Origin of the sequence: Vibrio sp. SCSIO 43136, assembly GCF_023716565.1 — a bacterium.
Taxonomy (GTDB): domain Bacteria; phylum Pseudomonadota; class Gammaproteobacteria; order Enterobacterales; family Vibrionaceae; genus Vibrio.
Genome location: NZ_CP071849.1, coordinates 1,038,089 through 1,499,461, shown reverse-complemented (window position 1 = coordinate 1,499,461; position 461,373 = coordinate 1,038,089). Strand labels below are relative to the sequence as shown.

Genomic DNA, 461,373 nt, shown 5'->3' with positions numbered 1-461,373 from the left:
CTGAAAGCCGCCACGACTCATCTCAGGCGTCACATTGCAAAATGTAAAGAGTTCCGGTGATGCTATCTTTTCATTAAGAAACTGGTTGACATAAAAGAGGTAAAACCGAGTCAGATATTCCTCTCGAACTCTTACAACAACCTCTTGCACACTTAACTAATTGCAAATTTGGCAACAGCTTGTCGCCAATATTCATTTCTGGTCGTGCAAACTGTCCAGCTGTTGGACAAATTAATCTAATTAAAGCCCACTCCTATCGAAACACGTTTCGGGGCACTTTCTTGTTAGACAGTGCCCACTGTGAAGGTTCTGGACAACTAATATTTGAAGTCTGGAGTTTTGAATTATCTCACTGAAAGGGAAGTGAAATACTGTGACAATGGGGATAGATAAATTGTTTGGAACAATTAGATGGAACGACTGAAAGAGTCTCCTTTAGAGTCAATAGACGATATGGAGAACGTCATTAAGAAAGCAGAAAACCGTGAAACGGTAAAGCTTTCTTCGGATGCCATATCAAAAAGTCACGGAGCCTTAAGAGATGCAGCGCGATTGCAGGCGCTCGTCTCTCTTGCTCGTAATTCCGCTGAAAAAACCTTGGTGTTGGAGAATTCATCTAATGCTAAAAAAGTGTTGGAGAAGCTGTGTTGTTACGCCCCGGGCGTGACTTCTGCGCGACTAAATCAATCAATCAGTATAAACAATGAACTATTCTCTAGACGAAAAGCACTTTTTGAAGCAAGAAACTACATTATCAGCGCCGATAATCAGCAATACCAAAATATAGTCCGTGGACGTTCGGTTGGTTTATGTTGTATCAGCGGTGCTGAAAGACAGTATTTGTCTCCCCTATTTTCAAGCAAAAATAGCCAAGCGGTCAAAGATAGCTCACTTATGAAAAAAACTATGGAGGATATTTTTAGACAAATTAATCAGAAAGAGTTCGAGCTTTTAGAGGTCGACCTAATTGAAGCCTTTGGAATTTTTGCTTGCGAGCTTTTCAAAAACACGCAAGAACATGCCCTTAGAGACCAGCACGGTAAGCCTTATATTGAGCATGTAGAAGGGATGATTGCTTCATGGAAAGACCAATCAAGCGAGACATATGAAAAAGACTTTATTGGGCATCCAAGACTGAGCCAATATTGGAACGACAATGTTGTAACGAGCGCTGACGGGACGAAGAAAACGCTGCGTTGTATGGAGGTAAGCTTTTTTGATACCGGCCCGGGGTTGGTAGGAAGGGCCTTTGGAACAAGCATTGACGCAGCCTCCGAGAAAGACGCTCTGATAAAGTGTATTGGAAAAAATTTCTCTACTAAATCTGAAAGTGGCGCAGGCAACGGCTACCCCACGATTTTAAATCAGCTAAGTAAAGTAGGAGGATTGATAAGAATTCGGTCTGGGAACCAGTGTTTATTCAATTGCTTTGACAGAGACAAGCATGGATTTTGGACGCAAGAGCAATCTGTAGAAGCCGCGAAACAGCAGCAAAACCAATATTTAATGAATTTTGACAACTGGACGAACAAAAGTCTTGGGTTCACTTCAGGAACAGTGGTATCGATTTTGGTTCCCTTAAGGAAAGATCGTGGATAATGTACTTTGCTTTAACGCAGAAAAAGATCTTAATGGTCAAAAGTTTGACATTCTATGCGCTTATCTTGGAGATGGAGCTTGGCAAGATCCATCTAGCTTTTACCCAGCTTTGGAAAAAGCGTTAAAAAGTAGTGATACCCTTCCTGACTGCATCGTTATTTACGTACCTTCCGGCAGAATCAATGACTGCCTTCAACATTGGAAAAACGAAGATTTACAAGATAGTTTTTTGGATCGTTTGTCGAAAAACAACGTGTGCTTCACCAAAGCCCTATACTTTATTGATATTAGTGATGGCATTTTTAAAATACATGAAGGTTTTAATAGCTCATCCAACTCTTTGCTACTTCAGGCAAAAGATGTGACGGATTTTTACTCAACAGGCCTGTGTAAGCTTGCTGAGCGCAATAATGTTCTGCATATTGCGCCCGCAGGACACACATTCAAACACCCCTCTGGCCGCATCAGTAAAATGTTTATACAGTCGAGAGATTTAGCCGCCACTGAAACTGAACTACAATTCGTCGCCAACGGATTACGAACCTTAGTTGAAAATATAGATTGGCTCAAAATTAAATCAATCTATATAGATACCATGGGTATTTACTCTATTGTAAAAGAAGCTGCTTTAACCGCTGGCTGTAGTGCTAATATCGAAAGCTATCATTCCTACGATTTTTTAAAGGAGCTGAATTTACCCGTTGACGACTACCTTGTTGTGATTTCTGCATCGACTTCAGGGGGAATGGCTAGAGATCTAGTCAACAGAAACTTCTGTAAAGACAAAATCGTTACCTTGATTGACGTAGAAGTAAGATCCTCCATATCACATGTGCTTATCAACCTGTCTTCAACATCCTTGTTACAAGGAGTAAGTAATGTCGATGGTAATGAAACTGATATAGAGTTGGTAGGTGAACATTTCTCATATAAGGCTAAACCCCCTAAACAAGTTACCGTGGGTATCCCACACAAGCCTAAACATCTTCCGGATATCCTCGAAGACTTCTGCATATCAGGCATCAACCCAATTAATCAACGAATTGATGTAATTGGAAACAGTCCATTGCTAAGCCTCAAGCCAGCAAATCTTCACTGCAGTAAAAAGTTTGAACACTGGTTGGAGGCAGAGTTAAATTGGTCTCTATCCTCGTCTATTGATACCGTGATATTCAGTGATGACGGCGCGTCTGAAGTTTTGGCTCAAAAAGCCTTGGACTTTATTAAAAATGCAAGCGGCAATGGAAAAGCTCCATTGTTATTGAAATGGCCGGATATAAACAAAGAAAAATTACAAGATGCAACTGGAATTATAGTCGTCACGGCATTTGCAGGTGACGGAGGGAAATTGAGACAAATTAGTCGAGACCTTAGGGAATATGAAAGCAAAACCATTCCAAGACACTTTTTAATAGGCGTTGGTCTACCCCAAAGCATGGAATCTTGGAAAAAGCTTGAGCAATTCCTCGTACGCAATGCAACACCAAGATTTTATAACTTTTCAGTTTGGAAAGTATTGCCATTGGGACCAGATAACATTCAAAAATCATGGGGCGAGTTAGCACAATTAGCTGCAAAAGCGGATAATGAAAGCACATCACCATTGGACACAATTACGCCCGATGATGCAGAGAAATGTTACGAAGCACTATCTCATTGTATTGGTCAAGCTAGTGCTAGCCTGCTACCCAATGCTAATGGCGAATCACTAAAACTGACCGAAGGTTTCGTATTTTTTGATGACAAGTTTGATGACAAAATTGACCGTATTACTCAGAGTGCTACGCTGCTAACCATTGCAGCTGTATTACAAACAGCACGAGAACACGCAGATCCTGAAAAGTGTTTAAGGCCAACAAACTATCAATCCGTAATTATTTCCCCAGAGAACTTCTTGAGATTTAATGATGATATTTTGCAAGCCTGCATCCTTCGCGCGAGCCTACCATCAGAGTTGGATTATTCGTCCGATCACCACTTAAGTGGACTGATGAAAGAATTTCTTTACAAGGTTTTTACTAGACACAAGTATCCGTTTGGTTATGCAGCCCTTGAGTTCGCGGGCGCACTTGCAGTTGGCAAGCTAAAACTGAAAAAGGAACACTGTAGGGAGTTAGTGGAGAAATCGGTCGAATCCATTGGTTCGGAAAGTCGCGTTTTAACAGGTTTCTTGCTGATGGCAATGCCTAAAAGCTGATTCAACGACATTAAAAAAGTAGTGGGGCAAGACTTGCGTTTTGCCCTAATTACCTAACCATATTTATTGAAAATACATAACTGATTGGTAAGAATCGTAGCTACTTTCAGATTAGAACAGCTAGTGCAAACTTGGGCTGTCGTTCCAGCGACTGCAACTAAGCGAAACTCATAGTGGGGCATAAACGAGTTAAAACACCCATACAGATTGTACGCAGACTAACCATTTGAGGTAACGAAGGATTCTACAGAAAGCGAGAAACATCCCACTGGTAGGTACGATGTTTCCAAGCCTATGGCACCAACATCTTTCCAGCAATCAAAGCGAATCTTGTTTGATTTTTAAGTAAGCTGCCAGTATTTGTTTAGCGCTGTCGCTTCGCCCCTTGCCATAATGCTCTAACGTTCGGTCGAGATAGCGCTGGGCGACGGAATCGCTACCTTGAGCAAGAGATTGCCAAATCTTCTCTCCAGTTGCGCTGATTTCATGCCCGGTAGCTTGCTGACTGACGTGAATCACTTCGTAGATGCGTCCATGGTCTTCGACTAAGGATTCATCGAGCAGCGATAAGCCGCTTTCAATCAGTGTTTGCCTGACCAGATACTGTCTATTGACTGGGCACAGCAAAAACTCGAGTTGCTGTGCTGGGTAACTTGCGTTGAGAGACTTCACGAACTCGGCCATCAAATCGCCACCAACACCTGCAATAATCACTAGCTGTTTGATAGGTGTTGGTTTAAGAGGTAGCTTGGCAACATCGTTACACATCACTTGCCAGTGACCATCGGGAAAAAAGCGTTCGAGCTTACCTTTCAAGGCGTCAATCAGCTCTGGCAAAATATCGACAAAAATCACCTCATCTGCGGCCTTTCTAGCCAGCAGGGTTGACCCCAAATGGCCGTGGTCACAGCAGCAATCCCAAATCACGTCGTAGTGTTTTGAAACCGAGGCTTCGATATGGGCGAGTCTTGGATGCAATTTCATTTTGTTCCTAATGAATAACTAAAACCCTAATTGAGGCGACAAACATTAGCAACTCTATCGTGTTAATAGTTCAGCGTTTCATCTAGGGGGACTGTAGACATGCCTAAAGTTTATAGGATAGTGGTTAGTAAACAAAACTATTGAGTGGGATTTTTTTGAAGAGCAGCGTAATGTATTTAATAACCAATAATTTTAACTTTTCTTGATATCTTTTTATAACCCCCCCCCCTTGGAGAATAGAGCACCTATTAAAGGTAGTAAGTCACAGCCTGCTCCCTTTTTTTGTGAACTATGCCGAATATATATTTGTTGCAGGTTAATGTTTATCTGGAGTCTGGTATATATGTCTGATATTGCTCAAGATAATATTTATGCATTATTAATTTGATACTAAGATATTTTATTTTACTACTTTTATCTCTACCTTTCACTGTCCAATCACACAGTAAGACCTTGGAATACCTTGATAGTATAGATTTTGGTCACATAAGTTCTGAACCAGTATGGCTGAAACTACTACATATCAATGAATATGATAATTTAGAAAGTAGTGATATAGACAATGGTGACTTTTTTATCTCTAGTTATGGTGATTTTTCAGCAGAAAATGAATTAAAAGAAACTATCTACAAATTTGTTACTGACCCTAGTTATCAGTGTGAATTTCCTGCAAGGCTTCTATGGGTTAAACAACAGTTACCGCAGATAACCTTCCCTGATTGGGAGTGTGCTGATTACTCTAACTATGTAGACGGGCTTTCAGTTTCGTCAATAAGCGTGGTCTATGCAAGCGGTTACTTGGGTAACCCTGCTTCGATGTATGGACACGTTTTATTGAAACTTAATTCGCCATCATCTGGAAGTGAACTGTTAGATAATACTTATAGCTATGGGGCAGTTGTTCCAGAAGGAGACAATAAATTTGAGTATATCTTGAAAGGGATATTTGGCGGGTACAAAGGCCATTTCTCGAATCAAAAATATCACCACCAAAGTTTGGTATATAACCAATCTGAGCTAAGAGATCTTTGGGAGTACCAGTTAAACCTAACTCAAGAACATGTGGACTTATTGGTAGCTCATTTATGGGAGTTGAGAAATACTGATATAACATACTATTTTTTCGAGAAAAATTGTGCGTATCAACTGGCAAAATTGCTTGAGTTGGTTATTGATGAACCTCTTGTACCTGATTACAAGGTTTGGGTTATGCCTTATGACATAATTATGATGTTAAATAATGAAGAAACTCAGCGGTATGTTAGATATGTAAAATACCACCCATCACGCCAAGAAAGCTTATACAATAAATATGAACAATTAACTAAGGCTGAACAGCGCATTGTAGAAAAATTAATAAATTCAAGTCTAGGTGATATGGATGAGATTTTTTCGCAACTGAATAATAGAGAGTCGAAAAGGGTTATTGATGTACTTTATGACTATTACGCATTTTTGTCTGTGAAGAATTCTGGTCTAACTGATATTGAAATAGAAAAAAGAAAGAAATTGTTAGTGATTAGGTTTTCTTTAGATGGTCAAACTGTCCCTTGGAAAGATAAGGACGTCAGTCCACCGCACACATCCCAGAGAACTGCAATGTTGCAAGGGATACTATCGGCAAATGATGAGTTCGGGAGTGGGTACAGCCTTCGGTTTAGAGCAAATTATTATGACCTTTTGAATATAAACTCGGCGCGAATACCAAATTCAGAGTTAGCAACATTTGACATGACAATGTTTTATTCTAACGCTTCGAATAGTTGGTCAGTCAGGGAGTTGACGTTGTTCAACATTGTTAACCTCAATGCATCTCAAACAGGATTGCCGGGTGACCACTCAAATGCGTGGTCTTTTAATGCAGGCTACAAACCCACAAGCTTGTCCTGCTTAGACTGCTCGGATATGTATCTAGGCGGATTTCTTGGGAAAAGTAAACAGTATAAAGAGGCGGTTGCTTATTTAGCGCTGGCTGGAGAGCTTCAATTTTCGGACTTAACTAAAGGAACCCTAGAAAGTGGTCCGGAATTAGGAGGGGTGCTAAAAATAGCACCTAACTGGGTAATGTCTATAAAAATGGGCAGTTTGTATAACTTAAAGGACTTAGCGAGTCATAGGAATTATCTTAAGTTGGAACAACGCTTCTTTGAAAATCAAAGGTTTGATATGAGGGCTTCGGTTCAATACCAAGGTTCCTATGAGTACGCTATAAGTTTATCAACGTATTGGTGATATAAATGAAAAAGATGGTTTTGTGCTCGCTAGTTGCAACAGTGCTATGTGCAGGAAACGTGCTTGCGGAAGAAAAAAAGGCGTCTATTAATCCTTGGACTCAATGTGGTATCGGCGCGATGATTTTTAATGACACTGGTGCAGCTGCGGCTATTTCGAACGTTATTTGGGACTTAGGTACTACCGCCGTATCTTCAAACATTAGCTCACAAAATACATGTGAAGGTTCCCAGGTAAAAGCGGCAATGTTTATTCAAGATAATTATGATCAAATGATTGAACAAACATCACAAGGCTCAGGGGAGCATCTAACTGCAATGTTACATATCCTTGAAGTAGATGCTAGTGAGCATTCTAAAGTCACTCAGTCAATTCGTAGCCAAATGGCTTCAAAGATTGTCGCTAATGAGTCGACACCTGAAACTTACTACCAAGTCGTTATGGCTAGCTTGTAATTGGGATGAGCATTTCTTAGAGGGATCTTTATAAAGGTGTTCTTGTCCTTAGATTGATGTAGATATCATCATGTCCTCCTCTAAAAGTCGTATAAAGTTGAACTAGATTCCTACTGGTTCAACTTTTTTACATTTTGTCTGGTACTAGAGCTTGAGTAAGGCTTGCACCGCAGGAATATCAGCAGCCGCCCAATCCACGTCGAGCAATGAATTAGAATCTAGCCAACGAGTATCAATGTGCTCAGTCAAAGTGAGTGAATCGCTGACCAAGTCGCATAAGAAACAGTGCATCGTTAAACAGAAGTCAGGGTATTCGTGCTCAACGGTGGTGAGCAAAGATAAGTTCTCGACTTGTATCACCAACTCTTCATCCAACTCTCTGGTAATGGCAGTTTCTAATGCTTCGCCACTTTCGACTTTGCCACCAGGAAACTCCCATTTGTAAGAGACATAATCAAACTTCGCCTTGCCTCGTTGGGCGGCTAGGTACTTGCCATCTTTTTGAATGATAGCAGCAACAACTTCTATGTGTTTTTTCATTGGAATGCGAACAGCTTGGAAAGTTGCCGCCGATTGTAAGGCATCATAAGGCATATAAGAACCTTAACAGGTGCTGTTCTACATTAAATTATGCCCCTAACGGGTGTTAGTTAGCTTATCGAGGGTAACTGACAATATTTTGAAAACAGGTGCTCGAAGATTTTGCTCGATAACCATGGGGTTGATCGCTGTAAAAGCGAACACTTTCACCTGTCGCCACGCTATGCCATTCACCATCAAATAGAACGTCGAGCTCGCCTGACAGCACGTGAATATGTTCAATAACTCCCGCGCTGTGCGGTGTGGAGAGTTGGCAGTGGTGCTCCGTTAAGGTGATTTCAAACATTTCAAAACTAACGTCTGACTGAAAAGGGAAGAGGGTTTTAACCTGCATTTTAGGGTCGTCAGGAAATGTTCTATCGCTTTGTAATAGATCTGGGGTCGTGGCAAAGAATGCAGAAAAGGAAGTATCGAGGCCACTGGCGATTTTCCATAAGGTGGTAATGGTTGGGCTCGATTCTTCTCGCTCGATTTGTCCGAGCATGGCTTTAGATACCCCAGTTAGCTTTGCAGTAGCGTCTAGGCTGAGATCTTGCGCTTTGCGCTGCGCTTTTAAGTGGGCTGCGATTTGAGATTTAAATTTTTCGTGGCTCATTTTGTCACCGTTGTTGTGCGTTATAGCGCACAGTGCTATTCTTTTTTGTGCGTTATTACGCACAAATGGGATTTTAGCAATCTAGTAGGCAGAAAAGAATATGAAAGCATTCAATTTGAGCCATATGTCGGCAGGTTTTGCTGCTGTATTCGTCGGATATACCAGTTCGGTTGCGATCGTGATTCATGCGGCAACGCAATTAGGAGCGAGCAGTGAGCTGATCGAAAGTTGGTTGATGATGTTAGGGCTGGTATTGGGTGTGACTTCCATTGGGTATTCTTGGCACTACAAAAGACCGATGTTGATGGCTTGGTCAACACCGGGTGCGGTGTTACTTGCGCTTGCGAGCGAAAGCTATGCGCTTCCTGTAGTGGTGGGGGCATTTGCGATATCTGGCATCATGATAGCGCTAACGGGGCTGATTAAACCTATTTCTAACGTAATGAGCCGAATACCTTCTTCTTTGGGCACTGCAATGCTTGCTGCTATCCTACTGCCCTTCTGCTTACAAGCGTTTGAGCCGCTAGATAGCTATCCTGCGGTTTTCATGTTGATGTTCATAAGTTACATGGGTGCGAAGTTCTTAGTGCCAAAATACACCATGTTGGTTCTGCTTATCCTTGGTTTGCTGTGCGCTCAGTGGATTGGCACAGACTCAAAAGACATTAGCTTCACCTTGTCATCACCGGTTTGGATAACACCTCAAGCTGAGCTTGGCGCAATGGTCTCATTGGCTTTGCCGCTTTACGTGGTCACTATGCTGTCACAAAATCTTCCGGGCATCGCGATGATGAAGGGCTATGGCTATCAAACGCCTATTCAGTCTACTTTGGTAGGTACTGGTGCATTTAACGCACTCACAGCGCCAATGGGGGTGTTTAGCATTAACCTAGCCGCTATCTCAGCGGCGATGTGCATGAATGAAGACGTCGATAAAGACGCTTCACAGCGGTTTAAAGCCGTCATCTGGGCGGGAGTGTTCTATATATTTGCGGGTCTGTTTGCCAGTTCCGTCGTTGCGCTGTTTTTGTTATTGCCCGTAGAGATCATCAAGATGCTCGCAGGTTTCGCCTTGCTCGGAACCTTGTTGATGTGTTTGAGTTCAGCATTTTCCGATGCCAAGTATCGAGAGTCGGCGTTGCTAACGTTTTTATTCACTTTATCAGGGGCAACCGTGTTGGGGATAAGCGCAACACTGGTCGGTTTGCTGGTTGGCATCGTTCATTTACGCTTAACACAAAGGTAAATGATGCATGAGCCAGCTAACACAAATTGTTTAAAAATTAATACTTCTCTTGCGGCATGCGTATGCGAGGCGTAATATCTCCCCATCACTTCTCTAGGAGACTACGCCAATATGAACAACTAAGTCCTGTATTCCATTTTCTTACATTTTATTTGGATTCACAGGGTTAGTAGGCGTAGCTTATCTCGTGCTGTCGCACACCTTTTCTATATTGATTGAAACGCAACTGGCGTTTATCTATCTATGCGTGGCTGCGTCTATGCCCCTGTAGCACAGGAGGCATCATGCCAATTATTCAAGCGAAATCTATCGGGCAGCAATTTGACAACGGTGAAACGATTTTCTCTGATCTCAGTTTTGCCCTAACTGCCAAGCGCACAGGTTTAGTCGGCCGTAATGGTTGTGGTAAGTCGTTGCTTTTATCACTGATGACCCAGGAGAAAAGCCCTAGCTCTGGCACATTGACGGTGCATGGCTCGATAGCCAGCTACAGTCAACTTCCTTCTAGCTTACTTAATAGCGGTATGACTATTGCCGAGTATCTCGGCGTCGATTTAGTGCTTAAAGCGCTGGTTGAGGTTGAGTCAGGCTCAAGCGATCCTCAATGGTTTGAGCTAGCGGAAGGGAACTGGACACTCAGAGAAGAGCTTAGTGATCTGCTATCGACGCTCGGTTTACCCAGCGAACTGAATTTTCCCTGCGCTTCACTTAGTGGGGGTCAACTGGCCAAGCTTCAGCTTCATCAACTATTTAATCTTGAGGTTGATGTTTTTCTGCTCGATGAACCCTCTAACCATTTGGATGCGCAGGGCAAACAGTGGCTGATTGAAAAAATGCGCACTTATGATGGGCAGATTTTACTGGTCAGTCATGACCGATCATTACTGCGAGAGATGGAGCAGATATGGGAGCTAAACACGCTTGGGTTGACGCAGTATGGCGGCAATTATGACTTCTATGCCGAGCAGAAACAGCAGGAGGTTTTAGCGGTTGAGCGCCAAGTAAATAGCGTTGTGAAGCAGCAGAAGCAATTGGAAGTTCAAGCACAAAAGAATCGTGAAAAAGCCGAGCAGCGTGCCAGTCAGGGCAAAGCGATGAGGAGAAGTGGTGATCAACCGAAGATCTTACTCGATGGAATGCGTGATAGCGCCGAGTTATCGGCATCCAATCGCAAGAAAAACGAGCAAGGTCGGCGAGAGTTACTACAAAATAAAGCGAGTGCTTTGAAAGCTCGCCAAGAGCAGTTGAAGTCGCAGTCTATTTACCTCGCAGGTGAGCAAGGTCGTTCAAAACGTTTGGTTACTATGCTTGAGGCAGTATTGCCTTATGGAAGTGACTTGCCAATCAATCTCATGGTCAAGGGTGGCGAAAAACTCCATTTGCGAGCAAGTAACGGGCAAGGAAAGTCGACGCTACTCAAAGTTTTGTTGGGTGAACTCGAGCTGAAATCAGGGCAATGCCGAATTAACACACCAGTGTGTTATTTGGATCAGCATTTTGGCTTGTTAGATCTGAAGATGAGTTTGTTAGAGACGCTTAGTTTACAGTGTAAAAGCTTGAACCTTAGTGAAGCGAGGACCTTGCTCGCAGGGATTGGGTTTCGTCGTGACAGTGTGCACCGTAGTGTGGCTCAGTTGAGTGGAGGGGAGAAAATGAAGCTTGCAATGTTAGTGGTCAGTCACCAACCCACCAAACCTTTATTGCTACTGGATGAGCCTGACAATCATCTCGATCTCAGCTCGAAGCAGCAGCTGGCAGAAGCGTTAAAACAGTATGCAGGAAGCTTTATTTTGGTCAGTCATGACCAAGATTTTGTACAAGAGTCTGGGGTCAGTAAATACGTTGATCTTATCTAGGAACCAAAACAGTCAGGAAGTAAACGGCGGTGAAACCACTGCCGTTTTCCACTTATTTCGAGTGGTCGATATCTGGACGGTTACTGGCGTTCAACAGCTTGATGGTTGCTTGTAAGGGTATGTGTTTTGCCACGACCATTTGGTCAAGCATAGTCAGTGCCCAGTCTGGTAAGGTTTTAGATATCGAGTAAAACACCCACAAGCCTTGGCGTCTATCATTCAAGATACCTACATTTCGCAGGTAGGCTAAAGCGCGTGAAATCTTAGGCTGTGATTGTTGTAGCGCATCACACAATTCACCAACGCTCAGCTCCTTTTCAATGTGCAGCATGGCTGAAATCATCAAACGAGTGTTATCGGACATGCATTTGTTAAAGATGGTCACGTCCAAACGATCTTGTGGTTCAGGGCTATGAACGAGTGAGAACAGACGAATGCGCTTCTCTAGCTCTTTGAGAGTAAAAGCAAAGCTATCGTCAATTTCTTTGAACTTTGGAGGGGATATATCCCAAGAAAGCGCCTGTTTGGTGTTTTCTAGCAAGCCGCACTCGGATTTGGCTGAGGAGCACAAGGTGATCATGAAATCAAATTCTTGGTCATCAAACTCAGATAGAGACTTGCTATAGATGCCTTCTGTTGAGTAACCATGTGCGCTTAGTGTTTCTAGTGTGCGTGGGTCAACATCTTTTGGGGAGCTACCTGCGCTGAAGGCTTCAAAGTCTTTACCATAGTGGCGATTGACTACGGCCTGAGCTAACTGCGAGCGTGCCGAGTTGCCAGTACAGATAAATAAAATGCGCTTTTTCATAAATTTCCCCTAGATTGCGCTGCGATAGTACAAGATGCGCTGGGGGGATTCAATTGGATGTCGTATTAATCTCGCCTTCAAAGCAAAAGGCTCGCAAAGGCCAATATTCACTAGCTTTTGTAGCTTGTTGCTTGGCGTCAATCTTTTACTCTAGGTTTTTGACTATTATATAAATTGTCTTTCTATTGATATGAGTAATGCATGCCAAACGTGAATATTCCTGCCTCTTATTTTGGCATTGTTTTAGGGTTGTCTGGATTAGGGCAAGCATGGCGTGTAGCGGTATCACTGTGGCAAATGCCCGTATGGATTGGTGAGAGCTTGCTTGCGGTTGCGACTCTGGTTTGGCTCATGTTGTTGGTGGGCTACATGGTACAAGCCATTAAACGGCCTGCTTTGGTTGTGGAGGAATTTCGTCATCCAGTGCAAGGCAGTACCCCGGCGCTGCTTGGGGTATCAACGCTACTGATTGTGCTGGCCGTAGTACCATATTCGACAAAGCTCGCTTGGTTGTTAACCATCTCAGGCATTGTTTGGCACCTGTGTTTCTCTTTGTGGCATAACGGATCGATGTGGAAAGGAGGGCGCAGTAACCTAGATTCCGTGCCGACGCTTTATTTGCCGACCGTGGCTGGTAATTTTACCAGTGCTGCTGCGCTGGGATCTTTAGGGCAACCCGATTGGGCATGGCTGTTTTTAGGCGCAGGCTTTTTCTCGTGGTTAGCGCTGGAGTCACTTATCATCAAGCGACTGTGGATGTCGCAGGAGTTGCCAGCCATGCAGCGACCTTTGCTAGGAATACAGTTTGCTCCACCTGTAGTATGCGCAATGGCTTGGTTATCGATTAATCCGGGTAGCGGTGATCACTGGGTGCTTATCTTGTGGGGATATGGGCTTTATCAGCTTTTACTCGGTATTCGTTTAGGTAAATGGTTGGGCTCACAGCCATTCTCACCTTCTTACTGGGCCTATACTTTCGGTATTGCTGCTGCAACAGTGAGTGGACTAAAACTCGCTCTGGCAGGCGTTCAGTCTGCCCAAGTGCTAGCGATCCCGGTATTCATCGCTGCGAACGTGTTTATTGGCTATTTGAGCGTGCGCACGTTGAAGATGTTTGTCGCCCGCAATCGCTAAACTTCACTAAATATCATCAGGTGAGAGCGTTAGTTGAACGCTCTCGCAAACACGCCTTCACCACGAAACTGATAACATCGAGTGTCTTGAGTGATAAAGACTGAGTCACCTTTTGATAGCTCAAGGGTCTGGTGTTTCGTGGTCAAGGTGGTATGCCCATCAACACAAAACAAGATCTCAGCGCTTCTTGGGTAATGGCTCTCATCGACATCTGCCACGCTTACAATCTCAAACCCAAAATCGTCCACAGGCACTGGATAACAGCGTCGCCCGGATTTGTGGACCGGTGCGAGTCGAAGCTCTGTGGGCGCAATCGATACAAACTTGGTGTTGGCAAGTAAATCATCAATATCTATGTGTTTATTGGTTAATCCTGCTCGTAGAACATTGTCTGAGCTAGCCATGATTTCTAAGCCAGTACCTGACAAATAGGCGTGGGGTGTTTGTGCGTGCAAAAACATCGCCTCGCCGGGAGCTAATTCGACAGTGTTGAGTATCAGCGGAGCAAAAACACCAATGTCTTCAGGGTAACGAGCCAGTAACTGTTGAGCGCATGAAAAGGCCTCTCTGGAGAGATGATTTCTGGCAGGCGTGTTAATTGCACGTCTAAACGAGGTGAGTGCGTCGGCTTTGTCGTTATCTTCTAATCGTAAAATGGTCTCAAAGAGCTGTTTGAGACCGACTTCATTGGGATGCTGGCGTAGGTAATCGACATGCGCTTTGAGCTGTTCGATATTCGCTTCCTCAAATAGCGCAAGGATTTGCTCGATTGGTCGAAAGCCGTTTAACGCTTGATAGAAAGTTAGCGCATACACCAGCTCGGGTTTGTGGTTAGGGTCTTTGTAGTTGCGATGGGCTGCATTAAGGGCGATACCCGCCCTATTTTCTCTATCAAATCCCTCTCTTGCCTGCTTTTTATTCGGGTGTACTTGGATTGATAGCGGAGCACTCGCCGCAAGAACCTTCATCAAATAAGGCAACTCTCCATACCTTAGCTCGGTATATTGACCCAATACGTCACTTTTGTGCTCCGCAACTAGGCTATCCAAGCTCTCGCCGCCCACAGCTGTTTTGGAGCATCCATTTGGGTGCGCCCCCATCCAAATCTCAGCTTGAGGCTCTTGATTTGGATTGGCGATACCGAATAGCTGATTCAGAGAAGTGGTACTTCCCCAAGGGTAATTTTGAATGACGTTTTCAAGCTTGTAGATGGTCATGGGAAGCCTCTTAGTTAGATAGAAGCCTCCCAAGGAAGGCTTGGATAAGCCTTAATTACTGCACTTCTAAAAGCCACTTTTGTGCGGGTGTTAAGCGACTTGCGGTGTGCTGCGTAATCCACTTCTGTTGGTCTTGCTGCGCTTGGTCTTCACGAGCGATATACAAACCGTGCAGGACGCGGCGGCGAGTGCCAAGGTAGTTGGTGGTTCCACCGTGCCAAGTGTGTGCATTAAACAGCATGATGCTTCCTGCGGGGCACTCTAGGTAAATCTCGTCTGGGTGCGGGCCTTCTACGTCATCCAACACTTCTTCAGGAAGTTCTGGACGCAGGTGTGTAGTAGGAATAATACGTGGTGCACCATTTTCTCGGGTCAGGTCATCAATTGCCCAAATGGAGTTGACCAAATGTACCTTGGGGAAGTCTGGGCGAGGCTTTTTCCAGTCAGCGTGCAGCGGCTGGTGACCACCGTCTGGGTGCGCTTCACGTCCATTTAGGCTTGAGATCTTAAACTCGCCTCCAAAAATGTGTTTGCAGGCCGCAAGTGCCAGCGGATGGGCCCACACTTTTTCCCATACTGTGCCTTTGTTGATCAAGTTAGCGATGCGTGTCACGGTCTCTTCTTGATGGTGTTCGATGGCAAGGTTGTCACCTTCACGCTCGACAAGCATGTCGAATGTGCGACGCATTTCTTCAAGCCAGTCAGGGTCAATTACATTGTGAACAACGGTAAAACCAAGCGTATCGAGCTCGTGCTTCATCTTGTCCGGGAGGGGAATATCAGCGCCGAGCGCATTCAAATAGAATTGGCTATCTTGTTGGGTGTGTTGAGACATAGGGTTACCTTTTGGGCTGTTATAGTTTTGTTAATCACAACTACAAACTTACCCAACCAAGGCCAGAGTTTAAGTAGGGGAAATGTTCGAAATACTGGATTTTTGTTGAGTGATGAGCAAAGTGTGACTTGGTCTATATTCTACGAATGTTCTGTTGTTATTTATCGCCTAAGTCCTATAAAGGATAAAGTTGTACAACAACACTGCTAATCTTTGCACGCTTAACATCGGGTTTTTCCATCATGCTAGACAAGTCTTACCTTCTTGACGCCCTAGAACACTACGCTAAGGAAACATCTGTAATTAGCGATGTTTATTTTGCGGGCAACCTGCCCAAACCGCCTCCCTTGGCGTATCAAGTCCATTTCCCACGCTTAGAAATGGTGTTGATTGGCGAGCAAGAGATGGAAATAGGTAATAGCACAGGTGTTGACACTCGCCATACGCTCAAACAAGGGGGAGTGCTTTACTTGCCCGCAGAAAGTTGGAACAAACCAATATGGGATAAACCCGTAGTGACATTGAGTGTGATGGCGGGTAAACAGAGCTTTGGTATGAGTTTGCTGAGTTGGGATGGGGAAAAATATGACGCAGCGATTAAGGAAAGCGTGCTTCGTCGAGGACCTCGTACCGGAACCTTTATTCTGAATGCCATTGAAGAGCTGTTGAAACAACCTGATGCTCACGATACCAAGCAACTTTTGGTGAGCTCGTTACTAAGCCACATCATAGATTTGATGGAACGTCCGGTAGAAACGCCATCTAAAAGCCACGCACTGTTTGAGGCGGTGCGGGAACATTTAGAGCAAAACTATCAAGAGCCTTTGACTCGGGAGTCGGTTGCCGAGCATTTTTATGTTTCACCGAACTATTTGTCACAACTGTTCCAAAAAGAAGGCAAGCTTAAGTTCAATGAATACTTGAATCATGTGCGTTTGGAGCGAGCGAAATACCTTTTAATTGAATACGATATGAAGGTGAAAGAGGTTGCCCATCGTTGTGGCTTTAAAGACAGTAACTATTTTTGTCGGGTGTTTAGAAACCAAACCGCACGATCCCCATCGGAGTATCGTGCGCAGTATTTAAGTTCGAGTGTGGCAAGCAGTGAGAGGGATTAGGTTAAAGTACAATCTCTGAGTTAGGAGGGGAGAAACGAGCTTTTTCGATGGCCTGCATCACTTCACTATCATTACGCAGAAAATGGGCAATCGAGCAACGGACGACACGTGTGTGCTCGAAGCGCTGTTCACCTTCAATATTGATGTCAGCAATAATTACTGCGACATCGGCTTGGTCTATTTCGTTAGGGTCAAGCTGATTCTCACTACCTAAAGCGCCTTGGGTTTCAACGGATATTTTATGTCCTGCTTTCTTGCACATCTTTTCTAGTGCTTCAGCAGCCATGTAGGTGTGTGCTACACCGCTAATACAGGCGGTGACTCCAACGATATTCATATACAGCTCTATTATTTTCAACGTCTAAGGGCGCGTTAACCTAACAGTCAACACGCCCTGAATTGTAAACGTATTACGATATTTGTTGGCTCATCTCAGGTAGAAACCCAAGCGAGATCACATTACAAGACATCTAAAACGTTCGTGTCTTTGCCGTAAACACTTTCCCAGTCGCTGACAAATCCAGCCACGCCAGAATCTGTCAGTGGGTGCATGAGTAATTGGTCGAAGACATCCGGTGCAATAGTGACAGAATGTGCGCCAGCCAACGCCAGTTGATGCACTTGTTGAACATTCTTAAATGAAGCGCCTAGAACTTTGGCATCCAGATTATAGGTATCAATCAATGCCGCCATTTCTGCTGCCACGTTGACACCGTCGCTGCAAATATTGTCTAAACGGTTTACATATGGTGCAAGGAACTCAGCACCTGCAACAGCAGCCATCAGTGCTTGTTGTGGGGTTAGAATGGCCGTGGCAGTGATACGAATACCTTCGGCACTGATCAACTTCATGGCTTTAATGCCTTGAGGCGTTGCGGGGACTTTAACGATGATGTTGTTATCGAAAGCCTTCAGCGCTTTGGCTTCTTCGAGCATGGTTTCAGCATCTTTACCCATCACTTGAGCGTGCAGCATACGCTCTTCGCCAATGCACTCACGAATATCTAAAAGGATTTCTTTTAGCGGGCGATTTTCTTTAGCAATGATCGATGGGTTCGTGGTTACGCCCGCAAGTGGGTACAGGTCTACCGCTTTACGAATAGCGTTGCGATCTGCAGTGTCTAGCATGTAAATCATGGTGTTGCTCCTAAATTAGCGGAGTCCGCGCCGTGGCGAAGACGAATCTTAAATAAAGTGGAATTCTTTTAAGCACTTGGTGATGGCATCTTTACTCTCGGTAAACTCCACCCCTTGGTTGGCAAGTTTGCTGGTATCGAGGCGCACATCACGTGTTTTTGGTGCGTCAGCAGCAACCAATATTTCCTTGAGGCGGTCTTGCTGGCCTAGCTCAGTCAAGATGTGTTCGGCAATCTCATAGCGGCTCGCTGGGTTATGCGCACCAGTGTGGTAAGTGCCATAAGGAATCGTGAAGATTTTCGGGAACTGCTCAATCAATTCATGCACATAGGTTAAGCCACGAAATTCGTTGCGGCGCTCGTTCATGACTTGGCCGTTGATCAGGGCTTGTTGAGCATTCCACACCACATTTGGGTTAATCGTGGTATTACGCTCAGGAAGACCGAATAACCAAGTGAAGCGCAATACCCACATTTCTTCGATGATAGAGGCCAGTTCTTTCTCAGCTTCTAGCTTGTTTTGACCATAGACAGTGTCTGGTACGGGTTGGTCTAGCTCGCTGTAAGGGCCTTTTTCTGGGTTACCGTTAAACACTTGCTCGGTAGAGATAAAGACCAACTTGGTGCCGTGAGATTTACACGCTTTGGCGACATTGATAGCGCCTTGCACATTGACCTTGTGTGCGACATCGGGATGCTGATTACAAAAATCAGTCACAGCAATGGCGGCGGCATGGATGACATAGTCCGGTTTAAACTGATCAAACGTCTCAACCACGGCTTGATTATCAGTGATATCTAGCTGCTCAACATCCAGCCCAAGAATCTCAAACTCGCCTTGGTAGCGGTTGATAAAACGTGTGCCGAAGAATCCTTTTGCTCCAGTGATAAGTATTTTTTTCGCCATGATTATCCTCCTATGATGACCTTGTAACCATGAGCGGCTACGTGGTTTTTGATCGCTTCGATTTCGGTTTTGCTTGGCACTTTGACGTCCTTTAACAAGTATTCCATTCCCAAGCTTTGGTATTTGTTTGCGCCGAATTGATGAAATGGCAATAGATGAATTTCTTCAATTTCAAACTGGCTCAAAAATCCCAGCACTTTGTCTGTGTTGAGTAGATCCAGCGTGTAGCCAGGGATGAGTGGCAACCTTGGCAGTACTTTGGTGCCTTGCGCCATTAATTGGCGAAAGTTCTCTAGCACCAAGGGCAAGTTGATGCCAATTACCTGCTTGGCTCGTTCGGTATCCATCATCTTGAAGTCAAACAGCACTTCGTCACACAACTCGCCAATGCGCATTAAGTGTTTAGTATTGCCATGCCCTGAGGTTTCAATCGCGGTACGAAACCCAAGCGCCTTAAGCCTAGTTAACAGCTCGATTGCAAATTTAGGCTGGGTAAGCACTTCGCCTCCTGACAAGGTGATACCGCCATTAGATGTGTTAAAGAACACATCGTCTTTAGTCACTTCATTGATCACTTCTTCAAGCGTCATGTCGTGGCCCACTTGCTCCCATGCACCGCTTGGGCACTCTTCGCTATCCATTTCACACACATCACACTGAATGCATTTTGCTTCTCTGCGCAAAAAAGTCGTGCGGTGAGAGCGAGACTCTGGGTTCGCACACCAAGGGCAGCTTAGTGGGCAGCCTTTGAAGAACACGACGGTACGAATACCTGTGCCGTCGTGCAGCGAGTAGCGCTGGATATTAAATATCCGGCCGCTACTGCTTTGCTCTATCGGCGCTGAGTTACAGCTCATGTGCGGTTCTGCGAATGATGTCATCTTGGATCTCTTTGGATAACTCAACGAAGAATGCACTGTAGCCTGCCACTCGAACCACCAAACCGGCGTAATCTTCAGGCTTTTGCTGCGCTTTTTTGAGTGTTTCTGCATTCAGTACGTTGAACTGAACGTGCTGAAGTTTCAGCTTCATGAAAGCGCGTAGGAAGTCAGATAGTTTGCTGAGTCCAGATTGTCCTTCTAGCGTTGCTGGTGTGAACTTCACATTAAGCAGACTGCCGTTGGAAAGCAGGTAATTATCGAGCTTACTAACAGACTTGAGCACTGCTGTTGGACCAATCTGATCCTTACCCAACATTGGTGATAAGCCACCATCAGCAAGTTGTTCACCCGCCAAACGGCCGTCAGCAGTAGCGCCAACCACAGCGCCCAATGGCACGTGAGCCGATACGGTGTAAGAGCCTGGGGTAAATTTGCCGCCACGTGGGTTGTCGTACTGTTCTACTTCCTTACAGAACAGACGCAGTAAATCTGAACCAAGGTGATCGACTTCATCGATATCGTTACCGTACTTCTCGTACTTATTGAGTAGACGAGTGCGGATTTTTTCGCCCTCTGGTACATCAAAGTTGGCATTTAAGGTATCGATAAGCTCTGAAAAACTTAGGCGTTGCTCTTCAAATACAAAGCGTTTAAGCGCATGCAGTGAATCAGACAGGTTGGCTATTCCTATGCCTTGCACGCCAGAGAAGTTGTAGCGAGCACCGCCGTAGGTGATGTCTTTACCGTTCTCAACACAATCACTGATAAAGGAAGAGAGTAGTGGCACGGGAGCCCAGTCACGGTGGCCAACATCACAGATGTTTGAGCCTTCCACCATCAACTTAACGTAGTGCTTAATATCACTGCGAATTTGTTCAACCAAGTTATCGAAATCGATATCTGGGTTGTTTTGATTACGCTGCATGGTCAACTCCATTACCTTGAGGAGGTTGAACATGGCGATATCATGTAGGCCGTAAGTTTTCCCTGGAATTGATAGTTCAACACAGCCCACCACTGAGTAATCACGTGAGTCCTCAAGCGATACGCCACGGTTTAGGAAGGCAGGTACAACGACTTCATCATTAAAGATTTGCGGAATACCGGTACCAAGGCGGATAGTTTCAGCAGTTTTCATCAGGAAGCTGCGGTCGATAAATTCATTGACACGCACACCTAAGTTCGGCTGCGGGAGTTGCACGCTTTGGTAAGCGTCAAGGCACAGACTCGACAGTGGGTTGACGGCACTCTTGCCTGTTTCAGATAGGCCACCAAGTAAGATGGTGTAACCGGTAGGGAACCCCGCAAAGAACTTGGCGCTGCTTGATGAGCGCAGCAATACGATGTCGTTGGTTTTAATCCATAAGCTCTCAAGCAGCTCTTGCAAAAATGCCGGAGATTCACCTGCTTCAAGTGAACGTTGGTAGAACGGCATCATGTATTGGTCAAAGCGACCAAGAGAGAGGGAACTGGCATTGGACTCGTATTGCAATACGATGTTCATGTACCAAAATAGCTGGCTTGCTTCGTAGAAGTCTTGGGGTTTGCTGGTGGCTATCTTGGTCGAAATATTCGCAATCTTGATCAATTCTGCTTTGCGCTCAGTGTCGTCACATTGCTCAGCCATAGCTTGTGCAAGGTCGGCATAGCGATAGATGTGACGGATAGATGCTTCGAGCAACAGCACCACCGACTGGAAAAACTCGTTGTCTGGTTGGCTAAGCGACAGGCTTTGCATTTCATCAAGCAGTGTACCTAAACCGTTATCTAGTAAACGGTCGAAGTCGATAATGATATGCCCTTGACCTTTATCGGTTTGGTTAACGCTGAAAATCTTCTGCGCTACCGCTTCTTTAACTTGTTGCGGGATCTGGGCATTGATGAAGTCTTTCATTGAGCGCTCAGACCAGTAGCTTAAAAGCTCATTGCGATAGATCTCTTTGTCTTGCTCTGAGATGAAAAACTTATCTTGCGGGCGAGTCGCAAAGATATCGAGCTCTTTTTCAATCCAGTATGGGTCCATCTCTGGGGAGGCGATACCTGCTCGAGCCTTGACGGTGCGGTTACCTGCAATCAATTCGTCTGGTCGAATCGAAATTTCAACATTATCTAGCACATACGCCGTGGCTTTGGCGCGACGGATTAGGGTGTGCTCTCCTTCAGTGGTCTTGTGACTTTCGGTATATAGTAGCGCTCGCTCTAACGAGATCTCTCGCTCGGCTTCAAAGAGGGCTGTTTTCAGGCGCTGAATTCTTGGGGTGCTCATTGGGGGCTCCTTGCAGGCTTAATGCTAAATAGTTGAGCTTTGTTGTTTTCAATACTTATAACGAAGCAACCGAGTGTGCTGGTCACAACCAGTCGGTGGCTTGGGTATAGGTATTGGGGAAATAGTTTTTGGGTGGTTTTCTTATTAAGAGCGCCGCCTGTCCTCCCCCTTGAAAAGAGGGAGGCGCTAAAGAGATTACGCAGTCGCTTTTGCTAAATGCGCTTCAATCTTATCCATCACCGCTGCTGCGCGTTTTACTGCATCACTTACACCGATACGAACTACGGTTTTACCTTCAAAACGTTCGCTGTTTTTGATGTCGATGTCTTTGGTCAGGATGACCACGTCAGCCGCATCAATTACGCTTTTGGATAGTTCATTTTCGATACCGATAGAACCTTGGGTTTCTACTTCACATTCCCAGCCTTTTGCTTTGGCTGCTGCGTCAATCGCTTCTGCTGCCATGTAAGTGTGTGCTACACCTGATGGGCATGCGGTTACTGCTACGATACTAGTCATAATATATTTCCTTTAATGTTCAGTCTGATGAGCAAGGCGATAGGGTGAGACACGATATGCGCCTTGCTAATTGGGATGAGATGAGCGGTTAACCGATTTCGATATCTAAATCTAACTCGTCAGATTCTTGTTTAGGCTCTTCCAGCACCGGGCGTCGTGCCTTTAGGAAGTTAACCAACAGTGCTGTCACTAGTGAACCCACCGCAAGTGCAACAATGAATCCGATACGGCCTTCAACAACAGGTAGTACAATCAGGCCGCCCCAAGCTGCGTAGCTTTCTACGCCGATGAGTGCTGCGGTAACTGCGCCAGCTGCGGTACCAACCATGATGGATGGGATAACACGTAGCGGGTCACCTGCTGCGAATGGAATCGCACCTTCAGTAATGCCCATAGTGCCCATCAAGACAGAAGCGCGACCCGCTTCTTGCTCGCTTGAGTCGTAAAGCTTTTTGTTAAGGAAGGTGGCAAGGCCCATACCGATAGATGGCACAGCAACAGCAACCGATGAGATACCCGCCACATTGTAGATGCCTTCACCAACACATAAGATGACGAACGCATAAGCTACTTTGTTCACCGGACCACCCATATCAAATGCGATCATACAACCCATGATGATAGCTAGAACCACGATGCTTTCGTTTTGCATGCTCTTCAGGAAGTCAGTCAGCGCTTCAGTTGCAGCACCAATTGGCTCACCAATACCCCATACGATTGCACCAGCGGTAATGAAAGTACCTATGATAGGGATAACGAAGATTGGCATGATTGAACGAGCAAACGCTGGTACCTTGATTTTCTTAAGGTAGAACACCACGATACCACCCAGCAGGCCGGCGAAAATAGCACCGAAGAAGCCAGTGTTATACATGTTTGCCCCAATAAAGGCGGCAATAGCGGACGGTGCAAGTGCAGAGCGGTCAGCGATAGAATACCCGATGTAAGCGGCCAAAATTGGAACCATAAGTTGGAAGCCAGCCACACCGATGAAGAACAGGTCATGAAGCCAGGTTCCCTCTTCTGGTACCGCACCTTCACCGTAAAGCATGACGGACATAGCAAGTAGGATACCGCCCGCTACTACGAATGGGATCATATGCGATACACCCGTCATTAGGTGTCGTCTGGTGTCCTTTAAGATTGAGATTAAGTCGTTCATAGACCTCTCCTTGGATTGAGTCGTTTTAATTTAAGAATCTTGTTAAGTTTCACGTTGTGTAGCTGCCCGGGCTTTGAATCTAATATAGTGAGCAAATGTGCAGTTGGGTTAGAGGACATTTATGCTATTTACTGGATAAATGTTAGAACGGAGATAAAACATGATCTTGGTCTCTCTTTGTGAAGGAATAATGCTGTGACTTCTTGTATTTCTAGATAGTTGTTATTTTTCATGGATTTATAGCCTTACCCTCAAGTGTTAAGTTTATAAGTTATTGCTTGCTATCACATTTATCATAGTAAATTTGATGGTGTTCACACTTATTGTTCGATATTACAAATGTCCAGTGTTTCGTGTTTTTGTCCAATGGTTGAAGCTGTTCAGTTTGCTATTGTGACTACATCAACTCTGGCATCCTGCTTAGAAGTACAAGGACATGACAAAATGAAAACATTCTCTTTCTCTTGCGAATTACCCAATGGTGTCCATGCTCGACCTGCGAGTCATGTAGAAGCCTTATGTAATCAATTTGATTCGGATATTACCTGGCAAAACCAACGCACAGGAATGAGTGGCAGTGCTAAAAGCGTATTGTCGCTAATTGGTACTGATACTTTGCTTGGTGATGAGTGTTTAATCACTATTGATGGGCAAGATGAAGAGTCTGCATTGAACCAAATCAAGCAGTTTATCGTTAACGAGTTTCCTCACTGTGATGCACCGTTAAAAACCGACGAAGGTGATGATGATTCTGAGTTAGCGCCACTGCCGCGTAACTTTTCTAACCTTAAAACCGACCATGTTCGAGGCCGAGCTGTCAGCGAAGGCATTGGCCGAGGCAGCCTAACCGTCATGGGAGCGGTCAATTTTGATGCTTTGGACAACTTGCCTGACGCAGAATCGCTCAACGTTGAACAGCAAAAACTTGAGATTGGTGTCGAGTCGGTGATTAAGTCCATCACTATCCAACTGAAAGCGGCCGCACATACCGAAGGTGAAGTACTAAATGCTCACTTATCTATCGCTCGTGACGATGAGTTTCAGCAAACATTGAATAGCAATCTTGTTGAAGGCCGAAGCTGCGCCGATGCAGTTATTGCTACCGCAAAGTACTTTGGTGAGATGATGAAAAACTCATCGAGCAACTACATGCGTGAGCGAGAGCTAGATATTCGAGATGTTTGCTATCAGTTATTACAGAGCATTTACGGTAATGAGCGCTTTGCGAGTCAAACCAAGCTTACTGAGCCAACGGTGTGCTTGGCTGATGACCTGACTCCAAGTCAATTCCTTGAGTTGGATAAACCACTACTTAAAGGCCTGATCCTTTCTCATGGTGGCAGCACTTCGCACACGGTAATTTTGGCACGTTCTTTTGCTATCCCAACCATTGTTGGCCTTGATGCAGCCAAGCTAGGGCAACATATTGGCAATCAAGTGATTGTCGATGGTCATCTAGGTGCGGTCGTGACTGAGATAACCGAACCTGCTGAGCGTTATTATGCTCAAGAGCAAAAAGTGAAAGAGATTGTCGCTACTCGCCAAGCCAAATTCCGTAATTTGGCTGCAACGTCAGCGGACGGCAAAGTGCTGGAAGTGGCGGCTAATATCGCTCACTCGGTTGAAGCGCCTCAAGCGTTTGCTCACGGTGCGGAAGCTGTGGGGCTATTTAGAACCGAAATGCTCTACATGGACAGAACCTCGGCACCAGATGAAGATGAACTATACAACATTTTCTGCCAAGCATGCGAAGCGGCAAACGGTAAAACTATCATCGTGCGTACCATCGATATCGGTGGTGATAAACCAGTAGATTACCTAAATATCCCTGCGGAGAATAACCCATTCTTGGGCTACCGAGCAGTGCGTATTTACCCTGAATTTATTGAGATGTTTAAGACTCAGCTGCGCGCTATCTTGCGAGCTTCTGCACATGGCAACTTAAAGATCATGATCCCGATGATTTCATCACTCGAAGAGATCTTATGGGTTAAAGACATACTAGCTGAAGTTCGTCAGGAGCTGCGAAAAAATGGTTTGCCGTTTGCTGAGAAAGTGCCACTAGGCATCATGCTAGAAGTACCATCAGTTGCCTTCATCATTGATCAGTTCTGTGAAGAAGTGGATTTCTTCTCTATCGGTTCAAATGACCTGACCCAGTACTTGATGGCTGTCGACCGTGATAACGCTAAAGTAGCGGCAAGTTACAACAGCTTAAACCCAGCTTTCCTTCGTACATTGGATCACGTCGTACGTGAAGTTCACCGTCATGGTAAGTGGGTTGGGCTTTGTGGCGAATTAGGTGCAAAAGGCTCGGTGCTACCGCTTTTGGTTGGTCTTGGACTTGATGAAATCAGTATGAGCGCACCAAGTATTGCTGCGACAAAAGAGCGTATATCTAAGCTAGATAGCCGTGAATGTCGCCAATTGCTTAACAAAGCGATGGACTGCCGAACCATTCAAGAAGTTGAACACGTGCTGGCTCAGTTCCGCATGACTCAGACTGAAGCCCCTATGGTCGCTAAAGACTGTATTACGCTCGACCGAGACTTGCGTAGCAAAGAAGAGGTGATCAAGACCCTTGCTGATAATCTATTTATCACAGGCCGTTGCCGCTACCCGAATAAGTTGGCTGATGATCTGTGGGCTCGTGAGGACGTGTTCTCTACCGGGTTAGGGTTTGGGTTCGCCATTCCTCATACTAAGAGTGAACACATTGAGCAGTCTGCAATCAGTGTTTGCCGCCTTGCTAAGCCAATTGCATGGGGTGATGAAGAAGCACAATTCATCATTATGCTGACGTTGAACAAGCATGCTGCAGGGGATCAGCACATGAAGATCTTCTCTAAATTGGCGCGCAAGATCATGCATGCAGACTTTAGAGAGCAGTTAATGAGTGCCGAAACCGATCTCCAAGTAGAAGAGCTGCTCAAGCAAGAGCTTGAATTAAGTTAAGAGGTTTACCCTCGATGGCTGTGTCGTCTCTCCGGGCGCACAGCCCTTTTTTTACCCAAATTTTGAGATGGAGAAGTGGATGGTAGAGCAAAAACAACCGATCAAAGTTGCCTTGGTAGGGTTCGGTATTTCTGGGCAGTGTTTTCAAGCGCCAATTATCACCAAGTGCCCACAATTTGAATTGATGGCGGTGGTGTCGAGCGATGAGGAGAAAGTCAAAGCTCAGTTGCCTTGGGCAAAGGTGTACTCCGAGTTTGAACAAATGCTACAAAATTCTGATATTGAGCTGGTTGTGATTGCTACACCTAACCATCTGCACGTACCTCAAGCCAAAGCAGCACTGCTGGCAGGTAAACACGTTGTGGTTGAGAAACCGTTTTCAATTTCCGTTGAAGAAGGCCAAACCCTGTTAGACGTGCAAAAGCAAACAGGAAAAGTACTGACGGTATATCAAAGCCGTCGCTTTGATGGGGATTTTATCACCATCAAAAAGCTCATTGATGATAAGCGATTGGCAGGGGTTCACACCTTTTACTCTAGCTACAACCGCTACCGCCCTGAGGTTAAGGTGAGATGGCGTGAACAGGATGTTCCAGGCGCTGGGATCTTATATGATCTTGGAGCGCATCTAATCGACCAAGCACTCGCACTATTCGGCCTACCAGATAAAGTTACTGCCGTGTTGAAAAACCAACGAAAAGGCGCTCAGGCGGTCGATCACTTTCATTTGATACTGCACTACCCAGACAAAGAAGCTATCTTGCACGCCAACTGTCAAAGCACGGCGGAAGGCCCTCGATTTCAAGTATTCTCCGAGCGAGGAACGTTCATTAAATATGGCATGGATGTGCAAGAAGACTTTCTGCGTGAACGCAAGAGTTTTGATTCCCAAGGTTGGGGAGAAGACCCTCAAGCAATGTTTGGCATCTATACCGACGCCGACCAAAACCAAACCACAGTGCCTACGGAGTTAGGCGGGTATCAGGGTTTCTACTTTCAGTTAGCGGATGCCATCCAACACGGTGCTCCTGTCCCAGTCTGCGCACAAGAAGCCCTCAATGTTATTCAAGTGATAGAAGCGGCTTACCTGAGTGCGAAACAAGAGCGAACTATCAAGATTAAGGAGTTGTCATGATTACTGACCTAGAGCAGTTATTAAACCAAGAACGAGAATTACAGTTTAGTCAGTTTGACAATGATGATGCATGGCTGCTTGGTTGCTTGCTCAAAGCTAACGCAGAAGCGGTGGATGCTCATGTTGCTATTGATATCACTCGTAACGGGCACTGTTTGTTTAGTTTCGCAATGCCGCAGACGTCGATCGACAATCAAAAGTGGATCGAACGTAAACGCAATGTCGTCGACCGATACCAGCACAGTTCTTGGTACATGGCGCAGTACTATAAAGCCAAAGGCAAAACCATCGAACAAGCCTCGCTGGTGGATGCAAAGCAATTTGCCCCGTTTGGAGGCAGCTTTCCGTTGATTGTAAAAGGGGTTGGAGTGATTGGTTCCGTCACCGTTTCGGGGCTTCCACAATACGAAGATCATAAGCTTGTCGTGGATACCATTACCCAATTTTTAGCCCAGCAGTAAAGCGAATTATTGTGCAGAGCATGATGAAGCTAAGGAAAGTAAAATGACTAAACTAAATTGGGTAACAGTCACACTTAATCCAGCCATTGATTTGACTGGTCAAGTGGAAGCATTGTCGATTGGCGATGTAAACCACGCTCACAGGCTAGGTTCCTCCCCAGGTGGTAAAGGCATCAACGTGGCTAAAGTGCTAACAGATTTGGGAAGCAGAGTCACAGTCACTGGTTTTTTAGGTGAAGAGAACGCCGATATTTTTAAGCACTACTTCAATCAAAATAACCTCGAAGACAGATTTATACTCGTTCCTGGTAGCACTCGCACCAATATCAAACTGCAAGATAAAGCCGGAGCGACAACCGACATCAATTTTGATGGCTTCAGTGTGTCGCATGAAGATATTGGACGGCTAGAAAGTACGCTCTATGAATTAGCTCGTAGTCATGATGGTTTTATTTTTGGTGGGAGCTTGGCTAAGTCACTGCCAGAGAGTGTTGTTGTTGAATGGATCACTAACCTAAAAGCGTTGGGTAAAAAAGTTGTTCTCGATAGCAGTAAATCGATGCTCAAATTAGGAATTGAAGCCAAACCTTGGATGATAAAGCCGAACGAACACGAGGCTTCAGAGCTTTTGGGCCGTAAAATTTACAATGTCGCCCAAGGCATAGAAGCGGCTCAGTGTCTCTATAAGCAAGGTATCGCCAACGTGCTGTTATCGATGGGAGAAAAAGGGCTCATCTGGGCAAGTGATGCTGGTTGTCACTATGTACATCCATTGGACTTGACCATAGTGAGCACGGTGGGAGCTGGAGACTCAGTGGTTGCAGGGTTCTGTCATGCCAGTGAAGAACTATGCGAAAGCCAAATCGCCTTAGCCGCTGCCTGTGGCTCACTGGCGGTGCAGCAGGTCAATGTGGGGATAGCGAATGTGGAATCTGTACTATCAATTAAAGAACAGTTGGCGGTAGAAGCTATTCATTAGAAGTGAGACAAAATGGCGCTTAGAGAAGTACTTCAAGCGCCATTTTCGATGGGATGAGAGATTAGAAAGATAACCCCAAAGCTTTCAATTCAGCTTCTGCTTGTGCAGCGCTAGCAAACTGAATGGCGGCAATGCCACATGCTTTTGCTCCTTCGACGTTGTAGGGCATGTCATCTAAGAAGATGGTTTGTGCTGGATCGAGTTGATACTGCTCTAGCAATGCACGGTAAATCTCTGCTTGAGGCTTGAGTAGCCCCAGTTCAGCCGAAACAATAGCGCCATCAAACAGAGGCCAAAAATCATAACGCTGCTTTAGATGAGCGACGATTTCATGCACATTGTCGGTCAAGGCGTAAGTGGCGTAATCTGCGGCTTTTAAACGCCTTAGCAAGTCGGTCGTCTGGTAAATCAAGATCTGAGTTTGCTTAACATAGTAGAACAAAGCATCGCACTCTTGAGCAGTCAGGCCAAGCGACGCTTGGTAGCGCTCTTTTGCTTGCTGCTCGCTGAAAAGCCCCTTGTTGAGGTCTCGCCATATCTCACTGTGAAAGATGGACTCTGTAAGCGCCTCAGTGCGTTCAGTATCCCCAAAGGTCAGTCGGATGATTTCACTAGGAGACCATCGAACTAAAACATTCCCAACATCAAAAACAACGTTCTTGTACATACCAAACCTCTAGCTAACTCACAGATTAGATGGGCTTATTCAGTAGCCTCGTGTATTGCTTCTTTGGTGTCATTGTAGATCTTGGAAGAGTCTTCCTTAACACCATCCCAAGTTTTAGCACAGCCAACCATGAATAGCGCCAATGTGATAGTAAATAGTACTTTTTTCATCTTTCGTTCCTTCGTTTACAACTGCGCTCCATCTTAACAGCGCCAAATTATCGATTGCTAGGATTTGTTGTGAGCTTTGCTCAAAGTCACATTTCTGATGTGTAGTTTCTTGGTCGAATAGCCATTAAATGAACAAAAAAGCCTACTGGTATCGGGGGAGCTTGTCCGGCTTATTTATAAAAGTGATATTTTTAAACATTGATATACCTGAAAATTCTATGAGAAGTGCAACCTGTAAGATCTTACAGTTGGCAAATATACGCCTGTCGTATACTTTTTACTAAGGCTTAGTGAACAGCCGAATACAGAATATATACAACGTCAGTTAGCTATAAAAAATAAATGGGCTCATGGAAGAAATTCCTGAGCCCAAACTATTTTTGGGAAGACAAAATCTTGTCTTAGCGAATCGTGATGTGCTTTTAATCTAGCAAGTTACTTTAGTAAGCCACATAGCACGGCTCGTACAACCGCAGATGTCTTGTTGGTCGCATTTAGCTTTCGCATTGCATTACCGATATGGAAAGTTGCAGTACGCTCGGTAATGTTCAAGATGATGGCGATCTCTCCGGTAGTTTTTCCTTCCGCCGTCCATTTTAGAATTTCTAGCTCTCTAGGCGTCAAGTTTTCATTGATCGGAGTAGGGTTGTGCAGGGAAAGCAATCGTTCGAAGGATTGTTCAGCGACATTATTTACCCAAAGGAGTAATGGGGTTTTGGCAGCAATTTCACTTTCACTCATGATTTCTTGGCTGCGTACCAAAGAAAATAGGGAAGCAATACCACTCGGTCGAAAAGTGGACTTTGACCAACCTGAGCTCACGCCATACTCTTTGGCGAGGTCCCACATTTCAGGTTGCTGTTTTGAATAGTCTTGCCAGACCAGCGGTGCGGTGTTGGAACTGGCAGCAGCGATCACAGGATCAATGGCCACAAAACCTTGGCTATGATAGAGATCATTCCACTCATCGGTGTAGCTGTTGATCAACTCGACTTCAAGTTTAGGAAAGCTATCAAAGCTCTTCACACCATATGCAAAGTCTTCAAATTCCAGTTTGTGGGCCACACTGAGCAAGCCAGACTTTAGTTCGTCTATATCCGCACTGTGGCCGATTCTTTCAATATATTCATGGAAGTCATCCAGCATATTTGATTTCCAGCCGCTACGCTTTTTGTAGTCTAATAAAAATAATTCGAGTTAGGAGTTTTTCACGATTATGTCAGGAAGTAAATATAGAACTATCAGTTGTAGTGACTCAAATGATAGATTTTGTGTCATTGATGGCGTATTAACACTTAAGCCAGATACACTGTTTGAACTGGCCTTCGAAGTGTATATGGTAGGGGTTGACGACACGTTAGCGGCAGGTTCAATGCAAGATGGCGCCAATTTGACTGAATTCACGGGTTATATCGAATGGGTGACTAGAGGCCAACCAGCAATTTCGATTGGATGGGACTGGGAGTTTCAAAATGGGTATTTTCGACTCGATGGAAAACCGAGCATTAACTTTAATTTGCAAGATCAGCAGGGGAGTATTTTACCACCTCAAGAGTCAGACTTAATGTTGGAAAAAAGAATCGAGCAATTAAATTGGGCTCATCATCTATTAAAACGAAACTGGCAAGAAGAAATGATCTGTAAGTGACAAAGTTGTCACCTAAGGTTGGTTATATTATCTAACCTGTAAGATCCTACAGCTATTCTTTTTTGTACTCCCTATTAACTTAGTAAAGATAACAAAGCTTTGCTGAGGTTTGATTTGGAACTAATTTCAAGAATCGCATGTGAAATGCCGACAACTCTCGCCGACGATCTATTTCGATTTCGTCACGCCATTTTCATTGAACAGCTTGGTTGGGAGCTTCCCCTGACCGAAGAACAACAAGCCAAATCCCACGAACTCGACCAATTTGACGCAGACAACACAGTTTATGTGATGGGTAAAGAGAGCGATGGTCAGGTATTTGGCTGCGCCAGACTGCTACCAACGACGGAACCTTACCTGTTAGAGCAAGTTTTCCCTGAGCTTCTTAATGGTCTAGCACCACCGAAATCGGCAGATATCTGGGAGCTTTCGCGTTTTGCCTGTATCGATACTCAAACAGGCCACACCGGAGTGACTGGATTTGATGATAGAAAAGCGGTTGAACTGCTTCGCTACACAATGGGGGTTGCTAGAACTCATGGCGCTAAGAAAATGATCTCTGTGTCTCCTTATGGCGTAGAGCGATTGCTACGTAAAGAAGGCTTTTCCATGAAGCGCTTAGGGCCTCCTGTGAAATATGATGGGTATGTATTGATTGCGTGCTTGATTGATATTCTCTAAATGTGCGCCAAATATTAGGCTGAATTGATATACAGTCCTTACTGAGATTAAACATCTTTTAGCAAGGACTGTATCTATATCCCAATGTTCTTCTTCTTATATTAGCGCTCACTCATGTGAAAGCGCTAATATTAAATGGCTGATAATATGGGTTGTTTAAAGCTCCATATTATTGTCGTACCGAACTCACCTCATCTACCAAATACAAAATCGATTGATATGGCACACCAGAGTGGTGGGATAAGCCAATTTCACAGGTTCTTGAATTACTAAATCCACGAGTACACTCGCTTGGTACTTGCTGTTTGAGTGGTGCAAGGGCGTTTTCATTCAATTCAGGGGTGGTAAACCCTTTGTCTCCTGCCCAACCACAACACTCGATGTGCTCTGGCAATACTACGGATTTCGCGCACTGCTTGGCGAGGTTGAGCATGTCGCCGGCTAAGCCCATCTTGCGAGCACTACAAGTGACGTGGAGCATCACGGTTTCATCGGCTGGGGTTAGATCCAAGTGATCGAGTAAGTACTTGGAGGTAAAGCCAACAGGTTCATAGATGTCTAGTGGCTGGGTGAACGACTCTTTAGAGCGTTTCGAGCAAGGACTGGTATCCATCAAAATTGGGTATTTGCCTTGTTCGCTGGCTTGCCACAGAGATTGCTCTAACTGTTCTGACTTGGTTTTCGCTATGTCATTCATACCTTTACTGTCATATGGCATGCCACAACATAAATCATCAAGTGTTTTCGGCACGATGACTCGATAGCCTGCTTTTTCCAGAAGTGACAGTGTAACTTCGGTCAATGGCCTTTGGTCAGCAGCATCGCTTTGTTGTCCCATATTACGACTAGCACAAGAGGGCAGGTAAACCACGGCTTTGTCTTGATTGCCGCCAGATGAAGGTTTAAGTGCATGTTTGTTCGGTTGCGGCATCTCCTTCATCCAGAACGGAGAACGGTTGCCAGATACTTTGCGTAAGCCGTTAACCGCATTCGCCATGTTCTTTTCGCCGATCAAGCGGGCACTGATGTTACTGATGGCAAGTCCCGCCTTCGCCATTTTAGTTGTGGCGGTAAAGTGACTGGCTGTCCAGCTCGCAATAGGGGTGAATTTTTTGTACTTCGCCGTGCGAAGTTTTTTGACCAAATCTCCAGTGTTGATACCCACTGGGCAGCGATCAGCACACAAGCCAGTCGCGGCACAGGTGTCCAAACCTTGGTAGGTGAAGGTCTCGGCCATTTGGCCACTCTCTTCATTGGCTCGGTCACGTCTCGATAGCTCTCGATACATGACGATGCGCTGGCGTGGTGTGAGAGTTAAGCCACGTGATGGACATACTGGCTCACAGAAACCACATTCGATACAGCGATCAACCAGATCGTCCGCTTTTGGCATCGGTTTGAGGTTTTTGAGGTGCGCTTGGTGATCGGGGTTAATGATGACCCCTGGATTGAGCAAGCCATTTGGGTCAAAGATCTGTTTGATCCGCTGCATGAGTGCGTAGCCATCTTGCCCCCACTCAAGCTCGACATAAGGTGACATATTGCGCCCTGTACCGTGCTCCGCTTTTAGTGAACCTTGGTATTTGCCGGCGACCAGCTCGGCAATATCATCCATGAATGCACCGTAACGTTCGACTTCTTTAGGGTCTTCAAATCCTTGAGTGAAAACGAAGTGCAGGTTGCCCTCAAGGGCATGGCCGAAGATGATCGCTTCACTGTAGTGATATTTGTCGAAAAGTGCTTGCAGGTCTAACACCCCTTGGGCTAAGTGCTCAACGGGGAATGCCACATCTTCAATGATTACTGTGGTTCCCGCTTCGCGAACAGCACCCACCGCAGGGAACATGCCTTTACGAATACCCCATAGAGTAGCGACGGTTTTAGCATCTTGAGTGAAAGGGACTGACTCAATCACGTCGAAATTTTCTAGAGCTTGGTTTACCTCAGCGGTTTTCTCGGACAGTTCAGAGCAACTGCTTGCGTGTACCTCAATTAGCAGCGCTGCGGCATCTAGGGTCAGACTTGGCATAAAGTCAGGCATACCTGGTTTATCTGCCACCGACCTGAGTGCTCGACCATCCATCATTTCGACGGCTGCTACTGGTGTGTTTGCCAGTTGACTCACGGCTTGTGATGCCGGCTCTATATCGCCAAACACAACAAGGCAACTCGCTTTGTGGCTGTGTTCAATCACGGTGTTGTAGGTGATGTCGGCGATAAAGCCAAGGGTGCCTTCCGAGCCAATCATCAGGTGAGTCAGAATATCGATAGGATCGGAGTAATCGACCAAGGCGTTAAGCGCATAACCTGTGGTGTTTTTGAGACGGTATTTGTGTTCAATGAGTGCTTTAAGCACTTGGTTTTCTTCGACTTGGTTGTGAAGTTCACTAAGTGCATCAAGTAGGGCGCTATGGGTTATTTTGAATTCTGCGACACTGCTGGCATCGCTCGTATCGAGCACTGTTCCATCGTGCAGTACCAGCTTGATCGCTTCTACGGTGTGATAAGAGTTTTGTGCGGTACCACAGCACATTCCGCTGGCGTTGTTGGCTGCAATACCACCAATCTTACAGGTATTGATAGAAGCGGGGTCAGGGCCGATTTTACGTTTAAATGGTGCTAGGTATTTGTTGGCATCTGCACCGATCACACCCGGTTGCAATCGGATCTGGTCACCATCTTTGAGGATTTCGTGATTGCGCCAATCATCGGTGAGAGTGATCAACACCGAGTCAGATACTGCTTGGCCAGACAAACTGGTGCCAGCGGCACGGAAAGTATAAGCGATTTCCAGTTCTCGGCAGCTTTGAATGGCGAAAACCACCTCTTCCAAGGTGGCAAGGCGCAACACGACTTGTGGTATTAGGCGGTAAAAACTGGCATCTGTACCGTAGGCCAGGCGCAGATCTTCATCGGTAATGATTCTTTGCTTATCGATGCGAGTTGCTAACAAGTCGCACAAGGTTTGATATGTCGCTTGAGTCATTATTGTGCTCCTTGCATGAGGTCATCGATGATTAATACGATCAGCTTCTTCGGTCCGTGAGCGCCGTAAGCGAGTGTTTGCTGTATATCGGCTGTCTTAGAAGGGCCAGATACCAGTACTATGTTGGTTGGCATCTGGCTGCGCCAGTTTTGCGCCGCCATTAGGCCCGCAAAGTTGGCGTGCAGCGACGAGCGTTTGACCAATACGATATGACACGGTGGCACTAATGACAGAGAGCGAGGCTCGTTTTGTGACGGCCATAAAGCGATAGCACCTGTATCTACGATCCCGCCCACAGAGTGGGTGATACCCGCATCGATTTCAAAAAATAGCTGTGATTTGAACTCTTCAAGTGTTTGATTAAACAAGTGATGATTGCAGTGTAGTAACGCTTGTTCGAACTGCGATTGGTACTCACCGTGCGTTCCTGTGATCACCTGTTTTAGCTCGTGACGCTCGACAAGGTTATCTATGGTGCTAGTGATAGATTCGGGGGTAATGACCAGCACTTCTGCGTGGTTTGCAGTGAGTTTGGTTTTAAAGCTCTCAAGTGCTTCATCACTGAGCTGCGTTTCGGTGTTAGGAATCGTGCCGATGCCACTTTCAACCGGTTTTGCCAACGCTTGGGCTTGTTTGAGACGCTTTAAAATATTGTTGCGGCTGTAGAAAATATCATTCATCACTTATCCTCCGCACGTTTGGCTTTTAGTCGAGCATGTAAACTTTTTGCCGCAGGTTTAGGGGCGGTACGGCATTGAGTCCAAGCGCCTAATTTATTTGGGGTGAGCGCTCTTAAGTGCCCAGCTAATGTTGTGCTAGCACGGTAGGCTTTGGGGTGAGTAGCTAGCCAAGCAAAGCCTTTCATCGCTAGTTGCTCGGTTTTGCTTTCGGCAGCCCCTTGGCCGTCGAGCGCTTGTTGCCCTTCTTGAGCTGGGTTTTTGGCTTCTTTACGCAGTTTTTGCAGCAAGTCTGGGATAGGGATCCTGACAGGGCAAACTTCACCACATGCGCCGCATAAGCTCGATGCGGTAACCAAATCTTTGGTTGCTTCTAAGCCCATTAGGTGTGGCGAGATGATTTTTCCGATTGGGCCTGGGTAGACTGTCCCATAAGCGTGGCCGCCAATTTTGGTGTAGACAGGGCAATGGTTCATACAAGCGCCACAGCGAATGCACTGCAATGTTTGGCGCATTTCATCGTCGATATACGCTTGAGAGCGGCCATTGTCGAGCAGCACTAAGTGCACTTCTTCTGGGCCGTCTTTTTCACCTTCCTTGCGAGGTGAGCTGATCATATTGAAGTAAGTGGTGATCGGTTGTCCCGTGGCGCTGCGGGTCAAAACGCTGAACAGAGGCGGCACGTCAGACAAGAACTCAACCACTTTTTCGATACCAGTAATAGCGACGTGCACTTTGGGCACTGTGGTGGTCATTCGACCATTGCCTTCATTTTCAACCAGACACAAGGTACCGGTTTCTGCCACCGCAAAGTTAACGCCGGATAAACCAATATCTGCTTCATAGAATTTACGACGCAGGCGCTCTCGCCCAGTTTGGATTAGAGTGTCTACATCCAGCGTTGGTGCAAAATCGTCTAGATTCTCATCGAAGGTGTCACTTACTTGCTGGGTGTTTTTATGAATCGCTGGCATGATGATGTGCGACGGTTTATCTCCGTCGAGCTGCACTATGTATTCACCCATGTCACTTTCTAAACACTCAACACCTCGGTCACCGAGGTAGTGATTGAGCTCGATCTCTTCACTTACCATCGATTTGCCTTTGATCATCAGCTTAGCTTGATGCTTGTGGCTGATCTCAGCGATGATCTGATTCGCTTGCTCGGCATCTTCCGCCCAATGAACTTGGATGCCATTTTGTTGGCAGTTTGATTCCAGTTGTTCGAGTAGCTGGGGCAGCTTACTTAAACAACGTTGGCGGATTTGTTGGGCCAGATCTCTGCTGTACTGTTCTTCTTTAACGTCAGGAAATGCGCCTTTACGTTTATCTCGCAAGTAGTCCATCGCACCGCGAAAGTTTGCTCTGATTTGCTTATCATCCAACGCATTTTTAGCTTGTTGGTGGAACTTTTCTGGGCTTTGCATGATTAAGCGCCTCCCGTACGTTCAAGTAAGAAGCTCGCAATGTGACGGCCTTTCCAAGTGTGACCTTGGTAATCAAGCGCACCATTGATGTTGAGCAAACAGCCCCAATCAGCGCTGACTAAATACTCGGCCTGAGTTGCAACTAAGTGTTTGGTTTTGTCTTCGACCATGGCTTGACTGATGTTCGGGTGGCGCACAGAGAAAGTGCCGCCAAAGCCACAACATTCACTTTCATAATCTTGAATCTTGAGTGAAACATTATCGAGCTGAGACAGTAGCTCGGTCGCCGTAATATTTACGCCCATCTCACGACGTGCAGTACAAGAGGTGTGCATAGCGACTGTTGTTGGCTCGCCTTGGTCGTTGAGTTTTACTCGGCATACTTTGACCAGAAACTCGGTCAGCTCAAACACGCGATCACAAAAAGCTTCCACTTGGGTTTGATTTGGCTCGCCGCTAAACAGTCGGCGATAGTGGTGGTGCATCATGCCGCCACAAGAACCTGACAGCACGATCACCGGATAATCTTGGTCGAATAACGCCATTTGGCTCAAGGCAACTTGCTTGGCTTCATCGTCATAACCCGAAGTGTAGGCTGGCTGTCCACAGCAGGTCTGTTTCTCTTTATAGATAACTTCGATCCCTTGCTGCTCCAGTAGCGTGATGGCATCGAGACCCGCTTCAGGGTCGAACATATCAACCACGCAGGTGGCGTAGAAATACACTTTCTCAGGCTTTGAAGGATAGATACGCATACTACTTCCTTGCTCGCAGCCTAGAGTCTAGGCTGCGATTTATCGGTTAAACGGTCAAAATGGAGTTATTTTTGCAGGGCGTCGGTAATGCCCAACCCGTAGATGACGGCGAGTCCGATGAGACCTGTCATCAAAAGGTAGTAGATTGTTGGCAATACGGTTTTGCGCAATGTCGCACCTTCGCGACCAAGTAAGCCTACCGTGGCTGAAGCAGCGACTACGTTGTGAATCGCAATCATGTTGCCAGCAGCAGCGCCTACGGCTTGAAGGGCAACCACAACGGCGCTTGAGATAGACAGTGTTTGCGCTACTTCAAATTGGAATTGGCTGAACATCATGTTGGATACGGTGTTAGAGCCTGCGATAAATGCACCTAGCGCACCAATGGTGGCACTGAGCATTGGGAAGGCTTGACCCACTAGCTCCGCTGCGAAATTCGCCGTTGCAACAGGCATACTGGCAAGGTCTGCAGCATTAACACCTGAGTTGATGAAGATACGTACCATAGGGATGGTGAACACCAATACAAAGCCTGCGCCAATCAGAGTTTTGCTAGATTCGCCAAATGCATCTTTAAGTGGTTTTGCGCTACCAGATTGGATAATCGCAGCAATTATAGCCACAGCCACTAAGATACCGCCTGGTAGGTACAGTGGTTGGATCGCCGTGGATACGCCAGTTTCACCCAAGATGTTGCTAAAGGTGAGGCTCACTTGTTTCAAAAGACCTTTGAACTCTGGGCTCACACGGCTAGCAACAAGGATGGCTGCCAGCAGTACGTATGGGGTCCAAGCCAGTGCCATGCTCATTGGGCGTTTATTGCTGTTGCCGCTATCTAAATCAATTTTGAGCGAGCCCAGCCATTCACTTGGCCACTTATCTTCTGATTCAAAGTCCCACTGGCTTTTTGGCAGCAAGAAGCCTTTCTTCGCAGCGGTAACCACAATCGCAAGACCTGTTAGTCCGCCAATCAGTGATGGGAATTCTGCACCAAGAAAAACACCCGTTAACGCATAAGGGACAGTGAAAGCAATGCCAGCAAACAGAGCAAATGGCAGAATGTCTAGCCCTTCAGTCCAGCTACGGTTTTTGCCAAAAAAGCGAGTTAACATCATTGCCATTAGGACAGGCATTAATGTACCTACACTTGCGTGGATCAGTGCGACACTTGAGGTAATTTGCTGTAGGTAAGCCTCCCAGTTAGAGCCTTGCTCAATCAGTACGTTGCCAATGTTGTGGGTATCCAATCCTTTGTTTACCCCCACGATGATTGGTGTGCCCACCGCACCAAAGGATACTGGAGTGGATTGGATCATCATGCCCATAAGCACGGCTGCTAGCGCAGGGAAACCAATCGCCACCAAAAGTGGGGCAGCAATCGCCGCTGGCGTACCAAAACCTGAAGCGCCTTCAATAAATGAGCCAAAACACCATGCAATGATGATGGCTTGTACGCGGCGGTCGGGTGAAATATGGGTGAACCCATTACGGATTGTGGTGATAGCACCAGTTTGTTTTAAAGTGTTTAGCAAAAATATGGCACCGAACACTATCCACAATACCGAAACGGTAATGCCTAACCCTTGCAGGCTAGAAGCGATAACGCGAGTGATTGACATGTCCCAGAACAGTAGGGCAATGGCAACAGTTAAAGCGAAAGCGACAGGCATCGCTTTTTTTGCTGGCCAATTCAGGCCAACCAGTAAAATGGCAGCCACTACGATCGGCGAAAAGGCGATCAGGGCAAGTAGGGTCTCGTTCATTAGTACATCCTCGTACATGGCTTACAGAGTGTTTCGTCGAAATTGTTATTTTTATGCTGCGTTATGTGGATGCTTGATTGGGCATCTCTTTATAAAATTGTTAACGCAACGTGACAATACTCCTTTCCTTTTGCTTGATATATGGAAATAATGAAAAAGATTAGTTCCAAAAGTGGATAAATAGATGCGAGCAGATGATCTGATACTGTTTTCCCAAGTAGTTGAATTGGGGTCATTCAGTAAGGCGGCGGAAGAAAATAGCCTGACAAACTCTGTGGTTAGTAAACGAATTGCGAAGTTAGAGACCGATCTGGGGGTGCAACTCTTGTATCGCACCACTCGTAAGTTGAGTCTGACGGAAGCAGGTACCGCTCTCTATCAAGGGGCGAAAAATGTGAAGCAGGCCGCCGATGCAGCGCAAGAAGCGGTGTCGGATTTAGGGCAATCCATGACAGGTCACATCAAGATGTCGGTACCAACCATCTCTGGAGACTTGGTACTCGCTGATGCGGTCGCAGAATTTTGTTCCATGCATCCCGGTTTGACCGTGGATATGTCACTTGAAAACCGCTTTGTTGATTTGATTGATGGAGGCTTTGATTTGGTCATCAGGACAGGCTACCTCGAAGACTCGACCTTGATTGCTCGCCATATCATCGACTCGCAATGGGTAGTATGTGCTTCACCAAGCTATATTGCCAAAAAAGGCCGTCCTCGAACTCCCCAAGACCTGCTATCCCATAACTGTCTGCAATACGCTTATCAAACCACTGGCGCGTCGGAGTGGCAATTTAAGCGCCAAGATGAGCACTACATCCTTAAAGTTGCAGGCAACTTCTCAACCGATAACGCTGGTGCCCTGCGTAAAGCCGCACTAGGGGGATACGGCATTGCTTATGTGCCCCGTTGCTTGGTTTATCATGATATCAATAATGGCTCGCTTATCGACTTACTGCCTGATCAGGTAGGCAAAAAGTTAGGTATTTATGCAGTGTACCCATACACCCGACAGCCACTTAATAAAGTGACTTTACTGGCGGAGCATATCAAGCAACGTTATTTGGAGATTGGTCACTATTTTTAGGGTGTTTGACCTGATGTCGTCACGTTTTCTCATACACATAATCGGACTATGTGCTGGTATCGGAGCGCTTAATATTTATGTAGTATGAAACTTAGTGCTCATAAGTTGATTGTATTTATTGTCCATTTGCTCCGTAACTATAAGTGTATGAAACCTAAAAATATTAGTGAAACTATCAATACGATATCATCAGATCGCCTCAACAGTTATCGCAATTATTTTAACCTAGCATCGGATGAGGAGTGCTTAGGTGTTTATTTGTGGAATGATGCTCTATCAGCGTCATTCTTTAAGCTAATTAGTATATTTGAAGTAGCCTTGCGAAATACCATTCATAGAGAGCTGTCGCGTCAATTCGAAATACATCGACAGCAAGGGCATGTATTTGACAATGATTGGTATGAGTACTTAATTGAGCAAAATCATATTCACCCAAAAACGGTAGATCTGATTAGAAAAGTGACTCACTTAAGGTCGAGAAGACGACGGTTAGTAGCCAAACAGCCACTCCCTACTCCTGGAAAAGTAATTGCGGCACAAAGTTTTGGTTTTTGGAGCTTTTTGATTTATCACACGGTAAGAAACAATACGGTAGACTGGAAAAGTACTTTCTTTAATGGGCTAAAGGGGCACTTTGCAGTACACCCAACTTATTGGACTCGAGATGCAATAGACGATTTGCTTAACCGTTTAAGCCAAGTAAATGAATTGAGGAACCGCATTGCTCACCATGAACCTATATGGAAGTTTACAGAAGTTAAGCATCATCGGACAAACACCGTAATTTATCCTGCCGCATCAACACCAGAAGAAAGTATGCGACGCATGAGAACACTTAATGACAGAATATGCAGATTGTTAGGTTGGATCTCTGAAGATAGGAAGAGTGATTACCTCGAATCTCATTACAAAGCTCATTTTGATTGGCTAACTAGTTTAGAAGCGTTGAATGTATATAAATCAATTTATTACAGTAATATGCTAACGCCAACTCAAGCGAAAAGGCAGTTTAACTCCATCATGAAGAGTTCAAAAGTATACGAGGTCATAGGCAAACGTGGTGTCGTTACAATTCTACCTGGAGTTGTATAGTTGACACTAGAGCCACCCTGTACCATAATTCAGACACTAGCTCGTCAGGCTTAAGTTTTGGTAATAAAATTCTCGCCAATGACTCTGACTTGAGCACTCTAGAAAGCATCCTGCGGGGTGCTTTTCGCTTTTCTGGTGCGAGATAAATTTAGTTAATATGCTATCTACTGCACTACGGTCAAACAGGCCCTTGCACTATCCTCATGACCTCGTCAATAAACGGGCAAAGCAAGAGCAAATTCTACACAATAACATGACACTGGTAACCCGTTCTAAGGCGTTTGCCCTGTTGAATTAAACAGCACGCTATTGGTCTGCTTAGGCGAGAAGTCAAACAAGCTTGGTTTTTGGATGTAAAGCTGTTTGGCATTTTCACGCTTTTTCGCATTGAGTTTAAACCCTCGGCTGCTGTCGATACTTTTATCGCCACTGTATAGAGATTGGTGGATCTCGGGTACTCGACTTTGGGCATAGGTTAAGAACTCGTTGACCGATACTCGGCTATTTTTAGGCGCTCGGTCAGCGTGACTATCGAGCAAACCTTCTTGGATTAGCGCATAGGTCAATAGGCCGTGTTTAAGACTAGCACTCTCCAGTGCCACAGCTTCGGCTTCACTGGCGGTCAATACTTTCATGCCTTTGTTATAGGCAAGTTGTCCTAACCCTCGGCTACCCATCGGTCCGGGTTTAAAGCCTGCGCCTTGCACACTGGCTGCGGAATTACAGGCGTCGATGACTAAGACAAACTCTCCTGCATCGATACTTTGCATCCATTCATCGAGCTGCACACTGCTGATGGCTCGGCTCAGCATATCGGGGGTAACACTGCGCTTATCTGCTTGTCCAATATCGTATGGGAATAGGTAGAAATCCCCATTATCTGATAATCCATGCCCGGCAAAGAAGAAAAACAGCATGTCATCTGGCGTTAATGCTTCAATTTGATCTGCGTTAGGAATTTGGGCCTTGAGCTTTGCATCGATTTCATGACCAGACAAAAGCGCTAGCGTTGCGTGGATCAGGGCTTTTGTCGGTTGTAGCGTATTACCTTGGTTGTCTGTCATGCTGGAAAGTAGCGGCACGGAGATCACTTGATCGTAGTTTTGATCGGCGATTAGACCCTGTTCAATGGTGGTTGCGATAGCACTGGCATCCGCCGCGGCATAGGTTAGGTTCCAAATCGGGGCTTGATATTCGTTGACGCCAATGCTTACCACATAGGCGCGATTTGGGCGTTTAGGTAGAGGAAGCTTTGGAACAAACTGCGACTTAGCCGTTAGGCTTTTCACGCCATCTCGGTTAAAGGCATAGGCGCTAAACTGGGTGCCAGTGTCGGCACTGTTTTGAGCTAGGTTTATCTTCTTGAAGGTATAGCTTAATGAACCTTGTTCAATCAGTGTTTCGACTTCAGCTTTGGTGAGTGCCCCTACCTGTTGATGACCCCGAAATAGTCTCACACCACTAATTCCTGATGAGGTTCCACCGATACCATTTTTCCCTTCTGTGGCTTGTTCGACTACGGAAACGGTAATGTCCACCTGACTTGGTGAATCGGCGGAATGAGATAAAGCGTCGATAGTCACCAGTGGTTGAATGCGATTGATTTGAGCAAGGCTTTCAATCGGTGCAAACGGCTGATTGTTCAATAGTCGAGTTAACAGCCGAGGTTCATAGTACTGGTTAAGAAATAGCTCGATTGGCATGGCGCTAAATGGCGCATCATCAGCAATCCAAGCTGAAAATGGTAGGTCGCCGGGACTGTTACTGTCATAGCGACCTTGCGGATCGACGATCACCCAAGTGTTGTCTGGATACACCTGAGATTGTGCCAAAGGTGTCTGTGTTGCGAGGTCGACCAGAGTGAGTTTTAAAGATTGGTCAATGAGCAGCAGCTTGTCTAGCTGCTCATAGATGACCACGTGCTTGATGTAATCTTCAATTTTAGGTGATGAGATTTGGTGAACATAGCTGCGATCAGAATTGAGGTCGAGAATGGTCACTTGGCTGCTGCCAATACCAGACACCCACCAATGATCATCCATGATGTAGTCATGATCTTTGAGATACCAAGCGAAGGCGTCAAAATCACTTGGCTTAGTGAGCGGAAGATTTTCTTCATCGTTTAGCTGTTTCACCGTGATCTGTTGTGCATTCGACAGCGAGGCGAGCAATTCTATGTTGTGAGGTTTGCCCTCTTCAATAGTGATACTGAGTTGCTTAGGCTCTAACACAGCAAAAGTTTGAGTGGCTCTTTCAACCGAATGAACTGTAGTGATGCAGCCTGGTGAGCAGTTTTCTTCGACGTCTTTGTCTTGAGTAGTCACTAAATTAAGTTGCAGTTCACCTTGAGTTCGAGTGAAGGAGATACTCTCTGCTTGACTAAACTGAGCTTCAAACTGCGCCACTTGAGTGAGCAAATTGGTATTAAATACTCGCACTTGGGTATCGTTATGCATGGTGGCGATGAAAGTGCCATCGGTAGAAATGGCTAGCGCATAAACTGCGGTGTCTGTCCAGATTGGCTCGATAAATGCGCCTGCAGCGACATCGAGCAGTTGAATACGGTTATCGTTGGCAAAAGCCATCTTCAGCTTATCTTGGCTAACGACAGACAAACTTGCTTTGGTTGAATCGACTTTCCAAGGATTGTTGCGTTCGGCGATTTGGAAGCTGTCACCAGAATCTGGCAGTGTAGTTTGGTTGTGTGCTAACTCTAGCGGCTGACACGTGGTCGCAGCAGTTGCTAGCGGTTCAAAGTGGATTTGATGAGCACCGAGGGTGCTGTCGGTTAAGTGTAAACTGCGCAGCTCTGGCTGATAGTGATAGCTTTCGATTGCGCCCAGTGGCGCACTGAAACAGCCGATTTGTTGGTTGTTAGTGGTGTCAAATAAGCCAAAATGATTGTCGGTTCTAACCAAGGTCCATCGGCGATTGTGACTATAAAGCACTTGGTGCAGGTTAGACTCACCATCAACATCGCTGACGGGTAGTCGGTCTTTAAAATGTACTATTTCAGTCCCATCTGTGCGCAGTAAGGCATTTGGGGTTCCGATAGTGATGTTCTGCCCATCCAACAAGTAGTGCCCATCTTGTTGAAGGCGGGCGGGGTGATTGGTGAGCTTGCCATCTGAGTCAAGAGTGAGTAGCTGCTCACCAAAGCCAAGTAGGCTTTGTCTGTCATCACTGGCGAGCAGCTTATGCTGGTCAAATTGCTGGGTGATTTTTTGCTTTGTCACATCCCACATTAGGGTGTAATAACTGTCTGAACGCGAGCTTTGCTGCAATCGATAGCCAACGACCAGCTGGTCGTTGCTCATGACAGCGAGTTTATCTACCCAACCTGCCGGTGTTGGCAGTTCATCAAGTTGCTGCCAAGTGCTGGTGTCCCAAATAGATACACTGTTTGCTCCGACAAACAGGCGCTCTCCCGTGGCATCATATGAAACTGCGGTTACCCAGAGTTTTTGTGCAGCTAAAACGGAGACTCTTTGGTTAGTCTTGATGTCCCAAATTTCCACTGAACCGTCGGACAACCCGATAGCTGCATGAGACGCATCTGGGCTGATAGCCGCTGAGACTATGGTATATGCAGGATCTCGATGCTTATAACGGCTCAAGAAGTTGGTTGTGGAGAGCTCCCATAAGTCTACCCCGTTGTGGCTATCCCAACTGATCATTCGATCGGCTTGGCTTGCAATCGCCACCCCTGTGACCTGTTTGGAAAACTCTGGGTGGTCAAATTTACCGAGGACTTTCTGGCTGGACTTATCCCACAAGCTGGTTGTCTCATTGCTTTCAGAACCTGTGACTAGGTAATTGCCTTGCTGTGCGAGGCTATTGATATTGAGTCGGTTGTCGAAGCGATAATAGTCTTCATGGATTGAGGACAAATCAGGCAAATTTAAACTGTGTAACGAGTAGTCACTGGAGGCTATCAGAGCTTTGCTATGGTGCAGGTCAACGGCAATTGCATCTAAGCGAGTATTGAATTTTTTGCGATTGTGACTTCTAAGTAAACTGGCTTCATTGTTAGCTAAGGACCAATGGGCAACCCCAGTCTCCCAGCAGCTGAGTAACACTGAATCACTAGCCAAGACTTCTAAATCGTATAGACACGACGAGTTAGTGAGGCGACGAAGCAGAGTTTCGTTTTTGATGTCATCAAGCTTGGCAACAGGCGTTAAATTGAGCTCATCATCGAGCTTCATCAGTTTTACGTTGTGTACTTTGTTTTCCGCGCTCAGCTGATAAGTCAGAGCATAAGCGCCATAGTGGGGATGGACATCAATGTCGTGAAATCGCAACGGCTTTGAGTGAGTCAGGCGCTTTTCTACTTTGCCTGAACGCCAGTTGACTCGTTGTATCGCTTGGTTATCAGCTAACAATACAGTTTGTGGGCCAACGGATTTGACTGTTGGTGCGTCGCCCACCCCATTGGTGCGAAAACTGGTAATCGGTTTTGAAGAATCGAGGCCATACACCACAATATTTTGATCACCTGGTACAGCGAACAGGTGGCCTTCGTTGGTGAAGTGCAACTTAGGTGAGTGAAAGGAAGCCGTGTCGATGCTTGCGTTCCATAGCTCCTGACTGGTACTTAGTGACCACATCACTAGTTGGTAGGTTTCATCGGTGCGCTGGTGGATGGTCGCAAAGTGCTCACCATCTGGGTGAAACTCTAGGTCGGTGATGGCGCCACGCTGGGTATCTATGGTTTTGAGTAGCTCACCGTTGGCACTATTCCAAACATGGACAATTTCCCCCTTAACTTTAACACTGTCCCCCTGACTAGAGATAGCGATGCCGCTGCGGTTAATTGAGAGGTGCTCAATGGCGAGCACTTGGGATTTCGAGGCAAAATCAAACACCTGTGGGCTAGGCTGAGTAGGTCTCTCTTCTTCATGGTCTAGGATCGGCAATCGGTAATGGTCTTGGAACACAAACCCAGACAGTAGGGTGTCATTTTCAATGAACTCGATGTCGTAGAGTGCGATATCATGCCAGCGATGTTGCAGGCTCCACTCTTGTGTATTGATGACACTGGTACCGTATTCATCAGAGATGGCGAGCAGCTTAGATTGAGCGCTGTATCGGGCGCTTTTTACATTGGCTTTGAACGCTTGATACTGTTCGAGTTTGGGTTTGATGGATTTAATCACCTCACCGCTGTAGAGATCGAGCATGGTCACAGCTTCGTCTCCACGATAGGCAAACAGCAAGGTGGTATCGTCATAGAAGTCGACAAAAACGATCGACTCATACCAGTTACGACTGTCGTCAATTAAGCGTAGCGCTCGCTGACTATTTTCGTCCCAAAGCTCCATGACATTATTGGCATTTCGAATCGAAAGTTTACCATTGGGTGAACGAGCGAGTGGTGCATCGTCTAGTGAAGACAATCGGCTGACATACAGTTCAACATTGGCTTGATTCACGACCGCATAATCACGAAGTAGGTTCTCTAAATCCTGCTTAGAAGGGGAGTTTGCCGCAATATAATAAAAAGCATCATTGCCTTGGTTATCGACTTTGCCTACTACTGCGCCACGTTCTAGCAGCAACTTAACCATCTCTGGTTGTTCGGCCTGCAATGCTAATGATAATGCACTTGCCCCGTTGGACGTTCTTGCTTTCCCTTCAAGTTGCGCACCTGCTTCAATCACTAGTTCAGCAACTTCAACTGAGCCGCTTTGCACCGCAAGGTGTAGCGTTCGAAGCCCTGTGGATTCATCAATGGCGTTGACGTCTGCTTTCGCTTCGATGAGCGGTTTGATAAGTGCATACTGCTTGGTTTGAATAGCTCGATTGAGTGGTGATAAGTCGACCGCTTGAGTGCTGGATGCCAAGATGCCACTTTGCAACAGCAGTAACGCATGAGCGCTATTGGCATGTTTTATTAAATGGTCTAGCAAAGGTACGTAGTTGCCTTGTTTTGGCTCAGGCACGAATTGCCCTGACTCGATAAGCTCAATGGCTGGCATCGATAAGGCTTGAATATATTGATTGGTTTGCGTTTGTTGTAGCCAAAGTGACAGAGCGGTTTGGCCTTTTTGGTTCTCGGTGCTTGGGTCGATACCTAGTTCAAGTAGTGCATTTTGGATCTCGGCAAGGTTTTTTTCATCAGCGAGCCAATGGGTAGCGCTAGCAAAGCTGGTTAGCAGGGTGTTACCAAACGCATCAAGCGTTAAAGGGTCTGCTCCCTGATTCACCATGTACTCCACCAGTTCGATATTCTTAAACCACATGGCGTCATGCATTAGGTTAGCAGGAGGCGTGAGGTTAGCTTCAATTAAAACAGGATAGAGGTGGTTGTGTTTTTCAATGGCTAAAGATTTGAAGGCTTGGTCTACTAAGTGTTGTGGGTGCTCTAGTGTTAATAGGTAGTCGATGAGTGCTCGGTCATTGTTCTCGACAGCAATGGAAAGTGCCGACTCATGCTTATACGATCCGGAATCCAGCGGCGCACCTCGGGCTATCAACTGTTTTACTGTGTCTAAGTCTTTTCGCTCAGCGGCGGATAATAGCGCTGGGCCAATGTAATTACTGATATCGTCGATGAGCTGCTTATCGTGGCAAACGGAAAGCACGTACCAGTTACCGCTCTCTTTTGCATCTTCACACTGTTTGGGTAGCGCTATTTCTAGCGTGGCTCCTTTAGCAATTAAGGCGTTATAAACCTCGGTTTGACCATGTTGTAGCGCCGAATCAGTAGCGTGGATAGTTTTATAGTCGCCATAAAGGCTTGTTGGTGCTCCGAGCTCAATCAGCCGCAATGCAATCTCAGGCGATAGACTTTTGATGGCATCATTGACTAGGAGTTGGTCTGAGTATTCCTTTTTAGAATCTGCGCCTAGGGCAAGCAGTTGTTCCATCATCCAAATGTCGTTGGATTCCACTGAAAAACTTAACGCATCTTTTTTCCAAGAGATTGGATCGTTAATGTCAAAAACTCCTGACCAAAAAGCCTGATAAAGTTCGGGGTTGCGACTTGCCAGAACCGTTTGAACATTATTTTGGTAAGCGGTTTCTTGATAGACCCTCGGGACACAGTGAGCAGTGATAGCCGCGAGCGACTCGGTATGTTGTCCAGTGATCGCAAGCTCTATTGGCGTAAAAAACTCTTGGTAACCAGACTGGCATATTTTGGTCACCAGCTCTTCATCGTCAGATTTAACGGCGTTTTCGAGCATTGGCGCCGCATCAGAGTTCCATTTGAGTGATAGACCGTTGTCGAGCAGCAAATGGATGGTTTTGGTATCGCCACGCTGAAAAACATGGGTTAAGGCCGCTGTGATGGAGTAATCAATGCTCTCCCCAAGGTTGATTTGGTAGCGGTTGATGATTTTGGACACCAACGTAGGGTTATCTTGTTCAAGTGCAGCGGCGAGTAAAGAGGGCGCTTGCTCTGGCTGATAACCGTGCTTGATCAACACATCGACCAGTTCAGTGTGATCATTGTTTAGTGGTTCAACGCCAAGGTGGCCAAAGCTAAACGCAAGCGAGTTAGCTGCATTGTGTTGGATAAGCTTATCAACCGCCCATGGGTTATTTTGTTCAAGCGCCCAATCGAACAGGGTTTGACCAAATTTAACCGGTTGTGACAAGTCGATATTAGCGTCAATGAGGCTTTGCCATATCGGGTCTGATTGGGTTTGAAGTGCTAGCTGCGCCCACTCAAGAGAGTTGCTGGAGATAAGGCTTGGATTGGAACAGTTTTCGAGTAGCCACTGAGTCTCACTTGCCTTGTCGGCAGCAATGGCCTGTCGTATGTCTTTCGCTTGATCTAGGGAACCCCTTTTACACTCTTGAGCCGCCAAAGCGTTGGGGGAAGCTAGCATGGAGGTGGCGAACAGGGCGTAAAACGTGCCAAGAGAAAGTCGTTTTGCTAGCTTCACAGTGGTTCCTCAGTTGAAGTTACTCTTCGTCAATCATTCGCCAGTAATTGCCTTGAGCATTACTGGCTTTAAGTAGGTTACGTTGGTCAGGATCAATGCCCTTCAAATGAGCAATCAAATCTTCAATCACTGGCAGCTTGTTAGCGTAATAAGAGTGAGATTCAGGAATACTCCATGGTGCAGCATTCAAGCCGCTGGTATCTATCACATCTACCCCTTCAACCAGGCTGACTGGCATGCCAAGGCGTCGAGCTTGGTTAACCTTTTCTGAGGCTATAAGCGCTCCATCATTTTCAGAAGTATAGATCGCCCAGTTGTGCGCAAGATTTTGAATTCTTGGAGCAAGTTGATATTCAAACCACTGGCTATCCACATCAGGTGCAGCCAAAATCACGCTGCTAAAGCGAGTGCTTTGATCCTGTAGCGCCATTTCATTGAGCGCATTGAGCAGTACTTGGTTACCCATACTATGTGCAACGATATGAACGTTGCTATCAGGGTATTTATCATCCAAAGAGTCAAGGAATGAAGTTAAGTAGGTCGCACTCCACATAGCATCTTCTCGGTCAGATGCATAATCAAGCAGGGAACCGTTTGACGGCCAAGAAAACAGCAAAGGCACACCTGAAAAATTAAAGTCGTAGGCCATTTGGGCGGTGCGTTTAAGCGCCGATCTGAACGCCACGTTATAGCCGTGGATGTAGACAATTACACTGTTGTCCCAAGCTCCTTGGCCTTGCTTGATGGGTAGCGATTGCCAAAAGCTATCAGGTTTCATTTCAGTGACAGACTGGATCAGCACATGCTTATTGGGCTGCTTTAACCACTTAAGCGATAGCCAAGGCTGTTCTATCGCTCCGCGCTCATGGTTTTTGGGTATAGATATGTCTGCTTGTCCCAAGCGAAGTGGCGTTTGTACGTCGCGCTCACCTCCATAATAAACGTCATCGTCTTGCTCTGGAGCTCGGGTGGTAGCGTAATAGACGGTTTGAATAAAGTACTCGTCCTCTAAACTACGAGATTTGGCGCGCACTTGTGAATTGTCAATGTGGTAGGCCAGTTCGGCGATGGTTTCATAGAGCTCAGGCGGCTGCTCTTTGTTGGCGCTGAGAAAGGCTTCGCCTTGCAGCTGCACAATTTGGTCAAACGAAAGGCCGAGATCGCCCATGTAGTGAGTATCCAGTGCCAATGTTTGATTGGGGCTGACCATTTTTCGTGTCGCAATTAGAGCTTGTTCTAGCCCTGGGGTCAGCTGCTCACACGCCACGCCTACCGCCACAAGATCCGCCCCTGCAAACGGAGATTGAATGCGGTAACTGCCGTGGTAATTGGTTTGGTCCGTTAACCAAATCAAATACATCTCTTGAGTTTCATAGCTTGATTTATTGAGCAGGTAGTTGAGTGGGTCTAGGCGAGATGTGCCAAAGGATTTTTCTTGACCGAAAAACAGCTCGCCGAACTCTGCGCTTGGACAAGGCTTTTCGAGTACCTTGCCATCTTTGGTTTTAATACCTGCGAAAGTGTTTGAGCTGGCCAGTAAACTTCCACCAAGAAAACATAGTGAAGCGATGAGCTTGGTACTCAAGCGACGATTAGCCAAAAACGAAATAGCCATGCACTCCTCCATGAATGCCAATTCTTCTGTTCTCAAAACTCTGAATCTTATCGATTTGGAGTTATTAATTTATTGGGTAAATGTAGCATGATTGCTACAATTGGGTTGGCTTTATTTGTACTTTTGGCACCGAATAGTGTGCTGTAACTATTGAAATGAGTTAGGGAAAACTTCATTACTGCTGTTCAGTTTAGACAAGGGTTCATCATAGGTTTGATGGCACAATTTGCGTTGAACAGTGTAGGAAAAGGATCATTTATATGCGTGCTTTGCTGGCTATCTTCACTCTCCTGTTTACGCTCACGACTCAAGCGACAACTTACCATGCGCTAGTGGTTGGGGTATCTGAATACCCAAGTTTGGACCCGTCACTCAATCTTGAAGGTCCAAAGTATGATGCCTTGAGAGTAAAAACTATGTTGCAGCAACAAGGGGTATCTTCTGACAATATCACCTTGCTTGCTGATGGTGTAGAAGGTGCACCTTTGCCCACTCGTAGTAATATTTTGGCCGCATTTGAAAGCATCACAGCCAAGGTTAACCGAGGCGATTTTGTTTACTTACACTTCTCCGGTCACGGCAGTCAGCAACCGAACTTGAGCGGGGGGAAAGAAGAAGGTGCCGATGGACTCGATGAAATCTTCTTACCGCGCGATATCGGTCAATGGTCTAAAAAACTGGGTACGGTGAGCAACAGCCTTACCGACAACCAAGTGAATGTTCTTACCACGCGTCTGCGTAATAAGGGCGCAAATGTGTGGGTGGTGTTCGACTCATGCCACTCCGGCACTATGACGCGCAGTTTGACTGGACAAGAGTTTCGCTCGCGTAATGTGGGTCTTCAGGCGTTGCGTTCTTCAAAACCTGCTAAGAGCAAAGCCCTTCCCGTGGCAGATACTTTAGCACCCGTTGAGCTGGCTTCTGATGCAGGGGCTTTGGTGAGCTTTGGCGCTGCGCAAAGCAATGAAGAAGCCCCAGAAATGCTGCTGCCGAATGGTGAAGTTAGCTCGCCTCAGGGGCTGTTCACTTACACCATGACCAACCTTATCAGCCAAAACCCTAATATTACTTATCGTCAGCTCGCTCAAGGGATCTTATCGAGTTACAACAGCATGCCGTGGTATCGCACCATGCCTTTGTTTGAAGGCGGGGCCCAATTGGATCAACCTATTTTCCATCGAGAAGGGGAGATCTCAGAGCGATTTGCCCTCACTGAGAAAAAAGGCCGATATACGATTCAAGCAGGTCAGCTCAATGGGCTTGGTGTCGGTGCTGTGGTAGAAGTGTTTGCCGATATTGGCAGTGATGAGCCTGTTGCAGTGATGGAGGTGACTCAGTCTGGGCTAACTACTAGCCAAGCTGAGCTTCGTGATGGCGCTCTTAGCCACCAAGCTGACGGAAATAAAGCGCATTACGTCTCGCTACTTAGCCCTGCCGTACCGGAAAAAATCCGCTTTAAATGGCAAAAAATGCCAAATGAGAAGTGGGTAACGGCGATGACGCAATTGCTCTCCGACAATGAGCACCTTGCTCGCACGGTTGAATGGGTGGCAAGTGATGATGTTGCGGATATCTCTTTGTATGTAACGCCACAGAGGCTTTACTTTTTCACCTTAACCAACCAATTCTTGCCTTGTGACTTGGTAGCTAGCACCTCCAATGAGGTGTGTGATGATAAGCAGCAAGAGAAGTATTTGTCACTCAGTTTGGAACGAGTACCTAATGCGGATAAGACGCTTCACAACGGAGTTTCACGAGTCGTTCGTGCCTATAACCTCAGACGTTTAGCGGCTAGCATGCAAGGTAAATCTAGTATTGAGTCAGATGTATCATTAAACAACGAGTCTCGTGGGCTAGAGCAGGTGATCACAGCTCAAGATGGCGATCTGCTCAAGGTATCGTTTACCAACCGAGGTCGCAATCCAGTGGATCTAGCTGTGATGTTCATCGACAGCGGTATGGGGATCACTCAGATCTTCCCAGACCCTGGCTTTAGTGGACGCTTGTCTGCTGGTGAATCGGAAGATTTTGAAGGAGAAATGAGCAGTGCCAGTACTCAAGGGGAAGAGCAATTTGTGGTGATTGCCGTGCCTGCCAGCAAAACTGCACCGCAAATGTCTCTCAGTCATTTGCAACAGGAGTCACTTGAAAGCAGTACCTTTATTCGAGTTGGCGAAGAGATAGCCACTCGTGGCGATGGCAGCTATGAGGATGTCTTTGCACAATCGCTGGGTGATGTAGCGGCGACTCGGGCGTTCAAGAAAAAAGAGAAATCAAATGGTCGAGCAGCGATCAGTGTGATCAGATTGCAAACGCAGTAAGAGGGAGCACGCACGGATGCAGGTTTCACTCATCTCACAAGTTAAACGGGGTTTAAAAGCCTTCTATTTGCGGTTTACTTTTTCAGCTCAATGGCTGTTTATGTTTGTGCTCGGCGCATGGCTGATTTATGGCGACCCTTATGGATTAGGTAGCGCCAGTGAGCGTGCAGGGGAGAAAGCCATATACCGATTGGTTTCTGGGCAATATGACGCAACAGCCAGTCACGATAAGTTGCTGGTGGTGCTGTTTAACGACAAAGCGATAGCCAACCTGTACCCCAATATCTGGCAATCCAATGATTGGCCACTGTCCTACCTTGATCAAGCGAACTTAATTTCTACCTTGATGGCACAATCTCCAAGCGCGTTATTTTACGATGTGATGTGGATGAAAAAGCGCTCGCTGGACCCAACCTACGACCGAGCTGTTGCCAAGTTGTCTGCCATGCATCAGTTGACGCAAGTACCACTGTTTTTCGCCCGTGGTACCGCTAATTCCTCATTTGACTCAACCGTTGCCACAGATCTTTCCGAGTTTGCCACTTTGGTGGCGAATGGATGGGAAGGAGAAGGCGACCTGTACCCTGTGTTTGTTGATGACTCCACACCAACCACTGCAACAGCGTTATATAACCACTACTGCCAAAGCCACGATTGTGACGGCTTGGCGCCCGATGACAGTGCTTCAATGAGTGTGCGCTGGAACTCCAATGCCGCGGATATCTTGCTGCCACATAGGATTGGAGAATGCCGAGAACGAGGCAACTTAATACAAGTACTAGGAAGGGCCGCATGGTCGGTGGTACAAAATATTGTGCCCATTTTTGAAGAGCCTCAAACACTGCAAATCTGCCCGCCACAACGACTGTTGTATGCCGATGAGCTAATGGCGATGGTTCGCTCACCGATTGAGAGCGAACGAGAGCAAGTGAGAGCGTGGGTTAAAGACGCTATCGTTTTGGTCGGTGGACAAATAGAAGGGGTGCATGACTACGTAGTATCTCCTGTGCACGGCGCATTGCCGGGCGTCTTCTTCCACGCAATGGCTCTGGATAACTTGCTGGTTTATCAAGACAGCTATACTCGTGAAGACGATAACGTCGATCATGTTAATTTCGCCATTTGGATGATTTACATCAGCTTACTTATCGCAGTACGTACTTGGGTGCTGGAAGTGCCTCTATTCGCTTGGCTCAACGAACGTTTGTGGGTGTTGAGCGGGGTATTTATCTTGCTGGTGCTCGGTATAGTGTTTGGCTGGTTTCATTATGCGCCATCGAGCTGGATATCCATACTCGCACTGGGCTGGGCAGGTATCCAACTGATAGAGAAAATCGAGTCAGAATATGGTCTATCACCTGAAGAGGAGCAACCAAATGATGAAAAGTAAACTTCTTCTCGGGCTTGCCTGCATTAGCGCTTCATCGGGTTTTGCCAATGAGCCAGCTCCACTTGTTGTCGAGGCTTGGTTGGAGCCAGCAGTTGATGTAGAAATGCACGATGGAAGCTGGAATATCTATGCGGCCAGTGATTTGCCTAAACCGCCGCTCACTGTATTGGATCGCCAAGGCTCCAAAGTTTTGCTCAACATCAAAGGGCTTGGTGTTGTCTGGGTACAATTGAGTTCTGTTCGACTGAGTGAAGAGTCTCTGCGCTTACTTTGCCAAGATAATCAAACCGCTCGCTCTAGCGACTATCAAAATTTCGGTATGCGTGGTGACGATGAAGTGGTGTTTAGCTGTGTGAGTGAACGTAAGTAGCATTCGATATTTTGCTACCCACCTCTTGACCTAATATCATGCATAGCAATATCTCTTATATTTATGAACCTCTAAGATATGTTATAACATATCAATGGTTGAGCGCTGCTGCGATCAAACCGTGGCATGAAAGGAGAGAAGAGATGATGTTAGCGAGCGAGTCGAATTCTGAAGTTACCACTAAAGTTCGTTGTTCTGCGCAAGGTGGAAGCCCGATGGTCTTAACGGATATCTACCAGCAAGAGGTAAATATCGCGATCTGGCAACGTACCCTTTCTCAATCACTTCAGCGAGAAGTTGATGAGTTTCTTCGAGTTTATCCAAATTTTCAAAAATCCCTAGTGCTATCTCCCCACCAAGCGTCGGCAGAACTTTACAAGGTCATTGACGAGGTGAAGTGTGATGAGCTGATTGAAAACATCACCGAACTTATCGATATGTTTTGCTGCCTGTTTGAACTGGAGCAAGCTGGGGTTCGAATTACCGTCCTTAATAAAGCGATGTGTCCACGTTTTCATGTAGATCAAGTGCCATGCCGACTAGTGAGCACCTACAGTGGGGTGTGTACAGAATGGCTTGAACATCGAGATGTCAATTATGATGTGCTTGGTCACCGCAGTGCAGGTGTGCCTGATGTATCCTCTGGACTCTATGGCGATGAAAGCTGTATCCAACAGCTCGGTAGTGGTGATGTTGCCTTATTGAAAGGAGAGCGATGGATGGATAACGAAGGCGCAGGCTTGGTACATCGTTCTCCTCAAGTGGCAGGGGAGCAAGCAAGGCTGTTGATTACGCTAGATTTTCACTAATTGAAAAGTCAGGTAAAGCCTGAATTTTATGCAATGTCCCTTATGTTTCCTCAATCCGATGGTAATATAATTATCAATTATGTAGGTGGTAAGGATACACAATGAGGTCAAACCTTAAGTTTTTTAGCTATGACTCCAAACAGCCCTCCCGTTGCGGTGACGTACTTGATATCTCCCTCTCTAGCCAAGGTTTAGATTGGAACGGGGTGATATTGGAACAAGGAAGCTCGCCCCATTTTTACCCAAAGAATGTATTCACACCTTATTTCTATTTCGCAGTGGCTCAAGACAAAGAGTTGAGCTGGGAGGTTGGCAGTGGCGAAGAGCGGACGGCAGTAAAAGCGGTCGCAGATGATATCTGGGTGAACCCACCAAATACGCCTTTCACTCATGACATTTCCGAGCCGTGTCATTTTGTAATTTTGGCTATTGAAGAACAGACCTTTTTGAATAGTTGCCCGCTCAATATCGACAAAATGGCGCTGCAGTTTCTTAATAACTACAACCTATCGGATCCAGTGCTTAATCGCATTATCGATCTGTTTATCTTTGAGGTTGAGGGCAAAGGACGCAATGGGGCCAATTACTTATCAAACTTGTTGGCACTGTTGTCTCAACACTATATCCAACATTATTCAAACTATGTTGATCTTCTCAATGAGAAACAGTCGGGTTCAAAATTTGACCGACGCCAAGTTGAGAAAATTGACCTCTACATCCAACAAAACATTTCAGAGCCAATATCTATTGATGATCTTGCCGAGTTGCTTCACTGCAGTAAATTCTATTTCTTGCGAGAGTTTAAGAAGCTGATGGATGTGACACCCTACCAATACATCATGGGTAAACGTCTTGAGCAGGCTAAGTCAAAGCTCAATGCACCAGAAGTAAATATTGCTGAAATCAGCCATCAGTTTGGCTTTAATGACCAGTCGCATTTTACCCGAGCATTTAAAGGGCACTATGGACAGACCCCGGGGCAGTTTTTGAAGCAGCTTCGTTGATGGAATCGAGCTACAGCGAAACCCCTGCGATTTCTCGCAGGGGTTTTAACTTAGTTATTGGATTGTCTATTGAGATTTAGCCGCTTCTATCGCTTGTGGCAGCACTTCGCGAGAGCCTAGCTCGTCACCTGCCAGCAGTGTTAGTGCAGCAATCTGCCACTCTGTCCCTGCTTTTTTCATTTCAAACAGGTAGCGTCCTGAGATTTGCCAAAAACCATTATCTCCAATGTAGTGGCTCGCTGTCACATCTGCGTAAACTTCAGCACGATCGCCTTCTTGGTCGATTATGATCTTGCTTAGGTCATGGTAAGTGCCATCAAAACCGGGCAGTAATGCAGACCAACTTGCCATCAAGTCTTCACGTTTTACGTTGTTCACTTCACCACCAAACGCTGAGGTGTAGTCGACCACGACAATTGGGGCGAAAATCTGCTCTAACTGTGGGTAAAGGTTACGGTCAGCGAGGGTGGCCATGCTCTGCGCTGTGAGTGAAATTTTGGCCTCATCCAAGGTCAACGGTTTAGCGTGAGTTGTCATGGTGGCTACCCCTAAAACTAATGCAAATACAATTCTTAACATAGCGAGACCTATAGGTTACGTGCAAAGTGAGCGACAACGGCATCTGTGGCTGCTTGTACGTCTTTTTCTACATCGTAAAAATCGAACTGAGATACGTTTTCTAGCCAAACTGCTTCAACGTTGTCGCCGGCTTTCTCTAAGTAGCCATGAGTACCCGCAGGAATCGCCATAGATTCAGAAGCGACAAGCAGTACCGGTTTGTCTTGCTTAGCAGCAGTAGCGTGTGCATCGTAGGTTAACCAACCTGCCCATGAACCTAGATTGAAGGCATTGTCCCACTCAGGAATTAGACCGCGGTCCTCTTCTGTGTAGTAAGGAACGTTGTACATCAGTGCGCCTTGGTTAGTTAGGCTCGCACCCTCGATGATTTGAGGCTCATCACTAGAAAGCGCTGCAATACCCGTTTGAATCAAATTACCTACTGATTCTGCGCCACCATATACCGCATTAACGATGCTGCGGTCGTGCAACCAAGGAGCAACAGCAGCGGCCGCAACGACATTATCGTTACCTAAAACCGCATCAAGCATGTAACCAGAAGAAGCACAAACCCCTAGACCGTAAGCATGTGAAGCGTCGATACCTGGTACCTGATCCAGCGAAGCAAATACCGCTTTGATGTCTTCAATTTTACGTTGCGGATCTTCAAGTTGAGTCAATCGGTCCTGTGACTCTCCCCAGCCACGAAAATCAAAAGTGACAGCGGCGTAACCTTGGTCAGCTAAGTGCTCGGCGTAAGTGGCTGGCATCTGCTCTTTTACCGTGGTCCATGCACCTGTCACTACCACCACCGGTGGGTTTTCCACGTTATCTGGTAGGTAAACATTCGCCGCTAGATCGCCCACTGATGTTTTGAGCGTAGTGTGTTTAACGATGGTATCTGCGTGAACGTTTGCCGCTAGAATGGCTGTTGCTACTGCGGTAACTAGTGCTTTCTTGTTCATGGTAAATCTCACTCTGTTGTGTTTTGGTTCCGTAAAAACAGAGCGCCGATACAGCTAGGCACTCCTTGGTTGCCTATTAAGTTATCCAAAATGTTGAGTGGGTTATTGAAGATAATTGAGTTTTGTTTGGTAGAAAATTGCCAACGGTTTTGCGCAGACTTGTGTCAGTTAATCTGCCGTGTGACCAACTAGAATGCAGCCACACAGGTCAGATTAGAGTTAACTTGTCGCGCGCACCGCAGTCACGGTGACTTCAATCAGCACATCGCCTTCTAAATCTACTCCTAGGCAGGCTCGTTGCGGCCAGTCATTTGGGTTTGCTCCAATCCAGTCACACCAGACCTTATCCATCGAAGCTTTGTCGGCCATATTGGCGATATAGACCTGCGCAGATACGATTTGGTGTTTGTTACTCCCAAGCTCGATGAGGTTGGTTTCGATGACCTCAAGAGTGGAACGTGTTTGTTCCGCAATGCCAACACTGGTGTCTTTGGCAGTTGCGACAGTCCATACTAGATCCCTATAGGCGCTGGCCTTACTTCTTCCTTGATAGATCCCCGCTTTTCTTTCGATCACATCCAGTTTCCTTATGTCTATTTTTAATACACTTTGGGGTGTCATCTCTTAAATACCCGTCTAATTGTGCTTGTTCCTTAAACATTATTGCCAAAACTAATAATCACTATAAACCCTCTCATCGGGGCTTTTCGATATATTGGTCGAAATTCTAGTCAGTGGCGCTGGATTGCTAATTCCAATAATTGATGTGATTGAAATGAAAATGAATAAACGAGGTTTTTGCTGGCTGAGTACTGCGCTTGTAGTGACGTCCGTGCATGCCCAAGAGCAAGAAAAAGAAGTTCAGGATATGTCTGACCCATTAGCCATCTATACACAAGTTGGCGCAGGGGTCACTAATGCGGGTTTGAACTTGAAAATAGGCAAAACCTATGACTCTGGCAAGGAAGGAGTTGCCGCTATGAACTTCATCGAAGTGAAGGGATTTGGTGGTGAGACATTAGGCCTTCAAGAAGGGCATAGCGACAGTGTTGACTCGATTCGATTTAGAAACTTTACCGCTAACATGACCAATGGTCGCGGCGCACAAATCGACGTCCAATATGACCTACAAAATGAAATGGGCCTTGCCTCTTACAGCTTGATCCAAGCGCTACCAACTATGGGGCCGTTGACCATGTTCCCGCTTGCGGGAGCTGGTGTCGCTTTTGGCAATAATGTGATGGGTGATGATGGGCAAAAAATCAGCGGTTACTCCGTTCCGGGCACATTTGCGGTGGCGGGTATGTACACCAAGATAGATGTGACCGACAAGCTTTGGATCAACTACAACCCGATGTGGATGAAAACCTTATCAGGTTCTGAAATGTACATGCAGCACGGCTTCGAAAATCACAGTGAAGTGTTAGCTCACGAGGTCGCCCTTTCTTATCAGGTCAACCCAAGATTTAACGTTCGCTACTTCGCTAACTGGAGTAACCATACCGAATTGTCAGAAGGCAATCACAGGGTCGAATTTAACTACCAACTTTAACTGAATTTCTAAAGGCGTAAGTTATGAAAAAATTACTTTTACCCATGGTAATTTCGAGCCTTTTTGTGTGTGGTTCTTCGATGGCTCAATCCGAATTGCTAACCAAACCTGACCGTCGCTTGAAAGGCGGTATGTTCATGCCGTAGAAGGTAGGGAAAGTGAAATCCCAGATAGCGTAGATGCAATTATCTGCGCTATCTGGTGAAAATGATGAGCGTATCTCCAAATCTTAGAGTCTTTAAAACCGAGGGTGGTTTTCATTTGCGATCCTGAGCAACTAGAAATACTTATCGACCAAAGCATCGTATTTGCCGCTAGACTTTACCTTCTCTAAACTAGTTTGGAGTTTCTCGATGACAGATTGGTCGAAACCTTTGTTAAAGGCATAAGCAAATAAATATTGGTCGCTAAGGATGATGCTTTGTTCTACATCTGGCCATTTGTGCCCATCTTGTTTTAGAAGGTGGGAGAGTACCATGTCATTGGACACCAAGAAGTCAATTCGTTTGGCAAATAGTTTTTGAACATTTTGGGAGTCTATCGCCACCTCTTTAATATGTTCTTTGCTTACCCCAGCATCGAGTAAATCATCAATAGCGGCGTAGCCTCTTCCTACGCCAATGTTATGCCCTTGAATATCGGACAGTGTTTCGATATCTAAATCCGTTCGTTCACTGAGTTGGTAAACTGCAAATATTCGAGGGTATATCGGACCTACCCAGTGGAACTTAGGTTCCAGAACTTCATTTTTTGCAATGCCTAGAGAGAATACGTTTTTGTCGGTGGTAAGTACGTTGAGTAACCTCGGAACCGGATAGAAGACATAATTAACTTCTATGCCATCCACTTCTTCAAGCATCAGCTCAAGAAGATCGACGTAAAACCCTTTTGCTTCACCATTTTCCTCATACATCCAAGGTGGAAAGTGAGCGCCAACGACGTTGTATGTTTTTGCACTGGTAGCCAAGCTCGCTAGTACGAACATGGCTAAAAAAGCTAGACGAATTACTTTCATAATTTTGGCCATTTGCCTACTGACGGTTTAGTCAGTGTAGTTGTATTCTGGCAATTAAAAAGTAACTAATCGTACATCATACCCTTACTAAATTTATGGCTATGGTCTTTGTTTTCAATAATTTATACGTGAGTCAGTATCTTAGCTATTTGGGCTATCTTGCTATCAATTTCACTAAGGGCAACATTTCCGTAGCCCAGTACTATCCCCTTTTTCTTGTTCTTGCCATTGTAGTAAACACTTAACGGTCGAATGATGATTCCTAAATTATCGGCATCTAAAACTAGTTGTTGCTCGTTAATGTCGTGGTTAGCTACAACAGTGACATGTAACCCCGCAAATTGACTGACAATAGTGACTTTTGAGCTCAGATGCTTCCGAATGGAAGATTGCATCTGCTGGTTTTTCTGTTCATACAACTTACGCATTTTTCGAATGTGCCTGAGTAGGTGTCCTTGTTGGATAAACTCGGCAAGCGCTGCTTGGGTATGGGCAGGGGTGTCGCCGCTTAGTGCATCTTTCACCGAGACGACTTCGGAAACAAACTTTTCTGGCACCACGAGGTAGCCCAACCTCAAGCTGTTAAACATCACTTTGCTGAGTGAGCCAACGTAAGCAATATCGACATCAGGACAAGTCTGAGCCGCTAAGCCTTGCAAGCTTGGGATCGGTTTGTGAGCGAATTGAAACTCACTGTCGTAGTCATCTTCGATGATCAGACTTCCATTTTTGCGTGCCCAATCGAGTATCGCTAGGCGTTTTTCAAGGCTTATCGAACTGCCTAAAGGATATTGGTTGCTTGGGGTAATATAGACCGAATCTCGCCTGCCGTTTTCTAAATTTTCCAGTTGCACTCCTTGTTTAATATCCACTCGGAGCGATCTTCTAGCGATGCCCAAACATTGCAACACTTTGGCCATTTGTCGGTATCCCGGTTCTTCTAAATAGATACTTTGTCCTTTGGGATGCACCGCAAGGGCTGCGAGTGTTAGCGCTTGCTGTGCTCCACTGGTAATGATGAGTTGTTCTGGTTTACATACCACGCTGCGACTTGATGCAAGGTAGTCGGCGATGGCTTGACGCAATTTAGGATCGCCTTGCAGATCTTGACTGCCCATCAAGGATGCTCGGTCGAGGTGATGGTTTAGGATCCTTCGCCACAGCTTATAAGGAAATACCTCAAAATCGGCCACGCCAGGAGCAAAGCCATGGCTTAAAGATAGTGGTTTCTCTTGATATGGTGCACTCGAGCTCTTTTCTTGCTGGTAGGGATCATGTCGATCGATTGCTACGTAATAGCCCGCTCCTGGCTGTGATCGAATGTATCCCTCAGATTGGAGCTGTTCATATGCGCTGATGACGGTATTACGACTGATTCCTAACTGAGAGGCTAGGGCTCGTGTAGAAGGAAGCTTGCCATTGATAGCCCACAATCCAGTGACAATTTTCTTGCGAATGGCTTGGTAAAGCGCCACTTGGCGAGTTGGGTAGCTATCTTCAAGGTGTAAGTCATCAGTCATTATCGGTTGCAACTGGATCTATCCTTTTATCTAAACTGGTTCTAAACACGGTACCACTTGGTCGCTAATCTGGCTAATAAATCGCTATCAGAGGGAGTGAGACATGTTAGGACGGACCAAAAGAACCGAGATAAACAAAGGGGCACACAAAGCCAGTTTTGAACCCGAGCAATTACATCGAATCATTGATGAGAGTTTGTTGGGCCATATCGCTTTTGCAGACCAAGAGCAACCTATGGTAATCCCAATGCTGGTATGGCGTGTGGCAGATCATATTTATGTGCATGGTGCCAACAATAGCCGTTTGATGCGAGTGCTAAAATCAGGCCAAGCAACCTGTGTCACTTTCACCCTGTTTGATGGTTGGGTGCTAGCGCGATCTGCTTTTCATCACAGCGCCCACTACCGCAGTGCGGTGGTTTTAGGACACTTTGAAGAGGTATCTAGCAACCAAATTAAAGATCAGTTGCTCAATCACTTTATTGACCAAATTGCACCGGGCCGCAGCGAGCAAGTGAGAGCCTCTGAAAAGCGTGAGCTTGCTGCGACGACATTGCTGAAAATGCCACTCACCGAGGCTTCGGTCAAGATTAGCAATAACAACGTCAATGATGAGCCGAGAGATATGAACCATCCTGTTTGGGCTGGCATCCTGCCGTACCGTACCAAAGTGGGCCCTTTGATTGATGACCCAGACTTGCTACCGACACAAAGTGCACCGGACTACTCCTCCGCTTATGGCGAGCGTTGGAAAGATAGCTAGCTAAGGATTTTAACCAGTCGATTAGGGAGATAAAATTAAGCTGTAAGTTCAAGGCTTTGGTACACTTACACAAGAACCACAATGAGTAAGTGAATATGAAGTTTCAAAAAATTGCCGTGGGTCTGATGGTACTGTGTGCTCATCAGGCTCAGGCGTTTCATCTAGAGTGGATGTCTTCGCTCATCGATGAGCCATTTCAACCGCTGAATGTCAACCAACTCGACAATGCCCCAGAGCTGTTCGATTGCGGTGACAATGCCCCTATGGTGGAATTTTGCAGCTCGGCAGAAGTACCCTACTACAAAACCCCCTTTTTTGCTGAAGTGAGCAGCCGAGAAGGCTTGCAAAGCAATCTTTACCTTTACCGTGAATACAGCTTGATTGCCTATTCAGATGTGATGATTAACCTGCGCAAAGATGGCTTTACCTTAGTAGAAGCCCACATCAATGACAAAGTTTTTGATGTCCGTGAAGCATTGAAAAACACCCCATCGAATATTGTTAATAGAGATTTAGTGCGCTTTCTAAACCAACAAGCCAAAGAAAACCAACGAAAACTGATTTGGCAAAAACTTCAAACTAGCCAAGCGGTGGTATCGACTGATCGATACGGTTTAAGTGTGACGTTTGAGTATATGTTGCCTGATAATGATATGTGATAACATAACAAAAGATAGGAAAATTAGGCATTTAGCCAAATTTATTGTTCATAGCATCTCAAAAATGACGCTATTTCTGGGGCCTGACTTTATAAGCTAAGTTATAATTTCGTTGGAATATATCGATTATTGTTATTTAGCCTCAGAAAAGGATGTTATATGCAGATTAAATCTTTATTGACCGCTACGGCATTAGCGGTCATTGCCTCTCAGGCGCATGCAGTCGATACCGTTTACTACAACGCAGAGGTTTACACTGTTGATTCAAACCTTCCTTGGGCAAGCGCTTTTGCGGTAGAAGATGGCAAGTTTGTTGCTGTGGGAAGTGATAGCGAAATTAAAGATCTTGCTAACAAAGATACCGATCTTATCGACCTAAAAAGTCAATTTGTCATGCCCGGAATGATTGATAGCCATACTCACCCTGTGCGAGTGATTATGATGGAAGATATTTTATTCCGTAATGACAACTTTACCCCACGTACTCCGCAAGAGTTCGCTGAAGTGCTAAGAGCTTATGCTGAAAAGAATCCAAACAAGGAATGGATTTACGGCGCAGCATTTTCTTGGAGTTACTTCCTAAACTCTGACGTTAAAATGGATCGCCATTTTATTGATAAGATTGTCTCCGACCGACCTGTGGTACTTGAAGATGACGGCGGCCACGTTGTTGTCACCAATACTAAGGCACTGGAAGTTGCAGGAGTCACCAAAGACACTCCAGACCCTGTTGGTGGTAGCATTGAGCGAGATGAAAACGGCATCCCTACGGGTCGATTAAACGCTGCACCCGCCATCAAGCTAGTTCTTAAGCATCACCCTCGATTTGAGTTCGATGATGTCTATTATGCAGCCAAAAAAGCGACCGACATCATTACTTCGTTTGGTTTTACCGGGATCAAAGTGCTGGAAGGGGATGAAGTTCAGATGAAAGCCTTCCAGAAACTTGATTTGGAAGGCAAACTCAAGATGGATGTTCGCCATTACCCATACCAAGAAGATTTCTATTTTGGCTACCGCAACGACGATGCGATCTTAAAACGCGATCAGTATGAGACAGAGCACTACAAAGTCGATGGTGTAAAATTGTTCATAGACTCAACCCCATTTGGCCGAGCGATTGCCGTCAAAGAGCCTTTTACAGGCGATGGCACTGACTTTGGTAAAGCGTTTACCACCTACGAACAATATCGTGATGACATGGTGCGTTGGAATGGTCTAGGTCTGTCAGTGGCAACACATACCATGGGTGACCGCGGGTTAGAGATGGAAATTCGCGCCATGGAAGAGTCGGCAAAAGTGAATGGCCTCGAAGAAGTTCGATCGCTGCGTAACCAAGTTGCCCATGCGATGATGGTTGATCCCAAAGATCTGCCGCGCCTTCGCCATGTGAATGGCTTTTTAGAGTTTTCGCCAAATGTGTTCTTGGGCATTCAGCTCCTTGATGCGGTGAAGCCTGAGATGAAAATGAGCGTGATTCGTCGATTCTGGCCAATTGCCGATGCAGTGAACTATGGCGTGAACTACACCATCGCCAGTGACTGGATTCAAGCGCCAATGAACCCATTCCTTCACATCGAGCAAGCGATGACTCGAAGCCCAGCGGGTTCTAGCGAAATACAAGATGAGTTTGCATACTCGCAGACTATCTCGTTGCCACAAGCTATCAAAGGTTACACCATAAATGCAGCGCGCCTACTTCATATAGAGGATAAGGTGGGTTCAATTGAGGCGGATAAGAACGCAAACTTTGTGGTGATTGACCAAAACCCGTTCAACGTACCTGTCCCAGAAATCCACAAGCGATTTGCTAAAGAAGTGTACTTTGAAGGTGAGTTAGTTCACACCAATGAGAAGCAGGTAGAGCGAGATTAACCTCTATTAGCTCCAATAAGGGCCAGCAAGATTTGCTGGCCCTTATTGTTATGACGGGGTGATCACCGGATGACGCTTCTTTCGACGCGGCTGGCCAATCTTTATTGTTGGAACAATCAAGTATAAAGCGACAGCACTCACCAAGGAGATTAACACATCGGTGTCGTAGTGCATTCCAAGCCAAACTCGGCTGTAGGCGACGCCGAACCCCCAGCCGATAATAGCGAGGGTAATTGCGATGCATTGCCTACGCATCCAGAACCCCGCCCAAAACATAACGCACACGGCGGCAAATATCGTGTGGCCTGATGGCATGGAGTAGTTAGTCTCGCCTTTCCATTGTTTCATGCGTAAAGGGTCGACCTTAGTTTCAGCGATCGACAGTAACGATTCTCGATCTTCGCTGCCAATTTGATAAAACTCACTTGGCGTGTCGATAAGTTTCAACTCTACCAAGCTCTGGGTGTAGGGTCTTGGAATTTCAGTGATCGCTTTCAACCCGGTTTTTAAACCAAAGGCCAGAATCAAAAGCAACCCAAATTGTATGTAATAGCCCAGCATGTAGCGTACAGGGAACTTACGCAGCAAAGGCAAAATACACAGCACAGCCGTAGTGATAACAAACCCTGTCTTGCCTGCAGATTGCGTCACGATATCTAGAAAGACACCAATATTGGGGTCCATGTCGATGAGCAAATCAGGCGAGGGTGCAAAAAACATGGCGACGCTGACAATCAATGTAAATAAGGCAATAGCGATAAACTCAAATCGCTTATTCCCAATAGTCCAACTCAGCATAGATGCGCCTCTCAAAATAGTGCTCGCTATGGTAAGTGGGCAATATCAGGATTTCGTCAGAAAATAGTAAGATTTCAAACCAAATTGATAAGATTGAGTCAGAAAACTGCAAACAAATGTGTACAGAGCCCGCAAGATCAGACTTTTTCGTCAAAGTTAGCGCTAGTCTGGCGGTGAAATATCCTATGCTATTACTCTGAACACACACTTGGCTAGGAGTGAAGGAGTCTCTATGAATAAGTCACGTTTGGATGCGGCGGAAAGGCAGTTTTTGACCCGTTACCCCGGCGGTTTTATGCACCCGGAAATGGTCGACCTTGGTAAAAAACACAAAATGGATAAGATGGTCGAGATGGCGCAAAATGCATTTTCACCAGATAAATTTGTGCAAGCGCAGACGGTTGCGGAAGAAATGACTAAAGTCGTCAGCCGATCATCTATGGTCTCATTGTTTGAAAAGCCAAAGTTTCGTGACTATGTTCGAGCGATGACTCATGATGAGAAAGAAGCGCTAGCGTACTCCCTTAAAGACATCTTACACGGCGATCAAGAGTATGGGTTTAACATCATGCTCGACCTGTTAAAGCCTGCCAAACTCGCCAAATGGTCCTTGATGACCATCGTTCCCAACTATTACAAACCACTCGATGAAGTATTTGTGAAGCCCACCACAGCTAAGGGGGTAATCAAGTATTTCGAATTGCCTGACCTAATTTATAAGCCAACACCAAGCTATGAGTTTTATGTGGAATATAGAAGGCAGATCTTAGAGATGCGAGAGTGTGTCGATGAAGGTTTACGGGTCAATAACGCCGCATTCTGCGGGTTTTTGATGATGTCACTGCAAGAGCCGCAGTGACATCAAGAACGATAGATTAACGGCGTACTGTCGCGATCATCTCGTCAATGATCGGATGATGGCAATCTAAAACACCGGCTAGGTTGCCATACTTAGGTTTTGCTCGGTCATTTTCTAATGGGAACTCCCAACCAATGGTGTGATCGACAAAATGCTTGGCAAAGGCTTCTGAAACTTCCAAGCAACCTGCAATCACTGTGTCTAAGTAAGTCTGCATGATAGGAGCGTTTTGACATGGGTTGAGCGCTTTATCGCTGACGTATACCCAAATAACAGCGTCGTTGGCAAGCTGAGCATCGGTATCTACTTGGTCGACAGTGAGTTGGATGCGTTCATAGCCGTGCTCGCGAGCGTCAAAGTCGTTTAGTGCTTCATCATCGACTTCTAGCAGCATACCATTGACCTGACCGTCACCCTGAGACACCACCAATGGTGATAAGGTGTAGTCTTCATTTAGCTTGCCCCATTGACGAACCAACCCATGAGCGATAGCAGGAAAAGCACGACCGGTATTACCGGTACGCTGGCGAGAAGCGGAATTCATTAGACTGCCATAGCCAAAAATATACATAGGGTGGGTTCCTCACATTTCACTTCGTCGGTGGCGCATTTATCGTCACTCTTATTAATAGTGACGATATTGAACCAAATTTATAACGACAAGGGAAGGGCAAGCCGCAATCTATCATCAGCCTATAGAGGTCAATTCCCCTCTATAGTTGGTATTGTTTAACCAAGTTAAGCTTACCTTGGTAGTCGTATATCAACTCCTCTTGGGACTTGCCTTGATTGTGATAGAAAAGTGCGCCGTGCTGATTGAGATCTTGGTAGTTGAGTTCAATCATGGAGAGCACTTTCTCAACTCGCTTGATGGTTGTTAAGGTACAGCTTTTTCCATCGAGGTCATCTTCGATATCGAGTACATGCGATCGAAACATCTCAACGGTGTATAGCTGAGCCAAGGCTTTTTCATCGTCGAGAGCGTGTTGATACTTGCTTAGCAGGGCTTGCGTTTGTTCTATGACACTATGCGAAGATCTGTTTTTTACAAGCCAAGTAAGCTTTTGTTCAAGTGCCATTGATGCAGCTTGTTTGACCTGTCGAAAACACTCCAATGATTGGGCTTCAGTGTATTCTTGTTCTAGCAACCAGCCAGAGAAAAAGCGAGTTTCAAATCGCTCGCAAAAGTGAAACAGAGGATCTTCCATGCCGTTACTATTTAGCTCTGTTAGCGGTTCAAAAGGATACATGTAGCCAAAATCAAACAGTTTCAGTTGGTCATGGTTATCAATAAGCAGGTTACCTGCACAGAGATCCCATTCAAATAAGCCTGATTTTTCAGTTTCAATGAGCGTCGTAAACAACTGCGATAACAAGCTAGGTGTGATTTCGCTAATGGGCTCACCTTCAATCCACTCGGACAAAATAATCCCCAAACGGTAGTCGGCGTAGATGGTATTAACGATAGAACGAAGTTTGTCGGCGGTGTCAGGCGTGTCTTTCAGTACTTGAAAGTCTCGGCGGCGCTGCACTTCATTTAGAAAGGAGTACTGTCCATCGAGGTTTTGCACACGGGCGACAGTGCGCCTTTTCTTTAGCGTGTAGTCTTTTTCACCTAGCCGGATATGGAAAACTTCTGCAGTCAGGCCGCTGGTAAATGTATCTACGACATAGGCAGATTGGCTGGTCGTTGCCGCAAGTTGCTCAGGTGTAATAGGGCAGTTGGCTGCTTGGCCAACAATCAAGTTTTCTCCACTCAGGTCAAATCGCTGCTGCTTTTCTTGGCGTTCGTTCATTTCCAACCCTCATCCGGTGTGATTGAACCGAGCTTATCAACTTAGTGTGGAGAAATTATCATCCTTGATTTTATAGATAGAGGTTTAGGTGAGGGGCGTATGCGCCTTTCAATCCACCTTCATGCACTTAATGAAGATAAAATTAGGGTTCTTCGATAAGAATTCATAACGGTCCGCATCGATGGCCTTAACCTCTTCTGCGATTTTGCCTTCATTCATTTCAGTGATAACAAGACCGTTTTGGGTGATGGCATTGGTGATCTCAGTAAGTGAGCGTCGGTAAAAGGTGACAGGCACTGGCTCGCCAACGGTGTTCCACTCTTCAGAAATTAACTCTTGCTCAAAGTAATTACCTGATAGTGAGCACTCAAAGTCCGCAAAAGGGTGGTGAGTAGAGAATGCCATATAACCGCCGGGCTTTAATACTCGGGCTATTTCACCAAATAGTGCTTCTAAGTCTTGAACGTAGTGTAAAACCAACGGACTAATGATTACATCCGCACTTTTGTCCGCTTGTTGAGGCAGTCCTTTGGCTAGATCTTGAACGTAAGCAGTGGCTTGGTTGCCCAACTTCTGTTTTACGATGTCGACCATCTCAGCGGAAGCGTCCAAACAGGTCATTGAAGCAGCGCCTTGAGCGAGAAGAAGCTGAGCGTAAACCCCTGAGCCACACCCCAAATCCAATACATCTTTACCTTGCACGCCTTCTAGCAGGGCAAGAAGACTAGGTCTGTCTAAATGAGCGTTGTAAATGTTGTCTTGAATGACCTCATCGTATTGAGAAGCAAACGTGGTGTACATTGTTGATTTCATAACAAACCTTATCGTCAAAAATGGGGTCGGCGATTATGGAGTAAAATTTAGGCTAAAGATAGCCCCCCATCGACTACTAAAGTGTGTCCAACGATGTAATTTGCTTTATTTGAGAGCAGAAACTCGATAGCGTCGACGATTTCTTCAATTTCAGCAAAGCGCTGAATCGGCACTACGTCAGAGACCTCTTGGCGAATATTTTCTGATTCTTGCTGGCGCTCTTCCCAGCGCGGTGTCCAAGTGACTCCCGGTGCAACTGAGTTGATGCGTACCCCTTTAGCGATATTTTCAAGTGCAAGGGAGCGAGTTAAGCCTTCGATTGCATGCTTGGCTGCGCTATACATGGCGGCATTGGGTGTTGGCCGCAGTCCATTGACTGAGCTTACGTTGACGATAGCTGCGCCTTTGGACATCAGTTGCAGTTGGTGTTGAATGCATAAGGCTTGCGCCCAAAAGTCATGTTGCAGTGTTTGCTGTAGCGCCTCTGACGCTACTTGGGAGAACTCCCCGCGCGAAGCGATGGATGGAGAGGCATTATTGACGGCGATGTCCAAGTGACCAAACTCAGCTTTAATGGCTGAGAACATGGATTTAAGCGCCGCTTCATCGGTGATATCAAGATTAAAGTAAAGCACTTCTTCAAGTGATGAATGGCGTTCTTTGACCGCTTGCCAATGGGCCTGATTTCGAGAGCAGGTGATGACCTGATAGCCAAGCTTTTGAAGCCTTATAACTGTGCCTAAACCAATGCCTTTTGAACCGCCAGTGACTAACGCTGTTTTCATTGTATTTCCTTATATTTATGACTAACTGATTGAGTTTAGACGATAAAGAAGTAACAGGTTAGTACAACACTTAAAGCAATAACAAAACGCCTTACGACAACTTGCGGTAAGGTGCGAGTGAGTTTAGCTGCAACGTAACCTCCGATCAGTGTGCCCACCATCACCAGTGCGCCATTGAACCAGTCAATGGTGCCATTAACAATAAAGATGCCAATGGCTACGATTGAGACCGCCGTAGAGATCAGCAGCTTGATGCCATTCATTAAATGAATATTGGTGTAGCCCGCCAGTGAAAGAAAGCTCAACGAAATGATGCCAAGACCTGCATTAAAGAAGCCTCCATAGGTGGCGACCAAAAGTAGTACGCCTAGAGTGAGCATTTTTGGCGCTGGTTTGGAAGACATAAGTCTCTTATTCAGACTCGGCCCGAAGGTGAACATTAAGGTTGCCAGTAGCATCAAATAAGGAATGATTCGATCGAACTGGGAGTCTGGAGTGTGTAGCAGCAAAATAGCGCCAATGACACCACCGACAATACTAACGACGGCAACTGGCGTAAGGGTTTCTCGTACTTGTTTCAGTTCACTGCGATATCCATACACGCCACTAATGTAACCAGCGCAGGACGCAAATGTGTTGGTGGCATTGGCCATTATCGGGGGAACACCTACAAAGAGCAGTGCAGGGAAGGTGATAAAGCTACCCCCTCCAGCGATGGCGTTGAGCATGCCACCAAATAAACCAGCAATAAGAAGTACGATTGCGTCGAGCATGAATGCGCCTCACATTATTATAGTTAGGCGCGTGTAGAGATTAAATCCAACTGCCTTGTGGGTATTCAGTATGACTTAGTTCCTGTGTTTTCATCAACATATGGCTTGAAATCCATGCGGTGAGTGGTGCCACAATCACAAGAGCAAGGCTGCCGATGAGCGTACGGGCAATTTCGCTGGCGACCAATTTCATGTTGACGATCTGGATCAGGCTGGTGTCACGAGTCACGAATAGCATCAGTAGAGTTAAAAAACCGCCTGAATAGGCAAGCAGCAGAGTTGTTGTCATGGTCCCTATAACGGCGTTCCCGACGCGAAAGCCTGAACGAATAAGTGCTTTGCGAGAAATATTTGGGTTAGCCAGTTTAAGCTCTTCCATTGTCGCCGCCATTTCCATTGCGACATCCATCGCAGCACCGCTTGCACCAATCAAAACCGCAGCATAAAGCACGTCTAGCATATTGAGGTGCATACCGGTTTCAAATAACAGTGATTGTGCCATGGGTTGAGACATACCATCGAGGTTCAAAACCTTTCCGGTTAAAACGCACAAAGCAGATGTGACGAGTAGACCAACCATGGTACCAGCCAGTGCGGCTTTGCCTTTGTAGGTCCAGCCTGCGACAGAGAGGATGATTAGCGCACTAAGTGCTGCGAGTGTTACCGTAGTAATTAAAAGCGGTGGGTAGCCCGCTAACAATCCTGGGATCAACACTTGCCAAAGAATCACGATTGAACCGGTAAAAGAGAGTAGAGCTCTAAGGCCGACTTTCTTCGCGTAAATCACTAAAGCAAAGGAAAAAACGCTAAATAACATCACCAAGTAAGGCAGTCGGTAATGAGAGAGCGCTTTGACGTGGGTCACTTGGCCGTAGTCTCCAATTTGGAGTGCCACTAAAATTCGGTCTCCGCTGCGGTAAAACTCGTCATACTCTAAAGTGCCTGTCAGCATGTTAAACGCTTTGAAGCGAGTTTCGCCGCCCATAGGGTCTTCGAGTTCAACGATCAGCGACTGTTCACCAATACGATTGCTGCCAATCACCGTCAGCTTACTGTTATCTGTGCCAACGACGTTTGCGACGGCTTCTCGTTGGGTGTGTTTGGGTTGTGCTTCGGTAAGGGCGTACGCGCCAAAACAGATCACGAATAGCAGCACAAGATAGATCCCACGCATGGAAAAGACTCCGAGGTTAAAAAGGCGGAAGCGTATCGCTCCCGCCTATGGGGTTACTTTACAGGGAGGAGATTAGCCTTGGTGGCCGATGGTCACTTTCATGATATCTGCGATAGTGTGAGCAACCTCGGTGTTGTCTTTAAAGCCACCAAGTTTATCCGCTTGAACACCGATTGCTGATAGTGGTAGCTGAGTGCCAGTGTGAGCGTAAGAGGTCCAGTAAACACCCGCACGTTTTGAAGTTACATGAGCCACTGCGATAGCCACAGGGTCGTAGCCACCGTAGTTTGTGCCTGCTAGTGGATCCGCATCATCAACCGCTGTCATCGCACGCTCGATGGTCTCTTTTTCTTCGGCATTGAGGTTATTAAGGTTGAACGCTTGAGCGATGTGTTTGTAAAACGCTTTACGATCGCCAGAGTAAACGCCTTGCAGTTTGTCTTCGATAGACTCTTTGGTGTTTGAGATTTGGTCGAGTGAAATAAAGTAGTTCTTGCCAAAGCCCATGCCCATGCCACCAGTTTCGTGGTCGCCAGCAACGATCACTAAGGTGTCGTTAGGGTTTTTATGGTAGAAATCCAGCGCTTTTTGCACCGCTTGGTCGAACGCCAAAGTGTCATAGACCGTGCCTGCAATGTCGTTTGCGTGTGCAGCGTGGTCGATACGACCGCCTTCGATCATCATGAAGAAACCGTCTTTGTTTTTCGACAATAGTTCAATTCCTTTTTCAGTCATTTCAGCAAGTGACGGCGTTGCGTCATCTTTCATGCGATCCAGCTCGTATGGAGTGTGAGACTTGGTAAAGGCCGCAAATACTTTATCGCCTGCTTTTGGCGTGTACCCACGGAAGCTGTTGACTGACTCGGTGCCAACGAACGTGCGGTAATCGTCTTTTTCCATGCTTGCTACCAAGTCTCGACCGTCGGTGCGCTTAGAGTCTTTACCCGCAACGAAATGACGGTAACCACCACCAGCAACGTACGTCACATTGGCTGTTGCGTAGTCGTCCGCAATCTCATTCTCGTTGTCACGACTAACATTTTTTGCCACGAAAGCCGCAGGTGTTGCGTGGGTTAGACGAGTAGTGGTGACTAAGCCTGTGGATTTGCCTTGTGCTTGTGCGCCTTCGAGTAGTGTTGATACTTTAGTGCCATCCGGCAGCATGCCAATCATGCCGTTATTAGTTTTTACTCCAGAAGCCAGCGAGGTGCCCGAAGCGGCTGAGTCTGTAACTAGAGAATCTGCCGAGTGAGTGGTGTTGATGCCAGCTATCGGTAGAGAGTTCATCGCTAGGCGAAGGCTTTTGTCGCTATGTTTTTCTTGCAAGTAGTATTCTGCCACTTGGCGGTGTGCGGTCGCCATTCCATCACCGATCAGGTAGATAACGTTTTTAGGTGCGTCAGCCGCCGTTGCAGTAGCGCTAGCTAGAATAGATGCGGCTAGAACAGTGCGAGTAAAAATAGACATTTGATTGATTCCATATTGGGTTATTTGTTTTCTGGCGACAAAACTAGCCGCCCAATATGAACAATTTCTTTCAATATGATGGCAATTTGATTTAACGTAATACTACATTTGATTTAGATCAAAAGTTACCTATCCCTCTGATATATTTAATGAATATAAAGTATTGCTGGTAAAACTTTTTTGCATATCACTACTCATTGAGAGTTTTAGCTAATCGAGATGAACCATCTATTAACCTGCCGTTAACCCATGATGATTTACGCTTCTTTACATTCCTGCTGATTGCTAAAACCTTATGAAAATTAGTAGTATATTCACGTTTATTTAACCACTTGCTAACTTGCTGAGGATGACATGGGAAAAGAAGTTAAGAGGCTATCGATTCCGACGATAGCGGCGCACTGGATTGTGGCCTCATTTATGATTGGCCTGCTTGGTCTAGGTCTTTATATGGAAGATTTGGAGCGAAGCCCGTTTAAATTTGAACTATATGGCATTCATAAATCTTTGGGCACTATCGCACTGCTATTCATTTCATTACGTTTGTTATGGCGCTTAAAAGAGGGCGCTTTGCCGTCGGTAGGAAATATGCCTCGCTGGCAAGAAGTGTCAGCCAAAGCTATGCACCATCTATTACTTCTTATGACCTTCGTGATGCCAATTTCTGGAATTATCATGAACCGAGGTGGCGGCCGAGCTTTAGAGGTGTTTGGCGTCGAGGTGATTGCTGGTGGAGAAAAAATTGAGTGGATGCAACAAGTGGGTGGTGCTGCACATGAGTTTGGAACCAACGCATTGATCGCACTTTTGGTTTTACATGTATTAGCGGCGATTAAGCACGAGTTCGTCGACAAAGATGGCACCATCAAACGTATGGTCGGAAAAAGCCAGTAAGTCATAAATTCTAATATGGCCACCATATTTAAGGTGGCCATTTTTATTGCGCAGGCTTAATAGTTATGGCTGCTGTTTCGTTGGCGCTAAGGCGATTTCACGAATACATACATTCTGTGGCTGCTGATAAGCAAAGGTGATTGCTCGTGCGACGTCTTGAGCTGCCAAAACCCCGCCCATATCTTGCTTCCAGCTGTCGTAACCTTGTTTTATTTCATCGCTGGTGGTGTGAGAGAGCAATTCCGTTTCAACTGCACCAGGAGCGATCGTAGTTACACGAACGTTCGCATCGGCCACTTCTTCTCTGACATTCTCGGAAATAGCGTGAACCGCAAACTTAGTGCCGCAGTAAGCCGCGTGGTTAGGGAATGTTTTACGTCCAGCAATCGAGCTGATGTTGATGATAGTGCCAGTGTTGGCCGCTTTCATGGAAGATAGGACGGCATTCATGCCATTAAGTAAACCCAACACATTGACGTCAAACATGGTTTTCCATTCGCTAGGGTTTTGTGTGTCGATTTGGCCTAATAGCATGGTCCCCGCATTATTCACTAGGCAATCTACTGGGCCATACTGTGCTTCTGCCTTAGTGATCGCAGTTTCAAACTCTCCTTGCTTGGTGACATCAACTTGAGCACAAATCGTATTTGGTAGCGAAAGTGCTTCAAGTTTTTCGATGCGGCGAGCAATCAACAATAGTGGATGGCCTAATTCGCTGAAGTGTTTTGCGGTCTCAGCACCAATACCTGAACTTGCACCTGTGATGACAACGAGCTTTTTCATTGGGACTCCTGATAATGTGGTAGTAGCAATACGCTGTTTTTGTTTCGTTGGTCGCTATTCTATGCAGAGATTGATTGTTGATATATGCGCCATAGAGTGAAACACTGTTGTTATATGATTACTAATTGAGGCAGGTATGGCCTATCAACTCACGGACATTAAAGCACTAGTGACGGTGGCAAAATTGGGCAGTTTTACTCAAGCGGCTGAAGTGCTTGGTGTATCACGCTCGCATATCTCTCGGCAGGTATCTCAGTTGGAGAAATCGATTGGCGTCACTTTGTTGGTGCGCACCACTCGGTCGCTTAAATTGACCCAAGCGGGTGAAGCGTTTTGTTCTCACTGCGATAAAGCCCTAATGCAAATCGACGATGCAGTGCTGTTAGCAAAAGAAGAAACAGAGCAGCTGCAAGGTTCAATTCGAATCAACTGTGTAGGCGGGCCTATTGGCGAGGAAGTGATTGCGCCTTTGGTGAGTCAATTTATGGTCGAGAATCCCAATATCGATGTTTCGCTTGATTTTTCCAGCCATCGCATTGACCTAATTCAAGATGAATTTGATATTGCCCTACGTATGGGGGAGCTCGAAGACGCCAGTTTTATTGCTAGAAAGGTCACTTCGATACAGATGTCTACATTGGCCTCTCCCGATTACATCGCCAGTCTGCCAAGTCCCATCTCATCGCCTAGCGAATTGACCTCGGTAAATTGCTTAGTGGGTACGGTACGCAAATGGCGATATGTGCATAAAGATACCCAAGCAGAGCAAGAAGCCAGAGTATTCGCCAAACTGGTATGCAAAAACGGCAGAGTGCTGGTACAGGGCGCTAAAGCCGGTCTTGGAGTGATTCGAGTGCCTAATCTCTACTGCCAAGCCGCAATCGATAGGGGCGAGTTGGTGGAAGTGTTTCGCGACTGGCAGATCCCAGCGGTTCCTTTTTCGGTGATTTATCATAAAGACAGGTATCAACCCAAGCGCTTACAAATTTTCATTCAATATCTGTTGAATTACTTCGTATAGAGCTCCGTGGTGGGGTAGAACGCTTGCCACGCAAACCAGTAAACCTTAACGATAGGATGCGGTTGATTGTTCACTTTTAGAGAGAACTCTTGGGTTGATGCATTGAGGTCGAGCTCCAATGATTGTCCAGCAAATGTGTCTGAAAGTTGCGCTTTTTTTGGTAACTCAGTGAGTGGATAGGCTTTAGCTTGACCATCAATAATCACACCCAAAACCCACGCTTTAGCTTCCAGTTCATTGCGATTGTAGTCGACGGGAAACATCACATTGGGGGAGTTGAAGTAGCTTTGATAGGCGCTGCTAGCGTAATTCCTTGAATACCCTGTTTGGGTAGATAATACCTCGCCTTGAGGGAATTTGGCCTGCCAAGCCGACCATGTCAGATGTTGGCTAGGTAACCAAGTTAAGCGCTGACCAACTTTGTCACCGCTAACGGCTTTCAAGCCCAGTTGAGACCATAGTGACTCACTATTACGGTCGTACATCAATACATCGCTTTGATACAGTAACCCGGACACACCGAAAGTGTGTCGCTCGCCATCGATGTTGGCATCAAACACCATGGCTGTCCCGCATAAAGGGCAGTAGGTGATGGTCAGGTTCTGGCCTTGAAACTGATCATTGACGATTTCGTGCCAAACTAAGATTCTCAATGGATATGCGCGAGATTTGCCATTGATGGTCACTGCCAACACTACATCGTCCGGTTTTAGGAAATCGACCTTCGCAGCAGGTATGAACGTTGGCTGGTCGATGGCTGGAATGCCATCTTTTGGTGGGCCACCACGAAAGATTTGCGAACGCTCAATATTGAGCTTATCGAGGCTGAAGCCATTTAACTCATAAGCCAAGCTGGTTGCTGAAAAGATGGCGACCATGAATACAATCAAGACTTTCATATTGGCTAACCTCGCTCTAAAGGTGATCACTGATGATCGTTACGCATTAGAGTAGACAGAATTTATATGAGGATTCTTTCAATGGCGCTTTTCCAATATGGACTTTGCCACCTTTTTAAGCCAAATGATCTTAGGGTTGTCTCGCTGGCTTCGTCGATAACTGACGACAAAATTGAGCTCCAATGCGAGGTTGTTCGGGATTGGAATCATTTTTAGTCCTTCAGGGACATGATTAGATGGTGCCATTGAACAGTGATCACCGTTTAAAAGAATCTTGTTTCTCAACGAGTGTTGTTCAATCACTAGGTTGATGTGGTAATCAAGGCCAATAGATTGCAGCCTCTCCAACATGTGATAGCGCTTGTCGTTCCAACCTGGAGTGTGCAGTACCATGACAGGGTAGTTGACCAAGTCTTTGATATCTTGCGCCGGATGATCTTGGCGAACCAGAAAGCCCAGCTCTCTTTTGGCTACAGTGGTCTGTTGAATGGCCTGCGGTAGCTCATCTTCTTGCACATGAATAGCGATGTCACCTTCCCCTTCTTGCAGCTTATTGCGGCTTGCGTTGCTCCAGCTATTGAACCGAATTGTCGCATTTGGCGCTTGGGCATGCAGTGCTTGATAGAGTTCATCACCATACACCTCATAAAAATGAGACTGTGCGTAGATAACAATGGGGCCAAAACACTCCGAAGGTTCAAAGGATTGCTCACCAACTTTGTCGAAGCTTGCGAGTATGTCTCGAAAATGGCTGATGTTTTGTTGTAGGAAGTTGGTTGGCTCAAATCTTTGCTGATTGAGTACAAACAGCGGGTCGTTGAGCTGCTGTTTAAGCTTGGTGATGGTTTTACTGACAGAACTGGAGGTCTTGCCTTCAGACTGTGCAACGTCTTTTACGCTACCTAAGTCGTAGAGCTTGACCAAGGTTTGAATGCTTTTAAGGTCCATAGGGTGGTCCCAGATGAAAGGTTTAGTGTCCCAAGTTTGAGATTTGGAAAGCTTGGTAAAGTTCAGTTCCAATTTGGAAATTCTGCATTTCCTCGTAGAGAGTGGGTGGGATGAGTAGCATGAAATGGTCATCCAGAAGAGGAAATTAAAATGAAAAAATCCATCGTATTTGGCTTTGCTTGTTCACTAGTTTTGTCGCTGCCAGTGTCAGCAAATATGATCGCTACACCTGAGTGTGGTTCAGATACCAATGCTGACGAATACTGCCGTGTTGTTGGCGAAAACCAGATTTCTTCGCAGCAAGTGTTTAAAGAGGAGTCAGTGAGAAGCTCTGCGGACACAGTATCAACGATCTTCATACATAGTTCTGAGCCAGTTAGCTTTGATGAAATGATCCAATCTTCGAACAATTAAGTGTCCGCATTGTAGCTATATTGATCATTACTCTATGGATGGTTTATATGTTGGTCAATATGGCTATATAAATATAGATTTATAGAATAAAAGTCTTGTTGATGGGTGTGAGGTGAATTAACATTCCGCACCCTGTTTCGTTGCAACGACTTTTCCATGATTGATCTATCCATTCTACCTGTTTACCTCACTGCAGTTGTCGCACTGCTCTTGTTACCTGGCCCAGATATGCTTCTTATAGCGTCATCAAGTATCAGCTATGGACGCAAGGTAGGGGTTTTTGCCAGTTTAGGTAATGCAACATCTGGGATCATTTTAACGCTATTGGCAGCTCTTGGTGTTTCAGCATTGATTGCGATGAGCCCTATTGCCCTTAAAGCCCTTCACTTACTTGGTGGCGCTTACCTACTCAAAATGGGTTGGGATTGCCTGCGTACTACCAGCTCTCACTTGCCGACGTTGGGGAGTGACAAACAGATGGCGACCACGTTTTATCAGCGTGCTTTAGTGAGCAATCTGCTTAATCCCAAAGCCCTGGTTTTCTTTGTGATGTTTTTGCCGCAGTTTGTGTCCGCCAACATTGAAGCAAGCTCCGGAGAGCAAATGCTAGCGTTGGGGCTGCTGCTTAATGTGCTCGGCCTATCTTTTAACTTATTGTTGGTCGGGCTGGTTGGCTCGGTAGGCAAGAAACTTCTCGCCAGTGAGCGTTTTCGTACTTATCAGCACAAATTCATGGGGGCGGTGTTTATCTTGCTGGCCTTGTGGATGCTTGCCTAATTAGACCGCCTTTTGAAACTCATCAGTCATCAAGCCGCCCTTAAATCGGGCGGTTTTTGTTTTTAATCGAGACAGAGACACAATTTCTCAATGTGGCGCTGCTATATTTAATAGAGAGCTTTCTTGCGGGGGTATCGAATGGAAATTGTAGAGCTTGATTGGAAGCAGACTCTTCCAGTACGCCATGAGGTGTTATGGCCGGGAATGCCAGAAGATTTTTGCTATGTTGTGGGAGACGAGTCAGCCACTCATTTTGGTGCAAAAGTTGATGGAGAGTTAGTGTCCGTAATGTCCGTGTTCATGGATGAAGAGGACAGTATTGCCCGCTTAAGAAAGTTTGCGACTTTAGCTCCTCATCGCCATCAAGGTCATGGCTCTGCATTGATGCAACACGCAATGGAATATCTAGACAGCCATAAGATTACCCATCGTTGGTGCATTTGTCGGCAGAGCACTTTACCTTTCTACCTCCAGCACGATTTTAAGCTAGAAGATGATCCTTATGTACGTGGGGGGATCACCTTTCATCGGGTCGATATGCGCTTGCAGTTTTAATTCGATATTGTTCTATTTATAAAATTCTTCTCCTGTCCCTAACTTTAACTTTGCCCTCCACAGCAAGGTTTTTCACCTTCATTACCTATTTACTAGCCAATTTTCTTACCTTCGATAAATTCAAATGATGGGTTTAACTGGTCGGACTGCGCCATTCAATATGATGTTGAGTGAGAAAAAAGTGAATTTCAGTAAAATTAGTGATTGAAGTTATGATTTTTAGCAGTTACGTTAAGGGAATGCTATGCGCCGAAACACTAATAAATCACTATCGGCGCTTTAAAGGAATAAACAGGAAGAAGTAGCTATGTACCAAACTGATGACGTTCGTATTAATAAAGTAAAAGAGTTGTTGCCACCAGTTGCGGTGTTGGAAAAGTTCCCAACCACCGAAGTTGCGTCGTCTACCACATTTGAAGCTCGCCAAGCGATCCACAACATTCTAGAAGACAAAGATGACCGCTTATTGGTTATCGTTGGCCCATGTTCTATCCATGATTCTGAAGCGGCGTTAGAGTACGGTAAGAAGCTTAAAGTGTTGCGTGATGAACTAGGTGACCGCCTTGAAATCGTTATGCGTGTTTACTTTGAAAAGCCACGTACCACAGTGGGTTGGAAAGGTTTAATCAACGACCCTTACCTAAACGACACTTTTAAACTTAATGATGGTCTACGTATTGGTCGTAAGCTTTTGTTAGACCTTACCGATCTTGGTCTGCCAACGGCGAGTGAGTTCCTTGATATGATCACACCTCAGTACGTTGCAGATTTGATCAGTTGGGGTGCTATCGGCGCACGTACCACAGAATCTCAGGTACACCGTGAGCTGGCGTCAGGTATTTCTTGCCCTGTAGGCTTCAAGAACGGTACTGATGGCAATATCAAGATTGCAACCGATGCAATCCGCAGTGCAAGCTCATCGCACCACTTCCTTTCGGTAACTAAGTATGGTCATTCAGCTATCGTTGAGACAGCGGGTAACCCAGATTGTCATATCATTCTACGTGGTGGTAAAGAGCCAAACTACAGTGCAGAACACGTAGCTCGTATCAAGGATGAGTTAGCAGCCTCTGGTTTGCCACAGAAAGTGATGATTGATTTCAGCCACGCAAACAGCTCGAAACAGTTCAAGCGTCAAATGGTCGTTTCAGAAGATGTTTCAGCACAAATTGCAGGCGGTGAAGATGCTATCTTTGGTGTCATGATCGAGTCGCATCTGGTTGAAGGTCGTCAAGATCTGGTTGATGGCAAGGCGGCGACTTACGGTCAGTCAATCACAGATGCATGTATCAACTTTGAAGATACTGAGACGACTCTTCGTCAACTAGCTGATGCAGTAACAGCGCGTCGTGCGGCGAAATAATTGCTGACATAAAAACACAAAGAGGGCGACCGATGGTCGCCCTCTTTTTTATACTCTTAAGCGAACAGGCTCTTAGAAGTAGTAAGACACACCTGCTTTAAGAGTGCCTTCTTCTTTAGTACGAACGCCCATTACGTGTTCATTCTCGTAACCCGCTTTGATGTCACCCCACCATAGGCCGTCAGCTGATAGAGGTTGACCGTAAGAAACTTCAAACTTCTTGATGGTCATCTTGTCTGCTACGTTAGTGTACTGAGGTTGAAGCATTAGGTACTTGCCAGCGTCATCTAGGTAGATAGATGCAAACATGTTTGCTTGGTAACCCGTTTCAGAGTAACCATCACCTTTTGCGGTAACGTGCGCTAGGTTAGGGAAAATTGCTAGCCAATCAAGACCCGTCTCAACTTTAGCAATCGCACCAACAGCAATTAGTTCAGTTTTAGAGGTGTGATTGTAGATGTAGTCAAGAGAAGCACCAACTTTAGAAATTACATTCCACTCCACGTCTTGTGTACCAAATAGGCGCGCACGAGTGCTGTTGCTTTTGTCTTTGTGGCCGTCACGTTGCTCGTAAGAGCGAGTGTGCTCTAGAAGACCAAGGTAAGAGAAAGTTGGAGTCACGCTACCTGCAATACCACCAGTTAGAGTGTAATCTTTGTTGCCAGCTTGCGCCCAAGCGAAAGTGTTGGTTGCTGTTAGGTCTGCTGGATCTGGTTCAGTCGTTTCAGCCATAGCAAAAGTCGGTAGTGCTGCAGCAACGGCTAGGCCCAATACAAATTTATTCATGGTTTTTCTCTCAGTATGTATGAGTATGTTTAATGCGGGCAATATACTTTTGCAAATGATACGCCGTCAAACCTTTTGAGTGTGAATTTAAAAAAAACCTCCCAAAAATTGAGAGGCATCATGTTTTTACAACATTATCAGCAAGGTTAAACGTCAGAAGTACGGTGTTTGCTTACCACTTCTTTAACTAATTGCTTGTACTCATCGAATGAGGTCACACGTTTTGGCACGACTTGGTATTTATTGCCGACAATCACTACCGGCACTGCATTAATGTTCATCGCTGTCGAGTCAGCTAGGTATTCGTCGACCATGGTTTTGGTTTGAGTAGAGAAAAAGTTACGCTGAAAAACTAGCGGCTCGATGTCTAACTTGTCTGCGGCAAACTCAGTCATAGTATTCATGCACATAGGTGCATCACCACTTCTTAATGCAGTAAACATTTCATGAGTAAAATCAAGCGCTTTTCCATTTTGTTCGGCTACGGCCAGTGTCTTAGCATAAAGCAGGTCTAGCTTGTCATTTGGGTTAAAAACAGGAACTTTCTTTAGACATACGCCCTCAGGTAGCTGCTGAGATACCTCTGCATAGGTGCTATCCAAAGTCGCACAATGACCACAACGGAAACTAAAATAGACTCGAACGTCTTGATCTTCAGAGACCTGACTGTCGATAACTTGGTAATCCATACCTTCTTCAATATCCATCGCCAACGCCATAGGCGATACGGCTAAAAATAGGGATGCGAGAGTCGCAGATACTAGAGGTTTTATACTTTGGATCATAATTCGCCATCATTCTATTAAGTGGTTAAGAGCTGAGCGCAGTATAAGTTCACCATTGTATTATGTCAAACTTTTATTGGTGTCATGAATGTGGTTGGTCGTGGTATTTGTTTGGTCATTAAAAAAAGCCACCTCGATGAGGTGGCTTCCAAAATTGTCTCAGTTTTTAGCCTTGGCAGGATAGCTTTATTGCCAAGTTACAGGCTTACCCGAATGCGATTAGTAATCGTAGAATGTCGGGTTGTAGTGCATCACCATGCCAACCATTGCTTCTTTAATGATGGCTTGGTGTTCTTTGCTGATATGAGATACTGCGTTCTCTAGCTCTTGGTTTAGGATTTGAGAAAGCTCATCATGAATCTTCTTACCCTTAAGCGTAAGGAAGATCTTCTTAGCATTTTTATGCGTTGGATCTGGAGTAGACGCGATGTACTCGTTCTTTTCAGCGTGACGGATAAGGCTCGTCATGGTGCCTTTACTGCGTTGAAGACGCTCTGCAAGCACACTTGGTCGTAGACCATCTTCATAATCAAGTTCCATAAGAACAAGTAGCTGCTCTACATTGATCTCTTTATGGCGTTTTTGGATTTCCAACTGAATACGGTTTTGCATTTGGCGTGTAGCGATCCAGCTAACACCGGCAGTTGTTTGATATGGCTTTAGATTTTCGTTGTCTGCCACGATAGTTCCCTCAGATATTCACAAAGATTATGCAGTCATAATATACATGACATAGTTCGAAGTGGAAGTAGTTTTAAGGGTTTTTTGAAGTATATCCAAGACTTAACCTAGGTTGTTTGACGATGAATAATATCCAGTTCTTGCAAGGTTAAGCTCAATAATCAAACTGAGAGGGTAATTATTTCTATAGATTATCAATACTTAACTTGCGTCCATAAATGGACATAAAATTTCAACATAAAAGGTAAGGTGTAGTGTCTTCACTTAAAAATAGGTAGTGTTTATCATCTAACTTTAATGAAAATTTTAATGTTCAAGAACTATTGCAGTTTAGTGAAATGGAATGATTGTTGCATTTTTGTTCTTATATCTTATTAATTTGCTCTTTTTGACCCAATTTAGTGCAAGGTAAACGTGAATAGAATCAGAAACTTTTATTGATGTAATCATCGCCAAGCTGGTCATATTTGTAACAATATTGATTTAGGCTAGGATTTGAGGTGAACAAAATGCGAGTTGGATCGCTTAAACTTGCGTTATGCAAATAGTTGAGTTAAAAAAAGAACCGTTATGAGTACTTACCAAAGTGGAGTTGGCTGTGATTAATAAACGTTTTTTCAAAACAAAGGATGAAGTAGAGGTGACTTTTTCGCTGGATGCAGATCAAGCGAAGTCAGTATCATTGGTAGCAGATTTTCTAGACTGGGAAGCGCAACCGATGAAGATCAATAAAAAAGACAAGGTGTTTAAATACAAAACTCGCCTGCCAAAGGGCCAAGAGTTTGAATTCCGCTACCTTGTCGATGACCAAGAGTGGGTTAACGATGCGCAAGCTGATCGTTATGTTCCAAATGTACACGGGCAAGACAACTGCTTGATATCTACCGTTGAGTAAGTGTCTGTTGGGCCGACCATTATGGTCGGCTTTCCTGACTCATCCTGAGCTTGATGTAGTCCAAAAATAGGTGGGTACGAGTGTGTTCGTAGTCCAGTTTTGGGTAGTAGGCGATGACTGGGATAGGTTCAGTGGAGTGTTGTGGCAAAATCTGCACTAGGTCACCATTGTCGAGCATGTCTCTGATCATCATCGTATCTGTGACTAATACACCCATTCCTGCCTTCGCACCGTAAAACAGTGCTTCAGGGTTAGTTGTCACAAAGTTTCCACCAACGGTGATGCGTCTGCCATCATCGAGCACTATATCTCTTTCAAGTTCTTCCCCCCAGATCAAAACATTGTGTCGTTTTAAGTCCTCTATACCCCTTGGTGCGCCTTCTCGTGCTAAGTAGTCTGGTGATGCAAAAAAATGGGCACGATGAGTAAACAGTGATGTCGCTTTGTAACTGAGCGAGTTCATTTGCTCCAACTCTCGGCTGATCAATACATCCATGTTTTGTTCGGGTAGTTGACCTGCTACCGTGGTAATTATTTGCACCTTAATATCTGGGTAAAGCTGCAAAAAATCGTTCATGTAGCGAACCAAAAACTTCGAGCCTACGGCTAACGTTGCCCCGATCCGTAAGATGCCTGCTGGGGTTTGATTGACTGAGCGAGTTTCATCGAGTACAGACTGCCACTGTTGCATCTGTACTTTGGAGCGTTCGTAAAACAGTGCGCCTGCCTCAGTCAAAGTAATGGAACGGGTGGTTCGTTTGAGCAATTGAGTGCCGATGCGCTCTTCTAACCAGTGAACCCTTTTGCTGATGGCAGAACTGGTGGTGTTAAGACGCCTAGCTGCACTAGCAAAACTTCCTTCTTCTACAACTCGGATATAACTTCTTACACTGTCGATAAAGTCCATATAATCTCGTCTTTATTAGTTCCTATAAGGAATTAATGTATTTCCTATGTAGTAGATTATCAATCACTAAGACTTAAATTATACTGCTTGCATGAATAAAGAACGCTTTAATAAACTCCCAGTCATGCTAGCTATGCTCGTTGTCGCAACGGGTCAGGTAGGTGTGAGCATTTACTTACCATCACTGCCATTAATGAGTGAAGCGCTTGGTATCGACTTTGCGACGGCTCAGTGGGTAGTGACTGGTTATCTAGTTAGTCTTGGATTCTCTCAGCTTATCTATGGTCCGTTGGCAGATGCCATTGGTCGACGCCCGGTATTTATCGCAGGCCAAGGCATATATCTTATCGGTACATTGGTATGTGTTGCTTTCGATCACAGCTTTACCATGATCGTATTGGGCCGTGTTTTGCAAGGGTTAGGGGCGGGAAGTGCATCCGTCATTAGCAACAGCATCATTCGTGATTCTTATGGTGGCAAGAATTTAGCCAAGGCGCTCTCCTACGTCGCTATTATGGCCTCGATCATGCCGATGGTTGCACCTGTGTTAGGCGGGTGGCTGACATGGCAATTTGGTTGGCATTCAGTTTTTGTATTCGTGCTCGTATACATTGCAGCAATTTATCTAGTAGGGCTATTGATTCTGCCTGAAACCCTGCCGTATCAGCGACGTTGGCTTGATGTTCGAGCGGTGGTGAAAGACTATTCGAGTTTGATTGCCAACCCACAAGTTGTGACCAGTGCGGCTTATGGATGGATCAATTTCTTGATGATCATGTTAGCGCTATCAATACTGCCTTATCTACTGCAACAAGAACTTGGCATGAGCGCTGCTGATTACGGTGTGATTATGATTTTGCCCTCTCTTGGCTTGATGCTGGGCAGCTTGATGCAAAACGTAGTAAGTAAGTATCTACACGCTTACCAGATTTTGGCTGGCGCATTGTGCATGTCGATGGTTTCAGGTACGTGGCTTGCGTTAGGTGAGTTTAATATCACCAATTTGATAGGCGCAGTTGGTTTGTTGGCTATGGCGCAAGGCTTTATCTTTCCTGTTGCTACAAGTCTCCTATTGGGGCCACATAAAAAGCGAGCAGGCACGGTCACCGCGTTATCGGGTGCTATTCAAATGTTCCTAACGGGTTTTGGAGGCGGATGGTTGGCGACACTTGTGACTGACCAGCATGCATTGGGGTGGTTCTTTATCGCAATGACGTCGGTGATGTTTGGTTTACTGTTATTGCGGATTATGTACCGAGCACGCTTTGCTCACTTTGAAGCCGAGCTTAGTGACACCACACAAGCCTAGCTAATTAGCATAGTGTTCTAAAAAAGTGCAGTGTCCCTAGTAATTTGGGCCATATTGACAAATTTTGCGGCTCACTTATCACTCGATTGTCCACTTTGTTGCATAGAAGATCTGCAAGTCTTACCGTAGTAAAAAAAGAGATCTTGAGCCAAAAATGCGCTCGATACTACGAGGAGTCTGGTTAGGTGGATAAGCAGCAACTTTTGGCGAAAGTTTCTTCTGCACGCGATGTTAAAGTCATAGCAGAGACGGTGTTTGATTACTTAAAAGTTAAACTCAACCCCAAAGCCGCATACTTCATCGCTGACCCCAGAGAAGTGCCTGATGCGAAACCACAGTATTGTTATGGTACCCCGACTTCTACGAGCTTATTTCCAGCATCCTTTTGGACCTGGGCCTCGCAGTTTGATACCGCTGACAACTTGCTTCCATTAGAGATCAATACCTGTTCTTGGGACTATCGCACCACTTTAGGTGGAGAGTCTTACATCATGATGTTTGATAATCACCCGAGTTTTCGTACCTACCTGTTTTTGGAATGCGTTGATCCGACACTTGGGCAAGAGTGGTTATACCATCAAGAGTTGGATGTGATGCACTTTGTTGCTTCACGTTGGCAGTGTTTGCGCGCTGAGCGTAATGCTGCGATTGAATTTAAAAATCGAGATGTGCGGGAAGCTAAGTATCTCGACCAAATTCGCCAGCGAGAGACCTTCATCGATAAACTCAAGCTGATTCAACAAGTCGCAGTTGAGCTTTCCAACCCACCTTCCTTAGATGAACTTTACTTAAAAATTGTCGAGGTGATGCGAGATAAGCTCGGTTTCGATCGCAGTGTATTTATGTTGCTTGATTTCAAAAAACGCTGCTTTACGGGGACTTACGGCACTGATGAGGATGGTAATACCATTGCTGAGCATCACACCGTCTATGACATCCACCAACTCGAAAGTCGATATATCGACGCCTTGTATGATCAAGATAAAAGCTTGGTGATCATCGAAGATGCTCCACTGTATACAGCGGGAAGTGTCGTTGGGCAGGGGTGGAATGGCATGTTGATTCTGCGTGACGAGAAAGAGCCTATCGGTTGGGTGGCGTTTGATAACTTTATCAATCGCCGACCGATTACCGATTATGAATGTGAAATTCTTAAATCCTTTTCATCTCTATTGTCTCAAATCTATATTCGTAAACGCCAAGAGCAAAACATGCGATTGCTTCACTCTAGCATGATGGAACTGTCGCGTTGCAGTACAGTGCATGATGTCTGTCGTTCCGCCGTTAATTTCGCCATCAATAACCTCGGTGTTGACCGTTTGGCCGTTTTTCTTACCGATTCTGAACTGTCTCATTGGCGAGGTACATGGGGGACAGATATCCAAGGTAACGTAGTCGATGAAAGTTACTTCCGTGCCAGTGTCGACGATGATACACCTTTAGTCGCTAATGCTATCGCACACCCTAACGAGCTCTCTTTTGAAGAGTCGGTGCCTATTTATCATGACCAGCGCATCGTCGGATTTGGCTGGTCTGGCATGATTATGCTCAAGAGCAACGAAGGCGCAATAGCATTCTTGGCAGCAGATAACCTGTTGTCTCGTCGGCCGATGACATCATTGCTACAAGAGTTGATTCTGATGTTTGCTTCCAACTTAGCTGAGGTTTTGCAAAGAACCATGGCGCAAGAAGGGCTAAGAAATCTCAATGAAACGCTCGAAATCCAAGTGAAAAATCGTACTGCTGAGTTGCAGCTAGCCAACCGTAAGTTAGAGTTGCTCTCAGTCACGGACCCATTGACTCGATTAGGTAATCGCCGTCAGTTGGATCAGCGTATAGAACTTCTTAAACAACTGCCCAAGCAAGTCACAGGCTTTGGCCTGATTTTGCTCGATATCGATCATTTTGGTTTATTTAACAATCACTATGGGCATTTAGAAGGTGATATCGTATTAATGCGTATTGGTGATATGTTAGACAAGTTCTGTAGCTCTGATGATGAGATGTTTTGTCGTATTGGTGGTGAAGAGTTTGCTTTAGTGTTGTCGCACACTTGTGTGTCTAAAACACGCCAGTTAGCCAAACAGTTATGCTCCGCAATAGAGGCGGAGAAAATTGCGCACTCAACCAGTGACGCCTCAAATTACTTAACCGTTTCTATTGGTTATGTCGTGGTAGAGGTCTGCCCTGATGAGCTTTGTTTTGAGTCACTTTATCGTCAAGCCGATCAGGCTTTGTATCAAGCTAAGCGAGCGGGAAGAAACCAAGCGATCGCTTTTCAGCAGCCGTTAGAGGCGACTGAAGAAACCAGTGTAAATTAAAGGATGAATATGCAAAAAGTGTTTGCCCGAGCCACTATGATGTGGCTTTTCGTGATTTCATTTATCTTAGTTGGCTGTCAGACAACGCCTTCTAATCAAGGAGAATTCTCCGTTGACACTCGTTGGCAACAAGGTGAGCTTGCCAACGGTCTTAAATACCATACATACAAAAAATCAGGCCAGAACGTTGAGCTGCGCTTGATCGTTCATGCTGGTGCGCTTAATGAAACCTCAGAGCAATACGGGTACGCTCACTTTTTAGAGCATATGGCATTCAATGGCAGTACCAACTTTGCTGGCGATGAAGTTGTCTCTATCTTTGAGCAGCAAGGCATGAGTTTTGGGGCGGATTTAAATGCCTTTACCAACCATGAAGTGACCGTGTATACACTCTCCATTCCAGCCAATGAAAGCCTCGAAACTGCAATGACTTGGCTGCGTGATGTCGGTGACGGCCTGTTGTTGACTAAAGAAGAGATAGAAAAAGAAAAGGGTGTGGTACTAGGGGAAATCCGAGCCTACGATACCAATGAGCCAGACGCTTATTCTCAGGTTTTCGATTTAGCCTTGGGTGATTCGCCTTATCTAACCCACAAAATTCTTGGTGATCGCAACAGCATCAAGAAAATGGATCAGAAACAGCTAAAAGCCTTCTATCAAACTTGGTACGCCGCAAATAATGCGGAACTGATTGTGGTAGGAGAAATCGACGAGAACATCTCAGGGTTAATTGACCTCTATTTTGGCTCATGGCAACGCCGAGAGCTTCCAGAAGTTCAAGAGCCGCCGATTCCAGCGATTTGGGATACTCAGTCGGTCGCACTAAAAGCACCTCAAGGGGACCAATCGTCCATCGGGTTATTTCATCACCTAGACACTTATACCACGGCTAACCTGTCGACTCAGCAGCAGAATTTGACCCATAAGCTGATTAATCAATTGATCAGTACACGCCTTGCTGAACGCAGCTATCAGCTAGATATTCAAGCCAATTATTTAGGTGCTGAACTGTTTAGCGTGTATGAGCAAGAATACGGTTTGATTTTTGCGGATTTTAACGAAGCTGAGCGTGAAAGTGTGCAGACCTTCTTAGCCAAAGAACTTGCGAATATCCGAGACTTTGGCTTTAGCCAAGCTGAATTTGATTTGGTGATGGCCGAGCAAGAAAGTAACCGTGATAGCTTAGACTTAGATGAAACTTACGTGACCTCTAGTTGGATTGCAAATTACCGGCTGGATAGCTTGTTGGCTGACAATCCCTATCAGTCGGTAGAAGACTACCACCAGAATCTTAGTCACTTCATCAAACACACCGACTTAAAGCAGGTAAACAAACAGGTTGCCGCTTGGCTTTCGCAGCAGCCACATAAAATGGTGTTCGCAACGCCAGATGCCAAATATGTGGATGGCGATAGTCAATGGCTAATGAAACAAGAACAAATGTTTGCTGCGACATTGGCAACAGCAGGTGTTCAGGTGGAAGTGACGGCACAAGTCGATGGCTTGAAATCCCCGCAAAGCAGTGGTGCCATTGTCGAGTCTAATACTCTGAAATCTGGTGTTCACTATTGGCTGCTAGATAATGGCGTGAAGGTTTGGTTCTATCCGTTTGAGCAGGCGGAAAATAGCTTATACGGTGGTTATGTCGCTAAAGGCGGGCTGGTCGGTATGAACATCGAGGATAACCCTGCCAGCCAACTTATTTCTGGTGTGTATCAACGCAGTGGGATAGGTGAGTTGGATGCCATTGCGGCCAATCGATTCTTAACCGGTAAGCAAATATCGATTCAGCCTATATTGGGTAGTGGTATCCACGGTGTGGAACTGATGGCCAGCGATCGCTCGTTAAGCGAAGCATTCTTGGCGCTTTACAACGTGGCGAGTGGTCAGAAGGTCGATCGTAAGCAGTTTGACCTAGAAAAAGAACTTGCGGTAGATAATGCCAAGCGAGAACTGCTCTCTCCTCGTACTCAGTTTTTTGATCAAAGCCGTCAAACGATGTATACCCCGAACAGTTATTACCAGTGGGCGAGTATTGAACAGTTAGAGGCGGTGACCTATGAGCAAGTCACTGACTTGTATCAGCGGATGTTTAGAGAGCAAAATGATTTTGGTTTGGTGCTGGTGGCGGATATGTCTCCATCAGAAATTGAACCTTATTTGCTCGATTACATTGCAACCATTGAGTACTTGCCTAAAACGTCCCACAGTGGACAAGTGGCTGGTCTGTCTCCAACGATAAAAGATGTAAAGTCAGAGGCATCTTCAGAGGACCATGTCGAGCTGTACCAATACAGCTTTACTTACCAGCAGCCACGAAATGCTCAGCAGTTGGTAGAAGTGAACGTGTTGCAACACATCTTGGAAAGCCGCTATCGCCAAGCGTTGCGAGAAGATGCTGGGTTAGATTACACACCAATGTTAGGTTTTGGTATTGAAGATGGCACCCATTTAGCTGCACTTTCAATCAGCTTGACCTTAGATATTGATGACGTAGCGAGAGCAAAACAGGTGTTGAAAACAACTCAAGATAAAGCCAAGCAGGGCTTTAGTTATCAAGAGTTTGACCAAGCGAAAAAGCAGGTGTTAAGAGACCTAACCGAGGCAAGAAAGTCGCCGTGGGAGCAAGTTATTTGGTTGGCTCGCTCGATGCACTATGGCTACGAAACAGGAGCTTTGAATGATCCTCAACCAGTTTTGGACAATCTGACGTTGCAAGACATCAATGATCGCTACCTGTGGTTTGTAGGAGATGAAGGCACCACGGTGACCACTGAATTGTGGCCAAGTAACTAGGTCAACACGCCCTAGATTGGATTTGTTCACCCCTTAATATTGTCTATCCTTTAGCCGAGACGTCCGTCTCGGCTCTTGCATTTGTTAAAACTGTGATTGCTAAGACGTATCAAGGTCTCTGTAAGCGTTACCATCACTCACTCAATTCGCTTGTTAGGGATATATCATGAAGTTTAACTATTCCAATCCGACTCAACTCTTCTTTGGTCAAGGACAGATCGCTGCAATAACTCAAGCACTGCCTAAAGATGGAAAAATTATGGTGTTGTATGGAGGCGGCTCCATAAAGAAAAATGGTGTTTACGAGCAGGTAGCTAAAGCGCTCGAAGGACGTGATTGGCTAGAGTTCAGTGGTATTGAACCTAATCCAACGGTCGAAACGCTGGATAAGGCGGTTGCACTGGCAAAACAAGAGCAAGTTACCTTCTTACTGGCTGTCGGTGGCGGTTCAGTCATCGATGGTACGAAGTATGTCGCTGGTGCCGCCTGTTATGACGGTGATGGCTGGGATATTTTGATTGGCAAACATCGAGTGACTAATGCGCTGCCGATTGGTGCTGTGCTTACTCTTCCAGCGACTGGTTCTGAGTCAAATTCAGGCGCAGTTATTACTAAAGCAGCGACGCAAGACAAACTGGCCTTCTTGTCGCCAGCGGTACATCCAAAGTTTGCCGTACTTGACCCTGATACGATGAAAAGCTTACCAGAGCGTCAGTTGCTCAATGGTCTTGTGGATGCTTGGGTTCACGTGTGTGAACAGTATTTAACTTACCCTGTTGGAGCTATGGTTCAAGACGGCTATGCAGAGACTCTGCTGCGCAACTTGCTTGATCTAGGCGAGCGATACGCAAGCCGCGACAGTGATGAATGGCGTGCTAATTTGATGTGGACGGCAAACCAAGCGCTTAACGGCTTGATTGGAAGTGGCGTTCCTCATGACTGGGCAACGCATGGCATTGGGCATGAGCTGACGGCGCTGTATGGCGTGGACCATGCACGTTCTCTTGCGATAATCCAACCTTCGCTACTTCGAGATCAAATCGATACTAAGCGTGACAAGCTTGAACAGATGGGTGCAAACGTATTTGGTTTAGATGAGTCTTCAGAACTTGCAGAAAATACCATCGATGCGATTGAAGATTTCTACAACGTACTGGGTGTTGATACTCAGTTGATAGATTACCAAGGTACAAAAGAACAGGCGGTTCGCGATGTTCTTGCTCAGTTAGAAAATCATGGGCAGGTGCAAATGGGTGAGCGTCAGGCGATAACGTTGGAATCGGCTAAGCGGATATTGAATGAGGCGATAGGGTAGTTCGTCGGGAAAAGGGCAATCGGAAAAGGGCAATCGGTAAACGGTAAAGGGGGAGGAGCTGGGCTTCGCCCCCTTTTTTATTGTTATAGCTTAGGCAGGGTGGGTGGTGAGTTTTTGGTTTTTGCTTGTTTGTCTATTGCCTTTAGCTTGTGAATTAATGGTAGAGGGTCGTAATTGGACTTTGTGCTTTGATATAGGCTGGCCATGAAGTGCTCTACTAGTTTTTCCAGTTCTGTGTCTTGTTTTATGCCTTGAGATTGGAGTCGCCAGATTTGGTAGTGATGGTTGAAGCGCACGCCATCTTTGTTATTGATTGCTTCGATAAGCGTCTCAACACTGCCGTTAGATTCTGCGTTATTTTTGACTGGTGAATGTTCTTGTACAGGCTTATTGCGAGCTTTCAGCCATGCAAAGGTGCTGATTAGCCAAGCCATAGCAAATAACGCAGTCAAATAAGGCCAAGCCCCCGGATCATTAGTCGTGATTACTTGTGGTGGCGTGGTAGGCGCATCATTGTTTTCGCTTAGCGGTAGTGAAGTTGGCTCGCCTTGCTTTACGGTGACGTTAAGTGGTGCAACTTGAGCACTTTGTCTTTGCTCATTGACCGTATCCCACCAAGGGATAGAGGCTGATGGTAATGTCCACTCTCCCGCTTGGTTGGCGATGACCACTGTTTTGATGGTCATGACTGTTTTGCCACTATCGTTATGAAACTGAGGTGCTTCAGGATACAGACGAAAAGCTGCTGGATACTCGATATTTACAGCGGGCATTTGTTCTTGAGCAATATTATTAGCAGTGACTTGAATGGTACGAGTGAGTACCGCCCCAACGTCAACGGTTACCGCATCGCTGGAGATTTGGTGGCCAGACTCATCTTGCCAAAGCTGGGTCATCGTTAGCGAATCGGTGGGTAGCCAAACATCGGTATAGTCAGCGGGTTTGTCCTTAACTGTAACGGTCACTGGGCTTGCCGCTTTGTCAATTTGGATCAGTCGGGTACTGCCGTAGCGGTTGCGTTCGACTATCGCCCCTGTCAATTGCGGAGGGTAAAGTAAGTGGTCACCAACACTATCGGCTCTAACCGTAAAGACTTGCTCGACTACCGTCGCCTCCATGCCATCGATCACTGTTTGGTATTGGTTGGCTTCAGACTCTGGGTGCACGGTAAGCCCTTGGGCGTGAGGTGCTTTCAGTTCACTATTTTGCAGCCGGCGAGGATCGGTTTTGATAATAAGCTTAGTGGTCAGTTCGGTTTGCTCACCTAGATATAAGGATGGCTTAGTCACCTCTGCATAATACTCAACTAAGTCATCTTGTGTGATGGCATTAGCCTCTTGGGATACTTGCAATGCAATGGCTTTGGTTTTCGCTCCACCGATATCAAATTCAGGGATAGTGATTACGCCTAAACGTTTCGGGGCGAGAGCGATGCTCCATTCACTGCGGATAGAAGTACGGCCATTAATGCTGTTTTGATAGCTGCCAAAGCTCGGCCTTGTTAAAGCAAAATCCTCTTCCAAGGCTGTTAAGTCTAGCGCAGCGCTATCGACACGAGTATTCACCGTGACTTTAAGCTGAAAGATCTCATCTTTATTTAGTTTGGTCTTAGAAACACTCGCTGTGGCCACTGGGGTTGCCATCGCTTGAGTGATATTCAACAGACCAAGGGCGAAAATGAGCGCCGTAAAGAGAAGGTGTAAGGTTCGATTCTTTACCATGATTTGTTCGCTTTATTCGGTTGTTGTTTTTGCTGAGCTTGCAGCAACATTTGTGCTTTGAGCAGGTAAGCAGGGTCACCTTGCGCTTGGATTTGTTCAAGCTTGCGCATTTCAGGATCTGCTTCGGTGGCATTGGTTTGGGTGCTAGCCATAACACCATCAGCGTTATCAGAACCCTCAGGCTTTGCAGCCTCTGACTCCGTTGCTTTGGCTGAGGTCTGCTGGGATGCAGGTGAATCGGCTTGTTCGGTCTGATTTTTGTCTTGCGCTAACTGTGCAGATTCGGCATCGTCTTGCTGACCTTGCTGACCTTGCTGACCTTGCTGACCTTGCTGACCTTGCTGACCTTGCTGATTTTCTTCCGATGAATTTTCTGAGTTTTGTTGTTGCTCAGAGTCAGAAGCAGCATCATCCTGCTGTTGCTGTTGCTGTTGCTGTTGCTGTTGCTGTTGCTGTTGCTGTTGCTGTTGCTGTTGCTTGAGCGCATCTTCTACGATAGCAAGATTGTGCTGAGCATCTTTGTGCGCTGGGTTATCTGCTAGCAGGCTTTCATAGCCCTGCTTGGCTTGTTCTAACTTACCAGCTTGTGCAAGTGCGTTGGCTCGATTGTAACGTGATTGCTCATCGTCAAAACCTTGTAGCAATTGGGCTGCGCTGTCGTAATCTCCCGCTTGATAAAGCGCCGCCGCTTGCCAGCGTTTGTCTTTAAATTGCTCCGCTGCCTGTTGGTACTGCTGTATTTGATAGTGCTGGTGCGCCTGTTGATCAGCATTTTCAAACGGGTTTGCAACCGCTTGTTTTGGAGTAAGCATTGGCATTGCGAGTACGAAGGCAAAAATCCATCCCTTGCGAAACAGTGGTAGGGCAGATAGCACCAACAGTGGCAGCAACCAATAACCATGGTTTAAACGCTGTTCTACGCTTTCTTGATTCGTTGATTGCGCTTGTTTAGCGAGTAACCCCTGACGCTGACTCAAACGTTCAATGTCTTGGTTATCTTTAGTCAGTGCCGTATAGGTTCCACCAGATTGCTGAGCTATTTGTTTGAGTCCTTGGAAGTTAGTTTTGGCTACGACAGTGACACCTGCATTGTTCTTAAGCAGACTACCATCAGGCAGTTTCACTGGTGAGCCGTGGGTGCTTCCAAGCGCCAAAACGGATATTTGCCACTGAGAGCCCAGCGATTGCAACGCTTCGACATCTTGCTCAGAAACGTCGTCAGCAAAAATGATGATTTCCCCTTGTTGATAGTCAGCATCTTGCATCAGCTGGATAGCTTCGGTGACACCAGCCAACAGGTTACCACCTTGAAATGGCATGATCTCTGGGCTCAGGTTTTTAATTAGATTCGCCAAGGTTTCGCTATCAGACGTTAATGGGCTCAATGTGTAGGCGTCACCAGCATAGGCCACAAGTCCAGTGCTGCCTTCACTCAGACTTGGCAGAAGGTCTAACGCCTTGAACTTTAATTGACTGAGTCGGTTTGGCTTAACATCTTGCGCATACAGTGATCGTGACATATCCATCACCAACACACGGGCTTGTTCGACTTTAAAAGCAGGACGTTGCACATGGCCAAAACTTGGTCCAGCCAGTCCAATAACGCCGATAATCCAGCCGAGCATTAATAAGTAACGATGGTGCATTTTAGTCGGGGTGACTTTGTCTAAATGCACTCGAATGTGCGCAGCAATTAAGCCCGATTGAGCGGGCTTATGTCGCCATAACAAGAACATGGCAATCACCGGTATTAGGCCCAGTAAAGCCATTGGATAAATGAACTCAAAATCAGCCATTTTGTCTCCTCAACCAAACCAACACTAGGCTCGAAACCAGATAGAGCGCCAATGGCACGCCAAACCATTCCGTTTGCGGTCGCCATGTTTGAGTCGCCCCTGTCACGGGTTCTAACTCATCAATGGTTTGGTAGATATTTTGTAATTCCTTGGCATCACGGGCTCGGAAATATTGACCACCCGTAATGGAGGCGATTTGTTTCAGGGTCTCTTCATCTAGGTCGTGAGCGGTATTGACTTTGCGCTCGAACAGAAAATCACTGACCACCATTTCGCCTGCGCCCACTCCCACGGTGTAAATCGTGGCGTTATATTTTTTGGCAATTTGCGCCGCTTCAATTGGGTCAATGACCCCAGCGGTATTACTGCCGTCGCTCAGCAATACCATCACTCTTTGCGGTGCATCACTATCAACGAAAGTCTTGGTCGCCAGGCCAATGCCTTCACCTATAGCGGTATTGGTGCCTATAAGTTTTAGTACCGTTCTTTGCAGTTGGGCGATGACGGTTGAGCGATCAAGTGTTAGAGGCGTTTGCAAATAGGCATGGTCTGCAAAAAGCACCAAGCCAACTCGGTCACCTTGGCGCAGCTCAATAAAATCGCTTAGTACTTGCTTTACCGCAGTTAGCCTATCGATATAGTCACCATTGAGCTTCATATCCTCTTGGCTCATGGAATAAGACAAATCGACCACGAGCATCAGGTCACGATGTTTCGGGTGGTAACTGACGGGATCACCCAGCCATACAGGCCTTGCTAATGCGGTGACGGCGCAAAGCCACGCAAATAAAGCGAGTGCCTTCACGCTGGTTTGGCTAACTTGAATATTGCCTGCACCTTTTGGGATAAAAGGAAGACGCACCACCTGGTGACTTTCGTGAGCAGGCGTAAAGCGCAAAATGATAAACGGCAGTGGAAGGAAGACAAATGCCCACCACCAAACAAAACTAAACATCGCTCGCCCTCTTGTTCGTTTCAGCTTTCAACGGCAAAGCTTGAGTGAGCCACTGTTGGGCATCTTGCTTTAATTGAGCATCGAAGGCCTCACCTTGATAAAGCATGCGGTTCCACTTTTCAGCATTGGGTGCGAAAAGCGGTGTCTTTATCTGGGCATCTAGCCATTGATACCAATTGTCACCACTTAGCCCGGCGATCGTTTGTCTTTCAACGTAACCAAACGCCGCTTGTTTGAGGAGTTGCATTACCTGTTCGGCGCTAGTGGCACCATTTAAATGCTCTAATGCCAACTTTTTGGTGGCGTTGATACGTTGACGTTTTTTAAACATCCATAGTAGGAATGTGAGTACCACAACCACGAACAACAAAGCGGCCCACCAGCCCCACGCTAGAGGCCAAAAGCCCGGCTCTGGTGGCAGATGTAACGGTGCGAGATCTAAGTTTGGATTAGCCACGATAGATCTCCTGTTTATGAAGTTCAGCCAGTTGGTCCAGTAGCGGTTGGCCACTTGATACCAAATGCAAAGGGATACCTAGCTCGCGAGTGATTTGGCGAATAGCATGGGTGGATTGATTCCAATGCTGGTCAAAAAGCTGCTTGGATTTTTTATTGCCAAATGAGAACCATTGGCTGCTTCGACCATCTGTCACCTGTGCTTGCCCTTTGAACTGGGTGTGGCCTTTTTCAAGCGGGTCAAACAGCTGTACTGCTCGCATTCGATTGTGCTGGTTAAGCTGACGAATAATTGGCTGATGATGAGTTTCAAGACGTTGAAAATCACTGACCAGAATAATGTCGCTCCCTTTGGGGCACAAACGTTGTAGGGTCGATAAGCTGCGATCAAACGGCTGGCTCTGTTGATCATCAAGCAGGGCTTGGTTGTGCGTCTGTACCAGTTGTTCCAGCAGGTAGAGCGTACCTTTGGCACGTGCGGTAGGCTTGAGCTCGATCTGGTGATGACCAGTATCAATCAGTGCGCCGATACGATCTTGGCTATCGGTCGTGATCCAAGCGATCAAGGCTGCAAGGTGTGCAGTTTGAACCGATTTGAGTAGCAACGTCGAGCCGAAGCGCATACTGCTGCTAAGATCAAGATACAAAAATACGGGCTGTTCACGCTCTTCGGTAAACAGCTTTGTATGAGTTTTCCCAGTGCGGGCGGTCACTCGCCAGTCGATACTGCGGACATCATCCCCAGCCTGATATTGGCGAACTTCAGAGAAATTCATACCTCGACCAAGCTGAGCACTGAAATGACTGCCATTTAATTGAGACCAAAGACTTTTCTTTGGCGGCAGCCATTTTTGGGTGTGATTTTTGTATTCCAACAGTTCCGCAAGGCTAAGTTCCACACCATTACTGGCGTATGGAAGTTGGTTAGCCATAACAGTTCCTTATGCGCTTCCTACTAGACTGAGCAGTTTATCGATGACTTGGTTAGCTTGGATGCCTTGCGCTTGTGCTGGGTAACTAAGTAACAAGCGGTGGCGAAGCACAGGGTAGGCCATGGCGTGCACATCTTCTGGCGAGACAAAATCACGACCCGATAACCAAGCATGAGCACGAGCTGCTCTGTCCAGGGCAATCGTAGCGCGAGGACTTACGCCCATGTCTAACCATTGGGCAAGTTCTTGGTCATATTGCTCAGGTTCTCGTGTCGCCATAATCAGTCGTACGATGTAAGCCTCAACACTGCCTGCCATATGAGTTGCAAGCGCAGCTTGGCGAGCTTCAAATACTTGCGATTGACTGAGAGTCACGTTGGTCACTTGCTCCGTACCCATCGCCTCGCCACGATTGAGTCGTAAGATGGCAAGTTCACTGTCGGCATCCGGATAATCTACTTCCAAGTGCAGCAAGAAACGGTCGAGCTGTGCTTCAGGTAGTGGATAGGTGCCTTCTTGCTCAATTGGGTTTTGAGTGGCCATCACTAAGAAGAGTTCAGGCAACTTATAGGTTTCACGGCCAGCGGTGATCTGCTTCTCAGCCATGGCTTCGAGCATGGCCGCTTGCACCTTAGCGGGTGCTCGGTTGATCTCATCGGCAAGAATTAATGAGTTGAATATTGGGCCAGCTTGAAAGGTGAACCCGCCAGTTTCTGGGCGAAAAATATCCGTTCCGGTGAGATCAGCCGGCAGAAGATCTGGCGTGAATTGAATACGGTGAAAGTCGCCTTCAATGCAGTCTGCCAATGATTTTACGGCGCGAGTCTTCGCGAGCCCAGGAGGCCCTTCTACAAGAATATGTCCGTCCGCCAGCAAGGCAACCAGTAACTGTTTTACTAATTCCTGTTGCCCAATAATTTGTGAGTTTAGGTAGGCTTGTAATTGCTGAAATGAGCTTGAATGCATCTTGATTGCTCCATCGCCATGAATGTCAAAACTGTCTGAGTAGCCTATAAGTTGGGTCGTTACAGGCCAAATCCAACAGTTTTCGATTGAAAACAGGGGAAAAAGTTCCGTTTTATCCATCATTTAACCCACTGATCATTGGGAGTATTTTTAAATCGTAACTAATAATTAATTTGGTTAATCGTTTGCTTTGTGGGGGCTATCTAAAATTATTGTTAAAGCTCGTTTATAATTAGTCGATAACAAGTAACCATTTGTTTCAAATCTTTTCTTTGGCGTACAGCCACCACCTTTTTGAAGGCGAATATATGTTTGGAAACCTTTCAATAAAACGCAAAATTGTCGTTGGGATTACCGTTGCGGTATTAGCTTCGACTTGTCTGGTTGGCTTCATGGCCAACAGTCAGTCTCGTGATCTGCTTGAACATCGATTGGTTGATATCGAGCTACCATCGATGATGAACTTGATCAAAGAGCAGGTGGATAAGGAAGTGTCCCAAATGCTGTCTGCTGCAGAGCAGTTGGCGAGCAACAAGTTTATTCATGAAGTCATCCGTACCACTGACCGTGAGCCAGCGGCTGAAAAGATGCTTGTTGAACAACTTAATATTGTTCGTGACCAATACAAATTGAATGACGCATCAGTCGCCAACCGTCAAACGGCCTATTACTGGAACCAGAAAGGTTTCCTTCGTGAGCTGAATCAGCAGCAAGACGGCTGGTTCTTTGGCTTCACTGCATCTGGTCAACCAACCAGTGTCAGTGTATTCCAAGAAGAGAATGGTGAAGCCAAGATGTTTGCCAACTACCAGCAAGTCAGTGGAATGGCGATGTCTGGTTTGTCTAAAACTTTGGATGATATGGTTTCATTGCTAAACGGTTTCCAAATTGAGAAAACGGGTTACATCTACCTAGCCAATGCGCAGGGTGATGTGCAAATCCATAAACACGCCGACAAGCGCAAGCTAAGTCTAAACCAGATTTACACGGGTGATACCTCACCACTAACTAATAAAAATCAATTCAACTTAGTGCGCTTAGAATCAAACGGCCAAGAGCTGTTTGTTGCCAGCCAATACGTTCCATCGATGGATTGGTTTATCGTGGCACAGGTTCCAGTGAGTGAAGTCTTTGCTGATCTGAACGCTTCTGCACGCACCATGTTAATTACCACAGTCGTGATTGCAGGCTTATTCATTATGTTTGGCCTGTTCTTGGCATCAAGTATTACTAAGCCGATCCAAGCGATTTCTGAGCGCTTCCTTCAACTTGGTGAAGGAGATGGCGACTTGTCACAACGTATCGAAGTGACGGGTAAAGATGAGCTCGCAACGCTTTCCCAAGGTTTCAACGGATTTATCGAAAAGATCCATCACTCGGTTAAAGAAGTTGCTGAAACTAGCCAAGCACTGCAAACCGCAGCGCAAGGCGTGGCAGATAAGTCGAATACGACTCACAACAACAGCCAAAACCAGCGTGACCAAACCATCCAAGTGGTGACGGCGATTAATGAAATGGGGGCAACCATCAGCGAAATTGCAACTAATGCGGCTACTGCTGCCGAAACGGCAGGTGGCGCTGAGTCAAGCACGGGTGAAGGTCGTGATGTGGTCTTTAAAGCCAAAGACGCAATCAGTCGATTGGCCTCTGATATCGAACACATTGGCGGCGTGGTTCAGAAGTTGGCGGGCACGACCCAAGAAATTGGCTCTATCCTCGACGTGATCCGTGATATCTCTGACCAAACTAACCTGCTGGCACTAAATGCAGCGATTGAAGCGGCACGTGCGGGTGAGCAAGGTCGTGGTTTTGCCGTGGTTGCCGATGAGGTGCGTAACCTAGCGAGCCGCACGGCAGACTCGACGGAAGAGATCCAGAAGATGATCAATCAGCTTCAAGGCGATGCACAAAATGCAGTATCTGCAATGGAAGCGGGTCAAGAAGTTACCAACGAAGGTGTGATCTCAACCGACCAAGCAGTGAATGTTTTAGGGCAGATCTCTGAGCAAATTGCCGATATCTCTGATCGCAATACCCAAGTCGCCACCGCGACCGAAGAGCAGTCGACAGTGGTACACACCATCAATGAGAACATTGAAGAGATCAACAGCATTAACGAACTGACCACTAACACAGCTCAAGAGCTGGCAGAAGCAAGTGCTGAGCTACAAGAGTTGTCTCGTCGCCTTGATGCTATGGTAGGTGGCTTTAAACTCTAGCCTAGATTAGGTAGAATTTGCCCAGCTACAAAAATGGAAATTCGTTATGAGTGATTTTGAAAAAGAGCTGGAGCAAATGAGCCAGCAAATGGGCGAGGAGCCTGAAGTTAAGTTGCCTTCACTTGAAGAGCAAAAAGCGGTGGTTGCAAAACTGAAGCAACTGGAAGCTGAAGGTAAGCTAACACCTGAAGTGCTTGAAGAGCATTTCGGCCAGTTCTATGCAAAGACCGAAACACCTGTTCACTAAGGTCTTGATGGTTTAGTTAAACCATTAGAAACAATAATTTAAAGCCGCCTTGTGCGGCTTTTTTTGTGGCGATACTTGGTTAGTGGCGATGAAGTGGCTGGCGAACGTGTGGCGTAGAATATGAGAGGCTTGGCCTGTTGGTATTTCCATCTTCAGCTTGCGCTTTACTTGGTAAACGAAGTTCTTATAGCAAGGCTTGAACAGTGGGCCTGACGTTGGTTTGTAGATCTGCTCATACAGCTCTTGGTCGATAGGAACTGAACGGTCCTTACCTGTCTTGGTATTGATGTACGCTACCTTGCACTTTGAAAGCTGCGCACCGCAAAGTGTTTCGGCTTCACTCCAACGGGCGCCAGTGGCAAGGCAAAGCTTTACAATGTTGATCATGTCAAGGTGACGTTTATTGTCTCCTAGATGGGTGAGTAGTTCTTCCACTTGCTCTAATGTGAGAAAGCCCATCTCGGTCTCACTTTTCTTCAACTGCTTTAAAGAGTCCAATGGATTTAGGTGCGTCCACTCTCCAAGTTCAATCAGCTTGTTGAACATCCCTTTCATGCGGCTTAGTTCAAAGTTCACTGCGGCTAGTCCAGCGGCTCTGTCACCTCTGCCGATATTTCGGTTGAAATTAATCTCGCCAGATTAAGCGTTTTGCTCGGAACGTTGCCCATTGGTTGGCGGTTAAGTGGGTGGCAATTGGGTTGCCTAGTGCTTCAACGACGTGAGTAAAACGCCCCTTACATCCTCACCATTGATCGACGTGCTTCTGTAGAGGTTAAACCACAGCTCAATAATCTGGCTGAGCCTACGGTGATCCGGTTTTTCGCGTAACCTTGGCTTGTCATCCACCTCTTTCATCACATAGCGTTCGTAAGCCGTTGCCTCGCTTTTGGTAGCGAAGCGCTTGCGAACTCGTTTACCTGTTAGGCCTTGCGGGTAGCACTCGCAAAGCTAAGGTTTTTTTGCTGCCGTCTTTGGTGTTTCTTACTGACATGTTAAGAGAAGAAGAAGCTCATGATTTCGATAAAGAAATATACAATAGCAAAGCCACAAATCACCCCACCTATGGTGTGACGTTCAAGCCAGAAATTGAATGGCTTTCTCGACAGAACTTGATCAAAGTAGTTTTTGTCGATTAGTTCGATGAGGTTGCTACACTTCTCTTGTAACTTGAAGCGGAGGGTGCACCAGTCATTACACTTGTGGTCTAAAGCTGTTAACTCGTCTATTTCAAATGAATAGAGCATATTTAGTTCAGCTTCTGCTAGTAACTCACAGTGTGCTAATTCATTGAGCTGGCGAGTTTTCCACAAGATTCTGTTAAGCAGCGAATTGTATCGCTCTTCATTGAATAGTGCGTGGTCATCGGGATCCAACCAATCGAAGCTGTTTAAGTCAGATATGAGCTCTTTCAACTCGTCTACGTTGTCAGAGATCGCTCCTCTTTTTATGTTTCGATGGTGGATAAAGAGCGTGATGAGCCAGCTGACAAATACCCATTCAAAAGTAAACCAACTAGCCATTATTTTTTACGTCTGGCCTCTGCAGAAGTGATACGCTCTTCAATGACCAAAACTACAGCATCTAGGTCATCATGTTTCACAGTTAGCTTCTGATCCAATTGTTTTTTGGTAAAACCGTTTCTAGAGATCAGCCCTCCGAAGGCTTCATCTAGAAATGATCGTCCGTATCTGTTGTAACCTGTTAGGTCTACAACTACAGAATCATGTTTCTTTAGTTCCTTCACCAACATGTTTCTAAAGGCTTCGCCGGATGTAAGATCACAACCAGGTGCGTCCTGTATGTACCGGCCTTTGGGTCTGGGGTGGAAGTCTTTTGTAACTACTATAGTTTTAGTCGAAGTCATGTAATTTAATACTCCATTGGATAAATGTGCCTGGCATAGAGTTCGCTAGTTCTCTTAGCGAATGTTCGTCATCCATTCCATCTTCGTTCTTTGCACCTTTATCGTATTGATACCAGCCTTTGTCACTTGTGATGATCAAATGACTACCTGGATCATCTGTTACTACATCCTTGATTGATATACTACCTTGTCCGTGGTTCTGATCATCAATTCTAGTAACTTCATGCATCATTGAGGCGTAAATCATACCAGAATCGCCAATGGTTTCCCTTAGTGGTTTAAAAATAGATTTTGCTGTTCGCAGTAATGCTCGAACCACATTTTTTTTGTTATCTGTCGCTTCACTACCTTGAATCAGGCGGTTGTACTCTTCAGGGTAGTGCGATTTAACCCTGTGTTGGAACACATGGCTGTCCTCAAATGACATTGGAATACCACGGCCTGTATCGTAGATAGCCAAAAACATATGTTTGCCATCATCATAGTCAGTATCACCTATCGAACATATGAGCCACCATTTCTTATCGTGATTGTCATTTACATGAGGGTAGGCGTGGCGACCCACATTTTCTACCGTTTCGATAATTGCCTGTGAAATCTTAAACTCTACTTCTGATGGCATACTGCCATCGTAGTATTTATCACTAATCGCATCTACTAGGTCATCAGCTAGATCACCAAACTCTTGATTACTACCACTAATCACGGGAATCTGACCAATATTGCTATTACGCATCATCTCTCGTCGCTTGTGAGAGGCGAGATAAAAACCTGTCGTGCTGATCTGGTAGTTAATGCCAGGTGAATCTGACCACATGACAGATATTTTGGTCCCATACTTCTCTTGAATCGCAACTATGATTAAGTACATAGGGTATCGAGCTACTTCCGTTTTCTTGAAAGTTAGGTAGATACGATCGAACTTCTCGCACAGTTCTTCTAAGCCATCAAAGAAGGTTTTGAGTTCATTGGTCAATTGACCACCAGAAATATCCAGTATACGAGGTACTTCATAGATTGGCTTGTTAAAAAGTGTTTGCAGTGTTTTGCCATTTACTACGATTGAACTTTTGCCGTCGAATATTGAGCGCTTCTTGCGTATTCTATTTCTTTTCGAGGCAGTGCGTCGTTTAGCCCACTCTCTATCGTAGATTGGCAAATATTTCTTCATTCGTTTTTGTTTCCTCGTTACTTCCAGATACCAGTGACTATTGTCGCCAGTATCATAAATCTCGGTGGTTTACTCATTGGGGTTCATTACTTCTTACTACTTTCCATTCTTTGCACATCGCCGTGCATTTCGAATAAAACAATGCTGGTGAGCTTTGCGAGTAGCACTCGCAAAACCAAGGTTTATTGCTGCCGTCTTTGGTGTTGCGGACTGACATTAGCTAATGAACTCTGCCCAAGTTTCTTCGGTCAAGATACTGGTAGCGACGCCATTTTGCTTGTTGCGGATCGCAGCTTCAATCTTGCGGCCATGGCTGCTGAACTTCCAATCACGGCTAGCGAGTGAACCGATGACCAAGTAGTCCAGAGCTTTCACCACGTCACTGCGAACAATCGCACCTTTCTCTTTAGCTGCAGCTTCCACTGATTTGCGGTTGCCAGACAGGAATTTGCCAGTGAAGCAAATTGCCTTACCTTCGATACCGTCTAAGTCGATTTGTTCACCAAAGAAGTCAGTGGCGAAACACTCAGCGCTGCCAGTATCAAGGAAGCCTTGGCCGCAGATAGATTTCAGCATGGATAGCAGTTCGGCTCGTTCTTCATCATCCACGATGCCATCTTCCAAGATTGCTTCCAAACGAGAGATGATCACATTAGCAGGCCAGACTTGGCAAAGTTCTTCCGACTCACCAAGCAGATCGATAAGCGCTTGGATTTCTTTATCGTTGATTACGTCATCGGAAGTGATGCCCTGTAGGAATCCAAGCAGCTTGTTAGTGAGTGCATCCACATCACCAGATTGCTCTCGATACTCAACCACATCCGATAATACTGATTGGATTTCTGCTAGTTCGTGTTGTTCTATGATGCCGTCTTCCAGTGCTTCCTCGATAATGTCCATTACATCAAGGAAATCACCATCATCTTTGTATTCTTCGCCTGACTTTAGCCAAGCATCCAAGAATAAAACCTCAACTTCATTTAGTTTTTGGTCAGCCGTGACCCCTTGCAAAATGCCAGCTAGGGATTGAAGTGCTTTGTCTTGATTACGCTTACGGCTGAAATTGGAAATGACAGGTTGGCCGTGATCGTCTAGTGTAGAATTCATAGTATTGATTCCTTCCTAACCGTCTGATTATTTGAGTTTTGATCCAGAGGTATAATATCAAACGCACGCTATGCGAATAAACTGAGTATTCATCCAGTTACTTATCGTTTGCTCATCTCTATAGCCACACGGCCATAGACTTTAATGTCACTCTCAAGTGCTTCGAAAGTGTGGTTCTCTGTCACGACTACCAGCTTCTTACCCGGTAGTCGTCTGATCTCTACTAGGTACAACACGTCATCCATATCGAATAGGTAAGTGCCTGTTATTACCTTGATATCTTCTTCGTCGATTAGAGTTCTTGTCTTACTATCAATTAGCTCTATGACCTTTGGTGGATGTAGGCAAAAACTGAGACTCCAGTTCACTGATCGTACCAATTAGTGAGACATCTATTCCAAGGGGTGCAATGCGCCCCTTTTCTTATCCTTAAGAATTGCACCATAAGAGTGAAATTCTCATTTCTAAGAAAGCCTAGTTAAGCGATTGATAACTTATAAAATTATCATTTACAGAGTGGTTTGGCGAAAATGCAATCGATTTCACCCGGTTGACCTTCTTAATTAACGAGGCAATGCTATCTAGGTCTTCAGTTGGACGACAAGGAGTTTGCAATGAATCTGGATACCTCATCCAATGTTCGTGCTGTACTTTTAGCTGATAATAGTCTTCAGTCTATGCTGCTAAAAGAGTCGATTGAAAAGGAAACACACTTAACGATTAAACTCGTTTCACCCGATAAATTGGTGGAGTCTCGCTACTACTCGGCGGATGCGCTGCCTGAGATAGTGCTTATTGATTTATCCTCCTGCAAAGGAGAAACCATCGACACTTATTATGAATTTCGTTCACAGTTTTTCCCTGATGTGAAAGAAGTTCTTCTCAACTGCCAAAGTGAGGTTCACTGCAAGGAAGTGCTCAAATGGCGTAATTTAGTGGGCGTATTTTATGCCACGGATTCGTTAGAGACGCTTATTCAAGGGATAGACGCTATTTTAGAGGGCGAGCTGTGGCTGAGCCGCAAGCTGACTCATGAATACATTAAGTTTTACCGTAACCGACAAGGTTCGAGCACCACTTCAGATTACGCCGTCTTGACCAAGCGTGAGCAACAGATCATTAAAATGCTTGGTGAGGGCGCATCAAATATAGAAATTGCCGACGCACTGTTTGTGAGTGAAAACACCGTAAAAACTCATCTACATAATGCGTTTAAGAAGATCAAAGTGAAAAATCGCCTGCAAGCACTACTGTGGGTGAAAGAGAATATTGGCAGCGAAGAGTTTATTGAGCGCGCCTAAGTTGATAGCAAGTACCATCCTAGTAGAGGGCGCATGATGCGCCCTCTGTTTTTATGTCCTCTACTTTTAATTTAACCCTTATCAAACTTGTTTTAAGGGCACTTAAAGGCACAAAAATGCCAGCTATCGTTAGCTGGCATTTTCTGAACAAACTATCTTGAAAGAACAATACCTGGGGCGTTGCATCTATAAGATCTGCTGCTTTTGCTGTGAGTAACGCTGGAAAATTGGATTGCTCAGATAATCTTTAAGTTGTGGACGCCACAAGCCGACTTCAATCCCTTTGACCACCAAGTGAATCACAGCAGCATCGATGGCGGACATCATTGCGATATTCACGGGCTCGTTATGGGTGTATCCCAATTCAGCTTCAAGCAATTCTTTATATTCTATAAATCGGAACGCACCTGCGGTTAACTCGTGGGAGTAGATGGTTTTGCTGGTGGTTATGCTAAGCAGTATCTTACCGCTTCGGACATCGACCGCCCTTAGGTTTACCGTGACTTGGTCGGTACGATACTGCCCAGATGTACCTACGCCCAAATATCTTGCTCCTACGCCTCCCGTACGTATATTTGAGTCGTAGGCCACGATACCGCCTTCAATCACTATATTGGCAGAACTTAGTGACGACAAATCATCCCCATGGTTGGTTGTATGCTTATCTTTCTTTTGGGCGGCGCGGATGATTTTGCGCTCTGTCAGTAAGTTTTGTAACCCTTCACGTTCTAACGGAACAAACCAATTTGAATCAAGTAACGAATTGGTTAACAACGCTGTTCCGCCTTGAGGTACGGCAGTAGAGAAATTACTGTTGGGTGATGGCTTGTATTGCCCCGTTTGATCTCTAAAGTCATAAACCGAGACTAAAATTCTACCTTTAGGCCGAGGTAAAGCGACCAAATCGAGATAGGTTGCGCCCCGAGGCATCAACGTTGGATTTCTGTCGGGTTCTGGAATAGCTAAGCTGGTAGTGCATCCAGATAAGACCATTAGGCTCAAGCTCAATAGTAGTGCTTTCATTACTTGCTCCTTATAGGTCAGGGTTGAGCCCGGAGACTTGTATCTCTGTCGATTCACCGGAAATCTTATCGACGATCTGCACAGTTAGCACACCGTCGGTATCGATGATATTCAAGAAAAAGTCGTCGGTTTCTAGTTGCCCGGTATTCCCGTTCCCCACGTCTGCGAGTAACTGGCTTATTAAGCGTGATTCTAAGCTTGAAGCGAGGCGATCTAACGCACTTTCTTGTTCAAATGGAGAACTATTGTCTGGCCCCTTAAAGTCGTTAATCGCATTGGCAACGCCAAAGAGATGAGTTGAGTTTAGGGCATTACCACCAAAGCTTGGGTTGACCGGTTTGTAGGTGAGCTCGGTTGCGGAGACGCTTCCAACCATAAGAATCAACCCGATACTTGCTGTTATGTAAGGTTTAACAGTTTTCATCCTTGCCTCTTTATATTTCATCGTGGTCGAGGTCGAACGTGTCTTGGAATAGGCGTTCGGCTTCCCAACGGATTATATGGGCGCTAACACTTCTAAGCGCTTGGTCTGCTTTTTCTTCCGCTTGACGTCTGCCCGGCGAAAGTGCGGTTCTATAGATGATCTTGTTGCGGTGGGTGACCGAAATGATGCTGCCCGAGAGTGCTGTTGCTCTCTCTTTGACGGTTAGGTTTTCGCTCAAGCTGTCGTATTTCTCATTCATTTTGAGTGTAAATGCATCGTAGAAATCTTCGCCGAGACGAGTCATTGTTCTATCAATGATCAAACCACCAACTTCAGTAAAGTCGTGAAAGGCTGGAGCACTTTTATCTTCCAATGCTGGACCGTTTTCGAGTGGCTTACTCTCCTCGACACCCGTACTTTTGGTTGCCGCAAAGCTTGCCTCGGTAAAAGCGACAACTGCGCAGACGGCGACTGCGAAAAACCTTGCTCTCAACCCCATGAACACCATCTTCCTTCCTTTAGTTCACCCTTATCTACTGCTATTGATTTTGGCTCAATATCCATACTTTGTTTATAGGCTCAAATGGAGGTTCTATGTTGATTCTCAATTGTGAGAGAGAGTTGGGAGTGCGAGGTTGTAATCGTTAATAATTGTTTTTATTGTATTTAAATTTATTTTCTGGTTCTTTGGTTTAGTAGGGTTAAATAAAAATCATAGTATTGAATTAGGTTGGGGTGAGCTTTTAATTAAAAAATATTGTAAAAGTTTAGTTTCATTTCTTATTAAAGTTTATTGAGGCAAATGGAGCGCTCATCGATACTTTTTACAGGTTCAAACGAGAAGAGACAGCAGGTCAGGACGATGAAATTACACTCAGGTAAATACATGACAACCTCTGCTTTAACGTTTGCAGTCACTATGGTGAGTTTCGGAGTAGGTGCTGCTCATCAACCACGTTTTGATGTTGGTGATTTGGGGCTAGGGGAGTTTGGCGACTCAGGTGAATCCATCATTGCTGACGTAGAGGCGCTTAAATCTCTCGCTGGAGAATTGGATTCAGGCAACTACAGCGACGTGCAACTTAATGGGGCTCGTTATGGTTCGGTTATCGTCCGTCAGGTGGGCAGTGGGAACGCAGCGCAGGTGTCGCAAACCAATACCATCGCCAATCGAGCTTATATTCGCCAAAAAGGGGTGGAAAACACCGCCATAGTGAATCAAGGCAGTAGCAATCAGGCCTCGACCAATAACCTAGCTTATATCGAGCAGTGGGGCGAAGGGCACACTGGGTACGTGAGTCAAGAAGGCAACAACAATGTTGCCATCCTAAAACAGTGTGAACTCCATAGAACTCGCTGTGTTGGCGAAGCGAATGGCTCAAGTGAGTGGAGCATCTCCCAAACGGGCGATGGCAATGTGGCAGCGATTTATGACTCTGCCAATGCCTCTTTCGACGTCAATCAGACAGGAGGAGAGGGCATAGTGATCATCAATCACATGAACAGAGACTTTAACGTCAATTGACCCAAATTTGGTTTGTCTGGCATCCCAGGCATTAGAAACACATACGCAGCGGTAAACGTATGAAGCAGTATAACGAAGCTTGTAGCAGCGAGTTATACCTAGATAGTAATTGTTCAATGGATACAAATTGAAGGAAACAAATTATGAACAAGTTAGCGATAAGTGTTGCGATTACTTCAGTACTATTCTCGGGTGGTGCGCTCGCAAATGGTCTTCTTGACCTAGAGAATGCAGATGGTGTTCAACTAGATACGCTTCAACCAGACAATGTGACTGACATTCAGTTGGGAACAGGTGATGACTCGTACATTTCGGTATATCAATACTCAACGGGTGATGCGGGGGCAAACGAAGCACAAGTGAAAACTAACCGAGCTGATGACAACTCCGTTATGATAATCAGCCAATTTGGTGAGGCAAATGAGGCATTGATCGATTCAGATGGTGCGACTGAGTACTCAAACATCTATCAATCAGGTACTGGAAACGAAGCTCAAATCATCTCTGCTGAAAATAGCTCTCGACTTAACAATATGACGGTTTGGCAGGTGGGTAACGATAACGACTCGTCCGTTTTTGCTAACGGTGGCTCAGACAGAAACTACGCCTTTACTAGTGTTTCTGGTAATGACAACACCACCTCGTCAACGTTTGCTAATGGCGGTAGTGATGGCAACCAAGCGATCATCGTTGTATCTAACGGTGATGGAAACACAGTACATACATTGATGAACGATGCGAGTACGGTAGGTCTATACGATAGTAATGTGTCTAATACCTTCATTAGTAACAGTGATGATAACACCGTATACACCAATCAATGGGGTGAAGAAGGCAGCGTAGATGTTGATATCACCGACGGCAGTGATGGTAACTTCATTATGGCGAATCAATACCAAGATAGCTCTGAAGCCATCGTGAATTTAACTGACAACAGTAGCAACAACAATGTGTACTTGAGCCAGTGGCAGGATGACTATGTTTCAGTTACAGGTGATGGTGCAAATAACAACTTTGTAGTTGTAACCCAGCAATAACTTTCAGCTTATGAAAAATATTGTCAAACTATTAGCGGTGCTCTGCACCGCTAATTTATCGGTGTACACAAATGCCGATAACCTTACTCCAACGGTTGATCCAGAATTGGTGTGTGAAAAGAGCGCCACGTCGCTTGCACTAACGATTGCTAGCTATGAATTCCAAGGCACAGTCGAAGTGCTTGATGGTGGCAATAATACGGTTCGTTTGACTGCAAGGCCAAGCGCATCGCTCAACTACCGTGTGAGTAGTGTTAACGCCCCAGTTAAGGTGACATTCATTTCTACGCAGTCACAAGAGTCTAGTTCGTTTTATGTTGACCACGACTGTATGGTGTTACCTAGCCCTTAATCAGTGAGAAAAACTCACTTCAAATTATTCAGCGTTATCTCTGTTTCACGACTATGCTTACTTTGTGGTATTGCCGCACAAAGCGCAGCCATTGTAAGGAGGAGACGGTGGATAAAAATAAGCGCTCGGCCGCAGAAGCGAGTCACTCAACGTCCAGTCAGGCACACAAACCGAATCCCGTTAGTGCTTGGATATCTGATTTCTATTGGCATATAGAGTCATCGAATCAGGCGCTTCACAGCCAAGTGCTAGAGCGAATTAAGTGGAGCAACTTCATCGAATGATGAACAAAAAAAAGCCCTCGCAATGAGGGCTTTGTGATCCTTAGGGGTATAAATGCCAATGCCGTACAGTCACCTTGGCACAAGGATAAATTAAACGCCGCTTTCTTTGTAAAGGCGCTTACAAGCACGGCCGTCGCTGTGGAACAAGTGACAACGGTGTGCAGGAATACCAATCTTGTATTTTTCACCCGGCTCTACTTCTAGAGTATCTGGAGCGCGGTAAATAACGTCTGCGTCAGCATCTTCAAGGTTTAGGTAGATTTGAGTTTCGTTACCCAGTTTTTCTACAACTTGAATTTCACCTTCAATCATGCCGTCTGCGTCGTCAACGTGAATGATATGCTCAGGGCGAATGCCTAGCGACATACGGTCGCCTTTAGTCACTGTTGAACCGTCTACAGGGATCCAGAATGCTTCGCCGTTCGACATCTGAACCATTACGCGCTCATCTTCAACCGCTTCAATGAATACGCTGATGAAGTTCATCTTTGGTGAACCGATGAAGCCTGCAACAAAACGGTTTTCTGGGTAGTGGTAAAGCTCTAGCGGTTTGCCCACTTGCGATACGAAACCAGCGTCTAGTACCACAATCTTGTCAGCCATCGTCATTGCTTCTACCTGATCGTGCGTTACGTAGATCATGGTACAACCAAGTTGACGTTGAAGTTTGGTGATTTGGCTACGCATTTGTACACGTAGTGCCGCATCTAGGTTAGATAGAGGCTCATCTAAAAGGAATACGTCTGGTTGTGACACTAGCGTACGACCGATAGCAACACGCTGACGCTGACCACCAGAAAGTGCCTTAGGTTGGCGCTCTAGTAGGTGCGTTAGCTGAAGGATGTCAGCGGCTTTCGATACACGCTTGTCGATTTCGCCTTTGTCAGCTTTCGCTAGCTTAAGGCCAAATGACATGTTGTCATATAGGTTTAGGTGAGGGTAAAGAGCGTAAGACTGGAATACCATGCCTACACCACGTTTAGAAGGCTCAACGTCGTTCATACGTTCGTCGCCGATGTACAAGTCACCAGAAGTAATGTCTTCTAGACCTGCAATACAACGAAGTAGGGTTGATTTACCACAGCCTGATGGGCCAACGAATACTACAAACTCACCTTGTTTGATATCTAAATCAACGTTTTTAGAAATCAGTACGTCACCGTAAGCTTTAGAAACGTTCTTTAAAGTGACACTCGCCATTTAGCTCGTCCTCGATTGATTTTTTTAAGCAGTTATCGTCCACATTATAAGAGTGTTTTATGAGAACAATAACCGTAGGAAACAGTAAAAGTAAGAAAAATAGGGTGGCGTTTAATAGATTGAGTTGTTCGCCACCCACATTAGCCAATTGCAATAGATACATATTCCCTCGCCGTCATTTAAACGTACTCCCCCGTACAGATATACCACTCACGTTTAAATGACACCTATGTATCCGCTCGGCTAGGAAAAAGGGCTGGTGCCCATCCAATTTCGGATAGGCTCAGTTTGCGAGATCTCAAACATCAAAACATCCTCCTGTTGAAAAAAGTTGTAGGGGGAGTAGGGGGGGAGGAGGGGGAATAGCCACTATTGGGCACAGTTCAAAAAAATATGCCCAATAATTGTGCGTCCAGTCACATTGTTGGGTTGCTTTGTGATCTCACTCCAGTGCTGCACCGACTTAGATCACGAAAATGCGTCATAATGGGGAGGGCGTAGTGTTTAGGAGGATGAGCTAGCAACCCACATTTAAGATGATTATTGTCGAAATTCGGCTTTGACCTAGTATCTCAGACTGAATATCTGAAGAGCTCAGAGGCACTGGTAATAACTGAATGCCCTACACAACAAATGAAAAGGATTAGAAAATGAAAAAAGCTCTAAGCACTATTGCAGTATGTACTCTAACTGCACTTGGTTCTTTTGGCGCTCACGCTGCTATCGAAGAAGGTCAACTAACCATCTGGATCAACGGTGATAAAGGCTACAACGGACTTGCAGAGGTAGGTAAGAAGTTCGAAGAAGATACAGGCGTTAAGGTGACAGTTGCTCACCCAGATGGCCTACAAGACAAATTCCCTCAAACTGCGGCGACTGGCGACGGTCCAGACATCGTATTTTGGGCTCACGACCGTTTCGGTGGCTACGCTGAATCTGGTCTACTAGCAGAAGTTAAACCTTCAGCAGATACTAAAGCAGGCATCGTTGATTTTGCGTGGGACGCAGTAACTTACAACGGTAAGCTAATCGGTTACCCAGTAGCTGTTGAGTCTCTATCTCTAATCTACAACAAAGACCTAGTGCCAAACCCACCTAAAAACTGGGAAGAAGTTGAAGCGCTACACGCTAAGCTTCAAAAAGACGGCAAGTCTGCAATTATGTGGAACCTAAAAGAACCGTACTTCACTTGGCCTCTAATGGCTGCTGATGGCGGTTACGCATTCAAATACACTTCATCTGGCTACGACATCAAAGACGCTGGTATCAACAAGCCAGGTGTTAAAGCTTCAATGAACTTCGTTAAGTCTCTAGTTGAGAAAGGCGTTATCTCTGCAGACATGGACTACTCTGTATCTGAGTCTGAGTTCAACAAAGGTAACACTGCGATGACTATCAACGGCCCATGGGCTTGGGGTAACATCGAGAAGTCTGGCATCAACTACGGTGTAACAACTCTACCTAAGTTCAACGGTCAAGCTTCTAAGCCTTTCGTTGGCGTACTAACAGCAGGTATCAGCACTGCTTCTCCAAACAAAGATCTAGCAGTTGAGTTCATCGAGAACTACCTACTAACTAACGACGGTCTACGTGAAGTAAACAATGACAAGCCACTAGGCGCAGTAGCTCTTAACTCTTTCCAAGACGAGCTAGGTGCTGACAAGCGTATCGCTGCAACAATGGATAACGCACTAAACGGCGAAATCATGCCTAACATTCCTCAAATGAACGCTTTCTGGGGTTCTGCGAAGAATGCAGTAGTAAACGTTGTTGACGGTCGTCAAACAGTTGATGCAGCGCTTGCTGATGCTGAAAAACAAATGACTAAATAATCATTTGTCTAAATTGTAAGTCCTAAGTTCTACCTTTTAGGAGGGGGTAACCCCTCCTACTTTTAATCTTCATTTTTTTATCGCTAGCAGGTTTCTTATGCAGTCAGTTCAAGGCACAGACGCTATTGATGTAGCGGCACCTAAGACCAGTAAGCAGGTATTTATTAAGTGGTCGCTTTTGGCGACAGTCGGTATCGTGAATGGTTACGCAAGTATCCTAATGTATTCACGCGGCGAAATTGCGTTTGCAATGCTCACTATCCTGCTCACCTCTTTGGCACTATATATTTTCGGAAGCAAGAAGACATACGCACACCGTTATATCTATCCGGGTATTGCGGGTATGATCCTTTTCATCCTATTCCCTCTTGCTTACACTGTCGGGCTGGCATTCACTAACTACAGTGCGAAAAACCAATTATCGTTTGAGCGAGCTCAATCTGTATTGCTCGGTCAAACTTTCCAAAGTGGTGAAAGCTACGGATTTGATCTGTACAAAACCGATTCAGGCCACCGTATTGTCGTTAAAGACGGTGACCAACTGCTTTCCACCAAAGACATCAATCTTGCTAACGCAACCGACCTAACACTTGAGCTTACGCCAGTGGCATCGGTTGAAGGTGAGAAAGAGAAAATCAAAACTATCGTTCAAAATCGTTCTACGATCAGTGGTTTTGACTTACGCAAGCCAGACGGCAAAGACATTCGCATGAGTGGTCTGCGTAAGTTTGCGGCAATCTCTCCGCTCTACACTCTGCAAGACGATGGCGAGTCGCTTCTCAACAACAAATCAGGCGAATTGTTCAAACCAAACATGGAAATCGGTTTCTACCAACCGTATGAAAATGGCGAGTTTGTCGGTAACCAAGTATCACCAGGTTTCATCGTAAACATCGGTGCAGACAACTTTAAGCGTGTTTACGAAGATGATGGCATTAAAGAGCCGTTCGTGAGCATCTTCATCTGGACAGTCGTATTCTCGGCGCTATCTGTTGGCCTAACGCTTGTGATTGGTCTGGTGCTGGCGAGTGTTGTTCAGTGGGAAGAGCTTAAAGGTCGTGCGGTTTACCGTGTCCTTCTAATCCTGCCATATGCGGTTCCATCGTTTATCTCTATCTTGATCTTTAAAGGTCTTTTCAACCAGAGTTTTGGTGAGATCAACATGGTACTTGAAGCAATCTTTGGTATTAGCCCGAGCTGGTTCTCAGACCCGTTCCTAGCGAAGACCATGGTGCTTATCGTTAACTGCTGGCTTGGTTTCCCTTACATGATGATTCTATGTATGGGTCTACTAAAAGCGATTCCTGATGACCTTTACGAAGCGTCTGCAATTGATGGTGCTGGCCCGTTCAAAAACTTCATGAACATCACTGTACCACTGATGATCAAGCCGCTAACGCCGCTACTGATTGCAAGTTTCGCATTTAACTTCAACAACTTCGTAATGATCATGCTATTGACTAATGGTGGTCCGAACATGATTGGTACTTCAGAGCCTGCTGGTTACACCGACCTTCTAGTAAGCTACACCTACCGAATCGCATTCGAAGGTAGTGGTGGTCAAGACTTCGGTCTAGCAAGTGCGATTGCAACTCTGATCTTCCTATTGGTTGGTGGTCTAGCACTACTGAACCTACGATTCACCAAGCTGTCTGAGCGATAAGGAGACCTGACTATGCCAATGGTTCAAGGTAAATCATTAAAATACCGTGTGGCAGCGACACACGTGGCTCTATGGGTATTCCTAGCCCTAATCATCTTCCCGCTGCTAATGGTTGTTGCTATCTCATTCCGTGAAGGTAACTTCGCAACAGGCGAGTTAATTCCATCTAACCCTTCGTTAGAGCACTGGAAACTGGCGTTAGGTATTGCGGTTGAAAATGCAGATGGCAGCGTAACACCGCCGCCATTCCCAGTCCTACTATGGCTATGGAACTCGGTAAAAGTTGCGGGTGTGACAGCGGTACTTATCGTAGCACTATCAACAACATCAGCTTACGCATTTGCTCGTCTACGCTTTAGCGGTAAAGAGCCAATCCTAAAAGCGATGATGATCTTCCAGATGTTCCCAGCAGTACTTGCGCTAGTAGCTATGTATGCCCTATTTGATAAGTTAGGTCAGTACATTCCGTTCCTTGGTCTAAACACCCACGGCGGTCTGATCTTCTCTTACCTAGGTGGTATCGCACTACACGTATGGACGATTAAAGGTTACTTCGAGACTATCGACTCTTCACTAGAAGAAGCGGCAGCGCTGGATGGTGCGACTCCATGGCAGGCATTTAAGCTAGTACTACTACCGCTTTCTGTGCCAATCCTAGCGGTAGTGTTCATCCTTGCCTTTATCGGTGCGGTAACAGAAGTACCAGTGGCGTCGCTACTACTTTCTGACGTGAACAACTATACTCTAGCAGTTGGTATGCAACAGTACCTATACCCTCAGAACTACCTATGGGGTGACTTTGCGGCAGCAGCTGTACTATCTGCTCTACCGATCACAATTGTGTTCCTTCTGGCACAACGTTGGTTAGTTGGTGGATTGACAGCAGGTGGCGTTAAGGGATAATGGAGAGTGCGGTGGCAACACCGCACTTAAACTAGAAAGTGCTGACTTAGCATATTGGTTTGGCCGCTGACAAGCTAAGTTAAAGCACAAAATATTATTGGTTACGCATAGCTGGCTGTTAGCCTTGTGAATTGCATGCTGCCTAACGGTTCTTGTAACAATGACCCAAGCTTTTGCTTGGGTTTTTTTCGTTTGAAGCCTAGGCAAAGCACCAAAAAACAGTGCCAACAATATTGGCCCGTTTTAAGGTGGAATTAGAATACTAGTAATAAAACTAAGGTGTTATCTAGGACTTGATCCTATGCGGCTCAGTTCAAAGTTTTATCTTAGAGGTTTTCGAGACTGGAAGGGGCGCAGCCCATATGCTGCATTAGGACGTATAAGCTTTCACGATCGAGAGCGACTTTGCGAAATAGGTTTGCAAACACTTCATCCCCTCCAAAACAGGTTTGAATGTAGTGGTTGATCTCGTCATCTTGATAGCCTTCCACATACATCGAACGGACCCACTGATACTCGACAGACTTTAAGTCTCGGATGGTTGCTTCGCTCAATTTAACTGTGGTGCTCATATCTTCCCATATAACAAATAGATCTTACGAGAGCGTATTAGAGCAAAATTAGATGAAAGAAAGATGACAGATAAGCTTAAAGGGTCACTGTGTGCGAGCACCAAGAACGAGGTGGAGGCCACGTGGTTTGAAGCCTCCTACCAGCGCTAGATTCAACCAAACCTATTGATGGGTAGCGTTGCGACTCAATGTGTCTATGAGTAGTTGAAGAGGCTCAGAGAGCGGTTTTGAAGCCAGCCAGATAGCATCTACCGACCAGCGCAAAATCGACTCCCTTTCGACTTTAAAGCTCACTAACTCACCGCTGTCGATCAGATTTTGTGTTAATGCATGCGGTACAATACCCCAACCTACCCCATTGACGATAAGATCAAGAGCGCAAGAAAAATTGCTCACACTGTGGCAGTGATGGCTGCATTTCAATACTTCATGATGCCATATATCTTGGAAGGATTTTAGGATCACTTGGCGCATTTTTCGCTGCTTTAGCTGGCTAATCGTGTCAAACGGCTTGATGCCGAACTTCTTAGCATAGCTGGCACTGGTGACTGCAGAGGCAGTAAATGCCTGCAATTTTGCTACGGCGATATCGAGGTTGTACTGCTCAGCAGATAACACCACTGCAAGATCTGCTTCGCCACGTTCAACACTATCGATGCACTCTTGGGTCGTGCCATCAATAAAACGCAAATCCAACGTCGGAAACTTTTCAGTCACCTCCACTAAGGCAGTCGGGATGTTCATTCCTAGCGTCGAACTGTCCAATGCGAGTGTCAATTTTGTTGGATGCATTTGTAGAACGTTTAATGCCCTACGATTAAATTGATCGAGCTCAAACTTTACCGCTTTTGCATACTCATATAATTCATCAGCATGGTGGTTTGGTGTCAATGCACTGGCATGTCTTTCGAACAATTCGTAACCAAGTTCAGTTTCTAAGTTACTTATTTGTCTGCTCAATGTTGATGCGTGCTTGCCAATCTTGTGAGACGCAAGTGCAAAGCTTCCAGTATCATAAACTGCAATAAAGGCAGTGACTTGGGATATATTTACATCCATTATAATCGGTGCTCATGTTTGTAGTCTGTTGATCATAAACCCATGTTTGGCATGTATATACTGCATGCTGAGCGTGTGCATACCCTGCATACGGAGCAATTTTGCCTTTCATAGGGATTATGGATAATGAATTTTGCTTTGACGTAAAACTAAATTCATTAATCCACTGGAGTCTACGGTGAAATCAAAATCACTTTTCGTGTCTTCAATCGCAATGTGCGTTGCGATGAACACAAGTTCAGTATTTGCTGGTGAGAATGCAGATACTGTTTTTATCAACGGCCAAGTATACACGGTTAACGAAAGCCAAGCATGGGCAGAAGCTTTTGCAGTTAAAAATGGTGAAATCGTTAAGTTAGGTAATACCAAAGAAATTACAGAATTTAAAGATGCCGATACAGAAGTGATCGATCTGAAGGGCCAATTTGTCTTACCTGGTTTCATTGACGCGCACACCCACCCAATACGTGTTGCTATGATGGAAAATACCTTTTTCAATCACAGTGCGTTTGACAAAGTCACGCCAGACGAGTTTGGTAAAAAGCTTCAAGAGTACGCGGCAGGCAAGGGCAAGAACTTAGAGTGGGTTTACGGTAAGTCATTCTCTTGGGAGTTTTTCCTAAATACTGGCGTTGAGATGGACCGTCACTTCCTAGATAAGTACGTACCTGATCGTCCTGTGGCAATCGAAGATGATGGCGGCCACGTTGTTGTGGTTAACTCGAAAGCGCTTGAAATTGCGGGTATTACCAAAGATTCAGTTGCTCCAGAAGGCGGTAAATATGGTCTTGATGACAAAGGCGAGCTAAATGGCCATCTGATCGCTGGTCCTGCTATCCAATCGGTACTTTCCTACCATCCGCCTCATCGTCAAGAAGACGTGACCAAAGCAGCACTGGACTCACTAAAAACCAATAACCATTTTGGTATCACAGGCATGAAAGTGGTAGAGGGTGACCGTGAACAGATGCAAGCTTATCACGATCTAGACCAGCAAGGTTTATTGACCGCTGATGTCAATATGCACCCTTACTTAAAAGAGTTCTTCTTTGGCACGGATATTACTCCAGCGCTAAAAGAGAAAGCTAAGTATGAAACTGAGCACTTCCGTGTAAACGGGGTTAAAGCTTTTATAGATTCCTCCTTTTTTGGACGCGCGGCGGCGGTTTCGAAGCCTTACAAAAACTCTGATGACCTAGGCAAACTCTACACACCTTACGAAGAGTTTAAAGACATCATGATTAAGTACAACGGCATGGGTCTTGCGGTGACAACTCACTCAGTAGGTGACCGTGGTACAGCTTTGGTACTGAAAGCGATGGAAGAGTCGGCTAAAGTGAACGGAATCGAAAACGTTCGTAAGCTTCGCAACCATATAGCACACTGCTTTATGGTTCAAGACGAAGACTTTGGCCGAGCGAAAAACCTTAACGCAATGTTGGAATTCTCACCTGCAGTTTGGTTCCCACACCCGCTTTGGAAAGTGCTAGAGCAAGACATGGATATCGACGATATCATGGGCTTCTTCCCTATCAAGCAAGCGGCGCAAGAAGGCAATGTTTACATTGCTTCTCCGGACTGGAGCCAAACACCGCTAGATCCAATGATGCATATCGAGACATTAACGACTCGTCGATTGCCTGGTATGCCGATGACAGCTGAAACCTTAAACGAAGATATGCAGATTGATCTAGAAACAGCGCTACGCGCATACACCATCAACCCTGCGTATGCGATGCACCTTGAAGACAAAGTTGGCTCGTTGGAAGAAGGCAAGAAAGCAAACTTCCAAATCATGACGGCAAACTTGTTTGAAGTGCCTAAAAACGAACTGATGCAACAGTACGCAACCAAGGTTTACTTCGAAGGTAAACTGGTCGCTGAAAACAGCGCTAAACCTGTTGAAAACTCAGAAAAGTAATTTTTAACAAGCTGCTTTAATGAGTATGGGCTGCCACGGACTTGGCAACAACAAGTCTGTGGCAGCCCTTTGTTTTTTATCTTTCGGTGGTGGCGGATTATGGCGTCATTGAGGGATGAACCATCACTATTATCAGGTATCACGATGTTTACCGATCGACGAATTAGAACCTCGACTACGGCATTGGTCTTTGACTTGGCATTGACAGGATTTCGTATTGGGCTGGCTTGGCTAACCGCCAGTATGGCGCTTACGGCGGACGCTTTGCACTCAATTACCGATGCGCTGGTCTCCTTTGCGTTACTACTGAGTATGATTTATCGCTTCAAGCAGGAGCAAACAGGTTGTGAAGTGCGTATCCATCGCGCCAAGAAAGCTGAAGCTATTGCCGTTGTTTTTGTTGCACTTATGATTCTTGCAGTGCCTTTTGAGATTTATCAGCAAACTCAATCCATGCAATCAATGCAGATCAACAATGCTTGGTGGGGCATTGCTGGTATAGGTGTAGTGATGTTGGTCTTACTGTTTATTGCCAAGCTAAAGATGTTGGTGGGAATCGAAACCGACTCAGAGGCACTTAAAGCAGACAGCCAACATACTAAGGTTGACCTGTTGACATCCGCAGCGGTGTTATTGTCGCTGGTGGGCTCTCTGGTTGGCTTCAATATCGACCAATACGTGGCACTGTTGATTGCTGTGATGATCTTCTATGCGGGCATAGAGTTGTTAAACGGTGGTGTTCGTACCTTTTTGGGCCACGGTACGGATCAGCAGTCGATAGTTTCCATCTGTTATCAAGGTCTAGTCACATATATACCCCATATTCCACTTCAGATGATCGCGAGTCGTGTGAGAGCGATCTTTCGTAAGGGCTGGAAACCGGTCACTTTGGCGTTTGTGGTTGGCTATATGTTTTCTGGCATCACTATAGTGCCTCATGGCTATGTTGGGGTTCAAAGTCGGTTTGGTGAAATCATCGATAAAAATATTGATTCAGGTTTGCTTTTGGCTTGGCCTGCACCTATCGATGAGGTGACGCTATTGGCCAAAGGTAAGCTCTATTCCATTTCGATTGGCAGCAAAAATTCTTTTATGCGTCCATCGTATGGTTCCAAGCTTTGGTATTCGATCAAGCAAAGTGAAATGAGTCGAGAGAACGCTGATTACCTGCTCACCGGGGATGAAAAACTGATGTTCTTTACTGCTGATGTTCAGTATCGAATCCGTGAGCCGAGTACCGAGCTTACCCAATTCAGTAGCGTGGAAAAACTGCTCACCAGCTTAGCGAATGCAGTGTTAGTGAAAAGCAGTACTAAGCAGGATTTTGATCGTCTTCAGCAGCAGGGATTTAATGATTACGCCGATGGCTTAGCGAACAGTATTTCGCAGGAAGTGGCTCTATTTGAACTGCCCGTTGATATTGTATCGGTTAAGGTGCAACAGATCGAACCTCCTGCATACTTGGTGGCCAAGTATCGCGACGCCCTCGATGCCTATCAGGAGAGCCATACCTTGGTCAATCAAGCGAATGCATGGAGCCTGACCGAAATCCCAGCGGCACGTGCTGAATTCTACAAGGTTAAATCGAACGCTACTGCTGAGGCGAATCAACGCATCTATTCCGTTGAAGGGGAGACCGAGCGCTTCAAACATTTAGCTGGGGTTTATCGCCAATCACCTTTGGCCTATCGATTTAATCAACAGGTTGATATTGCTGAGGAGACGCTGAAGCATAAGCCATTTACTGTCATCGATCCGGCATTTAGTAGTTTGGATTTTCGGATTTGGGGTACTGCTGGGGCAAGCAATGACCATGTTTCTCACCGCAAAACGGCAAACACTCAAGGGGAGCAATCTGACAGTTTATTAGCTGGTTTTGACCCCTCTATAACTCCTACAACTGCCAACCAAAGTACCACCAAACCTTCGAATGGCTCGCCTTATTATCAAGGGTTAAGCGAGCGAGAACGTCAGTTAGATGCAGAGCAGCGAGAGCTGTTAAACAAACTTCGAGTATTCAGTACAGGTCGATCTTCATGAAAATAGAATCTAAAAAACAGGCCCTTTGGTGGTTCATTGGTGCAGTATTCTGCCTCTATATCGCTTCGACCTGTTTCGTTGCGGTCAAAGAGTCAGAGTTCGTTGTGATCACGCAATTTGGTAAACCCGTAAAAACCGTGGTTCAAGCGGGGGCTGAGTTCAAGCTGCCAGACCCTGTGCAGTCAGTAACTCGTTTGGAAAAGCGAGTGCAAATGCTCAGTTTAGAGCCAAGTGAGTACAGCACTCGCGACCGTCGTAATGTGGTGGTAGATAATTATGTGGTTTGGCGGATCATAGAACCCGTTAATTATCTTACGAGTGTAAGAACGACAGACATCGCTGAGCAGCGCCTAAATACCATCACAAATTCGGAGGTGGGCAGTATGTTGGCTACTTATCCACTTGATATGATATTGAATGTGTCTGACGAGGAAAATCATCTTGATACCCTGTTCAAGCAAATCACGGCTAAGGTCAATCACGTAAGCCAGCAGGAGCTGGGTATCGAAGTGTTGGCGGTGCGTGCGGTTAAATTTGGGTACTCCCCCCGCAACCTCAAATCGATTTATGATCGAATGAGTTCAGAATGGGAGCGTCTATCAAAGAAGTATCGCGCCGAAGGTCACGAGCAAGCTGAAAAAATCCGTGCTCAGACCGAGCAAGAGATCACCGAGCTTAAGTCGTCAGCGTACAGAGACAGCCAGATCATCAAAGGACAAAGTGAAGCCAAAGCGGCAGAGCTATATAGCCAAGCCTTTGAATCCAATCAGGAGTTCTTTGAATTTGTTCGAACTATGGAAGCGTACAAATCCGTCTTTGGGAGTAATAGCCAATTGATCTTACCGTCAGATTCCGAGCTGTTCAAACAATTGGTGAACCCTAAACTGGTCGGTGAGAGTTTAGAGCAAGAGAGGCCTCAATGAGCTGGAGACAAGATGTAAGCCGAGTCGCCACGCAGATCTTTTATCGCCTCCGTTGGGTATTTGTGGTGACAACCTTGGTTCTCTATGCCGTGAGTGGTCTGTATTCTCTTGATGCGGACCAGCGCGCTGTTGTGAGTCGTTTTGGTCGAGTGATAGAGCATAATGTCTTACCTGGAATGCACTATCGCCTCCCATGGCCTATCGATAGTGTTGAGACTTTGTCTGCGGTAGAGCTGCGCTCAGTGAATATCGACTTTAGAAAAGAGTTAGATAGCGCTGTGGTTGGGGCTGAGCTCACCACTGGTCGAGGTGACTTAATAGATTTGGCGCTGCAAGTGCAATATAGCATCCCCAACCCTGGGCTGTTTCTAACCAGGGCTATCGATGGTGAGACCATATTGCGACATGCTGCCAAGGCGCAAGCGGTGATTTATGTCAGCCAGAGAGAGCTCGATAGCCTGCTTACCACCGGAAGAAATGACTTTCAGATTTGGATGAAACATGCCGTTCAGTCAGAGTTGGAAAGTTTTGGCTCGGGAATCCAAGTGACCAATGTGATGATCAATCGGTTAGAAACGCCAAAAGTGATTAAGCAAGCGTATGATGAAGTGCAAATGGCTCCGGCGGCCAAGGAAAAACTCATCCAAGACGCTCTTGGCGAACGGGAAATAAAGTTGGCACAAGCTCGAAGTGCGGTAGTAAAAAGCACTAAGCAGGCGCAAGCTCAAGCGGATGCTCGTATTACTCAAGCTCATGGGGAGGTGGAGCGGCTTAGTACCCTAATCGTGAGTTTGGAAAAAGATCCGCAACTGGCGCAAAAACGGATCTATCTCGAGACGTTGAAAGAGATCTTAGACAAAGCGCAAGTACGCTTCATTAACCGAGATCGTTGAGTGTTCTATTCAAGTAACAACAGAAGGCTGCTTATTGGTTGAAGCAGCCTTCTCTTATTCTAACGGTTAATTATTTACTTGGACGCTGAATTATTTGGCGACTGAACGGCTTTAAAACTTACTTATAAACTCTTCTACATACCGATCGAGGTTTGGCAGGATCTCTTTTATTGGCTGTAACTGCTTGGTGAGCGATTCAAGATCCTCAAAATAGACCTTACCTCGCGCTAGGCTTATCTTGTTTTCACCTTCAAGCTTTTTGAGCACTTCATTGAGTCGAGGGCGGGATATCCCAGTAATCGTGCTTAGCTGTTTTTGCGAGATATTGATATGAGGCACCGCACCTCGGATGCTTTGACTTTTATCCAAAATGCTTAGGAGAGTCGCAATGATCCGAGTCTCTTTGTCATGTAATGAAGCCACCTGAGACTGGAGCCAAGACTGCTGAACTTGACCTGCGGAAAAATATAACCACTTGTAAATGAAAGGGTTAGTTTCAGCAAGCTTTTCGATTTTCTCTTTAGGGAAGTAGAGCAGTTCAGTCGGTTTGACTTCTTCGATGTTGGCGTTAATTAGCATTTGGGTCATCATCAAGCTGCCCCCAAGCCAAAGTCCTTCACCCAACAGGCCGCCAGACATACTCTGCGGTCCATCGGCGGCAAAACTCACACTGATAAGGCCTTTGGCTACATAAAACACCCCACGGCCTTTGCGGGTCGGTGGCGCTGAATGCTTTATTTGACTTAATCCAGAGATAGGAATAGCGATATCCGTCAGCTGCTGCTGTGTGTTTTTGTCTAGGTCACAAGGCCACTGAATATCAAAATTCGCTATCATAAACCACTCATCTATTTATCAATAAAATACGAGCGAAGTTTAGTGGATCTTGATTAAGATTAAAACTCTAGGCTAAGGTTCGCTGCGAAAAATATTGACGACAGAGTTTTTCAAAATCTTGTGCGGCCATCGGATACCCGAGGGCAAACCCTTGAAGCGTATCACAGCCCATTCGAGCCAAACACTCCGCTTGTGCTTGTGATTCGACGCCTTCCGCCACGATATTTAGTCCAAGGTTGTTGCCTAAATCGATGACGCTGCGAATCGCTGCTAGGTGTTTTCGGCTAGTTAGCATTTGCGATACAAACATCTGATCGATTTTGAGTTCAGTAAAAGGGCTAGAGATAAGTTGTAATAGTGAAGAGTGTCCAGTGCCGAAATCATCAATTGAGACTTGTACCCCGTGCATTCTTAGGCGGCTTGAGGACTCTAGTGATTTAACCACGTCTGGGCTAAGTTCGACCTCAGTTACTTCAAGCGTAAGCTTCGCTGCGGGGAATCTCGCTTGGTCGAGGATTTCTAATACTCGGTCTGAAAAATCCGGTTGGGCCATATCTGAGGGAGTGACATTAACGGCAATTTGCAATGGCCAGCCCATTTGATGCCAGCGGCTGGCTTGATGGATGGCTTGGCGCAAGATATGGATACAGGTGCGATAAGCGTATTTACCCGCTAACAGTTGTGGCAAAAAGTGATTTGGGGTTAACAGACCATATTCCGGGTGCTCCCAGCGCATTAAGGCCTCAGCACCCACCAGAGATTGGCTGGCAGCATTATAATGAGGCTGAAAGTGAGGAAGAATTTGCAGTTGGTTGATGGCTTTGTGTAAGTCATCAAAATCCAGGTTGAACTCAGGTTGTCGTTGTGGCTTTTTCTCGGTCTTCGGAGCTCTCGTAGCCCAAGCTAACACTCGACACAAAGATTCCTTGTGGATTGGTTTGGCTAGGTTGGTGACGTGGGTAAGCCCAGAGCGACTTGCCATATCAACCACCGCTTGTTGGATGTCGTTTTCGGCACTACTGATAAACACCAAAGCGCAGTTGGGCGCTAGTGATGCAAGACGTTTGGCGAACTCAACTCCGTCCATCTCTGGCATCATAAGGTCACAGAAAATGACGTCAGGCACGCTTTCATTAACTATCTGACAAGCTTCAAGCCCATTGCTCGCCAGTAAGATCTCTGCGTCGGTCAAGGCATTGAGCATCGCCTGAGTGACGTTGCGTTGAAAGTTGTCGTCTTCCACAATCAGTATTGTTGTCATAAGGCCTTCCTATGCCACCGCAACGCTTTTGAGTTCTTTAAGGTTAAGTTGCTTGGCGAGTTTTTCACTGGCGGCCAAATAAGCTTGACTGCTTTCATAATGAGTATTGTGGATTTGCGCTTGGCATTGAAAAATCAATTGCGATACCTGACGTTTGCTCCACCCATGCGGCCATGCGTGGCTGAGTGTAATGAATAGGCTATTGGCAATGTCTGGGTCATTGACTCCAGATTGAAACAGCTCTTGTAGTAAGTTGACGGCCTGTTCATACTGCTGCTCTTGGACGTGCAATTGCGCCCTTTTTTTAATGGTTTGCTGCTCTTGACGTAACAGTTCAAATTGACTGCGCCATACTGAAAAAATCTGCTCGAACAACCACTCTCGTTCGGTATTGATGTCATGAGCGGGCAGTTGGGCTTTGTGCTCCTGATATAGCTCCTGTTTTCCCATAACCAAGAACACTTTAAGGCGCTCGATAATTTCAAGCTGAGTGGGGGCTTGAGAGCGCTCGGTTGGGGTGATGCTTAAATATTCTGTTAAGTATTTCTCAGCTTCTAAAACTTTGCCACGAATCGCACATGCTCTCGCAAAAATCAACAACTCAAAAGGTTTGTACTCATTGCGCACAAAGCGAGATCGCCATGCCTCACACCATTTTGAAAGGCCGGTTAAGATTTGGCTGGACGCATCACGTTGATGAAGCAAAGCATTGTCAAGCGTTAGGCTGGCCCCGAGCAGGTACATGTCGGTGGATTCATAAAAGGAGTGTTTAGCGCTTTGCACCATGGATTTAAGCGACAAAGCGGCATGGTCGTAGCGTTTTAGACCGAGCTCAAGGGCGATTTTTATCCAGTGACGTTCGACAGCCATCAATGAAAAATCCGACGCTTGTTTGGCAAATCGCCATGCACTGGCAAAATCTCGACTGGCGATAAATAGCCTGGCTCGCAAATAGGCCACTCGCCCTTTGAGGGCGTTGTGTGTTTTTATGCCATCCAGCAAAAAGTGGGCTTGTTTGTACTGACGTTGTTTTAGAGCGATCTCAGCCAGCATGAGCGCAACCGTTGGGTTATGCTCAATGTCCATGGTAATTAGGCTGTTTCGCGCTTGTTCGAGTTTGTCTAGCGCCATATATGCTTGTGCGGCGATCATCTGTGCTTGCAGCTTCGCACTGGCATCTTTGAAGGTTGTGTTCTCTGCCAAAGTGACCACTTGCTGATAATTATGAGCGCTATAGGCTGAGCTTATCTCTGACAGTTGCCGCTTCTTTTGCATTAATTGTGGTAGGCGAGATTGCAAGGTGACATAGTTGAGAGGTTTGAGCAGGTAGCCCTCTGGCTCGAGCTCTGAAAAGCCACGCACAACGTCAGGTGTACCATCCCCAGTGACAACGACTAAAGTACAATCAAGGGGCAGCAACTGCTGCTGTTGTAAATAAGCTAATAGTTGGTAACCGTTGGCTTTGTCACCAAGGTTGTAATCACACAAAAGCAGTTGAAACGCCACTTCACGACATAGCCCAATCGCTTCCTTGGCATCTTGAGCGAAATGGATTGAGTCGGTTTGAAAACCAAGCTTTTGCAGCATTCCTTTCGCAGCAGTTCGATACATTGGACTGTCATCGACAATCAGGACAGACAAGTTAGCGTAGCTCATGTGTGATATCACCAGATAAAGAGGTGTGCGTATTTTGGTCTATTTGGATGCTGAATGTCTGTTCCCTAAAGAACAGAGATTTTATATTTCCTCTTATACAATCCGCCCGTTGATTATTTCGGTTTATCGAGTGAGGGTGGATGATGATGTGGCGTCAGTGGTTACAGTGGGTGATAGTTTGTGTATTCATCCCACTCTCGATGCAGGTGCACTCCGTCCCTTTGCCTGAGCCAGAACTGGTTCGCATAGGCATCCCAAACGCTTCCGAAACGTCAAACAGTTTGCGAATAGAAGACGCCAAACGGCTGCGAGAATTTGCGGTAAACTACTGGCAGGCTTGGGGAGAAGTAAAAAACAAGCAGGTCACCTTTGTTGAGTCGGACTATCTTGATTTGTTGGATGAGCTAGCAGACGGCAACATCGATATGATGGCTTTTTCGCCGACCGATTCCATCCAGGGTAAAGGACTGGCGAGTATTCCCTATTTAGCTCTCTCCATGACGCTGTACCGACGCAATGTAGAGCTAAGACACGAGCAAACCGTGGCTTTTCATATGCCGAACACGGTTTTCCCAGCGTATTTCAACCCAGCGATTGATGTGATTGCTCATACTGAAGACGTCGATAAGGTCTTAGCCAAAACAGAACAGTTGGACTATGTGCTTACATGGGACCCGCTGAAATTCCAGCGCCAAGTGATGCTTCAGGGCTTAAGTGGCAATTTTATTGAAGTTGAAACCAACATTCCGCCGATCCCTGCTAGGGCCGTCATATCCTTTCATAAGCCCTACCTTCAAGCGGAAGTGAACACCTGGCTACGAGAGGCAAGCCAAGAAATTGCAGGTCAGTTATGGCGTCAAGCCTTTCCCGCTGGCACCAATCATTATCAAGTCTATCAAGGGTTATTGCCTTACCTAAGTCAAGCTCAGCAGGTATTTATAGAGCGAAATCCAAAACTCAGTTTTGCTTTTATCACCTCAGGGGAAGAGCCTTATTTCATTCCACAATCTGTGTTTGTTGATGGCTACATCCCAGACGTGTTAAAGCGTATCGCAATGATTACTGGTGTTGAGATGCAGCCGGCCTTTTACCCGTCATTTAAATCTGCGTTGGCAGGGCTTCAGCGTCAAGAGGTGGATCTGTTTGCTGGGGTGCTTGAAAGCCAAGAGCGCACAGAACATTTTGACTTTTCAGTGGCAGTCGATCATACCGATTTAGCCATCATCAGTGAACAAGACCGCTACGAAACCGGGCAACTAGAAGGGCTTCGTTTATCTATGGTCAGAGGTCTACTCGAAAACGATTTGGTCAAAGAAAAACTGCCAAATAATGCCATCTTCTATGTTGATAACACTCGTCAAGCGATAGAGGCGGTTAGTGATGGTAAAGCCGATGCTCACGTAGGCAAGTTGCTTAACAGTGCTTATGTGATGACGGAGCAAAAGCTGCATAACTTAACTATCCACAAAGCCCAAGATCTCAAGTTGGATTTGTCTCCTCGAATCGCTGTGCATAAACAAAATGAGGAGATGACCCGACTCATCAACTTGGCCATCAACAGTTTCGGTCAGGATTTTCAAACTCAGGTACAAAAGAAATGGCATCAGTATTTGGTGTTGAGTCGAGAAGCAGAAAAAGTCAGCCAGATGTACCGTCAGGCACTGATTTTTATCGGCGTGATGTGTGTGTTTATCTCACTTGCAGTGTTGGTTAATCGCAATAAGGCGCGTAAAGAAGCTGAAATCAGACGAACCTTAAAACAGGCGCTTGATGAGGCTAATGAATCTAAACGACGAGCGGAAAGCATGACTCAGGCTAAGTCGGATTTTCTTGCTCGCATGAGCCACGAGATCCGTACACCGATGAACGGGGTGTTAGGCATGGCTGAAGCGCTTTCATACACTGATCTCGATGCAGAGCAAGATGACTTACTGCAAACCCTTAATGGCTCTGCTCGCAATCTTATGGCATTGCTCAATGACGTGCTTGATTTCTCCAAAATGGATGCAGGGAAATTGGTGCTAGAGTCAACATCGTGCGATTTGCGTATGGTGGCGCAGAACGTGGTCAATAACTTTAAACATAAGGCGGCCTCTCGCTCGCTTAAGTTAAACTATTATGTCGACCCTGCACTGACGACTCATTACCAATGTGACAGCACCCGCTTAATGCAAGTGGTGAATAATCTGGTCTCCAATTCAATCAAATTTACCGAATCAGGCTTCATTGAACTCAACTTCCATTTGATTAAGCCTGATGCTGGAGAAGGTGTTGAGCGTGCGGATTTGGTCCGAATCCACGTTCGAGATAGCGGCATTGGCATTGAGCAGGATAAGCTCAAAGATCTGTTTGACCCGTTTGTTCAAGCCGATGGTGATATAACTCGTCGTTTTGGTGGTACAGGGCTGGGGCTGAGTATTTGTCAGGAGATCATTGCGGAGATGGGGGGAGAGATCCACGTTTCTTCAGTGGTTGGTTATGGCAGCTTGTTCAGCATTACGTTGCTTTTACCTCGTGACGAGCAACATGTTCAAAGTGATAAAAATGAACCAGATACAGTGGAAGATTTTAAATCGCTCAGCGGCTTAAGGGTATTGTTTGCAGAAGACAATCCCGTCAATCAAAAGGTGATCGGTGGTCAGTTAAGCCGTTTAGGGGTTAGCTTTGACATGGTCGATAATGGTCAACAAGCGCTAGAGAGATTACACCGCAAACAATATGACCTGGTGTTGTCGGATTGTCATATGCCTATTATGGATGGCTTTGCTTTGGCAAAAGCGGTGAGAGAGCAGTTCTATGACCGTCCGTACCTCATTGCCATTACCGCCGATGCTTTGAGTGGAGCTGCTAGCACTTGTTTAGCAGCTGGCTTTGATGACTATATCGCCAAACCATGCCCGATGGATGTTCTCGCCCAAAAGCTTGCAAAAATTGAACTGAGTGAAACAGAACGTGATATAGAAGAGGACAACACTCTGGAAGAGTTGGCTCCCTTACCATTCGATGAAGTTCAAGCGGATGAAGAGGTTGATTTTTCGTGGATGGAGGCTTTAGAAGTCCCAGAGCCATCATTGAGCGTTGATGAGGAGAAAAAGCAACAAACTCCAGTCGATGAGCCTATTAACACGCTTATGCCTGCCGACTACCGATTCGATTCGCAGCATATCGTGATGATGTGCGGTGGTGATGAAGAGATTGCAGAGGAAATCTTACGTTCGTTTACCGAGAACTATCATGCTGATATTGCTGAATTAAAACGTTTTGCCGGTCTCGGGGATGAGGAGGGCGTAAAAGACACCGCACATCGTATTAAAGGCTCACTACTTTACCTCGGTGCAACTGATATTGCCGAGCAAGCGAAATTGATCGAGCAGGGAGCATTAACCACTGAGTTAGATCAATTAAATGGACAAATCTTGACGCTTTGTGAGGCGATGGAACTCTTAGGTCAAGGGGTAGAAGTCTATGTGTTGGCTAGGGTGGAGGCGTGTGATGGCGTTGAGTAGTCCAAGCCTTGCGCAATCACTCCAGCAGCGTGTTTTGATGTTGACGCTGTGTTTGGTCTTTTTAGCGTCGGGAATTTCAGGTTTAGCGGTTTGGCAGATCCAGCATCAGCACCTTCAAACCAGGGTAGAGCACTTAAAGGTTCGAGGCTATAACGCCATTGAGCAACAATTTGCGCCGCTATACCGAGCGAAAAACTACCTTGAGCAACAGCTGACAATAATTCCATTGACGTCGAGCAACTGGAGTCAGGTCGAACGTAAACTCGATGTGCTATTGGATAGCAAAACCTTGCCTGTCGACGTTGCCATGTTGCTCGATGACAAAGGTGAGATATGTTACTTGAGAAATAATTCACCACTCAGTGAACTAAACAAGCTGCCGACCTTGTTTACACCTATTACTGGAAAACCTCATATGATGGTCAAAGATAGTGGCATCATTGTGGTTGAAGATGAAGTTCTTATCTACTTGACTGACGTGGTTTACCATCCTCTCTCACCAAGCCGAGCCATTGGTACTATCACTTTGTTTCGTGAAGCGACGGATGAGTTGATCGAAAGTGTCAGCCGAATCATTGGCCATGAGTTCGGCTTACAGTTTTTTCAAGCTTCCAGCAACTTAAGTCGAGTGAGTTACTCTTCGGGTGTGGTTATTGATATTGCTGAGCAGCGCCGTATTGATGACAGCCATATCGTCGAGTTTGCCATCAGGACCAACGCAGGGATCAGGCAGCCAGTGAGCTTCACCCTGACGTTTCCTACTGAACGAACTTGGTATACCCACCCTATGACAGTAGCGCTCGCTGTAGCCATCGTGAACCTTATTTTGATGTTCTTATTCTGGCGCTGCTTGAATCAAAAGGTTGCAGTACCGATGACACATCTACTTGATTCGATGAGAAATTACAATGGCAGTGATCCATTTGACAACCGCTATTTTTGTGGGCAACCCACCACGGATTTCGAGCATATTTTTGCAACGTTTCGTCGGGTGTACCACGAGTTTCAGGAGCAACATCAGTTTTCCTTGTCACTGCTCGATACCATAGGAGACCTGATCATCACTTTGGATAGCCAAGGCCGAGTGACCTATGGCAATCCAGCCGCGTTGAACTGGCTGCGTTTGACTGAACAACAGATCCTTGGTCAACCTTATGAACTGTTAATTGGTTCTGGAGAGTCACACTTTGTTCAGCGTGTTGTAAATCATACCCAGCGCTCCGGCCAACGAATGGTGGCAAAAGGTAAGTTGTTTTCCATTAACCGAACCACCCAAGTGGATGTTGAGCTTATTGGACAGGCCATGGAACAAAGGGAGCAAGGATTATCCTCCATCATTTTAATTATTCGCTTACAAGCTGACGAGGAGTTCAACCATGGCATCGGTTAAGTTACCCACTAAGTTAATGCCATTGCTAGCAATATTATGGGGGGGAACCAACTTTATCCTTTTAGTTGCGGCACACGGGCAAGTTGGCTTACAGGTGTGCGTATTAGTGTTTGCCATCATGCAGTTGATTTTTTTGGTCTACGTATACTCGCAAGTCGTGATTCGCCCCCTTAACGCATTGGATGAATGGCTAGACAGTGCTGAATCAGGGCAGAGAGAGTTAACAGTACGAGAGCACGCTCCAGAGTGTATATTTGGACCGATTGGCAAAAAGTTTCATCAAACCTATGATGCACTACATCAGCAGCAATTATTTAGTCAAGTGCTGCTCTATTCGATCAGCGACATGATCATTACGGTTGATAAGGAAGGGCGGATAGATTATGCCAACCCAGCGGCGTTAGAGTGGCTTGGCATGGAGTTATCGATGGTTAATGGGCAATTCTTGGAGCTAATTTTTGATACTCGTCCGAGTAAGGAGCACTTATCACAATGGGTGCATTTGGCGTTAGAGGAGACTCGAGAGTTTCAGCAAGATTGTCGATTGTCACGGATATCTGAGCGAGATGATTTTATCGAAGTGAATATTCAAGTTAACCCGCTTCACTTTCTTTCGGAAGGCAATCGCGGTGCAATGGTGATCATACGCTTGCTGTAGCAAGCGTATGCTTTACTTGATTACTCTTTCAACCCTTTCACATGGGCTTCCATTTCATCACCAATCTGCTTACGCATTTCAATTAGGCGCAGCGCCGACTGTTCTAACTCTTTATCTTCATCACTTTCAGGAATCCACTTAGGCACCGAAGTCGGCTTACCGTTTTCATCCACTGCCACCATGATCACAATGCAGTGGGTGGTGAGCTTGCGCTCTAAGTTTTTAGGGTCACTGGCTTGCACATCGATGGCAATGTGCATTGAGCTGTTGCCGGTATAGATCACCTTAGCGGTCACTTCTACTAAGTTGCCGACTAAGATTGGGGAGACAAAACGAATCCCCCCAGCATAGGCGGTGATGCAGTATTTACTGCTCCACGCTGCGCTACAGGCATAAGCGGCTAAATCGATCCATTTCATCACAGCGCCGCCGTGTACTTTTCCACCAAAATTCACATCACTTGGTTCAGCAAGAAAACGTAATGTTATGTCGCGTTGAGGCTTACTCATTATTTACTTCTTCCTTGAGTTTTCATTGTTATAACAATAGACAAGGTATAACGAAAAGCGGTAACGTTGCCAGCATAATTATTCAGGGATCACTCCATGCGCATACTTCACACCTCAGATTGGCATCTCGGGCAAAGCTTCTTTAGTAAAAATCGCAAATCAGAGCATCAAGCCTTTATAGATTGGCTATTGAACCAAGTCGATGAACAGCAGGTTGATGCTGTGATCATTGCGGGGGATGTGTTTGATACAGGAACCCCACCTTCTTACGCTCGTGAGCTTTACAACCAATTTGTCGTCGCACTTCAACAACACAACTGTGCTTTGGTGGTGCTTGCGGGTAACCATGATTCGGTCTCGATGCTTAATGAATCTAAGCAAGTGTTGGCCTGTTTAAACACCGATGTGATTGCTGGGGTAGAGGAGGATTTATCTAAGCAAGTGATCGTGCTTAACAACAACGAAGGCCAGCCGGGGGCGTTGGTTTGCGCTATCCCATTCTTACGTCCACGGGATCTGATTGTTAGTGAAGCTGGTGAAAGTGGTGTGGATAAGCAAGTGGCTATCGCCCAAGCAATCAAAACGCATTACAGCAAGGTGTATCAGCTTGCGCTGGAAAAGCGCAAAGATCTGGACATAGAGACGCTGCCAATCATTGCAACAGGTCACCTGACAGCACTCGGTGTCAGTCAATCTGAATCCGTGCGTGATATCTACATAGGTTCGCTAGATGGGTTTTCTGCCGACGGGTTTCCACCGGCAGATTACATTGCGCTTGGTCATATCCACCGCCCGCAAAAAGTCACCAAGCATGACACTATTCGCTACAGCGGCTCGCCAATCCCGCTTAGCTTTGACGAGCTAAGCAGTCAAAAACAGGTGGTGCTGGTGGACTTTGGCCAACAAACTGAGGTGACTACCTTGGATGTGCCGATGTCGCAGCCAATGGAGCTTCTGAAAACGAACCTTGAACAGTTAGAAGTGCAAGTGGAAGCGGTGCAAGCCAAGTACCCAGATCAAACCGTTTGGCTGGCATTAGAAATTGAGTCACAAGATTATCTCTCAGACCTTCAGCAGCGAGTAGCAAACATTATTGAACCATTTCCCGTTGAAGTGCTGCAACTCAAGCGCAGCCGCAAACAAGACCGCAGCGCACTGGCACAGCAAGCGAAAGAGACCCTGTCTGAACTTACTCCATCACAAGTGTTTGAGAAACGTCTAGATCAAGAGGTTTTCGAAGGCGATGAGCAAACCGCCCGCAAGCAGCGTATCGAACAAAAATTTGCCACCATCCTCAATGAACTTAAGGAGGGTGAAGCATGAAAATCTTATCACTGCGCTTTGAAAACCTTAATTCGTTAAAAGGGGAATGGAAGATAGACTTTACCCAATCACCTTTTGTCGATAACGGCCTATTTGCAATCACAGGGGCGACAGGTGCAGGTAAGTCTACTTTGCTCGATGCGATATGTGCTGCCCTATATCACGAGACACCGCGTCTAGACCAGCTAACCACCTCAAGCAATGAGTTGATGACTCGCGGTGAAGCGCAGTGTTGCTCCGAGGTTGAGTTTGAAGTGAAAGGCAAAGCATACCGAGCTTTTTGGTCGATGCGTCGCTCTCGTGGGCAAGCGGATGGCAACCTACAACAGGCAGTGGTTGAACTTGCAGAAGTTGAATCAGGTAAAGTGCTAGCGAATCAGGTGAAGAAAAAAATCGAACTGGTGAAGAAGATCACTGGACTTGATTTTGGCCGTTTCACCAAATCGATGATGTTGTCACAAGGTCAGTTTGCCGCGTTTCTGAATGCCAAAGAAGCTGAAAGGGCGGAATTGCTTGAAGAGCTGACTGGTACGGAGATTTACGGTCAGATCTCCGAGCGAGTACACCAGCACTTTAGTGAAGCCAAGCAACATCTTTCTGGACTTAATGGCAAGGCAGAAGGCATTAACTTGCTGACTAATGAAGAGACAGAAAGTCTTCAGCAAGAGCTTGAAAACCTGAGTAAAGCACAAACCGAGCGAAAAGCTCAGATAGCGGCATTGCTTCAACAGCAAAATTGGTGGCGCGATCAAATCAAACTCGAACGAGAGCTGGTCAACAGCAAGCAGCAACTTACACAAGCCGACAAAGCATTGGCTGATGCTCGCCCAGAGTTGGAGAAGCTTGAACTAAATACGCCTGCTCAGCAGTTAAAAGCGCCTTATGAGCTATGGCAACAGAGCGAGAAGCAGCTTAAAACACATCAAGATGATTGTGTTCAATGTCGCCAGCGCTTAGAGAACCAAGAGCAGGCTCACAAGCAGATAGAAATTGATGCAAAGACAGCCAAGCAAGAGTTAGACGCGTCATCAAAATCACACAATGAGCTTCAGCAGGTTGTAGAGCAGGTTAAGCCGCTAGATACCGAACTTTTGCGTTTAGCTAAAGAGATCACTCAGTTTGAACATCAGCTAGTCACTCAAAACCAAAACCAGCAAGCTAAGCAAGCAGAACTGGCGAGTTTAGTTGAGCAGTCAGATGCATTGCAGCGACAACTAGATCAGGCAAGCCACTATTTGGATACTCACCAAGAGTTTGCCAACCTTGCGCCGCTTATTGAGCGTTGGAAAGCGCTCTTTAACCAATACCAGACGAGCTTGAATAAGTCTTCAGCTGTTCAAGCAGAATTGACAGAAGTCACCAAGCAACAAGATCAGCAGCAGCTGCAATTGACAGAACTAAGCAGTGCGCAAACGGCGAGTAATCTTGCACTCGCTACTGCACAGCAGTTGCAATCTTCTGGACAAAACGCCTTGGATGCCTTGCTAAAGAACGGCTCCATTCAAGATCTAGAACAGCAGCTACAAACACTCAACAAACAGATGCATCAAGCGCATCACTGGGTGGCTATACAAAAACAGTGGCACCAAAGCACAGCAGAATTAACCCACTGGCAAGCGGAGCACAAGCGACTGGGTGAGGAGTTTACTCAGCGAGAAGCCAGCTATCAGCGCTTGCGTGAAGAGTACAAACTCAATGGCGAACTGCTCAAAGCCAAGCAGACGCTGGTGGATCAAGAAGCGCAACTAGCAAAGTATCGTTCACAGCTTGAAGAAGGGGTTTCTTGCCCGCTTTGTGGTTCAACCGAGCATCAATTACCGGACGTGGATGTGCCAGAAATTGTGCTCGAGATCCAAGCGCTTGAGCAAAAACTGGCATTAATCAAACCACAAGGTGAGCAAGCCAAGGTCGAGCTAGACAGTTGCCAGCGCGCCTTGAATGAGGCCCAAAACAAGTTAGTTCAGATCGAGCAAGTGCGAGCAGAACTTAAATCTCAATGGACAACGGAGCTTGGCTTAGATGAAGTTGACAGTGCAGGGCATGCTCAGCAGCAGTTAGAACAGTCGATTGCGTCACTAACTGGTCAATTGGCTGAGGTTCGTAAAGCCGAAGTCGAGCTTACTATGGCCGATAAACAGCTCCAGCAAACCCGATTGGCTGCAGAACAATTATCATCTAAGTATCAGTTGATTGAAGGCACGCTAAAGCATCTTCAGCGGCAATTGGAAAATCTCGACAAGCAAAACCAGAGTTTGACTTTAGAGCAACAAGCGCAGCTGGAGACGTTAAATAAAGAGCTTGAGCAGCACGGACAGTCACAACCTCAAGATTACGCACCTTGGTTTGAGCAAATCGAGCAACAAGTCAAAGAGCACCTATCGCAAGCAGCAAGAAAAGGCGAACTTGATAAACAGTTACAAGCAATCACACCTGCTCTACAAGGCGTGAAAGTTGAAGTTGAGAACATAGTGTTGCGAATTAACGAGCTTTCAAGCCAGCTCGCAGACGTTCAAACGAAACAGAAACAGACGGCCGAGCAGCGTCATACCCTGTTTGGCGACAAGGATGTGTCAGAACAAATCAATACATCTAGCCAGCAGCTAACTTCAAATGAAAGTAAAGCACAGGCGGCGCAAACTGCTCTGGCGGAAAGCCAAAAGGCGCTCAGTGGGTTACAAGCCACCTTATCTTCTGCCGACAAAGCGGTGGAGTCTTCAACCAGCCAATTAGAACGTCACTATTCTGAATGGCAAGTTGTCTTAAAAACTAGTCCATTTAGCGAGTTAGAAAGCTTTAAATCGGCATTGTTACCTGAGCAACAAGTGCGAGTATTGGAAACACAAAAACAGCGTTTGGTTGCGGATATCGAGCGTCAGCAAGGCTTGATTGAGAGCTGTGAGCAAAAGCTAAAAGCACTTAAGCAGCACCCAAATGCCGAGGAGTGGCAAGATATTTCGGAAGAGGTGGTGTCGGCTCAATATAGCGAACTAAACACTATTTACGAGCAAGCATCGCAGCGCCAAGGTGAGCTCAGTAATCAGCTAACTAGCAACGAAGAGCGTCGTCAAAGCCAGCAGTCTCTTCTTCAAGAGATCACGGCTTATCAGCAAGAGTACGATGATATTGCTTACCTGCATGGACTTATCGGTTCGCAAAAAGGTGACAAGTTCCGTAAGTTTGCTCAGGGCCTGACGTTAGATAACCTTATCTATCTTGCAAATCAACAGCTTGATCGCCTTCATGGACGCTATCAACTTAAGCGAAAAGCGGGTGAAGGCTTAGAAATGACGGTGTTAGATACTTGGCAAGGGGACAGTGAACGCGACACCAAAACCTTATCGGGGGGTGAAAGCTTCTTGGTTAGCTTGTCTTTAGCGTTAGCACTATCTGATCTGGTCAGCCACAAAACCAGCATTGATTCGCTGTTTTTGGATGAAGGCTTTGGCACCTTGGATGCAGAAACACTAGATTTAGCACTGGATGCTCTAGATAACCTCAATGCGTCAGGAAAAACCATCGGTGTGATCAGTCATGTCGATGCGATGAAAGAACGTATTCCTGCTCAGCTAAAAGTTCACAAAAAGAGTGGCTTAGGTATTAGTGAGCTGGATGCACGCTATCGGGTACGGGCGTAATTTACACTGTAAACACCCAATTGGTGAGCAAGATAGCAATTTCGCTGTTTTTATCACCAATTGGGTGCTCCTGTCGCCATAATAATTGATGGATTTATGACTTAACAATAAGGAATGGTTGAATGCAAACAGTGAGCGTTGAAGGTCACGAGTACACCCCAAGTAAAATCGTGTGTGTGGGAAGAAACTATGTCGAGCATATTCAAGAACTTGGTAATGCTATGCCCGATAGTATGGTGCTTTTCCACAAACCCAACAGCGCAATTACCAGTGAGTTATTTGCTTATCATCAACAAGAGCAGTTGCACTATGAAGCAGAACTTTGCTTTGCAATAAAAGACAGCCAGTTGAGCGCAGTAGCCATTGGTTTGGACTTAACTAAACGAGCGCTGCAATCTCAACTTAAACAAAAACAATTGCCGTGGGAGCGCGCGAAAGCCTTTGATGGTTCAGCCATTTTTAGCCGCTTTATCTCCTTAGAAGGGTTGGATATAGCGTCGCTTGAAATAGAGCTATACATCAATTGCGTACGAGTGCAGAAAGGCGATACCTCGCAAATGCTCTATCCACCATGCGCTATTTTGCAGGAAGTTTGCTCCTACACCAGTTTACAAGATGGCGATATCTTGATGACGGGAACCCCGAAAGGGGTGGGCACGGTCGAGCGAGATGATCTGTTCTTGGCACGTATCCGCCATGCAGGAGAGATACTTTTAGAGGTAGAATGGGTTGCTAAATAATGATTTGGTGAATGTGTTTTTTAAATACATTCATCAGTAAATTATTGTTAATTATAGAGATAGTGAGTTTGGGAGCTATCTCGCAATACCGTTGGGTAAGTTCTGAGACACTGAAATTCACACCTTAAATCAGAACAGACCAAGATGAAGAAACGGATTTCTTTGATTCTGGTTGCAACGGCGCTGCATGGTGGTTGTACTCGAGTAGTACAAGACGATGTCAGTTTGTTTGCAACCAGCACCGCAACACTCACTCAAAATGTGGACGAACTTATCCTAGAACATGAGATGGCCACCACTGAGCGAAATTTGGTAATGCTTGCTGCCGAAGTCAACGGCAGTACTCCGACATTACTAACTAGCGAGTCACTTTCACAACTTCCCGCAAAAACAAATCTTTACCCACTGCGCCAAGCTAGTGTACTGTTGAACAAGTACAGTGAAGCATTGTTAGCGCTGAGTTTGTCTGAGCAGCCTCAAGAATCCAAGTTGGCGACGCTACAACTGGCGCAAGCCATCAACCAGTTTGATGCCTATAGCACCAGTGACGATAGCTCCAGCGGATTGTTCTCTGCGTTGGCGGTGGAACTGTCGCAAAGCATCACTGCAGAAATGCAGCAGCAAGCAGTAAAGTCTTTGGTTTTTGCCGCCGAAGCACCATTAAACACCTTGTGCGATGAGATAGTGTTAGCCATTGAGCATTCTGATCTGAGTCGATCTTTGATAGCTTCAAGACAGTATGTATTGTCAGAGCAGATACGAGACTTCAATCAAAGAGCGCAAATTCGCTCAATGCCACTGACAAAGAGCCATAAAGAAGTCGAAAGGCTTTATGAGTTGTGGCAACGCACAGCGTCAACAGAGCTCGCAGTACAGCACGCCATTAAATCGATACGGGCGGTACAAAAGAACCATCAGGTATTGGTTGCTCAGTTGAAGCAAAACAAGTTCTCAAGCCAGGCTATTAGCAATGCTGTGTTGGAAATGCAGCAGTTAGCCAAAGGGTTTGAAGACACCCAAACACTGCTACAGAGCTGTGATGGAACAATAGAGAATAAAAATAATCAATTTGTTTGCAGTCGGTAAGGAGAGCCTATGCAGAAACACTTAGTTGAACAATTAAATAAAACCATTTCCCAACACAACAGCTTGCTGGAACAGACCCTAGATACTGATCAAGCGGCGCAACTTCGCCATCAACTCCGAACCCTGTTCGAGCAATATGATCACCTATTAAAGCACCAGCTAGAACGTCATGAATCTCAGTGGGATGAAGCCACTAAAGCGCTTGAAGCGCACATTGCCTCTGCTGTAAAAGCTCAGAAAAACCTTAAGAAAATGGCCGATGTAACTAAAGACACCGGCAAAGTCATAGAAAAGCTTGATAAGCTTTTAGATATCGCTATTTAATCCCATTGAATTTTAAACAAAAAAGCAGGTGATGGTTCACCTGCTTTTTTGTTTTTTGATTGAAAGTAGTGACGATTCGGGAGAGGAAGTAACTCATCAGAACGTTATTTCCATAGCTCTTTACTTGAATGAACCTCTTCAACTTCAACTAATATCCCAAGTATTCTTAGATGGGTGATTAATTGGTAAAGCTGTTTAGGCTCGATGTAGGTGTCATCGCGGGAGGAGTACCAGAACCATTCTCTGCCATTGAGCGGAAAATCATCGGTAGGTAAGGTGGCTACTTTCATACCTTTACGGTAGTACCTCAAAATGCACCTATTCGGCAAAACAAAGCACTCATGATTTACTATCCTTTGAACGGTTGCCATTTTAGGTGCGTACAGCGCATAAGCGCCGACGCCTACGAAGGCAAGGGGACCGATCACGAAGAAAGCGACAATACATACTAGGATACCGACTGCACCCCCACCTCGAAGTACTCTATAGTAACCTTCAGAGACATTGCATATTTCTTTAAATCTGACTCCTTTGTTTGATAGCTCATATTCGTAGGTCATTGGTTTGAAAACTGTATTATGAAAGTAACTGGTAACAAGGAAACCTAATACAAATACAAATACGGAGAAATAGGGGGATTTCTCTAGCAAAAATAAAGTAATGGTAACGAGAGCTAGTACACCTTCAAGTATCCACCCATATAGTTCTCGTTTTGGAGTTGTACTCCATCTAAATACTGGAACACTTCCTTCTAATATGTTGGTTTTAAATAAGTCATAATCAATGTTATCTTCTTTTGCTGCGCTCTCTTCCTCCACGGTTACTCCTAGTTTAATATGATAATATTATTGTCGCATTTTAGTGCTGATCTTGAGCGGGTAGTATGAGTGTTCATGATTGATTCCCGTGGGCTATTTCCATAATTCTTTGTTTGAATGAACCTCTTCAACCTCAACTAATATTCCAAGTATTCTCAGATGAGTGATCAATTGGTAAAACTGTTTAGGCTCAATGTAGGTGTCATCGAGGGAGGAGTACCAGAACCAATCTCTGCCATTGAGCGGAAAATCATCAGTAGGGAAAATAGCTACTTTCATACGTTTACGGTAGTACCTTAAAATGCACCTATTAGGCAAAACAAAGCATTTGTGATTAACTATTCTTTGAACGGTTGCCATTTTAGGGGCGTATAACGCATAAGCGCCAGCTCCAACAAAGGCGAGGGGACCAATAACGAAGAAAGCAATAATACATACTAGGATACCGACTGCTCCCCCACCTCGAAGTACCTTGTAGTACCCTTCAGATACATTGCATATTTCTTTAAATCTAACTCCTTTGTTTGATAGCTCATATTCATAAGTCATTGGTTTAAAGACAGTGTTATGGAAGTAGCTAGTTATAAATGACCAAATAACAAGGTTTAAAGTGGCTAAGTAATATTCATCTTCTTCGAGAGCGATCAAGCCCCAAAAAAATATGGAAATTGAAATTAAAACTAAAGCTCCGGTCATAATAAGACTATACAACTCTCTTGTAGGAGTTGCACTCCATTTAAAAATAACTGTACATCCTTCTAGCTCTTTTTCCTTGAATAGTCTATAGCTGAAAAATTCATCGTTTACTGTGCTATTGATTTCCACGTATGCTCCTAATTTAGAACAATAAGATCATTGTTACGAATCAATGGTAATGTTGAATGGGTAATGTGAGAACTCACGTTTGATTTCATTGTTATTTCCATAGCTCCTTGTTTGAATGAACCTCTTTAACGTCAACCAATATTCCCAGTATTCTTAGATGAGTAATTAGTTGGTAAAGTTTTCTTGGTTCAATATAGGTGTTATCAAGGGCTGAGTACCAATAACCTGGCCTTCCGTTGAGAGGGAAATCATCGGTTGGGTCGGTAACCAATTTCATGTGCTTACGGTAGTATTTCAACCTACATCGATTTGGTAACACAAAATACTTGTGATTGACTATTCTTTGAACGGTTGCCATTTTAGGTGCGTACAACGCATAAGCACCAGCTCCGACGAAGGCGAGGGGACCGATCACCAAGAAAGCGGCAATACATACTAGGATACCGACTGCACCGCCACCTCGAAGCACCTTATAGTATCCTTCAGAGACATTGCATATTTCTTTAAAATATACCCCTTTGTTTGATAACTCATATTCGTAGGTCATTGGTTTTGAGACGGTATTGTGCCAGTAGCTAACGAAAAGTAACCAAATGGAAAATAATAGAGATGCGATTAATGGAGTGTTTTCGAAGTGAATTATAAATAAAGTTGTAGATAACACTACCATTATCCCTTCTAGTATCCAGTCATATAACTCGCGTTTTGGTGTGGTTCTCCAACGAAATATAGTCCTACTATTTTCTAGCTCTTTTTTTTTGAATAAGTCATAGTTAAGGTATTCGTCATTTAAAGAGCTACTGGTTTCCATTGTTACTCCTAGCTTAGAACAATAAGATCATTGTCATTAGTTAATGGCGATGTTGAGTGGGTAGTATGAGTGCTCATGATTGATTCACTTGGGCTATTTCCACAGTTCTTTACTCGAGTGTACCTCTTCAACCTCAACTAATATCCCAAGTATTCTTAGATGAGTGATTAATTGGTAAAGCTGTTTAGGCTCAATGTAGGTGTCGTCCAGAGAGGAGTACCAGAACCAATCTCTGCCATTGAGAGGAAAGTCATCGGTAGGTAAGGTGGCTACTTTCATACGTTTACGGTAGTATCTCAACATGCACCTATTCGGCAAAACAAAGCACTCATGATTTACTATTCTTTGAACAGTTGCCATTTTAGGTGCGTACAATGCATAAGCACCAGCTCCTACGAAGGCTAGGGGACCGACTACTAAGAAAGCAACAATACATACCAGTATACCGACTGCACCACTACCTCGAAGCACCTTATAGTACCCTTCAGATACATTGCATATTTCTTTAAACCTGATGCCTTTGTTTGATAGTTCGTATTCGTAAGTCATTGGTTTGAAAACTGTATTGTGAAAGTATATGGCGCCAAACCCTAACATTGTTAAATTCATTGTGGCGAGGAAGTACCGGTCTTCTTCTGGAGCGCTTAACCCCCATAAGAATACGGAAATAGCAATTAAAGCTAGAGCACCAGTTATTAACTTGCCATACAACTCTCTCTTAGGAGTTACGCTCCAGCTATATAAAAACTTCTCGCCTTCTAGTTCTTTTTCTTTGAAGAGGTCATAGTTGAAGTATTCGTCATTTACAGAGCTACTGGTTTCCATTGTTACTCCTAGCTTAGAACAATAAGATCATTGTCATTAGTTAATGGCGATGTTGAGTGGGTAGTATGAGTGCTCATGATTGATTCACTTGGGCTATTTCCACAGTTCTTTACTCGAATGAACCTCTTCAACCTCAACTAGTATCCCAAGTATTCTTAGATGAGTGATTAATTGGTAAAGCTGTTTAGGCTCAATGTAGGTGTCGTCCAGAGAGGAGTACCAGAACCAATCTCTGCCATTGAGAGGAAAGTCATCGGTAGGTAAGGTGGCTACTTTCATACGTTTACGGTAGTACCTCAACATGCACTTATTCGGTAAAACGAAGCATTTGTGATTAACTATTCTTTGAACGGTTGCCATTTTAGGTGCGTATAACGCATAAGCGCCAGCACCGACGAAGGCGAGGGGACCGATCACGAAGAAAGCGGCAATACATACTAGGATACCGACTGCCCCACCACCTCGAAGTACTTTATAGTAACCTTCAGAGACATTACAAATTTCCTTAAATCTCACTCCTTTATTTGACAACTCATACTCGTAGGTCATTGGTTTAGATACGGTGTTGTGGAAGTAGCTAACCACAAGAAACCCTACTGTTAATACGAGCAATGAGAGAGAGGGGGATTTTTCTAAATAAGCTACGGTAATAATTATAAGTGAGAAAACTCCTTCAAGTATCCGGCCATATAGTTCACGTTTGGGGGTTGAGCACCAAATGAGTACAACCACACTTCCTTCTAGTTCCTTTTCTTTGAAGAGGTCATAGTTAAGGTATTCGCCATTTACAGAGCTACTATTTTCCATTTTTACACCTAGTTTAGAACAATAAGATCATTGTCAATAGTCAATGGTGATGTTGAGTGGGTAGTATGAGTGTTCATGATTGATTCCCGTGGGCTATTTCCATAATTCTTTGTTTGAATGAACCTCTTTAACGTCAACCAATATTCCCAGTATTCTTAGATGAGTAATTAGTTGGTAAAGTTTTCTTGGTTCAATATAGGTGTTATCAAGGGCTGAGTACCAATAACCTGGCCTGCCGTTGAGAGGGAAATCATCGGTTGGGTCGGTAACCAATTTCATATGCTTACGGTAGTATTTCAACCTACATCGACTTGGTAACACAAAACATTTGTGATTAACTATTCTTTGAACCGTTGCCATTTTAGGTGCGTACAACGCGTAAGCACCAGCTCCGACGAAGGCGAGGGGACCGATCACCAAGAAAGCGGCAATACATACTAGGATACCGACTGCCCCCCCACCTCGAAGTACCCTATAGTATCCTTCAGAGACATTGCATATTTCTTTAAATCTGATGCCTTTGTTTGATAGTTCGTATTCGTAGGTCATTGGTTTAGCAATGGTGTTATGCCAGTAGCTAACTAAAAGTACACCTGCTGAAAAAAATAATGGTACTAGGAAGGGTTCATTTAAAAATGAAAGTATAGTCAACACAGTAAATAAAATTACTAATACAACTTCTATTATCCAATTGTATAATTCACGTTTTGGAGTTGCGCTCCATAGAAATATAGTCGTACTGTTTTCTAGCTTTTTTTCTTTGAAGAAGTCATAGTCAAGGTATTCGTCATTTAAAGAGCTACTGGTATCCATTGTTAATCCTAGCTTAGAACAATAAGATTATTGTCATTAGTTAATGGCGATGTTGAGTGGGTAGTATGAGTGCTCATGATTGATTCACTTGGGCTATTTCCACATTTCTTTACTCGAATGAACCTCTTCAACCTCAACTAATATTCCAAGTATTCTAAGATGAGTGATTAATTGGTAAAGCTGTCTAGGCTCAATGTAGGTGTCATCAAGGGAGGAGTACCAGAACCAATCTCTGCCATTGAGCGGAAAGTCATCGGTAGGTAAGGTGGCTACTTTCATACGTTTACGGTAGTACCTTAAAATGCACCTATTCGGCAAAACAAAGCACTCATGATTTACTATTCTTTGAACGGTTGCCATTTTAGGGGCGTATAACGCATAAGCGCCAGCTCCGACGAAGGCGAGGGGACCGATCACGAAGAAAGCGGCAATACATACTAGGATACCGACTGCCCCACCACCTCGAAGTACCTTATAGTATCCTTCAGAGACATTGCATATTTCCTTAAATCTGACGCCCTTGTTTGATAGCTCATATTCGTAGGTCATTGGTTTTGAAACTGTATTATGCCAATAAGTTACGAAAAGAAAACCTAATGAAAAAATTAATGGTGCTAGGAAAGGTCTGTTTATATAGAAAAATATCGTTAAGCCTATAAATATAATTGCTATTGTACCGTCAAATATCCATTCATATAACTTAATTTTTGGAGTTGCACTCCAACTAAATATAGCCTTACTGTTTCCTAGTTCTTCCTCTTTGAAGAGGTCATAATTAAGGTGTTCGTCATTTAATCTGCTACTGCTTTCCATGATTATTCCTGGTTTATTACAATAAGATCACTGTCATTAGTTATTGGCGATATTGAGTGCTCATGTTAGATTTCAATATTACTGTATAGTAATTGTTAGCCTTACCTTCGCTCTCTTCATATCCAATCTGAAGAATAACTTTATCAAGGTTGCTAGTTACCTCAAATTTGTACGTTTCTTTTCCGCTGTTATTGGTTTGGAGAACCAATCTAGTTTGAGATTTAGCGTCATTTAATATTGATATAGATAGTGGGTAGATAGCTGGTTAGTTGCTACTTCCATAGCTCCTTGTTTGAATGAACCTCTTTAACGTCAACCAATATTCCCAGTATTCTTAGATGAGTAATTAGTTGGTAAAGTTTTCTTGGTTCAATATAGGTGTTATCAAGGGCTGAGTACCAATAACCTGGCCTGCCGTTGAGAGGAAAATCATCGGTTGGGTCGGTAACCAATTTCATGTGCTTACGGTAGTATTTCAACCTACATCGGTTTGGTAAAACAAAGCACTCATGATTAACTATTCTTTGAACGGTTGCCATTTTAGGTGCATACAACGCATAAGCGCCAGCTCCGACGAAGGCCAGGGGACCGATGACTAAGAAGGCAACAATACATACAAGTATACCGACTGCACCACTACCTCGAAGCACCTTATAGTATCCTTCAGAGACATTACATATTTCTTTAAACCTGATGCCTTTGTTTGAAAGTTCGTATTCGTAAGTCATTGGTTTGAAAACTGTATTGTGAAAGTATATGGTGCCAAACCCTAACATTGTTAAATTCATTGTGGCGAGGAAGTACCGGTCTTCTTCTGGAGCGCTTAACCCCCATAAGAATACTGAAATAGCAATTAAAGCTAGAGCACCAGTTATTAACTTGCCATACAACTCTCTCTTAGGAGTTACGCTCCAGCTATATAAAAACTTCTCGCCTTCTAGTTCTTTTTCTTTGAAGAGGTCATAGTTGAAGTATTCGTCATTTACAAAGCTACTGGTTTCCATTCTTACTCCTGGTTTATAATAATAAGATCATTGAAATCGGTTATTGGCGCTGTTGAGTGGGTAGTTTGAGTGCTCTTGTTCGATTTCAATGTAACTGTATAGTAATTGCTAGTTTTACCTTTACGCTCTTCGTATCCAATCTGGATAAGAACTCTATCAAGGTTGCTAACTATCTCAAATTTGTATGTTTCTTTGTCACTGTTATTGGTTTGGTGAACTAAATTAGTTTGAGATTTTGCATCATTTAACACTGATATAGATAGTGGGTAACTTGTGTGGTTAGTTGTCACTTCTACTATGTAGCTATTGGTTACTATATTTACCATAGGGTAGTTTCTACCACTTGGTAGAATGGATTTGCTCACATCTCGTATTTCTACATGTGGCATCATGATTATTTTTGATAGCTCATTAATTTCTTGTTGATTACGCCAATTCAATGGCTTATTACCCCACTGACAATTATATATCCATTGTTCCAATGGTGTTTTTTCCAACAACGTTATTAGTGTTGAAATTACTACTATTAGAATACCCCCCCAGAAAAAAGTGGCGGCCATCCAAGGCAGCATAACTTTTGATACAGCTATACCTGATAGAATTCGAATAAAGCCAGTCGTAAATGCAGCACTTGTTAGTGCATAAGCAGTTCCCCGTATGCCAAGTAGTACATTCATAAAAGAGGAGTAACCTCCATCCTTTATCCTCGAAAAATCTTTCCAAGCATCAATTCCTGCTGCGATTGCACCTGTAATCGATGCAATAGCCATTGCTCGACGTAACAACAAGAAAACCTGTGCGGACTGCTTTCCCTTTGTATTTTCTAAGGCTTTATCAACAGTGAGTTCCAATAAGCCTTTGTTGCTGGATTTTGCCAGTGAATTCTTGGCAACACTCTCAACAACACTACTCACTGCTGAAATAGTCCATAATGTTGTGACAGCCACCTCTTTCATTGATTTATTAAACTCAGAACTCTGGGTCGGCAGCATACGCAAGTCATCAATTGCGATCAGTAAGTTCGCAATATTGAGCCCAGCGATTGGTGCGTTAAAACCACCTATAGCATTAAATGCATTGTTTACCTTTGCTTGTGCCTGTTTGCCATAGTTAGCGACTTCATTTTTAATAGCGTCTTTAAAGGCGTCCGCTCGATCATTATTGACTATTTTAATTAGGTTCTGTTTCGATAGTTTAGCGGCAAATGCCCCTCTTTTTTTGAAAAATTCGTAATACTTCTGTTCATACGGTCCTCTCATTAATACTTTTTTATCGTATAGCTTTTTCTCTAGCTCAATGACTTCTCTCATTGCTCGACGAGTATCTTGACTCGCATTGATATATTCTTTGTTAATCTCAAGCGTAAATCGATTGACCGTTGTGCCGTATAAAGACAGCAACAAAATGCGCTTTGATGCAGGACCATTGATAGGAGTATGTGGAGCAATGGTTGATAATATTCTGTCAAACGCTTCAGTCGTTTTGTTGATGACTAGGTTTGCTAGAGTCCCAAATACCTTTTGGCTACCTTGTTCTAGCAGTTGTACCCAGAGCTTTTCTTTCATCTCGGGTATTTCTATCAGCTGCTGATAGTTGGAAAAACTGCTAATGCAATCAGACAATCTTGATATGGGGGCAAAAGCAGGGTGGGTGTTAAAGCTGTCATAGACAGAGTTCGCTATGTTTTGATCCCCACCAAAGATCGCAGTGCTGATCAGGTTTTGCTGCTCTAAAAGGGCATCAACGGGCTGCTTGCAAAGCTCTGAAACTTCACGGGCGGCGGCAATGCTGGCTACGACAGTGTCGCACAACTCAAGGTAATGAAGCATCGATGCCTCATCTTGATTGTCTATGCCTAAGATGAGTACGTTATTGCCTAAGGAATAAACCAGTGAATGAAGCAGTCTACATTGGAGATTGAGTAATGAATCAAGCCTCTTTAGCTTTGATTCTACCTCAATGTTAAACTTGTTGAGCTTATCCCAATCTACCTCATTGGCAAGATGTACCTTTCGTTCATAGTCTATTTCTAGGTGGTAATCGGGAACGAATCCCCATTTAGACTTAAGGTCAAATGAAGAAGTAACCATAGACTTGGCGAAAGATTGCCCAGTTGCTGTTGCACCGAGCGTACCTGTTTTAGTCAGAATATGTTTAAGTGCAATATAGTTATGCACGTCTGCACGAAATTCTGGATAGTTTTCATGATCGACACCGTCCGGCCAATCTTTTTCAGGGATCTGGACTTGGGCGTGACTTGTAACGATGTGAGACATCGCAAGTTTGTGTTGCAGATCTTCATCGTCTACAAAGTGAGATGTTGTCTCGATAATTGGCAAAGTAAGATCGAGGATATCCCCATGTGGATCATCGAGCCGGACAACAAGCTTGATATCATTCGGCGCATTCGCAATCCATTCTCCAACACTGGATGCTGGCTTAGCTTTAAGTTGTTTGTGTTCCGACTCTCTTTTGAGCGGTGTCGAAGTATAATCAAATGGTTGGCAGTCTGGCTGCATGTCAGGAATAGAGTCTAGAATCGTCGCTGGCCCCACATGAGGCTGAGTATTCTCTCGGCAATTTACACGCCGCATGAACAAATAGCGCCACTGATGGCTTTTGCTGAACTCCTTTTTTAGACGTTCCGTCCATTGAAATCCAGAGAAGGCAATGCGCAACACAGTATATTGAGGATATTGAATACCGCCGTTGCTGATGGTTGCACCAGATACTTCAAACTCTTTAAGTTCTTGCTTATTCTCATCGTATACGTACACCCAGCCGTCACGCAGTTGGCGAACAATTTTGGGTAATACACCATTGAGCTTTGATGTGCTGTTTAGCTCAGTAGGGGGATCGGTACGAAACTCGGTATCATAGGCATAGCGAACAGGGATGATAGAGACTAGTGTTTCTTGATCGGGTTTTTCTGCGTTGAGCAGAGGTTTGTTTGGGGAATTAGCGATGGTCTGAAGGTCTTGCGGTAATGCCTGCTCAGAAGAGAGTGGGTTAGATGGCGCTCTAGTGCTTGGATTTGAATTAGACTTTGAGTTTTGTCTTGGAGAGGACAACGAGTTAGTGCTTTCAGCGGTTGAAGATTGCTTCGCGGTTGGACGACTAGGTGTAATACCCGCATTGCCAATTGTTACGTTACCGCTGCCTGAAGTAATTACCCCTCCATGCGAAGTGCCATCGCCACGGCGAGCAGCAGGTTTGCCACCGATAAAAACAGAGCTAGAACCTTCTTTGATGTAGTCCATCTCCCCTGTGCCTGCACAGAGTGATTTGTCTCCTTTTCTCGCCGACGGCAAAGCATTAATGGTTACGCTTGCTTCGCCTTCGATTATTGGCCCACCATGATGCGGTATCTTGCCCGTTTTTTTGGGACAAGTATGCTGATCCCCTTTCCTTGCTGCAGACTTTCCCATGACTCTTTCTTTACACCGCTCAAAAAACAGACACAACGTACCATGCTGCGTTTGAAGGAGTAAAGTTTCAAAAAATCAGTAATTTACTGATTGAATTCACATTAAAGGGGAGTGACGTCTTGAGTCGTTGCTACGATCAAGATTTATTTTTTGGGCCAGAACAACACAAGACTAGGTTATCTAGTAAACTCAATGAAGCTCATTTTTCTTGAATTGCAGAACGTCGGTTTAAGAAGATGAGGCAATAGATCCAGCACTGCTTTTTTGATAAACGACATAACCATCTCGCCCCTGAGTTTTAGCTTGATAAAGCGCTTCATCTGCCCGCTGGAAAAGCTTTTGGTAATCGTGAAGTTTCGGGTGATGGATTTGTGTTGCACCAATACTCACAGAAACTGTCGCTTTGGTCGGTGAGAAATGGTGTGGGATAGCGAGTGAGTCGATGAGCTTAAGTATTCGCTTACATTCGAAATCTAAATTAATGAACTGATGTGAAAAAATGCACACACAGAACTCTTCACCACCGAAACGGGCCACTAACTGCTCTTGACGTGGTGCGGCTTTGATAAGAACTTGCGCCACTCTTTGTAGCGCAGCATCGCCATCTAGGTGACTATAGTTGTCATTAAAACGCTTAAAGTGGTCGATATCGAGCAAGATAAGCCCCAAAAATGGGTGCTTTTGGGTAGCAATATTCAGTTTCACCACACGTTCTAGCTCGCGTCGATTGGCTGCTTTGGTCAACGGATCGTGAGCAGACTGCCAAGCGAGCTTTTTACGGTTCGACTCTAGCTCGTATACTAAGTTATTAATATTTCTGGTGAATGTTTGCATTTCTTGAGAAAAGAACTCTTGTTCGTCGGGCATACTACCAGTCTCGCTAAACCGTTTTAAGCGAAGATTCGCATTCTTTAGCGGGCGAACCAACATGCTGGCACCAAGCTGATTAACAAAAAACATTGAGGTAGCAAACAAAGCCAGCGCAATTAGTTCGCTGCTGGTCAGAAACTCTGGTGTTTGAGTTTTATGATGGATAGTGAATTGCACACCATGACGGTTGTCTAGGTCGTATTTGACCATTTGGCTAGTGTCTTCTTGCTGACTCTGGAAGTCTAGTTCATCGATCGGGATAACGTTGACGTCTACTTTCAGACCTATGGAAGAGGATATATCGGCCATGATTTGATTGCTGATTTTTATCAGCATCATCATGTAGCCGTATTGGCATTCTGAACCACTGCTTTTACAGATGCGGCTAGTAGCAAGTATGTAAGGCTGCTCGCCAACTACCACATATCGCACTTTTGGTGCTTGTTTATCCTGAGGAGAGCGCAAGCTCTCTGCCAATAGGCTCCCGTATCGAAAGCGGATGCTAGACATTGAGGTGAACTGGTTGGTCGCCACATCATAATATTTGCCAGTTAACAGCTGTACGTCCGAATCAAAAATAAACACACCATCAATGGCAGTGTTTTCAAAAAAGTGGCTAGTTAGAATACTGCTTTCAAATGTGGTTTTATCAATGCGGTGTTGGACAAACTCGACCATATCGTCCCACGCAGCATATCCGCTTAACGTGGTACCAAACTGTTTTTCGTGAATCTCTAAGATGGACTTGAAACGCTCAACCTCTTGTTGTTGTGCCGCTCTAACACTGGCAAGTGTTTGATCATAAGACCAAAAATACTTGAAAATGAGAAACCCGCATAGGAAGAGCGAAGCAACTGCTACCGATAGTACGACAGAAAGTTGTCGCAAGCTGAAGTGTGAAATTCTCATGAGCTGCCGTCATACCTATTGATTCAACGCTATTAGACTGACAAACCGTACGAGAGTCCATTTGAGATTAGCAACTGAGTGCATAAATGTGATCTTGATAGGTTTGTGATCAAAAAAATCGGCGTAGAGAAATGTCGAAATACGATAAGAGACTAGCATGGCTGTATCTTTTGTCTTTTTTGATCCGTTTAATAGGTGATACATATCAAGTAATTAGATGAGATTTCTATAAATTAGGAACAGTGTCGACCTAACGAATTACTAATAATTGATGCGTTATCGAACAGTGTTTGTAAAGAATGTAAACTAACTGCTAATGATAACAATTACCATTTAATATCCCCGCCTCTTTCGTTGTCGTGTTCTAAGAAGTGGGTGTTCCAAAGTTATGTTGAAGAATAGATCGGTGCAGACTTGGGCACGTAGACTCCATATCTATATCTCAATGGCGCTTTTACTGGTGGTGCTGTTTTTTACGCTTACCGGGATAACACTTAACCGCCCTGAGTTATTTGTCAGCAAAACACCGAGTATCGAAGAGCAAACGCTCGAAATACCTTCGGAGATCTTATTTATGCCGTCGTCAAATGGTATTGATAAGCAAGCCCTCAAAGAGTACCTAAGTAGCAACACCAATTTGAAAGGTTTTCCATCTGAGATGGATGTTTATACCGAGCTAGATGATGGCGAGTTGGTATTTGGTGAGCTAACCATGAGTTATAAAGGCCCGGGATATAACGCCTCTGTTTATCTTGACCTGCTTTCCCATCAAGCCACCATCGAACAGTCTGATTACGGGGTGATCGCTTGGCTAAATGATCTCCACAAAGGGCGTAATAGCGGCGTGATTTGGCAGGTATTTATCGATGTTACCGCCGTGTTGATGACACTTTTTATTCTGACTGGGATCTGTTTGATCCTTCCTAAACGAAAGACATTGAATTTATCTATCAAATGGATGGCATTTGGTAGCGCAGCAACAGCGATTCTGTATTGGGTTGCTATTCCATAATCGAACTCTAAGGGCTTTTCTATGCTCCATAAACTTACTGCTCTTAGCGCAGTTTTAGTCTCAAGTGTTGCTTTTGCTGCACCTATTCCAGAAACGGCTCAGCTTGATGTGAAGTTTCAATTGCCAAAGATTGAAACCTCTATGTATGCACGTCCTTATGTGGCGGTATGGATTGAAGATTCGCAGCGTAAGCCAGTAAAAACTGTTGAACTTTGGGTAGGGCAGGACGAGTGGCTTAAAGACCTTCGTAGCTGGTGGCGTAAGGTGGGTCGATATGACCGTGAATTGGTGGATGCAGTGACCTCTGCGACACGCCCTGCGGGTCAGTACCGTTTCGTTTGGGATGGCAAAGACGACAAAGGTCAGACTTTGGAGCAAGGTGAATATACCTTCTACGCTGAAGTCGTTCGTGAGCATGGCGGTCGAAACCTGCTTCGCCAGAAAATGACTCTTGGCGAAAAAGCAGTTTCCTTCGAAATCGCTCCAACAGAAGAAACTGGGAATGTTTCCTTAAATTATAAAGTTAAATAAAGAGAAAATTATGCGTCATAAATCAAGCATCAAAGCCATTGGATTGGCATGTACACTTTTGGCAGGTGGAATGGTTTCAACCGTGGTAGAAGCTCACCCACGCTGGATTCTTCCTTCTCACTTCCAAGTATCAAAGCAAGACGGAGATTGGCTAACGTTTGATGTGACTGCCTCTCACGGTACGTTTGTCTTCGACAAGCCAGCAAGCGCTGATTCGGCACGTATCAAGCTACCGAACGGTGAAACGACTCGTCCGGACTACGTAATGAAAGGCAAGCGCCGTTCAGTATTTGACTTTAACTTTGTTGAACAAGGTACTCATAAAGTCACGGTTAACGGTGAGCCAGGTTTTCGCACTCAGTACAAAGCTGGTCGTCGCAACACAGTAAAATGGGCTCGTGCGTCTAAAGCGGATCGTGCATCTATGTTGCCAGAGCAAGCTCGCGACATCACGACCACTATGTACTACACTCGCGTCGAGTCTTACATCACGTTTGGTCAGCCAACGGATAAAGCGCTAGAGCTTGAGAAAAAGTACCTAGAAATTAAGCCAATTACTCACCCAGCAGACATTGTTGAAGGGGAAGAGGTGACTTTCCAAATGTTCTTCAACGGTCAAGCAGCGGCAGGCGTTAAAGTTGATGTGACTCGCGATGGCACTATGTACCGTAACGCACAAGAGCAGATCGATGTGGTTTCTGACAAGCAAGGTTTTGTGCGCTTCACGCCAGAGCAAGCTGGTGTTTACTTGTTGCGTGCAAGTCACAAGCAAGATTTAGATAACCACCCACTGGCAGACAAAGCCGTATCAGGTGTTCACCTAACTTTCGAAGCTGTATTGCAATAATAACAAAAAGGGCTTCGGCCCTTTTTTTAGTTTGAGATTTCTACCATGAACAAAATGTCTTTTGTGGCACTTTTCGCCGCTTTTCTATCTCCTATCGCCGTCGCTCATTACCCAGTGATGGAATGTTCTCTAAGCGACACTCACATCGATTGCCAAACAGGCTTTAGTGATGGCAGCACTGCGCCAAAATATAAAATCGAGTTGTTTGATTATGATGACAACTTGATCGCCAGAGAAGTTACCAACGAATACTCAAAAGCTCGCTTTGAGCGCCCAGAAGGTGAGTTTTATCTGGTCTTTGATGCGGGACATGAAGCCCCAGTAGAAATAGATGTAGTGGAGCTTCAATGAGCGTTCAATGGGTAAAGCCTGATGATGGTGCCCGTGAAGGGCGTTGGGTCGCCATCGCAATCGTAAGTTTACTAACGGTCACAGCAGTGCTTCTACCATTTCATCAAAAAGCGCAAAAGATAAGTGTTGATAGCCAGCATCAAGTGAGTGTGCAGATGTTGTCAGAAGTTACTCGGGCATTGGTTGCTGATTTGAAGCTTGCCCATGAGGAAATTCGAGATATCTACAGTGACGGATCCTATCAAGATGATCATGGCTGGCCCACTCCCGAAGCATTGGCGCAAGAGTGGTTAGCCCCGTTTACTCAAGATAAGAGTTGGCAGCACTATGGAGAGCATCAGTGGTCTCTGATTGAATCAGGGTTCTATTTGGGGAAGGCTGGTCTTGAAGGTCAAGCCCCGGATATCTTACTTAATGCTAATGGCGAGGTAAGCATAATATGGATTGCCACGCAGACCAATATGCTACCTAGCCGTGATGACCTAACCGCACATGGATTAGAGAATCTTGCTTGGAAACAAGTGGTATTCACCAGCACTCACAATTAGTACACCCTTTGGTACACTTATGAACAAAAAGATTTTTCAAGCGTTGGCGTTGACGTCTATGCTTTTTTCTTCCCTAGCAGTGAGCGCTGAAAAGCTGACTGTGGGTATCACTCTTCACCCTTACTATAGTTACGTTAAAGCGGTCGTCGGCGACAAGATGTCAGTGATCCCGTTACTCGATGCCGGTTTTAACGCCCACAACTATTTGCCTCAGCCAAATGACTTAATGCGCCTTAACCAGATGGATGCCATTGTGGTGAATGGTATTGGACATGATGAATTTGCCCTTGAGGTTATTAATGCCGCTCAGAAAAAAGATCTGGTTGTGATTGAAGCCAACAAAGATGTGCCACTGCTGCCTGCAATGGGACAATCTGTCGGCAGTGATGCGGTGAATCCGCACACCTTCGTAGGGTTATCTACCACAATTCAAAAGGTTTACACCATTGCCGCAGAGTTAGGCAAAATCGACCCAGAAAATGCCAAACTTTACCGCTCAAATGCTCGCAAATACGCAAAGACCTTCCGTCGTATGAAACACGAAGCGATGAATAAACTGGTGGACCTTGATACCGCAGGTATGCGAGTTGCGACTACGCATAATGCTTATGGTTATCTGTTACAAGAGTTCGGTGTGGAAGTTGCCGCAGTGATTGAACCAGCGCATGGTGTTGAACCAAGTGCGAGCCAACTGCAAGAGACCATCGAAAAAATCAAACACTCAGGTATCGATATCCTGTTCTACGAGCTGGATATGCCAAATCGGTTTGTGGATACCATTGAAGAAGCAACTGGTGTGCAGCTCTACCGTTTCTCACATATGACTCATGGTGACTACACTGCGGACAAAGTTGAAGTGGAGACAAAACACAACCTAGATACCTTGGTTGAAGCGATTCAGTTTGCGGCAGCTAAGGAGTCTTAAATGGGGCCGTCAATTCAAGTTGAAAACCTTAGTCTCAGTTACGTTAATAACTGTGTTCTGGACAATATTTCCCATCAGTTTGAAGGTGCACAATGCCATATTTTGATGGGACCAAATGGTGGTGGGAAAACATCACTATTGCGTTCAATCTTGGGGCTAACACCTTTCAAAGGCAAGATTGGTATTGATTGGCATGGCAATAAACAATCTTTAGGTTATGTGCCACAAAAGGCCACATTTGAGCCAAGTTTACCGCTCACGGTTGAAGATTTTGTTTTGCTCAACATGACACGTGCCCCACTGTTTTGGCGCAAGAAAAGCCCGCTTATCGAACGAGCTAAACAGCAGCTTGACCGAGTAGGTATGGCATCAAGAATCAAGCGCCGTATGGGCGAACTTTCTGGTGGTGAGCAGCAGAGAGTTATGTTTGCTCAAGCACTTTTGGATAACCCAAATTTGTTAGTACTGGATGAGCCGACCACTGGCATGGATGAGCAGGGGGTCCGTTACTTGGAAACTCTAATGGATGAGTTGGTATCGGAAGGGAAAACCTTGCTTGCCGTTCACCATGACATCAGTGCGGTTAGACGTCTTGATGGGCGAGTTCATGTGGTGAATCGCACCATTGTTGACTCAGGCAGCGTTCAAGAGGTACTGACTGGCGACAAGATAGAACAGCTATTTAAACACCACTCAACGCATAAGGCGGTTGCATAATGGAATGGTTAAGATTAATTGCCATCGATGCGGTTGAAGCGGGTTTGCTTAGCGAGAGTTTTCGCTATGCCTTCTTGGTCAACGCATTAGTCGCTGCATTGATGGTTGGGCCTCTGCTCGGCGGCTTAGGGACTCTGGTTATTGCAAAGCGTTTGGCGTTTTTCTCTGAAGCGGTCGGTCACGCAGCGCTTACAGGTATTGCACTGGGCGTATTGTTGGGTGAGCCACCTGACAACCCGATGCTAGGGCTATTTTGCTTTTGCATGGTGTTTGCACTATTGCTGCACTTTGTCAGAAACAGAACTCATGTACCTTACGATACCTTGGTAGGCGTTTTTCTTGCCTTAGCACTAGCGGTTGGCGCAGCACTGCTGATGTATGTCGCACGCAAGGTCAATGTGCACATGTTAGAGAACGTTCTATTCGGTTCAATTCTCACCGTAACTGACTTTGACTTGGCGATTTTGGCGCTGAGCTGCTTGGTTATTTTGTTAGTGCTTATCCCAACCTATAACCGAATTTTGCTTGCTTGCATTAGCCCAGATATCGCTAAGGTTCGTGGCTATGCGGTGAGCTTTTTCGACTATTTGTTTGTTTTGATGATCACCTTGGTCACTATTGCCTCGGTGAAAATCATCGGTGCTGTCTTGGTTGGGGCGCTATTGCTTATTCCAGGGGCAACGGCGCGACTGGTGACTCGTTCTATGGGGCAGTTTGTCGTGGTTTCTGCTGTGCTCGCAACCGCCGCCTGTTTGATTGGCACCTTGATACCAATGGAGCTGAAGTTACCTATTCCTTCAGGCGCATCCATCATTATGGTTTCCGCAAGTTTCTTCCTGCTTGCGACAGCTTATCGTATTTTTAGAAAAGGCTAATTATGAATATCAGACAGGTTTCTATCGCATTGTTGACCTTGTTAGTCTCTCCATTTGTGATGGCTGCGGACATACTAACGACTGTCCCTGCAACCCATATTTTGGCGACACAGCTTACTCAGGGAACACCCATTGAAGTAAAATACCTTCCGCCAGCTCGCTATGGTGTGAGTCGCTTAGAGTCATGGTTTAGTGCCAAAGGTGAAGAGGTTGTTGAACAAGAAGCACCGAAAGCGACTGCTGTGATAACCATTCGCTCGCTTTGGCCACAAGACCCGTCATATGCTTATCTGCGTGACCACAACATTCGTTTAGTGGAAGTCGATGCGAGCCAATCAATCTCATCGACAGGAAGCAGTGTGGCAGCGCTGACATTGGATGATGGTTCTACCTCTATCTATGCTTGGCTAAATCCAAATAACCTAGGGCGCATGAGCAAAATCATCGCAGATGATCTGATACGTCTGTGGCCGCAACACAAGACGGTTATTCACAGTAACTTACAGCAAGCTCTGACACAAAGCCGCAAGCTCATTCAGCAGCAAAGTGACTGGTTCTTTGAGCAGGATATGGAAGCGGTAGTGTTGTTGTCTGAATCGCTAGAGGATTTTGCCGCAGGTTATCAGCTGTTTGTTGTTGGTCGTCAATACAAAGCTGAGCTCGATTGGACAACTCAGGACATCGAGCAGCTGAAAGGCTACCTAAATGAAGACCCTACTGTAAGAGTCGTGACAACCCGCAAGGTAAGCGAAAAGCTGGCAAATATCGTGGGGGATAAAGATCGAATCATTGAAGTGGATAGTTTAGATCGCATGGGGCGGTTTAAGTTTAAAGCTGATTCGCCATTGGAGCGATGGGAAAGTAGGCTCCGATAGGAAAGGCTACATATTTATACTTCAAATAACAAAAAAACCGCCAAAATAGCTTGGCGGTTTTTTTTAATTAGCTTTTACTTTTCTGCGTATACTGCCGCAAGTGTTTTCAGCGTTGCTAGCGCTTTTACTGATGATAATTGCGCATTGTCGTTTGCAGGCTGGTAGTTTGGTTTAAATAAGCAGTTGCCCGCTTCAGCTGAGACAGCTTTCATTTCGTGACCTTTGATGACTGATGAATCGTCAAAGGTTAGGTAACGAGTTTCTAGAACGTAGCCTACTGGTTCACCACCTAGCATACACATCATCTGGCTTTGTGGGTTTTCAATGCCGCCTGATTGGCTGTCGTAGCTGTAAGAGCGACGCTCACGGCTGATGTCAGCAAGTAGCTCTTGAGGAGCATCAACGGTTTTTCCATTCACTACAAGGCGGAAAGTATCGTCAATGCTGCTAGTGTTTGGGTCTACTTGGTTTGAGAAAAGCTCAGTTTTTGCAACGACTTGGTCGCCGACCATTGTTTTAAGGCTAAGCACGACAACTTCTGATGAATCGCTTGCAAACGTTTGAGTTGAAAGCAAAGCAATAGCTGCAGTAATTAGAGTCTTTTTCATGAGTTCCTCACAGGAGTTCTTTTATCAGTGTGCTCAAAGCACTAAGTGTTGATTACGTTACTGTAGCTTAGCACCTTGAACAATAGCTCTGACAAAAGTCTGACTTATCAGGGGTTTTATTAACCTAACCCGGCCTGTTATCGGTGCGAGGCTTGGCTAGCATTGGTCCAAACTTCACCACGTACCACGCAAACGCTACTATCCATAGACCAGCGGTTAGGTCGATTAGTTGCATTGTGTACTGCGGAAAATAGCTGACTGCGATACTGCGCACGATTGCTGCTACCAAAACTAAGGCAAATGGGATCGCCATGTTTGGCCCCTTATAGATGTCTCTTCCTGTATGTCCTAATGTTACGCGGCTAATCATCGCCAGAATTAACCCGCCTAAACCGCCGATTGCAATGAGGTGCCAAAGGGTATGAGAGAAATAACTGCTGCCAGCAAATCCTTTTAATATAAGGGCGACAGGTAAACACTGGTAACTTAGGTGTAGTGACCATACCAGTGGTTCGCTAAGGGTTTTCCAGCTCTTCCAACGCACAAAGCGGGCGAGTTGGAAGATACCTGCGAACAATAGAATCGGTTGCTGAAGTTCAGCTTGTACTAGTGGGAAAAAGCTTAGGACAAACATCAACACCAGCGGCATGGTAGCAACAAAGTCGAGCCAAAACAGGGGTTGCGGTTTCTCGAAGTTAAATCGCCTTGCAGTGAAAAATGGGATCACTCGGTTACCCATGACGGAAAGCAGCAGCACAAACCACCACAGCATCGCCTGCCATACAGCCATGGAGGTAAACGGAGGCATGCCTTTGATGGTGGCGTAGCTGGCAAAGTTTGCTATAAGCGCAAGAATGAACAGCGGTACGAAGAATAGATTGCGCCAGCCCTTAACCTTGTAGACTCGCCAACCTATTTCGTATGCGAGCATGGCTAAGAATACCGCTTCAATTGAGGAGATTAACCACAGTGGTGCAGGTGTCCAAAATAGGATTCGTGGTGCAAGCCATAGGCCGACTAGCCAAGCTAAGCGACGGCTTTTGGTGCCGTTAACGCCAGTCCAGTTTTGTACTGCTGTTAATGTAAAGCCTGCCACTATCGCCATTGCAAAGCCAAACAGCATTTCGTGTACGTGCCACCACAGTGCTGGAACCCCCAGCATATCTGGTTGCCCATTTTGGAAAGCATAAACCCAAATCGCTACCGACAGAGCAGCATAGCCACTGCCGAGTAAGAAAAATGGTCGAAAACCTAAACGCAGTAGCGGTGTGATTTTTTCTTCGACTTTGAGATCAGTGATATTCAACATAGGACAGGCTCGCCTTTTAAACATGTATATATAATACAACTTTAAAGTTTTGTGCCAAGCGAAGATTGAACATCATGCGATCAATCTTAGTTATTCATTTGATTTTTATAATTATATTTTTGTAGTGCTGAGTGTCTATTGACGATTAAATCGGTCTACCAAACCTTGATAGATCCAATCACTCACTTCACCTTCCCCCCGATCGGCACGCTTGACGATGCCCATTTCAACCAGTACCGAGTGGGGAATATGTTTGGTGCTAAGTTCAACAATGTCTTGGCGATGAAAATCGTCTCTGGCGAGGTGTTCTGGCACTAATGCCCAACCGATGTTTCTCATCACCAGTGCTGTGATGTAGTAGTAACTGTCGATAAACCAGTGGTTGGCACATATTGCTTGTCCCTTCGAGTGCCCCATACGATCACAGATCACCAGCTGTTTGTAGCGAGAAAGCTGGGTAATAGTAGGCTCTGGTGTACTGGCTAGGTCGTGATGTTTACTGACAATCAAAGAGTGCTGAAACTGGCCGATAGAGGCGAACTCTAGGCTCTCAGGCAAGGTGCTGACGTGGAACAAGATCCCTAAGTCGGCTTTTTTCTCATCCACCCATTGGGCGATGTCTTCTTGCGAGCCATTGATAATGGTAAGTTTTAGCAATGGAAACCTATCAGCGACTTGTTCGAAAAACTGTTCAAAAGCACCAATTGGTACGGCTTCGTCCATCGCAATGGTCAAGGCAACTTCTTGCTTAGCACTGACGCTAAAAGCGCGCGCTTCGAGTCGCTGGCATTGGCTCAATATCGACTCAGCCTCACCATACATCTCCTTACCTGCTTGGGTAAGCGTGGGGAGGCGAGAGGAGCGATCAAATAGCTCGATGCCGAGATCGGCTTCAAGGTTAGCTATCGATGTACTCACTCGGGATTGAGCTTTGCCAAGCTTTCTTGCTGCGGCGGAAAAAGAGCCTTGTTTGACTGAAGTTACGAAGGCTTCGAGTTGATCGAGTGTCCAGTTCATGATTTTGATTCGCTCTATCTATCCGAATTTCGGATAGATACTAACTTCCTTAAATCTCGCCTTCAAGCATAATGCAATTCATATCAGTTATTAGATCGGCAGTTAGGTCATGCAAAACTCTCTCGACATCGACAAAAATGAATCCATCACCAAGACCTTTTGGCGTTTTGCCATACCGTCCATTGCTGCCATGGTAGTGAATGGTCTCTATCAAGTCGTGGATGGTATGTTTGTTGGTCACTTCATTGGCTATCAAGGTTTGGCTGGGATCAACCTTGCATGGCCTTTGATCGGTATTGTCGCAGGCCTCGGTGTCATGGTGGGTATGGGCGGCGGCAGTCTCGTGTCTATATTCCGTGGTGAAGAAAATTTCAGAGCTTCAAAAGCTGCACTTTCGACCAGCTTAGGTTTGTCGGTTTTGCTCGGGCTGGTGGCATCCTTAGTCCTACATAATTTTGGTGTGTGGGTATTAACCGCTCAAGGCGCTGAAGGCAACGTGCTTACTCTTGGCTCGGAATATGTTGCAGTATTTTCTTGGGGAGCCATGTTTACCGTGGCAGCAGCAGCCCTACCAATGTTGATTCGTAACGACAATAGTCCTAACTTTGCCACTGGCTTAATGGTGGTGGGTGCAGTGGTCAATATTGTGTTGGATTACCTATTTATTGGGGTATGGGACCTTGCGCTTGAAGGCGCCGCTATAGCAACGCTGATTTCTCAGTTGATCGTGGTGGTGATTGCACTTTGGTATTTTTTCTCACACAAATCGCAGACTCGTTTATCTGTCTCTCAGTTCAAGCTCGATGCCAAAATTGGTGCTCGTACTTTGGGTCTAGGTGCGTCAGGCTTATTGATGTTCTTCTACTTTGGCTTTATCGCAGCGGTACATAATAAGCTATTGCTTATTCATGGCTCATCAGTGCACGTTGGGGCGTTTGCGGTGATTGGCTACATTGGGGTGCTTTACTATTTAACCGCAGAAGGTTTGGCAAACGGCATGCAGCCTCTGGCGAGCTACTTTTTTGGTGCAAGGCAGGGCCAAAAAGTCAGTACAGTACTCACCATCGCACTGAAATCGGTCTTGGTTCTGGGCATCTTGATGGTGGTGTTTCTCAACCTGTTCCCTGAATCTGTGGTAGGAATGTTTAGTCAAGGTGACCAAGCTCTGCTGGAAGCAACCGTTCATGGCATGCGCCTTCACTTGTTTGCATTGGCGTTAGATGGCTTTATCTTTGTGGCGTCTGTCTATTTCATGTCAGTGAACCAAGGCGGCAAAGCGTTGGCGGTATCGGCGGGTAATATGCTTATTCAGCTACCTTTCCTATACGTGCTGCCAAACTGGATTGGTCTCGATGGGATTTGGTTAAGTGTGCCTCTATCTAACGTGGTGCTGTCTTTGATTATTGCGCCAGTGCTATGGAATGATATTCGCAATAAACAGGGTTTGTCGCCACAACTGGCGACCAACTGAAAAGATATAGGTGTTATACCTAATCACAAGGAGACGCTTGAGTAATCCCAGTTCATTTCATCGCATAGTTGGCGCAACTGGTCTCTTTCTGAGCGAGTTTGCGCCATTAGCCAATCGTATATCTCGCTAATAATTGCAGATTGATTACCTTGATAGCACAGGTATTTCCATTGGCTATGCTGGAGAATGATTTTTTCTGGGCATGCTAGGAAGCCTCGTTTTAACTCGGGAAGCACCAGCAGTAGATCCGTTACAGTTACGCCTTGCCCTGAAAGGCAGGCACTTAGCGCCAGATCGAGACTGAAAAACACCGTATCGCGGCCAACTTTGGTGCCTTTTAGCTCTGCTTGGCTAAACCATAGTTTCCAATCTAAATGATCTAAGGTTGCGTGTAGGTGCGGTAGCACCAGCACGTCGTCGAGCGATATTTCGTCTTCCCTTAACGATTTTGCGTACACCGGGGCCATATACTCGTCACGCATAAAGGTTACATTGGGATGGTTGATATAACGCTGATAGTTAAGGGTATTTATGATCAGTAAATCACAATCTTCGCTAGACAGCTCTGGGTTTTCCTCAATCGATGGAATGATCACTATTTCGTAGTCAGGGTAGCGTTCATTCAATTCTGAAACCTTGGTAAGCAAGATGCGGGTCGCAAAGCTCAATGAACTTTTAATCACGATTCGTTGCTTGTCGGGTTTTTGCCATCGCTTAAATAACGTTTCGAGTTCGTGGAAGTTTTTTCGTAACACCTCATAGAGATCTTTGCCTTTAGCAGTCAGCTCAATAGCTCGGTGCTTACGCACCACTAAGGTTGCGTTTAACTCATCCTCAAGTTGTTTGATTTGTCGGCTTACGGCACTTTGCGTGACGTGCAGTTCATCCGCCGCCTTAGTAAAGCTCATAAGGCGAGCAACCGATTCAAATACTTTTAATGCGTTGTGTGAATATGGCAGATTGGAATAGGGTGTCATCGTTTTCTCCCATGATCTCAGGTAATGCAAGGGTGACATAAATGTCATTTGAATACGAGTGTGAAACCCCCTAGCCTAATGTGACAAAGATCACGAGGCTTGCAATGAATAAAATCCTATCACTGGCGATCCCGCTCATTATTTCACAACTCATTTCTATGGCATTGGTTCTCACTGACGTGTGGATGATGTCACGACTGAGTGTGTCTGCTTTGGCCGCTGGTGGGCTGGGTGCGTCGGTTTATACATTTGTCTTTATCATTGCCAGCTCCACTGTTGGTTGCGTTGCTAACCTTATAGCTATTGCTTATGGCCAACGTCTGTCTCGCCCTGAGTTTGGTAATCAGCAGATCCGATTTGCCGTCAAAGGAGCCGTGCTGTTGTCTGTGGTGATGACTATTGCATTAACTTTGAGCTTCATTTTGGTGCCGCAGATGCTGTTAGTCGCCAATCAGCCTAAAGAGCTTATTGCGCCAGCCATGCAGTACATTGACACTCTCAAGTGGGCGATGCTCCCATCTCTGGTGTTGCTGATACTACGTGGCCTAACCAGCGCTCTGGGGAATGCACGCTCGATTATGGTGATGTCGCTTGTGACGGTATTGCTGAACGTGCCAATTAGTTATGTACTGGCCTTTGGTTTCGATTTAGGCTTGGCTGGTTTAGGGGCAGGCACGGCGCTGGCGGCGCTAATAGTTGCCGTTGGTTATGGCTCATGGGTCTTCAGTCTGCCGGCTTATCAGCAGTTTGCCCCGTGGAGAGCACTAGAAGAGTACTCTTTCAAACATACTTTGCCTTTGCTGTCGCTAGGACTTCCAATCACTCTTGCAACTGTGTTGGAGCTGGGGTTGATTTATGGCGGGACACTACTGGCAGGAACCATAAGTATCGCAGCATTGGCGCTGCATCAGATCCTACTTCAGTGCCTAAGTTTTACTTGGAACATCAATTTTGGCTTCTCTCAAGCTGCCGCTATCTTGGTTGGGCAAGACTTTGGTGCGGAAAATTTTGACGGCATCAAACGTACCGCAATGCGAAGCTTTGGCATCACCACAGTGCTAAGCATTGTCATGGCGGGAGGATTTATTATCTTCCCTGACTTCATAGCTAGCGTGTTTAACCTAGAAGCCGATTTACGCATTTTGTTTGCAGCAGTTTTATGGGTAGTGGCATTGTCATTTATCGTTGATGCATGGCAGTTACTTGCGATTAACTTGCTGCGTGGAATGAAGATTGTGGTTGGCCCAACCGTCATGACGGCAATTGGCTATTGGTTGTTTGGTTTACCTGCAGCTTGGTGGTTGATGGAAGGGTTTGGGCTTGCTGGTATTTGGGCGGGCATTGGTGTTGGTCTCGCTGTAACAGGTCTGTTGCTGCTAGCGCAACTGGTGGTGGCTATTCGCAAGCATAGGCAGACCGTGCCTACAGCGATAGCTACGAATCTAGCATAAAAAAGGTGACCCAAGCGCTCACCTTTTTGTCTTTCCCAATTAGCGCCGCTGACAGGTAGTACAGCCCCGACAGGCACTGCGGGTATGTTTGTCTAAGCGCCCACGTTGTATTTTGCAGTAGGCATTCTTTAACGCTCGTCTTGCCTCAAACCAATCGTTGGGTTTTTGCAATATCAAGTAGCCATTGAATCGCTTTACCAACTCGTCTCCGTACTCATCGGTAAACTTACTATCATAACCAATCTCAAAGTGATCGAGCGCTTGTTCGATGCTGGTGAAGCTTTTGATGGTGTCGAGAATATGGGGCTTAGGCATAGAGAGTGATCGGTTCTTGAATGTCGTTATTGTGCAAAAGTATCAGAAGTCGAGTATAGCGATTGCAGTGATAGCGATCAAAAAGCCACTCCAATTTAAGTTAGAGTGGCTTATAAATAAGTGAGGTTTAGAGGCGATTGGTACTCACTGAGTCAAAAATAGAACAGCGCTTGGCGTCTACTGCGACACAAACTGTTTGCCCAACTTCTAACGTTGTTTCTGAGTGAGTTCGGTGAGATAAGGTGTGGCTGTCAGAGAACTTTGTCCATACTAAGATATCTGAACCCATTGGCTCTACAAGCTCGACTGAACCTGTAAGCACGTTAGATCCCTGCTCACTTTGCACTGTAGTATGCAAGTGTTCTGGACGTACGCCGAGGGTCACTTTCATTTTGTCGATCGCTTGGCTTTGGAATGGGTAGTCACTAACGTCGATATCTAACTCTGAAGTTTGAAATCTTACCGTATCTCCTTTTACAGACAAAACACCCTCGACGCAGTTCATTGCCGGCGATCCCAAGAAGGTAGCAACAAACAGGTTTTGTGGCTTGTGGTAAACATTATTCGGTGTATCTAGCTGTTGAATAATGCCATCTTTCATCACTGCGATTCGATCAGCTAGCGTTAGCGCCTCAATTTGATCATGGGTTACGTAGATCATGGTTGAGTTAAGCGTTCTGTGCAGCTTTTTGATTTCAAGGCGCAATTCGGCACGCAACTTGGCATCAAGGTTAGAGAGCGGCTCATCAAATAGGTAGATGTCGGCGTCACGAACTAGAGCGCGGCCAATAGCCACTCGTTGGCGCTGACCGCCGGACAATGCGGATGGTTTACGCTTCAATAGTGGTTCAAGTTGAAGCAGCTTAGCCGCCCAAGCGACTTTCTTATCGATGGTTTCTTTATCAACCCCTGCAATACGCAGACCAAATGACATGTTTTTCTCAACCGTCATTGTTGGGTACAGGGCATAGGATTGAAACACCATACCGATCAGGGCGAGATCATGAACGTTTTTTGAGCTAAATAGGATCGATTTGACGATCTGATCTAGCTGTGATCATATACTCCCTTTTGAGGGTATTTTCATGAGCATCGACGCTTTCTCTGAGCATTTTGGCCACCTAACAGATCCACGTCAATCAGCTAAAATTAGCTACCCATTATTCGATGTTTTGTTTTTGGTAGTGTGTGCCGTTATTGCAGGTTGTGAAGGATGGGAAGATATTGAAGACTTTGGTGAAGTTCACCTTGATTGGCTTCAAGAAAAAGGCTTCTTCCCAGATGGTCTGCCTACACATGACACTATTGCACGTATCGTTTCACGCCTTGAACCAACTGAGTTTCAAACAAGTTTTGCTAGCTGGATGCAGGCTATATCTCAACGCTCAAAAGGTGAGTTGATAGCTATCGATGGTAAAGTTTTGAGAGGCTCATACGATCGTGAAAGCCGCCAGTCTACAATCCATATGGTTAGCGCTTTTGCAACCGCTAATGGTGTCGTCGTAGGACAACGAAAAACCGATGCTAAATCAAATGAAATCACAGCGATACCAGAGTTACTTCAGCTACTAGATATTAAAGGTTGCCTCGTTTCGATTGATGCCATCGGTTGTCAAACAAACATTGCTGCCACCATTACCGATGAAGGTGGAGATTATCTCCTTGCAGTGAAAGGAAATCAGGAGTCACTGTTTAAAGCAGTGCAACATGCGCTTAAAGAGAAAAGAATTGCAAAAAGCGAACCTCAAAATGTCACGATTGAAAAAGGGCATGGTCGAGTAGAAGCCCGTGAATACCATGTCTTACCCGCAGGCGAGCTAGCCAAACAGTTTCCCGAATGGAAAGGACTAAAATCCATTGGTTTTGCACTAAGTTGCCGTGTTGATAATAAAGGAAAAAGTTCTTTCGAATATCGTTACTATATCAGTTCAGCAGAACTCACAAATACAGAGTTTGCAGCAGCGGTTCGTGGCCACTGGGGTATAGAAAACAGTTTGCATTGGGTGCTTGATGCCACGATGAATGAAGACAGTTGCCAAATTTACCGAAACAATGCCGCTGAAGTCATGGCTTGCATACGCCATATCGCACTAAATATGTTACGTTCTGAAAATACCAAGAAAGCAAGTGTGCGTCGTAAACAAAAGATAGCGGCGATGAGCAATGATTATTTAGACAAAGTATTGCTCGCTGGTCTTGATGCATCGAACAATAATTAGGCACTCATGCTCTCGCCCTGCCATACCGATACCACGATCTTTTGGGTCCGCCCAAGTCACGTCTTTGCCATCAAAGTGGATAGAACCGCCACTGGTGTCAATCAAGCCACCAATAGCATTGAGTAGTGTGGATTTACCGCAGCCCGATGGGCCAAGCAATACAAGGAACTCACCGTCATTGATGGATAGGTCTAACTGTTTAACGATTTTGGTGGTTTCGTAGCTAATATCTAGCTTGCTAATGTTTACGATTCCCATGAGATTATCCTTTTACTGCACCAGAAGCGATACCACGAACAAACCAACGCCCAGAGGCAACGTAGATGATAAGTGGTACTAACGAAGTAAGAATGGTTGCGGCCATGTTAACGTTGTAGGCACGCTCACCAGTGGTGGTGTTGACGATGTTGTTTAGCTGTACTGTCATCGGTAGATTGTCATTACCAGCAAATACCAGACCGATTAAGAAGTCGTTCCAGATGTTGGTTACTTGCATGATCACGGCCACGATGATGATTGGCGTCGACATTGGCAGCATGATGGTGAAGAACACCTTAAAGAAACCAGCCCCATCGATACGTGCTGCATTGAATAGTTCTAACGGCAAGGTGCTGTAGTAGTTTCTAAACAGCAGCGTCATGATTGGCATGCCGAAGATAACGTGGGAAACCACCACACCAGTTAATGTGCCGTAGATACCAATATCAGCGTAGACACGGATCAATGGGTAGATGAACACTTGATAGGGAATAAATGCCCCAAGAAGCAAACAAGCAAACAGTAGGTTTGCGCCTTTGATTTTCCAAAAAGACAAGGCATAGCCATTTACTGCGCCAAAAAGCACCGAAATGACCACACTCGGTATTAAGATCTTCACGGAGTTCCAAAAGCCTACCTGTAGACCAGAACATTCCAATCCAGTACACGCACTGCTCCAAGCAACCTTCCAAGCATCCCAACTAAAGTTTTGTGGTAGGGCAAAAATTGAGCTTAGGCGGATCTCTTCCAGTTCCTTAAATGAGGTCACTAACATGACGTACAAAGGCAGCAAGAAGAACAGGGCAGTTATGATAAGAAACCCATAGATTCCGACACGGCCCCACTTAGCCTTGATGGATAAAGGACGCTTGGTTACAGGTTCAGAAATTGAAGGTGATAGAGTCGCAGACATAGGTTACCTTCCTTGTTTCTTGATGTAGTTGTTGTAAATGAAAGGTGCAATTAGGCAAAGCACTGTGGTCAACATTACCGTGGATGCGGCCGTCGCAAGGCCAATGTTGGCGCGTTCAAATAAGTTATCCATGATAAATTTGGCTGGTACTTCACTCGATACCCCAGGGCCGCCCCCAGTCATTGCTACTACTACGTCGTACATCTTGATGATGCTGATAGAAAGCAGCACAACAGTGGTAATGATCATTGGGCGTAGCATTGGCAAAATGATACTGATGTAAACACGCCACGTAGGAATGCCGTCAATTTTGGTCGCTTTCCACAAGTCTTCATCAATACCTCGAAGCCCTGCGAGCAGTAATGCCATTACTAGCCCAGCACCTTGCCATACCGCCGCAATAATCACGGTGTATAGCACCATGTCAGGGTTTACGATCCAGTCAAAGCTGAAAGACTCAAAGCCTAATGAATTGACGGTTTTCTGTATGCCAAGTTGGGGATTGAATATCCATTGCCAAACCAAGCCCGTTACAATAAATGACATCGCATAAGGGAATAAAAACACCGTTCTAAAGAAGCTTTCTGCTTTGATCTTCTGGTCAATGAAAACTGACAGAATGAAGCCAAGAACAAAGCATATCGCTAGGAATAAGAATGCGATGATCAATAGATTTTCTAGCGATGTGATCCATCGAGATGTCGAAAACAGTCGTTCATACTGAGCAAAACCGACAAAGTCATCTTTTGGCAGCATACGAGAGCTAGTAAAAGAGAGGCGAACGGACCAAAACTTGGTCCCCATGTAGGCAATAAACACGGTTAGCGCCATAGGCAAAGCTGTAAGGTAGGCGAACGCATTGCGTTTAAGATGCCGTTGAACAGCGACTACATCCATTGATTGAGTTTCTTGTTCTAATTTTCACGTAATGACATGCAACTTGTCAGTAGCCACTTGAGGAAGGAGAGGTAATGAAGGGGCTTGATTAACTTCACTCTATTGATGTTACTATTTATCGCCTTGATCAAACCTTGTAGTAAAACGAATGAATATCTCAGAGATTGACCTTAATTTACTTTTCATCCTCAAGCGCTTGCTAGAAGAAAAACATGTTTCCAATACTGCAACGGCTCTAAATATGAGTCAGTCATCGGTCAGTCGGGCACTGAAGAAGATGCGTGACTCTTTCGATGACGAACTCTTGGTACGTTCGCATCATGGTTATGAATTGACACCAAAAGCGGAATCTATCAAGTCTGATATTACGACGGTTATCAACAGCCTAGAAAAACTTTTGCATAAGCAGTCGTTTGATCCTAGAACCGTGCGCTCTACAGTACGTTTCTACGGCCTACAGCCACAGATTGATGCATTGATGCCGAAAGTTATTGCGAAGGTACGAGAGCAAGCACCCAAAATGACGGTAAGTATTGATAGTGCACCTAAGCGTCATTTTGAGGGACTGATTAACGGAGATGTCCATTTTGTGCTTTCTTCTCATGTCCCTCCGAGTTCTGAGCAGAACCTTTATCGAATGGTAGTTGCAAAAAGGACGTTTAGATTACTTATGAATCGTGATCATCCTTTGGCGAAAGGGAAGATCACGGTTGATAGACTGCGTCACTGTCAATTTGGTCAGATCTCGTTGCAAGGGGAGAAAAGTCTCTCTTTTGAGCACAAATACAAAGAACTAGGGCTAATCGACAAAAATCGTAAGTTAAATATTCCTGTACAGATAAGTAACTTTAACTCGGCTGCGAGTATTGCTGCGGAAACGGATATTATTTTCCATTTACCTACTCCTTTCGCAATGACCGCTTGTTTAGATGAGCGTTTAGTCGTCCGTGAAGTTCCTGAAGAGCAGCAATTAGAATTCAATCAGGTAAGCCTATACTGGCATCGTCGATTTCATGATGATCCTATGTGCGAATGGGTACGTTCACTTTTCAAACAGCTTTATGGAAGTAGTCAAGCTCTTGCATAACACCATGTGCCGCTATCCGTAATACGCATAGTGATATTCGCTAATGTCGATAGCGAATTGCTTGCGTTATACTACACAAAAACGTCTAATTGATAATGATTATCAGTTTTAATGTTGTGAAGTGAACGAGTTATGGACAATCTTGTATCTTTTAAAAACAATCACAAACTTGTGTTTGTACCCGCTCTTTCTGTACTTTCTCTTTCTATTTCTCAGGCTTCGATTGCTCAAGAGTCCCAAGTGGATAAAACCAATAGAGTAGCGGAAGAAACTATGGTGGTAACTGCGGCTGGTCGTGAGCAAATGTTGGTTGACGCACCTGCTTCAATTACTGTGATCGATCGGTCTCAATTAGAATCTCGCTCTTACAAAGACTTGACCGATGCACTGAGAGATGTACCAGGTGTGACTGTAACGGGCGGGGGATCACGTCAAGATATTTCTATTCGAGGTATGCCATCAGACTATACCGCAATTCTGGTTGATGGTCGCAAGCAGTCTGGTCGAGAGACTCAGCCAAGCTCCAGTGGTGGCTTTGAACAAGATTGGCTACCACCACTTGATGCGATTGAACGCATAGAGATTGTGCGTGGACCAATGTCAACGCTTTACGGTTCTGATGCTATTGGTGGTGTGATAAACGTGATCACTCGTAAAGATTACGACAAGCTCCATGGTAAGTTGCGTCTAGAGACAACGCTTCAGGAACGCTCAGAGTCTGGCGATTATCACCAAGGCCAAGTTTATGTTGCTGCACCTATCGTTGATGGTGTACTAAGTGCATCGCTTTCGGGCATGATCCAGCAACGTGAAGAAGATGATATTGAGCGAGGCTATGCTGGCAAAAAGCTCAATAACTATCGTGGTGCACTACATTGGATGGCCACAGATGATGATACCGTTAGTTTCGACTTCACTAAGCAAGACCAAACTCGCACTTCGACATCAGGTAAATCACTACCAAGTCGTAACTCATCTAGCGAAACAAATAATAACCGTTCTACTTATGCCCTATCTCACTCTGGTAGTTACCTATGGGGAACGGGAGATAGTTATCTACAAAATGAATTTGTCGAAAATGTAGGACGAGAGATCACCATTGAAAACCTAACGGCGACCAGTTCTTGGTCTGTACCTCTTGATTATCATTTTGTTAGCTTTGGTGCAGCGTTCGAAAGTGAAGAGTTAGTTGATGCAGGGCAAACCATCAAAAACAAACAATGGTCGTTATTTGGTGAAGATGAATGGTTAATTGGGGATAGCTTTGCTTTGACTATAGGTGTTCGCCTTGATCAGAGTGAACAATTTGACACACACTTAAGTCCCCGTATCTATGGTGTTTGGACGGTAGATGATTACTGGACACTCAAGTCGGGTGTATCGACAGGTTATCGTGCTCCAGCATTGCGTGAAACCTCGTCAAGCTATGTTCAGGAGAGCCGAGGTGGTGACATCTATGGTAACCCAAATCTAAAACCTGAAGTTTCAACCAACACTGAAGCGGGTCTCTACTACACAGGCGATGAGAGCTTTGCAGCAAGTGTGACTGGCTTTTACAACAATTTTAAAGACAAAATTAGTACAACCCTATGTGATGGCAGCGTTTGCAATGACACTTTGGGCTGGTACTACATCAATATTGATAGCGCTGTAACATATGGTGCTGAAGCTATGGCCTCGGGTAATGTCAGTGAAGATATCTCTCTAACGGGGACGTATACGTATACCTATTCAGAGCAAACATCAGGGATTAATGAAGGCTTGCCATTAACACAAATCCCCTTGCATCAGCTTTCAGCGAATGCCAACTGGACTGTTTCTGATAGCATTAACTCGTGGACTCGCTTGAATTACCGTGGTGAAGAGAGTCAGCCGATATCTATTACCTCAAGGTCTGTACAGGCACCAGCGGTTACTTTTGTTGACCTAGGGGCAAACTGGCAAGTTTCCAAAAATATTAAGGTTTTGGCTGCAGTTTATAACCTACTTGATAAGCAGACCAGCTATGGCGAATATGGTTATGTTGAAGACGGTCGTAGATATTGGTTGGCACTTGAAAGCCAGTTTTAGTAATTACAATCAAGGGTCTGTACTCGCAGGCTCTTGAATCGTAAATAGTGATTCATTTTAGGAGGCCTAATGAGCTGGCTAAGCCAAACTTTTTCTCAAATCATCACACTAGGGATGATGGTATTGACTCACAATGCTTATGCAATTTCTATTGAACATGTAAAAGGCACCACAGAGTTCTCCCAGTTACCAAAGCGTGTTGTTGTTTTAGGTAATGGTAGCCTTGATGTATTAGATCGACTCGGGGTAAAACCTGTTGGTGCATCACACTCCCTGCTGCCTAACTACCTTGAGCACTACCGAGATAGCACAACCAATGTTGGCTCACTTGCGGAACCAAACTTTGAAGCCATCTTCATGCTTAGACCTGACTTGATCATTGCGGAAAACCGTATGTTGACCCTCTATGACGAGTTAAGCCAAGTTGCTCCAACGGTAATGTTCTACATAGATAGTGGTAATTACTGGCAAGATACCCAAAAGCAGTGGCGTAATCTCGGCCAGCTGTTTGGTAAGAGTGAAATGGTCGAAGCGATTATTACTGAAACAGAAAGTAACTTAACCAAGATCAAACAGCATGTTCATGGCGAGAAACTAGATGCGTTGATGCTAATGAATAATGGCAGCAGTGTTGCGATGTACAATCGTGGTAGCCGCTTTTCTATCATCTTTGATGAGTTCGGTTTTGCCGAGGCTAACAGTCAACATATTGCGCCGATTAAAGGGAATCATGGCAACCTAGTCTCGTTTGAGTACATTGCCGATGCTAAGCCACAGGTGATGTTTATTCTGGATAGAGAACAAGCAATTGGAAAGTCTGACGGGAAAGCAAAACAGCTATTTAGCAATGCGCTAGTGGAATCAACCCCAGCCTCACAAAAAGACCAGATCGTATATATCAACTCTACTGCTTGGTATATCACTGCTGGAGGCATGACCTCTACCCAAATCATGATCTCTGATGTGGAAAGTGCCTTAAAACATTAAACGTTCACTAGCGTTTTCTGGTTGGAGAATTCTCACCAGACAATGCTAGAACATATAACTATAAATGAAAATATCTAAATACTTTTTAGCGGCTCTAACGCTTATTGGGCTCGCACTATGTTCGCTATTGATTGGGGCTGCTGATGTTAGTCTGATTCAGTTCATTAGTGGAAATGAGCATGCTCACCAAATCTATATTGTAAGTCGCATTCCACGCTTGGCCGCAATCATGCTTGCGGGGGCAGGGTTAAGCATAGCTGGCCTTATAATGCAGCAGATCGTTCAAAATAGATTTGCTTCCCCTTCTACGATGGGAACTATCGATTGTGCACTGTTTGGCTATGTCCTTGGTTTAGTGTTGATAAGTGGGGCCTCAAAGTGGCTTCACCTTGGAGTGATTTTTTCTAGTGCAGTAGTGGGAACCTTGATTTTGGTTACCTTTTTACAACACCTAAAGTTCAAGAACGTCGTACTAGTGCCTTTAATCGGCATCATGTATGGCAATGTCATCTCTTCAATGACCACTTTCTTTGCCTATAAATATGACTTAGTGCAGACCATGTCCTCTTGGACGACTGCCAATTTTGCGAGCGTATTGCAAGGCAGTTATGAGGTACTTTATCTTGCTATCCCCACCTGCTTGGCCGCTTACTACTATGCCAGTCAGTTTAGTGCCGCAAGTATCGGTGAGAGCTTTGCTAAGAATATCGGCCTGAACTTTCAAAAAATTGTCTTTATTGGAGTAGTGCTGGTTGCAGTGAGTGCTTCTTCGGTAGTCATGATCGTTGGGGTGATCCCATTCCTAGGTCTTATTGTGCCGAATATGGTGTCACTGTTTATGGGGGACAATATGAAGAGAATCCTACCATGGACGGCATATTGGGGGATCATACTAGTTCTGAGTTGTGACATCCTTGGGCGACTGATCATATTTCCTTTTGAAATGCCCATCTCACTAATCATTAGCATTTTAGGTGGTGTGGTCTTTATCTATTTAGTCTTGAAGGACAAAGCCAATGCGTGATGGATTAAAGATCACCCTATTAGCAATAGCCAGTATTGCCATCATCAGTTGGTTTGTAGGGCAAGGGCTAACGGCTGAGAACTATCAGTTTTTCTTATCCCGACGCTTGCCAAAGGTGCTTGCTATTGTTTTGGCAGCAACGTCGATTTCAATGTCCTCGTTAGTGTTTCAAACCATCACCAACAACCGTATTCTGACCCCATCAATCCTAGGCTTTGATAGCCTCTATTTGATGACTCAGGTACTGCTGGTGGTTATATTTGGTAGTGCCAGCTTCTGGGTAGTAGATACCTTGAGCAATTTCCTGCTTTCAACGTTAGTCGTGGTTGGGTTCTCATTATTGTTGTTCCGTTTCTATTTTCGGGGGGGGAATAACAATATATTTACCTTGCTCTTAGTAGGTATAGTCTGCGGTAGCCTATTCAGCAGTGTGTCCAACTTCCTGATCATGTTGATCGACCCCAATGAGTTCGCAGTCATCCAGAATTCAATGTTTGCGAGCTTTAACAACATCAAATCAGAACTTGTGTATTGGAGCCTATTCCCACTTACTGTTTGCTTGTCGGTGATCTTTTGCCTTGCAAGCAGGCTAGATGTGCTGTGGCTTGGGCGTGATAATGCGACCAGTTTGGGGATTAACGTTGAGCGTCTGACCAAACAGCTGTTAGTTGTAATCACCATTATGGTCGCAATCTCTACTGCCTTAGTAGGACCTGTATTGTTTTTTGGGTTGATTACGGTGAGCCTAACCCGAGAGCTGATTAACAGTTACCACCACAAAAAGTTGATGCTTGCGAGCAGCTTACTAGCTATATTTTTGCTTGTTACGGGTCAATGGTTTATTGAGAAAGTGATGCGTTTTGATACTACTATCAGCGTAGTGATTAACCTCGTTGGTGGAACTTACTTCATATATCTATTAATACGAAATCGAATTCAATAAAGGTGCAGTACAGTGATTAAGTTATCTGGGTTAAGTAAGAAATATAGCAACACCTTTGTTGTAGAAGACGCAAGCGCACACTTTCCTAGAGGAGAGGTTACTTCAATTATTGGCCCAAATGGTGCTGGTAAAAGTACCTTGCTATCGATGGCAAGTCGGTTGACGGAAAGTGATGCGGGAGAGGTACTGATCGGCGAAAAACTATTGGCTGAATGGGATAATCAAGCACTTGCGAAGCAACTGGCGGTCTTGCGGCAGTCCAACAATATCAATATGCGTTTTACGGTAAGAGAACTTGTTGCTTTTGGCCGTTTCCCTCATTCCAAAGGGCGAATAACGGAAAAAGATAACCACGTGATAGATCAAGCCCTGCAACACCTTGATATTAAACACCTCCAAGGTAGGTATCTAGATCAGCTTAGTGGAGGCCAGCGTCAGATGGCATTTATTGCTATGGTAGTAGCTCAAGATACCAACTATATCTTCTTGGACGAGCCGCTAAATAACCTTGATATCAAGCACTCCGTAGAAATCATGCAGACTCTACGCCGCTTAGCGCACGAGTTTGATAAGGCTGTGGTAATTGTTATCCATGATATTAACTTCGCATCCTGCTATTCCGATAATATCGTTGCAATGAAGAAAGGTAAGGTTGTCGTCTCTGGAACGGTCGATAAGGTGGTAGAGAAGTCTATCATGGAATCAATCTACGAGATCCCTTTTGATATTCGAGATATAGATGGGCAGAGAGTCTGCTTATATTTTGGAAGCTAAACCACAACAATGAACTTACGAAAACGACCTTGTAATGCCAAGGTCGTTTTTGCTCAACTAGTGGCGATTTGGTAGTTGTTTTTGCACAAACTTCACGACTTCAGGCACATACTTGTCAGTATCAAAAATTGGAGCGCTATGTCCTACGCCTTGCTCAATGAAAAGTTGGTTCTCGACCTCGGCACTATCGAGCAATTTTTTAAGTAGCTTACTCTGAGAAAGTGGTACTGGTTTATCAAGGTCACCATGAAGCATGACGTAAGGCGGTGTCTTGCTATTGACATAATGGCTTGGTGAGGCTTGCTTAGCAATCTCAGGTATATTGGCTGGGATATCCCCTAAAAAGCGAGAAACAGAAGACTTTTTACTGGCCTTTTTGGCTCCCTTATTACCCAATGCCAATAGATCCGATGGACCAAAGAAACTTACGACTCCAACAACTTGATACTTAGGCACATCATAAAATGAGACATTATGGCTGTTGGTAGCACCAATCAGGCTTGCCAAATGTCCACCAGCGCTTCTCCCCATCATTACGACCTTATCCGCATTAATATTGTAGTGCTCAGCATTAATCGCCAGGTAATTGATCGCATCATTGATATCTTGTACTGGCTTAGGGAAATTCACTTCACCACTCAATCGATAGTCAACAGCAGCTAACGCATATCCTTGTTTAAGCATAGAGTTGAGCAATAGTGGGTTCTTAGTCGGTATGTCATTTTTTGTTCCTCGCTTCCAAGCACCACCATGGACCCAAATCAAAAGTGGATAGGGCTGCTCACTCGCAGTTGATGGTCGATACAAGTCGAGTTGTATCGACTTATCCCCAATAGTTTTAAAAGTTATGTCTTTTTCAACCACATAAGGTGCAGCAAAAGATTGGAAACTCAAAGTAGCAGCGATTAGCGATACGAGAATGCGACTACGGTCTAGAACCTTCATTGATTATGACCTAATTAGAATAATAACGAGGTGATTATGTTAACACTGATACTCTAAAGATAATGTTTCTCACTTACTTTTGGAGTGAAAAGTCACTATGCGATATGTAGATACCCACAGTAAGAAATCAATGTAAGGTGAATCTAAGCAGTTTAGATAAAAATTTCTTAATCAATATCGAGATTACGTCCGTCACAAAAACATTTTTTGATGTTATTCGGTATCCAATAGCTAAGAAGTAACATGGAATCAAAATGACTAGGCACGCTGGTGAACATTACAAGTTCAGTTCTGCTCGGAGGAGAATTACAGTGCTAGTTTGAACCCTTCGTGTGTTGCTTTAAAGCCCAGCTTTTCATAAAACCTAATGGCATCTGGGCGCTTTTTATCGCTGGTTAGCTGAACCAAGTGACAGCCTTTGTCTTTGGCTAACTTTATTGAGTGCTGGAACATCTGCTCGCCAAATCCAAGTCCTCGGAACTCTTCATGAATTCTCACGCCTTCAATGAGGCAGCGCCAGCTTCCAATATGTGTCAGGTAAGGAATGAAAGTTATTTGGAGCATGCCGACAAGCGAGGTATCCAGCTCGACAACAAGTAACTCATTATTTGGGTCGCGAGTGATAGCTTGGAATGCTGAAAGGTAAGCGCTGTTTAAAGGTATTGAAGTGTCCTCCCGTTTGCTGCCCAATGCGTCATTGGCGAGAAGTGACACGAGATTTTCCAGATCTCCAATTTGTGCAGAGCGGTATTTTAGTTCCACGGAGCTTTCCTTTAATGACTGTTTTTCCAAGAAGCGACATAAGGTCAAATATAACAATAAATCAGAAATATAAGTTGACTCATCCATAGGTAATACCTGTATGATCGCCGACCCAATTTTTTCGGTCGAAGAGGTAGCACCATGGCATTAGGTATGGATTATGGAACATCAAACTGTTCTGTTGCACATATTGTAGATAACCAAGCGAAGATGATTCCGCTGGTGGGTGAAGAGTGTTACGTTCCGTCGACCTTGTGTGCACCAACGTCAGAAGCAGTGTCTGAGTATCTGTTTCGCTGTTTAGAGATCTCACCATCTGATGAAGTGGGTGAGAATATGTTGCGCCGTGCAATTAAGCTAAATCGAGAAGAAGGGCTGGATATTCGCGCCGACGATATTGCGTTCGGCCAGCAGGCCCTAGATATCTATCTTGATGATCCTAAAGACCTCTACTACGTAAAGTCTCCTAAGTCTTTCTTGGGAGTAATGGGCCTAAGAGACATGCAGCTATCATTTTTCGAAGATTTGGTCTGCGCCATGATTGCCAATATCAAACATCGTAGTGAAGCGTCATTGGGTCGTGAAGTCACACAAACAGTCATTGGTCGCCCAATCAACTTCTTAGGGCGAGGTGGTGAAGAGTCTAACCGACAAGCGGAAGGTATTATTTACCGAGGTGCAAAGCGTGCAGGCTTTAAAGATGTTGAGTTTCAAATGGAGCCAGTCGCCGCTGGGTTAGAATTTGAAGCCTCGCTCACCAAAGACCAAACCGTGCTAGTGGTGGATATCGGTGGTGGTACGACGGACTGTTCAATCGTCAAAATGGGCCCGACTTGGTTTGGTAGGGCAGAGCGTGGAGATTCGCTCCTCTCTTCAAGTGGTCAGCGAGTTGGCGGTAACGATCTCGACATATACATAGCGTATAAACAATTTATGGCGCATTTTGGCATGGGGTCGAAAACATTGGCGAATCTTGATATGCCATTGCCCCAGTTTTGGAATTCGATTGCCATCAACGACGTACAAGCGCAGCGAAAATTCTATGCCCATGAAAACCTTAAAGCATTGCGAGATCTGAAAAAAGAAGCTCAAGATCCAGAGAAGATTGCGAGACTTATCGAAGTTCAGCAAGACGGTTTAGGTTACGCATTGGTCAAACAGGCTGAGAACACTAAGATTGCACTCGGTGAGCAACAGACTCACACCGCTTTGGTGAAGCTCATCAGTGAACAATTAGCGATCGACACGGATGCCGAGCGTATGAAGGAGTCGATTGAAGCGCCAACAGAAAAAATAAAAGCCTTGGTATTAGAGGCGGTTAATCAGGCTCAGACTAAGCCGGACGTGGTATTTATGACCGGGGGCTCTGCAAGATCCCCAATTTTGCGTTCGGCAGTCAAAGAGGTTTTGCCTAATATTGAAATAGTCGGTGGCAATTACTTTGGTTCGGTAACGTCAGGCTTGGCCCGTTGGGCAGACGTTGTATTTAAATAAATTTTTGGTTAGTAAGATGGACTATTCATTAAACAACATCATTGAGCCTAAACTGATTCAGGATTTGTTCACACAAACCTTTACGGATTCAGAAGGCACAGATGAAGGGGCGATGATCGGCAAGCTCGCCCACGATTTGCTCGTCACAACAGACATCGAAGACCTTAACTGTTTCACGGCAAAGCAGGGTGATGAAATATGCGGTGCGGTGATTTTCACCACTTTAAAGAGTGAATGTGGAACCAACGCTGCGCTTCTTTCACCGATGGCTGTTGCCACTAAATGCCAAGGGCAAGGGGTCGGGCAAGAGCTCATCTCTTTTGCACTAGAAATCATGAAAGCGGTGGGCACTAAGCTTGTTGTTACCTACGGCGACCCACAATTTTATGGGAAAGTAGGTTTTGAGGCATTAGATGAAGCTCAGATTCAAGCGCCACACAAACTCAGCCATCCACATGGTTGGATTGGTCAATCACTGGATGCAGGCACGGCGTTAACTTTGTCGGGTAAAACACAGTGTGCGCCAGCACTGGATGATGCAAAGTTCTGGTAGTCACATCCCATTATGAGCAGTAACCCACAGGTTGCTGCTTTTTTTTGCCGTTTTGCTTAGGCTTTAGGTCATTATTAAGTTCAGCCAATAAAATAGGGAAGAAAGGGCGATGAACGAGATATTAAAAGACCGCACCTTATTTAAACAGAGCTGTTTAGTGGATGGGTGCTGGGTGAGCGGAAAACAGACGACACCAGTTATCAATCCAGCCGATGGCAAGGTTCTTGGCACTATCCCTTTACTCTCCTACTCTCAAGTAGAGCAAGCCATTGACTCTGCCGATATAGCGATGCGGGAGTGGCGAAGTATTACGGCAAAACAGCGCAGTAAGCTGCTTATGAAGTGGTTTTACTTGATCGAATCGCATGTAGATGATCTGGCGACGATAATGACCCTTGAGCAAGGCAAACCGCTGGCGGAGGCGAAAGGTGAGATCCTGTATGCGGCCTCATTTATAGAGTGGTTTGCTGAGGAGGCAAAACGAGTTTACGGGGATGTTATTGCGCCAACCTTAGCGTCCAATCGCATTATGACCATCAAGCAGCCGATCGGTGTTTGTGGCGCAATCACCCCTTGGAATTTTCCGGCCGCGATGATCACACGTAAAGCGGCTCCTGCTTTAGCTGCGGGTTGTAGCATCGTCATCAAGCCTTCTATTGATACCCCTTATACTGCTATGGCACTTGCAGAACTGTCGGTTCGAGCAGGTATCCCTGCAGGTGTATTCAATGTAGTGACTGGTGAAGCGGTAACCCTTGGTAACATCCTCACGCAGCACCCCAAAATAGCCAAGTTTTCGTTTACAGGTTCAACTCAAGTGGGACGCATTCTACTGAGTCAATGTGCGTCAACAATTAAGAAGAGTTCGATGGAGTTGGGAGGTAATGCGCCATTTATTGTTTTTGGTGATGCCAATTTGGATGATGCAGTCGCTGGCGCAGTTGCGGCCAAATTTCGCAATGGTGGGCAGACGTGTGTTTGTGTGAACCGTATTTATGTACACGAGAGCGTTTATGACCGTTTTTGTCACAAGTTTGTTGAAGCGGTGGGCACGCTTAAGGTAGGTAATGGGCTTGACCCAGAAGTTAAGATTGGCCCAATGATCACCCAAGAAGCGATTGACCAAATCCAAACTCTCGTCGACGATGCATTGCTCAAAGGGGCACAGCTTGAATCTATCGATATGGCTTCGCCTCCAGAAGGTCAATTCCTTTTACCAAGGGTGTTAACTCAAGTAATGGATTCGATGGATATCGTCCACACTGAGATCTTTGGTCCAGTGGCCACCATACTGAAGTTCTCAAGCGAGGAAGAGGTTATCCAACGGGCCAATGAGACTATTTATGGCTTAGCCTCTTACTTTTACACCAATGATATAAACCGAGTCTACCGAGTGTCTGAGAGGCTAGAGTACGGTATGGTGGGAGTGAATACTGGGATCATCTCGAATGAAGTTGCTCCTTTTGGTGGGGTGAAGCAATCGGGGCTTGGTCGAGAGGGTTCAAAATACGGCATTGAGGACTACTTGGAAGTGAAATATGTGTGCGTAAATACCAAGTAGCTAGGTCACATACACGAGCACCCAAGGGAGGTGGAAACCTCCCTTGGGTTAGATAAGTAATTCAATTCGCTTTACTCAGCTCCAGCCGTTGCAAGTTGGCGTTAATACTTTGGTCGCCTTTTAAGCGCTCCCACAGTGCACCGATATGCTCTAACCCTCTCTCCCCTTGAAAACGAGTAGGTGCTGCGAGTGGTGTCCATTCTCCGTTAGTTGCTTTTTCTGCCATAGTGAATTGAAAAGCAAGATTATCGGCCATGCCCAAGCGCAAGTCAGACACAATCAGCGCCCCATTTTCTTCACGATAGCTCAGGAAATTATGTGAGAAGGCTTTGAGCCCTTGAAGTGTTTGAGGTTCTTCATTTAATGGCCATTTTCCTAGTGGGCGAGCAATAAAATCGATGCGTTCGTCACTGTCTAGTATCGAGGCTAAACCTTCCCAGTACTGGTTGTCATCTTTTACGACGACTCTCCAAAGCACAGTATTGAACGGTGTTGGCATGACGATAACATTTTGGCTTGGTAGTTGTTGCGCCAGAAGGTTTTGCTCAACTCTCTGGTAAATGCTTTGCTGAGCGGCGTAACCCCAGCCAAGATAAAGAGTCGAGATGAGCACGACAGCTTGACACCAGCGGCCTCCAAGGCGTTTAGAGAACACGGCTACACCGATAGCGATCAGCAGCGGTACCGTGTAGATAGGGTCGATGATAAAAATATTCCTCAGCTCAAAATAGCCATCGAGAGGCCACAGTAACTGAGTGCCATAGGTAGTCATTGCATCGAGTAGCGTATGTGTTACCAGCACACTAACCGTCAGAAACGATACTCTAGAAAAAGTCCAAAAATTGTCTGGACGAAACAGGCAATACAACCATGAAATGAGTAGTGCAAAAGGTGGGAGTAATAGTAACGAGTGGCTAAATCCACGGTGTTTGATGGTATTGCTCACAGCATCACCGTAGTCTAATACCACGTCTAGATCAGGCAGCGTGCCGAGTGCAGCACCGACCAGCAGCACCTTACCATTACACTGTTTTCCAGCGATTGCGCCTGCAACCGTGGCACCGAGTGCCGCTTGAGTTATCGAGTCCATTTGTTGCTATCTTCTCCGTACTTGTTGTTGTATCTCAGACAGTTAAGTTAATGCGTCGTCTTGCTTTGCGTCAACACAATAGTGGGTTATTACATACCACAGATATACGTATGAGATGCCGTGTAGGAACAAAAAAGCCTCGTCATTAGAATGTACGAGGCTTTTCGAGGTGGCTATCTAGCTCGACTTATCTTAGCAAGGCGAGCTGTTTTTGTCAGAAGAGCAGGATTGACTATGGGCACAACCTACGCATTTTGTCCCTTTACGTTTCTCAGAGACAACTTTGTAGATAGCCAAGCCAACAATCAGTAAGATGATGAGTGATACGATAATATTGGTCATCAAAGCTCTCCTATCACGCCTGTTGGACGTTGATTAACTGCTTCTCTTTTTTACCACCTTTGATAACAAGGTGACCTAAGAAACCTAGCAAAACAATGTTAGCCATCAAGCCATAGACAAAACCATCACCTAGTGCACCAGTAGTAAAGAATGTGCCGATTTGGTAAATCGAGAATGCGGTGAAATAGCCCACACCAAATTGGAAGGCAACGCCACCCATCAGCCATTTCTTGTTCTCAAGTTCCGCATTCATCGCACCAATAGCGGCGAAGCATGGTGGAGTGAAGAGGTTAAATACCAAGTAAGCCATAGCTGCAATTGGAGTAAGACCCATGATAGTAGCAACATCGGCGCCACCAGCAACAAGCTCTAGCTCTTCGGTATCGATGAAATTAGTAATGCCATACACTACCGCTAGCGTACCAACGACGTTCTCTTTCGCAATAAAACCTGTAATGGCTGCTGCAGCAAGCTGCCAAACACCAAAGCCTAGTGGGATAAGTAGGAAGGCAAATGGTGAAGCGATGCTCGCCAAGATACTGGTGTGCTCAGCGCCTTCAGCAACCACTTGGAATTGCCAATCAAACGTCTGCATCACTTGCACTGCGGTGTTACATAGCAAGATGATAGTACCAGCTTTGATGATGAATGCTTTACCACGAGAGAGCGAAGACATCACTGCACGGCTTACGCTTGGGAAGCGATATTCTGGTAGCTCAAGGATGAAGAAAGAACGAGCATTCTTCTCTCCAGTAATTCGCACGATCAGATGAGCACTGATCACGATGAGCGCAATACCTGCAAAGTACATGGTAGTACCGACCCAAGCTTCACCTTGGAAGAAAACGCCTGCAAATAGTGCGATTACTGGAAGTTTAGCGCCACAAGGCATAAACGGCGTTAACATCGCAGTCGTTCTGCGCTGACGTTCATTTTGAATCGTGCGCGTCGCCATGATGCCAGGGATAGCACAGCCAGTACCAATGATCATAGGAATGATTGATTTACCAGACAGGCCAACTTTCTTAAAGAAGCGGTCCATAATCACAGCGATACGTGCCATGTAACCACTGTCTTCTAGTAATGCCAGTAAGAAGAACAACACCATGATGAGTGGCAAGAAGCCAACCACAGCACCAACGCCCCCAATAATACCATCGAGTAGCAGGGAGCTTAGTAGTGGTGAAACATCTTCACCCATCAGGCCTTCAACACCTGCGTAGATAGAATCAATCCAACCAACTAGGGTATCTGCAAGCAGTGGACCAAGGTAGGTTTGTGAAATAGCGAATACACACCACATCACTAGGGCAAAAATAGGCAACCCCAACCACTTGTGGGCCAAGACAAGATCAACTTTATCTTGAAGGGGGTGAGGGTTCACTGAAGACTCTTTGTGCTCGACTTGACCAACAATACCTTTTACAAACTCATGTCGTTTAGCATCAAGCTGCTTTACTGACTCTGGGTTATTAAGTTCAACACCTTGAGCATTAAATGGTGCGATTTGAGATGTGCCATGAAGCGCAATAGCTTGAGCGACAGCGTTCTCTAGACCGTTATTGCCGTTTTGAGTAGCAACGGTTTCAACGACAGGGCAGCCCAAAGACTTCGCCAATTGTTCAACATCAAGAGTGGTGTGCTTCTTATCAGTAAGGTCGCTTTTATTTAGCGCAACAACAACAGGGATTCCAAGCTCTAAAAGTTGGGTAGTAAAAAATAGGCTGCGGCTTAGATTGGTAGAGTCAACCACGTTGAGGATGACATCAGGCTTCTCTTGCTGAATAAAATCTCGAGTCACCGTTTCTTCGGAAGTGAAAGGCGACATGGAATAAGCGCCAGGCAAGTCAACGGCAATCACTTCTGAGTTGGAAGGAGTGTATGCTGGTTTTACCAAGCTCTCTTTTTTGCTGATGGTTACGCCCGACCAGTTACCCACTTTTTCAATGCGACCAGTAAGGGCATTGAAAAGGGTGGTTTTACCGCTGTTCGGGTTACCTGCTAATGCTATTTTCAAAATTTCACCTAATTCTTTTCCGTGATGGTGCCAACCAAACGCATGCTGCTGATTTAAACCAACAGGATCATTTTTGCGAGATCTGAGTCGATGCTGTATTTAGCGTCTTTAACACTGATGACATACGTGCCGGATAATACAGACTTGAGAATGATAGACTCACCCTGAAAGCAGCCCAGAGTTGACAGGAACGACACCATTTGATCATCTTCTTGGATAATCTCTTTGATCTCGTACTCTTTATTCAACTCAGCGTGTAAGAGACTGCTCTTGTCGCAGGCCTCTGAATTACTACTGCTTTGGGTAAAGCTCATCGCTTTGCTTAATAGCGGGTTGAAAAATGCCATAGTTAAGCTGATTCTCTAACGTTGACTAAATCGTTAGTGACGAACGTTGCATAGAAATGCGAATTGTTATCACTCTTGTAAGGTCACACAATAGAGTAAAGATTAGGTGACCTCAATAGATCGGATTGTTCTTGATTCGGGAAATGATACTTTGTTGATTTAGGTCAATTTACACTTTACCGATTCGTCAACAGGTAAAGTGTAAACAGATAAATCAACCTCGGTTTTTAACCTTTGTTATGTCAGCGATAGTGAATAACTCAGCATGGTGATATACCTAAAATCGATACTAATTGGCATATAAATCGGTATTTTGGTGGAAGAAACTTGGGCGAAAGTTCTGTATCGTATAGAAGAATCTTTTGAATAGATTAATTTCTCAAGGACGACTATGAAACCTCACCATCAGGCCTATCTTGATCGCTATTTATCGACGCTTTCGCCACAAGAGTTAGAGAAAATCCCGGATACCATCGCCGAATACTATTGTGCCGATGAGTACAACGCCAATGAGTGCGCACGCTTGGTAGACCAAGGAATTAAAACCGCATCATGCAGTTTAAAAGCAGCTTATACGGTTGAAAATGAACCATTTCCGCAAGTAGGGCGACTGACCGTGGTGTTGGATTGGGATGAAAATCCAGTGTGTGTAATTCGTTTGACCGAAGTAACCCAATGTCCTTTTGATGAAGTAAGTGAAGAGTTTGCGCAAGCAGAAGGTGAGGGTGATGGCACTTATGAGTGGTGGCGACAAGCGCATATCGAATTTTTTACCCAGTATGCGAAGGAGATTGGCGCAGATTTTAATTTGAGCTCTGAGCTGGTGCTTGAGCGCTTTGAAAAAGTTTATCCGTTGGAGAAGTAAGTTGGATACAAACACAAATCTTAAATTAGCTCTGACTTGGTTAGTGGAACTACTCAATGACAGCCAAGTACCGTATCAGATTGTTGGCGGCACAGCAGCCAGTATCCATGGAGGTGAGCGTCCAGTGGAAGACATTGATCTCTATATCCACCGAGATGACTACCAGAAAATAGCTGGGGTGATAACGCCTTATTTGTCGAAACCGATGCGCCATAGCCTAGAAGCTGGCTGGGATGTGGAGTATTGCCAACTGATTTACTCTGAGCAGAAAATCGAAATTGGTCTTGCTCCGGGCACTCGAATCTTTCATCGACAAACTCGCCAATGGCTACCGCTTGAGATTGATTTTGGAAGCAGCGAACAGCGCAATTATCTAGGTGTCGAGGTATCTGTGATGCCTGTAGCGGCGCTGGTGGAATATAAAGCTGCGCTGGATCGCCCGATGGACCGTATTGATATTGAAGAAATAAGCTAGATTCCATAATTTTTGGAAAGTAAAGCTTGATATAAACATGAGAGTCGTTCAATTTTTGATTAGCGACTCTATTTTTTACGCATTAGGTATTTAATGTCAATCTTCACTGAAATTTAATAGTAAAAAGCGGAAAGGGAGATATAAGGAAAGTGGTTTTATGCATATGTGCGTATAACGTTTATGTGTAGGGTTGCTTAATAAAATTCTATTTCATTATGAGAGGAAAGATTTGTTGCAGTAGTATAAAAAGCTGCCAGCAAACTTGCTCACAGCTCCATCTGTTTTTCTATACTGTTTTTAGTTCAGTTTTGAACTGGTTGTCCCCAAACAGCGGCTCGCTTTGCAAAGAAGGCCCCTGCGAATACTAATGCTACACCACCGAATAGAAGCATCGCTGCCTGTGCTTTGGCTTGATCGATAAGGTGTTCAATCCCATTGATTTGCTGACCATTGACATTTGGCAATGCCAACAATGACGTTTCATTTGCGTAAATTTCACTAATCCCAAAACCACCGATTGCAGCAGCAACAATACCAATTGCTAAAATAATATAACCAAAAAATTTCTTAGACATAACTTAGATCCCCTTTTTATTTTTTTGTCATGTTGGAAATGACAAATTCAAGCTAGCAAACCAAACTAAGGTCAAAAAGACTCGATTTAGGGGGATGTGAAAGGTATCTCGTATTGCAGGGCACATATGTCCACAAAACCTGTTCTAAATCTAATCTTGTGCAATAAAGGTATTTCGTCAGGTGGTGGGCAATGTGTTTTTGTATAGCTATTAATTGGTAATTAGCCTCAGTCGTTATATAACCCACATCACGTACCCGCAATATTTTTATTTGACTTGAAGTTAGTGTTAAACCTACGTTTTGTCATGCCCAAATCACTTTTGCTTGGTCGTGACCACCAATGCAATACCCGTTAGGATAACTAAAGAAGCGACAACGCTTTGAACCGCTAACTGCTCGTCCAACAGACCAACACCCATTGCAAATGCAATCACTGGTACCATTAATTGGCTCACGGCAGCTTGCAATAATGATAGTTTGGCCAAAACTTGATACCAGATAACGTAACCCGCTCCAGAAGCCAATACTCCAGAAATAATGGCGTAACCAACACCGCTAGGTTTGGCTGCGTGCGTCCAGTCTATCAACGGCAAAGCGGCTAGGCTCAAAACGGCTGCAATAATGAAACCATGTGTGATGGACAAAACCGGGCTTACATCGTTGGCTGCGAGTTTTTTCCCTAGCATAGTAAATACCGCCCAAGCGATGCCCGAGACTATCATCAACATTGCAGCGAGCAGATCTGGCTGTTGGGCATTGGGCAGCATCAAAACGACAAAGCCCATGATAGCGGCGGTTAGTCCTACCCATTGGTTGCGATGCAGTTTATTACCTGTGATAACGTGCATCAGTACCAGAGTGAGCTGCACTGCACCAAACAGCAACAATGCTCCTGTGCCAGTAGAAAGCTCTAAATAAGCAAATGAGAAAAGTAGGGCGTAGGCAAGAAGTGCAAAACCTGCGCTCAGCGATAAACGTGAGAAGCTAGCGATTGGGTTGAGTCTAAGTTTTATCGCAACAAACAGTGCCAAAAACAGTGCTCCTGACCCAAGGCGGATTAATGTATAGCTAGACGCATCGATGGCCTGCTCCGCTAGAGCGACACGAGCGAGCAAGGAGTTGGCTGCAAAAGCAATTAGGGCAAGTAATGTGGTAAGTAACAGCTTCAAAATCATTCCTTTTATTGAAGCCTTACCTTACTTAGCTATGCCAGTCAGTACAAAGACTGCCTAGTTATGAGTTATCTCAATAGTGGATAGAACCTATCTTGACGCTAGATGGGCAAGTCACTACTATCTCCGCCTTGTTTTATGTAATACATTTCACCTTGTTCAGCACGGATTACTCAAATATTTCAATGGAAAGACGCTTAGCTGCTACGAAGACTCTTTTCGTGGTGAGCTGAAAATACGGTGCAATGTGTCAATGCTAATTAGGTTTTTCCTTGATGAAATACATTACCCCTCTTGTTGTACCGTTAATAGTTACAACGTCAGTTTATGCCAGCGCTGCAAATCCTGAATCTGATGAACAACACAACCTTGACCAAAAAGTTGAAGAAACGCAAAGTCTTTGGGGAACAAAGTTTGCCGTCTTACCTCAACCTATTACTGACCCTGCATTGGGTAGAGGAATTGGCTTAACTGCACTGTATATACACGACAGGGCGGAAGGTGCGACAAACCCTTCAACTTCTTTTGCTTATGGGCAATGGACAGACACTAACAGTGGTGTTGCCGTTGTCGGGCACGAGCACAATTCAGCTTTTGACGAATGGCGAGGCGCTGCTTACCTAGGTTATATCGGCTTAAACCTGACGCATTATGGCCATGCTGGCGCAGCGGCCAAGAAACCACTGAGATACACCAATAACGCCAAGTTTTTCTACGGTAACTTGAAAAAACGCCTGATCGAAAACTTGTACTTTGGTGTTCAAGGCATGTGGAGTGGTGGTAATGCTGTGACAAAGAATGATAAGCACTACACCGAACAAGACAGAGCCAGATTTGAAGAAGCAATGAGCGGCACCAATAGTGCTTTAGGCTTAATTTTAAGCTATGACAAGCGTGACAATATGATGAGTGCTCGCGAAGGTTATATGACTGAAATTAGCTCTATGCACTATGAAGCTCGTGAAACGGGTAAACCGTATCATCGTGTAGATGCTGAGTTTAGCCAATTTATCCCTGTAGCAGATAAAGATGTGTTCGCCTACAAAGCCATGACCGCTCACTTACTTGGCAGTGTGCCAAGTTATGAAATGGTCACGCCAGAGCTTCGTGGCATCGATTGGAATAAAAGCCGCGGTACGTCAGTGTATCAACTTGAAGCTGAGTACCGTCACGCAATCGATGAGAAATGGACAGGGGTCGCATTTGCTGGTGCGGCGTACGTAGAAACACAGTTTGATGCAAAACAGAAAGCGGCATCTGAGTGGATTCCTGCAGGCGGTATTGGTGTGCGATACATGATGGAGCCAACCGAGCGCTTTAGCATAGGTTTTGATTACGCCATTACTAAAGGTGGAGAATCAAATTACTACATCCGCTTCGGTGAAGCGTTCTAAGAATAAGGCCACTTTTTGTGGCCTTTTTAGCTCTTGGAATAGCAGTTTAGAAGTAGTAATTCGCATTAACCCATACTTGGGTAGCATCACCACTTTCGACCCCAACAGAATCAAAGTTTAGGATTTGCTCTATTTTCACACCTAAACTAGCCTGCGGCATAATCATCACACCACCACCAATTTCTAACTCGTTGTAGCGGGTTTTGAAGTCATTAATGTAAGTGGTTTTTGGGTTGGCGTAGACCCAGTTACCACTGTCGAACGCATACATACCGTAGATACCAAACTGGTTCATCATGCTATCTTCGGATACGCTAGGTTTATCTAGTGAAAGTTCTGCTGCGCCATAACCAATGCCAGCCATTGGAAACACTAAGATGTTCTTAGTCACTTGCATCTTGTACATCAGACCGGCAATTGCCCCAATACTGACATTGTCACCAATGATATCTAACGAGTACCCTAAGCCATCCGAAAGGTAGAAGTAACGGCCACGTGCTGACACTTGACCATCGGTCACCGGATCTTTGTCATCTAACACCGTAATGTCAGCGGTAAAAATATGGGTACCTAATCCGTAAATGGCGTTGAATTGCGTTTTATCACTGGTGCGGCTTAAACCAAGCCCTGTGTACGAAGCGGTTGGGTCACCATAGTTTACTTCGTCGGCTAACACAGGAAAGGCGAGAGATGCGAGTAGTGGTAAGGTGATAGGGAGCTTATTCATGTTAGGTACCTTATTTGAGTATGAAACCACTTAGGGACGTGATTTATAAACCATTTCTGAAGGTCATACTAACGGGGTAATATATTCATGTAAATTACTTGCTGCCGATATATTGACTAAGTGTAATCGCCTCTTATTTGTCAGACAGCTCACTATTGTGCTTCAAAAGTTCTTCGAGCTATTGGTTAGGGTTCTCCATAACTATTGTGTAACGTGCTGAAAGTCCCAGTGATTTTTCGATGTCGCCGTAGTGTTTGTTGTATATGGAAGTAATGACCTCTTGATTAACTGATTGGCTTAACTGGTTAGCGATCTCCCCCTGTTCTGGATGAATGTAATACACCAAGTTCATTGGATAACGCAGCATTACGTTAGGTACTATAGCCAGCTCTTGCTTATGACTAGCATATTGTTTAAGCAGCGATTGTACTTCGTTGGCACCGAGTGCGAAGTAGTCACATTCATCATTAACTAAGTCTTGGAACATGGTTTCTAAACTGCCTTGCTCCACGACTTTGCAGCCATTGTGGCGAAAGAGATCGGCATCGGCCCAAGTTGCAGGAATGCCCGAGCGAAACGCTTTAAGCTGATCAAGGTGGGTGAGTTGACTTAGGTGCATACTCTTTTCTTGTGTCGCAACGAGCAGTCGTTTCCCTAAGATACCTTGCGCTAGAGGCTGATCAAGCACGATATGGTCATAACCGTGAAATTTGGTGTTGCCTTTCACTGTGACCAGCAAGTCTGCACCATTGAGAAAAATTTCACCTTCTTGCTTGGCACTGGAGTAGTCGGTTTTATCTTCAATAATAGTGTAGTGCTTACCTAGCAGCGCTTGAGTAAGCTCCAGCTCATGATGTTGTCTGATTGGACTTTTATTGCCATTCCAGAACTTAATTGAGTGGTTCATTGGTCTGTATCCTCAAATTTTATGGTGCAAATATGCATTCCTACGATTATTTAAGAAAGTGCTTTCTTTGGTCGGGAGTTAATCTTGTGATCGTACTCAAAAAAGCACCAAAGCCTTCTATTTCATAAGTCATTGAAAAATATAAGTTTAATCCTGGGGTGATGAGTGATGTTAATCTTTATTTTGTTTGTTAAGTAATTGATTTTTAAGTTTTTATGTTTGTTTTTTGAATGTGAAGATGTATGTTTGTGATCACTTTATCTTTTTATATAAATCTAGATTGATTGACGGGATTTTACCGCCTAGTATCCAAACCAAAAGAAAGCGCTTTCTTTTTGGGTTTACTGTCGGAAGTTAGCGCACTTTAAAAAAAGAGGTAGCAAAAGAGTTGTTTGCTACTTAGGGGTTACAACCATAAAAATTAAGGACAACGTGATGAATAACAAAGCAAAACTTACCCTTGCCTTTTGCGCTGCTGCCGTCGCTGCTGGCGTCAATGCAGAGACAATTAAGCAGGGGGGAAAGCTTAATGTACCTATCATCAATACTGGTTTTGTAGAGAACTTTAACCCATACACTACGAAAGATTTGCTACATGGCATCATGTTTGAACCTTTGATGGTGTTCAACAATATGACTGGCGACACTAACTACCGTTTAGCGGAGTCAGCAAGTTACTCCGATGATTTGAAAACTATCACGGTAAAGCTGAAACCAAACTTGAAATGGTCTGATGGCTCGAAACTTACCGCAGAAGATGTGGTGTACAGTTTTGAACTAACGCGTGATTACCCTGCATTTGACCAAAAGGGGATTTGGTCAGGTAAGAATCTTGCGTCAATCACTGCGACAGATGATCGCACTATCGAATTCTCACTTAACGAAGCGGATTCAACTTTTGTTTGGAATCTAGAGCGTTACCATATTGTACCTAAGCACATTTGGTCTAAAGCAAAAGACCTGAACACATTTACTAACCCGAATCCTGTGGGTAGCGGCCCAATGACCACAGTGAGCTACCTCAAGCCTCAACAAATGGAGCTTTGTCGTAACCCAAATTATTACCTAGAAGGTCGCCCTTACCTAGATTGTGTGACTTTGCGTTCATACAACGACAACTCTCAGCTACAGCCAGCATTGATCAAAGGCGAGATCGATTGGGGTTCAAACTTCATCGCAGATGTTGAAAACACTTTTGTTGGTGCTGATCCGAAAAATAATCACTTCTGGTACCCAGCTAACGATGCCATTCACCTATATGTGAACACCAAAGAAGCGCCATTTGATGATTTACGCGTGCGCCAAGCACTGTCGATGGCACTCGATCGCGATGCAATCGTCGATATCGCAGCGTACGGCTACCCAACAGCCAACTTTAACGCTGGTGGTATTGGTGAGCTTTACAAAACCTCTATCAACCAAGACATCTCAGCTAAGTACAAAGGTCTAACGGCGTACGACCCTGAGAAAGCCAAAGCACTGCTTGATGAGGCTGGCATTGTTGACCGCAACAACGATGGTTTCCGTGATACACCAGATGGCAAAACAGTAGAGTTTGATATCGAGGTGGTTAACGGCTGGACGGATTGGATTCAAGTGGTTCAGATGGCAACAGAGTTCTTTGCTGATGTCGGTATCCAAGCCAACGTGAAAACGGTTGACTGGGCGGTTTACGATAAGAACCTAAAAGACAGCAACTACAAGATGTCGATCAACTGGTCGATGGTAGCGACTAACCCAATTCTTGCGTATCAAGAATACTTTGAAACGTCTCGAATCGGTAAAACTTGGCACGCAGGCCACGGTGTTCACTCCGAGGCGATCGATAAACTCATCAAGAGCTTTGGTAAAACCGGTGATGCGAAAAAGCAGCAAGCCATCCTAGATGAGCTTCAAGATTTCACAGCGCAAAACCTGCCATTCATTCCACTGTTCTCGAACCCTACTTGGTTCCAATACAACAGCAGTAAGATTGCAGGTTGGCCAAGTGAGAAAGACCCATACGTTCAGCCAGTTTGGTACGACGGTGGCAAGCGAGTGATCATTCTAAACAACCTTCATCTTAAGTAAGTAACGTCACAGCCACCCTCGTAAGTTGTGGGGGTGGCTGAGTAAGGATTCGTTATGTCGTTTATTTTTCGCCGGTTTGGCTTTTATTTTACTGCGTTCTTAATCGCAATTTCTTTTAACTTCATGTTGCCACGTTTGATGCCGGGTGACCCTGTTGATGCTCTGTTTGCCGCTAGCAAAGGTCAGATGGACAGCTCACAGCTAGATGCGGTACGTGAAATGTATGGCTTCATGGATGGCAACATCTTTGAGCAATACCTTGCCTACATGAAAAGTGTGTTCACGTTAGACCTTGGTCCTTCGGTACTTATGTACCCGGTTAACGTGTCTGATGTCATTGGTATGGCGCTACCTTGGACTATGTTCCTAGCGCTGGGCTCACTGATTGTGGCGTTAATCATTGGTGTCAGCATCGGTACTTACGCATCGTATCGACGTGAAGGCTTTTTTGGTCAATTCGTTCCGCCACTGCTCGCCTTTGTCAGTAACTTCCCTTACATCGTGACGGCGCTGCTTCTGTTCTACATCTTTGGTTTGAAGCTGGATATGTTGCCGCTGGCATACACCTATGACCCTGCTCTTGACCCAGGATTCACGTGGGAGTTCATCGCAAGTGTCGCTAAACACGCTGTGTTGCCTATGGGGTCGATGATCATTGTCGGCATTGCCACTTGGGTGTTTAACATGCGTAACGCAATGATCAACGTGTTGGGTGAAGATTACGTGACCATGGCAGAAGCCAAAGGACTAAGTAGCTACAAAGTTATGTCTCGTTACGCTGGTCGAAATGCCATCTTGCCAGTAGCAACAGCAATTGCGATGGCGATCGGTTTCTCTTTTGCAGGCTCAATTATGACCGAGGTGGTGTTTAACTACCAAGGGCTGGGCAATGTTTTGCTAAAAGGCATCGGTGCACGTGATTACCCACTGATCCAAGCCATTTTGCTCATCCTTGTGACGGCAGTGCTAACAGCTAACTTTATCGCTGACCTGCTTTACGTGTGGCTTGACCCACGAATTTCCAATTGAGGTGATGTATGGAAAAAACACTCAACCCAGCCATTGAAGCGCAGCCGAATAAAATGAGTAAAAAATTAAAACAGATCTGGTCAAAGCTATACGCCTTCTTTTACGGAAACCCGCCGGCAATTATTGGTGGCTTTCTTATGACCGTGGTGCTTGTTGGTGCGCTAGCCGCCCCATTGCTGGCTACACATAACCCAGAAAAGCGTGTTGCTCGTGCTCACGTTGCCCCAAATGCAGAACATATTATGGGCACGACCCGAAGTGGGCGTGATGTCTACAGCCAAGTACTGCATGGTGCGCAGAAGTCTCTGACGGTTGCAATCAGTGCTGGTGCCATCGCAATGACGCTTGCAGTGATTGTTGGTGTCTCTGCGGGCTATTTCGGCGGTAAGATTGATGAGCGTTTGAACTTTCTAACCAACGTATTTCTGGTCTTCCCGCAACTCCCCTTGTTGATTGTACTCGCCGCTTTCTTAGGGCAGGTGGGGTCACTGGTGATCACCTTGCTACTCGGTTTCACCTCTTGGCCGTGGGGCGCTCGTGTCATTCGCTCCCAGACCATGGCGATCCGCAGTAAAGAGTTCATCATCTCTGCTGAAGTGATGGGTGAGTCCAAGTGGCGCATCATTCTGGTTGAGATCCTACCGAATCTAGTTTCGATTGTGTTTGGTGGCTTCCTAGGGGCGGTGCTTTATGCCATGGGCGCTGAGGCAGGCTTAGGTATTCTGGGCCTTGGTGATGCCACTGAAGTGAGCTGGGGCTCAATGCTTTACTGGGCTCAGACATCTTCGGCACTGTATACCGGTGCATGGTGGGAGATGATTGTTCCAGCGGCTGCACTTGCTATTACTGGTGGCGCACTGGCACTTATTAATATGTCGATTGACCAAGTGAGTAACCCGAAACTTCGTACTGGCCCACACATGAAGCTGTGGCGTCAATTAAAGAAACAAGCTGATAAACGCCGAGGTCTAGCATGAGTACTAAAGCAAACAAACCTTTGTTAGAAATCAACAACCTTTGCGTGGATTACGTTTCACCTAATGGTGTCGCTCGTGCGGTGAACAATGTTTCTTTAACCATAGGTGAAGGGGAAACCTTGGGCATTGCTGGAGAGTCGGGTTGTGGAAAGAGCACACTGGCCTTTGCGATTGCTCGCTTACATAAAGCCCCAGCACTCATCTCGGAAGGTGAGATCCTCTACAAAGGGGAAGACGTGCTGAAAATGAACGACCGTAAGCTACGAAAGTTTCGCTGGGATGAAGTCTCGGTGGTATTTCAAAGTGCGATGAACTCGTTAAACCCTGTGATCACTATTGGTGAACAGCTGACCGATGTCATCATCGCTCACAAAAACATTCCATATAAAGAAGCGGCAGAACGTGCAGTTGAGTTACTGGGCATTGTCGGTATTCATGGCGACCGTATGGCAAGTTTTCCACATCAATTGAGTGGTGGTATGCGTCAGCGTGTTGTGATTGCGATAGCTCTCGCACTAGAGCCAAAACTCATCATCATGGATGAGCCAACGACGGCGCTGGATGTGGTAGTAGAGCGTGAAATTCTCAACGAGCTTTATGATCTGAAAACTCGTTTCGGCTTTTCAATTTTGTTCATCAGCCACGACTTGAGCTTAATGGGCGAGATTGCTGACCGCATTGGTGTGATGTACGCAGGTAACCTGATTGAGCTGGGTGAAGCGCAGCAAGTGTTTGGTGACCCACAACATCCGTACACCAAAGGCTTGGTGGCATCATTCCCAACCATTCATGGCCCTAAAGAGCGTTTATACGGTATCCCTGGTAACCCAGTGAACCTGCTGGATATTCCACAGGGGTGTAATTTCCAAGCCCGTTGTGATCAGTGTTTTGCTAAATGTAGCCAACAAGAGCCAGCACTGAAGTTTACAGCCAACCGTCAGGTGTCTTGTCACCTAGTTGAAGGAGAAATGGCATGATCGCAGAGAAAGAAGTGGTACTTTCGGTCAAGAATCTGGTGAAGGACTTTGCCATCGGTCAGTCATCTAAAGGCAACTTGATGCGTGCCGTTAACGATGTCTCATTTGATTTGAAAAAGGGTGAAGCGTTAGCCATCGTTGGTGAGTCTGGCTCGGGCAAAAGTACTGGTGCTCGTATCCTGACCCGTATCTACGACAAAACGGCAGGCGCAGTAGAGTTTAAAGGTCAGCCGTTAGATAACTACATTGAGCAAAATGGCGAGCTTGAATATGCCCGTCAGGTACAGATGATTTTCCAAGACCCATTTGGTTCTTTAAATCCGGTGCATACGATTTACCATCATATCGCTCGTCCGCTACTCATTCATAAGCGTGCTGAAAAAGCAGCTGTGCCGAAGTTGGTGTATGAGCTACTGGAATTAGTAGGCTTGTCTCCTGTTAAGGAAACGGCTGAAAAATACCCGCACGAACTGAGCGGCGGTCAACGTCAGCGAGTGGCGATTGCTCGTGCGATTGCTGTTGATCCAGAAGTTATTTTGGCAGATGAGCCAATTTCTATGCTCGATGTTTCGGTGCGTTTAGGCATCCTAAACTTGATGGCTGACCTTAAAGATAAGCATGGCATCTCATTTATGTACATCACCCACGATATTGCCACGGCACGCTATTTTGCGGAGAAAACCGCAGTCATGTATGTCGGTCATATGGTTGAGTGGGGCGAGAGCGATAGCGTGACGCAAAATCCTCAGCATCCATACTCGCAGTTGCTTTTATCTGCTGTCCCTGAAGTGGGCAATGCAGGGCGACGTGAGTTGGCAGTGAAAAAAGGTGAGATCCCAATGTGGCGTCCTGACAGCCAAGGTTGTCCATTTGCGACTCGTTGTCCGAAGGCCAGCGAACAGTGCTTTAACACGATGCCAACGACGACTCAGATCTCTGAGCAACATTTTGCTCGCTGTCATCATCTGTAATCAGTAATCAGTAATCAATAAATAAATTTTAGCGCTTTCTAAATAGACTCATGAGCGATCACGCTCCATTTTTTAAAGCAAACAAGAAAGCGCTTTCTTGAGGTTTCAATCATGCAAAATCAACAATCTATCTCGGGTGAGTTCGTCAATTTAGCCAACGAGCGCTATTACAAGATCTCAAACGTCGACCAAATGGCCCCATTCTTTATTAGTGTGGTTTCATCTAGCGACCATTGGCTATTTGTTTCTTCGACGGGTTGCCTATCTGCTGGACGTATTCGACCTGAAAATGCGCTATTTCCGTACCGCTCAGTAGACCATATTCATGAAAGTGCTGACAACACGGGTCCTAGAACCTTGGTTCGTGTCTCGACTGAGTCAGGCCAAGCTTTGTGGCAACCTTTCAACCCTCATCTAGAAGGTCAGTATGCTATCGAGCGTCACCTGTATAAAAACACTATCGGTGACAAGCTTCTGTTTGAAGAAGTGAACCATGACCTTCAGATTGCATTTCGTTACAGCTGGGCAACCAGTGAAGAGTTTGGCTTTATCCGCCGCAGTGAAATTATCAACTTATCAGATCAAGAGAAAACCATTGAACTGATTGATGGTGTTCAAAACCTGCTTCCATCAGGAGCGCCATTGGCCGCGCTACAAACCCGAAGCGCATTGGTGGATGCTTATAAGTGGAATGAAATTGTAGATAAAGGGCCAATCGCACTTTACTCAATGTATGCGATGTTAAGTGATCGTGCAGCGCCAGCGGAATCACTAAGAACTACGACCGCATTTAGCCTAGACAATGATGATCGCAATATCTTATTGAGTTCTGCTCAGCTACGTACTTTTGTTCAAGGACAAGAAATTACCCCTGAGACCCTCACCAAAGGGGCTCGTGGTGCTTACCTTATCCATAAATCGATCACACTTAAGGCTAAAGAGATCAACCATTGGTATATAGTGGCAGATATCGACAAGTCTCACGCCGACGTTAGTCGTATGACACTAACAAAGTGCTCTGAGTTGGATCTAGAACGCAGCATCACAGACAATCATAACCAGCTTAAACACCTGATGTCAGGTGCAGACGCATGGCAGTTAACTGAGCAAGAAAATACCTGTGTTCACCACTATGCGAACGTACTGTTTAATAATATGCGTGGTGGTGTATTTGCCGATGGTTACCAACTTGAAAAGCACGACGTTGTTGCCACATTTGAAGCGACTAACTGCGCTGTGGTGAGCCGTAATCAAGCTTTCATTGAGCAATTGCCAGAAAAGTTCTCACACACCGAACTGGTCGCCAAAGCAAAAGAGGTGGGTGATGAGCAACTGATCCGCCTGTGTTACGAGTATCTTCCACTTACCTTTGGCCGTCGTCATGGTGACCCAAGTCGTCCTTGGAACCATTACGAAATTAAGGTGAAAAATGAACGTGGCGAACCTCTGCTTTCTTACCAAGGCAACTGGCGCGATATCTTCCAGAACTGGGAAGCCAGTGCCCTAAGTTATCCGCATTACCTAACGGCGTTTATTGCCAAGTTCACCAATGCTTCAACGGCAGATGGTTACAACCCTTATCGCATTACTAAGCAAGGCATTGATTGGGAAATCTTGGATCTTGATGACCCATGGAGCAACATTGGTTACTGGGGTGATCACCAGATCATCTACTTGCTTAAGTTCTTGGAGCTGGCAAATCGCTACCAGCAAAGTGAGCTAATTGAGCTGCTCAGCCGTGAGTGTTTTAGCTACGCAAACGTGCCTTATGAATTGTGTGACGAAGTTGCCCTGTTTGAAAACCCGAAAGATACCGTGGGCTTTGATACCGAGCTTCAAGAGCGTATTGAGCAGCAAGTGAAAGAGCTTGGCAGTGATGGTCGATTGATGCTGGATGAAAACGGTGAGGTTTACCAAGTGAACCTGACGGAGAAAATCCTAGTTCCACTGCTGGCTAAGATGAGCAACTTCATTCTCGATGGCGGCATTTGGCTAAACACCCAGCGCCCAGAATGGAACGACGCCAATAATGCGATTGTGGGTAACGGCTTATCTATGGTGACGCTATATTACATTCGTCGCTACCTTGCCTTTATGCAGGAGCTACTGTGCAAAGCCCCAGCCAACCTAGACCTGTCGGTGGAGATCGTTGAGTGGCTACAATCGACGGTTCAAATCTTGGAAGCGGCTGGCAAAGAGATCCGCCAGAAGACAGTAACGCGCCAAACACGTCGTGCGCTAGTGACTCAACTGGCTAAAGCTGGTGCTGACTACCGCAGTAAACTATACAGAACTCGCCAGTTCAGCGGCAAAACCCAAGTAGACCTTGGCGCTTTGCATAAGCTGGTGGAAGTTAGCCTAGTTGTTGTGGATGAGACCATCAGCAATAACTTGCGAGAAGATGGGCTGTTTAACGCTTATAACATCCTTAACTACTCGTCTGAAAACTTAGAAGTGAGCGAGCTGTACCCAATGCTTGAAGGGCAGGTCGCAGTGCTGAGCTCTGGCGTGCTGACGCCAAAACAAGCGGTGCAATTGCTTGAAAACTTGTTTGCTAGCGAGATGTACCGAGAAGACCAACACAGCTTCATGCTCTACCCAGACCGAGAGCTAAGCCGTTTTGTCGAGAAGAACCAAATTCCGGCAGACCTTGTCTCGAACAATGAATGGCTACAGCGCATGCTGGCTCGTGATGATCAACGTATTATCAACTTGGATTTGCACGGAAATTATCACTTCCACCCAGATTTTGATAACGCAGATGCCCTTAAGAGTGTGATGGCTCAGGTGGAGCAAGACTATTCTGAAGTTAGCAACGAGGACCGCAGTCAGTTGCTTGCAACTTATGAAGAGGTCTTTAATCACAAACAGTTCACTGGTCGCTCTGGCACCATGTTTGGCTATGAAGGGTTAGGCTGTATCTACTGGCACATGGTATCTAAGCTGCTACTGGCAGTTCAAGAGAACTACCAAGCGTCGTTTGAGTTAAACCCAACTAGCTCAGAAACGAAGCGTTTAGCGGAGTTTTACTACCAAGTACGTGATGGCATTGGCTTCAATAAAACGCCTGAAAACTACGGTGCTTTCCCAACCGACCCATACTCGCACACACCAAAACAGGCGGGTGCACAGCAGCCAGGTATGACAGGTCAAGTAAAAGAAGAGGTGATCACTCGCTTTGGTGAGCTGGGCATAGGGGTGAAAGATGGAGTCATTACCGTGATGCCAACCCTGCTCAAAAAAGAAGAGTTCTTGAGCCAATCAGCAATGTTCAATTTCGAGAACTTGCACGGTAAGCCACAAGGTGTCTGGGTCAACAGCGATGAATTAGCCTTCACCTACTGCCAAGTACCATTTGTTTACCAGCTAACTGATAGCGAGAGTCAGTCTATCGCTGTGAAACTGGCAGACGGTAGCCTAGAAGAGCGCAAAGGACAGGAGTTACCTCACTCCTTGAGCCAGATGATTTTTGCTCGCAGTGGCGATGTGGTTGAAGTTAGAGTGAAAGTACCGGTTAGTACGGTAATGTAAGTGTGGAAGGGCTGATGACTTATCAGCCCTTTTTTCTATTTAGCAAATTAGTCCTGACTATCGCCCGCTAGTTGCTAGTATTAAAGTTGTAAAACCCTTTTTATAAACTAGGTTGCAGCGCTAAAGCCGTTTTGCCGGAGAAGATATGCATCGACTGATTAACACTTTGATTTGTTGCCTGCTGCTGGCGTTTTCGTCAGCTACTCTTGCTGCAAGTGAGTTGGCAGACAAGCGAGTTTTACTGCTTTTTTCTTATCATCCTAGTTTTCCATCTAGCCCAAAAGTTTTAAATGGGGTTGATCTCGCCTTTGGTGAAGATTCGCCAGTGATCGACATTGAGTATATGGATAGCAAAAGACTCAATGACAGCCAAAGCCAGCAAAATTTCCTTGCCATGTTTGGCTATAAGTTGAGTAAACGTAGTCCCTATGATGTGGTCATGACTGCTGACGACAATGCACTTCATTTTGCGCTAGAGCACCGTGCCTCTTTATTCCCCAATACACCAGTGGTGTTTCTTGGAGTAAATAATCTCCAGTTGGCTGCTAGCCTCGAAGCTACCCCTTGGATAACTGGCGTGGTTGAGGCCGCTTCTTTCGCTGAGACGATTTCTCTTGCTAGCACTTTGATGCCAAAGCGCAACAACATACATGTGGTGGTTGATGATCGTGTTAGTGGTCAGTCCGATTTAGCCACTGTTCAGTCGCTGTATGAGCAGTTTCCAATGCTTAAGTTTCACGAATTACCGCTCGCTGACCTCACTTGGCAGGAGTTCGCTAATAATCTAAACAGGCTGGGTGAGAATGATGCTCTATTACTGCTGTCGGCATTCCAAGATAGCCTCAAGGTTGAAAAGTCATTTTATGAAGCTCTCGCACTTATGGTTAACGGTACTGACGTGCCTATCTTGCATACTTGGGAACACGGCATCGGAGAAGGTGTCTTGGGCGGAGTGACGGTAAGTCACCTCGAACAGGGTCGGCAAGCGGCATTGATGGTAAAAACAATCCTGTCTGGTACCTCACCTGCCAATATCCCGATCATGGATAAAAGCCCTAATGTGCCGACATTCGATTATCGAGAACTTGAGCGCTACCAACTGAGTCAAAGCGTATTACCACCAAATTCGCTGGTGTTATTTGAACCTCAGTCTTTTATGCGCACCTACTTGATGGAACTTAGTGCTGTCGCCCTAGTATTTACCATATTGGTGATATCGGCTCTCTATCTTGTGCGCAAGAACTATCTGATGAAGCAGTTGAGTAACAAGCTCAAAGAAAAGTCGAGCTTTTTGCGCTTGTTAATGGATACCCTGCCAGATCTTGTTTGGATTAAGGATCGAGATGGGGTTTACCTGACTTGCAATAAGCGCTTTGAAGAGTTTTTTGGTGCCACAGAAAGTGAAATCAAGGGCAAAACCGATTACGACTTCGTCGATAAAGAACTGGCGGACTTTTTCCGTGAAAAAGATCTGCTGGCGATGGAAGCTGGTGGCTTGTCTGTCAATGAAGAGACCATCTCTTTTAGCTCTGATGGCCATCAAGAAGTACTTGAGACCGTCAAATCCCCGGTTTATGAAAAGCACTCAAACCAACTGTTAGGTGTGTTAGGCGTTGGACGAGATATTACCGAGCGTAAACGTTCAGAAGACAGGCTACGCCTATCTGCTAGCGTGTTTGAAAGCAGTGCGGAAGGGGTAGTGATAACAAATGCGGACACCGAAATCGTTGAAATCAACAAGGCATTCACTGAGCTTACTGGCTATAGCAGAAAAGATGTCATCGGACGAACACCAAAAATGTTTCAATCCGGTAAACATGACAAACCTTTTTATGCACAGATGTGGCAATCTATATTGGAGCAGGGTTCGTGGAGTGGTGAACTGATTAATCGTAAAAAAGATGGAGGTGAGCTATCGATTTGGCAAACCATATCTGCCGTAAAAGACAGCCACAATGTCACTACCCATTACGTTTCGGTGTTTTCTGATATCAGTGAATTGAAAGCTTCGCAGCAGGAAGCACAATACCTTGCATTTCATGATCCTCTTACCGATCTACCCAATCGCCGTATGATGAAAGAGTATCTCGCAGATCTTGTCGAATATGCCTCACTACACCACCAATCATTTACGGTGATGTACATGGATTTGGATAATTTCAAAAACGTTAACGATAGCTTTGGTCATCCAGAGGGGGACTCCTTGTTAACTGTTGTCTCCAAATACCTGTCTGATAAGTTGCGCGATGAAGACATTGTTGCCCGCATTGGCGGCGATGAGTTCGTATTAATTTTCCAAGATGTTAGTGAACTATCAAAGGCTGAGATGATAGCTGACAAGATACTGCACTTGTTGAGAGATCTAACGCCGTTGGAATCTCACGCCATTGGCGTCACTGCAAGTATCGGCGTGTGTATTTACCCGCAAGATGGAGACAATGTTGATGACCTGCTACGAAATGCAGATACAGCGATGTATCAGGCCAAAAACGCTGGCAAAAACACCTATCGATTCTACTCTCAAGAATCTACGACCTATGTGAAGGAAAGAACTGAGCTTGAAACTGATCTGAGAAACTCAGTACACCTTGAACAACTCTTGCTGCACTATCAGCCGCAGTTCCACCTCAGTACCCATCAAGTCACTGGTATCGAGGCACTGGTGCGTTGGAATCATCCAATCCACGGCATGATTGGCCCTGACAAGTTTATACCGATTGCTGAAGAGTCGGGTTTTATTGATGAACTGGGCGAGTGGGTGCTAAATGCCGCTTTAGCTCAAGCCAAGGTATGGTTAGATATGGGAGTGGACTTTGGTAAGGTTGCAGTTAATCTATCGACAAAACAGCTAGAGAAAATTGATTTAATCCAAGTGGTTAAGTTAGCACTTACTCGCTCACAGTTTCCTGCAGAAAAGCTCACTCTTGAAGTTACCGAGTCGAGTATTATGGAAAATAAAGCATCCGCTGTTTCCATTTTGACTACGTTGGAATCTTGGGGCATTGAAATAGCCATTGACGATTTTGGGACGGGGTACTCGTCCTTGAGTTACCTCAAGCAATTACCGATTCAAAAATTGAAGCTGGATAAATCTTTTATTTTCGGTATTCCACAAGACTCCGATGCAATGGTCATTTGTAAAACCGTGATGGCCTTGGGCGATAGTTTGAAAGTACGAGTTATTGCTGAAGGGGTAGAGAGCTTAGAGCAAGCCAAATTTTTAACTCAAATTGGCTGCCAAGAAGTGCAAGGTTTTTATTACAGCAGGCCACTCACGGTTGAGCAATTTGAAGCGGATTATTGTCAGCCAGAAGAGAAAAAGGCTTGATAGATAAAACAAAGCCCTCATAAGGAGGGCTTAAGTATCATTACTGTTGCTTGTCTAGCTGCTCTTTGGCTGCTTCTACTTTGGATAAGTCTAGACCGAGCTCTTCGACAGCTTCTTTGATCAGTACTGGGTTAGCCATGACCTGTCCCATCAGCGCTTGAAGCTTATCTTGCGGCAGACCCAGTTGGCTGATTGTCGCCATTGCCGCTAGAGGGTTTTGGGTCAATACTTCGAAGATTTCATGGATCTTTTCATCACTGATGTTGTTCTCTTTAAGCAGAGCAATAATCGGGTTCATTGTTTTTCCTTTGTTTTCTCTCAATGAAATTGCTTGCTAGTCTAACACCCTCAATGCGCAGTGGGTATAGCCAGATACTCCCGTAGCTTATTGAGTTTTAGCGAGCGACAGTGGCTGGCTTGAAAAGCTATGTAAAACTAGAGCTTCTTTACTGGTATCGATAAAAACCGAAGCAACAACGGTTTGATCATTGACTATCCAATTTTCGTGTTGATGGCTATTGAGTGATACTGCGATTTGATTGATCTTGCCCTCAAGTAAGTGAGATGGAATGTGTAGGCTTTGTGCGTAAAGTCGCATTACCCTCTTCCCATTGATGAATAGATGAGCATGCCCTTGCAACACAGAAGCGCACTCAATCTCTGATTCTGGTGGTCCTAGTGCATAGTTACTGAGCTGTAAGTTCACGTTGACTCCATCCACTGCGTCGCGAGTAACGGATACCGCTATCTGAGGGACGGGCATATCACCAATCTCTTTAGCGGCATGCTGATGAACTTCTGCGCTGTGAACCCAAAAAGAGCAAGTCCATACTAAGCTCACTATGAAGCGTAATAAGTCTTTCATTATGAACGCCCCGGTGGACCACTTGGCCCGCTATTGCCAGATCTACACCTAGCTAAAGCGTTAGAGTCAAGTTCGCCTGCAAAACGAGTTCCTACAATGTATGGAAAAGCGGGAACGAGCTTGCCATTGATCTCTTCGACCGTGACATGATAGTGATAACCACGTTCTTGATCATAGTGACCATTATATTGATCAAGATAAGCCCCACCTTGGTCGGTCAGGTCGCTATTCCAATAAAAATCTTGCATATAATAGCCGTTATAGGCGATCAGAGAGTTTCCTGAAAGTGTCGTGACTGTATCACTAAAATCTGGCCCAGAACTGACGGTTTGTGTGCCTTTGGATGGGTCGAACTGGTCAATTAGAACGCAGCTTCGATTGCCATCAGAACATCCGGTTTCAGATGAGTTGTAGTCTCTCACCACCCAAGCACTTTTGGCGTAAACACCGGATGATTCCATAGGCCCGTAAATAGGAAAGCCATCGGCGGCATAGCCATAGAGTGGAGAATGACCATCAAAATTGTCCCCTACCATGTTGGCTAGGCAACTAGAGTAGAAATGGTGATGATAATCGCTATTGGCAGCATGGCCACCACAGATATCGACATCGTATTGCTCAGCGACAGGGGCTAAGTTGTACCAAACACCCCCATTGTTGTAACTTTGACCATCTCCCCAGTTGTAAACCGATGTGCCATTGACCCATAGACCGACTTGTCCAAGTCCCGTATCGCACTCACTGCTGGTGGCGACAGGGGATTTAGGTAAGTAACCTGTGCGAGTACTGTCGCTTGGGCATTCGGGTCCCGGCGGCCAATAACCATATCCGTAATTTACGCTGCAATTGTTGTTGCTTACAAAACCGATGTCTTCTCCAAACTCCACGGTATCACCGACTTGTACGTTAGTTGCACCGTTTACAAAGTCAGAATTGGCTCTTGGGCGTTGGTTTAAACTGTCTACCATTTCTTGTGTCATGGTGACTTGATAGTCAGGGACACCATCGGAGGTGACGATTGTGTAGTTTGCGTTTTCAGAGACACTTTGAACATTGACTTCGACCCCAAGACCACTGCTGCTATCTAAGATGTGAATTGATCGTTGACCTTCGCCATTGACTAGCCAAACTGTGTCTGTGTCTGTGTCTGTGTCTGTGTCTGTGTCTGTGTCTGTGTCTGTGTCTGTGTCTGTGTCTGTGTCTGTGTCTGTGTCGACTTCTACACTCACTCCGGTGGAGCTTTCGGAACTAGAACCGCCACAGCCAAGCAGAGCAACAGATGCAAAAACTAAGGCGATGTATAACCGCAAAGGATTGCTTGTAGTGGCATGGTTGAGCTGCGACATGATTCCTTTCCCTATCAACTTGTTTGTACTTTTAATCTTAGGGAAGCTAACTGAGGGAAATGTGAGTTAATTATGGAGATTGAGAACGTAACTAAGTTGCTAAACTGGCATGCTTAAATAGAGAAAACAGTGTTAATCTCTTTTCATCGCTCAAGAATATGGAGAGAAAAATGATTCGGGAGATGACGCTTGACGATTTCAAATCTTTTTGGCCGACATTTACAACCGTAGTGCAAGCGCAACAGACTTATGCATTTGACCCAGAGATGACCTTTGAGCAAGCGTACGCTCTATGGTGTGAGGCGACGTTAAAAACCTTTGTTTTTATCCAAGATGGTAACGTCTTAGGTAGCTATTACATCAAGCCCAATGGTATGGGGCCTAGTGCCCATATTTGCAATTGCGGTTATATGGTTTCAGAACAAGCTAGAGGAAAAGGGGTTGCTCGGCAGCTTTGTGTGCACTCGCAATCTCAGGCGCTAGCACTAGGTTTTAAGGCGATGCAGTTTAATAGCGTTGTCTCAACCAATACGGTCGCTGTGGAACTATGGAAACGGCTGGGCTTTAGTGTGGTAGGCCAAGTGCCAAACGCATACAAGCACGCTCAATTAGGCTATGTGGACACTTTGGTCATGTATAAATGGCTTGAGCGTGAGTAATAGGGAACAGCTATGACTCTAGTTATCCGAGAGTATCAACCACAAGACAGCGATGCCCTGTGGAACATCTACTTCCACACCATACGTACGATTAATCGTAAAGATTACTCTCAAGCGCAAGTTGAAGCGTGGGTGCCCGAAGGCTTTGAGCGTGCTATCTGGTGCAACAAGTTGGCCAAAATACGCCCTTTTGTCATCACCAATACCAAGGGCTGGGTGTTGGCAGAGCACTGATGTCACACATCTTTGCGCTAGCTAAGAAGCAGCGCTTTATCAGGCTCTATTCTGAAGTGAGCATCACAGCTCGTCCGTTTTACGAGAGATTTGGTTTTGAAGTGGTGGGAGAGCAACGAGTAGAGGTGCGTGGTGAAAGGTTAAAGAACTTCGTAATGGAAAAACGGATCTAAAAAGCGCCGAGATACGGCGCTTTCTTTTTGCAGTGCAAGTATTATTTACACAGTGCGATCATAGCCTTGAGCGGTTTTTTATCTTCGCTCAACTGTATAGACCAAACGTACTTGCCATCTTGTGGGATAGCAACTTTTGTATCTGCACCGTAACCGCCAGTTCGTAGCGTATTTTCTTGACCTACCATGAGCTTCTTACCACCAGCAGTGAATTGCGGCGCCCAACTTGAAGCGGCGAACTGTAAGCTGACATTACCAGCTTTTTCCTCGATAACTGCTTGGTAGATACCGTCACCCTTGTATGACATTACTCGGCTATCTTTATGTTGCCAATCGGCATCAGGAAATGAGCCAACAACATACAGTTTTGCAGATACTGGCCCTTCCTTAGTGGAATCTGCGATGGTGCAGTCACTAAAGCGAGCATCAGCAGGTGCTGCGGCAACAGGTTCAGCTACGACAGCTTCAGTCGCAGAATCATCCGTGCTTGCACAACCAGTAACTAGGGCAGCAAATAAAGTAGAGGCGATCAGTTTGTATTTCATATTCAAACCTATATAGATGGTAGATAAAAGAGTCGTGTTTGGCTCGAATAGTTTGGAACACGGTGAACTGCCTTTGCCAAGGTCCTAACTAATCTTGCCCCTTCAGATTACCAAGCTTTCTCCCTTCATTTTCCCCTTCAATTTATAGATGTTAATAGTGGTCACTGTTTGTACGGCTTAGTCTTATTGAGTTTTGACTTTGTTTAAGTTTTGTAGGTCTACAAAAAGTGACTCAGGTGTTGGGAGGACTTCTCCTAAGTGCTAATGGCTTAAGTTCCATTTAAATGACAAAAGGATCAAATAATGTGATCAAAAACGTAAGCAAGCGCTTTCTTTGTGATCTAAGGTGCGTTTTGCCAGCATTTTAGTGTGTAACCTAGCTCTACCCCAACAAGCAACGGCCGAAATTGAGTCTATTACTATACTTATTGCTCAATTTTAGACTTCTTTGCGAGTGCTCTCTATTGCTGTTGGGAATTTTTATATACATAAAAGAAAGCGCTTTCTTTGGCGTTATTTCCAATAAAACATGGAGTTATTATGAAACTGTCTAAGCTAACCCTTGCGTTTTTAGCTGCTTCTGCAGGAATGGCCTCTTTACCAACATTCGCTGAAAAATCAGATGGATTTGAGTTCCACGGATATTTCCGAGCGGGTGCTCTTTACAGCAAAAATGATGATTTTAAACGTTCAAAGTTCCCAGCATCTAAAGAGCGTCTTGGTCGTTTGGGTATCGAATCAGATAACCATTTTGAACTTGCGCTACAGAAAAACTTTGAAAATGATGACGGCCAGAAAATTCGCATTAAAACTCGCGTTGGTGCGGACAATGCTCAGTCAGAAGGTGAAAACCAACTTGGTCTAAATGCAGATGCGGCAAACAGTAGCATTGGTATGGTGGAAACTTTCGTTGAGTTTGAAGGCGTGACGGAAACAGGCGTACTGTGGGGTGGTAAGCGTTTCTACGGTAAAGATAACTACATCTTCATGACCGACTTCTTTTACACCGACATGTCAGGTACTGGTGTGGGTATCGAAGGTGTCGAAATTGGTGACAATAAGTGGGATTTTGCTTACGTAGCCAGTGATAACGCTGAAGGTGGCTTCTGGGGTACAGATACGAACAACCCAATGCACGCATTCCACGTGGGCGTTAACTTTGGCAGCGTCGAGCTTCACACAATGGGTAAGTACTTACCTGATAACTACGTTGATGGTGTGAAATATGCCTCTGACGGTATCGAAGCAACGGCTATCGTGAACACGGATTCGGTATTCGGTTTATCCGATAAAGGCTTCACCAAATACATCGCACAGGTGGGTAAAGGTCTAGGTTCGGGTCAGTTGCTTGGCGGTACAATCACCACTTACAACGCTTGGAAACCAGGTAACGGTGCTCTTGAAGGACCAAGCAAGATGAAAAAAGTTGAGAGTGGTGATGTGTCAACTCGTGCTTTAGTCTGGGGTGGTTACTTCTTTGAAAATGGTGTGAGCATTTTCCACTCTATCCAAGGTCAACATAACAACCTAGACGCAGGTGGTAAGGACAGCTGGGCATCGGCAATGATCCGTCCAAGCTTCCCAATTTCACAAAACTTCTTCATCGCAACTGAAGCGGGCTACCAATACAACAAGTGGGAAGATGCTGCGGGTGTCGGTGACGACCAGACAAACTACAAACTTACTCTTGCACCAACAGTGATTGTTCCATCAGGTTTTGGTCCAGCTCCTGAAATTCGTTTCTTGGCGACATACCTAGATGGTTCAGCTCGTGACAAAGCGGATCTACTGGTAGGTATTCAAGCAGATATGTGGTGGTAATCACCAACTTGGACTGAGCTAAGGGTGGAGGACACTTAGCTCGGTTAATCACTGCTTTTAAGAGTTTTGAGCAACATGCGAATGGAATTACGGGGGATTCGTTTTTGTTGCGAAGAAGATTTGCTCAGGAGCAATTTTCTCTTCTCTAGCCGCTCATTGAGCGGCTTTTTTTATATTCTCTGGGGCTAACTCCTAGCTCGGTCTTAAAACACTTCGAGAAATAGTTACTGTCACTAAAGCCACATTCGTCCGCAACTTGCTGGATAGTGAACTCTTGCGCTAATAGTTGTTTGGCTTTTTCAATACGACTTTTTCTGATGTGCTGGTTGGGTGTTAATCCAAGATGTCGTTTAAAAAGACGCTCTAATTGACGAGTGCTAACAAACGCCTGTTCTGCGATGTGTTCAATACGCAGTGATGGCGAGTTTATATGCCCTTCTAGATAAGCAAGTGCTCGACCCAATATCAAAGATGTCGTGCCTTTGTTCATCGCTAACTCAGGTGCTTGATAGACGCGCGCTAGATTAATCACTAACTGCTGCATCAAGGCGACCACCATCAGCTCAAAGCCTTCTTTCGCGTAGTGGTACTCCGCTTCAATCTTTTTAACCGTGACTAAAACTTCATCTAACTGACTGCGAGTTAGATTGAGTTTTGCCGTGTAGTCTGAAGTTTGACGCGCAATCGGCTCAATATTAAACAGTGCCTGATAACCGGGCATCATCTTCAATTGAGGTGTTTCGAATAAAGGCTGATGAGGTTCAAACATTAGGTTAACCAGTTTGAGGTCTTTAACCTTGCGAAAACCGTGTTCCACCTGCCCATTGATGACAAATACATCACCCGGAGAGAGTGAATATTGAAAGTCGGCAACCGTATGTTCACCACTGCCTTCCGTGACAATAAATAGTTCTGAAAACGCATGTTTATGTTTGGGAAAGTCGCAATAGTGATTGCCGTGCAGTACAGCAAAGGGCAGGTGGTGGTGTCGCTGGTGGGTATGTAGCTGAAAGGTGATGCTCATGACGAAAACTTACGAAAAACGCTCTCTAACGATGGATAATTACGACATCACTGGCCGCTGGCACGATTCTATTTAAATCATTGGGCAAGATTAATAGTACAAGGCGCTAAGTGTGACATGTCTCTATCGTTAATATGGGGGGTTAGGGTGAACCCAAGTAATCCCCCGTATTTGATAGCATTCTATTGACGAGGCTTAGGTGGCTCGGGAATTTCTTGAGCGGATAATCCACCGCTGTTGTCAGTATCGAGTTGGTCAAACTGGTCAGCCAAAGGCCCACGGAGTTCATCCATTTGTAGCTCACCATCACCATTGGTATCCATCTCTTCGAAGCTCGGTGGCTCTCCCATTGGTGGGCGGTCTTGAGCATAAGGTTGGAGCGATACGCAAGTCAGCATAAATCCTACAAAGATGATCAGTTTGTTCATGGGAAAGTCCTTGTGGTTGAGAAACTGAAAAATAGGTTATTTCCTAATTGCGCAGGGATTATGGAGAAAATTTGAATCCTGTAATCACACTGTTTCGCTCAATGCCTTTCACTTCAATGTAAATCCATTTTTCCTTCACATTTTGCACAAGGTTACGTCCTATTTTGGCTTTGGCGTGAAAACGCAGGGTCTAAACATTGGTTTAATCTCGACGTTAACTCGCCATCATAAATAAGAAAAGCAGTGGTACCGCCCCTCATTGGAGGGGCATTTTCAAGTTTTGGTGCAGCCATTGTTGCTGTGATGGAATAGTGTAATAAGGGAATTTTTGATGACTTACCTTCCCCATATGGTGTTATCGTTTTTTATCGTCTTGACCTTGGTGTTTGATGCCCATGCCGCTCTGTATCAAGTGGTCGTCTCCCAGGCAGACAACTCTTCTGGTCAAACGTATGGAGTCGCTGTCGCACCGGATAGCGATATAAACTGCTTTTCAAATCAATGTATAGATTCTGACTTTTCTTTAGCGGTTGAGGCTGTCTATTCGACTCAAGAGCTCTCGTTTATACAAGAAGTCATGCTCGGTGTGGATCATCAGTTCTACTATTTAGACTGGGACGATCTTAACGATTACTGTTATTCAGATTTAGGCTATGAAACATGTGATTCCTGGACAGACCGAGCTTGGTATGGAGATAGCGATCTAGGGATTGGCGGACTGGAGAATGAGCGCAACGCATTCTACAACTTAATTTATCAAGCGAACCAATCCAGTTATGTAGATGATACTAAAATCAGTGATGTGCCAGATAGCGGTAGTCGAGCGCCTTCGACAGAGGACTACAGCTATACATTTGTCGAAGATTCAGTCGAACGAGTAATTACTCGAATAGACGAACAGCAACGCACTATTGGTGTGACCAGTAGTGGTTATTACAGCTACGACAACCAGTACGTGCAGCTCTATCGTCAGCGCGGATATGTCTATCAAAATGGAGAGATGCTCCTACTGGAACCAAAGGCAGATGACAGCCTTGGGTTGGCGGATGCTGATAGCGAACAAAATGTAGTCGAGCAAATGGGACGAACCATGGCGTTTGACAGTTTTGAATACGACAATCAGAGCTATGTGGTTGGCAGTGCTTCAGTTTCACCGTTTTATTACGATGACGATAGCAAAGATTACTACGACGATGTTACTGCTTGTGTAGGGTATGACGAACCTGCGTTTTATGCCGCTTGTCAAAACTTTGGCTTTGCAAATAGAGCGTTTGTTTGGAATATCTCAGATACAACTAATGCCAACGATGATATTAACCAATATGCCGTTACCGATTGGGACACGGACAGTAGTGGCTATCATGAGTACGATGAAGACCTAGCATCTGCTCAAGCGAGTGCTAAGGCAGCAGCCATTGCCAGTAGTGGATATTATCAAGGTTTGCCTGTGCTGGCAGGGTATAACACGACCATTGGGGATGATAATGATTTCTTAATGCAGGCTGCGGTATTTCGACCAAGCTCTGTCAGCGACTTTACGGTGAGCGAAAATGCTTGGGAGACAACCTTCATCTCTAATGCGACGGTAGAAGTTAGTGATGAATACATTCACACTTACTCTACTGCTACCGATGTGAATCAAAATCTACTTGTGATTGGGTATGCCAAACGAGACGGAGACTATCCATCGGATGGAGTGACTGACCGAAGAATGTTTATTGCTGATGCGAGTGATAGTACGCCAAGTGCCAGCTTTTTTACCAGCCATGGAGAAGCCATTTTCTTTGATAGTGCGGAGGGAGTCCCACATGCTATCAATAATTACAACGAAATTGTCGGTGAGGTGGATGCAGAAACGCATCGAGAAGTGGAAGGAAAGATTCGTGACCACCGTGGCTACATCTACCCATACAATGGTGATGGTAGTGACGATACACGCTTAGCACGATTGGCTAACCAAGCGTGGTGGTTAGATGATCTTACTCACGGTGGGGATTACAGCTCAGCAAACAATCATTTCCGAATTATTGCCGCAAGAGATATTAATGATGCTGGGGTGATCGCCGCAACGGCAATTCAATGTTTTGCCGACCAAAGCGCTACAGAGTCGATGGAATATGATTCATCGGATCACTTTTCTTACTGCAACCAAGGCGTGGGTGATGAGCGAGTTGTGGCCGTGACATTACTGCCAATTGCTGGTGCAACGAGCGCAGATATTAGCGCTCGTGAAGAAGATACCTCAACGGTCACTCGGTCTGGTGCGGCACTGGGGCTAATTTGGTTATTGATAGGGCTTTTCGCAACACGCTTACGTTGGTCGGTGGCCCAAGTGCACGATATTTAACCGTTAACGGCATCGAGGTAACTCACAAATTTTGCCTTGGTGTCGTTTTATTCCTTTTTTTCGTCGCATTATTAGCAGTAAGAGTCGATTTCACCCTCTATGATGAATGACATAGTCACTAAACATCATTAGGAACATCGATGAAAACGCCCCCATATTTTAGCGATTGGCCAAAAATCAAAACGCACACCGATCACGAAATGGAATCGCAAATTGCCGCCATTGTGGACCAAATGACCTTAGAAGAAAAAGTCGGTCAAATGATCCAACCCAATCTTCGTGACGTGACGGCAGAAGAAATAAAACAGTACAAATTGGGCTCAATCCTCAATGGTGGTGGAGCGTGGCCAAATGAGGACAAACACGCCAGTGCCAAAGAGTGGGCGTTAACTGCCGATGCGTTTTGGAACGCAACCGAAGAAGCTTTTGCGGATCGTCCGTTTCGTATTCCATTCATGTGGGCAACGGATGCTGTGCATGGACACAACAATGTCTTTGGCTCGACGGTTTTCCCACACAATATCGGACTTGGCGCCGCTCAAGACCCAGCACTTATCCGACAGATCGGTGAGATCACCGCAAGAGAAATTGTTGCGACAGGCTTAGACTGGACGTTTGCGCCCACCGTTGCCGTACCGAGAAATCTGCGCTGGGGACGAGTTTATGAAGGTTATTCAGAAGATCCTGTTATCACTTGGAATTATGCCGAACAAATGGTGCTTGGGCTTCAAGGCGATGCTGAAGAACTTAAAGGTGACCTTAAAGTGGTCTCCAACGTCAAACACTGGCTTGGGGATGGCGGTACCATGCAAGGTATCGATCGCGGCGTTAATAGCTACAGTGAGCAGGAGCTTATTAATATTCACGGTCTAGGTTATTTTAGCGGCCTTGATGCTGGTGCTCAGGTAGTCATGTCTTCGTTTAATAGTTGGCAAAACCCTGCGAATTATGATCATCAGCCTGCAGAAGATGCCTACAACCAAAAAATTCATGGCAGTAAATACCTGCTAACCGATGTGCTCAAAGATAAAATGGGTTTTGATGGCTTGGTGGTGACTGATTGGCATGGTCATGCTGAAGTTAATCGCTGTACCAATGATGATGCGACTTATGCGATCAATGCGGGCAATGACGTGCTGATGATCCCAGTACGTGAACACTGGCAAGCGGTATATCAAAAGACTTTGGAAGATATACAATCTGGTGCCATTGAAATGCACCGAATTGACGATGCGGTGAGCCGTATTTTACGAGTCAAAATGCGTGCAGGCATGTGGAGCAAGCCCAAGCCAAGTGAACGAGCGTTAGCGGGGCAGCAGTCAATTTTAGGGGCGCCAGAGCATCGAGCAGTCGCTAGGGAAGCAGTGCGTAAGTCTTTAGTGTTACTAAAAAATGATAACCAGTTATTGCCGATAAACCCATCGAACAAGCTATGGTTAACTGGCAGCGCTGCAAATGATTTGCAAAAGCAGTCCGGTGGATGGAACCTCACTTGGCAAGGTGATGAAAACACATTAGCCGACTTTCCGGGCGCAACCACACTCAAGATGGCACTAGAGCAGGAAGTCGAGGATCTACATTTTGACCCAGATTTGGCGGGCGATTACCAAGCAGGAGATATCGCCATTGTCGCCTTTGGCGAAGACCCTTATGCAGAGATGATGGGTGATATCAAAAGCTGGCAAAGTTTAGAATTTTCGCAGCTAAAACGTAGCTATGGTAAGGATTGTAGTGCAATCAAAGCACTCAAAGATAAGGGTGTAAAGGTGATTGGACTGTTCTTTAGTGGCCGTCCATTATACCTAAACCAAGAAATCATGTTGTGTGATGCTTTCGTCGCTGCATGGTTACCGGGTAGTGAAGGACTGGGTCTATCTGACGTGTTAGTAGCAGATGACAAGGGTCAACCAAGGTTCGACTTTGTCGGTCAGTTGCCATTTAGTTGGCCAAACCGAAAACGCAGCGATAGCGTCTCTTCACCGTCCATGCATATTAAGAACTATCAAGTGCCAGCTATGGAGCAAGACCCGAATGGACACCATAAGCCGTTATTTGAGCGTGGCTATGGGCTTAGTTATGGTGACTTGATGACGATTGAGGTCACCCTAGATGATGACGCACCATCTGAGCAAGAAATGGCTGCTCATGCGCTTGATATGTTTGGTATCCGAGCCAATATTGGCGATTACCAGCTTAAAGCGGTAGATCCTGCCCATATCATGGGTCGTGAGGTGTCACGCAATAACCCAATGGCGTTAAAAAACATTCAAACCAAACCTTACAACTATCAGCAGCAGCAAGACGCTGTTGAGGTAGTATTCAGTGGTGGTCCAGCGAGCTTGTATCTAACTACCACCGATGGTGGAGTTGAGGATGTGAGTGCTTACGCCAAAGGGCTAGCTTTTGATATTAAGTTACTTGACGATAAGGTGCAAAACCCAGTCTGGGTTAGCCTACAGCAAGAAAACCCGCAGAGTGTCGATATTCATCAGCAGTTAGTGTCTAACGAATTCGTTAGCATTGAAATCGAACCTAAACAGTTAGGTGAAATAGATTTAAGATTTATTGAGACACCTTTTGTTTTATCTTCAGAGTTTGAACTTAATTGTGTGATTGCTAATATTCGTTGGCAGTAAATAATAGCCCCCGTATTTTTATGGGGGCTGATTTTATAGTGGTCTAATCTCATGATTATATAAATAAGATCTTCATTCCATAACAGTAATTGGCACTTTTCTCTTCAAAGCTATTATTTGACTCAACCTCAAGTTTTATCGTTTTAAATATCGTATTTCTGTTTCAAAAGGTGAACATTATCCCTGATATCGACGCAGGTTAATTTATAAAAATCAACGATCTGAATTGATTGCGTACACCTAGGTGTACGAGTAGAAGATAATAGTCAAATGGAGACAGACATGAAAAAGGGCACAAAGAAAACCTTATTAGCAGCCTCTATCGCAACACTATTACTCTCAGCGGCCTCTACTCAAGCAGCACCAACACATGATAAAGCAGTGATTGGTTATCTCACTCAGTGGGAAGCGTGGAAAGGCAGTGATGCAGGGTTTAGTGTTAAAGGCGAAGCCACCCATTTAAATGTAGATATGGATAAATATTCCATTCTAAACTTCTCATTTTTTGGTGTCGCTAAAGATGGTTCATTACATAGTGGTGACTATCGAAATAAACAAATATATCAATCGGGTTCAGTTCAAGAACCTGCACCACTTTTACATACCGATGTATATTCGAGCTGGGACCTTCATATTCTCTGGGGTGAATTAGAGTATCTTTGGGAATATCCGGGAGACGAAGCATGGCAAGCGGAAAAATTAGCTAAGGTTAGAGCACAAGGCTTTGTACCTCATGCGGATGGCTGGGAGCACCAACCAACAGGTATTACTGGCGGCTTTCCTATCCCATTGAAAAAAGAAGGTGGTGCACCAGGGTTGATTGATTTAGCGCATCAGAAAGGCGTGAAAGTCATGGCGTCACTTGGTGGTTGGAGTATGTCCAAACACTTCCCTGAAATGGCGGCCGATCCGGTGAAGAAAGCACGCTTTCTTGCCGACATTGATCGTTTAATGGCGCTTGGATTTGACGGCATAGATATTGATTGGGAATACCCAGGATTTGGTGGTATGAACTTCGGTGGCTCACCTGAAGACTATGATAACTTCGAGCAGTTGATGGAAGATATCCGTAGTCGCATCGGAGATGATAAATTGCTTACCGCCGCATTTTCAGCCTCTACTGCTAAACTTGAAGGTTATGATTGGGCGAGGCTGTCTCGTTCCATGGACTACTTCAATATGATGACTTACGACTTAAATGGTGGTTGGTCTAATGTTGCGGGTCATAATGCGCCGCTCTACCCGTATCCAGAGGAAGAATATCAAGGTCTCAATCTGGATCACCTTCGCCAGTGGATGGCCGATAAAGGCATCGCTTCTGAAAAAATTAATTTTGGTGCAGCTTTTTACGGTCGTGGCGTACAAACAACGGAATCGACTGCCTACGTTGGTGCGCCAACAGATAAACGTAGTGTGAACTTCTCTGTGGATGGTCCAACGATGTCGGCAGTAGATTTGGTCAATTGGTCCAAGTTTGAAGGGCAGCCAAGTTACAACTACATCATTCAACAAACCGGTTGGAGCCACGAATGGGATGCTAACGCACAAGTGCCTTATGCTGTTAACGGTAAGTACTTCTTGAGCTATGACGATCCTGCATCGATTGAGAAGAAAGCTCAGTACGTTATGGACCATAATCTGGGCGGTATCATAGTGTGGCAAGTGGCGGGTGATATTAAGTGTGAAGGCTCGTTTGTTAGCTATGGCAGCAAACTTAAGCAGTGTACTAACCTCAAATCTCCGCTTGCCGAAAAAATTGATCAAGTATTTAGCCAAAATGTCGTACCAAATACTGCACCGACGTTAACAGTGCCGAGTGCACAGCAAGTAGACTCTGGTCAATCCATTAGCTTTGATGTTTCCGCAACTGATGCTGATGGCGATGCAGTGAGCTTTAGTGCATCAGAGGCTACTGTCACCGATTTAGGTAATGGCCAGGCACGCATTACTTATATGGCACCTTTAACAACGACGGATGTAACCAAGAGTATTCTAATTACAGTATCTGATGGTCGAGCCCAGACCAGTAAGTCGGTAATAGTTAACGTGAAGGGGAGTGGGCAGGTTACCAACTCAGCACCAGAGTTGACAGTGCCAAGTACTCAACAAGTTAACTCAGGAGAGTCTATCGCTATTTCGGTGTCAGCGACCGATGCGGATGGTGATGCGCTTACTTTTACTTCCTCACAGGGAACACTTACCCAAAGCGGTAATAGTGCTGTGATTCACTACACAGCGCCACAAGTGGCGCAAGATAGTACTGAAAGCATTGTCATTACTGTCTCCGATGGCACTGATAGCGTTAGCAAAACCGTCACGGTGAGTATTAAAGCCCAGAGCAGTGGCGGAGATTCTACTTGGGATCCGACCAAGGTTTATTTAGGTGGCGATGAAGTGATTCACAATGGTACTAAGTACACCGCCAAATGGTGGACGCAGGGCAACGAGCCGGGCACCAATGCTGTTTGGGAAGAGTTTGACGACGGCAGTACCAAAGAGTGGGAGGCATCTAAAGTCTATACAGGGGGTAAGCTTGTGACATACCAAGGCGATACCTATAAAGCCAAGTGGTGGACTAAAGGCGATCAGCCGGGTACAAGTGATGTTTGGCAGAAAATCTAAACGCTTGATTTAGCGCTTATGCACCCCGCACTGCGGGGTGCTTATTTTGGTGCTTGGTGGTATCTTTGGTAAAACCCTAATTAAGAGATACTTAACGTGCAGATCCGCACCGCCATTGGTACCGATTTAGAACAGCTACAATCACTTTTTTGCGAGCAAAATGCTCATAATCACAATATCGCCCCAGACCGGGTTGCACTGACCTCGGATTTATTAACCGTAGCAGAGCTCGATGAAATCATTAAAGATCAGGACACTTCGTTATTGGTTGCAGAAGTCGATGGCAATATCCTAGGCCTGATTTTGGGGGACTGTCAGCGACAAATGGCAAATCGCTGGCGACCAGAACGTTGCTTTGTCTATTTGCAAGAGCTGTATGTGAAACCACAAGCGAGGCAACAAGGCATTGCTCGCCGGTTGTTTGATCAATTTGAAGATTGGGCAATGGAACTAGGAGCAACCTGCATCGACTTGCACGTGTGGCATCACAACACCGCTGCAACCGAGTGTTATCAAAAACTGGGTTTTTACCAAGAACAACGACTATTGACCAAAAACTTAGAGTAAGTATTCGTGCTACATGAAATGCCTGTTAAGTGGTTTTGAAATATTGCTGACCGCTATCTATGCTTAACTTAGTTATTGGCTAAATAACAGGCACAAAAATAATGGCTTACCTCCCTATGGTTACGAAATTGTCTTGGCTTCGCTTGGTGTGGCTCCAAGCGGTCTTGTTGGTTATAACATCCAGTGCTTTCGCAGCGCAATCCGTTATCGTCTATGGAGACATGGATTATCCTCCTTATTCCTACCAAGTAGACGGCAAGCCTGAGGGTATTTACGTAGAGATTCTGACAGAAGCCTTCTCTCGTATGCCTGAGTATGAAGTGTCGATACGTATGACCCCATGGAAACGAGGTTTAAAGAATCTTAAAGATGGTCGGGTGTTTGCTCTGTTTCCTCCTTATTACACCGAATTGCGCGACCCGTGGATGAAATTTTCAGCGCCTATTTTAAGAGAACAGGTCGTGGTGTTTGGTAAGCGGGAGATATTTGAAGATCGTTACCAGTGGCCAGTCGATTATTACGGACTGAAAATAGGTCTCAACCGAGGTTTTAACCCCTTTTCGATGGGCGGGAATGCCTTTGGGGATGCGGTAGAGGCTGGGCGAATTCGGGTGGATGAGTCGGCTAACAATGACAGCAACTTGGCTAAATTGGTCTCAGGGCGAATTGACGCATATATCAATGATCAGTTCATTGATATATCAGATTATCCTGAAATTGTGATTGGTGGGGTTGCGAATGTTAACCATGGTCATTTAGGCTACACCCGCAAAACCGACAAGTACCCATACAGTGCTGACTTTCAACAACAGTTTGATACGGCTATCGGTCAGATGATAGAAGAAAATCAGATTGAAGAAATCGTAAATGCGCATTTAGCCAAACTTAAAGCCCAGCGAGACTAATTCATTTGAAGACCAACGACACTATTTTGCCTATCCACACACCAAGATTAATCTTGCGAAACTTCAGTATCAACGATGGTGACGCCTACGTAAAATTCACTCAGCAGAGTAAGTATCAACGCTTTTACAGTGAAACAGACGCAAGCCCAGAGCACAATTTGCAACTGATAACAAAGTTTGTCGCTCAGACTCATCAAACGCCTCGTCAGGCATATCAATTGGCCATCGAAGACAAAGAGACTGGTAAACTGATAGGAACTTGCGGTTTACGCTTAGAAACAGACCATCAGGCATCGGTTGGCTGTGGAGTGGCTCGTGAGGCTCAGGGGAGCGGTGTTGCTGTAGAAGCGATGGCAGCCATGGTTAATTTCGGTTTTGATAACTTAGGTGTACACCGTATTTACGCAGAGACGATCTCCAATAACATTGCCGCTGTGCGTCTTTGTGAACAATTTGGGATGCGTAAAGAAGCCCACTTTGTAGAGCATCGCTATTTTAAGTACCGTTGGTGGGATACTGTTATATATGCGATGCGTCGGGATGAGTGGGCTCAGTTAATCGAAGAGGATGATAGAGTAAAATCATTTCTGCGCATACAAGAGGAGGACTAGTCCTCCTTCCCGTATCTCGCCATAAACATGTCGACACTCTCTTCGATCAGTTGATCCATCTCTTGCTCGTTTAACGGCGCTTTAAAACCCAGCAACTGCGGGTAGAAACAGCTGCCTTTGAGCAAGCTATGGAGTTGTATGTTAACGGTTTCTACGTCTAATGGCTTGAGCCGGTTAGATGCTTGGGCTTCTTTCAACCAACGTACTATTGCCGTTTCCTGGCTGCCAACTTTTTCCATCTCTTGCTTAAGTGCTTCTGGATGAAACAGTAGGTGACCAAAGGCTACTCTCGCCAAGTCGATGTAGTGACTCCCGCCAACAAATTCCGCTTCAATTTTGGCCAGCGCCACCACTTGCTCTCGAATAGGTAGGTCGGGTTGGTAAGGATATTGTGCATTCACCATTGCTTGTTCCCAAAGGTCGGATAGTAAGTGCATCACCAACGCTTCTTTGGTTTTGAAGTGGTTGTATACGGTACGTTTGGATACTTGCGCCAGCTGTGCCAGCCTATCCATACTGGTGTTTGCCACACCATCTTGCTTAAAAGCTTGTAGAGCAGCATTGATGATAGCTTCTCGTTTTAGCTCGCTGCGAGATTTCTTATTACTGTCCATTTTATGTCTTAGAACTGTCATTTGAGTCTTGCACCATTGTACATGAATAGGGGAATTACACTAGGTAGTTTACTTTTCAAATTCGTTAAAGTAAACTGCACTGTATAGTTTACTTTTGAGTGTGAAAACATGACGAGATGGTTAATCTTAGGAGCAATAGCAATGACGGTAGCAGCAGGTACAGTTCTAATGAGCCAAAAATCTGAAAAAGGTAAGTTCATTAATTCGGAAAAAACCTACGACAATGACGTCACTAGCATCTTTCAAATCGCAAAAGCGTACCTAACCACCAAACGAGCAGCACCTACTCCTAAGACGGAAGTGCCACTTGAAATGATTTCTGCCCAAGAATTAGTGACGGGCGCAGATGATCGCTTGTACCGTATTGGTCACTCTTCAGTATTGCTGCGCTTAGATGGCAAACTAGTGATGACTGACCCAGTGATGAGTGAACGTGCGTCTCCAGTGCAATGGGCTGGCCCTAAGCGTTTTCACCCAAACCCTATTGAGGTAGAAGCTTTGCCAGAAATCGATGTCGTGGTAATAAGCCATGACCACTATGACCATTTGGACAAAGGCACTATCAAAAAACTCGAACACAAAGTGAAGCACTTTGTGGTGCCTCTCAACGTCGGTGACCACTTGCGAAATTGGGGTGTTGCTGAAGATAAAATCCATCAAATGGATTGGTGGCAAGAAATTGAGCTTGAAGGCTTAAAGTTAGTTGCAACTCCGACCCAGCACTTCTCTGGTCGAGGCCTTACCGATAGCAATGAAACCTTGTGGGCAAGCTGGGTTATCCAAAGTCGTGAGCGCAACATTTTCTTTAGTGGTGATAGTGGCTATTTTAAAGGCTTTAAACAGATCGGTGACAAATATGGTCCTTTTGATCTGACGATGGTTGAAACAGGCGCTTATAACGAGCTTTGGCGTGATATTCATATGATGCCAGAAGAGAGTATGCAGGCCCACTTAGACTTACGTGGTGGCGTGATGATGCCAATCCACAATGGCACTTTCGACCTATCTTTGCACGATTGGTATGAGCCATTGGAGCGTATTAGCGAGCTGGCAAAACTGCACGACGTGGAAGTGTTAACACCAGTATTTGGTCAATCGGTTAAGCTTGAACAAGCACATGCGAGCAGCTATGCGTGGTGGCAAGAAATGATGGAAGTTGGCGAGCGTACGGAACTTGCGATGCAACCTCAGCAGTAAGCTAAAATAGCAGTAAAAACTCATCGAAACGGTGTACCATTGGTGCGCCGTTTTTTTATGCATATGGTTTTACAGTCGAGGTCACACATGCAAGAGATCCAACAAGTATTAGATTTTATGATTGAAATTGAGAAGCTGAAAAATGTTATTCGTAAAACCAAACCCGTCGGGCTGGATAGGTACGAAAATTCAGCTGAGCATAGTTGGCATGTTTGCTTGAGCGCTTTGATGCTTAAAGATTATGCCAATCGTCCGGTAAACATTGACCGAGTGATCAAAATGTTACTGATCCATGATTTAGGTGAAATTGATGCCGGAGATAAAATCATCTACGCCAGCGAAACAGAACAACAAAAAGGTGAAGAGTACCAAGGTCTCGCACGGATTATTGGGATGCTTCCGGGCGAGCAAAATGAATATTTAGAGTTGTGGTTAGAGTTTGAACAAGGCGAGTCCGATGATGCACAGTTTGCTAAATCAATCGATCGAGTGCCGCCACTGCTGCATAACTTAAATGGGGATGGGCACAGTTGGAAAACCCACAACGTTAGTCGAGAAAAGGTGCTTTCGTTTAATGGGGAGCGAATCTCGGCAGGCAGTAAAGCACTATGGAACGCAGTTGAGCAAAGAATACTGGATGCTGACGAGAGCAAACTGTTTAACTGATATGTTTGCTGAGTAAATAAACACTGCAATGTTCTTGTAAGCCAGCGATGAGTGGTAGGGTTGATAAAAATTGCAATTCAAAAGTGATTTAGATCACAAAATGATGCAATATTTGTCTGTCAGCTAAGTGTTAAATTGTGACTCTTGGCATGTGGTTTGTTGTTAAATCGAGTGCTTTGTTACTATGGGCGTTAAATACATAGTTATGAGTTATTTCTTTCTTGGATGGTGATTGGTTGGGCTTATTTGGTTGGTTTTTTAGTCGATGTGTAGGGGCTGTACATCGCGCAAACGTTTTATATAAAATCTGCTCACCCTTTTTATAGACCTGTTTTGATGAGCATCCGCATCAAGATTCGGTCGCATCTATTTAGAAAGCAGACTATGAACCAATTTACCAAAGCGTTGCTTGCTAGCAGCATTGCGTTCGCTGTTGCTGGCTGTAACAGCAGCAACGAAGAGCAGCAAGTTCAAACCAATGAGCGTGCCATCCAAGAGTGTCAAACATTTATCACTGCGCCTGACGTTATCGTGAAAGGCGATGCTAATGCCCAGCTTGACGAGTTAACCATCACGCTTGCCGCTACTGGTGACATGCACGGTCGCATTTTCTCGCACGACTATGCTACCAACAACGTTGACAACAACGCTGGTTACACCAAAATTGCCTCAATTTTAAACAGTGAGCGCAAACAAGATCCTAACCTGATCTTGATAGACCTTGGTGATGCGGTTCAAGGTAACTCTGCAGAGCTATTTAACGACTTACCCGTCCACCCAGTAGTAGAAACGCTAAACAGCATGAACTACGACGTATGGGTTCCGGGTAACCACGAGTTTGATTTTGAGCGTTCTTTCCTAGATCGCAACCTAACTAACTTCAACGGCTCTGTGATCTCTTCAAACATCGTTTGGGACCAGCACTCAGATGCGTGTAAGACCAATGGTAAAGAGATCCCATTCCTACGCGGTTTCCAAATCTTCAACGTTAACGGTGCAAAAGTCGCTGTTGTTGGCCTAACACCTTCAATGGTGACTAGCTGGCAGGCATCTTCGCCACAAAACTTCCGCAACTTAGATTTTAAAGAAGAGATCGACGCAGTACGTGATGCGGTGGATGCAGCGATTGACCAATATCAACCAGATGTAGTGATCGGTGCGCTTCACTACGGTCGTAAAGACTTTGGTAAAGGCGTTCACATGATCGCTGAGCAGCTTGGTGATCGTTTCGACGTAATTTTCAACGGCCACGAGCACTCGAAGCATATCGAACGTGTATATGCTGACCGTGTAGATAACATCTCTGTTGAAGCTCAAAATGAACAAGAAAACACCGACCGAGACTTCAACCCAATTTACAACCACGAAAACCGTGCGCAAAGCGTGAAAGTTATCGAGCCAGGCAACTGGGGTTGGGCGTTGGCAAAAGCACAAATTAAATTGAGCAAAAACGACGCTGGTGAGTGGCAGATCCAAGATACAACGTTAAGCAACGTTAAAGTGGCTGACGTAGAGCAAGACGAAAACCTTGCAGACAAGATGAAGTGGGTTCACGAAGCATCGTACAACGCTGCGGAAAGTGAGATTGGTAAAGTTCAAGGCAACTTCACTTTGAGTGGTGTTGAGCGCGGTGAACTTAGCGGTGGCGCTGATACAGCAACGGCTGAAGATGTTGTCCAGACTGAAGATGGTGGCCGCCTTTACTCGACCATCCACATTGCTAAGACGGCAGATATGCCAGTTGTTAACCTTATCAACCAAATTCAGATCATGAATGTGGAAGAGAAGGCTGTGGATGACAACAATAAGCCACTTAACCTTAAAGTAGATGTTTCAGCAGCTTCTCTTTTTGCGAATCACTCTAACCTAAAAGATGGTGAGGATTACCGTAGTAAGGACAGTGCTAAGCTGTACATGTACGACAACCAGCTAGTTGCGGTTAAGATCCGTGGCGACAAGCTCAAAGAGTACATGGAGTGGTCATACTCTTACCTAAACCAATGGAAAGAGGGTGATATCACCGTATCTTTCAATACCAATGCTCGTGCATACAACTACGATCATTTTGCAGGGAACATCAACTACTCAGTAGATATCTCTAAGCCAGTCGGTGAGCGTATTGATATCGAGCAACTTTCTGGTGCTGCGTTTGATCCTGCGAAGAAATACGTGATGGCAGTGAATGACTACCGTTATGCTTCGACGCTACTGACAAACCATTGGGTAACGCCAGAAGATCAGCTGTGGATTTCTGCTAATGAACAAACCTACGCAGTACGCGACATGCTGACTGAGTACGTTGCCAAGAATAAGACGCTGAAAGCGGAAGATTTCTACTCTTCTAACTGGTACATCAAGCAAGTGGGCAAGATGGACAAGTCTGGTCTTTGGATTGAAGAGTCGAAAGGTGAAATCCTAAAAGCTCGTGAAGGCGAAGGTAAAGCACTTTGGACTGCGCTACAGAACAAAGAAGTTTGTGTTGTTCGAGGCGACAACCGCGACAAAGCGATTGACCGAGCGGTGAACTACAAAGACCAAAGCACTTACTTTGCTAACCCAGAGCAAAGCTACGAAGGCTGTTCTTACGACAACCAGCGTAAAGCGCTTTAATATCAGTTATCTATAATCAGGGCAGCTTCGGCTGCCCTTGTCGATCCAAATATATGAAACGATTTATTTTTCCTAGCATAGTGTTTGCTATCGCTACAGCAATCTTTGTCATGTCTCCCCTTTGGTCAGAGAGTTTTCGCCCTGCAAAAGTGTATAAACAGGAGTTTGTTGCAGCGACAGTAACTGATGTGCCAGCACAAAATGTACGACCTGATCCAAAAGTGCCTTCGGTGATGACAGGGACTCAGACGGTGATTGCTTCCATTGACGGTCAAGAGTCGCAGCGAGTTCAAGTTGAAAACAGCCTTAGCCGCTTGCACAACACTTACCTCGAACCAGGCGACGAATTTATCCTGTTAGTGAGAGAGAGTGGTAAAGAGCTACTGTATTGGGTGTATAACCATGACCGTGCCCCAGCCATTTATTTGATGCTCACGTTATTGATTGTATTGGTGGTGGTGTTTGGTGGTCTGCAAGGGGTTAATTCTTTAATTTCGTTGTACTTTACCGCCGCACTGATCATCGGAGTGTTGATTCCGGGTCTGTTTGCAGGCTGGAATCCTGTGCTACTGGCGCTTGGGCTGATATCGCTCAAAGTGATTGTTAGCTTTGCACTGATCACTGGTTGGAACAAAAAATCTTTGGTATCAATTCTCGGTACGATCTTAGGCTTAGTCGCCGCTGGAATTTGTGCTCAGCTGTTTGGAGAAATGGCTCATCTCAATGGGCTCTATCTAGAAAAGGGTGAAGACCTTTTATATCTCGGAGGTTCGCATCAAATCCAAGTTCGATGGTTGCTGTTTGTCGCAATTATGATTTCAGCGCTGGGCGCTGTGATGGATGTAGCAGTGTCGATAGCATCGTCTTATCAAGAGTTAATTGAGGCCAACCCAACACAGTCGGTAAAAGAGCGTATGTTTGCCACGATGCGCATTGGCAGAGACATTCTTGGCACTATGACCAACACTCTGATACTGGCGTTTGTTGGTTCATCCTTAACGACCATGATGATGATATGGGGTTTTCAAATGCCTCACGAGCAGTTTATCAATATCCCGACCATTGGCTTGTCAATCATCCATGGGCTTGCTGGTAGCATTGGCTTGACACTGACCATTCCGATGACCGTACTCTTGTGTAAGTGGGTTTACGAGCGCAATAGCTAGGTCAAAACACCCTTAAGAACTCAGGCCGCGTAATCATGCGGCCTGAGTTTTTTAGGGTCATATCGCTGCTATTAAGGCAGCAATACTCGGCATTTACCAAGCGGGTCGATGACCGCCAACATGTCTCGCGTCGTATAGTCACTGGTGAACTCACAGCGTTTTACTTGCGCTAGAGTCTCGGAAACGTTCCACTCTACATTTATCTGACTGGCAGTTTCAAAGGTTTGCGGGCTGCTAAGCACATCGGCTTGAATCTGGTTAAACACTTGACGGTCATTGATAGAAACCGATGTGGTTTCACTTGACATGAAGTTACCAAATTGAACCTGTATTTTATTTGGCTCTGTCGCCTCAGACGGTGCTTTCTTGTGGACTTTTATTCTCAAATCTTGCGCTTTTTGATCACCAACCAGAAAAACATGATAGTGCCCGTTGGCTTCAAAGCTTGCCATCACGGAGGCAAGTGTCTGCTGTGAGTTAGTGTTTCTTAGCTCTAAAACCATCGCTTGTTCGGCTTTTTGCAGTGATACCTGACCGTTTTGCGCTTCGCCATATAGCTCGCTAGTAATGATGGATTGGCTGTTTTCACCTGCTGGAATAGCAACAAGCTCTACGCTGGCAAGCGTGGATTCTGAGTCAATCTTAGCCATGTTGTAGACTTTTAATGAGGCGCTTGAAGAGACTTCTTTGACTGTGGTGGTTACGGGTGTTGAAGCACTACCGCCGCCACAAGCTGTGAGGAGTAAGGTGATAATTGCAGGAAAAATAAGTTTCATTAAGAGTAACCTTTACAGATATGAGATTTACTGGCTTTGACTACTCCTTCAGCACCGGCGCTATGATACATAAAAATATTTATCACGCAAATCTATGGGTCGCTATTGCGGGTTAGCTTACTTAGATACTACCCCTTGCACAAGGATGTGAAATTAGGCGCACTAAAATAGTGCTAATAATTAGTCACTTAGCAATTTTGTTACACAGACTTACATTTAAGAGTTTGTTTTATAAGCAATTTAATTTTCTGGCACGGTACTGGCTTTATTCCAATTAGCAATTAAAACTAAGGAGAGTATTGCTATGTCTTATATAGAGCCGAAAGAGTTTGCGACCAAGATGGTCGATGCAGGTGAACAAAAAATATTCATGTCGACCAAAGATACTTTGGTACGAGCCTTTATGGCAGGCGCAATTTTGGCACTGGCCGCTTTCTTCGCCATTACCGTAATCGTCAAAACTGGTAACCCACTCGTTGGAGCAATATTGTTCCCAGTGGGCTTTATTATGCTTTACTTAATGAAGTTCGACCTGTTAACCGGGGTATTTACCTTGGTGCCACTCGCAGTGATTGATAAGCGTTCAGGATGTAGCGTAAATCAGATGCTTCGAAACTGGGGATTGGTATTTGTAGGTAACTTCGCTGGTGCTTTGACCGTCGCCTTTTTTGCTTCTTTCATTTTGACCTACGGATACAACACGGATGGCGGTACGCTCGCAGCCAAAGTAAGTACCATAGGTGAATCGAGAACACTCGGTTACCAAGAGCATGGGCTAGCAGGTTGGTTTACGATATTTATTCGCGGCATGTTGTGTAACTGGATGGTATCTATGGGCGTGGTTGGTGCAATGATTTCAACTCATGCAAGCGGCAAGATGGTCGCAATGTGGATGCCAATCATGCTGTTCTTCTTCATGGGCTTTGAACATTCAATTGTAAACATGTTCCTATTCCCATTCTCAATGATCATGGGTGGTGACTTTACAGTAATGGATTACTTAATTTGGAACGAAATCCCAACAGCATTGGGTAACCTAGTAGGTGGCTTCCTATTAGTTGGCTTACCACTGTATCTTACTCACGTAAGGACCAGTCCTGAGCGTAAAGCTTCTATTGGTGCTCAACTAGCGACAGATAAATAATCAGGTATTCCCCGTTGGCAACAACGGGGGGCATTTATGCTAGTTGAACTGAAAGTCGATATTGCTCAAATCACCAGTGCTGGTATTAAGCAAGTAAACCAAGACGCCATCGGTGCCAAAACTCCATCAGGTCATGTGCTTGAAAGTAAAGGAGTAGTGGTGGCAATGGCTGACGGTATCAGCTCGAGTCAAGTGAGTCAGGTCGCCAGCGAAACTGCAATCAAGAGCTTTATCAGTGATTATTTTTCAACGTCTAATGCTTGGTCAGTAAAGCATTCCGCCACGAAAGTGCTTCAAGCACTTAATTACTGGCTCTATGCTCAAGGGCAGCAGAGCATAGAACGTTTTAACCCTGATAAGGGTTATGTATGTACGTTCAGCGCACTCATTCTTAAGTCTCATACCGCTCATCTTGTTAGTACGGGTGATACTCGTATCTATCGCTTTAGCGCTGATCAGTTAGAGCAACTTTCCGAAGATCACCGTAGGGTGGTTGATGCTTCCACCAGTTATCTCACCAAAGCACTCGGTATAGGTCCACATTTAGAAGCTGATTACCGGGAATTGACGATCGAGAAAGATGATATATTTGTCATCGCAACTGACGGTATATATGAGTTTGTCTCGACTAAATCTGTGGTTGAGATATTGCAGCTACAAAACGTCGACTTGGAGCAAAAAGCACAAAAAATAGAAGCGCTAGCGCTTGAAAATGGCAGTGACGATAACTTGTCCCTGCAACTGGTTAAGATTGAGCAGCTGCCAAGCCGAAAGTTTAACGAGGTATCGAGTCAACTTGATACTCTACAGATGCCGCCTTCGTTAAGTGCAAGACAAGTATTTGATGGCTATGTTATTGAACGGGCACTATCAGTCACTAGCCGCAGTCATATTTATCTAGCTAAGCATGAAAAAACAGGCCGTAGAGTTGCTCTAAAAATCCCTTCTGCTGAAATGCGAACGGAACAAAGCTTTCTAGAGAGTATTTTGATGGAAGAGTGGGTAGGGCAGAAGCTAAATAGCCCTTACCTTTTGGAAGTGCTCCCTTCTGAGAAGCGCTATTTATATGTCGTCGCTGAGTATTTGGAAGGACAACCCCTTGCCGCTTGGCTTCAAGACAACCCCAACCCTCCGCTCGCAAAAGTTAGAGATATCATCACTCAAGTCGCCAAAGGCTTGCAGGCGATGCACCGCCAACAGATGATCCATCAAGATCTACGCCCAAATAACGTAATGATCGATGCCAATGGCAGTGTCAAGATCATCGATTACGGCGCCGTGCATGTTGCTGGCATTGGGGAGATCAAAGGAAGAAGTTTTGCAATTCCCGGCACCGCTCAGTTTAGTGCGCCAGAGTATTTTATTGGCGAGCTAGCAACTCAACAGGCGGATGTGTTCTCTTTGGGCGCATTAACTTATTTCTTACTTACTCAGAAACTGCCCTACGGGGCTCAACTGTCCAATTGCCATAACAAACAAGCACTTGCGAAACTAAAATATCAATCTGTACGAACTTTTCGACCAGATATACCACAATGGGTTGATTATGCTTTAAAGAAAGCCACTCACCTTGAAACGGGGAAAAGGTATCAAGAAGTGAGTGAGTTTGTTTATGATTTTACTCATGAGAGTTCTCAAGCTAAACCTATGAACGCTTTGCCATTAATAGAGCGTGATCCGGTGAAGTTTTGGCAGGTGTTGTCGCTGGGGTTATTTGTGATGCTCTGTATCACATTACTTGGTTAAGTTAGGGGATGAAACACTTTCTATATTGACAAGCAATACAACAATTACATTTCAAATGTGACCTGCGATGCGTTTTTCTTTGACTAGATTACCCCTTGCTTTTTATTTGACTACAACTTAATTGAGAGAAATGTGAATAACGTTAAGTTGCTAAATATATTAAAGGTTATAGGTGATTGGCTGGATTTTTCTGAGGCTCTTATAGCTAATTAATTCCCTTAATATTTCGTGGGTATAACATACTGTAATCCATGTGGATCGAAAATTAATGCAATTGATATGTTAATAGGTCTCATGATTGAGAAGCGGAGATAAAGCTGATATTTGTCTTTGTTGATGAAGTTGTCATGCTTTAGTATGAACTTACAAAAATAAATGTAACAGCAAGTTTGTCAGTAATTTTTAAAGAAATAGTCAATGGAATAGGCTATTTCGCACTAATTTAGTGCAATAAATGAGAGTTAATCAGTGTATTAACTAACAAAGAGAATCTCATAAGAAGTAGAAATGGTTCTCTGAAAATCGCTAGGTGGCTAAGTTGAGATACGGAAATCGAATTAAGCACTATGCAGAAGATATAGTGCTCGTCTATCGTTTGATAGATATAGTCTATATTACGGCAGTATTGGTGGTGACATCATTACTTTACCTTGGGAGCTTTTCCCCGCAGTATCAGATGATACTTTGCGTGGTAATTATTGCCTACATGCTTACTACCGAGCTGTCTGGCACTTATCATCCGCATAAGTATAACTCATTTGAACAAGTCATCATGACGGTATTAACCTCTTGGTTTTTATGTGTTGTATCTGCACTTATTCTAGGCTTCTTCCTCAAAATATCTGAATCATACTCGCGGGTAGCACTAGGAGTTTGGTTTACCGTGACTCCCTTTTGCTTAGTTGGTTGGCGATGGGTGAGTTGCCAGGTTAGAAAGAAAATTCTACATCTAAATGACGAGGGTAAATCCGTAATCGTTGGTGCAACAGAATCGGGTTTAGCGTTGGCATGGGAACTTGAAAGCAATAGTAATCTTGAAGAAAAACTTGTTGGTTTTTATGATGATAGACCAGTCGAAAGGCTAGATGAAAGCATTAGAAGTAACCTCCCAGCAGAAATCTGTGGCAACATTGACGATGCATTAAATCTTGCCAAAAATCGCCAAGTTAAAAACGTCTATGTGGCGCTTCCAATGGAAGCGAGCAAACGTATCAAAAATATTCTTTCTGAGTTTTCCGACTCCAACGTTCATGTCCATTTCGTTCCTGACTTCTTTACGTTTGATCTAATGCACTCACGATGGAAAAACGTAGGCAATTTAGCCGTAGTAAGTATTCATGATACGCCATTTAGAGGACTAAGTTCCATATTAAAACGTTTTGAAGATATCGTATTCTCTTTAATCATTTTAGCCCTAATAAGCCCAGTGCTTCTGGCGGTTGCTATTGGTGTTAAATTATCGTCGCCAGGGCCTGTAATATTCAAACAAGACAGGTATGGCTTAGATGGCAAACCAATTAAAGTTTGGAAGTTCCGATCGATGTCTACTTGTGATAATGGCTCGGTGGTGAAACAAGCAACAAAGAATGACCCTCGTGTGACTAAGTTTGGTGCATTTATTCGCCGAACATCATTAGATGAACTGCCACAATTCTTTAACGTCTTGCAAGGCAGAATGTCTATTGTTGGTCCTCGCCCACATGCGGTTGCTCACAACGAAGAATATCGAACACAAGTCAAAAAATATATGCTTCGTCACCATGTTAAGCCTGGTATTACAGGTCTAGCACAGGTGAATGGCTACCGTGGTGAAACCGATACCCTCTATAAAATGGAAAAACGCGTAGAATATGATCTCAAGTATATTCATCACTGGTCTTTATGGCTTGATGTGAAGATCATTTTCTTAACAGTATTTAAAGGCTTTGTTGGCAAAACGGCATATTAGCCGCCTTTCCATAATCATTATATGAAACTAATAGTGTGCCTATCACTCGCTTGCTACGAGTGATGGCGTAGTCATGCTTTGCGGCTTTTAAGGCAGTCCAGTATGGCTGAGAAACAATATATTTATGTTGTTTTTGGACATCCTTCCTTATCTAGGAAGAAAAATCTAACAACTGACTATTTAGTCAGCAAACAACTTATGGGATTTAGGTATGCCCAATGGAAACTACAACCTAGGGGCGGTAGCGTGCCTAAACGAAAATCAATCATTCAAGTATGAGGTTCATAACAAGATGAATACTCGCCATAAATCACTACTTACGATCGGTACATTAATCGTTTCTTCACAAGTACACTCACTTGAAAGTACCGGTTATATCATGGAATCTGGCTTAGAGGTTTTACCTCTGTTTGAAGCGGGTTACTCTTATGATGACAATATCGGTCGTTATTCGAACAGTCTTAAAGCTGATTCATCTTCTCTATTTGTAGCTAAACCAGGGGTAGTGCTTAAATCAGATAAGAATGGCAATGAGTACCAAGTTGCCTACCAGTTAGATACTGGTCGATATACTAGTAGCAGTGATGACAACTATACTGACCATGCATTCACTACCAACAATTTTATCCGTTTTAGTCGACGTCATGGCTTAGGGCTTGATTATGCTTTTCTAAAAGAGCATGAAGCTCGAGGCACAGGTGTGGCCTCTGGTGATGCAATCGCTTCGGCAATTAACTCTCCAGTAAAATATAAGATGCATGACGCAAGAGCTGTGTATGTGTACGGTGCTGAAGGTGCAAAAGCTCGAATTGAAGCAGCGATAGATTATCGAAACCTTAAGTACACTAATTTCCGTGATGGTACTACGTTTGGTGGCAGTGTCGTAAACACAAGGTTTAAAGACTATACACAGACAGGCCTTGATCTTGCTTTTTACTATCAAATGTTTCCGGCGACTAAAGTTTTAGTCCAGGCCGACTTAAATGATAGAAAATTTGAACTATCGGATACATCGGGTAACTCACAAGACTATACCGATAACTTCCTGTACCTAGGTGCTGACTGGGATATCTCTGGTAAAACGACGGGTAAACTACGTTTTGGTATCCAAGATAAAAACTACGATAGTAGTACACGCAAAGACTTCAATGGTTTTAGTTGGGATCTGAACTTAGAATGGAAGCCTACCTATCACTCAATAGTTAATGTCACTGGTGGTCAGAACACTACGGATGCGGACCAAGGTTTTACTGATATCAAACAAACCTCGGCTAAAGTAAGTTGGAAGCACTACTGGTTAACAAATGTGTACTCTGATTTGTCGTATAGCTATCTACAAAAAGATTACTCTGAGAGTACTCGTGAAGATGAACTCACCAACTCTGTGTTCAATTTAGGTTATGAAATCTACGACCGAGTTGAACTCGTTGCTGGTTGGAGTCATAGAAAGAATGACTCTCCACTTTCTACCTATTCATATGATCAAAACATTTGGTCAATCAACGCAAACGTAGTTTTCTAAGGTTAAGTATGTATCGTTACTTCCTAAAGTTAATATCTCTTGTAAGTTTAGTGCTTTCTTGGCAATTACTTGCTTCTAGTTATGACAACACCTACATCATTGGTGCTGGAGACAAAATTCAAATTTCAGTTTACGGAGAAGAAGACCTATCCATTGAAGACCTTTATATTAGTGGTGATGGTCACTTTGATTACCCTTACTTGGGCAAAATTAAAGCATTAAATAAAACACCAGAACAACTTAAGCAAGAATTGAGTGCTGGCTTAAAGAATGGCTACCTAATATCACCTAAGGTACGTGTGAGCATTGTCGGTTTTAGAAACATCTACGTGAATGGGGAAGTAAAAAAGCCCGGTGGGTATGAGTTTCAGCCTGGGCTAACAGTAGATAAAGCAATCGCTTTAGCTGGTGGCTTTACGGACCGCGCTTCTCGCAATGGAGTATACCTTTCCAAATCAGGTTCTGACACCAAGAAAAGCAAAGTAAAACTCTCAAGCAAGATTATGCCTGGCGATATCATCGTTATCGAACAGAGTCTTTTTTAAGCTTTGATGCAATATCTAAATAAATTCGGAAGTTAACATGTCGCTAACTCTAAACCAAGATAAACCAGCTCAAGAGCAGATGATAGACTTGGGCTACTATTATCACTTGATTAAAACCCGTTGGGCTTCTATTTTTCTTTTTGCTTTCTTATGTACGGCGATCTCAGTACTTGTAGTGTTATCAATAACGCCGACTTACAAAGCAACTGCGACTTTGTTGATTGAAGCTAGTCAGAAAAAAGCAGTTTCGATTGAAGAAGTTGTTGGTATTGATACTAGGGCTGCAGAATACTACCTTACACAGTTTGAAATCTTGAAGTCTAACCAGGTAGCACAACGAGTAATTGATAAGCTAAATCTAGAGCAATTGGAAGAGTTCAACCCTAGCTTAATCCAATCAGAACCAAGTCTTCTATCAGAAATTAAGCAGCAACTTAAATCACATCCCCTTATTGCAGCGTATTTTTCCAATAAAGAGGTATTGGTGGATGAAAGCACAGCAGATGAAGCGCTAAATCGAACTGTCTTAAAACTGTTTAAGTCAAAGCTAACAATCTCACCTATTCGCAAAACTCAGCTTGTCTATATCTCGTTTGAGTCGCAAGACCCTAAACTAGCCGCTACTATCGCTAACGAAGTAGGTCAGGCGTTCATAGATAACAACCTAGAATCGAAGTTATTGGTAACAGCTCAAGCTACGGGCTGGATTAACCAACGCCTAGAGGAGTTGAAGCAGAACCTTGATGCATCTGAGGAGGCACTTTTGGCGTTTTTGCAAAAGCAAAAATTGATCGATGATAGTGGCATTTCGGCTCTAACGAGTTCAGAGCTTTCAAACCTTACTGAACGTCTGTCAAAAGCAACGGATAAACGTATTGAAACCCAGGCTCTATACAATGCGTTAAAGAACAATAAAAACGCGGACATTAAGACGTTAACATCTATCTCATTAATATCTAATCACCCTCAAGTTCGAGACATCAGGCTTGCAGAAGCAAATGCAGAGAAAGAGGTTAGCGAATTATCTAAGCGATATGGTCCCAAACATGACAGGATGATTCGGGCAAATGCTCAACTTGCTTCCATTCAGAAGCGTGCGAATGAGTTGGTAGCAAAGCTTATTAATGGGATAGGGAAAGAATTAAGTAGTGCAAGAGAGCAAGAACGCTTGCTCGAAGCAGAGTTATTAGACAAAAAAGGTGAATTCCAAGCGCTAAGTGTAGTCAAGCGTGAATATGATGCGCTTAAGCGAGAAGTTGATACAAATGCTAATTTATACGATCTGTTTTTAACTAGACAAAAAGAAACATCTGCAACAAGTGATTTTAATGCTACCAATGCACGTATTACAGACTATGCGTTAATACCAGAATTACCAAGTAAACCCAACAAAAAATTAATTATTTCATTGGCCTTTGTAGGTAGTTTTGGGTTGTACATAGTGTTGTTAGTATTACAGGATATGTTTAATAGCACCATTGACTCAATGAGAGACTTTGAAAAAACATTTGGCTTATTGCCTACAGGATCTTTACCAAAAATTAACTGTAAGGCTAATGTGATAGACTCAAACGTTTTTAACAATAAAAATTACCTTTCTTTTTCTGAGTCAGTAGATTCATTGAGAACATCTTTATTGATTAATTTTCATGGTAAAAATCGAAAGATGTTTGCGATTTCTTCATCTGTCCCAGGAGAAGGTAAAACAACATGTGCAATTACACTCGCACATTCGTTCTCAAAATTAGAAAAAGTACTAATTGTTGATTGCGACTTAAGAAAACCATCGGTTGCTCCTCGATTGAATATCGATAGCTCTCGACCTGGGGTAGGTCAGATTTTATTGATGGGAACATCTGTGGATGATTGTATTTGCGAGTTAAAAGAATCTCGCTTACATGTGCTGCCTGCTGGCATGTTAGTTCCTAACCCTCAGCAACTGCTGAGTGGCGATTCGTTCGATAGACTAATATCAACCCTCGAGAAGAAATATGATAGAATAATATTTGATACGCCTCCAATATTACCAGTTAAAGATGCGTTTATTATAGGTAAAAAAGCCGGTGGTATAATGTTAGTATTAAAAGCTAATAGCACAACCAAATCCGTATATAGACATGCAACAGAGTTATTTTCTCATCATGAAATATACATTGATGGTGTTGTAATTAATCAGGCATCTATTCCCAAGAAGGGAGTGCATACATACAGTGCATACTCGCAAATGGCCCAAGAACAAGCAAGTGTGATTGGGAAAAGTTGATATGTTATCCGTAATTATCCCTGCATATAATGAGGAGAAAAACATCAAAAAGGTACTGAATGAATATCTAGAACTTCTTGATGATATTCAGATAATTGTAGTTCCTAATGGTTGTAGTGATAATACAGCTAAAGTGGCAAAGAATATTAGTGATGTTATTGAAGTAGTATCACTAGAATTAGGGAATAAATCTAACGCAATTAACGAAGCTCTGCGTTACATCAAATACGACCATTTGTTGGTCCAGGATGCTGATGTGATAATTAGTGAAAATTCAATTATTAATATTCTTAAGTTTATTGATAACACTGAGTATGTTTATGCTTCATTAAAACCAGAGACTAAAACGGTTGATTCTAGTGTTATTGTGCGGGAATATTATAAATTCCTAGAAAAGACGCCTGAGTTTAGTAATGGCATGGTTGGAAGTGGTTGTTACTTACTGTCTAAAACTGCAATGACAAAGTGTTTTCCCCTTCCTTTGCTAATAGGAGATGATGGCTATGTAAAATCTATCTTAGGAAAAGATAGGTTAAAGTTGGTTCCTAATGCAACTAGTGTAGTATTTGCACCTAAAGATACATCTTCATTGGTGAAAATAAAAACAAGAAGTAAACTAGGTAATTATCAAATAAATAAGTCAATTGCTAATATTTCTGGTGATACTAATACCCCTGGAACATTGATTAACTTAATGATTAAAAGTGAATCTTATATCAGTGGGATTATATACATATGCGTTTCATGCCTCTGTAAATTTAGAGCGAAAATGCTTTATAAAACAAATAGCACGCATAAATGGGAAAGGGATGAAACTAGGCGATGAAGAGATTTTTACATGTACATGTTAGGCAATTTATTCTTGGTTGTTTTACACAATATTACAGAATGTTTTTTAAAATGAACATTCATCATACAGCGAGAATATCTCTAAAGGCAAATTTGGATAAAACTAACCCTAAGGGAATAACAATAGGGGCTGGTTCATATGTTGCTTTTAATGCAACAATATTAACTCATGATATGTGTAGAAATTTACACACATCAACTAAAATCGGCAATAAATGCTTTGTTGGTTGTAATTCCTTAATTATGCCCGGTGTTACTATTGGCGATGAGTGTATTGTCGCAGCTGGTTCAGTTGTAACTAAATCAGTACCCTCTAACTCTATGGTTGCTGGGAACCCTGCTAAAATAATCAAATTTGGTATCCACACTAAATATCTAGGTATTATACATGAAGAAGAGAAAGGTATTAACAATAGCTTCTAGTGGGGGGCATAACGTGCAGTTATGTCGCCTGTTTAATAAAATTAAACATGTTGATGTAAAACACTTTCACGTAAGAACTCGTGTTGGAAGCTCTGATATTGTTAACAATGATAATGAGTTTTTAATAGATGATATCTCTCGAGACTCTTTAATTCGAACTTTTAAGGTGGTTTATCAGTTATATAAAGTGATATCCAAAACCAACCCAGATTTAATTGTTACAACTGGGGCTTTACCAGGTTTATTAGGTCTTATTTTAGGACGTGTTTTTAGACTAGACACTATATGGATTGATAGTATCGCAAATACTCAAAAGTTGTCGCTGTCTGGCCGTATTGCAAAGCATATAGCAGGTGAAACTATTACACAGTGGGAACATTTAGAAGAAAAACATGTTAGTTATTACGGGAATGTAATATGAAAAAGATATTTGTAACAGTCGGAGCACAACTTCCATTTGATAGGCTAATACATTTCTTAGATAACAATGAATACTTGAAAAAATTTGAAGTTTTTGCCCAGATAGGAAATGGCAATTATAAGCCTAAAAATATCAATTATGTCGATTTTCTTGATGATAAAAAGTACAAAGAGCTGGTAAACAATTCAGATATATTAATATCTCACGCTGGAATGGGGACCATAATTAGTAGTATGGATTATAATAAACCACTTATAGTTCTTCCAAGACTTAGTAAGTTTAATGAACACAGGAATGATCATCAAATAGATACTGTAAAGTTGTTTGGAAATAGAGATAATAAAAATGACTTACTTAGAGTTTGTTCAGATACAGTAGATATAATAGAAGCAGTAAGAAAAATAGCGAATGAACCACTTAAAATGAGTGCTTTATATTCACCGAAGAGTGACGGCCTTGTCAAATATATGGTGAGTAGAGTCGCATCGTGAAAGAGAAAATATTGCAAGCATTGGACTCTACAGTATTGTCTATATTTAATTTTTTAGTTACTTTTGCATCCTTAAAGTATCTTGGTCAGGATTATGTTGTGTATTACGGTATATCTATGACGGTTACATTGATTTTTCTTTCTCTATATAGGTGTGTTTTTTTAATACCCATAAATAACCAGACAATTATAAGTGTATCTAGTGATATATTAAGCACTGTGTCTTTGTATATTTCCTCTGTTGCCATTGTTATCGGTTTATTGATTATTGTTTTATGTGAGACATATAGTTTCGTGACATATATGTTAGTTTTTTTGTATATTTTCTTGCATGAAAACCTTAAGTATATTTCTCCTGTTATAAGTAATAAGTCAACAATTAATATTTCAAGTTTTACGGTTCTATTCTTTACGTTTTTGTTGATTTTATTTAGCGCGTTTTCTTTCGATAATTTATTTTTCGTATTAATGTTATGCATCACTATCGATGTTATTGTTATGTGTAAGTACTGTAGTGTTTATAGTTTTAGGAACGTTTTAGAAACCTTTTTTACTGATAAAATAGCAGTTGTTCATAGGATATACCAGTCTACCTCCCAACTTTTTATTGTCCATGTTCCTTTTCTTATTTCGCCTTATCTTTATTCATCATCTATAGTTAGCTCGATGTTTGTTGCAAGATCTATATATCAGCCTACTCAGATAATAATTAAGTCGCTGGAATTGGTTGATCAGCGTGATCTTAGTCTATGTAAACTAAAAAATTCCTATAAGTTAGTTGGTTTTAGGTATTTACTTATATCTTTATTATTAACTACTACTTGTTTTTGGTTTGGGTCATTAATTATGGGCGTTTTCTATTTACCTAGTGAGATTCCAACTAAGTTGACTCTTGCTGTTTGGGGAGGGGTATTTATTATGTTGTCGGTTTGTCGATCTCGAGAGTTGGTTTTACTTAAACTAGGTAGTTTGAATCTAATTAATAGATCTTATTTTTTAGGGACTCTTAGTTTGCTTGTTAGTTTCTCTTTAGTGTTTATTGGTGACAGTTTTATAATGATTAATCCATCAATAGTTGTTTTGATAAGCTGGGTTGTAGTTGCAGTAAGTCTCACTTTTCAGCAAGCTAGAATAGTAAATGAACAGTTTCAGTAAATTAGACTACTCGATTTATTTGTTGTTTACTGTGTTTTCTATTTTCGTTTTTAGAATCAGAGAATATGGAAGTGAAACAGTAGATTTTCAAATTTTATTTAGGTTGATGTCTTGGGGTGGGAGTTTTTTATTCGCATTTTATGTGTTTAGTAGGAATGCTATTGAATTAAATAGACATGAAAAACTATTAGTTTTGTTCTTTGTTTTGGGTTTTTTATTGTTACCTTTCTCTATAGCCCCGGCTCGAAGTTTTATCAATCTGTTATCCTACATAGCTTTTTATTTAATGCTAAAATCACTAGATACTAGGCTCGGAACATTTGGCATGCTCAAAGTAGTGTTGTATTCATTTGCATTCTGTACCATCTGCTCAATTGTTTATTACTATTTAATTCCAACCCTTGGTAGGCATATATACTGGCTCAGCGGTATGTTATATGTTAGTCCGAGGATGAGTGGGGTTTTTTCTACATCTAATGCTATGGGGGGGTTCAGCGCAGTATATTTGATTCTATTATACTACTCTCGACAGGTTGGAATTTTGGAAAATAAGTGGCTATTAATAATGGTCACTATATCTTCTTTCTGTCTCCTAAAAAGTGATAGTAAAACTGCCTTAGTCTCACTATTGATAGCAATCTTCTTCATTGCTCCTAATACTAAATATAAAGCAGTAATAATTAGCCTGATATTATATGTGATTTCTATGGTCGTGGTTTTTCTCTGTTTAGAACCTGATACATTATTGAGAGCTATTTCTAGACATGGAGACCCGAACGAAGTATTGACATTTACTGGAAGGACACATATATGGCCCGCTGTTATAAGTAAAATTATAGATAATCCATTGGTGGGTTACGGTATTGGTGTTACGTCAATTGCACTGCCAGAGTTAAGTTATATAATTGGTTATACTCCAGCACATGCCCACAACTTAGTATTGCAAGCTACATTTAGCATGGGTGTTATTGGAGGGGGGTTGAGTATTTTAATAGTGCTCTACAATTTCTTTGTGGTTGATAATGATAGATTAGCAGTGGGGTTATCTGTTTACGTGCTTGTTACATCACTTTTAGAATCATCTTTTTTAAATGGCATTGCTGGTTATTCGATAATTCCATTTATACTTATGTGTATGGTGAAAAAGTCAAAGAAGGTACTGCTTTAGATGTTTTTAGGAGATGATGTTGATTATATTTTGTAACAGAAGTTTACTTTGGATTGCACACGTGTTGATCTGTTTTCTACTTTTGCTGCTTTCCTCTTTTCAACTCAGAACTAGTTTGTACGAAGAGGCTTTGGGAAAAGTAGTGGGTAGTTTAGCAAAACAAACTTATGAACCTAAGTCGGAAGATTATCGTATGATCAATGATATAGTTGAGGATATTGTTGGCCTTGATAATTACTCTTCCAACACTGCTAATTCTCTATACGTTTTACAGAGTCATGTGAGATACTCTTTATTTAGCCAAGAAGAACTGAAATACATTCTTTTTCGTAGCAGGAATGTGCGGCCAACATGGTATAACACCCATCTATTAATAGCACACGCTACAACCGAAAATACATCAAAAATACAACACCTCAATTATGCTAAGATGTTTGGAAATTCAACTCCTAAAGTCGTAGCATTTGACTTTAATATGCGCTTTGATAAATGGGATATGCTTGATAAAGAAGAGAAGATCAATTTGATATTGCAGTTTTTGAGTTCTGTTCAGAACTACAATATACGCCTAATGATTAACCACACGATTGGGCTCTCTATTGGTAGTGCTAGGATGTGCAACCTATTGAAATTTAATGAAGTATACCTTCCTAATTGCAAGTTTATTTAGTTTATTATTGCGAGTTTTGTTAATTTAGTATTGTTAGAATAAAATGAAAATAGTTATAGTTGGTACAGGTTATGTCGGTTTATCAAATGCAGTGCTTCTGGCTCAAAAGCATGAGGTGGTTGCTTTAGATATTATCGATGATAGAGTTGATTTAATTAACGCTGGAATATCCCCTATTGTAGATAAGGAAATTGAGTTTTTTCTTTCTGATAAGGACATCAACCTAGTCGCAACGTTGGATAAAAATCTAGCATTTGCTAATGCTGCTTATATAATTATTGCTACACCGACAGATTATGATACTGAAACAAATTACTTCAACACTAGTTCAGTCGAGTCTGTAATCAAAGACGTAATGGAAATCAACCCTGAATCAGTAATGGTAATTAAATCTACCGTACCTGTTGGATATACAGAACGTATCAAAAAGGAATTGGGCTGTGAAAACTTGATTTTCTCCCCTGAGTTTTTGCGGGAAGGAAAAGCTCTTTACGACAACTTGTACCCTTCAAGAATCATAGTTGGTGAGCAAAGCGAACGAGCAAAAGTATTTGCCGCTCTGTTGGTTGAAGGTGCAGAGAAAGAAGATATCGAAGTTCTTTTCACTAACTCAACAGAAGCAGAAGCAGAAGCAGAAGCAGAAGCAGTTAAGCTCTTTTCAAATACGTATTTAGCAATGCGAGTTGCGTATTTTAATGAGTTAGATTCCTACGCCGAAACTCATGGTTTGGACTCTCGTCAAATCATTGAGGGTGTTGGGTTAGATCCGCGTATCGGTTCTCACTACAACAACACATCTTTTGGTTATGGTGGTTACTGTCTACCAAAAGATACAAAGCAACTACGAGCAAACTATGCAGACGTTCCTAATAGTATTATCGGTGCAATTGTAGATGCCAATACTACTCGTAAAGATTTCGTCGCTGAATCGATCTTAAAACGAAATCCAAAACGTATAGGTATCTACCGTTTAATCATGAAATCTGGCTCTGATAACTTTAGGGCTTCAAGTATTCAGGGCATCATGAAGCGCATTAAAGCGAAAGGTATTGAGGTAGTCGTTTACGAACCTGTACTAGAAGAAAAAGAGTTCTTCCATTCACAAGTAATAACTGATCTTGATGAGTTTAAAGCAAGCTGTGATGTAATCGTATCTAACCGAATGGTTGATGAGATTAAAGATGTTGCTGGCAAGGTTTACACTCGTGATCTGTTCGGTTGTGATTGAGTAATGGCAGGGGTCAATAGTTTGGCCCCTTTAAGAATTTACGCCTCCTGGCGTAAATGATTTAACTCATTAATTGAGTTAAACTGGTTTTCAAATTTGAAAACAAATCATTCTTTGTGCCGTAATTTCGTTACCAATCAAGGATAAGTAGTAACCAAAAGGATCGAATTAATGAAAATTAAGACATCCTCATTTGCGTTAGTATTGGCACTTTTTAGTACCAGCTCTTTCGCATTGACACAGCAGGAAGCACAAGGCTTTCTTCAGCAGATCGATCAGAACCCTGATTCAATTGTAACTCTGTTACAAGCTGATCAAGAGAACATGCTAGATCTTGTGGAAGCGGCTTTGGCTGATGGCTCGGTAGATGCACAAACCATCGTACAATCTGCAATTGAAGCCAATCCTGAGCTTCTTGATCAGATTGTTGAGCTTGCTCGTAAGTATGAAGTCAGTAATGAAGTCATCACTACAGCAGCATTGTTGGCTGGCATTGACCCTACGTTAGTTTCTGATGCTACTGCAGCGGGTAACGCCAATGCACTTGCTAATGCCATTGCTCCTCCAGCAACTCTTGCTGTTGGCGGCAATGGCGGCGGCGGTTCAGGCGTAGTTTCACCTAACTAATCGCACTTAAAATCAAGGCCCACACCATTCGTTTGTCTGGCTGTGGGCTTTTTCGTCTTTTTCATTTGAGTTCACATGCCAAGATTAGAGCGCATTTTATTTTTTAGTTTTTTAGCCTTGCTGGTTTGGTTACCTATTCCTTTAGGTAGCAACCGTCCTTGGGCATGGTCTATCGCAGAGATCTGGATCTCACTACAAAGCATCGGATTACTGTTTTGTTATGGCCGTAATCTTCCTTGGCAACATGTCTGGAAGTTCAAATTTCTATTGGTTCCGCTAGGGCTGTTTCAGTGTTGGGTATTATTGCAAACCACGGTATTACCCCAGTCACTGGTTGCGCTGTTGTCACCTAAAGCGGAATCAATCTACACCCTAGTAGGTGCACCAGATTACTCGGTCTCGCTAGACCGAGGTATGACGCTTACCTCTCTTTTACGAGGTGTCAGCTATTGGTTGTTTTTGTTTAATGCAATTTTACTAATCAATTGTGGCCGCCGCTTAAAGATAGCGATTATGGCATTAGTGATCAGTGGTTGTTTCCAAGCATTTTATGCTGCGGTAATGGTTCTTTTAGGAACAACAGAAAGCCTAGTTTTTGGCTATCCTGAAAAACATATCGCTACAGGGTCATTTGTTTATAAGAACCATTTAGCCAACTACTTGATGATGTGTTTATGTATGGGGCTTGGACTTATTGTTACTGAGCTACACACTAGCCCATCGGGTTCATGGTTTATTCGTATCAAACGTTGGTTATCAGGCATGCTTAGTGCCAAGATGATGGTGCGATTAGCGCTGATCATCATGGTTATTGCGTTGGTCATGACCCGCTCGCGTATGGGTAATACAGCATTTTTTGCAGCAACTACCATTGGCGGTTTGCTTGCACTAGTGATCTACAAAGATAAACCAAGGGCATTAACCGTTTTAGTGCTGTCTGTGCTTGCCATCGATACCTTTGTAGTAGGAACGCTATTTGGGCTAGAGAAAGTTAAGCAGCGTCTTGTTGAAACTTCAATCGAAGCCGAGTCGCGAGATCAGGTGGTGATCTGGAGTTTAGATATCATCAAAGATTATCCACTGACGGGCACTGGCTTGGCGTCGTTCTACACAGTATTTCCCGGTTACAGTAAAGCTTACATTGGCTTTTATGACCACGCCCATAACGATTACATTCAGTTCTTAGTGGAAGCAGGTATTCCAGCCACGCTGATGTTAGGAATGATGGTACTCTATGCACTGTTTACAAGCCTTAAAGTACAAAAGAAACGAAATAGTCGCACCATGAAAGGGCTGGCTCTTGGCTGTACTATGGCAATTATTGGTATGCTCATCCATATTTCTGTAGATTTTAACTTGCAGCCTATGGCAAATGCGTTGACCTTTATCTTCATTCTGTTTGTTGCCTTTGCTTGCTCAAAGCTACCAGCACAAAATCGCAAAGCCTTTGTGGTTGAGTAACCTTGTTTTAGGAACAATATGTTTAATTCGATATTGATTATCTGTACGGCAAATATCTGTCGTTCACCTTTGGCAGAAGCTATCTTTAAACGTCATTTGCCAAACAAACAGATTGGCTCTGCTGGTACTCAGGTTTCCTCGCTTGGTATTGCTGGTGCAAAGGCAGACCAAGGCTCTATCAATGTGGCAGAAACGAAGGGGCTAGATCTTAGCTCTCATACTTCTCAACCGTTAACCGCTGAGTTGGCAAAAGGATATGACCTTATCTTAGTAATGACAGAACAGCACAGACAAGAAGTGATGGAGATTGCCCCTGGCTCTGGTGGTAGGACGCTATTTATAGGACAATGGATTGGACAAGGACATATTGATGATCCGTATAAACAGTCTGATGATGCATTTGATGCTTGTTATGAGGTATTAGAGCGTGCCGCTGTTAGCTGGGCAGCACGGCTTGGAAGCACTGCAAAAAAGTTTAATTAATTGTGTAAGTGACTACGTATTATTTGTGATGAACCTTCTTAATTACGCGCGGGAGGGCTTAATTTTGAATCAAAATCAACTTAATATAAGCGTATAAATAATCACCTTCACTGGAGTTGCTATAAGTGACAGCGATCTGCACGGGCACCCCGCCGATATTATGGCACTGAGCGTAATCACGTTGAAGTTCTGTGTGAATTAGTACCTACCGCAAGACACAATAGCTTTCTTTATGTACACTGGATTGGTGTAAGCACAATAGAAGACCCTTACAAGAAGGGAGTGTAGTGGTCAACTAAAATTGGCCACAGTTTTGTAAGTTTCCCAGTAAAGTCTTTCCGACTCATTTGGTGTGAGACCGCCATTGTACTGATGCGGCCTGACTTGGCTGTAATATCTGATGATGTAGCCAACAATGCTGTTCCAGGCTTCCGTTAAGCTTCGATAGCCACAAGCTGGCACCTATTCTGTTTTTAGGCTTCTGAAGAAGCGTTCCATCGGGCTGTTATCCCAACAGTTTCCTCTACGCAATAAGCTTTGTTTAATCTGATAACGCCATAAAATCTGACGGAACTTACGGCTCGTGTAATGTGTTCCCTGATCGCTATGGAACATAACTCCTTTCGGCTTGCCACGGCTTTCATAAGCCATTTTTAAGGCTTTGACCGTCAACTGGCTATCGGGCGAAAAAGACATCGCCCAACCAATTGGTTTACGAGCAAACAAGTCCAGTACAACGGCTAGATAAGCCCAGCGGTTTCCCGTCCAGACATAAGTCACATCACCAACCCACACCTGATTTGGAGCCGTAACAGCGAGCTGGCGCTCAAGGTGATTCGGGATCTCCACATGCTCGGGAGACGGTTTCTTATATCGGTGCTTCGGTAGCTGTCGACTCACTATCCCAAGCTTTTTCATGATTTTAGTTGCTCGATAGCGACTCAAATTAACGCCAGCATTAGTTACGATGCCAGCAATCGTTCGAGCCCCAGCAGAGCCGTTGCTAGCACTATGAGCCTCTTGTACAAGCGCTCGAGTTTGAACTTCTAATGCAGGAATCGCTCTTGGTCGTCGCTTCCAATACTTATAACTACTTCGATGGATGCCGAAGACATTGCAAAGCGTTGTGATGCTGTAGCTCTGTTTGAGTCGATCGATTATCGAGAATTTTTCAGTGAGTCCGACATCAACAGAGCTGTAGCCTTTTTTATGATTTCATTGTGCTTTTCAAGCTCAGCGATCCGTTTCTTTAACTCTCGAATTTCAATCTGTTCTGGCGTTAACGGTGAGGCCTTTGGGGTAATGCCTTTCCGTTCTTGTTTGAGTTGCCTTACCCACTTATCCATAGCTGACTTGCTCACATTCATAGCTTTGGCAGCTTCATCAACGGAGTAGCCTTGTTCAACAACCAGTTGAGCTGCTTCAAGTTTGAATTCTGGACTGAAAGTTCTTCTCGTACGTTTTGTCATAGTTCCACCTGTTGTGTACGAGGTGCATCTTAACACCTCTAATCAGGTGGCCAAATTCACTATGCCACTACAATCCCTTCAAAAAATACAATATCTATGGTTATCAAACCATAGATATTGCCACCAACACCATCAAGCCAATATTGGCAAAATACCCCAAAATAAAGAAGTAGCTACGTGGGCTCGGGTTTTTCTCTGTGGCGATTTTGTAAAACAGGACCATGTGCGCAATACGAACCGTAGCATAAAACCAAACAAATCCCGCAAGCCATGCTGGATTGGCACCTACCACCATACCTAATGCCGCAGGCACGAGCAGTTGTACGATGTTTTCTAACGAGTTTTGATGGGTTCGGTGGCTACGGAAAACAAAAGACTCATGGCTCAAGTTTTGGTCAACAATACCAGGTACATAGTGACTTTGCTTGCGGTGGGCACGCATTGCGATAAAGCCCTGAACAATGATAGTAGCGATAATGAACCAAAGTCCCCAGATCGTTGCAGTGTACTCAGCGAACATACATCCTCTCGTAATTTAGTTGGTGTAACAGGAATAACTTGTCCATCACTATAAGGATAAATTTAATTATTGGCAATTAAATTGTGCGCAATGTTTAATTTGTGTCTTAGCTAATGCACTGTTTGATTCATTTATCAGAAGTTAAAATCGCGCGAGCATTTAGCCCTTTGTCTATGCCAACCTGTAATAGTTGCATTGGCTCTTCACACAGACGTTTTCCTGTCCAAAAATCATACCAGTAAACTGGATGATCAGAGGTCAATGTATGCTCTTTTTCATTTTGATCGAAGTTAAATAGACAATGTAAATCATTGTGTAGCGTGAGCTTTAAGAAAGCGTGGTTTAATGTCAGCGAAGTAAACTTGGCAGAATTTGGGTTGTGCTTTACTCGTTTGATAAGTTTGTTAAAACTGCTTCGGGCATAATCACTGATTTCAGGCAGTGGATCACCTGATAAGAGCATTCCCGAACTGGCTAACACGGCGGTGCGGTGAAAATCATATGCGCGCTGATCAGCGTGTTGATCGGCAAGAGAAGTCAGGGCTACACAATCAGGGTCAATTTGCCAAAGCTTGCGATGTTGCCATGATCGATAGAAGGTTTCTTTTGCGATTTGTTCAAATCGGTGGGCGTTGCGTTCCACATCATCCGATACTCGCATTGCGTCGACTAACCCAAGTGATGGCCACATGGGGGCGTTACAACCAAGAATGAGCGCTTTGCCTGCGCCTCGGGTGATAGCCTCCATGCCCATGCGGTAGGCTTCTACTCCCGTTACGCCTTCTCGATATCTTTTACCTTTTAATGTTCCCCAATAATTGGCGTCGAGTTTGAACATCTGCACACCCCATTGCTCAGCCATGATCTTAACCGTGGCCTCTAAGTGCTCTAGAACATCAGGGTGGGAAGTGTCTAATACATACCAAGGTGTGCACCGCCACCCACCATAGGTGACATCTTCGGCTTTAAGCGGTTCTCCCACATCATTGCGCACAAACCAGTCGGGATGGTTTTTGAAAAGCTCTGAGTTGGGCTCCGCTATAAAAGGTGCCATCCAGATAGCCGGTTTTTTACCTTGCTGTGCGATCCAGTGGATGAGTTCTTCAACTCCAGAGGAAAACTTTTCTGACGGAGTAAGCCAGTCTCCCATGTAAGCTTGGTAACCATCGTCAAGTAACACCCACTCAAGGTGCTCAAGTTTATCGCTCATTCTTGCCACGTTGGCGTGAACGTTGCGTTCATTGACTTCGGCATAGTAGGCATACCACGAGCACCAACCAATAGGTGTGTCTTTGAGTACACCTGAGCGAGTAGGGTGGTGGGCATTAACTAAGTGGGCATATTGGGTATAGAGGGTGGAGAGTGAATCTCCGGTGAGTACACAAACACTTTCCAACGTATTGGTGTCCCAGTGTTGAGGTAGTGTATGTTCACCGTCGATTCTTATCAAGATGTTGTAGCCAGTTTGAATGGCTTCTATTTCAAAATATCCAGCAAACCTCAAACAACTGGTAAAGCCAAACAGCACATAGCCGTCAGCGTGTTCTATCACCAGCGTATTGTAATATCGTTTAGCTGCGGTGCTTGAATAGATACGATAACTTTCGTTATTGTCGGGACAGCGGCCAATATCAATCGGGTTTTCTGGTGTGCCAGTGGTTTGAGCAAGCATTTGAAAGCCGTCGCCAATGATTTGCACGCCATGCTCAACATCTAAACTGACTTGAGCCATCAATAAGTCATTTGCTAGGGGTTCGTTATGAATGCCCTGAAATCTAAACTTTGCTTCGTTAGCAGCGAGTTCCGCTTTGATATCGGTTGCTAAGATATCAAGTTGAATTCCATTGTCTAATTTCACACTCATCACCTAAATTAATGATTTAGTCAATTAGATAAATTACAGCACGTTAGTTTAGAAGTGTCTAATTCGTTTGAGGAAATATTGCCAAAATTGAGTTTTCGGCCTCGATCTGCGTAATTAGACACAATGTCGTTATACAAAGTTGCTTTAGCAGTCAATTGTTCAATTGCACTAGTAAAACCAAATCGAGTTTCTCGTCACCATTATGCACTGTTTTCAATGGAATTTGGTGCATATGATCACAAATGATTAACATATGAAATGACGATCATTAGATTTGCCTCAACAATGAGAACACGATGAGAACTCATTTGGCATAAATGGAGATGCAACGATGAATTTGGCAGCAGCACTGGCTAGAAACGCACAACTCAAACCAAACAAGACCGCAATAATCTGTGGAGATGTTGAACTGACCTATGCGCAGTTTGATTTAATGGCAGGCAAAGTCGCATCGGCCTTAATTGATGCAGGTTTAAATACTGGAGATAAAGTTGCGTTAAGTTGTCCAAATCTACCCTTCTTCCCGATCATTTTTTACGGTGTGCTTAAGGCTGGTGGTGTGGTCGCACCGCTCAATGTATTACTCCGTGAGCGGGAAATTAAGTTCCACTTAGAAGACTCAGATGCGCGATTTTACTTCTGTTTTGAAGGAACGCCAGAACTGCCAATGGCGAAAATGGGTAAGGCAGCATTTGAGCAGGTTGGTCAGTGTGAAAAAATGATTGTAATGACCGCCGATCAGTCTCAATGCGAGTGGCAGGGGGAGCAAACATTAACGGCATTTATTGCTGAAAATGCACCGATCAGTGATTACGTTTCTCGTGATGATGGAGATACTGCGGTTATCTTGTACACCAGTGGTACGACAGGAATGCCAAAAGGTGCAGAGCTTACTCACAGTAATATCGTTTGTAATGCTATGGTTGCTCAATGTATATGTGCTATGCAAGGAGATGATAAGCAGCTGGTGACCCTGCCGCTATTTCATACTTTTGCCCAAACAGTGCAGATGAACTCATCCGTGTTAAATGGAGCAACGATGGTGTTGGTGCCAAGGTTTGAACCTCAACAGGTGCTTAAGTTGATCGAGAAGCATCAAGTGACAGTGTTCGCTGGCGTGCCAACCATGTTTATCGGCATTTTACATTGCCAAGATAGTAGTGATATTTCTTCTATTCGAATCGCCATTAGTGGTGGCTCAGCATTACCTACCGAAGTTATAAGTCAGTTTGAGCAGCGATTTGAAGTGCCAGTTTTAGAAGGTTATGGCCTGTCAGAAACCAGTCCGATTGCAAGCTTTAATCACCTAGATTATGAACGTATTCCTGGCTCAGTCGGTCAGCCAATTCAAGGGGTTGAAATTCGCCTCGTGGATGCGTTTGGTGAGCAAGTTGCCCAAGGAGAGCAGGGGGAGATTACCATTCGCGGTCACAATGTCATGAAAGGTTATTACAACCGACCAGAAGCGACTCAGCAAGCAATTAAAGATGGCTGGTTCTATACCGGTGATGTCGGGCAGTTTGATGAAATTGGCAACCTCTATATCGTCGATCGCGTTAAAGATATGATCATTCGTGGTGGTTTTAATGTCTACCCAAGAGAAATCGAAGAAGTGTTTATGACTCACCCGGCTGTGGCTATGGTCGCTGTCATCGGTGTTCCTCATCTGGAGTATGGAGAGGAGATAAAGGCTTATGTCGTACTAAAAGAGGGCGTAGTCGAGTCTGAGCAAAACCTGTTTGAGTGGGGTAAAGACCATGTTGCGGCATTTAAGTATCCACGTTCTGTCGAAATCAGACCGATTTTGCCAATGAGTGCGACAGGAAAAATCTTGAAGAAAGACCTACGAGCAGAGGTTATGGCTACTCAGACAGAGCCTGCATAGCTTGAATTACGGTATGTTTGCATTGCTTATTGATAACATACTAAAGAAGGAGTAACCTACGCCTCCACAACTACGCCGAGAAAAACATCAATGTGGAGGATGTAGAGCTTTTATCCTAAGGAGATACTAATAGCGTAGTAAATCACATTGAGGTTCTATCATGACTATCAACAAGTACTATGTATTTTTCCCACAAGAAGTGGGTTCCCAAACGGAATTACAAACCACTCAGGAAAGCCAAGTACCTTCAGACATTGAAGCTCAACGTCAGGCTCTAGTTAAGCAAGCCCAACAGCAGGGTGAAGTTTAACGACTCTACAGTAAGTCGGTGTTTTGGAAACACGATTTTCTCAGGCATTTATAAAAAGCACCTTTATGGTGCTTTTTTGTTTTAGCTCGTCTAATTGTTGATCTGGCTCAAGATTATTCAACAGGATGTCTTTTAACGGACATTAATTTGTTAACTGCTGCACAAAATTTTACCGAACGAATTAATTCTATGGAACGAGTTTGTTTTAATTGTGTCAATAACATGAACCCTGAATCTGATCTTGTATAAAAGGACCCAAGACGATGCCAAAAGTATATTGTGAAGTGTGCGACAAAGTGACTGACCATAAAGAAGTTATGAGAAAATCCCAGACACAATGTACGACGTTATTGGAGAAGATTCAGAATGCGAACCAGTTGGTGTTTAAGTTCCTGAGTGGGGAACACTACTATGAGATGGAACGCCACCTCTACTGCCGCACTTGCAACTGTCAAAATGTACCTGAGCCAAATATCAAACCAACGCCAGTTTCGGCTCAGCAGGCCGCTTAACCTCATTAAGCATAGCCTTCAAAACTCGCTAACAAATATACCCTTATCGACGACAAGGAGAGTCGGCAATAAGGGTATTTTTATGCGCGTACTTCAACGGCACAGTTGTCTTCAATAGTCTTAGATGAGGTATAACACTTGATATTGTCTCGACCAGACGCTTTGGCGAGGTAGAGGGCTTGGTCTGCATGACTAATGATAGAGTCTATTGGTAGTGCCTTATCCCATTCAGCAATGCCAAATGAGGCCGTGATTTTGAAAGTGTGGCCAGTTTTTGAAGTAAAGGTCTGGCTATTAATGTGGGAGCGCAAGATCTGCGCCATACTGACAGACTCGTTAAAACCGCTGTCAGGCATCATGATAATAAACTCTTCACCACCATAACGTGCACAAATATCTCCACTTTTTGTTAGCAGTTGAATGATTTTTGCGACTTCTTTAATTACGTTATCCCCACTATCATGACCATACTGGTCGTTGATGGCTTTAAAGAAATCTATGTCGAGCAATAAAATACTATAGGCTGAACGATTGCTTATCGCTTTGGCTTCCTCTTGTTTGCTTGCCGCTTTGAAACTTCGGCGGTTACACAATTCGGTGAGAGGATCAATGGATGCTAGGTAGCGTAATTGCTCTTCGACGGCTTTTCGTTTTTTAACCTCAGCATGGAGCTGCCGAGAGACGAGCAATAACACGGCGCATAGGCCACCCATCGAAGTAATCACCAAAGTAAGAAAAAGGATTCTATGGCTGGCAATATCAATCTCTTGTTGTGCTTCTTTGTAGACAAAGTCATCGAGTAGGGAGGTGTCAACGGCGTGGCCATGCTCAACAAATACTTGTGCCATACTCGCAATTCTTTCAGCGTTGATGTAACCAATTTCTACTAACTCTGGTCGAACCATGCCGCTCATTGCGAGTGCTTCATAGCGAAGTTCATCGAGCGATTTATGAGAACCCCATTTAAAGCGAATACTTTGAATGACCTCTTCAGGATGATCGAGTGCGTAGCGCCACCCGTCTAAAGTTGCACGTCGGAAAGCTTTTACTACTTCAGGCGAATACTGGCGCAATGCTTCACTGGTGAAAAGAATATCGCTATAGAAGTCAGAACCGCTTTTTGCTGGATTGAGCACATGATAACGAACATTGAGCTTATCAAGGAGGTAGGGTTCATTGGTTAAGTAGCCATTGAATGCATCAATTTTTCCATCAATTAGGTCACGGATCTGATAAGAGCTCGGCTTCATTTCGAGATCTTCGAGTGCGACGTTAGCGTGACTAAACATGGCCAAAAACTCAGGATAAGGCTGGCCGTTGAGGGTCATGATTGACTTGTTTTTTAGCTTCTTTGGCTTATCTATTCCAGAGGAAGCAAGGGTGAGTAACACAGAAGGGGAGTGTTGAAAAATTGCGGCTAATGCGACTAAAGGTCTACCTTTCATTCTTGCTAGCACCAGATCGCCATTGGCGACCCCAAAGTCATATTCCCCAGTTACAACCTTATCCATGACATTGATGCCTGGATGACCTTGGATCAAGGTGACATTAAGACCTTCTTGTTTGTAATACCCTTGGTCAACGGCGGCATAATAGCCGGCAAACTGATATTGATGTAGCCAGCGTAAACCGACGACAACGTCTTGATCTGCCCAACTATTGTAAGAAATGAAAACGACCACTAGATAGCCCAGCGTTCGCATGTTGCCTGCCAACCTCATTAGAATCCTTATGGTTAGGATGATTATAATTATCTATTTAGTCTATGTAGCTCATTGGATATGCGCCATGTTAAATATGACCATGAAGAGAATATTGTGGGCTGAAGCGCACTTCGGGTGCATACACTATGTAAATGTTTAGGTTATGCGCTACAGATATTTTATAAAATTAAGTCATGCGCTTATACATTAGGCTCACGACATTTCGATTGTTGCAATTTGCATTTGTTATATTTGCAAATTGCAAAGATGATCCGGCAAATATTGGTGGTTTTTGACAAAAAGCAGTGGTTTAGACGATTTAAAAGATGGCACGGTGGTTGCATTAGCATAAGTGACCCTTTTAAAGCCGAAGGGTCACCTAGCCAACTGACGTTGTTAGTGAATGAAATTGTTCACAACTATATATATGCCAATCGCCTGTTTTAGTGATTGGCTTTTTTTTGCCTAAAATCCGGCCACATTATCGGATAAACCGTTTAGCTTCTCGATGTGACTCTAATAATTTGATGTAATATTTTGCACTAATATTTAATTCTGATTAGAATGGGACTAATTATCATTAAGATTTTCTTTTTTTAGCAGCATGCCTCATTTACTTGTGATCGACCATGATCACCAATTATGCACTCAAGTATCTAATCAACTCCAAGAAAATGGTTACCAAGTCAGTTGCTGTCATAGCAGTGACTCTGCGCAATCAGTTATGCAATCGGAGCGCTTCGACCTCATCATTCTCGATTCCCAATTGCCTTGTGATTCCAGCTATCGAATTGCGCAAAAAATATGTCAGCGCTTTGCTACACCAATCCTAATGGTTTGCCCTCTTGGCAACAAAAATGCCTTGCTCAATAGCTTTCAATCTGGAGCAGATCATTACTTACCAAAACCATTCGATGTCGAAGTGTTAATAGCTAAGATCAGTGCGATCTTGCGAAGAGTAGGTCTCGAAAAGCAACGAAACCGCGATCCTGCCCAACAAAGCGATACGAGCAAAATGCTCGAGAAGGTGCCTCTTACCAATACAGAGACCGACCTGCTGCGGTACATGATGAAGCGAAACCAATCCGTAGTGACTAAAGCACAACTACAGAAAGAAGTGCTCAAAAAGGAGCTTACGCCTTTTGACCGCAACCTAGATATGCATATCAGCAACATCCGAAGAAAGCTCGTTGGCTGTGGTCTGCCAAAGACCTTGATTAAGACAGTTCGGGGTCAGGGTTATACGTATACCGAATAGTCGCTATTTACTTTTGCAAAGATTGTAAATTTTAGTGATAATGCAAACTGTTCTCAATAACATCTCTGCCGCTCTAAAGTTATTTTAGATAGATAAATATTATAAATTTTAAGTGGTTAAGTGCATTGGATGCACTTTTTGGAGATACAAATGTTTAAGAAAAAGCCCGTAGCGATACTGGTTGGCGCGGCACTTTTTGCCCCTGCACTATTAGCACAAGAGACTAAAGTTGACGAACACATGTTGGTGAGTGGTAAACAATCTGGCTATAAGGCGGATACCAACACCACAGCGATGAAAATCGAAGTGGGTCAACTAGAAACGGCAGGAACCGTAAGCGTTATCGACGAAACCATTATTGACGAGCAGCGTGCATCGAGCTTAGGTGACGTCCTTAAAAATGATGCGAGTGTTGCCGCTGGTGGTGATAGCCGAAACCGTGAACGCTTTACACTACGTGGCTTTGATTTAAACAGTAGCAACGGATTTTTGCGTGATGGTAAACAGCATTGGTCACATTACCGTCAGCCAATTGAGCTGCTGGATCGAGTGGAAGTGCTGAAAGGGCCATCAGGCCTACTATACGGTCAGTCGTCGCCAGCGGGTTTGGTTAACATGGTCGCTAAACGTCCAACGTATGATACCCAAGTATCTGTTAGCCAAGACTTAGGCTCTAACAACAATAGCCGTACTGTTGCAGACGTAAGTGGCGCACTTAATGATGATAAATCACTGCGTGCTAGGGCAGTTGTTGCAAAACAAACAAAACAATCTTGGCGCACCTATAGTGATGGTAGCAGCCATGATACTGAACGTTTTGTAGGCGGTCTATTCGTAGATTACGACATCAACGATGATGTTACTGTCTCGTTCCACGCAGATAAAACACGGGACCACGGTAGCGTTGATTCTGGCGCAGTAGTGGTTGATGGCAAGGTTTACGGCGGCGACAAGACCATCTGGGATGCACAATGGTCGAAGATTGAAAATGACGTAGAGAACTACGGATTTGATATTAAAGCGAACCTGAATAATAGCTGGACAATGGCGACGGGTTTCAACTACCAAGATTTTCGTCGTGTTGATGTAGAAAGCTCGCCTAAATACAGCAAATTGGTTTCAGAAGGTAAAGTGACGCACGGCGGCTTTGACCGCAGAGACCACTGGGTTTTCCAAACAGGTTATGTTGATTTTGTTGGCAACCATGAAGCCTTTGGTGCTAAACATCAGCTATTGATTGGAGCAAACTGGCTTGGCTATAGCTATGACAGGGAATATGCACGATTGTCTTACGATAATCCAGATGTAGAGGTTGGCAGCCCTACGCCAACACCTATTAAAGGTGATGTATCAAAAAGTCATTCTGGCTATGACTCCTACGGTGTTTATATCCAAGATATGATCACTTTTAATGAACAGTGGCAAGCGCTTGTTGGTGTACGTCTGGACGAACATAAGTCAAAGGGCTTAACTGAAAACGCAGTATCACCAAAGGCTGCGGTTATCTACAAACCTCGTGATAATGGTTCGATTTACCTGACGTATTCAGAGAGTTTCGAAGCGCAAGGGGAAGTTTCAGGCAATTACTCCAATGAAGGTGATAAGCTTGATCCATTACGTGGTAAACAGTACGAGCTAGGCACTAAATGGGAGTTGATGGACGGTCAATTGTTTGTTTCTGGTGCGCTATTCGATATCGTGCAAGAGAACTCTACTATTGTTGAACCGGGCAGTGGAAGTTCACTAGATTACTTGTCGCAAGCTGGAGAACGTCGTCACCGTGGTGCAGAAGTAGCTGCCCAAGGCTATGTAACTGACAAGTTGTCTCTAAGCGGTAACGCAATGTACCTAGACGCCGAGTACACTAAATATGAATCTCGCGGTGTTGACTACTCTGGCCACCGTCCAGCAGACGTACCAGAGTTTTCTGCAAGTGTCTGGAGTCGTTACCACGTAACGAATAGCACTGATGCTAACCTAGGTGCGATCTACGTAGGTGAGCGCTACGGTGATGTGCCAAATAAGTTCAAGAAAGATGGCTACGTACGTTTTGACCTAGGTTTAGCACACACTCATAAGTACGATCAAAACCTAGAAATGGTAGCTCGTCTGAATGTTGAAAACTTGTTTGATACTGATTACTGGGCGGGTGGTGACTCGGATAACCTAGTGATTGGCCAAGGTCGTAACTTTACGGCAACGCTACAAATTAAATACTAAGACTGAAACATAATCAGTTGGTTAGGTAAATTAAGGGAAGCTTTGCTTCCCTTTCATGCGATCTGAAAGATCGTGTTCTTAGACAAAAAAGTAAAGACAACGATATGAAAAATAGTGTCATTTCTTGTGTGATTTCAGCGGCAATTGCCAGCACTAGCGTGCATGCCAATACCATTGAGCAAAGTCGCAAGATAGAGCAAAGCACCAACGCAAATGCAGTTGCTAGCCAAAAGCGTATTGATAAGAGTGCGGAACAAGTACTCGATAAACGAGCTGAAATTGAGCAACTGGAAGAAGAGATTGCGAATTTGGAGCTCTATCGAGACCACTTGCAAGGCTTGGTTCACAATCAAGAACAAGAAATGGCGAGCTTGGATGCTCAAGTGAATGATATTAAAGACACACGTCAGGGGGTTGTGCCACTGATGTATCACATGATCGACGGGTTGAAAGGCTTGGTGGATCAAGATTTACCTATCAAGAAACCTCAGCGCCTAGCCCGAATTAGTAAGTTAGAAGACCTAATGCAACGCGCTGATGTCAGTGATGCTGAAAAATATCGCCAGATCTTAGAGGCCTACCAAATTGAAGTGGATTACGGCACTAAGTTGGCTGCTTACCATCAGGCAATCACTTTACCTCAGGGCAAAGTGATTGAAGCTGAGCTTTTAAACCTCGGTCGTCTGTCGTTAATCGCTCGCTCGTTGGATAATCAACACTTCTGGGCTTGGCAACAAAGTAACTCACAATGGGTCGCTTTAGAGCCTAGTCGAGCTGATTCTATCAATCGAGCTTATGCTCTCGCTAACAAGCAAGTTGCGCCGCAGCTTATCACTCTTCCACTTTCTGTTCAGCCAGAGGCTCTGCAATGAAACTAACACACCTACTGATCTTAGCGGCGGTAGTGATTTCACCTATTGCTCAGGCTAACAGCGAACTTCTCTCAGAGACCAAAGCAGAGAAATCTGTGCAGGCGAAACACAACAAGCAACGCGAGGCAGGCTTTAAGCTTACCGAAAAGCAGGTTGCTGAGAAACTTGCCAACCTTAAAGCTCAAAGGGACGCTTTGGAGGCAGAAACGGAAGCCCTTAGTGTGAATTTCTCTGAAAATGAGCAGACACTCGCACAGCTTGAAGAAAATCTTCGTTTAGAAGTTGGTAGTTTGGGAGAGCTTTTTGGCGTGGTTCGACAATCTGCCAAAGACTTGCAACTTGAAATGAGTGATTCAGTCACTCAGCTGGATCGACAAACCCACAACCAAATCGTCGACGCTATTGTTGATGCGAAAGCTTTACCATCGCTGACCCAGCTTCAGGGGTTCTGGAGTGCGATGCTAGAACAAATTCAAGCATCTTCTCAAGTTTCTACCGCGATGGTTCCTTACGTTAATGGCGCTGGTGAGCATGTAGAGCTAGAGGGAATGCGTATAGGTAGCTATGGCATCATTGCTAAGCAAGGTTACATCGATTGGAATACTAATCAGCAATTCGCAAAACCTTATCTAGTTCAGCCAAAAGGTGCTCCGACCTTAGATGCCATAGTGCAAGGCGAGCAATGGCTCACGTTAGACCCTTCTCGAGGACAGTTAATTGAGCAACTGGCACTAACACCAACGCTAAAAGACCGACTTGAGCAAGGTGGTCTAGTGGGCAAAATTATTCTTGGCTTGCTGGCGATTGGTCTTCTGATAGTGATGGTTCGAGGTCTAGTGCTACTCGTTACACGAGCGAAAGTAGCATCGCAACTTAAGTCAGATAAGGTATCGCAGAAGAATCCACTGGGACGAATTCTATCTGTTCATAGTCAAGGTAACTTCCATAATGCTGAAGCGTTGGAAATGCGCCTTTTGGAGTCTATTGTCGATGAGCAGCGCAGCCTAGAAAAAGGGCTTTCAATGCTTAAGTTAATGGCCGCTCTCGCACCAATGCTGGGTCTGCTTGGCACGGTAACGGGCATGATCGAGACCTTCCAAACTATTACTCAATTTGGTAACGGCGACCCGAAAATCATGGCGGGTGGTATTTCAATGGCGCTGGTTACGACGGTCTTGGGACTTGTCGCTGCGATACCACTGCTGATTGGTCATAACATTCTCTCAACTCAAGCTGAGACGATCCGCACTATTTTAGAGAAACACAGTATTGCTCTGGTTGCGACACAAATGGAGTCAGAGCAAGGTGAGGAACAAGCGATCTCTGACATTGCGCAAGAGCGAGTGGCTTAATGGAAATTAGCCTTACTGACTTGTCTCAACTCAATATATGGTGGCTGGCCTTAGAGCAGTTTATGGCTCGAGGTGGTGTACTGCTTTGGTGGTTGGCTGGTGCGGTAACGATTTGCTGGGTGCTTATTTTCGAACGAATCCTGTTTATCTGGGGTTCGTTTCCCAAGCTTAGCCGACAGTGGCAGCAAAAATGGGACGCCCGCCAAGACCATACCAGTTGGCGAGCGAAAGCTATCCGTAATGGCTGGGTTGCTACCGCAGAGATAAAGCTTAACCAATCCCTTAATCTTATAAAGGTGCTTGTCGCCATTTGTCCAATGCTTGGCCTACTAGGCACAGTCACGGGAATGATCTCAGTGTTTGATGTGATGGCGACTCAAGGCAGTAGTGAACCGAAACTTATGGCTGCGGGAATATCACTCGCCACCATACCAACATTAGCAGGCATGGTAGCAGCTCTATCAGGCATGTTTGCACATGCCCGCTTAGTAAAAGTGTGTCGCAATAAGCAGCACCAATTCGAAAAACAATTAAGGAGTCGACAGTGCGTTTAGGTCGTCGTTCTCAAGGACAAGATGAAGCTCAGGTCGATCTAACGTCGATGTTAGATATTGTCTTCATCATGTTGATCTTTTTTATCGTGACCAGTTCTTTTGTTCGCGAATCCGGTGTTGAGGTAAATCGACCTCAAGCTTCCCATTCTACGAGCCAAAAAGATGCCAGCATCTTTGTGGCAATTACCGCAAGTAACGATGTTTTTATTGATAAGCGACAAGTTGATGTCGAGCGTGTAGCGGCGACATTAGAGCATTTGACCTTAGATAAACCCGATGCTTCTCTGGTGATTCAAGCGGATAAGCATGCCTACAACGGTACAGTCGTACAGGTGATGGATGGTGCTAAAGAAGCCGGCATTGAGAAAATTTCGTTAGCAACGGAGAGCCCTTAAATGGTGCGTTTGTTGTTCGCAATGCCACTTGCACTTGCCAGCGTTTTTATGCTGTTTAGTCTTATGGCGTGGATGGTCGGTGGACAGGCAAAAATGGTGTCTGATTCCAAACCTCCTCTCGCGTTTGATATGGTGATGACTGAGCAAGAATCGGCGACACAGCGGAAAATCCGCCAAGCGCCGAAGAAGCCCGAAACTCCTCAAGCACCGTCGCCGCAATCACCAGTTGCTGCACAAAATGTATCGCAACCTGTCACACCTCAAACAATGGCGATGAGCCTAGATACGGCAGTGAGCGGCATTGAAATTGCGGCCCCTGAATTTGGTGAAATTGTTGCTAATCAGCAAGCGATGCCGCTTTATCGTGTGGAACCAAATTACCCGCAAAAAGCACTAAAGCGAGGGGCGGAAGGCTATGTTGTGATGTCTTTTACCATTGATCCACAAGGTCGCCCGGTCGATATTGAAATCATCGAGGCAAACCCTCGTCGATTGTTTGAGCGAGAAGCGAGAAAGGCACTTGCTCGCTGGAAATATCAAGCCAAGGTGATGGATGGTAAAGCCGTCGCTCAGCCAGGGCAGACGGTTAAATTGGAGTTTAAGATCGAGCGATGAAGATGATGAAAAGAATGTTGGTCTTGGGCGTTTGCCTTGGCATGGCATGCTCGGTCAGTGCAAACGAGCTAAGTCAGTTTGTCGCCGGGAAAATTCAACAGGCGCAGAAGTATCAACAAGAAGATAATCTTGTCGAGGCGGTTAGAGTGCTAGAAGCACTTGAGCCAAGTCGTAGTTATGACCAAGCCTTTGTCGCTCGTATGCTAGGTGTTTATTTTTGGCAACATGGTGATTCAAAAGGAGCAATTCTCCAACTGGAGAAAGCAGTCGCCTCTGGTGTGTTGGGTGATGAGTACGCTTGGAAGACCCAGCGAATGCTGGCTGACCTGTATCTTAATGAAAGAGAGTTCAAGTCGGCGCTAGGGCATTATGAAGCACTTTTAACCACTGCCCCTGAGTCTGAAAAAACCGAGCTTTATCTTAGGATCACTCAGTCAAACTTCCAGCTCAAGCAATGGTCGCACGTTATTTCAAATGCCAACCATTTCAAACGTTCGAATCGAGTATGGACGGTTCCTGTTTTATCACTCAAATTGGCGTCGGAACTGGAGCAAAAACAGTTTAAAGATGGTATCAAAACGCTTGACCAACTCTTATTGCTAGAGCCAGATAAGCTTGCTTGGTGGCAGCAGCAAGCCGGACTGTATATGCAGATTGGTGATCAGAAACGAGCTTTGCAAGTACTCGCCCTAGCACAGAGACAAGGGGTAGATCTGAGTGTAACTTACCTTCGTACCATGGCACAGTTGTACGCTAGCCAAGGTATGCCAGAGCGGGCGGCTCGCCAAATGAGAGCGGTGGTGGAGTCAGATACTAGCAATGTAAAATGGTTAGTTGAGCAAGCGACCTATTGGCAGATGGCCAAAGAGTGGCAGCAGTCTATTGAGGTGTGGAAAGTTGCCGCTAAGCTGGACAAGCAACATCAGTGGCCTTTGGCACAGTTGTTACTCCAACAAGGTGAGAACCAAGCTGCATTGGCTGTGCTAGAGAAAATAACAAAGCCAACGGCTGACCAGCAGTTAGCAAAAACACGAGCGTATTACAAACTCAAACAAAATCACCAAGCGTTGCGTTATGCTCAGTTAGCCTACAAACAGTCGCCATCTCAAGGTGCCAAAGCTTGGATTGACTACCTTTCTACGGTTACCCAATAGAACTTTTGGTGTTAGGGTGTGTTAGCCACGATAGGTCAATATACCCCAATCATTAATTGCCAAATTCAATGAGTTTGCTTAGCCTAACCTTTCATCAATAAGGAGCGATGAATGACTACGGATAATCAAACTCGTTTTACTCTTCTTCCCATCAAGCCCCAACATGATGCCGCGATGCGTCATATCATCAAAACTGTAGGTGCGGAATTTGGTGCCGTAGGTGAGGGCTTTGGCCCCTCAGACCCTGAAGTTGATGCTATGAGTCGACATTACCTACCTGAAAATAAGAGCCTCTATTTAGTTGCACTGTGTGATGAAGAGGTCATTGGTGGCTGCGGTATCGCCCCTTTTGGCCAAGACAGCAAAGTGTGTGAGCTAAAGAAACTATTTTTGTCGGAAAAAAGCCGAGGTTTAGGCGCGGGGAAAGCGCTGACATTGGCCTGTCTAAATTTCGCTCGAGAACAAGGTTTTGAATCCTGCTATCTGGATACTTTAAAGAGCATGACCGCAGCTATCACTATGTACGAAAAATTAGGGTTTGAGCATTTAAGTGCACCAATGGCTGAGACCGAGCATGGTGGTTGTGACGTTTGGATGCTGAAACAGTTCGGCTAGTCGTTGCTGCCTAATTTGCTGTGCTATCCAACGAATGAAAGGCATAGTTCTCTCGATAAAGAAAGCCTTGCTCCAAGACGGAACAAGGCTTTAGTTTGTAGTGTAATCTATTAGGTTATAGTGATGGGTTCAAAATCTGTTGCGTACGTTCGAACACATCTAGGCCTTGCTGTTTTAGCCAATAAGGAATATCGATCAATACCCAGTTTTCAGAGAGTTTGTCGTTGTTTCGGTAGTAAACATCGACAACTTGCATGTCTGCACGTACCTCTCCACCAGTCATACCTAAGAAGCCACCAATTGGTGTATTAGATAGGTTTGGCCAACCAAAGAAGCATGCAAAATTGCCCTCAGCAAAGCGGCAAACATGGCCGTTGAACTTCTTATCCTTGAGGTTATTGCGGAACGGCAACTGGTGCTGCTGTTGGTAACGAGGAATGGTGTAAGATGCGCCGATCCCACATGGACCGTACCAGATCATGTCTTTAGACCAGCTCTTTTCTAGAACTTCAGGAGGACAACCCATTGCACCACTGTCGTTAAGTGCTGAGAGGTCATCGACCATTTTATTGACCAAGGCAAGAGTCGCTACTCCTTCTTCAGGTGCGGCGTCATTGAACAACAGACCGTCGTGGTTGCGAGGACCAGGGTAGACAAAGTGTTTGCCCGTTGATGGAGGAAGTGGGTAGCAACCCGCCTGATCCATTGCGCCTAATAGGTCTAAGAACAAACCTGTCTTAGTGATTTTCCCATCGACGACACAGTTAAATTCTGCGTAGCGGATATTGATGATTTTTCCCGTTGGGCGCATACCAAGGTATTCAGCGTCAAATAGGCCCATGAAGTGACCCATGCTCATTACCCAGATTTCATCGGGTGAGATTTCGTTGTTACCACCGATGAAGATGTCTTGACGACGTTGCATGCGAGTCATCGATTTCATCAGTGGAGACCAAAATACATCTGCCGCAGCTTGCGCACCTTGCTGCTCACGAAATGGATAAACTCCGCGCCACAGGTAGTCTTCTGAAGTGTGCGCTTTTAATACATCAGCGACTGTTTCATGCGTCGCATTTTCTATTGCGTCGAAATATTCACGCACGATACGTTTAGCTTCTTGATACTTAGACATAACTTTCTCTCTATTAATGCCGAGCTGACATTGGGAACAGGACTTGGATAATAGGCCCAGAGAGTGACCTCTCTGGGCAAACTTGATTATGCGGTCGCTTTTTCAAGCTTTTTTTCTTTGCTGAAGATGCCGCCTTTTAGTGTTTCTGGCAGGGATAGCCATAGTAGACCAGCTACAATCCATACGATTGGTGAGCCCCACATTGCTGTTGCTAGGTCTGAGCGTTCTTTGATGAATACCAATACCATTGGTGCCCACATGCCGATAATACGACCACCGTGGAATAGCGCTGCACCAAAGCTACGTAGGTGCGCTGGGAACAATTCAGAGAAGTAACCACCCCAAACAGCCGATGCTGATAGACCGAAGTTATAAATAAGACCTAAGATGGCTAGCATGTTTAAGCTACCAATCATCACGTCGCTTGGCGCAACGAAGAATACTGAAGCCATGATGCCCGCAAGGATGAAACCGAATGCATTGACCTTACGACCAAACTTGTCGGCAATGGCACCCCAAATCCAAGCTCCGAAAAGTGAACCAAATGCAGAAATAGAGAAGATCACACCAATGGTCGTACCGTCGAACTCACGTACTTCTTTTAGGTAGGTAGTTACGAAACCCGAGAAGAACTGGTAACCATAAAAGTTAAGGCCGGCCAGCAACAGACAGGTGATTGTCAGCTTACGATATGGTGCGCTAAGCATTTCACCCCATGAGCCTTTTTTCACTGGCTCTTCAGCTTGGGCTTTAGTGGCTTGTTCTTCTTCACCGTAAGCAATAACTTTCTTGTCGCTAGGCAGGATGAACACCATTACAACGGCTGCTACCAACGGTGGAATGCCGCCAACCCACATTAGGCTTTCCCAAGGTGCGTTAATCTCTGATAGGAATGCTGCGTACGCACCCATTGCCATCAGAGCGACTGAGAACATGGATGAAGCGAAAGCTGTCAACTTGCCGCGTACTGTTGGGGTAAACAAGCCAATCATCAGGCTAACTGCAACGGTAAAGTAACCGCCAAGTGAAATACCGATGATAAAACGCATTGCAGCCCAAGTTGTGTAGTCGGTGAACATCATATTGATGATGGTTGCGCCGCCGTTCAGTGCTGTAATGGCAATCAGAGTAGATTTTTTACCGAAGTTAGTGGCAAACCACGCACAACTTAATGCACCAATCAGGGCACCAACGGATTGCCAAGTATAGAACTGAGCAGTATCTGCCAAGCTGATCCCGTCGTAAGCCTCAACGATATATGGGCGTACGTAGTCAATTATCACAAAGTTGTAACAGTAAAAGAAGTAACCGACTAGTATCGCTAAGTAAGCTGCCATGCGTTGCACCAAAGGCACTTCGCTCATGTGTTTTCTTGCTGTCATAGCTGCAATTCCATTGTTTGTATGAGTTTTTTCAGAAATATCTCTGTGCTGAGAATATTCTGGTGTCGTGTATTGATGGGATAAATCATATAAAAAAATACCCACAATTTTTTGTGATCAAATCCTGACTTTGATTGAGTGCGTACCCATTTATGCTCAATAAAGTGATCTAGGTCTAATTTTTAGCCTGGATGGCACGGTTATTAATCAAAATGACAGTTTTAGGTTGAGAAAGATCACGTTTGAAAGTTGTAAAGGCAACGAATGATGAATAAAAAAGGTACGATTGATTAGGTTGAAGCAGCAATCTAGGCGGGTTGGATTATTTGATGGTTACGTACTCAAGCTTTGTAGTAATAGGACTGTATGTGAGTTTTACCCTATTAATCAGCTACATGGTGAACAGGCGAGGCAGTGGTGGCGGCGACTTTTCAACAGGTAGTCGACAATTTGGCTGGTTTACTGCAGGCATTTCTATACTGGCGACTTATATCAGTGCGATGACATTTGTCGGTATGCCAGGCTGGGTTTATCACTCTGGTATGCAAGCGCTGGCGATTCATCTCAACTATCCGATAGTGATATTTTTTGCCGTAGTCTTGTTTGTCCCAGTGTTTTATAAACTTGGCTTGACCTCTATTTATGAGTATCTCGAATTGCGATTTGGCGTGTATGCAAGAACGATTAACTCTTTAGTCTTCATTTTGGTTCAATGCATCTCCGCCGGGGTCATTTTATATGCGGTTGCGCTTATTTTGGTGCAGGTGCTCCCAATATCGATATATGAATCAATAATTTATATCAGTCTTTTTACTGCGCTTTATACCTACTCTGGGGGCATCTCAACCGTTATCTGGACTGACATGCTGCAATCGGTGGTACTTGGTATCGGCAGTTTATCTATTTTTGTAATTTTGCTGGTTGATTTTCAATCAGGAAACCAAGTGGCGGTGGACCTGGGTCAGCATGTTGAAGTGTTTAACTTTTCTCTCGATCCTAAAGTGGATACTACCTTGTGGGCTGGTTTGTTTGCTGTGGCCTTTTTGCATCTAAGTGTTTACGGCTCGAACCAACTAATTATTCAGAGAACGCTTGCAACAAGAGATGTTGAGCATGCCCAAAAAGCGATGCTGGTATGCGGATATGGTTCGTTCGTCATTTATCTGTTCTTCTCCTTGATGGGAGTACTTCTGTATCTCTACTACGGAGGTAAGACGTTTGAAAACAGCAATAATGTTATTCTCGACTTCGTGTTTCATCACACCAATCCGATTGTGGTTGGCATGGTGATATCTGCACTGGCGGCAGCGGCAATGTCGACACTCGATTCGACATATAACTCAATGGCGACCGTCGCAACGTTTGATTTGTATAAGCGGTTTGTTGGTAAAGACAAACCCAAACAACACTATGAGAATGTGGCTCGTAAATTGAGTCTGGTGGCGGCAGTCTCGGTTGTTTTGCCTGCAATGTTCGCCGTGTCGAATGAATCCGTATTGAAAACCATCGCCAGTCTAACCTCTATCTTTGTGGGGATTCGTCTCGGGTCTTTTTTACTTGGGCTTTTGGTCAGCAAAGCAAATGAAGTGGGCGTTATCATCGGAAGTATCGCCAGTATTCTCGCCATTATCGTTTGTCGTTATTTAGAGTGGTCATGGCCATGGTATGCACCAGTTGGAACAATAGTATTTTTGTTAGTTGGGAGCTTGGTCAGTTTGCGCTGGGGCGAAAACAGCCCAACTCAACTAAAATTTATCCAGCAGCAAAAGCAGTTAATCGCCAAACCCAAACCTGTCCATTATGGCCTATTTTGGTTTGCCGCTCTCACGCTAGGCATCTGCGCTGCAATCCCAAATTGGCTTCAATCCGCAGTATAGAGAGAAGAGTATGTTATCCATCTTCGATATATTTAAAGTAGGCGTCGGCCCATCTAGCTCTCACACTAATGGTCCTATGCTTGCTGGTTTTTCTTTTGTGCAGGCGCTGGCACCCCAAGTGGAGCAAGTGGCAAGGGTGCAAGTAGATCTGTACGGTTCACTGTCGTTAACCGGTAAAGGCCACCATACCGACCGAGCTACCTTGTTGGGCTTGATGGGTAACAAACCTGACAGCATCGATATCTCAGCTGCGAATCATCAGATGCGTACAAGCCTTGAAAACCAAGTATTACCATTACGTGGTGAACACTCGATAGCTTTTGACCTAGACAGAGATCTGCTGTTTCATTCCTCAAACCTGCCATTACACGAAAATGGAATGACCATCAGTGCATTTGATGCCAATAAAGAGTTGCTTCTGAGCGAGACATATTACTCGACAGGTGGCGGCTTTATTGCGACCGAATCCGAGCTAAAAAATAGCGGTGACAGTAAAATCGTTGACGTGGAGTTTCCCTTCAATTCTGCTGAAGACATTCTCAATCAAGCCGATCAGAATGGACTTAGCATTGGTGGAATGATTTTGCGTAACGAGCTCTCCTTTAATAGTGATGAAGCCATATCGGCTCGTGCGGAAAAGGTTTGGCAGGTGATGTCTTCAGGCATTGAACGAGGATTTAATACCGAAGGTATTCTTGAAGGTGGGCTGAAAGTAACTCGTCGTGCCCCTGCACTGGTGAAAAAGCTCCAAGCTAATGCAGCCATAGAAAATGACCCCATGGAGGTGATGGACTGGATAAACGCCTTTGCATTTGCAATGAGTGAAGAAAATGCTGCAGGCGGACAAGTTGTCACGTCACCTACCAATGGTGCAGCAGGGGTTATTCCTGCGGTGTTGATGTACTACCATCGTTTTATCCAACCGCTAGATACGCCGCAGCTTAGAGATTTTATGGCTGTCGCCGGAGCTATTGGTATGCTTTACAAAATGAATGCGTCAATCTCGGGGGCGGAAGTAGGGTGCCAGGGTGAAATTGGTGTTTCGTCTTCGATGGCTGCTGCGGGCCTTACCGCACTTAGAGGTGGTAGCAACGAGCAGATCTGCATGGCAGCCGAGATTGCAATGGAGCACTCGCTGGGCATGACGTGTGATCCAATTGGCGGTTTGGTTCAGGTGCCATGTATAGAGCGCAATGCAATGGGTGCGATGAAAGCGATCAATGCATCTCGCATGGCATTGAAAAGAAACAGCAAGTGTCTAATCTCACTCGATAAAGTGATCGAAACCATGTATCAAACTGGTAAAGACATGAATAAAAAATATCGAGAGACGTCGCTCGGTGGTCTAGCGGTGATTCATATCACGCCATGTGAGTAGCTGGATATGTGAGTAGGGATATCGGCGCCCCGGTAGGCGATCGAAAAGATATCGAGTCCCAATTTAAGAGCACCTAGGTTTGGTGCTCTTTTTATTTACCCAAAATGCTTCAATAGATAGTCAATAAAGACCCTAACTCGTTTAACTTTTTGGCTGTTACGATTGAAATAGACGTAAATGCCCGGATAGGTTGACCAACGAGTTTCCAAGATAGGCAGTAAGCTTTTATCTTTTAGATGCGGTTCTAGTGCAGGATAGACTAAACGCCCAATGCCAAGCCCTTCTTTGGCGGCATCGACCATGAGATCGGTATCGTTGACGATCATACTGATAGGGATTTCAACCTGTGTTTCTTGACCATTCTCAACGAGATTCAATCGAGCTAATTTATTCGAAGTCATGAAGCGATATTGAATCAATCGATGTTGCTTCAGATCATCAAGTGACTTAGGTTGGCCATTTTTTTCAATATAGCTAGGAGAAGCGAACAGAGCTTCTTTCATTGGTGGTGTCAGCTGTTTCGCAACCATGTCTTCATCTACGATACTGCCAAATCGTAGCCCGAGATCGAATCCTTCTTTCGCAATATCAATCGCCGCATCAGAGATAGAGACCTCCAGTTGTATCTGCGGATAGAGACGACAGAAATCGGCGTAAACTTTTTGGAAATAGGTGTTGTAAACAAACCTAGGAATGGTCACCCGAAGTGGTCCACTTGGCTCATCACTGAGCTCTTGCACACTTTCCAGTGCATAGTTAAGGGAGTCCATCGCCGACATCGTTCGCTCGTGCAGCAATCTTCCTGCTTCGGTAAGTTCAATCTTACGGGTAGTGCGGTGAAAGAGGGTCAGGCCAATATTCGCCTCTAACAGCTTCAAGGACTGGCTAACAGAGGGGGCAGCCATTTCTAATTTTCGTGCGGCACCTCGAATACTGCCTTCACGCACAATCGCTTGAAACACCTGCAACTGATTGTAAGTCGTTCCTTTCACGCTTTATCCTTAGTTTGTTAGTTTTTACCTAATTAAATAATAGGTTTTAAGTGGCTACAAGCGAATAATTCGAAAAGTTAACATAGCGGCCATCAAATCAAGTTAACTGATAGCATTTGCTAGGAGCACAGCATGAGCAACGTCGTAGTGATCTCTGGTCATCCGAATCTAGAGTCTTCTTTCACTAACAAAGTCATTTTGAATCAACTGGACGAGGCACTTGATAGTGTTGATATTCGTAGACTCGACCTCCTTTATCCAAATTTTGATATCGACGTAGAGGCGGAACAGCGAGCACTGGTGGATGCACAAGTGGTCGTGTTTCAGTTTCCATTTTACTGGTACTCAGTACCAGCCTTGATGAAAAAATGGATTGATGACGTATTTAGTTTCAATTTTGCTTACGGTCCAGAAGGGGACAAGTTAAAAGGTAAAGATTTCATCATCTCAACCACGGTTGGCGGGCCAAAAGAGTCTTACGATCCTTTGGGTTATAACCACTTCACGATAGAGCAGTTGTTGTACCCGATTCAGCAGACAGCGTATTTAGCTGGTATGCACTATCACTCGCCGATATTTACTAATGGCATGGTCTATATTCCGGGCGTTTACAACACTCAAGAGGGTGTTGAAGACAAAGCTAAAGAGCACGCGGGTCGATTGCTAGTAAGCATCAACGAGTTACTGGAGTCCCCACAAGTGAAAATTCACAAACTTGTTCAGACTTGGTTTGAGCAAATGGACCAATTAGACGGAAACTCCGGAGCCTTCCATGCGATGCTTAATAACGACGTTGTGATTACAGCGCCAGAAGGCACCTTTAATGGCATCGCAGGGTTTAATGATTGGTATGAGTTGTTACGTCAGAGTTTCAAACCCAATTGCGAACACGATATCGAACAATTAGAGGTTGAAGATCGTGGCGAGCAATTTCTTGCCAAGTTGCGCATTCGTTTGAAGGCTGAGACTTTGGCAGGGGAGCCGGTCAACGTGCTAGTGAACGAAGAGTGGCTGCTTAGTACTAACGCTGAACAACTAGTCATAGATGATTATAAAGTAGAGCCTGTGGTCTCATAATACTGCCTAGACCCGCTTGCAGTTCATTCGCTGTAAGCGGGTCTAATCGTTTATCGGTATAACCAGCGATAAAACGGCGTTTTCTCAATCCCTCGGATGAGTAGATATGAGAAGACCAAAGTACCAGACAGCATGACTACATCTCGCATCCCATAGGTCAGCCCAAGATAACCTGCCAGGTTCGTCATTAAAATCGCCACAGGAAGGTGAGTGACATACATAGGTAATACATATCTTGATTGTTTAGTTAGCCATTGCGTTTGCCCTAGCTCAGGTTGCGCTAGCAACCACATAAAGCAACCAGCGCCCCATAAAACCGTGCCAAACAAGAAGTCGTTCATGTTGAAGGTATAACCGTACTGATGAACAATGAAGGCTTCGCTTAAATGCATTGCGCAACCTACTATGGTTAAAATTGTGGCTTGTTTGCGAGTGGCTTGTATGGACTCTTGGCGAATTGTGAAACCAATAGCGAACAGAAGCGTGCTAAAGAAAGGGCCATTGCGCGTAAAAATAAACGACTCTAGTCCTGTAAATGTGTGGTAGCTGCCTGCAAGTACCCCATAGACGTACAATGCGATCCCGAGTGGAATAAGCAGCTCCAGCTTACGAAACTTGGCAAGCAAAGCGGTGATCAATACGGAGCAAAGCAAGGCTGGGATAAACCAAAGGTGAACCAGTCCACCTTCAAATAAGCTGTTAATAGGGGACGAGAGCAAGTAGTCCCAATAACTTTGCCTTTCCGCCAAATAACCCCACTTGGCAACCTCTTCCAGATTAAACGGCATTAGCAGACAGATAACGCTCCAGACGACAAAAATGCGCAGTAGCGGCACACTGTAGCGTTTGAGCGTTGCGATTGGTGCATCCGTTAATCTTGGTGCGATGAGATAGCCAGATATCAAGAAAAACAACGGTACCGCAAATCGGGTCAATTGATTGAAAATATAGGCGACCCATGGCTCCTCATTAATATGCCAGTATGAAAGAAACATTTGGCAATGCATGGCGACGATAGCAAGAATGGCGATGACTCGACCGAATTCAAAACTGTGGATTTTATCTTGGCTCATAAATACCTACTGTGAACAATGACCCTAAAGGTCAGTAAGCTCTAGATATCAATCAATGGTTGTGAGTTCAATTGCATAAAACTGCGAATGTCTAGACGATCGCAAAAGCAACTGTATCTAAATATGAGTTGAAACCTTTCCATAACAGCTAAGCAATATTACCTAGATGATGGCTGGTAGGTCCCATCATTAATGGACTCGTCAAACAAGCGTGTTAGACTGATTTTTTAAGTTGTTTAAGGAAATACAATGTCAGTGGATTACTCAAAGTATCAGGGGCTTATCTTTGATATGGATGGGACACTTATCGACACCATGCCAGCCCATCTCGACGCTTGGGAAGAGACCGCAAAAGCGTTTGATATCCCGTACGATCGAGCGTGGATAAATAGCATGGGTGGAATGCCAAGCGCCAAGATTACAGTGGAAGTCAACCGCCGTTTCGGGCTGGATCTAGACCCACAGACAGTGGCGAAGCATAAAATGGCAAATTTCCTCAAGATTGAGCATCACGGTGATTTGATCCCGATTACTAACCAAGTGTTTGATCGATACAGACAGCAAAAGAAAGTCGCCGTTGGCACGGGAAGTTTAAGAGAAAATGCCCAGATGCTATTAACGAAAACAGGGCTGATAGATAAGCTGGATGCCTTGGTCACTGCAAGCGATGTCGAGAATCATAAGCCTAATCCAGATACTTTCCTGCAAGCGGCTGAGCTTATTGGAGTTGCACCTGAGTTGTGCTTGGTGTTTGAGGACACAGAACTCGGTAAAAAAGCGGCCCATGCGGGCGGTATGGACTGCATGATGGTGGAAGGTGACGAACTGGTGTTCTATCCACTAGAGCGCTAAACGCTGAATAAACGTTCAAGGCCACTGCAATGCAGTGGCCTTGTTAAATCCTTATAAAACACCTGCCCAGTAAAGAGCATTCGTTAATGTCATCCCAAACATAACGGTTAGCATTGCGAGAAAGCCCGCGGCCATTTTTACTTTTTCCATCGTTATGAGTTCTTGGTGTGGATTGGGGCGTGGATTTTGACCTAAAGTTCTACGTTGAACAAGTTATGAACACTGATTTGACAAAAAATTGACTAAGCCGATTCTGCACTTCTATTGAGAGCGACATATGGTCGCAGAGTTCAAATAATAAGTGCGAGCTTTCCCGTGTTATCAGAAATGTTTACGCTAACAAGTTGAAAAAAGGAAGCGTAGGCGATATGTTTCGTCGTTGATTAGCCCGTTGTAAAAAAGGACGCCCTAATGGACTCGGTTAAAGTCTGTCGTGAATCTTGGTATTTCTTCAAACAAAACATCACCCTGATTATTTCTATCTTGTTTCCATTCTTCATCTTGACGGAGTTGGTATACGCCATGTTCCCCGAAAGTTCTTTGGGACAAGTCTTGCTACCAATTTTCTTACTACCAATCTCCCAAGCGGCACTGATCATGGGCTTCCAGTCAAGAATTACTGGTGAAACCTTATCGGCGATTCAATGTTATATGAAGGGGTTACCTTATTTTCCGGTGCTTTTAGGGGTATTCATTCTTAGTGGTATAGCGATGGTAGTGGGTTTGATCGCCTTCATCATTCCGGGCTTTCTTTTTATGTCCCGACTGATGATTGCTCAATTTGAGGCGGTGATTGGCGGCAAAGGGGTCTACGAGTCACTATCGGACAGTTGGAATGTGGTTAAGCCTGTCACTTGGCCAGTGCTATCTGGCTATTTAATGATTACCATTTTGTCTATCGTGCCAATGCTACTTTTCGGCTTACTTACGTCTGGCGCAGAATCGCCTGTACTGGCATTGGAGCTGATTGGAGGCGCAATTGGAACACTTCTTAGTGCGTTGCCGACCATTTACGCATTTAGAATATACTCGAAACTGGTCGCAAGTCCACAAAGTGCATAACCAGCAGGGCTTAGCAGCCTGACTACCTAATTAGTATGAAACGAACGAAAGAATGCAGCCAAATGGCTGCATTCTTTCGTTTAAAGGTCGCTTAATTTTTAATCGATTCTACACTTTTAGAATAACGATATAAAAGCTAGGTAGATTTATGCAATGGATAAAAGATCAAACCATTAGCCGTAAAGTGCTTGCGTTAGTTGCCGCTCTGGTTTTGATGCTAGTGATCTGTGCGGGCTATGCAATCAACAAAATGAACATTATTGGTTACGAAATTACGGGGATTGCTGAAGAAAACATGCCACTGGTACAACTGACCAGTGAGATCACTATCAACCAACTAGAATCTGCAATTCTGGTTGAAAAAGCCATGCGGTATGCCGGCCTAACGGGTCAACATACCGATCAAGAGATCGTTATGCTGCAAGATGAAGCACACTCAATTGGCTTGAGAATTGATGAGAAATTACTTATTGCTAAGCAGTTGCTTTCTACAGCCATTACCCATGCATTTACGGAAGAGATGCGCCGTGAAGAGGAAGAGTTGTTACGTCAGCTAGACGTAATTATTTCCCACCACAAGACATATGAAGAGCATGCAATGGCTCTGCTCAATGAAAGTCGCTCTGGCTTATCGATGCAATTATTAGATAAGAAAGTGACAGAGCTCGAAAAAGAACAAGCAAATTTCAACCATGAACTGGAAGCTTTCTTGCTTGCCTTAGAGGAACTCACGCACAAAGCTTTACTCTATACTCAGGCAGAAGAGCAAAATGCCCTGGAAGGCATGATTTTCCTAACGCTGATCTCAGCTTTATTTGGTATGGGGTTTGGCGTTGCGTTTAGCCGCAATGTAGTGATACCACTCAAGCGTGCGGCGAAACTGGCGAATTCAATGGCTAATGGAGACTTTAGCAAGCAGATCACTGCGGATAGCAAAGATGAAGTCGGGCAATTGGTTCAAGCTATGGGGAGCATGAGCGAGAAACTGAACCAAACTATTACTGAAGTGTTGAGCAGTTCCCAAGATATCCATCAGTTAACATTACAACTCGCTCAAGCAGCACAAACCAATCAAAGTGCGATGGAAGAGCAGCAAATGAACACCGAGCAAGTCGCAACAGCGATGAGTGAGATGGCAGCAACCGTGACTCAAGTAGCAAGCAGTGCAAACAGCGCTTCTGATGTGACCGATAGCGCCGAGAAGACCGTACAGCAGGGGCATCAGGTAGTGTCAGCTAGCGAAAGTAGTAATGATAGCCTGAACCAGATCTCTCATGAGTCTGCTCAAAAAATGGCCCAAGTAAATACCAGCAGCCAAGAGATCGGTGGCATCATACAAGTAATTAACGGCATTGCCGAGCAAACTAACCTTTTGGCACTCAACGCGGCAATCGAAGCTGCACGTGCAGGTGAACAAGGACGTGGGTTTGCGGTTGTTGCTGACGAAGTGAGGGCGCTAGCGAGTCGAACTCAGGAGGCTACCGGTCAAATCGACAGCCTGATAACTGGCTTGCAACAGCATACCGAAGCCGCTGTTCAGACCGTACAGCAGAGCCAACAGTATGTTGAGCAAAGTATTCAGCAAGCAGGCGAGACCAAAGAGTCATTTAACCTGATCAGAGATTTAGTGGATGAGATCAGCCAGATGAACAGCCAGATCGCTGCGGCAAGTGAGGAGCAATCAGTAGTGGCAGAGCAAATAAGTCAGAATTTAGAAGGCATTAAAGAATCAGGTTTTGAGGTAACAAAGGGGGCAAATGTTACTGCGGAAAGCAGTCGAGCGTTGGAGTCTCAGTCACAGCGTTTAAATGCCTTAATGGCTCAATTCAAGGTATGATTCTGGTAACGTTTACACTTGGTTGTCTTAGTGGGTAGTTGAGCCAATGTTGGGTCTGAATATTCATTTTTGGATAGATTCTAGCCAATAAAAAAAGAGCCTAACGGCTCTTTTTTTATTACTTTAGCAATAGCTCCCTGATTACTGATTGCTAGTAATGCAAACACCATTGCTATCAAACAAATGACAGTCGTCTTTAGCACAACTGATCGTGACTTGTTGATAACGTTGAATTTCTTTGTCACCTGGTAGATGAACTTTAAAGCTATCCACACCAGAAGATTGACCGAACATATAGGTACTGTTACCCAAACGTTCTACCACTTCAGTGTGGAATTCAAGTTTAATGTCGCCTTCATCGTGAACTTCAATATGTTCTGGTCGAATACCTAGTTTAAGCGCATCTCCCACAGCTGGAAGCTGCTTGGTTTTAGGTACAAGAACCACTTGATTATCCATAGTTTTTAGCTCAATCGCAGTATCATGGATAGCCGTCACTGTGGTTGGGATAAAGTTCATTTTTGGTGACCCGATAAAGCCTGCAACAAACTCATTCGCTGGGCGATGGTATAGCTCAAGCGGCGAACCTACTTGCTCTACATCACCGTCGCGCAACACAACGATTTTGTCTGCTAGCGTCATTGCTTCTACCTGATCGTGCGTTACATAGATCATGGTGTTTTTAAGCTCTTGATGCAGCTTAGCAATTTGTAGTCGCATCTCGACGCGAAGTTCTGCATCGAGGTTGGAAAGCGGCTCATCAAAAAGGAAAACTTTCGGGTTACGTACAATCGCACGGCCAATCGCCACACGCTGTCGTTGACCACCAGAAAGCTCTTTTGGTTTACGGTTCAATAAGTGGTCAAGCTGCAAGGTTTTTGCCGCCATATGCACTTGTTTTTGAATGCTTTCCTTAGGATGGCCGTTCATTTTAAGGCCAAAACCCATGTTCTCTTCAACCGTCATATGTGGGTATAGAGCGTAGGATTGGAATACCATCGCAACCCCACGTTCTGCAGGGTCTACCTCATTGACGAGCTCAGAGCCGATGTGAATTTCCCCTTCGGTGATCTCTTCTAAACCCGCAACTAAGCGTAGAAGGGTTGATTTACCACAGCCTGACGGCCCGACAAATACAACGAACTCGCCGTTATTGATTTCCAGATCAACTCCGTGGATGGTTTCAACATCTCCAAAGCGTTTGATAACTTTTTTCAGTGTAATGTCTGCCATGTTTCACTCCCACACATGTCCAGCAGCGTTTCTTACTATAAACATACTGACTTCCCCTATTAATGTTAGCCAACATTCGGCGAACCTTGAGCTTGATCATACTTATTCACCAATTTTATTAAAAAAGTGTGGTAACGTTTACACAAAATGTCATTTGTCCTGCGACGGATGAATTTTCGACCTATGATAAAGATGTACTAAGTCATCACCTCAAAGGCGAAATCGCTAAAAACAAATTAGGGATGACTTGAGTTGGGTACAACCCGGAACTAAGGGCTCGTTGTAATATGGAACCGAACGTGAAACCTCTCTACCCAGAGAACCGAATGCCATCGGCAAGATCTAAAAAACGTGTTAGCACTAAACTAACGCCTTGGTTATTTCTTGCGCCAGCAATGGCAATTTTTGCTGTCTATGTCATCTATCCAATCGCCGATAGTATCTGGCTCAGTTTTTATGAGTGGGATGGTCTTGGTGAGAAAGAGTGGGTAGGTCTGGATAACTATCGTGAGCTATTTGACTCAGAAGCTTTCTATACCTCGCTGAAAAATAATTTCTTGTGGCTAGTGTTCTTTATGCTCGCTCCGCCGCTAGGGTTAGCCATCGCACTGTTCCTCAACCAACAGGTTGTCGGAATTCGACTCGTGAAGTCACTTTTCTTCTTTCCATTTGTTATTTCACAAGTTGTTGTTGGTCTAGTATTTGCGTGGTTTTATGACCCAAGCTTTGGTCTGTTCAACATTGTGTTAGAAGCATTTGGGGGATCTCCGATTGCTATTCTATCCAATGAAGAATTCGTTACTTACGGAATCATCGCTGCTGGTTTGTGGCCTCAGATCTCATACTGCATGATCTTGTATCTCACGGGTCTAAATAACCTCGATCCAGAGCAGATTGAAGCGGCGCGTCTTGATGGAGCGAAGAAATGGCGCATGCTTTGGTATGTAGTATTGCCACAGCTTCGTCCAGCGACCTTCATCGCTATTGTTGTTACCGTTATCGGCGCACTTCGTTCATTCGACTTGGTGGCAACCATGACATCAGGTGGTCCGTGGGGCAGTTCGACCGTACTTGCCTACCAAATGTATGAAGAATCTATTTTTAACTACCGTATGGGTTACGGTGCCGCAGTATCAGTGATGTTATTCCTCATCATGGACATTTATATCGCTTACTTCCTATGGCGTATGATTAGGAGTGAAAAATAATGTTTCCACAACCGATTCAAAAAGCAGGTCGATTTGCCAACATCAGTTATCGTACTGCATTGCCAATCGCAATCATTATGTGGTTGTTACCACTGATTGCAGTGATGATGACATCGATTCGCTCGATGGAAGATATCAACAAGGGTAACTACTGGGGATGGCCGAGCTCGTTCAACTTCCTAGAGAACTACACTGAGGTATTTACTGCGACATCTATGGGTCAATACCTGATGAACAGTTTGATCATTACACTTCCAGCAGTTGCCGGTTGTGTAGCGCTATCAACATTGGGTGGCTATGCGTTAGCTAAGTACAAGTTCAAGGCCAATATCTGGATCTTTGCAACCTTTATTGCTGGTAACTTTGTACCTTTCCAAATCCTGATGATCCCGGTACGTGATATCACGATCACCTTTGGGCTTTACGATACGCATATTGGTTTGATTCTGTTCCATGTCGCGTTCCAAACAGGTTTCTGTACCCTGTTTATGCGTAACTTCATCGTCGGCATCCCTGATGCATTGATTGAAGCGGCTCGTGTTGAAGGCGTTAACGAATGGAAGATTTTCTGGCACGTGGTGCTGCCGCTGGTTCGTCCTGCATTAGCTGCGCTGTCGGTATTGGTATTTACCTTTATATGGAATGACTTTTTCTGGGCATTGGTACTGGTTCAAAGTGACGAAGTTCGTCCAGTAACCGCTGGTATCAGTGCGTTGAAAGGGCAGTGGCTAGCGTCTTGGCAGTTCATGTCAGCGGGCGCTATCGTCGCGGCAATTCCTCCTGTGGTGCTGTTCTTTACTATGCAGCGTCACTTTATTGCCGGACTCACTTTAGGGGCAACGAAAGGGTAGCAGCAGTATCGCGCCTTTTCCGCTCCACTAAAAAAGCGCCCGATTTGACGGGCGCACATTAAAACAAAAATTGGACCAAATGAGCATAAGCTCTTGTATAAGGACCTAACTATGAAATACGTGAAACACCTAGCTGCGGCAATTACCCTCTCCGCAACTATGAGTGCAACTGCTGGTACTCTTGTGATTAACTCTGACCAAGCTGACCCAGCGCCAAAAGCGACTTGGGAGTCGATTGTTAAGCAATTCGAAGCGGCTAACCCAGATATCACAGTGGAATATAACCTGTACGATAAAGAAGCTTACAAAACAACCATTCGTAACTGGTTGGTAACTTCACCACCGGATGTTGTTTTCTGGTATGCAGGTAACCGTATGAAAACGTTCGTTGATCGTGGTCTGTTTGAAGACGTAAGCGACGTTTGGTCTGCAAACAACATGAACCAAGATTTCAAATCAGCTGCACCTGCGATGACTATCGATGGTAAGCAATGGGGTGTTCCATACACCTTCTACCAGTGGGGCGTTTACTACCGTAAAGATCTGTTCGAGAAATTCGGTATTGCTGAACCAAAAACTTGGGAAGAGCTAAAAGCTGCTGCGGCGACTCTTAAGAAAAATGAAGTTGCACCGTTTGCTATCGGTACTAAGTACCTATGGACAGCAGCAGGTTGGTTCGATTACTTGAACCTTCGTACTAATGGTCTAGATTTTCACATCGACCTAATGGACGGTAAAGTTCCTTACACTGATGATCGTGTGAAGAAAACTTTCGCAAACTGGGCAGAGCTAGTTGAGCCAGGTTATTTCCTAGAAAACCACGCCTCTTACTCTTGGCAGGAAGCTCAACCGTTCCTATACAACGGTGAAGCGGCGATGTACCTAATTGGTAACTTCATCACGCCAAACTTCCCAGCAGAACTTGATGGCAAAATGGGCTTCTTCCAGTTCCCAGTAATCGATCCAAGTGTTGCGATGGCAGAAGATGCACCAATGGATACTATCCATATCCCATCTAAAGCGAAGAACAAAGAAGATGCTCGCAAGTTCCTAGCGTTTGTTGCTCAGCCTGAAATTCAGCAAATGATCAATGAAACCTTGCTGCAAATTCCAACTAACAGCAAAGCGAAACCTGCTGACGACCCGTTCTTGAACAAAGGCGTGAAAATGCTAGCAGAAGCGGAAGGTACTGCGCAGTTCTATGACCGCGATACTGATCCTGCAATGGCGAAAGAAGGTATGAAAGGATTCCAAGAGTTCATGGTTCACCCAGATCGCTTAGACAAAATCCTAAAACGTCTTGAGCGTGTACGTAAGCGCACATTCAAGTAATAAAACAGCAAACTGCGGCGTGAAAACGTCGCAGTTTTTTATTTGGCAGTGCTCACGTTGAGCTTGTCACTGTTTTGTTGTGCTAGGGAGAGGTTATGAGTGAAGGAAACTTTGAAACTAAAACCGTTGTACTAAAAAATCGCACAGGGATGACGATTGAGTTGTTAAACCTTGGAGCGACTTGGACCAGTTGTAAAATACCGCACGGCGATGCGCTTAGAGAAGTTTTGCTATCGCCGGGCTCTATTGAGAACATTCAAAAACACACCGCCTACATGGGTACCAGTGTTGGCCGTTATGCAAATCGCATCAAAGGCGGTCAATATCAATTTAAGGGCGAGTCAGTTCAACTAAAGACTAACCAAGCGGGTAATACCCTACATGGTGGGCCGCTGGGTTTCGACAGGCGCATTTGGGACGTTAAAGAACAGTCTGCTAACCGAGTGGTGTTTGAACTCATTTCCGAAGATGGTGATCAAGGCTTCCCCGGCCGTGTCATTGCCCGCACTGTGTATGCTCTTGGTGAAGACAACTCCGTAAATATCGAGTATCGAGCGACAACCGATAAACCAACAGCAATAGGGCTGACTAATCATGCCTATTTTAATCTCGACGGTGAAGGCTCAATACTTGAGCACCAGTTAACGGTCGATGCTAGGCAGTATCTACCGACCAACGAAGTTGGTATCCCTTTAGGAGAGCTAGAAGCGGTGTCGGGCACAGGTTTTGATTTCCGACAAGCAAAAGCGCTGGGACGTGATCTCTTGTGTGATGATCAACAAAGAAGTGCTAAAGGTTATGATCATGCCTTCTTTTTCGCATTGGAGCGAGATGTGCGAGAACCCGTGGCGACCTTGGCATCTAGTGATGGCCGAGTCACCATGGACGTGCTGACCAACCAACCAGCCATGCAGGTGTATACAGGGAACTGGCTTGCGGGCAATCCTAAGCGAGAAGGCGGTGAGTACCAAGATTACGCGGGTGTCGCATTAGAAACTCAGCTGCTACCGGATTCGCCAAATCATCCTCATTGGCCTCAGCCGAGTGCGATGTTACTGCCTAATGAAGAGTATCTTCATAAAACCAGCTACTTATTTCGTAGCGATGACTGATATCAATAGGTAAAGAATAAGCCCCCAACTGCAATGCAGTTTGGGGGCTTTTAAATTGTTACTTGTATAGGTCGCTAATATCTCTAGCTTTGTTTAGAGAAGCGGTAAGTCTGTACCTTTTGTTCTTGTCCATCAGCATAAACATAGCTCTCAAGCATCCAAATGTTGTTGCCGATAAAGGCAAGCTCAACACGAACATTGCCGCTGTCTACGTTCTCGTAAATCACTGCATTCGTGTCAGTTGCGTAGAAGTTGTATCGAGTGCTGTTTGGCATCGCTTCGCCAGCAAACTCGACCTGCGTATCGGTGGCGTTGTTGGTGATCACCATTTGATAGCCGTTTTCTGGGCTGAAGTGGAAACCTGCCGACATATCTAAGCCGTCGGGATTAGATAGCTCGACACGAGCCTGTTGGGTAGACTCTAGCTTGCCAGTGGCTGAAATCGCATTTGCGGTTGCAAGGTCTTGGTCGTAGTTTTGAATATTGACTTGCCACTCGCCAATAAAGTTATCAAGCTGCTGCCAGTGTTGTGGTTGATTGGCTTGCGTTTGGCCACCGATACCAGCAATAGCATCATCTCGACTACTGCTGCGTATAGTCTCGCGATTATTTTGAATATCAACACTTGCACCACTCACGCCGCCAGCAACGCCACCCGCAATTGCACCTTTAGCTGCGAGTTCAGCATCCCCCGTCAGTGCACCTAAGGTTAATCCAAGCAGAGCACCACCAGCAGCACCTTGTTTCGTGGCGGCATTAGGGTCGTCTTCACCTGGTGTTACACAGGCGGTTAAAAGAGGAATTGAAGCCGCAACGGCCAGCAAATGAAGTTTATTAACGGTCATAGAAGAGTGCTCCTTAACGCCGGATATCAAAATGTCTGCAAGTAATCTATCAATCCAATGTCAGGGAATATTCAGCGGTTCAATTGCATGTGTTTCTAGTTATTTCAAATGTAAATGGTTGGAAATAGTGTAAGGCATATGGAGAAAACGGTAACCTAGTGGTCACTGTTTAGCTTCTGGGAATTTAAATGTGCGCAGTCGTGTTAAGAAGTCCTCCTTGGAGATGTCGAGGTGTAGGGTTCGAAAGGCATCTTTAGTGTCGAACAGGTATAACAAGTCGTGCTCAATTTGTCGTAGCCTAGGTTTGCCTAAAGATACTTCTAACTGTGTTCCGAGTTTATCAGTTTTTTCTGAAGCTTCTCCTTCCAAACACAAATCAAGGGTTTTGCTAGAGAGATAGAACACTACATAGTATTGAAGCTCTGGAGATACTTGATGGAGCCAGTGGTTATCTGCTAGCGAAAACGGTTTTTCAGTGGAGCAGTTGATGGCTTTTGCTTGCGCACTTAGTGACAGCCCTAAGAGTAAGGCTATAATGAGCTTACAGATTTTCATAAACACACTGCCAGAATTTAAGTTCATCACCTGTCTTGTTCGTAAAATGAGCGAGCGCTTCATTCTTTATAATTTTTCTCGTTATTACTGGAATTGAAGTCGCTGCTCTAGCAAATGTTTCCCAATCTGACGTTGAGATATTGTAGGTAGCAGTTGCAAAAGAGTTTTTGAAGAATACTTGGTAAATCGCTGTTGTACCAATCAATCCAGATATAAGTTTCATGTTTTGTACCTTTCGATTTATCTCTCGAATGCTCTCCTGTGAGCTTTCTGACAAAATTAGTCCTTGAATCATACATTTTTTAGTTGCCATAAATTCCCTTACCTTTGTTATGGGACTAAATGCATTTTACTCTCCATATTGTTCATTGGTTGTTGCTTTACGATAGTTTGGGATTGATTACATAGAAAATGGGTCGTTTCTCATTCTTTTCGAGTTTGAAAGTAGGGCTGAAAATAGTGAGGTATAATTCAGTGACTAAGGTAGCTACAAAGAGTTAAATGAGAGTGGAAATAAATAAGTTAGTACTAGATAGTAAAACTTGCCCCATATGCGGAAAAAGCAACCAATGCGGCAACAAAAGTAGCCAAGCCTTCGCATGTTGGTGCGGCGATCCTTCTATTCGATTTACTGAGTCACTATTAGCGAAAGTACCTCAGCACTTGCGTGGCAAAGCGTGTATTTGCAAATCTTGTGCACTCAAGTATCAATCGTAATAGGCATGCGTCCTTACCCCTAATATCAATCCTACTTAAGTTATCACGCCCAAGTTACAAATGATCGCTTTTCTGTCGTGAGCGTACTTAATCAGTATGTCCATTTGCGAGTAGCGATTATGAACCATAATGCGATCATCAATATTACCAACCTGAGACTGCGTACCTACATTGGCTTTAACGATGAGGAAAAACAGAAGCAGCAGGATATCGTCATTAACGCTGAAATCCATTATCCCGCCAGCAAGCTTTGCTTGAGTGACGATGTAGAAAGTGCGCTCAATTACAAAACGATCTGCAAAAAGGTTATTCATCATGTGGAATCTGGACGCTTTTTGTTACTAGAGAAGTTGACCAGTGATGTGCTCGGTTTATGCATCGATCACCCTTGGGTTTCCTATGCCAAAGTCACGATAGATAAACCTCATGCGCTGAGGTTTGCAGACTCAGTTTCTCTCACCCTTAGTTATTCCGCTAACTCACAAGAAAAGTAGTAGGAGACGCATATGATCAGTAACGAAGCCAAAAAGGTAAGAGACGCACTTACCGAGCGTAGCCTAGAGACACCGCTTATCCCTAACGAAATGACATCAGAGCAGAAATATCAGCGCATTAAAGGTCTGCTGACTGAGATGGTCGGGGTGTTAGGGTTAGATTTGACCGACGACAGCTTAGCCGAGACGCCACATCGAATTGCAAAAATGTATGTAAACGAGATCTTCTCGGGCTTGGATTACGCCAATTTTCCTAAAATCAGTGTGATTGAAAACAAGATGGGTGTGGATGAGATGGTTAAGGTCTCAGACATCAATCTTACTTCTACTTGCGAGCATCACTTTGTCACTATTGATGGCATGGCGAAAGTGGCTTATCTGCCAGATAGCAAAGTCATTGGACTGTCTAAGATTAATCGCATTGTGCGATTTTTTGCTCAGCGCCCGCAAGTTCAGGAAAGACTGACCCAGCAGATCCTGGTGGCCATTCAAACTTTGACCGAAACCCAAAATGTGGCGGTGACCATCGATGCAACTCACTATTGCGTTAAGTCGCGTGGGGTGATGGACGTCAACTCAAGCACCTCGACTACTGCGCTTGGCGGTGTATTTAAAACGGATGCTCAAACAAGAGCGGAGTTTTTACAATGAGTCAGACAGTATTGATTACGGGGGTTGGCAAACGTCTAGGGTTAGCGACGACAAAAGCGTTGCTGGAAGAGGGATATCATGTGGTCGGTACTTACCGAACCGAGTATCCAAGTATTGCAGAGCTAAGAGAACAGGGTGCTGACCTCTATCGAGTAGATTTTTATCGTCAATCAGAAGTTGATGAGTTTATTTATACTTTGGGTCGACGCTATTCTAGCCTTCGTGCCATCATTCATAATGCCTCGGATTGGTCACCTGACCCCTCTTCTGATACAGCATCCTCTAGTGCTGCCGAGACTTTGCACAAGATGATGACTATTCACGCTGCTATTCCTTATCAACTTAACTTAGCTCTTCAGCATCAGCTCAAGGAAAATCAGGTCGCAGATATTATTCATATTGGGGATTTTGTGGCAGAAAAAGGAAGCAAAAAGCATATTGCTTACGCCGCAAGTAAGGCGGCGATGAACAATTTAACCTTGTCCTTTGCGTCACTGTTAGCGCCTCATGTGGCGGTCAATTCCATATCCCCTGCGATGATCAAGTTCAATCATGGCGATAGTGACGAATATAAGAAAAAGGCATTAGCGAAAGCTTTATTGCCCCGAGAGGCAGGTTATACCGAGGTGACCAAAGCGATTAAGTGGCTGCTTGACAGTCAATTTATGACAGGGAGAAACTTTCAGCTTGACGGTGGGCGTCATTTGAAATGACGCCCAATGATGTCGAGGAATAGGGTGGTTTAGACTTCTACTTTCTTCTTATCAGCAAGGGCCATGGCGATATGGCTTTTGAAGTAAGCCGCTTCGTTGATAAAGTGCGGGTAAGTGTCTTGGGCCTGCTGCCAACAAATCTCTTCACCATCAAATGTAGTTAAAAGAGGCTGTCCCTGTGCTACGGCTTGGAAGTCTTTACCGCATACATCAGGGTGCACCATCGCACGTCGCATTCCATCTTCATCCATTGGGATGTAGACTTCTTCCGTGTAGTAATAAGCATCGTAGTCACTCAGCGCCCCAACTTGGTCGAGATTATGTTTTTCTACATAATCAAACACCGCCGTTACCATCTTTTTCATCAGCGCTAAGGTTTCTGATTTCAGAGAACCGTGTGCTTGCGCTCCAACCTCGATCATTACGCCATACTGACCAGCGGTACACAAATACGCTTGTTCTTGCCAAGGCTTTCTATCTTCAAACAGGATATTAGCCTCTGGCATTTGCTGTTTAACGTACGCCCCCATTTTGGTGTAGAAAGGGTCGTTGGTCAGTAAGATGAGTGTTGCGCCCATATTGCTGGTGGTGTTGTGAAGATCGATGATTAGTTGGTTGTTTACATCGCCATATTTTTCAATGAACTCACGAGCAAGAGTCTGTTCATGGTTTGTAGGTTCGTTTGCTTGAACTTCAGGGGAGAATTGACGATTAAGATCGACATCTAAATAACGTACGTTGTTCTCGATCGCTTTATGATTGGCTAAGACGGTGTGAGTGTCGAAAGATGAGCGAGTGGCGTTAAATAGCCCATCGCTGATCAGCTTGTTTAGGTAGATCCCCGACAGTTCATTACCGTGGGTGCCGGCGACGAGTAAGATGCTATTTAGTTTGTCCATCTCTTTAATCCTTGCTGAATTCGAAGCATGCATTACTGCCATAAGTTACTGACGAGTAATACTTAGTAGTTGTCTTTGTTATAACATAGCCAATTAGCCAATGGAATATGTGGCTGACTAATTATTCATTTTATTTGCATTTATTATCACTTAGTTGGCGTCCTCCCGTTGCTACTATTAATATGTATTTAATGCATATTTATATCCCGTTTTAATCATTTGTGTCATACCAACTTAGCTCTTACACTGCGCGCTGTTTGATTCCTCTTCCAACTATAATTGGCCTTTAACGCTATCGATAGCCCTAGCCAAGGACGACATAGTGTCCGATGTCGCAAAGGTCACAATGAAGAGGAATCGTGTTTGTTGAGAGAAATAATCCTATGTTTTCACAGTCTACCTTCGCTCAACTCGTTCGCATGCTTTTGCTCTTAATCGCGGTGTTGTTTGCGGTGCATAACTCGCCAACACTGTTTGAATTAATTGCATCACAAGGCATGAGTTGTGGATGTCATCAGCACACTGAAACTGTCGACGCTGATGAACATTCCCATCACCACCATCATCATTGAGGTTTGAATGAGTATTTTCCGTTTTCCGTTCACCGTTTGGCTAGGTATCGGTGTGCTTTTGGTGTGTCTTGGCGTACGCCAGTCTTTTGGCATCTTCATGACACCGATTTCCGATTACTTCCAGACGGGACGTGAGTTTTTTAGTTTTGCTATTGCGCTGCAAAACCTACTGTTTGGCATGTTCCAACCCTTTGTTGGCATGGCTGCCGATAAGTGGGGGCCAAAGCGCATTATCTCGCTCGGTGCAATCGCCTATGGTTTGGGGCTGTATCTCACCTCAATCGCCACTGAGCCGAGTATGTTGTATCTATCACTAGGTGTTTTGGTCGGTCTTGGGCTCAGTGGCACCAGCTATGTGATTGTTCTGGGTGCTGTTGCTAAAGTAGTGCCACAAAAACATGCTGCTAAAGCGTTTGGCTTGACCTCTGCGATGGGTTCTTTTGGTATGTTTGCTATGATCCCAGGAGCGCAATATTTGCTGAGTAACTTTGATTGGCAAAGCGCAATGCAAGTGTTTGCGGTGCTATGTTCTGCGATGATCGCATTTGCAGTGTTCATGAAAAGTGCAGCGCCATCGAATGCACAAGCTATGCAGGCTGAGGATTCACAGACACTCAAAGAAGCTCTATCAGAAGCATTTGCACACAAAGGCTATTGGTTAATTCATGCGGGCTTTTTTGTGTGTGGTTTCCATGTCATGTTCATTGCAACTCATTTGCCAAGCTTTTTGGCTGACCAGCATCTACCCGCAACTGCTGGTGCGATGGCGTTGGCCTATGTCGGCATCTTCAATATCTTCGGCTCTTACTTTTGGGGATTGATGGGAGATCGCTTTGATAAACGTCATGTGATGACGACCTTATACTTGATTCGTACTGTGGTGATTTTCGGTTTTATCACACTGCCAATTACAGAAAACACAGCTGCAATGTTTGGTGGAGCGATTGGCTTCTGCTGGCTGGGCACTGTGCCATTAACTTCGGGGTTAGTTCGTCAGATCTTTGGAGCTCGTTATTTGTCGACTCTCTACGGATTGGTATTCTTTACCCACCAAGTTGGTAGTTTTTTGGGCGCTTGGGCAGGTGGTCGTATTTACGATTACTACGGTTCATACGACCCAATCTGGTGGTCAACCATCGTGTTGTCATTTGTTGCGGCAATACTGCATCTTCCAATCAATGCTAAGCCAGTCCCACGATTAGCAACAGCTTAGAAGCTTGATAAAAAAACAGCGCCAGTGGTTTTCACTGGCGCTGTTTTTTATGCGGGGGTTCGAAAATTACTGCTTATGCACCAATTACACCACCATCTTCACGGGTCACCATGATGACCGATGAACGAGGAATGTTACTGCCACCCTGTGGGAAGTGCGACGCAGCAAGTTTTTCACCAGGGTGTTGAATACCAACAAACATGGTTTTGTAGTCTGGTGAGAAAGTCAGACCGGTGATTTCACATGCGATCGGACCTGTCATGAAACGACGAATTTCACCTGTTGCTGGGTCACTACAAAGCATCTGGTTGTTACCCATACCAGCAAAGTCACCTTTGTTCTTATAGTTGCCATCGGTTTGAATCCATAGGCGGCCTGCCATATCGAAGCCAATACCATCAGGGCTGTTGAACATGTTGTCTTTGTTGATGTTTGGTGTACCAGCCATTAGGCCATCATGCAGCTCTGGGTTACCCGCCATGACAAAGATATCCCACTCGAAGGTGCTGCTTGAGTGATCTGAGTTAGTTGGGTTCCAACGAACAATGTGACCGTAAGGGTTTTTCTCACGAGGGTTAACCTCGTTAAGAGGTTGAGACTCTTTCACGCCGCGGTATTTGTTGTTAGTTAGTGTACAGAACACAGACTTGTTGTCTGGATGTACTGCAACCCACTCTGGACGGTCCATTGTAGTTGCGCCAACTTGAGTCGCCGCTTCACGGGCAAAGATAAGCACTGATGCTTGATCTTTGAAGCCGTTTTCTGGCGTTAGGCCATTTTTGCCCCAAGTAAGTTCTAGCCACTCACCAGTACCATTTAGCTCACCTTCAGTACCAGTGAACTTAGCGACGTACAGTGTGCCTTCTTCTAACAGATCACGGTTAGCATCTGAACCTGCAAGGTATTTGTTTTTAGAAACAAATTTGTACAGGTGCTCACCACGCTCATCGTCACCAAGATAGACCACAGCGTGACCGTCACCATTGATTGTCAGCGCCGCATTTTCATGCTTGAAACGGCCCAGTGCGGTACGTTTCTTTGGCGTAGACGTTGGATTCATAGGATCGATTTCAACCACCCAACCATGACGGTGTGGTTCATTTGGGTGTTTAGACATGTCGAAACGCTCGTCATGTTTGTACCAGTCGTAACCACGATCTTTCTCTGATAGGCCATAGCGCTTGTAAGTACCACCAAGATCAGCTTCACCTGTTGCTGCAAAGTAACCGTTAAAGTTTTCTTCACAAGTAAGGTAAGTGCCCCATGGGGTCATACCGTTGGCGCAGTTGTTGAAGGTGCCAAGAACTTTTGTTCCTGTTGGGTCTAGCTCTGTTTTCAGCAGTTCATGGCCTGCCGCAGCGCCAGTCATTTCCATCTCACTGTAAGCTGTGATGCGACGGTTCAGACGACCATCAACGTTTGGCATCCATTTGCCATTCACTTTCTTAAGTTCGATAACTGAAACGCCGTGAGCCGCTTGGCCTTTTCTTACATCATCGGCTGAGATGTTGTCACCCTGATGAGTGTATAGATACTCATTGTTGGTGTATTCGTTGTTGACTGCTAGTACGGCACGGTCTTTCTCGATTAGGAAGAAAGTCATGCCGTCATTGTTGTCGCCAAACTGACGTTCTTGCGCTTTAGAATCGTTGCTTTGGCTAAATGCTGGCGCACTTTTTAGCACCGGATCACCCCAAGAGATAAGTACGTCAGCTTTGTAGCCTGCTGGCACTTCAACCGTATCGGCGGTAGACATTGGAATCGCATCAAACCCCATTAGCTCTGACTTAGCCGCCATGCCTTTTGCTACGGCTTGGCCAACTGGGCTTGCTGCAAAAAAGCCAACCGTGCCCGCAGCACCAGTTGCTTTTAGAAATTTACGGCGAGACATTGCTGCCTCAACAAAGCGGTTGAATTCTGGTTCTTGATCTAGCTCGCGCTGATCATCAGTGTTGAATAACTTCACAGTACTTTCCTTCGTTAGACTTTTTTCGACTTTTTATAGTGATGGTAGACCATCTAATTTGTTGTCTAACCTAGAGCAGTTATGTTTCAGTTAAGCTACATATTGCTGAAGGTTACATGTCAGTAACACTAACGTTGCATTCTGTGATGGTTATAAAGCCTAAATATCGAACGTTATTCGGAATATAGTAAGGCTGTATGTTGGCGGATTTCTTACAATTAGCCAAAGAGTTTCAAACGCACTACTACCCAAAGGTGTTATTAAAGACAATGAGTTATCTTCACTAAACCATGGTCTTTTAATCTAGCCTACTTGAGGAAATAGGTTTTACCGACCATGCTTAAAACACTTTGGTGCTACTTGGGTGCTTTATCAATATGCAGGCGTATTTGTTTTTCATCGGTCTTGTTGAGCTTGTGAAGCAGCACTGTATGGTTTGTCGTAAGGTCGCTTACCTTAGACATCTGATAGGATATCCAGTCTTACTTATGATGACCATGGCTGGTGGCGCTCATGCTGACTCAAAACCGGAACTGGTTTGGAGTCTATACCACTTTCCGCCGCACTTGATGCTGGATGAAAGTCTGCCCGGCAAAGGAGGTGCGACAGAGTTTGTTCGTCGGGCTGTGGCTGAAATGCCAGAATTTGACCATAAGTTTGAAAAAGTGAGCTTTAATCGAACTATTGGTTTGATGAAAGATGGTGTGTTTACTTGCAACCCCTTGCTGTTAAAAGTGCCTGAGCGGGAAGCGTTCATAGAACACAGTTTGCCAATTATGATGGCAGTTCCACACCATGTGGTTATTGGTGTCGATAGTGCTAACAGGCTAGAACCCCACTTAAACTCGCAAGGGCAAGTAGCTATCGAGAGCTTGTTGGGGGATAGCACCTTATCAACATCGCGAGCTAAGGATAGAGCCCATCCTAAAGTAATTAGCCAAGCTTATGAAAAAATTACGGATTTCTCCCATATAAACCAAAGCTCAACAGACCTTTCTACACCTGTTCGGCAGTTACAAGCAGGATGGGTGGACTATATCATTGCTTATCCATTTGAAATTAAATGGTACTCAAACTCGGAAAGCACAGGCACAACCCGAGAGCTTAAATACATGCCTATCGAAGGAATGCCCGAATATGTGCTTGGCCATGTGGGTTGCACAAAAGGAGAGCGCGGCACCAAGGTCATCAATGCTATCAATGACGTCATTCGCCGTGAAGGACCAAGACCTTTTTGGCACTTATACCAATATAATTATATGGATAGCACCGCACAAAGTCAGTTGGAACAAATGCTTATTAAACATCAACCATTTGGTTCTTTTTAACTGAGAAAACATGTCGAATACAGCTCGAACTCGTACCAAGCGTCGTGAACACACTTCTGTCGCTCTAAAAAGTCGCCTTGGACGCCGCCTAATGATCTGGGTGTTAGTGATCAGTGCAGTTAATGCACTGATTGCGACCTCAGTGCAGTTGACCTATGACTATCGCCGAGATATGTCTGACTTAAATAATGCGCTGAGTTACATAGAGCAAAACCTAGCGTCTGGGATCGGTGAAGCGATCTACAACTATGATGCCAATCAACTCAATGTTCAATTAGAAGCGATCAGTGGTTCCTTATGGGTGGCGGGAGTAGGTGTTCGATACGGACCTAATCACAATAAAGATCTGACTTATGGGCAAGTGGACCATAGTCGTGAAGACCTTAAGATCATCGAATTAAAAATCAGCAACGGACACAAGGTTTTCTCGCTAGGTAGTCTATATATTGCCCCAAATTTTGAAGTTGTTCGGCAGCGCACTATCAGCCGCATTAACTTAGTATTACTTACTCAATCGGTGAAAACGTTCATCGTCTCAATGTCGATTTTGTTGCTGTTCGCTACCTTAGTAACTCGCCACCTTCGACGTATCGCTGATTTTGCAGCTACAGCAACGTTAAGTGGGGACGATAGTCCATTAGCTTTGAGTCGTGCCAAAGGTCGCCAACCTGACGAACTTGATGAGCTCGTTGATAGCATCAACCGCTCTTGGATTAAGCTGAAACAAAGTCGTAAGCGTGAAGCGGAGTTGATGCTCTCGTTGGAGCGTAAAGTAGACCTGCGAACGGCAGAACTAAAGAAAGCCAATGAGCAACTGGCACAGCTCAGCACGACAGATGCATTAACTCAGTTGGCGAATCGACGTAAGTTCGATGATTTACTCAACCTAGAGCTTCGAAAAGCTCGACGAGACCAAAGCCATATCACGCTTGCATTGATTGACGTAGATAACTTTAAAGCATTTAACGACACATACGGCCACCAAGCAGGGGATGAGTGCTTAAAGAGTATCAGTGGAGTGTTGCAAAGTTTTAGTCGCCGGCCGGGAGATTTGGCTGCTCGGTATGGGGGAGAAGAATTTGCCATCGTGCTCACCGATATGTCGGTGGAAAATGCTGAGGAGTACGCTCATTTGGTCAGGCAGTCGATACAAGACTTGCAGATAGCAAATGAAGGCTCAAAACATGGGGTGATCACTGTAAGCATCGGTATTAGTGTGGTTAAACCGGATAGTGATTTTGTTGCTGAAGAGATTATTGAGATGGCTGATTTATCGCTTTACGCAGTGAAGAATTCGGGGCGAAATGGGGTGGAATTATCAACATTCTCGATATAGTCATGCCAACTTGTAGCTGATGCCATATTAAGTTTGGGCTGGTGATAGCCAGCCCAGATTAGGTGTTGTGTACTTATACTTTGAAGTGACCAATAGACGTTTGAAGCTGGGTGTTATCACTCTTCAAACCATTAGTGCTGGTCACTGCTTCACCCATCAAAACAGCAGTCTCATCTGCAAGGTCATTGATGCGATTCACATTACGAGTGATCTCTTGCACCACTTCAGTTTGCTCAGAAGTCGCACAAGCGATTTGCTCTGTCTGCACTTGAATGCCAGACACTGCATCATTCATCTGTCCCAACAGTTGTGAGACATTTCGAGCTTGTTCAACCGTCTCATCTGCTTGGATACGGTTTTGGTTCATCACTTGCTGAACCTCAACAGTATTGCTTTGAAGCTTTTCAATGATCTCTCGAATGCTGATAGTCGACTCTTGTGTCTTACTTGCTAGGCTGCGAACTTCGTCTGCTACGACGGCAAAGCCTCGGCCGTATTCACCAGCGCGCGCCGCTTCAATCGCTGCATTAAGTGCCAGTAGATTGGTTTGGTCTGCGATGTCACCAATCACACTAAGTACGGAGCCAATTTGATCGGCATCTTGGCGTAGGCTGTTCACCAGACCTTCTGCTGTTTCAATGTCATGCGACAGCGTCTCTACGTGATTTACTGCTTGGTCAACAACTTGGTGGCCTTGGGCAACAAGCTCTTCGGCACTGGTTGCTGACGAACGGCTGTTCTCAGCGTTGATCGAAATCTCTTGAACTGCGTGGACCATCTCTGTCGCTGCGGTTGCAACTTGGTCAAGCTCGTTCTTCTGTGTTTGGACCGCAGTGTCAGTATCACTGATGATGTTGCCCATCTGACCGCAGCTTGCTTCAGCTTGATCGGCCAAGCTACGGCTCTCTTTGATAATGTCTTGGATCTGGATGACAAACTTGTTGAACGCTTTGGCCACTTGGCCAATCTCATCGTTGCGAGATTCATCCAAGCGTTGAGTAAGATCGCCTTCACCTTCAGAAATGTTCTTCAATGCTTCAACGATACGGTTTAACGGACGCAGATTAGTACGACAAGTTGCGCTGATGGCGACGCCAAGCACCACGATACCGAAAACCGCACCTAAAATTGAGTTGAACATCTCTTCTTGCACGGGATCATCAATCACACTCTTAGGCACCATTAACGCAAGACGCCACTTCATTTGCGGTTTGTCCTGTTCAATGGTTTTCACCGCGATGATTTGTTCTACACCATTGAAGGTAACGCTTGAAAACTGAGTCTCGCTTGAAGGTCTGATGTTTAATAACTTAGCAAAGCCGTGATTGCTGCCGCTATCAAGAGTGCTTAGTGATAGGTTTTCCAGCTCACTTGCCTCTTTGCCAAAGAACAACAGTACATTGCCTTGGTCATCAAATAAGAAAGGGGTTCCCTGACCTTGGTAGCGAGTGTCATTTAAGATGGTTCGGCTTAGCGCATCGATCTTGATGTCTGTACCACCGATCATCAATAATTTGCCTTGCTCATACACAGGTACGTATAGCGCCGCATTGACCGCTCCGGTACGGATATCTACCGCAGTGGTTACCCAAGGTTTTTGTAATTGAGTTGAAGTTTGCCACCAAGGGCGCTCTTTCAAATTAACCGAAGGGTCATAGTATCGGCCAGATTTGTCAAAATACTCCCCTGTGTCACCAACAGCAAAAAATGCGCTATAGAGGTTATCGTCACTGTTGTTTAGGCGCTCAACAAATGAGGCCACATCACTGAACTCGCTCTCATTCCAGTATTGGTTGGTTTGTCGCGCTCGGTCGCGTGCGTAGTCACGGACTTCACTGCTCGCAAGAAAAGCGTCGGCAAGAGATTGGTAGCGAGTAATGTAGCCAAGTGTCATTTCAGCCTTTTCGCTAACTTGTGCAGCAAGGCCATTTTGAGTTTGATTTTCGACAAGTTCGGTAACTTTTTCGACACTAAACCATGAAAAAGCGGCAAGGACAAGAAAGGCGACAAAACTGGTACTTAATACCAGCCTTCTTGCTAAAGATATATGGGTCATACTAGATGCTCAATTCGGTTAAAAGACAATATCCACCTGTACACCAGCGCAAACCAACCGTGGTTCCACCAATTGTCCTTTAAGCTCACTGAGAAAGAGTGGGGAAAAGAATAGTATCATTAATCATTTGTTACATCCATAGGTTTTATATAAAACCTACGGTTATTTTTTGTGCTTGGATATTTGTTAAAGGTAACAGTTATATCGAGATAATTTTCGCTCCAAGTTAACGGTTTAGGTTGATTTGAAGGCTTTAGCAAGGTAAAAACGAACTTCCATCAATAAAAGGAAGTAATGATGATTAAGGAAAATACCTATTTTGAAGGCGGCGTGAAATCTTTGGGCTTTACCCAAGCAGACAATGACCTTAGCGTTGGTGTGATGGCAGCTGGTGAGTATACCTTTGGTACTCAAGCGCCAGAAAAAATGACGGTAGTGAAAGGTGAACTTGTAGTTCGCTTAGCAGGTCAAGAAGAGTGGGTAAGCTACCCAAGTGGTTCTTCGTTTGATGTGTCAGGTGATTCTTCATTTGATCTTAAGGTTGCAGAGCCAACCGCATACCTATGTGAGTATTTGTAGCAACAAAGGAGGCGCTTCGCCTCCTTTGTGGTTTATGTTTGTTCGCCTATTGAGCTCATCGTTAAAGCTAGTAGGTTTCAAACAGCCCTTTCTGATATTCTTCAATGGTTTGTTCAATTTCTTCCATCGTGTTCATCACAAATGGTCCATAGTGAACAACTGGCTCATTGATTGGCTGTCCAACTAAGATCAATGCGCCGCTGTGAACACTTGCAGATAACTCCAGAGCTTCGCCTAAGCTAAACAGCGCCATCGTCCCTCGTTCGATTGCTTGACCATTTGATTCAATGCTGCCTGCATAGACATACACTAGCACTTGATCACTGGTTGCTGTGTTGAGTTGAATGCTTTGTCCCTGATGTGCACGCCAATCCATCACTGAAAGTGGAACTCCCGTCTTGTCTAATGGACCAACAACGGTTTCTCGACCAAGGTCAGCGCTCCCAGCGATTACCGATAGTTCACCAAGCTGCTCATTTTGTACATGAGTTAATTCTTCCATAGGTAAGTTCATATATTCCGCTGGCTGCATCTTGTTCTTTGCCGGTTGGTTAATCCAAAGTTGAAATCCGTGCATAGCGCCATCTTCCATCATTGGCATTTCACTGTGGATCACGCCTCGACCAGCCGCCATCCATTGCGCACCGCCACTACGCAACTCGCCAACATTACCCATATGGTCTTTGTGTTGAAAGTGACCTTGGCGCATGTAGGTAAGTGTCTCGATGCCGCGATGAGGGTGGGGTGGAAACCCACCGATATAACCTTCTTTGCTCTCGGCATAGAGTTCATCGAGCATCAAAAATGGCGAAAACTTCTTGTTGTTGAACCCTGCAACTCGCTGAATTGCCACTCCTGCGCCATCGGATGTCGCATGAGACTTGATCAATTGTTCAATATTTCTTGTGGTCATAATCGCCTCCTTTTTTCTCAGTATATGAGGGCTGCTAACGGGGTTGAGCTGGCAAAATTTGTCCATCTTGGTCGAATTCTTTGAACATACAGGGTCAATAGAATGGTTTGAGCGTTCAAAAAAGCAGCAGTTGAACAGTAAGTTTGGCTAAGTCACTTAAATTTCAAACATTTGTAGCTACACTGAAGAAAAGTGTTTTCCTAAGCTAGGATTGAGTGAGAAGTGCATTAAGAGCTTAGATAACAAAAACTCCCAATAAGAAGTACGACAAGGAGGGGGCTATGGCAATTTCAACATTACCGGCAACCAAGTTATACAAAGCAGCAGATCTTGATAATCTGCCCTGCAAATCGACTAAAGAACTTGCGCCGATAGATGAAATCGTTGGACAAGAGCGAGCGCAAAAAGCGGTCGAGTTCGCGATGTCGATTAAAGAGAAAGGTTACAACATCTACGCTATTGGCCGTAATGGCCTTGGAAAGCGCACCATGATTTTGCGCTATTTGAACCGCCACCCAGTTAATAATGTGGCATTGAGTGATTGGTGTTATGTAGCCAACTTCGAAGATATTCGTACGCCTAAGGTTCTTAAACTCCCGGTTGGTGTCGGTACCAAGCTGAGCAAAGACATAGAAAAATTGATGACCAAATTGGTCAAAGCAATGCCGCTGGCTTTTGATAATGAAATCTACTTTAGCCGAGCTGAGAAACTGAAAAGTCAGCTCTCTACTAAGCAGCAAAAAGAGCTCGATCAGATCAGCAAATACGCCAAAGAGCGTGGTGTAAGTCTGACCATAACCAATCAAGGCGACTACCAGTTTGTCGCAATGAATGGTGAGGAGATGCACACTGAAGAGAGCTTTGACGAACTGACTCGTAAAGAGCAAGAAGCTTTTAATAACACCATCGATGAGTTGGAAGTCTCCTTGCGAACCATGGTTCGCCAGCTTACCGAGTGGGAAGATGCGTTTACGGAAAAAATTGCGAAGTTAAACAGCGAAGTCACACTGGATGTGATCAGTCACTTCATCAAGGCATTGAAGGAAGAGTATGCCGATTACCCAGAAGTAAAACAGTACCTGATTGACCTCCAGCAAGACATTATTGATAACGTCGATATTTTCCTTGAAGAAGGAAACGAGCAAGGTGAAATTGCCTCGGCGTCACTCGATAAAAAACTGCCACGTCGATATAAGATCAATGTGCTAGTGAGTCACAATGATGAGCAGTTGCCTGTCGTGGTGGAAGATAACCCTAACTACCACACCTTATTTGGCTACGTTGAAACCGCAACCTTTAAAGGTACAGTGTTTACTGATTTCTCGCTGATCCGCCCGGGTAGTTTGCACAAAGCCAATGGTGGTGTGTTACTTATGGATGCGATCAAAGTGCTTGAGCAACCGTATGTCTGGGATGGACTAAAACGTGCACTTCGTTCACGCCAACTCAGCTTGACGGCGCTGGAAAAAGAGTTGACCTTAAGTGGTGCGGTCTCCCTTGACCCACAGCCCATTCCACTGGATGTAAAAATCATCTTGTTTGGTGACTATCGTACCTACCAACTATTGCAACATTACGATCCAGAGTTTGCCGAGCTATTTAGAGTGACAGCCGACTTCGAAGATGAAATGCCAAGAACCAATGAGGCTGAGCTGCATTATGCTCGCTTTATTTCTAGCATCGTTCACGACAACGGCATGCTGCATTGCGATAAGAAAGCAATTGGTAGAATTATTGAACATAGCTCTCGAAGAGCTGGGGATTGCAGCAAGCTATCACTGCATTCTGCGCATATTGCCAATTTACTGCGTGAGTCTAATTATGTGGCGTCGGCTGCGAACTCAAACCTTATCCGAGTCAGTCATGTTGAGCAGGCTTTGGCGAATCAGGAGATGCGTGTTGGTCGTCTAAAAGATGGTGTCATGGAGAGTTATAGTAACGGCACCACATTAATAAAAACCGAAGGCGAATCGGTGGGTACGGTTAATGCGCTATCTGTGTTGAGCACTAATGAGTATATGTTCGGAGCGCCTAATCGTATTACTGCATCGACCTCTTACGGAGATGGTGACGTGATAGATATCGAGCGCAATGTTGACCTAGGGGGGAGCATCCACTCAAAAGGTGTGCTGATTCTGTCGGCCTATCTGGCATCTGTGTTTGGTCGCACGGCAAGAGTCCCGCTTACCACCCACATCACCTTTGAACAATCTTATGGTGGTGTTGATGGTGACAGTGCAACCATGGCGGAAGTGTGTGCGATTGTTTCTGCTTTTTCACGCCTGCCCAATAGGCAGGATATCGCCATCACTGGTTCAATGAATCAGTTTGGTGAGGCGCAACCGATTGGTGGTGTAAACGAGAAAATAGAAGGCTTCTTCGACGTGTGTGCAATCAAAGGGCGCAATAACCAGCAGGGTGTTGTGATCCCTAAATCCAATGTTCATAACCTGATGTTAAGACAAGATATTGTCAAAGCGGTGGAAAAGGGCGAGTTCCATATTTGGGCGATTGAACACGTCAGTGAAGCGATTGAATTGTTTACTGGTAAAACTGTCGGGGAGCCTGAATTGGATGGTAGCTACCCTGTAGACTCAGTGTTTGGAATTGCGCAAGCTAAGCTAAACGCACTCAAGAGTTAATCTTGCCAAAAACTTGCTTAAGCCCTCGTCATAGAGGGCTTTTTGCTATCTGGAATATGCACCCAATAGATTATTGTTCTAAACGTAACACGTTGTGAGACAACGCACATAGTTTGGTGAGAATTTATATATTTTCTAAGGTACTGTTCTTATTAGATTATTTTAATAAGGATAGGACTATGCCGACGTTAAAACCTTCCCCGACACTCAGTGACTTGCAAACCTATGTGAGTGAATTAGAAGTAGAACGAGGTTTTGCACAGCAAGGCCCTCAAGACAAGTGTTTGTTACTTGGTGAAGAAATTGGCGAGCTATTTAAAGCCGTGCGTAAATCGCAAGGTATTGCTATTGATCCAAGCTCTAAAGTAGGTGAGATCGGTGATGAACTGGCGGACATCTTCATATACGTTTGCTCAATCGCAAATCGTTACGACATCGATTTAGAGCAGGCATTCTTGAACAAAGAAGAGAAAAACAAACTAAGAAACTGGGAATAACTAATGGCACGTTCATTTGACATTATCGGTGCGCTTTTTAATCAATTGAGTTCTAAATGGAATACAAACTAGAAATATACTGTCCCGCTTCTTCAGTGATACCGTTGCGAGATGCCCTTAATGAGGTTGGTGCAGGCGTGGTTGGTCACTACGATAGCGTCATGTCAGTGATACAGATCCAAGGCTTTTGGCGGCCAACTGATGGTGCAAATCCAGTCACTGGCGAAAAGAATGTCATCAATAGTGGTGAAGAGGTTCGCCTTGATGTTCGCTGTCACGAATCTCTGGTCAAGCAGGCTATCGCCGCAATTCGGCAGGTTCATCCTTATGAGGAGCCCGCTATCAATATCGTTCCATTAGCCAATCATCACTTTGGATTGTAATTGGGATAACTTGCCTCAGTTGAGCACTATGAATAGGAAAAACATGGAAGAAAAACTTACCCAGTATCAAGCCTATCTATTTGATATGGATGGTACGCTGGTGGATTCAGAACCTTTGAAAGGTAAAGCTTTGGCGCTGGCTTGTGAAGCATACGGTGCATCAGTGGATTATCACTGTTACAAACAGGTAATGGGGGAGAGTTGGGCTGTGGTTACAGGCCATTTCTTTACTCAAGCAGGTATCAATCCGGATTTAAAAGAGTTTAACCAACATTTTCGTCATCACTATGAGCAGTTGTTGTCACAGCAGCTAACCGTACATAAAGGCGCTGAAGAGTACCTATGCCAGTTAAGGCAGAATGGAAAACGTAGTGCACTGGTCAGCTCTGCCGCAGGTTGGATGGTTGAAACCATTCTTAAATCACTCCAACTAGAGCACTGTTTTGAAGTGGTGATCACGCAAGAAGATGTCACAAAACATAAACCTGATCCTGAAGCCTATTTGCTGGCGTTAGAAAGAATGAAGCTCTCTCCAGCACAGGCAATAATATTTGAAGACTCATATGCTGGTATCTGCGCTGCAAGGGACAGCGGTTGTGAAGTTGTGGCAATCAAACATCAATTTAATCCTCAAAACGACCTATCGTCAGCTTTGTTAGCCATTGATGATTATTGCGATTTACTTGTTTAGTATGAATGGGTACCACTGAACCATGGGTATGTCATTGATGATTAATAAAAGCGCCTAGAAAAATAGGAGAAAGCTTTTCGCTTATGGATAAGCAAGCACGCAATGCGTTTCGACGCTATTTCGAATTTAATAACCTAAGAACACTATCAACATCTGCACCGAGTCAACTCACGGTACGTTCAACACCGAGTTACACTTTGTACTCAGATCCGACTCGACGATACGATAACCAAATAACGGTTCACACTGGCATCTCACTTGAAATCTTAGGTAGTGCGATAAGTCAATATCGCACAGAACTCGCCCCTCAAATCAATTTTGAACAGAGTGAACCTAGCGCCGAAATGGCTCAGTACTTGGCGCATTTGGGGTACCAGCAAGTATTTGAACATGAGTTTCTTTCTTTGTCGGTCAAGAAACAGGTATCGGCTCAAACACATATGCGGATAGAGCGTTGGGGCAACGAAAAAGCAGATGATTTTCTGGCCTTGCTCAACGCCTCGGGCGTTGTTTGTTCACCACAAGTTTGGCAAGCAAAAAAGCACTTATACTGCAGCGATAGCTTTCGCTGTTTTGTCGCATTTAGTGAGGGACAAGCGATCGCATGGGCGACTTCTTACGTAGATGGTCATAGTGTCACGTTAGCTAATGCATACACATTGGAAGAGCGCAGAGGCCTTGGGGCGCAAACCCAGTTGCTAGTGGCCCGGTTAAATGATGCCTATCAATTAGGTGTGACCACAGCCTACACTGACGTTGAGCGTGGAAGTATCAGTGCTCGAAACTGTGAAAAGCTAGGATTTATGCGCTACCAACTAAATTACGTGTGGGAGCGCACTTAGTCAGTATGTAACTGTATGTAATTAAAGGAACACTAGTAAAATCTTATCTATGCTTTATATGAGTGAGAGCAGTACAGGAGTTTCATCGATGCGTAAGATAGTGTTGGTTATTGCAATGTTTGTCCTGTCAGGTTGTTTAGGCATGCCAAAAGGAGTGACTCCAGTTGATGAGTTTGAACTCGAAAACTATCTAGGAACTTGGTATGAAATTGCCCGACTAGACCACTCTTTTGAAGAAGGACTGAGCAAGGTAACGGCTGAATACCGACTTAAAGATGATGGCGGTGTGCAGGTGATAAACCGAGGGTTTAACGCACAAGATAACGAGTGGAGCCAAGCAGAGGGCAAAGCGTATTTTGTTAACGCACCTGATGAAGGGTATTTAAAGGTTTCTTTCTTTGGTCCGTTTTACGGATCCTACGTGGTATTTGAACTAGACAAGCAGCAATATCAATATGCTTTTGTCTCTGGTCCAAACAATGACTACCTGTGGCTACTTGCTCGTAAGCCCACAGTGTCTTCTGAAATCAGGGAAAGGTTCGTAGAAATGTCTAAACAGCGTGGATTTGATACCAAAGCGCTGATTTTTGTCGATCATGACTAAGTGTGTGAACCCCATACTTTCTACAGAAACCCAGCATGGGGCTATTCACACTAACCATTAAGCAGCGCTTTTTGCAACTTCGTGTGGGTAAACGCGCATACCGCTTAGAGTGTGCTCGTATACTGATTTATCTTTTAGGTAAGACCAAGCATGGATCTCAGTACCTGTTTGTGATGCTAAGCGTAGGATCACCGCATCGATGTTACGGCCAGCGTAGTCTTTCTCAGGGATAAATAGATCTTTAATTACAGATAACATAAGCAATCTCCGTTTTGTAATAAACTTTCATTTCTGTATGTTCTAAACATAGCGTAAGCTCGAAATGTGATCAAGCTCTAATTAAAAGTTTCATAATAATTTTGTATTTGTAATTGAAATTCATATGGAGTGTTTCTGCTCGGCCTTGCCTCTTTACGCATTAACATCGACTATATAGTTGTCGATAAGTCATGTAAGTGCATAAAAATACATAGCTATAGACTATTGTCGCTAAGGTGGTTCTGAAGTAATAATTTTGGGCTTTGTTAAAATTTGGTTGCCAAAGTGGCCTGTGAGTGCGGTAGTAGAGAAGTGAAAGTTGTTCTCGCATATATGGTTGTTGAAAATCTTTTTCGTACTAAAATTTCATTTTTGGTGGAAGTGTCGTGCTATAGCCTAGTCATGCAATTTTTGTCAGTGACACGAGTACGTTAACTAGCTCCTTTTATCCAAGTGGAACTGCGAGTTTTCTCAAGGTAGATCAAAGCTAAAGAAAGACGTGTGGGCAATAACTGCGCTGATACTGTAAACTTGGGCGATCCCGATGGGTCAAATTATCTAATAGAATAATGACTTAACTGAGGAAAGCTATGGAAAGGCAACAATTAGCAAAAGAGATATACCGAATTTCTAATATTCGTGGCCAATTCACACTCCGTTCTGGTGAAGCAGCAACAGAATACTTCGATAAATACTTGTTCGAAGCGAATCCCCAAATATTGTCAGCAATCGCTGAACACTTATCTAAGTTACTCCCCAACCAGTTTGAACAACTAGCTGGGCTTGAGATGGGCGGAATACCCATTGCGACTGCATTATCACTAACGACATTGAAACCTGTACTATTTGTTCGTAAAGAAGCCAAAACCTATGGTACTTGTAAACTTGCCGAAGGCGGCGAGATCGAGGGTAAACAGTTAGTCATTGTCGAGGACGTCGTAACTTCTGGTGGTGCAATCATCGACGCTGTAACTGAGCTACGAAAGCGTGGTGCTATTGTAGAGCATGTAGTCTGTGTTATTGACCGAGAAGGGTCAGGCAGAACTAACCTCGAAGCTCTTGGTCTTGAGTTTACACCGTTATTTACTAAATCAGAGCTTGAGATAGCAAAATAACCACTATGATCACGAGCATAAACCACATTACTTTAACGGTAAGCTGTCTTCATACTTCACTAGCGTTTTACTCGGATTTACTTGGCTTTAAACCACGAGTGAAGTGGAAAAACGGAGCGTACCTCACCTCTGGAGACGTATGGTTATGCCTTACGTTAGGAAAACCTGAGCCAGCGAACGACTATAGTCACATAGCATTGATAGTTAATGAAGAAAAGCTTCATAAGTTTAATGTAGATCTATGCGAAAGCTCGGTTAGGCAATGGCAAGAGAATAGCAGCGAAGGCTGCTCTATCTACTTACTAGACCCTGATGACCATAAATTGGAGCTGCATGTTGGCGATATCAATACACGTCTTCTTGCCCTGAAAAATGAACCTTATGAAAACTTAGAGTGGTTATAGCAATGTCACAAGTGATCATTCTCAATGGAGCAAGCAGCTCGGGTAAAAGTTCAATTGCCGTCGAATTGCAAAAGTTACTATCCGTTCCATATATGCACTTAGGCATTGATCACTTCATCTCCATGATGCCTGCCAACCAGAATGTTTTAGATAAAATAAATTTAATCTCAGAAGGTTTCTATTGGACCACCAATAACGAAGGTTTGCCTCGCATTTCCAGCGGTGAATACGGCAAGCAGGTGAATGCGGTATTTCACAGCACAGTTAGGCACCTTGCGCAAAGCGGTATCAATCTTATTGTTGATGACGTGATGGATGGCTCTAGAGAGCAGGCGCTTTGGGGAGAAATGCTTACTGGCATTAATCACCTGTATGTCCAAGTTCAATGTGATGTTGCAGAGTTGGAACAAAGAGAAGCGAAACGCTCAGACCGCATGAAGGGATCTGCAAGGGAACAAGCGATGCGGGTTCATAGCGGCGTTCAATACGACTTTTCAGTCAATACTCAGGACAAATCTTCAGCCTATTGTGCCCGTCAAATTATGGATTTTATTTGCAGATAAGCAAATTTGTATACGAATAACGAAAATTCGTTTAACGACCCCATCTGAAGAAGTTTTTACACTGTCTCCATACTTTGGACCCAAAGCATAGCTTTTGGCGACTTGATTGGATGAAAGTGAGGAAACTATGAAATCAACTGCAATTCTGGCATCTGCCATCGTATCACTAACGGCAACCATGAATGTGAATGCCGAGGAATTTAAAGCCGCTGATCTCGCTAATACTCATTTGGCGAAAGCCCAGTATTACCGTTGGTTTCAGCTCTATGAGCGCGATTTATCTCAGCTAAGAATAGAAAACCAACTGGATATCTTGTCGGATGATATTCAAGTAAAAAGCGGTGCGGGCCATCGCTCGGGTAAGCAAGCTTACACACAAGCACTCTCCATGTACCAAGGCTGGCAAAATGCCCACCATGTTGAGCAGATAGAGGTAATGGATAGCTCAGACGGTTTAAGACTGTCCGCAGCTATCGAGTATCAGGGGATCAAACCCAATGGGGAGCGTAATGCCTATCAAGTTGAATACCAAGCGTTGTTGGCGCAAGGCGAGGGTACGCTGCCACGTTTTTCGAGCATCGAGTTAGCACCTACAGGTAAGCGAGACGTGAAGTTCGTTGATGCTTATCCAGAAAATAGAGCCCGCTCTTTAACACACTACTGGTTAGGCTTAATTGAAAAGCTTGACGGTAATATCGAGCCTTTTAAAGAGATACTCGCCGATGAATTTGAGATTAATTTTCCGTCGCAAACCATCACAAGTTTGGGGCAATTTGAGCAGTGGAGTCAGGGCATTCCCAGTCAGATTGCGTTGAGTACCCATTATATTGATGCATTTGATGTGTCAGTAATTGGCCCCGATCAGTATCAGATTGTGATGGAGTTTGATTGGTATGGCGTAACGAAAGATGACCAGAAACTGCGTTATCGCACCAAACACACTTGGCAGATTGTCGACGATATTAACCAGCGATTTGCCCGAATTACCAAGATAGATGTTGAAGCGCTGGAACCTCTTCGAGTGGTTGAATGATATTGCTACACAAGTGGTTGATAAATTAACGTTAAATCAGTACCTATACTCTATATTGCAACGTACTTCCTGTTTCCTTGGTTGTCATATTCCCGTCATTTGTCGGTGATACCGTGCGGGCTTAACAAGGAAATAGGGGTACGTAGTGGCCAGTAATATATCAAAGAAATGGATGTTCTCATTTACCATCGGGGCACTGGTAAGTGCTCTGTTAGTGACGTCTATTTTCTATAACCGCTATGTCACTCAACTTCAAAAACACAAAGAGCAACAACAGATTGAGCAGGTGACCAAACTAGGTGACGTTTCGCAAAAAATTAAGGGCGAAGTTAAAGGCATGCTGGCGTCGGCTTCTTTGATGCTTACCAATGGACAGCTGCACCAGTTTGCACTTTCTGGTACTGAGCTGGATCGAAAGCGCTTATACGATGTGTGGCAACTTTTGATGCTCAATCACCCAGCCATCAAAAATGTGGCTTACTTAGACCAAAATGGATTTGAGTTGGCTCGAATGGAGCGCATACAGCAAGGCAGTGTGGGCTTTGATGACGATGAGTTACGTATCCATGAATCGCTGCGAAGCTTTGAAATGATGCAAGGCGTAGGCTTTGGAGAAATTCGTCGCATACGCTCCAAAGCGATTGATGGTGAGCACAATCCTGAAAGCATTTTATATGGGACTGCGATCCAGATACTTTCTTTCCCTAAAGGCATGTTGCTATTTGAAGTAGATACCACCCAACTGATGTCTCCACTGCTCAATGTGACCGATGAGGTACACAAAGCCTTGTTGTTATCATCTGACAATCGGATCTTTGAGTTGTTGTCGGTAAAGGGGGTAACCGAGCTCCATCGTGTGCCTAAGAGCCATTACTCTGGGGTCGAACTGCTCTATCAAAAAGCGATTAAATATGGGACAGGCATGGTGGCGGAAGGGAATTTCATCTACTACTTTGTCCGTTCGAATGTTGATGAGTTGCCCGACATGGCCGATTTTTTCGTCGTCCAGCAGTCTCGGCAAGCCTATGCTGGGTATCAGTCTGACTTAATTACTCAATGCGTCACGATTGCCTTAAGTGTTTGGCTGATCATGCTCACCTTACTGGTGCCTCTGGTAAACCGCATTACCAAGGCGCAGCAAAACCTCATCGAGTCACAGTTTGCCAAAGCGGCGATGGATGGCGTGTCTGCGTTAATCATAACTGATGAACACAACCGCATCGTGCGGATCAACGACGAGCTGACAACACTTACAGGTTATTCTCTGCAGCAGTTATTTAAAAAGTCACCGTTACGAACCATTTTTGATTATGGTGGTCATGAAACGACCTTGCGCATCTGGGGATGCTTGAACCAAGAGCTGGTTTGGTCCGGTGAAATTACGGGCAGGGACAAAAAAGGCAATGAGCGCCACTACTTGGTACGGATCAAGATGGTGATGGGCCAGCGTAGAAAATCTAAGTATTACATCTACTCTTTGGTCGATATTACGGCTCGCAAGAGCCTAGAGCGCCAATTGGTTGATCTTAGTGAGCGCGACTCGTTGACAAGTTGCTACAACCGTAGAAAGTTCGACCATGCGATGGAACAAGAAGCGAGGTTGCGTCAGCAGAGTAGTCATCACAATGCGGTGTTAGCCCTTATCGATATTGACCACTTCAAAATGGTCAATGATCGCTATGGGCATGACGAAGGCGATAGAGTGATACGTAGGGTTGCGGAGCAGATAAAGGTCAACTGTCGACGAGATGACCTTGTCGCACGAATCGGGGGAGAGGAGTTTGCATTAATACTCAGTGATACCACGGTTGAAGAAGCAAAAATCATGTGTGAACGCATTCGCCTTCAAATTGAGAGTAACCACAACGTGCCGACCAGCGTGAGTATTGGTATTGGCCGTATCACTCGTAGTGTTAAGCAAACCTTTAAGTCTGTCGATAAGTCGCTTTATGAAGCCAAAAGTCAGGGGCGCAATAGGATTTGTCTAGACGGTTACTCTGAAGTTGCTTAAATGCTTGTCCTTAAAGGGCTGTGGCACTATGATGACTGGCAAGCATTAATCTAGCCCCTAACCTGTGTTTAGGGCAACGGAAGTATTTTGATGACAGATATTGCCCAGCTTGTAGAAAAGAAAAATGCTTGGCTCGCCAGTCAAGTCGACGTTGAATATCCTACCAAAGAGAGCTTACAAGGAAGAGATCTCTATCTGTCTCGCCAGCAAACGGCTCATGCCGTTGAATATAAGAATCCGCTGCACCCAGACGACATTGAGATGGAAATCTATGTGATTGACTTCCATCGCTTAACGATTATGTTTGCAATGCTTCAGGCGAAGTTTTGGCAAGCAGAATCCGAGCAGTCTTTGATCGTTGAGTTCTTAACCCAGATCATCTTTGACGAAAATCACCCCATGTACATCGCATTCGCTGAAGGTGAGCCATGTGCTTGTGCTTTAACGACTCCTGGTGATGGCATTGTGCTAATCAGTGACCTGTGGAGCTTAGACCCAGCGCACGAAGCGGCATTTATCGCTCAACTGTTTGATAGAATTAAACTAGAAACTCAGATTGATGCACCAATCTGGGTCGAATTTATCGACTAACAACCGTACGGTAAATAGGGTTTAATCTTGGTTAACGTGATCGCTGTGCTGATTTTAAGCGCAAAGTTTGGCGCAGCTAGCACTTTTCATCACCCTAACTTTGCATTCTGAAGTTACTGATTAACACTGGATTTATTGCAGCCACCGCGAGATATGAGATGCAAGAAAAACCACAGTGTGTGATCTTCGATTGCGAAGGAACCTTAGTCGACAGTGAAAGCTTATGTTGCCGAGCTTTGGTCGATGTATTTGCTAAGTTTGATTGCCAAGTCTCCATTGTTGATGCCCTGCGTCATTTTCAAGGTGGTAAACCTGCGGATATCCTATCTGAAGCTTGCCAACGCTATGGTCTTTCTGTCTCTTTAGACGTCTTAGAGCCTCTTTATCGAGAACGCAAACAGACCCTTTACGAAGCGGAATTAGAGCCTATGCCCGGCGTCGTGACACTGCTCGACCAGTTGGTGGCCCAAGGTGTTGTGTTATGCATAGCAGCTAACAGTGAGAAAGATAGGGTAGAGCACGCATTAGAATTAACTGAACTGACGCACTATTTCCCAAACGCCGTATTTAGCGCATTTGATACTAACAGCTGGAAGCCCGACCCAGACCTTTTGGTTTATAGCGCCATGAATATGGGGTTTTCGCCAAGCGAATGTGTTTATGTTGATGACACCTTAAAAGGCGTTAAAGCAGGGATAGAGGCGGGGATGCGAACCTATTATTTCCGTCCTAACTTATCAGACATCCTTATTGAACACCCACAGGTCTCTACAATCTCTAGAATTGATCAGCTCTCTTCTGCCGTGCTTGGTACGCAAAGTGAAAAAAGCCTAGGGTAACTGTTCAGACCAGCCTCTAGAACCCGCTTTCTAGTTAGGCCTATTCCATAAAATGACGTCAATTTGACGTAATTAACGTCATTCTTTTCTTGCGTAAATTAAGTTTTATGTCGTAGCATCTCGCCAAATTTTTGGAACAGAGATCAAATTATGCCTTCAATTCAACGTGCTAGAGGTGTTGTCAGCATCGAATTTGCGCTGAGTTTTATGGCGTTGTGGCTTGTCACCATTCTACTCATGGATGTTGGGCTAAGAAACTACAGCACCTCCGTGCTGAATTTTGCTGTGTCTGAATCGGCTCGTGACGTTAAAGTCCTTGATATCAAATCAGAGCAAGAATTTGAGCGACATTTCGTTGAAATCATTAAGCAGAACAGCTTCTCTCTGTGGGCATTGTTGCTAAAGAAGGGCTCACTTGATGTTGACGTCAAGCGCTATGCCAGTATTACAGCACTTGCTGCTAATCAGCCAATGAATGCAAGGGATCGTAAGACTGCGCCGATCGCTTGTTATGAAATTGCCTATACCTATCAACCTTTAATGAGTTTTAGCATTATTCAACCGAGCACCATTAAACGCCGAGTCATTGCGGTGCAAGAAGGAGCAAAACATGCAGAAAGTTAAGGGCGTAATTGCGATTGAAATGGCGTTCATATTGGCAGCACTGGCACTTTGTGCGGGCTTTGCTACCGATCTCAGCCATAAAACCAGTTTACAAGGTGATTTGGATAACCTGAGCTATTCGGCGGTGAACTTGCTCAGTGAGCGAGAGCTACTGTTTAATCACAAAATCGATACTGTGACAGATAGGCCGCTTACTTATCGAGATGCTCATAAAATCCATCAAGTGGTTGAAAGTCAGATTAAATTGAGCCGGGATAACTTCGATCCACGCCACTATGCGATTCGAGTTGAAGGCATCACCATGACTTCTAGCCAGAACCCAAAACATCTTCGTCGTCACGCTCAGTTTGTTTTTGGCAATCGCTCTCTGATAGGGAAAAAAGAGTCTGTTGCTGACTTGGTAAAACTTGCACCATATACCAACAAGCAGCGCCATGCCCCTATGTATCGGGTAACCGTCTTTTACCGCTCTCAAGGGCTGTTTGAGCGAATTGTAGGTAAAAAGGCTCAAGGAAGCGTTATTGCCTCTTCAAGCTTTAGTGTAGGTAGATAGTCATGATGAAAAAACAACAGGGGGCGGCAGCGATTTGGTTTGTTGGTGTGTTTGTCGTACTGGCAGGCTTTGCCGCACTCGGTGTAGAAGGTGCTAGATATCTCAACTACAAAGCCCGACTGGGTGATGCTTTAGAGACCTCTTCACTATTACTTGCCGCCGATCAGGCGGAGAAAGTACTGACTCTAGAAGGTAGCGAGAAATCTCTCAGACATAAACAATCAACGCAACTGGTAGAAAAGACCATTCAAAGCTACCTAAAAGATAGTCAACAAAACCCGGAAACATCGATTCAAATCAGTAAAGGTCCCGAGCGCCACAGCTTTGATTACCGCATTGCAGCTAAGACAACGCACTCAAGCTGGATGTCTTATTCTAGCGCGCCATCTTTTGCCAAGACTCAAGGCGTAACTAACTTTGCTGCTGCGCAAAAAGCGAATACAGGTTCAGGGGCAGGGGATATTTCGGATGTTGTTTTGGTGATCGATCACTCGATGTCGATGAACCAAGAGACCTGTACTGAGTTTATTACTCCAGGCATTAAGCGTTTGCAGAGCGCAAAGCTTGCAGTTGCACATCAAATGACACGAATGTTTATCGAGCAAGTGCGCAAGCCCGATGAAACGGACTTAGATAAACTTGGACGAGTAGCGGTTATTCCTTTTGAAAACGGCACTCGCAGCACGATGCGAAGTGGTACACCTAACTCTGTTATGTGTGAGAACCATTTGGTGTTTAAAAAAGCGGGTGGTGCAGGGCTGGATGAGTTCAATTGGCGACAAGAACTTGCGCAGGTTAGGCGTAAGAGTGAAGACTCACCAGCGAAAATTGCGAAAGGTAACTCCAAGATGCAGCCTTATGTCGAACGAGCACTGTTCACTGAGGGCAATATGGTCAAAGATGCGTGGGGAAATGAAAAGCGCATCGATGACTGGCTACCTTTCAATATGGAAGAGGTGGATATAGAAGCAACCATCCAGCGAGCGTTGCAGTTATCGAGCAAACGAAATTTAAATGCGGATTTACCTGTGGATGAGTTTCAAGCCATGCACATGCCGTTTAACCGGATTTGTCGTGGCAATATGCAAAGCATAGGCTTTGAACACAAATGGAATAAAGGGTTTTTGCCTAAAGGCGGAAACAGCTTGGACCCATTTACAAGTCGAGTGAGAATGTTCAACTCAGGCAGTAGATGGCAAGAGGCCACTGATAATCAACCTGCCCAGTATTTAGGCTCTTGGACCTCATCGTTTCAAGGCATATTGCGAGGCGTGAACGAACTTAGACACCATGAAGGCAACAAGCCATTGCTGTTCGTTCTCATCGCTGGTGGTAAAGACACGCCAAACCTGGACAGTCAACTAAAGCGATTGGGGAGAGACTATTCCGACCAAGCGTTTCGACAAGATTTGTTGACTGAGCGATTGATAGAAGGCAAGACTGGTTTGTTTGCTGGGTTGAAACAGAAGTTTCCTCATATCAAATTTGCACTGATCAAACTGCAACCAGATGAGCCGAGCAAGCAATTTTCACTCAATTATGAACAAGCATTTGATCTAGTGGTCGATGTTAAGTATCAAAAAGCTTCTGGTAATACTATGGTCGGCCGATGTTTAAACATAGACCAAGAGACTAACGATTACCGTTTTGATCCAAGCGAAATGGCAGCGATGAATGCTCAAGTTAGTCAGTTACTTAGCCTAGCAGGAGATGCCTTTGGTGGGCATTCAGAGATAGGTGGGTTGACGCCAAGGCGACAATAAATAATAAAGCCCCTTACGGGGCTTTATGGCGTTAATGCACGGTATCTTCAAGTGTGGCTGGCGTATCATCAATGATGGGTAGCTCTTGATGAAACTTCGGATTGAAGTATCCGCAACTCTCACACAGAAATATCTTCCCGCTTTCGGAGATCATATAGTCTTCTCCCCCGCATTTTGGGCACTGTTTTAATGGCTGCAGCGTAAAAAATGTAAGGGGCTTTTCGGTGACTTTTGTAGGCATAGTACCTCGCTTAATTATAAATACTGCCTCTTGGTGATTTGGAGTCTAAGCCCCTTCATCACACAGCAGTTGTTGCGTCACTGTAGCGCTCAATAAATATACCAACCACTCATAAATCTTGCCCAAATAGCGGGTTGTTATACAGCGCACCTCAAATTTTTGGGTTTAAGTCGCCGATGTTGACCTCGCATTGAGCTGAATACGAAATAGCATACGGTCAAGAGTGTCCTTGTGTACTAGTTCAAACTGTTGGTTAGGCCAAGAGATAAAGCAATCTGGGCTGCAACCACCAAACAGCCAACGGCATTGACTAAGTGCAAGGACAGACGACCGCCTGCGACTTGGTAATAGAGATCTGATGTCGATTGTTGTCTTGCCCTTTTGACCATCGTTGTCGGTAGAAAGATTGCTAGTACCGCCAGTGCGATTGCAGCGTAACCCAGGGCTGTAATAAACCCTTGCGGGTAAAACAACGCAAAGCCAAGCGGTGGAGTAAAGGTGACAGCGGCGACTAGGATTCGACCTTTTACCGTACCACTTTTATTCAAACTGTCGGCGATAAATTCAAACAGCCCTAGGCTTACCCCTAGAAATGAGGTGAGTAGTGCAAGGTCAGCAAACAGATTGATTGCTTCTAGCAAGCGACCGCCGCCAGCGGATTGGCTCAATGTAGAAATGAAGTGCTGTAAACTTGGTGAGATACCGAGTTGATTTGCGGTAATGACACCCATCGAACTTATTTGCCATGCTAAGTAAACGAGCAGAGGTAAAAGTGAACCGACAAGAATCGCAACTCTAAGCGCCTTAATCTCTTTACCCATGTAGTTAACGATGGCTGGAATACTGCCGTGAAAGCCAAATGATGTGAAAATGACAGGCAGTGCGGCGATAACCAAGCCTTTTTCAAGTGGCATAGCGGTTAAGTTTTCGATTCGAACGCTTGGTGTCAAAAAGTAGAGCACACTGAGCAGCATAAGGATTTTGGCGACAAATAATAAGCGATTGACACGATCTACTGATCGGGTGCCTAGTGCGACGATCGCCGCAATGAGTAGGGTAAAGAGAACAGTAGCTGACTCCTTACTGATATCCATCCATGTCTCGAGTCTTAAATGGAACTGGCTGCCACCGCCGGCAACGTACGCTGAGCACAAAGCATAAAACAAGAACAGCATAGAAAGCGTGGTGATGATTTGTCCTTTGCGACCCAAAAACTGTTGAGCAAGGGTATGCAAAGTAGCACTAGCAGGAGCATGTTGATGAAGCTCCAACATGAGTAGAGCGGTAAATGCCATGACTGCCCATAGGCCAAACATGAGCATGGCGGCGACTGGAAAGCCAATTGCACTTGAAGTGATCGGCAGCGCCAGCATCCCTGCGCCTATAGTTGTGCCAGCGATGATCAATGTACTTCCGAATAGTTTTGACGTCATAAGGGTGTTCAATAAAATTTACAGTGGATGGGTGGTGAGGATTGGAACTAACCACTCTATAAGGCTTGAATCGGAATGTGCCATGCATTGCCTGACAAAGCAATTTACTGGTGAACACTAAAATTTACGCCTACTGTAAATCTTTAATTACAGTGCGCTCAATCCAATATGGGATGTGAGTCAAACTTCTATGCGTATTTGGTGCAATAAGCTTATAAAAGTGTGGTTTATGACGTATAAATGATGTGCAACAACTTTTCATGGAGTGATTAAATGAGTGAAGAAAATAAGCATGAGCTCGAAATGCTTGATGCACTTGAAATTGGCTTAATCTTGGCGGATTACGTAGAGCCTGAGAGAGTAACTGAGTCAAATGAGGTTACGCCAGATAAGTAATCGGTTTAAGCTAAAGGTGTTGAAGCGCCCAATTTAGAAGCAAACAATGAATTTTTTAGCCCACTTACATATCGCCGAGCATAGTAATAGCAGCTTGCTAGGAAACTTGCTCGGTGATTTTGTTAAGGGGGACCCTGACAAACAGTACCCAGCAACAATCTCCCAAGGCATTCGATTGCATCGTTTTGTGGATAGCTACACCGATACTCACCCCATCGTCAAACAAGCCAAGCTTTGCTTTCCATCAGAATTGAGACGTTTTGCTCCGATAGCGTTAGATATGTTCTGGGACCATTGCCTTGCATCGGATTGGCAGCGATACCATCAAGGTACACTATCAGATTTTTGCGACTACGCTTACGAGCAGACTCGAACCGAACTGACACTTCCAGCGCGCTATACCCAAGTGTCCGACGCCATGTGGCAAGGCCGTTGGTTAGAGTCTTATGCGCACTTTGATAATATGAGTTATGCCTTATCTCGTATGGCAATGCGTTCGCCAAGAATGGGCGCTTTAGCAAATACTAGCCATTATCTTCATAGTCACTATCACCATCTTACTGAGCTCTTTACTGCTTTATATCCTGAGATTCTAGCCGCGGCTAAAGCACAAAATGAGCGTTTGAAATAACGACCGCTGCTTGTTGTGGATTGGTTCAATTTGAGCTGTTACAATCCCGCGCTGTTAAATCAGAGGACAGCATCATGCCATTTCAATCACTCGGCCTAAACGCATCACTATGTGAGCACCTATCATCATTGGGTTTCGAGCAACCAACACCGATCCAGCAACAAGCGATCCCACATGTGTTGGATGGAAAAGACGTTCTTGCGGGTGCGCAAACAGGAACTGGCAAAACCGCAGCCTTTGGTTTACCTATCATTCAAGCATTTACCAATGCGCCGATGCACCGTGATGACAATAGCCATGACGTGAGAGCGTTAGTGTTGGTGCCAACACGAGAACTGGCACAACAAGTGTTAGAAAGCCTGACCAGTTACGCTAACCAAACACTTAAAGTGGTTGCTGTGTACGGTGGCACGAGCATCAATGTACAAACCAGCAAACTTAAGGGTGGCTGCGATATTTTGGTGGCGACGCCAGGAAGACTCTTGGACCATATGTTTCAAGGTAATATTTCACTGGCAAAAACTGAAGTATTGGTGCTTGATGAAGCGGACCGAATGCTAGATATGGGCTTTATGCCTGATATTAATCGCATCATGAAGCGCATAAATTCGGATCGACAGACCTTGTTCTTCTCGGCAACGTTCGCCGGTAAGATCAAAAACATCGCTTACAAGTTGCTTAATAATCCTGAAGAAGTACAGGTATCGCCGCAAAATACGACTGCGGAAACGGTTAAACAGATGGTTTATCCGGTAGATAAACATCGTAAAGCCGAGTTACTGGCCTATCTCATTGGCTCTCGAAATTGGCAGCAAGTGCTGGTGTTCACCAAAACAAAGCAAGGCAGTGAACAACTGGCGAAAGAGCTAAAACTGGATGGTATTAAAGCAGAAGCGATCAATGGCGATAAAAGCCAAGGTGCACGCCAAAGAGCGCTTGATGGTTTTAAAGAAGGAAAGGTAAGAGCCCTCATCGCCACTGACGTCGCCGCTCGTGGACTAGATATCCAACAGCTTGAACAAGTGGTGAACTTCGATATGCCTTTTAAAGCGGAAGATTACGTGCACCGTATTGGTCGAACCGGACGTGCTGGTTTGCAAGGGCAAGCGATCTCTTTGATGAGCCCTGATGAAGAGTATCTCCTAACGGCTATTGAATCACTATTGGACGAGCGCTTGCCGCAAGAGTGGTTAGCGGGTTACGAGCCAAGCCCTGATGCGCCAAAGATGGATGACAAAGCGCCACGTCGTAAGAGTCGTTCTTCTGAGAAACGTAAGATGAAGGCAAAAATGAAGATCCACGCAGGACGTGGGAAGAAAAGATAATTAGGGCAACACGCCCTAGTAATACCAACAAAAAAGCGAGTGACAGTCAGTCACTCGCTTTTTTGTTGTTCAATTAACAAGGATTACTTAGCGTGAAATATTTGATCAGCATCGAGCGAGGTCATAGATTTCACTTGTCGCCACAGGTAATAGAAGATACCAAACATCATCAACATACTTGGGATAGCAATCATTGGGTAACTGTAGAGAGTTAACTTACCTAGCTCTTCATTAAAGGCAGCAGTACCCGCAGGGCTTGTCACGATCCAAGTCGCAAGGAAGTAGTTCATCGCTGAAGAGAATGCGAACGTACTGGCAAACAAGTAGTTGGACGAAGTTAAGCACCGAGCAAACTCAGCCGATTTGCCATTTTCTTCTAATCGCTTGTTGATAAGATCTAGGTTCAAGATGGTGTCATTGAGCAGCATCTTTTGCATAAATGGGTAGCGGGTAAATGTCGAGCCAAGCACTGCTAAACCAATCAAGCCAGGGATCAATGCCTCTTTAAGTGCTAACCAACGGGTATCGAGTTCTAATAGGCCGATTCCACCGGTCAATAGTATGCTGACAAAGCCAAGCGCTGCGATAAAGTTAAACTTCTTGTTGCGGATAAGATCCATACCACCATAAGCAATAGGGAACATCAAGGCGACAACAAGGCCCATAGTGGTGCCTAAGTGTTCTTCACCACTAAACTTCATCAAAATAAAAGACGGAATGAATACGTTAAACAGTATCTCAAATAGAGGGTTCGGCTTTTTGGCGGTGGTGCTGTTCATAATGGTACTAGATCTACTTTATTGGTATAGGTGTTACATCGACAGGCAGTGTTAATTGCCTAGCACCATATGTAAAGGAGTATGATGCTCGGTTATGTAACGACTTATTAATTCTTTAGTCAATGTATTTTAGCTGACAGTGATAGCTAGACTAAACCGCACAGTTTGGCTTTGAATAGACAAGCGATGGTTTTTGCGTCGCTGATCTCACCATTGGCAATGGCGGTTTCGACCCAATCGAGTGAACGAGGCTGCAAATTAATCACTTCGTCATCGTCACACAGCAGGCGGTCAGTTTTTGTTAATCCTTTAGCGATAAACAAGTGCTGGATCTCGTCACAAAATCCGGCCAGTGGCGTGACTTGCCCCAGTGAGATCAATTCGCTCGCACTGTAACCTGTTTCTTCTTCGAGTTCTCTCTGCGCACATTGTGTTGGGTCTTCTTCACTTTCCATCGTACCTGCAGGGAGTTCGAGTAACCATTTTTTTAACGACGGGCGAAATTGGTGAATCAACAATATCTGACCATCATCCAGGACAGGAAGGATGACGGCTGCACCGGGGTGGGAGATAGTGGTGTGTGAAATAGTTTTGCCAGTAGGGAGTGTGACGTCTTCTTCACACAGCTCGATATTTTTCCAGCGATGAATAACCCGATCCATAGTTCCGCTTAATTGTTGTTTTTATTGATACTGCCCGCCAAACGCCGTTTTTGTAAAGGGCTTTCACTCAAATCGACGATGAACGCTGCATTTTGCGGCGCTTTTTAGTTGTCACCAAATGTAACGATATCTATGAAATCACACACGTAATGTGCGCTATTTACCGTTTTTGTAAGCATAGTTTACTAAACATACGCCATTTTTGTGATCTGGTATAAAGGCAGACCCTACCCAAAAGTAGGGGTTGTAACAAAATTATAACAACTGTATAAAGTTATTAAGGGCAAATGGAATGCCTAGGATTGAGGGAACAGTATGCTAAACACCCAAGTGCGCTCGCATGCTCAAAAAGCGCTACTTTCTGAAAGAATTAATAAACTCGCCGAGGCCCTGTCAGATGGGGTCTATGAACGAGAGCATACCATCAAATTATGCCTACTTGCCGCACTCTCTGGTGAAAGTGTATTTCTTCTTGGCCCTCCGGGTATCGCCAAAAGTCTAATCGCTAAGCGTCTAATTCAAGCGTTTGATAACAGCAGCTACTTCGAATATTTGATGACTCGTTTTTCCACGCCAGAAGAAGTGTTCGGCCCGCTTAGCATTCAAGAGCTGAAAGACAACGGCAAATACGTACGATTGACTAAAGGCTACCTACCTACCGCACAAGTCGTGTTTCTCGATGAAATTTGGAAAGCTGGCCCAGCCATATTGAACACACTGCTTACCGTGGTGAATGAAAAGACGTTCAAAAATGGTAATGAGATTGAAAAGGTGCCAATGCGCCTACTGATCACGGCATCTAACGAACTGCCGGATGAAGATAGCGGCCTTGAAGCACTGTATGATCGGATGTTGGTTCGAGTGTTCGTTAACCGTATTCAAAATAAGCAAAACTTTCGTTCGATGCTAACAGTCGGTACGGATCAAGAAGCTAAAATTCCCGAAGGCTTAGCTATTACAGACAGTGAATATCGTCAATGGCAGGCAGAACTAGACACACTGGAGCTTAGCGATCAGTGTTTCGAAAAACTCTATACCCTCAAAACGCTAATCGAGCAAAAAGCAGAGCAGCAAGGTGAGCAACTCGGACAGTCAGAGTTGTATATTTCGGACCGACGCTGGAAAAAAGCGGTGAAACTTCTAAAAGCGAGTGCGTATTTTTGCGGTCGTGACACCATTAACCCGCTTGACCTATTGCTGTTGCGTGATTGTCTATGGCATAGCCCAGAATCTAGGCTTCTGGTCAATGAAGTGTTGCAAGATTTCGCCCTACACCACGCTTTCGACCAATCTGAAATCAGTCTACAAATAGAAACTTGCCAAGATGGTCTCAGTACCATTCAGGGCGAACTCGAAGCGCAATATTCGATGACGCTTATCCATGAAGTTGCGAGCAAAATCCTACGTAAAGAAGGCTTTAGCTACGATCTTTCTCAAGGTAAGAAGTATCAAGTGGGCAGCACTTCGGGACTTTATAAGCTGGTGTTGTTACAGAGCAACATGTCTGTGTCTGAGTCTGAAAAAGGCGATAGCCGTTGGGTCTATGTCTCTGCTGATGAGCTTGAAAAAGCGATTAAAGAAGGCGGTGGCGATGCTTATGGCTTTGTTAACCAAAATACCAATATGTGCCGATTGCGGTTTGATGTTGATGCCGATGAGCGACTCGTGATTCGCGACATCGCTAACCGTGCAGTGTTGGTATCACTGGTGACGCACAAAGGACTCGATGAGCAACAGCACCAAGATTGGTGTGAACAAGCCAGCAGTGCTCGCGAGCAGTTAAGCGATGCGGAACATCACCTGCGTAAAGTGAAATCCGATTTTCATGGTGCTTTACCACATGGTTTTATCGAGCCAGAAATTCCGACCCAGATGGAAGTGACCATTCAATCACTGGCGCAACAGCTTGAAAAAGCCACGGTGGAGAGCGAGAAAGTCGCTCGTCGAATTCAAGGTTTGAGCGAGTTTTTCGCATAAGAGGTGAATGATGTTAGGTGCTGATGGACTCAACTTAGCCATTATGGTTGCAGATTCAGGCATTGTTGACGCTGCAGTGAATGACTTGTTAGGTCGTTCGCAGGTCATGATGGTGGCAAAGAACAATCGAGGCATGAAGTCATCGATTAAAAACCACCTGATAAAATGGCGTGGCAAAGTCAAACATAAGATGACTAAGGTATGTGAGACCGAGCGCTTTCAACAGGAATTGGCTTTGTATCAAGAAGTGATTTATTGGGATGAGCCAACCTTCTTTAGACAGATCCCCGAAGTCGTAAAAAAGCTTGAATGGCACTCTTCATTTTATCTAGAAGCTCGCCGTCTACTGGATAAAAATAAGGGTAAGCAAAATCCTATGTTTGCCCACTATTTTTGTGATCAGTGGTACCAAAGCTTAAGTGATGCAGTTAAGCAAGCACAGATGAATGAGCTCGAGACCGACAAAGAAAAACTGCTAGCCGATCTTTATCAACGTATTGAAACCATGAAGGAAATGGACGCCGTCTCCGAAGAGGGCAGTGTAGCCGGAATGGGGCGCTTGTGGGATATGGCGTCGGCGAAGTTGTCGAAATCTGACCTAGGTAATATCAAGCAGTATGCCGACTTTTTGAAAAAGAATGGTGAACTGCAAGAGATTGCTCGTAGACTAGGTCGTATGGCGAGTGATGTTGATGACCCAAGTTTGAACAAAGCGCCAAATGAAGACCTTAAAATGGTCGAAGAGCAAAGTGATGAAGCGACAGATGACATTGTCGGTATTCACGAAAGTGACGACTTGAGTAAATTGCTACCCAATGAAACTATGTTCTTGGCCTACCCAGAACTTGAGGTGGTTTTTTACAAGCACCTCGTTGATAAGCGATTGATGAACTATAAAACTCAAGGGAAACGACGAACGCTACGCAAGGTTAAAGCGCAATCGGCAGATAACAAGCAAGTGGACAAAGAAAAAGGGCCATTTATTATCTGTGTGGACGCTTCTGGCTCCATGTCAGGGTTCCCAGAGCAGTGCGCCAAAGCCATGGCTTATGCTTTGATGCAAATCGCGCTTGCTGAAGAGCGCGACTGTTTTGTGATTATCTTTTCAACCGAACAAATCACCTACGAGTTGACCCGCCAAGATGGCCTTAGAGAGGCGAGCGATTTTCTCTCCTATCGTTTTCATGGCGGCACTGAAGTCGAACCTGTTCTGGAGCAATCTATCGAATTGATGTCGACGGATCGCTACCGCAATGGGGATCTGTTGGTGATCTCAGATTTCATTGCACCTAAGCAACCAGACCATATTTTGGAGAGAGTCGAACAACTCAAAACCCAATCCAATCGCTTCCATGCAATTTGCCTGTCTAAGTACGGTAATCCACAATTGATGTCGATGTTTGACCATTGTTGGACTTATACCCCTAACGTGATGAATCGATTACTAAAACGCTGGTAATTGAGTCAAAAAAGCGGTTGGGCTTTTTCTCAACCTGAGTTACTTTGTTGGTTAATCAATCATCAAGGTCCTCAGGAGGGAATATGAGTGAAATAGTCGTTCGCCGCGCACAACCAAGTGACGCATCCGCTATCGCTGCTATCTATGCACAAGGTGAAGCTTGTGCTCAAACCCTCCAACTGCCAATGGCTAATGAACCGCTGTGGCAATCTCGTTTGCAAAATATCCCAGACAATGTGACCAGTTTGGTCGCAGAATATGATGGAATCGTGATTGGCAACCTAGGACTTGAGTTATGTCCTCAGCTTAGGCGTCGCCACGTGGCGCATTTTGGTATGGGTGTCAAAGATGAGTTTCATGGAAAAGGGGTCGGTTCAGCATTGATTAAAGCGGCGCTTGATTTGGCAGATAATTGGTTAAACGTGCGTCGATTGGAGCTAAACGTATACATCGATAATCGTGCTGCGATTGCTTTGTATGAGAAGCACGGCTTTGTGATTGAAGGGGAAAGCAAGGACTTCGCTTTCCGTAATGGTGAGTATGTAAACGTGTTCCATATGGCACGGATTAAACAGGGAATTTAACATGGTAGAGTTATTGCCTTATGAACCTCAGTGGCGTGACCAGGTGTTAGCACTATCGGTCAATGATGACCAAGTCGAGTTTACCGTCGCTAACATGAAAGATGCCATTGACCTTGCCGAAGCTTTCGAGCGTCTGGTTTTGGTGATCGAAAACCATAATGTGGTGGGCTTCTTTAAGCTTGATATGACTTATAGCGAGCGATATGACTTTTGTCCAAATACTGCCATAGGCTTGCGCTCAATGCTCATTGATAGCGCACATCAAGGTCGTTCGCTTGGGAGTATGGCGCTCAAGCAGCTTGCCGAATACGTGTCGATGCGGTGGCTAACGGTTGAGTACGTCTATCTCACCGTGAATTGTCGTAATAAAGGGGCGTACAAAAGTTACCTGAAGTCAGGCTTTATGGATACAGACACCTTGTATCATGGTGGACCAGTAGGACCACAGCATGTAATGCGCCTGGCGATAACCTAGCAGGTGAAAGGGTTCGGTGGATTTGTCACCGTTTTGAACTTATTAGCGCCAAGATGATGCTTATATGTCCGAACGGTTGTTCTATTTCAGAAATATTGTTGACTCTCTCTGGGGATGGGGTAAAGTACGCCCCGTTCCCGAGACAAAGGGAACACGAAGGCGTGTTGGCAGAGTGGCTATGCAGCGGATTGCAAATCCGTGGACCTCGGTTCGACTCCGGGACGCGCCTCCATTTGCGACACTAGCTCAGCTGGTAGAGCGCAACCTTGCCAAGGTTGAGGTCACGAGTTCGAACCTCGTGTGTCGCTCCAAATTAGAAAAGCCCGACTCTTTGAGTCGGGCTTTTTGCATTCTCTTCTCCAATTCAGGACAGGCACCTCTAGCTTTCTTCTTTTCTTTATTGGGGACACACACCTCAAAAGTTGGATTTCAACTAGTAGTTCGATTCAGGACAGTCGGGCTAGGAAACGCTAAAGTTTGGGGGTTATATCTTTCATACCTGCCACTTTCTTTGTGCCAAATTGCTTTAATCACAGAAAGTATCGTACCAGTTAATAATTTAGCTGGGCTGTTTTCTTAATTTGACATTTAACTTTGATAGGCTTCGCCATCGGCTCAGCACGAATGACCAGCTTGAGCTGGCATCATTGTGACACAGATGAAAAGAACTTTATTCGAGAGGATACAAGTGGATTTTAGACTTACTCAACGCACATTTTGCATGTTCCACAAGCGAAATACCGCCTATAGCGGTAGTGTTCCTTTTCTCTAACTGTGTACAAGCTTTGAACCAGCATTCGTGATTGATGTTGAGCCGAACCAATATTGGAGGAGATGAGCTTGGTATCGAGTACTTTCCATCCCTCAATTGCTTAGCACTCCAATCAACCAATTCGATATAATCAATCAGCTTAAAAGGCAGGCCGTTAAGTTCCTTTTTTGCAGTACCAACGAACGGGTAGAGACACTGGGCAGCCTTAGATTTTTGCCTTAGTGCTTTGATTCGTAAGTTAATTGACGTGAACTCAGAGCTTTCTGGATCTTTGGCAACGCCAGCGCGAACTGGGTTGAGGTCTACATAAGCCATAGCAGCTGCAAGTGCTTTTTCATCCAATAGCGCTTGGCTTTTAAATCGACTCTCCCAGAAATGCCCTGAGCAGTTGTCTTCCTGGTTGGCTTTGCACGCAATGTCATAATTGAGCTCTTTCATAAACCAACTTAGTGACCACAATCGCTTTCGCCAGTTTTCTATAATTTCGGAACACTTTAGCTCTTCAGCCTTACTCGAAAGCTGTTTCTGTTGCCACCGTTTAATCAATTCAGGAAGTTTATGAAGAAGTCCCCATCGTTCAACGACCTCCTCAAGAGTCAGCGCAGAAGCCTTGTCACGATTGATGTGAAGCACTACGTGGAAATGGTTGCTCATCACAGCGTAAGCGCAAACATCAATACAGTATGCGCTTGTCAGAGATAGAATTTTGTCTTCTATCCAAGCCCTTCTATGCTCGTAACTAATATTCGTGAGCTTGTCGATACCACACAAATAGCTACGCCGCACACAGCGAGAAACGCAGTGATAATAAGGTGTAGCATCTACAGAGATGAGGTTTTTCCTAGCAGTGGTCATAATCGTTAGTAACGGTGGTTTTTAGCTAACTTAGCAGTCGGGCTAGGGACAAAATGAGAGCTTAGGCGGCTTAGTCAAAAAATCAGTCTAGAATCATACTTTTGGTGTGTGTCCCAAATAGAGGAGGTTGGAAAGAATTTGGTGTGTGTCCTTAAGTAAATTTACTTTTCGCCTTTGGGTTCTAGTTGGTTGGCGTGTATGGCTCTGGAGCGGCCTTGATCTTTGGCTTGGTAGAGTGCCATGTCTGCTATTTTGATAAACTCTTGCTCGTCAACCTGAATATCTGGGTAGGTGGCGATACCTGCTGATATACCAAGTTTACCAAGTGACTGTCCTCGATGCTCTAAGTGCAATTGGCTTACCTGTTCTACAACAATTTCGGCAAGTGCTATTGATTCCAGTACCGCCATGTTGGGGCATATGATGGCAAATTCTTCGCCGCCAAGGCGACATACATGGCTGTTTTCATTGGCGGCATGTAGAAGTAGATTACTTATCTCTTTGAGCACATGGTCGCCAGCGTCGTGTCCAAAGTCATCGTTGAAGTGTTTGAAGTGGTCGAGGTCAAACATCAAGAGTGATATCGGAGTATGGCTATGTGCCGAGATGGACCACTCGCTTTCAAATTTTTCTTCAAAGTATCTGCGATTAAACAGGCCTGTTAAGGGGTCTCTCATCGCTTGCGAGCGTAGTTCTTCTTGAAGACGGAGGTTTGCTAGTGCCAACCCTAAATGCTCTGCAATCGCAAATGCAAGTTGCTTGGCTTCGTCATCGACTACAACGTCAGGGTCACAATAGTAGAGATGCAATATACCCACGGAATTACCGTGGGCTGTTAGAGGAACGCACAGTGTCTTGGTACGCTCATCTAAGCCGTGCATATGCTTACATACGAGGTGTTGATTTGCTTCGTGAGACAAATGGTATCGCCCCTTTCTCATCGCCCAGCAGTCATGAGGGGCGTATAAATGCTCTCCAATCCAATCTCCCCCCCAGTCGAGATTAACTTCGAGCAAATTTCCTGAGTCTCTCATCAAAGAGACACAACCGTTTGTTTTACCTAACAGTCGAGGCATCAGGTCTTCTACAACGGATTGTGCTTCATTGATGTTGGTGCAGGCGGCCAAGGTAGTGGCTAGCTGTCGCAACAGTTCAATTTCATGGGTGCTTTTATCAATTCTCGATTGCTGAAGCGATCTTTCTTCATCGATCACCTGTTTGATTTTTTTCTGACTAAAGACCGTAGATGCGATTAGAACCAACATCGAGAAAGCCATCAGGATATATATTATGAACCTAAGATCTTGTGCCATATTGGCAAGCTGTATCGTAGGTGTTGCCATCCGAACGATATAGATCGAGCTGTGGTGCGTATGGGAGTGGTGATGTTCATCGTCGATGATTTCAAATCGCTTGGCAACGTAGAACAGATTTTGATCTAAGGTTGAACTGAATCGTTTGCTCATTCCTTTGCCACGACTAAGCGCCTCAACGATTTCAGGCCTGTTAGCATGGTTGTCCAGTCTCTTGACCTCAGTAGTGCTGAGTTGTGTGTCAGCGAGAACAGAACCATCTTCATGAATAATCGTGATGCGCTGTGTCGTAGAAGATTGAGATAAGTTGTCTAAAAATACAGCAATTTGAGCTGGCGATAAGTCGTATACGTGTACTTTATCCGTTTGGATTTGGTGTGCTACATCATCGACAATGCTAAACATATACCCGCTGACTATATCAGTGAGCCACTCATCTAATGTTTTGTTGTAGAAATACCCCCCAATAAGCAAAGAAATTGCTAGGGTTAAGATAGGGAAGTACTGAATGCGGCTGATTGAGTTGCTAAACATGAGCTTTCCAGAAACGCTTTATGAATTAAGCTTAGTTAATGGGAAGCGGATTGCTATCTAGCGCTTTGACTTTTTTGTTAGTAACAGTGGCACGATGGCACTAGCGATGATGAGTCCTGCGCCGAAAAATGCCAGTGTGTTGGGGAGTTCGTCAAACAGCCAATAACCTAACGCCATGGAGTAAACCATTTTGGCGTACTCAACGTTGGAAACTACGTTAGCTTCTCCCCATTTGTACGCAGTGATGCCAATCCATTGAGCGCATGATGAAATGATCCCAACTAGGAGAAGTAATGCCCACTGTTCAGCATTCGGCGTTTGCCAGTTCAATATTGCAGGGAAGAGAGCAACAGCACCGACGAATACGGCTTGGTAAACTAACAGAATCAAACGACTCTCAGTCTGCGCCATCTTTCGTACGCTAATCACTGCTGCTGCAGCACCTATCGCTGCAATCAGGCCGAGTAATATGAAATAAAAATCCTCATCAGAGAATTGGGGCTGAACCACTAACATCACGCCAATAAATCCGACACCTATGGTCACAAGTCGTCTTAGGTTGACTTGCTCACCCAAAAAATAGCTCGAAATTACGGCGACAAATAGCACCTGGGTAAAACTTAGTGCAGTCGCATCTGCAAGTGGGATGTGCGCCACGGTGACAAATCCACCGTAGAGAGCGATGAAAGCGCCCACAACACGATAGCAGTGCAAGGCGACAAACTTAGGTTGGAAAAGGGCTCTACCTGCTTTGAGCATAGCTGGCAGTAATACCACCATAAACACCATTTGGCGAAATAGTAATATCTGGAATACATCGAGGCTTTCGCTTAGCCAGCGGACCAAAACTCCCACAAGCGTAAACAGTGCCGTTGATATCAATGCCAACCACACACCTTTGGCGGTATTAGGCATCGCTGAGATGGATTGACACAACGCTTTAGGTAACCACTTTTGTGCAGCTTGGTACAACATAAAAACCTCAAATAAATCGAAGCGATAAAATACCCTTTATGTTGGCTAAATACCAACATCAACCCATGTAAATTTCATAATATTTGTAAGATCATCGCTGGTGTATTGTACACGCCCGCTCTCGAATAAATTGTTTTGTGAACTAGACCAAATTATCCATGAATAAGTAAATTATTTAACATCAAAAATAGTTACGATGAATTCATGTTGTCGAGAGTGAGTCCACTTCATTACTAAGGGCTGGACCGCCTACAACTGAGCAAATTTTAAGGTAAGGATTATTGATATGGAAATGGCTTCAGGTTTAATCAAACTGCGTGATGGTGTAGAGCAAAACGTCACTGATTGGCAATTGACAATGGCCTCACGACTAGAGGAAGTGCGCGCTTCTCTTGTAGAAGAAGGTGTAGAGTTTGAGTCTTGGTTTCGAGTGAATATTGATGGAGCAGAGTTCCTGCTTTGGTACATGCGCGCTGAGTGCATGCAAAAGGCGAATGAAGTGTTCCAAAACTCAGAAAACGCTATAGATAAAGTTCACTACGAGTTCCTCGCAAGAGTGACAGAAAACAATGGTCATTATGACGCAGAGCCACTGCTAGATTTATCAACGGTAGTTCCAGCCGATTGTGAATAATTGCCAATTTGTTGCAAGAAGCCCGCAGTGTGCGGGCTTTATTGAAACGCTCCCTTCAGACATTGTTTACCCATCTACAATCCAATCTCGAACCCTTTAAATTAAAGCGCACAATCGTCAGTAATTGCATTTCTTAATCACACTTTAAATCGAGATATTACCTCAGATAGGCTCACAGCTTGAGCTTCAACATGCTTAGAAGACTCGGTGTTGAGCTGAATTGCTTTAGTGTTTTCCAATGCAATATCGCGGATATTATTGATATTGCGAGCCACTTCCTCAGAGACTAGACTTTGCTCTTCAACGGCCGACGCAATTTGCGTGCTGCTGTCTAATATCTGCTGCATATCTGTCAGTATGGTTTGCACCTGGTCAAATGCAGCGTCTGAACTGTGAGTACTGTTTTTTCCTTCTTGATGGCATACACCCATGCTGTTGACGACTCGCTCCGTTTGGTTATGGACGGACTGAATGATCTCAGTGATTTCTTGGGTGGAGCTTTGGGTTCGGCTGGCTAAGGTTCTTACTTCATCTGCTACCACGGCAAAGCCACGACCTTGCTCTCCAGCTCGTGCCGCTTCAATCGCCGCATTAAGTGCGAGCAAATTGGTTTGTTCAGCGATGTCTCGAATGACATCCAATACCGAACTTATCTTGGCCGACAATTGCGACAGGTTGCTGACTTCATTTCCGGCATCATCGAGCTCTTGTGCCAATGTACTTATGGTGTTTTTGGTCGCTTCTATTTCAGAAAGTCCTTTTTGTGCGCTGTCGAAGCTGTTCTTGGTATTGCTTGCAGCTCTGTCAGTGGTTGAAGCGACCTCGCGAATAGTTTCGCCCATTTCTGTCATTGCTGTAGCGACACTGTCAATTTCTAATTGCTGCTGAGACTGCGCCTCAGATGTCTTACTGCTACTTTGTTGAAGAGAGCTAGAGGCCGTAGAAAGCTCATTAATGGTTGTTTTAACGGAATGAATAAGTGTCTGCATACTTTCAAGCAAAGTATTAAATTGGCCAGACATAGTAGTGATCTCATCACTGCCACTCACATCAGTTTTGAGTGATAAATCGTGTGTGTCACTGACGTTTTGCATTGTGTCACTAAGAGCTTGCAAACGGCTTGATATACCATTTGATACCCAGACAGAAAGTGCAACCAACACTATCGTAACTAAGGTGACAGAGGTCAAAATTGTCCGTTCTATCGCCTGTTGGTTAGCGTTGATATCTTGTTCTAAGGTCTGCTCAATATTAATGAAAATCGACATTATGTCGTCAAAAAGTAGCTTCATATCTTTGATGAGGTATTGGTCTTGCTTCGCATCCTTACCATATCCAGTGACTAAGGCGGCAAAGTCTTTTTCATAGAGCTTTATTTCTTGATGCAATTTAGAGAGGCTTGAAATGGTTAGCTTAGATTCGAGCAGCTGTGTTTTGAGTATTGCTAAGTTGGCTTCAAATTTGGCCGCTTCTCCATTGAATTCGTTCAGTTTGTTGCTGTCTTGGCTAATGAGAAACTCAAGCTCTAGGCGATTAAGATCAAGTAACGAGACTTCCAGCGCTTTAACATTAACCAATACTTTCTCTTCTTTGAGTAGTTTTATGTTAGCAATCTCAGTGATTAGGACAATCGAGATTAAGGCAAATAGAGATAGAGCTGTCAGCCCATAAAGCTTGTGTTTTATTTTCATGGCCAAGTCCAATGTAGAGTATGATCATCCAGTACAAACAAAACCCAAAGTTGATCTAAGTGATAACTATTATTGGTATTGTAGTAAAGGAAAGTTCAATTAGCCTGAATACACTAGATAATTCGTTAAGCAGGGAGACAGGATGTCCGAAAATCGTCGAAAGTTCTATCACCTATCAAATTCCCCAACACCCACAGCAGACTCGGGTGAAACACTGCTAGTCACGCTGGTGGGGTATATCTTTAATCACTGGAAATCAGGGCTTAAATATCTGCATGAAGTTGAGATCGATGGGAGAGTCGTTGATTATCAAGAGCAAGGTCATCACGATATGGTGTCCAACTTCACCACTGATGAAGCATGGTTTTGTACATCGATTAAAGTGGTAAATAGCTGGGCACTGGATGATATCGCAGGTTTAACTCGTCTTGTTGAATCAGGGGTTGTTGAGCAGATGGAAGCGGGCTTGTTTACACGCTCGATCAAGTTTTACGGTGCCATCATAGAGCTAGCAACTCCTGAAGTTATTCCTCAACTGGTATCTATGTTTAATTTGGTCGATGCAGAAAAGTTACGTTCGCTAAGGTTCCATAACAAGAAAGCTTTTTCTAAGCTTCTCGATGCTATCAAACTTAACGAAACACATTTGGAAGCGCTCATTGATTTATCACTGTTTTCAAACCGAGTCATTTTGGATCAAAGTTCGCGAACGTGTATCGAACGACATATTCGCTCGCTCGATGAGATTCAAACGCCAAAACTAAGACAATCACTGAGTGAAGTCATTGTTGAAGGGCAGCTAGATGAGATCGCTTTGGGGAGTCAACCCATCGAGTTGTCTTCTCAGTGGGCAGAAACTTTGGTGCGAGAGAAGAAGACGCAAAGACTGGTAGAGTTGCTGGACGAACACTCAAACTTGAAATTGTCTTGCACACAATCAGTGGTTAACCTCGCAACTTTGTACCAGCAATGGTCGCTCTTAGACTGGCTAATGCTGCACAATACTTCTGCCAATGCGCAGCGGTGGGTCCAAACCATTCAGTTGTCAGCCTTCGGAGATTGTAATGGTTATCCGCTAGCACAGCTTTGTACAGATGAAGAACTGCTTAGCTGGCAAGAGAAGCAAGCCGATAATCTTTTAGACGCGTCTCGATTGGGATTGTCTTTATTGGTTCAATCGCTACTTGAGCGCCAAGACTACACCCAACAGGCGTTGGATAACGCTTTGGTTGAAGCCTCTCAATATGGGTTTACCCAAATAGTCAAAATGCTTGCTCAAACGGGTGGGTCGCTAGAAGCGGAAGGCTATTTTCCGATGAAGTATGCAATGAGGCATGGTTACGACTCATTGCGACTCTATTTGCTCGAATCAGGGCAGATAGAAAGGCGATTTAGATAAAAAAGTCCAACACCTAGGTGTTGGACTTTTTCAATACTTACTGCGGCTTTGCTTGACCTGGTTGAGGCTTGCGGCGACGTGGGCGGCTCGGCTTGCCGGTTGCGTTTTGTGGACGACCAGATTTATTGGATTGTTGCCCAGTTTTGCCTTGTTCGTTATTCACTTTACCCTGAGAGTTGTTGCGAGGCTTGTTCGGGCGAGGTTTACGCTTGTTGTCCTCGCTAGCGTTTTTGCCAACGTGGCGCATATTCTTACCTGCCGGTTTATGTCCACGTGAATTGTCTCCTGAGCGCTGACCATCGGCGTGTTCACTCTTAGGTTGCTTGGGCTTTTTCGGCTTCTTAGGTTTTTTAGGCTTGATTGGTCGAGTATCAAGTTTCGATTCAGGGAGTTTATTGGTTGGTTCAAAGCCTTCAAGCTCGATGCGAGGCAGCAGTTCTTGAATCAATCGCTCAATACCAAATAGATCACTTGCTTCATCCGCACATACTAGTGAAATTGCCTTACCTACTTCACCTGCACGACCCGTGCGGCCAATTCGGTGTACATAATCTTCAGAAACGTTTGGCAGATCGAAGTTAACAACCTGAGGTAACTGAGGAATATCGATACCACGAGCGGCGATATCAGTGGCAACAAGCACTCTTACCTCACCTGATTTGAAGTCTGCTAACGCACGAGTTCTAGCACCTTGGCTTTTGTTGCCGTGAATTGGAGCAGCGGTGATCCCTTCTTTATTTAGAAAGTGGGCAAGACGGTTTGCTCCGTGTTTAGTGCGGCTAAATACCAATACTTGTCGCCAGTCACCTTCCTTGATCAATTTGACCAGCATGGGTGCTTTTTTCTTTTTGTCCGCTGGGTATATGCACTGTTCAACGGTACGAGCGGTAGAGTTGGCTGGGTTAACCGAAATCTCGATTGGGTCGTTCACTAGCCCTTTTGCTAGCTCGCGAATTTCGTCAGAGAAAGTGGCGGAAAACAGCAGGTTTTGACGGCGCTTTGGTAGCAGATCCAAAATCTTTCGGATGTCACGGATAAAGCCCATGTCGAGCATACGGTCTGCTTCGTCGAGCACTAATACTTCAAGGTCTGAAAACTTCACCGCATTTTGGCAATATAAGTCCAATAAACGACCCGGTGTGGCAACCAAAATATCGCTACCTTTGCGTAGCTTTAGCATTTGAGGATTAATCTTAACGCCACCAAATACCACGGTTGATGAAACTTTTAGATGACGGCTGTAGTTCTCGATGTTGTCTTGGATCTGTGCAGCCAACTCGCGAGTAGGTGTCAGGATAAGCGCTTTAACGTGGTTACCTTTCACTCGACCGCCACGGCTTAGGTGCTCAAGAATTGGCAGGGTAAAGCCTGCGGTCTTACCAGTACCTGTTTGGGCAGCCGCCATGACGTCTTGACCTTTCAATACCGCAGGAATAGCCTGCGCTTGAATAGGAGAAGGTGTCTCATATCCTTGCTCTTCAATCGCTTTCAGGATAGGGGCAGATAAGCCGAGTGAGTTAAAACCCATAATATTTGATTCTCAATAAATGATGTGGCTCTTAAGGTCCCAGAGAGGGAAGCTTGCGAGAAAAGTGGGCTATTCTGAAGCTTTTTAACTCGAGTAGCAAGCCAAGTATAGAAGCTTTACTTTCTTCGGATGGTGATGAGTTGGTTGATTGTCCATGTAGTTAATAGGCTGTATCGGTGATAGCCCTCCAAACTACCCATTGATATTTCTCATAGCGATTTATTTGTGGTAGTTATGTAAGCGATTGATATTAATGGAGTGGTTTATCATGAAAAACGGTGATTTTGAAATTGATGGGGTAGAGCTTAGATTTAAGAAGGATAAGTATCCGCTTAAGCGCCTAAGACGAGCTCGGGTAAAAATCAATCACTTATCCGACCATATCACCAAAGCGCTTATTGTGGGGGCAATATTTTCGAGCATCGTTTGGATCATTTGCCCTGAAGGCTTTGCCACTGTCACAGCACCTGCTGCTTTTATTGTTGGCGTAATTTATACCGTGTTGTCAGCTGGCAAGTATGAGTTACAAGTTGAGTTTGAGCATGTTGACGAAACGGGTTTGCAATGGGTGTCTGTTGTTAAAAGCAACAAGAATCTAGACAAAGCCTTGCTAGACGACAAGGCTGAGCAAATTAACACTAAGCTCGCTACTGCAGATCTTTAGCGATTTGTTGCCATGAATCTAACTCGCCGATTAGATGTTTACGCTGTTTGGGCGTCAGCGAGTTTAAAGTATCGGCGACCAGTTGACGTCCCAACGGTCGGTTGTGTTTGATTAGAGCATCGAGCTCTTGGGTGTAGTAGCTTTCCGGCTGGTTGAGCATTTTGGTTAAGGTCAGTTGAAAATAATTGGGGTTATCACGTTTGGCAAGGAGCGTCGAAAACTCTTGATGCATGCGAACGTTCTGACTGATCCTAGCTTGATAAGTGACCATGACCTGCTGTGACCAGTCAGTCATCAAAGCTTTTTGTTCTTTGGTCAGTGAGCCCACCCATTTCTCGAGGCCTTCTTCCATTTTCTCCAAGTAGACCTGTCTAATTTCTTGCTCGGATTTGTCGTCGTGTTCCTCTAAATAATCTTGATGTTTTTGTTGTAGATTATCGAGCAGTTCTGCGACTTGCTTGTCATCAAGTTGGGTAATCAATGCATAGATGCTAGGTGCTGCTTTATTGACTAGTTTGTTTGAGTAAAGGCGCATCCGCTCTTGTTCGTTGGTGACCCAGTCCACATCTACCACACTGTAGTCGACCTGCTTTAGTTCCTCTAAATGCGCAATGTATTCAGGAAGCTCACTGACTTTATGCCATTCACTCAACCTTTCAATAGAGAGTTCGACCATGCGCTCTTGTTCTGAGCTCAGACTGACAAAATCATCGATGTAGGTGGTGGCAAGCCAATCGATATTGCGATAAAGAAACTTAGTCGTACATCCTGCTATGAAGAGGGCAATGAACAGTAGGGCAACAGTGCGTTTGATGTTTTGCATTCCAACGTCCTTGGTGAGAGTGCAGTCTTGGTAATTATGACTCAGATTGTAGCAGTTAAGTTCCAAGCGCTAATGAAAGATACGAGACGAATGGGTTATATGATCATTGTAAAACTTCTAAAACCTAGGTGGATAGGGAATATCAAACTATGTTGCACAGGCTTTAAAACGTAACCCTCGCTAGTGAGGTAGGTATCAATAACCTTTGCAAAATGCATCATTGGCCGGTTAATTGCAATTTGCAAATGCACCATGCAAACTGGTGAGTATAAATGGTGGATTATGTCGAGACACAACACAAAAATCAGACACTTAAAGTTGGCACGCAGAATGCAATACTAAAAGTGACCCTTTAAAGCCGAGGGTCACCTAGCCAACTGACGTTTTAGTGAATAACTTGTTCACACAAAAAATTAAGCCACCCGCAGATGCGAGTGGCTCTTTTTTTATCTGATGAATGCCGCTAAGCAATCATTTTGCTAGTTTGGTGATTACAGACATGAGTAGACGGATACGTGGCTCAATAGACTCAAGCAGCAGATACTCTGCATCACTGTGGAAGCCAGCACCGATAGGACCAAGACCATCTAGAGTCGGTACCCCAAGAATTGCGGTGTTATTGGCGTCGGAACCACCGCCAGCTTCTTTCCAATTGATGTCGATGTCGAGCTCATTTGCTGAATCTTCAACTAAGCCCATCAACTGTTTAGTTTCCTCGCTTGGCACCATTGACGGTTTATAGGCCTCGCGGGTGAGCTTGATTTCTACACCTTCAACAAAAGGTGATGATGTCATTGTGTTCAACTGCGTTGCGATTTGATCAAACTCTTGGTTATCCCAAAAACGAACATCGACGATAGCGCTAGCGTAATCGGGAACGATATTAGCGCCATTTCCTCCTGAAACAATACCGACATTGAGCGTGGTGCCTGTTTCGAAGTTGGTCATCTCGTTAATAGCAAGAATCCAATTAGCCATCTCTGTGATGGCACTGCGACCATTTTCTGGCTCATTGCCTGCGTGGGCGGCACGTCCATGGAAATCAAATTTGTAACGTGCCATCCCTTTACGTGCTTTAACTAGCCCGCCATCGGCACGAGCCGCTTCTGCGACTAATACCACTTTGGCTTGTTTGGCAACAGTCTGTAACCATTCTACCGAATCAATTGAGCCCGTTTCCTCGTCAGGGTTCATGCAAACGCAGATCGAGAGTTTATCCAACACATTTGGATCCAAGTTTCGCATGGCGTACACGATATTCAGCAGGCCAGATTTCATATCAGAGACACCTGGGCCATACGCTTTCTTACTATCCACTGTCATAGGACGTTTGGCTGTAGTACCTAGTGGGAACACGGTGTCCATATGGCCAACGAGCATGACATCAATCTTTTGATTGTCTGGTTTATTGCGGATCTCAAGACCAACCCCAGCACGGCCACAGTCTATGCGTTTAACCTGCCAATCGATTGCTTCATACTTGTGAGTAAATTGGTTGGCAATATGTTCGATGCCCTCCAAGGTGTAGGTACCACAATCGACGTCAACGAGTGGGCGAAGCTCATCCAAGTAGCTTTCGAGGCAAAAATTCATGGCGGTTTCCTTACATTAAAATATTCATGGCAAACATCGCACCGAAGGCGTTGATGATAGAAATAATTACCATCACTGGCAAATGGCGACCTTCGATATTAACTGGACCTAACACTCGGCCGATGTATTGAACTTGAGAGCCCATTAGGTAGATTGCTGGAGCAAGAATTGCAATATGATCGCCATTCAGTAACCCTTGGTCAAAAAGGCTGATCACAACGCCAACGCCGCCGCCCATAGACATCCAAGCGCCAATCAATACCGCAGCAGCTTCTCCAGGAAGACCAAAAACAGCCATCACTGGCGCAAACACACTGCCCATCATTTCTAGTGCGCCAGTAATTTGCAGCGCTTTAATGAGGACAAACGCCATTAATACATTGGGTACGGTCGACATAGTGGCGATGGTCCAACCTTTCTTCGCACCCTCGACAAAGATGTCAGTGATCATCGGTTTTTTAGTGGTGCTCATTATGCATTCTCCTCAGACAGAGTTTCACTCTTAGTTGGCTTGCGGTCAGTGATATTGAGGTAAAGGCGGAATAAGTTTGCGCCAACAAATTTGAAGATGAAGATCATGCCAATCGCAAGTCCAATCGATGAGGTCACAGCCATTGAGCCATCGGCGTATGCCAAAGTGAATAGCACTGCGCCAGAGGAAAAGAAGTTAACAATGGTTGCGCCTGCGCTAAATTGAAACATGGCAAAAATGCTAGCTTCACGGTCATTTATTTGCTTTTCATCTTTGAGCTGACGAGTCATCGCAGCACCAGCATCGGCACTTTGAAGGGAAGCAATTAGAGCAAGGCCAGAGCTGCCAGGAATAGTAAGAAGAGGGCGGAGAAGTGGGGTAAGAAGCTTGCGTGCTGCGTCAAGTGCGCCGTAATGTTCAAGGACGTTAATCATGCCTAACGCAAACATCACAGTAGGTATCAAAGTGAGCGCAAATAAGAAACCGTCTCTTGCACCATGACCGCCTTTACCTCTTAAGGTCGTTGTCATCGCTTCAACGCCGTCGGCAGTCTCCTGAACGCCATAGGCTACTTGGCCAAATGCGCCGTTTAGAGTGGTGAAATCAAAAACGCCATACCATTGCTCAGACTGCATAAGTCCTGAGAAGAATACAACTGCGAAGGCTAGCGCAATATAACAGCCTATAGAGACTTTGCGCTCGGTAGTCGTCGAATGTGACATGCTTACCCCATTGCTTGATGTTTAAGTTGGTCGCTTTCGATGAGAGATAAGGCAGAAGTAGTGTAATTGGTCTTACTTTATCTTTCATTTACTCGCAAGGGGCTGCATTATTCCGTGTATTAGCTTTATAAATTAATGATCTATATCAAGGTTTGATATTTTATATGATGTTAAACCAATGCATCGCAAGAAACCTGATAATAGGGTGTGAAAAAAGATAGCTACCACTTTCGGATAGGTAAAATCCATCACTTATGCCTATAGTGTGGTGAGATTGACTTCTGGAAAGGCGACATCTACCTTTAGTTTATGAATTTAAAAATAAAACCTGAACTCGACTATGTTTTTATGGCGCTGAATGATGAAACTCGGCGCGCTATTGTGCACCAATTAGCAAAGGGTGAGTGTGCGGTCAAAGATTTTGATTTGCCTAATCCACTGTCGAAGTCCGCAGTGACAAAACATCTAAAGATCCTTGAAAGGGCTGGGTTGTTACGGCGTAACATAGTGGGGCGTGAACATATATGCTCACTGAATCGAGAACCGATTGTCGCAATCAATCAATGGCTTTCTATTTTTGAACCTTCATGGGACGACAGTGAAGAAGCTTTAACTGCGTATATGGATATGCAGTTGCAAGAGAATTGATATAAATTTTAGGTTTAATAGTAGAAAAAGGGGCAATGCCCCTTTTTCTATGCGCCCAAACTATTAGTCTGGATAAGAGTTTCTAATTTGTTGAAGCTCATCAAAATTTTCGAGGAAGATATCAACCAACCTTGGGTCAAAGTGCTTTCCATGTTCCGATTTGATCAAATCATAGATCTTCTCAGCAGGCCAAGGGTCTTTATAGCACCGCTTTGAGGCGAGAGCGTCGAAGACATCGGCTACAGCGGTGATACGTGCTTCAATAGGAATGTCTTCTCCCGAAATCTTAGTCGGGTAGCCCGAACCGTCCCATTTCTCATGATGGTAGGCTGCGATATTCGCCGCAATGTTTAAGATCTCTAAGTTTGAACCTCTTAGGATCTCTGCGCCTACTTCAGCATGAGACATCATCACATTCCATTCGTCCGAGTCCAGTTTACCGGGCTTATTTAAAACCGCATCTGGAATAGCTATTTTTCCGATATCATGCAGTGGTGATGCCAGCCGAATTTTGGCGGCAAACTCTTCACTGAGACCGTATTTTAACCCAAGGAACATGGAAATTTCTGCAACACGTTTAACGTGGCTTCCTGACTCCTTAGAGCGTGTTTCAACCACTTCACCTAGACGGTAAGCGATCTCTTTTTGTGTATCTCGCACCTCGTTGAGCAGAATAACTTTTTCGTAGGCGATGGTGATATTTCGGATAAACAGATCCAAAATCTCAATGTTTTCATTAAGACGTTTTTCCGGGCAATGAACGACAAGCAAACCCACGCTCTTATTGACTTTAACTGGGATCAAAAACTCTTCTTCCCCAGCACGGATATATCTTTCAGCGCTGTTGGCGACATCTTCGATGGAGCATGAAATAAACTCATTGAGATTCTTTCCAATCAACGCTTCACCGCCTTTAGACGAAGCAACTACCTGCCATTTCCCCTGAACTTCTTGAGCTGCAAAATTGAATGCGTGCACCTCCCCTAACTGAAGCAGCGCACTAAGTTGTGACAAGATACCGTCTAACCAATGTGTGCCGTCTGCTTCAACCAATATAGAAGCAGACGAGTTAATGATGGTGTTGAGTCCCTTTTTAGTGTTCTCAATTACCATGATGTCTCGATAAGAACGCAGCGCCGCACAAAGAGTGGTATTGAGTTTTGTTGCCGTTAGTTCGGTCTTGTTCTTATAGTCATTGATCTCATATTTTTTGATCACTTCAGACTCTGGTGCGTCACCAGGTTGGCCGGTACGCAATATGATTCGGCTGGTGGTATTTCCAAACTCCATTCTAAGCCAATCGACAAATTCTAACCCTGCATGGTTGGATTCCATGACAACGTCAAGAAATACCACTGCAATATCTGTGTGGGTACGGAATATTTCTCGCGCCTCTTCTGCTGAATAGGCATTAATAAAGTTCAGAGACTTACCTAGATAATTGAAATCACTTAAAACGAATTGAGTTACACGGTGGATATCTTTGTCGTCATCAACGATTAAGATATTCCACTGTTCCAACTCTTCACTCACCAACTCATCTTCTGCTTCAGAGAATAGAAACTGGTCGTCATTTCCCATTACTCACCTCATAACTCCGTGTGAACAGTACACTTTTAGCGCATTTTTTGATTATGTATTGAGTGTAGTAGAGTTTTTTCTCTCTGGCACAAGCGTTATTGATTTTTTGAACAACTACACAGCCTGTTGGTATTTATCCTACTTCACGCACATAAAAAGTTATGCATTTTCAAGAAAGTCTGATACTTGGGTCTATACTGGAGAAGAACGTCAGGGCTTTTTTCTTTAGCTCGTTAACTGAGTAAGGTGACAATGGATACGCACAAAACCGAATCTCAATTTAACGCTCGCGAAGAGCAAGGAATGGAAGTTGAACGAAAGCGTAGTATTGCGGTTCGTTTGTTCTTCTATACGCTGGTATGCGGCTTTTTAATGGCACTGGGTATCGCCAGTATACAACTCGTTTGGGAACTTAAAGCTGAGAAGGAAGAGCTTAAGCACTCCATCGAACGAATCGATACTACGGTGACGTCCTCTATTGCAAATAGTCTTTGGAACTTGGATGAAGAGCAGATGAGCATCCAAGTTAACGGGATCAAAAACCTGCCTAGTGTGGAGTACGTTGCCGTTTACTCTTATCACAACGGCGATTTAAGCTTATCAGTGGATACTGGCGCTAGCGCTGAGACCAACGAGCTCAAGAAAAGTGTTGATCTCACGCACAGCAACGAAAAAATCGGGGTGCTGGTGATCGAAGCCTCATATACGTCGCTCTACGATAAGTTGGTGAAAAAGGCTTGGGTGATTTTGCAAACGCAATTGCTAATAAACCTAGTCGTAACGTTCTGTGTGCTTTTTATCGTTTACCAAGTGATGACGCGTCACATCAACCGTATTTCTCATTTCTTCCAAATCAATAGCGACTCGAGTGAAGAAGAGTTAACGAAAAAACTCAAGCTGCATCGTAAAACCCAACACGATGAAATAGACATTTTGGTCGAGTCGATTAACAAGTTGCACGAAAACGTCTCCACGCAGTTGGAAAAACGTAGAAAAATGAACGGGCAGTTGGCGTATGAACGCGATTTTACTAAAGTCATTATCCAGTCATCGCCATCGCTAATTTGTTCTTTGACCGAAGACTTTATTATTCAATTGGCCAACCGAGAAGTTGAAGATCTACTCGGTGTTCCTGAGGCAGAGCTATTAGATAAAAATTGGTTCGATTACTTTGTCGATGAAGATATCGACCGCCAGAGTCGTTTCGAGTTGCTTGAAAATATCCCTGAGTTCGAGTTGGTACTTAATATGACCGATTGCCGAGGTGAAGAGCGGTACGTGCAATGGCGATTGATTCGAAACAGAGAGTTGAGCAGGGTAATTTGCTTCGGTGTAGACGTGACTGAGTTGACCAATACTGAAAATGCATTGATTACGCTCAACCAGCAATTAGAGCAAAAAGTGACGGATAGAACCCTTTCACTAGAGCAAGCTAACCTTGAATTGTCGACTACGCTATCAGAATTAGAAAACACCCAAGCATCTTTGATTGAGGCAGAAAAAATGGCTTCTTTGGGTGGACTCGTGGGCGGTGTTGCCCATGAAATCAATACTCCACTTGGTATTAGCGTTACTGCAACAAGTTTCATAGAGGAGAAACTGCGCGTACTTCAAGAGGGATTTGATTCAGGTAAGTTGTCTAAAACTCAGTTTTCAGCAGCGCTTGGTTCACTTAAGGAGTCGACAGACATTCTTACTTCAAATTTGTCTCGGGCAGAGCAGCTTGTGTCGAGTTTTAAACAAGTTGCTGTGGACCAAACTAGCCAAGAGATATATTCGTTTAACGTTCGAGATAACTTGGACAAAGTTTTGTTGTCACTTTCCCATGAGTTGAAAGTCGCTCAGGTTAAATACGAAATAGAGTGTCCAGACGATATCGTGATTGACAGTTACCCTAGTGGGTACATCCAGGTTTATACCAACCTGATCACTAACTCTATCAAACATGGTTTTGAAGACTGGGATGGAGACAGAATCGTATCTTTCAAGATCTCCAATGACGATACCCATTTGCATATCGAATATCGCGATAGTGGTAAAGGCATCGACCAAAAACTGGTTAACAAGATATTTGAGCCTTTCATTACCACCAAGCGGGGCAAAGGAGGCAGCGGGCTAGGAGCGAATATTATCTATAACCTGGTAACCCAATTGCTTCAAGGTAAGATTGAGTGTCACTCCGAACTTGGACAAGGAGCGGTATTTAACATCTCGGTGCCTTTGGTGTTAGCGACCGACAAAGAAATGGCAAACATTTGATAGTGACTTTTAACTCAGAGTGAGTATCGAAAACTAAAACGAAGAAGCCATCACTCAATGTAGTGATGGCTTCTTCGTTTTAGTGGGTGGAGAGAAGTGTGTTTAGTTAAGCAATTTTTTCATCTATACCATGTTTAGACACTGTATCCATGCGGCTGGCGAGATATTGGTCTAACCGTGCGATTTGATCTTGGCTGAATCTAAGCCCTAGCTTGCCCCGGCGCCAAAGAAGATCCTCACTGAACACGACCCACTCGTTATCGATTAGGAAGTCTACTTCGGATTGATAAAGACCATGGCCAAAGTGTTCGCCCAAATCATTTTCATCGTTAACACCCTCGAGTAGCTGATGGGTACGAGAACCGTAGTAGTTTACCCAGCGCTCAATGAGCTCATCTTCCATCCAAACATATCTAGACTTCAATTTGGCTTGAAGTGCTTCTCTTGATTCGATATCGCCGCCTGGAAGTGGCGTGTCTGCAGTCCAATCTAAGCCCATTTGTGGGAAGAGATCTGCGATCTTGTTCACCGCAGCTTGACCTAATTTACGATAGGTGGTGATTTTTCCACCGAAAATGGAAACAATTTCTGCACCATCGATTTGCTCGCGTTCCATGGTGTAGTCACGCGTCACTTCTTGCGCGCTATCTGATTCGTCGGCCAGCAAAGGACGTACACCCGACCAAGTCGTCACGACATCTTGTGGGGTGATTGGGTTCGTGAAGTGCTGATTGACAACTTCACATAAATACTCAATCTCATCATTATCAATCTCCACTTTGGCCGGATCGCCTTTGTAATCCACGTCTGTGGTTCCTACCAGAGAGAAATCTTTTTGATAGGGAATAACGAAAACAATGCGTTGATCTTCATTTTGCAGGATATAGGCCTGAGGTTGGTCATGGATCTTTGGCACAACAATATGGCTTCCTTTGACCAATCGGATCTGATTCGGCGAAGCTTGATGGATCTGGTTTTGATACAAGCTAGCAACCCAAGGACCTGCGGCATTGACCAGAACTTTTGTTGTTACCGTAAAGGTTTGACCATCTGGCTTTTGTAATGTCACTACCCAACCATTGTTGCGAGGCTTGGCATCGATGCACTTGGTCTGAGTGTGAATCTTTGCACCATTCTGCTTCGCTGAAACGGCATTGGTAACGACTAAGCGGGCGTCATCAACATAACAGTCTGAGTATTCGAAACCCTTCTTCATTTCGGGTTTGAGCGGGTCTTGACTAGTAAAGCGAACATTATGACTGCCCGCCAGCGATACTCGTTTACCGAGATGGTCATACATGAAAAGACCAGTACGAATCATCCATGCTGGGCGTAGGTGAGGGCGATGTGGCAGTCGAAAGCGTAGTGGTGAAACTAAGTGCGGCGCATTTTTTAATAGCACTTCACGCTCTGCCAATGCTTCACTCACTAATCGAAACTCGTAATGTTCTAAATAACGTAAACCACCATGAATGAGTTTGCTGCTTGCTGAGGAAGTTGCAGAGGCGAGATCGGACATTTCAAATAGGGCCACATTCAAGCCGCGTCCTGCTGCATCTGCCGCAATAGCTACACCATTAATGCCACCACCAATAACCACTAGATCATGTTCAAATTGATGTTCCACTTTTGTTCTTCCTCGGTTAATTTGCTCGAATGAGTAAACTATATGCTCAAACGAACAATAAGGCGAGCATTTTGCGATCAAATGTTACGTGTTTTATGGTGGTTTAATCAAAATTTCACATTTATAACCAATTTAAATGATCAGTCCATGAAAGTTATGAGTGTTCGAAAATAAAAAAGCCCCTAACTTCAAACGAAGTTAGGGGCTTTGAAAGCCAGTGGTCCTATTAGAAAATCAGGTGTGCAACACCAGCAATAACAGGCAGTGTGATTAAGGTACGCAAGATGAAAATCGCAAATAACTCAAAGATGTTCACTGGGATCTTACTGCCGAGTAGCAGTGCGCCGACTTCAGACATGTAAATAAGCTGAGTTACCGACATTGCTGCAATGACAAAACGTGTCAGTTCACTGTCGATTGAAGCTGCCAGAATTGCTGGTATGAACATATCTGCAAAACCGACAACAATTGTTTCCGACGCTTTCACCGCTTCAGGAATTTGCAATAGCTCCAAGAATGGTACGAAAGGCTTACCTAGGATTGCAAAAACAGGTGTGTACTCCGCGATAACTAGTGCGATTGTGCCTAACGCCATGACTACAGGTAGAACACCAAATACCATATCAACGGCGTTCTTCAATCCTTCTGTTGCGACTGATTTAGCCGACTTCACTTCAGAAGCTCGTTTTACAGCCAACTTCATCCCCCATGAGAAGTGAGTATGTCCTTCTGGAATATCACTGGCTTTTTTGTCAGCAGGTGTACCATCAAAGTAAACATCTTTCTTGCGGCTTAGAGGTGGTAGGCGAGGGATAATGACCGCAGCGACCAAACCTGCAAGGCAAATAGCGCCATAAAAAGGCAGGAATAGATGCTCAAGTTCTACTTGGGCGATGATGACCAAGCTGAATGTGATGGATACTGCAGAAAACGTTGTGCCTACTACTGCTGCCTCGCGCTGGGTATAAAAGTTGTTTTCATACTGCTTACTGGTCAACAAGATACCAACACTGCCATCGCCAAGCCAAGACGCCATACAGTCGATCGCACTACGACCTGGTAGGTTGAATAGTGGACGCATCACTTTACTCAACAAAGTACCCATAAGTTCAAGTAGGCCAAAGTTAAGCAAAAGAGGTAAAAGAAGGCCTGCGAAAATAAATACAGCAAATAACGTTGGTAGCAGTCCCTCAAGTACGAGTCCCCCTGTATTCTCCTCCCAAATAGCTTCTGGGCCAACTTGGAAGAAAGTAAGAAGCACCGCAATACCCCCAATGATTCGAACGGCAAACCAAAGGGGACTTGGGTTAAATAAGGTATCTAAAAACGGGCTGTTTGCGATAAATGCAGGTTTAGCTACTTTGTTATAGATAGTTGCCACAGACATAAATGCAATCACAGTGGTTACAATCGCAACCAAGCTGCCTTCTAACGCACCCGTAAGGAATTTGGCTAAAATCGCAACCGGAATGGTGATGTTACCGTCATAGCTAACTGGTGCCATGAAAAGGAACAAACCAATAAGCGATGGGATCAAAAAGGTTAAAAATGTGCCTTTTGAGCTAGGCGGCAAAGCAGTTTTTGTTGGTGTATCCATAGTGACTATCTCTGTGACTGCGAGAACGACCCGTAAGGGACTTATTATGCACTTATTGGTGCTACTTATTCATTATTGGCAAGAATACCTGCAATGAAGATTAAATGAAAGACTATTCAATAAAAAATACTAAATATTCAGTTTTAAGCACTGTTGATTGTGTAATGAATAGTCGATTGTAAATTTATTGTTAATCTATCAGGGCGGTAAAAGCAGTGGTAATGCAATCATGGTTGTAAGAGATCTGCCCTTTAGAGTGTAGGAAAAAATGCTGCTGAGTTACTGAGAAAATCTATTGATTGTTTTTAGTTACTGAAATTTCGTGATTTTTTTGGATGTATGAATCTATAAGCATTGAAAAAAGTGAACTGAGCGGATTTTTTTGTGCTAATGAATAGGTATTATGTTCTTAACGTTAGGACGTTGGTTAGGACACTTTCAGGATGAAAGCCTATTCGAATGACTCGGATAGAGAAGGATTATTTCAGGACACCGCTTAGGATGGCGCGTAAGGAAAGCTTCCAAGGAAAGGTGGTATTCGTACGGACATTTTTGAATACAGATAAATAGCAACAATAAGCTATAAGTGAATCTTTACCCCACTTCTCGTGAAGTGGGGTTTTCTTTTTCTGCGCTTATGTCACGGATAACGTAACCATTCTTGCCTAGGTTTTTGGCTTGATACATTGCCTCATCCGCCTTTTGCAACATACCCTCAAAGCCACTTGGGTGTTGAGACATTACCACTCCGATACTTGCCGTTACGCAGCTTTCACTTTGCTCTGGGCATACTTCTCGGCATACACCACGCAGACGCTCCATTAGCGGTCTTAACACTTCTTCCAACTGCGCTTCGCAACCAATTTGCTCAATGACAAAAACAAACTCATCACCACCAAGTCGAGCAACAAAGCCAATTTTGTTGAGTTCCTTGTCAAGGGCCCGAGCGATTTGTCGTAGAAACAGATCGCCTGTTTGGTGGCCATATATATCGTTAATGAACTTGAAGTTATCTAAGTCGATTAAACCAACCGCATACCCAAACGTTGAGCGTTCCATCGCTTGTGTCGCTTTGTGTTTGAGCAGTAATCGATTTGGTAGGCCAGTGAGGGCGTCCGTCATCGCCAATTGGTGAAGCTCTTGTTTTTGTATTTCAAGTTTAGAGTTGGCTCTTGTCACCATTGCCGTCTGGCGGAAACTGATTGCAATGGCTGATACAACTACTAACGTCAACAAACCAAAAGCGACCAGCACTAAGGTAGGGGTCCAGGCTGCGACTTTGGGTTCTGGCAGATTCAGATGCAGTGCAAACTGACGATTTCCTAGGTGTAGGTCAAAGCGATATACCCCTTGTGGTAACTCGCTAGCAGCCAATGCATGTTCGGGGGTATTGGCCACATCAACTAAAGAAATCGTGGCGTCGGGTAGTGGGAGTACTCGGTTAATAATGTCATTTGGATTGATGAGGGCCACAACAAAACCGCGCAGATTGGCTGGGGGAAAGCTTACTTGGCTATTGATTTCTTGCAGCGCTTTACCATGATAAATCGGGTAATAGAGTGCTATATATTCACTATGGTCTTTGGCTTGGATAGGGGTAAACAAAGCAGACGTTGCAATCTCGCCATAGCGTGATGCGTAGTCCATCGCCTCGATAGACCCACTACGCTGATTGAGGTCAAGACCAATCACCGAACCGTGTAATTTCACCGGTTCGGAGAATAAAATCGGTACATGGAATGATTGTTCTTCGGCAGGCGTGACACTTAAAGCACCCTTATCCACAGCGACAAAACCTTGATGTGCAAAGCCTGATTGTTGTAGTTCTTGCTCAAGTTCAGAACGGTTTTCAGCCTTGATCACAGGAGCCCATTGAATAGCTTCGATGGTGGAGTTTTTTGCGAGAAGTATTTGAGAAAACTCAGAAAACTCCTCGCGAGTAATGGCTTGTTGTGAGTAAAACAGTCCAGCGTAAGAAGAGAGCACTCGACTTGATATATCTAGGAAGTGCTGCGCTTTCTCAGCAGTCGCTTTGGATATTTTATGCTGCTTATCATCAACAACTTGTTGTTCTGATTTTAGAGTGACACCAAATAGTAGTGACGTGATCATGCACCCTACAAAAAAGGTTACAACTATCACAGTAATTTGAATACGGCTGAACAACTTCACTCTAAGTCTTTGATTTAATGATTTATCAAACGGCGATTATTTCATGTCCGAATGTAACATGGTAGTTGGATTTGTAATTTGTATTGGTAGGTTATCATTATTAATACTTGTAACGTGAGTTGCAGCACTTTCGGTGACGATAAAACAGATATGTGAGCTCATGCGTACTTGTTGAGCGCATGTGGAGTCGTTACAATGCGCGCAATTCAATGGGGAGACCATAATGGAACAACAACAGTTCGAAACTCTAGTGACGTCACTATGTGAATGTGAAAACTTACCACAAGCGCTAGAGCTACTTAAGCAGTGTGAAGATGAAAATGTCTCGGAAGCCGCTCAATCTTTAACTGGCCAGTTCGCACTTGCGGAAGTTGAAGGTGAAAAACGTATTTACCACGTGACTACTGACCAGAATGATGACGGTGTTGAGCAAGAGTATGTTGAACACGTCATGAATGAAGACGAAGATGTAATCGTGTTTGTCGCTTGGTTCTTCTACGCTATGTTCGAAATTAAAGCAAAAGACGTTTATCAAGCGGCAGGTCGTACCTATCGCCAGCCTAAGCGTCGCTAACGCTCAAGTGCGTAAAACGGAACGGCCGCTGCAGAATTTGGAGCGGCCGTTTTCGTTATAGAAATTTGTTCCCGAGCTCTACCGAAGCAAGCTTATAGCCTCGTTTAATCATTTCTCTAGAACGTTCAAATTCTAGGGTTCCACAAGCATTACGGGGAACTTTAAGAGTGATGTCAGCAGGGTAGGCTGCAAGCTTTTGTCGTGCAATGGTCGATTGCATTGCATCAAATGCCTGGTTAGCTATGTCATAAGCTGCGAAGTTGAAACTCATTTTGTTTTTCACACTGATACTTAAGTTATCGATAAACTTTGAAATTTTCTGATGAAGTTTGCTGTCATTGTGCTCTTGCAGTAATTGAGGGAGTGCTGTTGGTTTTATTTCTGGTTCACCTCCCAAGTTCACAGCGATAGTTAGTTCAGTTTTATCACCAAACGTTGGCGCAATGGGCACAGGGTTGAGCACGCCACCATCAATGAGCTCAACACCATTGATGGTATGGGGCGTGAAGAACAGTGGCAGTGAGATCGAAGCACGAATGGCATCAAATAGAGACCCAGACTGTATCCATACTTCTTTCTCTTCAGCGACATTAGCGGCAACTGCGGTAAATTTGATCGGTAGATCTTCAATGGCGATATCACCGATGAGATCTCTAAGTGTCTCGATGATTTTGTCACCTTTAAACATGCCACTGGACTCCCAAGAGAGGTCAAGAAGCATTGCCATGTCCATTTGATCGATATTGGTGACCCATTTTTCGAATTCATCAAGCTTTCCAGCGGCATATACTCCACCGATGAGTGCCCCGATAGAACAACCTGAAATCGATTGAATCTCGAAGTCGTGCTCTCTTAACCAATGAATGATCCCCACATGAGTCAACCCTCTTGCGCCACCACTGCCCAAGACTAGTGAAATATTCTTTGCCATCGTTAAATTCCTATTTATCTCAGAGGATCATCTCGAACCAGCTCATAACTCGAATTAAATCCATTTAATGTAATTTAATTACATAATTAATGTGATCTATGTCTTGTAATTGATGTAATTCGGCGTAAAATTCACGTCATTGAAAGCAAATTACAAAATATAGAGGTAAATGATGGGTTTTGATCTAGGTTCTGTATACATCGCAAACCACGTTGCTCAACAAATGCTACACGAAAAACTTTACGGAAAGCCAGTTGTGCGTAAGCAAGGTTCTACTTTGCTAACAAAGCTGAAAAAAATGCTTAAAAAGTAAGGTAAAAATGATGATCAACGGAATGATAAAGAATTGAAACCCTCGGCAAATGCTGAGGGTTTATTTTTTGTAGAGAGGAAGAATTAACTTACTTTGGTTTTGTCCAAGTCGACCACGTTATCTGGTGGTGTCGCAACCTTTCCCGACGCTACATGCGCCTCTAAATTATCAAAGCCGCCAACATATTGCCCATCAAGCCAGATCTGCGGCACCGTCACGGGGGTCTTCTGACCAATGATCGCTTTGACTTCTGGAATCATGCGATACAGTGCCGCACTGTCTTTAACAACATCATAGTATTGATAGCGAATACCCAACTCATCGAGTTTAGCTTTGGCTTTCACACAATACGGGCAAGTTGCTTTACCAAAAACAATATTACCTTTTAGAGAATCGCGTTGGGTCCACTGTTCTATGATGGATTGTACCAACACACCTCGATTAAGTGCTTCACCTTGGCTAATGACTTTGCCCTCAACCATAACAATCGGGGCATGCCATGCACCTACTTTTAGCGGCTCCCACCAGTGTGATAACCAATCTTTTGTCTCTATCTCAACTGGGATACCTGCAAGTTCATTTTCCAATGTATCTGCAAGGATATCTTTAGTGAGGGTACACTCCCCACACGGTATTTTTACTTTGAATGGACCCCATTCGCCACCCCAGCGATATAAAGTGATTTTGATTGGATTGGTCATATGCACCTCTGGATTTTAAGTTTCTTATATCTATAGAGCGCTTCGTTGCATGGAATCTTTCAAGTGTAGCGAAAAATATTTGGGGAGTACTGAGCTTTTATGGACAATTTGGCCTCGCCCTAGCTATCAGCAACTTGTTGTAGCCTTAGATCACCGCATTATTTCAAGGTGCACAACATGAGATAATGGGCAGTTCGCATCTATTTATGCTCAGAATAATTTATCACATGGTTTTATTTGTGTGATCTAGTGGTAGGGATATTGTTTCAATTGTGTCTTATTGATGGCTTTTTGTTATGTATTTCGGTTGATTTATTGGTGTTAAGTGCTATTTATATGGCTTTAATTGACTTTTTATTCTGTTTGGACGATATTTCCTGCCATCTTTAACTAACGGCATGGAATGATGAGCCAAACTGTTACTCCTATCGAAAATCAAACCGAGACTCAGAACAAAACCTGGCAAATGCCAGACACTTTGATCTTGATCTTTATTGTTGGCCTAATCGCTGCCGCAGTGACCTACATTGTGCCTGCGGGTCAATTTGAAACCCAGCAAGTAACTTTTGTGGTTGATGGTGCAGAAAAGAGCCGAACGGTTATCGACCCGAGTTCATTTGCGTATGCAACAGATGAGAACGGTGAACTGGTTTATAAGTCAGTTAGCTTGTTCGCAGCCCACGGCGGCATTGGGTTGATGAACTTCACTTTTGAGGGCTTGGTCTCAGGCTCAAAGTGGGGTAGCGCTATCGGCGTTATCATGTTCATGCTAGTGATCGGTGGTGCGTTTGGTGTGCTTATGCGCACAGGCACGATTGATAACGGTATTTTGCGACTGATCGACAAAACCAAAGGCAGTGAAGCGCTATTCATTCCAGTATTATTTCTTCTTTTCTCTCTAGGTGGCGCTGTTTTTGGTATGGGTGAAGAGGCGATTGCGTTTGCCATTATCATCGCACCACTTATGGTTCGTCTTGGTTATGACGGTATCATTACCGCCATGGTGACCTACGGCGCTACCCAGATTGGTTTTGCATCGTCTTGGATGAACCCATTCTCGGTTGCTATTGCTCAAGGTATCTCGGGTATTCCAGTGTTGTCAGGCATGCACTTGCGTATGGTGCTATGGGTTATTTATACCCTGATTGGTATTGCATTTGTGATGCATTACGCAAGCAAAGTGAAGCGTGATGCCAAGCAGTCGTTTAGTTATGAATCTGACCAATACTTCCGCGATAAAGCGCTTGAGCAAACACAATCCCGTTGGAACTTGGGTGATACGCTCGTCATTCTAACCGTGATTGCAGCGATGTCTTGGGTAGTGTGGGGTGTTGTTTTACACGCATGGTATATTCCGGAAATCGCCTCTCAATTCTTTACTATGGGTATTGTTGCGGGTCTGATTGGTGTTGTATTCCGTCTAAATGACATGACACTTAATGATATTGCCGCATCCTTTAAAGAAGGCGCTGGCATGATGTTGGCACCAGCGCTACTTGTAGGCTGCGCCCAAGGTGTGCTGCTACTTTTAGGTGGTGGTGCAACAGATGAAGCAACAGTGCTTAACTCATTGCTGAATGGGGCTGGTGGTATGATTGCAGGCCTACCGGATGTTGCTTCTGCATGGTTGATGTATGCATTTCAGTCTATCTTTAACTTTTTCGTGACCTCTGGCTCGGGTCAAGCGGCGCTAACTATGCCACTTTTAGCGCCTCTTGCTGATATCGCAGGAGTATCTCGCCAAGTTGCAGTGCTTGCTTTCCAATTGGGAGATGGTTTCACTAACTTGATTGTTCCGACGTCAGCGGCGCTAATGGCTACTTTAGGTGTATGCCGCATCGACTGGGGCAACTGGGCTCGATTTGTATGGCGATTTGTGCTGCTTTTATTCGTGATTTCGAGCATCGTAGTGATGGGCGCACAGGTAATGGGTTACAATTAATCCCAATAGAAAAAAGTTTTGAAGGCGGGTTATCCCGCCTTTAGTTTGTAAGGAATATAGCTTTGACTCAAACAACTCATTTGCAACCATTGGTAATCGATAAGCTCGATGTTGATTCACTCTCAGTAGGCAGTCATCACTTTTGGTTCACCGTCGCCCAAAATGCCTTAGGCCAAGCTCAATCAATACCTGTTATCGTGCATAAAGCCTCAGATGAAGGCCCACGAATTATGGTCAGTGCAGGTGTTCATGGTGATGAGCTTAATGGTGTGTTGGTCGCACAGCAGATTGCACGCGAAATCGGACATGAGGTCGTAGCAGGGTGTATTGTGGTGGTCCCAGCGATAAATCTGTCAGGCATATTAGCCAGCAGTCGCGACTTTATAGGCTCTGACCCAGATGCATCCCCAGCCAACTTAAATCGTTTCTTCCCAGGCAAAGCCGATGGTGATGCCGCTAATCGCTACTTACATAAGCTTTGGAATCACTTGCTGCATGGCAATGCTGACATGGTAATCGATCTACACACCCAAACTCGAGGCGCAACCTATCCGTTATATGTATTTGCCGATTTTCGCATCCCAGCTGCGCTAGAGATGGCTCGTTTGATGCAGCCTGATGTTATTTTAAATGATCCCGGTGACGCTGGTGTGTTGGAAACCGTGTGGAATGAAAATGGTGTGCCTTGTATTACTGTCGAGGTTGGAACGGGTAAAGTTACCCAGCCACAATATATTGCTCGTGCCGTTGAAGGGGTTAAGCGTATCTTGATTCAACATGGCGTAATAACTGGTGAGAAAATTGAGGTATGTGCAGCGCCGATTGAAGGAGATACCATTACCTCAATTCGAGCCATGCAAGGTGGATTGACATTAAGTCGAGTTGAAATGCTGCAAAAAGTAGAAGAGGGTGACTTAGTTGCTGAGCAGTATGACGCTTTTGGTCAGTTAGTACAGCAGTACAGAGCGCCTCATGCAGGAACAGTGCTTAGCTATAACTCTGATGCGCTGAGAGATGCTGGTGCTTTAGTGGTGAGACTGATTTCGTAGCAGGATCACTTTAAAAAAGACCGAGCCTTTCGGCTCGGTCAAAACTGGAAGTTGTTTCCATTAGTTAGAAATCGTAGCGCAGACCTAGACGTAGGTTGTTGTCTTTGTTCTTACGATTATCAACCTTGTATGCTGCGTAAGTTTTCATGCTCTTATTGAACTTGTACTCGCCAGTCACTTCAACAAAATCCGACGTAGCGTCTTGGTCTTTGTCTTCTTTTTGATTCTGGTAAGAGCCAATGAGTGAGAATCCACCGTCAAACTTGTATTTAGCTGCCACTTCAACACCTGTGAACTCAACGTCAGTGGTGTCATTTTGCTTGCCTTGCGTGTAGGTAGCACCAATGTAAAGAGCGTCCATCGAGTAGTTCACACCACCGATGATTTGATTGCCTTTACCTGCATTCTCACCACGATCTTGAGTTGCGTAACCTAGACCAAGACCTAGACCCATAGGTAGTTGGTAAATAGCTGAAATACCGTAACCATTGTTGCTCTTGGCTTCAGAAGCGATGAAAGAACCTTGAACAGTCAGTGCATCAAATTCGCCTGAGTATAGGAAGGTATTGTTGATTTGCTCGTTACCTGCCGCAATGAACTCTTTTTGAGCGCCAGTATAAGTACCGATGTCAGACATGCCTGAAATCTGTACTGGTGCAGTGTCTTGTTTACCAAAAGAAACATCACCAAAGTTTGTGCCAAGACCTACGAACATGTAACGCTGCTTGAAAGAGCTGTTAGTATCGTTTTCTTCTGTTGTGATCTCCGACGAATCACCACTTGAGCCTGTAGATTGCTCCGCTTCCCACTTAGCAAAGCCAGTAAGGTCTTCAGTGATTTTGGTTTTACCCTTAGCATTCAGACGAGCACGGCTTTTATTTTCCATCGTGCCTTCAATGCCAGAGCTGAAGTTGCCACGAAACTCTGCGCGACCGCCGATTTTTAGTTCCGTTGTGTCATCTGAGTAAACGGTTGCTGCCATTGCAGAACTTGTACCTAGTGCCGCAAGCACTGCCACTGCTAAAACTGCCTTGTTCATTTTTGTATTCCTCACAAGATAATAGATGTTGTTTGAACGCAGACAAATATAGAGAGGCCGTTTAAAACTTTTGTGACGGAAACATGAATCAATTGTGTAACTTGGAACTAAAAATGCATTACTTTTCGTGACTTATAAATATGAGTCTGATTGTCAACTGAGTGTTTTCTTAGTTATTTTCCGATGTGAAGTGCGTCTTAAGAGTTAAAGTTGCAAACAGTGGGTCAAGGATTGTGCGGCACAGCTCAAAATAAGCACTAAATCTCATATTTCTACATCTATTTAGCGAAATTAGCAGAAATAGATATACAAGACTCGCAAACTTCCGTAGAGTGAACCTCGCCCTGTCATCAGAGCTATTTATATGAAAACAGATTTTAGAAGTTTTTCTCTACGACCTACTGTACGCAGTTAGTTTGGCGATAAGAAGTATTCAGAATTATGTTCCATTAAGTAACACTTGATTACTTGGCAAACTAAAAGCGCTAGGCGCATAAGATATACACGTACAGAATTAGGAAATACCCATGTCTAAGACAATTGGCACAGTAAAATGGTTTAACGAAGAGAAAGGCTTTGGCTTCATCACTCAAGAGAACGGCGGCGCAGACGTATTCGTTCACTTCCGTGCTATCCAAGGTGACGGTTTCCGTACTCTTAAAGAAGGCCAAAAAGTAGCTTTCGAAGTTGAGCAAGGCCAAAAAGGTCCTCAAGCTGCTAACGTTGAAGTTCAGTAATTTACTGTGCTACTGACATAGTAAACAGCCCTACCAATTGGTAGGGCTGTTTTTTTATGTGCTATGTAAACTAAGTTGGGCTATTTCAAGGCCAACTTTGTTCCATCAAATTTCAAGCAACTTAGCAGTTTCTTCACGTTTTCTCTTCCTAGGTCATCGAAGATTAACCCATACTTTGCACAGTTCTGAGAACGTTGCAAATTACATACTTTTCCACTCATTGCTGGCAAGGTTTGTACTGACTGCGCTTTTTCGGTCAGTTCAATGCGAATCACATCATCGATTTGGAAATTACGAGCAAGTGGAGAGGTTTCGATACGACAGCCGCCTTTCGATAGATCGCGGATTTCGGCTTCAATCTTACACTCTTTACAATGCAAAATGGCATGTAGAGCGACGTCATAGCGAGGTTCTTTTCGCAGTTGAAGAACCTTCATAGTTGAAGGGATCGATAGCATAAGCATAGGTACAGGGTCGTAAACCACATGAACCATTTGACTACGAAAGTAGAGAAGGGCGCCTTCACCACGAGGTGATATGGCACGTACATTTAGCCAGAAACCGTCTTGAAGAAAGTACTCCTTGTCTTCATCAGACATGTCGGGGATTTCTAGCAGGATAAGGTCATTACCGTGGGTACCAATAAAGTTGGTGGTACCTTGGTATTTAATACCCACCGCAGTTGTGATGTTGATGGTTACTTCACTCGAGTGCGCAACCATGGTCAGCGCATCGGTACTTCGCATTACGCTCTCTGTGCCGCGCAGGGCCTGAGAGTCTACTTTGTCTTTGACTGAATGAGCCACATTTTGCACAACCATAGGATCCTCAATGGTGTTCTGCCAACAGCCGACGAAGACGGCGAATTTAAGTGCTTTCCAAGTCGAGCGGTTTATTCATAACGGCTAAGTGACTTTGGAAGCAAGATCAAAGATATGGCGTGAATTGATAAGTAGTTATTATATTTAACCGCTTAAAAATACCATAAGCAAATTATAGTCGGGTATGCAAAAAATGTGATTTTTGTAGGCAAATTGCTTTTAAACTAAGCTCATTGTACAACCATCGAATGTCATCATCGCCAATAGACGTTCACCTTGTGCCTGACAGGCGAGGGCATACTCGACACCGTACTGATAGCCCGATAACGTTTTTCGACGATTTCGGACAATCGCTTGTAGCGGTGGCTCTAAGGATAATCTTGGATCAAGTTGATGGATGTCGATGCTAATTGATTGACCTTCAATAGCGGGTTTAGATATCAGTGAAACTTCCAATAGGCAGCCATATTTGGAGAGATTTAGCATTCGAGCATCATAACGTTTTTTAAGCAGCTCGATACTCAAGGACAAACTGGTTTCAAACCTTGGAGCAACTCGAATATCATACCTTTGCATTGTAGTTGGTAAAGTGAGTGCCACCATTGGCAGTGGCTCGAATATGACATGGCTGACTTGGCAACGAAACTGTAAAACGGTGCCATTGCCACGTCCTGTGAAAATCTTCATCTTGACCCAAAATCCCTCTCGCAAATGGTGTTTAATATCCGAGGTTTTGAGTTGAGGAACTTCTACCAAAAGTGTTCGCTCCGAATGAAACCCGATAGTGGAGCACTTGACCGTGATTTGGCTGCCAACTGGTGGTGCAATGGTCATGTTAGCAATGCAGGTATTGCTGATCAGATGAGCTGCCTCAACGGCTTTTACTTCCACGCTTGAAGAAGTGGTTAACTTAGGTCTTATAGCAGTAGATGTACTCACGAGTAGCTCCAAAGGGGTTCAAAAGCATTACAATACTCGAATATTATCGAGTTTTTGTTTTGGTTGTGTAAAGTTCTTTAATCCACGTTTAAATAGGTAATTCTAAATCCATGCTTCAACCGTTCGATATTTCAGGTGTTAAGGTATTGTCTGAACAGGTGATCCAATCTATATGGGGCAACTACGGTCAAGTGGTGCGCTTGACCTTACAACACGATGAGTATCAGCAAGTTGTCAGTAAGCAAATCGCATTCCCTCAACCCGCACAGCATCCTAAAGGTTGGAATACAGCAAGAAGTCATCACAGGAAGCTAAAATCTTTTGAAGTCGAGCTTAATTGGTATAAACACTATTCATTGCAGTATGACCAACACTGCTTGATGCCACTTGGTTTGCAATGTGACATTGACCAAGAGTCAATGAATCTAGTGATGAGCGATCTTGCCAGCCTTGGGCTTACTCAGACCTATTCACAAGCGGAACTGCCCCTATGGAAAACATGTTTGGATTGGTTGGCGCACTTTCATGCAAAACATTTTGGCCAAACTGGCGAAGGTTTATGGCAAGTCGGTGGTTATTGGCATCTTGAGACGAGACCCGATGAGCTAGCTGCCATGGAGGATAGCCCTCTAAAACAACATGCCCACACTATTGATAACATGTTGAGAGGGGCAAAGTACCAAACGCTTATTCACGGGGATGCGAAGCTAGCAAACTTTTGTTTTAGTCCCTCAGGAGACAAAGCGGGTGCAGTGGACTTTCAGTGGAGTGGTAAGGGCTGCGGTATTATTGATGTTGCACTGTTTGTTAGTAGCTGTGTTCCACTGGCTCGAGCAGAGCAATGGGAAGATGAACTACTCAATTACTACTTCAAACAACTTACTCAGGCTTTCTCTCACTATGGTATTAGGGTGGATGCGAGTGCTGTTGAGACAGAGTGGCGATCGCTGTATGACGTGGCTTGGGCGGACTTTTTACGTTTTGTAAAAGGTTGGTCACCACAACATTGGAAAATATGCTCTTATTCAGAGCAAAAAGCAGCAGCGGTGATCAGGGCGATTCACGCTAGTTAGATAGAGCAGCGTTGATCTAAGGTCGCCGATACTATGGCATGGTCGGAGCTTGTTAAGCCATTACTAGGCAAGTGATTATCAATGCATTGGTAATCACACACTTCTAGGTCATGAGTCACCATAATATGATCTATGGTTATCGGGCTAAAACGGTGATAAAACGTTGCCACTTCACTTGCACCCGTCGCTTTTCTACAATCAGCTACGAGTATTGAATCAGTCATTGGTTTTAAAGACTCACTATCAAGGGACTGATTAAAGTCACCCATGACAATCGTTGGCGTCTTACTGCTCTGTTTCTTGACGATCTTGTGTAATTCGGTGGCTTCTTGAGCTCTTTGGAAGCTTGATACCCACTGTCCATAAAGTTGTGACTGTTGCTCACTATATCTATCTGGCGCTGCCGAGGCTCTTTGAGATTTGAGATGTACCGATATTACGGTGACTTTTTGTCTATTTGGCAGGGTAATTCTGGCGATTGCGGGGTATCGAGCGAACTGGGAGCGTATTTTATCGCTCAGCTTTATGGTTCGAAGCGGATATTTGCTGGCTACCGCAACACAGGGCTCACTGAACACATACTCATGCTCAACTTTTGGTGAGCCCGGGCAGCAAAAATGATTATAACCAAGCTGGGCACAAACAGCCTTTAGCGCTGGAATACTAAACACTTCTTGGAATGCAATGATATCGGGGCTAACTTGCTTTAACTGTGCTCTAAGCCATTCACATTTACTCTCCCACTGTTCTGCGGTCAAAATATTATCCCATTCGTAACTTGCGAATGGTGGCTGGGCAAAATTGCACAAATTCAGGGTAGCGACTTTTATCATTATTCTTTTCTTGAAATGCTGGCTCAAACCCTACGCTAGCAGATGGAGCTATAGGTGAAAAGTGTTAGATAAGCTAGGTTAGTTGTTGTTAGATAGCTCAACTGCTGGCATTCTTGGTAGCTATTGAATGCGTAATAGGTATTTGTAGTGAAAGAAAAAATCGCAAAGGTAGAACGCCAGTCTATCAAGCTTGGAATCGTAGCGAACTTCATCATGGCGATAAGTGGATGGGGAACGTTTTATCTGTCCGGCTCAGAAGCGCTGCTTTTAGATGGCAACATGTCGTTTATTCTTTTCCTCTCCTCTTTAGTAGCACTTAAAATTTCTCGTATTAAGTCCATTCGCTCTGAAACCTTTCCGTTTGGGTTATATGTCAGCGAAGCACTCTATTCTTTGATGAAGGGGCTACTGTTGTTGGGCGTGGTGATCTCAGCGGTGACCAGCAATGGATTAAAGATCTTCCGTTTTTGGGAGGGTGAACCGATCGCAATGATAAAAACTGGCCCAATTGTTTATTACGCAATTGCTATGGTCAGTATCTGTTGGGGTTTATCGCTGTTTTATAAGCTACAAAATCGCCGCATCAAACAGGGCAGTTCAATGCTCAAAGTGGATCAGAAAGCCTCTTTTATCGATGGGATTTTGTCTGCATCAACCGGTGCAGTTCTGGTACTGATTGGCTTTGTTGAGCAGGGCAGCGCTTGGGACTTTCTATTGTATATCGGCGATGCCATTCTGGTGTTGGTTCTTGCTATCTGTATGCTTGGTCAGCCTATTGGCATTATCAAAGAAGCCTTTGTCGAACTAGCGGGTGGTAAGCTTCAAGATGAGCAAAAACACCAAGCGATCACTGAGGTGGTCGATCAGCATATGGCAGCCAGTGCACTGGGATATAAAGTACTTAATATCAGCAAAACAGGTTCGAGCTACCTAGTGCTCATTAGTATGGCAGCTGACGCACTTGTAGAAGGGGATGGCGCTCGCTTAGTTGATGTTAAGCAAGCGCTACAAGAAGAGTTAAGCGGTGAATTTACCTTCGTAGATGTGGAGATGGTGTTGGTCTAAAAAGCCAGACCTACCTGAGCTGGGGTGGCTGACGCAAGTAACAGCACTCCAGTACACATCACTAATAAGCCCCCTAACAGTTGCAACCAGATAGCGCTTTTGGAACTCGCTTTGTGATCATCATAAGCGAGATACTTTAAGATCAGCTTTTTACCTGACACGACCAGCAGCGCAATTGTCGATGTAGTGATGCAGGTACCAACGGCCATCATTAATGATCCTAGTACTCCTGCCCAATACAATCCGACCATGTTGGCAAACAGAAGCACCATGATTGCACCAGTACAAGGTCGTAGCCCAATCGCCAGTATTAGGCCGATACGATTTTGTTGGTTTTGCTCCGCATGATGATGATGCTTACCAAGCGCAGCACGCAGAGCTTTGTAGCTGACCATAACACCTAGCATCAGCACACAAAAATAGGACACTTGAATGGCGATATGTGCTTGAGCATGCACCTCTCTCATACTGGCTTTAAAGGCCATCAACATCACAGACACTAATGCGATAGCCACCAGTGCCTGCAATAGCGAAGAAAGTATAGTGATCCACAAGCTCGACTTGATGCTGCTTTTTTGTGTGGTTAGGTATGTTGCAACGATGACTTTTCCGTGCCCTGGTCCTAGTGAGTGCAAAATCCCATAGCCGAAGCTAACCAATACAAAACTTACGATGGCTTGAGGGCGATGCTCCTGAATGTCGTACAAGAGATCGCTCAGCAACCCATTAAGTTCTCGCTGTATTGCAATGGCTTGTAAAAGCAGCTTTGGCCAGTATTGCCATCCCATTACACAGCCAGTGATAAGGAGCAATGTGAACCACAGTGGTGGGCGTTGAATTGGCATAGACGACGGCATGTTACCCTCTACAGTCAATATAAGCGTGTTGGGTAAATAACTGGCCAAGAGCGTTATCTGGGTCTGCATCCATAGGCAGCGACATTGCATAGGCCATTTGCTCTGGCGTTGGGTTTGGCTCAACCAGATCAATGCGACAAGTGGAAGCTAAAGATTGACCTAGGGTTACCTGATGTGGAGAGCGCCAGCTCATTTCTACATAATAACTTGGCTCAAATATCATCAGCTTTAGCTTTTTGCCCTGGGTTGGTTGAGGATTGACTAACATCAAATCGAAATGGAGTGTCAGTTTCCCACGGTGTTGGATGAGAGAACTGGTTTTGACTTCTTTGTAACGAATCGGATTCTCACCATCAAGGAAGTAAGTGAAGTAGTGCTCATAAAGCATATTGTCCATCACTGAATCAGCGATGGCCTGCAATGTGCTTTCTCGAGCCTGTTCGGACATATCTTCCTCATCTAGCATGTAGGCAGAAGTCATGGCATCAAAGGTCCACTCCATTCTTAGACCAGTGATTATTTCACCTTCGGACATAATTTCAGTTTTAATATCGGTCCACGCATGAGGGTGGGCATTAACTGAGAGAGAGGTGATAAGGCAAAGCAAGGTAAGGTGACGTAACAACACAATCCGTTCCAGATGGTAAGTAGGCCGGCCAGTATAGAAAAGCTATGGTCCGATTGCTAATGGATTGTGGTGATTGGTGGGGCGTGTAGCATAGAGGTTGGGAATAAACCTATACTGAAGCCAAAAGAGCTCCTCTCGGAGCTCACTAAAAGGGTTATCGAGCGCTTAACGCTTCCCCTTCGAATTGAATGCCATCCCAGCCAGTGACCATAAAATTTCGTATATTCTGATGGTCATCGTTACTTGGGTTTTCTAACACATCTTGGCGGTAAAATTTACCAAAACAATGCAAGGTGTGCTCTACCGATAATTGATGCTTGGATGCAAAAGCAAAAATCTTACACGAGCCATTATTCTGATTAGCCTGATTGTGTGTTTCACCATTGGCAAATGCCGTTGGAGTAAACTCATAATTGGCATCGATGGAGGCCATTGTTTGTTCAAACTCTATGCTTGAAGGTTCGGAAGTTAGCTGGCTTAGGAATTTGTCCAGTTCCATTGGTTTCCCTTGTTAGTAGTAAATATAGTGTCGCAACAGGCTACTCTAGCAGTTGCAATTGTGCAAACTCTCGATATAGCGCATTGTTTTCTAAAAGCTCTTTGTGCGTACCCGATGCGACAATCTGACCTTTATCCATCACCAATATACGGTCGACATTGTTTACTGTCGCTAAACGATGAGCAATGATAAGTGAGGTCTTATTTTTCATTAACTCATCGAGCGCTAACTTCACTTTCTTTTCGCTCACCGCATCCAGTGCGCTGGTGGCTTCATCGAGTAGTAAAATAGGGCGGGCTGCCAAAATTGCACGAGCGATGGCAATTCGTTGCTTCTGGCCACCTGACAGGCGCACACCACGTTCACCCAAGTAAGTTTGGTACCCGTCAGGCAACTCTTGAATAAAGTCGTGCGCTTGTGCGAGCTTACATGCTGCGATTACTTCTTCTTCGGTGGCAGTTGTGCGACCAAAGCGGACGTTATCAATCACGTCATTAGCGAAAATGACGGACTCTTGAGACACCAAAGCAAAATTTTGTCGTAGCTCAGACAATGAAGTGCTCGAGATGTCGACACCATCCAGACAAATTTTGCCTTTATTAGGGGTTTGAAAGCGCAATAGCAGTTGGAACAAGGTGCTTTTCCCTGCACCACTAGGACCAACCAAGGCAACTCGTTCTCCTGGATTAATATGGAGTGAGAGCTGATCAAATACTGCTTGGTCATTGTTCTCGTAATGAAATTTTAATCCATCAACACGAATTTCTCCTCGATGTTGTGGAGGTAGAGACACTGGGTTAATAGGGTCTTGGATATCAATAGGCGCATCACCAAGCTCAAGTAATCGCTCTGTTGCGCCAACAGCGCGTTGGATTTCTCCGATAACCTCGCTCACGGTGGCAACTGCACCCGCCACCATAACGGCGTAAAACATAAATGCAGTTAGCTCGCCCGGCGAGACTTCTCCATCAATAACACTCTGCGCACCCATCCAAGTGACAAACGAGATTGCGCCGATGCTTAAAAACATCATTGAAGACATTAATAGGGCGCGATAAAAGATGCGCAGCTTAGCGGCCTCTATCACTTTATCAATGCGTCGAACAAAACCTTGATACGCTTGGGTTTGGTAGTTGTATGCTTGGACCGTCGAGATCTCGTGCAGTGATTCATCGATGAATGCACTCATGTCACCCACTTTATCTTGGCTGTTACGAGAGTGGGTTCGAACTTTACGGCCGAAAAACAAAATAGGAACTAATACAAACGGCACAGCGACTAGCACCATCATTGATAGCTTGAGGCTGGTTGCAAACATCATCACCAGGGCGCCTAGAAGGCTCACACTGGAGCGCAGCGCCATGGATAAGCTTGAACCGACTACACTTTGAAGTAGGGTGGAATCGGCAGTAAAACGGCTAATTACCTCGCCTGTACGTTGTTTGGCATAATACGCAGGTGATAAAAGAAGTAAGTGTTGGTACACGGATAAGCGAATGTCAGCACTAACACGCTCACCAAGCCAAGTCATTAGATAAAAACGTCCGAAGGTCGCACCACTGCTGACTAGGGTCACAGTGATGATAAAAATCAGTGCTTGATCTAAGTCTTGGACTGAGTCGGCACTAAAACCTTTATCAACTAATACTCGCACACCTTGGCCCAATGCGAGCCAACTTGCTGCCCCTGCAAGCAAAAAGACGACTGCCCAGAATACTTGAGTTTTGTATGGTGTGACGAACTGCCACACCCAACGGATAATTTGACCAGAGCTGAACGTCGGGGAATTTTGTTTATCCAAGAGCTAATCCTTGCGATTTGGTGAGTCGTCGCCAGTTTAGCCGACTTTCGTAGATTTCTTCTACTACTCTATAGATATAGTTTCATAATCCTAAGAGGTTCGGCTATGACATTTCATTGGTTGAGACGTGTAATTGCTTTCACTATCGGCGCACTGTCTTTTCTTTCGCTGCCAGCTTCAGCAAATCTACAGATTTTTACTGAGCAGTTTCCACCTTACAATTATCGAGAAGTCAATCAACCTCCAGAGGGGATTGCCGTCGACTTGTTGCTAACTGCGGCAGAAAACGTCGGTCGAGATATCAAGCGTGAGGATATTCTAGTCCGACCTTGGCCAAGGGCGTATCGAGCGGTGCGCATAGAACCGAATACCATCTTGTTCTCTATGGGACGCACAGCGAAACGGGAAAACATGTTCAAGTGGGTTGGACCCATTGGCGAAACTCGAGTTGTGTTATTGGCTCGCAAAGACAGCAAAATCTCAATCAATTCGGGTGAGGAACTTAAAAATTATACCATTGGTGTGATTCTGGATGATGTAGGTGAGCAGTTGATCATAGAAGAAGGAGCAAACATTGCCAGACTTGAGCGAGCAACGACGGCAGTCTCCTTGGCTAGAATGCTCGATCTGGGTCGAATTGATTTGTGGGCGTATGAAGAAAGTGTCGCTCGCTGGAGTATCTCTAAAGCGCATTTGAACAATGAACTCTTTGAAGTGGTGTATGTCTTGAATGAGTTACCGATGTATTACGCCTTTAACCCGGAGACCGATCCAGTGTTGATTGCTGATCTACAGCGAGGTGTCGATATGGCCAAAGAAGTGAATAAGTCCACCGGCATGAGCCAGTTGGATGAGATTCGAGTTCGCTACGGTGTCGAGTAAATTGCTATGGTGTGCAGGCGAGCGATATGGTTCAGTTTGAGCTTGCTCTTTGTCGTTTTTCATATCACTTCTGTTTGGGCGGCTAAACAGGAGCTTACTTTTTACACTGAAGAGTATCCACCTTATAACTATCAAGAGAACGGTGAACTTCGAGGTATTGCCGTTGAGTTGCTGATTGCGGCAAACAGTAACATCGGTAGAGAAATAGAACGTGAAAACATCAAATTGAGACCGTGGCCAAGAGCTTATCGAGCCGCTCGTTCGCAATTAAATGCCGTGCTGTTTTCGACTGCTCGTACTGAGATGAGAGAAGCTTTATTTAAATGGGCAGGTCCAATTGGTCAAACTCGGATCGTCCTACTTGCTAAGAAGAGTGCAGGTGTAAGGATTGAACACCCATCGCATATCTCACGCTACTCTGTTGGAGTAATCATGGATGATGTAGGTGAACAGTTGTCACTAAAAGCAGGGGTTCCTGCTAGTCAAATTCAGCGTGCAAATAATGCTAAGTCGTTGGCCAAAATGCTCAATCTAGGCCGAATAGATGTATGGGCCTACGAAGAATATGTGGCTCGATGGATACTACGTAAAATAGGCTTGGACAGTAATGACTTTGAAGTGGTTTATGTACTCAATGAGTTAGAAATGTTTTTTGCCTTCCACCCCGAGACCGAGCAAACCATTGTCGATGAAATGCAGCGAGGCATTTCAATGACTCAGAAAGTCGACTCCAAAACCGGTCTTAGCCAATACCAGGAAATCATCAATCGCTATCTCAACCAGTAATAAAGTGTGACTTCGTTATCAAGTTAAATTCAAACGCTTGTTTTAATTTAACAATGTATTTACATTGTCGAGGTCATTTATTGAGAAGAGACCATCATGGAAGATTTCAAAAAGCAATTCTCATCTGTCACTGAAATTAAAGTGGCATGGGGAGAAATGGATGCACTTAACCACGTCAATAACGCCGTCTACTTTCGCTATTTTGAGACCGCTCGATTAGATTACTTCAACCGAATTGAACTTATGGAAGAGATGTATGATACCCAAGTTGGGCCAGTGTTGGGCGCAACGGATGCCAAGTATATTTTGCCCGTTACCTACCCAGACACCCTGCTAGTGGGAACTAACGTTATCGATCTGCAAGACGATCGCTTTACCATGGAATATCAGGTATTCAGTCAGCAACAATCTAAAGTGACAACGGTTGGACATGCGACAGTAGTAATGTTTGACTTCAAGACGAAAAAGAAAGGTTTATTGTCCGAGCGACTGACCAAGTGTATTTCGGAGCTAAGCCCAAAAAGCACAACCAAGTGATAACACTTGGTTGTGCTGTTTAAATGTGGGACACGCCCTAGTCGTTGTCACGAATTTTGTAGCTGTAATCTACGTTGACTAACGCACGGTACATGATTTCCCCTTTACGTGGGGAGAATGCTTCAATGGTAACTTCTGAGCCATTGACTAGCAGACTATTGAAGATCATATCGTGCTTGTTAACACGTAGCTTTTTCGCAGCCATTTGACCATCGAGTTGGTCAATATTAGCAGCCAAATCGTGTCCTGCGTCGAATGCTTGCATCCGATCACTGAACCCGTCCGAACGTAGTGTGGTTTGACTGCTTACCGAGTATACGGTGGTTGCGTATGCACTCGTACTGATTAAAGCGGCTGTTGCTAAAGCGATTAACGTTTTCATAAAACACCTCATAACTCCATCTTACTCAACAAGACACACTTAAACATCCGTGTGTCCAATGCGACACTCATACTGCTCGTGTACTTATACGTGCCCATCAATTGTTCGATCAATTTAGCGGTTAACTAGTTATCGGTTATCAAATCGATGTCAGCGGTATGATCAAAAAGACCGATGATGAGGCAGAAACTTTCGAGTTTTGTTTAGCACTAAAGGTTTCTATTTAGTCGAAAAGGGTTTATGACGCATGCTCTCTAGTCGCATATAAAGCATTTTCAATGGCTTAAAAATGACATTGTGGGGTTACCCCTAAGAGGTATGTTTGTTTTGCGGTATTAAATATGCATCAAGCACAGATTTGTCGGCGATATATGTCAATATTTAATGAATTTTCAATAATTTTGCTCAGTCAGGCTTGCATTGCGAAGTTGGGACAGGCAACCTTTCTGACAAGTAAAACCAATAGGACTATGGTAAATGAAATTTGCAAAATTATTGCTGGGTTTGGCAGCAGCGGGTGTTGTGACAACAGTTAATGCGGCAGTAACGATTGAATATGGCGACGAAATTGAAATGCTTTCAGTGAATGAGGATCGTCCACAGGAAAAAGGCAGTGGCATGTTTAGCTCGACTAAAACGATCACTTTGCCCGACGGAGAGAACCAGATCGTATTTCGCTATGAGCCATACTTTGACCAAGGTAATGACCGTGTATCTGTGCCGAGCCAAGTGATTATTGCCAAGATCAATCAAACTGATGCTGAGCTGAAATTTGACATGCCAAACTTTCGTGACGCTCGCACCGCTAGAAAGAAGATTGATCCATTGCAGTGGTCGCTAGTTGATGAGTCTGGGCAAAAGATTGCAGTAGAGGAAGATACTCTAGTTCGTCATGGCTACCAATTAAGCCGTGATTTCCCACGCGAAGCGCAAGATTACAACCGAGCTCAACAAGGGCCTGCGGCACTGACTCTCCAAGCGGTTGCGGTTCCTGCTGTAGTGGCGGCAAAAACCCAAACCGAAGCTCCAAAAACACAAGCTGCTCCACAAGTAGCCAGCGATGATACCGCAGAAGAGATGCTACACTTCTGGTATCAAAAAGCCGATGCCGAAACAAAAGCTCGCTTTAAAGCGTTTGTAAACGGTCAATAATTTAAATCTGTAGATTTCTATCGCCAATCAGGAGTCATCTTGGTTGGCTTTTTTATCGATAATCTTGCGACTTGAGGGTATGGCTCACTCTCGAGTTAAAATCTGAACAAAGGATTTGTTCCGCCAAAATTTCTCTTTACAGTATTGTGTTTACCCCTAAAATGACGCCGTTTCTTTCCTTGTTGAGATAGCATTATGAGACCCACACGTTTCGGAGACGTGATGGCGGCGATATCTTTCCTTATCTGGGGACTTCTTCCGCTTTACTACCAATTTATTCCCAACGCAGCAATGGATGAGATGTTGGCGATCCGATTAATCGGCTCGGTACCTTTTGGACTTTTGATTCTGGTTTTAGTTAAGGGACGACTACCAGATATGAACACCATTGTTGCAGACAAACGCTCCATGCTTTATGCATTTGGGGCGAGTGTGATGATGTGTGTGTCTTGGTCTGCATTCACGTGGGCGATCACTCACGAAAGAGTCATAGATGCCAGCCTTGGTTTTTTTATTAGTCCGTTAACCATGGTTGCCTTAGGTGTGCTTGTACTGAAAGAACGACTCTCTTTTGGTAAAAAGCTTGGAGTGGCATTTGCCAGTTTAGGCCTGATTTATCAGGTAGTGCAGTATGGAGAAGTGCCAGTCATCGCATTGATTATGGCGCTATTTTTCACCTTCTATGGTTGGCTTAAAAAGAAAGTTAACTATGACTGGGCTACTTGTTTATTCATGGAAGCCTTACTTGTTGCACCATTTGCGTTAGTTTACATCGGATTTAAAACCGCAACTGGAGCAAGCGTGGCACTAGGGGCAGATACAGCCACATTCTTGCTCTATGTGGGCTCTGCGCCGATGACCTTGCTGCCACTAGTTTTCTATTCGATCGCAATTCGCCACACCCATATGTCCAACGTTGGTCTGATGCAGTATATCGAGCCATCGATTCAGTTTTTGCTTGCTGTATGGTTGTTTGGTGAAGCATTTGATGATGTGAAAGCGGTGAGTTTTGGTTTGATTTGGTTTGGATTACTAATCACTATCGCAGAAGTTACTCGCCAAAAAGTGGCGCGTTCATTCTAGGGCGTGTTGACCTTTCGAGGCCGAATTTTGTTCAATCTAGATGGGTTCTGAGCAAGGAATGAGGAACTGCGGCTAAAGTAGTTCCTCAATAGGTAATATACCGCTAAACCAAGCACCCATCTTGCGCCAGATGCTCGCGTCTGGCTCTCCATCAACAGCATAGCCTTGCTGATGGTCGACCCAAATCAAATCCCCATCTTTTAATTGCACTTGATAAGCGCTACGTTTAAGCAGCTCAGGCAACTCTAGATAAATATTCTCGCAATATTCAGGGTGGGTGAGTATGACTCCCAACTCGGTATTGGTTTCTACTGAGCGAGGGTCCCAGTTCATTGAGCCGACAAACAGTTGCTGCTTGTCGATAATCATCGCCTTAGCATGTAGGCTAGAGCGACTACTTCCAGTAAAACTCCAATACTGTTTAATCTTCGCATTGGCTTTAATTTCCCAAAGCTGAATACCATTTTCGACCAAAGATTTTCGATATTTAGCGTACCAACCATGGACAGCAAACACGTCGTTGGATGCGAGTGAGTTGGTTACGACGATGATATCTATGCCTCGCTTTTTAGCCTCAATCAGATTTGTTGTGCCTTCCTCTGTCGGCACAAAATAGGGAGATATGATCAGCAATGATTGCTCGGTATCTTCCAAAATGGTGCTTAAGCTGTCGATAAGTGAACGGTCTTCACCACTCATTTTTTCTGGGCGATCATAAAGCACTTCTGCATCTGCCCAATAGAAGTTGAGTTGCTGGTTGATGAAGTCTTGATAAAGCGGTAGTCGAGTGAAATCGTATTTGTCGCTAGAGAATTTGACCCCAATTTCTGACTCATCATTCCATTGCTGGACGATAGTGTCGTTGATGGCTTCTGTTTCGGGTGTAAGCCACTCAATTGGCACTGAGAAATCACTATTCCAATAAAGGTCAAATTGGTCGCTTACAGATTCAACGCTCGAGCCAACCAGAAGCAAATCAAAATCCCCGAATTCTACTTCTTCAGAAACTGAGAAATACTCGTTGCCTATATTGCGTCCACCTAAGATGGTGGTGATCCCATCAACAGTGAGTGACTTATTGTGCATGCGACGATTGAGGCGAGAAAAGTCACTTATCATCGCAATTGAACGTGCGGATCGATATTGGTGAGGATTAAACAATCTCACCTGGATATTGGGATGATGACTAAAGCGTGCCATGTCGCTGTCATTGCGATTTTGCATGTCATCAAGCAAAATTCTGACGCGAACGCCTCGTTGGGCGGCTTTATATAGTTTCCATGAAAGAAGTTGGCTTGATTCGTCATCACGATAGATGTAGTACTGAACGTCGATGCTCTGCTCTGCTGCATCTATCAGTGCAATGCGAGCAAGTAAGGCATCGTGTCCTAAATTGAGCGGCAAAAACCCTGTTTGCTGGTTTCTCTGAACAACATCAAGCTGAAGGTACTTATCGAGGCGAGAACCATCAGCATAATCGAGGTGATAGCTTGGTGTTTTCTCAATGCGACTGGTATCGATAGGTGACGCACACCCGACTAAAAGCAAACAGTAAATCAATATGAATAGTCGCATCGTATTTTACAAAACCTGAGTTCAGAACGATGGCAATTATGCCAGTAATCATTGAGGTGTACAGTTCTAATCAAACCAAAGACTTACAATTGACTATTAACTCATCAAGCCTAGGTGCGGTTTTCGATCTTGGCTAGCACCGCACGTTAGTCTGAATAGCGAGTTGGTTAAGCGAATTGTTTCAAATTTGTGAACATTCAAAGCTTGATACCCAGATAAAAGCATAGTGAAAATAGTCATTTACGCGCAATATCTCGAACTTTTTGTGACCTCTGTTAATGAAACTAGGTTTATATATACTGGCTGATAGTAATCAATGTCAGCAAGGAGGCCAGATGGAAAATCAGGAAAGTTTGTTTAAAGTACAGCGTGTGAAGCGATTTACCCGCCCTGTCTGGATTGTGCTGATTGGTACCTTACTCGCCCGCACGAGTTATTTCATGGCTTGGCCTTTCTTGATTGTATTCCTGTACCAAGATTATGGTGCCAGTGAAGTAACCATTGGTTCTATGCTGGCTATGTCCGCACTCATTAGTGGGACAACAGGCCTCTATTCTGGTTACCTATCCGATAAATTCGGCCGTAAATCGGTAATGGTACTTGGCAGTATTATTGCCTCGCTGGCCTACACAGGGATCGGACTTGCAGATCAGATTTGGCAGTTTTTTATCTTGCTGATGATGACAGGACTGATGCGACCAATGATTGAAGCGCCTTCTAAAGCGGTGATCAGCGATTGCTTAGACGATAGTAAAGACCGTGAGTTGGCACTCAACATTCGCTATTTTCTTCTTAATTTAGGCGGAGCTATAGGACCGCTGATTGGTATCACTTTGGCGTTGGCGCATCCTCAGAACCTATTTTTGGTCTGTGGCTTGGTTTATATCGCTTATGCGCTGTGGATGTTTGTTGGTATTCCTTCTAAGGATAAAACCTTGAGTGGGGAGGGGCTGCCGAGTTTTCGAGCGACGATCGGCATCATCAAAAACGATCAGATATTTGTCTATTTGCTGCTGGCTAACTTCATCATGCTGTTTGTCTATGCGCAGTACGAGTCGTCGATTCCGCAAGTCATCGTTCGCTCTTCAATTGAAGAGTCTGCCAAACTGGTCGCAGGTCTAGTGCTTATCAATACGATGACCATCATTATTTTCCAGTTTCCTATGCTCAAGTTGCTGGAAAAAGTACCGCTGTTTAAACGTACTCGTATTGGGATGGTTTTAATGGGGTTGGCTCAACTCGGATTCATGCTCACCCCAGAAAATTCCGCTTGGGGCTGGGGCATTGCCTGTTTTGTGTTGGCATTGGGTGAGGTGATTGCGTTCCCGACGTTGAACGTGCAAATAGACCGACTTGCACCAGCCCATCTTAGAGGCAGCTACTTTGGTGCAGCTGCTCTTGCCTCGCTCGGGTTCGCTGCGGCACCACTTCTTGGTGGCTTGATCATCGGCACGTTGAACTCTAATTGGTTGTTTGGCATTTGTTTCTTGCTCAGTGTTTGGATGATTTATCTATACTTCAGAGTAGAAACATTAACCAGCGAACCGAAGCAAAACCAAACTGTGTGTGAATCAGGGTCATAATTGGCAAATATTTGTGAAATTGATCGCTTGTTTTGGGTATACTACGCCGCTATTTGAAAGACTCATTAGGATCAGGCTGAAATGTCATTTAATTCACAAGGTTTTGCACCGGAAGTTGTTAAAGCGCTAGACGAGTGCGGTTATGAAAAACTGACCCCAATCCAGCAAAAAGCGATACCGCTGGCTCGCAAAGGTCACGACGTACTTGCAACCGCACAAACTGGTACGGGTAAAACTGCGGCGTTTTCATTGCCTGTGATCCAGCAATTGCTTGATTCAGGTCGTAGCGCATCACCTAAGGCAGCAAGAGCACTAATTCTGGCTCCTACTCGTGAGCTCGTGGCGCAGATTGCTGATAACATCAAGCAGTACACTAAATATACTGAACTTAAGGTTGCGGCAGTGTATGGTGGTGCCAAAATGTCTAGCCAAGTTCGTCAATTAGAACAGGGTGTGGACGTTCTTGTCGCGACGCCTGGCCGTTTGATGGAGCACATTCAAGAATCAAATGTATCTATCGCACAAATTGAGTTCTTGGTATTTGATGAAGCGGATCGAATCCTAGATCTAGGCTTTATTAACGCCGTACGAGAGATCATGGTTATGGTGGAGACTGCTCCACAGATCATGATGTTCTCCGCAACTACATCAAGTCAGTTAAATTCTCTTGCTTCAGATATTTTGCGTAAACCAAAACGTGTTCATGTAGCGCCAGCTAATGCTACCGCAGATACTATTGCACACGTTGTTTACCCAGTTGATCAAGAGCGCAAGACAGAGCTTCTATCTGAGCTAATTGGCCGCAAAAACTGGCAACAAGTGCTGGTGTTTGTGAACTATAAAGAGACGGCTAATGACGTGGTTAAAGAGCTTAAACTGGATGGCATTAAAGCGGTGCTTTGTCATGGTGATAAAGCGCAAAGTGCTCGTCGCCGTGCTTTAGCTGAGTTTAAAGAGGGCAAAGCAAGAGTCATGGTGGCGACGGATGTCGCAGCGCGTGGCCTCGATATTGCGGGACTGCCGCACGTAATTAACTACGACATGCCTTTCTTGGCGGAAGACTATGTTCATCGCATTGGTCGTACGGGTCGAGCGGGCGAACAAGGTCATGCCGTTTCTTTCGTTAATCGTGAAGAAGAGTTAACCGTAGTTCAGGTAGAGCAGCTCATTCAACAACGAATTCGCCGCATTGAGCTTACCGGTTATGAGCCCAAAGCTCGCGATGCATATATTGCAAAATTAAACAGTAAACCTGCATATAAAAACCGCCGAGGTCGTCAGAACAACCCGAACCAATCTGCAACTGATCAAGGCTCTGCAGAGCGTCGTATGGCGATTATTAAACAGCTGCGCAATCGTAATAAATAATCGATTAAGCGAGAAATGTAAAATCCCGACTTAGTTTTTCTAAGTCGGGATTTTTCGTTTCAATTTAACGCAAATTTTATCTCTACCAACGATCGCTTATCCAGCCACCCGCTTGTTCGTCATAATGTAGTCCATTGAACCGGCTAGTTTTTTCTACGATTTCTTGCCCTGTCTCTGACTTCTCGTCGATAAGGTGTTGAATGTGACTGGCCATCGGGTCACCACATGCCAGTCGTTGCTGCCTCGTCGCAACTTCCTTGATCATTTGTAAGCGATAAGACGCACTTGCTCTTTTCATTTTGGTGACCTCTTGTTGTTTGACACTAATAAGGAAATTTAGGAGCTGGATCACACTACGTCAAACTCAAGACAAGTTTATTTTTTATGCACTAGATAACCCGTTAATAGCTAACGAAATAAAAATTTAAACTAGGTGTCATACTCGAGTTATCCTCAACATTAGTTGCATATCTGGCTAAGCCTAAAGTATTAGTCAGAATTACTTATCGAAGTGATAACTATTTGCATTATCAACTAAATTCAATGAAAATGCTTTCAACATGGAATGCTTGGAGCAAAATATGGATATTGAACAGTGTTGGCTGAGGTACATCGAAGCAGAAAAAATGAGCAATGCGGGCTACTGGAATGAGGCTTATCATTTGTTTAACTTAGTTTTGCCTCGATTTCCTGAACACATTCAAGCGATGCAAGAGTCAGGAGAGGCCAAGCCTTGCAAATTGCTATGTATGTTCGACGGCTATCGCAGCTCAGCGATTTATCAGTCTGAGATCCTAAATAAAATGGGCTCGACTCAAGAAGCCTTTGACCTGCTAAATCAGACTTACAGCTTCTTTCAATTCTTGTCGCTAGAACCAAGTAATCATATTAACCCCATTGCGTCAGCATTGGAGCAGCATAGCGACTTTCTTTTTCGCCATATCGCAGCTTTTTGCCACGCCAAGCGTGATGCTAGTTGGAGCATTGAGCTAGAACATTTGCATCGTGCGCATCAGCAGTTCCATCTGTTAAAAAATCACACTCCAGCAGAATTTTCAGTAACCCTTAATTGATTGAAGGATCATTCATGTCCGCACTTTTAACCGTTAATAATCTATCGGTTTCGTTCACGACGAACGATGGCCAAGTAGATGCAGTAAAAAACGTTAATTTTAGTTTAGCCAAGGGAGAGACGTTGGCCATTGTTGGGGAATCAGGCTCAGGAAAGTCTGTATCAACCAGTGCGGTAATGAGGTTGCTACCTCATAACGCTATTGTTTCTGAAAATGCAGAAATCAAATTCCAAGATTTAGATTTGCTTAACTTGTCGGAAAAGCAGATGTGCAATTTTCGCGGCAATCGAATCGGAATGATCTTTCAAGAACCAATGACGTCGCTTAACCCTTTTATGCGAGTCGGGCCTCAAGTATCTGAAGCCTTAACTTGTCACAACAAAGTGACTCAGCAGGAGGCGACAGCGCGTGTGCTTGAACTATTCGAGTTGGTCCACTTGCCAGAACCAGAAAAAGCTTTGAAGAAATACCCTCACGAATTCTCCGGGGGTCAGCTCCAGCGTATCATGATTGCAATGGCATTGATGAACGAGCCAGACATTCTGGTTGCTGATGAACCAACGACAGCACTCGATGTTACTGTGCAAGGAGAAGTACTTAACCTCATCAAAGAAATTCAGCAAAAAATGGGCATGGCTATCTTGTTTATTACCCATGATTTAGGGGTTGTTAAGCATTTTGCCGATCGTGTGGTCGTCATGTGTAAAGGGGATATTGTAGAAACAGGTGAAACCAGTCAATTGTTCCAGAATCCCAAGCATGACTACACCAAAATGTTGATTAATTCGGTACCTCGAGGTTCGAAAGACCCTGACATTGTGACAGATGAGCCATTGATTTCAGCGCAAGATATCCGAGTTAAGTTTATGGTTAAACCCCCATTTATGGGCCGCAAAGCTGAATATTTTGAGGCGGTTAAAGGTATTAGCTTAGATCTACGTCAAGGGGAAACCCTTGGCATCGTAGGTGAATCAGGTTCAGGTAAATCGACATTAGGACGAGCACTGATCGGTTTATTACCTTCTTCTGGCCAAATTAAGTTCCGAGGGACTGACCTCGATAGCTTAAGTGAAAAGCAGAAATTTGCATTAAAAAAAGATATACAAATGGTGTTCCAGGACCCATATGGCTCCTTGTCTCCTCGTATGACCGTCGGGGACATTATTACTGAAGGATTGACCGTTCACCACAAGCATCTAAGCAAAACCGAACGTATGCAGAGGGCGAGGAAGGCTTTAGAGGAAGTGCGTCTTGATCCCCATTCAATTAATCGCTATCCACATGAGTTCTCTGGTGGTCAAAGGCAGCGCATTGCCATTGCAAGGGCACTTATTCTAGAGCCTTCGTTTATCTTACTGGATGAGCCCACATCGGCGTTGGATCGCTCTGTACAGCTAACAGTGATTGAGTTGCTCAAAGATATTCAGAAGCGCCGTCAAATCGGATTTTTGTTTATTAGTCACGATCTCAGCGTGGTTAAAGCGTTGTCGGATCGAGTTTTGGTCATGCAAAGGGGGGAGGTGATGGAGCAGGGAACTGCCGAGGAGATATTCCGCACACCGAAACACTCGTACACTAAGAAGTTACTTGAAGCATCGTTCGATTTAGACGAAACAATCGCTTAAATTCCTCTATCTAGGCAGGCGTTGTGCCTGCCTGTTTTCTCTTCAATAAGACATACTATTCGCTAATTTATCAGTAATGGTACGATTACATACCAAATTCAGTCATCAATTTCTTTGACAGGGTTTAGAACGGTGTTTTTCTGAATTAGAGTACAAAAAGTGTGCTCTGCCTTGCAAAAATTACTACAATTCAACAAGGTTACAAAAGCATACGTATGATTATACCAGTGTCATCTACCTCAATGAGAACCTGTGTATAGTATTAGAACAAAGCTTATCGCACTGTTTGCTTTAATAACTTCTTTATTCGTCGCATCGCTACTTGGTATCACCTACCTAAACGAGCGAGACCGTGTACTTAATATCGAGTTGGAGCATTCGATCGCATTGTCTGAACTTCACGCTAAATTGGTTAGTCGTGAAATTCAAGGCTATGCGTCGCTACTCAAAGCGATTGCTAATGATGCACGAGTGGCTAAGGGTGAAAAGCGCTATATCGTTTCCGAGCTCAATAAAGTGATGGAGTTGGGCAAAGGTGCATTTCATAATGCAATTTATGTCGATAGGAACTATAAGGCTATCGACTTTCAAGGTAATGCTCATTCAATCGCTGATCGTAATTTTGTAAAAGACCAACGTTGGCGCACTTCTGAATATAATGTCACTCCTCCTCACGTTGGTCGCTTTAAAGGAAAACCCGTAATATCGATAGGGGTACCATTGCTAGGCAAAGACGGCAGTTGGCAGGGTGCCATCTCGGCAGTGATTTCTATTGAATACCTAAATCAACGCCTCTCATCTATCAAAATGCGTCAAGGAAGTTATGCATGGCTATCCGGGGAAGATGGCATGGTGATCTCTCATCCCGTTGAACAGTTAATTATGAACGCTTACGTTCATCGTGGTGATGAAGTCGGTTTTCCTGGCTTTTCAGAAATTGGTGAGAAAACGTTTGAACAAGATGTTGGCTATGGGGAATATTTCGATACCAACAAAGACAAGTCTAAGATAGTCACATTCGCCAAAATCGAAGCGCTGCCAGGTTGGACCTTGTTTATTACCACAGAGAAGGCAGAAGTATTTAAGGATATCTATTCTATTGCCCTAGATATCTTGGTGACTTCGGCAATCTTGATGATTCTGTTTTGGATACTAGTGATTAAGTTCACTCAGGAGTTGACGCGCCCGATTGTGGAACTGACTCGCCAAGTTAAAAATTCGGTTAACAACCGATATAAGCCCATCGAAGTTGTGGCAAGTAATGATGAAATAGGCCAGCTATCTCGAGCTTTTTGTGAAACCATCAATCAAGTGAATGAGCACACCAATACGCTAGAAGAACGGGTGAGAACTCGGACTCAAGAACTTAATGATGCTAACGACAAGTTAGAAAACTCCAATCGCCAACTCGAGAAAAACAACCGTGTGTTGCAAGATGCTGCGCTTAAAGATCCTCTCACTGAACTCTATAACCGTCGAGCGTTTAATGGCTTTGCTGAAAAAGAGATGTCTGTGGCAGAAAGGCATGTACTTCAGACTTCATTAATTCTAATTGATATTGATCATTTCAAGAAAATTAATGATGTCTACGGACATGACGTGGGTGATGATGTTTTGACGCAAATGGCTAAACTGTTGTCTAAATATACCCGCAAGGAAAATATTGTATGTCGATGGGGTGGTGAGGAGTTTGTCATCCTATTACCACAAGCAAACGCAGAGATGGCCATGTGCGCAATGACTGCATTACAGCAGAAGATAAAACAAGCGACTTTTGGGCCGATTAAGAATCTAACGGTGAGCGCAGGTATAGCAACCTTTAAAATTGGCGAGCCTCTGCAATCTTGGGTTGGCCGAGCGGATGTTGCCTTGTATGCAGCCAAAGCGGATGGTAGAGATTGCTTTAAGTTGTCTGTGGAAAATCAGCGAGCCAATCGCAGTCTCGACTTAAAAGTGTTAGAAAAAACAGAAAGCCAAACGCAAAGCTAAGGCTTTCTGTTAGTGACATTACTGCTAATTTGCTAGAGGTTGGTATCGACCCGGTTTGTGATTCATTGCCAAGATAAGGTTAGTCATTATCGCTCCTGCGATTGATAGTGCGATCAGCCAAACATCAACGATGAGTAGTGACAACACTACAATTGAACAATCCAGTGCCATCTGCACCTTACCGGCGCGAATACCAAACCTCTCTTGCAGATAAAGAGCGAGAATATTAAAGCCTCCCAAACTCATCTTATGCCTAAATATCACCAGCATCCCAGTCCCGATCAACCCGCCACCCAATAATGCAGCATAAAGTGGATGAATATTGCTAAGTTGGATCACGTGGTGTAGATGGTCCACAGCGACTGAAACCAGAGCGACAGCAACGAAGGTATTGACAGTGAAGCGCCATCCCATACGAGTGACAGATAACCAATAGAAAGGCAGATTCAAAACAAAAAATATTTGTCCGAAGGAAAATGAGCTTACTTTACTAAGAAAAATAGCTAAGCCTGCTGTACCACCCGTCAGCAGTCCAATTTGATTAAAGAAAGTCACTCCAAGTGATACCAGCGCACAGCCTAATACCAGAGCGAGCAGATTTTCTTTTAAGTTGTGTTCTTTGTCCATGAGAAACCCCGAGTCTTCCTGACTTAATGCGGAGTAAATTGCCTATCCTAAGAGGGAAAGTCGATAAAAAAGACGGGATTGTTTTACCTATCACTGTCATGAAATGTTTACATCAATGTTGTTGGTGTCGGTAACAGACTGCTGAGACTTGAGTTTAATTACTCTATTTAATCTCGAGAGGAAAGAGTAGTGGTCTTCATTTGTTGTCGAATTGAGCTTAGAGAAAGGAGGTTTAGCCATGAGCGAGCGCCACAAAAAGAGCAACATGAAGTGCAGTTTCCGCAAGATTTGTTTACAAGATGCCAAGCAATGGCAAACAATGCGTACTGAACTTTGGCCAGATTCTTTAGATAATCACGAACAAGAAATTTTAGAATTCTTTAAAGGGCACTCTCACGATGTCAAGCATGTCATTGTCGCTGTTGATGCAAAGGACACCGCGATTGGGTTCATCGAGTTGAATATTAGAAATTTTGCGGAGGGTAGCCGTCAGTCTGCCGTGCCTTATGTAGAGGCTTGGTTTGTAAGCGAAAAATATCGTGGCCAAGGTTTGGGGGTTGGCTTGATGAGTCAGGCTGAACAATGGGCGTTAGCGGGTGGTTTTAACGAGCTAGCCAGTGATACAACTTTAAGCAATCAAATAAGCATTGATATGCATAAAGTGCTGGGTTTTCAGGAGGTGGAAAGAGTGGTCTGTTTGCTTAAGTCTCTCAAAACTCGAACTTAGTCTACAAAATTGAAGTATTAGCTCGAATTATTGGTTGCCTATCCACTTCTAACTCGACTAGGATGCGCTATATTTGAAACAAATAGTATTTATTTCCATAACATAGTTGTGGGCCAATATTAGTTAGTTGGGAAAAATATGGCGCAAGCGATCGGGACCAAGAAAATCCAAATAGTGGATGAAGAAGTACATCTCAACCCAGAAGAGTTCATCGTGAGCAAAACGGATCTCAAAGGGAATATTACCTATGCCAATCGGATTTTTATGGAGATTGCTCTCTATAAGGAATCTGAACTGCTTAACGTGAACCACAATATCGTCCGTCATCCAGATATGCCAAAAGGCGTTTATCGCTTCTTGTGGCAAACCATTAAAAAGCAGCAAGAGTTCTTTGGGTTCGTGAAGAACTTGAGAAAAGATGGTCGCTACTATTGGGTGTTTGCTAATGTTACCCCCGAATATGACGCCAATGGCAAACTTAGCGGCTACCTATCGGTCAGACGCTGTCCTCCTAAATCCGCCATTCAAACGGTCGAGCCAATCTATAAGAAGATGATAGAAATAGAAAAGCGTGCTAGCTCTGATAAGGAAGCTGAGCTTCAATCGCTCGCTTACCTTCAAGAGCAGCTAGACGCTTTGAATGTTGAGTATCAAGATTTGGTGATTAGCTTATTTGAAGCTGGGAACAAGGGGTAGCCAAGATGAACGTGAATATTCCTAGTTCAAAAATGAACGCGAGTGACAAGCATTACCGTCGCAACCCGATGCTCCATACCAAGCTTAAAATTTACGTCGCCGTCTCTGTTGTTTGTGCCATTTACTTGATTTGGCATGCGTTGGTTGATCATGATCTCGATTGGCCGATGATTTTCGTGGCGATCATTTTGCTGGCATCGTCGGTGAAGGTGAGCAGTAGCATGAGTAAATATCTAACAACGCTTGAAAAAATTAACGACATCTTGCTTGATGCAAACCGAGGCTACTTGAGCGGGCGAATCACTAAGGCTAAGGGTTTAGGGGAAGTGGGCAAAGTAGCTTGGGAGCTCAATGAGTTTCTCGATATTTTGGAGAACTATTTCAACGAGGTCGAAAGCTGTTTTCGCTATGCGGCCAAAAATGATTTCTCGCGTCCGACATTTCCAGTGGCGCTTCCCGGTTCACTCAAGCATTCTCTTAAACACATCAATGAATCGCTTTCTGCGATGAAAGAGAACATTGAATACATTTCGAAAAACGAATTGAACGGTCGTCTTTACGCCCAAAATACTCGCTTTCTCATCGAAGACCTTCAAGCAAGTCAAACCGATTTGAGTGTGATGAGCGATAAAATTACCGAAGTGGAACGCCTAGCTAGAGATAACGCAACTTCAACACAGCAAAGCCGAGAATCTGTAGCGCAAATTGTGGGTTCACTTAGCACCATTAGCGAAAACGTTGAAGGGGTGTCTGGCGTGGTGACTCAGCTAAACCAAGATAGCCAAGTGATCACCAAAGCGCTGTCTAATATCACGGATATCGCAGACCAAACCAACTTGCTTGCGCTTAATGCTTCTATTGAAGCTGCAAGGGCCGGTGAACAGGGGCGCGGCTTTGCGGTGGTGGCGGATGAAGTGAAAGCCTTGTCTGAACGGACCAAAGAGATTGCCGATGAGATCAGTTCTATCTTGGCGTCTTTTGCAGGCAGGGTGGAAACCATCACTGATTTGTCTAGCCAGTCTACCCAATCGACGGATATTGCCAGTGAGTTGGTGGGCCAAGTACACCAAAATATTGAACAGTTACTCGAGTCTGCCAAACAAACCACCAGTTACGCATCATTTGCCAAAGACCAAGTTGAAGGCGCTTTGGTGAAAACCGATTTGATGGTGTTTAAGCAAACTGCGTATCGTGCGATTTCTGACCCGACGGATATGGACAGTCGTAAAGCGGTCACCATCGATACCCATAGTTGCTCCTTTGGTCACTGGTATTATGGTGAACAAGGTGCACACTTTAATGCGACTCGTGCCTTTGCTTCAATTGACCAACCGCATGCTATCGTCCATGAATCTATAACTGCTGCTATAGGGCTGCTGGATAAGGGGTGGGAAAGCGATCAAAACCTACGCGATCAAATTGTGCAATATGTCGAGACTATGGAAGCCTCAAGTAATCAGCTTTTAAGACTGCTCGATAAGATGGTCATAGAAAAACAAGAACTTAATTAATCGCTTATGAGGTGCAACGGGCTTTATCTTCCTTTAGGATGATGAAGCCTATTTTTTTTCAAGGAATGTGTTGATGACAGATCTTGCAATGGCTGTGGTCGTTCACGATGGAAAAGTGCTTATTCAGAAACGATTTAGGCATTCTCTAGGGATGGTTTTTGAATTTCCTGGTGGATCGGTCGATGAGGGAGAGTTCCCGATAGTGGCTGCCAGTCGAGAGCTATTTGAAGAGACTGGACTGACCGACTTACCTGCACTGGGACGTCATAGTTACAAGAACCAGTTGGGCGGTGATATTGAGTTTACCATCTTCCAACTGGTGGAGGGTCAGACTCCGCAAGCCGTTGACCCTGAAAGACAACAGACGTTTTATTGGTACACCCTGCAGCAAATACCCCGTCAGGATCTTTTCCCTGCTGATCTCGAGTTTATCGATAGCCAACTGAGCCACTATTTAGATTTGAGTACCTTAACCAACATCGAGTAGAACGGGTGATAGATACAAAAAAGCTCGGGAGTGATACTCCCGAGCAAAAATGGCAAACCAGTGATTAGATGATTTGTGCTAACTCGCTTAGAAACGGTAGCCTGCCATTAGGGACCAGTTACCTTCATAGCTAACTAGTTGACCTTTTTTAGATACTGAGCCATCGCTACCTTTTGGCTTGATAGTCGTTTCGGCTCCAAGAGCGTAGTGAAGGTTTAATGTCCAGTTGCCAGTGCCAAAACCAGCACCAATGAAAGGACGGAACAAGGTTTCTTCACCTTTGTAGGTCACTTTACCTTCTTGACCAGTGATCGAAATATCACTCAATACTGCGCCTGCTTTTAGCGCAAGACCGTTTGGTAGACGGTAACCACCGTATAGACCCCAGTCAGAGTAAGATTCTTCTGCAACACCGATGCTGCTCGTTTGGCTACCGTAAGATTGCAGGCCAAAGATAACATCGTTGTAGCCCAGTTCAGCGCCGAATGTCAGTAAGCTGTCGCTATCGTAGCCACCTAAGATAGAGAAATCCATATTTGCAGAGGCTGTAGTTGCAAACGTTGAACCTGCAAGAATAGCAGTGGCTAGTAGAACTTTTTTCATTGTAACTCCAATAAGTTAGCAGCGACTCCTTGCTGTAATTTCCGGTTTTTATATATAGACGCCGTAGTGTTGAGCACGACTTTGCTTTTCGGGGGCATTATTGAGTGGCAACCAATACTAGTGAATATAAAGGGCATTAATAATCGTTAGTAATAATTAGCGCTTATCAGAGCGTGTTTTATGATAAGCTCGGCCAAAATTATAATTTCAAAAAGGCCGTCTAGTGGATAGTAAAGCGAAATCAGACTTAGGTAAGTTACTGGTAGATCAAGATAAACTGCTGGAAGTTTTCAGTAAGAATATTAACTCGTTAGATGAGTACCCCGATCTACAGCGTTATCTGTCAGAAAAAACAGATAACGTAAAAGCGTTTAAAAAAGCGATCAAAACGGGCACGTTCACGCGCGATGAGATGCTTGATGAGATTGGGGAACGGCTTAATATGATCGCTTATGAACTGCGCCCCAAAATTGAAATGAACTTTTTGCTAGAACGAGTAGCCATGTTGGTTGGGGACGATATCGACAAGGTTAAGACGTTACAAATTGAAGATTTTGGTACTGATACCCTGAGTAAATTGCTCCATGCTATCGGTAACGCTGCGTACCAAAGCCAACAAACGATCAAGTCATACCCGTGGCGAGCTGAGCGCGGTCGAGGGGATAAGCAGTTTTATGCCAAACTTGATGAGGTTTATAAAGCTTGGCAAGAAGGTTATAGCAGCCACTACAAACTTAACACTTGGTGCCAAACCAACCTGGACATGAAGTGCCCTCAAAGTGTGCCGAGATTTTTTAAATCCAATGGTAATCCATCAGAAATTCAAGACTGGGTCGATTGGGTAGGTGAATACAAATCGAGCTAGCTCTAAGCTAGCTCGAACTGTTACCGAGCGATGGCGATACCTAGGCTTTGTTGGCAGGCAGAGGCTCTAAATTCTGGCGTATCTTGTAGTGGATAACGTATCAGAAAGTCTGCGGTCGTAAACAGGGTGTTCTGTGCCATCAGAGCTAGGTAGTCGAGTGGTTGGGTGGCCAAAATACCTTGCTTTTGACAATCTTCAAAGTATCGATACAAGAACTGATTGAGTTCTCTAAACATAGCCATACTGTCTTGTTCTGGGTTCTCATACCAGACGTAGTAGCGCTGAAGGTATTTGAGCGCCGCAGGGTGGGATACAAACCACTCAAGCGCTCTCAACCAAAGTTGTTGACCTTTCTGCGCTAAGTCTTCTGGCAAATCTTGAAGAATTTCTTCGATCAAAGCCATTTTTAGCTCAGCGTACAGGGCATGACACAGCATTTCCTTGTTGGCGAAATGATGAAACAAGGTTCCATTGGCCACACCTGCAGTCTTAGCAATACTGGCGGTAGAAGTTTCACTGATGCCTTGGGCGACGAACAGCTCCAAGGCAGTATCCAGTATTTGCTGTTTTTTCTTTGACACTAGTATCCCTTAACGTACAAATAGTTTGCCAAGCACTTTGGCAGCTAGATCTCGATGTTTCAATAAAAAGGCGCTGCGTGGCAACCATGAAGCACTTTTTAACACAGTTTTGCTATGAGAGAAGGTTTTAAAGCCTTCAATGCCGTGATAGCTGCCCATGCCAGAATGTCCGATGCCACCAAATGGTGCGTCATCCGCTGCGACATGAAACAGGGTGTCGTTGATTGCAACCCCACCACTGTGTGTCTGTTTCAGTGTTTTCTCAATCAGTGCTTTGTCATCACTCATCAAGTAGAGCGCTAGAGGTCGCTCACCTTTATTGATGTAGTCATAGACCTGCTCTATTTTGTCGTAGGTCATGATAGGCAGCAAGCTTCCGAAAATCTCATGCTGCATGATCTCCATTGTGCCGTCGACTTCAGTAACTAGCGTCGGCGGGAGAAAGTTCTCACCAGTGGATGGCGCTTCCATTGGGTGAAGCTTTGCTCCTTTTTCTACAGCATCACTCAAATAGCCTTGTAGCCTGTCGTACTGGCGCTGATCGATGATACAACCATAGCCACTGTCTTGTTTTTGGCTAGCGTAAAAGTGGTTGAATCTATCGCGGTACATCTTAATAAATTCTTGTTCTCGCTCTTTAGGCAAGAATACATAGTCGGGCGCTACACAGATTTGACCTGAGTTAATTGACTTACCGGTTAAGATTGCGTCGACGGCGGATTTCATGTCGATTTTGTTATCGATGATGGTAGGAGATTTACCACCTAGTTCTAGAGTAATTGGGGTTAGATTATCTGTCGCTGCATGAGCGATGTGTTTACCTACGGCGGTTGAGCCTGTAAAGAACAAATGATCAAACTTAAGGCGACTAAATGCACTTGAGATTTCTGCTTCACCCTCAATCAATACGATATGGTCTTCGAGTGGTTTTAAAACCTGTCGTAAAACTTGGTTGGTGTTGGGAGTGAATTCACTCATCTTGAGCATCACACGATTTCCTGCTGCGAGCGCAGTAATCGTCGGATTCATGCTTAGGTTTACCGGAAAATTCCAAGGCGTAATGATCCCCACAATGCCAAGCGGTTGCTGATAGACATGTACGCTTGATGGCATCAACAGTAGGCCAGAGTGACGTCGTTGTGGTTTCGTCCATTTTTTGAGGTTTTTAAGTGTGTAATGGCTGTTAGCACATACGGTCACTATGTCGGATAACAGGGTATCAAAAGGGCTACGGTAGCCGTAGTCAGCACTAAGCGCATCAGCCAGTGCTTGTTTGTGTTCGATGATCGACTCTTTGAGCTGCGTAATTCTTGCTGCACGGCTTTCAATGCTTGGATAAGGCTCTTGCTGGAACGCCAAGGACAGTTTTTCAAATTCTGTATGAAGCTGTGCAATTTCTTTATCGATAGTGAAGTCTTGTTGTACTGCGCCCATGAGAGTCTCCTTGTAAGTATAAACTCAAAACCGACTGATTAGTCGGTCTAGTATTGTACAAGCATGATGAAATAACAAGCGGGTTATTGGAGAAACTTGATGGGAAGGGACAAATGGGTGAAAGGGTGAAAGGGTAAAAGGGTAAAAGGGTAAAAGGGTAAAAGGGAAAAGGGTAAAAGGGAAAAGGGAAAAGATGGCCTTGCCACCGGGTGGCAAGGGTGGGGGGCAATTATGCTAGTTCTACGACGATGACTTGATAGGGTTCGAGTGTGAGGTTGTCCAATGACTTGATTGGTAGTGGGTAATTATTGATGACGACATTCTTAATCTCGCCTTGATAACTTCGTGTTTGAACCTCACCGCTAAAGTTAGCGATGACCATTAAGGTCTGGTTGTCGCTGAATCTTTGGTAAGCGTAAATATCACTGTCTTTTTCGTCAATTAATCGATGCCCACCATAAACGACAGTCTCGCCATATTCTCTGCTTTTCCTTAGCTCAATTAACTGTTTGTAGTGATAGTAAACAGAGTCATGGTCTTGGTGGCACTGATTGGCATTGATATAGGTATAGTTTGGATTGAGTGGTAACCATGGTGTACCAGAGGTGAAGCCTGCGTGTTGTGTATTGTCCCATTGCATGGGCACTCGTGCGTGATCTCGCGAAAATGCGTTGAGGAAATCAATAGCATCTTGCTTGCTAATGCCCTTATCAATCATTTTTTGATAATGGAAGTGTGCCATCAAATCGTTAAATTCATCGATTGAGTTAAAGTGTGTATTGGTCATCCCCAGCTCTTCACCCTGATAGATATAGGGCGTACCACTCATCAAATGTAATACTGTGCCGAGCATTTTGGCACTGATGACTCGATAGGCTTCACTATCATCGGCATAGCGGCCAATTGGACGAGGTTGGTCATGGTTGCTCCAATAAACACTGTTCCAGCCTTTACCATGCAGTGCCTGCTGCCACTTCGACATAATGCGCTTGTACTCTACCAGATCGAACGGTTTTCTTACCGCATTGTGCTCTTCGCGGTCGATGCTGACGTGTTCGAATTGGAAGATCATCGAAAGCTCATTTCTATCCGGATGAGAATAATACTGACCATCAAGTGTGGTGGTAAATGGTGTTTCTCCGACAGTCAATACGTCGTAGTGTTGCAGCACTTGATCGTGCATTTCTCTTAGATATTGATGACATAAACTAGAATTTGCCCAGTGTTCCCAGCCAGCAACCCCTTGGTCAAATATCGTTGCGTCGGGGTAGTCGCTTGGTTTGCCAATCATATTGATTACGTCCATGCGAAATCCACCGAGCCCTTTTTTCAGCCAAAAATGCATCATGTCGTAAACGGCATGGCGCACTTCTGGATTAGCCCAGTTCAAATCCGGTTGTTCGTGCGCAAATAGGTGGAGGTAGAATTGGTTGCGTTCATCACCCCAAGTCCAAGCTTTTGGTGTAAAGAAAGATTCCCAGTTGTTAGGTTCAGCACCACTGGGCTTAGCATCTTTCCAAATGTACCAATCACGCTTAGGGTTATCTTTTGAGCTTTTGGATTCAATAAACCATGGGTGTTGGTCTGAGGTATGGTTAACCACCAAATCCATGACTATTTTAATTCCTCGAGCGTCCGCTTGAGCGATCAACTCATCCATGTCTTCCATGGTGCCAAACTCAGGAGCGATGGCGTAGTAATCGGAAATATCATAACCATTGTCATTCATTGGCGATTGATAAACGGGACTCAACCAAATGACATTGGCACCTAGCTTTGCAATGTGGTCTAACTTTTGAGTAATTCCGGGAATATCACCAATGCCATCCCCATTAGAATCATTAAAACTACGAGGATAAATCTGATAGACAACGGCGTCATGCCACCATTTGACGAGTTTGTTAGAACTGGCATCATTTTTCATTGATTGAGCTCCTGAATGGATAGCGCTAGATATCTCTGGTTAGAGTGTTCAACTGCTATCAGTGGTAGTGATAAGTTTTAGTTGAAAGCTATGAGCTAGTTAATAAAACTAGAATAAAGAACTTTTTGGCACCAATTCAGCCATTTACTAATTGGTGTGTTTTGGTGATCATAACTTTAAGTTCTTTGATTCTAGAACGACAAAAACATAATCAGAAAAATCAATCATGATATCTGGGTGTAAGTTTGAGACGAGTCACCAATTCGTTGGTTTTTTGCTCAACTATTTGATCTGAAACACAATGCGAGATTGTTAGTTGGTCGAATTTTATAATTGTGTCTACTGTAAATATCAGTGGAAACCGATTTCTCTTTGGGGAGGTCGGCTGAGTCAGTTCTCCTTCGCTGACAGATACAATTATAAGTACCCTACAAAAATGGAGTTTAATCATGAAAACCTCCCTCCTAGCGAGTGCGGTAGCACTATCTATTGCATCAACTTCTGCTTTTGCTGCCGATTTGATGTATGCCCCGGGTAAAGACAATCGTTTTAATTGGCAAAGCTATGAAGAGTTGCAGAAACTCGACTTGAAAGGTGAAACTATCACCATTCTTGGGCCATGGCTTGGTCCAGATAAGGCTTTGATAGAGAGCGTGATTGCGTATTTTGAAGAAGCGACAGGTGCTGATGTTCAGTACGCAGGCTCTGACTCATTTGAGCAGCAAATTGCGATTGATGTTCAAGCGGGTAGCGCCCCGAACATCGCTATCTTCCCTCAGCCTGGCTTAGCGGCGGATCTTGCATCTAAAGGGTTCTTAACGCCACTTAGCGATGATTTTGGTGATTGGGTTGAGCAAAACTATGCTGCTGGGTCTTCTTGGGTCGACTTAGGTACATTTGCCGATAAATCGGGTAAAAACCAGCTATTCGGTTTCTTCTACAAAGTAGATTTGAAATCACTGGTTTGGTACGTACCAGAGAACTTTGAAGATGCGGGTTACGATGTACCAGAAACGATGGAAGAGCTGAAAGCGCTGACGAAGCAAATCGCCGATGATGGTGAAGTGGCTTGGTGTATCGGTCTTGGTAGCGGTGGCGCAACGGGTTGGCCAGCGACGGATTGGGTCGAAGATTTTATGCTTCGTACGCAAACACCAGCTGATTACGACAAGTGGGTGACCAATGAGCTTAAGTTTAATGACCCTAAAGTTGTTAGCACCATAGATGAATTCGGTTGGTTCCTAAATGATGCATACGTTGATGGTGGTGCGAGAGCTGTTGCTGCAACAGATTTCCGTGATAGCCCGAAAGGCTTGTTCTCTTCCCCTGCGAAGTGTTACATGCACCGACAAGCTTCGTTTATTCCTAGTTTCTTCCCAGAGGGCACCGAGCTAGGCTTAGATGCAGATTTCTTCTACTTCCCAGCGTATGAATCTAAAGATTTGGGTAAACCAGTACTTGGTGCGGGTACCATGTGGAGTATCACCAAAGATTCAAAAGCTACTCAAGCCTTTATGGAGTTCTTACAATCGCCTATCTCCCACGAAATTTGGATGGCTCAGTCCGGTTTCTTGACGCCTCACAAAGGTGCCAATGTGGACGCTTATGCAAACGACACGTTGAAAAAACAAGGGCAGATCTTACTTGATGCTACCACATTCCGTTTTGATGGTTCTGACCTGATGCCGGGCAAAATCGGTGCCGGTGCGTTCTGGACTGGCATGGTGGATTACAGTGGCGGCAAATCGGCACAAGAAGTCGGTAATGACATCCAAAAAACATGGGATGCGCTCAAGTAATCTTTAGTACCTCAAGTCCAGTCTGACGTTATCAGGCTGGGCTTTGTCGTTATTTTTGAGGTCGTTATGGAACAACTCTATTACTCACTTTTTATTATGGTGCTCGGCGTTCTTGGCTGTGCATTTTATTTCTTAGGCAGTAATTGGTTACTGCTGATCCTTTTTCCAATTCGAGGGGTATCGAATGAGAAGATGGCGCGCAATATACAACGTGCCTCTGCGATTCGTCCTTGGTTATTTTTGGGCCCTGCGCTAGCGTTTTTGGGGCTTTATTTGGTCTATCCAGTCTTTGATTCATTTTTACTTTCATTGCACGACAGAACCGGTGAAAACTACGTAGGGCTTTCTAACTACCAGTGGTTATTTAACGATCCTGAGTTCCAAGAATCACTGTTTAACAACCTGCTTTGGTTGTTGGTTGTGCCAGCAGCATCAACCTTTTTTGGCTTGGTTATCGCCGCCTTAACCGACAAAGTCAGTTGGGGGGGAATTGCAAAAAGTTTGATTTTTATGCCGATGGCAATTTCGTTTATTGGTGCTTCGATTATTTGGAAGTTTATCTACGACTACCGAGCCGAAGGGCAGGAGCAGATTGGCCTGCTTAATGCCATTGTTGAATATTTTGGTGGCACACCTCAGGCTTGGATAGCGATTCCTTTTTGGAATAACTTCTTCCTCATGGTGATCTTAATCTGGATTCAAACTGGGTTTGCCATGGTAATTTTGTCTGCGGCGCTAAGAGGTATTCCAGAGGAGACCGTAGAAGCCGCTGTGCTCGATGGCGCAAGTGGCGTCCAAATTTTCTTTAAAATCTTGATCCCGCAGATTTGGGGCACAATAGCGGTAGTTTGGACCACGATTACGATTTTGGTGCTTAAAGTTTTCGATATCGTGTTAGCGATGACCAATGGTCAGTGGAATACGCAGGTGTTGGCAAATATGATGTTTGATTGGATGTTCCGAGGCGGCGGTGATTTTGGCCGTGGTGCAGCAATTGCTGTGATCATTATGGTTGCGGTTATTCCTGTTATGGTTTGGAACATGCGACAAGCGAAAGCACAAATGGAGGGCCGTTAGATGTTAAAAGGTGCTCAATTTGGTTTAAGCAGCTTGCGCCGCTCACCGCTCACAATCGTTGTACATCTTTCGGTGTTTATATTAGTGGTGCTTTGGACGCTTCCGACCGCAGGCTTGCTGATTTCCTCGTTTCGTGACAAAGACCAACTGGCCGTATCTGGCTGGTGGACGTCCCTATCTGCGTCCGAGCAAAACTTGATTGCTCGAACAGATAACCCGGATACTCAGGTTCAGCAGGGCGATCGTTACGTTCTACAGGGGTCACTTGGAGAAAATGGGCAAGATGTTCAAGTGAAAGCTTTTGGATGGAGCTCTCGTGCGCCAATGGAGTTTATGCCTAATGACACGGCCCAATTGCGCAAAGGCGTGACGCTCACCGTATCAGATAGTGGCCAGTACGTGATGTCTTCCCCTGAGCCGTTCACTGGTAAACGCGGCAAGCGAATATTTTATACGGCTGTCGTTCCACCTAAGTTTGGCTTAGATAACTATCGAGAAGTGTTAACCGCTGAAGGGCTAGGGCAGTCTTTTATCAACTCGTTAACAGTAACTATTCCTGCGACTATTATACCTATCTTGATTGCTGCTTTTGCTGCATATGCTCTGTCTTGGATGGAGCTACCAGGAAGAACAGCCTTGATTGCATTAATCGTTGGTTTGTTGGTGGTTCCACTGCAAATGTCGCTTATTCCACTGCTGCGGCTTTATAACGATATTGGGGCTTACTTCGGTGTAGGTGCTAAGACCTATCTGGGGATTTGGCTCGCCCATACCGGTTTTGGCTTGCCACTTGCCATTTATCTGCTCAGAAATTACATCTCTAGTTTACCAAGGGAGATTATTGAGTCCGCTAAAGTCGATGGTGCAACACACTACGAGATCTTTATGCGTATCGTGCTGCCATTATCGTTTCCTGCCTTGGCGTCATTTGCCATCTTCCAATTCTTGTGGGTTTGGAATGACTTATTGGTAGCGACCGTATTCTTGGGCGTCGGCGAAAATGAGCTAGTGCTGACAGGACGTTTACGTGAGTTGTTGGGTTCTCGAGGGGGTAACTGGGAAATCTTGACCGCATCAGCGTTTGTCTCTATCGCTGTCCCACTGGCAGTGTTCTTTGCATTACAACGCTATTTGGTTCGTGGCCTGCTTTCTGGCTCAGTTAAATAATCGTCAACCGTGAGAAAATAACAATGACTGGTTTAAGCTTAAAAAATATTAAAAAGTCCTACGGTGAGACTGAAGTTCTTCATGGCATTGATTTAGATATCGACCAAGGTGAATTCATCGTATTTGTTGGCCCATCGGGCTGTGGTAAATCTACATTGCTGCGAATGATTGCGGGACTTGAGAGTATTACATCGGGCGATCTTAGTATTGAAGGTGCCAGAGTTAACGACACTCCAGCTGCAATGCGCGGTATCGCAATGGTATTTCAGACCTATGCTTTGTACCCACATATGACGGTGTATGACAACATGGCATTTGCGATGCGAATTGCCAAGGAATCTAAAGAGGAGATTGACCGTCGAGTTAACGAAGCTGCAGAGATGCTGCAATTAACTCCATATTTGGGACGGTTGCCAAAAGCACTTTCTGGTGGTCAAAGGCAAAGGGTGGCGATTGGGCGTGCGATAGTGAGACACCCTAAGGTGTTTTTGTTTGATGAACCGCTATCCAACCTAGATGCAGCGTTACGCGTTCAAACCCGTATAGAAATTGCCAATTTAAAAGAGAGTATGACCGAAACCACCATGATCTACGTGACTCATGATCAGGTAGAGGCAATGACGTTAGCTGATCGCATCGTCGTATTGTCAGCAGGGCGCATAGAACAGGTCGGCACACCGCTTGAGCTTTATACTGATCCTGCTAATGAATTCGTGGCGAGGTTCATTGGTTCTCCTGCGATGAATATCATTAAGGTGTCACTCGCTAATGCTGGTAGTGAAAACTGTAAAATTCTTTGCCCACAAGGTGCAAGCTTGGATGTGCCTATCAACAGCCATGACCTTGCGCAAGGTGCAACACTGAAAATGGGTGTTAGACCAGAAGACTTTGTTCTAGCAAGTGAGCAGGACGCAATTTTGTCTGGGCAGGTTCTGTTTGTTGAGTCATTGGGCGAGGTAACCCTGTTCCATATCCAAGTTGAAGGGCAGGAAGAGGCTATCGTGGCTAAGTTACCGGGTATTGTAAACCGCAATAAAGGTGATCAAATATTCCTGACCGCATCAACAGATAAAGTGCACCTGTTTGATGACAACGGGATCTCACTGAAGCATCGTTAGCTCTGCTTGAAATTCTTTAAGTGATGATGAGGGCAGTCTAGTGGCTGCCCTCATTTTTTTAATTTAATCCTTACCTTACGGTGGCAATATCGAAATATGCATCAATACTTATAGTTAGAGCATTGAGTACTTCAACAAAAATATTTCAATGTGTTTGGCGACAATTTTAGATGACGACATTGGCAGGGTGAAAAGCGAGAGCACACCCTAGAGAGGGAGCTTATGGGGATTCGCGGTGAAAACACACTGATTCTCACCTTAAGTGTTGCGATTATCATGATCTTGGCTTACTTCGCTGGGGCTGATGTTATTCCATTGCCTCCGCTCATTTTGGCCTTAATTGCGACCGCTGTTGTTGGTGGTGGTGCTTGGAAGTTATTTAGTCGTTACCACAATGCCTTCCGTAATATCGAAAAACTCACCTACCAGTTGACCAAGGATCAGTTCGACCAAGAGTATGATATCAGCGATTTTCCTCTAGAGATGGAAGATCTGATCACCTCAATGGATGTTTGCCGTGAGCGCATTTCTCAGCGCAGCATGTTGATAAAGCAAAGCCTAATGTTACAACAGCAACTCGATGTGCAATCTCGCGCAATTGAAGCTGCAAGTGCTGGCATTGTGATGATTGATGTCGCTAAAGAGAGCCAGCCGATTATTTATGCTAACCGAGCAATGCAGTCCTTTGTTGGTAAGCGCGCTCTCGTTATGCAGCAACACTCTTTAGCTGAGTTGTATAGCGAAGATCTCAATCAAATCCAATTAGAAGAGATCCATCAAGCCATAGAGCGAGCCAAAGCACTTAACACTACTATTAGTTTGCTCGATGCACGTCAGCAATTAAAGTATCTCAACCTTGTTTGCAGCCCTGTATTTAGTGGTGAAGGCAAACTGACCCACTATGTATTGGTCCACAATGACGTCACCGAACTTAGAAGCGCACAAAATGAGATTTTGGAGGCCAACACTAAGCTTGAAGAAGTGCTGAAAAACACCACCAGCAAACTGGAAGGTACTGAAAGCCGAATGAAAGCTTTCTTTAAAGCGGCGATTGATGGCATGGTGCTGGTTGATAGTGATCATGCCATTGTCGACATTAATATGTCTGCAGAAAAACTGTTTGGTTGGGATAAAGCAGAAATCGCTGGAAGTGTATTTGAGTGTTTAATTTCTCAGGAATTTAATGTCGATCAAACGGATTACCTTGCCGATGTTAGAGCAAATAGCGAATCGCATGTTTCTGAGCGAATCCGAGAGACGATTGGGGTGTCAAAGGATGGAAAACTTATTCCACTAGAAATCATGGTTACCCCGATCGAGATTTCTGACTCAAGTTACTACTTTGTCACCTTGCGTGATATCAGCGAACGAAAACACGCAGAATCTGAACTCAAATACAGCCAACGACACTTGCAACAATCACTTCGTCGCCTAAACCTTGCCACGGAAGCGGGCGGGATCGGTATCTGGACTTGGAATTTTCTCAACAATGAACTTGAGTGGGATGACCGCATGTTCCAGATTTATCGCCAAGAAGAAGGCATATCAGAGGAAACGTATGGTATCTGGCGTAACAGCGTACATGAAGATGATATTGAGCAAACAGAAGTGGCGCTTAACGAAGCTCGCAACAGCCTAACTCGATTCTTTGCTGAATTTAGAATCCGCTGGCCTAACGATGAGATTCGTTGGTTAAAAGCTTCAGCAGATGTGGTGTTTGACGAGAAAAGTGGCGTTCCTATCGGTATGGGTGGCATCACTATCGACATTACTGAAGAGAAAAATGCTCAAAGCTTGCTCGAGCGCGAAAAAGAAGACGCTGATGCGGCTAACAAGGCCAAGTCTAAGTTCCTCGCTAATATGAGCCATGAGATCCGAACGCCAATGAACGGTGTTGTCGGTATGATTGACTTACTTAACGACACCACGCTCAATTCCGAGCAGCGTAGCATGACCACGACGATTCGAGATTCGGCGCTTAGCTTGTTAAACATTATCAATGACATACTCGACTTCTCTAAAATTGAAGCTGGCCAGATGTCGCTTGAGCATGCTCCAGTCGATCTATTGTCGACCGTCGAGAGAACCATGGATGTGTTGTGGTGGCAGGCAAAACAAAATCACATTGGTATCTATCTTCATTACGACTTAAATATTGCCCAAATGATTACCAGCGATAGTGTGCGACTAGGGCAGGTATTGCTCAATATTGTGGGTAATGCAGTGAAGTTTTCTAAAGGCACTGACGATGCCATGGGCGCAATCCAGATTAAAGTGTCGCTGCGTGAAAGTAAGATAGCCATTGCTATTGAAGATAACGGGATCGGTATGACCGAAGAGCAGTTGGCGAGCCTATTTAAGTCCTTTACTCAAGGAGATGACTCGACGACTCGTTTATATGGCGGTACAGGGCTTGGCCTTTCGATTTCAAAATCTCTGGTTGAGATGATGGGGGGAGATATCCTTGTGACGAGTCAACGCTGGCAAGGGACAACCTTCACCGTAGAGTTACCTTATGAGCCAGTTGAAGATTCTTTACCACTTATCGAACGCACCCAACTTAGTGGCTTAAACGTGGTAGCAATTATTGCCGATGAGTTGCTGCGCCATTCAGTAGTGAAAAATCTTGAATGCGCCAAGGCTGTTGTTGAACCCATTTCTTGTGCAGACAAAGCACTGCAGCTGATTAATAACAATGATTCTGTCGATGTGGTTGTGCTTGGACCCGAGCATCATATTAGTGATAGCGAAAAGATCTCGGCTCTTTCCTCGAATCCGAATCTCCAGATGCTTTTGATGACGATGGACCCATCGCTAAGCAAAGGACTTATTACCGACCGTTGCTTACGTATAGGCAGTTATCCGTTAAAAGCCTCCGAATTAATGACTGCGATGCTAGCCACTCAAGGTCTCGCCAGTGCACCAACCAAAGAAGGGGATCAGCAAGATTCCACTAAAGAATATGACAACATAGTGAGTGATGCTCTGATCCTGGTTGCGGAAGATCAACCAACCAATAGGGATGTAATAGAGCGCCAGTTGACCCGTTTAGGTTACCAATGTGTATTGACGGAAAATGGCCAACAAGCGCTTGAACGCTGGCGTAAGGGTGGGATCGATTTGGTATTAAGTGATTGCCATATGCCAGTGATGGATGGGTTTGAGTTCACCAGCCGTGTCCGTTCTGAAGAGTCGCAGAATCCTAAATTAGGTCATACTCCAATTCTTGCTTTGACCGCCAACGCCTTGGTAGGTGCTGCTGAAGTGTGTCATGACGCAGGTATGGATGATTACCTGTCTAAACCTGTTGAGCTTAACAAGCTGAGACAAATTCTTACCAAATGGATCCCTAAATCTGGTGCAATTGAGCAAGCAGAGCAAGATACTCAACTAGACTCTATAGAACTTGTTGAACAAAATTTAGTGGATGAGCCCGAAATTCCGGCGATTGATTTTGACCGTTTAGGAGAAATCCTGGGTACAGACGATGACGATTTCTTAGGCCCATTATTGGCCGGGTATTGGGAGTCGTTAATGGATGATATGGTGAGCATCAAATCGGCAATCGATAGTGAGGAACGAGAGACGCTACAAGGGGTTTCTCATGCTGCAAAAGGTGCTGCACTATCAGCAGGCGCTCAGCCTCTCGGTGATACCTTAAAATGGCTTCAAGACCATGCATTGGAAGAATCTTGGACAACAATCGAAGACAAATACCAGCAAGTAGAGCATCACGTAGAGCAAATTCGTCAACTGCTTGAAGCCCGAGCAATTATCTCTCAAGGAGCGGCATAATGGTTTGTGACAATGTAAATACTTTCTCTAAGTGCAGGGCGCTCGTGGTTGAAGACCACCCGTTCTCACGCACCACACTCGTCGCTATGCTACAAAAGCTCGACCTCGATAGAGTTTTCAGTGCTGGGGATGGAGAAGAAGCGGTCAAAATTCTCAACTCTGAATTTATTGATGTGGTGATCACCGACATCAACATGCCTAAGATGAATGGCATAGAGCTGCTAAAACACATCCGCACTAACAAGACCTCCAATGCCCCTTCAACTCGCGTTGTTGCTGTGACTTCTTATTCTAATGTCGAAGTAATTCGTTCTTGCATGAGCTTGGATATCAATGCGTTTTTGGTGAAACCTATCACCATGGATAATGTACGAACTAAGGTTTTATTAGCTCTTGATGAAACCACCGAGTTGTTCCATGAAAGCGAGTATGAAAGCGTTGAAAGTGATTTTGATTGCATCAGTGAAGATGTGGTGACTCGCCCAGCGAAGAAAGAAGTCAAAAAAGAGAAGCCAGAGCCACCTCCTCAGAGAAAGCTTAACAATATGAGTTATCTCACCATCAATGATCTTAATCATTTGGAGCCTGGCATGATCTTAATGCAAGATTTGTGTGCAAAAAATGGTGTCTGCTTGGTTGCTCAGGGCGTATCGCTCAATAAGCGTCTGTTAAATCGCCTACATGAACTTCGAAGTATTGTTGAGATAGAACAACTCAAAGTGAAGATGCTCACCGATGTGGGCAGCGGGATATAGTCTAGATTATGGCGTGGTTGATAGCCAAATATGCCATTACTGCTGGCTTGGTTGTCTTGATTTCAGAGATAGCTAAGCGCAGTGATAAGTTAGGTGCACTTACTGCTGCGCTACCTACTGTCACCATATTAGCTTTGATTTGGATGCACCTTGAAGGGCTAGAGCAGGGAAAGCTATCTAAACATGCTTATTATACTTTCTGGTATGTACTTCCTACTTTGCCAATGTTTTTAGCTTTTCCATGGCTGCTCAAATACCTATCGTTTTGGACAGCACTGGCCATAGGTGCGATGATTTCCATTGGCTGTTTTGCCATCTTAACCTGGGTACTAAAGTCCTTTGGTATCAACTTGCTGTAAAGACTAGAAAGCCCCATGAGATTAGGGCGTGTTGGCCTCGAGAGGTCAACACGCCCTAGTTAACACAGGGCTTTGTTTCTCGTTGACTAGTTGCTAGCTAGACATTTGTTCTTGTTTCGACCACAGACGCTTGATGGGTCTAAACAGTGCTTTGATGTCTTGCAACATTAGGTAGAGGCAAGGCACCAAAACTAAGGTTAGCAAGGTGGCATACAATACGGCAAAGCCCAATCCCACCGCCATCGGAATGACGAATTTGGCTTGAAGACTGGTTTCAAACATGATCGGCAATACTCCCATGAAGGTTGTTATTGAGGTTAAAGTGATCGCTCGAAAACGCGCACAACCTGCTTCAATCACCGCTTCTTTGATAGCAACGCCCCGTGCTCTCGCCCCATTGATGTAATCTGTCATCACCAAGGAGTCATTGATCACAACACCCGCTGCCGCAATGAGACCGAAGGTCGACATCATGCTCAGATCCAATCCAAACGCCATGTGACCCCAGATTGCACCGGTTAAACTAAACGGGATAACGGACATGATGATCAATGGCTGGCTGTAGCTACGTAGCGGCACTGCCAGTAAGATATAAACGATTAGCATGCCAGCGACAAAGAACGATATCTGTTCACGTTTTTGTTGCTGCTGTTCTTCAATCGTTCCACCCAATTCTGTGGTGACCTGAGGGTAGGCTTTTTTCAATGCTGGTAGTAGGTTTTGTTCAATCTGCTCTACCACTTTGTCTGGTTCCACCAGTTGTTCATCAATAGAGCCGTAGACATACACGGTACGATAGCCGCCTTCTCGACGAATAGTATTGATGCCTGGTTTTTGAGTGATTTCAACGACATCGCCTAGCATCACTTGAGAACCTGAAGGTGTAGTAATGAGCGTGTGGCGAAGGGAAGAGAAAGCCTCACGCGTGAGTTTTGGATAGCGCACCATCACCTTCACCTCTTCACCATCACGAATGATTCGCTGAGCTTCACCACCGTAAAAACTGCCACCAACCTGCTGGGCGACGGTAGCCAAATCTAACCCAAGGTCATAAGCGACAGGCGCAAGGCTGAGCTGAACTTCTTTACTACTTGAATCAATTGATGAGCTGATATCAAACAGCCCATTTTGTTGCTGAAGTTGTGAAATGAAGTAACGACCTGCTTCGTTGAGTGTGTCGATGTCTGGTCCGTAGAGTAGGTAACCAAATTCATCGCCGCTGTCACTGCCATTGACGTCGTCTTGGATCGTAATTGACTTCAGTCCGACAATGGTCGGGATCGCTTCTCGCCAGCGACGAGAAAGCTCGAAAGTATTGTAAGGTCTATCGTCTTCATCCACTAATGGCACTATCAAGCGACCATTGGTGCGCCCTTCGTTCATGATCATGATGTCTCGTACGATGCCTTTACCATATTCTTCAATGGTTTGGTTCTCTACCGATTGAACCGCATCTTCGATTTCCAGCAGTGCGGCGATGGTCTGTTCATCAGACACATTGCTGTTCATTTCGAACACAATGCTAGGGAAGTCATGAGGCACTTTTGGTGTGGGTACCATGCGCACGTGCCCTGCCAATACTGCGGCAACGCTAACGCTTAATAATGCAATAAAGACCGTAAATACGCTCCAGCGCCAATGAGTACATTTGCGGATGAAGTTGCGATAAGGGCCGTTAACAAAACCAAAGAATCGGCGGTTAAATCCTGCTCGCCAGCTATCTGGCTTGATTGGCGTAAAATTGGTGTGGGCGAGGTGCGCTGGCAAGATCAGTTTCGATTCAATCAAACTAAATATCAGACACAAAATCACCACAACGGCGATGCCAAAGAAGAAGGCCTTTTCTGGACCTGTTGAGAATACAAACGGTGCAAAAACAGCGATGGTGGTTAACACACCAAATGTCGCAGGAGTGGCTACTTTTCTTACCCCTCGTACGACATTTTCGACTCCGCCGCCGTTTTTCTCTATTTCTGTATAGGCACTCTCACCCATGACGATGGCATCATCGACCACGATACCGAGCACCATGATGAATGCGAACAGTGAAATGATATTTAGGCTGATACCAAACATCGGCATCATCATTACCGCCCCTAGGAAGCAAACAGGTAAGCCCACCATCACCCACATCGCAAGCTTAAAGCGCAGGAATAGCCCTAACATCAGTGCAACTAGAATTGAGCCTTGCAGCAAGTTACTGAGCATCATATCTAGACGGGCGTTGAGGTAGTGAGTCATGTCCATCAAGGTTTCCAGTCGGATGCCTTGAGGTAAGGTTTCGTTGCGAGCTTCGATAAATTGGTGAACAGTTTTGGCGATTGGCACCATATTCTGAGTTTTGGTGGCTTTTACCGATAAGTAGATGGCGTTGCTGTCTGAGTATTTAAAGTAACGCTCACCCTCAACGAAATCGTCTTTGATTGTGGCAATATCTCGTAGTAAGACCTTAGAACCATTTGCCCCAAGCTTAACTGGAATTTGTCGGAACTCTTGACCGCTGTAATACTGGTTTTCAATCCTTACTGAAATTATGCCTGAATTGGTACGAATTTGGCCGGCTGAGTAGTTAGCCGAGTAGCTCTGCACAGCTTGAGATACCTGTTGCAGCGTAAGACCGTAGGTGCGAAGCGCATCAGGGTGAACTTCGATAGCTATTTCATCATTTGGTGCACTCACGGTCACCAAAGACACATTGCTTAGCTGAAGCAACTCTTTCTCGATTTTTTTAGCAAGTGGCTTTAATTCATTTAACGAGCGGTCAGACACCAGCACCATGCCGATGACGTCTTGTCGCCATTCTATTTGGCGAACTTTAATTGGCTCCATCGCCGCAGGGAAGCTTGCGATGGCGTCAACACGCTGTTTGACTTTGTCGAGTACCTGCTGAAGATCCGCTTTAGTATCAATTTCTAAAGAAAGATTACCACCACCACGATAGGCGTTGGATACCGCCTTTTTAATTTCAGTGATGTCTTTGATGTTCTCTTCAACTTTGATCAGGATACTTTCTTCGATTTCTTGCGCTGAAACTCCTGGGTAAGATGCCGACACTTCGATGTAATTGATTTCGAAATTAGGAAACATCTGGCGTTGTATCGTCACATAACTGATCACACCCATGATGATGATAAACGCCATGAGCAGGTTTGCTGCAACTGAGTTATTGGCAAAATAGGCGATGAGGCCTTTTTGTGGTTGGGTCTGACTCATAATGATTTTTCCAACACTTCGACTTTCATGCCTTCTTGCGGGTATTCAGGCAAGGTAGTGACAACTTTATCTCCAACAGTTAAGCCACTGCTGATATAGAAAAAACGATCTTCTTCTCGAGCAACTACCACTTTGTGCGCTTCAAGCTCACTGCTGTCGTTCACCACCCACACTTGATCTTTAGACACCAGTTCTTGAGGTAACTTAAACACGTTATCTAGGGTCTTTCCGGTAAACTCTACTTCGAGATAGCTACCAAAGTGCATCGCATCAAGGCCAGAGTTAAGTCCGTAAGGATCTTCAACTCGAGCCACGATGTTGACCATACGAGTAGCGCTGTCGACAACACCTAGATCGCGGTCAATCTTCGCTTTACGAGTTAAATCTTTGGTGCTCTTTTGGGTCACTGTTGCATCCAAACCTGAAAGGTTGCTTGGAAGGAAACGGCTATCGAAGCCTGCAATTGGAAGTAACACCTCAGCATTTTCAATATTGTTGAGTTTTGCCACTTGAGCACCAGCGGTAATAAATTGACCTAAACCTAAATCTCTCGCGGTCACTAATGCATCGTATGGTGCGATCACATTACAGTTGTCTAGGTCACGATTAGCACGTTTAAGCGCCGCTTGCGCCGATTTAAGCTGTGCTTCCGCACTTAATACTTGTGGTTTGCGCAAATACAAATCAGTGACTTGACTCTTGTTTAAGCTTTTAGCTTGTCGCTCTGCAACTTTTGCTCTGGCGCGTTCTTCAATCAACACGGATTGTGCTTGTGCAACCGATGCTTGGGCTTGAAGAACCGCAGCTTCATAGTTGTCTGATTCGATAGAAAACAGCACTTCACCACGTTTAACAATGCCTCCTGGCACAAAGTTTGGGTGCCAACTCACGACTTCACCTGAAACTTGCGCTGATATTAGGGTAGTTTCCAGCGGACGAAGCTCACCATAGCTAACGATCTTTACTGGATGTGCGATAGGGGTAAGGGTTTCAACACTCACTTTTGGCGTTGGGTCAACAGGTTTGGTTTGTGGCACTTCAGGGCCATTTGCCTTAACTACGTAAAATCCGCCTGCTGCTACAGCAAGAACACATAATGGCAATAGCCAACGAGCAAAAGAAAGTTTCATCGATACAACCTTATATCTAAATTTCTGCGCTATTTTACTTCAAAAAGCAGTCACTTGGCCTAATGATTTGCAATAGAGCAACGATTAGTACGAATTTACTAGATTCCCGATCAAAATTTGAGCTCAGTGAGAAAAAATTCACACTAAATACTCTAAACTAGAGACAATAAAGGAACTGCTATAAGAGCATCTATGTCTCGAATAAGTCTTTGGTTTGACGATATATCGATACAAAAAAAGTTTTTTGTCATTTTTTCCATCCCCATCTTTTTGATGATAGCGGTGTCGATCACTGTTTATCAAAACACCCAATCCATGGTGGAAGATAGTAACTGGGTAGAGCACACTCAAAAAGCGATAGCTCGAGCACAAGAGTTATTGAGTTTAACTGCTGATATGGAAACAGGACAGCGAGGATATTTAATTACTGGTGAGCAGGATTTTTTAGCGCCGTTTGATAATGCGTTGAATATTTGGTCTGAACGTATTGAAACACTCTCTGTGCAGGTAAGTGATAACCCGAGCCAAGTGCTTGTGTTAGAAGAGGTGGAGAAGCTTCATCAAAAGTGGCTAAAAACAGTGGCTTTTCGTGGTATCGCTCAGCGTCGGTTGGTCAATAACGGCCATGCAACCATGGACAGCGTGACGGACCTATTAAAAAGCCAGGTAGGCAAGCAGATTGTTGATCAAATTCGCAACAGAATTGCCCACTTTATTGGAGTCGAGCAGCAGCTGATCGAAATACGCACCCAAAAGTCAGATGCGTCGGCGAAACAAACGGGCTTCGTTTTACTCTTTGGTACCATCTATGCCATTGTGATCATTACTGTTATTGCTATCTGGTCTTCTAATCGAATTAAACTGCGCATCGAGCAATTAGTTCGTGCATCTAAGCAGGTAGAGCAAGGGGAGTTAGAGAACGCAGCTGAAGCTTTGCACAGTAATCAATATCTTACAGGGAAGGATGAGCTGGCGGTTTTGACCAAAGGTCTTATTGAAATGACAGCCAGTTTGATTGATAACGACCGAAAGATGCATGCCTACAATGAGAAACTAAAACAAGAACAGGAAAAAGCACAAGCTGCAGCAGTGGCTAAGACAGATTTCTTGTCGACCATGAGCCATGAAATTCGAACACCAATGAATGGCGTCATTGGAATGACCAATCTACTTCTCGATACCAACCTAAATCAAGACCAATATCGAATGACTCAAACAGCAAAAAACAGTGCTGAGTCATTGCTCGCCATCATCAATGACATTCTTGACTTCTCAAAGATTGAAGCTGGCAAAGTTGTACTTGAGTCGATTGATTTTGACCTAGGTGAGCTTTTGGAGGAAATAGGGCAGATGCTTGAGTTAATTGCTCAAGACAAAGGAGTCCACTTCGTCTGTCCCGCATCGCCAGTGCTTGGGCAGTACTATTGCGGTGATTCGGGACGCTTACGTCAAGTCTTGCTCAACTTAGTGAACAATGCCATCAAATTTACCGCAGAAGGTGAAGTGGCTGTTTACGTATCAAGTCACGCAACAAACGCTAATCAAACTACGCTCAGATTTGAAGTCGTTGATAGTGGTATTGGTATCAGCAAAGAGCAACAAGAGCGATTATTTGCTCGCTTTTCGCAAGCGGACAGTTCGACCACTCGCAAGTACGGTGGGACGGGTCTTGGGCTTTCTATCAGCAAAAAGTTGTGTGAGATGATGGGGGGCGATATAGGTGTAGTGAGTGAGCCTGGGAAAGGGTCAACATTTTGGTTCACGATTGTGGTCGACAACTCTCACCAAGAGTCTGTGGTTTACTTACCTACGGGCGAGTTGAAAAAACAACGAATCTTGGTGGTCGATGATATTGAAACTAATCGCACTTTGCTTTCTGGCTTGTTAACTCGATGGGAAATCGATCACCAAGTTGTGTCAGGTGGCGAGGATGCCCTTGAGGTTTTGCAACTGGCCACAATGGAAAACTCTCCGTTTTCGATAGCAATTCTAGATTATCAAATGCCACAAATGGATGGTGCCGAGTTGGCTAAGAAAATTTTAGCAAGCGACACCACCAAAAACACTCGTTTAGTCATGTTCTCATCCGTTGCAGAGAGAGATGAGTTAGAAGAGCTGAAGGGGATAGGGATTCAAGGGTACTTGACCAAGCCACTACATCAACCTGATTTACTCAACGTTTTAGAGAAGGTATCAGGCACCACCCAAGGAAAGGTGCTTGATACCATTATTACCAAAAATACACCCACACAAAAACCTCAATATAACGCCCGTATTCTAGTGGTAGATGACGTTGCTACCAATCAGCTAGTACTTCAATCCATGTTGCATAAGTTCGGTGTAAAAGTCGACCGAGCAGCAAACGGGCTGGAAGCACTGGCCGCGCTTAACACTGAAGTGATTTATGATCTAGTGTACATGGATTGCCAGATGCCCGAGATGGACGGATATGAAGCGACGAGAGAGATCCGCAGCAATCGAAACCCAAATATTAACCCCCAAAGTCTGATTGTTGCCATGACGGCCAATGCAATGGAGGGGGATAGAGAAAAGTGTATCGAAGCAGGTATGGACGACTATCTGACGAAACCCATCACCATGCCGTCGTTGGGTAAATCTTTGGATAAATGGCTATCTCATAAACTCGTATTGGCTAATGACTCCGTCCACTAGCTGGATGTCTATTCGTTCGACAAAAATCTTAACGGTCATAGCATTGCTACCTTCACGCATAACTTGACCATAACTTATCAAGTCTAGTGAATTTATGAATATAGATGCTTGCAAAAAAAGTACGGTCGTACTAATAATGTAAATAGTACATTTGTAAAGGTGAGAATGTGGCAAGTAAAGGCAAGATAACTCGAGACATGATTTTGACGACAGCGTTTGAGATAGCGAGCGAACAAGGCTTGGAAAGTCTGACGATTGGTGAGCTTGCAAAGCAATGTGGTATGTCGAAAAGCGGGTTATTTTCTCACTTTAATTCAAAAGAGAATTTGCAAATAGCGGTGCTTGATCAAGCCAATAAAGTGTTTGTGGAGAAAGTGATTGCACCGATACGAGCGCAAGAGTTTGATTGTTACGAGCTAAAAATGCGTTGCCTGCTAGAAAGCTGGTTAGGTTGGAACCACTCGTATCAAGGCAGCTGTATGTTTTTGGATGCGTGGAAGGATGGTGTCGAGTCTGACAGCCCGATTCAGCAAAAGCTGCAACAAATTATCGCTATGTGGATCGACTACCTAACGATTCAAATAGAGAAAGGACAAAGCTCTGGCGAGTTCAACGTCAAGCTTGATGCAAGACAAGCCACGTTTGAGCTGTATGGCTTGTATCTCAGCGCACAATTATTTGCATCAATTAATGGATTGCAAACCAGTAAAGATCATTTCTGGCAAGGTGTTGAAGCGATTATCACCCGCTGGAAGACGGATTAGGGCATCTAGGGACAGAAAAACTAACACGCCCTAACACAGAGACAATAATTGAATGGGAGCAAGGACTCCCATTTATTCAAAACATAAAAAGCACGCCCGTACTTTTATGGGCAAGGACAAGATCATGAGTGAGAAGATTTACTTCAATACGTCGAATAAATTTAGCGTTAAGAAAAGTTTAGTCGGACTTGGTACAGGTGCATTTCATCTAATTGCTCCTAAACAGGCTAAGCAGAAAGCGAAAAAGCTTCTGCTAACTCCAGTACGCATGACACCAAAAAATGAAGAACCGGCTGAAATGCGGATTGACCAAGTAGAAACGGGTGAAGGTCTGTTAACTCGCTATCAACTGGGGCAAGGCCCGGCATGGATTCTTACTCATGGTTGGTCAGGTAGCTCTAATCAATACGTGCCATTGATGGAACACATTGCAGCGCAAGGTTTTACCGCCATTGCCTATGACCATCCCGGCCACGGCAAGAGCGATGGCATTTATGGCTCGATTCCAGCATTTGTTGCTGGGCTAGAAGGTATTATCGATGCCACGGAGCAAGAGGTCGTTGGTGTTGTGGGACACAGCATGGGCACAGCATCAGCCCTTGAATGTCGCCATGAGCGTATTGCCAATGTACCTATGTTGTTGATTGCCCCTGTGTTGAACTACATAGAAAACTTGTTTGGCAGTATTGAACGCTCTGGTTTTTCAATGCGTTTGTTCAAAGCAGTGGTGTCGGATATTGAGCACCAGTACCACTATCCACTCCACACGGTTGACCCATACAACAAACTGGGAGCCCGTATCGCTCAAACCATCATAGTGCACGATGAAGCAGATAAATTTGCCAAGTATTCGGTGTCACAGCAGGCGGACCAGGAAATGAAATATGTGGAACTGGTTTCAGTGCAAGGGCAAGGCCATGGGCGAGTTATGAAGTGCTCGCAGGTGATGGAAAGCTTTGATCGGTTAGCAAAAACAATTAATTTAGCCAAAACGATTTAATTCACTTTTTCAAATAAATATCTTGGGGGATACTTCTCATTGTTGAAAAACACCCCTATAGAAATTTTATCGTTCGTTCGACAGGCATCCCTTTTGGGGTGCTTTTTTTTGTCTGTGGTCATGGGCTAGAGCGTAAACTTCACACATAAAAAAGGCAGCGAAATCGCTGCCTGTAAAGTTAACGAAGGTTAAGAGTTAACTCTTGGCTTCCGTCAGTTCGATTTGTTCTTCCCCTTCGCTTTGCTTAGCAGCAGCTAGCATCTTACGAATGGCGATTGACGAGAGCAGTGCGACGAGAACCATCACCACAGCGAGCATTGTCAGTAAGCTAAAGTAATCGCCGTAAACATTTTGCACAAACGCCTGATCGATCACTTGATCTTTGTCTGCCGCTATTGAGGTAGAGAATACCGCACCAACGATACCAGATAAGGCAATGGCTACTGAGAACAGGCTTACTGAGAAGTTTTCGATATGTTTTGGTGTAACAGACAAAATGAATGCCACCACCATTGAGCCAACGATAACTTCTGCGAACGCTTGGAAGAAGTGGATAACTAAGAATACTTCCGGGCGAATGATGACGTCTTCACCGATATTTTTCACCGCTAAGGTTAATATACCGAAAGCAATTGCCGTTAGGATGAAAGAGAAACCAATCTTAGTTGCAGTGGTAAAGTTCACGCCTTTTTTCTCAAGTGTCGAGAATGTCCCTGCAATTACCGGACCTGCAACGATACACCATAGTGGATTCATTGACATCGCCGCTTCCGGCGCAATAGGGATGAAACCAAGTAGATCACCACGCATTGTGTTGATGGTGACCATAGTCATCGAAGTCATCATCTGACCGTAGTAAACGAAAAACGCCGTAGTTAAAACCGTAACTATCAAAATGGTGCCCATTTTAAGTGCTTCAGACTTGTTCGCCTTGAACATCAAGAAAACAAAGTATGCAATTGCACCACCACCGATGGCATAAACAATATTCTGGCCTTTATCCATGTCGCTAAACATAAAGAAAACTAACCCGATCATGGCAATTGACGTTAGCGCAAACAGCGCCCAGTTTTTCCCACTGACAGGCTGCTTGTCTATGTCTGCACTAACAGCATGAATGGGTTTGCGAAGCGTATACATCATGAAAAGGGCAGCAAATGCCATTACACCAGAAAGCATGAAACTTCCGTAAAAGCCAATCACCAATACAAACATTGGGAACATATATTGGCCGATGAGTGCGCCGACATTGTTGACTGAATAGTTAACCGGATAGCCGTTTTCAAAATCTTCTTGAGTTGAGAAGGTACGCTTAAACAAACTCGGGTATGAAGGTGACATAAGGCCTCGGCCGTAACTGGCAAGAGCAATACCGGCCAGACTCATGGGGATATTGACTGTAGTTGCCCCTAATACAAGCAATACATAACCTGCGGTAAAACCTGCATAGGCAATGGTCAATGAACGGTAAGCGCCTAAAAATTTGTCAGCAATAAAGCCGCCAGCAATCGCGAACAATGGACCGATCGCTGAGAAAGCCCCAACCACCATCATGGTTTCAGCTTCACTGTAATTGAGGTTCTCAAGGAAGAATCGAGTCAAAATTACCATCACGCCATAAAACGACAGCCCAAACATCATTTGGCAGAACATCATGGATTTGTTCATTCTATTCCACATATATAAATCCTTATTTAGTGGTAATAATTAGTATTTAATGTTGATTGTATGCTAACAGACAAATCTAGTTACAAATTGATTAAGGTCTCATTTGGAGGAGATTATTAATTAGAAATTCTAATCAAAAAGATGAGTTATTCTTGAGTTGTGTGATTGTTGAGCACTAGTGGATCGAGCATGCAGAATCGTTAACCAAACGAGAAGCTTAAGGTATGGATCACCGATTAAGGCATAATAAAATCGAAATTTGGCGCAAGTCGTTCAATTAAATGACTTTAACTAAGCTTTGTTGGATTTATGGGCTAGACTCACAAGGAGTCAGTGAGAAGGCTAGAGAATAATAATATGAACAATTCTAATCCCAACTTCCTATGGTGCTTGGCTATAGCGCTGTTTTGTATGCCATTTATGCTTAGTGCAAAACCCTACAAAATTGGCATCGCACAGTGGACAGGGTATCCCGATAATTTGGCAGGCTTTAAACAGGGCCTTGAGGATGCTGGCTTAGATTTACAGCAAGATGTTGTGTTCATTGAAGCGCAACTTGGTAATGACAGAGATGCTTATACTCTGGCAGCGAATGATTTGAAAGAGCATAAAGTCGACCTTGTCTATTCACTGACAACACCTGGCACAGTGATCGTTAAAAATGTGATGCCAAAAACGACGCCGATTGTTTTTTCAGTTGTCACATATCCTGCTGACTCAGGGCTTATCGAATCTTTCGAGTATTCTGGGAACAACCTAGTAGGTACGAGTAATTTTATTCCTATTAAGCATTACATTTCTATGCTGAAAGCCATGGTGCCCGAAGCACACAAAGTGGCAATTTTTCACCGCAAAGGTGAACCGAATTCAAAGATTCAATCCGCTAATCTTATTCGACAATTTAGACGCAACAGAATAGAAGCCATCAACATCGAAGCCACCAACCTTGAAGATTTACGACTTAAAGCCTCAGATGTTGCAAGTGAGGTACAGGCTTTTGTCACGACGACCGATACTTTGATGCAAAATGGTGGAGAAGAAGTATTGATTGCATTGTCACTTGAGCACTCCATTCCTATTCTTAGTTCGAATAAATCAGGCATTGAAAAAGGGGCGACATTTGGTCCGGTATCTGATTTTTATCTACTAGGGAAAATGTCCGGTGAGTTGGCTGCAGCCATACTGACTCAAAATGTGCGGCCTGCTCAATTGGAGTCTCGTGTTCAGGCTTCACCAGTGATATTGGTTCACCGCAAAAATGCCGAGCAGATAGGTGTGCGCATACCGCAAAGTTTGCAAGACAACATAGAGTGGGTTGAATAGTGAAACTGATACCCAAAATTATTCTCGCCATTACTTTTACCACCGTTGCATCACTTGGTGTCATGGCGTGGTACTCATGGCATACCAATCGGATTAGCCTAGATACCCTGATTGACCAACAATTGGCGGGAAAGGTCGCCTTGGTGAAAAGCATCGTTGATGAACAGCAACGAGATGTACTGTCGATTGCTAAGCTGGTGGCCCGCAATCGTGCTATTGCTACGTCGCTGGACTTGGATGATAGCAGCGGAATTAATCAGGCACTCAATGATATTCCCGCAATTTTCTCAGACATTCGATACGTATTAGTGATTGATAACTATCGCACTATTTTCGCCGCTACTACCCGAGATGGGCAAGGCAATAAAATTGCTGGCGAAGAGTTGTTGCTGGCAAGTATTGATGACCTCCCTAAGTTCAGTCGCATGCTGGCTGATACGCTTAGACTCAGTGATCCAGTATATGACCCTTATTTGAAAGAGCTAAATCTGCCTGGGGCTCCAATATCACAGTGGTTGGTGGTACCGATTAAAAAATCCAATCGTACGGTGGGTTGGGTTGCAGTTTCGTTTGCTTGGCAAGATACGTATCAAGTGTTGCTTGATACCGCTTTGGACAATTTCATCGTCGAGCATAGCCCTGTTAGTTCTATCTCGGTGTTATCGAATGATTTGCAAGTTGAGCTTCTCACCAGTCAAGTGGCGTCTACCAGTAGCGATTTGATCTCTCGCCATGCCCCTATCAAGTTTGCTACCGACAGCTTTGACTTGAGAGTCACATTTGACCGCGAGCTTGCCTACGAGCCTCTTGATAAGACTCGTAATCGCCTAATAATCGTGATCGCTGTCGGTGCGTTACTGATTTCACTCCTGTTGGTGGTGGTGTTGAGAAAGTTGGTGGTGCAACCTATCTCTGAAATAACTAAAGAACTCGGATATTTTTCTCGGGCAGATTTTGACCGACAGATCACAGGGTTAAGACAGGATGAAATAGGCGATGTTGGGCGTAGCATTAACCAGATGGCAAATGCTCTTAAGTCATCGACCACGTCGATAGATAGGCTCGATCTTGAAATCCAAGAAAAACAGAAGGTTCTAAGAGAGAAAGAGCAGGCGAGCCGGAGCCTAGAAGCGATATTTGATACCGCTGCTGACGGCATCATCATCATAAATTCACAAGGCTCTATCTCATCATTTAATAAAGCAGCGCAGCGCATATTCGGTTACACCGAGCGAGAAGCGATAGGTAATAATGTTGCCATGCTGATGGAGTCGGATCTAGCTCAAGTTCACCAGTCGTTTATTCGAGGATACCTCAATACTGGTGAAGGCAAGTTTATAGGCAAAGAGTACACGGGAAGAGAACTGATAGGACGCCGCAAAAATGGAGAGCTCTTTCCAGTCGTGCTATCTGTTGCCAAGGTTGAAACTGAGCAGGGTATTCAGTTTTCTGGTCTTATTCGCGACAACACCGAAGTTCAGCGAAACCAACAAGAACTTATTGAAGCTAAGGAGAATGCATTATCTGCAGTAAAAGCCAAAAGTGAGTTTTTGGCTGTTATGAGCCACGAGATCCGTACGCCAATGAATGGCATATTGGGTATGCTTGAGCTGCTACTAGAGACAAAAATGTCCGATGAACAGCACCATCACACCCATTTAGCTCATGCAAGTGCACAATCACTGCTTGAAATCATTAATGATATTCTCGACTTCTCTAAAATCGAAGCAGGTAAGTTGGAGCTTGAACAACAGCCGTTTGATATTCGTAGAATGCTCGATGACTTACTTGAAACCATGTCGTTTCAAAATAAAAATCCAAATGTAGAACTGATATTAAACACTACAGGTATCGAGAGTTCGATGGTTAATGGTGATCTGACCAGAATTCGTCAGATATTCGTCAACTTGATAGGCAACGCCTTAAAGTTTACCGAACAAGGAGAGGTGCTGGTCGAAGTCGCAATATCTCCTACTGAAGATGCGCAGTTGCTATTGGAGGCGAAAGTTAAAGATAGTGGGATAGGTATTGCACAAGACAAACTTGAGAGCTTGTTTGCTGCTTTCACTCAGGCTGATGCATCTACAACACGTAACTATGGTGGTACAGGGCTTGGTCTAGCAATCTGTAAGAAGTTGGTAGAGGCTATGGACGGGGATATTAGCGTGACCAGTGTGGTTGGGCTAGGTAGCCAGTTCAGTTTCCGAGTGAAAACCCAGCCATCCGATCAAGCGGTGCAGATCATACCTAACGCTAACCTCTCTAAGCTTAATATTTTGGTGGTTGATGATAATGAAACTAACCGTGAAGTCATGCGCTCACAACTTGACCATTGGGGGGCTGATGTCACTTTAGCGGAGTCAAAAGACCAAGCAGTAGAGATTAGCCAGCAGCAGCCAGCTGATCAGCAGTTCGATATCGCTTTCCTCGATATGCAGATGCCGGGGAGCGATGGAGTTGACCTTGCCAAAGCACTAAAAGCGGATGAGCACACCAGACCAATCAAACTTATTTTGATGACTTCTAATGAGACTCTAAATAACATCCAAGATTACCGTGGTTTTGGATTTAGCGGTTACTTCGCAAAACCTGCCACCACCTCTGATTTGATCAATGCGTTGAATATTCTGTCGACAGTAGAAGATGGCGAAACTGTGCCATTGATTACTCATAATGTCGTGAGCAGCTATGTGCAACAAAAAGAGCAAGAAGTTGAGCCAGTAACAGGCCTCAACATTCTTGTTGTAGAGGACAATAAAGTGAATCAGATGGTCGTAAAAACCATCTTAGAGAGGGCGGGAGAGAGCGTTACTATCGCTGAAAATGGACAGGTTGCCATCGATTTGCTAACAAAACACCAAGATTTCGATTTGGTGCTGATGGATTGTCAAATGCCCGTGCTTGATGGTTTTGAAGCCACTCGTCAAATTAGGCAAGGAGCGGCAGGGGACCTTGCTAAGCGTATTATCATCATTGCGATGACGGCCAACGCAATGACTGGAGATCGCGAGCTTTGCTTAGAGGCGGGCATGGATGACTATTTGACCAAGCCTGTGAATAAACGCAGGTTGTATGAAGTGCTTAACCAATGGTCAAACGCCGCGAATAAGAATGAAGAGTTTGTGATCTAGTTCTGCGGACACCATCTGCGCAAGATATCCACCAACTCAGAGGAGCGGTAGGGTTTGGAAAGAATATCGTCCATCCCCGCATTAATACACTCCTCTCGTTCCATTGATGTAGTACCTGCGGTTAAGGCAACAATGGGCTTGCTATACCCTTGCTCTCGTAGCAATTTCGTCGCTTGTAGTCCATCCATGACTGGCATCCGACAGTCCATCAAAATCAAATCAAAGGATCGCTGCTCAAGAGTATCCAGTGCTTCTTGGCCGTTTTCACATATTTCAGGTGTAAGCATCAGCTTAGAGAGCATTTGCTGGATAACAAGCTGATTAATCTTGATATCCTCGACAACCAGCACTTTGAGCTCCGAAAGCTCGATATTGTCGCTACTTTGCTGATTGGGCAGATCTACAATTTTTGAACCTATCGATAAAGGTAAATGAATCGTGAATGTGGTGCCTTTCCCTACTTGAGTATCAAGAACAATTTGGCCCTCCATTAGAGAAACTAAGCGGTCACATATTGCAAGCCCTAACCCTGTGCCCTCGTGCTGGCGGTTAACGCTTCGGTCTGCCTGAGTAAAAGGCTGAAATAGTGACTCGGTATCTGCGATGCCTTGCCCTGTATCGCTAATGGTGACTACCAATTGCTCATCTAGCCACGCAAATGTAGTGTCGACCTTTCCCTGTTCGGTGAATTTCACGGCATTGCCGATGATATTCACTAGCACTTGGCTAATCCTCTCTCTATCACCAATTAGATAATCCGGCACCTCTTTCGCAATTGAGATACCAAATCGCAGTCCTTTTTCTGCACACTTATGGCCGAAAATGCTTTGCAAGGTTTGTTTTAACTCGGCGGTACTGAAAGTAGTAGGGAGTAGCTCAAACATGCCTGCATTGAGTTTACTAAAGTCGAGTAGATCGTTGATTATCACGCGCAAAAACTCACCTGAGCGGTTAACAGTGTTAACCAACAGGTTTTGCTGAGGCGAAAGTGCGGTATCTTGTAGTAATTCGATGCCGCCCAGCAATCCATTTAGCGGTGTGCGCAGTTCATGATTGATCATCGCCAAAAATTCACGAGTCGAACGCTCTGATATCTCGGCCCGTTGTCGTGATTCAACGTGTTGATGAAGGATGATCTGGCGCTGCAACGCACCTTTAAGCATGTCAGCAACCATGGTTAACCCATTTGTTAGAACATGCTCGTCATTGATGTCGCCTAAGGCGATGATTTGGCCAAATGAGTGTTTATCAACACTTAACTCTATGGTCAGTGTGAGCTGGTTGATGTCTGCCATTGGCAAAGAGCTAACACGCAAGCAGTTAGTACTTTTAATGGCAGGGTGTGAGTTTAGCTCAATGGCGATGTCATCAAGTAGGGGCAATTGCTTGAGCTGGTTGGTGATCTCGCTGACCACTATGTTATCTAGCTCTCGAGATAGCAATTGTTGCCCATAGTGGATTAAAAGCTTGTCGAGCTGTTTTTTAAACTCAAGTTCTTTGAGTTGGCCTAGCGATGCTTGTTCGAGCTCACCTAGTGCGACTTCCAACTGCTGATTAGTTTCATAGAGTGCGCGGCTCTTTTCTTCAAGCAGCCTTTCAGCCTCTTTACGAGAAAGGACTTCACGGCGTAGCTTACGCTCAATAGAACCACTCATTGTTGAACAAGACTCAACTTGAATTGAACGTGGCTACCATTTTGGTCTTGAGGCGTCATAGCGATCTCGACCTGCTGCTGGTAATGGTCGGCGCAGCCTTGTATCAAGCCAAAACAGACGTGTGATAAACATCTTGCGCTAGTGTAATCCATTAGCATTTCTGTTTCGTTGACAGAAAGGAATTTGAACTGAGGTGGCTGTGCATCGGGGTAGAGCTTTTTCACTTCAACATGGATGTAGTGTTCTACGTGTTGGATAAACTGGAAGGTTGTTTCGCACCGATTGAGGCTGGCGTGTGGAGGTAAGCTTTCTAGTAGGGTGTTGAAAACCGTTCGGCCATAAACCTGCTGCAAGTCTTCTGCGCTGATACCCGTTAATTTGCTAAGAGCGACGATCAGCTTAACTAAGTCTATGTGATCGTAACTACCAACAGCAGTATAGATGCCTTGGTCTTGGCACATTTCCAACATTTGGTCGGTGATGTCCAAACCAAACTTGTCCTCGACCAATTCTAGAAACTCAGTAAAAATGATTCCCTTCATCGTAAATCTCCCACAAAAACATGCAGTAAGTATTGATGATAAGAGGAAGGTTTACAATTGATGATGTGGGAATTTGTTGTGAATGCTCAGATTACCTAGAGCATTACACAATGTGTGAAAGTAGGTGCCCGAAGCGCCATTTCGGTGAGTAAGGCACTTCGGACTATTCTGTTGTTAAGGCTTTTTAGTTATTTGACGTGTAAGGTGCGCCAACACACATTTCAGCGTATCAAAATCGTACGCTTGGTTTAGCTCTTCAAATAGTGGTTTGAGTTTACGTTCACTAATAGCGTTTGTTTTGTCTGCTGCTGACGCAATAGCGCTGATATCGTTTGTAGAAATGGTGAGCACTTGGTCGAGATCGCAGGCACCAGATTCAATGCCTTTAGCTAGGTGAGCGAAGATAGTGCTGTTTGCGAGTCCTCGTTGCTGTGCCACGGAGTCAACAGACGGGTTAGATTGAAATAACTCGACGGTTTTAAGCTCGGTGTCGGTCAGTGCCTTTAACTCAATGGGGCGGGGTTCAACCACGGCAAGCAGAGCTTCTCCATATTTTTCTACCTTGCTTTCACCAAACCCCGAGATTTGGAGTAAGTGGGCTTTGGTGGTCGGGCGACGTTTAGCGATCTCTCGCAAGCTCGCATCATGGCAGATCACATAAGCAGGTACATTCTGTTCAACCGCAAGCTCCAATCGAACATCTTTGAGCGCTTCAAACTGTGGCAGATCGGAAGCTGCCAGCTCTTGGGTGACTTTACTTTTTTGCGCCTTAGCCGCTTTGGCTTTTCTAAGCTCTCTTAGCTCGACACTTTGTTCACCGCGTAGCACTGGGCGACAAGCTGCGGTCAATTTTAAGCTGTTGTATTCGCCTTCGACTTTAAGATAGTTCATTGCTATTAGCTGACGGAAAACACCTTTCCATTGATTTGCGTTAAGCTCAGTGCCAATACCGAACGTAGAGACTTTGTCATGGCCGAATCGAAGGATACGATCGTCAGATTTACCTAGCAGTACATTGATCAGGTAAGTCACTCCAAAACGTTGATCGCAGCGATACACGGTGGATAATGCTTTTTGCGCAGCTTGAGTACCATCCCAAGTGATGGGAGGGTTTAGGCAGTTGTCGCAATTTCCACAAGGCTTACTCTCTTCTTCGCCAAAATACGCCAGTAGTGTTTGCCTGCGACAAGTGACCAACTCACAAAACCCTAGCAGGGCGTTGAGCTTTTGCACTTGCACATGCTTGTACTCCTCGCTTCCTTCGGAGTTTTCAACCATCTGACGCTGCATCACCATGTCTTGCATGCCATACGCCATCCACGCATTCGCAGGCTCACCATCACGGCCCGCACGACCGGTTTCTTGATAGTAGGACTCAATGCTTTTTGGCAAACTCAGATGCGCCACAAAGCGCACATCAGGCTTATCAATGCCCATACCAAATGCGATAGTGGCGACGATGATCACGCCTTCTTCGCGCAGGAACCTTTGCTGATGCTCATCACGTTTATTGGCTGGCATCCCGGCGTGATAGGGCAAGGCGGTTCGCCCTTTGTCAGCTAGCCATTGGGCGGTCTCTTCGACTTTTTTACGCGACAAACAGTAAACCACACCTGCATCTTCATTGTGATGGGTGGAAATAAATGACCAGAGGTCATTCTTCGCATTCGAGGGTTCACTGACGTGATAACGAATATTTGGTCTATCAAAACTATGAACAAATACGTTGGCATCTGAAAGCCCCAACTGGGCGATGATCTCTTGCTTAGTTCTTTGATCTGCCGTTGCAGTCAAAGCAATGCGCGGTACTTCAGGGAAGCGCTGCTGCAATACTGAAAGCTGTTGGTACTCAGGGCGGAAGTCATGCCCCCATTGGCTCACACAGTGGGCTTCATCAATGGCAAACAGAGAAACACGACTCTGCGAAAGCAGGTTCAATGTACGTTCCATCATTAAGCGCTCTGGTGCAATGTATAGAAGCTGCACTTCTCCTCGTGCCACTAGCTCTTCCACTTGCATCTGTTCATATTGATCGAGTGTTGAGTTTAAGTAGGCGGCAGAGACGCCAACTTGCTGTAGCGCATCAACCTGATCTTTCATCAAAGCAATCAAAGGCGAAACGACCACGCCGACACCGGGGCGAACAATAGCAGGAATTTGGTAACACAAAGATTTACCACCACCAGTTGGCATGAGTGTTAAAACATCTTTGCCTTCAATAAGAGAATCAATAATGGCTTGTTGTTGGTGGCGAAAGCTATCGTAACCAAAGACGGAGTTGAGGACGTTAAGAGGAGACAGTGTCACGTTTTGTTCTGCGTTGTAGAGTGTTAACGAGAATGGTAACGGATCTGAGGAAAATTCATAGCTTGGAAAGAACCAAGCGGAGGCTTAATACAAAAAAAATGGGAAACTCATCGAGTTTCCCATTCACTTGAACTGTTTAGTGATTACAGTTTCTTCGATAGTAGGGCAGTGACACCGATGATTGCTAGACCTAGCACCATGATTTCACCTTTACCACTGTCAAAGCCTGCTTTCACACCAGCCACTGCAACGATTGCGATAGCTACTGGGATAACGTACTTAACTAGGTTGTACCAAAGACCGAATAGAGGGAACTTGTTTTCACCATTGTTAGTGATTTCTTTCTCTAGGTCTTCACGGCTTAGACGCCAGCCAGCAAAGATACAGATGAACATACCGCCAACCGCTAGGAAGATCTTATCTGTTAGCAAGTCGAAGATATCGAATGCGCCAGTATCAAACAGTGTTGGACCTACGCCACCTAGTGATAGAGATGCGAACACACATAGTGTTGCCATCACAGCACTTGCAGAAAGTACAGCAGTCGAACGCTTCATGCCTTTCTCATCAATCAGGTAAGAAACCACTACTTCAAGTAGAGAGATTGATGATGTCAATGCTGCTACTGACAGACCAACGAAGAATAGTAGTGCAAGCGCAACACCTACCATGCCACCCATTTCAGCAAATAGCTGAGGAACAACTACGAATACAAGACCAGGGCCTGCTGCTGGTTCCATGCTGAATGCGAACATTGCAGGGAACATTGCGATACCAGCAAGAAGTGCTACACCAGTATCCATCGCTGTAACCATTGCAGTGGTTTGCACTAGGTTCTCTTTTTTCTTCAAGTAAGAACCGTAGGTGATCATACAACCCATACCTAGGCTTAGAGAGAAGAAGGCTTGACCAAGCGCTGCCAATACTACGCTGCTGTCTACTTTCGAGAAGTCAGGGCTAAATAGGAACTCAAGACCTGCCATTGCACCCGGTAGCATCAGACCTTTAACAGATACGATGATAAGGATGATAAATAGCGTAGGCATTAAAATCTTGCCTGCTTTCTCGATACCACCTGAGATACCTTTAATAACTACCACGATGTTAAGAACAAGGTAGATACCCATCCACATGAGTGGTTGAACAGGATCAGAGATGAAAGCACCAAAGCTGTCGCCGATAGCATCAGGAGTGCTTAGTAGACCACCGCCCACTTTCGCAACATATGCAAGTGCCCAGCCACCAACAACTGGGTAGAAACCCATGATGAGTAGACCACTTAATACACCCATTACACCGACGAACGTCCAGCGACGGTCAGTAGATTTGAATGCACCAACAGCAGAAAGGCCAGTTTTACGGCCAACGGCAAATTCGGTCAGCATAACGCTGAAGCCGATAAAGATTACGAACATCAGGTAAATAGCAACGAATGCACCGCCACCACTTTCACCTGCCGTGTAAGGGAATTTCCAAATATTACCTAGACCAACAGCTGAACCAGCTGCGGCCATTACAAATCCCAGTTTTGAGCCCCAAGTATCACGAGGCTTCGCGTTTGTTGTAGCCACGGTATCTCCATATTTTGTGTTGTGTTTGTCGACACTAGGCGTCAATAAATGTGGTTGTATACATCTGTGTACACTAATTAGAGTTATAGTTGACGCTTTAGTAGTGACAAGTAAAACAGTTAGTGGTTGTAGATGAAAGCCCTAAATATGATTTTTTCTGACATTTGTCATGAAAATGTGTTCAAGTGCTGATTTTTTGAACATTAAACGCATTGAAGCTAGGTAAATAGGCACTATGCAAGCAGGTGTAGTGGACGAATGGTAATCACAAAAAACCTATATATTATGTATTTGTTAACTAGTACATGCAGAATTTTGTACTACTATTGTCGTCCTTAGGTGCATAAAGGCTAGTTTATAGTTGGAATTTATGGATGGGGTACGTTGAAGTGTTACGCAAAAATAGGAATAAATAGGAAATGCAATATCTATAGGTAAATTTAGTTTATTTTGGAGTGTAACGAAAGGTTTACTGTTATTTATGCACTTTAAGTAATCGATTGCAGCCAAACCGTTGTTTTTGGCTACTATCCATCGGTTGCATATGGCTGATATAAAAAAGCCGCTGAGATAGTCAGCGGCTTCTTGCTATGAATTAGGTGATTAGCTAGGGCGTTTGGCTAGTACTTCATCGATATCTGAAGCACTGTGTCTTTCTGCCAACTGTTCCCACTCTTCTCCCCATGGCTTATTCACAATACGACCTCGTTGCACAGCACCGCGTTTATCAATCTCTTTAGCCCAGCGCATAACGTTGCTGTAGCTCTCTACATCTAAGAATTCTGCAGCGTTATACGCACGGCCTAGAACCACATTGCCATACCAAGGCCAGGTAGCGATATCTGCAATAGAGTATTCATCACCGCCTAAGAAGCGGTTGTCAGCCAGTCGCTTATCAAGCACATCGAGTTGGCGCTTAGCTTCCATAGTGAATCGATTGATAGGATACTCGAACTTTTCTGGCGCATATGCATAGAAGTGTCCAAAGCCGCCACCTAGATACGGCGCTGACCCTTGTAGCCAAAACAACCAGTTGAGAGTCTCGGTCTTTTTCGCTGGATCAGCAGGTAAGAGATGCCCGAATTTCTCTGCCAAATAAAGCAGGATGTTGCCCGACTCGAATACTCGAACTGGTTCGTCTCCTGAACGGTCAACCAGTGCTGGAATTTTTGAGTTCGGGTTGACAGCAACAAAGCCAGAGGAAAACTGATCACCATCGCCAATTTTGATTAAATGAGCATCGTATTCAGCCTCTGTCACGCCTAGAGCCAGCAGCTCTTCGAGCATGATAGTCACTTTCTGTCCGTTAGGTGTGCCTAGTGAGTATAGCTGAAATGGGTGTGAGCCCACAGCGAGCTCTTGCTCGTGACGAGCCCCTGAGTCTGGTCGGTTAATGCTAGCCCATTCACCGCCGTTATCTGCGTCATGTGTCCATACTTTTGGTGGTACGTATTCGTTCGCCATGTGTTGTCCTTCTTTTTCTGTTTGTGACTGTGACATTGGTATAAGTCTGTTCAGTTATTCGAACTTTAAACCTATCTATGTCACTTTTAGATAGAACAAAATGTTATGCGCATAGCAATTCTGGAATAAGCGCTGTAAACAACTATTGATTAGTCAGTGACTTACTATTCGGTCGAGTTGGAGTTATGTCGTTGGTGGCATATTCATTCTGTGTTAGTGCTTAAGATAGGCTAGTCTTATTGAGATAATAAAGATTCATTGAAGGCTAGGCTATGATGTTGGCAAATCACTTCTATTGCTCGGTACTGAACGCCATTTCCGAGCAACTTACCGTGGTAGATAGCAGAGGGGAAATCGTCTTTGTCAACGACAGTTGGAAGCGTTTTGCACAGGAAAACAATGCGTGTAATACCAGCGGTTGGATCGGTGACAACTATTTAGAAGCTTGTATTAAAGCGGCAGAAAATGGTGATGATGATGCGAGGTTGGTAGCAGAAGGACTAAAAGATCTTCTTGATGGTGGTACTTCTGAGTTTGGTTATGAGTATCCTTGCCATAGTGCTTCGGAACATCGATGGTTTTTAATGAGAGCTACTGCGTGTGATATCGACGGGGAGAGATATTTTGTGGTGATGCACTTAGATATTACCAAGCGTCGCTTAGCTGAAGAAAAGATATCTTGGCTTGCAACACAAGATGGATTAACCAAGGTGGCCAATCGTCGTAAATTTGATGAATTTTATGCTCAAACTTGGAGAGAACACGTGAGGCGTAAGGAGCCAGTGTCATTGCTCTTGATTGATTTGGATAATTTTAAGCAAATCAATGACACTCACGGTCATCAAATAGGAGATAAGTGCTTGTCTGGATTGGCGAAAGTGATTGAAAGTAACGCTCGTCGTCCTTGGGATTTGTGTGCTCGGATCGGTGGGGATGAATTTGCGGTTATTTTAGGTTCAACCGGCTCACTTGAAGCCTCTATTATCGCAGAAGATATATTAGAAAATGTGCACTTAGAAACTTTACCTAGAACTAAAGAGACTGAGTGTGAAAGTGGGTTGAGTGTAAGCATCGGTGTCGCTTCGATCATACCCAAGCGAGAGGAGAAGCCAGATGCGTTTTTTAATTTGGCTGATGAGATGTTATATCTTTCCAAGAAAAATGGGAGAGACAGAGTCTCGGCATTAACCGAAATAGAGTCAACGCTTAGGCTCAAGTCACTAGACATACAGTAGCAGCTTATATTACCCGTCCTCCTTAGTTACCTCGGTCGCAGCTCCGTTGTGGCCTCAAATGAATTTCCTTGATACTTCCACTTTTTATTCCATTAAGCGCTGTCAGTTTAGATCGATCTCTCATTCTTCATTAACAACTGATAATTCACTACTTGTTGTTAGTAATTGAGTTAACCATATTGCAACCTTGTTGTTACAATTGTTTTCTAGGGAAAACAAAAATGATAGTCAGTAAGGTTAGTTAAAGTATGTTTGATTGGCTCAGATCTTTACTCAGTGGGCTAGTGTTTGTGCTGTTGTCATTGACATCGGTGCAGGCACAATGGCTTGATGATCTTTATTATGGGGATGTTGAAAGCGCAGAGAAGGCCGTATTGGCTGGCGCAGATGTCAATGCCTACGATTCTCAAAGCGAAACCTACCCAATATTTATCGCCCTATACTCCAACAACACTGATGCGCTTGAAATGCTTCATTACCATGGGGCTCGTCTCGTTCAAGAAGATGACTACGGCCGAACAGTGATGCTAGCGGCGCTCGAAAAGGGCGATTTGCTCGCAGCGAGAGTACTGCAAAAAATGGGAGCTCCGCTTGAACCAAGTGCTTCGACGGGGGCTACTCCTTTTCACTATGGTGTACTGTCAGGTCGGGCAGATATCGTAGAGTGGTTGATCTCAGAGGAAATGGACGTCAATCAGGCGGCCAATAATGGCTGGAACGTAATCGATAGTATCTTCGCCTTAGAATATGACGAGGTTGATCTGGATGTCGGTGAATTACTGCACTTAGCTGGTCTATCTGCAAAGACACGCTCGCAAGATGGCTACTCATTGTTAGATTGGGCGCTTGATTATCAAAACGATGATCTGGCTTTAAAACTCATGGTTCAGGGATATTCTCCTTTTGAGGTGGTTGAAGGGCTTTCTCAAATAGATTGGGCACTCATGAGCGAGCCGAAAGTTGCCAATGCAATTCTAGAGCTTCTACTTGAGGAACTTCAAAACCCAAACACCACTGAGAACCCAGAGTATTTACGTTTTCAGATCCTTCGTTACAGCGCAAGGTTGAATCGCCCCGATTTATTTGAACAACAATTTTCCACTTTGTTTGTTGAAATTCATGATGCTTTTGAAACCACATTGCTGCAAATAGCAACCGCTTACGGTTCAGAAAAAATCATGGGCAAACTTATCGAAAACAACGCCAGTATTGAGGCGGAGTCACAACAACTTGCATCAAGTCTGATGTTAGCTTTTGAAGATCCAGAACTCACCGATAGTTTTGCCCATATGGTGATAAAAGCGCAGCGTAAGGAAAACTTCCTCCCATTAGCAACCGCAGCGATTGAATACGATCAGCCGAAAATATTCTATCAAGCACTGCCGCTTCTAGACGCAGAGCAGGTAAATAGCCTAGATCTAGATATCTTTTATTACGAAGAAGAAAAGCTTGGCGAGTGGGTGAGTAGCGCACTTGCCCAACCTGATAAACAGCAAGCGCTGTCGTTATTACTGCCTTATTTCTCAGATATTGAAGATGACCGCCTGTTTATCGATGTGCTTGGGCATGTGGATTTTTCAGTGCTAAACGCATCACAGCACAATGATCTATTGTCTCGTCTGCTATTTGTCGAAGCAGAAGGCTACACTGAAAAGGAGCTAACGATTTATCAAGCCAGTGTAGATGCACTGACAAAAGATCTAGGACAAAAGCTTAGCGTTGATGAAATCGAATCTTTGGTTGAGAACCTACTCTACAGTGCTAACTATCCCGTAATCATTGAGCTGCTCAAAAGTTATCAGCCAGAAAACGCCGATGAATGGTTGGTAACACTATTAGAAGAAAAACCGACCGAATCACAACAAGCTGTTTATGACCAGCTAGCTAACCAGTTGGTTGAAATAGGGGCTCAGCTAGTGTCTTCGGACCCTGACCAAATCAGCCCAATAGTCATGGGGTTAGGTTATGTATCAGAGACGACCTGGCAAAGTTGGGCAACGGAGGTTGATTTCAACCAATTATCTGAGAAGGAAAGTGCTTCTCTGATCAGAGTGGCGATAGAAAAAGAGAGCCAAGCGGTATCTGCACTCGTTGAGGCTCAAAATCTCAAGTATCAGTCGAGCTGGAACGCTTTGCTTTGGCGTGCGGTTGAAAAACAGCAATATGCCTTTGCTTATCAGCTTTGGAGTCAGGGGGCTTACAACGAAACTCTAGACAGTTTTGGTCTCCCTTTTGTCACCCATATCTATCAAACGCCTAGCGATGTAGCGTTTGAACAGTGGGTGGAAGCTAGTCCGGTTGCATTAGAGCGATTGGTCTTTGCAAAAGATTACCAAGAAAAAAGTTTGCTTTCACACTTGCTCGAAAAAGAGGACACAGCATCTTTTCAGATGTTAATTGATAAAGGTTTAAAGCTAAGTGCCGCAGTTGTGGCAGAGATAGCCACGTCCTCGTCGGCATCGATGGCTTTAGAGTACTTGCCAAAACTTGCTGCAGAAGACAGACCTGTTTTACTGCAAAAAGCAGTCACAGCCAATAACCTTGAATTAGTCACTGCGCTATTAAAGCAAGGCGTCGATCCTCACTTTAAGAATGAGCAGCGACGAGACGCTTTTGACCTAGCGGCAGACCAAGGACATACGCAGATAATGGCCGTGCTTGATCAGCACTTTAAGCTTCCGCAAGCGCAATGGGTATCTAATGAACTGTATGATGATCCGCTTATCAGATACTGGTCATGGCTGAATAATTTTGGTGAACCTCAAAAGCTTATCAATAGCATTGAGAGCAATTTGCTTTCGGGCAAACCGCATCCGTTTGCAAGGTATGTGTGGTTGGAAGTTCACGAAAACCATCGATTGTTACCTGAAAAGATTGAACAAGTGGACAGTCAATTGGCCACCGCTATGGGAGATAGTTTTGAAGCTGAGTTTTTGGCAACGCATGGAAAACTTGCCCAAGCGGCACAAGCCTACAAGAGCATTACTCCTAGCTTGCAAGATCTATGGCTAATCAATGCTGTCGCTCGTTATTACATTGATCATCGCCGTTTAGAAGAGGGGTGGCAGATTTTAGAGCAAGGCTTATTGCTCGCACCAAATTTCTGGCAATTGAGTTGGAACTATTATGATAGTGACTGGGCAGCCAGTGAAGTATTTAGTGAGCGACTCAAGGCACTACTTGCAAATGAGCAACTACAAAATACCTTAGTTGCGGAGATGGGCGCTCAGGTATTAGCCGATAAAGCGGTTAATGAGGTTAATCTAAGAGTATTAAAGCACAAGTGGCTGGATGAGACTTACGATAGCCGATTAGCAACGTCACTCGGTTATTTTTATGCTGGACGCAGTTTCCATCAGCAGGCGCTTGAACACTTCCAGTTAGGGGTGAGTAGTTTCCCTTTCTATTCCAATATCGGTCAGGTCCATAAGCGACTTGCGGTGTTAGGACGTGATGAGCAACTTGAGGGCAGCACGGCGTTAAGAGCCCGTTGGTATAATAATGATTTCGATGCTTGGGATTTAAGAGCGAAACGATATGCGGCAACCGCTTATCGTCAAAGTGGTGATAAAGGACGTGCCTACGATATCTACGAAGCGTTAGATGCACCAGATTCCGTATTACTCGCACTCAATAAGGCCATTCTGTTTAAAGCGGATGACCATCATACCAAGGTAGTGAGAACGCTTGACCCGTTCCTAACTTCTGGTGAACTGGGAGATTATGAGTGGCGCATCTACATCCAAAGCCTGTCGAGCATCGGAGAAACCTCGTTGGCAATAAAAGCACTTCAAATAGCACTTGAGGAGCAAGAGCACCCGACGGTATGGACCTATTTGGAAGGAATTAAACTCTACAAAAAAGCAGATATGCCACAGCAGGCGAGTAAATTGCTAGAGACCGCAATGGGGTTGTTTCCCAACCATGTTTCGTTGGCACAAGAGTATGCCAACGAGCTGATCCGTAATCATCAAGCGGACAAAGCGGTAGAGCATTTGGAGCAACTTGCGAAACTTTATCCGACCAACAATACACTTCTTAAATCCTTGTATAACGCTGTAAAGGCGCAGCAAAACGCTTCTGCTGCACAACGTTACCTATTTGAGTTGGGCAAACAACAGTTGTGGAATAATACCCTGTGGGAATTGGTTGCCGAAAAGGCATCGGATAAATCTAACGTTTGGCTCGCTCAACTAGAGATAGAACCGTCAAATTTCAACGCCAACCTTAATATGCTTGAAATCGCTGCGTTTGATGATGATTATCGAGCTGCATGGGACTGGTTAGACAAAGCCGCACTAGGAGTCAAAAGCCCATCGGAGAAAAATGACTGGGTTTGGAATAAGACGTGGTTGCTAACTCGTCAAGCTCAGCGCTACAAGTTGCCTAGTGAGGAGCTGCAAAAGCACCTTGAAGACTGGCATAGCTATCGAGATGGGTTTGGTTATCTATCCACTTACTATCGAAGTGCTGCCGATATCTATTATGCAATGGATGATTTTGCCAATGCCGCTAAACAAATCCAAAACTACAGCGATATAAATCCAGACAACACTAATGTATTGCAGATATTGGTACAAAACTATCGAGACCATTTGCCAAACACTGCCGCCTATCGCTATGGCTACGAGATGATTAGGCGCGACCCTTACAATGGGGACAAAGTGAATGCGCTGGCCAGTGACGCTTTATATTGGGGCACGGGTACCGCTGCGATTGCATTGAAACTGCTTAATGATGCGAGAAGTCGTGGTGTGGTTGTCAGTAAGAAGCTTGAGCAAAAAGCGCTAAGTGATCTCGGAGATCACTTGGCAGGCTTCCTGAGCTACCGCTATGACAGCGCCATCTCATCTTCACTCCGATACGTTGGTTGGTTTGACTCGATGCGTAAAGAAGCCTTGGCTGGTGAAGGAAATATCGTTCGTCAGCGTGACAATAATGGCCTTGCTGAAGTGGAGATCGTACTTCCCAATGGCGAGGTCTACATACAGCGAGACGATCCTATTATCGGTAAGCCAGTTTACATGAGCCGTGGTGCTTCATTCTTGGAAATCGGTTATGACCTGCGAGGTAATTTAGCATCGATCAATAATGCCAATGGGGACTCTGTCGAGTTAAATTACGACCTCAATAACAGTATTACCTCGATGAAGACGCCAACTACCGAGATGCTGTTTCGTTACAATGCGCTTAACAAACCAGTAGAGATCACCTTAGTCGGTATGGGCACATTGCGAGTGGAATACGATGAGGAAGGGGAGATCACCCGCACATTCAGTGAAGAAGGGCATAAGATGGCGCTTCGTATCACGCAAAGTTTCCAATCTTTACTTTCACTGGCAAAAAGCACACAAACAGCTCGCCAAGAATTCAAACTGCCTAAGCTCGACTATCGCGATGACAAGATAGAGGTGTTAGAGTCTCGCCACCAAGATGCGTTATACGCAGATGGCCCAGAGCGACATCAAGCCATCCTAGACACGGGGGTTGAGCTTGCTAGCCATTTGGCCACAAACCTTGGCAACTACTCGTCGGACTTGATTGCAATGAGCTTTGATATGTACCAAAGCTATCATGCCGACCCACAATGGCGTGCACAGGTGGCTCAGTTCGTAAAATTCTGGATGGAAACTCAAAATAAAACTCGACCATTGGGTCTGGTGGAAGAAGAGTTGTCAACGGCGCAAAGTATGCGTTTATGGTTGAGCCAGAATCAGCAAGATGAGTCAGTGCAAAGTGTTATCGAACAGACTAGCCATCTCGCCTTTAGAGAGATCCAAGAGCAAAGTTGGCGACACAACAGCATCGTCTCCAATACTGGCTACTGGTATCGCAATGCGTTACCAAAGATAGAAGGGCTAAAACTAGATGGCTCCAAAATCTCATCGGTTTTAGCACTGGATAATGGTGACGTGTGGGTTGGGACCGAAGATGGGTTGATGCTCAAACGTAACAACTTCTGGAGCTGGTTTAATTATGACGGTGTATCTCGCAAATTAGTGAGAAGTGGTGACAAACCCGATACCGCATTGCGGATGAATGTGCGAAATATCGTGCAAGCAGACAGTGGCGCAGTCTACCTAGCGACCCAAGGCGGCTTGTTTGTGGTGGATACGCAAGATAATGTCGTGCGTTGGAACGGCCTCGAAGATGACTTAGCATCAGAAAACGTTGCCTATGTTGAGAGTTACCAAGACCATGTTTGGTTGGCTGTAGGGCAGCAACTACTGGAGATTGATGAAACTAACCGAACTACGGCAGTAAAGGCTGACCTTACATACGGCGTTGACCAATTTAAACGTCTTGATGATCAGCACTGGGTCATTTTGTCGGGAGAAAACCTACATCTTGTGAATGCCAAAGGCGAGTCGAGTCAGATTGCCTCAGGTGTCCAATATTTCATGTGGCATGCCTATGAAGGAACGCTGTGGTGGTGGGATGGAAAGATACTCCAATCTCGCTATTTTGACTACGGTGTGTTTGACGATGCTCAGGTTATCGCAGACGCCAGTACTATGCCGATGAGTCAACGTATGGTTGGGTTTACTGAGCTCTATCTTCCTGAGTTGGGCTACGTACCAGCCGTACTCAGCGATACAGGTTTAGGCATTTGGCACAAACAGCGATTCCACCTAATTGAACTTCCTTATGAAGAAATGCGTGGTGGCTTAAGTGTTGGGCCGCTTGCGGCTGCAAGCAGCTCTAGGGGTGACTGGACGATTTTGACGCAAGAAGGTGTATATGATTTCGCACCGAGCCGAAGCAGTCGTTTTGAGGGACTGGGTAAAACGTCCGATTTGCTTTATATCAAAGAGTTTGGAGCCACGTTTGCCGCAACTGGTGGTGATATTATGGCCTTCTTCGAAGATGAGAGTGAAGTAGAGCCAATTCGCTTTAGTGGTGTGAATGCTCGCATATTGCGCCGCAACTCCAACGGGGACTTGATTACACACGATGGTCGTACCGTGGTAAAAATTGCTGTCGGGACTTCCGATACAGTGGAACTGTTTAAAGCAACCAGTGATCATGAAAATAGACCCATCGAAGATATTTTCGTCGATACCGATGACTCGATTTGGGTTGTGGCGGGTGCAGATCTGTTTCACTGGAAACAGGGTGAGTTAGAGCACTTTAACTATTACATTGATCCTAAACGTTTCCCTTCTCGCAGTAATATGCTGGCGAAAGTGTTTAGAGATCTTCAAGGTGACTTATATGTTGTTGCCTCTAATGAAGGTCATTTGGATCATCAAGGGGTGTACTTAACTGGTGGTCTACTGAGGTTGGGTGAACTTGGTTTTGAGCGTGTGAAGCGAAGTGAAAAGCCGAATTGGTTTGCGCTAGGCTATACACCGATTTCAGAAGATAAAGCGATAGTCTCAACCGGTGGTAGCTTCCTGCTGGATAATAACGGCAAGTGGCGATCTTATCGAACCATGGGGGATAAGAGTTATCAAGAAATGAGCGACCGCAGTCAAATGCTGTTCTTAGGTCGTGAGGGAGTCAAGCTCGGCGAAGATGATGCTTGGCTATTCCCATCGGCGGCCGGGGTTGTGATGTATCAATCCTCTGGCTGGCTCTACCCAGACAGGCTTAATCAGTTGTTAATCAAAGACCAGTCGTTTGGTCAATACGGTGCACGTGTCGTGCATTCGGTCAGTGTTGACGGTCGCGGGCGAGTCTTTGTCGCAACCGATCTGGGTGTAACCTTGTACAACGCTGGTGGACTTGCTTCTCTGCTAAGTGACCACAACATGGGCACACAAGCGTTTCTGGCGACCAATACCGAGATTCAAAATGAAATCTCGACGCTATTTCTGGACAACATTCCAAAAAACTCGGAACAGGGCAAGCTGATAGCTAAATACCGTTCTGTAGAGGATGATCTAGAACGATTAGAAGCTGAGCTTGAATCTCAGAGTGCAAGAGAGAATACAGGTTTCACCGAGCCAAGTGCGGATGATAAACCGAGTAAAACTTCAAAGCAGTTGCAAAAAGAGTTGAAGCGTAAAGAGCGTACCAGGCAGAGATTGCTGGCTAATCTTGAGCGAGACCACACGGCCTTGTATCAAATGTTGCGTGTCGATCCTCGTGAAATTAGCGCATTAAATGACAAACTCACCAGTGATCAAGTGTTGGTTCAATTCATCCCAACGCCAGACAAACTGCTTACTCAAGTTGTAAGCAAGGAAGGCGCTAATGTGTTTGAAGTGTCAGTCAACCAAACTGAACTTAGCAGTCATATCGCCAATGTAAGCTATGGCCTTCGTAAACAAGCGCTCAAGTTACATGTCGACATCGAAGGCGCTCCGTTTGAACAGGTTAGGGGCTTTATCAAATCTGGACCGAGTGGTAGTAAAGAAGAGATGATGCAAAGTCTTACCTGGTTGTATGATAAGTTGCTTCGCCCAATTGAGGGCCATTTAGACGGCAAAAAAGAAGTCTACATCACGCCAGCCGGTACGCTTAACTATGTACCATTTGCAGCACTCATTCGAAATAGCGAGCCAAGTCTAGAATATGCCATCGAGCGTTATCCGCTGGGTATTTTGCCATCACTCTATCACTTCAACCTGATTGCTGGTGGCGAAGAGTCATTGAATGAAATGGCGCTATTCGTCTCGGATCCCGATGGATCTCTACCGGGGGCAAGGCAAGAAGTTGAAGCGATTGAAAACATCTACTCAGATGATTCAGTGGTACTTGAAGGCGAAGAAGCCTCGATAGAAGAGCTAGAAAATCATGCGCTTGATAGTCAAGTGATCCATTTTGCTACCCACGGCATACTGGATTCAGAAGACCCTGCAGATAGCTTCCTACTGATGGCTGATAATCAACGCTTAGGGGTAATTGATATCTCTATGATGGACCTTCAAGAAACAGATCTTGTCGTCTTGTCAGCATGTGAGTCTGGAATAGGAGTAAAAGGATTGGAATATGCCTCAATGGCGCGTGCATTTGCCCACGCTAAGGTTCCAACCGTTGTGGCGAGTTACTGGCAAGTCAATGATGCTGCAACCTCTGAACTGATGCGTATTTTCTACAATGAGCTTAAAAGACCAAACCAAAACACGTTTACTGCGCTGGCGAATGCGCAACGTGCCATGATTGCGAAACAGGGCGACCTTTCCGATCCAGCAGCATGGTCGAGCTTTGCGGTATTTGGTAAACCTTAACAAGCAACAGCGTTAAATTGAATTGGCGCAAAACTAACAAGGACTAGTGAATGTACGACATATCGTTTTTGCATACTGGGCAAATCCATGTTGATAACTTTGAGCGCATTATTAAGGAGATAGCGCCCGAGGTTATCACTCATCATCATGTCGATGAATCGCTTTTGATCTATGCGCAACGTCATGGCATGGATGAAGAGCTGAGCTCAAGAATCACGACAGTGTTGGACTCCTTGAGTGAGAAAAGTCGCTTAATAGTGGTGACTTGCTCTTCCATAGGTCAGGTGGCAGAGCAGTTGGACGGACTAAATGGATGTATTATTCAGCGAATTGACCGTGCAATGGCAGATAAAGCCGCTCAATTAGGTGGAAAAATATTGGTGCTCGCGGCCGTAGAAAGTACTTTGCAGCCCACTTTGGAACTTCTTGAAAGCTCTATGGAGCGAATCGAAGCCATCAGCGATATTAACTTTCATTGCGTGAAAGACGCATGGCCGCATTTTGTCGATGGTGATTTAGAACAGTATCACCTCAAGATAAAAGATGGGATCGAAGCGAACAGCTTAGGTTTTGATGTCGTGGTCTTAGCGCAAGCGTCAATGGCGGGTGTTTGCCAGTCAATTTCATCTTCAATGCCGATACTCAGTAGCCCAAGATTAGGCGTTGAGCGTGCAGTAAAAGCGTTAGTGTAATGATAACAAGGAAAGATATATGAGATATACATGGATGATGCTAGCACTTATGCTGCCAGCAGCGGGTCATGCATGCAGCGATTATGATTGGGATAAGGCTAACGATCTTCAACTTAAAGCGTACGACCAGAATAACTACGTCGCTAAGAATCTCCAGATCGCAAGATATTATGAAGCTGAAACTCCAGAGCAGTTAAAAAACTTATATCAGCAGAGAAAAATATTGCTAGAAAAGTACCAAGCGGCCAAGCGTAATTTCAAGGACGCAAAGGATATGTGGAACGAGCTTTTCTACGATTGTGATGGTAAAGACTCTACGACGGCTAAAAAAGTGAGAGACAAAATAAAGGAACGTATCGAAATACTTGAAGGTGTAGAGGTTGTTGTAAAGAGGCCTGAAGATGGACTGAAGGAGGCTTTGGCTAAGGTGGGTGCCATCGAGTTCGCTAAACAACTACATGGAGCGTCCTTTGATGTCACGCAAAGACAAAATGATGATGCCTACCCAATTTCTGCCGCTGCGAGTCATCGCCAATTCGAATATTTCGACTATTTGTTATCAATTGGAGCAGACATTAATGTTCCGAGCATGAAGTTTTATCCAGCCCCAATAATTTCAGTTATTGCAAATCAAGATTTAGCTCGCTTTAACCAGATTATCGATAAGGTTGAAAACTTTGACTCTCACACAAATGTGCTCGGTGAGACAGGCAATGCAATCGACGAGGCTTTAGAAAAGTTCCATGTTTATGAAAGTGGCGTCAGTTATGTTGGCGATGATCAAGAAGAGTCAAACATGTTCTACATGCTCAATGTACTATATCGCAAAAACCTGTCACCAGTTTCGCAGGAAGGGCAGGCCAAACTTGCTTTACTTGTTGAAACTCACTCTCTCGATAAAGAGGGAAATGATTCGATGGAGACAGCGGTTAAGGTTAGACGAAAAGCTCACTCATTAGCTAACTATATCGATGGTAGCCAAGATGTAGATTATTACCGAATCGATTTAAAAAAAGAGTCTGAGATTCTTTTCTCAATTAATCGCAGCGTTGAACGAGGTAATGAGATGTTGATGGAAGTGTTAAACAGCTCGGGCAATGTTCTTGGTACAACGGAGCGAGCGCTTGGCTATAGCGAGCTTACTGGCACGATCAGCGCTGGGACTTATTACGTTAGAGTAAGAGGAGAGGGTATGGGCTCGGGCCTCTACTCTTTATCTGTCGAGTACTAATTGAGCTATCTGGCAAACTTTTCAACTTGGATTATATTTTAAGAACAATACCAACAACCAAATGGCTAGTTAATTATGTTCTTATCACGCTTAATCTATGTGAGTACCGTTACCGAAGAGTTTGCCCATTCTACGTTAGATGACATCCTTCTTGTGGCAAGAGAAAATAACAGTGAAGCACATGTAACGGGAATGCTCTGTTTTAACCGTAAGTATTTTTTACAGTGCCTCGAAGGCTCTCGTGATGCCGTTAACAATATCTATAACAAAATTGCTCAAGATAGACGTCATACCGATATCACCATATTGAGCTTTGAAGACATCAGCGAGCGTGAGTTTGTTGACTGGTCGATGGGTTACATTCCAACGTCTAGCCTGACTGTACCTATCAACATGAAGTATTCCGGACAAACTGAATTTGAACCTTACCAAATGTCAGCCAAGTCTGCCTATCAAATGCTTGTTCACCTCAAGTCGGAGTTGCCATCGGTGTAAGCTTGTTTGTGTGTCGTATTAACCACAGGTTTATTAATCTAGGTTAAGAATTAGCGGGTATTGGCTTGCTAGAATCCGTCTCACAAGCTAAGAACAGCGCAAGAATGACTAAGGAACAGTCGTCACGTTATCGTGCGGCTGTTTTTTTATTTTTGCCTATAAAGAAGAGAGCAACACATTGAGCATTTTGTTTGAACCGTCTCGTATCGGAAAACTAGAACTGAAAAATCGATTCATGCGAGCCGCTACCTGGGAAAATATGGCGACAGAAGATGGCCATATGACAGATAAGTTATATGCTATTTACCAAGAACTTGCTGAGGGTGAAGTGGGTTTAATTGTGACAGGTTATGCCAATATTGTTGAAGAAGAAAAACCCAATGCAGGAATGATGGGCATCTACAATGACTCATTTATCCCAGAGTATCAGAAGTTGACTCAGCAGGTTCATGAGAAGGGTTCAAAAATCGTTATGCAGCTCGCTTATGGCGGGACCAAAACCACTTACAACCTTGGCGAACGTATTATTTTTGCACCAAGTGACGTGCCTGAAAAGGGAACTCAAACACTCGGTAAAGCCATGACTAAGCAGGAGATCGACTATATTGTGGATGCTTTTGCTCAAGCGGCATTGAGAGCAAAGCAATCTGGTTTTGATGGCGTGGAAATCCACGCGGCGCATACTTATTTGATCAATCAGTTTTTGAGCCCTTATTACAATCGTCGTGACGATGAATATGGTGGTTGCCTGGAGAACCGTATGCGTTTTCTATTGGAAATTATCGATGCGACAAGGAAGTTGGCTGGCGAAGATTTTCCACTGATGGTGAAACTGACCGCAACAGAGTTCTTCGAAGGCGGCCAAAGTTTTGAGGACACACGCCAAATTTGTAAGACGTTAGAGTCGGTTGGTGTCGATGCGATTGTGGTATCGGGCAATATCCACGGTAAAGCGGATACCATGGTGGGCGAGGTGCATGATGGTTTGGCAATTGAATCAGAGGGCTACTTCCACCAATACGGTGGTGTGATCAGTCAAGAAGTGAATATCCCAGTGATAACAGTTGGCGGGCTCACTGATTTTGAGGCAATTGAAGCACTTGCTACCAGAACCAAAATTCAATACTTTGCGCTTTCTCGTCCACTGCTCTCTGAGCCGAAATTGGTCAAGCGCTGGAAAGAAGGTGACCGTACCCCAGTAGAGTGTGAACGCTGTTCTAAATGCCGAACCAAGCGTGGCAATTTTTGTATTGTTAATAAAGAGCGTAAAGCGCTTTTATCAGCTGTCTGAACCGTTTATTACTGGTTCTCTTCAATAATGCGCCATAGGTTTATGCCTGCGGCGCATTTTAGTAACTCGCAGGTCTGCTACCACACATCAGCTCATCTAGCTTCTTTTGAGCACGTTTAGGGTTAGACAAATCGACGGCTTCAATCATTTCACACCCATCTCGAACCATTTCATCAATGAGGCTAGGGTAGTGGCGACAATCTTCGGGTCTATCTAAGTAGATATCACAGGTATATTTATCTTTATCCGAAGGGTGGTTTTTGGCTGCGAGACGCAAAAAAGGGCAAAAATTGAGTCTTTTGCCGGTTGCAGGGTCGAACCATATTTCACCATTTCTGACGTACTCAAAAATATCTGGGTTAAATAGCTCCCAAAGCTCTATTTCTTGCTCAGTTGCCGCTATCGCACCATCACCATATTTGATGCAGCACTTGCCGCATTGGTTACAATTTTTCATATCTACCGCCTGCGTTCGAGACCTTAATAGTATCATTTGTCACAGTGTTCTGGGCAGAGAACAGAAATGATGTACACTCGTGTAAGACAGCACCACTTTAATTCAAGGATATAGCGTGAAACCGGAAGAGATTGGACGAGCATACAATAGCATTACGCACCTTTGGGAGTCTGACGAGTTTAACTTGAGCAATGGTATTGAGCAGCACAAGAAAGCACTACAGTTTACCAGTACCAAAGGAAAAGCATTAGATATTGGTTGCGGGTGCACTGGCCGATTTATTCAACTGCTGTTAGATCAGGGATTTGTACCTACAGGGTTGGATGTTTCAACAGAAATGTTGTCAATCGCACAAGGCAAACACCCAAACGTTGAATTCATTTATGGGGATATCTGCCAGCTAGAACTCAATGAAAGCTACGATTTTATCACTGCATGGGACAGCATTTGGCATATTCCATTAGACATGCAGCGCCCTGTAATGACTAAGATTGTGGATGCGCTAGCGCCAAATGGTGTATTCATTTTCTCGTTTGGTGGCGTTGAGGAAGCAGGCTTTCATACTGACGATTTCATGGGGCCCGAAGTCTATTATTCTTCACTTGGCACATCAGGTTTTGTGCAGCTATTCATTGAGCTTGGTTGTGAAATAAAGCATCTAGAGTTTGACCAATATCCTCAGGTGCATACTTATCTCATCGTTCAAAAACGAGCACTTTCAAGCAAGGATTAATGTATGCCTCAAAGACCAGTAAACCAGCATTCGCTGTACCATGCTCATGTCTATTTTGACCAAAGCAGTTTGAATTTTGCGACCCAGTTATGTGAGCAGGTTGGTCAACGGTTTGGTTTGCCACTGGGCACGATCAACCAAAGACCAGTTGGACCACATACCGTATGGAGCTGCCAAATTCTATTTAAAGCGCAAGACTTTGAACGGTTAGTTCCTTGGCTTGATGACAATCGTGGTGACCTAACAGTGTTTATCCATGGAGTCACTGGCGATGACCTCAAAGATCATACTGAATATGCCTATTGGCTGGGGGAGGAAGTTGCATTAGATTTAAGTGGGTTCTAGAGCGGGAAACAAGGAAAGAAAAAGGCGAACCTAAGTTCGCCCCATCAGTATTATTTCAGCGGAGTATAACCGTAATCTTCGATTAGGGTTTGACCGTCGCTAGACACTAGGTAGTCTACAAAAGACTGACCATCTTCAGTAATCTTATCTTCGTTGTATAGCACCAAGAATGGACGGGCAAGTTCATACTTGTTATTGGTGATATTTTTAGAGGTAGCTTCTACGTTGTTAAAAGTAATCGGTTTAACAGAGCTGTCTACCGAACCGAGTGAAACAAAACCAATTGCATGTGGGTTATGGTTGACGATGGTTTTCACCATACTGTTGCTGTTTACGACCAAGTTTTCAGGACTGATGTCAGAAACCATACGACCGTTAATCACTTTGGTTAGGCCAAGCAAGCTTTCAAAGCTGTAGCGTGAGCCTGATGAGCTTTCGCGAGTGACAACAGCGATCTTGGTATCTTTACCACCCACTTCTTTCCAGTTGGTGATTTTACCTTGATAGATTTTGGTTAATTGCTCGCGAGAAAGGTCCTTCACGTCGTTAGACTTGTTAACAACAACCGCAAGGCCGTCATAGGCGATAGGGGTTACGTGTAGCTTCTCGTTGAACTCACCTTCAGTTAAATAACGTGAGCTCATACCTATTTCAGTAACACCTTTGTTCACCATGGTGATACCTGCAGTAGAACCGATGCCCTGCACAGCGATATAGGTTTCTGGGTGTGTTTTGTTGTACTGTTCAGCAAGCACGTCCATCACACGGCCCACTGATGTAGAACCAGAAATGCTGACTTCTTTGGCTTGAATGCCAAATGCCATAACAGAAAGAAGAGCAGCGGCTGCAACTCGTAACATAGTAAACTCCATCTAGGTATTAAGTTGAAGCTTATAATATGTCGCAATGATTACACTTTTGTTGCAGAAATAGGTTTTAATCATTACTCACTACACATCACACACAGATTTGTTTTGACAGGCTAGAATTGATCTTAATATTCCCGCCTTAGTTGATGAGGTGTTGGTATCAAAATCAGGGAAGGTAAGCGATATGGTTGTTACTGAACTAGTACACCAGAGACTAGAAAAACTGGCGCATAAGCTTTGTGAGCGCAGGAACCAGAGTGTTCCCGTTGAGCATGGTAAAGCCTACTGCGAGATGATTGAGTCTGGCGTGGTATTTACCAAAGAGTTCTTCTTACTCGATTCAAGCAAGCCCAATTATTCCAGTCAGGTGGCAAAGATAGAGTTTGAACCTAACGATCAGTGTTGGCACCTTTACATTGCTCGTCGCGATCAATCAGGTTTCCAAAAAGTGTGGTCGGCACACCCGTCTCTGGCACAAGAAAGCGAGTTCGACCCCTTGCTCGAAGTTGTTGAACACGATAAAGAAGACTTTATTTGGTATTAGGTCAACACACCCGAATATCAATATTTTACTGGCAGTAATAAAAAACTCCCGAAAGGGAGTTTTTTATTAAGCATGATGTGGTCGAAGCTCTTCTCGATTCCAATTAATTTTGGAGCGGAACTCTTTAGGGGTGATCCCTTGAACACTTTTGAACGCAGTACTAAAGTGCGCAGCGCTTTTAAACCCACTTTGGAAGGCGATCTCACAGATAGACTCATGAGAAGCACGCAGTTGGTTGGCAGCATAGTTGATGCGTTTTTCTTTAAGAAGATTTGAGAAGGATAGACCTTCCGCAGATAAGCGTCGTTTAAGAGTCGCCGGGGACATACCAAGGCTGCGAGAAACACCTTCTAGTGATATCTCTCCGCGGATGTGTTTTTCGATGTACTGAATTACCTTTTGACTCACTTTAAGTTCAAAAGAGTTATGGATCAGACGACGAAGGTTAGGGTAGGTACCCAACATTTCACTCACCAACGCTTTAGCCATTAATTCTGCCGACTCTGTTGGATGGTTGTCTTCTAAAAAAGTGACGAGAAGATCTAAAGTCGAGTTGGCTAGGTAGTTGGTATGATCGAAGCTTGCGAACACGTTTTCACTTTCGCCAAACACATACTCTTGATTACCTGCGGTTAAGCCAGCCAATAGGGCTGGTTCAATATGGATACCGACAGCGTTAAATTCCTCTTCGCTTGACGTTTTCACATCAGCCAGTGTTGCCGTGTCGAGTAGAGTAAACTCGCCTTCATTTAACTCACCTTTTAGCCCATCAGGAAACTCGAATGATGCACTACCTGCTTGGACATAAAAAATGACAGGATTGGACGTGTGGTACTTGTCGCGAGCTCTTGGGTAAAACTGCGAAAATTTCTGAAGGGATATATTTACCATAATACTGCTCTACTCTATCGGGAACATCTTTTATTAATTATTTCTAACTTAGGCGTTAAATCAAGCGAATTGAAACGAATTGTGAACGGATGTGGCCGGAATGACAAGTAAAGATTTTGTCAGCTAAGTTTCTGATAAATATATAAATTGATCTTGGTGCCAAATTTGGGATAAAAAAACACCCTCCGGAGAGGGTGCTATAACTTACTGATAAATATATTATTTATCTTCTTTAGTAGAGAGCTCAGCAAATATCTTAGTTGGCTTAGCTACTAGGCTTCTTGTCTCAATATTGACATCAATTAGCACGACTTCCAGTGTGTCAGCGAGCTGCCATTCAACATTTTTGTCGATAGAAATCTGGCCAGTATCTCCGTTACACTCGATGCGTTCACGGTTTTCCATAATCTGAGAGCTAGGGATAAACGCTGTTGCACCATTTTCAAGAAGGCGTACACGAGCACCAGCACGGTTTACGTCAAAAATCTCTGCGGTAAATAGCGTTTGCTCTTTAGGCGCATTGATGAAAGTGCGAGCGTAAAGCCAATCGCCTACGCTGCGTTCCGCCATCTTGTGATGTTTGCGGTGCAGCGCCATTTCTTCACCTACCGTATCATCTGGCGTTTGCACTGGCTCTTTGTCTAGAATGAGTGCTTTAAGCATACGGTGGTTGATCATATCCCCATATTTACGGATTGGAGAAGTCCAGGTTGCGTAGATCGACAAGCCCATTGCAAAGTGAGGAAGTGGCTGGTTGCCAATTTCACTGTAGGTTTGGTGTTTGCGCAGGCGGTTATCAAGGTACATGGTCTCTTGGCTAGATAGCCAGCGACGAAGCTCTGCAAACCCTTCTAGTGTTTGGATGTGTTCTTCAGTGAACGGAAGTTCACCTTGTGGGTTTACCAGCTCAACAACTTCTTTAAGCTTGTCTTCTTTGATGCCTGCGTGAGTGTTGAAAACTCCGGTACCAAATTTTTCTTGTAGCGAGCGACCTGCACAGATGTTGGCAGTGATCATCGACTCTTCAACTAGCTTGTTGGCAGTGCGACGAAGATCAGCGTGAATTGCCACAACATCATTATCTTCGCTTAGCTCGAAGCGGTAATCTGGGCGATCTGGGAACACAACTGCATTTTTTTCTCGCCAGTCACTACGGGCTTGGGCGAATTCATGTAGATCACGAACTACCTCGGCAATTTCTTCACTCGGTGTCCAAACGTCGCTTGCACCATTTTCCAGCCAGTCAGAGACATGGTCATAAGCAAGACGAGCATGTGACTTGATATTGGCTGCGAAGAACTTGATGTCGTCTCCAATCACACCATCTTTAGAAACCGTTACATTGCAGCAAAGCGCAGGGCGCACTTCACCTTCAATTAGCGAACAAAGGTTGTCTGCCAGCTCGCGAGGCAGCATTGGGATGTTACGGCCAGGTAGGTAGATGGTGAAGCCTCGTTCACGAGCAACTTTGTCCATCTCATCGTTAGGCTCAATGTAAGCCGTTGGATCGGCAATAGCGATGGTAAGCTCGAAGTCGCCGTTGTCGTTTTTCTTAGCAAACAGCGCATCGTCCATATCTTTGGTTGACTCACCGTCGATAGTGACAAATGGTGTTGCTGTCATGTCGATGCGTTCTAGGTCGGCATCGTCATTAAGCTGCCAGTTTTCAATGCCTTCAGGCTCAGAATTTGGTAGGTCATTTTGTGCCAACGTAACCCACCAAGGTGCGATTTTATCGTTAGCATCAGTAATCTTTTCAGAGATCTCGGCGAAGAACTCTTTATCACCGTTTAGCGGGTGTTTCTTTAGATGAGCGACAATCCAATCGCCTTCTTTTAGCGTTTCAGGATTCAGACCTTTCTTAGCTTTGGCTTTAAGCTGTAGCTTTTTTAAAGAAGGATGGTCAGGCACTACATTTAGACGTCCTTTGAACAGCTTAACGCGGCCGATAAAGCGCGTGATAGCTTGTTCGATAAGTTTGTCTGGCTCAGCAACTTCTTTTTCTTTCTCAGTGCGGATGATCGCTTCTACTTTGTCACCATGCATACATTTTTTCATATACGGTGGTGGAATAAAGAAAGAGGTTTTACTGTCAACTTCTAGGAAACCAAAGCCTTTATCAGTCGCTTTGATTGTGCCTTCTTTGGTTGGAAGGTTTTCTTTGATTTGCTGCTTTAATTGAGCGAGTAGTGGATTATCTTGAAACATCTTATTTGGTCACTTGAAATAGTTCGCCCACTATAATCTGCAACTTGCTTGAATACCAGTTAAAACCTACCTTTGACTAGGATAAGAGGGCGGGGCGAACCTCAACAGTTTTGTGACGCACTGATGACAAATTAGCTCAATTTGGGCGTTTGGAATTAAAATTGTGATGAAATTCAATTTTTTCTGGATTTTTTTATGCTTTTGAGGCAGAATCGCGCTCCCTTATGAAATGTCCCTAAGTGGCTTGATGCGTTTTAATACTAATCGGCATCTGAACGGAGTCAGTCAATCACATAGATTGGTACTGGAATTGGTAGAGCTCGCGGGACCTGAATTTTCTTTTAATATAGTAGGATCCCAATGTCAGATTCTGAAATGAAGTTTAGCGACTTAGCGCTGAACGAATCTATCCTGTCTGCACTTGATGCGATGGGTTTTGTCTCTCCAACTCCAATCCAGGCAGCTGCCATTCCACACCTAATGAAAGGTGTCGATGCGCTAGGTAAAGCGCAAACAGGTACAGGTAAAACTGCAGCCTTCTCTCTTCCTCTTCTTAACAAGCTAGATCTTGCACAACGCAAACCTCAAGCAATTGTTCTTGCTCCAACTCGTGAGCTAGCAATTCAGGTTGCAGCTGAGATGAAAAACCTTGGTAAGAACGTTAAAGGTCTTAAAGTTCTAGAGATCTACGGTGGTGCTTCTATCGTTGATCAAATGCGTGCGCTTAAGAGCGGTGCGCATATCGTTGTTGGTACGCCTGGTCGTGTACAAGACCTAATCAACCGCGACCGTCTGCACCTAGACGAAGTAAACACATTCGTACTAGATGAAGCGGACGAAATGCTAAACATGGGTTTCGTTGATGACGTTACTGCAATCATGGAGCACGCTCCTGAGTCTGCACAACGTGTACTATTCTCAGCGACTATGCCTCCAATGCTGAAGAAGATCGTTGATCGCTTCCTACGTGACCCAGAAACAGTAGACGTTGCTGGTAAAAACCACACTGTAGACAAAGTAGAACAGCAGTTCTGGGTTGTTAAAGGTGTTGAAAAAGATGAAGCGATGCTACGTCTTCTAGAAACTGAAGAAACCGATGCGTCAATCGTATTCGTTCGTACTCGTCAAGATACTGAGCGTCTAGCAGATTGGCTAAGCGCACGTGGCTTTAAAGCGGCTGCTCTTCACGGTGATATTCCTCAGTCTCTACGTGAGCGTACTGTTGATCACATCAAACAAGGTGTTATCGATATCCTAGTTGCAACTGACGTTGTTGCACGTGGTCTTGATGTTCCTCGTATCACTCACGTATTTAACTACGACATCCCATTCGATGTTGAGTCATACATCCACCGTATCGGTCGTACTGGCCGTGCTGGTCGTAAAGGTCGTGCGATCCTTCTTGTTCGTACTAACCAACTACGTATGCTTCGCAACATTGAGCGTGTTACTAAGTCTTCAATGGAAGAAATCCAACTTCCTCTACGTGACAAAGTAGCAGAAGCTCGTCTAGTTAAGCTTGGCGCTGAGCTAGAAGCTGAGAAAGAGCACAAAGCTCTAGATAAATTCGAAGAGCTAGTTGCAAAACTACAAGAGTCTCTAGAGATTGATGCAGCGACACTAGCAGCTATCCTGCTTAAGCGTCAGCAAGGCAAACGTCCTCTATTCTACACTGGCCCAGATCCAATGATCGAAGCTATCGAGCGTGATAAGAAGCGTCGTCAAGAGCGTCGCAACGATCGTCGTGAAGGCGGTAGCGGTTACGGCAACAAGCAAGACTGGGATACTTACCAGCTGCAAGTTGGCCGTGAGCAAGGCGTTCAGGTTAAAGACATCGTTGGTGCACTTGCAAACGAGCTTGGCCTAGTGAAAGGCTCTATCGGTGCTATCAAACTAGCTCAAGGCGAGACTTACGTTCAGCTGCCAAAAGCAATGTCTTCTGAGACTGCGAACAAGCTAAGTAAGCTACGTATCCGTCAGAAAGAAGTTGGCGCAGTAGTGTGTGACTTTGATGACTTCCGTGAGCCACGTGGTCGCCGTGATGGCGGTCGTCGTGACGGTGGTCGTCGTGATGGCGGCGGTTACCGTGGTAACCGTGATGGCGGTGGTTACCGTGGCAACCGTGAAGGCGGCCGTGGTGGTCGTGACGGTAACCGCGATGGTAACCGTGAAGGCGGTCGTCGTTTCGACCGTAACCGTGGCGGTGATCACCGTGGTAGCTACCGTGGCGAGCGTCGCAGCCGCAACGAAGATTAATCTTTGTTGTGAATGAATATGAAAGCCGGGCTGATGCCCGGTTTTTTGTGGGTGGCGTTCGGGATAGGGCTATCGGTAATAAGGATAGGGCTATCGGTAAACGGCTGTCGGTAAGCGGTATCTGCTTATTGGAGTGCCAAATGTAGGTAGTCGTGTTAGAGGATTACGTTGGCATATTGCTTGTGTAAGTCGCAGGGATAAAAAAACAGCCAGTGGGTGCACTGGCTGTTATATAGAGGGTGATTTAAACCTTGAAGGCGTTAACTAGGCCGTTAAGCTCTTGGGCCATGTTACTGAGTTGCTCACTGGACTGTGACGTTTGGTTGGTGCCGAGCTGAGTTTGTTCTGCTACCGATGAGATACTTGCAAGGCTATCGCTGATGCTGACTACCTGCTGACGCTGCTCTTCAGCAGATGTTGCAATTTCATTTGCTGTGGTTGCGAGTGTATGGATGGCAGTTTCAATGCTTTGAAGTGTTTCACCGCACTGGGTTGCTTTCTCTATTCCAAGCTCAGTCTTTTGTTCACATTCACGCATGGTTTCAACCGTCTGTTGAACACCCGCTTGTAGTGTAGTGATGATGCGTTGAATGTTGCCTGTCGATTCCTGTGTGCGCTGTGCTAGGGTTCTAACCTCATCAGCAACAACCGCAAAGCCTCGCCCCTGTTCACCGGCTCGTGCAGCCTCTATGGCGGCATTGAGCGCTAGTAAGTTAGTTTGCTCTGCGATCTGTTTAATTACATCAAGTATGTCACCGATCTGCTGAGATGAGTTTTCTAGTTCATCAGCGACCTCAACCGCTTGCTTAACGTTACTAGACACACCCATGATGGCATCGATGTTTTCTTGTACATCAGCATTACCAGATGCCACCATCTCTCTACTTTCCGTGGTTGCTGCGAGAGCGACATTCGCTTTATCCGTTACGATATCCGCTGAGTGAGCAAGGCTCTCGACACTTTCTACCACATGCAGAGTCTGCTCCTTTTGCTCTCGAATACCTTGTTGGATCTCTTGAGTCACACAAGATAGCTCCTCAGCTTGAGAGGCTAGGGAGTCGGTATTGCCATGAATTGTCACGACGACTTCCCGCAAATTTCCGTTCATTTGGTTAAAAGCCTTTGACATCGTAGATAACTCATCTCGGCCATCAGCTTTCATGTTTACAGTCAGGTCTTTTTCGCTGGCAATCAGAGACATTGTTCGAGTGATCTTACCCATTGGCTTGCTAATATTGCGTGAGATAGCACCTGCGACCAAAATCAATATAGCAACCATGGTAGCGGTGCTGACGAGTGTGGTAATTAGCTCCTTTTGGAAAGTCTCTTCGACATCCGCAAAGAAGACTCCGGTCCCCACAACCCAAGGTTGTGAGTTAGTCTTCTTCACATAAGAAATTTTATCGTCCATGGCTTTGCTGCCCGGTATAGGCCATTGGTAATCAATGAAGCCACTGCCTTGCTGTTTCGCCGTTTGCACAAATTGAGAAAAAGCAGAAGAAATGTACGGCTTGGAGTGGTTAAGCAGGTTCTGACCGTTGAGCTGTGAACTGGTTGGATGCATCAGCATGATGCCATCGATATCGTTTATCCAGAAATACCCGTGATCGCCGTAACGCATTTGTTTTATTTGGGAAATCGCCAGTCCCTTCCTCTGTTCGAGAGGTATATCCGAATTAGATAGAATGGCATCTATCTGATGAACTGCACTTTCTACGAGCGACTGCGCCGCTTCTTTACGCTCTTCAATGATTTGTTCTTTTAGGTTGTAAGCCGACATCAGCTTAGCTACTAAAATGAGCACACTGGCGAGTGCGATGATTAGGCGGATCTTCGCCGTGATTTTTAGTCGATTTAATACGGAGTTTAACATCTACTACGTTTTCCCTGTGACCGCATGATTTTAAATGAGAAAGGATATCATTTAACTATAAGTGAAATGAATATACCAGAGGCTCTTAAGATTGATGTCGCTTATGATTCTATCACTATAAATATCTGAATAATATTTGTTTTGTTTGGCTTGATTTATATGTAACTGCATGTTTCATAAATCCTATATGAAAAAATTCCTGGTTACTTTTTGTGCGGTTTGTGGTTTTGTGTGAGTATGCAATTAATTTCTTTATCAGCTCAATAGCTCATTAGTTCTATTTTATTTAATAGGACTATCTTGAACAGATTTGACTAACAAGGAGAGTGACTTATGGGATTGCATGTGGTTTCTCTTAACTCAGTCGCTGACACTTATCTGACATAGCTGTCATAGTGATGACAAAGTTAGATAAGTTTTTAATTTGGCTCACAATAATTTACTGATTAAGGAAAATATTTTTGTGTTAATGAAGTGTTGCTTTTGCAAGTGCATTAACCTGGCTGCTGGGGGAATATTCAACAAAAACACGCTTGGGTGCATAAATATTCATCAGATTTGTTTGGCTCAAAAATGCAGTTGTTATCGATCTGTTTCATTAGAAAAACTTATCCGAAAAGAGAGAATTTGTCACTATTTGCAGCAGATGTTTAAGCCTATTATTGATCCCAACAAAACATTAAATTGAATTTGCGAGGCAATCATGTCACAGGTAATGCAACTAAACACAATCGCAGCTCCAGCGGCTATGGACAAAAAAGCTTACGCTGTTAACTTCAAAGGATTGATTGCTCACTTATTGGATATCTTGTTCGTAAGTGAAACTGAAAAAACCTATAACATCAATGACCTATCGTCACACATGCAACGTGACCTTGGTATGCACCGTTAAGGTTTAGTAGCGAACATTATTAAGAAGCAGCGAAGATTTTTTCTTCGCTGCTTTTTTTTTGCTTGAATTTTGCGGCAGAATTTGAGTTATCTAAACAATTGTTTAAAATTGCGAATGGAGTCTCAGTTTGTAGGTATACAAAACTGGCCAGATCCACATTGACCGTAGGCTATCATCTGCGAGCAGTATCATTGATTAGAGTTTTTGCTCGTTTAGAACACTTATAGTACGTCATGCCTACATCAAAACTTATTCTCATTCGCCACGCAAAAACCGCTTGGAATCAGTCCAACAGACTGCATGGCCAACTCGATTGTCCCATTCTTAGTTCTGAATACATTGTTCTAGACCATCTAGCGACTGATCTTTTATCTCGTTATGGTAGACCAGACTTGGTGATTACCAGTGATTTAGGAAGAGCGGTTTCTTCTGCAAATCGAATGGCATCATTATGTGATGCTGTCTCTTTGACGAATCCATTGCTTCGTGAACGCTTCTTAGGACAGTTACAAGGGGTAGAACTTGTAACTGCCAAACGGTTGAGATATGCGAATCGATTTGAAAAGCCGTTGCAGGGAGAGTTTGGGGAAGAAGTGGAATCGGACTATGCGCAGCGAATCTATACCTTTCTAAAACAGTTGTGTAGTGATAAGCAATCCCAAACTGTATGGGTGGTAACCCATGGTGAATGGATTAGGGCGGCAATGAATATATTGAGTGGTCGGCCTTCCTGGCACCAAGGTATAGGTGTCATTGATAATAGCACTTATGTCGAAATTGACGTTTGTAGTGAAACCTTTTCTTGATACAATGACCCCATAAAAGATAAGTATAACGGTTACTTATCGACACCTAGACAATATAAGCAGTTCATCTAGCGATGACTCTGTTGAGCAGGGAATCAGGTGAGAGGCCTGAACTGTACCCGCATCTGTATGTGATGAGTTAAAACATTGCCACTAAGTTATCTTGGGAAGGCGTTTTAGCACTTTAGTCACCAGTCAGAATACCTGCTGCTTATTACACTCTTTCGAATGCAGAGCGGGATTACTCATTGCAGGATACTAGCGCCTATTTCGGTGCTATTTGCGGTATTCGAAAACAAATTGGATTGGTTTTCGAATAGATGCATACCCCTTATTCGCTTTATCTTGGTGGGCTCTATGGTCACTAAGGTTAAACGCTCCAAATCACCCAGTGAGATGCGAACCGGCTATACCACGGGCGCTTGCGCGGCAGCTGCCGCTTGTGCAGCAACACGGCTGCTACTTGGAGCGGTGCATTTCAAAGATATTGAAATCGTGCTCCCCAATCGGGATAACGCTCGATTTACTCTTCATAAGCTGGAAATGGCAGCGAAAACAGCGATTGCTTCGGTTATCAAAGATGCTGGTGATGACCCTGATTGCACCCACGGCGCAGAGATCATTGCGTCTGTGTCATTTAGCCAATCGCAAGACATCAATATCGATGGGGGCGAAGGCGTTGCTAAGGTAACACTCCCCGGCCTAGAGCTGCCTGTTGGTTTTGCCGCTATCAACCCTGTACCTCGTCGCAATATCACCGACATGGTGAAGCGAGAGATGGATGAGGTGGGTTATCACGGCGGTCTTGATGTGTTGATCAGCGTGCCTCAAGGTCAAGAAATGGCAAAGCAAACCATCGGTGAGCGACTGGGATTAATTGGTGGCATCTCAATACTCGGCACCCGAGGTACGGTAAAGCCTTACTCAACATCTGCTTATGCATCCTCGGTTAAGCAGACGATTCAGATCGCCAAACAAAATGGCCAGCAGCACGCAGTATTAACCACGGGTACTCGGTCTGAGCAATCTGCTATCGCCATGTTTCCACAGCTTGCTTCACTTTGTTTTGTTCAAGCGGGTGATTTTATTGGTGTCGGGCTGAGAGCAGCCAAACGTTATCAACTCGAACGAGTCACCATCGTAGCCATGATAGGTAAACTCGGCAAATTGGTGGCGGGCCATATGATGACGCATGTTTCGGGTAAAGCGATTGACTTTACCCTATTGGCCGATATTGCAACTCAAACGGGTTGCGACCATGAATTCATTCAGGCGGTATCTCAAGCCAATACGGGACGTCACGTTCTCGATCTCTGGAAGCAAAACCCAACCTCTAACTACCTCGTTGCCTTATGTAGGCACGCTCAAAATCACGCCCAAAACTATATCGATCATCAATTGGAAGTCGAAGTTCGATTGATAGATTTCGACGGTAAGTTGCTTGCTAGTTCAAGCATGACTTAAACCGTTTTAAGGAGAAAAATAATGGAAACCATGAAGCAAATGACTCAGCAAGGTCGCCAAATAGAGGAGGATTCTTTCTCGATCATTGACCGAGAAATGAACGAACTCCACGGTGGTCACAGTTATAGCTCTGAGCAGTGGCAAATTGTGCGTCGCGCGATTCATACCACAGGTGATTTTGAATACGGTCAGCTGTTTCGGTTTAGTGAGGACGCTCTCTCAAGTGCGATTGACGCCCTCACAAAGGGAGCAAACATCATCACTGATGTGACCATGATAGTGTCGGGCCTAAGTAAACCAAGGCTCAACCACTTTGGGAATCACGCCCGCTGCTTTATTAGTGATGCCAGTGTGATTGAACAAGCTAAAGCGGCAGGCGAAACCCGAGCCATTCACGCTATGCGCTACGCCCGAGACCAGGGAATTTTAGATGGCGCGATTATTGGTGTTGGTAATGCGCCGACTGCGCTACTAGAGCTTTTAGAGATGGTGGAGCGTGGCGAAGTGAAGCCAGCACTTATTATCGGTATTCCAGTCGGGTTTGTCAGAGCCGATGAATCTAAGGATTTGCTATCTAAACAATCTAAGGTGCCATTTATCGCCAGCCTCGGGCGCAAAGGGGGTAGTCCACTCGTGGTATCGACAATTCATGCGTTGTTGGCACTTGCTGTAAGTTCGGATAAGGACAAAGTGCAATGACAGTGTTGGTCACCGTGGTAGGCGTGCCAGAAGATGGATGCGTAAGTTTGAATAGTCGCGCTGTTGCCGTGGTCGAAGGCTCCAGAGTGTTGGCTGGTCACGAGCGTCTTATGCATTGGTTTCCCCAGTGTGATCAAAAGCGTCTGAGCTATGAGTCGGGTTATCAAAACTGGTTTAACTCAGTGGTTGATGAAGCAGAAGAAGGAAACGTTGTGGTATTGGCCTCAGGCGATCCACTATTTTTCGGTATTACGCAGGCTTTGATTAAACGGCTAGGCGCAAATTCGGTGAGAACAATTGCTTCGCCAAGTTCTATGCAATTGGCTTGTGCAGAGATTGGCGTGAGCTGGCAGGACATGAAAGCCATCTCTCTTCATGGACGTCATAAAGATCAAATCAAGGGATTGGTCAGTCAAATGCAGCAGGGAGACAAGTTTTGCCTGCTCACCGACAGCAATAACACACCGCAAAAGATTGCTAATCATCTAAAGCGATTTAGTCAGGGCCATTGGCAAATATGGGTGGCTGAAAACTTAGGGGCAGCTGACCAGCGAGTTCGCGAATTCAAGGTTGATCAATTGTGTGAGCAAGATATTCCGTTCGCCGCACTAAACGTACTGGTTCTAATTCGAACCCAAGAAAGTTATTGGGGTGGCTTCGGACGTTTTGCGGATGATGAAGATTTCGAAAAACGTATGCCTAAGCGAGGGTTAATTACCAAGCAATCGGTTCGACACGTCGCACTAGGGGAGCTCAAACTAGAACCTCACCACATCGTTTGGGATATTGGTACTGGGTCGGGCTCCATAGCAATTGAATCAGCTAAGCAATGCCCATTAGGCTCAGTGTTTACCCTAGAGTCTAATGCAGATTGTTACTCTTCTATTCAAGCCAATATACAAGCACATGCGACTGATAACGTCACGTTAATCCCTTCCAAAGCACCACAAGGCCTTGAAGCACTGCCGACGCCAGACAGTGTCTTTGTTGGTGGAAGTCGGGGTGAGATGAACATTATTCTTGACCACTGTTGGCAAGCGTTAATTAGCGGAGGTCGAATTGTGGTGAGTGCGGTGACACTTGAGTCAGTCAGCGAAATTCTTACTTGGGCAAAGCTCAACCAAAGGACGTTTAAAGTTCAGCAAATTGCAGTATCTCAAGGCGTCCCGTTAGCAAGTTATACCCGCTATCAAGCGGAAAACCCAATCCATCTATTCACATTTAAAAAATCCACCACAGATAACAATAAATAAAGAGAAATAAGCAGCATGCAATTAGGAAAAATGTACGCCGTTGGCGTTGGTACAGGTGATAGTGAACTCCTGACATTGAAAGCGGTTAGGGTGCTTAAAAACGTTGATTTTGTCGCCTTTCCTGAGAAAGATAAAGGCAGCCACCACTCGTTTGCTAAACAGATCGTGAGTGGCGTTGTGGATGAACAAGAATACCAAGGTTCATTGATCTATTTGCACTTTCCGATGACGAAAGACCCGAACATCAATGTGCCTGCGTGGAAGGCAGCAGCAGATGAGTTGGCGGCCTACTTAAAGCAAGGCAAAGACGTAGCTTTTGCCACTGAAGGAGACCCGTCGGTCTACAGCACTTGGGCATACTTACAAGAAGAATTGCTTGAGTTATTGCCGGAGCTTGAGTGCGAAATTATTCCCGGCATCACTTCGGTCACGGCGATCCCTTCCCAGACCCAAATCCCCTTAGCTGATGGACAAGAACGCTTTTGTGTTGTACCAGCCACTTGGGGCATTACGTGCTTAGATCGACTGGTTGAAGAGTTCGACACCATTATGTTGATCAAAGCTGGGCGAGTGATTCCAAAGCTTACTGAACAGTTGACTAAGTTAGGCTTACTCCACTGCGCAACGTATGTATCTCATGCTACTACCGATAAGCAAGAGGTCTATTCAGACCTTCGCCAAGTGCCACAAGAGAACCGTTACTTCTCGATGGTTCAAATCTCGATTCGTAAGCGTAAGGGCGTACTTGGAGGGCAATCAACGCCGCAGCAATGTGAAACATTGATTTCTACTAAGGCGATCGCATGAAGATAGCCATCTATGCGATTACTTTAAACGGCGCTAAGCAGGCCAACCGTCTTGCTAAAGCGTTTCCATTTGCTGATGTTTATGTGGCGAATGTGGGACGAGATGAATGTCCTGACGCACAAAGCTTGCCATTACCACTGTCTGAATTTTTGCCGAGCAAGTTTAAGCAATATGACCACCATATTTGTTTGTTTGCTGCCGGAATAGTGACACGAATGCTCGCCCCTTTGCTTGAAGACAAACGCAGCGATCCCGGCGTGCTTTGTGTTGACGACCATGGCCAGTTTGTTGTGCCAATGCTGTCTGGTCATCGTGGCGGTGCGAATGCGCTCGCCCATCGAGTCGCAAAAGTGCTTTCGGCAACACCAGTCGTCACCACCGCCTCAGACGTTGCAGGCACGATTTCGGTTGATTTGCTCGGTGCACCATTTGGTTGGCAGTTAGACCCAAGATGCGAACAAGCGATCACCAAGGTGAGTGCGGCCGTGGTGAATGAGCAGCCTGTATTGGTTGCTCAACATTGTGGTGAACCAACGTGGTGGGCTGAGAAAAAAGCCATGCCGAGCAATATCGTATCAACCAACGAGCCTGATCTTAGCAAGCTGAGTTGCGATGATTGGCAAGGCATGGTTCTGGTGAGCGATCAGAAAGAGCCGCAAGGATTTGACGATTGGGAAAGTAAGTCAGTACTTTGGCGTCCAAAAACTCTTGTTCTCGGTGTGGGTTGTGACCGCAATACGCCTGCACATGTTATCGCTACGGGCATCACTCAATTCTTAGAGCAGTTTAACTTATCGCGAATGAGCATTGAGCAGTTGGTAAGTATCGACCTAAAAGCCGACGAACAAGGCTTGCTTGAATATGCTCAAGCGTCTCAAATCCCTTTTTCTACTTTTGCACCTAGTGAATTGGATGGATTAGAAGGCATTGAGAATCCATCTGATTACGTTAAGAAGGTGACTGGTGTTTCTTCAGTTGCAGAAGCAGCGGCATTAAAGGCGTCACAACGTAACAAATTACTGGCTGCAAAGTGGAAATTTAAACTCGACGGCTACAACATGACCTTAGCGTGTTGTCGTAAAGCTTATGAAGAGCCTTTAGCCAGCAAAAAGTGGAAGCATTGGTTAGGTGAGAAAAGTGTCATCAATGCTCATGGCAGTGAAGTGGTGACTGGGTACCAATGCAAACCGAAACACGTCGACCTTAATCGACCAATGCTATATCACCGTTATCACTTGTTGATTTGTGAAGGGGCTCGATGTGCTCAGCAGGGCAGCCGCAATCTTGCACACGAATTACGCCAGATATTGAAATCCATGGGTTTAGATAAAGGTGAGCACCGCATCAAAATCAGCCGAACTCACTGTGCAGGTTCGTGTCGCAACCGAGCGGCTATGGTGGTTTATCAGCCAAGCCGAAACATCGAACAAACCACAACTGATACGTTAACCAACAACGGAATTTGGGTTCGAGGCATCGATCAGTTTAGTGAGAGCCAGTGGAGGGCATTGTTTGAATGCCTAAAGCAAAAACAACCTCTTCAATCGCATTTAGCGCCAGAATTCATAGCGCCTATCGAAAATAAACCAGAATCCATATAATTTCAGGAAGTTATAAATGAAAAGACTACGTCATTACAATCAAGGAACGGCCATTGTATTAAGCTGTTTTGGTTCGGTCGTTGAGCAGCAACGCTATCGCAGGCTGCAAGATCATGTGCAATCTCAGTACCCAGATACACATGTGCGTATTGCTACTAGCTCTAAGATGGTGATCAAAAAACTGAAAAAGCAGGGGGAGGCGTGTCAATCATTGCCTCAAGTGATGGCCGATCTTGATACCCAAGGCTTTGAGCGCATCTTGGTGGTTTCTGTGTACCTATTCCCAACGGATGAACACCTCTACCTGACCAAGATCGTTGATGGTTTCAAGCAATTTTCACTTTCAAAAATTGAACAGACGCCAGCCATTATGCACCACAGCCAATTGGCAACCAATCTTCTTGGGGCACTTCATCAACGCTTTGATGATGGAGAAAGCTGTAACCTGTTTGTTCACCACGGTGCGCCGCTTTTAGACAATCCAGGTCATCAAGCACTTTCTTATGCTGACTGTTTGTTGACAAAGCTTTGTGACCGCAATTTTACCTGCTCACTTGAAGGCGCATGGCCGTTTAGCTTGCTTAAACCTCAACTGATCAAAAAGATGCAAACAAATACTCAAAGTAACAAAGTAAAAATTATCCCGCTGCTACTGGTCTCGGGTAATCACTTTGTCAACGATATGCAGCAGATAAAAGGCGATTTAGACGAAGCCTTTGACGTGAGCATCGCTGAGCCAATCCAAGGTGATAAATTCTGTATGCTGGATATGCCAGAGTTGGAAGCCATCATCGACAAGCAGATCCGTGAAGGACTGATTCGTTTAAGTGCCCCTGAGGTGACAAATGGCTAAGTTAAGTCTTGTAGGGCTAGGCCCAGGCAGTTTGGAGCTTGTTACGCCAGCGGCAAAAAGTGCCATCGTTAACGCAGATGTCGTGGCAGGCTACAAAGCTTATGTCGCATTGGTGGCTGAATGGATAACAGAGCAAGAAGTGATTCAAAGTGGCATGACACGAGAGTGGGATAGAGCAAAGCAAGCCTTGGATGCTGCCGTAGCAGGTAGCAATGTCGCTTTAGTTTGCTCTGGGGATGCAGGCATGTATGCCATGGCGCCGTTAGTTCTAGAACTTTTAGAACAGAACCCTCAGGCAAGAGAGGTGATCACGCTGGAAATTATACCGGGTATCACTGCCGCTAACTCTTGTGCGTCTCTCGTCGGAGCACCATTGGGACATGATAGCTGCACGATTTCTCTATCAGATCTGCTTACACCATGGGAGGTGATATGCAAGCGTATTGAAGCCGCTGCTATGGCAGACTTTGCTATCACTTTCTATAACCCACGCTCGAAAAAGCGTACCGAGCACATCAAAACTGCCCAGAAAATTTTGCTAGAGCATCGACGTGCGGATACACCAGTCGCAGTGGTCAATGCGGCATACCGAGACGAGCAACAAGTGATGCTTTCTACGCTCGATTCGTTTACCGAGTTAGAGTTCGGGATGAATGCTGCGGTGATAGTTGGTAACAGCAGTAGCTACCGCCTTAAAGACTGGATTGTTACTCCCCGAGGCTACACCAACAAATATCAATTGCAGGATGGAGAGGTATTAGAGGGCCAAAAAAGAGGGCATTCACTTCAAATTCATGATTCAGAGAATAACGAGGTGAGCGTATGACAGTTTACTTTATTGGTGCAGGTCCCGGCGACCCAGACCTAATTACTATTAAAGGTGCTCGCCTAATTGAGTCGTGCCCAGTGGTGGTCTATGCGGGAAGTTTGGTGCCAAAAGCCGTGATTGAACGTGCTGACAAGAATGCCAAAGTTTATAACTCTGCCGACATGGATCTTGAGCAGTTAACCGAGGTTTATCAAGCGGCTTTTGAAGCCAATCAAGATGTTGCTAGGGTGCAAACTGGTGATTTGTCTATCTACAGTTCTTTGGCTGAGCAAACTCGTCAATTAGATGCCTTAGGCATTGATTGGAAAGTGATACCTGGAGTTTCATCTTTTCAGGCTTCAGCTGCGGCACTTGGACAAGAACTGACGTTACCTGAAAAGTGCCAGACCATCATTTTGAGCCGTGCCTCTGGTCGTACGCCAGTACCTGAAAAAGAGAACTTAAAATCTTTGGCAGCGCATGAAGCGACCTTGTGTCTATTTTTGAGTGCTACGTTAATTCGAAAAGTGGTCAGAGAGCTTTCGGAAGTTTACCCACAAGATTGGCCTGTTGCGGTGGTGGAGAAAGCATCCCATCCCGAGCAGCGGATCATAAAAGGCACACTCGAAACGATTGCACAACAAATGCATGAGGCAGGGATCCGTTCTACAGCGATGATAATCGTCAGCAAGGTGTTGGGCGAAAAAGATTTCGTCGACTCCAAGTTGTATGATCCGACGTTTTCACACGCTTGTCGTAAAGCAAGAGTGATCGAAAGCTCTGAATAGGGCCTAGTGCTTCTCCCTTTTCTAAGCGGCCGGCGAACCGACGGAGGTTGGGAGGGGTTCTGACTAAGGACATTAAAAATTGATATTCGAAAGTAACTCATTTTTAGCGTTAGTCATCATGTTAGTCGCAGCGCTATTGCTTGATGCACTTTTGGGCGAGCCTAAGAAGTATCATCCTTTGATTGGTTTCGGTAACTTCGCCTCTTATATTGAAAGGTTACTAACCGTTAAAGAGCGGACTAAATCGCTAGGATTGATCGCTTGGCTACTCGCTGTTGTGCCGATAACGCTTGGATCATGGGTGTTTTTTCAAGCGCTCGAACAGAGTAGCGTTGTTTTCTATTGGCTCAGTTCAACCGTTGCATTATATCTATGCATTGGTGGAAAGAGCCTCACTCAGCACGCTCGTTGGATCTCTACGCCAATGCTTGTTGGTGATATGGACGAGGCAAGAGAGAAAGTCGGTTGGATAGTGAGTCGCAATACTGCTGACATGGATGAATATCAGATCACATCTGCCACGGTGGAATCGGTACTGGAAAATAGCAATGACGCCGTATTTGGCGCACTGTTTTGGTTTTTGGTGGCTGGAGCACCAGGAGCGATACTGTTTCGCTTGGCAAACACGCTAGATGCGATGTGGGGTTATAAAAACGCCAAATACCAAAGCTTTGGCTATTGTGCGGCTAAGTTAGACGACATTTTGGGAGCTATTCCCGCAAGGCTGACGGCGATGACCTTTGTCGCAGTGGGGGAGTCAAAGTCAGCCATTGCTTGTTGGCGCTCTCAAGCGCATTTATGTGCCAGCCCGAATGGAGGACCAGTAATGTGCTCAGGTGCTGGTGCGCTTAGAGTTCGAATTGGTGGGCCTGCAGTTTATTTCGGTGAACTCAAAGACAAAATTTTCATGGGCGAGGGAGAGCTGGCTTGCGCAGGGGACATCGAAAGAGCCATTACATTGGTTCAGCGTAGCTATCTTCTGTGGTGCACAGTTTTGCTCGCTCTTGCTGCAGTTGTTACAGGAACTTAGACATGCTTAATCATGGCGGTAAGCTTTTAGAGTTTGCTAACCGATATCAAATCCCAGCGGGTGACTGGCTGGATCTTTCGACTGGGGTAAGCCCCATCACTTACCCAGTTCCAGAGATTCCCGAAACCGTGTGGAATCGTCTGCCTGAAGACGATGATGGTTTAGAGCTGGCGGCTGCCAATTATTATTGCAGTGACCAACTTTTGCCTATTGCAGGAAGCCAAGCGGCGATTCAAGCGCTGCCAGAGTTGATTGCAACAGAGCATGAAAGCCTTCACGTCCTTCTACCATCTGTGGGTTATAAAGAGCATCAACATGCTTGGCAGATGTGTAAAAACACCCATTGTGAATTTTATCAAGTTGAGCCCTCGGCCGAGCAGTTGGCAACTGCCGATGTAGTGCTGGTAATTAATCCGAATAATCCATCTACGCATAAAATTGATGCGAGAGAGCTTGAACATTGGCGAAAATCGTTAAAGCCCGATGCGTTGTTAGTTGTTGATGAAGCCTTTATGGACATGACACCTCAGGCGTCGTTACTCAAATTACATGGCAATAATATTCCAGACAATTTGATTGTCTTGAGATCGCTTGGCAAGTTTTTCGGACTGGCAGGACTCAGAGTAGGTTTCATGTTTGCCTCGTTGCGCTGGAGAGAAGCGTTAAAAACGATCCTTGGCCCTTGGGCGGTGTCTGGCCCTGCTCGATACGTTGCCAAACACGCTCTGAAGAATAAATCATGGCAAGACTCGAATCGCAGAACACTGATTGGTCTGAGTGAGCGCATGGGGGATCTACTTAGCCAATATTTTCCGCACTCTGAAGTAACTGGTCAGGCACTATTTTGGCGGGTGGGCAGTGTTCAGGCAAAAGAACTACATCACGGGTTAGCACAGCAAGGTGTTTTAGTACGCCTGACCGATGAACAAGACGCATTGAGGTTCGGTTTACCTCAATCTGAAGCCCATTGGCAGCAGTTAGAACAAGCACTACAAAATCTAGGAGAAAGACAATGAGTACCGCCTATTGCCCAGCGTTGGTTGTTGCAGCCCCTTCATCAGGAAGCGGGAAAACAACCGTGGTAGCAGCGCTAGCACGTTCGTTAGTCAATAAAGGCTTGAAAGTACGAGTTTTTAAAACTGGCCCTGATTTTATTGACCCACAATTTCTATCTGCGGCGAGTAAAGCGCCAGTTTATCAACTTGATCTATGGATGTGTGGAGAACAAGAATGTCGCCGCCGTCTCTATCAAGCGGCACAAGAAGCTGACCTGATCTTAATAGAAGGTGTGATGGGGATGTTTGATGGACAATGCTCTAGTGCCGGCATTGCTGCGAAATTCGATCTGCCCGTGCTAGCGGTGGTAGATGCAGGGGCCATGGCTCAAACATTTGGAGCTTTGGTTCACGGTTTAGCTACCTATCGAGATGATGTTGACTTGTATGGCGTGATTGCCAACCGTGTTGGCTCGCAAGGACATGCAGAAATGCTTAAAGAGAGTATTTTGGGGGACGTGGAGTTTTGTGGATGGCTACCTAAAAACTCAGACATGACCCTTCCAGAACGCCATTTAGGACTCGTACAAGCCCAAGAACTCGATGATTTAGAACAAAGGTTAGACCATGCCGCTGAAACCTTAGCTAATAGTACAAATTTTAAACTTCCAGCAGCCAAGCCGTTTAATAGCGTTGAGCCTTTACCCACTGATAGTTCATTAGCAGGCAAAACGATTGCTGTAGCAAAGGATGAGAGCTTTGCTTTTATCTATCAAGCCAATATAGAAACTCTTGAATCGCTTGGGGCGAAAATTAGTTACTTTTCCCCTATAGCAGGAGACCCGTTGCCGACTTGTGATGGCTTGTACCTACCTGGAGGGTATCCAGAGCTTCATCTAGAGGTATTGTCTGGACTAAGCCAATTACACCTACAAATTAAGGCGCATATAGAAGCAGGCAAACCTTGTGTTGCCGAATGCGGTGGGATGCTGTTTTTAGGTCAGTCGCTTATGGACATAGATGGTAATACTCAACCAATGTGTGGTGCATTAAATATTCGTGGACAGATGCAATCACAGCTTGCTGCGCTGGGCATTGTTGAAGCCGATATTGAAGGTAAATTGATACGCGGACATACGTTTCATTATTCGGTCGCACAAAGTGAAGAAGAGGTTATCGCAACTTCAATATCCCAGCGAGGCAAACAAAGTGATGTGGTTTGGCGTTATAAAAATTGCATTGCCTCGTATGTGCATTGGTACTTTGATCAAGAAAACTGCATAGCGCTATTTAGCTAGTGGCTAGTTATAACTGAACCAACGCAAAACGACGAACGCATTTGCCATTCCAGAGGTGGAAGGATAAAGCGGGATATGACTCTTAGGGTCATATCCCCGAATCAGATGTTGTGGGTAGTGCTATTCAAGTGTTGTCGGGCTGGAATGAATCGTTAGACTTGTTTGTTCAGACGGAGATTCAGCCATTGCTTGCTTATCACTGTGTTTTTTGAAGCTAGCAATAATGGATTGGGTTACATCAAATGGGTGATCTAGGCTTAACGCCAAGTTTTGAATGCGATCGCCAAGTAATTGGTAATCCAATTGATCGACTTTCTTATGCTGGTGGTCGAGTCTAAACAACCCGAGGTAATAAAATACACCACTGCCTTGGTTCGATACCGAGTAAGGCGCAACAAACGTCATTTGGCTACTTGGCTGGTCTTTGAAATACAATACCAATAGTTGTGAGTAATCCAAAGATACCGTTCCTACTTCTGGTCCATTACGATAATTACCTTGGGCCACAGTATTAGTTGCCATATCTGGGATATCAGTAAGCATGGCGCTCGCCATGGTATCTGGAATCGCAACACGCCAAGGTTGAGCATCTTTGAGGCTAAACAAGTGCAGCATCACCGCTTTGCCTTCTTGATCTGATTTTACGTATCGACCTTGTTTAGCCGCAATTTCTTCATGGCTAGTGTTAAGGCGGTATGTCCCTGCGACAACGACAGCAATTAAAAGTAGGATAGGAATCAATAGAATTAGAGGGATAGGCAGAATTCGCTTTCTCATAGACACGTCCGATATGTTCTTATTGGGAAGTATTTTACGAGTGTGGCACGCTAAGCTCAACCTCTGTTTAAGTGAATTGTACGTAAAATCAACAGCTTTAGGCGGCTACTTTGCTTGGATAACGCAATCTATCTATACCTGACGAACGCCACTCGTTAGACTAGGCTCTTCAAAATCACAGAGTTACACCATGTTAGACAAACAAAACCTATTAAAGCTTGCTCGTACCCAAATGCCGTTTGGTAAATACGCAGGACGAGTGTTGATTGACCTACCAGAAGAATACCTTCTTTGGTTTGATAAAAAGGGATTTCCTGAAGGAGAGCTAGGCCAGTTACTTCAATTGTGTCTAGCGCTCAAGATAGAAGGGTTAGACCAGGTGGTGAAGCCGCTTAAGTATAAGGATTAGTCGTCAGGTAATGGTCTATGTTGGGTTGTTGGTACTGCACATAGAGTTTCACAAAGAACTGTTTATTTAACCAGTATTTATGGTTTGATTAGTTATTAAACTAATATTGGGTCTAATGCTGCATATTGTGAAGTTTGAGTTAGAGTACTAGTTGCTTATCTAGTTGATTTTGTGGGGTAAGTGGTGAAAATTTTGATTCAAATGGGATATTCTACGGATAGTTTGTTGGAGAGATCTGCGGATCTAAGCGGTAG

Annotated in this window: 399 protein-coding genes, 2 tRNA genes, 4 pseudogenes and 1 riboswitch; of the genes and pseudogenes, 238 read left to right on the top strand and 167 right to left on the bottom strand. The window is 44.7% G+C overall.

What is annotated here, in order from left to right; all coding sequences use genetic code 11:
- Positions 1-411 precede the first annotated feature (411 nt).
- Both J4N39_RS21655 and J4N39_RS21650 read left to right on the top strand, forming a co-directional pair.
- On the top strand, positions 412-1,599 hold the full coding sequence (locus tag J4N39_RS21655) for a hypothetical protein (protein WP_252024859.1): 1,188 nt from the start codon (positions 412-414) through the stop codon (positions 1,597-1,599).
- On the top strand, positions 1,592-3,796 hold the full coding sequence (locus J4N39_RS21650; protein WP_252024857.1) for a hypothetical protein: 2,205 nt from the start codon (positions 1,592-1,594) through the stop codon (positions 3,794-3,796). Before J4N39_RS21655 ends, J4N39_RS21650 begins: the two co-directional genes overlap by 8 nt.
- A 318-nt stretch (positions 3,797-4,114) precedes the next feature.
- Here J4N39_RS21650 and J4N39_RS21645 read toward each other — a convergent pair whose 3' ends face one another.
- A complete protein-coding gene (locus tag J4N39_RS21645) occupies positions 4,115-4,780 on the bottom strand; it encodes a tRNA (adenine(22)-N(1))-methyltransferase (RefSeq protein ID WP_252024855.1) in 666 nt (221 codons plus the stop codon).
- 453 nt (positions 4,781-5,233) lie between these two features.
- Between J4N39_RS21645 and J4N39_RS21640 the strand changes: the two genes are divergently transcribed.
- Positions 5,234-7,012: an Lnb N-terminal periplasmic domain-containing protein gene (locus J4N39_RS21640; protein ID WP_252024853.1), complete on the top strand. Its 1,779-nt coding sequence runs from the start codon at positions 5,234-5,236 to the stop codon at positions 7,010-7,012.
- 5 nt (positions 7,013-7,017) lie between these two features.
- Positions 7,018-7,467 carry a DUF3015 family protein gene (locus J4N39_RS21635; RefSeq protein WP_252024851.1) on the top strand — a complete coding sequence of 150 codons (450 nt, stop codon included), beginning with the start codon at positions 7,018-7,020 and terminating at the stop codon, positions 7,465-7,467.
- A gap of 144 nt (positions 7,468-7,611) precedes the next feature.
- Here the strand turns inward: J4N39_RS21635 and J4N39_RS21630 are convergent, their stop codons facing one another.
- Positions 7,612-8,061 carry a (deoxy)nucleoside triphosphate pyrophosphohydrolase gene (locus tag J4N39_RS21630; protein WP_252024849.1) on the bottom strand — a complete coding sequence of 150 codons (450 nt, stop codon included), beginning with the start codon at positions 8,059-8,061 and terminating at the stop codon, positions 7,612-7,614.
- 61 nt (positions 8,062-8,122) lie between these two features.
- Positions 8,123-8,662: a helix-turn-helix domain-containing protein gene (locus J4N39_RS21625; protein WP_252024847.1), complete on the bottom strand. Its 540-nt coding sequence runs from the start codon at positions 8,660-8,662 to the stop codon at positions 8,123-8,125.
- A 100-nt stretch (positions 8,663-8,762) separates the two neighbouring features.
- On the opposite strand from J4N39_RS21625, the gene J4N39_RS21620 reads away from it, so the two are divergent.
- Both J4N39_RS21620 and J4N39_RS21615 read left to right on the top strand, forming a co-directional pair.
- Positions 8,763-9,908, top strand: coding sequence for a benzoate/H(+) symporter BenE family transporter (locus J4N39_RS21620; protein ID WP_252024845.1), 1,146 nt, complete (start codon positions 8,763-8,765; stop codon positions 9,906-9,908).
- A gap of 284 nt (positions 9,909-10,192) precedes the next feature.
- Positions 10,193-11,764 (top strand): ATP-binding cassette domain-containing protein, encoded by a 1,572-nt coding sequence (locus tag J4N39_RS21615; RefSeq protein ID WP_252024843.1) that lies wholly within the window; start codon positions 10,193-10,195, stop codon positions 11,762-11,764.
- Positions 11,765-11,816: 52 nt separating this feature from the next.
- Here the strand turns inward: J4N39_RS21615 and J4N39_RS21610 are convergent, their stop codons facing one another.
- A complete protein-coding gene (locus J4N39_RS21610) occupies positions 11,817-12,572 on the bottom strand; it encodes a metalloregulator ArsR/SmtB family transcription factor (protein ID WP_252024841.1) in 756 nt (251 codons plus the stop codon).
- Positions 12,573-12,773: 201 nt separating this feature from the next.
- On the opposite strand from J4N39_RS21610, the gene tehA reads away from it, so the two are divergent.
- The gene (tehA, locus tag J4N39_RS21605) at positions 12,774-13,706 is read left to right on the top strand and encodes a dicarboxylate transporter/tellurite-resistance protein TehA (RefSeq protein WP_252024839.1); all 933 of its coding nucleotides are present in this window, start codon (positions 12,774-12,776) and stop codon (positions 13,704-13,706) included.
- A 29-nt stretch (positions 13,707-13,735) separates the two neighbouring features.
- On the opposite strand, the gene manA is transcribed toward tehA, so the two are convergent.
- Together manA and J4N39_RS21595 are read right to left on the bottom strand one after the other, a co-directional pair.
- Entirely contained in the window at positions 13,736-14,923 is a 1,188-nt protein-coding gene (gene manA, locus J4N39_RS21600) for a mannose-6-phosphate isomerase, class I (protein ID WP_252024837.1), read from the bottom strand.
- A gap of 55 nt (positions 14,924-14,978) precedes the next feature.
- Positions 14,979-15,758, bottom strand: coding sequence for a phytanoyl-CoA dioxygenase family protein (locus J4N39_RS21595; RefSeq protein ID WP_252024835.1), 780 nt, complete (start codon positions 15,756-15,758; stop codon positions 14,979-14,981).
- Positions 15,759-16,000: 242 nt separating this feature from the next.
- Here J4N39_RS21595 and J4N39_RS21590 point away from each other — a divergent pair, with 242 nt between their 5' ends.
- Positions 16,001-16,876, top strand: a complete 876-nt coding sequence (locus J4N39_RS21590) for a helix-turn-helix transcriptional regulator (protein ID WP_252024833.1) — start codon at positions 16,001-16,003, stop codon at positions 16,874-16,876.
- A 1-nt stretch (position 16,877) separates the two neighbouring features.
- On the opposite strand, the gene J4N39_RS21585 is transcribed toward J4N39_RS21590, so the two are convergent.
- From J4N39_RS21585 to J4N39_RS21555, 7 genes are all read right to left on the bottom strand, one after another.
- Positions 16,878-17,213: a PTS fructose transporter subunit IIB gene (locus J4N39_RS21585; RefSeq protein ID WP_252024831.1), complete on the bottom strand. Its 336-nt coding sequence runs from the start codon at positions 17,211-17,213 to the stop codon at positions 16,878-16,880.
- A 122-nt stretch (positions 17,214-17,335) separates the two neighbouring features.
- A complete protein-coding gene (locus J4N39_RS21580; protein WP_252024829.1) occupies positions 17,336-18,013 on the bottom strand; it encodes a transaldolase family protein in 678 nt (225 codons plus the stop codon).
- Positions 18,014-18,061: 48 nt separating this feature from the next.
- Positions 18,062-18,919, bottom strand: a complete 858-nt coding sequence (locus J4N39_RS21575; RefSeq protein WP_252024827.1) for an SDR family oxidoreductase — start codon at positions 18,917-18,919, stop codon at positions 18,062-18,064.
- A gap of 2 nt (positions 18,920-18,921) precedes the next feature.
- A complete protein-coding gene (locus J4N39_RS21570) occupies positions 18,922-19,800 on the bottom strand; it encodes a [formate-C-acetyltransferase]-activating enzyme (protein WP_252024825.1) in 879 nt (292 codons plus the stop codon).
- Positions 19,766-22,066 carry a formate C-acetyltransferase gene (locus J4N39_RS21565; protein WP_252024822.1) on the bottom strand — a complete coding sequence of 767 codons (2,301 nt, stop codon included), beginning with the start codon at positions 22,064-22,066 and terminating at the stop codon, positions 19,766-19,768. Before J4N39_RS21565 ends, J4N39_RS21570 begins: the two co-directional genes overlap by 35 nt.
- Positions 22,067-22,261: 195 nt before the next feature.
- Entirely contained in the window at positions 22,262-22,585 is a 324-nt protein-coding gene (locus J4N39_RS21560) for a PTS fructose-like transporter subunit IIB (protein ID WP_252024820.1), read from the bottom strand.
- Between the two features lie 88 nt (positions 22,586-22,673).
- Complete coding sequence (locus J4N39_RS21555) at positions 22,674-23,747, bottom strand: PTS fructose transporter subunit EIIC (RefSeq protein ID WP_252024818.1); 1,074 nt, start codon at positions 23,745-23,747, stop codon at positions 22,674-22,676.
- Positions 23,748-24,191: 444 nt separating this feature from the next.
- Between J4N39_RS21555 and ptsP the strand changes: the two genes are divergently transcribed.
- The 4 genes from ptsP (at position 24,192) to pfkB (ending at position 29,277) form a co-directional block, all read left to right on the top strand.
- Positions 24,192-26,702: a phosphoenolpyruvate--protein phosphotransferase gene (ptsP, locus tag J4N39_RS21550; RefSeq protein WP_252024816.1), complete on the top strand. Its 2,511-nt coding sequence runs from the start codon at positions 24,192-24,194 to the stop codon at positions 26,700-26,702.
- Positions 26,703-26,781: 79 nt separating this feature from the next.
- The gene (locus tag J4N39_RS21545; RefSeq protein ID WP_252024814.1) at positions 26,782-27,837 is read left to right on the top strand and encodes an oxidoreductase; all 1,056 of its coding nucleotides are present in this window, start codon (positions 26,782-26,784) and stop codon (positions 27,835-27,837) included.
- The gene (locus J4N39_RS21540) at positions 27,834-28,298 is read left to right on the top strand and encodes a heme-degrading domain-containing protein (RefSeq protein WP_252024812.1); all 465 of its coding nucleotides are present in this window, start codon (positions 27,834-27,836) and stop codon (positions 28,296-28,298) included. Before J4N39_RS21545 ends, J4N39_RS21540 begins: the two co-directional genes overlap by 4 nt.
- Positions 28,299-28,341: 43 nt before the next feature.
- Positions 28,342-29,277: a 1-phosphofructokinase gene (gene pfkB / locus J4N39_RS21535; protein ID WP_252024810.1), complete on the top strand. Its 936-nt coding sequence runs from the start codon at positions 28,342-28,344 to the stop codon at positions 29,275-29,277.
- A gap of 61 nt (positions 29,278-29,338) precedes the next feature.
- Here pfkB and J4N39_RS21530 read toward each other — a convergent pair whose 3' ends face one another.
- From J4N39_RS21530 to J4N39_RS21520, 3 genes are all read right to left on the bottom strand, one after another.
- The gene (locus J4N39_RS21530; RefSeq protein ID WP_252024808.1) at positions 29,339-29,944 is read right to left on the bottom strand and encodes an HAD family hydrolase; all 606 of its coding nucleotides are present in this window, start codon (positions 29,942-29,944) and stop codon (positions 29,339-29,341) included.
- A gap of 35 nt (positions 29,945-29,979) precedes the next feature.
- On the bottom strand, positions 29,980-30,114 hold the full coding sequence (locus tag J4N39_RS21525) for an entericidin EcnAB (protein WP_252024805.1): 135 nt from the start codon (positions 30,112-30,114) through the stop codon (positions 29,980-29,982).
- A gap of 435 nt (positions 30,115-30,549) precedes the next feature.
- Positions 30,550-31,260: an autoinducer binding domain-containing protein gene (locus tag J4N39_RS21520; RefSeq protein WP_252024803.1), complete on the bottom strand. Its 711-nt coding sequence runs from the start codon at positions 31,258-31,260 to the stop codon at positions 30,550-30,552.
- Between the two features lie 70 nt (positions 31,261-31,330).
- Between J4N39_RS21520 and J4N39_RS21515 the strand changes: the two genes are divergently transcribed.
- Both J4N39_RS21515 and J4N39_RS21510 read left to right on the top strand, forming a co-directional pair.
- Positions 31,331-31,762 (top strand): DUF4902 domain-containing protein, encoded by a 432-nt coding sequence (locus tag J4N39_RS21515; protein WP_252024801.1) that lies wholly within the window; start codon positions 31,331-31,333, stop codon positions 31,760-31,762.
- Positions 31,763-31,906: 144 nt separating this feature from the next.
- A complete protein-coding gene (locus J4N39_RS21510; protein WP_252024799.1) occupies positions 31,907-32,443 on the top strand; it encodes an acyl-homoserine-lactone synthase in 537 nt (178 codons plus the stop codon).
- Positions 32,444-32,612: 169 nt separating this feature from the next.
- Here the strand turns inward: J4N39_RS21510 and J4N39_RS21505 are convergent, their stop codons facing one another.
- The 5 genes from J4N39_RS21505 to J4N39_RS21485 all read right to left on the bottom strand — a co-directional run bounded on the left by J4N39_RS21505 (position 32,613) and on the right by J4N39_RS21485 (position 40,051).
- Positions 32,613-35,429, bottom strand: coding sequence for an FAD-binding and (Fe-S)-binding domain-containing protein (locus J4N39_RS21505; RefSeq protein ID WP_252024797.1), 2,817 nt, complete (start codon positions 35,427-35,429; stop codon positions 32,613-32,615).
- Positions 35,429-36,109, bottom strand: a complete 681-nt coding sequence (locus J4N39_RS21500) for a LutC/YkgG family protein (RefSeq protein ID WP_252024795.1) — start codon at positions 36,107-36,109, stop codon at positions 35,429-35,431. The genes J4N39_RS21505 and J4N39_RS21500 overlap by 1 nt, the downstream gene beginning before the upstream one ends.
- Entirely contained in the window at positions 36,109-37,533 is a 1,425-nt protein-coding gene (locus J4N39_RS21495; protein ID WP_503064071.1) for a LutB/LldF family L-lactate oxidation iron-sulfur protein, read from the bottom strand. The genes J4N39_RS21500 and J4N39_RS21495 overlap by 1 nt, the downstream gene beginning before the upstream one ends.
- Positions 37,534-37,535: 2 nt before the next feature.
- Positions 37,536-38,288 carry a (Fe-S)-binding protein gene (locus J4N39_RS21490; RefSeq protein ID WP_252024793.1) on the bottom strand — a complete coding sequence of 251 codons (753 nt, stop codon included), beginning with the start codon at positions 38,286-38,288 and terminating at the stop codon, positions 37,536-37,538.
- 65 nt (positions 38,289-38,353) lie between these two features.
- Positions 38,354-40,051, bottom strand: coding sequence for an L-lactate permease (locus tag J4N39_RS21485; protein ID WP_252024791.1), 1,698 nt, complete (start codon positions 40,049-40,051; stop codon positions 38,354-38,356).
- Between the two features lie 184 nt (positions 40,052-40,235).
- On the opposite strand from J4N39_RS21485, the gene J4N39_RS21480 reads away from it, so the two are divergent.
- Positions 40,236-41,135 carry a LysR family transcriptional regulator gene (locus J4N39_RS21480; protein WP_252024789.1) on the top strand — a complete coding sequence of 300 codons (900 nt, stop codon included), beginning with the start codon at positions 40,236-40,238 and terminating at the stop codon, positions 41,133-41,135.
- 147 nt (positions 41,136-41,282) lie between these two features.
- Entirely contained in the window at positions 41,283-42,227 is a 945-nt protein-coding gene (locus J4N39_RS21475; RefSeq protein ID WP_252024787.1) for an Abi family protein, read from the top strand.
- Positions 42,228-42,499: 272 nt separating this feature from the next.
- Here J4N39_RS21475 and J4N39_RS21470 read toward each other — a convergent pair whose 3' ends face one another.
- Positions 42,500-50,122, bottom strand: coding sequence for an ankyrin repeat domain-containing protein (locus tag J4N39_RS21470; protein WP_252024785.1), 7,623 nt, complete (start codon positions 50,120-50,122; stop codon positions 42,500-42,502).
- Positions 50,123-50,141: 19 nt separating this feature from the next.
- Entirely contained in the window at positions 50,142-51,737 is a 1,596-nt protein-coding gene (locus J4N39_RS21465; RefSeq protein WP_252024783.1) for an alpha/beta hydrolase, read from the bottom strand.
- 260 nt (positions 51,738-51,997) lie between these two features.
- Here J4N39_RS21465 and J4N39_RS21460 point away from each other — a divergent pair, with 260 nt between their 5' ends.
- The 5 genes from J4N39_RS21460 (at position 51,998) to J4N39_RS21440 (ending at position 57,631) form a co-directional block, all read left to right on the top strand.
- Positions 51,998-54,058: a caspase family protein gene (locus tag J4N39_RS21460; RefSeq protein WP_252024781.1), complete on the top strand. Its 2,061-nt coding sequence runs from the start codon at positions 51,998-52,000 to the stop codon at positions 54,056-54,058.
- A gap of 16 nt (positions 54,059-54,074) precedes the next feature.
- Entirely contained in the window at positions 54,075-55,448 is a 1,374-nt protein-coding gene (locus J4N39_RS21455) for a CHASE2 domain-containing protein (protein WP_252024779.1), read from the top strand.
- Positions 55,435-55,818, top strand: a complete 384-nt coding sequence (locus tag J4N39_RS21450) for a hypothetical protein (RefSeq protein WP_252024777.1) — start codon at positions 55,435-55,437, stop codon at positions 55,816-55,818. The genes J4N39_RS21455 and J4N39_RS21450 overlap by 14 nt, the downstream gene beginning before the upstream one ends.
- 143 nt (positions 55,819-55,961) lie before the next feature.
- Positions 55,962-56,627, top strand: a complete 666-nt coding sequence (locus tag J4N39_RS21445) for a DUF1826 domain-containing protein (RefSeq protein ID WP_252024775.1) — start codon at positions 55,962-55,964, stop codon at positions 56,625-56,627.
- A 101-nt stretch (positions 56,628-56,728) separates the two neighbouring features.
- Complete coding sequence (locus J4N39_RS21440) at positions 56,729-57,631, top strand: helix-turn-helix domain-containing protein (RefSeq protein WP_252024773.1); 903 nt, start codon at positions 56,729-56,731, stop codon at positions 57,629-57,631.
- 66 nt (positions 57,632-57,697) lie between these two features.
- On the opposite strand, the gene J4N39_RS21435 is transcribed toward J4N39_RS21440, so the two are convergent.
- From J4N39_RS21435 to J4N39_RS21425, 3 genes are all read right to left on the bottom strand, one after another.
- Entirely contained in the window at positions 57,698-58,210 is a 513-nt protein-coding gene (locus J4N39_RS21435) for a nuclear transport factor 2 family protein (protein ID WP_252024771.1), read from the bottom strand.
- 8 nt (positions 58,211-58,218) lie between these two features.
- Complete coding sequence (locus J4N39_RS21430; RefSeq protein WP_252024769.1) at positions 58,219-59,154, bottom strand: alpha/beta hydrolase; 936 nt, start codon at positions 59,152-59,154, stop codon at positions 58,219-58,221.
- 219 nt (positions 59,155-59,373) lie between these two features.
- Positions 59,374-59,730, bottom strand: coding sequence for a RidA family protein (locus tag J4N39_RS21425; RefSeq protein WP_252024767.1), 357 nt, complete (start codon positions 59,728-59,730; stop codon positions 59,374-59,376).
- A gap of 205 nt (positions 59,731-59,935) precedes the next feature.
- Between J4N39_RS21425 and J4N39_RS21420 the strand changes: the two genes are divergently transcribed.
- Both J4N39_RS21420 and J4N39_RS23010 read left to right on the top strand, forming a co-directional pair.
- Entirely contained in the window at positions 59,936-60,706 is a 771-nt protein-coding gene (locus tag J4N39_RS21420; protein WP_252026877.1) for a hypothetical protein, read from the top strand.
- A gap of 23 nt (positions 60,707-60,729) precedes the next feature.
- Positions 60,730-60,852: a hypothetical protein gene (locus J4N39_RS23010; protein ID WP_286036842.1), complete on the top strand. Its 123-nt coding sequence runs from the start codon at positions 60,730-60,732 to the stop codon at positions 60,850-60,852.
- A 131-nt stretch (positions 60,853-60,983) separates the two neighbouring features.
- Here the strand turns inward: J4N39_RS23010 and J4N39_RS21415 are convergent, their stop codons facing one another.
- Complete coding sequence (locus tag J4N39_RS21415) at positions 60,984-61,721, bottom strand: substrate-binding periplasmic protein (protein ID WP_252024765.1); 738 nt, start codon at positions 61,719-61,721, stop codon at positions 60,984-60,986.
- Between the two features lie 122 nt (positions 61,722-61,843).
- Positions 61,844-63,241: a MocR-like pyridoxine biosynthesis transcription factor PdxR gene (gene pdxR, locus J4N39_RS21410; RefSeq protein WP_252024763.1), complete on the bottom strand. Its 1,398-nt coding sequence runs from the start codon at positions 63,239-63,241 to the stop codon at positions 61,844-61,846.
- A gap of 103 nt (positions 63,242-63,344) precedes the next feature.
- Here pdxR and J4N39_RS21405 point away from each other — a divergent pair, with 103 nt between their 5' ends.
- From J4N39_RS21405 to J4N39_RS21395, 3 genes are all read left to right on the top strand, one after another.
- Positions 63,345-64,004 (top strand): pyridoxamine 5'-phosphate oxidase family protein, encoded by a 660-nt coding sequence (locus J4N39_RS21405; protein WP_252024761.1) that lies wholly within the window; start codon positions 63,345-63,347, stop codon positions 64,002-64,004.
- A gap of 95 nt (positions 64,005-64,099) precedes the next feature.
- Positions 64,100-64,663: a type 1 periplasmic-binding domain-containing protein gene (locus J4N39_RS21400; RefSeq protein WP_252024759.1), complete on the top strand. Its 564-nt coding sequence runs from the start codon at positions 64,100-64,102 to the stop codon at positions 64,661-64,663.
- 159 nt (positions 64,664-64,822) lie between these two features.
- A complete protein-coding gene (locus tag J4N39_RS21395; protein ID WP_252024757.1) occupies positions 64,823-66,538 on the top strand; it encodes an amidohydrolase in 1,716 nt (571 codons plus the stop codon).
- Between the two features lie 48 nt (positions 66,539-66,586).
- Here J4N39_RS21395 and J4N39_RS21390 read toward each other — a convergent pair whose 3' ends face one another.
- Positions 66,587-67,336 carry a phosphatase PAP2 family protein gene (locus tag J4N39_RS21390; protein ID WP_252024755.1) on the bottom strand — a complete coding sequence of 250 codons (750 nt, stop codon included), beginning with the start codon at positions 67,334-67,336 and terminating at the stop codon, positions 66,587-66,589.
- Between the two features lie 232 nt (positions 67,337-67,568).
- On the opposite strand from J4N39_RS21390, the gene J4N39_RS21385 reads away from it, so the two are divergent.
- Positions 67,569-68,195: a hypothetical protein gene (locus tag J4N39_RS21385; RefSeq protein WP_252024753.1), complete on the top strand. Its 627-nt coding sequence runs from the start codon at positions 67,569-67,571 to the stop codon at positions 68,193-68,195.
- A gap of 16 nt (positions 68,196-68,211) precedes the next feature.
- Here J4N39_RS21385 and J4N39_RS21380 read toward each other — a convergent pair whose 3' ends face one another.
- The 7 genes from J4N39_RS21380 to J4N39_RS21350 form a co-directional block, all read right to left on the bottom strand.
- The gene (locus tag J4N39_RS21380) at positions 68,212-68,766 is read right to left on the bottom strand and encodes a gamma-glutamylcyclotransferase family protein (RefSeq protein WP_252024751.1); all 555 of its coding nucleotides are present in this window, start codon (positions 68,764-68,766) and stop codon (positions 68,212-68,214) included.
- Positions 68,767-68,908: 142 nt separating this feature from the next.
- A complete protein-coding gene (locus J4N39_RS21375) occupies positions 68,909-69,991 on the bottom strand; it encodes a protein kinase family protein (protein WP_252024749.1) in 1,083 nt (360 codons plus the stop codon).
- Between the two features lie 108 nt (positions 69,992-70,099).
- Positions 70,100-70,804, bottom strand: a complete 705-nt coding sequence (locus tag J4N39_RS21370) for a class I SAM-dependent DNA methyltransferase (RefSeq protein ID WP_252024747.1) — start codon at positions 70,802-70,804, stop codon at positions 70,100-70,102.
- Between the two features lie 47 nt (positions 70,805-70,851).
- Positions 70,852-71,589 (bottom strand): SDR family NAD(P)-dependent oxidoreductase, encoded by a 738-nt coding sequence (locus J4N39_RS21365; RefSeq protein WP_252024745.1) that lies wholly within the window; start codon positions 71,587-71,589, stop codon positions 70,852-70,854.
- Positions 71,590-71,624: 35 nt separating this feature from the next.
- Positions 71,625-72,362: a sulfite exporter TauE/SafE family protein gene (locus tag J4N39_RS21360; RefSeq protein ID WP_252024743.1), complete on the bottom strand. Its 738-nt coding sequence runs from the start codon at positions 72,360-72,362 to the stop codon at positions 71,625-71,627.
- Positions 72,363-72,402: 40 nt separating this feature from the next.
- Positions 72,403-73,536, bottom strand: a complete 1,134-nt coding sequence (locus tag J4N39_RS21355; protein ID WP_252024741.1) for a YibE/F family protein — start codon at positions 73,534-73,536, stop codon at positions 72,403-72,405.
- A gap of 72 nt (positions 73,537-73,608) precedes the next feature.
- Complete coding sequence (locus tag J4N39_RS21350) at positions 73,609-75,003, bottom strand: alkaline phosphatase (protein WP_252024739.1); 1,395 nt, start codon at positions 75,001-75,003, stop codon at positions 73,609-73,611.
- 354 nt (positions 75,004-75,357) lie between these two features.
- Between J4N39_RS21350 and J4N39_RS21345 the strand changes: the two genes are divergently transcribed.
- Positions 75,358-75,897 carry a cytochrome b gene (locus tag J4N39_RS21345; protein ID WP_252024737.1) on the top strand — a complete coding sequence of 180 codons (540 nt, stop codon included), beginning with the start codon at positions 75,358-75,360 and terminating at the stop codon, positions 75,895-75,897.
- A 63-nt stretch (positions 75,898-75,960) separates the two neighbouring features.
- On the opposite strand, the gene J4N39_RS21340 is transcribed toward J4N39_RS21345, so the two are convergent.
- Positions 75,961-76,680 carry an SDR family oxidoreductase gene (locus J4N39_RS21340; protein WP_252024735.1) on the bottom strand — a complete coding sequence of 240 codons (720 nt, stop codon included), beginning with the start codon at positions 76,678-76,680 and terminating at the stop codon, positions 75,961-75,963.
- A 136-nt stretch (positions 76,681-76,816) separates the two neighbouring features.
- Here J4N39_RS21340 and J4N39_RS21335 point away from each other — a divergent pair, with 136 nt between their 5' ends.
- Positions 76,817-77,701: a LysR family transcriptional regulator gene (locus tag J4N39_RS21335; RefSeq protein ID WP_252024733.1), complete on the top strand. Its 885-nt coding sequence runs from the start codon at positions 76,817-76,819 to the stop codon at positions 77,699-77,701.
- On the opposite strand, the gene J4N39_RS21330 is transcribed toward J4N39_RS21335, so the two are convergent.
- On the bottom strand, positions 77,689-78,600 hold the full coding sequence (locus tag J4N39_RS21330; RefSeq protein WP_252024731.1) for a DUF3179 domain-containing protein: 912 nt from the start codon (positions 78,598-78,600) through the stop codon (positions 77,689-77,691). The genes J4N39_RS21335 and J4N39_RS21330 overlap by 13 nt on opposite strands.
- Positions 78,601-78,678: 78 nt before the next feature.
- Complete coding sequence (locus tag J4N39_RS21325) at positions 78,679-79,548, bottom strand: LysR substrate-binding domain-containing protein (RefSeq protein WP_252024729.1); 870 nt, start codon at positions 79,546-79,548, stop codon at positions 78,679-78,681.
- Positions 79,549-79,698: 150 nt separating this feature from the next.
- Between J4N39_RS21325 and J4N39_RS21320 the strand changes: the two genes are divergently transcribed.
- The 4 genes from J4N39_RS21320 to aroG all read left to right on the top strand — a co-directional run bounded on the left by J4N39_RS21320 (position 79,699) and on the right by aroG (position 82,657).
- The gene (locus J4N39_RS21320; protein WP_252024727.1) at positions 79,699-79,962 is read left to right on the top strand and encodes a hypothetical protein; all 264 of its coding nucleotides are present in this window, start codon (positions 79,699-79,701) and stop codon (positions 79,960-79,962) included.
- 156 nt (positions 79,963-80,118) lie between these two features.
- Positions 80,119-80,739 carry a LysE family translocator gene (locus J4N39_RS21315; RefSeq protein WP_252024725.1) on the top strand — a complete coding sequence of 207 codons (621 nt, stop codon included), beginning with the start codon at positions 80,119-80,121 and terminating at the stop codon, positions 80,737-80,739.
- Positions 80,740-80,877: 138 nt separating this feature from the next.
- The gene (locus J4N39_RS21310; RefSeq protein WP_252024723.1) at positions 80,878-81,294 is read left to right on the top strand and encodes a GNAT family N-acetyltransferase; all 417 of its coding nucleotides are present in this window, start codon (positions 80,878-80,880) and stop codon (positions 81,292-81,294) included.
- Positions 81,295-81,601: 307 nt separating this feature from the next.
- Positions 81,602-82,657: a 3-deoxy-7-phosphoheptulonate synthase AroG gene (gene aroG, locus J4N39_RS21305; RefSeq protein ID WP_252024721.1), complete on the top strand. Its 1,056-nt coding sequence runs from the start codon at positions 81,602-81,604 to the stop codon at positions 82,655-82,657.
- Positions 82,658-82,729: 72 nt separating this feature from the next.
- On the opposite strand, the gene J4N39_RS21300 is transcribed toward aroG, so the two are convergent.
- From J4N39_RS21300 to J4N39_RS21290, 3 genes are all read right to left on the bottom strand, one after another.
- Positions 82,730-83,443 (bottom strand): hypothetical protein, encoded by a 714-nt coding sequence (locus tag J4N39_RS21300; protein WP_252024719.1) that lies wholly within the window; start codon positions 83,441-83,443, stop codon positions 82,730-82,732.
- 146 nt (positions 83,444-83,589) lie between these two features.
- A complete protein-coding gene (locus tag J4N39_RS21295; protein ID WP_252024718.1) occupies positions 83,590-84,228 on the bottom strand; it encodes a thioredoxin domain-containing protein in 639 nt (212 codons plus the stop codon).
- A 219-nt stretch (positions 84,229-84,447) separates the two neighbouring features.
- Entirely contained in the window at positions 84,448-84,909 is a 462-nt protein-coding gene (locus J4N39_RS21290; protein WP_252024716.1) for a MarR family winged helix-turn-helix transcriptional regulator, read from the bottom strand.
- Between the two features lie 598 nt (positions 84,910-85,507).
- On the opposite strand from J4N39_RS21290, the gene J4N39_RS21285 reads away from it, so the two are divergent.
- Entirely contained in the window at positions 85,508-85,804 is a 297-nt protein-coding gene (locus J4N39_RS21285; protein WP_252024714.1) for an isoamylase early set domain-containing protein, read from the top strand.
- 19 nt (positions 85,805-85,823) lie between these two features.
- Here J4N39_RS21285 and J4N39_RS21280 read toward each other — a convergent pair whose 3' ends face one another.
- On the bottom strand, positions 85,824-86,711 hold the full coding sequence (locus tag J4N39_RS21280; RefSeq protein ID WP_252024712.1) for a LysR family transcriptional regulator: 888 nt from the start codon (positions 86,709-86,711) through the stop codon (positions 85,824-85,826).
- A gap of 91 nt (positions 86,712-86,802) precedes the next feature.
- Between J4N39_RS21280 and J4N39_RS21275 the strand changes: the two genes are divergently transcribed.
- The 4 genes from J4N39_RS21275 (at position 86,803) to J4N39_RS21260 (ending at position 94,452) form a co-directional block, all read left to right on the top strand.
- Entirely contained in the window at positions 86,803-88,020 is a 1,218-nt protein-coding gene (locus tag J4N39_RS21275; protein ID WP_252024710.1) for a multidrug effflux MFS transporter, read from the top strand.
- 185 nt (positions 88,021-88,205) lie between these two features.
- Complete coding sequence (locus J4N39_RS21270; RefSeq protein WP_252024708.1) at positions 88,206-90,341, top strand: sensor domain-containing diguanylate cyclase; 2,136 nt, start codon at positions 88,206-88,208, stop codon at positions 90,339-90,341.
- 9 nt (positions 90,342-90,350) lie between these two features.
- The gene (locus J4N39_RS21265; protein WP_252024706.1) at positions 90,351-93,137 is read left to right on the top strand and encodes a M16 family metallopeptidase; all 2,787 of its coding nucleotides are present in this window, start codon (positions 90,351-90,353) and stop codon (positions 93,135-93,137) included.
- A gap of 166 nt (positions 93,138-93,303) precedes the next feature.
- The gene (locus J4N39_RS21260) at positions 93,304-94,452 is read left to right on the top strand and encodes an iron-containing alcohol dehydrogenase (protein ID WP_252024704.1); all 1,149 of its coding nucleotides are present in this window, start codon (positions 93,304-93,306) and stop codon (positions 94,450-94,452) included.
- Positions 94,453-94,535: 83 nt separating this feature from the next.
- Here the strand turns inward: J4N39_RS21260 and J4N39_RS21255 are convergent, their stop codons facing one another.
- From J4N39_RS21255 to J4N39_RS21230, 6 genes are read right to left on the bottom strand one after another with little or no spacing between them, the layout of a single operon-like run.
- The gene (locus J4N39_RS21255; RefSeq protein WP_252024702.1) at positions 94,536-96,173 is read right to left on the bottom strand and encodes a BatD family protein; all 1,638 of its coding nucleotides are present in this window, start codon (positions 96,171-96,173) and stop codon (positions 94,536-94,538) included.
- Positions 96,167-97,969, bottom strand: a complete 1,803-nt coding sequence (locus tag J4N39_RS21250; protein WP_252024700.1) for a vWA domain-containing protein — start codon at positions 97,967-97,969, stop codon at positions 96,167-96,169. The genes J4N39_RS21255 and J4N39_RS21250 overlap by 7 nt, the downstream gene beginning before the upstream one ends.
- On the bottom strand, positions 97,962-98,924 hold the full coding sequence (locus J4N39_RS21245; protein ID WP_252024698.1) for a vWA domain-containing protein: 963 nt from the start codon (positions 98,922-98,924) through the stop codon (positions 97,962-97,964). Before J4N39_RS21245 ends, J4N39_RS21250 begins: the two co-directional genes overlap by 8 nt.
- Complete coding sequence (locus J4N39_RS21240; RefSeq protein ID WP_252024696.1) at positions 98,917-99,381, bottom strand: DUF4381 domain-containing protein; 465 nt, start codon at positions 99,379-99,381, stop codon at positions 98,917-98,919. The genes J4N39_RS21245 and J4N39_RS21240 overlap by 8 nt, the downstream gene beginning before the upstream one ends.
- Complete coding sequence (locus tag J4N39_RS21235) at positions 99,374-100,312, bottom strand: DUF58 domain-containing protein (protein ID WP_252024694.1); 939 nt, start codon at positions 100,310-100,312, stop codon at positions 99,374-99,376. Before J4N39_RS21235 ends, J4N39_RS21240 begins: the two co-directional genes overlap by 8 nt.
- Positions 100,313-100,321: 9 nt before the next feature.
- Positions 100,322-101,278 (bottom strand): AAA family ATPase, encoded by a 957-nt coding sequence (locus J4N39_RS21230; RefSeq protein WP_252026876.1) that lies wholly within the window; start codon positions 101,276-101,278, stop codon positions 100,322-100,324.
- A gap of 308 nt (positions 101,279-101,586) precedes the next feature.
- Between J4N39_RS21230 and J4N39_RS21225 the strand changes: the two genes are divergently transcribed.
- Both J4N39_RS21225 and J4N39_RS21220 read left to right on the top strand, forming a co-directional pair.
- Entirely contained in the window at positions 101,587-103,497 is a 1,911-nt protein-coding gene (locus J4N39_RS21225; RefSeq protein ID WP_252024692.1) for a methyl-accepting chemotaxis protein, read from the top strand.
- Positions 103,498-103,543: 46 nt separating this feature from the next.
- Positions 103,544-103,744, top strand: coding sequence for a restriction endonuclease subunit S domain-containing protein (locus tag J4N39_RS21220; protein WP_252024690.1), 201 nt, complete (start codon positions 103,544-103,546; stop codon positions 103,742-103,744).
- 24 nt (positions 103,745-103,768) lie between these two features.
- On the opposite strand, the gene J4N39_RS21215 is transcribed toward J4N39_RS21220, so the two are convergent.
- The 6 genes from J4N39_RS21215 to J4N39_RS21190 all read right to left on the bottom strand — a co-directional run bounded on the left by J4N39_RS21215 (position 103,769) and on the right by J4N39_RS21190 (position 108,254).
- A complete protein-coding gene (locus J4N39_RS21215; protein ID WP_252024688.1) occupies positions 103,769-104,320 on the bottom strand; it encodes a phage integrase in 552 nt (183 codons plus the stop codon).
- Between the two features lie 416 nt (positions 104,321-104,736).
- Complete coding sequence (locus J4N39_RS21210) at positions 104,737-105,264, bottom strand: hypothetical protein (RefSeq protein WP_252024686.1); 528 nt, start codon at positions 105,262-105,264, stop codon at positions 104,737-104,739.
- Positions 105,264-105,608 carry an STAS-like domain-containing protein gene (locus tag J4N39_RS21205; protein WP_252024684.1) on the bottom strand — a complete coding sequence of 115 codons (345 nt, stop codon included), beginning with the start codon at positions 105,606-105,608 and terminating at the stop codon, positions 105,264-105,266. Before J4N39_RS21205 ends, J4N39_RS21210 begins: the two co-directional genes overlap by 1 nt.
- On the bottom strand, positions 105,595-106,779 hold the full coding sequence (locus J4N39_RS21200; RefSeq protein ID WP_252024682.1) for a hypothetical protein: 1,185 nt from the start codon (positions 106,777-106,779) through the stop codon (positions 105,595-105,597). The genes J4N39_RS21205 and J4N39_RS21200 overlap by 14 nt, the downstream gene beginning before the upstream one ends.
- Before the next feature lie 216 nt (positions 106,780-106,995).
- A complete protein-coding gene (locus J4N39_RS21195) occupies positions 106,996-107,886 on the bottom strand; it encodes a BRCT domain-containing protein (protein ID WP_252024680.1) in 891 nt (296 codons plus the stop codon).
- Between the two features lie 101 nt (positions 107,887-107,987).
- Positions 107,988-108,254, bottom strand: a complete 267-nt coding sequence (locus J4N39_RS21190; RefSeq protein WP_252024678.1) for a S24/S26 family peptidase — start codon at positions 108,252-108,254, stop codon at positions 107,988-107,990.
- A gap of 246 nt (positions 108,255-108,500) precedes the next feature.
- Between J4N39_RS21190 and J4N39_RS21185 the strand changes: the two genes are divergently transcribed.
- On the top strand, positions 108,501-109,187 hold the full coding sequence (locus J4N39_RS21185) for a LuxR C-terminal-related transcriptional regulator (protein ID WP_252024676.1): 687 nt from the start codon (positions 108,501-108,503) through the stop codon (positions 109,185-109,187).
- A 186-nt stretch (positions 109,188-109,373) separates the two neighbouring features.
- On the opposite strand, the gene J4N39_RS21180 is transcribed toward J4N39_RS21185, so the two are convergent.
- Genes J4N39_RS21180 through J4N39_RS21170 form a run of 3 tightly spaced genes read right to left on the bottom strand, consistent with a single transcriptional unit; the run spans position 109,374 to position 111,133 of the window.
- Positions 109,374-110,210, bottom strand: coding sequence for a CsgG/HfaB family protein (locus tag J4N39_RS21180; RefSeq protein ID WP_252024674.1), 837 nt, complete (start codon positions 110,208-110,210; stop codon positions 109,374-109,376).
- Between the two features lie 10 nt (positions 110,211-110,220).
- Positions 110,221-110,634: a curli assembly protein CsgF gene (locus tag J4N39_RS21175; RefSeq protein WP_252024672.1), complete on the bottom strand. Its 414-nt coding sequence runs from the start codon at positions 110,632-110,634 to the stop codon at positions 110,221-110,223.
- 10 nt (positions 110,635-110,644) lie between these two features.
- On the bottom strand, positions 110,645-111,133 hold the full coding sequence (locus J4N39_RS21170; RefSeq protein WP_252024670.1) for a curli production assembly/transport protein CsgE: 489 nt from the start codon (positions 111,131-111,133) through the stop codon (positions 110,645-110,647).
- A gap of 363 nt (positions 111,134-111,496) precedes the next feature.
- On the opposite strand from J4N39_RS21170, the gene J4N39_RS21165 reads away from it, so the two are divergent.
- From J4N39_RS21165 to J4N39_RS21150, 4 genes are all read left to right on the top strand, one after another.
- Complete coding sequence (locus tag J4N39_RS21165; protein WP_252024668.1) at positions 111,497-112,159, top strand: hypothetical protein; 663 nt, start codon at positions 111,497-111,499, stop codon at positions 112,157-112,159.
- A gap of 143 nt (positions 112,160-112,302) precedes the next feature.
- The gene (locus J4N39_RS21160) at positions 112,303-113,196 is read left to right on the top strand and encodes a hypothetical protein (RefSeq protein ID WP_252024666.1); all 894 of its coding nucleotides are present in this window, start codon (positions 112,303-112,305) and stop codon (positions 113,194-113,196) included.
- Between the two features lie 10 nt (positions 113,197-113,206).
- Positions 113,207-113,548, top strand: coding sequence for a hypothetical protein (locus J4N39_RS21155; RefSeq protein ID WP_252024664.1), 342 nt, complete (start codon positions 113,207-113,209; stop codon positions 113,546-113,548).
- 107 nt (positions 113,549-113,655) lie between these two features.
- Positions 113,656-113,832 carry a hypothetical protein gene (locus J4N39_RS21150; protein ID WP_252024662.1) on the top strand — a complete coding sequence of 59 codons (177 nt, stop codon included), beginning with the start codon at positions 113,656-113,658 and terminating at the stop codon, positions 113,830-113,832.
- Between the two features lie 90 nt (positions 113,833-113,922).
- On the opposite strand, the gene malK is transcribed toward J4N39_RS21150, so the two are convergent.
- Positions 113,923-115,032: a maltose/maltodextrin ABC transporter ATP-binding protein MalK gene (gene malK / locus J4N39_RS21145; protein WP_252024660.1), complete on the bottom strand. Its 1,110-nt coding sequence runs from the start codon at positions 115,030-115,032 to the stop codon at positions 113,923-113,925.
- 650 nt (positions 115,033-115,682) lie between these two features.
- Here malK and malE point away from each other — a divergent pair.
- The 3 genes from malE to malG all read left to right on the top strand — a co-directional run bounded on the left by malE (position 115,683) and on the right by malG (position 119,430).
- Positions 115,683-116,864, top strand: a complete 1,182-nt coding sequence (gene malE / locus J4N39_RS21140; protein WP_252024658.1) for a maltose/maltodextrin ABC transporter substrate-binding protein MalE — start codon at positions 115,683-115,685, stop codon at positions 116,862-116,864.
- Between the two features lie 97 nt (positions 116,865-116,961).
- Positions 116,962-118,527, top strand: a complete 1,566-nt coding sequence (gene malF / locus J4N39_RS21135) for a maltose ABC transporter permease MalF (protein WP_252024656.1) — start codon at positions 116,962-116,964, stop codon at positions 118,525-118,527.
- A 12-nt stretch (positions 118,528-118,539) separates the two neighbouring features.
- Positions 118,540-119,430 carry a maltose ABC transporter permease MalG gene (malG, locus tag J4N39_RS21130; protein ID WP_252024654.1) on the top strand — a complete coding sequence of 297 codons (891 nt, stop codon included), beginning with the start codon at positions 118,540-118,542 and terminating at the stop codon, positions 119,428-119,430.
- Positions 119,431-119,756: 326 nt separating this feature from the next.
- Here the strand turns inward: malG and J4N39_RS21125 are convergent, their stop codons facing one another.
- Together J4N39_RS21125 and J4N39_RS21120 are read right to left on the bottom strand one after the other, a co-directional pair.
- The gene (locus tag J4N39_RS21125) at positions 119,757-120,002 is read right to left on the bottom strand and encodes a hypothetical protein (RefSeq protein WP_252024652.1); all 246 of its coding nucleotides are present in this window, start codon (positions 120,000-120,002) and stop codon (positions 119,757-119,759) included.
- A gap of 162 nt (positions 120,003-120,164) precedes the next feature.
- Entirely contained in the window at positions 120,165-121,061 is an 897-nt protein-coding gene (locus tag J4N39_RS21120; RefSeq protein ID WP_252024650.1) for a LysR family transcriptional regulator, read from the bottom strand.
- 226 nt (positions 121,062-121,287) lie between these two features.
- Here J4N39_RS21120 and J4N39_RS21115 point away from each other — a divergent pair, with 226 nt between their 5' ends.
- The 4 genes from J4N39_RS21115 (at position 121,288) to hflK (ending at position 126,838) form a co-directional block, all read left to right on the top strand.
- Positions 121,288-122,982 (top strand): amidohydrolase, encoded by a 1,695-nt coding sequence (locus J4N39_RS21115; RefSeq protein ID WP_252024648.1) that lies wholly within the window; start codon positions 121,288-121,290, stop codon positions 122,980-122,982.
- A 99-nt stretch (positions 122,983-123,081) separates the two neighbouring features.
- Complete coding sequence (locus J4N39_RS21110) at positions 123,082-125,022, top strand: cation efflux transmembrane domain-containing protein (protein WP_252024646.1); 1,941 nt, start codon at positions 123,082-123,084, stop codon at positions 125,020-125,022.
- Positions 125,019-125,945 (top strand): protease modulator HflC, encoded by a 927-nt coding sequence (hflC, locus tag J4N39_RS21105; RefSeq protein ID WP_252024644.1) that lies wholly within the window; start codon positions 125,019-125,021, stop codon positions 125,943-125,945. Before J4N39_RS21110 ends, hflC begins: the two co-directional genes overlap by 4 nt.
- Positions 125,942-126,838 (top strand): protease modulator HflK, encoded by an 897-nt coding sequence (gene hflK, locus J4N39_RS21100; protein ID WP_252024642.1) that lies wholly within the window; start codon positions 125,942-125,944, stop codon positions 126,836-126,838. Before hflC ends, hflK begins: the two co-directional genes overlap by 4 nt.
- A 111-nt stretch (positions 126,839-126,949) precedes the next feature.
- On the opposite strand, the gene J4N39_RS21095 is transcribed toward hflK, so the two are convergent.
- The 3 genes from J4N39_RS21095 to J4N39_RS21085 all read right to left on the bottom strand — a co-directional run bounded on the left by J4N39_RS21095 (position 126,950) and on the right by J4N39_RS21085 (position 130,592).
- Positions 126,950-127,675, bottom strand: a complete 726-nt coding sequence (locus J4N39_RS21095; protein WP_252024640.1) for a Crp/Fnr family transcriptional regulator — start codon at positions 127,673-127,675, stop codon at positions 126,950-126,952.
- A 67-nt stretch (positions 127,676-127,742) separates the two neighbouring features.
- A complete protein-coding gene (locus tag J4N39_RS21090; RefSeq protein ID WP_252024638.1) occupies positions 127,743-128,936 on the bottom strand; it encodes a two-component system response regulator in 1,194 nt (397 codons plus the stop codon).
- Positions 128,937-128,945: 9 nt separating this feature from the next.
- Positions 128,946-130,592 carry a response regulator gene (locus J4N39_RS21085; protein ID WP_252024636.1) on the bottom strand — a complete coding sequence of 549 codons (1,647 nt, stop codon included), beginning with the start codon at positions 130,590-130,592 and terminating at the stop codon, positions 128,946-128,948.
- Positions 130,593-130,732: 140 nt separating this feature from the next.
- Between J4N39_RS21085 and J4N39_RS21080 the strand changes: the two genes are divergently transcribed.
- From J4N39_RS21080 to J4N39_RS21070, 3 genes are read left to right on the top strand one after another with little or no spacing between them, the layout of a single operon-like run.
- Positions 130,733-134,098 carry an ATP-binding protein gene (locus tag J4N39_RS21080; RefSeq protein WP_252024634.1) on the top strand — a complete coding sequence of 1,122 codons (3,366 nt, stop codon included), beginning with the start codon at positions 130,733-130,735 and terminating at the stop codon, positions 134,096-134,098.
- Complete coding sequence (locus J4N39_RS21075; protein ID WP_252024632.1) at positions 134,085-135,488, top strand: PAS domain-containing protein; 1,404 nt, start codon at positions 134,085-134,087, stop codon at positions 135,486-135,488. The genes J4N39_RS21080 and J4N39_RS21075 overlap by 14 nt, the downstream gene beginning before the upstream one ends.
- Positions 135,475-136,146, top strand: coding sequence for a PAS domain-containing protein (locus J4N39_RS21070; protein WP_252024630.1), 672 nt, complete (start codon positions 135,475-135,477; stop codon positions 136,144-136,146). The genes J4N39_RS21075 and J4N39_RS21070 overlap by 14 nt, the downstream gene beginning before the upstream one ends.
- 20 nt (positions 136,147-136,166) lie before the next feature.
- On the opposite strand, the gene J4N39_RS21065 is transcribed toward J4N39_RS21070, so the two are convergent.
- Complete coding sequence (locus tag J4N39_RS21065) at positions 136,167-136,655, bottom strand: acyl-CoA thioesterase (RefSeq protein WP_252024628.1); 489 nt, start codon at positions 136,653-136,655, stop codon at positions 136,167-136,169.
- Positions 136,656-136,751: 96 nt separating this feature from the next.
- Between J4N39_RS21065 and sbcD the strand changes: the two genes are divergently transcribed.
- The 5 genes from sbcD to J4N39_RS21040 all read left to right on the top strand — a co-directional run bounded on the left by sbcD (position 136,752) and on the right by J4N39_RS21040 (position 143,763).
- The gene (gene sbcD, locus J4N39_RS21060; RefSeq protein ID WP_252024627.1) at positions 136,752-137,978 is read left to right on the top strand and encodes an exonuclease subunit SbcD; all 1,227 of its coding nucleotides are present in this window, start codon (positions 136,752-136,754) and stop codon (positions 137,976-137,978) included.
- Positions 137,975-141,613 (top strand): AAA family ATPase, encoded by a 3,639-nt coding sequence (locus J4N39_RS21055; RefSeq protein WP_252024625.1) that lies wholly within the window; start codon positions 137,975-137,977, stop codon positions 141,611-141,613. Before sbcD ends, J4N39_RS21055 begins: the two co-directional genes overlap by 4 nt.
- Before the next feature lie 122 nt (positions 141,614-141,735).
- Entirely contained in the window at positions 141,736-142,353 is a 618-nt protein-coding gene (locus J4N39_RS21050) for a fumarylacetoacetate hydrolase family protein (RefSeq protein ID WP_252024623.1), read from the top strand.
- 144 nt (positions 142,354-142,497) lie between these two features.
- On the top strand, positions 142,498-143,439 hold the full coding sequence (locus J4N39_RS21045; RefSeq protein WP_252024621.1) for a hypothetical protein: 942 nt from the start codon (positions 142,498-142,500) through the stop codon (positions 143,437-143,439).
- Positions 143,440-143,448: 9 nt separating this feature from the next.
- Positions 143,449-143,763 (top strand): hypothetical protein, encoded by a 315-nt coding sequence (locus J4N39_RS21040; protein ID WP_252024619.1) that lies wholly within the window; start codon positions 143,449-143,451, stop codon positions 143,761-143,763.
- A 104-nt stretch (positions 143,764-143,867) separates the two neighbouring features.
- Here the strand turns inward: J4N39_RS21040 and J4N39_RS21035 are convergent, their stop codons facing one another.
- The 10 genes from J4N39_RS21035 to J4N39_RS20990 form a co-directional block, all read right to left on the bottom strand.
- Positions 143,868-144,581 carry an immunity protein TsiV2 protein gene (locus J4N39_RS21035; RefSeq protein WP_252024617.1) on the bottom strand — a complete coding sequence of 238 codons (714 nt, stop codon included), beginning with the start codon at positions 144,579-144,581 and terminating at the stop codon, positions 143,868-143,870.
- A gap of 93 nt (positions 144,582-144,674) precedes the next feature.
- Positions 144,675-145,406, bottom strand: a complete 732-nt coding sequence (locus J4N39_RS21030) for an immunity protein TsiV2 protein (protein WP_252024615.1) — start codon at positions 145,404-145,406, stop codon at positions 144,675-144,677.
- A 91-nt stretch (positions 145,407-145,497) separates the two neighbouring features.
- Positions 145,498-146,217, bottom strand: a complete 720-nt coding sequence (locus tag J4N39_RS21025) for an immunity protein TsiV2 protein (RefSeq protein ID WP_252024613.1) — start codon at positions 146,215-146,217, stop codon at positions 145,498-145,500.
- Between the two features lie 93 nt (positions 146,218-146,310).
- On the bottom strand, positions 146,311-147,042 hold the full coding sequence (locus J4N39_RS21020; protein ID WP_252024611.1) for an immunity protein TsiV2 protein: 732 nt from the start codon (positions 147,040-147,042) through the stop codon (positions 146,311-146,313).
- A gap of 93 nt (positions 147,043-147,135) precedes the next feature.
- Positions 147,136-147,849 carry an immunity protein TsiV2 protein gene (locus J4N39_RS21015; protein ID WP_252024609.1) on the bottom strand — a complete coding sequence of 238 codons (714 nt, stop codon included), beginning with the start codon at positions 147,847-147,849 and terminating at the stop codon, positions 147,136-147,138.
- A 93-nt stretch (positions 147,850-147,942) separates the two neighbouring features.
- A complete protein-coding gene (locus J4N39_RS21010; protein ID WP_252024607.1) occupies positions 147,943-148,662 on the bottom strand; it encodes an immunity protein TsiV2 protein in 720 nt (239 codons plus the stop codon).
- Between the two features lie 93 nt (positions 148,663-148,755).
- On the bottom strand, positions 148,756-149,475 hold the full coding sequence (locus J4N39_RS21005; protein WP_252024605.1) for an immunity protein TsiV2 protein: 720 nt from the start codon (positions 149,473-149,475) through the stop codon (positions 148,756-148,758).
- Positions 149,476-149,747: 272 nt separating this feature from the next.
- Entirely contained in the window at positions 149,748-150,479 is a 732-nt protein-coding gene (locus J4N39_RS21000; protein WP_252024603.1) for an immunity protein TsiV2 protein, read from the bottom strand.
- A 2-nt stretch (positions 150,480-150,481) separates the two neighbouring features.
- Positions 150,482-153,907, bottom strand: a complete 3,426-nt coding sequence (locus tag J4N39_RS20995) for a PAAR domain-containing protein (protein WP_252024601.1) — start codon at positions 153,905-153,907, stop codon at positions 150,482-150,484.
- Between the two features lie 228 nt (positions 153,908-154,135).
- Positions 154,136-155,686 (bottom strand): sensor domain-containing diguanylate cyclase, encoded by a 1,551-nt coding sequence (locus J4N39_RS20990; RefSeq protein ID WP_252024599.1) that lies wholly within the window; start codon positions 155,684-155,686, stop codon positions 154,136-154,138.
- Between the two features lie 388 nt (positions 155,687-156,074).
- On the opposite strand from J4N39_RS20990, the gene J4N39_RS20985 reads away from it, so the two are divergent.
- The 9 genes from J4N39_RS20985 to J4N39_RS20945 are packed head-to-tail and all read left to right on the top strand — an operon-like array spanning position 156,075 to position 162,367.
- The gene (locus tag J4N39_RS20985; protein ID WP_252024597.1) at positions 156,075-156,698 is read left to right on the top strand and encodes a PepSY-associated TM helix domain-containing protein; all 624 of its coding nucleotides are present in this window, start codon (positions 156,075-156,077) and stop codon (positions 156,696-156,698) included.
- A gap of 21 nt (positions 156,699-156,719) precedes the next feature.
- Complete coding sequence (locus J4N39_RS20980; RefSeq protein ID WP_252024596.1) at positions 156,720-157,229, top strand: DUF2271 domain-containing protein; 510 nt, start codon at positions 156,720-156,722, stop codon at positions 157,227-157,229.
- A gap of 10 nt (positions 157,230-157,239) precedes the next feature.
- Entirely contained in the window at positions 157,240-158,076 is an 837-nt protein-coding gene (locus J4N39_RS20975) for a DUF4198 domain-containing protein (protein WP_252024594.1), read from the top strand.
- Between the two features lie 45 nt (positions 158,077-158,121).
- Positions 158,122-158,427 (top strand): hypothetical protein, encoded by a 306-nt coding sequence (locus J4N39_RS20970; protein WP_252024592.1) that lies wholly within the window; start codon positions 158,122-158,124, stop codon positions 158,425-158,427.
- A complete protein-coding gene (locus J4N39_RS20965; RefSeq protein ID WP_252024590.1) occupies positions 158,424-158,975 on the top strand; it encodes a DUF6162 family protein in 552 nt (183 codons plus the stop codon). The genes J4N39_RS20970 and J4N39_RS20965 overlap by 4 nt, the downstream gene beginning before the upstream one ends.
- A 58-nt stretch (positions 158,976-159,033) precedes the next feature.
- Positions 159,034-159,900 (top strand): metal ABC transporter solute-binding protein, Zn/Mn family, encoded by an 867-nt coding sequence (locus J4N39_RS20960; protein WP_252026875.1) that lies wholly within the window; start codon positions 159,034-159,036, stop codon positions 159,898-159,900.
- Complete coding sequence (locus J4N39_RS20955; RefSeq protein ID WP_252024588.1) at positions 159,901-160,617, top strand: metal ABC transporter ATP-binding protein; 717 nt, start codon at positions 159,901-159,903, stop codon at positions 160,615-160,617. It begins immediately after the preceding gene.
- Complete coding sequence (locus J4N39_RS20950; RefSeq protein WP_252024586.1) at positions 160,617-161,492, top strand: metal ABC transporter permease; 876 nt, start codon at positions 160,617-160,619, stop codon at positions 161,490-161,492. Before J4N39_RS20955 ends, J4N39_RS20950 begins: the two co-directional genes overlap by 1 nt.
- 2 nt (positions 161,493-161,494) lie before the next feature.
- Positions 161,495-162,367, top strand: coding sequence for a metal ABC transporter solute-binding protein, Zn/Mn family (locus J4N39_RS20945; protein ID WP_252024584.1), 873 nt, complete (start codon positions 161,495-161,497; stop codon positions 162,365-162,367).
- Between the two features lie 74 nt (positions 162,368-162,441).
- On the opposite strand, the gene J4N39_RS20940 is transcribed toward J4N39_RS20945, so the two are convergent.
- From J4N39_RS20940 to J4N39_RS20930, 3 genes are all read right to left on the bottom strand, one after another.
- A complete protein-coding gene (locus J4N39_RS20940) occupies positions 162,442-162,975 on the bottom strand; it encodes a hypothetical protein (RefSeq protein ID WP_252024582.1) in 534 nt (177 codons plus the stop codon).
- Between the two features lie 124 nt (positions 162,976-163,099).
- Positions 163,100-164,284, bottom strand: a complete 1,185-nt coding sequence (locus J4N39_RS20935; protein ID WP_252024580.1) for an NnrS family protein — start codon at positions 164,282-164,284, stop codon at positions 163,100-163,102.
- A 135-nt stretch (positions 164,285-164,419) separates the two neighbouring features.
- A complete protein-coding gene (locus J4N39_RS20930) occupies positions 164,420-165,301 on the bottom strand; it encodes a LysR family transcriptional regulator (RefSeq protein WP_252024578.1) in 882 nt (293 codons plus the stop codon).
- Positions 165,302-165,410: 109 nt separating this feature from the next.
- Here J4N39_RS20930 and J4N39_RS20925 point away from each other — a divergent pair, with 109 nt between their 5' ends.
- Positions 165,411-166,772: an MATE family efflux transporter gene (locus J4N39_RS20925; protein ID WP_252024576.1), complete on the top strand. Its 1,362-nt coding sequence runs from the start codon at positions 165,411-165,413 to the stop codon at positions 166,770-166,772.
- A 23-nt stretch (positions 166,773-166,795) separates the two neighbouring features.
- Here J4N39_RS20925 and J4N39_RS20920 read toward each other — a convergent pair whose 3' ends face one another.
- Positions 166,796-167,749: a LysR family transcriptional regulator gene (locus tag J4N39_RS20920; RefSeq protein WP_252024574.1), complete on the bottom strand. Its 954-nt coding sequence runs from the start codon at positions 167,747-167,749 to the stop codon at positions 166,796-166,798.
- A gap of 104 nt (positions 167,750-167,853) precedes the next feature.
- On the opposite strand from J4N39_RS20920, the gene J4N39_RS20915 reads away from it, so the two are divergent.
- On the top strand, positions 167,854-169,200 hold the full coding sequence (locus tag J4N39_RS20915; protein ID WP_252024572.1) for an MATE family efflux transporter: 1,347 nt from the start codon (positions 167,854-167,856) through the stop codon (positions 169,198-169,200).
- A 39-nt stretch (positions 169,201-169,239) separates the two neighbouring features.
- On the opposite strand, the gene J4N39_RS20910 is transcribed toward J4N39_RS20915, so the two are convergent.
- Both J4N39_RS20910 and J4N39_RS23005 read right to left on the bottom strand, forming a co-directional pair.
- Positions 169,240-169,515 carry a nitrogen fixation protein NifW gene (locus J4N39_RS20910; protein ID WP_252024570.1) on the bottom strand — a complete coding sequence of 92 codons (276 nt, stop codon included), beginning with the start codon at positions 169,513-169,515 and terminating at the stop codon, positions 169,240-169,242.
- A 127-nt stretch (positions 169,516-169,642) separates the two neighbouring features.
- A complete protein-coding gene (locus J4N39_RS23005) occupies positions 169,643-170,500 on the bottom strand; it encodes an ABC transporter ATP-binding protein (protein ID WP_286036841.1) in 858 nt (285 codons plus the stop codon).
- A 100-nt stretch (positions 170,501-170,600) separates the two neighbouring features.
- On the opposite strand from J4N39_RS23005, the gene J4N39_RS20895 reads away from it, so the two are divergent.
- The gene (locus tag J4N39_RS20895) at positions 170,601-171,734 is read left to right on the top strand and encodes an ISAs1 family transposase (RefSeq protein WP_252018132.1); all 1,134 of its coding nucleotides are present in this window, start codon (positions 170,601-170,603) and stop codon (positions 171,732-171,734) included.
- Positions 171,735-171,755: 21 nt separating this feature from the next.
- On the opposite strand, the pseudogene J4N39_RS23000 reads toward J4N39_RS20895, so the two are convergent.
- From J4N39_RS23000 to J4N39_RS20880, 3 genes and pseudogenes are all read right to left on the bottom strand, one after another.
- Positions 171,756-171,992, bottom strand: a pseudogene (locus tag J4N39_RS23000) (ATP-binding cassette domain-containing protein); the annotation flags it as partial.
- 4 nt (positions 171,993-171,996) lie between these two features.
- Positions 171,997-172,905, bottom strand: a complete 909-nt coding sequence (locus J4N39_RS20885; protein ID WP_252024568.1) for a carbohydrate ABC transporter permease — start codon at positions 172,903-172,905, stop codon at positions 171,997-171,999.
- A 3-nt stretch (positions 172,906-172,908) separates the two neighbouring features.
- Entirely contained in the window at positions 172,909-173,802 is an 894-nt protein-coding gene (locus tag J4N39_RS20880; RefSeq protein WP_252024566.1) for a carbohydrate ABC transporter permease, read from the bottom strand.
- A gap of 148 nt (positions 173,803-173,950) precedes the next feature.
- Here J4N39_RS20880 and J4N39_RS20875 point away from each other — a divergent pair, with 148 nt between their 5' ends.
- From J4N39_RS20875 to J4N39_RS20850, 6 genes are all read left to right on the top strand, one after another.
- The gene (locus tag J4N39_RS20875; protein WP_252024564.1) at positions 173,951-174,889 is read left to right on the top strand and encodes a LysR family transcriptional regulator; all 939 of its coding nucleotides are present in this window, start codon (positions 173,951-173,953) and stop codon (positions 174,887-174,889) included.
- 132 nt (positions 174,890-175,021) lie between these two features.
- Positions 175,022-176,959, top strand: a complete 1,938-nt coding sequence (locus J4N39_RS20870) for a TonB-dependent receptor domain-containing protein (RefSeq protein ID WP_252024562.1) — start codon at positions 175,022-175,024, stop codon at positions 176,957-176,959.
- 69 nt (positions 176,960-177,028) lie between these two features.
- Positions 177,029-177,946, top strand: coding sequence for a siderophore ABC transporter substrate-binding protein (locus tag J4N39_RS20865; RefSeq protein ID WP_252024560.1), 918 nt, complete (start codon positions 177,029-177,031; stop codon positions 177,944-177,946).
- Positions 177,947-178,010: 64 nt separating this feature from the next.
- A complete protein-coding gene (locus J4N39_RS20860) occupies positions 178,011-178,970 on the top strand; it encodes an ABC transporter permease (protein WP_252024558.1) in 960 nt (319 codons plus the stop codon).
- Entirely contained in the window at positions 178,963-179,913 is a 951-nt protein-coding gene (locus J4N39_RS20855; RefSeq protein ID WP_252024556.1) for an iron chelate uptake ABC transporter family permease subunit, read from the top strand. Before J4N39_RS20860 ends, J4N39_RS20855 begins: the two co-directional genes overlap by 8 nt.
- A 12-nt stretch (positions 179,914-179,925) precedes the next feature.
- Positions 179,926-180,687: an iron ABC transporter ATP-binding protein gene (locus J4N39_RS20850; protein ID WP_252024554.1), complete on the top strand. Its 762-nt coding sequence runs from the start codon at positions 179,926-179,928 to the stop codon at positions 180,685-180,687.
- Positions 180,688-180,744: 57 nt separating this feature from the next.
- On the opposite strand, the gene J4N39_RS20845 is transcribed toward J4N39_RS20850, so the two are convergent.
- Together J4N39_RS20845 and J4N39_RS20840 are read right to left on the bottom strand one after the other, a co-directional pair.
- Positions 180,745-181,632 (bottom strand): alpha/beta hydrolase, encoded by an 888-nt coding sequence (locus J4N39_RS20845; protein WP_252024552.1) that lies wholly within the window; start codon positions 181,630-181,632, stop codon positions 180,745-180,747.
- Positions 181,633-181,938: 306 nt separating this feature from the next.
- Positions 181,939-182,394 (bottom strand): GNAT family N-acetyltransferase, encoded by a 456-nt coding sequence (locus J4N39_RS20840; protein WP_252024551.1) that lies wholly within the window; start codon positions 182,392-182,394, stop codon positions 181,939-181,941.
- Between the two features lie 141 nt (positions 182,395-182,535).
- On the opposite strand from J4N39_RS20840, the gene yegD reads away from it, so the two are divergent.
- The 3 genes from yegD (at position 182,536) to J4N39_RS20825 (ending at position 186,002) form a co-directional block, all read left to right on the top strand.
- The gene (gene yegD / locus J4N39_RS20835; protein ID WP_252024549.1) at positions 182,536-183,888 is read left to right on the top strand and encodes a molecular chaperone; all 1,353 of its coding nucleotides are present in this window, start codon (positions 182,536-182,538) and stop codon (positions 183,886-183,888) included.
- A gap of 16 nt (positions 183,889-183,904) precedes the next feature.
- On the top strand, positions 183,905-184,441 hold the full coding sequence (locus tag J4N39_RS20830) for a GNAT family N-acetyltransferase (protein ID WP_252024547.1): 537 nt from the start codon (positions 183,905-183,907) through the stop codon (positions 184,439-184,441).
- 109 nt (positions 184,442-184,550) lie between these two features.
- Positions 184,551-186,002 carry an NAD-dependent succinate-semialdehyde dehydrogenase gene (locus tag J4N39_RS20825; protein ID WP_252024546.1) on the top strand — a complete coding sequence of 484 codons (1,452 nt, stop codon included), beginning with the start codon at positions 184,551-184,553 and terminating at the stop codon, positions 186,000-186,002.
- 61 nt (positions 186,003-186,063) lie between these two features.
- Here the strand turns inward: J4N39_RS20825 and J4N39_RS20820 are convergent, their stop codons facing one another.
- From J4N39_RS20820 to J4N39_RS20805, 4 genes are all read right to left on the bottom strand, one after another.
- Positions 186,064-187,092, bottom strand: coding sequence for a metal-dependent hydrolase (locus J4N39_RS20820; RefSeq protein WP_252024544.1), 1,029 nt, complete (start codon positions 187,090-187,092; stop codon positions 186,064-186,066).
- Positions 187,093-187,284: 192 nt separating this feature from the next.
- Positions 187,285-187,434, bottom strand: coding sequence for a FeoB-associated Cys-rich membrane protein (locus J4N39_RS20815; RefSeq protein WP_252024542.1), 150 nt, complete (start codon positions 187,432-187,434; stop codon positions 187,285-187,287).
- A 13-nt stretch (positions 187,435-187,447) separates the two neighbouring features.
- Complete coding sequence (feoB, locus tag J4N39_RS20810; protein WP_252024540.1) at positions 187,448-189,451, bottom strand: ferrous iron transporter B; 2,004 nt, start codon at positions 189,449-189,451, stop codon at positions 187,448-187,450.
- Positions 189,452-189,504: 53 nt separating this feature from the next.
- Positions 189,505-189,798 (bottom strand): ferrous iron transport protein A, encoded by a 294-nt coding sequence (locus tag J4N39_RS20805; protein ID WP_252024538.1) that lies wholly within the window; start codon positions 189,796-189,798, stop codon positions 189,505-189,507.
- A 391-nt stretch (positions 189,799-190,189) separates the two neighbouring features.
- On the opposite strand from J4N39_RS20805, the gene J4N39_RS20800 reads away from it, so the two are divergent.
- A complete protein-coding gene (locus tag J4N39_RS20800) occupies positions 190,190-190,663 on the top strand; it encodes an ASCH domain-containing protein (protein ID WP_252024536.1) in 474 nt (157 codons plus the stop codon).
- A gap of 1 nt (position 190,664) precedes the next feature.
- Positions 190,665-191,138 carry a MazG-related protein gene (locus J4N39_RS20795; protein ID WP_252024534.1) on the top strand — a complete coding sequence of 158 codons (474 nt, stop codon included), beginning with the start codon at positions 190,665-190,667 and terminating at the stop codon, positions 191,136-191,138.
- A 302-nt stretch (positions 191,139-191,440) separates the two neighbouring features.
- Here J4N39_RS20795 and J4N39_RS20790 read toward each other — a convergent pair whose 3' ends face one another.
- Entirely contained in the window at positions 191,441-191,713 is a 273-nt protein-coding gene (locus J4N39_RS20790; protein WP_252024533.1) for a hypothetical protein, read from the bottom strand.
- A gap of 315 nt (positions 191,714-192,028) precedes the next feature.
- Positions 192,029-192,883: a DMT family transporter gene (locus J4N39_RS20785; RefSeq protein ID WP_252024531.1), complete on the bottom strand. Its 855-nt coding sequence runs from the start codon at positions 192,881-192,883 to the stop codon at positions 192,029-192,031.
- 278 nt (positions 192,884-193,161) lie between these two features.
- Here J4N39_RS20785 and J4N39_RS20780 point away from each other — a divergent pair, with 278 nt between their 5' ends.
- Positions 193,162-194,280: a BamA/TamA family outer membrane protein gene (locus tag J4N39_RS20780; RefSeq protein WP_252024530.1), complete on the top strand. Its 1,119-nt coding sequence runs from the start codon at positions 193,162-193,164 to the stop codon at positions 194,278-194,280.
- 46 nt (positions 194,281-194,326) lie between these two features.
- Here the strand turns inward: J4N39_RS20780 and J4N39_RS20775 are convergent, their stop codons facing one another.
- On the bottom strand, positions 194,327-195,007 hold the full coding sequence (locus J4N39_RS20775; protein ID WP_252024529.1) for a hypothetical protein: 681 nt from the start codon (positions 195,005-195,007) through the stop codon (positions 194,327-194,329).
- A 178-nt stretch (positions 195,008-195,185) separates the two neighbouring features.
- On the bottom strand, positions 195,186-195,914 hold the full coding sequence (locus tag J4N39_RS20770) for a transporter substrate-binding domain-containing protein (RefSeq protein ID WP_252024528.1): 729 nt from the start codon (positions 195,912-195,914) through the stop codon (positions 195,186-195,188).
- Positions 195,915-196,349: 435 nt separating this feature from the next.
- Between J4N39_RS20770 and J4N39_RS20765 the strand changes: the two genes are divergently transcribed.
- The 7 genes from J4N39_RS20765 (at position 196,350) to J4N39_RS20735 (ending at position 208,797) form a co-directional block, all read left to right on the top strand.
- Positions 196,350-197,984 carry an ABC transporter substrate-binding protein gene (locus J4N39_RS20765; RefSeq protein ID WP_252024527.1) on the top strand — a complete coding sequence of 545 codons (1,635 nt, stop codon included), beginning with the start codon at positions 196,350-196,352 and terminating at the stop codon, positions 197,982-197,984.
- A gap of 54 nt (positions 197,985-198,038) precedes the next feature.
- Positions 198,039-199,013, top strand: a complete 975-nt coding sequence (locus J4N39_RS20760) for an ABC transporter permease (protein ID WP_252024526.1) — start codon at positions 198,039-198,041, stop codon at positions 199,011-199,013.
- Positions 199,014-199,021: 8 nt separating this feature from the next.
- Positions 199,022-199,990, top strand: coding sequence for an ABC transporter permease (locus J4N39_RS20755; protein WP_252024525.1), 969 nt, complete (start codon positions 199,022-199,024; stop codon positions 199,988-199,990).
- Positions 199,987-200,967, top strand: a complete 981-nt coding sequence (locus J4N39_RS20750) for an ABC transporter ATP-binding protein (protein ID WP_252024524.1) — start codon at positions 199,987-199,989, stop codon at positions 200,965-200,967. The genes J4N39_RS20755 and J4N39_RS20750 overlap by 4 nt, the downstream gene beginning before the upstream one ends.
- A complete protein-coding gene (locus tag J4N39_RS20745; protein ID WP_252024523.1) occupies positions 200,964-201,938 on the top strand; it encodes an ABC transporter ATP-binding protein in 975 nt (324 codons plus the stop codon). Before J4N39_RS20750 ends, J4N39_RS20745 begins: the two co-directional genes overlap by 4 nt.
- 111 nt (positions 201,939-202,049) lie before the next feature.
- Positions 202,050-205,469 carry a 1,3-beta-D-glucan phosphorylase, GH149 family gene (locus J4N39_RS20740; RefSeq protein WP_252024522.1) on the top strand — a complete coding sequence of 1,140 codons (3,420 nt, stop codon included), beginning with the start codon at positions 202,050-202,052 and terminating at the stop codon, positions 205,467-205,469.
- A 145-nt stretch (positions 205,470-205,614) separates the two neighbouring features.
- Positions 205,615-208,797 (top strand): ABC transporter substrate binding protein, encoded by a 3,183-nt coding sequence (locus tag J4N39_RS20735; protein ID WP_252024520.1) that lies wholly within the window; start codon positions 205,615-205,617, stop codon positions 208,795-208,797.
- Positions 208,798-208,837: 40 nt separating this feature from the next.
- On the opposite strand, the gene J4N39_RS20730 is transcribed toward J4N39_RS20735, so the two are convergent.
- The 3 genes from J4N39_RS20730 to J4N39_RS20720 all read right to left on the bottom strand — a co-directional run bounded on the left by J4N39_RS20730 (position 208,838) and on the right by J4N39_RS20720 (position 211,008).
- Entirely contained in the window at positions 208,838-209,095 is a 258-nt protein-coding gene (locus J4N39_RS20730) for a DUF2999 family protein (protein WP_252024519.1), read from the bottom strand.
- A gap of 87 nt (positions 209,096-209,182) precedes the next feature.
- Positions 209,183-209,662, bottom strand: a complete 480-nt coding sequence (locus tag J4N39_RS20725; protein ID WP_252024518.1) for a hypothetical protein — start codon at positions 209,660-209,662, stop codon at positions 209,183-209,185.
- Positions 209,662-211,008 (bottom strand): YHYH protein, encoded by a 1,347-nt coding sequence (locus tag J4N39_RS20720; protein ID WP_252024517.1) that lies wholly within the window; start codon positions 211,006-211,008, stop codon positions 209,662-209,664. Before J4N39_RS20720 ends, J4N39_RS20725 begins: the two co-directional genes overlap by 1 nt.
- 170 nt (positions 211,009-211,178) lie before the next feature.
- Between J4N39_RS20720 and J4N39_RS20715 the strand changes: the two genes are divergently transcribed.
- Together J4N39_RS20715 and J4N39_RS20710 are read left to right on the top strand one after the other, a co-directional pair.
- Positions 211,179-211,667, top strand: a complete 489-nt coding sequence (locus J4N39_RS20715; protein WP_252024516.1) for a GNAT family N-acetyltransferase — start codon at positions 211,179-211,181, stop codon at positions 211,665-211,667.
- A gap of 12 nt (positions 211,668-211,679) precedes the next feature.
- Positions 211,680-212,074 (top strand): annotated as a pseudogene (locus tag J4N39_RS20710) (GNAT family N-acetyltransferase).
- A gap of 41 nt (positions 212,075-212,115) precedes the next feature.
- Here the strand turns inward: J4N39_RS20710 and J4N39_RS20705 are convergent.
- Positions 212,116-212,619, bottom strand: a complete 504-nt coding sequence (locus J4N39_RS20705; RefSeq protein ID WP_252024515.1) for an early set domain-containing protein — start codon at positions 212,617-212,619, stop codon at positions 212,116-212,118.
- A gap of 540 nt (positions 212,620-213,159) precedes the next feature.
- Here J4N39_RS20705 and J4N39_RS20700 point away from each other — a divergent pair.
- On the top strand, positions 213,160-214,440 hold the full coding sequence (locus J4N39_RS20700) for a carbohydrate porin (protein WP_252024514.1): 1,281 nt from the start codon (positions 213,160-213,162) through the stop codon (positions 214,438-214,440).
- Positions 214,441-214,585: 145 nt separating this feature from the next.
- Here the strand turns inward: J4N39_RS20700 and J4N39_RS20695 are convergent, their stop codons facing one another.
- Together J4N39_RS20695 and J4N39_RS20690 are read right to left on the bottom strand one after the other, a co-directional pair.
- Complete coding sequence (locus J4N39_RS20695; RefSeq protein ID WP_252024513.1) at positions 214,586-215,464, bottom strand: helix-turn-helix domain-containing protein; 879 nt, start codon at positions 215,462-215,464, stop codon at positions 214,586-214,588.
- A 182-nt stretch (positions 215,465-215,646) separates the two neighbouring features.
- Complete coding sequence (locus J4N39_RS20690) at positions 215,647-215,862, bottom strand: hypothetical protein (RefSeq protein ID WP_353505626.1); 216 nt, start codon at positions 215,860-215,862, stop codon at positions 215,647-215,649.
- Between the two features lie 361 nt (positions 215,863-216,223).
- Between J4N39_RS20690 and J4N39_RS20685 the strand changes: the two genes are divergently transcribed.
- The 6 genes from J4N39_RS20685 to J4N39_RS20660 all read left to right on the top strand — a co-directional run bounded on the left by J4N39_RS20685 (position 216,224) and on the right by J4N39_RS20660 (position 225,580).
- The gene (locus J4N39_RS20685) at positions 216,224-218,239 is read left to right on the top strand and encodes a DUF3466 family protein (protein WP_252024511.1); all 2,016 of its coding nucleotides are present in this window, start codon (positions 216,224-216,226) and stop codon (positions 218,237-218,239) included.
- A gap of 140 nt (positions 218,240-218,379) precedes the next feature.
- Positions 218,380-220,875, top strand: a complete 2,496-nt coding sequence (locus tag J4N39_RS20680; RefSeq protein ID WP_252024510.1) for a glycoside hydrolase family 3 protein — start codon at positions 218,380-218,382, stop codon at positions 220,873-220,875.
- Positions 220,876-221,157: 282 nt separating this feature from the next.
- A complete protein-coding gene (locus J4N39_RS20675; RefSeq protein ID WP_252024509.1) occupies positions 221,158-223,497 on the top strand; it encodes a glycosyl hydrolase family 18 protein in 2,340 nt (779 codons plus the stop codon).
- Between the two features lie 96 nt (positions 223,498-223,593).
- Entirely contained in the window at positions 223,594-224,064 is a 471-nt protein-coding gene (locus J4N39_RS20670; RefSeq protein ID WP_252024508.1) for a GNAT family N-acetyltransferase, read from the top strand.
- A 116-nt stretch (positions 224,065-224,180) separates the two neighbouring features.
- Complete coding sequence (locus J4N39_RS20665; RefSeq protein WP_252024506.1) at positions 224,181-224,969, top strand: substrate-binding periplasmic protein; 789 nt, start codon at positions 224,181-224,183, stop codon at positions 224,967-224,969.
- 23 nt (positions 224,970-224,992) lie between these two features.
- A complete protein-coding gene (locus J4N39_RS20660; protein WP_252026871.1) occupies positions 224,993-225,580 on the top strand; it encodes a GNAT family N-acetyltransferase in 588 nt (195 codons plus the stop codon).
- Here J4N39_RS20660 and J4N39_RS20655 read toward each other — a convergent pair.
- Complete coding sequence (locus J4N39_RS20655) at positions 225,577-226,194, bottom strand: TetR/AcrR family transcriptional regulator (protein ID WP_252024504.1); 618 nt, start codon at positions 226,192-226,194, stop codon at positions 225,577-225,579. The genes J4N39_RS20660 and J4N39_RS20655 overlap by 4 nt on opposite strands.
- 129 nt (positions 226,195-226,323) lie before the next feature.
- Here J4N39_RS20655 and J4N39_RS20650 point away from each other — a divergent pair, with 129 nt between their 5' ends.
- The 4 genes from J4N39_RS20650 to J4N39_RS20635 all read left to right on the top strand — a co-directional run bounded on the left by J4N39_RS20650 (position 226,324) and on the right by J4N39_RS20635 (position 231,854).
- On the top strand, positions 226,324-227,412 hold the full coding sequence (locus J4N39_RS20650; protein WP_252024502.1) for an MBL fold metallo-hydrolase: 1,089 nt from the start codon (positions 226,324-226,326) through the stop codon (positions 227,410-227,412).
- Between the two features lie 87 nt (positions 227,413-227,499).
- Positions 227,500-228,078: an HD domain-containing protein gene (locus J4N39_RS20645; RefSeq protein WP_252024500.1), complete on the top strand. Its 579-nt coding sequence runs from the start codon at positions 227,500-227,502 to the stop codon at positions 228,076-228,078.
- A gap of 384 nt (positions 228,079-228,462) precedes the next feature.
- The gene (locus J4N39_RS20640) at positions 228,463-230,688 is read left to right on the top strand and encodes a bifunctional metallophosphatase/5'-nucleotidase (RefSeq protein WP_252024498.1); all 2,226 of its coding nucleotides are present in this window, start codon (positions 228,463-228,465) and stop codon (positions 230,686-230,688) included.
- Between the two features lie 53 nt (positions 230,689-230,741).
- A complete protein-coding gene (locus J4N39_RS20635) occupies positions 230,742-231,854 on the top strand; it encodes a YibE/F family protein (protein WP_252024496.1) in 1,113 nt (370 codons plus the stop codon).
- A 71-nt stretch (positions 231,855-231,925) separates the two neighbouring features.
- On the opposite strand, the gene J4N39_RS20630 is transcribed toward J4N39_RS20635, so the two are convergent.
- Entirely contained in the window at positions 231,926-232,630 is a 705-nt protein-coding gene (locus tag J4N39_RS20630; protein WP_252024494.1) for a hypothetical protein, read from the bottom strand.
- A gap of 304 nt (positions 232,631-232,934) precedes the next feature.
- On the opposite strand from J4N39_RS20630, the gene J4N39_RS20625 reads away from it, so the two are divergent.
- From J4N39_RS20625 to J4N39_RS20545, 17 genes are all read left to right on the top strand, one after another.
- On the top strand, positions 232,935-233,774 hold the full coding sequence (locus tag J4N39_RS20625; protein WP_252024492.1) for a formate/nitrite transporter family protein: 840 nt from the start codon (positions 232,935-232,937) through the stop codon (positions 233,772-233,774).
- 36 nt (positions 233,775-233,810) lie between these two features.
- Positions 233,811-235,520: a bifunctional protein-serine/threonine kinase/phosphatase gene (locus J4N39_RS20620; protein ID WP_252024490.1), complete on the top strand. Its 1,710-nt coding sequence runs from the start codon at positions 233,811-233,813 to the stop codon at positions 235,518-235,520.
- 538 nt (positions 235,521-236,058) lie between these two features.
- Entirely contained in the window at positions 236,059-237,468 is a 1,410-nt protein-coding gene (locus tag J4N39_RS20615) for an undecaprenyl-phosphate glucose phosphotransferase (RefSeq protein ID WP_252024488.1), read from the top strand.
- Positions 237,469-237,679: 211 nt separating this feature from the next.
- A complete protein-coding gene (locus J4N39_RS20610) occupies positions 237,680-238,990 on the top strand; it encodes an outer membrane beta-barrel protein (RefSeq protein ID WP_252024486.1) in 1,311 nt (436 codons plus the stop codon).
- 8 nt (positions 238,991-238,998) lie between these two features.
- Positions 238,999-239,535, top strand: a complete 537-nt coding sequence (locus tag J4N39_RS20605; protein ID WP_252024484.1) for a polysaccharide biosynthesis/export family protein — start codon at positions 238,999-239,001, stop codon at positions 239,533-239,535.
- Between the two features lie 37 nt (positions 239,536-239,572).
- Entirely contained in the window at positions 239,573-241,798 is a 2,226-nt protein-coding gene (locus J4N39_RS20600; RefSeq protein ID WP_252024482.1) for a GumC family protein, read from the top strand.
- Positions 241,785-242,624 (top strand): glycosyltransferase family 2 protein, encoded by an 840-nt coding sequence (locus tag J4N39_RS20595; protein WP_252024480.1) that lies wholly within the window; start codon positions 241,785-241,787, stop codon positions 242,622-242,624. The genes J4N39_RS20600 and J4N39_RS20595 overlap by 14 nt, the downstream gene beginning before the upstream one ends.
- The gene (locus J4N39_RS20590; protein ID WP_252024478.1) at positions 242,621-243,070 is read left to right on the top strand and encodes an acyltransferase; all 450 of its coding nucleotides are present in this window, start codon (positions 242,621-242,623) and stop codon (positions 243,068-243,070) included. Before J4N39_RS20595 ends, J4N39_RS20590 begins: the two co-directional genes overlap by 4 nt.
- Entirely contained in the window at positions 243,036-243,491 is a 456-nt protein-coding gene (locus tag J4N39_RS20585) for a glycosyltransferase family protein (protein WP_252024476.1), read from the top strand. Before J4N39_RS20590 ends, J4N39_RS20585 begins: the two co-directional genes overlap by 35 nt.
- A complete protein-coding gene (locus J4N39_RS20580) occupies positions 243,488-243,982 on the top strand; it encodes a glycosyltransferase (RefSeq protein WP_252024474.1) in 495 nt (164 codons plus the stop codon). Before J4N39_RS20585 ends, J4N39_RS20580 begins: the two co-directional genes overlap by 4 nt.
- Positions 243,979-245,136, top strand: a complete 1,158-nt coding sequence (locus J4N39_RS20575; protein WP_252024472.1) for a hypothetical protein — start codon at positions 243,979-243,981, stop codon at positions 245,134-245,136. Before J4N39_RS20580 ends, J4N39_RS20575 begins: the two co-directional genes overlap by 4 nt.
- Positions 245,120-246,304: an O-antigen ligase family protein gene (locus J4N39_RS20570; protein ID WP_252024470.1), complete on the top strand. Its 1,185-nt coding sequence runs from the start codon at positions 245,120-245,122 to the stop codon at positions 246,302-246,304. Before J4N39_RS20575 ends, J4N39_RS20570 begins: the two co-directional genes overlap by 17 nt.
- 142 nt (positions 246,305-246,446) lie before the next feature.
- On the top strand, positions 246,447-246,974 hold the full coding sequence (locus J4N39_RS20565) for a hypothetical protein (protein WP_252024468.1): 528 nt from the start codon (positions 246,447-246,449) through the stop codon (positions 246,972-246,974).
- Positions 246,975-247,017: 43 nt separating this feature from the next.
- The gene (locus J4N39_RS20560; RefSeq protein ID WP_252024466.1) at positions 247,018-248,202 is read left to right on the top strand and encodes a nucleotide sugar dehydrogenase; all 1,185 of its coding nucleotides are present in this window, start codon (positions 247,018-247,020) and stop codon (positions 248,200-248,202) included.
- Positions 248,203-248,373: 171 nt separating this feature from the next.
- Positions 248,374-248,829: a hypothetical protein gene (locus tag J4N39_RS20555; protein WP_252024464.1), complete on the top strand. Its 456-nt coding sequence runs from the start codon at positions 248,374-248,376 to the stop codon at positions 248,827-248,829.
- Positions 248,830-248,904: 75 nt separating this feature from the next.
- Positions 248,905-250,290, top strand: coding sequence for an O-antigen ligase family protein (locus tag J4N39_RS20550; protein ID WP_252024462.1), 1,386 nt, complete (start codon positions 248,905-248,907; stop codon positions 250,288-250,290).
- A gap of 18 nt (positions 250,291-250,308) precedes the next feature.
- Positions 250,309-250,773 (top strand): arsenate reductase/protein-tyrosine-phosphatase family protein, encoded by a 465-nt coding sequence (locus J4N39_RS20545; RefSeq protein ID WP_252024460.1) that lies wholly within the window; start codon positions 250,309-250,311, stop codon positions 250,771-250,773.
- A gap of 291 nt (positions 250,774-251,064) precedes the next feature.
- Here the strand turns inward: J4N39_RS20545 and J4N39_RS20540 are convergent.
- From J4N39_RS20540 to J4N39_RS20530, 3 genes and pseudogenes are all read right to left on the bottom strand, one after another.
- A pseudogene (locus J4N39_RS20540) lies at positions 251,065-252,242 on the bottom strand (IS3 family transposase).
- A 103-nt stretch (positions 252,243-252,345) separates the two neighbouring features.
- Positions 252,346-252,762, bottom strand: a complete 417-nt coding sequence (locus J4N39_RS20535) for an MAPEG family protein (RefSeq protein WP_252024458.1) — start codon at positions 252,760-252,762, stop codon at positions 252,346-252,348.
- Positions 252,763-252,889: 127 nt separating this feature from the next.
- A complete protein-coding gene (locus tag J4N39_RS20530; protein WP_252024455.1) occupies positions 252,890-254,626 on the bottom strand; it encodes a glycoside hydrolase family 36 protein in 1,737 nt (578 codons plus the stop codon).
- Positions 254,627-254,957: 331 nt separating this feature from the next.
- Between J4N39_RS20530 and J4N39_RS20525 the strand changes: the two genes are divergently transcribed.
- The 3 genes from J4N39_RS20525 to J4N39_RS20515 all read left to right on the top strand — a co-directional run bounded on the left by J4N39_RS20525 (position 254,958) and on the right by J4N39_RS20515 (position 257,333).
- The gene (locus J4N39_RS20525; RefSeq protein ID WP_252024453.1) at positions 254,958-256,511 is read left to right on the top strand and encodes a long-chain-fatty-acid--CoA ligase; all 1,554 of its coding nucleotides are present in this window, start codon (positions 254,958-254,960) and stop codon (positions 256,509-256,511) included.
- A 160-nt stretch (positions 256,512-256,671) separates the two neighbouring features.
- Positions 256,672-256,821: a hypothetical protein gene (locus tag J4N39_RS20520; RefSeq protein ID WP_252024451.1), complete on the top strand. Its 150-nt coding sequence runs from the start codon at positions 256,672-256,674 to the stop codon at positions 256,819-256,821.
- Positions 256,822-257,084: 263 nt separating this feature from the next.
- Positions 257,085-257,333 (top strand): hypothetical protein, encoded by a 249-nt coding sequence (locus J4N39_RS20515; RefSeq protein WP_252024449.1) that lies wholly within the window; start codon positions 257,085-257,087, stop codon positions 257,331-257,333.
- A gap of 80 nt (positions 257,334-257,413) precedes the next feature.
- On the opposite strand, the gene J4N39_RS20510 is transcribed toward J4N39_RS20515, so the two are convergent.
- Complete coding sequence (locus J4N39_RS20510) at positions 257,414-259,054, bottom strand: GGDEF domain-containing protein (RefSeq protein ID WP_252024447.1); 1,641 nt, start codon at positions 259,052-259,054, stop codon at positions 257,414-257,416.
- Between the two features lie 586 nt (positions 259,055-259,640).
- On the opposite strand from J4N39_RS20510, the gene J4N39_RS20505 reads away from it, so the two are divergent.
- From J4N39_RS20505 to J4N39_RS20465, 9 genes are all read left to right on the top strand, one after another.
- Positions 259,641-260,294: a response regulator transcription factor gene (locus J4N39_RS20505; protein WP_252024445.1), complete on the top strand. Its 654-nt coding sequence runs from the start codon at positions 259,641-259,643 to the stop codon at positions 260,292-260,294.
- Positions 260,295-260,444: 150 nt separating this feature from the next.
- Positions 260,445-262,514, top strand: a complete 2,070-nt coding sequence (locus J4N39_RS20500) for a TonB-dependent siderophore receptor (RefSeq protein ID WP_252024443.1) — start codon at positions 260,445-260,447, stop codon at positions 262,512-262,514.
- 104 nt (positions 262,515-262,618) lie between these two features.
- Complete coding sequence (locus J4N39_RS20495) at positions 262,619-263,386, top strand: DUF3450 domain-containing protein (RefSeq protein ID WP_252024441.1); 768 nt, start codon at positions 262,619-262,621, stop codon at positions 263,384-263,386.
- Positions 263,383-264,738, top strand: coding sequence for a MotA/TolQ/ExbB proton channel family protein (locus tag J4N39_RS20490; RefSeq protein ID WP_252024439.1), 1,356 nt, complete (start codon positions 263,383-263,385; stop codon positions 264,736-264,738). Before J4N39_RS20495 ends, J4N39_RS20490 begins: the two co-directional genes overlap by 4 nt.
- Entirely contained in the window at positions 264,738-265,292 is a 555-nt protein-coding gene (locus J4N39_RS20485) for a MotA/TolQ/ExbB proton channel family protein (RefSeq protein ID WP_252024437.1), read from the top strand. The genes J4N39_RS20490 and J4N39_RS20485 overlap by 1 nt, the downstream gene beginning before the upstream one ends.
- A complete protein-coding gene (locus J4N39_RS20480; protein ID WP_252024435.1) occupies positions 265,283-265,687 on the top strand; it encodes an ExbD/TolR family protein in 405 nt (134 codons plus the stop codon). Before J4N39_RS20485 ends, J4N39_RS20480 begins: the two co-directional genes overlap by 10 nt.
- Positions 265,688-266,302 (top strand): energy transducer TonB, encoded by a 615-nt coding sequence (locus J4N39_RS20475; protein ID WP_252024433.1) that lies wholly within the window; start codon positions 265,688-265,690, stop codon positions 266,300-266,302.
- Positions 266,299-267,456 (top strand): tetratricopeptide repeat protein, encoded by a 1,158-nt coding sequence (locus J4N39_RS20470; RefSeq protein WP_252024431.1) that lies wholly within the window; start codon positions 266,299-266,301, stop codon positions 267,454-267,456. The genes J4N39_RS20475 and J4N39_RS20470 overlap by 4 nt, the downstream gene beginning before the upstream one ends.
- Before the next feature lie 111 nt (positions 267,457-267,567).
- Complete coding sequence (locus J4N39_RS20465) at positions 267,568-268,071, top strand: GNAT family N-acetyltransferase (RefSeq protein ID WP_252024429.1); 504 nt, start codon at positions 267,568-267,570, stop codon at positions 268,069-268,071.
- A 115-nt stretch (positions 268,072-268,186) separates the two neighbouring features.
- Here J4N39_RS20465 and J4N39_RS20460 read toward each other — a convergent pair whose 3' ends face one another.
- Positions 268,187-269,203, bottom strand: a complete 1,017-nt coding sequence (locus J4N39_RS20460) for a nuclear transport factor 2 family protein (protein WP_252024427.1) — start codon at positions 269,201-269,203, stop codon at positions 268,187-268,189.
- An 86-nt stretch (positions 269,204-269,289) separates the two neighbouring features.
- A complete protein-coding gene (locus J4N39_RS20455) occupies positions 269,290-270,585 on the bottom strand; it encodes an MFS transporter (RefSeq protein WP_252024425.1) in 1,296 nt (431 codons plus the stop codon).
- A gap of 329 nt (positions 270,586-270,914) precedes the next feature.
- Between J4N39_RS20455 and J4N39_RS20450 the strand changes: the two genes are divergently transcribed.
- Both J4N39_RS20450 and J4N39_RS20445 read left to right on the top strand, forming a co-directional pair.
- Entirely contained in the window at positions 270,915-272,462 is a 1,548-nt protein-coding gene (locus J4N39_RS20450) for a sodium:solute symporter family transporter (RefSeq protein WP_252024423.1), read from the top strand.
- Positions 272,463-272,472: 10 nt separating this feature from the next.
- The gene (locus J4N39_RS20445; protein WP_252024421.1) at positions 272,473-273,840 is read left to right on the top strand and encodes an L-serine ammonia-lyase; all 1,368 of its coding nucleotides are present in this window, start codon (positions 272,473-272,475) and stop codon (positions 273,838-273,840) included.
- Positions 273,841-273,935: 95 nt separating this feature from the next.
- Here J4N39_RS20445 and J4N39_RS20440 read toward each other — a convergent pair whose 3' ends face one another.
- A complete protein-coding gene (locus tag J4N39_RS20440; protein WP_252024419.1) occupies positions 273,936-274,832 on the bottom strand; it encodes a LysR family transcriptional regulator in 897 nt (298 codons plus the stop codon).
- A gap of 132 nt (positions 274,833-274,964) precedes the next feature.
- Here J4N39_RS20440 and J4N39_RS20435 point away from each other — a divergent pair, with 132 nt between their 5' ends.
- Positions 274,965-275,909 (top strand): NAD(P)H-dependent oxidoreductase, encoded by a 945-nt coding sequence (locus J4N39_RS20435; RefSeq protein ID WP_252024417.1) that lies wholly within the window; start codon positions 274,965-274,967, stop codon positions 275,907-275,909.
- 50 nt (positions 275,910-275,959) lie between these two features.
- Here J4N39_RS20435 and J4N39_RS20430 read toward each other — a convergent pair whose 3' ends face one another.
- Positions 275,960-276,982 (bottom strand): acyltransferase, encoded by a 1,023-nt coding sequence (locus J4N39_RS20430; protein WP_252024415.1) that lies wholly within the window; start codon positions 276,980-276,982, stop codon positions 275,960-275,962.
- 249 nt (positions 276,983-277,231) lie between these two features.
- Here J4N39_RS20430 and J4N39_RS20425 point away from each other — a divergent pair, with 249 nt between their 5' ends.
- The 3 genes from J4N39_RS20425 (at position 277,232) to J4N39_RS20415 (ending at position 280,733) form a co-directional block, all read left to right on the top strand.
- On the top strand, positions 277,232-277,834 hold the full coding sequence (locus tag J4N39_RS20425) for a beta-phosphoglucomutase family hydrolase (protein WP_252024413.1): 603 nt from the start codon (positions 277,232-277,234) through the stop codon (positions 277,832-277,834).
- A gap of 411 nt (positions 277,835-278,245) precedes the next feature.
- Positions 278,246-278,896, top strand: a complete 651-nt coding sequence (locus tag J4N39_RS20420; protein ID WP_252024412.1) for a hypothetical protein — start codon at positions 278,246-278,248, stop codon at positions 278,894-278,896.
- 148 nt (positions 278,897-279,044) lie between these two features.
- The gene (locus tag J4N39_RS20415; RefSeq protein WP_252024411.1) at positions 279,045-280,733 is read left to right on the top strand and encodes a methyl-accepting chemotaxis protein; all 1,689 of its coding nucleotides are present in this window, start codon (positions 279,045-279,047) and stop codon (positions 280,731-280,733) included.
- 141 nt (positions 280,734-280,874) lie between these two features.
- Here J4N39_RS20415 and J4N39_RS20410 read toward each other — a convergent pair whose 3' ends face one another.
- The gene (locus J4N39_RS20410) at positions 280,875-281,966 is read right to left on the bottom strand and encodes an ABC transporter ATP-binding protein (RefSeq protein ID WP_252024410.1); all 1,092 of its coding nucleotides are present in this window, start codon (positions 281,964-281,966) and stop codon (positions 280,875-280,877) included.
- Positions 281,967-282,253: 287 nt separating this feature from the next.
- Between J4N39_RS20410 and J4N39_RS20405 the strand changes: the two genes are divergently transcribed.
- The 4 genes from J4N39_RS20405 to galM all read left to right on the top strand — a co-directional run bounded on the left by J4N39_RS20405 (position 282,254) and on the right by galM (position 286,469).
- A complete protein-coding gene (locus J4N39_RS20405) occupies positions 282,254-283,174 on the top strand; it encodes a carbohydrate ABC transporter permease (protein WP_252024409.1) in 921 nt (306 codons plus the stop codon).
- Positions 283,174-284,025: a carbohydrate ABC transporter permease gene (locus tag J4N39_RS20400; protein WP_252024408.1), complete on the top strand. Its 852-nt coding sequence runs from the start codon at positions 283,174-283,176 to the stop codon at positions 284,023-284,025. Before J4N39_RS20405 ends, J4N39_RS20400 begins: the two co-directional genes overlap by 1 nt.
- A 111-nt stretch (positions 284,026-284,136) precedes the next feature.
- Positions 284,137-285,357 carry an ABC transporter substrate-binding protein gene (locus J4N39_RS20395; RefSeq protein WP_252024407.1) on the top strand — a complete coding sequence of 407 codons (1,221 nt, stop codon included), beginning with the start codon at positions 284,137-284,139 and terminating at the stop codon, positions 285,355-285,357.
- A 95-nt stretch (positions 285,358-285,452) separates the two neighbouring features.
- Positions 285,453-286,469, top strand: coding sequence for a galactose-1-epimerase (galM, locus tag J4N39_RS20390; protein WP_252024406.1), 1,017 nt, complete (start codon positions 285,453-285,455; stop codon positions 286,467-286,469).
- Between the two features lie 83 nt (positions 286,470-286,552).
- On the opposite strand, the gene J4N39_RS20385 is transcribed toward galM, so the two are convergent.
- The 3 genes from J4N39_RS20385 to J4N39_RS20375 form a co-directional block, all read right to left on the bottom strand.
- On the bottom strand, positions 286,553-287,314 hold the full coding sequence (locus tag J4N39_RS20385) for a YMGG-like glycine zipper-containing protein (RefSeq protein WP_252024404.1): 762 nt from the start codon (positions 287,312-287,314) through the stop codon (positions 286,553-286,555).
- Positions 287,315-287,476: 162 nt separating this feature from the next.
- Complete coding sequence (locus J4N39_RS20380; RefSeq protein ID WP_252024402.1) at positions 287,477-287,869, bottom strand: hypothetical protein; 393 nt, start codon at positions 287,867-287,869, stop codon at positions 287,477-287,479.
- Positions 287,856-288,182 carry a hypothetical protein gene (locus J4N39_RS20375; RefSeq protein ID WP_252024400.1) on the bottom strand — a complete coding sequence of 109 codons (327 nt, stop codon included), beginning with the start codon at positions 288,180-288,182 and terminating at the stop codon, positions 287,856-287,858. The genes J4N39_RS20380 and J4N39_RS20375 overlap by 14 nt, the downstream gene beginning before the upstream one ends.
- A 188-nt stretch (positions 288,183-288,370) precedes the next feature.
- Between J4N39_RS20375 and J4N39_RS20370 the strand changes: the two genes are divergently transcribed.
- From J4N39_RS20370 to folM, 4 genes are all read left to right on the top strand, one after another.
- A complete protein-coding gene (locus J4N39_RS20370; RefSeq protein ID WP_252024398.1) occupies positions 288,371-288,586 on the top strand; it encodes a cysteine-rich CWC family protein in 216 nt (71 codons plus the stop codon).
- A gap of 119 nt (positions 288,587-288,705) precedes the next feature.
- The gene (gene folX, locus J4N39_RS20365) at positions 288,706-289,080 is read left to right on the top strand and encodes a dihydroneopterin triphosphate 2'-epimerase (protein WP_252024396.1); all 375 of its coding nucleotides are present in this window, start codon (positions 288,706-288,708) and stop codon (positions 289,078-289,080) included.
- Between the two features lie 12 nt (positions 289,081-289,092).
- On the top strand, positions 289,093-289,731 hold the full coding sequence (folE, locus tag J4N39_RS20360) for a GTP cyclohydrolase I FolE (RefSeq protein WP_252024394.1): 639 nt from the start codon (positions 289,093-289,095) through the stop codon (positions 289,729-289,731).
- Positions 289,728-290,444 (top strand): dihydromonapterin reductase, encoded by a 717-nt coding sequence (gene folM / locus J4N39_RS20355; RefSeq protein ID WP_252024392.1) that lies wholly within the window; start codon positions 289,728-289,730, stop codon positions 290,442-290,444. The genes folE and folM overlap by 4 nt, the downstream gene beginning before the upstream one ends.
- 29 nt (positions 290,445-290,473) lie before the next feature.
- On the opposite strand, the gene J4N39_RS20350 is transcribed toward folM, so the two are convergent.
- Positions 290,474-291,343 (bottom strand): aspartoacylase, encoded by an 870-nt coding sequence (locus J4N39_RS20350; protein WP_252024390.1) that lies wholly within the window; start codon positions 291,341-291,343, stop codon positions 290,474-290,476.
- 579 nt (positions 291,344-291,922) lie between these two features.
- On the opposite strand from J4N39_RS20350, the gene J4N39_RS20340 reads away from it, so the two are divergent.
- A complete protein-coding gene (locus J4N39_RS20340; RefSeq protein ID WP_252024386.1) occupies positions 291,923-293,128 on the top strand; it encodes an MFS transporter in 1,206 nt (401 codons plus the stop codon).
- A gap of 73 nt (positions 293,129-293,201) precedes the next feature.
- On the opposite strand, the gene J4N39_RS20335 is transcribed toward J4N39_RS20340, so the two are convergent.
- The gene (locus J4N39_RS20335; protein WP_252026869.1) at positions 293,202-295,019 is read right to left on the bottom strand and encodes a PhoX family protein; all 1,818 of its coding nucleotides are present in this window, start codon (positions 295,017-295,019) and stop codon (positions 293,202-293,204) included.
- A 452-nt stretch (positions 295,020-295,471) separates the two neighbouring features.
- On the opposite strand from J4N39_RS20335, the gene J4N39_RS20330 reads away from it, so the two are divergent.
- Complete coding sequence (locus tag J4N39_RS20330) at positions 295,472-296,422, top strand: hypothetical protein (RefSeq protein ID WP_252024383.1); 951 nt, start codon at positions 295,472-295,474, stop codon at positions 296,420-296,422.
- A gap of 10 nt (positions 296,423-296,432) precedes the next feature.
- Entirely contained in the window at positions 296,433-297,758 is a 1,326-nt protein-coding gene (locus tag J4N39_RS20325; RefSeq protein WP_252024380.1) for a sensor domain-containing diguanylate cyclase, read from the top strand.
- 73 nt (positions 297,759-297,831) lie between these two features.
- On the opposite strand, the gene J4N39_RS20320 is transcribed toward J4N39_RS20325, so the two are convergent.
- Complete coding sequence (locus J4N39_RS20320) at positions 297,832-299,814, bottom strand: methyl-accepting chemotaxis protein (RefSeq protein WP_252024377.1); 1,983 nt, start codon at positions 299,812-299,814, stop codon at positions 297,832-297,834.
- Positions 299,815-300,111: 297 nt separating this feature from the next.
- Here J4N39_RS20320 and ppnP point away from each other — a divergent pair, with 297 nt between their 5' ends.
- Positions 300,112-300,393 carry a pyrimidine/purine nucleoside phosphorylase gene (gene ppnP, locus J4N39_RS20315; protein WP_252026867.1) on the top strand — a complete coding sequence of 94 codons (282 nt, stop codon included), beginning with the start codon at positions 300,112-300,114 and terminating at the stop codon, positions 300,391-300,393.
- Positions 300,394-300,460: 67 nt separating this feature from the next.
- Here ppnP and J4N39_RS20310 read toward each other — a convergent pair whose 3' ends face one another.
- Positions 300,461-301,309: a pirin family protein gene (locus J4N39_RS20310; protein ID WP_252026865.1), complete on the bottom strand. Its 849-nt coding sequence runs from the start codon at positions 301,307-301,309 to the stop codon at positions 300,461-300,463.
- Between the two features lie 278 nt (positions 301,310-301,587).
- Here J4N39_RS20310 and J4N39_RS20305 point away from each other — a divergent pair, with 278 nt between their 5' ends.
- From J4N39_RS20305 to J4N39_RS20280, 6 genes are all read left to right on the top strand, one after another.
- A complete protein-coding gene (locus J4N39_RS20305) occupies positions 301,588-303,948 on the top strand; it encodes a Lon protease family protein (protein ID WP_252024374.1) in 2,361 nt (786 codons plus the stop codon).
- 179 nt (positions 303,949-304,127) lie between these two features.
- Entirely contained in the window at positions 304,128-304,445 is a 318-nt protein-coding gene (locus J4N39_RS20300) for a MazG nucleotide pyrophosphohydrolase domain-containing protein (RefSeq protein WP_252024371.1), read from the top strand.
- Positions 304,446-304,501: 56 nt separating this feature from the next.
- Positions 304,502-304,828: a divalent cation tolerance protein CutA gene (gene cutA, locus J4N39_RS20295; protein ID WP_252024369.1), complete on the top strand. Its 327-nt coding sequence runs from the start codon at positions 304,502-304,504 to the stop codon at positions 304,826-304,828.
- A gap of 43 nt (positions 304,829-304,871) precedes the next feature.
- Positions 304,872-305,519 (top strand): HAD family hydrolase, encoded by a 648-nt coding sequence (locus J4N39_RS20290; protein WP_252024366.1) that lies wholly within the window; start codon positions 304,872-304,874, stop codon positions 305,517-305,519.
- 83 nt (positions 305,520-305,602) lie between these two features.
- Positions 305,603-306,361, top strand: coding sequence for a GNAT family N-acetyltransferase (locus J4N39_RS20285; protein ID WP_252024363.1), 759 nt, complete (start codon positions 305,603-305,605; stop codon positions 306,359-306,361).
- Between the two features lie 88 nt (positions 306,362-306,449).
- Positions 306,450-306,965: a lipocalin family protein gene (locus J4N39_RS20280; RefSeq protein ID WP_252024360.1), complete on the top strand. Its 516-nt coding sequence runs from the start codon at positions 306,450-306,452 to the stop codon at positions 306,963-306,965.
- Between the two features lie 57 nt (positions 306,966-307,022).
- Here J4N39_RS20280 and J4N39_RS20275 read toward each other — a convergent pair whose 3' ends face one another.
- Positions 307,023-307,223: a hypothetical protein gene (locus J4N39_RS20275; RefSeq protein ID WP_252024357.1), complete on the bottom strand. Its 201-nt coding sequence runs from the start codon at positions 307,221-307,223 to the stop codon at positions 307,023-307,025.
- A gap of 590 nt (positions 307,224-307,813) precedes the next feature.
- On the opposite strand from J4N39_RS20275, the gene pyrE reads away from it, so the two are divergent.
- The 10 genes from pyrE (at position 307,814) to J4N39_RS20225 (ending at position 316,719) form a co-directional block, all read left to right on the top strand.
- The gene (gene pyrE, locus J4N39_RS20270) at positions 307,814-308,338 is read left to right on the top strand and encodes an orotate phosphoribosyltransferase (protein WP_252024355.1); all 525 of its coding nucleotides are present in this window, start codon (positions 307,814-307,816) and stop codon (positions 308,336-308,338) included.
- A gap of 5 nt (positions 308,339-308,343) precedes the next feature.
- Positions 308,344-308,742: a VOC family protein gene (locus J4N39_RS20265; protein ID WP_252024351.1), complete on the top strand. Its 399-nt coding sequence runs from the start codon at positions 308,344-308,346 to the stop codon at positions 308,740-308,742.
- Between the two features lie 2 nt (positions 308,743-308,744).
- Positions 308,745-309,305 (top strand): chloramphenicol phosphotransferase CPT family protein, encoded by a 561-nt coding sequence (locus tag J4N39_RS20260; protein ID WP_252024349.1) that lies wholly within the window; start codon positions 308,745-308,747, stop codon positions 309,303-309,305.
- Positions 309,306-309,432: 127 nt separating this feature from the next.
- A complete protein-coding gene (locus J4N39_RS20255) occupies positions 309,433-310,338 on the top strand; it encodes a hypothetical protein (RefSeq protein ID WP_252024347.1) in 906 nt (301 codons plus the stop codon).
- A gap of 145 nt (positions 310,339-310,483) precedes the next feature.
- Positions 310,484-312,349, top strand: coding sequence for a sensor domain-containing diguanylate cyclase (locus tag J4N39_RS20250; RefSeq protein WP_252024346.1), 1,866 nt, complete (start codon positions 310,484-310,486; stop codon positions 312,347-312,349).
- Between the two features lie 90 nt (positions 312,350-312,439).
- Positions 312,440-312,940, top strand: coding sequence for a flavodoxin (locus J4N39_RS20245; RefSeq protein WP_252024345.1), 501 nt, complete (start codon positions 312,440-312,442; stop codon positions 312,938-312,940).
- Between the two features lie 158 nt (positions 312,941-313,098).
- Positions 313,099-313,779 (top strand): HAD-IA family hydrolase, encoded by a 681-nt coding sequence (locus tag J4N39_RS20240; RefSeq protein ID WP_252024343.1) that lies wholly within the window; start codon positions 313,099-313,101, stop codon positions 313,777-313,779.
- 150 nt (positions 313,780-313,929) lie between these two features.
- On the top strand, positions 313,930-314,403 hold the full coding sequence (locus tag J4N39_RS20235; RefSeq protein WP_252024289.1) for a TadE family protein: 474 nt from the start codon (positions 313,930-313,932) through the stop codon (positions 314,401-314,403).
- A complete protein-coding gene (gene tadF, locus J4N39_RS20230) occupies positions 314,390-314,956 on the top strand; it encodes a tight adherence pilus pseudopilin TadF (RefSeq protein WP_252024287.1) in 567 nt (188 codons plus the stop codon). The genes J4N39_RS20235 and tadF overlap by 14 nt, the downstream gene beginning before the upstream one ends.
- A 2-nt stretch (positions 314,957-314,958) precedes the next feature.
- Positions 314,959-316,719 carry a vWA domain-containing protein gene (locus J4N39_RS20225; protein WP_252024285.1) on the top strand — a complete coding sequence of 587 codons (1,761 nt, stop codon included), beginning with the start codon at positions 314,959-314,961 and terminating at the stop codon, positions 316,717-316,719.
- A gap of 477 nt (positions 316,720-317,196) precedes the next feature.
- Here the strand turns inward: J4N39_RS20225 and J4N39_RS20220 are convergent, their stop codons facing one another.
- A complete protein-coding gene (locus J4N39_RS20220) occupies positions 317,197-318,393 on the bottom strand; it encodes an aromatic amino acid transport family protein (protein ID WP_252024282.1) in 1,197 nt (398 codons plus the stop codon).
- Between the two features lie 273 nt (positions 318,394-318,666).
- Between J4N39_RS20220 and J4N39_RS22995 the strand changes: the two genes are divergently transcribed.
- From J4N39_RS22995 to J4N39_RS20210, 3 genes are all read left to right on the top strand, one after another.
- Positions 318,667-318,789 (top strand): hypothetical protein, encoded by a 123-nt coding sequence (locus tag J4N39_RS22995; protein ID WP_286036839.1) that lies wholly within the window; start codon positions 318,667-318,669, stop codon positions 318,787-318,789.
- A 46-nt stretch (positions 318,790-318,835) separates the two neighbouring features.
- Positions 318,836-319,420, top strand: coding sequence for an acyl carrier protein phosphodiesterase (locus J4N39_RS20215; RefSeq protein ID WP_252024279.1), 585 nt, complete (start codon positions 318,836-318,838; stop codon positions 319,418-319,420).
- A 74-nt stretch (positions 319,421-319,494) separates the two neighbouring features.
- Positions 319,495-320,745 (top strand): DEAD/DEAH box helicase, encoded by a 1,251-nt coding sequence (locus J4N39_RS20210; RefSeq protein ID WP_252024276.1) that lies wholly within the window; start codon positions 319,495-319,497, stop codon positions 320,743-320,745.
- 83 nt (positions 320,746-320,828) lie between these two features.
- On the opposite strand, the gene J4N39_RS20205 is transcribed toward J4N39_RS20210, so the two are convergent.
- Positions 320,829-321,524 (bottom strand): VC0807 family protein, encoded by a 696-nt coding sequence (locus J4N39_RS20205; protein ID WP_252024274.1) that lies wholly within the window; start codon positions 321,522-321,524, stop codon positions 320,829-320,831.
- A gap of 146 nt (positions 321,525-321,670) precedes the next feature.
- Positions 321,671-322,186 carry an NUDIX hydrolase gene (locus tag J4N39_RS20200; RefSeq protein WP_252024271.1) on the bottom strand — a complete coding sequence of 172 codons (516 nt, stop codon included), beginning with the start codon at positions 322,184-322,186 and terminating at the stop codon, positions 321,671-321,673.
- Positions 322,187-322,501: 315 nt separating this feature from the next.
- On the opposite strand from J4N39_RS20200, the gene J4N39_RS20195 reads away from it, so the two are divergent.
- The 6 genes from J4N39_RS20195 (at position 322,502) to J4N39_RS20170 (ending at position 326,992) form a co-directional block, all read left to right on the top strand.
- Positions 322,502-324,163 carry an ATPase RavA domain-containing protein gene (locus J4N39_RS20195; RefSeq protein ID WP_252024267.1) on the top strand — a complete coding sequence of 554 codons (1,662 nt, stop codon included), beginning with the start codon at positions 322,502-322,504 and terminating at the stop codon, positions 324,161-324,163.
- A 10-nt stretch (positions 324,164-324,173) separates the two neighbouring features.
- On the top strand, positions 324,174-325,622 hold the full coding sequence (viaA, locus tag J4N39_RS20190; protein WP_252026863.1) for an ATPase RavA stimulator ViaA: 1,449 nt from the start codon (positions 324,174-324,176) through the stop codon (positions 325,620-325,622).
- A gap of 83 nt (positions 325,623-325,705) precedes the next feature.
- Positions 325,706-326,206 carry a GNAT family N-acetyltransferase gene (locus tag J4N39_RS20185; RefSeq protein ID WP_252024265.1) on the top strand — a complete coding sequence of 167 codons (501 nt, stop codon included), beginning with the start codon at positions 325,706-325,708 and terminating at the stop codon, positions 326,204-326,206.
- Between the two features lies 1 nt (position 326,207).
- Positions 326,208-326,681, top strand: a complete 474-nt coding sequence (locus J4N39_RS20180; protein WP_252024263.1) for a GNAT family N-acetyltransferase — start codon at positions 326,208-326,210, stop codon at positions 326,679-326,681.
- 158 nt (positions 326,682-326,839) lie between these two features.
- Positions 326,840-326,913 (top strand) — tRNA-Cys (locus tag J4N39_RS20175).
- A gap of 3 nt (positions 326,914-326,916) precedes the next feature.
- Positions 326,917-326,992: transfer RNA gene (locus J4N39_RS20170), tRNA-Gly, on the top strand.
- Between the two features lie 359 nt (positions 326,993-327,351).
- Here J4N39_RS20170 and J4N39_RS20165 read toward each other — a convergent pair.
- The 3 genes from J4N39_RS20165 to J4N39_RS20155 form a co-directional block, all read right to left on the bottom strand.
- Positions 327,352-328,308, bottom strand: coding sequence for a transposase (locus tag J4N39_RS20165; protein WP_252024261.1), 957 nt, complete (start codon positions 328,306-328,308; stop codon positions 327,352-327,354).
- A 161-nt stretch (positions 328,309-328,469) separates the two neighbouring features.
- Positions 328,470-330,155, bottom strand: coding sequence for a sensor domain-containing diguanylate cyclase (locus J4N39_RS20160; protein WP_252024259.1), 1,686 nt, complete (start codon positions 330,153-330,155; stop codon positions 328,470-328,472).
- A gap of 57 nt (positions 330,156-330,212) precedes the next feature.
- A complete protein-coding gene (locus tag J4N39_RS20155; RefSeq protein ID WP_252024257.1) occupies positions 330,213-331,130 on the bottom strand; it encodes a DMT family transporter in 918 nt (305 codons plus the stop codon).
- Between the two features lie 286 nt (positions 331,131-331,416).
- Between J4N39_RS20155 and J4N39_RS20150 the strand changes: the two genes are divergently transcribed.
- Entirely contained in the window at positions 331,417-331,764 is a 348-nt protein-coding gene (locus J4N39_RS20150; protein ID WP_252024255.1) for a DUF6176 family protein, read from the top strand.
- A 137-nt stretch (positions 331,765-331,901) separates the two neighbouring features.
- On the opposite strand, the gene J4N39_RS20145 is transcribed toward J4N39_RS20150, so the two are convergent.
- On the bottom strand, positions 331,902-333,455 hold the full coding sequence (locus J4N39_RS20145; protein ID WP_252024253.1) for a methyl-accepting chemotaxis protein: 1,554 nt from the start codon (positions 333,453-333,455) through the stop codon (positions 331,902-331,904).
- A 142-nt stretch (positions 333,456-333,597) separates the two neighbouring features.
- Between J4N39_RS20145 and J4N39_RS20140 the strand changes: the two genes are divergently transcribed.
- Positions 333,598-334,854, top strand: a complete 1,257-nt coding sequence (locus tag J4N39_RS20140; RefSeq protein WP_252024251.1) for an ankyrin repeat domain-containing protein — start codon at positions 333,598-333,600, stop codon at positions 334,852-334,854.
- Between the two features lie 37 nt (positions 334,855-334,891).
- Here the strand turns inward: J4N39_RS20140 and J4N39_RS20135 are convergent, their stop codons facing one another.
- Entirely contained in the window at positions 334,892-336,382 is a 1,491-nt protein-coding gene (locus J4N39_RS20135; RefSeq protein WP_252024249.1) for a DEAD/DEAH box helicase, read from the bottom strand.
- A gap of 268 nt (positions 336,383-336,650) precedes the next feature.
- Between J4N39_RS20135 and J4N39_RS20130 the strand changes: the two genes are divergently transcribed.
- The gene (locus J4N39_RS20130) at positions 336,651-337,046 is read left to right on the top strand and encodes a hypothetical protein (protein WP_252024247.1); all 396 of its coding nucleotides are present in this window, start codon (positions 336,651-336,653) and stop codon (positions 337,044-337,046) included.
- Here J4N39_RS20130 and J4N39_RS20125 read toward each other — a convergent pair.
- The 4 genes from J4N39_RS20125 to J4N39_RS20110 all read right to left on the bottom strand — a co-directional run bounded on the left by J4N39_RS20125 (position 337,030) and on the right by J4N39_RS20110 (position 340,656).
- Positions 337,030-337,869, bottom strand: a complete 840-nt coding sequence (locus J4N39_RS20125; protein WP_252024245.1) for a DUF6279 family lipoprotein — start codon at positions 337,867-337,869, stop codon at positions 337,030-337,032. The genes J4N39_RS20130 and J4N39_RS20125 overlap by 17 nt on opposite strands.
- Positions 337,870-338,340: 471 nt before the next feature.
- On the bottom strand, positions 338,341-339,462 hold the full coding sequence (locus J4N39_RS20120; RefSeq protein ID WP_252024243.1) for a M20 family metallopeptidase: 1,122 nt from the start codon (positions 339,460-339,462) through the stop codon (positions 338,341-338,343).
- 10 nt (positions 339,463-339,472) lie between these two features.
- A complete protein-coding gene (locus J4N39_RS20115) occupies positions 339,473-339,934 on the bottom strand; it encodes a YjiG family protein (protein ID WP_252024241.1) in 462 nt (153 codons plus the stop codon).
- Positions 339,934-340,656 carry a nucleoside recognition domain-containing protein gene (locus tag J4N39_RS20110; RefSeq protein WP_252024239.1) on the bottom strand — a complete coding sequence of 241 codons (723 nt, stop codon included), beginning with the start codon at positions 340,654-340,656 and terminating at the stop codon, positions 339,934-339,936. Before J4N39_RS20110 ends, J4N39_RS20115 begins: the two co-directional genes overlap by 1 nt.
- Before the next feature lie 309 nt (positions 340,657-340,965).
- Here J4N39_RS20110 and J4N39_RS20105 point away from each other — a divergent pair, with 309 nt between their 5' ends.
- The gene (locus tag J4N39_RS20105) at positions 340,966-341,304 is read left to right on the top strand and encodes an ArsR/SmtB family transcription factor (RefSeq protein ID WP_252024237.1); all 339 of its coding nucleotides are present in this window, start codon (positions 340,966-340,968) and stop codon (positions 341,302-341,304) included.
- Between the two features lie 63 nt (positions 341,305-341,367).
- Here J4N39_RS20105 and J4N39_RS20100 read toward each other — a convergent pair whose 3' ends face one another.
- Positions 341,368-342,885, bottom strand: coding sequence for an HD domain-containing phosphohydrolase (locus tag J4N39_RS20100; protein WP_252024235.1), 1,518 nt, complete (start codon positions 342,883-342,885; stop codon positions 341,368-341,370).
- 252 nt (positions 342,886-343,137) lie between these two features.
- On the opposite strand from J4N39_RS20100, the gene J4N39_RS20095 reads away from it, so the two are divergent.
- On the top strand, positions 343,138-345,144 hold the full coding sequence (locus J4N39_RS20095; protein ID WP_252024233.1) for a sensor histidine kinase: 2,007 nt from the start codon (positions 343,138-343,140) through the stop codon (positions 345,142-345,144).
- A gap of 106 nt (positions 345,145-345,250) precedes the next feature.
- Here the strand turns inward: J4N39_RS20095 and glpD are convergent, their stop codons facing one another.
- The 3 genes from glpD to J4N39_RS20080 form a co-directional block, all read right to left on the bottom strand.
- Positions 345,251-346,771, bottom strand: coding sequence for a glycerol-3-phosphate dehydrogenase (gene glpD / locus J4N39_RS20090; RefSeq protein WP_252024231.1), 1,521 nt, complete (start codon positions 346,769-346,771; stop codon positions 345,251-345,253).
- 226 nt (positions 346,772-346,997) lie between these two features.
- Positions 346,998-348,368, bottom strand: coding sequence for a YjiH family protein (locus J4N39_RS20085; RefSeq protein ID WP_252024229.1), 1,371 nt, complete (start codon positions 348,366-348,368; stop codon positions 346,998-347,000).
- A 594-nt stretch (positions 348,369-348,962) separates the two neighbouring features.
- Positions 348,963-350,480, bottom strand: a complete 1,518-nt coding sequence (locus J4N39_RS20080; protein ID WP_252024227.1) for a sensor domain-containing diguanylate cyclase — start codon at positions 350,478-350,480, stop codon at positions 348,963-348,965.
- 283 nt (positions 350,481-350,763) lie between these two features.
- Between J4N39_RS20080 and J4N39_RS20075 the strand changes: the two genes are divergently transcribed.
- On the top strand, positions 350,764-351,114 hold the full coding sequence (locus J4N39_RS20075; RefSeq protein ID WP_252024225.1) for a hypothetical protein: 351 nt from the start codon (positions 350,764-350,766) through the stop codon (positions 351,112-351,114).
- A 55-nt stretch (positions 351,115-351,169) separates the two neighbouring features.
- Here J4N39_RS20075 and J4N39_RS20070 read toward each other — a convergent pair whose 3' ends face one another.
- Positions 351,170-352,045 (bottom strand): patatin-like phospholipase family protein, encoded by an 876-nt coding sequence (locus J4N39_RS20070; protein WP_252024222.1) that lies wholly within the window; start codon positions 352,043-352,045, stop codon positions 351,170-351,172.
- A 396-nt stretch (positions 352,046-352,441) separates the two neighbouring features.
- Positions 352,442-353,059 (bottom strand): glutaredoxin family protein, encoded by a 618-nt coding sequence (locus J4N39_RS20065; RefSeq protein ID WP_252024220.1) that lies wholly within the window; start codon positions 353,057-353,059, stop codon positions 352,442-352,444.
- Between the two features lie 466 nt (positions 353,060-353,525).
- Here J4N39_RS20065 and yfcC point away from each other — a divergent pair, with 466 nt between their 5' ends.
- Complete coding sequence (yfcC, locus tag J4N39_RS20060; protein ID WP_252026861.1) at positions 353,526-355,001, top strand: putative basic amino acid antiporter YfcC; 1,476 nt, start codon at positions 353,526-353,528, stop codon at positions 354,999-355,001.
- Between the two features lie 62 nt (positions 355,002-355,063).
- Positions 355,064-356,050 (top strand): succinylglutamate desuccinylase/aspartoacylase family protein, encoded by a 987-nt coding sequence (locus tag J4N39_RS20055; protein ID WP_252024218.1) that lies wholly within the window; start codon positions 355,064-355,066, stop codon positions 356,048-356,050.
- Between the two features lie 64 nt (positions 356,051-356,114).
- Here the strand turns inward: J4N39_RS20055 and J4N39_RS20050 are convergent, their stop codons facing one another.
- The gene (locus tag J4N39_RS20050) at positions 356,115-357,089 is read right to left on the bottom strand and encodes a porin (RefSeq protein WP_252024216.1); all 975 of its coding nucleotides are present in this window, start codon (positions 357,087-357,089) and stop codon (positions 356,115-356,117) included.
- Between the two features lie 527 nt (positions 357,090-357,616).
- On the opposite strand from J4N39_RS20050, the gene cspE reads away from it, so the two are divergent.
- Positions 357,617-357,826, top strand: coding sequence for a transcription antiterminator/RNA stability regulator CspE (cspE, locus tag J4N39_RS20045; protein ID WP_252024214.1), 210 nt, complete (start codon positions 357,617-357,619; stop codon positions 357,824-357,826).
- A gap of 80 nt (positions 357,827-357,906) precedes the next feature.
- Here the strand turns inward: cspE and J4N39_RS20040 are convergent, their stop codons facing one another.
- Complete coding sequence (locus J4N39_RS20040) at positions 357,907-358,647, bottom strand: flagellar brake protein (RefSeq protein WP_252024212.1); 741 nt, start codon at positions 358,645-358,647, stop codon at positions 357,907-357,909.
- 219 nt (positions 358,648-358,866) lie between these two features.
- Positions 358,867-359,586: a PilZ domain-containing protein gene (locus tag J4N39_RS20035; protein WP_252024210.1), complete on the bottom strand. Its 720-nt coding sequence runs from the start codon at positions 359,584-359,586 to the stop codon at positions 358,867-358,869.
- A gap of 110 nt (positions 359,587-359,696) precedes the next feature.
- Here J4N39_RS20035 and J4N39_RS20030 point away from each other — a divergent pair, with 110 nt between their 5' ends.
- Entirely contained in the window at positions 359,697-360,659 is a 963-nt protein-coding gene (locus tag J4N39_RS20030) for a phosphotransferase (protein ID WP_252024208.1), read from the top strand.
- On the opposite strand, the gene J4N39_RS20025 is transcribed toward J4N39_RS20030, so the two are convergent.
- Positions 360,656-361,492 (bottom strand): endonuclease/exonuclease/phosphatase family protein, encoded by an 837-nt coding sequence (locus J4N39_RS20025; protein ID WP_252024205.1) that lies wholly within the window; start codon positions 361,490-361,492, stop codon positions 360,656-360,658. The two genes, J4N39_RS20030 and J4N39_RS20025, sit on opposite strands and share 4 nt — an antisense overlap.
- Before the next feature lie 147 nt (positions 361,493-361,639).
- On the opposite strand from J4N39_RS20025, the gene J4N39_RS20020 reads away from it, so the two are divergent.
- Complete coding sequence (locus J4N39_RS20020; RefSeq protein WP_252024203.1) at positions 361,640-362,557, top strand: cation efflux transmembrane domain-containing protein; 918 nt, start codon at positions 361,640-361,642, stop codon at positions 362,555-362,557.
- Here J4N39_RS20020 and J4N39_RS20015 read toward each other — a convergent pair.
- The 4 genes from J4N39_RS20015 to J4N39_RS20000 form a co-directional block, all read right to left on the bottom strand.
- Positions 362,554-363,414: a nickel/cobalt transporter gene (locus J4N39_RS20015; RefSeq protein ID WP_252024201.1), complete on the bottom strand. Its 861-nt coding sequence runs from the start codon at positions 363,412-363,414 to the stop codon at positions 362,554-362,556. The genes J4N39_RS20020 and J4N39_RS20015 overlap by 4 nt on opposite strands.
- 1 nt (position 363,415) lies before the next feature.
- Positions 363,416-364,042: a DUF1007 family protein gene (locus J4N39_RS20010; protein WP_252024199.1), complete on the bottom strand. Its 627-nt coding sequence runs from the start codon at positions 364,040-364,042 to the stop codon at positions 363,416-363,418.
- A 154-nt stretch (positions 364,043-364,196) separates the two neighbouring features.
- The gene (locus J4N39_RS20005) at positions 364,197-364,541 is read right to left on the bottom strand and encodes a HopJ type III effector protein (protein ID WP_252024197.1); all 345 of its coding nucleotides are present in this window, start codon (positions 364,539-364,541) and stop codon (positions 364,197-364,199) included.
- A gap of 40 nt (positions 364,542-364,581) precedes the next feature.
- The gene (locus J4N39_RS20000) at positions 364,582-366,342 is read right to left on the bottom strand and encodes an ABC transporter transmembrane domain-containing protein (RefSeq protein WP_252024195.1); all 1,761 of its coding nucleotides are present in this window, start codon (positions 366,340-366,342) and stop codon (positions 364,582-364,584) included.
- A gap of 105 nt (positions 366,343-366,447) precedes the next feature.
- Between J4N39_RS20000 and J4N39_RS19995 the strand changes: the two genes are divergently transcribed.
- The 3 genes from J4N39_RS19995 to J4N39_RS19985 all read left to right on the top strand — a co-directional run bounded on the left by J4N39_RS19995 (position 366,448) and on the right by J4N39_RS19985 (position 368,547).
- Positions 366,448-367,224, top strand: a complete 777-nt coding sequence (locus tag J4N39_RS19995; RefSeq protein ID WP_252024193.1) for a substrate-binding periplasmic protein — start codon at positions 366,448-366,450, stop codon at positions 367,222-367,224.
- Positions 367,225-367,260: 36 nt separating this feature from the next.
- Positions 367,261-368,010, top strand: a complete 750-nt coding sequence (locus J4N39_RS19990; protein WP_252024191.1) for a substrate-binding periplasmic protein — start codon at positions 367,261-367,263, stop codon at positions 368,008-368,010.
- A gap of 96 nt (positions 368,011-368,106) precedes the next feature.
- Positions 368,107-368,547: an acyl-CoA thioesterase gene (locus J4N39_RS19985; RefSeq protein WP_252024189.1), complete on the top strand. Its 441-nt coding sequence runs from the start codon at positions 368,107-368,109 to the stop codon at positions 368,545-368,547.
- A gap of 37 nt (positions 368,548-368,584) precedes the next feature.
- On the opposite strand, the gene J4N39_RS19980 is transcribed toward J4N39_RS19985, so the two are convergent.
- Complete coding sequence (locus J4N39_RS19980; RefSeq protein WP_252024187.1) at positions 368,585-368,929, bottom strand: DUF3316 domain-containing protein; 345 nt, start codon at positions 368,927-368,929, stop codon at positions 368,585-368,587.
- A gap of 477 nt (positions 368,930-369,406) precedes the next feature.
- On the opposite strand from J4N39_RS19980, the gene J4N39_RS19975 reads away from it, so the two are divergent.
- Both J4N39_RS19975 and rarD read left to right on the top strand, forming a co-directional pair.
- Positions 369,407-370,081, top strand: coding sequence for a DUF2057 family protein (locus J4N39_RS19975; RefSeq protein ID WP_252024185.1), 675 nt, complete (start codon positions 369,407-369,409; stop codon positions 370,079-370,081).
- Between the two features lie 195 nt (positions 370,082-370,276).
- Positions 370,277-371,164, top strand: a complete 888-nt coding sequence (rarD, locus tag J4N39_RS19970) for an EamA family transporter RarD (protein ID WP_252024183.1) — start codon at positions 370,277-370,279, stop codon at positions 371,162-371,164.
- Between the two features lie 72 nt (positions 371,165-371,236).
- Here rarD and J4N39_RS19965 read toward each other — a convergent pair whose 3' ends face one another.
- Positions 371,237-372,739, bottom strand: coding sequence for a phospholipase D family protein (locus tag J4N39_RS19965; protein ID WP_252024181.1), 1,503 nt, complete (start codon positions 372,737-372,739; stop codon positions 371,237-371,239).
- Positions 372,740-373,074: 335 nt separating this feature from the next.
- Between J4N39_RS19965 and J4N39_RS19960 the strand changes: the two genes are divergently transcribed.
- Together J4N39_RS19960 and J4N39_RS19955 are read left to right on the top strand one after the other, a co-directional pair.
- Positions 373,075-374,322, top strand: a complete 1,248-nt coding sequence (locus J4N39_RS19960) for an MDR family MFS transporter (protein ID WP_252024179.1) — start codon at positions 373,075-373,077, stop codon at positions 374,320-374,322.
- A gap of 81 nt (positions 374,323-374,403) precedes the next feature.
- Complete coding sequence (locus J4N39_RS19955) at positions 374,404-375,690, top strand: DEAD/DEAH box helicase (RefSeq protein ID WP_252024177.1); 1,287 nt, start codon at positions 374,404-374,406, stop codon at positions 375,688-375,690.
- Between the two features lie 82 nt (positions 375,691-375,772).
- Here the strand turns inward: J4N39_RS19955 and J4N39_RS19950 are convergent, their stop codons facing one another.
- A complete protein-coding gene (locus J4N39_RS19950; protein ID WP_252024175.1) occupies positions 375,773-375,988 on the bottom strand; it encodes a hypothetical protein in 216 nt (71 codons plus the stop codon).
- Between the two features lie 283 nt (positions 375,989-376,271).
- Here J4N39_RS19950 and J4N39_RS19945 point away from each other — a divergent pair, with 283 nt between their 5' ends.
- The 3 genes from J4N39_RS19945 to J4N39_RS19935 all read left to right on the top strand — a co-directional run bounded on the left by J4N39_RS19945 (position 376,272) and on the right by J4N39_RS19935 (position 380,377).
- The gene (locus J4N39_RS19945; RefSeq protein WP_252024173.1) at positions 376,272-376,763 is read left to right on the top strand and encodes a hypothetical protein; all 492 of its coding nucleotides are present in this window, start codon (positions 376,272-376,274) and stop codon (positions 376,761-376,763) included.
- A 14-nt stretch (positions 376,764-376,777) separates the two neighbouring features.
- Complete coding sequence (locus J4N39_RS19940) at positions 376,778-378,388, top strand: ABC transporter ATP-binding protein (RefSeq protein WP_252024171.1); 1,611 nt, start codon at positions 376,778-376,780, stop codon at positions 378,386-378,388.
- 252 nt (positions 378,389-378,640) lie between these two features.
- The gene (locus tag J4N39_RS19935; RefSeq protein WP_252024169.1) at positions 378,641-380,377 is read left to right on the top strand and encodes a sensor domain-containing diguanylate cyclase; all 1,737 of its coding nucleotides are present in this window, start codon (positions 378,641-378,643) and stop codon (positions 380,375-380,377) included.
- A 24-nt stretch (positions 380,378-380,401) separates the two neighbouring features.
- Here the strand turns inward: J4N39_RS19935 and J4N39_RS19930 are convergent, their stop codons facing one another.
- Complete coding sequence (locus J4N39_RS19930) at positions 380,402-381,004, bottom strand: DUF6198 family protein (protein WP_252024167.1); 603 nt, start codon at positions 381,002-381,004, stop codon at positions 380,402-380,404.
- 238 nt (positions 381,005-381,242) lie between these two features.
- Between J4N39_RS19930 and J4N39_RS19925 the strand changes: the two genes are divergently transcribed.
- The 4 genes and pseudogenes from J4N39_RS19925 (at position 381,243) to J4N39_RS19910 (ending at position 384,425) form a co-directional block, all read left to right on the top strand.
- Positions 381,243-381,731, top strand: coding sequence for a GNAT family N-acetyltransferase (locus tag J4N39_RS19925; RefSeq protein WP_252024165.1), 489 nt, complete (start codon positions 381,243-381,245; stop codon positions 381,729-381,731).
- Positions 381,732-381,869: 138 nt separating this feature from the next.
- The gene (locus J4N39_RS19920) at positions 381,870-382,427 is read left to right on the top strand and encodes a PAS domain-containing protein (RefSeq protein ID WP_252024163.1); all 558 of its coding nucleotides are present in this window, start codon (positions 381,870-381,872) and stop codon (positions 382,425-382,427) included.
- Between the two features lie 794 nt (positions 382,428-383,221).
- Positions 383,222-383,938, top strand: a pseudogene (locus tag J4N39_RS23080) (methyl-accepting chemotaxis protein); the annotation flags it as partial.
- A gap of 73 nt (positions 383,939-384,011) precedes the next feature.
- Positions 384,012-384,425, top strand: a complete 414-nt coding sequence (locus J4N39_RS19910; RefSeq protein ID WP_252024159.1) for an NUDIX hydrolase — start codon at positions 384,012-384,014, stop codon at positions 384,423-384,425.
- 87 nt (positions 384,426-384,512) lie between these two features.
- On the opposite strand, the gene J4N39_RS19905 is transcribed toward J4N39_RS19910, so the two are convergent.
- Positions 384,513-385,028: a hypothetical protein gene (locus J4N39_RS19905; RefSeq protein WP_252024157.1), complete on the bottom strand. Its 516-nt coding sequence runs from the start codon at positions 385,026-385,028 to the stop codon at positions 384,513-384,515.
- A gap of 223 nt (positions 385,029-385,251) precedes the next feature.
- On the opposite strand from J4N39_RS19905, the gene J4N39_RS19900 reads away from it, so the two are divergent.
- A complete protein-coding gene (locus J4N39_RS19900) occupies positions 385,252-385,893 on the top strand; it encodes a hypothetical protein (protein WP_252024155.1) in 642 nt (213 codons plus the stop codon).
- A gap of 20 nt (positions 385,894-385,913) precedes the next feature.
- Here J4N39_RS19900 and J4N39_RS19895 read toward each other — a convergent pair whose 3' ends face one another.
- The 3 genes from J4N39_RS19895 to J4N39_RS19885 all read right to left on the bottom strand — a co-directional run bounded on the left by J4N39_RS19895 (position 385,914) and on the right by J4N39_RS19885 (position 389,832).
- Positions 385,914-386,474 (bottom strand): TetR/AcrR family transcriptional regulator, encoded by a 561-nt coding sequence (locus J4N39_RS19895; protein WP_252024153.1) that lies wholly within the window; start codon positions 386,472-386,474, stop codon positions 385,914-385,916.
- A gap of 9 nt (positions 386,475-386,483) precedes the next feature.
- Positions 386,484-387,908 carry a coniferyl aldehyde dehydrogenase gene (locus J4N39_RS19890; protein WP_252024151.1) on the bottom strand — a complete coding sequence of 475 codons (1,425 nt, stop codon included), beginning with the start codon at positions 387,906-387,908 and terminating at the stop codon, positions 386,484-386,486.
- Positions 387,909-388,137: 229 nt separating this feature from the next.
- Entirely contained in the window at positions 388,138-389,832 is a 1,695-nt protein-coding gene (locus J4N39_RS19885) for a glycoside hydrolase family 13 protein (RefSeq protein ID WP_252024149.1), read from the bottom strand.
- 449 nt (positions 389,833-390,281) lie between these two features.
- Here J4N39_RS19885 and J4N39_RS19880 point away from each other — a divergent pair, with 449 nt between their 5' ends.
- From J4N39_RS19880 to J4N39_RS19850, 7 genes are all read left to right on the top strand, one after another.
- A complete protein-coding gene (locus J4N39_RS19880) occupies positions 390,282-391,631 on the top strand; it encodes an ABC transporter substrate-binding protein (protein WP_252024147.1) in 1,350 nt (449 codons plus the stop codon).
- A gap of 66 nt (positions 391,632-391,697) precedes the next feature.
- Positions 391,698-392,708 carry a carbohydrate ABC transporter permease gene (locus tag J4N39_RS19875; protein ID WP_252024145.1) on the top strand — a complete coding sequence of 337 codons (1,011 nt, stop codon included), beginning with the start codon at positions 391,698-391,700 and terminating at the stop codon, positions 392,706-392,708.
- On the top strand, positions 392,709-393,875 hold the full coding sequence (locus tag J4N39_RS19870; RefSeq protein ID WP_252024143.1) for a carbohydrate ABC transporter permease: 1,167 nt from the start codon (positions 392,709-392,711) through the stop codon (positions 393,873-393,875). It begins immediately after the preceding gene.
- A 23-nt stretch (positions 393,876-393,898) separates the two neighbouring features.
- A complete protein-coding gene (locus tag J4N39_RS19865) occupies positions 393,899-394,993 on the top strand; it encodes an ABC transporter ATP-binding protein (protein ID WP_252024141.1) in 1,095 nt (364 codons plus the stop codon).
- Between the two features lie 222 nt (positions 394,994-395,215).
- Positions 395,216-398,788, top strand: coding sequence for a PAS domain-containing hybrid sensor histidine kinase/response regulator (locus J4N39_RS19860; RefSeq protein WP_252024139.1), 3,573 nt, complete (start codon positions 395,216-395,218; stop codon positions 398,786-398,788).
- The gene (locus J4N39_RS19855; protein ID WP_252024137.1) at positions 398,788-399,543 is read left to right on the top strand and encodes a response regulator; all 756 of its coding nucleotides are present in this window, start codon (positions 398,788-398,790) and stop codon (positions 399,541-399,543) included. Before J4N39_RS19860 ends, J4N39_RS19855 begins: the two co-directional genes overlap by 1 nt.
- An 8-nt stretch (positions 399,544-399,551) precedes the next feature.
- The gene (locus J4N39_RS19850; protein ID WP_252024135.1) at positions 399,552-399,902 is read left to right on the top strand and encodes a DUF3147 family protein; all 351 of its coding nucleotides are present in this window, start codon (positions 399,552-399,554) and stop codon (positions 399,900-399,902) included.
- A 93-nt stretch (positions 399,903-399,995) separates the two neighbouring features.
- Here J4N39_RS19850 and J4N39_RS19845 read toward each other — a convergent pair whose 3' ends face one another.
- On the bottom strand, positions 399,996-403,115 hold the full coding sequence (locus tag J4N39_RS19845; RefSeq protein WP_252024133.1) for an efflux RND transporter permease subunit: 3,120 nt from the start codon (positions 403,113-403,115) through the stop codon (positions 399,996-399,998).
- A complete protein-coding gene (locus tag J4N39_RS19840; RefSeq protein ID WP_252024131.1) occupies positions 403,112-404,245 on the bottom strand; it encodes an efflux RND transporter periplasmic adaptor subunit in 1,134 nt (377 codons plus the stop codon). Before J4N39_RS19840 ends, J4N39_RS19845 begins: the two co-directional genes overlap by 4 nt.
- A gap of 192 nt (positions 404,246-404,437) precedes the next feature.
- On the opposite strand from J4N39_RS19840, the gene J4N39_RS19835 reads away from it, so the two are divergent.
- The 3 genes from J4N39_RS19835 (at position 404,438) to J4N39_RS19825 (ending at position 408,682) form a co-directional block, all read left to right on the top strand.
- Positions 404,438-406,918: a hybrid sensor histidine kinase/response regulator gene (locus tag J4N39_RS19835; RefSeq protein ID WP_252024129.1), complete on the top strand. Its 2,481-nt coding sequence runs from the start codon at positions 404,438-404,440 to the stop codon at positions 406,916-406,918.
- Between the two features lie 197 nt (positions 406,919-407,115).
- Positions 407,116-407,682 (top strand): TetR/AcrR family transcriptional regulator, encoded by a 567-nt coding sequence (locus J4N39_RS19830; protein WP_252026859.1) that lies wholly within the window; start codon positions 407,116-407,118, stop codon positions 407,680-407,682.
- Positions 407,683-407,806: 124 nt separating this feature from the next.
- Positions 407,807-408,682 (top strand): alpha/beta fold hydrolase, encoded by an 876-nt coding sequence (locus tag J4N39_RS19825; protein ID WP_252024128.1) that lies wholly within the window; start codon positions 407,807-407,809, stop codon positions 408,680-408,682.
- 195 nt (positions 408,683-408,877) lie between these two features.
- Here J4N39_RS19825 and J4N39_RS19820 read toward each other — a convergent pair whose 3' ends face one another.
- Entirely contained in the window at positions 408,878-410,362 is a 1,485-nt protein-coding gene (locus J4N39_RS19820; protein WP_252024126.1) for a peptide MFS transporter, read from the bottom strand.
- 345 nt (positions 410,363-410,707) lie between these two features.
- On the opposite strand from J4N39_RS19820, the gene J4N39_RS19815 reads away from it, so the two are divergent.
- Positions 410,708-411,673 carry an ABC transporter substrate-binding protein gene (locus J4N39_RS19815; RefSeq protein WP_252024124.1) on the top strand — a complete coding sequence of 322 codons (966 nt, stop codon included), beginning with the start codon at positions 410,708-410,710 and terminating at the stop codon, positions 411,671-411,673.
- Complete coding sequence (locus J4N39_RS19810) at positions 411,673-414,804, top strand: hybrid sensor histidine kinase/response regulator (protein WP_252024122.1); 3,132 nt, start codon at positions 411,673-411,675, stop codon at positions 414,802-414,804. The genes J4N39_RS19815 and J4N39_RS19810 overlap by 1 nt, the downstream gene beginning before the upstream one ends.
- Here the strand turns inward: J4N39_RS19810 and J4N39_RS19805 are convergent.
- The 5 genes from J4N39_RS19805 to yghU all read right to left on the bottom strand — a co-directional run bounded on the left by J4N39_RS19805 (position 414,801) and on the right by yghU (position 422,343).
- Positions 414,801-416,459: a response regulator gene (locus J4N39_RS19805; RefSeq protein ID WP_252024120.1), complete on the bottom strand. Its 1,659-nt coding sequence runs from the start codon at positions 416,457-416,459 to the stop codon at positions 414,801-414,803. The genes J4N39_RS19810 and J4N39_RS19805 overlap by 4 nt on opposite strands.
- The gene (locus J4N39_RS19800; protein WP_252024118.1) at positions 416,456-417,001 is read right to left on the bottom strand and encodes a heme NO-binding domain-containing protein; all 546 of its coding nucleotides are present in this window, start codon (positions 416,999-417,001) and stop codon (positions 416,456-416,458) included. Before J4N39_RS19800 ends, J4N39_RS19805 begins: the two co-directional genes overlap by 4 nt.
- Before the next feature lie 174 nt (positions 417,002-417,175).
- Positions 417,176-419,308, bottom strand: coding sequence for a DNA helicase RecQ (gene recQ / locus J4N39_RS19795; RefSeq protein ID WP_252024116.1), 2,133 nt, complete (start codon positions 419,306-419,308; stop codon positions 417,176-417,178).
- A 143-nt stretch (positions 419,309-419,451) separates the two neighbouring features.
- Entirely contained in the window at positions 419,452-420,879 is a 1,428-nt protein-coding gene (locus J4N39_RS19790; protein WP_252024114.1) for a sodium-dependent transporter, read from the bottom strand.
- 603 nt (positions 420,880-421,482) lie between these two features.
- On the bottom strand, positions 421,483-422,343 hold the full coding sequence (gene yghU / locus J4N39_RS19785; protein WP_252026857.1) for a glutathione-dependent disulfide-bond oxidoreductase: 861 nt from the start codon (positions 422,341-422,343) through the stop codon (positions 421,483-421,485).
- A 272-nt stretch (positions 422,344-422,615) separates the two neighbouring features.
- Here yghU and J4N39_RS19780 point away from each other — a divergent pair, with 272 nt between their 5' ends.
- From J4N39_RS19780 to J4N39_RS19755, 6 genes are all read left to right on the top strand, one after another.
- Complete coding sequence (locus J4N39_RS19780) at positions 422,616-423,578, top strand: sensor domain-containing diguanylate cyclase (RefSeq protein WP_252024112.1); 963 nt, start codon at positions 422,616-422,618, stop codon at positions 423,576-423,578.
- Between the two features lie 248 nt (positions 423,579-423,826).
- Positions 423,827-432,754, top strand: a complete 8,928-nt coding sequence (locus J4N39_RS19775) for a CHAT domain-containing protein (protein ID WP_252024110.1) — start codon at positions 423,827-423,829, stop codon at positions 432,752-432,754.
- Between the two features lie 50 nt (positions 432,755-432,804).
- Positions 432,805-433,446: a hypothetical protein gene (locus J4N39_RS19770; protein ID WP_252024108.1), complete on the top strand. Its 642-nt coding sequence runs from the start codon at positions 432,805-432,807 to the stop codon at positions 433,444-433,446.
- Positions 433,447-433,465: 19 nt separating this feature from the next.
- Entirely contained in the window at positions 433,466-434,677 is a 1,212-nt protein-coding gene (locus tag J4N39_RS19765) for a PPC domain-containing protein (protein WP_252024106.1), read from the top strand.
- Between the two features lie 75 nt (positions 434,678-434,752).
- Positions 434,753-435,172: a BLUF domain-containing protein gene (locus J4N39_RS19760; protein ID WP_252024104.1), complete on the top strand. Its 420-nt coding sequence runs from the start codon at positions 434,753-434,755 to the stop codon at positions 435,170-435,172.
- 235 nt (positions 435,173-435,407) lie between these two features.
- Positions 435,408-436,463 (top strand): NADH:flavin oxidoreductase, encoded by a 1,056-nt coding sequence (locus J4N39_RS19755; protein WP_252026855.1) that lies wholly within the window; start codon positions 435,408-435,410, stop codon positions 436,461-436,463.
- A 58-nt stretch (positions 436,464-436,521) separates the two neighbouring features.
- On the opposite strand, the gene J4N39_RS19750 is transcribed toward J4N39_RS19755, so the two are convergent.
- A complete protein-coding gene (locus J4N39_RS19750) occupies positions 436,522-436,920 on the bottom strand; it encodes a YkgJ family cysteine cluster protein (protein WP_252024102.1) in 399 nt (132 codons plus the stop codon).
- A 115-nt stretch (positions 436,921-437,035) separates the two neighbouring features.
- Here J4N39_RS19750 and J4N39_RS19745 point away from each other — a divergent pair, with 115 nt between their 5' ends.
- Both J4N39_RS19745 and J4N39_RS19740 read left to right on the top strand, forming a co-directional pair.
- Entirely contained in the window at positions 437,036-437,653 is a 618-nt protein-coding gene (locus J4N39_RS19745; protein WP_252024099.1) for a class I SAM-dependent methyltransferase, read from the top strand.
- Between the two features lie 3 nt (positions 437,654-437,656).
- Positions 437,657-437,998, top strand: a complete 342-nt coding sequence (locus J4N39_RS19740; protein WP_252024098.1) for a DOPA 4,5-dioxygenase family protein — start codon at positions 437,657-437,659, stop codon at positions 437,996-437,998.
- 50 nt (positions 437,999-438,048) lie between these two features.
- Here J4N39_RS19740 and J4N39_RS19735 read toward each other — a convergent pair whose 3' ends face one another.
- Complete coding sequence (locus J4N39_RS19735) at positions 438,049-438,858, bottom strand: phosphate ABC transporter substrate-binding protein (RefSeq protein WP_252024097.1); 810 nt, start codon at positions 438,856-438,858, stop codon at positions 438,049-438,051.
- Positions 438,859-439,051: 193 nt separating this feature from the next.
- Between J4N39_RS19735 and J4N39_RS19730 the strand changes: the two genes are divergently transcribed.
- Complete coding sequence (locus tag J4N39_RS19730; RefSeq protein ID WP_252024096.1) at positions 439,052-439,411, top strand: DUF3024 domain-containing protein; 360 nt, start codon at positions 439,052-439,054, stop codon at positions 439,409-439,411.
- A gap of 66 nt (positions 439,412-439,477) precedes the next feature.
- Here the strand turns inward: J4N39_RS19730 and J4N39_RS19725 are convergent, their stop codons facing one another.
- A complete protein-coding gene (locus J4N39_RS19725; protein WP_252024095.1) occupies positions 439,478-440,302 on the bottom strand; it encodes a helix-turn-helix transcriptional regulator in 825 nt (274 codons plus the stop codon).
- 219 nt (positions 440,303-440,521) lie between these two features.
- Positions 440,522-442,510, bottom strand: a complete 1,989-nt coding sequence (gene rnb / locus J4N39_RS19720; protein ID WP_252024094.1) for an exoribonuclease II — start codon at positions 442,508-442,510, stop codon at positions 440,522-440,524.
- Positions 442,511-442,870: 360 nt separating this feature from the next.
- Between rnb and J4N39_RS19715 the strand changes: the two genes are divergently transcribed.
- On the top strand, positions 442,871-444,766 hold the full coding sequence (locus J4N39_RS19715) for a DEAD/DEAH box helicase (protein ID WP_252024093.1): 1,896 nt from the start codon (positions 442,871-442,873) through the stop codon (positions 444,764-444,766).
- A 244-nt stretch (positions 444,767-445,010) separates the two neighbouring features.
- Here J4N39_RS19715 and J4N39_RS19710 read toward each other — a convergent pair whose 3' ends face one another.
- Complete coding sequence (locus J4N39_RS19710) at positions 445,011-446,639, bottom strand: methyl-accepting chemotaxis protein (RefSeq protein WP_252024092.1); 1,629 nt, start codon at positions 446,637-446,639, stop codon at positions 445,011-445,013.
- A 703-nt stretch (positions 446,640-447,342) separates the two neighbouring features.
- On the opposite strand from J4N39_RS19710, the gene J4N39_RS19705 reads away from it, so the two are divergent.
- The 13 genes from J4N39_RS19705 (at position 447,343) to J4N39_RS19645 (ending at position 459,933) form a co-directional block, all read left to right on the top strand.
- Complete coding sequence (locus J4N39_RS19705) at positions 447,343-447,531, top strand: hypothetical protein (protein WP_252024091.1); 189 nt, start codon at positions 447,343-447,345, stop codon at positions 447,529-447,531.
- A gap of 233 nt (positions 447,532-447,764) precedes the next feature.
- Entirely contained in the window at positions 447,765-448,337 is a 573-nt protein-coding gene (locus J4N39_RS19700) for a histidine phosphatase family protein (RefSeq protein WP_252024090.1), read from the top strand.
- Positions 448,338-448,380: 43 nt separating this feature from the next.
- Positions 448,381-448,563: riboswitch (cobalamin riboswitch) on the top strand.
- A 131-nt stretch (positions 448,564-448,694) separates the two neighbouring features.
- Positions 448,695-449,801, top strand: a complete 1,107-nt coding sequence (locus tag J4N39_RS19695) for a cobalt-precorrin-5B (C(1))-methyltransferase (RefSeq protein ID WP_252024088.1) — start codon at positions 448,695-448,697, stop codon at positions 449,799-449,801.
- 21 nt (positions 449,802-449,822) lie between these two features.
- Positions 449,823-450,500, top strand: a complete 678-nt coding sequence (locus J4N39_RS19690; RefSeq protein WP_252024086.1) for a precorrin-8X methylmutase — start codon at positions 449,823-449,825, stop codon at positions 450,498-450,500.
- Positions 450,497-451,753: a precorrin-6y C5,15-methyltransferase (decarboxylating) subunit CbiE gene (gene cbiE, locus J4N39_RS19685; RefSeq protein WP_252024084.1), complete on the top strand. Its 1,257-nt coding sequence runs from the start codon at positions 450,497-450,499 to the stop codon at positions 451,751-451,753. The genes J4N39_RS19690 and cbiE overlap by 4 nt, the downstream gene beginning before the upstream one ends.
- Before the next feature lie 15 nt (positions 451,754-451,768).
- A complete protein-coding gene (gene cobI / locus J4N39_RS19680) occupies positions 451,769-452,560 on the top strand; it encodes a precorrin-2 C(20)-methyltransferase (RefSeq protein WP_252024082.1) in 792 nt (263 codons plus the stop codon).
- Complete coding sequence (locus tag J4N39_RS19675; RefSeq protein WP_252024080.1) at positions 452,557-454,161, top strand: cobalamin biosynthesis protein; 1,605 nt, start codon at positions 452,557-452,559, stop codon at positions 454,159-454,161. Before cobI ends, J4N39_RS19675 begins: the two co-directional genes overlap by 4 nt.
- A gap of 16 nt (positions 454,162-454,177) precedes the next feature.
- Positions 454,178-455,014: a sirohydrochlorin cobaltochelatase gene (locus J4N39_RS19670; protein ID WP_252024077.1), complete on the top strand. Its 837-nt coding sequence runs from the start codon at positions 454,178-454,180 to the stop codon at positions 455,012-455,014.
- Complete coding sequence (cobJ, locus tag J4N39_RS19665; protein ID WP_252024075.1) at positions 455,007-455,840, top strand: precorrin-3B C(17)-methyltransferase; 834 nt, start codon at positions 455,007-455,009, stop codon at positions 455,838-455,840. The genes J4N39_RS19670 and cobJ overlap by 8 nt, the downstream gene beginning before the upstream one ends.
- On the top strand, positions 455,837-456,610 hold the full coding sequence (gene cobM, locus J4N39_RS19660; RefSeq protein WP_252024073.1) for a precorrin-4 C(11)-methyltransferase: 774 nt from the start codon (positions 455,837-455,839) through the stop codon (positions 456,608-456,610). Before cobJ ends, cobM begins: the two co-directional genes overlap by 4 nt.
- Before the next feature lie 79 nt (positions 456,611-456,689).
- Positions 456,690-457,640 carry an adenosylcobinamide-phosphate synthase CbiB gene (gene cbiB / locus J4N39_RS19655; protein WP_252024071.1) on the top strand — a complete coding sequence of 317 codons (951 nt, stop codon included), beginning with the start codon at positions 456,690-456,692 and terminating at the stop codon, positions 457,638-457,640.
- A 2-nt stretch (positions 457,641-457,642) separates the two neighbouring features.
- Positions 457,643-458,656, top strand: coding sequence for a threonine-phosphate decarboxylase CobD (cobD, locus tag J4N39_RS19650; RefSeq protein WP_252024069.1), 1,014 nt, complete (start codon positions 457,643-457,645; stop codon positions 458,654-458,656).
- The gene (locus tag J4N39_RS19645; RefSeq protein ID WP_252024067.1) at positions 458,653-459,933 is read left to right on the top strand and encodes a cobyrinic acid a,c-diamide synthase CobB; all 1,281 of its coding nucleotides are present in this window, start codon (positions 458,653-458,655) and stop codon (positions 459,931-459,933) included. Before cobD ends, J4N39_RS19645 begins: the two co-directional genes overlap by 4 nt.
- Before the next feature lie 120 nt (positions 459,934-460,053).
- On the opposite strand, the gene J4N39_RS19640 is transcribed toward J4N39_RS19645, so the two are convergent.
- Positions 460,054-460,710, bottom strand: a complete 657-nt coding sequence (locus J4N39_RS19640) for a hypothetical protein (protein ID WP_252024065.1) — start codon at positions 460,708-460,710, stop codon at positions 460,054-460,056.
- A gap of 190 nt (positions 460,711-460,900) precedes the next feature.
- Between J4N39_RS19640 and J4N39_RS19635 the strand changes: the two genes are divergently transcribed.
- On the top strand, positions 460,901-461,119 hold the full coding sequence (locus J4N39_RS19635) for a DUF3820 family protein (protein ID WP_252024063.1): 219 nt from the start codon (positions 460,901-460,903) through the stop codon (positions 461,117-461,119).
- Positions 461,120-461,373: the final 254 nt, after the last annotated feature.

Excerpts from the sequence above, each read along its gene's own strand:
- J4N39_RS21655 (WP_252024859.1), top strand. The coding sequence starts at position 412 with ATGGAACGACTGAAAGAGTCTCCTTTAGAGTCAATAGACGATATGGAG.
- J4N39_RS21645 (WP_252024855.1), bottom strand. The coding sequence starts at position 4,780 with ATGAAATTGCATCCAAGACTCGCCCATATCGAAGCCTCGGTTTCAAAA.
- J4N39_RS21635 (WP_252024851.1), top strand. The coding sequence starts at position 7,018 with ATGAAAAAGATGGTTTTGTGCTCGCTAGTTGCAACAGTGCTATGTGCA.
- J4N39_RS21630 (WP_252024849.1), bottom strand. The coding sequence starts at position 8,061 with ATGCCTTATGATGCCTTACAATCGGCGGCAACTTTCCAAGCTGTTCGC.
- J4N39_RS21625 (WP_252024847.1), bottom strand. The coding sequence starts at position 8,662 with ATGAGCCACGAAAAATTTAAATCTCAAATCGCAGCCCACTTAAAAGCG.
- J4N39_RS21620 (WP_252024845.1), top strand. The coding sequence starts at position 8,763 with ATGAAAGCATTCAATTTGAGCCATATGTCGGCAGGTTTTGCTGCTGTA.
- J4N39_RS21615 (WP_252024843.1), top strand. The coding sequence starts at position 10,193 with ATGCCAATTATTCAAGCGAAATCTATCGGGCAGCAATTTGACAACGGT.
- J4N39_RS21610 (WP_252024841.1), bottom strand. The coding sequence starts at position 12,572 with ATGAAAAAGCGCATTTTATTTATCTGTACTGGCAACTCGGCACGCTCG.
- tehA (WP_252024839.1), top strand. The coding sequence starts at position 12,774 with ATGCCAAACGTGAATATTCCTGCCTCTTATTTTGGCATTGTTTTAGGG.
- manA (WP_252024837.1), bottom strand. The coding sequence starts at position 14,923 with ATGACCATCTACAAGCTTGAAAACGTCATTCAAAATTACCCTTGGGGA.
- J4N39_RS21595 (WP_252024835.1), bottom strand. The coding sequence starts at position 15,758 with ATGTCTCAACACACCCAACAAGATAGCCAATTCTATTTGAATGCGCTC.
- J4N39_RS21590 (WP_252024833.1), top strand. The coding sequence starts at position 16,001 with ATGCTAGACAAGTCTTACCTTCTTGACGCCCTAGAACACTACGCTAAG.
- J4N39_RS21585 (WP_252024831.1), bottom strand. The coding sequence starts at position 17,213 with ATGAATATCGTTGGAGTCACCGCCTGTATTAGCGGTGTAGCACACACC.
- J4N39_RS21580 (WP_252024829.1), bottom strand. The coding sequence starts at position 18,013 with ATGATTTACATGCTAGACACTGCAGATCGCAACGCTATTCGTAAAGCG.
- J4N39_RS21575 (WP_252024827.1), bottom strand. The coding sequence starts at position 18,919 with ATGGCGAAAAAAATACTTATCACTGGAGCAAAAGGATTCTTCGGCACA.
- J4N39_RS21570 (WP_252024825.1), bottom strand. The coding sequence starts at position 19,800 with ATGACATCATTCGCAGAACCGCACATGAGCTGTAACTCAGCGCCGATA.
- J4N39_RS21565 (WP_252024822.1), bottom strand. The coding sequence starts at position 22,066 with ATGAGCACCCCAAGAATTCAGCGCCTGAAAACAGCCCTCTTTGAAGCC.
- J4N39_RS21560 (WP_252024820.1), bottom strand. The coding sequence starts at position 22,585 with ATGACTAGTATCGTAGCAGTAACCGCATGCCCATCAGGTGTAGCACAC.
- J4N39_RS21555 (WP_252024818.1), bottom strand. The coding sequence starts at position 23,747 with ATGAACGACTTAATCTCAATCTTAAAGGACACCAGACGACACCTAATG.
- ptsP (WP_252024816.1), top strand. The coding sequence starts at position 24,192 with ATGAAAACATTCTCTTTCTCTTGCGAATTACCCAATGGTGTCCATGCT.
- J4N39_RS21545 (WP_252024814.1), top strand. The coding sequence starts at position 26,782 with ATGGTAGAGCAAAAACAACCGATCAAAGTTGCCTTGGTAGGGTTCGGT.
- J4N39_RS21540 (WP_252024812.1), top strand. The coding sequence starts at position 27,834 with ATGATTACTGACCTAGAGCAGTTATTAAACCAAGAACGAGAATTACAG.
- pfkB (WP_252024810.1), top strand. The coding sequence starts at position 28,342 with ATGACTAAACTAAATTGGGTAACAGTCACACTTAATCCAGCCATTGAT.
- J4N39_RS21530 (WP_252024808.1), bottom strand. The coding sequence starts at position 29,944 with ATGTACAAGAACGTTGTTTTTGATGTTGGGAATGTTTTAGTTCGATGG.
- J4N39_RS21525 (WP_252024805.1), bottom strand. The coding sequence starts at position 30,114 with ATGAAAAAAGTACTATTTACTATCACATTGGCGCTATTCATGGTTGGC.
- J4N39_RS21520 (WP_252024803.1), bottom strand. The coding sequence starts at position 31,260 with ATGCTGGATGACTTCCATGAATATATTGAAAGAATCGGCCACAGTGCG.
- J4N39_RS21515 (WP_252024801.1), top strand. The coding sequence starts at position 31,331 with ATGTCAGGAAGTAAATATAGAACTATCAGTTGTAGTGACTCAAATGAT.
- J4N39_RS21510 (WP_252024799.1), top strand. The coding sequence starts at position 31,907 with ATGCCGACAACTCTCGCCGACGATCTATTTCGATTTCGTCACGCCATT.
- J4N39_RS21505 (WP_252024797.1), bottom strand. The coding sequence starts at position 35,429 with ATGACTCAAGCGACATATCAAACCTTGTGCGACTTGTTAGCAACTCGC.
- J4N39_RS21500 (WP_252024795.1), bottom strand. The coding sequence starts at position 36,109 with ATGAATGATATTTTCTACAGCCGCAACAATATTTTAAAGCGTCTCAAA.
- J4N39_RS21495 (WP_503064071.1), bottom strand. The coding sequence starts at position 37,533 with ATGCAAAGCCCAGAAAAGTTCCACCAACAAGCTAAAAATGCGTTGGAT.
- J4N39_RS21490 (WP_252024793.1), bottom strand. The coding sequence starts at position 38,288 with ATGCGTATCTATCCTTCAAAGCCTGAGAAAGTGTATTTCTACGCCACC.
- J4N39_RS21485 (WP_252024791.1), bottom strand. The coding sequence starts at position 40,051 with ATGAACGAGACCCTACTTGCCCTGATCGCCTTTTCGCCGATCGTAGTG.
- J4N39_RS21480 (WP_252024789.1), top strand. The coding sequence starts at position 40,236 with ATGCGAGCAGATGATCTGATACTGTTTTCCCAAGTAGTTGAATTGGGG.
- J4N39_RS21475 (WP_252024787.1), top strand. The coding sequence starts at position 41,283 with ATGAAACCTAAAAATATTAGTGAAACTATCAATACGATATCATCAGAT.
- J4N39_RS21465 (WP_252024783.1), bottom strand. The coding sequence starts at position 51,737 with ATGGCTATTTCGTTTTTGGCTAATCGTCGCTTGAGTACCAAGCTCATC.
- J4N39_RS21460 (WP_252024781.1), top strand. The coding sequence starts at position 51,998 with ATGCGTGCTTTGCTGGCTATCTTCACTCTCCTGTTTACGCTCACGACT.
- J4N39_RS21455 (WP_252024779.1), top strand. The coding sequence starts at position 54,075 with ATGCAGGTTTCACTCATCTCACAAGTTAAACGGGGTTTAAAAGCCTTC.
- J4N39_RS21450 (WP_252024777.1), top strand. The coding sequence starts at position 55,435 with ATGATGAAAAGTAAACTTCTTCTCGGGCTTGCCTGCATTAGCGCTTCA.
- J4N39_RS21445 (WP_252024775.1), top strand. The coding sequence starts at position 55,962 with ATGATGTTAGCGAGCGAGTCGAATTCTGAAGTTACCACTAAAGTTCGT.
- J4N39_RS21440 (WP_252024773.1), top strand. The coding sequence starts at position 56,729 with ATGAGGTCAAACCTTAAGTTTTTTAGCTATGACTCCAAACAGCCCTCC.
- J4N39_RS21435 (WP_252024771.1), bottom strand. The coding sequence starts at position 58,210 with ATGTTAAGAATTGTATTTGCATTAGTTTTAGGGGTAGCCACCATGACA.
- J4N39_RS21430 (WP_252024769.1), bottom strand. The coding sequence starts at position 59,154 with ATGAACAAGAAAGCACTAGTTACCGCAGTAGCAACAGCCATTCTAGCG.
- J4N39_RS21420 (WP_252026877.1), top strand. The coding sequence starts at position 59,936 with ATGAATAAACGAGGTTTTTGCTGGCTGAGTACTGCGCTTGTAGTGACG.
- J4N39_RS23010 (WP_286036842.1), top strand. The coding sequence starts at position 60,730 with ATGAAAAAATTACTTTTACCCATGGTAATTTCGAGCCTTTTTGTGTGT.
- J4N39_RS21415 (WP_252024765.1), bottom strand. The coding sequence starts at position 61,721 with ATGAAAGTAATTCGTCTAGCTTTTTTAGCCATGTTCGTACTAGCGAGC.
- pdxR (WP_252024763.1), bottom strand. The coding sequence starts at position 63,241 with ATGACTGATGACTTACACCTTGAAGATAGCTACCCAACTCGCCAAGTG.
- J4N39_RS21405 (WP_252024761.1), top strand. The coding sequence starts at position 63,345 with ATGTTAGGACGGACCAAAAGAACCGAGATAAACAAAGGGGCACACAAA.
- J4N39_RS21400 (WP_252024759.1), top strand. The coding sequence starts at position 64,100 with ATGAAGTTTCAAAAAATTGCCGTGGGTCTGATGGTACTGTGTGCTCAT.
- J4N39_RS21395 (WP_252024757.1), top strand. The coding sequence starts at position 64,823 with ATGCAGATTAAATCTTTATTGACCGCTACGGCATTAGCGGTCATTGCC.
- J4N39_RS21390 (WP_252024755.1), bottom strand. The coding sequence starts at position 67,336 with ATGCTGAGTTGGACTATTGGGAATAAGCGATTTGAGTTTATCGCTATT.
- J4N39_RS21385 (WP_252024753.1), top strand. The coding sequence starts at position 67,569 with ATGAATAAGTCACGTTTGGATGCGGCGGAAAGGCAGTTTTTGACCCGT.
- J4N39_RS21380 (WP_252024751.1), bottom strand. The coding sequence starts at position 68,766 with ATGTATATTTTTGGCTATGGCAGTCTAATGAATTCCGCTTCTCGCCAG.
- J4N39_RS21375 (WP_252024749.1), bottom strand. The coding sequence starts at position 69,991 with ATGAACGAACGCCAAGAAAAGCAGCAGCGATTTGACCTGAGTGGAGAA.
- J4N39_RS21370 (WP_252024747.1), bottom strand. The coding sequence starts at position 70,804 with ATGAAATCAACAATGTACACCACGTTTGCTTCTCAATACGATGAGGTC.
- J4N39_RS21365 (WP_252024745.1), bottom strand. The coding sequence starts at position 71,589 with ATGAAAACAGCGTTAGTCACTGGCGGTTCAAAAGGCATTGGTTTAGGC.
- J4N39_RS21360 (WP_252024743.1), bottom strand. The coding sequence starts at position 72,362 with ATGCTCGACGCAATCGTACTTCTTATTGCTGGTTTATTTGGTGGCATG.
- J4N39_RS21355 (WP_252024741.1), bottom strand. The coding sequence starts at position 73,536 with ATGCGTGGGATCTATCTTGTGCTGCTATTCGTGATCTGTTTTGGCGCG.
- J4N39_RS21350 (WP_252024739.1), bottom strand. The coding sequence starts at position 75,003 with ATGTCTATTTTTACTCGCACTGTTCTAGCCGCATCTATTCTAGCTAGC.
- J4N39_RS21345 (WP_252024737.1), top strand. The coding sequence starts at position 75,358 with ATGGGAAAAGAAGTTAAGAGGCTATCGATTCCGACGATAGCGGCGCAC.
- J4N39_RS21340 (WP_252024735.1), bottom strand. The coding sequence starts at position 76,680 with ATGAAAAAGCTCGTTGTCATCACAGGTGCAAGTTCAGGTATTGGTGCT.
- J4N39_RS21335 (WP_252024733.1), top strand. The coding sequence starts at position 76,817 with ATGGCCTATCAACTCACGGACATTAAAGCACTAGTGACGGTGGCAAAA.
- J4N39_RS21330 (WP_252024731.1), bottom strand. The coding sequence starts at position 78,600 with ATGAAAGTCTTGATTGTATTCATGGTCGCCATCTTTTCAGCAACCAGC.
- J4N39_RS21325 (WP_252024729.1), bottom strand. The coding sequence starts at position 79,548 with ATGGACCTTAAAAGCATTCAAACCTTGGTCAAGCTCTACGACTTAGGT.
- J4N39_RS21320 (WP_252024727.1), top strand. The coding sequence starts at position 79,699 with ATGAAAAAATCCATCGTATTTGGCTTTGCTTGTTCACTAGTTTTGTCG.
- J4N39_RS21315 (WP_252024725.1), top strand. The coding sequence starts at position 80,119 with ATGATTGATCTATCCATTCTACCTGTTTACCTCACTGCAGTTGTCGCA.
- J4N39_RS21310 (WP_252024723.1), top strand. The coding sequence starts at position 80,878 with ATGGAAATTGTAGAGCTTGATTGGAAGCAGACTCTTCCAGTACGCCAT.
- aroG (WP_252024721.1), top strand. The coding sequence starts at position 81,602 with ATGTACCAAACTGATGACGTTCGTATTAATAAAGTAAAAGAGTTGTTG.
- J4N39_RS21300 (WP_252024719.1), bottom strand. The coding sequence starts at position 83,443 with ATGAATAAATTTGTATTGGGCCTAGCCGTTGCTGCAGCACTACCGACT.
- J4N39_RS21295 (WP_252024718.1), bottom strand. The coding sequence starts at position 84,228 with ATGATCCAAAGTATAAAACCTCTAGTATCTGCGACTCTCGCATCCCTA.
- J4N39_RS21280 (WP_252024712.1), bottom strand. The coding sequence starts at position 86,711 with ATGGACTTTATCGACAGTGTAAGAAGTTATATCCGAGTTGTAGAAGAA.
- J4N39_RS21275 (WP_252024710.1), top strand. The coding sequence starts at position 86,803 with ATGAATAAAGAACGCTTTAATAAACTCCCAGTCATGCTAGCTATGCTC.
- J4N39_RS21265 (WP_252024706.1), top strand. The coding sequence starts at position 90,351 with ATGCAAAAAGTGTTTGCCCGAGCCACTATGATGTGGCTTTTCGTGATT.
- J4N39_RS21260 (WP_252024704.1), top strand. The coding sequence starts at position 93,304 with ATGAAGTTTAACTATTCCAATCCGACTCAACTCTTCTTTGGTCAAGGA.
- J4N39_RS21255 (WP_252024702.1), bottom strand. The coding sequence starts at position 96,173 with ATGGTAAAGAATCGAACCTTACACCTTCTCTTTACGGCGCTCATTTTC.
- J4N39_RS21250 (WP_252024700.1), bottom strand. The coding sequence starts at position 97,969 with ATGGCTGATTTTGAGTTCATTTATCCAATGGCTTTACTGGGCCTAATA.
- J4N39_RS21245 (WP_252024698.1), bottom strand. The coding sequence starts at position 98,924 with ATGTTTAGTTTTGTTTGGTGGTGGGCATTTGTCTTCCTTCCACTGCCG.
- J4N39_RS21235 (WP_252024694.1), bottom strand. The coding sequence starts at position 100,312 with ATGGCTAACCAACTTCCATACGCCAGTAATGGTGTGGAACTTAGCCTT.
- J4N39_RS21230 (WP_252026876.1), bottom strand. The coding sequence starts at position 101,278 with ATGCATTCAAGCTCATTTCAGCAATTACAAGCCTACCTAAACTCACAA.
- J4N39_RS21225 (WP_252024692.1), top strand. The coding sequence starts at position 101,587 with ATGTTTGGAAACCTTTCAATAAAACGCAAAATTGTCGTTGGGATTACC.
- J4N39_RS21220 (WP_252024690.1), top strand. The coding sequence starts at position 103,544 with ATGAGTGATTTTGAAAAAGAGCTGGAGCAAATGAGCCAGCAAATGGGC.
- J4N39_RS21210 (WP_252024686.1), bottom strand. The coding sequence starts at position 105,264 with ATGGCTAGTTGGTTTACTTTTGAATGGGTATTTGTCAGCTGGCTCATC.
- J4N39_RS21205 (WP_252024684.1), bottom strand. The coding sequence starts at position 105,608 with ATGACTTCGACTAAAACTATAGTAGTTACAAAAGACTTCCACCCCAGA.
- J4N39_RS21200 (WP_252024682.1), bottom strand. The coding sequence starts at position 106,779 with ATGAAGAAATATTTGCCAATCTACGATAGAGAGTGGGCTAAACGACGC.
- J4N39_RS21195 (WP_252024680.1), bottom strand. The coding sequence starts at position 107,886 with ATGAATTCTACACTAGACGATCACGGCCAACCTGTCATTTCCAATTTC.
- J4N39_RS21185 (WP_252024676.1), top strand. The coding sequence starts at position 108,501 with ATGAATCTGGATACCTCATCCAATGTTCGTGCTGTACTTTTAGCTGAT.
- J4N39_RS21180 (WP_252024674.1), bottom strand. The coding sequence starts at position 110,210 with ATGAAAGCACTACTATTGAGCTTGAGCCTAATGGTCTTATCTGGATGC.
- J4N39_RS21175 (WP_252024672.1), bottom strand. The coding sequence starts at position 110,634 with ATGAAAACTGTTAAACCTTACATAACAGCAAGTATCGGGTTGATTCTT.
- J4N39_RS21170 (WP_252024670.1), bottom strand. The coding sequence starts at position 111,133 with ATGGGGTTGAGAGCAAGGTTTTTCGCAGTCGCCGTCTGCGCAGTTGTC.
- J4N39_RS21165 (WP_252024668.1), top strand. The coding sequence starts at position 111,497 with ATGAAATTACACTCAGGTAAATACATGACAACCTCTGCTTTAACGTTT.
- J4N39_RS21160 (WP_252024666.1), top strand. The coding sequence starts at position 112,303 with ATGAACAAGTTAGCGATAAGTGTTGCGATTACTTCAGTACTATTCTCG.
- J4N39_RS21155 (WP_252024664.1), top strand. The coding sequence starts at position 113,207 with ATGAAAAATATTGTCAAACTATTAGCGGTGCTCTGCACCGCTAATTTA.
- malK (WP_252024660.1), bottom strand. The coding sequence starts at position 115,032 with ATGGCGAGTGTCACTTTAAAGAACGTTTCTAAAGCTTACGGTGACGTA.
- malE (WP_252024658.1), top strand. The coding sequence starts at position 115,683 with ATGAAAAAAGCTCTAAGCACTATTGCAGTATGTACTCTAACTGCACTT.
- malF (WP_252024656.1), top strand. The coding sequence starts at position 116,962 with ATGCAGTCAGTTCAAGGCACAGACGCTATTGATGTAGCGGCACCTAAG.
- malG (WP_252024654.1), top strand. The coding sequence starts at position 118,540 with ATGCCAATGGTTCAAGGTAAATCATTAAAATACCGTGTGGCAGCGACA.
- J4N39_RS21125 (WP_252024652.1), bottom strand. The coding sequence starts at position 120,002 with ATGAGCACCACAGTTAAATTGAGCGAAGCAACCATCCGAGACTTAAAG.
- J4N39_RS21120 (WP_252024650.1), bottom strand. The coding sequence starts at position 121,061 with ATGGATGTAAATATATCCCAAGTCACTGCCTTTATTGCAGTTTATGAT.
- J4N39_RS21115 (WP_252024648.1), top strand. The coding sequence starts at position 121,288 with ATGAACACAAGTTCAGTATTTGCTGGTGAGAATGCAGATACTGTTTTT.
- J4N39_RS21110 (WP_252024646.1), top strand. The coding sequence starts at position 123,082 with ATGGCGTCATTGAGGGATGAACCATCACTATTATCAGGTATCACGATG.
- hflC (WP_252024644.1), top strand. The coding sequence starts at position 125,019 with ATGAAAATAGAATCTAAAAAACAGGCCCTTTGGTGGTTCATTGGTGCA.
- hflK (WP_252024642.1), top strand. The coding sequence starts at position 125,942 with ATGAGCTGGAGACAAGATGTAAGCCGAGTCGCCACGCAGATCTTTTAT.
- J4N39_RS21095 (WP_252024640.1), bottom strand. The coding sequence starts at position 127,675 with ATGATAGCGAATTTTGATATTCAGTGGCCTTGTGACCTAGACAAAAAC.
- J4N39_RS21090 (WP_252024638.1), bottom strand. The coding sequence starts at position 128,936 with ATGACAACAATACTGATTGTGGAAGACGACAACTTTCAACGCAACGTC.
- J4N39_RS21085 (WP_252024636.1), bottom strand. The coding sequence starts at position 130,592 with ATGAGCTACGCTAACTTGTCTGTCCTGATTGTCGATGACAGTCCAATG.
- J4N39_RS21080 (WP_252024634.1), top strand. The coding sequence starts at position 130,733 with ATGATGATGTGGCGTCAGTGGTTACAGTGGGTGATAGTTTGTGTATTC.
- J4N39_RS21075 (WP_252024632.1), top strand. The coding sequence starts at position 134,085 with ATGGCGTTGAGTAGTCCAAGCCTTGCGCAATCACTCCAGCAGCGTGTT.
- J4N39_RS21070 (WP_252024630.1), top strand. The coding sequence starts at position 135,475 with ATGGCATCGGTTAAGTTACCCACTAAGTTAATGCCATTGCTAGCAATA.
- J4N39_RS21065 (WP_252024628.1), bottom strand. The coding sequence starts at position 136,655 with ATGAGTAAGCCTCAACGCGACATAACATTACGTTTTCTTGCTGAACCA.
- sbcD (WP_252024627.1), top strand. The coding sequence starts at position 136,752 with ATGCGCATACTTCACACCTCAGATTGGCATCTCGGGCAAAGCTTCTTT.
- J4N39_RS21055 (WP_252024625.1), top strand. The coding sequence starts at position 137,975 with ATGAAAATCTTATCACTGCGCTTTGAAAACCTTAATTCGTTAAAAGGG.
- J4N39_RS21050 (WP_252024623.1), top strand. The coding sequence starts at position 141,736 with ATGCAAACAGTGAGCGTTGAAGGTCACGAGTACACCCCAAGTAAAATC.
- J4N39_RS21045 (WP_252024621.1), top strand. The coding sequence starts at position 142,498 with ATGAAGAAACGGATTTCTTTGATTCTGGTTGCAACGGCGCTGCATGGT.
- J4N39_RS21040 (WP_252024619.1), top strand. The coding sequence starts at position 143,449 with ATGCAGAAACACTTAGTTGAACAATTAAATAAAACCATTTCCCAACAC.
- J4N39_RS21025 (WP_252024613.1), bottom strand. The coding sequence starts at position 146,217 with ATGGAAACCAGTAGCTCTTTAAATGACGAATACCTTAACTATGACTTA.
- J4N39_RS21020 (WP_252024611.1), bottom strand. The coding sequence starts at position 147,042 with ATGGAAACCAGTAGCTCTGTAAATGACGAATACTTCAACTATGACCTC.
- J4N39_RS21015 (WP_252024609.1), bottom strand. The coding sequence starts at position 147,849 with ATGGAAAATAGTAGCTCTGTAAATGGCGAATACCTTAACTATGACCTC.
- J4N39_RS21010 (WP_252024607.1), bottom strand. The coding sequence starts at position 148,662 with ATGGATACCAGTAGCTCTTTAAATGACGAATACCTTGACTATGACTTC.
- J4N39_RS21005 (WP_252024605.1), bottom strand. The coding sequence starts at position 149,475 with ATGGAAAGCAGTAGCAGATTAAATGACGAACACCTTAATTATGACCTC.
- J4N39_RS21000 (WP_252024603.1), bottom strand. The coding sequence starts at position 150,479 with ATGGAAACCAGTAGCTTTGTAAATGACGAATACTTCAACTATGACCTC.
- J4N39_RS20995 (WP_252024601.1), bottom strand. The coding sequence starts at position 153,907 with ATGGGAAAGTCTGCAGCAAGGAAAGGGGATCAGCATACTTGTCCCAAA.
- J4N39_RS20990 (WP_252024599.1), bottom strand. The coding sequence starts at position 155,686 with ATGAGAATTTCACACTTCAGCTTGCGACAACTTTCTGTCGTACTATCG.
- J4N39_RS20985 (WP_252024597.1), top strand. The coding sequence starts at position 156,075 with ATGTTGAAGAATAGATCGGTGCAGACTTGGGCACGTAGACTCCATATC.
- J4N39_RS20980 (WP_252024596.1), top strand. The coding sequence starts at position 156,720 with ATGCTCCATAAACTTACTGCTCTTAGCGCAGTTTTAGTCTCAAGTGTT.
- J4N39_RS20975 (WP_252024594.1), top strand. The coding sequence starts at position 157,240 with ATGCGTCATAAATCAAGCATCAAAGCCATTGGATTGGCATGTACACTT.
- J4N39_RS20970 (WP_252024592.1), top strand. The coding sequence starts at position 158,122 with ATGAACAAAATGTCTTTTGTGGCACTTTTCGCCGCTTTTCTATCTCCT.
- J4N39_RS20965 (WP_252024590.1), top strand. The coding sequence starts at position 158,424 with ATGAGCGTTCAATGGGTAAAGCCTGATGATGGTGCCCGTGAAGGGCGT.
- J4N39_RS20960 (WP_252026875.1), top strand. The coding sequence starts at position 159,034 with ATGCTTTTTTCTTCCCTAGCAGTGAGCGCTGAAAAGCTGACTGTGGGT.
- J4N39_RS20955 (WP_252024588.1), top strand. The coding sequence starts at position 159,901 with ATGGGGCCGTCAATTCAAGTTGAAAACCTTAGTCTCAGTTACGTTAAT.
- J4N39_RS20950 (WP_252024586.1), top strand. The coding sequence starts at position 160,617 with ATGGAATGGTTAAGATTAATTGCCATCGATGCGGTTGAAGCGGGTTTG.
- J4N39_RS20945 (WP_252024584.1), top strand. The coding sequence starts at position 161,495 with ATGAATATCAGACAGGTTTCTATCGCATTGTTGACCTTGTTAGTCTCT.
- J4N39_RS20940 (WP_252024582.1), bottom strand. The coding sequence starts at position 162,975 with ATGAAAAAGACTCTAATTACTGCAGCTATTGCTTTGCTTTCAACTCAA.
- J4N39_RS20935 (WP_252024580.1), bottom strand. The coding sequence starts at position 164,284 with ATGTTGAATATCACTGATCTCAAAGTCGAAGAAAAAATCACACCGCTA.
- J4N39_RS20930 (WP_252024578.1), bottom strand. The coding sequence starts at position 165,301 with ATGAACTGGACACTCGATCAACTCGAAGCCTTCGTAACTTCAGTCAAA.
- J4N39_RS20925 (WP_252024576.1), top strand. The coding sequence starts at position 165,411 with ATGCAAAACTCTCTCGACATCGACAAAAATGAATCCATCACCAAGACC.
- J4N39_RS20920 (WP_252024574.1), bottom strand. The coding sequence starts at position 167,749 with ATGACACCCTATTCCAATCTGCCATATTCACACAACGCATTAAAAGTA.
- J4N39_RS20915 (WP_252024572.1), top strand. The coding sequence starts at position 167,854 with ATGAATAAAATCCTATCACTGGCGATCCCGCTCATTATTTCACAACTC.
- J4N39_RS20910 (WP_252024570.1), bottom strand. The coding sequence starts at position 169,515 with ATGCCTAAGCCCCATATTCTCGACACCATCAAAAGCTTCACCAGCATC.
- J4N39_RS23005 (WP_286036841.1), bottom strand. The coding sequence starts at position 170,500 with ATGGTGTTTCAATCCTATGCCCTGTACCCAACAATGACGGTTGAGAAA.
- J4N39_RS20895 (WP_252018132.1), top strand. The coding sequence starts at position 170,601 with ATGAGCATCGACGCTTTCTCTGAGCATTTTGGCCACCTAACAGATCCA.
- J4N39_RS20885 (WP_252024568.1), bottom strand. The coding sequence starts at position 172,905 with ATGTCTGCGACTCTATCACCTTCAATTTCTGAACCTGTAACCAAGCGT.
- J4N39_RS20880 (WP_252024566.1), bottom strand. The coding sequence starts at position 173,802 with ATGGATGTAGTCGCTGTTCAACGGCATCTTAAACGCAATGCGTTCGCC.
- J4N39_RS20875 (WP_252024564.1), top strand. The coding sequence starts at position 173,951 with ATGAATATCTCAGAGATTGACCTTAATTTACTTTTCATCCTCAAGCGC.
- J4N39_RS20870 (WP_252024562.1), top strand. The coding sequence starts at position 175,022 with ATGGACAATCTTGTATCTTTTAAAAACAATCACAAACTTGTGTTTGTA.
- J4N39_RS20865 (WP_252024560.1), top strand. The coding sequence starts at position 177,029 with ATGAGCTGGCTAAGCCAAACTTTTTCTCAAATCATCACACTAGGGATG.
- J4N39_RS20860 (WP_252024558.1), top strand. The coding sequence starts at position 178,011 with ATGAAAATATCTAAATACTTTTTAGCGGCTCTAACGCTTATTGGGCTC.
- J4N39_RS20855 (WP_252024556.1), top strand. The coding sequence starts at position 178,963 with ATGCGTGATGGATTAAAGATCACCCTATTAGCAATAGCCAGTATTGCC.
- J4N39_RS20845 (WP_252024552.1), bottom strand. The coding sequence starts at position 181,632 with ATGAAGGTTCTAGACCGTAGTCGCATTCTCGTATCGCTAATCGCTGCT.
- yegD (WP_252024549.1), top strand. The coding sequence starts at position 182,536 with ATGGCATTAGGTATGGATTATGGAACATCAAACTGTTCTGTTGCACAT.
- J4N39_RS20830 (WP_252024547.1), top strand. The coding sequence starts at position 183,905 with ATGGACTATTCATTAAACAACATCATTGAGCCTAAACTGATTCAGGAT.
- J4N39_RS20825 (WP_252024546.1), top strand. The coding sequence starts at position 184,551 with ATGAACGAGATATTAAAAGACCGCACCTTATTTAAACAGAGCTGTTTA.
- J4N39_RS20820 (WP_252024544.1), bottom strand. The coding sequence starts at position 187,092 with ATGGACTCGATAACTCAAGCGGCACTCGGTGCCACGGTTGCAGGCGCA.
- J4N39_RS20815 (WP_252024542.1), bottom strand. The coding sequence starts at position 187,434 with ATGACCAATATTATCGTATCACTCATCATCTTACTGATTGTTGGCTTG.
- J4N39_RS20805 (WP_252024538.1), bottom strand. The coding sequence starts at position 189,798 with ATGGCATTTTTCAACCCGCTATTAAGCAAAGCGATGAGCTTTACCCAA.
- J4N39_RS20800 (WP_252024536.1), top strand. The coding sequence starts at position 190,190 with ATGAAACCTCACCATCAGGCCTATCTTGATCGCTATTTATCGACGCTT.
- J4N39_RS20790 (WP_252024533.1), bottom strand. The coding sequence starts at position 191,713 with ATGTCTAAGAAATTTTTTGGTTATATTATTTTAGCAATTGGTATTGTT.
- J4N39_RS20780 (WP_252024530.1), top strand. The coding sequence starts at position 193,162 with ATGAAATACATTACCCCTCTTGTTGTACCGTTAATAGTTACAACGTCA.
- J4N39_RS20775 (WP_252024529.1), bottom strand. The coding sequence starts at position 195,007 with ATGAATAAGCTCCCTATCACCTTACCACTACTCGCATCTCTCGCCTTT.
- J4N39_RS20770 (WP_252024528.1), bottom strand. The coding sequence starts at position 195,914 with ATGAACCACTCAATTAAGTTCTGGAATGGCAATAAAAGTCCAATCAGA.
- J4N39_RS20765 (WP_252024527.1), top strand. The coding sequence starts at position 196,350 with ATGAATAACAAAGCAAAACTTACCCTTGCCTTTTGCGCTGCTGCCGTC.
- J4N39_RS20760 (WP_252024526.1), top strand. The coding sequence starts at position 198,039 with ATGTCGTTTATTTTTCGCCGGTTTGGCTTTTATTTTACTGCGTTCTTA.
- J4N39_RS20755 (WP_252024525.1), top strand. The coding sequence starts at position 199,022 with ATGGAAAAAACACTCAACCCAGCCATTGAAGCGCAGCCGAATAAAATG.
- J4N39_RS20750 (WP_252024524.1), top strand. The coding sequence starts at position 199,987 with ATGAGTACTAAAGCAAACAAACCTTTGTTAGAAATCAACAACCTTTGC.
- J4N39_RS20745 (WP_252024523.1), top strand. The coding sequence starts at position 200,964 with ATGATCGCAGAGAAAGAAGTGGTACTTTCGGTCAAGAATCTGGTGAAG.
- J4N39_RS20740 (WP_252024522.1), top strand. The coding sequence starts at position 202,050 with ATGCAAAATCAACAATCTATCTCGGGTGAGTTCGTCAATTTAGCCAAC.
- J4N39_RS20735 (WP_252024520.1), top strand. The coding sequence starts at position 205,615 with ATGCATCGACTGATTAACACTTTGATTTGTTGCCTGCTGCTGGCGTTT.
- J4N39_RS20730 (WP_252024519.1), bottom strand. The coding sequence starts at position 209,095 with ATGAACCCGATTATTGCTCTGCTTAAAGAGAACAACATCAGTGATGAA.
- J4N39_RS20725 (WP_252024518.1), bottom strand. The coding sequence starts at position 209,662 with ATGAAAGACTTATTACGCTTCATAGTGAGCTTAGTATGGACTTGCTCT.
- J4N39_RS20720 (WP_252024517.1), bottom strand. The coding sequence starts at position 211,008 with ATGTCGCAGCTCAACCATGCCACTACAAGCAATCCTTTGCGGTTATAC.
- J4N39_RS20715 (WP_252024516.1), top strand. The coding sequence starts at position 211,179 with ATGATTCGGGAGATGACGCTTGACGATTTCAAATCTTTTTGGCCGACA.
- J4N39_RS20705 (WP_252024515.1), bottom strand. The coding sequence starts at position 212,619 with ATGAAATACAAACTGATCGCCTCTACTTTATTTGCTGCCCTAGTTACT.
- J4N39_RS20700 (WP_252024514.1), top strand. The coding sequence starts at position 213,160 with ATGAAACTGTCTAAGCTAACCCTTGCGTTTTTAGCTGCTTCTGCAGGA.
- J4N39_RS20695 (WP_252024513.1), bottom strand. The coding sequence starts at position 215,464 with ATGAGCATCACCTTTCAGCTACATACCCACCAGCGACACCACCACCTG.
- J4N39_RS20690 (WP_353505626.1), bottom strand. The coding sequence starts at position 215,862 with ATGCTGACTTGCGTATCGCTCCAACCTTATGCTCAAGACCGCCCACCA.
- J4N39_RS20685 (WP_252024511.1), top strand. The coding sequence starts at position 216,224 with ATGACTTACCTTCCCCATATGGTGTTATCGTTTTTTATCGTCTTGACC.
- J4N39_RS20680 (WP_252024510.1), top strand. The coding sequence starts at position 218,380 with ATGAAAACGCCCCCATATTTTAGCGATTGGCCAAAAATCAAAACGCAC.
- J4N39_RS20675 (WP_252024509.1), top strand. The coding sequence starts at position 221,158 with ATGAAAAAGGGCACAAAGAAAACCTTATTAGCAGCCTCTATCGCAACA.
- J4N39_RS20665 (WP_252024506.1), top strand. The coding sequence starts at position 224,181 with ATGGTTACGAAATTGTCTTGGCTTCGCTTGGTGTGGCTCCAAGCGGTC.
- J4N39_RS20655 (WP_252024504.1), bottom strand. The coding sequence starts at position 226,194 with ATGGACAGTAATAAGAAATCTCGCAGCGAGCTAAAACGAGAAGCTATC.
- J4N39_RS20650 (WP_252024502.1), top strand. The coding sequence starts at position 226,324 with ATGACGAGATGGTTAATCTTAGGAGCAATAGCAATGACGGTAGCAGCA.
- J4N39_RS20645 (WP_252024500.1), top strand. The coding sequence starts at position 227,500 with ATGCAAGAGATCCAACAAGTATTAGATTTTATGATTGAAATTGAGAAG.
- J4N39_RS20640 (WP_252024498.1), top strand. The coding sequence starts at position 228,463 with ATGAACCAATTTACCAAAGCGTTGCTTGCTAGCAGCATTGCGTTCGCT.
- J4N39_RS20635 (WP_252024496.1), top strand. The coding sequence starts at position 230,742 with ATGAAACGATTTATTTTTCCTAGCATAGTGTTTGCTATCGCTACAGCA.
- J4N39_RS20630 (WP_252024494.1), bottom strand. The coding sequence starts at position 232,630 with ATGAAACTTATTTTTCCTGCAATTATCACCTTACTCCTCACAGCTTGT.
- J4N39_RS20625 (WP_252024492.1), top strand. The coding sequence starts at position 232,935 with ATGTCTTATATAGAGCCGAAAGAGTTTGCGACCAAGATGGTCGATGCA.
- J4N39_RS20620 (WP_252024490.1), top strand. The coding sequence starts at position 233,811 with ATGCTAGTTGAACTGAAAGTCGATATTGCTCAAATCACCAGTGCTGGT.
- J4N39_RS20610 (WP_252024486.1), top strand. The coding sequence starts at position 237,680 with ATGCCCAATGGAAACTACAACCTAGGGGCGGTAGCGTGCCTAAACGAA.
- J4N39_RS20605 (WP_252024484.1), top strand. The coding sequence starts at position 238,999 with ATGTATCGTTACTTCCTAAAGTTAATATCTCTTGTAAGTTTAGTGCTT.
- J4N39_RS20600 (WP_252024482.1), top strand. The coding sequence starts at position 239,573 with ATGTCGCTAACTCTAAACCAAGATAAACCAGCTCAAGAGCAGATGATA.
- J4N39_RS20590 (WP_252024478.1), top strand. The coding sequence starts at position 242,621 with ATGAAGAGATTTTTACATGTACATGTTAGGCAATTTATTCTTGGTTGT.
- J4N39_RS20585 (WP_252024476.1), top strand. The coding sequence starts at position 243,036 with ATGAAGAAGAGAAAGGTATTAACAATAGCTTCTAGTGGGGGGCATAAC.
- J4N39_RS20580 (WP_252024474.1), top strand. The coding sequence starts at position 243,488 with ATGAAAAAGATATTTGTAACAGTCGGAGCACAACTTCCATTTGATAGG.
- J4N39_RS20570 (WP_252024470.1), top strand. The coding sequence starts at position 245,120 with ATGAACAGTTTCAGTAAATTAGACTACTCGATTTATTTGTTGTTTACT.
- J4N39_RS20560 (WP_252024466.1), top strand. The coding sequence starts at position 247,018 with ATGAAAATAGTTATAGTTGGTACAGGTTATGTCGGTTTATCAAATGCA.
- J4N39_RS20555 (WP_252024464.1), top strand. The coding sequence starts at position 248,374 with ATGAAAATTAAGACATCCTCATTTGCGTTAGTATTGGCACTTTTTAGT.
- J4N39_RS20550 (WP_252024462.1), top strand. The coding sequence starts at position 248,905 with ATGCCAAGATTAGAGCGCATTTTATTTTTTAGTTTTTTAGCCTTGCTG.
- J4N39_RS20545 (WP_252024460.1), top strand. The coding sequence starts at position 250,309 with ATGTTTAATTCGATATTGATTATCTGTACGGCAAATATCTGTCGTTCA.
- J4N39_RS20535 (WP_252024458.1), bottom strand. The coding sequence starts at position 252,762 with ATGTTCGCTGAGTACACTGCAACGATCTGGGGACTTTGGTTCATTATC.
- J4N39_RS20530 (WP_252024455.1), bottom strand. The coding sequence starts at position 254,626 with ATGAGTGTGAAATTAGACAATGGAATTCAACTTGATATCTTAGCAACC.
- J4N39_RS20525 (WP_252024453.1), top strand. The coding sequence starts at position 254,958 with ATGAATTTGGCAGCAGCACTGGCTAGAAACGCACAACTCAAACCAAAC.
- J4N39_RS20520 (WP_252024451.1), top strand. The coding sequence starts at position 256,672 with ATGACTATCAACAAGTACTATGTATTTTTCCCACAAGAAGTGGGTTCC.
- J4N39_RS20515 (WP_252024449.1), top strand. The coding sequence starts at position 257,085 with ATGCCAAAAGTATATTGTGAAGTGTGCGACAAAGTGACTGACCATAAA.
- J4N39_RS20510 (WP_252024447.1), bottom strand. The coding sequence starts at position 259,054 with ATGAGGTTGGCAGGCAACATGCGAACGCTGGGCTATCTAGTGGTCGTT.
- J4N39_RS20505 (WP_252024445.1), top strand. The coding sequence starts at position 259,641 with ATGCCTCATTTACTTGTGATCGACCATGATCACCAATTATGCACTCAA.
- J4N39_RS20500 (WP_252024443.1), top strand. The coding sequence starts at position 260,445 with ATGTTTAAGAAAAAGCCCGTAGCGATACTGGTTGGCGCGGCACTTTTT.
- J4N39_RS20495 (WP_252024441.1), top strand. The coding sequence starts at position 262,619 with ATGAAAAATAGTGTCATTTCTTGTGTGATTTCAGCGGCAATTGCCAGC.
- J4N39_RS20490 (WP_252024439.1), top strand. The coding sequence starts at position 263,383 with ATGAAACTAACACACCTACTGATCTTAGCGGCGGTAGTGATTTCACCT.
- J4N39_RS20485 (WP_252024437.1), top strand. The coding sequence starts at position 264,738 with ATGGAAATTAGCCTTACTGACTTGTCTCAACTCAATATATGGTGGCTG.
- J4N39_RS20475 (WP_252024433.1), top strand. The coding sequence starts at position 265,688 with ATGGTGCGTTTGTTGTTCGCAATGCCACTTGCACTTGCCAGCGTTTTT.
- J4N39_RS20470 (WP_252024431.1), top strand. The coding sequence starts at position 266,299 with ATGAAGATGATGAAAAGAATGTTGGTCTTGGGCGTTTGCCTTGGCATG.
- J4N39_RS20465 (WP_252024429.1), top strand. The coding sequence starts at position 267,568 with ATGACTACGGATAATCAAACTCGTTTTACTCTTCTTCCCATCAAGCCC.
- J4N39_RS20460 (WP_252024427.1), bottom strand. The coding sequence starts at position 269,203 with ATGTCTAAGTATCAAGAAGCTAAACGTATCGTGCGTGAATATTTCGAC.
- J4N39_RS20455 (WP_252024425.1), bottom strand. The coding sequence starts at position 270,585 with ATGACAGCAAGAAAACACATGAGCGAAGTGCCTTTGGTGCAACGCATG.
- J4N39_RS20450 (WP_252024423.1), top strand. The coding sequence starts at position 270,915 with ATGGTTACGTACTCAAGCTTTGTAGTAATAGGACTGTATGTGAGTTTT.
- J4N39_RS20445 (WP_252024421.1), top strand. The coding sequence starts at position 272,473 with ATGTTATCCATCTTCGATATATTTAAAGTAGGCGTCGGCCCATCTAGC.
- J4N39_RS20435 (WP_252024417.1), top strand. The coding sequence starts at position 274,965 with ATGAGCAACGTCGTAGTGATCTCTGGTCATCCGAATCTAGAGTCTTCT.
- J4N39_RS20430 (WP_252024415.1), bottom strand. The coding sequence starts at position 276,982 with ATGAGCCAAGATAAAATCCACAGTTTTGAATTCGGTCGAGTCATCGCC.
- J4N39_RS20425 (WP_252024413.1), top strand. The coding sequence starts at position 277,232 with ATGTCAGTGGATTACTCAAAGTATCAGGGGCTTATCTTTGATATGGAT.
- J4N39_RS20420 (WP_252024412.1), top strand. The coding sequence starts at position 278,246 with ATGGACTCGGTTAAAGTCTGTCGTGAATCTTGGTATTTCTTCAAACAA.
- J4N39_RS20415 (WP_252024411.1), top strand. The coding sequence starts at position 279,045 with ATGCAATGGATAAAAGATCAAACCATTAGCCGTAAAGTGCTTGCGTTA.
- J4N39_RS20410 (WP_252024410.1), bottom strand. The coding sequence starts at position 281,966 with ATGGCAGACATTACACTGAAAAAAGTTATCAAACGCTTTGGAGATGTT.
- J4N39_RS20405 (WP_252024409.1), top strand. The coding sequence starts at position 282,254 with ATGGAACCGAACGTGAAACCTCTCTACCCAGAGAACCGAATGCCATCG.
- J4N39_RS20400 (WP_252024408.1), top strand. The coding sequence starts at position 283,174 with ATGTTTCCACAACCGATTCAAAAAGCAGGTCGATTTGCCAACATCAGT.
- J4N39_RS20395 (WP_252024407.1), top strand. The coding sequence starts at position 284,137 with ATGAAATACGTGAAACACCTAGCTGCGGCAATTACCCTCTCCGCAACT.
- galM (WP_252024406.1), top strand. The coding sequence starts at position 285,453 with ATGAGTGAAGGAAACTTTGAAACTAAAACCGTTGTACTAAAAAATCGC.
- J4N39_RS20385 (WP_252024404.1), bottom strand. The coding sequence starts at position 287,314 with ATGACCGTTAATAAACTTCATTTGCTGGCCGTTGCGGCTTCAATTCCT.
- J4N39_RS20380 (WP_252024402.1), bottom strand. The coding sequence starts at position 287,869 with ATGAAAATCTGTAAGCTCATTATAGCCTTACTCTTAGGGCTGTCACTA.
- J4N39_RS20375 (WP_252024400.1), bottom strand. The coding sequence starts at position 288,182 with ATGGCAACTAAAAAATGTATGATTCAAGGACTAATTTTGTCAGAAAGC.
- J4N39_RS20370 (WP_252024398.1), top strand. The coding sequence starts at position 288,371 with ATGAGAGTGGAAATAAATAAGTTAGTACTAGATAGTAAAACTTGCCCC.
- folX (WP_252024396.1), top strand. The coding sequence starts at position 288,706 with ATGAACCATAATGCGATCATCAATATTACCAACCTGAGACTGCGTACC.
- folE (WP_252024394.1), top strand. The coding sequence starts at position 289,093 with ATGATCAGTAACGAAGCCAAAAAGGTAAGAGACGCACTTACCGAGCGT.
- folM (WP_252024392.1), top strand. The coding sequence starts at position 289,728 with ATGAGTCAGACAGTATTGATTACGGGGGTTGGCAAACGTCTAGGGTTA.
- J4N39_RS20350 (WP_252024390.1), bottom strand. The coding sequence starts at position 291,343 with ATGGACAAACTAAATAGCATCTTACTCGTCGCCGGCACCCACGGTAAT.
- J4N39_RS20340 (WP_252024386.1), top strand. The coding sequence starts at position 291,923 with ATGAGTATTTTCCGTTTTCCGTTCACCGTTTGGCTAGGTATCGGTGTG.
- J4N39_RS20335 (WP_252026869.1), bottom strand. The coding sequence starts at position 295,019 with ATGTCTCGCCGTAAATTTCTAAAAGCAACTGGTGCTGCGGGCACGGTT.
- J4N39_RS20330 (WP_252024383.1), top strand. The coding sequence starts at position 295,472 with ATGCAGGCGTATTTGTTTTTCATCGGTCTTGTTGAGCTTGTGAAGCAG.
- J4N39_RS20325 (WP_252024380.1), top strand. The coding sequence starts at position 296,433 with ATGTCGAATACAGCTCGAACTCGTACCAAGCGTCGTGAACACACTTCT.
- J4N39_RS20320 (WP_252024377.1), bottom strand. The coding sequence starts at position 299,814 with ATGACCCATATATCTTTAGCAAGAAGGCTGGTATTAAGTACCAGTTTT.
- ppnP (WP_252026867.1), top strand. The coding sequence starts at position 300,112 with ATGATTAAGGAAAATACCTATTTTGAAGGCGGCGTGAAATCTTTGGGC.
- J4N39_RS20305 (WP_252024374.1), top strand. The coding sequence starts at position 301,588 with ATGGCAATTTCAACATTACCGGCAACCAAGTTATACAAAGCAGCAGAT.
- J4N39_RS20300 (WP_252024371.1), top strand. The coding sequence starts at position 304,128 with ATGCCGACGTTAAAACCTTCCCCGACACTCAGTGACTTGCAAACCTAT.
- cutA (WP_252024369.1), top strand. The coding sequence starts at position 304,502 with ATGGAATACAAACTAGAAATATACTGTCCCGCTTCTTCAGTGATACCG.
- J4N39_RS20290 (WP_252024366.1), top strand. The coding sequence starts at position 304,872 with ATGGAAGAAAAACTTACCCAGTATCAAGCCTATCTATTTGATATGGAT.
- J4N39_RS20285 (WP_252024363.1), top strand. The coding sequence starts at position 305,603 with ATGGATAAGCAAGCACGCAATGCGTTTCGACGCTATTTCGAATTTAAT.
- J4N39_RS20280 (WP_252024360.1), top strand. The coding sequence starts at position 306,450 with ATGCGTAAGATAGTGTTGGTTATTGCAATGTTTGTCCTGTCAGGTTGT.
- J4N39_RS20275 (WP_252024357.1), bottom strand. The coding sequence starts at position 307,223 with ATGTTATCTGTAATTAAAGATCTATTTATCCCTGAGAAAGACTACGCT.
- pyrE (WP_252024355.1), top strand. The coding sequence starts at position 307,814 with ATGGAAAGGCAACAATTAGCAAAAGAGATATACCGAATTTCTAATATT.
- J4N39_RS20265 (WP_252024351.1), top strand. The coding sequence starts at position 308,344 with ATGATCACGAGCATAAACCACATTACTTTAACGGTAAGCTGTCTTCAT.
- J4N39_RS20260 (WP_252024349.1), top strand. The coding sequence starts at position 308,745 with ATGTCACAAGTGATCATTCTCAATGGAGCAAGCAGCTCGGGTAAAAGT.
- J4N39_RS20255 (WP_252024347.1), top strand. The coding sequence starts at position 309,433 with ATGAAATCAACTGCAATTCTGGCATCTGCCATCGTATCACTAACGGCA.
- J4N39_RS20245 (WP_252024345.1), top strand. The coding sequence starts at position 312,440 with ATGACAGATATTGCCCAGCTTGTAGAAAAGAAAAATGCTTGGCTCGCC.
- J4N39_RS20240 (WP_252024343.1), top strand. The coding sequence starts at position 313,099 with ATGCAAGAAAAACCACAGTGTGTGATCTTCGATTGCGAAGGAACCTTA.
- J4N39_RS20235 (WP_252024289.1), top strand. The coding sequence starts at position 313,930 with ATGCCTTCAATTCAACGTGCTAGAGGTGTTGTCAGCATCGAATTTGCG.
- tadF (WP_252024287.1), top strand. The coding sequence starts at position 314,390 with ATGCAGAAAGTTAAGGGCGTAATTGCGATTGAAATGGCGTTCATATTG.
- J4N39_RS20225 (WP_252024285.1), top strand. The coding sequence starts at position 314,959 with ATGATGAAAAAACAACAGGGGGCGGCAGCGATTTGGTTTGTTGGTGTG.
- J4N39_RS20220 (WP_252024282.1), bottom strand. The coding sequence starts at position 318,393 with ATGACGTCAAAACTATTCGGAAGTACATTGATCATCGCTGGCACAACT.
- J4N39_RS22995 (WP_286036839.1), top strand. The coding sequence starts at position 318,667 with ATGAGTGAAGAAAATAAGCATGAGCTCGAAATGCTTGATGCACTTGAA.
- J4N39_RS20215 (WP_252024279.1), top strand. The coding sequence starts at position 318,836 with ATGAATTTTTTAGCCCACTTACATATCGCCGAGCATAGTAATAGCAGC.
- J4N39_RS20210 (WP_252024276.1), top strand. The coding sequence starts at position 319,495 with ATGCCATTTCAATCACTCGGCCTAAACGCATCACTATGTGAGCACCTA.
- J4N39_RS20205 (WP_252024274.1), bottom strand. The coding sequence starts at position 321,524 with ATGAACAGCACCACCGCCAAAAAGCCGAACCCTCTATTTGAGATACTG.
- J4N39_RS20200 (WP_252024271.1), bottom strand. The coding sequence starts at position 322,186 with ATGGATCGGGTTATTCATCGCTGGAAAAATATCGAGCTGTGTGAAGAA.
- J4N39_RS20195 (WP_252024267.1), top strand. The coding sequence starts at position 322,502 with ATGCTAAACACCCAAGTGCGCTCGCATGCTCAAAAAGCGCTACTTTCT.
- viaA (WP_252026863.1), top strand. The coding sequence starts at position 324,174 with ATGTTAGGTGCTGATGGACTCAACTTAGCCATTATGGTTGCAGATTCA.
- J4N39_RS20185 (WP_252024265.1), top strand. The coding sequence starts at position 325,706 with ATGAGTGAAATAGTCGTTCGCCGCGCACAACCAAGTGACGCATCCGCT.
- J4N39_RS20180 (WP_252024263.1), top strand. The coding sequence starts at position 326,208 with ATGGTAGAGTTATTGCCTTATGAACCTCAGTGGCGTGACCAGGTGTTA.
- J4N39_RS20165 (WP_252024261.1), bottom strand. The coding sequence starts at position 328,308 with ATGACCACTGCTAGGAAAAACCTCATCTCTGTAGATGCTACACCTTAT.
- J4N39_RS20160 (WP_252024259.1), bottom strand. The coding sequence starts at position 330,155 with ATGTTTAGCAACTCAATCAGCCGCATTCAGTACTTCCCTATCTTAACC.
- J4N39_RS20155 (WP_252024257.1), bottom strand. The coding sequence starts at position 331,130 with ATGTTGTACCAAGCTGCACAAAAGTGGTTACCTAAAGCGTTGTGTCAA.
- J4N39_RS20150 (WP_252024255.1), top strand. The coding sequence starts at position 331,417 with ATGGAAATGGCTTCAGGTTTAATCAAACTGCGTGATGGTGTAGAGCAA.
- J4N39_RS20145 (WP_252024253.1), bottom strand. The coding sequence starts at position 333,455 with ATGAAAATAAAACACAAGCTTTATGGGCTGACAGCTCTATCTCTATTT.
- J4N39_RS20140 (WP_252024251.1), top strand. The coding sequence starts at position 333,598 with ATGTCCGAAAATCGTCGAAAGTTCTATCACCTATCAAATTCCCCAACA.
- J4N39_RS20135 (WP_252024249.1), bottom strand. The coding sequence starts at position 336,382 with ATGGGTTTTAACTCACTCGGCTTATCTGCCCCTATCCTGAAAGCGATT.
- J4N39_RS20130 (WP_252024247.1), top strand. The coding sequence starts at position 336,651 with ATGAAAAACGGTGATTTTGAAATTGATGGGGTAGAGCTTAGATTTAAG.
- J4N39_RS20125 (WP_252024245.1), bottom strand. The coding sequence starts at position 337,869 with ATGCAAAACATCAAACGCACTGTTGCCCTACTGTTCATTGCCCTCTTC.
- J4N39_RS20120 (WP_252024243.1), bottom strand. The coding sequence starts at position 339,462 with ATGAATTTTTGCCTCGAAAGCTACTTGGATGAGCTTCGCCCACTCGTT.
- J4N39_RS20115 (WP_252024241.1), bottom strand. The coding sequence starts at position 339,934 with ATGAGCACCACTAAAAAACCGATGATCACTGACATCTTTGTCGAGGGT.
- J4N39_RS20110 (WP_252024239.1), bottom strand. The coding sequence starts at position 340,656 with ATGTCACATTCGACGACTACCGAGCGCAAAGTCTCTATAGGCTGTTAT.
- J4N39_RS20105 (WP_252024237.1), top strand. The coding sequence starts at position 340,966 with ATGAATTTAAAAATAAAACCTGAACTCGACTATGTTTTTATGGCGCTG.
- J4N39_RS20100 (WP_252024235.1), bottom strand. The coding sequence starts at position 342,885 with ATGGGAAATGACGACCAGTTTCTATTCTCTGAAGCAGAAGATGAGTTG.
- J4N39_RS20095 (WP_252024233.1), top strand. The coding sequence starts at position 343,138 with ATGGATACGCACAAAACCGAATCTCAATTTAACGCTCGCGAAGAGCAA.
- J4N39_RS20085 (WP_252024229.1), bottom strand. The coding sequence starts at position 348,368 with ATGGATACACCAACAAAAACTGCTTTGCCGCCTAGCTCAAAAGGCACA.
- J4N39_RS20080 (WP_252024227.1), bottom strand. The coding sequence starts at position 350,480 with ATGATCACGTCACTACTATTTGGTGTCACTCTAAAATCAGAACAACAA.
- J4N39_RS20075 (WP_252024225.1), top strand. The coding sequence starts at position 350,764 with ATGGAACAACAACAGTTCGAAACTCTAGTGACGTCACTATGTGAATGT.
- J4N39_RS20070 (WP_252024222.1), bottom strand. The coding sequence starts at position 352,045 with ATGGCAAAGAATATTTCACTAGTCTTGGGCAGTGGTGGCGCAAGAGGG.
- J4N39_RS20065 (WP_252024220.1), bottom strand. The coding sequence starts at position 353,059 with ATGACCAATCCAATCAAAATCACTTTATATCGCTGGGGTGGCGAATGG.
- yfcC (WP_252026861.1), top strand. The coding sequence starts at position 353,526 with ATGCCAGACACTTTGATCTTGATCTTTATTGTTGGCCTAATCGCTGCC.
- J4N39_RS20050 (WP_252024216.1), bottom strand. The coding sequence starts at position 357,089 with ATGAACAAGGCAGTTTTAGCAGTGGCAGTGCTTGCGGCACTAGGTACA.
- cspE (WP_252024214.1), top strand. The coding sequence starts at position 357,617 with ATGTCTAAGACAATTGGCACAGTAAAATGGTTTAACGAAGAGAAAGGC.
- J4N39_RS20040 (WP_252024212.1), bottom strand. The coding sequence starts at position 358,647 with ATGGTTGTGCAAAATGTGGCTCATTCAGTCAAAGACAAAGTAGACTCT.
- J4N39_RS20030 (WP_252024208.1), top strand. The coding sequence starts at position 359,697 with ATGCTTCAACCGTTCGATATTTCAGGTGTTAAGGTATTGTCTGAACAG.
- J4N39_RS20025 (WP_252024205.1), bottom strand. The coding sequence starts at position 361,492 with ATGATAAAAGTCGCTACCCTGAATTTGTGCAATTTTGCCCAGCCACCA.
- J4N39_RS20015 (WP_252024201.1), bottom strand. The coding sequence starts at position 363,414 with ATGCCGTCGTCTATGCCAATTCAACGCCCACCACTGTGGTTCACATTG.
- J4N39_RS20005 (WP_252024197.1), bottom strand. The coding sequence starts at position 364,541 with ATGGAACTGGACAAATTCCTAAGCCAGCTAACTTCCGAACCTTCAAGC.
- J4N39_RS19995 (WP_252024193.1), top strand. The coding sequence starts at position 366,448 with ATGACATTTCATTGGTTGAGACGTGTAATTGCTTTCACTATCGGCGCA.
- J4N39_RS19985 (WP_252024189.1), top strand. The coding sequence starts at position 368,107 with ATGGAAGATTTCAAAAAGCAATTCTCATCTGTCACTGAAATTAAAGTG.
- J4N39_RS19980 (WP_252024187.1), bottom strand. The coding sequence starts at position 368,929 with ATGAAAACGTTAATCGCTTTAGCAACAGCCGCTTTAATCAGTACGAGT.
- J4N39_RS19975 (WP_252024185.1), top strand. The coding sequence starts at position 369,407 with ATGAAATTTGCAAAATTATTGCTGGGTTTGGCAGCAGCGGGTGTTGTG.
- rarD (WP_252024183.1), top strand. The coding sequence starts at position 370,277 with ATGAGACCCACACGTTTCGGAGACGTGATGGCGGCGATATCTTTCCTT.
- J4N39_RS19965 (WP_252024181.1), bottom strand. The coding sequence starts at position 372,739 with ATGCGACTATTCATATTGATTTACTGTTTGCTTTTAGTCGGGTGTGCG.
- J4N39_RS19960 (WP_252024179.1), top strand. The coding sequence starts at position 373,075 with ATGGAAAATCAGGAAAGTTTGTTTAAAGTACAGCGTGTGAAGCGATTT.
- J4N39_RS19955 (WP_252024177.1), top strand. The coding sequence starts at position 374,404 with ATGTCATTTAATTCACAAGGTTTTGCACCGGAAGTTGTTAAAGCGCTA.
- J4N39_RS19950 (WP_252024175.1), bottom strand. The coding sequence starts at position 375,988 with ATGAAAAGAGCAAGTGCGTCTTATCGCTTACAAATGATCAAGGAAGTT.
- J4N39_RS19945 (WP_252024173.1), top strand. The coding sequence starts at position 376,272 with ATGGATATTGAACAGTGTTGGCTGAGGTACATCGAAGCAGAAAAAATG.
- J4N39_RS19940 (WP_252024171.1), top strand. The coding sequence starts at position 376,778 with ATGTCCGCACTTTTAACCGTTAATAATCTATCGGTTTCGTTCACGACG.
- J4N39_RS19930 (WP_252024167.1), bottom strand. The coding sequence starts at position 381,004 with ATGGACAAAGAACACAACTTAAAAGAAAATCTGCTCGCTCTGGTATTA.
- J4N39_RS19925 (WP_252024165.1), top strand. The coding sequence starts at position 381,243 with ATGAGCGAGCGCCACAAAAAGAGCAACATGAAGTGCAGTTTCCGCAAG.
- J4N39_RS19920 (WP_252024163.1), top strand. The coding sequence starts at position 381,870 with ATGGCGCAAGCGATCGGGACCAAGAAAATCCAAATAGTGGATGAAGAA.
- J4N39_RS19910 (WP_252024159.1), top strand. The coding sequence starts at position 384,012 with ATGACAGATCTTGCAATGGCTGTGGTCGTTCACGATGGAAAAGTGCTT.
- J4N39_RS19905 (WP_252024157.1), bottom strand. The coding sequence starts at position 385,028 with ATGAAAAAAGTTCTACTAGCCACTGCTATTCTTGCAGGTTCAACGTTT.
- J4N39_RS19890 (WP_252024151.1), bottom strand. The coding sequence starts at position 387,908 with ATGGGCGCAGTACAACAAGACTTCACTATCGATAAAGAAATTGCACAG.
- J4N39_RS19885 (WP_252024149.1), bottom strand. The coding sequence starts at position 389,832 with ATGAAAAATGATGCCAGTTCTAACAAACTCGTCAAATGGTGGCATGAC.
- J4N39_RS19880 (WP_252024147.1), top strand. The coding sequence starts at position 390,282 with ATGAAAACCTCCCTCCTAGCGAGTGCGGTAGCACTATCTATTGCATCA.
- J4N39_RS19875 (WP_252024145.1), top strand. The coding sequence starts at position 391,698 with ATGGAACAACTCTATTACTCACTTTTTATTATGGTGCTCGGCGTTCTT.
- J4N39_RS19870 (WP_252024143.1), top strand. The coding sequence starts at position 392,709 with ATGTTAAAAGGTGCTCAATTTGGTTTAAGCAGCTTGCGCCGCTCACCG.
- J4N39_RS19865 (WP_252024141.1), top strand. The coding sequence starts at position 393,899 with ATGACTGGTTTAAGCTTAAAAAATATTAAAAAGTCCTACGGTGAGACT.
- J4N39_RS19860 (WP_252024139.1), top strand. The coding sequence starts at position 395,216 with ATGGGGATTCGCGGTGAAAACACACTGATTCTCACCTTAAGTGTTGCG.
- J4N39_RS19855 (WP_252024137.1), top strand. The coding sequence starts at position 398,788 with ATGGTTTGTGACAATGTAAATACTTTCTCTAAGTGCAGGGCGCTCGTG.
- J4N39_RS19850 (WP_252024135.1), top strand. The coding sequence starts at position 399,552 with ATGGCGTGGTTGATAGCCAAATATGCCATTACTGCTGGCTTGGTTGTC.
- J4N39_RS19845 (WP_252024133.1), bottom strand. The coding sequence starts at position 403,115 with ATGAGTCAGACCCAACCACAAAAAGGCCTCATCGCCTATTTTGCCAAT.
- J4N39_RS19840 (WP_252024131.1), bottom strand. The coding sequence starts at position 404,245 with ATGAAACTTTCTTTTGCTCGTTGGCTATTGCCATTATGTGTTCTTGCT.
- J4N39_RS19835 (WP_252024129.1), top strand. The coding sequence starts at position 404,438 with ATGTCTCGAATAAGTCTTTGGTTTGACGATATATCGATACAAAAAAAG.
- J4N39_RS19830 (WP_252026859.1), top strand. The coding sequence starts at position 407,116 with ATGATTTTGACGACAGCGTTTGAGATAGCGAGCGAACAAGGCTTGGAA.
- J4N39_RS19825 (WP_252024128.1), top strand. The coding sequence starts at position 407,807 with ATGAGTGAGAAGATTTACTTCAATACGTCGAATAAATTTAGCGTTAAG.
- J4N39_RS19820 (WP_252024126.1), bottom strand. The coding sequence starts at position 410,362 with ATGTGGAATAGAATGAACAAATCCATGATGTTCTGCCAAATGATGTTT.
- J4N39_RS19815 (WP_252024124.1), top strand. The coding sequence starts at position 410,708 with ATGAACAATTCTAATCCCAACTTCCTATGGTGCTTGGCTATAGCGCTG.
- J4N39_RS19805 (WP_252024120.1), bottom strand. The coding sequence starts at position 416,459 with ATGAGTGGTTCTATTGAGCGTAAGCTACGCCGTGAAGTCCTTTCTCGT.
- J4N39_RS19800 (WP_252024118.1), bottom strand. The coding sequence starts at position 417,001 with ATGAAGGGAATCATTTTTACTGAGTTTCTAGAATTGGTCGAGGACAAG.
- yghU (WP_252026857.1), bottom strand. The coding sequence starts at position 422,343 with ATGGCGAACGAATACGTACCACCAAAAGTATGGACACATGACGCAGAT.
- J4N39_RS19780 (WP_252024112.1), top strand. The coding sequence starts at position 422,616 with ATGATGTTGGCAAATCACTTCTATTGCTCGGTACTGAACGCCATTTCC.
- J4N39_RS19775 (WP_252024110.1), top strand. The coding sequence starts at position 423,827 with ATGTTTGATTGGCTCAGATCTTTACTCAGTGGGCTAGTGTTTGTGCTG.
- J4N39_RS19770 (WP_252024108.1), top strand. The coding sequence starts at position 432,805 with ATGTACGACATATCGTTTTTGCATACTGGGCAAATCCATGTTGATAAC.
- J4N39_RS19765 (WP_252024106.1), top strand. The coding sequence starts at position 433,466 with ATGAGATATACATGGATGATGCTAGCACTTATGCTGCCAGCAGCGGGT.
- J4N39_RS19760 (WP_252024104.1), top strand. The coding sequence starts at position 434,753 with ATGTTCTTATCACGCTTAATCTATGTGAGTACCGTTACCGAAGAGTTT.
- J4N39_RS19755 (WP_252026855.1), top strand. The coding sequence starts at position 435,408 with ATGCGAGCCGCTACCTGGGAAAATATGGCGACAGAAGATGGCCATATG.
- J4N39_RS19750 (WP_252024102.1), bottom strand. The coding sequence starts at position 436,920 with ATGAAAAATTGTAACCAATGCGGCAAGTGCTGCATCAAATATGGTGAT.
- J4N39_RS19740 (WP_252024098.1), top strand. The coding sequence starts at position 437,657 with ATGCCTCAAAGACCAGTAAACCAGCATTCGCTGTACCATGCTCATGTC.
- J4N39_RS19735 (WP_252024097.1), bottom strand. The coding sequence starts at position 438,858 with ATGTTACGAGTTGCAGCCGCTGCTCTTCTTTCTGTTATGGCATTTGGC.
- J4N39_RS19730 (WP_252024096.1), top strand. The coding sequence starts at position 439,052 with ATGGTTGTTACTGAACTAGTACACCAGAGACTAGAAAAACTGGCGCAT.
- J4N39_RS19725 (WP_252024095.1), bottom strand. The coding sequence starts at position 440,302 with ATGGTAAATATATCCCTTCAGAAATTTTCGCAGTTTTACCCAAGAGCT.
- rnb (WP_252024094.1), bottom strand. The coding sequence starts at position 442,510 with ATGTTTCAAGATAATCCACTACTCGCTCAATTAAAGCAGCAAATCAAA.
- J4N39_RS19715 (WP_252024093.1), top strand. The coding sequence starts at position 442,871 with ATGTCAGATTCTGAAATGAAGTTTAGCGACTTAGCGCTGAACGAATCT.
- J4N39_RS19710 (WP_252024092.1), bottom strand. The coding sequence starts at position 446,639 with ATGTTAAACTCCGTATTAAATCGACTAAAAATCACGGCGAAGATCCGC.
- J4N39_RS19705 (WP_252024091.1), top strand. The coding sequence starts at position 447,343 with ATGTCACAGGTAATGCAACTAAACACAATCGCAGCTCCAGCGGCTATG.
- J4N39_RS19700 (WP_252024090.1), top strand. The coding sequence starts at position 447,765 with ATGCCTACATCAAAACTTATTCTCATTCGCCACGCAAAAACCGCTTGG.
- J4N39_RS19695 (WP_252024088.1), top strand. The coding sequence starts at position 448,695 with ATGGTCACTAAGGTTAAACGCTCCAAATCACCCAGTGAGATGCGAACC.
- J4N39_RS19690 (WP_252024086.1), top strand. The coding sequence starts at position 449,823 with ATGGAAACCATGAAGCAAATGACTCAGCAAGGTCGCCAAATAGAGGAG.
- cbiE (WP_252024084.1), top strand. The coding sequence starts at position 450,497 with ATGACAGTGTTGGTCACCGTGGTAGGCGTGCCAGAAGATGGATGCGTA.
- cobI (WP_252024082.1), top strand. The coding sequence starts at position 451,769 with ATGCAATTAGGAAAAATGTACGCCGTTGGCGTTGGTACAGGTGATAGT.
- J4N39_RS19675 (WP_252024080.1), top strand. The coding sequence starts at position 452,557 with ATGAAGATAGCCATCTATGCGATTACTTTAAACGGCGCTAAGCAGGCC.
- J4N39_RS19670 (WP_252024077.1), top strand. The coding sequence starts at position 454,178 with ATGAAAAGACTACGTCATTACAATCAAGGAACGGCCATTGTATTAAGC.
- cobJ (WP_252024075.1), top strand. The coding sequence starts at position 455,007 with ATGGCTAAGTTAAGTCTTGTAGGGCTAGGCCCAGGCAGTTTGGAGCTT.
- cobM (WP_252024073.1), top strand. The coding sequence starts at position 455,837 with ATGACAGTTTACTTTATTGGTGCAGGTCCCGGCGACCCAGACCTAATT.
- cobD (WP_252024069.1), top strand. The coding sequence starts at position 457,643 with ATGCTTAATCATGGCGGTAAGCTTTTAGAGTTTGCTAACCGATATCAA.
- J4N39_RS19645 (WP_252024067.1), top strand. The coding sequence starts at position 458,653 with ATGAGTACCGCCTATTGCCCAGCGTTGGTTGTTGCAGCCCCTTCATCA.
- J4N39_RS19640 (WP_252024065.1), bottom strand. The coding sequence starts at position 460,710 with ATGAGAAAGCGAATTCTGCCTATCCCTCTAATTCTATTGATTCCTATC.
- J4N39_RS19635 (WP_252024063.1), top strand. The coding sequence starts at position 460,901 with ATGTTAGACAAACAAAACCTATTAAAGCTTGCTCGTACCCAAATGCCG.